Raw genomic sequence first — 461,373 nt, forward strand, 5'->3', positions numbered from 1 at the left:
GGTACTGAAAAGTCGTATGGCGAAAACCCCTGAAACCGTGAATAAATTCTTGGCAGAGGTACATGCTACCGTAGCACCCCTAGAGAAAAAGGAAGTCCAAACTCTACGTGAGTTTAAAGCGCGAAGTTTAAATATTCCTGTTGAGCAAGCTAGTATTGAGCGTTGGAGCGAAGCATATTGGAGTGAAAAATTACGCAAAGCCAAGTATCAGGTCGACCAAGAACAGCTACGTCAGTATTTTCCAACGCAAGCCTCTCAAGACTGGCTATTTGCCATTTCTGAAAACCTGTATGGCATCAAGTTTAAGCCTGCCAAAGTCGAGGTTTGGCAAGATGAAGTGGAATATTACGATGTGACCGATGCCAAAACAGGGCAACTGCTCGGTGGTTTATATATGGATAAATTTCCACGTAAAGGCAAATATGGACATGCTGCTGTGTGGGGTGTTTATGGCGGAAGTAGCCTAACAGGGCGCAAACCAATTTCAGCACTGGTCACTAACTTTAACCGCAATGGTTTAAATAGCGATGAGTTAGAAACTTTTGTACATGAGTTTGGTCATGCGTTGCATGGCATTTTATCTAACACACGTTTTTCATCTCAGTCAGGAACTTCAGTTGAACGAGACTTTGTCGAAGCCCCGTCACAAATGTATGAGGAATGGGCACGACGCAAAGAGACTTTGTCAAAGGTGGCGGACTACTGCAAACCTGACTGCCCACGTGTGGATGATGCGCTGATTGCCAAACTCAATGCCGTGCATAGTTATGGGCGTGGTTTGCATTATGCTCGTCAGACGTTGTATGCGCAGTATGACATGGCGCTACATGGCAGTGATGCACGAGAGGTTCAGCCCTTAAAGGTTTGGGAAAAAATGGAAGGGGAAACGGCTTTGGGTTATGTTCCAACCACCGAGTTTCCGGGGCAGTTTGGTCACATCATGGGCGGTTATCAAGTCGGGTATTACGGTTATATGTGGTCAGAAGTGATGGCGTTGGACATGCTTTCAGCCTTTGGTGATAACTTAAATAACCCTGAAGTGGGACAGCACTATCGTCAAACCATTTTGTCCCAAGGTGGTCAAAAACCTGCCAAAGCATTGGTCAAAGACTTTTTGGGTCGTGAACCTGATAACAAAGCCTTTTTCGATGAAATTACCGGTCAACGGGTGAAATAAGGGGCATTTTTATGCTGGCATATATTATTCGTCGAATTTGGCAAATGATCCCGACCATGCTTGGGGTGGTGTTGCTGATTTTCTTCTTGTTTAACTGGGTCGGTGGCGACCCTGCCTATATTTTGGCAGGGAAAATGTCGAACCCTGAACAGATTGAAAATATCCGACAGCAGCTTGGGGTCGATCAGCCCTATTATGTGCAACTGTGGATTTTCATTAAGCAGATTTTGACTTTTGATTATGGGTTAAGTTGGAGTACAGGAGAGTCAGTATCGCAAATCATCACGACACGACTCGGGCCTTCACTGACTTTGCTCATTCCACTGACGATCTTACAAACCATCATTTCTATTGTGTTGGCTTTGGCGGTAGCAGCGGTACGCGGCAGTTTAACGGATCGTATGGTGATGATGCTGTGTACGATTGGCATGTCGATCAGTATCTTGGTGTATATCATTGTTTTTCAGTATGTCTTTGCCTATCAGCTGAGCTGGTTTCCAGTCCAAGGCTGGAGTGATAGCTTTAGCGAAAACCTGTTTAAGTATGCTTTATTACCTATTCTGATCATGTTGGTGGTCAGTATTGCCCCGACTTTACGGTTGTATCGTAGTTTTGTTTTGGATGAAGTCAATCAAGACTATGTTCGTACTGCACGTGCCAAAGGAATTGGCGAACGGCGCATTTTAGGTGTGCATGTGCTACGCAATGCCTCGATTCCAATTATTACAGACGTGATGGCAAGTTTGCCTGCTTTGCTGATTGGTGCATTTTTGATTGAGCGTTTCTTTGGTATTCCGGGCATTGGTCGTGAAGTGATTATTGCGGTAGAGCGTAGTGATTTTCCTGTGATTAAAGCCATTACTGTGTACGTTGCTCTCGCAACGATGTTTTTCAACTTGATTGCCGATTTGATTTATAAATGGGTCGATCCACGTGTACAGTTGAAGTAGGTGAATTATGCTCAGTGTTCTCACTAAAAGAAAACCAGATACTGCTGAACCTACAACAGCATCTACAGGGCTATGGCAACTCGCCATGCGCCGTTTAAAGCGCGATCGAATCGCCATGTTTTCCCTCCTAATCGTACTGTTTTATTTGGTGCTGTTAATTTTGTCATCCACAGGATTGATTGCAAAAGACTGGAATAAAGAAGTCGCGGTGAGTTATGCACCGCCTACGTTTATCGGTGCAGCAGCGATACCTGCTACGCAAAGTGAAACACAAAAAGTCGAAGCGGCTGTGCCTGAAAACCCTGTCGATCCTTTAAAAGATGTGATTCGTGAGCTCAACGCAGAAATTGCTGCTGAACAGGGTGTAGGTGGTGCTATTGATTACTATGGGGTTGTTGATCCTTTAGCTGAAGACATGAAAGCGATTGACCAAGCGCTGGATGGTCATTTACTAGATCAGCAAGCGGAACTCAAGCAAAGCCTGATTTTAGGTGCCGACAAATGGGGACAAAGTGTTTTACTGAAAACCATTAAAGGCGCAGAAACATCAATTATTGTGGGCTTAGTCGCAGCTTTTCTTGCTGTCGTGATTGGTACCGTTCTAGGTGCAATTTCGGGCTACTTTGGTGGCTGGATCGATGATGTCTTGAACTGGTTTTATAACATTTTTACTTCGATTCCTTATCTGCTCTTGGTTTTAGCGATTGCTGCAGTACTACAACAAAAAGGCGTCTTATCCATTGTTTTGATTTTGGGTTTAACGGGGTGGACGGGAGTATATCGTTTAATTCGTGCCGAATATATGAAGCATACTTCGCGGGAATATGTGCTGGCGGCAAAAGCGATTGGAGTGAGTCATAGCCGACGTATCTTTGTGCATATATTTCCCAATGTCAGTCATATTGCACTGGTTCAAATGTCAATTTTAGTGGTGGCCTTTATTAAGTCAGAAGTGATTTTGAGCTTCCTAGGTTTTGGTGTCCCTGTCGGTGTGGTGTCATGGGGCAGCATGTTGAATGAGGCGCAAAGTGAATTGATTTTAGGCAAGTGGTGGCAGTTAGCGGCTGCATCTGTGGCGATGGCTGTTCTGGTCACTGCATTTTCAATGTTTACCGATGCACTGCGAGATGCATTAGACCCGAAACTGAAATAGGAGCATGAGAATGTCTGAACTCAATCATATGACAGCGCCAGCCTTACTTCAGGTGGAAAACTTGCGTGTCAGCTTTAAAAATGAAGAAAAGCAGTACATTGAAACAGTCAAAGGCATCAGTTTTAGTATTCCAGTGAATACAACTGTGGCCTTGGTTGGGGAGTCAGGCAGTGGGAAGTCGGTCACATCGCTAGCGACCATGGGACTATTGCCTCCTGAAAGTAGTCAAATTGCTTTGGACAGTAAAATTCTGTTTGAGGGGAAAAACCTACTCGACTTACCGCGCCGTGAAATGCGGAAAAAGTGCGGCAAAGATATTGCCATGATTTTTCAAGAGCCGATGTCATCACTGAATCCTGTGTTTACGGTAGGTTCACAAATTGCAGAAATTTTGCAGTTACATTTGGGCATGAGCCGTAAGCAGGCGCGTGTACGTGCTTTGGAACTCTTGATAGAAGTTGGGATTCCATCTCCTGAAACCAAGATTGATGCATATCCGGGGCAATTGTCGGGTGGGCAGCAGCAGCGTGTTATGATTGCCATGGCAATTGCGTGTAAACCCAAACTATTGATTGCCGATGAACCGACGACAGCGCTGGATGTCACCATTCAAAAGCAAATTTTAAATTTGCTGGAGTCGTTGCGGAAGAAGCATCAAATGTCGATGCTGTTTATTACCCATGATTTGGCTTTGGTCGGGGAAATTGCCGATCAGGTTATCGTAATGCGGCAGGGTCAAATTCGTGAACAAGGCAGGGTTAAAGATGTGCTTGAACGCCCTCAAGATGTCTATACCAAAGCGTTGTTGCATTGCCGTCCGCAACTATCTAAACGTCCCATGCGTTTGCCCATGATCAGTGACTTTATGCAACAAAAGGGCGATGACTATATTGAAACGCATACTGTCGATGTCGAGTCACTTCAACAAAGATCTCGCGGCTTAACTGGCCAAGAAGAGATCATTTTAGATGTACGTGACCTTAAAAAGTCATTTTATAGTCGTAAAGGATTATTCGGCAAAGAGGAGTTTCAAGCGGTCAAAGGCGTGAGTTTCCAACTGGCAAAAGGCAAGACTTTGGGCTTGGTGGGTGAGTCTGGTTCGGGGAAAACCACCATTGGATTATTGCTGATGCGTTTACAGGAGGCGACAGGAGGAAAAGCGCTGTTTGAAGGTCAAGATATTTTGGCCATGTCAGAAAAAGAGTTTGCTCGGTATCAACGCAAGATTCAAATCATTTTCCAAAATCCCTATGCATCACTCAATCCTCGTTTTACTGTAGGGCAGATTTTAATGGAGCCGATGCAAGTGCATCGTATCGGGGCGGATGATACTGAACGCAAACAGATGGCTTTGGACTTGTTGGAACGCGTGAGCTTACCTGCACAGGCTTTTTATCGTTATCCACATGAGTTTTCAGGCGGACAGCGTCAACGTATTGCTATTGCCCGCTGTCTAACTTTAAAACCTGAGGTTTTGATTTGTGATGAGTCGGTATCAGCATTGGATGTTTCGGTACAAGCCCAAGTACTGAATTTGCTACAAGATTTACAGGATGAATTTGGACTGAGTTATATCTTTATTTCACATGATTTATCAGTGGTGAAATATATTTCAGATCAAATCATGGTGATGAACCATGGTGATTTGGTGGAAATAGCCAATTCAGATGATTTGTACCAGTCACCGCAGCACGAATATACCAAACGCTTACTCAGTGCTATTCCACAAAGTGTGTCATGAATGGGTGGTGGCTGTTGGCGGGAGAATAAAAACGCTCAATAGGTTGGGCGTTTTTTATGAGGAGCTTGCAGCTTGTTCGTGTTACAGAATAGAAAGTGATTATTGCAGCGTAAACACATATAAAAAGAGCCACTCGAAAGTGGCTCAAATTTTGACTTTAAAAATTAAAACTTTTTAAAGCCTTTATTTCCAAAAGGTTTACGTGGCGCATTTTCATCACGCGTGTCGCGTTGACCATAAGTGCCTTTGTTGCCAAAGTTCTCTGGACGGCTGTCACGTTGTGCATAGCCTGAGTTTTGGCGTGGTTCACGTTGACCATAACCAGTTTGTGCATTGTCCTGACGACGTTGGCTATGTCCATTTGGATTTTCACGGCGTTCACGATTGAAAGCTGGCTTCGCTTGTTGTTGGCCTTCATCTTCATTGTCACGGCGCTGTTGGCGTAAGAAACCACCACGACGCGCAGCCATTGGTTTTTCTTGCATACGTTCAGTACGACGTTTTGCCATGCCGTATAAACCAGTGCCTTGGCGCGGCTTTAGCTCAACCGCTTTGGTTAAGTTGTCGATGTCGTTTTTGTCCAACTCCATCCAACGACCGGTACGTAGTTCGCGTGGTAAAATAACCGTGCCATAACGTGTGCGGAGTAGACGGCTGACTTTTAAACCTTGCGATTCAAAAATACGACGTACTTCGCGGTTACGACCTTCTTTTACCACCACTTGATACCAACGGTTAATCCCTTCACCGCCAATTTCAGAGAATGACTCAAATTTCGCTGGGCCATCATCTAACACCACACCTTTGAGCATGTTGTTCTTAATTTGAGGCGTCACTTCACCCATAACACGTACAGCATACTCACGTTCAACTTCATTTGATGGGTGCATCAAGCGATTCGCGAGTTCGCCATCATTTGTGAACAATAGTAGACCTGTTGAGTTAATATCCAGACGACCCACCATCACCCAGCGATCATTCGCGATTGCAGGTAATTGATCAAATACCGTTGGACGTGACTCAGGGTCATTGCGTGAACAAATTTCGCCCTCTGGTTTATAGTAAATCAGAACACGACGACGAATTTCATCTTCAATTTGGAACGATACTTTACGACCATCGATGCGAAGCTCATCACCTGGTTCAATACGTTCGCCTACTTGGGCAACTTGGCCGTTGACACTCACACGACCAGCGGCAATGACTTCTTCCATATAACGGCGAGAACCCAAACCAACTCGTGCGAGTACCTTTTGCAACTTTTCACTCATGACAGCATAACCTTAGAAATTATCATCAACAGTTCACCTATTTACGACTTCGGTGCATTCGCATCGAGCGCCATAAAAGCTTCCTTGGCATCCTGCAGGGGAGGCAACTGACCTAAAGAATTTAGGCCAAATGCATTTAAAAATTGGGGCGTCGTAACTAACAACGCAGGTCTTCCTGGGAGTTCACGAAAACCAGATTCTTTAATCCAGTTCCAATCAAATAACGTGCGTAACAGTTGACTGTTATTTGAGACTCCTCGAATTTGTTCTATATCTGCTCGAGTGACGGGTTGATGATAGGCAACCACGGCCAACATTTCGAGTAGCGATGGCGAGAGACGAGTTGGTCGCTCTGGCCACGTTTGTGCAACGATTTGACGGTATTTTGCTCGAACTTGAAAACGAAAACCTTGAGCAGTTTCAATCAGTTCAATCGAACGACCATGTTGTAACATGGCAAGTTGTTGTAAAAACTGGCGTAAATCTTGTTTGCTATATTGATTTTGGAACGATTCTTTCAATCGTGCAAGTGAAACAGGCGCATCACTGGCAAAAATAATCGCTTCTAACTGCATCAACACTTCATGCAAGTTATCTTCATTTGTTACAGGAGCGGTTTGTTCTAACATTATTTTTTGACTCCTTGTATCGAAAGCGGTGCTTCAACACCTGAACTCACAATTTGAATACGTTGCTGACGGGTTAGCTCTAAAATGGCCATAAACGTCACGACCATGCCCATACGACCTTGGATGGGACGCAGTAAAGATTCAAAAACTAAAACTTCACCTGAAGCGACTTTGCTTTCAATAAAAGCCATGCGCTCTTCAAGTAAAACTGGTTCTTGTGCAATTTGATGGGTAATCGGCTCAGGTCGGTTAAATACACAGAACAGTGCATCACGTAGCTGTTGCACATCATGACCGTCATTATTATCTAGAGTTTGGCCTAAGCTGACATTGGTTGAGAAGGTGTCTCGCTCTAATATAGGCATTTGCCCCAAGCGTTCAGCCGCTTGTTTAATTCGTAGGTAAGTTTCTAAACGGTCAATCAGCTCTTGTTTTGGGTCTTTTTCAATTTGGATTGCATTGGGTGCTTTTGGCAATAGCAAACGTGACTTTAAATCAGCCAAGAGCGCGGCCATCACCATATAGTCTGCTGTCAGCTCAATGTTAAGCGACTTCATGGCATCCATATAAGACAGGTATTGCGCTGCAATCGGGGCAATATCTAACTGTAATAAGTCAAAGCCATTTTTTTGAATCAGGTAAATCAGAAAGTCGAGTGGTCCTTCAAAATGCTCTAAAAGAATTTCAAATGCAGCGGGAGGAATATATAAATCCTCAGGGATGGAGTCATGCCACTCATCCATAACACGGATTTGTGGGAGATCTTCCATGGCATTATGGACGGATTGATTCATTACAGTTATTGGCCACGCGAATTTTCAAAGGCATGATTATGTTTTTTCGAATCAGTACTTAGGAGAAAAAGTAGAGGTGATTTAAAAAATACATAATTTTAATAGGGCTTAGTGTAAAACAAATTGCGGTGTGAATACATGATTTCACCGACCAAATAACAAAAAAAGCTGTAAATAAATATAGAGTATTTATTTGTGTGATGCTTTTTATCCACTGATGTCGTAGCTAAATTTGCAGAAATGGGGTGGGTTTGAGACAACTTGGCACACTTAGGGCCTAGTCCTGTGGTTTGCAAAATAATCGATTTGCTGCAGATAGTTAGATGGGTGATACAGATTTATTGAGATTAGATTAGTGATGGACAACGCTTTAATTTTATAAATGGTTTGAAAGAGTGAAGAGAGTAGCTGAAGCTCAAGTTAATGTCAGTTGACGCCAAAGAAAAGATTTACTCAGGTGCTTGTAGCGCAAATTCAATGATGCGCTGACAGCTGTCTTGTAGGCAGAGATTTTTGGGTTCGAGGTATTTGAAATATTGTTGGATGGTCGAGATCGGTAGGAAATAGTTGTACAGATTCTTTTCCCACATAATGCAGTTGATTGAGCTATGGCGTTGCACCAAAGTCTCGGACTCAAGCGTCCAAGGACGCTGCACATATAAATTATGTTGCTCGGGAAATTGGTTGAGATTGAGCAAAACCATAAACAGGGTCATGTTGATCTCTTGAGAATGTGAGATTCAGTTTCCCTAGCGAATAAATGCAGCGCATCACTCAAATGCGCTGACATCGCCAAGCCCACGGCGAATCACTTCAGGGTGATCACCTGATAAGTCGACAATACTGGTGGTGCTCAAGGTACCCAGCCCGCTGTCGATAAACACATCAATTCGTTTTGATAGTTGCATTTCTATATCATAGGGATCATCCAGTGGTTCTTCCTGATTCGGCAGGATTAAGGTACTGGTTAGTAGTGGTTCACCCAACTCTTTGAGTAACATTTGGCACACTGGGTTACTTGGAATACGTAAACCAATGGTTTTTTTCTTCGGATGCATCAAGCGTTTAGGCACTTCACTGGTTGCAGGCAAAATGAACGTGGTCACGGCTGGTGTATTGTTTTTCAGTAAACGATACATAGCATTGTCGACTTTGGCATAAGTGGCAATATCGGACAGATCCGCGCAAATGATGGCATATTGATGTTTGGCCCCAAGGCCGCGAATTTGAGCAATCCGCTCCATGGCATTTTTATTCCCAATCTGGCAGCCAATGGCATAAGCGGCATCGGTCGGGTACACCACCACATCGCCTGCGCGAATCCGTTCTACTGCTTGGCTGATTGAGCGTGCTTGAGGGTTATCAGGATGGACTCTTAAATGAAGCATCGTTTTTATCTCCTGATGGTTTTTTCAACATTATCGCGCTTTATCTCGGTGCTGTTCAATGGCCAAAATGTGAATCGTGCTAAATTTAGTCGAGCATTTCTCTTTGAAATTCATCGCTCTGTAATGTTTTGCCAGCACGAGTACATAGGCAAATACAGTCAATGAAGTGTTTTGCATCACGTGGTAATTGAGCTTGGCCTGAAAAATAAGCCTGAACTTGAGCGAAAACATGGTCTTTGAAGCGGTTGCCGTCACCACCTTCACCAGTCAGATTGTCTAAGGAAACACGGAACTTCCGACCAAAAGCTGTGGCAAATAACCATTCAATGGCTTGTGGTTTAATTTCAACCTGTTCAAATAAAGCTTGTTGCTCAGCCGTACGACCATCGGGTGCATACCAGTAGCCTAAGTCTGGGAGTAGACGGCGTTTATCTCCTGCAATGCTCCAATGGCTGATTTCATGTAAGGCACTATTAAAAAAACCATGGGCAAATTGGATGCGTGCAGGGGTGCTGTCAATCGCGGGAAAATATTCAGGTTCAAAGTCACCTTTAACCAAGTTGACATTCAGGTGGGAAAACCAACGATTAAAGTGTAAGATGAGCCAATCAACTTGTTCTGCTTCTGTACACAAATTCTCCCACGTCGAGAGTTGCACTTGGCGGTTTGAAATGTCAGAATCGACAGTTGAAATTGTGCTCACAAGTGATGAAATACTCACTTCTGTTTGCGGCTGCAACAGATGCATGACTTAAGTTACCCAAATGGTCTGTCTAAATAAGTACAAAATTGTATCTTAATCTTTGACAGAGTACTGATGAATTTGTAGAATTGCCGCCTTAATTATGTCAGCAAATACCTTTCCGGCACAGATTGAGCCGTTTAAATGGGCCGAACAAGGCTTTACATGGTCAGGAACACTGCCATTGTCTCGCTTTGCTCGTATAGCCCGTGAAGCTGTTGGATCAATTGATGATCAATTGATTAACATAGACTGTAAGCTATCAATGGATGCGTATCATCGTATTGTATGGCTAGATGGTCACGTTGAAACGAACGTTCCAATGGAATGCCAGCGCTGTTTAGGCACGGTAAACATTGAACTCGTTTCAGATTTTCATCTAGCTCTAGTGGATGATGAGTCACTGATAGAGCGCTTGGATGAGGATGCTGATTTCATCGTCTTAGGTGAAAGTGAAGCAACGACGAAAGGTAGCTATGATGCGCCTGCGACGGCTGATTTACTGTCTCTGATAGAAGATGAATTGTTATTGTTGATGCCTTTGTCTGCTAAGCATGACGCTTGTGAACATAAGCACCAACCTGCCGTTGAAGAACTTGTTGAAGAAAAGCGGGATAATCCGTTTGATGTTTTGGCAAGTTTGAAGGGTAAACTTAACTAATTTTTGTGTTATACTCTTCCGTATAAGACAACTGAATTTGTTCTGATCCATATTTTTCGATTTGTAAGGAGCCATCATGGCCGTTCAGCAAAACCGTAAAAGTCGCTCTCGCCGTGACATGCGCCGTTCACATGACGCTTTAACCGAGAATGCATTAACTGTAGACCAAGCTACTGGCGAGACTCACCGTCGTCACCACGTATCTAAAGATGGTATCTACCGTGGTCGTCAATTATTCGCTAAAGCATCTGCTGAATAATTGTCGAAGCATTAAGCTTAAAGCTTAGTCGAAAAAAGGGGAGCGTAAAGCTCCCTTTTTTTGTTGTCGAATTTTTATCGCTGCTGTTTTTGTTGTATTTGGCAATTACATCGACCTAAATTAAGTGTTAAATTTTCGCTCCATAAACGAGAGCAAAGACAAGAAAGGACTTTTTTATGTCTGCGAAACAACTTGATCAAGTCGCTCAGGCAACAAAAACAGCTTTTGTATTTCCCGGTCAGGGTTCACAAAAGGTTGGCATGTTGGCTGAATTGGCAGAACAATTTGCCAGTGTTGAAGCAACATTTGCAGAAGCCTCTAAAGCGGTTGGATTCGATTTGTGGCACATTGCACAATCTGGTGAAGGTTTAGACCAAACTGAATTTACCCAACCGGTATTGTTAACTGCCAGCATTGCTTTGTGGCGTGTATGGTTAGAACTTGGTGGTGTTGCACCAAAGTATTTGGCGGGACACTCACTTGGTGAATACAGTGCGTTGGTTGCAGCAGGAAGTCTAAGCTTAGGCGATGCAGTCAAGCTGGTAAACTTGCGTGGCAAGTTAATGCAAAGTGCTGTACCTCAAGGTAAGGGTGCAATGGCAGCAATCTTAGGTTTAGATGATGCGCAAGTTGTTGCTTTATGCCAACAAGTTTCGAGTCAAGCTGAAGGTTCAGTTGAAGCGGCTAACTACAATGCTCAGGGTCAAGTGGTGATTGCTGGTGAAAAAGCAGCAGTTGAAGCAGTCATGGCTTTAGCCAAAGAAAACAGCGGCAAAGCGATTGCATTACCAGTTTCTGTTCCATCGCATTGTTCATTGATGAAGCCTGCTGCAGAACAGTTCGCGCAAGCTTTGGAACAAACTGCCATTGAGCTGCCTAGCATACCTGTAATACAAAATGTGGGCGCGGAAATTGCTACAGATGTAGCACAAGTCCGCCAAGCACTTACAGCTCAGTTATATGAGTCTGTACAGTGGACCAAAACAATGCAGTTTATTCAGGATCAAGGGATCCAATATGTTGCAGAGTGTGGTCCAGGCAATGTTTTGGCAAACTTGGCAAAACGTCTACCTAATATTGAAAAAGCATTTCCACTCGATAGTAAATCACGCTTGGAAGATGCACTAAATGCCATTTTAGTGGCTGAAGGAAAAATTGCATGACACAGGAACGCAAAATTGCACTCGTGACAGGTGCAAGTCGAGGGATTGGTGCTGCCATCGCTCAGCAACTTATTCAAGACGGTTATTTTGTTGTGGGTACTGCGACATCTGAGCCAGGTGCAGAAAAACTTGCTGTAAGCTTCGGTGAACACGGTGCAGGTAAAGTGCTTGATGTTCGTGATGGTGCTGCCATTGATGCGCTTGTCACTGACATTGAACAAAACTATGGCCCTGTGTTGGTTTTGGTGAACAATGCTGGGATTACCAAAGATAATTTGTTACTACGTATGTCAGAAGATGACTGGGATGACATTTTAAATATCCATTTAAAAGCAGTTTACCGTTTGTCGAAACGCGTTTTAAAAGGTATGACCAAAGCGCGTTTTGGGCGAATTATTAATATTAGTTCTGTGGTTGCACATTTTGCTAACCCAGGTCAGGCCAACTATTCAGCAGCGAAAGCTGGTATTGAAGCATTTAGCCGTAGCCTTGCAAAAGAAATGGGTAGCCGTCAAATCACTGTAAACTCAGTGGCGCCTGGTTTTATTGCAACAGAAATGACTGAGCAATTAAGCGAAGATATCCGTAAAAAAATGAGCGATCAAGTGGCCTTGAACCGTTTAGGTGATCCACAAGATATTGCAAATGCGGTGAGCTTCTTGGCATCAGACAAAGCAAATTACATTACTGGTACGGTAATGCATGTAAATGGTGGTCTATACATGAGCTAATTGGCTGATGGATAAACTTTCAAAATTTTAAAGATTCAATTAAACTAACGGCATTAAAAACGCCACAAGCAATGAGGAGAATTCCTGTGAGCGATATCGAACAACGCATCAAGCAAGCAGTTGCAGAACAACTTGGTCTTAAGGCTGAAGAAATCAAAAACGAAGCATCTTTCATGGATGACTTAGGTGCTGACTCTTTAGACCTTGTTGAGCTTGTTATGTCTTTCGAAAACGACTTTGACATCACAATCCCAGATGAAGATTCTAACGAAATCACAACTGTACAATCTGCGATTGACTACGTTTCTAAGAAACTAGGTTAATACATATTGTTTCAGCTTTGCTGAATGGAAAAGCCACCCACTTGGGTGGCTTTTTTATGCCTTTCAAAAACGCAAAGCGCCTAACTCATCTTTAAAATCTGCTATTTACTGGGGTAACTTACAAAGCTTTACCTTAAGAGGACTATTCGCTACCAAATCTGTTGTCTTTTTTGGGTATAAAAAAGGGTGTCTCATTTTTGAGCATTCAATATAACAACACTGATATAACAAGATGGAGCATAAACATGGGTCTTTTTGATTTTGTTAAAGGCATTGGTAAGAAAAATACAGCAGCAGCCGAGCCTCAAGCTGCACCAAGCACACCAGCAGAGCCATCTGCTCAAGAAATTGCCAACAAGTTATTGGGTCATATCAAAGCATTGGGCTTACCTGTGACGGGACTTTCAGTTAGCTATAACTCCACCACGGATTTGGCGACAGTGAAAGGGCAAGTTCAGACTCAAGCCGATAAAGAAAAGATTGTTTTAGCCGTCGGTAATATTGACCATGTGGCACAAGTCGATGATCAACTCACTGTGGCTAGCCCTGAACCTGAAAGTAAGTTCTACACAGTTAAATCGGGCGATAATCTATCAAAAATTTCCAAAGCATTTTATGGTGATGCCAACCAGTACAATAAAATTTTTGAGGCCAACCGTCCGCTATTGAAAGATGCAGATGATATTTTCCCAGGCCAGGTCCTGCGTATTCCTGCTTAAATTAAAAGGCTAAAAAAGGCGCATGAAGCGCCTTTTTTATTTGAGAGTGGAATGTTGATCGAGTGCTTAGCGACTTGCTTTCACAACAGCATGCTGACTGAGCATACCTAAGGTAATTTTTTTTACCTCATCTCGACTTTGTTGAATGTGAGCGCTGATCTTTTCAACGGCAAGCTCCGTCTGTTGCTGTGCTATATAATTCAAAATGGCTTGATGCTCCGCATAGGTGGCTTCAATCCGATCTGTTTTTGAAAAATCGAGGCGACGAATAATGCGAATTTTTTCACTGACTTCTTGGTGAATTTTGATCATTTCTTGATTGCCAATGGCGCGAACCAATGCGCAGTGAAAATCTTCATCAATTTTCGCCATGGCTTTTAAACTTGACAGATACTGCTCAGGTGCAACCATCCAAATTTTGTGTAGGTGTTTCATTTCCTTCGAGGGCTGAGATGCACTGCTGCATAACTTTCGAATTGCATACTGCTCAATCATGATGCGTAGCTCATACAGCTCATCGTAGTATTGCAAGTTCAACGGACGGACAGTCCAGCCACTACGAAATGCTACCTCTACATAGCCTTCTTGTTGCAGTCGATATAGTGCTTGCCGTGCAGGCGTGCGGCTGACCTGATAGCTCAAGGCGATTTCGGATTCGGTAAAACGTTCACCAGGCATCAATTTGAAATCAAAAATATCGTTTTTTATTTGCTGGTAAACAAGTTCAGACAAATTGTCTGAACTTGAACCTGCACGTGTCATATTCGGCATGCGTTATTCCATATAAACCAAAGGCTCTCCGCTATGAACGGTTTGTCCAGCCCGACAAATAATGGCTTTGACAGTACCATCATCCGCAGCGTACACCGGTAATTCCATTTTCATGGCTTCAATAATAGCAATGGTTTCCCCTTTTTTCACAATCTGACCTTGTTCCACTAATATTTTCCAAATATTACCGGTCATCGAAGCATGTAGCGCTGCATAGGCACTGTAGTCGGTCTCATCAGGTGCTTCTGCAACCAGATGTTCTTGATGATCAACGCTTTCTTTCCATAAGCCCACTTCAGCACTAAAAGCGTGTTGTTGCTGTGCTTTAAACTCGGCAATGCTGTCTTTTTCATCTTCAAGCAGTTGTAAATACGCTGCATAGTCAAATTCAGTGTCTTCAATTTGAATTTGTGCTTGACCATTTTCAAAGTCGGCACGCCATTGCTCTAACTCTGACTCAGATACGGGGAAGTATTTGATTTGATCAAAGAATTTTAGAAACCATTGTTTGTCGCCAAACTGTTTGTTCTTTTTAAACTTATTCCAGATGGGTAGGGTGCGTCCGACCAGTTGGTAACCTCCCGGAGAGTCCATACCGTAGATACACATATACATGCCGCCAATGCCTACAGTACCTTCAGCGGTAAAAGTACGTGCAGGGTTGTATTTCGAGCTTAATAGGCGGTGGCGTGGGTCAATCGGTACTGCACAGGGCGCAGTGAGATAAACATCACCAAGGCCTAAAATGAGGTAATGGGCATTGAAAATAATTTCTTTGACTTGCTCTCGGCTGTTTAAACCATTGATACGTTGAATAAAATCGACATTGTTCGGTAGCCAAGGTGCTTTGGCACAGACACTTTCTTGATAGCGTTCAACAGCACCTAAAGTTGCACTGTCTTCAAATGCCATTGGGAGATGAATGATCCGTGACGGAATCTTGATTTGGCTTAAATCTCCCATTTGCTGTTCAAGCTTGAGTAGAAATTCGATCAATTGATGCTGTGGAAGCGTGAGTCCATCGTATTTGATTTGCAGCGAACGTACACCGGGAGACAGCTCCAATATGCCTTTAATATTGGCTGCGCGAATGAGTTGCATGAGCTGATGAACGCGTAAGCGTAGCGCCAAGTCTAAAACGTTGTCACCGTACTCCAGTAGAATATAGCTGTCACCCGCTTGGCGGTATACCGTGCGTGGAGACACATCAGTTGCCTCTAAGCTGGCAAGAATTGCGGATGGTGGAATGTCACTGCTTGGTGGCTCAGAATTAAGGGCTGCATGAGCAAAATTTTCGATCCGTTCAATTTGTTGTTGTTCTAAGGTATTGGCTTGTTCAACGGTTAAAGGATAAAAGCTGATTTTATCATCGGCTTTAAGTTGACCCACTTTCCAAAGTTCAGCTTTGGCAATAGTTACAGGGCAAACGAAGCCCCCCAGACTTGGCCCATCTTTGGCTAAAATGACAGGGAAGTCACCTGTGAAGTTAATTGCACCAATGGCATATTCACAGTCATGGACATTGGATGGGTGGAGTCCTGCTTCACCTCCATTTTCACGTGCCCAACTTGGTGTTGGCCCTGACAGTCGGATGCCTAAACGATTGGAGTTGAAGTGTACGGTCCATTCGGAGGCAAAAAACTCTTCAATATATTCGGGTTTAAAAAAGTCAGGTGCGCCATGTGGTCCATACAGCACCCCAATTTTCCACTCTTTGCCATAGCTTGGAATGAGTGCAGGAGATAGAGCCTGTGGTTCTTGCGTGGCTAAAGGTGTATCGCTATTTGGATGGGTTGTGTTGACGAGTTTGATAATGTCACCTGCACGAAGCACGCGTCCTGCATGCCCGCCAAAGTTACCTAAAGCAAAAGTCGAACGACTGCCCAAATATAGGGGGACATCGAGTCCATGACGAACGGCTAAATAGCTACGGCAACCAGATTCGACTTGTCCTAAGCGGAGTACTTGACCTGCGCGAATGTGAATCGGCTGCCAAAAGGTCACGGGCTTATCATCCAGTTGCGCAGGGCATGGCGCACCTGTCAGTGCAATCATACTGTCTTGGTGGAACTTGAGGCTTGGGCCTTGCAGGGTGAACTCGAAACCTGCAGCGCTAGCATCATTCCCTACAATTTGATTGGCCAATTGAAAAGCATAGTCATCCATAGGACCCGATGGTGGTACACCGATATCCCAATAGCCAACACGTCCCGGAAAGTCCTGAATTGAGCTTTGCGTGCCAGCTTGGAGTACTTCAATCACATTCGGTACGTAGTCAAAGTCATCTAGCAAGCGTGTCCAGATTTGCATTTGTGCAAAGCGTTCATCAGAGATCACGCTATGTGCATAGTCTAAATTGGTGCTGATGCCATTTAAACGAGTTTGAGAGAGCACACTTTTTAGTTGCTCAATGGCTTGTTCACGGGTGTCCGCATGTACGATGATTTTGGCAATCATTGGGTCAAAATATTGCGAAATTTCTGTTCCTGTTGAAACCCATGTATCAACACGACAATTGTCTGGAAATACAACTTCGGTCAGTACACCTGGGCTGGGTTGGAAGTTTTTAACTGGATCTTCTGCATAAATACGCACTTCAATTGCCGCACCTTGCGGTTGGATGTTGCTAAGTGCAGTCCAATCCAGTGTATCGCCCGCAGCGACTTTAAGCATGCATTCAATCAGGTCTAAACCCGTCACCATCTCAGTGACAGGATGTTCCACTTGTAGGCGCGTATTAACCTCAAGGAAGTAAAATTCATCACGTGCAGCATCATAAATAAATTCGACCGTACCTGCGCTGCGATAATTGACCGATTTGCCGAGTTCAACTGCTGCTTGGTGTAGTTTTTGACGTGTGGCTTCGGGCAGATGAGCCGCTGGGGTTTCTTCCACCACTTTTTGGTTACGACGTTGCAATGAACAGTCGCGTTCGCCCAATGCAACCACTTGACCTTGGCCATCACCAAAAATCTGAACTTCGACATGACGCGCACGGTCAATAAAACGTTCTAAAAATACGCCCGAATCTTTAAAAAATTGTGCGCCTAAACGTTTGACGCTTTCATAAGCTTCAACTAAGGCTTGTTCATTATCACAGCGGGTAAGACCTATACCACCACCGCCTGCGGTGCTTTTCAGCATGATGGGGTAACCAATCTCTGTAGCTGCTGAAATTGCCTCATCTAAGCTTTCAAGTAAGCCTGTACCCGGTGTCATAGGAACCTGTGCAGCCGCCGCCAGTTCACGTGCACGGTGTTTTAAACCAAACTCTAAAATTTGTGTCGCGGTTGGCCCCATAAAAGCAATATTATTTTTCTCACAAGCCTCTGCAAATTCAGCACTTTCTGATAAAAAGCCATAGCCTGGGAAAATAGCTTCAGCCCCCGTTTTTTGTGCAGCTTGAATCAATTTTTCAATGCTTAAATAAGTGTCAGATGGTTTTAAGCCGTCTAAAGCAATGGCAATGTCCGCGTCTTTGACATGTTGTGCGTAACGGTCACTGTCTGAATATACCGCTACACTAGTCATCCCCAGTTTTTTTAAAGTGCGAATTGCACGTACGGCAATTTCGCCACGGTTTGCAATCAATACAGTTTTAAACATTTTAAAATTCCTAAATTTGACTAAGCTTGTTCTACTTTTGAATTGTTACGGTGCTGGATATAGGCGCGCCAACCACCAAAGTGACTGATGTTTTCGGCATCGTTTAAGCCATAAGGTTCGCAAATGAAACCTTTCACCCATCGACCGTCTGCCAGTTCGACATTGCCCATGCCCAGTGGTGTCGGAATCTCTGCGACAAATTCTCCAAAGCGAGCGGTCGGTACATCCCACAGTTCAACAATGATCTGCTGACCGTGTTCATTGACTCGGGCTAGACCGGGTTTAGGTGGGATCGTGCCATTTAGGGCAAATAGGGCATAGTGTTCAGCGGTATGCGTGGTTTCCACAAGCACAGCATCACGGGTGAGCAATTGGAAGTTCAGCGGCATTCCTGTCAGGTGTGCGCCAACCACCGCAACACGGATATGATGTGGAGAGACTGTGTTCTGTAGCTTTGGAATAGATGCATATCGGTCTAAGGCACCCAGCTTTAGGTTCAAATGCATCTGCCAAATTTTTCCAAATTCAATCAGGGCTTGGTCATACCATGCAGGTGCAATTAGGCTGATACCGAAAGGTAAACCGTCGGTGCGGAAACCCGCGGGCAGAGCGAGGGCACTTAAATCGGCGAGGTTGGTAAAATTGGTATAAGTCCCAAACTCAGAGTTCAGACTGATCGGTGACTGCTCCATTTCTACAAGGGTATGAATGGTTGGGGAGGTAGGAACAATCAATGCATCAAATTGGGATAAAATATCTTGAATTTTTCGGCTTAAGTCTTGCTTTAAGTACTCTGCGTTATAGGCATCAACTGCACTAAAATCATGACCTTTTTGAATGATTGTGCGCACTGTCGGATCGAAAACATCGGGTTGCTGTGCCAACAACTTGGCAACTGCCGCCGTACGTTCTGCCACCCATGAGCCTTGATAGAGTTGGGCTGCTAACAGTTCAAATGCTGAAAAATCAATTTCAGTAATTTCAGCACCTAGAACTTTTAATTGTTCTACAGCCAGTTGAAAGGCATACTTAGCTTGGTCATCTCCAAAGAATTCCAGTTTTTGAGGAATAGCAAAATACGGTTTAGCCGAGAGTTTCACAGGTGCAGTCTTTGGATGCTGGCGTGAATAGCTATCTAACGCATCGTAGTGTTCTACCATTTGGGCAATGGTGTCGGCGTCTGTTACCGTTAAAGCAAAAATCGAAATACAGTCCAAACTTTTACAGGCTGGGAGTAGACCACGATTTGAAAAACGACCTTTAGTCGGTTTTAGTCCAATAATATTGTTAAATGCAGCAGGAACACGGCCAGAGCCTGCAGTATCTGTTCCGAGTGCAAAGGGCACCAAGCCACGAGCAACAACACTGGCTGAACCAGAGCTAGAGCCACCACTGACATAGTCAGCATTAAACGTGTTACTGACTGCACCAAAGGGAGAGCGTGTCCCTACGAGACCAGTTGCAAATTGGTCTAAATTGGTTTTTCCTACAACAATGGCCCCTGCATTTTTAAGCAGGCGAATGGTTTCAGCATCTTGTGTAGCAACAGTTGTCAGGGCTTTGCATGCGGCCGTGGTAACAAAACCAGTAACGTCGATGTTATCTTTCACTGCAAATGGAATACCATATAAAGGCAATTCTTTGCTGAGGTCTGTGGCTTGATCTGCTTTTTGTTTTAAGGCTTCAATTTGTTGGGAAAGTATTTCTGTCGTAGCAATTGAAATCCATGCATGATCAGGTTGTGGTAATTGCGCTACATAGTCGATTAAATCTTCAAGATGAATATCTTGGTTGAGATAAGCGGTTTGCCATTCTTGAAGTGTCCAGCCAATGCATTTGTTCTGACTCATTTTTTGCATTCCAACTTGTATACATGATGGAATACAAAAATGCAGAATCTATGCCAATCTAATCAATTTGATTTATCTTTGATTATAATTTTTATAAATCAATTGGTTAAGAGTAAATCTTTGGATTAATTGAGTGATTCTAAGTGTTTTTAGAGTTGCACCAAAACAAGCGCATAGGGGAGCTAATGGTGCTTTTTATGATCAAGCCTTGGGTAGTTTGACGTTAAACTATTTAAAAGTAGGGTTTAAATCATATTCGTTTTTTATGTGAATTAAAGCCAAAAGAATTGAGGTTAAAACATATTATAAAATAGGATGATTCAAAGAAAATATACACACTCAGTTTTTAATTTTTATGTATAACTTAATGTATTTGAGCTATACCAAATCTGGAAAGTTGCAGCTTCATTTAATTCGTGACCAATACAACTGTTGAAATGTGCAGAGATAATCAATAAATAACGCGTATAACTTATAATAAAAACTCTTATTTTTTATAATTTTGCATTTATCTTTTTTAATCTTTTCTGTGTATTTAACTTCATGACATAGAGTGATATACCTAAGTTGGCTGGATCTCAATTCAAACATCTGACGTGAATAACTGGGTCTTTTTTCAAATAATAATTGATGTACTTAACTTGCATTTATCCTGCATAAGGTGATGATCTAAACTGTCTGTCGTTAGCAGATCAATTGCTACTATGTATAAGCTATTGGCAGTAGGCTATGTATCTATGGGGGAGTGGCCTATATTATCCTGATAAGCAACAGCTTCGAGAATTACGGGTTATGTAGAATACTGTAATTGTTAACGGGTTAAACGAAGTTTGAGTAAATTGCAAACCAGTTTGAAGAAAATAAAATTTTAATACTTCTATGGCGGATAAAGGAATGAATTGGGTTAAGCTGAATATGGGTGGGATAATATCAAAACTAGAAAAATAGAAACTTACAGATGGATCGGTCGTTTATTGAAAAAAGGCTCTGAAACTTAAAAATTCTATTAAAGTTACAAAAAATTAAAGAAATTTTTTGAGACTTTTGTACAATCAGCCACAACTTAAAATTTAATAATAACGATGCCCAATAATATTTATGCTGCAATAGAGCAACTTGGACTTACTGCACAAAAACGTGCTATTCATATTCAGTTCAGCAATACCTCGCTTAACGAACAAGTATTCCTTCAGCGCATAGATGGAACGCATGAACTGAATGCAGGTATAGAGTTACAGCTCCTTTGCTTATCTACCTCCGCTCATATTCCGTTAAAGCAATTCATCGGTAGTCAAGTCGCTGTCGATATTGTCACTGAAAAATCAGAACTCAATCGTATTTCAGGCATCATCACCAAGGCGGATGTGGGGGCAAGTGATGGCGCTTTAACCATATATCGTTTAACCGTGGAAGACCCGACAGCTTTATGGAAGCATCGACGCAACTCTAGAGTTTTCATGGCGAAGTCTGTTGTTGAGGTGGTTCAAACTATTTTTGCCGAGTGGCAGCAACGTAGCCCCTTATTTGCTTCGAGTCTGACATTGGATAAAGGTGGTTTAAGCAAAGAATATGATGTGCGCCCATTCATTATGCAAGCGAATGAGTTGGACAGTGAATTTATTCAAAGGCTGCTCTCTTCAGAGGGGATTAACTGGCTTATTGATGAGTCTCAGCTCAAAGTGTCCAGTTCAAGTGAACCCATTCAGCCGCAAAAACTTAGACTGATTGATGACAACGCCCAATATCAAAGTTTAGAGCGACAGAATATTCGCTTCCATCGTAGCAGTGCTGTAGAAAGCAGTGATTCGATTACAAATTTTGTCGGACAGCGTTCTATACAACCAACATCTGTCCATATTCAACATTGGCAAGCGAATACTTTAGAAATAGAAGAAGGTGCGGGTTCAGTTCAAAGCAAACATAGCCATAGTGATAATCAAGACAACGCCAGTCTAGGTTTAGAGCAAGCATGGCATTTTTCACCTGCATGGATACAAGACCTTAAAGGTGAAGATGGAACGACCAAATCAGGCAATGGTCAGATTGAAAAGTTTAATCAAAATCTTGGTCATTATTACGACCTACAAGCCAAGCAATTTATGGCTACCTCGACCGTACGAGATGCACAAGTGGGTTACTGGTTTGAACTCAACGAGCACCCTGAAATTGATCAGCATAGTGGTTCAGACAAAGAATTCTTAATCACATCTAAAAAATTCTATAATCAGAATAATTTACCTAAAGATTTGACCGATCAAATCACAGCTTTGCTGAAACAAACCAATTGGCAACAGGCTGAAATTACAACACATAATAAAGAAGAACGCCAAGCCAATCACCTCGTTTTACAACGACGTAATATCAGTATTGTTCCAGAGTACAATCCGCTGCGACAACGGCCTATTGCATCACCACAACGCGCGAAAGTGGTTGGACCAAGTGGTGAAGAAATTCACGTGGATGAATGGGGGCGTATTAAAGTCCGTTTCCTGTTCACCCGTAGTGAAGACAATACTCACGATGGCGGTGCAGGTTCAAATGACAATGACACAGATTCTGCTTGGGTTGATGTGCTCACACCTTGGGCTGGTGAGGGTTATGGCGCACGCTTCTTACCTCGTATTGGTGAAATCGTGGTTATCGACTTCTTTGATGGCAATATCGACAGACCCTTTGTTGTGGGGCGCATCCATGAAGCACAACGTCATCCAAGCAAGTTTGACAATACAGGCAAACTGCCAGATACCAAAAAACTGGCAGGGATCCGATCAAAAGAGGTTCAAGGAGAGGGCTTTGGGCAACTACGCTTTGATGACACGACGGGTCAGATCAGTACCCAACTACAAAGCAGTCATGGTGCGACACAACTGAATTTAGGGGATTTGAGCCATCCTAAAGAAACGGACACGAGTGAAAGGCGAGGTGAAGGTTTTGAACTGCGTACTGACCAGTGGGGAGCACTCAGAGCTAAACAGGGTTTATTACTTTCTACCTATCGACAAGATTCAGCAAATGGGCATCATCTTGATGCTTCTGAAACGAAATCACAATTTGAATCTAGTCTAAGTAAGTCAAAAGCTTTAAGTGAAGTTGCTAAAAATCAACAAACCGATCCATTAGAAATACTGGATAATCTAAAAGAGTTTATTGAACAAATTGAACAAGAAAGTGAGGCGAAGGCAAAAGCATTTAAACAAGCTTTAATGATATTGACCTCCCCCCATTCGATTGCTCTGACTACAAATGAAGATGTTCACCTTTCAGCAGATGGTCAAATTGGTCACAGTGCAGGGGACAGTATTAATTTTAGTACCCAAAAGAATTTACTTGCACATGCACAAAGTAAAATCAGTTTGTTTGCAGCACAGGACGGTGCGAAATTCTATGCAGGTCAAGGCAAAGTTGAAATACAGGCTCAAGCAGATGGGGCTGATTTGATAGCACGTAAAGGTGTTCAGATCATTTCAACTGAAGATGCTATTTACATTACCAGCCCTAAAGAAATTAAATTAATCGCTGATGGTTCGGAACTTAAGATTAATAGTTCTGGAGTCTTTGCAACAACTAGTGGAAAGTTTGAGGTTAAGGCGGGGCAGCATTTGTTTATGGGTGGGGCGAGTGTTTCACCTAATTTTCCAGCATTGCCAGCTCTAAATCTATTGCCTAAAGAGCTGGAGTTAAAATATGTCTATGATGATTTAAAGCCAGTAATCCAAGCACCTTATAAGTTAATATTTTCTGATGGTACCTCTCAGGAAGGAATACTTGATTCAAATGGCTATGCTAAGGTTCCTATTCCTGGAGATAAAACACAATCCAAAGTTTATTATGGATTTAGTCATGTAGAGGCAAAGCCTGATAAAGAAAAAGTAGCTAATCCTTTTAAAGATAGGAAAGTTATGAATGTCACAGAAGCAGAACAACTCATTGAACAATATAATCAACAAGAATTAGCAACCTTATTAGATGAATATTTTCCTGATGAGATTGAAGATATGATTAAAGGAGATGATATCGAATATGATGATCATATTAGTGATTATGAAGAACATTTAATTGCATCAGAAAATAATACAGAGGATGTACTGGAGGATGATGCAGAAGAAATTCTATTAAGCAGCGAGGATTCAACTTCTGGGTTAGGGCTAGGAGATAAACAATGAATACAGCTGTAGCAAGAACAACATCTCAAACAATGAGAGTTACCCAGAAAGGTGAGGAGTCGGCAGCTCAATGGATTAAAGGGGTACTTGATGGTAGTGGATCAAGCCCAGCACAGATTATTGTTGCTGTTGTGATTGGTTGTATTCCTTTTGTCGGTCAAGGGGTAGACGTTGGGAATGTCATTGTTTCTGTAGTGAAGATAGCTGAAAAACCAGAAGAGAAAGATAACTGGTTTGATTTGGTTTTTAATCTTGTGGCATTTATTCCTGTAGCTGGAGATGGGTTAAAAATTGTCTTTAAGCAATTACGTTCAGGTAAAGCGATGGGGGCTATTTTAGATGCGATTCCAAGTAAAACCATGCGAGGGAATGTTGATAAGTGGTTTAGGAATGTAAACTGGAATACTTATACCAAAGAGCTGCAAACGACCTGTAATAAGATTATTGATGGTTTAACTGATGTTTTTGATAGCTGGTTAACCAGAGCTGTATTGGGACAAGCCAGATTAAAAACTTTGGTTACTCAGTTGAAGCAAATGAAAAAAGTTGCCAATCAAAAAATTGATATGGTAATGAAAGAATTACAGGCTGCACATCAAAAAGCGTTAGGAACACCTTACCCTAATACTACAGCACGAGCTCCAGTTGTGACGACGAGAGCACCCTCAACACCAGCGGCAAAGACCCCTAGACAACCGAATCAACAACCTGCGCCTCACACACCGCCAAATGGTAGTGTACCTAAAAATACTGGTGGAAATGCGGCAAATGCTGGCACACAAAATAATTCAACCAAAAGAAAGCAAAGAAAGAGAAGACGACGTTCAAATCAAGAGTTAGGCTCTGGTGGTGAACATATAACGGATTACTACTATGTTAAACGCATGAAAAGTAGGACTAAAATCAATTTTAATGGTGTGCTTTATGAATATCATGATAAAGGTCACAACGGGATTGATCATGTATGGCATAGTGCAAGATTAGGGCATAAATACCGAGTAACCGACAGTAAGGCGACCAATGCTTTAAGTCATAGATCATTGATGACCCCCAAAGCTGCGATGATGGCTTTGAGAATGGGCTTAGATGTTTATATGGCTTCAGACGAAGACGATAAAGTAAAGCGTTCCGTAGGTACGACTGTGGGAGATGGCGTGCAAATGTCACATCTCTGGGTTTCTAGTAAAATCGAATCAGCAAGAATTATTCCTGCACATGATAGTTTAATTGAAGCTATTGAAGCTTGGAGACGAGTAGATTTTAAGCCATCAACAGAAAGAGTATTTAAAAATGGTAAAAGACAAACAATGGCTGTCCGTTGTCCTTATGATCGTAGTTTAGTAACTATTACTGGGGACAAATTTGATCATCATCAAAAATGTAAAGGACTTGATAAACCGAAGTGTACACGTACAGTGACAGCACATGGTATTAAATTGGAATTTGTTTTACCAAATGATATGTTGCCGGAGTAAGAAAGTTGAATAACCAAATAAATGATTTAAATATTGATTGGGAACAGTGGTTTAATCAACAAATACTAAATTATGGAAAATATAGAGATAGTTTCTTACAAGAAGATATGTATCAAAGGCGGTTTGATGCTTTTCTTAATGGTGTTTATTCAGTAACTGACGGTTTTCAAAAATATAAGGCAAATGCTAAATCCAGTAAAATGATGGCTGCTGGACATCAAAGAGTAAAAGATGTCTTAAATTTAATGTCATTACAGTACTCTGCTGGTGGAGATATTGCATTTATTCAGGAACTTTATCCATATCTTTTAAACTGGACAGAAGAATATGCCGAAATTCACAGTCAATATCATCAAAGCCCAGAGGCAGATGGTCGATATGTTTGGCATATCAGTTTAGGAACAGAAGACTATTGGTATATTGCTTTACGTCTGATTTGTTTTGGACTGTTGACTGGTTATGCGGATCAGATGGATCGGATTATGCCAATCATTGACTATGTAGAAGCAACGCCTGATGGACAGGAAAAAGATGGATTAATTGAACGTTTAGTTGCTCCTTTTGTTGCAGATCGTGGAACTCCACCAGATGAAGCAAGACGACATTTGCCTTATCGTAAGCTCATTAAAGTGTTTAATGCTTCACCTGAACAGCGTCCAGCTTTAATGCTGCAATACCTAGAAGACTGGTATGAGGCGAGCCGCCGAGAACCTTATTATGATCAACATCCTCAACCAGACATAAGATCTGGAGTTAGCTATTATGGGTATTGGTCATGGGAAGCAGCAGCGGTAACGTGGTTGCTGGATATAGATGATACGTCATATCGTGAACATCAGTTCTATCCAAAAGATTTGGTTAATTTTGCTCGAACACAGTCAAAAGTAGTTTTAGATGATCAACAATTAGAACGAATGAAAGTTAAGGGTGGAGAAGCCTGTATTAAAACAGGTTATTGGAGAACACCAGCACAACCAGATTTACGACAATACTTTAAACAGGGTGAGATTGTTCCTGCATTTATCGAGCTGGATTGGGGGGGAGTATATTGGTATTGGGATGGTGAAAAATAAGTTAATCATTTGAGAAAAGCCATCCTCTTTTGGATGGTTTTTTTACTTTTACCGAATGACATGCTGGAGCGTTAATAAATGTCCATACAAGTAAATGAGCAGACAATAGATTGGCAAAAGTGGTTAAGTTTAGAAATAAAAGACCCTGCTTTATTTAGAGATAATTTGCTTGAACAAAAAATGTATAGCAAAAGATTTGATACATTTGTGAATGGGATATATTCCGTAACGGATGGTTTTAGTAATTATAAAAATGAAAAAAAATATGGTGGCTATATTGCGGCAGGTCATCAGCGTTTAAACGATGTCTTAAATTTAATGTCTTTACAGTATTCGGCAGGCGGAAGTCTTGAGTTTTTAAAAGAAATATATCCATATCTACTTCATTGGACAGAAGAGTACGCAGAAGCAAGCCATTTATACAATTTAAGTCCTGATGCTGATGGACGATTTGTTTGGCATTTCAGTTTGGGAACTGAAGACTATTGGTATATTGCTTTACGTCTGATTTGTTTTGGGCTATTGACTGGCTATGCAGACCAGATGGATCGGATTATGCCAATCATTGACTATGTAGAAGCAACACCTGAAGGGCAGGAAAAAGATGGATTAATTGAACGTTTAGTTGCTCCTTTTGTTGCAGATCGTGGAACCCCACCAGATGAAGCAAGACGACATTTGCCTTATCGTAAGCTGATTAAAGTGTTTAATGCTTCACCTGAAAAGCGTCCAGCTTTAATGCTGCAATATTTAGAAGATTGGTATGAGGCGAGCTGTCGAGAGCCTTATTATGATCAACATCCTCAAACTGACTTAAGATCTGGAAGAGGCTACTATGGCTATTGGTCATGGGAAGCAGCAGCGGTTACTGTTATATCAAGAATAGATGATAGTAGCTATCGAGATAAACCTTACTATCCTAAAGATTTGGTTGATTATGCTCGAATTCAATATACGTCTTTAGATCAACAAGGTAATACTATGATCAAAGAATTACGATAATTTGTTTCTAATAAAAAAAGGCTGCAAATAGCAGCCTTTTTCTATGACAACATATGTGTCGCGTGACGTTTTACCTTACCAGCTCAACGCACCGCCAGTTTGATAGTCTGTTACACGTGTTTCGAAGAAATTCTTCTCTTTACGCAAGTCCATCATTTCAGACATCCACTGGAACGGGTTGCTCACACCAGCAAACTGCTCAGGCAAACCTAACTGAGCTAAACGGCGGTTACAAATGAATTTCAAGTATTCTTCCATCATCGCAGCATTCATACCCAATACACCACGTGGCATAGTGTCACGCGCATATTCGATTTCAAGCATCGTACCTTCAAGAATCATTTGAACGATTTCTTCTTGGAATTCAGCAGTCCATAAGCTTGGGTTTTCGATCTTGATTTGGTTAATCATGTCGATACCAAAGTTCAAGTGCATCGACTCATCACGTAAAATGTATTGGAATTGCTCAGCAACACCATTCATCTTATTACGACGGCCCATCGACAAGATTTGGCTGAAACCACAGTAGAAGAAGATCCCTTCAAGGACACAGTAGAACGCGATCAAGTTGCGAAGCAAAATTTGGTCGTTTTCAGGTGTACCAGTTTGGAAAGTAGGATCACTTAAAGACTGCGTATATTTCAAGCCCCAAGCTGCTTTACGCGCAACTGATGGAACTTCGCGATACATGTTGAAGACTTCGCCTTCGTCCATACCTAAAGATTCGATACAGTATTGGTAAGCGTGAGTATGAATAGCTTCTTCAAACGCTTGACGCAAAATGTACTGACGGCATTCAGGGTTGGTAATGTGACGGTAAATCGCCAACACCAAGTTGTTTGCAACCAATGAATCTGCTGTAGAGAAGAAACCAAGAGAGCGCATAACAATGGTACGTTCGTCTTCAGTTAAGCCATTTTCAGACTTCCAGAGCGCGATGTCATGGTTCATGTTGACTTCTTGTGGCATCCAGTGGTTTGCACAACCGTCTAGATATTTTTGCCAAGCCCATTCGTATTTGAACGGTACAAGTTGGTTTAAGTCCGCACGACAGTTAATCATGGCTTTGTCGTCAACTTGTACACGTTGTGCACCCATTTCTAGTTCTTCTAGACCTGGAGCAACATCTAAGCTTTCTAAGGCGTTAGATGCTCTTGCCAACGGATCGGCTGGATTTGTTGATCGGCTTCGAGCGGTTGAAGCGGGTTGTGCAGTTGCCACATTCTTCTGTGGTTGCTCTGCAGCAGATACCATCTGCGGATTAGCCGCTTTTTGCGGTTCGACGGGCGCAGACTTGTGTTCAGGTGCAGCCGGTTTTTGCGAATCATCTTCGAAATCGTCCCAACTTAGGATAGACATATCAATTCTCTCTACGTTGCTTTATATCTTTTATCGACATCCAGCAGTGCTGAGATGTCTTACTATACGCTTAATTTGTGAAAGCAAAATTAAGTTTTGCCAATCATTGTTCTAAAACTGTGCATAGAACGCGATTCTCACGACTTATTTTGCTTTCGCTTTTTGTTTTGGTTTGCTTTTACCCAAAAGTAGGCAATCGGCATATAAAACAAAACCACAAAGGAAATCACCAAGGTCGCAAGACCTAACATATAGTTATGAGTCATATGAAGCATGGTGATTTCCTAGGTTGTCTTTAATTTTTTAATCTCCCTAAATCCCTCTTTTAAAAGAGGGACTTTCACACCTCAATAAGTTTGGTGTAATTCCCCTCCTTTTAGGAGGGGTTAGGGGAGGTTATTACTGACAAGCCTCACAGTCTGGATTGTCAATTGAACACGCCATTGGCACTGGAGCTGCTTGACCGAAGCCTTCATCTTCAGCAACCACTTCTGGTTTAACTTCCTGAGCAACTGCTGCAACAGGCGCTGCCGTTACAGTTGCAGGTTTTACTGCATTCAATGCACCCGTGTTAATGGTTGATTTCTCAGCAGAAGTTGCACCTAAAGCTCGGAGGTAATACGTCGTTTTCAGACCACGTAACCAAGCCATTTTATAGGTCAAGTCCAGTTTCTTACCGTTTGCACCAGAGATGTAAAGGTTTAAAGACTGCGCTTGATCGATCCATTTTTGACGACGTGATGCAGCATCCACAATCCAGCGTGGCTCAACTTCAAATGCCGTCGCGAAGATTGCTTTAAGCTCTTCAGGAATACGAGAAATCTTTTGAACTGAACCTTCGAAGTGTTTCAGATCATTCACCATCACAGAGTCCCACAGACCACGGTCTTTCAACGCACGTACTAGGTACGGGTTGATCACTGTGAATTCGCCTGATAGGTTCGATTTTACATATAAGTTTTGGAATGTTGGCTCAATCGATTGAGACACACCACAAATGTTCGAAATGGTTGCAGTCGGTGCAATGGCCATCACGTTTGAGTTACGCATACCGTCTTTTTGAACTTTGGCACGTAAAGTGTCCCAGTCCAAACGTTGAGTGCGGTCAACTTCAAACATACGTTCAGGACGTGTTTTTGCAACAAGGTCTAGCGAGTCAATTGGCAGGATACCTTGATCCCACAGTGAACCTTTGAATGTCTCATAAGTACCACGTTCAACAGCCAAATCACTTGATGTTGAAATTGCGTAGTAGCTGATCACTTCCATCGATTCATCAGCAAAGTCTACTGCTGCATCAGAACCATAAGCGAGTTGCATTTCATACAGCGCATCTTGGAAGCCCATGATACCCATACCCACTGGGCGGTGTTTCAAGTTCGAGTTTTTCGCTTGTGGCACAGCATAGTAGTTAATGTCGATTACGTTATCGAGCATACGAACCGCTGTTTTTACTGTACGTGCAAGCTTTTCACGGTCTAACACACCACCTTGAACGTGTTGTACAAGGTTGATTGAACCTAAGTTACATACCGCAATTTCATCTTTGCTTGTATTTAATGTGATTTCTGTACACAAGTTAGATGAGTGAACTACACCAACGTGTTGTTGTGGTGAACGTAAGTTACATACGTCTTTGAATGTGATCCACGGGTGACCTGTTTCAAACAACATCGACAGCATTTTGCGCCACAAATCTTTTGCACGGATTTTCTTGTGCAACATGTTTGTTTCTTTCGCAATTGCTTCATAGTGTGCATAACGCTCAGCGAACTCTGCACCCATTAAGTCGTGTAGGTCTGGTGTTTCAGACGGCGTGAACAGGGTCCATTCAGCATCTTCAAAAACACGTTGCATAAATAAGTCAGGAACCCAGTTTGCTGTGTTCATGTCATGCGTACGGCGACGGTCATCACCAGTATTTTTACGTAGCTCTAGGAACTCTTCGATGTCCAAGTGCCAAGTTTCAAGGTATGCACACACAGCACCTTTACGCTTACCACCTTGGTTAACTGCAACAGCAGTATCGTTCGCCACTTTAAGGAATGGAACTACACCTTGTGACTTACCGTTTGTACCTTTGATATATGAGTTCAAGGCACGAACTGGCGTCCAGTCATTACCTAAACCGCCTGCCCATTTAGATAGCATTGCGTTATCACGCATAGCGCCATAAATGTCATATAGGTCATCATCAATGGTCGTTAAATAACAACTAGACAACTGTGGACGTAGCGTACCTGAGTTAAACAGGGTAGGCGTAGACGCCATGTAATCGAAGCTCGACAATAAGTTGTAGAACTCGATTGCACGTTCTTCACGGTTTGCTTCGTTGAGTGAAAGACCCATCGAAACACGCATGAAGAATAATTGTGGTAATTCGAAACGTACGCCATCTGAGTGGATGAAGTAACGGTCAAATAATGTTTGTAGACCTAAGTACGTAAATTGGTTTGAGCGTTCTGGTTGAATCGCTGCGGCCAATTTCGCAAGGTCAAAGTTAAGAAGCTCTGGTGAAAGTAGGTCTAGCTCAATACCTTTCTTCAGGAAAGTTTCTAAAGCATCGCCTTCAGCTGTGTCTTCAGACAAGCCAAGGAAAGTTAAACCAGTTGCGACCAATTCATCACGAAGTAGGCGAGCTGTCACGTAGGTATAGTTTGGTTCTTGTTCGATACGGGTACGTGTTGCCATCATCATCGTGGTTGCGATGTCAGACGCTTTTACACCGTTGTAAAGGTTTTTAATGGTTTCATCGATGATCGCTTGAACATTGATGCCTTCTAAACCTTCAGCCGCTTTTGTTACAGTCGCTTCGAGCTTACGCATGTCAAGCGGTTGAAGCTGACCATTGGCGTCAGTGATTTGTAAGGTTGGGTGATGGTTTTCACCTGCTTGTTTACGTGCATCAGCACGTTGATCGCGGTAGATGACATACGCACGAGCAACTTTCTGTTCACCTGTACGCATTAGCGCAAGTTCAACTTGGTCTTGGATTTCTTCGATGTGAATTGTACCGCCAGAAGGTAGGCGGCGACTGAACGTATTTAATACCATCTCGGTAAGTTGAGAAATACGATCGTGGATGCGGCTTGAGTCAGCACTTTGTTGGCCTTCAACAGCCAAAAATGCCTTACCAATGGCAACAGAGATTTTTTCTGCGTCAAAGCTGGCAACATCTCCAGTGCGTTTAATCACCTGAATTTGACCAGGGGTTGAATTCGATACGCTCATGCTAGCATAGCTCCATTTTGTCATCTATTTTTATGTCTATGGACCGTTTGAACTGGGCAGTTTTTATGCCACAGTGTTTGAGGTTTAAACACAAGACCTAGTGGTTTAAAAATTAATTGAACACAAGATACGGGAAAATTCAGGGTAGATCAATATTGACATTTTATTAAATATTTTGATCGATCTGGTCTCGAAAAGATCTCAAAAAGATCCCTTTTTTATGATTCTTGTATTAAGCCTTATTAGACAAGGCGATAGCATAACAAAGCTCGGTTTAAGTGCTTATAGATAACATTGTGGATAAGTTCAAAACAGACGAATGAGTGAGTTATAAACTGTTCAAACAGTGACTTGGTATGAAAAATAGCCATTTTGTAAAGAAACGTTTCTTTTGCTTTGGTTGGATATACAGCAAACGCGAGAAAGCGCTCATTTGGAGGCTAAAAAAATGTATAACAAAATGCTACTTTGATGTATCAGTTTGGTGAACAAGATCTTGTTTACAATGTAAACGTGTGTATATTGCAAAATATATCAGAGCGTATCCCTTGGATTTTAAAGGATACGTTAAGTCGTCAAAATAAAGGGGCACTCCATGAGCCAAGAAGAAAAGTTACCAAAAATTTTAATCGTAGAAGACGATGAGCGTCTAGCTCGCTTAACTCAAGAATACCTAATCCGTAATGGTCTTGAGGTTGGGGTAGAACCCGATGGTAACCGTGCCATTCGCCGTATTATTGCAGAACAACCTGATATGGTGGTGTTAGATGTGATGCTTCCTGGTGCAGATGGTTTAACCATTTGCCGTGAAGTTCGTCCACATTATCACCAACCGATTTTGATGTTGACTGCACGTACCGAAGATATGGATCAAGTGCTTGGTCTAGAAATGGGTGCAGATGACTATGTGGCAAAACCAGTTCAGCCACGTGTTTTACTTGCACGTATTCGTGCTTTATTACGTCGTACTGACAAAGCGCCTGAAGATGAAGTTGCACAGCGTATCGAATTTGATGATCTGGTGATCGATAACGGTGGTCGTTCAGTGACTTTAAATGGTGAGTTGGTTGACTTTACCAGTGCTGAATATGACTTATTGTGGTTGCTGGCTTCAAATGCAGGACGCATTCTTTCTCGCGAAGACATTTTCGAGCGTTTACGTGGTATTGAATATGACGGTCAAGACCGTTCAATTGATGTGCGTATTTCGCGTATTCGTCCAAAAATTGGTGATGATCCTGAAAATCCAAAGCGTATTAAAACGGTACGTAGTAAAGGCTACTTATTTGTAAAAGAAACCAATGGTCTTTAAGCCGTTTATTTGATTCGTTAAAACGGGACATTTTTAGTGTTCAAACACAGTATATTCTTGCGTATCTATGCTGGGCTGGTAGTGCTAGTCGCTATTGTTGCCCTCATGGGATATTTGCTTGTACAAATTATTAACTATCAGCGAGTGCAAGAATATCGCGAGTCTTTGACGGACGGGATTTCCTTTATTATTAGTGAAGGTGTATCCCGTCAGACCAATGCACAGCAAAAAGCAGACTGGATTTCAGATGCTTCAGATTTGCTTGAGCTGCCGATTAATATGATCCCTGCCAATAAGGTTGATTTGAGTCGTGCAGAGTTAAAACGGATCAGTGAGCGTAAAGCGGCTGTGCGTTATGATGCGCAAACGCAAGTGGCGTACTTGATCATTGGTCTAAAAGATGATCCGAATCATTTACTGTATATTAAAGTAGATAAAATTGGTGAGCTGCAAATGAAAGCACTCCCGATTTTTATCCTAGATTATTTGGTGTATTACCCAGGTCAAGAAGAAGAGTACTTGGAAAAAGTACAGAAACATTTCTCTTATCCTGTGCAGATTGAAGAAGTACAAAATCTGGCTTTAGAGTCTGAGCAGATTGGTCGTTTGCGTTTAGATCATAGCGTGATCTTATATCGTGATAGTGCTTCTGTGCGTGGTACCACCATTTCTATTGTGTCTCCACCTTTACCTAGTTCACCGAGCAAGGTTTTGGTATTGGGGCCTGTGCCTATTTTCAACTGGATGCCGTTTCAGCTCGCAGCAGGGATTACCTTGTTGAGCCTTTTTGTACTCAGTTTGGGGGTCTATGGCTTGCTTGTACCGATGCAGCGTAAACTGCGTGAGGTCAATTACGGTTTAAATCGTATGAAGGCAGGCGATATGACCCTACGTTTGCCTGTCGACGGCACGGATGAGATGGCCAGTCTAGCCAATAGCTATAACAGCATGTCAGACCATATTCAGCGACTCATCGAGGCGCAGCGCGAGCTGATGCGTGCGGTATCGCATGAGCTTCGTACGCCCGTTGCTCGGATTCGTTTTGGTATGGAAATGCTGGCTGAAGAAGATGATTATGAATACCGTCTTCAACAAGTCGATATGATTGATAAAGACATTGAGGCTTTAAATACCTTAATTGATGAAATCATGACCTACGCCAAGTTGGAGCAGGGCACACCATCACTTGATATTGAAAACATTGTATTGTTTGAAGTCTTAGATCAGGTGGTGGTTGAGACGGAAGCACTAAAAACCCAGAAAGAAATTCATTTAAATGCTCCTCCTTTAACCTTAACGGTTGAGGCTGAACGTCGTTATTTACACCGCGTGGTGCAGAATTTGGTTGGTAATGCAGTTCGTTATGGCGACCATCAGGTGCTGGTCAGTGGTGGTATTAATGACAGCGGTATGGCCTATGTTTGTGTTGAAGATGATGGGCCCGGTATTCCAGAAGACGAGCGAGAGCGCGTTTTTGAAGCCTTTGCACGTTTGGATGATAGCCGGACTCGAGCATCGGGTGGCTATGGTTTGGGTTTGTCGATTGTGAGCCGAATTGCCTATTGGTTTGGTGGTAGCGTTAAAGTGGATCAGAGTCCAAGCCTCGGTGGTGCACGTTTTACCATGACATGGCCGGCACATCGCTTTAGTAAGTCTAAAAAGAAGTATAGTGTTAAAGATAATACAGACTCAAAAAGCTAAGCATTGAAAATAAAAAAGCACCGAAATTCGGTGCTTTTTTATTTTCAATGCTGACTTATTCTTGGATGCTGGCATCGGGAGAAATAATCTGCTTGCCTTGTTTTAGGCTTTCAAGCGCATCTGCATTAAAGTCAATCAATAATGAGTTATTTTGGGTGTCTATGCCATAACGGCTAATGAGCTTCTGATCACCATTAATCGTTTCAATTTTATATTCATCCACAATATTCATAATGCCATCAAGGTTGGTGGTGGCTGAAGCTTTGTCTTGGCGAAAAAGCTCATAAATGTCGCGTAAATCAAAGATGGCATTATTGGCATCGGGGTGTTTACGAACATAAGTTTCAACATGGCGAATAAGCAACTGGGCAAATAAAAAATAGTTAGGTTTATGGGTGAATTCCAGACTCATGTGGTGCTCCTTATTCTTTGTTGTTGGTTGTCTATATCAATAGCACAAGAAAAAGCCAAGTGCATTAATTGATTGGAGTGATTTGCAAAAAAATACAAAAAATATGAGTGACTTAATCTACTTTTGTACTTTTTAAATAAACAAAATGGAGCGGTTGTTGAGCTTAGTTTTTTAAACTGCTGATTGTGTGATTGTTATCGGAATGAGGTTGAAAAATGGTTTATAGGCTTTGTTTGAATGTCAAAATTTGGAAAAATAATAGAATAGTAGTGTTTTATTAGATAAAGCGATTGGTTTCGAAATAAAAGGGCTTTCATCGAAAAAATCTCAAAAAACGAAGAGAAATCATCCTAAAGACGAAGGTCTATAAGCTAGCAACTTACGTCAGCAATCGGGTACAATTGGCGGGATTAATTTTGTGTTTGGTGTATTTGAAGGCCAATACATGCATTCTTTGTTAATAAATTAGGCCTGCCAGGAGTTATCCCCGCATGAGTGCCATTACTCCATACGAATGGGCAATTATTGCCTTCGTGATCGGCGTTACATTTCTTTGCGTCTTTATGCTCACTGTCCCATTACTCCTTGGGGGTAAGTCATGGGGCCGTGCAAAGCAAGAGCAATTTGAATCAGGTGTGGTTGGTGCTGGTGGTGCACGTATCCGCCTGTCAGCAAAGTTCTATTTAGTTGCAATCTTCTTCGTCGTATTCGACTTGGAGGCGCTTTACCTTTACGCATGGGCTACATCGGTTCGTGAAGTAGGTTGGGTGGGTTTCACCACTGCAGCAGTATTTATTTTAGTTTTACTCGTTGGTTTGGTTTATGAGTTGTCTACCGGTGCGCTTAACTGGTCGCCTTCTGACAAACGTAAAGCAGCAGGGATTAAACCTAAAGTTGGTTCTCCAAATATGAATCTTGCAGAAATCACTCGCTTTAATTCAATTGAAGAGTTGGTTATGGACCCTACAGGTCAAATCCCAGCTCAATCATCTGGTCGTGTGAAAGATAAGTCACCGGCTAAATCGTCTGATAAGGAGTAACTCGGGATGAAATATACATTAACCCGTGCGAATCCGGATGCTGATCAATATCCACTTCAAGAGCGTCAAATCGTAACGGATCCGCTTGAAGAAGAAGTGAATAAAAATGTGTTCATGACTCGTTTAGAGGATGTGGCACATACAGCAGTGAATTGGGGTCGTAAGAACTCAGTTTGGCCGTTTAACTTTGGTACATCTTGCTGCTACGTAGAGTATGCAACGACTTTAACAGGCGTGCATGACTTGTCGCGTTTCGGTGCCGAAGTAATCCGTGCTTCACCTCGTCAGGCTGACTTGATGATTGTTGCAGGTACATGTTTCGTCAAAATGGCTCCAGTTATTCAACGTTTATATGAACAAATGTTGGAACCGAAGTGGGTTATTTCAATGGGCGCATGTGCAAACTCTGGCGGTATGTACGATATTTATTCAGTTGTACAAGGTGTGGATAAAATCATCCCAGTCGATGTTTATATTCCAGGTTGCCCACCCCGTCCAGAAGCATTAATCCAAGCATTAATGTTGTTACAAGACCAAATTCAATTAGAGCGCCGTCCACTTTCTGCCGTGATTGGTGATGATCTTAAGCCAGTGTATAAGCCAAAGATGATGCCAGAACGTGACCGTAAGAATGCTGAACGTATTGCAGTGAAAAACTTACGCTCTATGGATGAAATTAAATAATTTAAACGACAGTTGTTTTGATGCACCCGGTCTGGGTGTAGTTGTCGTTTAGGTTGAATGAATTTGTATTAAATAGGAAGCCAAGCCAATGGCTGAAACTGAAAACGCTATGCCAGAGTCAGCGCAAGTTGATTCACGCCCAGCATTTGCAATTGTAGAAGAGCTCAAAACCAAATTTGGCGAGAACTTCTATGTGCAAACGACTTTTGAAGACTTTCCAACAGTCTGGGTTGAGCGCGCGCGCGTACAAGAAGTTTTAATGTTCTTGCGTACAGTGTCACGTCCATACGTGATGTTGTTTGACTTGTCTGCGGTAGATGAACGTTTACGTACACACCGCGACGGTTTGCCTGCGTCTGACTTTACTGTGTTCTATCACTTATTATCGCTTGAGCGTAATAGTGATATTCGTATCAAAGTTGCATTGAGTGAAAATGATGTAAATCTTCCAACTGCAACCAATATTTGGCCAAATGCCAACTGGTACGAGCGTGAAGCTTACGATATGTTCGGGATCAATTTCGAAGGGCATCCAATGCTCCGTCGTATTTTGTTGCCAACCTATTGGGAAGGTCACCCACTTCGTAAAGAATACTCTGCACGTGCCACTGAATATACACCGTATATGCAGAACCAAGCGAAGCAGGATTACGAACAGGAACACCTTCGTTTCGTACCTGAAGATTGGGGTATGAAGCGCGGTAATGACGACGAAGACTTCATGTTCTTGAACTTAGGTCCGAACCACCCATCTGCGCACGGTGCTTTCCGTGTCATTTTGCAGTTGGATGGTGAAGAAGTGAAAGACTGTGTGCCTGATATCGGTTATCACCACCGTGGTGTGGAAAAGATGGCTGAACGTCAAACTTGGCATTCATTCATTCCTTATACCGACCGTGTGGACTACTTAGGTGGTTGTGCGCAAAACATGCCTTATGTGATGGGTGTGGAGCAAATGGCGGGTATTACTGTACCTGACCGCGCGCAATGTATCCGTGTCATGATGTCTGAATTGTTCCGTATCAATAACCACTTATTGTATATCGGTACTGCGATTCAAGATGCCGGCGGTATGACGCCAGTCTTCTACATGTTTGCGGATCGTCAAAAAATCTATGATGCGATTGAAGCAATCACCGGTTACCGTATGCATCCAGCATGGTTCCGTATCGGTGGTACAGCGCATGACTTACCAAACAACTGGCAGCATCTGATACGTGAAATCCTAGATTGGATGCCGAAGCGTATGAATGAATACTACACAGCGGCGCTGAAAAACTCTGTATTTGTAGGTCGTACGCGTAACGTGGCTCAATATGACGCGAAATCTGCGTTGGCTTGGGGTGTAACTGGTACTGGTCTACGTGCAACAGGTATTGACTTCGACGTTCGTAAATATCGCCCATACAGTGGCTATGAAAACTACGACTTCGATGTGCCACTTGAGTACGAAGGCGATGCGTATGCGCGTGTTCTTGTTCACTTCCGTGAAATTGAAGAATCACTCAAAATCGTGAAGCAATGTTTAGACAACATGCCTTCTGGTGCATACAAAGCAGACCATCCATTGGCTGTTCCACCACCAAAAGACAAGACTTTACAAGATATTGAAACCTTGATTACGCACTTCTTAAGCGTATCTTGGGGTCCTGTAATGCCTGCAGGTGAAGCATCTGTAATGGCGGAAGTGGTCAAAGGTGCGTCGAACTACTACTTGACTTCAGACAAGTCAACGATGAGTTATCGTACCCGTATTCGTACACCGACTTTCACGCATTTACAGCAAATGCCTTCTGTGATTAATGGCAGTCTGGTATCTGACTTGATCATTTATTTAGCGACAATTGACGTCGTTATGGCTGACGTGGATCGCTAAGGGGTAAACGCATTATGATGATTTTGACTGATAAAAAGCCACGCGTGAATGTTGAAGGGATTTTGACTGCGGACGAAATCCACGAAATTGAACATCACATTGGTCACTACCCGTACCCACGTGCAGCATCTTTGGATGCTTTGAAGTGTGTACAACGCCGTAATGGCTGGGTAGATGACGCGCAGCTAAACGCCATTGCTCAGTTATTGACAATCAGTGTTGCTGATTTGGAAGGTGTTGCAACTTTCTATAACCGTATTTACCGTCAACCCGTGGGTCGTAACGTCATTTTACTTTGTGACTCGATTGCGTGTTTCTTGATGGGTGCGGAAACTTTAGCAGAAGCTTTTCAGCGCGAGCTAGGCATTCAGTTTGGTCAAACGACTGCTGATGGTCGTTTTACTTTGCTGCCGATTTGCTGCTTAGGTAACTGTGACAAAGGCCCAACCTTGATGGTGAATGAAGACACTCACGGTTTGGTTGAAGTTTCTTCAGTGAAACAGTTATTGGAGAAGTATGTATGAATACCGAACCAAAACCAATTTATGGCGAAGGTAACCCAGAAACGCATCCATTAACTTGGCGTTTGAGTAAACAAGAGCACGTTCGTAATGCCGATGATTACGAAGCGCTTGAAGGTTACGCGGGTCTGAAAAAAGCAATCACCATGCCGCCGAAAGATGTGCTTGAAGTGATTAAAGCTGCGACCGTAAAAGGTCGTGGTGGTGCAGGCTTCCCAGCAGGGATCAAATGGTCTTTGATGGCGCCAAATGACAACTCAGGTCCACGTTACCTGATTTGTAATGCCGATGAGATGGAACCAGGGACCTTTAAAGACCGTTTGTTGATGGAAAAACTTCCTCACCAATTGATCGAAGGGATGTTGATTGCAGCGTATACGTTAGAAGCAACCCATGGTTATATCTTCATTCGTGGCGAGTACATTGAAGCAGCTGCTTACTTAAATGAAGCGCTTGAGCAAGTTCGTGCCAAAGGTTACTTGGGCGAAAACATCCTTGGAACTGGCTGGAACTTCGAGTTGCATGTGCACACGGGTGCGGGTCGTTATATCTGTGGTGAAGAAACTGCATTGATTAACTCGCTTGAAGGTCGCCGTGCAAACCCACGTACGAAACCGCCATTCCCACAAGTTGCAGGTGCTTGGGGTCGTCCTACGATTGTTAACAATGTAGAGACCTACAACAACTTACCAGCAATCATGTTGCGTGGCCCTGAGTGGTATATCGGTTTATCTGCGGGTAAGTCGAAAGATCCAGGCACAAAAATCTATGGTGCATCTGGCAAGGTGAAATTCCCAGGTCTTTGGGAGCTTCCATTTGGTACAACTGCGCGTGAAGTCATTGAAGACTATGCGGGCGGTATGCGTGATGGCTTGAAGCTTAAAGCATGGTTACCGGGTGGTGCGTCTACAGACTTCTTGGCTGCTGAACACATTGATCTACCGATGGATGCTGAGAGCATCATGAAAGCAGGTTCACGTTTAGGTACGTGTTTGCTGATGGTGGTTGATGAAACGCAATGTATGGTTTCAGCGACTCGTAACTTAGAAGAATTCTTTGCACGTGAGTCATGTGGTTTCTGTACGCCTTGTCGTGATGGTTTACCGTGGGCGGTGAAAGCACTGAAAGCATTGGAAGATGGCACAGGTAAGAAAGAAGATATCGATCACTTACAAGAACTTACTCGTAAGCTTTGGATTGGTAAGACTTTCTGTGCGCATGCTCCAGGTGCAATGGAACCGTTGATGGGTGCACTCAAATATTTCCGTGGCGAGTTTGAAGCAAAAGTAGTGAATGCTGCTGCGCAAACTAGCAACGTAGAACAAGCTTAAGGAATTCGACTATGGCTACAATTCATGTCGATGGCAAATCGTACGAAGTCAATGGCTCAGAGAACTTGCTGCAAGCATGTTTGTCTTTGGGTATTGATATCCCGTACTTTTGTTGGCATCCATCCTTAGGTTCTGTCGGTTCTTGCCGTCAATGTGCCGTGACTCAATACGCGAATCCTGAAGATACGCGTGGCCGTTTAGTCATGTCATGTATGACACCTGCATCTGACAATACCTACATCTCGATTGAAGACAAAGAAGCGAAAGACTTCCGTGCGTCAATTGTTGAGTTCTTGATGACGAATCACCCACACGACTGTCCAGTCTGTGAAGAAGGTGGGCACTGTCATTTACAAGATATGACCGTGATGACTCAACACGACCGTCGTCGTTACCGTTTCACTAAACGTACACACTACAACCAAGAGCTGGGCTCATTCATTTCACACGAAATGAACCGTTGTATCGCATGTTACCGTTGTGTTCGTTACTACAACGACTATGCGGGTGGTACTGACTTTGGTGTGTACGCAAGCGCGTCACGTGTTTACTTTGGTCGCCCTGAGTCAGGCACTTTAGAGTCTGAATTCTCGGGAAACTTGACTGAAGTATGTCCGACAGGTGTATTCACCGACAAAACTCACTCAGAACGCTATAACCGTAAGTGGGACATGCAGTATGCGCCAAGCGTATGCCAAGGCTGTTCTTCGGGTTGTAACATTTCTCCGGGTGAGCGTTATGGCGAACTTCGTCGTGTCGAAAACCGTTTCAACGGTGAAGTGAACCAATACTTCCTTTGTGATAAAGGTCGTTTTGGTACAGGTTATGTGAACCGTGCAGATCGTCCACGTCAACCGCAGTTCCGTGATGGTGCTGAAGCAACTACAGTTTCTGTAGATCAGGCATTAGATACCGTTATTGCAAATATCCAAGGCAAAAAAGTTTTGGGTATTGGTTCTCCACGTGCATCACTTGAGTCGAACTTCGCGCTTCGCGAATTAGTTGGTCAAGAGAACTATTCAACGGGGCTGTCTCAAAAAGAGCAAAACTTGGTTGAATTGGCTGCATCGATTATGCAAACCGAAGGTGTATATAACCCGGGTATGCGTGAAATCGAAAGCTATGATGCTGTGCTTATTTTGGGTGAAGACTTAACGCAAACTGCGCCACGTATGGCGTTGTCTGTTCGTCAAGCGGCGAAAAACAAAGCCAAAGAAATGGCTGCGGAACGTCGTACTCAAGACTGGTTAGCAGAGCCGCTACAACGTATTGCTCAAGATGCGAAATCACCGATTTTCATCCTCGCTGCAACGCAAACACGCTTAGCTGATGTTGCAGCAGGTGAAGTGGTTGCTTCTCCAAACGATATCGCTCGTTTAGGTTTTGCCGTTGCTGCAGCAGTAAAAGGTGATGCAATTCTTGGTCTAGCGGATGATGCGAAAGCATTTGCTCAGAACATTGCAGATACATTGAAAGCGGCGAAGAAACCACTGATCATTTCAGGTACAAGTTTACAAGACGCATCAATCATGGAAGCTGCTGCACAAGTTGCGCAAAACCTTGGTGGAAATGCTGGCTTAAGCTTGACGGTTCCTGAAGTGAACTCTATGGGCTTAGCAATCTTCGGTGGACAAAGCTTAGAGCAAGCATTTGCACAAGATTATGACACGGTTGTGATCGTTGAAAATGATCTATTCCGTCGTTTGCCAGCGGTACAAGTTGAAGCAGCACTTTCTGGTAAAGACGTGATTGTTCTAGATCACTCTGAAACTGAAACTGTGAAGAAAGCGGATATCGTACTTTCTGCTGCGTCATTTGCTGAAGGTGATGGTACGGTTGTCTCTCAAGAAGGCCGTGCACAACGGTTCTACCAAGTGTATGACCCTAGCTACTACAAACCTGAACTGGCGATCAAAGAATCTTGGCGCTGGTTACATGCCATTGAAACCGGCGTGAAGGGCAAAGCGATTTCTTGGACCTTGCTTGATGATGTGATTGAGTCAGTTGCGAAAAACGTACCTGCACTTGCTGCGATTCAAGATGTGGCTCCAGATGCGGGCTTCCGTGTCCATGGTTTGAAAGTTGCGCGTGAACCGCGTCGTTACTCTGGTCGTACCTCTATGCGTGCACCATTGAACGTGCATGAACCGAAACAACCGACAGATATCGACTCGGCATTAACATTCTCTATGGAAGGTTATGTCGGGAACCAGACTCCGTCTCCACTGGTACCATTTGCATGGTCAGCAGGTTGGAACTCACCGCAAGCTTGGAATAAATTCCAAGATAACGTGGGTGGTCACTTAAAAGGTGGTGATTCGGGTGTGCGTTTATTCGATCGTTTAGCGAAGCGCCCAGCACGTACTTTCGTTGCTCCAGCAGTTATCGTTGCAAACCCTGAAAGCTTCCGTTTAGTGCCGATGCATCACATTTTTGCTTCTGGTGAATTTACTGTGAAAACACCTGCTATGGAATCGCGTATTCCTGAAGCGGTCTTTGCAGTGGGTGAGCAAGATGCAACTCGTTTGAATGTTCAAGATGGTCAAAAAATCACTGTGAAAGCAGGTGAGACTTCGATCGTACTTCCAGTTCAAGTGATTGATTATTTACCTACAGGTTATATTGGTTATCCAGTTGGTCTTGCACCTACGGTTTCACTTGCTGAGCCTGTATCAGTCGCGGTAGGAGCGTAATTCATGCAACAAGAATTAATCCGTCAAACGCCGCTTTGGGCTGAGAACTGGCCAATTGCCTACTCAGTCATTCAAGCGATTGTGATTTTACTCGTTGTAGTACTCATCGCTGCGTTGATGTCTTTTATTGAGCGTCGTTTACTGGGCTTATGGCAAGACCGTTATGGTCCGAACCGTGTAGGTCCTGGGGGGATGTTCCAGATCGTTGCCGACATGTTGAAAATCATGTTCAAAGAAGACTGGACACCAAAGTTTGCTGACAAATTGACTTTCCGTTTAGCTCCTGCTGTTGCCATGGCAACAGCGGTGATGTCGTTCATGGTTATTCCTGTATCACCATACTTAGGTGTTGCAGACATGAGCATCGGTCTATTGTTCTTTATGGCAATGGCAGGTATTGCAGTCTATGCGGTATTGTTTGGTGGTTGGTCATCAAACAACAAATATGCATTGCTTGGTGGTCTACGCTCTGCAGCTCAAACCATTTCGTATGAAGTGTTCTTGGGTATTTCATTGATGGGTGTGGTTGCAATTGCAGGCTCATTCAACATGCGTGAAATTGTAGAAGCACAAAAAGATGTATGGTTTGTCATCCCACAGTTCTTAGGTTTCTTAATCTTCGTGGTTGCAGGTGTTGCGGTAACTCACCGTCACCCATTTGACCAACCAGAAGCAGAACAAGAATTGGCGGAAGGTTACCACGTCGAGTACGGCGGTATGAAATGGGGGATGTTCTTCGTTGCAGAATATGTCAACGTAGTTCTGATCTCTGCATTGATCGTCACGCTATTCTTCGGTGGTTGGTTAGCGCCATTTAACATCGATATTCCGTTCATTCCACCAGTATTCTGGTTCATTATCAAAACAGCATTCTTTGTGATGATGTTTGTCTTGGCTCGTGGTTCACTTATGCGTCCGCGTTATGACCAAGTGATGAACTTTGGTTGGAAGATTTGCTTACCATTAGCGTTAGTTAACTTATTAGTTACTGGCGCAGTGATTCTGTGGTAAGGGCAGGGAGAATAAAATGTATAAAATTCTAGCTGGGTTCGGGTCAATCGTACGTTCACTGTGGATGGTTTTCTCACACGTGACACGTAAACGTGACACCATTCTTTACCCAGAAGTGCCAGCCGAACAAATTGTTCCACCACGTTTCCGTGGTCGTATCGTGTTAACACGTGACCCAGATGGTGAAGAACGTTGTGTTGCGTGTAACTTATGTGCAGTTGCATGTCCTGTTGGCTGTATTTCACTACAAAAAGCAGAAAAAGAAGATGGTCGTTGGTATCCGGAGTTTTTCCGTATCAACTTCTCACGTTGTATTTTCTGCGGTATGTGTGAAGAAGCATGTCCGACGACTGCAATTCAAATGACTCCAGATTTCGAGTTGGGTGAATACGTTCGTCAAGACTTGGTATATGAGAAAGAAAATTTACTCATTTCAGGTCCTGGTAAATACCCAGATTACAACTTCTACCGTGTAACAGGTATGGCTGTAACTGGAAAAGACAAAGGTCAAGCGCAGCGTGAAAGCGCACCAGTTGATGTACGGAGCTTATTACCATGATGTGGCCATTTTATTTGATGGCACTTGTGGCCATCGTTTCGACGATTCGTGTTGTGACCAACGCGAATCCTGTACACGCTTTATTAAGCTTGATCGTGTCACTTCTTGCGGTTGCAGGCATGTTTATGATCGTAGGTGCGCCATTTGCTGGCGCGCTTGAGATCATCGTCTATGCAGGCGCGATCATGGTGTTATTCGTATTCGTAGTGATGATGTTAAACCTTGGTCAACACACCGTTGAACAAGAACGTAAATGGTTAACATCGTCTGCTTGGGCATATCCAGCACTCATGAGCTTCTTAATGGGCTTGGTGTTGGTGTGGATGCTCGGCTCTGACTACACAGCTGCTGGCCCTGTTATGGGTACTGAAGTTGTGGGTCCAAAAGTCGTTGGCCAAGCACTCTTTACTCACTATTTATTATTGGTTGAAGTTGCTGCCATGTTATTGCTTGCTGCGTTGGTTGCAGCATTCCATCTTGGCAAACGTGAACCAGGTGCAGAAGAGGACAAACAATAATGGGCAACATCCCTTTAGAACATGGTTTGATTGTTGCAACCATTCTTTTTGCACTGGGTTTTTACGGTGTGATGGTGCGACGCAATCTATTATTTATGTTAATGAGCCTTGAAATCATGATGAACGCAGCTGCGCTTGCGTTTGTTTTGGCTGGTAGTGCATGGGTACAACCAGACGGACAAATCATGTTTATTCTGATCTTAACGCTTGCTGCGGCAGAGGCTTGTATTGGTCTTGCGATCGTCCTTCAGTTCTACCATCGCTTCCATCACTTGGATGTGGATGCTGCTAGTGAGATGCGCGGATGAGTTTTTTATATTTAACAGTATTATTCCCGCTCATTGGTTTTGTCCTTTTAGCGGCAGGTCGTAACAAACTTCCTGAAAATGTCGCTGCCATTATTGGTGTGGGGGCGGTTGGCCTTTCTGCATTGGTTGCTTTGATCGCTGGTCTAGACTTTGTTAATAACGGCAAAGTGACCTATGTTCAACATCTTTGGACATGGTTCAATGTAGGCAATCTAAGCCCAGGCATTAGCTTACATCTTGACGGTTTATCACTGCTCATGATGGGTATGGTGACGGGTGTCGGTTTCCTTATTCACATCTTTGCATCATGGTATATGCGTGGTGAAGAAGACTTCGCGCGTTTCTTCTCTTATTTCAACCTGTTCGTTGCTAGCATGTTGCTGCTCGTATTGGGCGATAACTTAGCGTTATTGTTCTTAGGTTGGGAAGGCGTAGGTCTATGCTCTTACTTGCTGATTGGTTACTACTACCAAAACCCTGCAAATGGTTTTGCGGCAATTAAAGCATTTACCGTAACACGTGTTGGTGATGTTTTCTTACTGATCGCTTTGTTCTTAATTTACCAACAGTTCGGTACTTTAAACATTGCAGAAGTGGTTGCAGCTGCACCAACAGTGATGACACAAAGTTCATCTTTAACCATTTGGACAGCACTGATGTTGTTCTTGGGTGCAGCAGGTAAATCTGCACAGATCCCATTACAAACATGGTTGGCCGATGCAATGGCAGGTCCTACACCTGTATCTGCATTGATCCACGCTGCAACGATGGTAACCGCAGGTGTTTACCTGTGCTGCCGTATGTACACCGTGTTTGAAATGGCACCTGAAGTGATGATGTTTATCTCAATCACAGGTGCGGTAACGTTGTTAGTGGCTGGTTTTGCTGCATTGGTTCAAACCGACATCAAACGTATTTTGGCTTACTCAACGATGAGTCAGCTGGGTTATATGTTTATGGCAGTGGGTGCTGAAGCTTACCAAGCAGGCTTGTTCCACATGTTAACTCACGCATTCTTCAAGGCATTATTGTTCTTGTCTTCAGGTGCCGTGATTTTAGCTTACCACCACGAACAAAACATCTTCAAGATGGGCGGTTTGTTCTACAAGAACAAATTCCTATTTGCTTGTTTCGCCATTGGTGGCGGTGCATTGGCCGCGATTCCATTCATTACCGTGGGCTTCTTCTCGAAAGATGCGATCTTGGGTGCAGTTTGGGTACAAGGCGAATCAATCGCAGTGTATAACTCATTGTACTGGGCGGGTGTAGCAGGTGCATTCTTAACGTCGATTTACACATTCCGTCTCATTTGGGTTGTGTTCTTTGGTAAAGAAAATACACCGTATCATGCGATTAAAGGCATTACTTTCTGGGGTCCTTTGGCGATTCTTGCTGTACTTTCAACTTTCGTCGGTGCGGCACTTAAAGCACCAGTGGAAAGCATTTTAAATGCAGCAAAAATTCCAGCATTTGTGATTCCTGAAGCTTTAGAACATGGTATGCACAGCGCAGAATATACTGCTGTGGGTATTGCATTGGTTGGTTTAGTGATTGGTGTGGTCTTGTTTGCGTTTGCTTATAGCGCAGTGAAAGGCTTTGCTAAAACGTCATTGGGTGCAGGTCTTGCAAACATTTGCCGTAATGCACTAGGCTTCGATGCGCTTTATGACATCGTTTTTGTGAAACCATATTTGCTTATTGCGAAGATTTTAGGTCGTGATCCAATTGATCGTTTGTGGTTAGTCTTGCCTGCACTTGTAAAAGGTGGTCATAGCTTCACAAGTTCACGTCAAACGGGTTCATTGCGTGATTACGCATCAAGCATGGCATTAGGTATCTTTGTATTACTAATGGTCTTGATCGTAACTCAGATCGTGGGGAAATAAGATGGAAATCACAAACAACTGGATTCTACCCGCGCTGATCTTAGTTCCGTTCATTGCAGGTTTTATTTGTTGGTTAGTCGACAAACTCGACGACAAACTGCCGCGTTATATTGCGCTGATTGGTATGCTCATTACTTTGGGCTTAACATTTGCGCTGTGGCAAACAGGTACATTTAACTACGAACTTGGCGCGAAAGTGCCATCGTGGTCTGCTGAATTCATGTTGCCATGGATTCAAACTTTAGGCATTAACATCCATTTAGCGGTGGATGGCCTATCTCTATTAATGGTGGGCTTAACGGCACTTTTAGGTGTGTTGGCTGTCGGCTGTTCTTGGGGTGAAATTCAAAAGAATGTTGGTTTCTTCCACTTAAACCTTTTATGGTCTTTGGGTGGTGTGATCGGTGTATTCTTAGCGATTGACATGTTCTTGTTCTTCTTCTTCTGGGAGATGATGCTTGTACCTATCTACTTCTTGATCGCGCTTTGGGGTCATAAAGGGGCAGAAGGTAAATCACGTGTTTACGCTGCAACCAAATTCTTTATCTATACGCAAGTCGCTGGTCTTATTATGTTGATCGGTATCCTAGGCCTAGTGGTTTATGGTTACATGATGACAGGTATGATCGGTTTTGATTACAACTACTTATTAGCTGTAGCCAACACTTTAGACAAAGAATTACCTACCGTTGCTTATGCATTCATGCTGTGTTTATTTGTCGGTTTTGCGGTAAAACTTCCAGTTTTCCCATTACACGGTTGGTTACCAGATGCGCATGCACAAGCACCTACAGCAGGTTCGGTTGACCTTGCAGGTATCTTAATTAAGACCGCTGCATATGGTTTACTACGTTTTGTGATTCCATTCTTCCCAGCGGCTTCTGCACAGTTTGCAGACATCGCGATCATTTTCGGTTTAATCGGTATCTTCTACGGTGCTTGGTGTGCTTTCCAGCAAACCGATATGAAACGTTTACTTGCGTATACGTCAATTTCACACATGGGCTTTGTTTTACTTGCGATTTACGCAGGTAACATCTTAACCTTCCAAGGTTTGATGATCATGATGTTGGCACATGGCCTATCATCTGCTGCATTGTTCATTATGTGTGGTCAAGTGTACGAGCGTGTTCATACGCGCGATATGCGTTTGATGGGCGGTATGCGTGGTCAGTTCCCATATCTTGCATTCTTCCTCATGTTCTTCGTGGCGGCGCTTGTAGGTATTCCGGGTCTAGGTAACTTCATTGGTGAGTTCCTGATCCTGATGGGTTCTTATGCAAAATTCCCAGTGTTTACTATTCTTGCAGCAGTAAGCTTAGTATTTGCAGGTCTTTATGGCTTGATTCTGATCCACAAAGCGTTGTTTGGTACGCCAAACGAAGAACAACAGCAGCACTACAACAACCCATTGAAAGACTTAAATGCACGTGAAGTAGTGATCTTGTTAATCTGTGCTTTCGGTCTGTTATGGCTTGGTTTGTACCCACAAAGCTTCCTTGATATTTCAAATTCAAGCATGGCGTGGTTAGCGAACAGCTACATTCCTGTACAAGAAGTAGTTGACGTTGCGAGTCAAGCAACTGTTCAACTCGAAAATGTGGAGATGCAATAAGTCATGAACTTCACAATGTCATTTTCTGAGCTTATGCCTTTAGCTCCTGTGATGATCGTTGCTTTAACAACGATTGTCGTGATGATTCTTACTGCAATTAAGCGTAACCATAACTTAATTGCAACAGCATCAGTGGTGGGCTTAAACCTTGCAGCAGCATATGTACTATTCACAATGTTCGGTGGTGCTTTTAAACCTGCGAACGTGATGGGTATGTTCATGGTGGATGCGTTCACCTTGCTGTACCAAGTAATTATTCTAATTGCTGCTTTGGCGTGCTGTACTCTGTCGCATGCCTATATTGAAAGCTATAAAGATAACCGTGAAGAACTGTATATCTTAATGTTGTCATCAGTGACTGGTGCAATGTTAATGGTGGCAAGCTCTCACTATGCATCGTTCTTCATTAGCCTTGAGTTGATGTCGATTCCTGTATATGGCTTATTGGCCTATACACACCAACGTTCTAAGTCTTTAGAAGCGGGGGTGAAGTACTTGGTGCTTTCAGCAACAGCTTCAGCAATGTTGTTGATGGGTATGGCTTATATTTACGCGTACACAGGATCAATGTCGTTCTATGACAATGTTCAAGCGTTAATGCAAAATATCCAACAGCCAATGGTACTTTTAGGTTTAGGCCTGATCGTTTTTGCTGTGGCATTCAAACTGTCTTTAGCGCCATTCCACAAATGGACACCAGACGTTTATGCAGGTGCACCAACACCGATCGCAACTTTCCTTGCTACAGCTGCAAAAGTAGCAACGATTGGTCTGTTTGTACGTTACATCCTTACTTCAGGTGCGATCCTTGTTGACTCAATCGTGACGATCTTAACCGTGATTGCGGTGTTATCGATCTTGGTGGGTAACTTCCTTGCAGTGAAACAAGTGAATTTGAAACGTATCTTGGCATACTCTTCAATTGCGCACTTTGGTTACTTGTTGATTGGTTTAATCAGCATGACTTATGCAAGCCTTGGTAACGTATCGGTCTATGTGATCACTTATGTGTTAACCACGATTGGTGCGTTCGGTGCGGTTGCATTGATGTCTAGCCCATACAACAACGTAGACGAAGCAGAAAGTCTAGCGGACTACCGTGGTTTATTCTGGCGTCGTCCAGTGTTGACAGCGGTGTTAACCGTGATGATGCTATCGCTTGCGGGTATTCCTTTGACAGCGGGCTTCATTGGTAAGTTCCTTGTGGTCATGGCTGCAGTAACGACTCAACATTGGTTCCTTGCTGCGATGATCATCGTTGGTTCTGGTATTGGTCTGTACTACTACCTCCGTGTGATGGTTGTTATGTACATGACACCACCAGATGCACCTCGTGTAGACGCTGTGGATCATTGGGGCCAAAAAGTGGGTGGTATTATGGTGCTTTTAGCTGCAGCAGCAGTGCTTGTGATTGGTATCTATCCAGATCCAATTATCAAGTTAGCACTTCAGTCAGAGATTCTATCTCCAATCCACTTTATGCTTTCTCAACAGCACTAATTTTTAAAAACGTTTCGTTTTAACAAAAAAGCCTCCATCAATTGGGGGCTTTTTTGTTTTTATCGCACGATAAAAAGCTTTATAATGTAAGGAATTTTATTTTACCTTTTAGGTGCTCTCCCGTGGCTATCCATGAAATTCGTCATCCACTGATTCGTCATAAGCTTGGTCTTCTTCGTCGTGCAGATATCAGCACTAAAAACTTCCGTGAGTTGGCTCAAGAAGTGACCATGCTGTTGACCTATGAAGCGACCAAAGATTTACCTGTTTGCGACCATGAAATTGATGGTTGGAATGGTAAAGTAACGGTAGATCGCATTGTGGGTAAAAAAATTACGGTTGTGCCAATTTTACGTGCGGGTATTGGCATGTTAGATGGTTTCTTAAACCTGATTCCAAGTGCAAAAGTGTCTGTACTGGGTTTAGAGCGTGATGAAGAAACGCTTGAAGCACGTACTTATTACAAAAAATTAGTTCCAGATGTACAAAACCGTTTAGCGATGATCATCGACCCAATGCTTGCAACGGGTTCTTCATTGGTTGCTGCGATTGATGTATTGAAAGCAAGTGGCTGTAAAGACATTCGTGTGATGGTGTTGGTTGCGGCGCCTGAAGGTATTAAACGTGTTTTGGATGCGCACCCAGATGTCACTATTTTCACGGCTTCAATTGACCAAGGCTTAAATGCCAATGGTTATATCGTGCCGGGTCTAGGCGATGCGGGCGATAAAATCTTTGGTTCAGTTCAAAAAGATTAAGATTGAGCCCCAGCAAAAAGAGGCTTTTATAGCCTCTTTTTTATATACTACAACAAAGCGTGTACATATTAGGATCTGTTTATGAAAGCCGAGCAATATCAAGGAAAAGTTAAGCAATATAACGCTGACAAAGGTTTTGGCTTTATTTCCTCACCTGAAGGCGACGTATTTTTTCATATCTCGGATTTCCCTGCAGACTCAGGTGAGCCGAAACGCAATGAACGCGTGAAGTTTAATGTGGTTGAAAATGGCGATCGCTATAAAGCAATTAAAATTGAGCGGGTTGAAGACAACTCTGCCAAAGCCAAGAAATCGAAAGTCTCAAGTCATAATAAATCGATTACCACAGACTTATTGTCTAATTTTAGACGCTAAGTCAGCGTTGATTCAGAGTTCAATCGTGCAAAGATTAATCTTTGCATTTTGAAGCAAAGAGGCTTTTTAGCCTCTTTTTTATTGATTACAATACGAAAATAGGACTTACGCATTGACGGATTCAAAAAAGTATTAAAATACTTTATAAAGTATCTGTGATCAGACGAATTAAAAATGCTTCTACAGCAACTTGTACTCTACCCATTTATATGGGCTTTCTCATGACAGAACCGAACTCTATTAGCTGCACACAACTTGCCGAGACTTATAATATCTCGCATGATAGTGTAAATCGCTTTCTAGAGCGTGAAGACTACACACCTCACGACCTATATCAAGAAGCAATTCAACATATTGATAATAATAAACTTATAGTCAGTATTGATGATACTGTTTTAGATAAACCATATAGTCAACATATGGACTTGGTTGGCTATTTTTGGTCAGGCAAACACCACCGATCCGTCAAGGGGATTAATCTCATTACCTTGTATGCGACAGATCAGAATGGTCAAAATATTCCAATTAATTTCCGAATTTATGACAAATCTGAGGGTAAAACCAAGAATGATTACTTTATGGATATGTTAAGTGAAGTACTTAGTTGGGGTGCAAAGATTCAATTTATTACAGGTGATAGTTGGTATTCATCGACTGCAAATCTAAAAACCATAAGAAAACATGGTATTCGATTTATGTTTGGTATCGACTGTAACCGTAAGGTTTCCCCAGAAAAAGGACAATGGTTTCAACTGCGTTTATTGCCGAATTTCCATCAGGGTCAAGTGGTCTGGCTCAAAGATTTTGGCTTTGTACAATTATTTAAGACTCAGTTAAAAGAACAGCAGAGGTTTTATATTGTGCATCAAGATGAAGATGATTTATTGTCCTTTGAGGGTTTTCATGAATTACATTCAAGTCATTGGAAAATAGAACAATATCACCGAGTGATTAAACAGGTTTGTCATATTGAAAAGTTTCAAGTAAGACGATCTAAACTGATTTTGAATCATATTTTTTCAGCCTTGATGGCCTACGTTGAGATACAAAAGAACCAGTTTGAGGGGATCTTTGCAAATGTATATCGTTGGCAGAAGAAATTATTTAGACCAATGATCAAAAACTTCATTGATGACTTTATTCTCGATAAAAATCATCTGCTACCACAGAGAGTCTATAAATAACAGTGCGTAAGTCCTAGAAAAATACAGTTGAATAGAGCAGATTATGTTTCTGAAAGGAAAAATCAAAAGCTTTAGTACCTCCCGTGGTTTTGGTTTCATTGAGGTGGAAGGGGATATTGATGATGTATTTTTTCATATCAAAGATTTGCCACAGCACAACATTGAACCCAAGATTGGTGAAGTACTTCAGTTTATGATTGTAGAAGACCAAGGCAAGTTTAAGGCTGGCAATATCCAGCGGCTTGGTCTGTCCTCAGAAAGCAAAGCAACGACATCACCAAATAAGAAAAAAGCACGTACCCAAGCCTCACCACGTTACCATGAGGCAGGGCATAAAAGTACCATCATCACCGTGATTGGGATCATCATCGTCGCGGCATTGGGCTTTTTGATCTATGGGAAATATCAAAGTTATTATAGTGCAGAAAAACAGCGTAAAGCTGAGCAGTTGATGCTCGAGCAACAACAGATTGTAGAAGAACAGCGTAAAGCTTTAGGAAAGTTGCCCGATCAAATCCTATCTGAGCAAGGGAAGCGTAATTTAGATGCAGGTCTGCATCAGACCAATCAACCCCGTTCTGAACGCGTAACGGAAAGTATTGATAAACAAAACGGTCGTTTACCTGTCAGCACTGGACAGTTTAAATGCGATGGACGTACCCATTGCTCCCAAATGCGTTCTTATGAAGAAGCGGTTTACTTCTTAAGGAATTGTCCAAATACCCAAATGGATGGGAACAATGATGGTGAGCCTTGTGAGCGCCAATTTGGGAAATAAAAAAGCACCCTTGGGTGCTTTTTACTTACTTACTTATTTTTCGCAGAATTTCATAAAGGCTTTGAGTCCTGGGCCTTGGTACTTCTGACGATGCACCAACATGAACAGTGGACGTGTGAGAGACCAAAACGGCGTATCAAGCACCACCAACTGGCCTTTTTCGCGCAAAGGTTCCGTTGCCAGTTTTGAAATGCATGACATCCCTAAACCACCTGCCACGATTTTTAAAATTGCTTCATTATGACCCAAGGTCAGACGGATATTGGCATCAGGCAAGTCTTTTAAAATAGCATTATCAAACACTTCACGCGTACCTGAACCTTCTTCACGCAAGATCCACTCGACCGATTTAAAGTCTTCAGGTGTTAATGTACGATTTAACTGCGCCAAAGGATGATCTGGTGCACAGCAGACGGCTAACTCATCGTCACGCCAGTGAATACATTGCAGTTGCGGCAAGTGACAAGAGCCTTCAATCAGGGCCAAATCTAGTTGGAACTGATTCACCGCCTCAATCATTTGACGGGTATTACCAACTTGCAGCTGTAAATGGGCTTGAGGTTGAATTTGTAAGAAGTCAGCCATCAGGTCAGGCATGAGGTAGTCACTGATGGTCAGGGTTGCACCCAAACGTAAATCAATGCTTTGTAACTCACCTTTAGCGGCTTGCTCGAAAGCATCACAGCGACCCAAAATTTCTAAAGCTTGTGGCAGCAGGAAACGACCCAGATCATTGAGCTGAAGACGCTTACCTAGACGGTCAAACAGTGGAGCCCCTAAACCGTCCTCTAGATCTGCTAAAGCCATACTCGCAGCACTCTGGGTGAGTCGAACCGCATCACTGGCTTTGGTTACTGTGCCTTCTTGAGCAACTGCTACAAAAACCGCCAACTGGCGTAAAGTCATGCGCATGAATATAGCCTTAACATTTAAAAAATATTAACAAATTATGTGGTCATGCTAACATGAGCAACGTCTTTGATGCCACGCTGAAATCATGTCAATTGAAAAATTTAGCCTAGAAAAGGTTTTATCCGTACACCGTTGGACCAATACACTTTTTAGCTTCACCATGACGCGACCTGCACATTTTAAGTTTACCGCAGGACAATTTGCCCGTATTGGCATCAAAGTGGGTGATGAATTGGTGGTTCGAGCGTATTCGGTGGTGTCTTCTCCCTTTGATGAAACTTTAGAGTTTTTCTCGATTGTGGTGCCTGAAGGTGCATTTACTTCGAACTTACAACACTTAAAAGTCGATGATGACATCTACCTTGAAAAGATCCCGTACGGTTTTTTGACTTTGGCGCGTTATCAGTTGCCGTTACCAAAAGACTTATGGCTACTTGGTACAGGGACAGGGCTTGCACCTTTTATTTCGATGTTGCAAGACTTTGAGACGTGGTCGAAGTACGAGAGCATTACGCTGGTTTATAGCGTACGTACAGCCTCTGAATTAGCGTATGCAACACGTATTCAAGAAATTGCAGAGACCTTTGGTGAAGGACATACAGGCTTTAAATTTGTGCCGATTATTACACGTGATCCACATGCGCCACTGCATGACCGCTTACCTGTACTGATTGAAAATGGTGACTTGGAAAAAGCAGTCGGTTTGAGCCTGAACCCTGAAACCAGTCATGTGATGCTGTGTGGTAACCCGCAAATGGTCGAAGACACCAAAGAAGCCCTAAAAGCACGTGGTTTGACGATGAACCGCCGTGGTGAAGGAAATATTGCGGTCGAAAACTATTGGTAAGATTCAAAAGCTCACATGGATAGCGATATCAAAGTATTGCTAAAACATCGCTTTAGCACAGAGAAAGAGTCGAAATATCGCGCAGGTTTTGTTGTTGACTGAAACACTTTAAACTGAGGAGCAGTGGGGTAAATGCTAAAAATGGATTCATTTCGTAATCGATTGATGGTGTTATTTGCTGGTTTGGCGTTTACTTTGGGGCTCTGTATTACCTTATATATCGGTAAAACTGCTTCGGCTCAAATGAGTAAATCCAGCGGTCAAACCTTATATATTGCTGCGAAGAGTATCAGTAATACTTTGGCAAATTCGTTGACAGAACGTGAACGGGAAATGGTGCTTTTGAGTCAATCACCGTTTATTGCTGAGGCAGACTTTAATAATCCACGTGTTCAACAGCAACTCGATCAAGTTAAAAAATCATATCAATATTATGCATGGCTTGGGATTGCTAACCCCGAAGGTAAAGTCGAAGTTGCGGCAAACCATTTATTGCAAGGTGCAGATGTATCTGAGCGGGATTGGTTTATTCACGGTTCCAAGCGAGTATATTTGGGCGATGTACACAAGGCTGTTCTGCTCGCCAAAAAAATCAAAGCCATTAACCCGAATGAACCGATGCGTTTTATTGATTTTGCGACTCCCATTTATGACCCTACGACGCATAAAATAAATGGCGTTTTGGCTGCGCATGCAGACTGGAGCTGGGCAAGCCATGTGCTGAAAAGTTCATTGTCTGAAAATGCCGCACAACGTGGGATTGAAGTCTTTATTGTGAACCAAGCGGGTGAAATTCTGTATCCGTTTAAAAGTATTGGTCAGGTGAACCCTCCGAGTTTTAGTAAACAACATGGCAATTACTTTGTGCATGACTGGGGAGAAGGACAAAACTACCTCACCACGGATGTTCCTGTATTTTCAAAAACACAGATGAACTTAGGTTGGCATGTCATGATTCGCCAGCCAGTTTCGATAGCCTTGGTAGAAGTTCGGTCACTGCAACATCAAATCTTAGCTATTGGTTTTGTGATTTCATTACTGCTACTTTTTGTGACTTATCGCTTAGCGAATCGTTTTAGCCGTCCAATTGAAAATTTGGCAAAAAGTGCGCATGCAGTCGAGCAGGGACGTGAAGATGTTTACTTTGAGGCGAATACCAGTATTCGAGAAATTAAAGGCTTGTCACAGTCATTAAATAGTATGACCGACACACTGTTGACACAAAAACATCAGCTAATGGATGCCAATACAACGCTTGAGCAAAAGGTTCAGGAACGCACAAAGGAACTTAAAGCGGCCAATATAGAATTAGAAAAGTTGGCACGGCATGATGCACTGACAGGACTATATAACCGCCGTGCTTTGACCGATTATCTGGATTATTTATACGCTCAGTTTACACGTAGTCACGTGGGCTATGCGGTGCTGTTGTTGGATGTGGATTACTTTAAAAAAGTGAATGATCAGTATGGGCACGAGGTGGGTGATCGAGTCTTAAAAGGGGTGGCGCAGGTGTTGTCCTCGAACATCCGTGAGTCGGACTTTGTTGCTCGTTATGGTGGTGAAGAGTTTGTGGTGTTGTTACCCACGACCACGCTTGAAGGTGCAATGGTTTTGGCTGAAAATCTACGACAAACTGTCGAACAAGCCCCAATTTTGGATCAGCATCCCATCAGTATTAGTATCGGGGTGAGTGTGGTTCAGGTTACAGATAGCGATGCACAGACCGCCATGCGCCGTGCAGACCAGCATTTGTACCAAGCTAAAGCGCAAGGGCGTAACCGTGTGGTTGCACTTTAACATTGAGGCTTTGACTGTGGCAGATTGGAGTGATCTGCTACACTGAAGTATCTTCTGCTTTACTGTGCATTGTTGTGATGTCTTACGATATAAAAATGAGCCAACTGCCTAAGGTTGAGCGCTCCCCGCAGCAGAAAAAATTAAATCGTTTAATTGATCAGATTGAACAGCAAAAACAAGAGCTGGCAGCATGGAAAAATGCGCAAGCCGACATTCGAAACTATACACGCAGTAAGCTTTTACCTGTGTATAGCGAGTTACACACGGTTTTATTTGCACAGCTTGATACCCTGTGGAAGCACTTAGCCAGTGACGCCTTTAGCAAAGTTGATCTGGCGCAGATTGACACCAAAATAGCCGCTTTAGCCAAGATGCTAAAAAAATCTCAGATGCTAACTTCCGTGCAGAAAGAACAGGTAGAGAAAGTGGATACTTTCTATATGCAGCATGCAGAGCATGTATGGGCGAAGAAAACCAAAACGAACTCAATACAAAATCATGACCTCGCTGAAACGGTAGTACAAAACGTGGATGTGGACTGGGAAAATTATGAATACGATTCTACCCAGTATGACGCAGAGCGGGAACGTGCCAAGCAGTTAAAACAACAAGAAAAACGTGAGCAAGCAGCCAAAATGGCAGTGCAGTCGCTGAAAACGGTGTATTTAAAAATTACCGCGATGATTCACCCAGACCGTGAACCTGACGAAGCGAAGAAGTTGGAAAAAACTGAGCTTTTACAGAAGGTCAATGATGCTTATGCAGAGCAGGATTTATTTTATTTACTAAAACTTCAGTTACAGCTAGAGACCAATAAAGGCTTAAGCTCAAAAGCTTTAAGTTCTGAACAAGTGAAGTTTTATCAGTTGTCTTTAGAAGCACAGAGTCAGAATTTGCAAAGTCAGTTAGAAGAGATTTTTGCGTCTTTTCACTTAAGCAGTCATATCAATACCAAACAGCTCAAAATGAGTGATGTGTATAAGGTGGTTGATAAGGACGTTGCTGAGTTAAAGCAACAGTTGAAGTGGGAAAAAGAACGTTTAAAGCATATGAAAAAGGTGAGTGGGGTCGAGATGTTGTTGGAGCATGGGGTGCTTTAATGCTTTTCTCCCTCTCCCTTAGGGAGAGGGAGCTGCAAGTGATTTTATAGCACCATGAATTTAATAATGAAAATTCCCTCTCCTTTTAGGAGAGGGCTAGGGAGAGGTAATAATAAAAATGATAGACCCACAATTATTAGAATTCGCCAAAACTATGCGAAGCAATGCCACAGATGCAGAACATTTAATATGGCAATTACTTCGTGCTAAACGATTTATGAATCTTAAGTTTCGCCGTCAGCATGTGATCAAACCTTATATTGTGGATTTTTACTGTCATGAAATTGGTTTGGTCATTGAGTTAGATGGAAGTCAGCATGGCACAGACGATGCGATTGAGTATGATGCCGAACGTAGCAATTTTTTAGAGACTTTGGATTTGAGTGTGGTGCGTTATTGGAATCATGATGCTTTGAGTACTAATGTTATAGCCTATGAATAGTTTGGATGGGACTAAAATATACATGACAAGTTTTTCAATCACTTTCTTACTTGCTTAAGTGGAAAAATGATGCTATCTAATCTTAAATTTTTGATTAATAACTAGTTGTTATAGAAACTGGCGGTGTGTTTTGGATTTTAAGAAGAAAATTTTGGAACTTCAACCCACAGAGTTGATGGTTTTAATAACGGTTTTATTAGTGATGTTAGGAGGTTCGAACCTCTATGCATATTTTAGTACTTTGGGGGTGGAATTTTTAATTAAAGATATAACAATATCTTTATTAGTAATGTCCACCTTTAAGCTATTCATATTCTTTTTATTATGCTTTGTTATAGCATATATAATATTCCAATTAGGAGTTCTTTTAGCATTTATATTAAATGTAATTTTAAGTTTTTTCAATTTTGAAAATATAAAAGAACATTCTTCTTTACTTTGGATTTTTGTTGCCTCTCTTCCCTCATTGTTTTTTTTAGTTTATTGTCTTCAATATGAAGATTTTAGATCACTTATTCTATTGATTTTTTTTAGCTGTACTGCATTAATATTTAAAGAAATTAACAATAAGTTTTCAATAGAGGATATAAATGTACTTATTTGTTTGTTAATTTCATGTTTTGCTATAGGGAATTATCAAGCAAAAGTTGATTCAGATGTTACAAGAAGTAAATTAGCCAAAGTTGAAAATTATGCTAAAAATCAAGATTGGAGAATTTTAACTTATCTAAATGAAAATGTAATTCTGTTAAATTTGAAAAAAGTTAATAATAAAACTGAATTTAAAATAGTTAAATTTGAAAATTTGGAGTTTTCAGTTGATAAAAAAAGTTATGAATAATCAGCTCTTTATACTACAAATTAAATCAAACTACCAACACATTAAAGCGCTGCAATCTGCTCCATATTCGCTTTAATTTTCGTTAACTGGTCCGCAAACTCAGCCAATTTTACTTTTTCACCTTCAACCACAGCCACAGGAGCTTTCGCTACAAAGCCTTCATTAGAAAGTTTGGTGGCAATTTGGTCATGCTTCTTTTACTTTTATATGAGTTTTTACGATCAGTTTTTAATTAAAAATTAATATATATTAGATAAATACAGTCTTTTCTATCAAATGATGTAGTTTCATCAACTATTATGAGATTCTCCTTTAGTTCTTTTGATAGATTGATATAATGTTGATTTGCTGCTCTTACTGATTGATTTTCAAGAAAAACCATAAATTTAAAATATTCTGTCGTATTGAATTTTGACTTAGTCTTACCATAAAGTAGGTTATTTAAATCTTTAGTTATACCATTTCGTTGAGCAGACCCATATTTTGTCCCACCATTAATTGGAATATTACACTTAACTTCAGCTATCAATTTTATAATTTCATTTGAAACAAGATCATAACCATTAGTACTAGGTTTTATGGATAAAATTTCATCGGTTAATTTTTGTTTTGACTCTTGAGAAAGATGAAACTTTTTTGAAATCCAATTAACAAATGAAATTGTTATTTTCATGGTTAATAGGTTATTTATATCAGAGAGAGCCATTTTCAAAGAAATTATTTTATCACTGTCAAGACGACTATAATAATCATCTTCTGGAAGAGAAAATTGCGTGATAAAAAAATTATTTAATCTACTTTTAAGTTCTTCTTCACGATGATATTTCATAAAAATAAAGGGCTGAATAATCAGCCCTTTATATTACAGATTAGATTTTTAATTACAACACCTTAAAGCGCTGCAATCTGCTCCATATTCGCTTTAATCTTCACTAATTGGTCAGCAAACTCAGCAAGTTTAACTTTCTCGCCTTCAACTACGGCCGCAGGTGCTTTCGCGACAAAACCTTCATTAGAAAGTTTGCCTGCAATGACGTCATGCTGCTTTTGCACTTTGTCTAAGTCTTTTTGCAAACGACCCAATTCCGCTTTCGGGTCAATTAACCCTTTCATAGGAACAAAGACAGACACGTGACCTACAACAGATGAAGAAGACAATGGTGGTTGTTCACCGTCAGCCAAGAAAGTAATGCTTTCCACTTTCGCCAAGGCTTTAAACAACGCTTCAATACGTGTGATCTGTGCTTTCTCAGCTTCCGTCGTGTTTTGTAGAAGCACTGGTAATAGACGTGCATTACCTAAGCCCATTTCACCACGGATGTTACGTACTGCACCAATCAAACCTTGAAGCCATTGCATGTCTGCTTCAGCCTGTTCGTTTACACGCTCAGGGTTAGCAACAGGGTACTGCGCCAGCATAATGGTTTCGCCAGAAATACCGAGTTTCGGTGCAAGTGTTTGCCAAATTTCTTCAGTCAAATACGGCATGATTGGGTGTGCAAGACGTAAAGATGCTTCCATCACCGCAAGAAGTACACGACGAACTTCAGCTTTACGCTCAACCGATACGTTTTCATCATTCAGAACAGGTTTCGTCAGTTCGACATACCAGTCACAGTATTCATTCCAAATGAACTCGTAAATTGCTTGTGCAGCCAAGTCTAAACGGTAAGTTGCAAAGGCTTGTTGTACCGCAGCTTCTGCTTTTTGCAGACGGCTCAAGATCCACTGTTCAGGCAATTCCCAAAGGTCTTGACGAACTTCGCTACCAATTTCTTGATTTTCACAGTTCATCATTACGAAACGGGTTGCGTTCCAGATTTTGTTGGCAAAGTTACGGTAACCTTCAACACGTTTCATGTCGAACTTAATGTCACGACCTGTGTTCGCCAGTGCACAGAAGGTGAAACGAACTGCGTCTGTACCATAAGCTTGAATGCCTTCTGGAAACTCTTTACGGGTTGATTTTTCAATCTTCGCTGCTTGTTTCGGGTTCATTAGACCTGTAGTACGTTTTTGTACCAAAGTCTCAAGGTCAACACCGTCAATCAAATCCAGTGGGTCAAGCACGTTGCCCTTAGACTTCGACATTTTTTGACCTTCGCCATCACGAACTAAACCGTGAACGTATACCGTTTTAAACGGAACTTGTGGCGTACCATCTTCATTTTTCATGAAGTGCATCGTAAACATAATCATACGAGCAACCCAGAAGAAGATGATGTCAAAACCAGTCACTAACACATCAGTTGGGTGGAAAGTATTGAGGAAATAGTTTTCCGCATCGATCGAAGCATCGCCAGTCCAACCAAGGGTTGAGAACGTCCACAGTGCAGAAGAGAACCATGTGTCCAGTACGTCTTCATCTTGGCTAAGCGCAACATCAGCAGGGATGTTGTTTTTGGCACGGACTTCAGCTTCGTCACGACCCACATAGATGTTACCTTCAGCATCGTACCAAGCTGGGATACGGTGACCCCACCAAAGTTGACGAGAGATACACCAGTCTTGAATGTTGTTCATCCACGCCATGTACATGTTGCTGTACTGTTCAGGCACGAACTTGATGCGACCGTCTTGAACCGCTTCAATGGCAGGTTGAGCCAATGGTGCAATTTTTACATACCATTGGTCTGTCAATAATGGTTCAACGATCACACCTGAACGATCACCACGAGGTGGTTTCAAGGTGTAGGGTTGGATTTGGTCTAACCAGCCTTCAGCTTCAGCTTGTTCAACCAATTTTTTACGTGCTGCAAAACGCTCTAAACCAATATAGTCCGCAGGGGCAGCAATGGTTTTCGAGATTTGTTCGCCCGCTTTCGCGATGTATTCAAACTCTGCCAACACTTCTGCATTTTTATTGAAGATATTGATGATAGGCAATTCACAACGCTTGCCAACTTCATAGTCGTTAAAGTCATGTGCAGGCGTAATTTTCACACAGCCTGTACCGAATTCTTTATCGACATATTCATCTTTAACGATTGGAACGGCACGACCTGTAATTGGCAGGATTATGTTCTGACCCACAAGGTGTGTATAGCGTTCATCATCCAGTGCCACAGCAACTGCAGTATCACCTAACAATGTTTCAGGACGTGTGGTCGCGACAACAATGTGGTCTTTACCATCATGGGTACGTAGGTTTTTATCTTCAAAGAAATATTTGAAGTGCCACAGTGAACCTGCTTCTTCTTTATCTGACTCAACTTCGAGGTCAGAAAGCGCAGTTTGCAGTTTTGGATCCCAGTTCACCAAACGTTTGCCACGGTAAATCAAGCCGTCTTCGTGCAGTTTAACGAACACTTCTTTTACTGCATTGGATAGACCTTCATCCATCGTGAAGCGTTCACGCGACCAATCGACTGATGAACCTAAACGACGGATCTGACGGGTGATGGTGTCGCCTGATTGCTCTTTCCATTCCCAGATTTTTTCGATGAATTTTTCACGGCCAAGGTCATGACGGCTGACACCTTGAGCACCCAATTGACGTTCAACTACCATTTGCGTTGCAATACCCGCATGGTCTGTACCCGGTTGCCATAAGGTATTTTTACCTGACATACGGTTGTAGCGGGTTAACGCATCCATAATGGCATTGTTAAAACCATGACCCATGTGCAAGCTACCGGTGACGTTTGGTGGCGGAATCATGATACAAAATGACTCACCTTTTTCAGAGGGCTTGAAATAGCCACGTTCTTCCCAAGTTTGGTACCATTTTTTCTCGATCTCGGTCGGATCGTAAGTTGTAGCGATATTTTGCGCTGAATCAGTCATAGTTCAAACAGTTCAAAAGTAGATAAAAAATTGCATCTATTGTAGCAAAGAAATCGCAAATGGGGGCATGTAAAGCAAATGCGTTGATCTAGCAATTGCGACATGATGCAGAGCGCTTTATGATGTGTCTAAACCTAGAGTGCGCTTTGTTCGCAGTAAAAAATCAAAAAAAGGGGGGATCACTATGACTTATCAAATATCATTAAAATTAAAACCTGAAACTCACCAACGCTTTGCCCACATTCATCAACAGCTTAATGCCGGCGAAAGCCAAAACCTTGCCAAACCTTTGGGTGAGGTTTTAGCGGATATTTCATGTGAAGTGATTGATCAAGTCTTTGGCGATCTTGCACGCTTGTCTACCTCAGTCGATGGGGAGTCTGAGAAAATTATTCAGCACATTGTGGACACTATGCGTAAGTACATGCCGTGGTCTGTGTCTTTTTTTTCAAATGACCGTCTAATTCCAATGGTGAATTATCTAGAGCAAAGGATGTATGACACCGAGAACATGCATTTTTTAAGCTACCCAGTCGAAAAAACCTTAGTTACCGAACTTTTGGGTTGTGCGGAACAGATGGAAAAGGGCAATAACAGTTATGTTGCTCCAGCTTTGAAGGTATTTACGCAAATTGTCGATCAAGGGGTGACCAGTCTGGTCCGTGAACCCAAAAAAATGCTTAAATTTAATCTGGTGGTCGATAAAACACTAAATGGGGTGATTAACTTAACGACCCAGTTGGGCTATAAACGTTTTGATAAGTTAGGGCGTATCTATGATGCGCAGATGATGAGTCAATATTTCGATCATTTCCTGACTTTTTTAAATGATCAATCTGCAAATAAAACTTCGGTATGAGGCAATAAGGACATGGCACAGTTAAACAGTTTAGACGCTAAGGTGGTGTGGATTACGGGGGCATCTTCAGGGTTAGGAGAAGCACTGGCTAAAGAATGTGCTTTACAGGGTGCTGAGGTGGTCCTCACGGCAAGACGTTTTGACGAACTCGAAAAAGTTCGTGTCGGGCTGCTCAATCCAGATCAACATATTTCCATTTGTGCCGACATTACCGATGAAGCTCAAGTTCGTCATGCCTATGAGCAAGTGCTACAGAAAAAAGGTCGAATTGATTGGCTGATTAATAATGCGGGTTTAAGCCAGCGTGCCTTGATTGCTGACACCAGCATGCAGACTGAACGTGCGATTATGGAAGTGGATTATTTTTCACAGGTGTTTTTAACCAAAACCGTTCTACCGACATTTTTAGCGCAAAAATCTGGCCGTATTGCCTTTGTTTCGAGTGTTGCGGGGTTGTTGGGGACGCAGTACCGTGCCAGCTATTCAGCAGCTAAGGCTGCCATTCATATGTGGGCAAATAGCCTGCGTGCCGAAGTGGCAAACGAGGGCGTAGACGTATCGGTGATTTTCCCGGGCTTTGTTAAAACCAATGTCTCGTTTAATGCTTTAAATGGCGAGGGTAAACCACAGGGTCATCAAGACGAAGCGATTGAAAATGGTTTAGAACCTGATATTTTTGCGCAAACGGTGGTGAGTGCTTTGCTTAAAGGTGAAGAATACATCGTAATCGGTGGGCGTAAGGAGAAAATGGGGGTTCTGGTGTCTCGTTTATCGCCTACAACGTTGTATAAAATGATTCGTAAGATGAAAGTGAAGTAAATTGAAAAAGGCAGGAGGAACGTCACTTCCACCTGCCTTTTTGGGGATGTTGTTCCCATATTCCCTATACTTTGATAGGGGAGATAGAGTTGTACTACTTACTGATTTTATTTAAATAGTTTAAAAACAATTCCGCATTTTTCCCACGCACTTGCCAAGACAAACAGCGCACACCGCCGCCCATATGACAGACATTAGAAGACTGTATTGGGACAACAGTACGTTTGGTTACGCTACGAATTTGTTGTAAAGCGACAGTATCCTCTTTAATCCCAAATTGCGGGAAGTAAATCCGTTCAGGCGTCACCAGCATATTGGTGTATAGGCCACATGCAGAACCAAATTTTTCATCGTAGATTTCACTGCCATCATAAGGGGTGATGATTTCACGAATTTTAACATTGGGAATACCGCGTTTTAAATCGGCTTTGAGTTGCTTAGCATAGTCGGGATCTTCAGGGTAAGAGTTAATTACCAAGGTATTTTGGTCGACAAAGCTGACTACGCCATCGGCATGTTCCAAGCCCCCTTGTTCATCGGCTTCAATGAACGCAATCTGTTTTGCACCCGTCAGCGCCATTAATTTCTTACGGGCTTCACTTTCGGTGAGCTTGTTATCCGCTAGGAATTTGGTGCTGAGGACGACATTGCCATAACCATCTTCCACCCAGTTTCCGCCATCATTCAATAGTTTGCTTTGCGTAAACTGTAAGCCAGCCTTTTGGCTGTAGTATTTAAACTCGTCTTGCACTTCATCTGAAATGGCCTGACCTTTTTTAGCGCCACCTTGTCCTGCCGCCGTGTAGCGGAACATGATGGGTTGAGCTGGGTTGGCGCTGGTGAAGTCGCGCATCCAAATGTCATGCATCGGTGCGATTGCCACATGCTTTTTGCCCAAGGCTTTGACATAGTCGGGGTAGAGGCCCTTGTCCGTCAGAACAACGACATTGTCTCCATTTTTAATAATTTTTTTTTGCATAATCGACGTGAAAATCAAAAATATCATCAATCATTTTTGCATAGTACGCATCATTACTTTGAGGGGATGCCAGTACAATTAATTCAGCTTTGGCTACAAGTGGAATCATGCTGAGTACAGCCATACTTATTTTTAGTGCTAAAGATTTCATTATCTGTGACCTATTTACAGTGTAGGTAATGTCCATTTTTATTGTGTTCAGTGTAGAGAATTATGCTCTAGTGAGCAATCTACCATCCGAATGTACGATAGAAGGTGAGCGAGCATGAGCTATTTTGAACGCTCATGCTATTTGAGTTTAGTGAATGGATGATTGGTCAATAGTCGCTGTTTAAGGACTTTGAATGGCAGTCCCATAAGCAAAGACTTCGACCATACCGCCTTGCATGCCCATTTCTGTGGTCGCCAGTCGCATACAAGCAATATGCGTTGCGCCGTGCTTTTCCGCTTCAAGTTTGAGTCGAACGATGGCTTCACGACGGGCGCGATCGATAACACTTTCATAGCTGGTGAGTCTACCCCCAAAAAAGTTTTGCACGGTCGCCAGTACATATTTGAAATAATCATGAGAAATCACAACATTGCTACTGATCATGTGCCCAGACTGCTCGAAGCTTACTTTGCGTAAATTACCTACAGTAATGTAAGCAAGACGCTTCTCATTTTGTTCAAGCTCCGCCAAATGTTTGCGTTCGTTATAACGACCAAAGCCAAAACCGACGCTAAAGAGCACGGCAAAGATCAGCAGTTGGAAAACTAAACTTTCCATGGCTTAGGCCTGTGTTGGAAATGGATCGGGAAGATGGTTGTCTAACGGTGTGACACGGACTGCAGTACCATAAACAAATAATTCAGAGGCGCCTTGGGCAATGTTAGAAGTTGAAAAACGAATACCTACAATGGCATTGGCACCTAAGCCTTGCGCTTTTGCAATCATACGATTCATGGCTTCTTGGCGTGATTCTTCTAAAAGCTCGGTATAGGCAGTGAGTTCACCACCGACAATATTTTTTAACCCTGCCAAAAAGTCGCGCCCGACATGTTTACTTCGAACCGTACTGCCATAGACCACATCCAGTTGTTGAGAAATGGTATGTCCAGGAACAGACTCAAGGTTACTTAAAAGCATAATGTTCAATATTCAAATGATTTGATTATCTTTGAAGATAGGAAAAAGCCCAGCAAAAAGCAATAAAAAAGCCCACCTAAGTGAGCTTTTGATGTTGCAAACCTTAGTTTGCTGTTTTGTTGTATTTCACATCTGAAGAAGAAGGCTGTTTCACCACTTGATCCGTCGTGTTGGCTTTTACACCGCCACCGAGGGTTTTATACACTTCAACTTGGTTGTTTAAGTTTGCTTGTTCAAGCAATAACAACCCTTGTTCCGCTGAGTACGATGTACGTTGTGCATCAAGTACAGTCAGGTAGTTATCGATACCTGCACGGAAGCGAGCAGTTGAAAGTTTATAAGTGGTGTTGGTTGCATCTACCAGACGACGTTGCGCTGCTAGACGGTCACCAATATTTTCACGTACTGCCAAGGCATCATTCACTTCACGGAAAGCGGTTTGAATGGTTTTTTCATAATCTGACAACGCAATTTTTTGGTCAGTTTCTGAAATCTTCACATTGGCACGACGTGTACCCCAGTCAAAGATTGGAATATCCAAGCTTGGGCCAAGTGACCATACAAAGGCACCTGATTTAAACAAATCGCTTAAATCTGTCGATGCATAACCTGCCGTACCTGTTAAACTGATGGTTGGGTACAACTGTGCTTTTGCCGCACCAATGTTGGCACCCGCAGCAGACAATTGATATTCCGCAGCACGGACATCAGGACGGTTATTTAACAAGTCGCTCGGCAAGCCCGCTGTCAATGCCGTACTTTGGGTAATGCGTTTCACCGGTTGAGGAGACAATAAGTTTGCAGGAACAGGCTGACCCACCAACAGGTTGAGTAAGTTCTGTGCTTGTGCAAGTTGAGTCTTGTAGTTCGCAACGTCATTACGTGCGGTTTCAACCGAAATTTGCGCTTGGCGTACAGGAACTTCGCTGTCGATGCCTACATCAAAACGTTTTTTGTTCAGATTGTATGATTCAAGCTGTGCTTTTAAGGTTTGGTCTGCCAGTTTTAAGTTAGCATTGGCAAACGAATAGCTCAGCCATGCTTGCGCAACCTGACCAATCAACGAAATTTGAGTTGCATCACGTGCACTTTGAGTCGCCAAATAGCTGTCTAAAGCATTGTCTTTTAAGCTACGAACACGCCCCCAAAAGTCTAACTCATACGCGGTTACGCCAAGGCCAACATTATAGGTTGTCATGGGTTTGCTGCTGCTGAGTGTATCTTGGCGAAGCACACTACCACTTGCACCAATGGTTGGCAGTTGGTTGTTTTCGCTAATTTGATACGCTTGCTGAGCACGTTGAATATTTAAAGTCGCCGTACGGAGGTCACGGTTATTGGCTAGTGCTAACTCGATGACTTGGACTAAACGCTGATCAGCAAAAAAGTCTTTATAGCCTTGTTCTGCAACAGATGGACCTGTCGTTGAACCAATATATCCTGTTGGGATATCCGCTTGAGCGACGGGTTCTGGACCACGCATGCTTTGACATGCAGTCAAAGCAAGCGCAAGTGCAGATACCGCAATGCTACGACCTGAAATAGACCATACTTTTTGCATCACGATGTTTGCTCCTGATTATTTTGTTTCTTAGGTTTGTATTTGAAAATACTACGAATCCAAACAAAGAATACTGGAATGAAGAAAATACCCAACAGTGTAGAACTAATTACACCACCAAGGACACCAAAGCCTACCGAGTGTTGGCTACCTGCACCAGCACCTGTTGAAAGGGCAAGCGGAAGTACACCAAAACCGAATGCAAGGGTGGTCATGATAATTGGGCGTAAACGCATTTTTGCAGCATGAAGGGTTGCATCAAACAAGTCTTCACCTTGTTCTTGCAACTCTTTTGCAAATTCTACGATCAAGATCGCATTTTTCGCAGAAAGACCAATCACGGCAACAATTGCAACTTGGAAGTAGATGTTAAACGATAAGTTTGGATCGCCCTTAATGATCATACCTAACCATGTCAATGCAAATGCACCAAGAATACCGAGTGGTACAACTAGTAATACCGAAACAGGGATAGACCAACTTTCATACAATGCAGCAAGACATAAGAAGACGATAAGCATTGAAAGAACAAGCAGCGGAGCTGTTTGATTGCCCGAATCACGTTCTTCTAAAGATAAGCCTGTCCATTCATAGTCGAAACCTTGTAAGCCCATAGATGGTAACTTACCAATAATTTCTTCCATCGCGAGCATTGCATCACCTGAACTTACGCCCGGTGCTGGAGTACCTTGAATGTTTACAGAAGATACACCGTTATAACGCTCTAGACGTGGTGAACCATAAGTCCATTCGCCTGTTGCAAATGCTGAGAATGGAACCATTGTGCCACTACTATTACGTACATACCACTTGTTCAAGTCTTCAGGCATCATACGTGCATTTGCTTCGCCTTGCACATAGACTTTTTTCACACGACCACGGTCTACGAAGTCATTAATATATGAACCACCCCAAGCCATGCTCATGGTTGTATTGATATCCGCAATACTGACACCCATTGCGCCTGCTTGTGCTTGGTCAATACTAATTTGATACTGAGGTGTATCTTCTTGACCATTTGGACGCACACCTGTAAGGCGTTTATCCTGTGCTGCCATACCTAAAATCGCATTACGTGCAGCAATCAGTTTTTCATGACCTTGACCACTCGCATCTTTTAATTGGATGTCAAAACCAGCAGATACACCTAATTCAGGCATTGCAGGTAACTGTAATGGCATGATGTAAGATGCGTCTTTCACAATCATATTCAATGCCATACCACGTTGGATGATGGCACCAATTTGCGACTCAGGTGTCGTACGCTCACTCCAGTCCTTCAGCTTGATAAAGGCAAGACCTGCGTTTTGACCAACACCTGTGAATGAGAAACCAGAAACAGTAAAGATAGACTCTACATGTTCTTTTTCTTTATTCATGAAATAGTCTGTCATTGTGGTGATGACTTTATCGGTACGTTCAAGGCTTGCACTTGGTGGAAGCTGAACTAAAGTCATGACGACGCCTTGGTCTTCGTCAGGCAAGAATGAGGATGGTAAAGCTTTATATAGGCCAACTAAGCCTGCAATCACCAGTAAATAAACCACACCAGAAAATACTTTATGATGGGTCATACGGTTGACACCACCTTGGTATTTTACGGATAGCTTTTCAAAGCTGCTGTTAAACCAACGGAAGAAACGCGCAAAAATATTATTACTTTCTGCTTTATTCGGATCGTGTTGTTTTAACAAGGTTGCACACAGGGCAGGGGTGAATGTTAATGCCACGATCAGTGACAAAATCATTGCGGTAACTAGCGTAATCGAGAACTGACGGTAAATAACACCGGTTGTACCTGCAAAGAATGCCATCGGTACGAATACCGCAGTTAATACACTGGTAATACCGACCAAGGCACCAGAAATCTGTTGCATTGATTTTTCGGTCGCAGCTACAGGGTCGAGGTGTTCTTCTTGCATTACCCGTTCGACGTTTTCCACCACAACAATCGCATCATCGACCAGAAGACCAATCGCTAAGACCATCGCAAACATGGTGAGCGTGTTGATTGAGAAACCGAAGATGTTAATGACAGCAAATGTGCCCAATACAACCACTGGAACAGCCAATGTTGGGATAATCGTGGCACGCCAGTTCTGTAAGAATAAGAACATGACAATGAACACCAACACGACAGCTTCAATCAACGTGTGTACAACACTTTCAATCGACAGCTTAATAAACGGTGTGGTGTCATAAGCCAGTTGATCTTTTAAACCATTTGGGTAGTTTTTACGAAGTTCACTGAGGCGCTTTTCTACAGCCGCTGCTGTATCTAGTGCATTTGCACCAGTTGCCAGTTTAATCGCAACACCGCCAGCAGCCTTACCATTAAATTTAGAGTCGAACTGATAGTTATCTGACCCGAGTTCAACACGAGCAACATCACTCAAACGGACTTGAGCACCAGAAGATGTATTTTTTAGAAATATATTCTTAAATTGTTCAGGTGTTTGCAACATGCTTTGAGCATTCACCGTTGCATTCAGCACTTGACCTTGTACAGAAGGTGCACCGCCTAACTGACCTACAGCCACTTGAGCGTTTTGAGCACGAATTGCAGCAGCAATGTCACTTGGTGTCACTTGCAAACTGTTCATTTTCGCTGGATCTAGCCAAATACGCATCGCATATTGACCACCAAAGACTTGAATTTCACCTACACCAGCAACACGGCTAAGTGGTTCAGAAATATTTGAGTTTACATAGTCTTTAATGTCCGCCCCAGAAAGACTTCCATCTGGAGAGTAAAATGCAAGTACTTGCATAAAACTTGCGCCAGACTTAGTCACTTTCACACCTTGACGTTGTACATCTTCAGGTAAAAGCGCTGTTGCAGATTGTAATTTGTTCTGAACTTGAACCTGTGCAATGTCTGGATCAACCCCTTGTTCAAAGTTCAAGTTGATTGACGCTTGACCATTACCCGCACTGTTAGATGAAATGTAACGTAAACCATCTAAACCATTCATTTGTTGTTCAATGATTTGCGTTACAGTATTTTCAACAGTTTGTGCAGAAGCACCTGGATAAGTTGCAGCAATTGTCACCACTGGTGGTGCAATTGTTGGATATTGAGCAACAGGCATTGTAGTTAGCGAAAGAACCCCCGCCAACATAACCACCAGTGCAATCACCCAAGCAAAAATAGGGCGATGAATGAAAAATTGAGCCATATTCGTCTACCCCTTATGTATTTGAAGTAGCTTTTTGTTCAGTTTTTGCACCAGCTTCTGTCTTTTTAGCATCCGTTGTTGGAGCTTGAGGTGCTGCTGCTTTAGGTTGATACGGTTTCGCAACAACTTTCTGTTCAGCTTTAACTTTTGCTATTCCGTCAACAATAACTTTTTCACCTGTTTTAAGGCCTTCAGTCACAATCCAGTCTTGACCTTGAATACCAACTGTGGTGATTTGACGAGGCTCTACTACGCCTTTGTCATTCACAATCATTGCCATTGCTTGACCTGTTGGTGTACGAGTCACTGCAATTTGCGGCACTAACATCGCATTCGGGATTACGCCTTGAACGATTTGTGCATTGGCAAACATACCTGGAAGCAGCAAGTGATTCGGGTTCGGGAACACCGCACGAATCGTCACAGTCCCTGTATCTGGATTGACACTGGCATCAGAGAACGCTAAGCGGCCTTCGATTGGATAGTCACTGCCATCTTCAAGTTTCAGCTTCACACGCGTGTTGTTACTGCTGTCTAAGCTACCTTTACTCAATTGTTGACGTAAACGAAGAAGTTCAGAGCTTGATTGGTTGATATCAACATAGATCGGGTCTAAACGTTGAATTGTCACCAATGGCTCTGTTTGGTTTGCAGTCACCAAAGCACCAGCAGTAACTGTAGAGCGGTTGGTTTGACCTGAAATTGGAGAGCGGATGGTTGAGTAACCTAAGTCCACTTCAGCATTTTTAACTTGAGCACGTGCTGCTGCCACTTGTGCTTCAGCGACATTTACTTGACCCACTAAGTCGTCATAGTCTTGCTTCGCAACAGCGTTGCTTGAAACCAGTTGCTGATAACGATTCAATTTGGTTCTGAGTGTGCTTAAATTCGCTTCTTGTTGTAATAATGCTGCTTTGGCATTATCAAATGTTGCGCGGTTAGTACGAGAGTCAAGTTCATAAAGTGCCTGGCCTTCACGTACATAACTGCCTTCCGCAAACAAACGTTTTAGAATGATTCCACTCGTTTGTGGGCGAACTTCAGAGATTTCAAATGCCGTGGTTCTGCCAGATAACTCTACAGATTGTTCTACATTTTGCGGTTGTGCAACAATGACACCGACTTCAGTAGGTGGCATTTGTTGAGAAGCGCCAGCTTGCTGCGCATCCTTTGGATCTTTGCTACAACCAACAAGTGCAATACTCGTTGCTAATGCGCAAGCGGTAAGGGCTGGGGCCCAAAGCTTTGCCGATATCATTGTTCCACCTCGATTAGATTCTTATCTAAAATAATTTGTATTTAATTGGGTATATCTGCCACACAAGATGTAAAGCAGTGAAATCCAGATAATACTAATGCTCCAACCTGCGAGAACGTCGGATGGGAAGTGTACTCCAAGATAGACTCTTGAAATTCCCATCATCAGCATCCATAAAATAGCAATGCATACAACATAACGATGTGCAGGAAATGGTCGACTTAAGAAAATGGCAAGACACGCCAAAGTGGCAGCATACATACTGTGCGCACTCGGAAAGGAAGCACCATAGCTCGTCACTAGGTGAAACATTTCTGGTGGGCGTGGTCTTGAAATTAGAAATTTAAGTAGCCAAGCAGAAGCAATACTTCCAACAACGCCTAAACCAATAAAAACAACATCTCTATACTTTTTATACCATGCACGATGGAAACACCATAGAGTGGTTAGAAATAATACAAACGGCATGCCACCGAGTGCCGATAAAAGTATTGCAAGTTTATCTATAGGCTCAGTTCTTAATGTGCTGAAATATTCGACCATCGCCAGATCTAAAGCTGTGAGTGGTTGAATGCTTAGAGCTAATGCACTGATTATAAATAAAATAATACCGATAAAAAGCAACAAGTAAGGCATGCTGGAACTCGTGTCATTTCAACCGATTTAAGCGCGGTTATTTACTGGGTTAAAGTGTACTCATCAGTACACTTTAATTCAAGTGTTGATTAATCATGTATAAAATTTTGTTCACAGTGTAACAAGAGCTCAAAATCGGTACAAAATCATTTTGTATGGTGTTTTGTATTGTTCGAACTTTCATCAACTTCAAGAGGTACTTTCGGTGGCCAAAAGAAGTCACTTGGTCGCGTTAGAAAATGGGTTAAAACCAATTTTGCTAACGGTTTCCACTGTTCAAAACGTACCCGACGTGCACGTAAAGCCACAATAATCGTGAGGGTAAAACTGACAAATAAGTTCGTCAGACCAATAGCGAGTACCCCGAGGAAAGATACAATAATCAAGCCAATCTCAGGACTACCATTAATATTCATCAGGCCTTGAATGAAGTTTGCTGAAGCAAAGGCAATATGGCGAATATCTAGGGGTAAACCCAAAATATAACCAATGGTTCCCATACTTCCTAACATAATCCCGAACAGAAAATTACCCGCCAACGCACCTAAGTTGCGTTCTATATAGCCTGCAAATTTATCGAGTCGTTCTTGTCCCATGATGGTTTTGAGACGAGGGTGTGCTTTTAAGCGAGGGCCGACTTTGCGATAAACCGCCATATTGTCAAAATAACCCGCCAAAAGTCCCGATAAAAACAAACAGACACCCGCAATCGCGGCATGCGGAATGGCCAAAGAAGTGAAAGGGTTTAAGTCATGTAAGACTTTCGCCGCTTTTGCATGGTTGAGTAGCGGTTCGTGCATACCAGTTGCCCATGCCCAAGTAATAAACGCGGCAACAGGAATGGCAATTGAGATATTGCCTAAAATAGCAATAAACTGCGTGCGAATAATGTTAATAATCAGCGCCGCCAATTCAGCAATTTGTGCTGTTTTTGAACCTTTACGCTGTTGTACTGTTGCCGCGAGTGCCGCCGCGGTCATCGCTGGTTGTTTGGTTGCCACAGTAAAGTGCAACACATGAATCAACATAAACCCTAATGAGTAGTTCATGCTGTAAACAAAGGCTTGCATGAGCGGTGCCATGATCATTCGTGCCGACAAGATTTTCAGGGTGGCCATGGTTGCAATGATGACGCCTGCACCCGCTGCGGACTTATACATGGCTAAAAAGCCTTGTTTGTCTGTACTTACATAGTGTTCGCCCGTTTTACTGGCATTTTCAGTCACCTGTAAAGCAATCAATTCACTATTGGTCGTCAGTAAAGAGCGCACACTCCGTTCACTATAAATCGCAGCGGTAATGTCGACCAAGAGCAGGCTCACCGCTTCATAGTGTGCTTCGCCTTCTTCTACAATTAAATTGAGCAACAGTTCGACGCGGTCTAAGCATTGCTCAAGTAAGGAAATCAGATAAGTTAAACTGACACTGACCCCAATGCGTTTGGTCGCACGACGAATTTTTAATACTACATCACGACACTGCTCAATCATGACCAGTGCTTGAGAGGCATCGGGTGGGGCAACCACACTGGATGTTTCAGCTTCTTGATGTGCCTTTTTATACTGTTGAATGAATTCAACAATTTCGCGGTTCTGCACTAAAAAAGGCGATTCATATTCGGTCAGTTCAGGATGCGCATTAATAAACTCTGGATATAAACCAATACCACTAATCCGATAAGACAGCACCGTAATGGCTTTAATCACTTCACTGCGAATTTTGACTTTTTCTTTTTGATTGGCATGCCCGTGATTGAGCAGGTTAAGCAGTTGTAGCCAGTCACTGTCCCGGATGTTATCGAGCCAATATTTGTCACTTCGGTTGGGAAAAACGCGACGGACTAAATCTTGCAGTTGAGTTTCGTCATTAATCAGCGGGAGAAAATGTGCCCCTAAACGCTGTGACAATTGGTTCCAAAACCCATCTAAAGACAAGATACCTGTATCGGCATAAAGACTGGTTTGTTTATATTGGGAAATAAGCCGCAGTACAAAGCTTTGTAAGGTCGATGCGGCATCGGGAGTGATGAGTAAGGCTTGAATGAGCGCTTGAAATTTTTGATGGATTTCATCGGTTTGATACGCATCTATTGGACGAATACGCTCCACCAACTCAATTAAAAGTTGATCATTTAAAACAGCTTGAGGTTGCTCAAGCTGTTGCTGCATTTGAGAAAACAGATCATTAAATTTTATATGCATAGGCAAGTTAAAAACATTTTAAAGCATCATTTGTTATTGAATTCGATGTAAAGCCAGTTGGGTTAAATTGACCAGTGCTTGACGATATTGGCTGTCAGGTAAAGCCTGTAATGCTTGAAGTGCGGCTTCGGTTTCTTCATGCGCCCGTTGTCGGCAGTAATCTAGTGCGCCAGAACTGTTTACGATAGCAATGACTTGATCAAGATCTGCCGTTCCACCTGTCGCAATACTTCGACGAACAATGTCATGTTCTTCACCCGTTGTATTTTTCAATGCTGAGATTAACGGCAAAGTCGGTTTGCCTTCCATTAAATCATCGCCAATATTTTTACCTAATGTTTCAGCATCTGAGGTGTAATCCAAAATATCATCAATGATTTGAAAGGCATTGCCAAAGTGGCCTGCAAATAAACGTAGTGGTTCACGGTACTGCGGTGTCCCAGAAAGAATGGCAGCCCCTTCAGTTGCCAGTTCAAATAAACGTGACGTTTTACCGTGAATAATATCTAAATAAGTTTGTTCTGTGGTTTCAGGTTGGTGCTGTGCTTGAAGTTGTAGCACTTCACCTTCGGCAATTTCACAAGTCCCTGTAGAAAAATCTTTGAGTAAGGTCATATCACCGAGATCGACCAATAAATCAAAGGCACGTGAAATTAGAAAGTCACCCACCAGTACAGCGGTCTGATTGTTCCAAGTCGCGTTGGCCGTTGGGCGACCACGTCGTAAGCCAGATTCATCGACCACATCATCATGGACTAAAGTTGCGGTATGCAGCATTTCAATGATTGCAGCAAGTTTACGTTGGCGTTCAAGGTCTTCTGCACCACAGGCTTTGGCGGCCAATAAACACATAATGGGACGCATGCGTTTACCACCTGCTTCAACCACATGTTTACTCACCGCCATGACCAATGCCACTTTAGAGGTAATGCCTTCATTAATAAATGTGTCCATCGTGGCAAAGTCTTGAGCTACAGGGGCGAGAATATCTTGCTTAAAGTCGATGGTCATTTGAAGAGCGGCCTCATCTATATAAAGTGATAAAAATCAGCATTACCAGTATTGTGTAAATAGGGATACCTGTCTAAATGATTCATTTCAATCATAAATAAGACTCGCTAGTGTGCGAGGCTGTATTTTACGAAAGACAGTTCCTTATTTCCCCAATGTATAAGCGTACTGCATTTGTAGGCTTATTTACATTTTTAAAATCAATTCATCCATACTATAGCGGATTGATTTTAAAAATCTATTTCATTGTAAGCAAAGTCAAGCCAGAGTTGAACTGTAATTTGTTGATTGAGTTTTTCTCGATTATTAAATAATCGTTAATTTAGTCTAATAAGTTCGGCAAATCTCTTGTTGTTTGAGTCAATATCACTTAAAATCCTTGCCCTTGATTAACCCCAGTGGCGTTCGTATTAAGATCGATATCTTCCTTTATCGGCACGACGACACGGGCATGTTTGGAGTACATTATGTACGCAGTAATCCAAAGCGGTGGTAAACAGCACCGTGTTGTAGAGGGTGAAACCCTTAAAGTTGAATTGTTGAAAGCTGAAACTGGCGCAACTATTACGTTTGATGACGTATTAATGCTAGTAAATGGTGACAGCATTCAAATCGGTGCTCCAGTTGTTGCTGGCGCTACTGTAACTGCTGAAGTAGTTAGCCATGGTCGTCACGACAAAATCCGTATTGTAAAAATGCGTCGTCGTAAACACTACCGTAAACAACAAGGTCACCGTCAATGGTTCACTGAGTTGAAAATTACAGCTATTTCAGGCTAATCACGAGGAGTAATGAGACATGGCAACTAAAAAAGCCGGTGGTTCGACTAAGAACGGTCGTGATTCGAACCCTAAAATGCTTGGTGTTAAAATTTACGGTGGTCAATCTGTGACTGCTGGTAACATCATCGTTCGTCAACGTGGTACAGAATTCCACGCAGGTCAAAACGTTGGTATGGGCCGTGACCATACTTTGTTTGCAACCGCTGACGGCGTAGTAAAATTCGAAGTGAAAGGTCAGTTTGGCCGTCGCTACGTAACTGTTGAAGCGTAAGTTTTAATAGTAAGAAAAACCCACATTTTGTGGGTTTTTTTTCGTCTATTCATATTTTTAGCTTATTTTTCTTGTGTTTTTTGTATTTTGAGATAAAGCACTAAATATTAATAAATAGTGATTTGCATCACAAAAAAATAGGAGTGTAATAAAAAAACAAAACTAAAAGAAAGGCAGACAGATATGAACAAAATAGATACAAATGTCTTGGGCAATTCAGACAGCCAGATAACGAAAGTCTCTGGTCAGAACTTAAAACAAGAACATACTCATATTAGTACTGCAGTTTCTGCTGCAATGAATCTACAAACACTTAAGCCAAACCATTGTCTACAAAGGTTTGCTATGAACGTGCTTGTTTTAAGTGTGATTTTAATGACAGCGAATACAAATGTTTTTGCAAGTTCGTGTAATTCTAATCAAGACACAGATAGTTGTCCCGGAAGTGGAATACCAGGACCCGCAGGACCTGCAGGGGCTGATGGTGATAGTGCTTATCAGGTAGCTGTGAACAACGGTTTTATAGGTACAGAGGAGGCATGGTTAGAGAGTTTGCAAGGAACAGATGGTGTGGATGGCATTAACGGAACCAACGGACTGGATGGTAAAGATGGTAAAGATGGCGTAGATGGTCTTAACGGTCTTGATGGTGTGAAAGGAGATACTGGAGCACAAGGTGAACAAGGCCTCCAAGGCTTACAGGGTGAGCAAGGTATCCAAGGTGTGCAAGGTGAAACGGGAGCGACAGGATATAATGCTTATCAAGTTGCGCAAGTTAATGGTTTTGACGGTACCATTACGGAATGGCTCGCGAGCTTAAAAGGCGATATGGGTAATACAGGGATGACAGGTGCAACAGGTTTTAGTGCTTATGATGTTGCAGTTGGTAATGGCTTTGAGGGTAGCATTACTCAATGGTTGGCCAGCCTTAAAGGTACAAACGGTACTAATGGTATTTCTAAAGAAGTGATGGATGCTGCTGACACCTACATCCTGAATGAAGCAAAAACTTATGTGAACCAAGTTGGGCAACAAACTCTCAACCAAGCAAATGCTTATACCGATAGCCGTATAAATGCCTTGAACAGAGACATGCGAAAACTTGAAGATCGAACCTATGCAGCAGTAGCATCAAGTATCGCGATAGCATCTTTACCGCAACCGACAGATGCTGGCTACAACATGTTTAGTGCCGGTGTGGGTACATGGGAAGGTGAGCAAGGTTATGCTTTTGGTCTCAGTGGTGTGACTGATAGTAACAAATATGTGTATAAAATCGCAGTGACAACCAATAGCGAAGGTGATTTCGGTGCAGGTGCAGCAATTGGTTGGCAATGGAAATGACAGTGATAATTCTTAACCTCAGTTAGAAAAGCCTCTGCACATTCAGAGGCTTTTCTATATGTAAAGAGCACATCTGATCTTCATCATGATGGATATTTCACAACATTAAGCACCAATAAATATACAAATCTTCTTATATTCTCAATTATTAGCCATAAAATTTGATTTAAGATAGCTCATCTAACAAATTGCGACTGCGCAAATTATAAAAGGTGAGATTATGAAAATGCTTCGTAAGACTTTATGTGCAATGACAGTAGGTGTAGTAACACTTGGCCCTGTTATGAGCAGTACAGTATTTGCAGCTCCGGTTGCAGCATCGGAGCAACAAGCGACGACGAGTTTAGTGAAACAGTTGAGTGGTATCCAAAGTATCAGTTCTAACTTTGAGCAAACCACCAAAGTCACAAATTCATCTAAAGCACCGAAGAAACAAGGTTTATCTGCCCAGCACATGAATCAGACCTTTAAAGGGGTGATGAAAGTTGAGCGTCCAGGGAAATTCTATTGGGAAACTACAAGCCCTGCAAAACAAACCATTGTGACTTCGGGCAAAACGGTTTGGATTTATGATCCAGACTTACAGCAAGCAGTTCGTCAGACTTTAGATGAACAGGTGGCGAATACCCCTGCACTATTATTGTCAGGGAATACGGAACAGATTCGTAAGTCATATCGTATTACGCAACCAAATCAGAGCAAAACCTACTATACCTTGTACCCAAAAAGCGATGATGGTGCATTTCAAAGCTTGACGATCAGTTTTGGTGCGAAAAATGCGCCGACGCTAATGATCTTAGAAGATTCTTTGGGACAAACAACCTATGTGCGTTTTAATAACACCAAGGTAAATACCAATATTCCAGCTTCAACCTTTAATTTTACTCCGCCTAAAGGCACAGACATTATTGACCAATAATATGAGTCTGTTGTTCAAAACCACCTTCGGGTGGTTTTTTATTAGATCAAGTTCAGTTACATAACGTGGTGGGAAGTTATGGCTGTGCTTTGTATAGTCTGTGCTATTGAATACTTAACTGCGGGTAAATCATGATATTACTTCATAACAATAAAATTGGATCTGTCTTCGCAATGATGTTGTGTACGGGGTTGCTGAGTGCATGTCAGCCACAAAATGACAGTAACGCTGCAAAAAGTGAAGAGACAACTAAACCAGCTCAAGTCACACAGACTTTGCCACTGATTGAGGCAAAAGTTCGACCATTACAATTGGCACATTCTATTGCTTGTGATGAGGAAGGATGTACCCAATACCAGCTGTACAGCTTGGAAACCAATGTCCCATGGATCAATCAATATTTTGATGAACGGATGAAAAAAGCCAATCCTGTGGCATTTGAAAGTTTGAAGCAGTCAAAGCCACAGATTGATGAAAACATGCTCAGTGAAACTTTGTCTGATGTCCGTTATGTGGCGCAGCGTGGAAAATATGCTGATTTTGTCTTGATGTATTATCACTACCCAGCGCGTGCCGCACATGGCATGTATCACAACGAGTACATCACCTTAGATTTGGCAACGAAAAAACGGGTTGCGCTGAGTGATATCGTGGTAGACAAGACAGAGTCTCAATTATTAGATGCATTGTATGGTGCCAATAGCATGTGGCTGTCCGATCATAATATTTCACGCGAGCAATTGAAGCTGACCGATAATTATTATATGAGTGCCAAAGGTGTGGTGTTCGTCTATCCCTTATACGAATTAGCATCTTATGCAGAAGGGATGTCTGAATTGGTTTTACCTTATCAACAAGCCAGTGGCTTAATTAAGGCGGAATATTTGCCAAGTTTTGTCGATTATGCAGCTGAACGAGAAAAAGCGAGCAAAGAAAAGCCATAAAAATTGCTGTAATAAGCCACAGCTAGTGATCGCGTGACTGTATTTTTCGGCTTGAAGCGCTTACACTATAGCCAGTTTTTTTCTTTGCAAAAGATTGGCTATGATCGACCCGAAATTACTCAGAAATAATATTGAGGCTGTAAATTTAGCCTTAGCAAAACGTGGTGTACAACTGAATGTTGAAGAATGGGCATCACTAGAAGCTCGCCGTAAAGAGATTCAATCCAAAACTGAATCTCTTCAGGCTGAACGTAATTCGGGTGCAAAACAAGTTGGCCAAATTAAAAAAGCTGGTGGTGATGCATCTGAAATTATGACGCGTATGTCAGCGATTGGTGATGAAATCAAAGCTGCAGAAGTCGCTTTGTCTGAATTACAAGCTGAACTTGAAGCGAAATCACTCAGCATTCCAAACTTGCCAGATGAGTCTGTTCCTGAAGGAAAAGACGAAAGCGATAACGTGGAAATCCTCACATGGGGTACCCCGCGTACGTTTGACTTCGAAATTAAAGATCACACTGACTTAGGTGAGTGGATGGGTGGCCTTGAGTTTGAAACTGCGACCAAATTGACAGGTTCTCGTTTCAGCGTGCTCAAAGGACCACTTGCTCGTTTACAACGTGCGATTACCCAGTTCATGTTGAATACGCATACTTTGGAAAATGGTTATACCGAAGCTTATGTGCCGTATTTAGTCAATGCTGACTCACTCCGTGGTACAGGCCAATTGCCTAAATTTGAAGAAGATTTATTCAAATTACAAGGTGAAAAAGAGTATTACCTCATTCCAACTGCGGAAGTTCCTGTAACCAACTTCGTGCGTGATGAAATTATTGATGCAGACCGTTTACCACTGAAATATGCAGCACATACGCCATGTTTCCGTAGTGAAGCAGGTTCATATGGTCGTGATACGCGTGGCTTGATTCGTCAACACCAATTCGACAAAGTTGAAATGGTGCAAATTGTTAAACCAGAAGACTCAATGCAAGCGCTTGAAGAGCTTACAGGTCATGCTGAAGGGATCTTGAAAGCACTTGGTTTACCGTACCGTAAGATCATTCTTTGTGGTGGTGATATGGGCTTCGGTGCAACTAAAACTTACGATCTTGAAGTCTGGGTACCAAGTCAAAATACGTACCGCGAAATTTCTTCATGTTCAAACATGGGTGACTTCCAAGCGCGTCGTATGAAAGCACGTTACCGTGCAGATCAAAAGAAAACTGAATTTGTACATACGCTGAATGGTTCAGGTTTGGCTGTGGGCCGTACTTTACTTGCGGTCATGGAAAACTACCAACGTGCTGATGGTTCGATTGAAATCCCAACCGTGCTTCGTCCTTATATGGGCGGCGCTGAGTACATTGACTAATAAAGTCGATGTACTGCACAGTTTTGTGCACAATAATTGCTTTAAGACAGTCAGATAAAACTCATTGAGGTCGTGTGTGGATATTTTTCCAATCTCTTTAAAGTTGCAACAGCAACCTTGTCTGATTGTCGGTGGTGGGCATATTGCTTACCGTAAGGCAGTGTTGTTACATAAAGCAGGAGCGCTGATTCATGTCATTGCTCCTGATATTGATGCAAATTTATTGCAACTGGTTGAAGAAAGCCAAGGGCAATATATCCAAGCGCTATATCCTGCGCAGATTCAACTCAATGACTACCGTTTAGTGATTGCTGCAACAGATGATTATGCGGTGAATACTCAAGTCTTTGAGGACTGTGAAGCGCTGAAAATACTGGTCAACAGTGTTGATGATCCACCACATTGTCGTTTTATGGTTCCTGCCATTGTCGATCGTTCGCCTTTGGTGATTTCAGTGGCCAGCAATGGTACATCCCCCGTGTTATCTCGCCAAATTCGAACCCAGCTTGAAACCAGTATTCCACATGGGATGGGTAAGCTGGCTGAATTTTCAGGAAAATGGCGTGCAGCGGTGAAAGCGAAGATTTCTAATCCTGACGAGCGCCGTGTTTTCTGGGAAGATCTATATGCAAGTCCACTGAAAGAACAAGTTTTTCATGACAATCTGACAGAAGCAGATAGTTTAATCGAGCAAGCACTGGCAGAGTGGAAAACCCCGAAAGGTGAAGTGTATTTGGTTGGTGCAGGTCCAGGTGATCCTGAGTTGCTGACCCTTAAAGCACTGCGTTTGATGCAACAAGCCGATGTGGTGATTTATGATCGTTTGGTTTCCCCTGCGATTATGGAACTCTGTCGCCGAGATGCAACAAAAATTTATGTGGGTAAAGCCCGTTCTAACCATGCTGTTCCGCAAGAAGGCATTAATGCCTTACTAGTGGAATATGCCTCAAAAGGTCAACGTGTTTGCCGTTTAAAAGGTGGTGATCCTTTCATCTTTGGTCGTGGTGGTGAAGAAATCCAAGAGCTTTTTGCTGCAGGTGTACCATTTCAAGTAGTGCCGGGGATTACTGCCGCTTCGGGTTGTTCGGCTTATGCAGGCATTCCTCTGACACATCGCGATTATGCACAAAGCGTGCGTTTCCTTACCGGACATTTAAAAGAAGGTTCGCCTGAGTTACCGTGGGATGAGTTGGTCTATCAGAATCAAACGCTTGTGCTGTACATGGGCTTGGTTGGTTTAGAAAAAATTTGTGAAAAGTTAATTGAGCATGGCCAGCGTCCAGATATGCCCGTTGCTTTGATCTCGAAAGGTACCACGCTAGAACAAAAAGTGTTGGTCGGGACCTTAGCGGATATCGCATCAAAAGTTGAAGAAAATCATATTCAAGCGCCTACATTGACCATCATTGGTGATGTAGTGAGTTTGCGTGAACAATTACAGTGGCAAGATTAACTTTTGCCATATTGAAAGAGTAGAGAAAAGCTGTGATCCATGTTGTTTTATACGAGCCCGAAATTCCTGCAAACACAGGGAATATCATTCGTTTATGTGCCAATACTGGAGCGCAGCTGCATTTGGTTAAGCCACTTGGCTTTGAGCTGGATGATAAAAAACTCAAACGTGCAGGTTTGGACTACCACGAGTGGGCGCGCATGCAAATTTGGGAAACATTCGATGAGTGTTTAGCAAATTTAGCTGAAAAAGGTGTCGATATAAACGCGATTTATCCTCTAACCACCAAAGGAACGGAAACACCGCATACTTCGGATTTGAATCGCCCTGTGGCTTTACTCATGGGACCTGAGACACGTGGTCTGCCTGAACAGGTTCGTATGTTGTTTCCAAAAGAGCATTGGATTCGTTTGCCCATGGCTGAAAACTCGCGCAGTTTGAACTTATCCAATGCGACAGCCGTGATTGTGTATGAAGCATGGCGTCAGCAGGGTTTTAAGCCTTTAGCCTAATCAAATTACTGTGACAGAGCCCGCTTAAGCGGGCTCTGTTTTTTCTAGCTTTTGATCGAATCCAGCTCTGGATTTTAAAACTTTAAGCATATTGGCTTCGACCCAATCTTTCATTTGATAGGCATTTTGAGCAAAGTCTTTGCCAATTTCAGTTAACGCATATTCCACTCGAATCACATTGTCTTCATGAATGGTTCGCGTCAAAAAACCATCGCGCTCTAAGATCTTTAATTTTTGTGACAGTACTTTAGGTGAAATACCTAAAACATTTTTCTTAAGCTCATTAAAGTGCTGTGACTCTTGATCCAGCGTATACACAATCAATAAAATCCACTTGTCTGCAAATTTTTCAAAAAAAAGACGAGCAGGACAATCTGGATGAAAAATATTAAATTTCATTGGCTTATTCATTTCTAATCATGCTCCTTTTACGTTCTATCTTCATTTGAAACAATCAAACAGACCAGTTACTAAGTGGTAACTAATTGATACTAAGTTTCATAAGTGTATCATGAATACAGACTTAATGCAGCGCTGTCATCAGACTACGCTTTCGCAAGATACTGGCAATTGGATGGATCACATAATGAAAGTTTCAGAGGCTGTTGTTTTTATTACGGGTGGGAATCGTGGCTTAGGACTTGCCATGGCTCGGGAGGCACGTCGTCAGGGCGCTAAAAAGATCTATGTGGGTATGCGCCAGATTGGGAGCTTTCAGGAAGAAGGTCTTACCCCGATTCAACTGGATGTAAATGACAAAGCATCTATTCAGCAGGCAGCAGAACAATGCGCAGATACCACAATTCTTGTGAATAACGCGGGCATTGAGCTTTTGAATGAACATCCTGTCGATGCCAGTATTATCACGACTACGCAAAAGATTTTGGAAACCAATTTATTGGGTTTGATGTGGGTGACGCAAATTTTTGTTCCGATCTTGCAAAAGAACCAACAGGCTTATGTGGTCAATATTCTCTCGGATGTATCTTGGGAGCCAAGCACTGTTTTGACCAGTTATGCCATTTCTAAGGCAGCAGCATGGTCCTATACCAACTCAAGTCGTCAGTGGTTGTCTCAATTTAATATTCAGGTCATGGGGGTGCATGTGGGTTTTATTGACACCGATCTGACTCGTTCATTACCTATTCCAAAGATTGCGTCAGAAACAGTAGCCCAAGAAGTCTTTCAAGGCATCGAGCAAAATGCTTATGAAGTTTTGGTCGGTGAAAAGACCCAGCAGTTGAAGCAGGGTCTAAGCGCTGAAGTTGCAAGTTATGTGAAGCTCAAGCCCGATCAGGCCAGTGTTTAAGATATTTCATACTATTTATTTTTAATGGTTTACGCAGCGTCATGCTTGACGAAGCAATGCCAATCAACTAATTCAAAAGAGGAAACTAAAATGTCGAATATTTCAGTGGTTTTTTATTCAGGCTATGGACATACCAAAGTGATTGCACAAACTTTTGCGCAAGAAATTGGTGCAAATTTGGTGGAGATTGACCCAAATGGCGACATTTCAGAGCAAAATTGGCAGACATTGGATCAATCTGATGCAATTGTATTTGGTGCACCAACTTATATGGGTACTGCACCGTGGCAATTTAAAAAGTTTGCCGATGCATCTTCAAAAAAATGGTTTACTCGTGCATGGCAAGATAAAATTTTCGGTGGCTTTACCAATAGTGCAAGCTTAAATGGTGATAAGCAAGTGACCTTAATTCAACTGCAAACACTTGCATCGCAGCATGGCGGTATTTGGGTAAGCTTGGGCTTATTGCCTGCCAACAGTAAAGCGGCAACCCGTCAAGATGTAAATAATTTGGGTGGTTCTGTAGGTTTGTTGGTTCAATCACCATCGGATGCAAGTACGGATGAAATCCCAGCCGGGGATCTCGAAACCACAAAAGCCTATGCACAACGTATTGCTAAAATGACTAAACAATTTAAGGGCTAGTTTTTTAGCTCTAGTTTAAAAAAGAAAAAGACGCACTTGGCGTCTTTTTCTTTTTGAATGAAAGATTAGAGCGGATCGTCAAATTCATTATGTTGTGGTGCAGGTTGCTTAAAGCCTTTGGTTTTATAACCTAAGTATAAAATACCAAACATTGCCCACCATAAACCGAATTTCAACGCGGTTTCTTCAATCTCTAGCCACATGGCAAAGATACTGAGGAATCCACACATTGGAATTATCACAAAGCTCAAGATATCTTTAATATTCTTTGTGCGGCCATCACGCAGTGCATATCTTGAAATCACCGATAAGTTTACAAAGGTAAATGCAGTTAATGCACCGAAGCTGATCATCGAAATGACGATGTCTAAGTCCATGAAGCCAGCGGTTAATGCCACAGCACCTACAATGAGAATGTTATAAGACGGTGTGAAGCTTTTCGGACTAATGTGACCAAAAATCTTCTTGTTAATCACGCCATCGCGGCCCATCACATACATTAAGCGTGAAACGCCTGCATGTGCCGAAATACCCGATGCCATAACAGTTACAATTGCGAAGTACAGCACCACCGTTTTAAACGCAACACCACCGACGGCTTGTAAAATGTCAGGCTGTGTTGCAGCAACATCTTCAAAGTAAGTCTTTGGATCGTTCGGGAAGTAAATCTGCATGAAGTAGGTGCTGATAATAAAAATCACACCAGCCAAGAGTGCCGTTAAGAAAATCGCTTTAGGTAGAGTTTTCTCGGTATCTTTTGTTTCTTCTGCCAGCGAGCTGAGCGAGTCAAAACCTGTGAATGAGAAGCACAGCAAAGTCGCACCTGTAATCAGGGCACCCAGTGAAGTAAGCTCATTCCAGAATGGCTCTAAACTCCATAACTGATATTTTGCATTGACCAAAGTACCATCTGCGTTGACGCCACCAGCAAGTAAGCTGTAAACCATCCACGTGAAGTAAGCAATCACACCTAACTGTACAAAAACGATCAAACCATTAAAGTTTGCAACGAAGCGTGCACCACGTAAGTTGACCGCGGTCATAAATGCAGTTAAACCAACCACCCAGACCCAATGGTTTACATCAGGGAATAAGGCTTCAAGGTAAATCACGGCAAGAATGATGTTGACCATTGGAGACAATAAATAGTCTAACCATGATGACCAACCGACCATAAATCCGACATTCGGATGGATGGACTTTTGCGCATAGGTATAGGCTGAACCCGAGGAAGGGTAGCGACGAATCATGTGACCATAACTGATCGACGTGAATAAAATTGCAATTAAAGCAATGATATATGACGTTGGCACATGATAATGACTTTCTTCTGATACTAAACCGAAAGTATCAAATAATGTCATTGGTTGAATATAAGCTAAACCAATAATAATGATGTGCCAGAGACCTAGCGTTTTTTGCAGTTTAGCTGCCGATTGAGTCCCAGAAATATTAGTCAACGGCGTTATCCTCTTAATCGTTGATCAAGGATCAGTCATGTTTAATAAGGATCGTTTGAGACGAACGATCCCCCCTGTGTTTAATTTCAAAAGTGCGCCAATCTACATTAATTTGGCCGCTTTTGTCAGTAACTTTTTCAGATTTTTTAGCAGTTTTTATGCCAATAGGTATAAGGAAAGCATTATTCCTTATGGCAAATAAAAGCCCGATGTTTAAAAAAGCATCAGGCTAAGATTGTCGCTATATTGGCTGATTTTTTATGAATTACCAAGCTTTTTCTAAAATTGCTTTTAAATCTTTTAAGCTGGCTTCTTTCGGGTTGTAAATGATTGAACCATCGTTGAGGGCCTTTTCTGCGACCTCATCGAGTTGTTCTAAGGTTACTTTTCCTGTTTCACTCAAGGTACGGGGTAACTTGGTTAGGGTAAATAAGCGATCACGCATGGTGAGTAATGTGCTGATAGCTTTGTCTGCACGTAAGTGAGCAGGGGTCTGCGCATAAATGTCTGGCCCTGCAAGCGGTAACAAGAGCTCTGCAATCTTGTCACCATTCACTTCCTTGTTAAATTCAAGGACATAAGGGAGAAACAGGTTCATGCATAGTCCATGCGGCAAGTGTGCAACTGCACCTAAGGCATGTCCAAGTGAGTGTACAAGGCCCACCATCGAGTTTGAAAATGCAATGCCAGCCATGGTCGAAGCTTGAGCCAATTCTAAGCGGCCGTTGGCATCACTTGGATTATCCAGCACATTAAACAAATGATTGCTGACTTTTTTAATTGCTGCCGTAGCATAGGCATCTGAAATCGGATTGTGTGCCATGCATGTATAGGCTTCGATGGCATGGGTCATGGCATCCATTGCGGTCATCGCAGTTAAGTGCGGTGGCAGGGTTTGGGTCATGCGTGGATCGAGAATCGCAGCATGCGGCATTAGATAGTACGATGCGAATGGCAGTTTGACATTTTTCTCTGGATCAGACACCACGGCAACCATGGTAACTTCAGAACCTGTACCTGACGTGGTAGGGATCACAAAAAAGGGTTTGAGTGGTTTAGGTAGGTTGTGTGCCCCAGAGTATTTGAGTAAGTCATCACCACCTTCAGATACCAAAATATTGGTGGCTTTCGAGGTGTCAATCACCGATCCGCCACCGACAGCAATAATTGCATCGCACTGATGTTCACGATATAAATTGGCCGCTTTACGCACCGTCTCTAAGCTCGAATCGGGTGGAACATCATCAAAAATTGCACCAATCACCGCATCGGTAGACTCAAAAGCCGCTTCAATGGGTGCAAGTAAATTGTTGGCACGAACACCTTTGTCGGTAATGATTAAAGGTCGGGTTGCGCCTAATGTTGCCAGTTCAAACGGAATGTGTTCTAAAGCAGCATGACCAGCGATCACTTTTACAGGACAGAAAAATTCGTAATAAGGCTTCGCCATGTTATGCACTCCGTTTTAAATATGATTGGGCTACTTTGAGATAAATATTTGCAGCACCAGTGAGTTTTTCTTTTAAGCCCAATTCAGTTGGGTATTCTTTGACGGCAAGTTCAGCGATCATTTTCGGTAAAATCAAGGATTCCATTTTATTCAGACAGCGTACGAGGCGAATCGCATACGAAATATCGCCATCTGCAATCATACGGTCGTGTGCAAAAGCTTGTGCTGTACTTTCTTGAAATGAAAACACCAAAAAGGCGTGGCTTAGATGTTTAAAGGTGATGGTTAAATCTGCCTTTAAACTTCCCGGAGTGAGTAGTTCGAGTTGATGGTTTTCGGTCACTTTGGCTAAAAAAGCCGGGCCGTTTGGAAAAACATTCATCGATAAGGTGAAATTGGCTGGAAATTTTGCAACTTCTTGCTGAATTTCACTATCGACTTGGCTGGCCATGACCAATCCTCGGCCAATCACATCCATCATAAGTTTGACATAGGTCAATTGCAGAGCGGGTTTCACTGAATTTACGTTAATCACTCGCTGTTGTCCTTTCTAAAAATAATTATTAGTTTAGAGTAAATACTCTAATTTATTTTTCCATGAAAAGCAAAGCCTTTATATATGCTGTACTTGAACTTCTTTAAAGTAACCGCTGTGCTGTAAAGTTTCAATAATGTCGGCACATAAGTTTTCAAAGTGCGGGTAGTCTGGTTTGAGGTCTGAGATACGCACCATTTCTAAGCCCGCATAGCCGCATGGATTAATGGTGTGAAACCCAAATAAGTCACAATCAATATTTAAGGACAAACCGTGATAACTGCGGCCTTTACGAATTTTAAAACCCAATGAGCCAATCTTGCGTCCATCGACATACACGCCGGGTGCATCAGGTTTGGCATAGGCTTCAATCTCATATTTTTTGAGTAACTCAATCATTAGGTTTTCAGCATAAGACACCAAGGTGCGGACGTTCCAACCAAGTCGGTTGAGGTCAAACATAAAATAGGCAACCAACTGACCAGGACCATGCCAAGTGACTTGCCCCCCGCGATCCGTTTGTACCACGGGAATGTTGCTGCTCATGAGGATGTGTTCAGGTTTTCCAGCTTGACCTTGGGTGAGCACGTCATGATGTTGCAAAATCCAAAGTTCATCTGGTGTGTCTGCATCTCGTTGTTCAGTCAGTGCTTTCATTTCTACAAAGCGGTCAGCATATGAAGTTAAATTATCAAACTGGCGAATAATGAGTTGTGGTTTGAGAACGGCATCTGACACGGCACTTGCGTCCTTATAAAACAAAAAGTATGTCTGAAATTATAAAGAAAAGATCTAGAGCGTAGGGGGATTTCTTCAGTGAATAAGCTGAATTCAATAGATCAAAAATTTAGGCACAAAAAAACACGCTCGTAAGCGTGTCTCATTGATACATCATTTGAATTACAGCGCCGTTTTAATTAACGGACAAGCCGCAAGGTCTGCATACAGTTGATGAACTTGTTCTAATTCTTCAAAACGCAATTGAGCAGTTAAAGAATGGTATTTACCTGTGCGTGATGGCTGGACTTGGATCGATTCACCATCAAATTCTGGGAAATGTTTGACTAAAATTTCAACCACTGCAACATGTAACTCAGTGCTGGCAAAGCCAATGAGTTTGATCGGGTAGTCCATAGGGAATACCCAAAGATGTTCTTGTAATTCACGTGATGGTGTACGGTCTAACATAGTCATGAGCGTCAGTCCCCCTTATTTCAAACGCCTGCGAAACTGCAGGCGTTAGGTGTTGCTCTTAAATACTTAATGGAGACTCGAGATTAAATTTCAAGTCTCCAATGTATCGGTATGAATTAGTCGTTTTCTAGGAATGAACGTAAGTGTTCAGAACGAGAAGGGTGACGTAATTTACGTAGTGCTTTCGCTTCAATCTGACGAATACGTTCGCGCGTCACGTCAAACTGTTTACCTACTTCTTCCAAAGTATGGTCCGTTGGCATGTCGATACCAAAACGCATTTTCAAGACTTTCGCTTCACGTTCAGTCAAGTTTTCAAGCACTTCACGAGTTGCTTCTTTTAAGCCTTCAGATGTTGCAGCATCGACAGGTGAAGTGATGTTGCTGTCTTCAATGAAGTCACCCAAATGCGAATCTTCATCATCGCCAATCGGTGTTTCCATCGAAATTGGTTCTTTGGCGATTTTCAGCACTTTACGCACTTTGACTTCGTCCATTTCCAAACGTTCACCGAGTTCTTCAGGTGTTGGTTCACGTCCCATTTCTTGCAGAAGTTGGCGTGATACACGGTTGATCTTATTAATGGTTTCGATCATGTGTACTGGAATACGAATGGTACGTGCTTGGTCGGCAATCGAACGAGTAATGGCCTGACGAATCCACCACGTTGCATAAGTCGAGAACTTATAACCACGACGGTATTCAAACTTATCTACCGCTTTCATCAAACCAATGTTACCTTCTTGGATCAAGTCCAAGAATTGTAAGCCACGGTTGGTGTATTTTTTCGCAATCGAAATGACCAAACGTAAGTTTGCTTCAACCATTTCTTTTTTCGCGCGGCGTGCTTTCGCTTCGCCTACAGCCATACGTTTTGAGATCTCTTTGATGCCTTTAACATCAAGGCCCAAATCTTTTTCAATGTCTGCAATTTTTTGTTGGAACGCTAAAACGTCAGGGCGTACTTTTTCAAGATAGCCTTTTTGGTCTGGCGAAGCTTTCGCAATTTGTTCATCTAACCAAGCAAAGTTGGACTCTTGGCCTGGGAAAGAGGTACGGAATTGAGTACGATCCATACGACCACGACGTACTGCATAGCGCATTACTTCACGTTCAGAGGTACGGATTTGTTCATGTGTACCACGAATCATTTCTGAAATGATGTCAAATAAACGTGGTGTAAATTTGAACATCATAAACACAGTTGCAAGTGACTCTAAAGCGTCTTCTGCTTCTTTGCTTGAACGACCATGTTTCTCGATGATGGTTCGGGTGTTTTTCCAAGCCGCAGTCAGTTCGTCAAAGCGCGCTTTGGCAATTTCAGGATCTGGGCCAGATTCACCTTCAGAATCATCATCACTTTCAGACTCTTCTTCTTCCTCGTCGTCATCCAATTTCACATCTTTGGTAGACTTGGTTGAAGAGTCTTCTTCATCAATTTCTGACTCTTCTTCAAGGACTTCTGGAATCGCTTCATCAGTTTCAGGGTCTAAATAACCTGAAAGGATGTCCGCAAGACGACGTTCGCCCGCTTCATAATCTTTGTATTCTTGTAATACCACTTCAACCGCATTTGGCCAGTAAGCAATCGAGTGAAGAACGTCACGAATCCCTTCTTCAATACGTTTTGCAATACTGATTTCGCCTTCGCGCGTCAACAGTTCAACAGTACCCATTTCACGCATATACATGCGGACAGGGTCTGTGGTACGACCAGGCTCATTTTCTACAGAGGCAAGAACAGCAGCGGCTTCTTCTTCAGCAACTTCATCGGCAGCTTCATTACCACCCTCAAACATTGCATCATCAGATTCAGGCGCACGTTCGTGCACAGGAATACCGACGTCTTGAAGCATTTGAATAATGTCTTCAATCTGTTCGCTTTCAGTGATCGAGTCTGGGAGATGATCGTTAACCTCAGCGTAAGTTAGGTAACCTTGCTCTTTGCCTCGGCTAATCAGAGCCGCTACTTGTGAAGTAGGGGAAGTCATATCGCTCATCTTTGCTTACTCTTCGTTGAATCTGTGGCAGTGGAAAATTGTGCATCTGGGCACAATTCGCTTCATAAACTTATTTGTAAATAACTGCGTATTCCATCAGAGATAGTCAGCCAAAAGCTGCCTGATAAAATATTAAAAATATAAATTCAGTGATTTAGATGGGGGTGAATTTGTTGTTTTCAAGTTCATCCCGAGCGTGCTCAAGTTCAAAACCCAAATTTGAAATCTGAACAATTTGGATTTTATGTGACCATTTTAAAGTCGTAAACTACAAAGACGCAGGGTGGATTATATCATGCCATAAAAATTGGTTAGAAATAAAGACTAAAAATCAAATTAATTGCTCTAAATTCAAATAAAACTTGACAAGGTTCTGGAACCCATATAAATAGCGGCTAAGACCCTTCACATTTTTTCACTATGAGGTAGTTTTAGTGTCTTCTACAGATTTTGAACTAGATGATAACTACGCTGATGATGATGTTAATTTTGATGAGTCATCAAGTAAAATTAGTGCGAAAGAATCATTAGAAAAACGTCGCCTGATTGATGACCTTCTTGCACAGCGCCGTTTGGAACGTGAGCTTAAAGATTTTGATTACGACATCGACGATGATGACGATTTTGACGACGAAGAAGACTAAAATCAGATGTAGCATCGTGTCTGAAAATGCTATGCTAATGCCCTAATCAGTTTCTGAATTTGGATTTGAAATGAGTGCTTTAGATTTAGACTTATTGAGTGAATATCTAGATGGTGACCAAAATGAGTATGGTCTAGATTTTGCAGCGACTCATGGTTTCTTGTGTGCAATTGCAGTTGGTCCTACTTTTGCAAAATGGTTGGATGAACTTTTTGATAATAATCAAAAGAAAGTGCCTGCCGAGATCATCGCGCAAGTGAAAGCTTGGCTTGAGTCTATTCGTCAAAACCTTGCCAATGAAGAAGGGATTGAATTTCCTTTTGAAATTGAAGAGGCAGATGTTGAGTCAAGCCTAGGGGATTGGAGCGTTGGTTTTGTCGATGCAATGTTCCTCAATGAAGATGCATGGTTCACGCCTGAGTTTGAAGAGCAACTGGTCGATCTTACTTTACCAATTATGGTATTTAGTGGGATTGATGAAGAAGATCCGCAAATGGAAACTTTCCGTCGTAACGGTCAGTTAATGGATGAGCTTGCAGAAGAAATTCCAGAGAACTTAAACGAACTTTATCTCATGTATCATACGCCAGCATAATTGTTCTTGCGTCGTGACATCAGCGACGCAGGCATTAGCAAGCAAATAAAAAAACGTCCCTAGAGGACGTTTTTTTATGCCCAAATTTTAGGGTCTAAACGCAGGTATCACTCATGCTTAGTTTGTGAGAAATAAGCAAAGTCCTAAAGTTGCGAGTACGGTACCGGTGACACGGTTAATACTCACTTGTTTGCGTAAAATTTTATTTCGGATCACTGGGGTAGAGCAGAATAGTGAAATGAGCAAAAACCACAGCAGATGACTGGCCGAGATAAACATGCCATAACCGATTAAATGCATCAGACCATGATTGCCTCGCAACAACTGTGCAAAGATACTCATCACAAATAGCGTAGTTTTGGGATTTAAGCTGTTGCCAAGAAAGCCTTGTGTAAATGCTTGCCGTGGATGCAGTAAAGCATGGGTGACATGGTCACTAATTTGCTGTTGGGTAAATGTTTTGTACCCGATATACATCAGGTACAGCGCACCAATATACTGAATGATATGCAATAGGTTCGGAATGTAGTGCTTTAAAAAACTGAGCCCTAGTACACTATAGCTAATGTGTATCCATACAGCACAAGCAATACCATATGCGGTATAGATCCCTTGTTTACGCCCATATAGATAACTATTTCGGCTGACCAAAGCGAAGTCAGCACCGGGACTGATGACTGCAAGTAGGGTGATGATTGCAATCGCTATAATTTCATTCACTCATTGATCCTTGTTCGGGTTGAATTAAAGGATTTATATATTTTTCATATATTTGCTATAGTGAAAATCGATTTTAATTCTTTCCTTTTGATGAGTTTTTGGAATGATTGAGCGCTTATCACTGAATTCTCTTAACTTTTTTTATTATGTTGCCCTCTATGACAGTGTAACCATCGCTGCTGAAAAACTCTTTGTCACTCAAGGGGCGGTCAGTAAGCAGTTAAAAAATTTGGAAGAGGCGCTGGGACGTCGTTTATTTATTCGCGACGGCAAAAAGTTACAGCTGACGGGGGATGGTCTAACACTGTTTGATTGTTGTGAGCAGGTCTTTCCTCAGATTGACCAATGTCTCGTACAGATGGCAAAAGAAAAGAAGAATGAGAAGAAGAGCTTAATCTTATCCTGTGAGCCGACCATCGCCATGAAATGGCTGATTCCGCGTTTAGTTCAATTTAAGCTACGTTATCCTGAGATTGACATCAGTTTGTTAACAGCGGGTGGAGAAGCGGATTTTAAAGCGCAAAACATCGACTTGGCCTTAAGGCGCAATGATTTTGACTGGGGCAAGGCCATTTATAGCGAAAAAATAGCAGATGAGCATATGGTATATGTATCGCGTCATAAGCATTTAGCGCCGATGACTCAGTTGTTTTGTGCATAGAGGCCTCTTTAGAAGGGTTGGGGGCAACAGTGGTTTCAGCTTATATGGTTGAAAAAGAGCTCGATTTTCAAATGTTAGATATGCTTACCCCGATTGTGCAAGATGGCTCCGCTTATTATTTACTTTCCGCATCTCCTTTTGAGGATGATCCGCATAAAGTCATTTTTAAGGATTGGTTGATTGAAGAAATGAGAGCTAGCCAAACAAAGTTAATGGCACTTTCCGCTCAAAAGCACTAATCACGTGCGCATGTGATCGCTATCTATCGAGCATAAAAAACACCTCAAACGAGGTGCTTTTTTATGGCAACTTTTTAAAACAATAGTCTGCGTACCAACCATAGGCAATATGAAAAATAGCGCCATGAATCGCGACCATACACAGCATAACGACAGCGGTAAGTCCAATGCCGGCATTATCGACTGATTTCATAATGGCTTCAGCATTGGGATTCATCAGCACTAAAAACAGCACAAAGAAACTACCGACGATAATTGCGACAGCACTTGAACTCCAAACCAGTTGTATTTTTTCATGATTATTTGGAACACGGTGTTCTTTTTTTACGAAGTGTCTGACACTAATCAGTGCACAAGCCACTAAGGTCGGAATTAAGGTTAAACCGCCAAGGTTTAAACCAAAGACCAGTACGGTGATTAACAGCACCAAAGCAATGCTATATACCGCCGCAAAATGCAGTAAATAGTGTTTCATGTATTTCCCCAAAATAAATTAGCTGCGTGTTTTACGCAAATGCCTGCGATATAAAAACCAAAGGATAATCACAGCGACAATGGCAATAATGACATAACCGACTTTGCTAAAAATTTGATGCATCAGTGCTTGGTTTTCACCAAAGTAATAACCGACTGTTGCTAAAAATGTTGTCCAAATAATTGTGCCGAGTCCACTATAAAACATGAACTTCCAAAAGGGCATACGGCTCATCCCCGCAGGGATGCTAATCAGTGAACGTACCGCAGGAATCATACGACCAAAAAATACAATACGGTGACCATACTGCTCAAACCAATCTAAGGATTTTTTCACATCGGCGGATTTGATAAATAGATATTTACCATAGCGGTCGACCCATCTGAAAATGTACTCTTGTTTAAATTGATAGCCGATCCAATACAGCACTGCTGCGGCAAAGAGTGAACCAATACATCCTGCAATAATGACCCCAATTAAAACCAACTCGCCTTGTGATGCGGCATAACCTGCCGAAGGCATGATAATTTCAGAAGGAATGGGCGGAAAAACATTATCAAGAAACATGAGTAAGGCTATTCCCCAATAACCCAATTGTTCCATGACGGAGATGATCCATGCAGTGAGGTTCATATAGACCATAAAAATAAATGCGATAAGTTATCTTAAGGACTTATCGCATGTGGGTAAAGAATTGAAATGTATTGTTTTCTATTCATCGAAACGGGTATGGGTTAGCGTGTGAATATAGACTTTACGTAAGCTATAGGCCAGCGCAACTGGGATTAAGCTGAGCAATGTATAATTTAAAAGATTTGAGCTTAGATGGTAACCAATGCCGAGCGCGATACTTGAACCAATCAACATGCCCAAAACCACGATAAATAAATGCGTGCGCTGTTCAAGCTTGGCTTTGATTTGGTTGAAGCTGGTACTGTGATATTGCTCGATACGGTTTGCTGCGGCATTGCGAATCAGTGTGCGATGGCGTGGCATGATTATTTTATGCATGGCAATCATCCTATTTTCGTCGTTTAGGCATGTCATTTTTATTGTTATGTGGAGACCTTCAGGACACCACTTTAGCTTATTATTTATACAGTATGACTCAGATTGAGTTCAATGTTGTGACAAAATTGTTAAATATTTTTAAAAAATGCGAACTGCATAAAAGAATAAGCCCTCAAATGAGGGCTTATTCTTGACTTAAATCATCTGAATGATTTTAAAGGCGTTTACGTTTAGCCGCAGCAATTTGTGACTGGCGCATACGGAAGCCTTCTTTTTGTTTTTCTGTGGTGTTGTCGATACAGTATTTGCATGACACACCATGTTCATAGCTAGCTTCTTCTGCTTCAGCAGGAAGAAGTGGCCAACCACAAGCATGACACTTAATGTTAAGGCCTTCTTCAACACCATGAGTGACTGCAGTACGGCCATCAAAAACGAAACATTCACCTTCCCACATACTTTGTTCAGCAGGGGTTTCTTCTAAGTATTTTAAGATGCCGCCTTTTAAGTGATAAACCTCGTTGAAACCTTCTTGAAGGAGAAGAGAGGTCGATTTTTCACAGCGGATACCACCTGTACAGAACATCGCAATTTTTTTATCTTTGTGCTGTTCAAGGTTTTGTTTAACGTATTCTGGAAATTCGCGGAAGCTTTCTGTTTTCGGGTCAATAGCACCTTTAAATGTTCCAGCTTTGTATTCATAGTCATTACGGGTATCAATCAAAATGACGTCATCACGAGCAATCAGGTCATTCCATTCTTTCGGGTCAAGGTAGTGACCGACTAAATCACGTGGCTTTACTTCAACGCCTAAAGTCACGATCTCTTTTTTAAGTTTAATCTTCATTTTACGAAATGGTTTGTCTGCACTGTCAGACTCTTTGTATTCCATTTCGTTAAAACCTTCATTCAGAAGGAATTGATGAATCATATCGATCGCGGCACGATCGCCTGCAACCGTACCATTAATGCCTTCGCCCGCTACAATCAGAGTACCACATAGGTTGATGGTTTTTACCAAGTCTAAAAGACGTTGTTGAAGATCAGCAGGATCTTGAACTTCTTTGAATTGATAAAGTGCGGCAACAACCCAACCAGTCGTCGCTTGCTGTTCTACAGGTGCAAGCTGTTCTACAGTAGCGTTCATGGAGTACTCCAATGTATTTTGATAGATAATTTTAAGGCGCACATTTTACATGGAATTGAATCAAGATGCGAGATAAGTAAACATTTTAAATGGCTTCTCAAGTGGTAGGTGAGCGTGTATATTCAGTTGCCAAAGACAAAATCCGTTTTGTTTTGGTGCGTTTATTAACAGGAGTATGTTTTGAGTACAGATCGTCGAATTGCCTCTTTGACCCCATGTGCAGGGCGTTGTTCAACGGTATTTGGTGATTCTGTGTGTCGTGGTTGTCGTCGCTTTAATCATGAAGTGATTCAGTGGAATACCTACACGGCTGAGCAGCATAGCTCAGTCTGGCAGCGTTTAGATGCGCAACTCGATCAAATTTTAGTCCCAATGTTGCCTTTTGCAGATGTACAGCAGGTGGAAGCGTTTGTTTTGTCTAAACGAGTGCGTTTACGCTCAGATGCATCAAAAGGACGCAAGCTATACCACGCATTAAAAGTGTGTGAAAAGAATAAAAACTTGAGTGAAGAAAGTGGTTTAGGCATCCTAGCCGAACAAGTCAAACCGATTTGGCAAGAATTTGAGCATCGTGTGCTTGCACTGGCGACCGCCAGTTATGACTTGGCATTTTTACGCGCCGACGTGATTCGACAACATCTTATCCAGACTGTAGAAGATGAGTAAGCTCTCTTTGTTTTTGCGTCAAAAATAATATGCGGTTATTGCAATAGTTGCCCAGTGTAACTGGGGGAAAGGGTTTTTTAGATGGTCAATGTATTTGAGCTGATGCTGTACTGCATGGCCGTGGTGGTCATGATTGCAACACCTGGCCCAGTGATGTTGTTGGTTGCCAGTGCAGGTCTAAAAGGTGGATATAAACAAGCCTTAAAAACCATTTTTGGGACGAATTTAGCCTCTTTGGTTCTCATTGTACTATCTGTGCTCATCTTAAAAGGCTTTTTAAACATTGCAGAGCATTGGTTAAATGCGATTAAGATTTTAGGCTGCGTATATATTGCTTATCTTGGCTTTCAAATTTTAAAAGAAGCCATTGTACAAGAAACAGAAACATCACCTGTGCAACTAAAGGCGGTGCAGGGGGGCTTTAAGCAAGGTTTTTTGGTGGGTATTTCGAATCCGAAGGATATTATTTTCTTTGCTTCATTTTTCCCACAATTCATTGGGGTAACCAGTGATGTTGATGTCAGCCTTGTACTATTGACCATTCTCTGGATTATTCTAGACTTCAGCACGTTGTCTTTGGTTTATTTGGGTTTTAATAAACTATCGCAGTCCGCTTTGTACAATAAGTTATTAAGCGTTTGTGGTGCGATATTGGTCAGTATTGCGCTCTATGGTATTTATACTGTGTTTGTTTGATGCTGATGGTATTGCATAAAAAAAGCCTCCAATATGGAGGCTTTTTTGATCGGGAGCCTGAAAATTAAACTCCGTGTTTAATGCGATATTGCGCCAATTCTTCAATGGTGATCACCGTCAACTGATGCGTTTGCGCATATGCCAACACTTGAATGCCAGAGGCCATAGTCCCATCGGCATTAGTCAGTTCACACAAGACACCTGCCGGCTTCAAGCCTGCTAAACGAGCTAAATCGATGGTCCCTTCGGTATGACCGCGACGGGTGAGCACACCGCCTTGGCGTGCACGAAGAGGGAAGACATGACCAGGGCGATTTAAGTCGCTGGCAACAGCCCCATCTTTAATTGCTGCTTTGACTGTGGTGGTACGATCTTGCGCAGACACACCTGTGGTCACGCCAGTTGCAGCTTCAATGGTCACCGTGAATGCAGTTTTAAACTGACTTGAGTTATCTGACACCATAGGCACAAGCTCTAAGTGATCGGCCAGTTCATCGGTCAGACATAAACATACAATACCAGAACCATCACGAATCATACGTGCCATTGTTTCGACGGTGAGGGTTTCAGCAGCCACAATGAGGTCGGCTTCGTTTTCACGGTCAAAGTCATCCATCACCAAAACGGGTTTGCCTTGGCGGATATCTTCTAAAGCTTGTTGAATACGTTGTTCAGCTGGAGAAAGGGCTGAAAAGAAAATTTCGGGTTGAATCAAACTAGACATTGAAACGCTCGCGTAAAATTGAAGTACGGTTGAACATTTCAGGACTTTGAAAAATTGGCGTAGCAATAAATCCTCATAGGTTTGCACCTGCGATTCTATTGGTCACGTCGTCTTCTTTCATCCGGACTATACCGTCGGCTTTGGAATTGAACCAAATCTGCGAGCCAAATAGATGATTTCTGCTTGGCTGGCTCGTGGGCTGATTCAGTCTGAGTCATTCAAACTGAACTTACCACCGGTGGGGAATTGCACCCCGCCCTGAAGCGATGTAAGCCCATTATAGTGCTAAATATTTAGAAAAACAGGGGGAGTTTTAGAATGATCAGTTTTATACATAGAACAATTTTTGCTATAGCGTTGTTTATGTTATTGGTTTGCTAAAGACCAACACTCTCTATGTATGATTTCACTTAGTATGAGTTTAATGTTCAAAAATGAATATCTGAGAAAAACCATAAACATGAATAAGAAGTTTTTCTATAGTTTGAATGGTTTGAAATGATCAAGATAAAAATAAGAGTGAGGAGTTAGAATTGATCAAAATTCAACAATATGATTACCCTTGGAGTGCTGAATCCTTCATAAAGCATCTGCAAGTTTTTGGTTTTACCCTCATCGCGATCAGTATATTGTATTTGGTTGCCGCCAATTGGTTTATGTTGCCACACAATATTCAGCTGGCTATTCCCCAGTTGTTATTATTCCTCAGTGCGGTTTGCAGTTTGTGGCTGACAAAACATGATTTTCTAGTGCAGTGTTTACATAGTATCTGTGGTTTGATGATTGGTTTAATTCTGGCTGTGTTTGGTCAAATTTATCAAACGGGTGCTGACAGCTATTTATTATTTTTACTTTGGTCTGTGCTGCTTTTACCGTGGTTATATCGCCCGAATATCGGGATGTTTTTCCTTTTATGTATTACCAGCCAGTTGGCGTTGTTTCTGTTTTTTATCCAAACCTTTTGGGGGGATCAATATCCAGATCTCTTTTTAATCAGTATTCATGTATTTGCGCTGATTCAATTCTATTTCTGCAATAAATATTATTCGAAACTTCGTTATTTATTCTTGCTGTGGTTTGCCGTTCTCTCGATTTGGCATATGGCGATGTATCTTTATGCGGATAAAAGCATTCTTTATTTCATCGTGTCTTTTATCTTGTTGGGCATTTCACTGGTTTACTATTATCAAAATAAAGATCAGTTGTGTAGTGCACTTTCAGCCGTTGGCTTGGGCATTAGCTTTACCTTGATCATTGTGAAGGCGGTGACGGAGTGGTTTGGTCAGAATGAAATTGTTGAATTATTTTTTATCGCACTGATTATTTTTGCGTGGTTTGCTTTCATCACTTACATGTTGATTAAATTTATTCCACATAGTCGGTTCAACGCTATTCCCCTTGCTGTGGGAGCTTGGATTGCGGGCATCGTCTTTGCTACGTTAATGCTGACCTTTTGGGGAAATTTCTCTTTGCTTATGGGCGTTGTCTTTGTGGCTTTGGCGGCTTACTTATTGAAAGCTAAACAAAGTTTGTTTTTAAGACAATTTGCTTATTGTCTCTGGGTTGCAGGACAAATTGCGGTGATTTTTCACACCGTTGATTTAATGAATCACATTCTTCCTATTCTATTTTTACAATTGGCGATGCTAGCACTCGCTTATTTTATGCGAACACATTGGTTCTTTGTTTTTGTTCAAGTTTTGGGTTTATATGCAGCAGGTGTAGCGTGTATTTGGGATATTAATGCATATCTCAGTTGGCGTAATATTGTTGAAAATTTTGTCTATTTAGCACTTTGGAATTATGTTTTTTATTTGGGAATTCTGGCCATAAAATTCATACAGCCAACTGAATATCAACGCAGTTTATTGCTTGCGGCACTTGGCATTATTCTATTTTCTATGGGTTTTTATACTTTATTTGGGAAATACGAATTAGCGAAAATTGAGCACATTCCGATATTGACTTTTGGCTTACCGATTTTATGGTTTGTACTGTTTGTCTTTTTACATATTCAAAACCAGTTTCATTTATTTGCGCATTTTATTTTGACTGCTTTTGCAACTGGGCTAATTTATTATGGTTATTTCGATATTTTTATTTGTTTGGCCATCATTTCATGGGCATTAAAAACACAAGATAAAGTGATCTATGGATTTGCGCTGGCAACTTTCGCTGTAATTTTAGGGTTTTTATATTATTCCCTCGATGTAACTTTTTTGATTAAAAGTTTAAGCATGTTACTGTCAGGTCTGATGTTGCTCTTGCTGACCTTGAGCTTGATGCTATTTAAGCAAAAAGAGGAGTTCGGCATATGAAGAAAATGACTCCTCTTGCTTTGGCATTACTCAGCATCGCGGTATTTCTAGGCTTAATTTTTAAAAATGAATGGCACTTAAATAATAGTCAAACCATGTATGTGCGTTTGCAACCTGTAGACCCGCGTTCGATTATTCAGGGGGATTATATGGCGCTGAATTATCAACTTTATTTTGCGCCTCAACATTTGAGTCCAGAAAGCACCAGCCAAGCAAACATCAATCAAGAAGATCAGATTTTTTCAGGTCATTATTTTGATGAAGTGATTAAGAACAAATCTTCGGTGCTCACTTATGTTGAACTCGATTCACAGAGGCGCGTGATACATAGCTATTTTGAGTTGCCGAAAAATGTTCGTACAGCCCGACTGATTTTACAAAACCCGAATAATCGATATAGCGAGCTTTATCCTGCGTCGAGAAGTTTTTTGTTTGCAGAAGGTTTAGCGGATTGTTATCAGCAGGCAGAATATGCTGAGTTTAAAGTCGATGAGCAGGGCAGTGCGATACTCATGGCATTGAAAGGTGATCAGCTACAAGATTTAGGCTGTGAGAGCAAACGAGATTGGTTGAGCGGGTTTCGTGCTACTCAGAATTGATACAATTGCATTATTCTGCTCATAAAAAAATCCGCACGCAGCGGATTTTTTTAATCTATTGGGCTTAAGCCACTTGGACTGGAATACAGTTTGCCATGTGACTTACAGTATTGTCTGGATTTGCATAAACTAAACGTGGTTTATGTGCATTTGCTTCAGCTTCTGTAAAATCACCAAATGTCGCAATAATCATTAAATCGCCTACATCGGCCTGATGTGCTGCACCACCATTGACTGAAATGATGCCAGAACCTTCTTCGCCACGAATTGCATAGGTACTGAAACGCTTACCATTAGTCACGTTCCACATGTGAATTTCTTCATATTCGCGGATACCGGCTAAATCCAATAAAAGACCATCGATTGCACATGAACCTTCATAATGAAGTTCAGCTTGGGTAACAACACAACGGTGGATTTTTGCTTTTAATAAACGAGATAGCATGGCTAGCGTCTCCTGAGTGGACCTAAGATCGTTATCTTATGGTTGAATCAATCTGAACTTGCTGGATAAGCAATCAGGCAAGCGCATTTTGCCTTTAAAATGACAGTATGGCAAGCAGCATGGTTCAACATTTTTTTGACTAATCAGTTTGGTTTGTAAGCATTGATTTGATTCATGGCAGGCTGAATCTCACCATTCACCAGCATTTTAGTGCGAGCCAATGCGTGATGGATTGCGTCATCCATTAAATTTTGTTCATTGCTTGGTGCTTTGCTTAAGACATGTCCTGAAACACGTTCTTTTGAACCGGGGTGACCAATACCAATGCGTAAGCGATGGAAGTTTGGACCGATATGAGGGACTATGTCACGTAAACCATTATGACCACCATGACCACCACCTGTTTTTAGGCGAATGACACCAGGGTTCATATCCAGTTCATCGTGAGCAATCAGTATTGCTTCTGGAGCAATATTGTAGAATTTTGCGAAGGGAACAACACTTTTACCAACAAGGTTCATAAAGGTTGTGGGTAATAGCAGACGGACGTCTTGACCTTCGATATTACCACGCCCACTCATTCCATTGAATTTTGGGTCTTTTTTAAGCGTAATGCCATATTGTTCTGCAAGGCGTTCAACAAACCAAAAGCCTGCATTATGGCGGGTTTGGGCATACTCAGAACCTGGGTTGCCCAAACCAACAATCAGTGAAATATTTGACACTAATTACACCAATAACACTTATGCGCGAACGAAGTCAGCGTGCATAGGCGTGTTTTTAGCTGGGTGACGTTGTAACGCTTTGATTTTAACGCTTTCAACTTTGTCGCCAACTTTGATTTCAACAACTTCTTCGAAGAAAGCGTTGTTTTCTAAAGCTTTAACAAGCTCACGAAGTTCTAAAGTAACAGCTACAGGTTCAGCAGCACCACCGTAGATGATAGCTGGAACTTGAGCAGCGTGACGAAGGCGGCGGCTCGCACCTTTCCCTTGGTTAGCTGCTTCACGCGCTTGAGCGTTTAATACGAAGTTTGCCATGATAGACATCCTTAATTTAAGTTTTAAATAAACTAGATCTGCGACCGACCTAGTGAGACAAAGCCCTGCACTGGGCAGGGCTTTTAAAATTCAGCGCTATATTATAGATAAGAATCAAACATTGCACTAATAGATTCTTCGTTGTTAATACGACGAATTGTTTCAGCAACCATACTCGCAACTGAAACTTGGCGAATCTTACCAAGAGCTTGAGCTTCTTCAGAAAGAGGAATGGTGTCTGTAACAACCAATTCATCAATCACAGAGTTTTTCAAGTTTTCGATAGCTTTACCTGATAAAACAGGGTGAGTTGCATAAGCAACCACTTTGCGCGCACCAAATGTTTTCAATGCATCAGCAGCTTTACATAACGTACCTGCAGTATCCACCATGTCATCTACGATGACGCAGTCACGGCCTTTAACATCACCAATCAAGTGCATGACTTGTGATTCGTTTGCCTTTTGACGACGTTTGTCGATGATAGCAAGGTCAATATCGCCCATTTGTTTAGCAACAGCACGTGCACGAACGACACCGCCAACGTCAGGAGAAACCACCATGAGGTTATCATGTGATTGTTGACGAAGGTCAGCTAAAAGCGCTGGTGTACCGTAGATGTTGTCTACAGGGATATCGAAGAAACCTTGGATTTGGTCAGCGTGAAGGTCGATCATTACCACACGATCAATTCCTACAGTTGTCAGCATATCTGCGACAACTTTTGCAGTAATTGGAACACGTGATGAACGAGGACGACGGTCTTGACGCGCATAACCGAAATAAGGAATCACTGCGGTAATACGACCAGCACTTGCACGACGCAAAGCATCAGCCATAACGAGGATTTCCATCAGGTTATCATTCGTTGGGGCACAAGTAGGTTGTACGATAAATACGTCTTTACCACGAACATTTTCAGTAATTTCGACAGCAATTTCACCGTCAGAAAATTGACCAATAGATGCAGCACCTAAAGGGATGTGCAAGTGGCTTACGACTTTTTGGGCGAATTGTGGATGTGCAGATCCACTAAAAACGACAAGATTGGGCATGAAGCACCCTTGGCGGTTGGCAATTTAGGAATTAGATGGCAGGGGTAGCTGGATTCGAACCAACGGATGCCGATATCAAAAACCGGTGCCTTACCACTTGGCGATACCCCTAATGCGGCAGAACTTTAATATTTTTGCGTCATTCTGTCAAGGTAAATTAACAGTAGAACAGCAAAGTGTTGCTCTGTCTTTTTTGGAAAATGGCAGGGGTAGCTGGATTCGAACCAACGGATGCCGATATCAAAAACCGGTGCCTTACCACTTGGCGATACCCCTAAATTTGATTACTGTAAAATGGCAGGGGTAGCTGGATTCGAACCAACGGATGCCGATATCAAAAACCGGTGCCTTACCACTTGGCGATACCCCTAGTACAGTCATCTACAGGTGAAATAAAATGGCAGGGGTAGCTGGATTCGAACCAACGGATGCCGATATCAAAAACCGGTGCCTTACCACTTGGCGATACCCCTATCAGGTAACGTGGAAATGTCTTATTGGTGATTCATTCAAGCTGTTGACCAAGTAAGCTTTACATGGTGCATTTGCAAGAACATCATCAATGTTCATATCACTCGTTACTTCAGCAAAAACACAAGCACCTGTACCTGTAAGTTTTGCAACACCGAACTGGTCGAGATATTGCATCGCTTCATCTACTTCTGGATATAAACTTCTTGCCAAAGGCTCAAAATTATTTCCAAAATCAGATGGCTTTAACTGATAGGCGCAAAATTTAGAGCTCTTCGTGTTTCTTGTCAATGTTTTTTGTGAAAAAAGCAATTGAGTGCTGATAAAACAATCAGGTTTTAACACAATGTATTGTTTTTGATCTAAGTCTATGAATGTTAAGTGCTCACCTATGCCTTCAGCCCAAGCATTGCGACCATGGACAAAGATGGGAACGTCTGCGCCTAACTGAACACCCAAGTCTGCTAATTGCTCAGTATTTAGCCCGCACTGCCACAGTTGATTGACTACGATTAATGTCGTTGCAGCATCCGATGAACCACCACCTAAGCCTGCACCCATCGGAATATTTTTTTCAAGACGAATGGATAAACCGGTGGCTGTTTGTGCATACGGCTTAAGTATCTGCGTCGCCTTATAAATCAAATTTTGACTCAAATCGACACTGTTTAAGCCTTCAATATGAATTTCTTGATCTGTACGGAGCTCAAACTCTAACCAATCACACAGATCGATCAACTGGAAAATACTTTGCAGTTCGTGGTAGCCGTTTTCACGACGACCCGTAATGTGTAAAAACAAATTCAGTTTTGATGGGGCAGGGACACGGATCATAACGAGATAAACTAGCGGTTTTGAATGACCATTGTAATACGGTTTTCTGCACCATTTTCAAGTGCTTGTTTTAAAATCAACCGATTTGGCATATGGGCTTGTTCGTTATAGCTCAGCTCAACGCTCCAACCATCTTCAATGATCTTTACCGCTCGTTTGGCACTGTCACGTTGGATTTGTGCTTGAACTGTTGCAGGTTTGGCTTGAACCCAATTGACTAAATGGGTGATGGGTGCCTGCCAACCTGTTGCTGTTTTTAAAAGTTCTTCAGGAGTTTCAGCTTGGATGAGGCCAGTTTTAGCACTATTCAGGCTAACTTCACCTGGACGACCAGTAATTTGCGTTTTACCAACGCCTAAAATTCCACTGAGCTCAATATCAAACTCTTGTTGCTGTTGTACCCATGTGAAAAAAGCACTGCCTGTCTGTTCAGGCGTACGCACCCCAATTTTACCCTGTAAGCTAAATTGTTGATCAGATTCGGTTTGTATAGTGTTTGGATCAAGCTGTGGTTTAGTAAATTGTTGACAGCCTGTTAGTGCTAAGCTACTTGCAGCAAGTAAGCTTAAGCTCAGATTTGAGAAAATACGCATAAAAACTATGAGCTCTTTTTCAGTTGTTGGGGTAACAATAAAGTATTGAGTTGATCCAATTGAGGATCATTTGGGTGTTTTTGTTTGAGTTGTTGTAACACAGTGGAGAATTTTTGCAGATCACCGAGCATATAAACTGAACGCGCATAACGCACGCCAATATTGACACTACCACTGATGAGGTAGGCTTTTTCTAAGACTTTGGCTGACGTGCTAAAGTCATTTTGTAAGTAACAAATAAAGCCCAAGGTGTCTAAGATGGAGGCTTGTTCAGGGGCATATTCTAAAGCATGTTCAACAAATCTACGTGCATCATCTAAGCGTCTGTTTTGCAAGGCTAAAGTATATGCATAAGCATTGAGATAGGTTGGGCTATTGGGCTCGATACTTAACAGTTGGTTTAGCAACTTTTCAAGTTTGTCTTTATCCGTATGTGGATCCAACATTAGCACTTCAGAATAGATCAGTTCAGGATCATCCGGTAAGTTCTTAATCGCCTCATCTAACAGTCGCATGGCTGCGGCTTTGTTATTCATGCGCTTTAAAATATCGGCTTGCGCCTGATACAAAAAACTTGCATGTTGTGGATAGTTCACCCGTTCTTGGGTTAAAAAGCGCAAAGCATCATTGGGTTTGTTTTGCTGAGTATAGATACTGATGAGGCTACGACGTGATACGGTATACAGACTACCATCGACTAGACGATAGTAGGCCTTGGCTGTTTCAAAATGCTGTTTTCGTTCAGCATTCACTGCTAGATAGTAATAGGCTTCATTTTGATATTCGGCTGAATTACGTAGTTCAACCAGATATTTTTCCGCTTTTTCGTACTTTTTTAAGTCAATACTGGTTAACCCCGCAATAAACAAGGCTTCTTCTTGGTTAGGCCATTTTTTAATCAGGCTCTCAAGCTTGGTTAAGGCCTCATTCGACGCATTAATTTTAATCAGATATTTGGCTTCGGCTAAACGGACATCGACATTGTCACGGTGTTTACGACTCGATTTTGCATACCAATTACGGGTTTCTTCTTCTTGACCGAGTGCGCTGAGTAAGTTGGCTTTCATCAGGATGTAGCCTGTGACTTTTCCGCGCTTTTTTAGGGCTTTATTGATGGTGGTTAGGGCTTGGTCAAGCTGGCCATTTTGCGCCTCTAAACCTGCAATCAATGCCAAAATAGAGGGATTGTTCCGCTCCTTACTTGAACGTAGTGCTTGGATGAGAATTTCTTGATCTTCAGGTTCTTCAGGGGCAATCCCCGCAAGGATTTGCTCTAAATCAGCATTGGCATCAATGTTGAGAATTTTATCGAGTGTTTCAGCTGCAAGTTCATATTCATGTGCTTTGAGTGCAATGTGAGATAAATAAAATAAGGCTGGAACATCGGTAGGCTCTTGCACCACCCAATGCGTTGCAATGTCGAGTGCGGCATGCAAGTCATTTTGTTCAAGGGCAATATTTAAAGCGCGCTGTTTAATGGTGGTGGAATTACTTTTAATCGCCAACACAGTATAGTTATGCAGGGCAGTCGCGCTGTCTTGATAAGCCAGTGCAAATTCGGCAATCATACTTTGTTGAATTGCATCATAATTAGATAGCGAAAAATCTCCAGCTGCTCTAAGATGAGCACTAGATGCCATGCTACCGACGAGTAAGAATGTGGTAGAATATTGCTTAATTCTCGCGCCGCTCAGTCGGCAATGTGTTTGACGCAATTTTTCTTGATCCAAGTAATGCTTTTTATGACACCGTTATTGCACAATAGCATAAATTTAGCGAAATGATGATCTGATATGTCTTTCTTTGCATTGGGTGTCAACCATCAAACCGCCTCCGTAGAATTGCGTGAGCAAATTGCATTTAACCCTGAAAAGTTAACACAACTGCTTGAGCAACAAGGCCAAAACCAAGACTTAAATGAAATGGTAGTGGTCTCTACGTGTAACAGAACAGAAGTGTATGCCATGTCTGAAAACTCAGATATGGTATTAAACTGGCTCGCCCAAGCAAATGGCATAGATGTTAAACAATTGTTGAATCATGTATACCGTTATGAAAATGCGCAGGCTGTCACTCACTTAATGCGTGTTGCAAGCGGTTTAGATTCACTCATGCTTGGTGAACCGCAAATTTTGGGGCAGGTTAAATCAGCACTATCTCTAGCGAAGACGGCTCATACTGTTTCTCCTCATTTAAACCGAATTTTTGAATATGCTTTCTATGCGGCGAAACGCGTCCGCTCTGAAACGGCTGTGGGTAGTCATGCTGTATCGATGGGTTACGCGGTGGCTCAGCTTGCATTACAAGTGTTTAGTAAGCCTGAAAAGTTGACAGTCATGGTGGTCGCTGCGGGCGAAATGAATAGCTTAGTGGCGAAGCATTTGGCTGAAATGGGCGTCGCAAAAATCCTCATTTGTAACCGTACCCGTGAACGGGCTGAAACTTTGGCTCAAGAAATAGCCCATCGTGTAGATGTGGAAATCATTGAGTTTGATCAGTTGGCTAATAACTTAGCGCGTGCAGATGTCATTTCCAGTTGTACCGGTAGTTTACATCAAGTGATTCATTATCCAGATGTAAAAGCTGCCTTAAAAAAGCGTCGTTATCAACAAATGTTGATGGTCGATTTGGCTGTTCCGCGTGATATCGACCCGAAAGTGGAAAGTTTGGATGGCGTCTATTTATATGGCGTAGATGACTTGCAGTCGGTGATTGATGAAAACCTTGCTCAACGTCGTCAGGCGGCGGTTGAAGCTGAGGTGATGGTCAACCAACTAGCAACGGAGTTGGTGACCCAGCAGAAGGTTAATCTCGCAGGTGAAACCATCCATGCTTACCGTCAGCAAGGTGAACACTTAAGACAAGAAGAACTAGATCTAGCGCTGGCACGGATTGCGAAAGGAGAAAAACCGGAGCGGGTGATGCAAGAGTTTGCACATCGTTTGACGCAGAAGTTGCTACATCCGACCTCGATTATGCTGCGTGAAGCAGCCAAATCAGAAGATCCGAGTCATTTTGAACAAATGCAAACATGTTTAAATGAGACTTTTACTAAACGTCGTAAAACTAAAAAGTAAATCTAAATACAAAAATGCAATAGGTTTAAGTAATCAGTCTTAAGCCTATTTTTTTGGTCAGTTCAAAGAGTTTATGTTTTAAATTTCGTGTCTCAATTAATGAATTTGGGGCTTTAAGTTTAAGTTTTAAATATTTTTCTTCAAGCGAAAGAGCATATTCACTGGCCAGTTTATCCGCCAGTTCTGGTGTTTTAGTTAGTTCTTCAATATTGGTACGCTGCATAATATCGGCAATCGCGTTGGCATAACGGCTACATGCACCCAAAACATAATAGGTTGCCAGTTCTTGGTCGTCGGGTAAATCATCAAAGATGCCATCTAAGACTTGTAGCACATGCGCTAAAAGTTCATCTTCAGGTAAATAGGCGCGTAGAGTTTCAAAGTGAATATACAAAAACGGATGATGGATCAGAACGGCGAGGGCGAAGTCTTCATCTTTGGTGCGAATATTAAAAGACAACGAGGCATCGTTGCTGACTTGAGGTGTCCAGCGACGACCAAAACCAAGCTTTTCTTTGAAGGATTGATTTAGCAAATAACGGAAAGAGCCCGTTTTCGGCAATAAGTCCGTCAGTTGGCGCAACTCACTCATGACCTGACTTTTACCTTCAGGGCTACTAATGTCATGGTTCTGCGTCAGATGTGCAAAAACAAAATCTGACAGTAGTGGGGCCTGTTGGAGCAGTTTATTAAAGTTTTCAATACCTTCGCGACGAATCATTGAGTCAGGGTCATGATCATTTGGCAGCACAAAGAACTTCAGCTCACGACCATCATTGAGTAACGGTAATGCAATTTCTAAAGTACGGCGTGCTGCTTTTTGTCCAGCCACGTCACCATCGAAGGCAATGGTAATCCGGTTGTTTTGTTTAAACAGAATATTTAAGTGTTCGGTGTTACTGGCAGTTCCCAAGGTCGCCACAGCACCTGCAATGCCATACTGCTGTAGTGCAATCACATCCATATAGCCTTCGACCATTAGGCAGTCTTGGGCTTTTTGTTTACGACCTTCATATAAACCATAAAGCAATTGGTTTTTATGAAATACCTCAGAGTCTGGCGAGTTGATGTATTTGGGCTTAATTTCGTCATTTAGAGCACGACCACCGAATCCCACCACACGACCTTTGGCATCACGAATCGGAAATATGACGCGATCCCGTAACAAGTCAAAGTCACGACCGTTGTCGCTGGTACGAATCAATCCGAGTAGCTTTAAGCCTTCGATATCTTGCGGGAAGGCTTTTTCTAAGTGTTGCCAGTCCTCAGGTGCATAACCTAAACGCCAATATGCAATGGTATCTCGGCTGAGTCCACGTTGCTTAAAGTACTGCTGAGCAGAGCGACTATGCGGTAGTTGCTGCTCATAGTATTGCGCAATATTTTCTAACAGGTCGTATAAGTTGCCTTCTTGAACGGGGGCAGTGTTGAAGCCCTCGAAAGTATCAAAATCAGCATAACCCTCTTGGTAGTCCATGGACTGAAATTCAGCAAAAGGATCATGCTCAATTTGAAACTCAGGTTGTACCAGAGCTGGCTCAGTTTTCTTGGCTTCTGCGACATCGACCTGTGGTTTTTGGACAGGTTTAGCTTCTCGCTTATACACCAGTTTTTTCGAGTCACGGTTGTCTTTTGGAAGTTCGATGCCTGTTTGACTCGACAAATCCTTCATCACATCAATAAAGCTACGACTGTCGATGTCCATTAAAAAACGAATGGCATTACCATTGGCCTGACAACCAAAACAGTGGAAATACTGTTTGTCACGATACACGTGAAAAGATGGTGATTTTTCTTGATGGAACGGACAACAGCCTGAATAGGTGCGACCTGACTTTTTAAGTTTCACACGTTGACCAATCAGGTCGACAATGTCGGTCCGATCTAAAATTTGGTCAATGGTGTGTTGAGGAATAGCCATGTCGAATCGTCAGTCGCTGATGTTTTGAACCGTGAAAAGAAGCAGAGATGGAGGTTTTAAAATGCAAAAAACCATCGAATCTAGATTGTTTTGTATACCTTTTAAGCGTTTTGATCAAGCGGAAATCGCACAAAACAAAAGGGCAAGTATGATAACTTGCCCTTTCTAAAATAGCGAATATTTCAGAGGAATTATTCGGTTTCAGTATTGATGTTTTGCTGTGTTTCAGGACGATCGAGTAGACCGAAACTGATACGGTTGGTAAAGCTGCGCTCTGTTGTTTGTTTCGGCTGTTCGATTGTTTCTTCAGAACTGTTTTGTTCTTCGCGACCAAACACACCTAAAGTCGCGCGGTTGACCCAACTTGCTTCTTTACGTGCAGCGCGTAAGTTCACTTCACCATTCGATTTCACTAAATTTGGATAATTTAGTTTCAAGACATCGGTATATTGTTGCGCAGTTTGCTTGTCGCCCAATTGGTCATACGAATAAGCAACAGTTGCTAAAGCTTCAGGCACTTGAGGGCTTTGTGGATAATGTTCAATCACCCATTGCGCACGCTCTAGTGCTGCGACCCATGCTTTACGTTTGATATTAAAACGTGCCGCATTCATTTCGCTTTCAGCCAACTCATTGCTGATAAACTTCATGCGCTGTGCGGCATCAACCGCATAAGTGCTTGAAGGGTAACGACGAATAAAGTCTACGAAGTTTTGATATGCCACTTTAAGATAGCTCACATCGCGATGTGCTTGCTTTAAAGAAGTATAACGAATCAAACCATCATAGTTTTGTTCCATATTGGCTACGCCACGGACATAGTAGGCATAGTCCACGTTTGGATGCTGAGGGTTCAAACGAATGAAACGATCAGCCAGTGCAATCGCACCTTCATAATCTTTCTGCTGAAACTTCACATAGAGCAGCTCTAGTTGAGCTTGTTGCGCATATTCACCTGTAGGGTAATAGGTATCTAATGCTTCTAAGTGTTTTGCAGCGTCGGTATATTGACCACTTTGCAGTGCTTTTTCTGCTTTTTGAATATAAACCTGTTCACTCGATTGTGGACCGGTATCTACCACTTCTTTCTTGGGATTGCTGCTACAGCCTACCATTGCAGATGCAATGCCAATCGTTAGAGCAAGCATTGTCATTTTATAATGTGGTAGCGACATAAAAATTCCTCTGTTAATACGGGCAATGAGCTACAATTGCGCTATTAAATCACTTTTATTTGAATGATCAAATGGCTCAAGCACAATCTTCCGATCCAAATTTCCCTGAAACCGATTTCAATTTACTTGAAGATTCTGAGGATGCAGATAACCATACTTCAAGCTCTACTGCAACACGTTTATCGTTGCAATTTCAATTGGATGAAACTTATCTCGGACAACGTATAGACCAAGTTGCAGCAACGATTTGGAGCGACTTTTCGCGTGAAAAACTCAAACAGTGGCTAAAAGAAGGCCATTTGTTGGTAAATGGTAACAGTGTCAAACCCAAATATAAATGTGAAGGATTTGAACTGTTAACCCTTGAAGTTGAGTTAGAAGCCCAAACTCGTAGTCTGCCTGAAGACATTCCGCTGGATATTGTCTATGAAGATGAGGACATTATTGTCGTTAATAAACCTGTTGGGATGGTGGTTCACCCAGGTGCGGGCAATTCATCGGGTACGTTGGTAAATGCATTATTGCATCACTATCCAAAATCGGCAGAACTGACCCGTGCGGGTTTGGTACATCGTATTGATAAAGATACGTCAGGCTTGTTGGTCGTTGCGAAAAATTTAGAAGCGCAATTTTCACTGAGTAAGCAATTGGCGAAAAAAACGGTTTACCGTGTTTATGACCTGATTGTGTATGGCAATGTGATTGCGGGTGGCACGGTGGATGAACCGATTAAACGTCACCCTGTAGATCGTGTCAAAATGGCGGTATTGCCGGGCGGTAAAGATGCTGTAACACACTACAACGTGAAAGAACGCTTCCAACATTTCACCCGCATCCAAGCTCGTCTTGAAACTGGACGTACGCATCAGATTCGTGTGCATTTTAGTTATATTGGTTTTGGTTTAGTTGGCGATCCTGTGTATATGCCGCGTGTGCGCGTGCCCGCAGGTGCAACAGAACTTTTAGATGAGACTTTACGTGGTTTCAGACGCCAAGCCTTGCATGCAGCAGAGCTCGGTTTGAAACACCCTCGTACAGGTGATGAAATGTTGTTTAAAGCGCCGTGGCCAGCAGACTTGGCGACCTTGGTCGATGTACTCCGTACGGAAAACAAAGCCTACTAAGTTATAGCTGAATCATCATAAGGACAGTATATGCAATTTGTTCAAGGACTTCCGGCAGGTGTTTTTGTGGGGCAAACCCGTGTGCATCATGATCGTGCTTTAGAAACCACTCAAACTGAACTGCAAGGCTTTAATTTGGCTTTGCACGTACAGGATGATGCCGCACGTGTGCAACAGCATCGCATGATCTTGCTCGAAGAGTTTGCGGGCTATGGGGTCGATAAAATCACATGGATGACGCAAACCCACAGCACCATTTGCCGTGTAGTGAATGAGCAAATTGACTTTGATGCTCAAGAAGGGGATGGTTTGGTGACGCAGCGCCCGAAGCATGCCCTGATGATGATGACAGCCGATTGTTTGCCAGTGGTTGTAGGCAATGCAGATGGAACTGAAGTAGCCAATTTGCATGCAGGTTGGCGTGGGTTGGCGCATGGCATTATTGAAAATACCATTGCCAGCATGAACACTCAGCCGACATGGGCTTGGTTGGGTGCGGCCATTAGTCAACCTTGTTTTGAAATTGGGGCGGAAGTAAAAGAAGCTTTTTGTTCAAAGTATGCTGAGCTTGAGTCTGCATTTCAAACTGGTGCGCAAGCTGGAAAATATTATGCTGACTTATATGCGATCGCAAAATTCATTCTAAAACAGCACGGTGTTGAGGTAGTCTCTGGTGGTGATCAGTGTTCATTTAGCCAGTCGGATGAGTACTTCTCTTATCGACGTCATGCCAAAACTGGGCGTATGGGGACATTCGTGTTTATGCAATAGTTAGGCTTTTGATGAAGTGCTTGGCTGTTTTAATCCTTGCACTTACTCCCCACTCAGCGAGTGGAAGTGTTAAACTTAACTCAATTCTTTGGTCTTAAAAATTTCCATGTCTGTACCTGATCTTGTTTCTGCTACACCTGTTCATGTGTGTGTGGTTTATCATAGCGCCTATGGTCATACGGCGAAAGTCGCTCAGTATATTGCACAAGGTGCAGAGCAGGCGGGTGCTGATGTGCATTTAATTTCTGTTGCTGCAGTGCAGTGGGACTTGTTAGATCAGGCCGATATTATTGTGATGGGTTGCCCAACGTATATGGGCAGTCTTACAGCAGCGCTTAAGCAGTTTATGGAAGATTCCTCTAAGCGCTGGTTAGCACGGGCTTGGCAAGGAAAACTGGCTGCAGGCTTTACCAATGGTGGGGGCTTAAGTGGCGATAAACTGGCGGTATTACAGCAGATTAATTTATTTGCTATGCAGCATGGTATGTTGTGGGCTGGTTTACCGTTTATGCCGACGGGACGTAGCCAACACGATATTAATCGGATGTCGAGCTTTTTAGGTTTGATGACTCAGTCAGACAACGCTAGTATTGAAATAACCCCACCTGAAGGTGACTTGGAAACTGCTCGAAAGTTTGGAAAATATTTGGTTGAGCTAAAAGCTGACTATTAACAGTTCTGATAATAAAAAACCTCCACATGGGAGGTTTTTTATTATTTATGCATAATACGGGCTTTATCACGTTGCCAGTCACGGTCTTTTTCCGTGGCACGTTTGTCATGCAGCTGTTTGCCTTTCACTAAAGCGATTTCTAATTTCGCACGTGGTCCTTTCCAATAAGCAACAAGTGGAACACACGAATAACCTTTTTGATTCACTGCGCCGAGTAGCTTATCCAGTTCACGACGGTTCAACAGTAACTTACGGGTACGGGTCGCTTCAGGAACAATGTGCGTAGATGCACTGAGTAAAGGCTGAATTTGAGCACCGAACAGGAAAGCTTCACCATTTTTAAAGGTGATATAACTCTCAGACAGCGTCATACGACCTGCACGTAATGATTTCACTTCCCAGCCTTGCAGTGACAGGCCAGCTTCAAATTTTTCTTCAATAAAATAGTCGTGACGTGCACGTTTATTCTGTGCAATCGTCCCGCTGGTATTTTTTTTAACTACAGTTGCTTTCGCCATAATCAATTACTTCCAACAATGTACCTATTGTGCCTTAAAGCATGGTTAAGGTGAAGTTTTTTCAAATTTATAGAGTTTCTTCACCTATAAAACAAGTTTTTGCTAAAATATGGCTCTACAAAATCAACAGAGTAAAAATGGATGTCTAAAACTCGCGTCATTTACCCGGGGACTTTTGATCCAATTACCAATGGTCATATTGATTTGGTTACACGTGCATCACGTATGTTTGATGAAGTGGTGGTAGCCATTGCCATTGGTCATCATAAAAACCCTCTCTTTAGTTTAGAAGAGCGTGTGAGCTTGGCCAAAGCATCATTAAGCCATCTTGATAATGTTGAGTTTGTAGGTTTTGATGGTTTGTTGGTGAACTTCTTCCGTGAACAAAAAGCAACGGCTGTACTGCGAGGATTGCGTGCAGTGTCTGACTTTGAATACGAGTTCCAGTTAGCCAATATGAACCGTCAACTTGATTCACACTTTGAGGCGGTATTTTTAACGCCGTCAGAACAGTATTCATTTATTTCATCGACATTGATTCGTGAAATAGCACGTTTAAAAGGTGATGTGACGAAGTTTGTACCACAAGCGGTGGTTGCTGCTTTTGAACGTAAACATCAACAAGGTTGGTAATGTGTCTTTATATATAACCGATGAATGCATCAATTGTGATGTTTGTGAACCTGTGTGCCCCAATGAAGCCATTTTCATGGGGGAATTGATTTATGAAATCAATCCAGACTTATGCACAGAGTGTATCGGACATTATGATAAACCCCAGTGCCAATTGTTCTGTCCAGTGGATTGTATTCCGCTAGATCCTAATCATGCGGAAACTGAGGATGAGCTCATGGATAAATATAAAAAACTAATTGCTCAAAAAAGCGCAAGCAATTAAGTCTAAAATTTGATACTATGCGCCTCGAAGTGAGCCAGACGATCGCTGCTGTGGAGATCTCCGTGATTGAAGCAGGGGAGGAAAGTCCGGGCTTCATAGGGCAAGGTGCCAGGTAACGCCTGGGCGGCGTGAGCCGACGGAAAGTGCAGCAGAGAGTAGACCGCCTTCATTATGGTTTCGAGCAATCGAAATCGGAGGTAAGGGTGAAAGGGTGCGGTAAGAGCGCACCGCATGGCTGGTAACAGTTCATGGCATGGTAAACCCCACCGGAAGCAAGACCAAATAGGGATCCTTTAGGCATGGCCCATGCTGGATCCGGGTAGGTCGCTTGAGCGTATGAGTGATTGTACGCCTAGAGGAATGATCGTTCTCGACAGAACCCGGCTTATCGGCTCACTTCAACAAATTTTGATCAATTAAGCGCGCAAGGTACTTGACGTACTGGTGAGAAAACCACATAATGCGCGCACAGTTTACGGCTATGTAGCTCAGTTGGTTAGAGCACCGCACTCATAATGCGGGGGTCACAAGTTCAAGTCTCGTCATAGCCACCATTTTTATAGACCACGTTCCAAAACGTGGTCTTTTTTTGTCCTTATTTTGGGCTTAATACCCACCTCCAATTTGCGTTTGTTGTTGTGAAGAAACTTCCTGAGCAGTAATTTTCTGCTGATCATCTGTTTCAATTAAATAGGTGGAAGAACGTTTTTTTGAAATTAACCCAAATTGATAGCGAGCGGTGAGTTGAACATAATTTTCTAGATATTTTGCACGATGACGTGGTTCTAATTTGAAAATATATTGTGCAAATTCTTCAGCATAACTTGGATTATTGAGTAAATTAGGATCGGTAATCGTGGCTAAATAATAATGTTGAGTTGGATTTATACCTTCCTCATTTTTAGGAAGGATGAGATAACCATAATCAAATTGGCTTAATTCCTTAAATTTTAGATTTTGTAAAGAAATAGGAATATAGTCTTGGTCACTTGTAATACTGTTCCAAACTTGTAACCCTGAAAAAATGAAAACTAAAATAGTTACGATGTAAAAATGTACATTCCATGTTGTAGAAATAGTCTTAGGTTCAACCCCATTTTTTATGACAATTGTGTGTGCTAGATAGTCGTGAATAGAGCGGCGATTTTTCCGATTAAAAATATATAAATAAATTATAGAAATCAGTAAGCTACCTAAAAGTATCGTAAAGATGCTATTCAATACTGGGTGAAAAAGTAGCGTAAAAGACATTAAGCAGAAAGGGGCATATAAAATTGCCGAGCGTAGAAATGAGGCGGATAGGCTGAGATACTGCTGATCTAGTTTGACGACTTTAATGGATTGAAGAATTTTGCCGATTGTTTGTCCATTATTGTTAACGCTGTTGCAATAAGTAAAGTATAGAATAACGAAAAGATAACCAATTAATGTTATGAGTATAGGGTATTCATAAGGAAATTTACCTAATAGGCTAGAGATAATGTTACAGAAAGCACCGATGAGCAAAGCATCAATGATAAATGCGAAGCTCCTACGCCAAAAGCCTGCAATATAAGGTTGTGTATCAGGTGATACATCATTTTCAATTGTATTATCCAAAATAATGACTCATGCTGTTATAAAATTATTGGTTTTGATGTTAAAAGTAATCAGTGATTAAAGTTTTAAGCACTTTATTAAATAGTGAGCTGTTTTACAGAATTGTAGAGATGAAATCAATAATTCGAAGAGATTCTTTTTATTTATATTGAGTTGATACTTCTGTGATTTTAATCCTTGGAAGCTATTTTGGATCTGCATATAGGCAGTACATTATTCTGCAAAAATTTATTTTTTTAGCCTGTAATTTTATTCTTTGTTCAGTTTAGTTGCGCATAGCATTTAGCATTTAGCATTTAGCATTTAGCATTTAGCATTTAGCATTTAGCATTTAGCATTTAGCATTTAGCATTTAGCATTTAGCATTTAGCATTTAGCATTTAGCATTTAGCATTGCAATTTCAAGTTGCTTATATGGTGATCTTTTTGAACATGATATAAGCGTTGTTGGGCTTTGCTGAGCTATGCCATGCATCGTTTTTTGTTACATGTTCTATAAGTGTTGATTGATGATTCATTTGGCAACATTCATGTAAGCGTGATTATAATTGACCAAGGCTGGACTCACGAGCTGGCATGCACTTAGTGCTGTTAAGAGTGTAGTAATAAGCAAGGATTTGATCTGCTTAAGGATAGTTTCCTTTATATATTTAGCTATTGTGCCCGATGTTTTTTACTAAATATGTATTAATTTTAAACATTTAATTATCAGTTGTTTAAATGCTGATCATTGGGATGGGGTAGGGCTTGACGGGTGTTTAATATGTATAGATAATGCCCCCACAGTTTACGGCTATGTAGCTCAGTTGGTTAGAGCACCGCACTCATAATGCGGGGGTCACAAGTTCAAGTCTCGTCATAGCCACCATTTTTAAAGACCAAGCTCTCAGCTTGGTCTCTTTTTTTGTGCGTAAAAAATAGATTTGAATATGTCGATATAAAAAAGCCCAAACATCTGTTTGGGCTTTTTTATTGGAACAGCAGCTTATATGCCAGCTTTCCAGCCATTCATGATTGGGTAACGACGTTCACGGCTAAATGCGCGTGAGCTGATACGCGGACCAATTGCACCTTGGCGACGTTTGTATTCATTGAAATCGACCAAACGAATCACTTTTGCAACCACTTCAGCATCAAAGCCTTTGGCAATGATGTCATCTTGGCTCATATCTTCTTCAATATAAGCATACAAAATGGCATCCAGTACATCATATGGTGGTAAAGAGTCTTGGTCCTTTTGATCTGGACGTAACTCTGCTGAAGGTGGGCGAGTAATCACACGCTCAGGAATCACAGGCTTGTCTGAAATGCTGTTTCGGTATTTCGCAAGTTCAAACACAATGGTTTTATACACATCTTTTAGTACGGAAAAACCACCCACCATGTCACCATAGAGCGTGCAGTAGCCCACAGCCAATTCTGATTTGTTGCCTGTAGACAGGACTAAATTACCAAATTTGTTTGATAAACCCATCAGCAGTGTACCGCGGGCACGCGCTTGTAAGTTTTCTTCAGTTGCATCCGCAGGGCTGTTGCCAAAGAACGGATAAAGCGTTTGCATAAAGCTGTTCACAATCGGGTTGATTTCAGCAATCCCAAAAGTCACCCCCATACTCTTCGCTTGTTCAGCAGCATCTTCTACACTGATTTGGGCGGTATAGGTATATGGCATCATTACGGCTTGGACTTTGTCGGCGCCAATCGCGTCGGCTGCAATGGCAAGGGTTAAAGCAGAGTCGATCCCGCCTGATAAACCCAAAATCACCCCAGGGAAACCTGAGCGCTGTACATAGTCGCGAGTCGCCATCACTAAGCTTTGATAAATCTCTGCCATAGTGTCTAAAGCAGGCGGCAGCGCATTGGCCTTAAAGGCTTGTTGTTCTGCTTCGTATTCAGCGAAATACAGGGATTCTTTAAAGCTTTCAGCTTGAAGTACAACTGAACCATTTTTGGCAATCACGAAGCTTGTACCATCAAAGATCAGGTCGTCTTGACCGCCGACTTGGTTGGCATAAACCAAGTTGAGGTTCATTTGTTTTGCCAGTGCAGACATGGTTTCAACGCGGTGCTGTGGCTTACCGACTTCATATGGTGAAGCATTTAAGACTAAAGCTGTTTCTACATTGAGCTGTGCTAGTTGTTGTACCGTTGAAAGTGACCAAACATCTTCACAAATCAACACACCAAACTTATGCCCCAGATATTCAAAAACAAGGTGTTGATGCCCTTCGGTGAAGTAGCGCTTTTCATCAAACACGCTATAGTTTGGCAAGTTTTGTTTGTTATACACACCCAAAACTTGCCCATCTTTCATGACCGCAGCGGCGTTGTAGCGTTGACCGTCTTCAGTTTGATTGACAAAACCAAAGACCATCACAATGTCTTTTACTGTTTTAAGTTGTTCAAAAACTTGTTGCGTGCGTTTGGTTAGGCTAGGACGTAGAAGTAAATCTTCTGCTGGGTAACCAATGCTCGAAAGTTCTGGAAAAATAATTAAATCAGCATTTTGTTTTTTTGCTTCATTGGCCTGCTCCAACATTTTTTGGGCATTTGCTTCAAGGTTGCCAATGTGCGGAGAGAACTGTGCAAGTGCAATTTTAAAACTTTTCATTTCCAACTAAATCCTATACCTATAGGGATATACACGACGATTGAGTTTGTTATAGCTATAAGTTCTACGTGGTGTAAGTGACGATAAACAAATAGAAGTATTAATCAATAATAAGTGCGAATACTATATACGAAATGCGATTTTTTTTAAGGGATATTCTAAAAAAAATCCGTAAATGTCCTTAAAAAGAACAAATTATTCTAATGTCTTTATGGAGTGTGATTGTGTGGTTTCAAGCGCTTTTACAAAAAATACAGCAAAAGTTTGAACTTAAAAATCGGCCCTTGACTGAAGCGGAGAAAAAGCTCGCCAGCAGCATTTTTGGGAACAGTCTGAACACGGATTCAGTTCGAATTATCGCGCATCGGGCAGTGCTGCCTCATTATGCGATTAGCCCCAATGGACATGTCTATTTTAATATCAAAGACTGGTGCGAAAATTTTGCCGACCAACCGATTCATCAACAAGCTTGGTTGATTCATGAGCTAACACATGTTTGGCAAATTCAGCAGGGACTCGCTGTAGTCCGTAAGGCACTTTTTAACCGTCAATATCGTTATGCATTAAAACAAGGAAAACAGTTTTTAAGCTATGGCATTGAACAGCAGGCGCAAATGGTGCAAGACTACTTTCTCAAAAAACACTATGGCGAAGATTGCTCAGCCTATGAGCAGTGTATTCCCTTTGTGGCACACAAAGCCTCGTTCTGACCCCGATAGATAAATCTGTGGAGTGATTGTTAGACAACAGATTTTAAAGTCATAAATTGCAAATCATTTGAAGAAAAATGCCAGTGGCATAGGGGAAACGGCCTCTTATTTTGAATGCAAAGAGATGGTGAAAATCGTGAGATTGAGCCTGAAAAACGAGCTAAAAATAAGAAGGAATGTCCTATGCGTATCGCTCTTCCATTGAAAGGCAAAGCCAGCCAAATTTTTAAGGGACCCGTATTCGATGCTGAAAAACAGTCTGCGATTATTCCGATTCGGCATATGAAATTTGACTTTGAAGCTGAGAAAATTGATCCCAAATTCTACCTAAATGCGGAGTTGGCCAGTGCTTACTTTGCATCACTCTCGATCTTTCTGACCTATGGTGAAGACTTGGTGATTGATACCGCCCGTTATCACCGCGATTTCCTTAGAGACCCTGTATTAAAACAACGCGTGACGTCTTTGATTGGACAGGAGGCACTGCATTCAAAGCTACATGAAGAATTGAACGATACTTTTAAACAGGTTGATTTACCCGTTGGTATTTTTCGTTATTTAGCTGAAATCGTTTTTGACTACGGTTTTAACCGCTTACCGCAGCCGATGAAATTGTCTTTGATGGCAGGCATTGAACATTTTACCGCAGTGCTGTCTGAATACATGATGAACCATGAAGAGATTTTTTTCGATTCTCAAGACGAAAAGCAACGGGCGATTTGGATGTGGCACATGCTAGAGGAATCTGAGCACAAAGACATTGCATATGATGTGTTTCAATCACTTTCCAATAACTATGCCTTACGTATTACAGGCTTTTTTCCAGCCCTTATCACCATTTTGCTATTGATTTCAGTGGCGTCAGTTTTTGTCCCGTTTTATCGCAAACCGTCTAATTTGGTGAGTCTCAGTTATTGGAAGGATGTACCGCGCAGTTTCAGCCTCTTGTTTGGGCTGAAACGAGGTGTTTATGGCAGTAGTTGGAAGCATATTTTTGATTATTTACGCCCGAGTTTTCACCCGAATGATTATGACACTTCTGCATTTTTAGATTATTACAAAGAGCGTTTACTACATCCTGAAACAGGAGTGTTAACCCCCTATTTCACCAAAGAATTTACTCCAATACTTAAATCATAAGAAGGAGGTTATGACATGGGACTGTTGAGTAAAAAAAATAAACCAAGTCAAAAGGCCTACGCAGTTGTAACGGGCGCAGGTAGCGGAATTGGTCGTAGCTTTGCACTGGAACTGGCAAAGCGCGGTGGTGATGTCATCTGTGCAGATATTGATTTAAGCTCGGCACAGGAGACTGTAGATTTGATTCAGTCGATGACATCTACGTCAGCCTACGCCGTGCATTGTGATGTTGGATTAAAAGAATCTGTACACGCTTTGGCCGAGCAAGCGGAACAGCTTTTGGGACATCCTGTTACTTTGCTCATCAATAATGCGGGAGTGGGGCTAGGTAGTAAGTTTGATGAGGTGTCGCTGGAGGATTGGCGGTGGTGTATGCATGTCAACCTGTGGGGGGTGATTCATGGTTGCCACTACTTTGTACCCAAATTTAAACAGCAAGGCTTTGGTGCCATTATCAATGTGGCATCGGCTGCGGGCTATACCGCAGCCCCTGAGATGACAGCGTACAACGTGACCAAGTCTAGTGTTTTGGCTCTATCAGAAACCTTGGCTTCAGAGCTTCATGCTTATAACATTGCAGTCAATGTGCTGTGTCCGACCTTGGTGCCCACTAATATTATGAAGAATGGTCGCTTGCCAAGTCGCTATTCTGGACTGGCTGACAAACTGCTAATGAACCATGCGTTTACCACCAGTGATGCTGTTGTAAAAAAAACATTAAATCGCTTAGATGCAGGCAAGCTTTATACCATTCCGCAACCCGATGCCAAATTGTTTTGGTGGATGAAGCGGGCATCACCAAGCTTATACGTCAAGCTTTTAGGTTTGGGTTATCCACTGTTTAATCAAATCACAAAATAAGAATAGAGAAAAATGAATATGGAAACGCAATTAGAGACAGAGCAAGCAGATGTGCAAGCACCGTCTGATCAAATGCGAGATCAAACTACGACGCCAAAAAGTACGGAAGCTCAACCTAAGCAAACCCGTAAAAAGGCTGTGCTTCGTCCTAAAGCCGCACATACTTACGATACCATTGTTGTAGGTGCTGGGATTTCGGGCATTGCTGCGGCTTATAAAATGAAACAAGTCGGCTATCAGGACTATCTGGTTTTAGAAAAGGCAGAGAGAGTTGGTGGTACGTGGCGTGATAATAATTACCCCGGCTGTGGCTGTGATGTACCTTCGGCATTGTATTCATTTTCCTTTGCACCTAGTCATCAATGGAGCCATTTATTTGCGAAACAACCTGAAATTTTAAGTTACTTGGAACAGGTGGTTGAGCAGTTTGAATTACAAGACAAAATCCGCTTTCAGCATGAGTTGCTCAGTGCAAAGTGGAATGAAGAGGCGAATATTTGGCAACTTGAAACTTCTCAAGGGGCATATCAAGCACGAACCGTGATCTTTGGCACAGGGCCGATTACAGAACCATCTGTACCTAAGATTAAAGGGATAGAAGGATTTAAAGGAGAAATGTTCCATTCAGCCCGTTGGAAACATGATTATGACTTAACGGGAAAGCGGGTTGCAGTGATTGGAACAGGTGCGTCTGCCATTCAGTTTATTCCACAAATTCAGCCATTGGCGAAAGAGTTGATCGTATTTCAGCGGACTGCGCCGTGGGTTTTGCCCAAAGCGGATATGCAGCTCAATGCTACAGTAAAGTCGCTGGTGGCCAAATTTCCGATGATTCAGCAAGGCTGGAGGAACAGTGTTTCCAGTATTTTAAATGGGATCAACTTTGGGCTGCGTCACCCGTCACTGCTTGAACCAGTCAATATTTTAAGCCGTCAATTATTAAAATTACAAATACAGGATGACTCCTTACGTAAAGCCGTAACGCCTAACTTTTCGATCGGCTGTAAGCGACTTTTATTTGCCAACAATTATTATCCAGCACTGCAACAAGACAATGTCACGCTGTTACCCCAAGGTTTGGTCGAGATTGATGGGCAGAGTGTCATTGCGGCAAATGGGGAACGATTTGAGGTTGATGTCATTATCTGGGGAACTGGTTTTGAAGTGGCACATCCTCCAATTGGCCAACGCGTATGGAATGCCCAAGGTGAGCGACTGGCCGACCTTTGGAAGAGCGGTTCTCCAGAAGCGTACTTGGGTACAAGTTTGGAAAATGTGCCGAATGCATTTTTGGTACTGGGGCCAAATATCTTGGTCTATGACTCGTTTATTGGCATTGCTGAAGCGCAGATTCAGTACATTGTAGATGGTCTACTAAAAATGAAGCAGCAAGGCTTTAAACGTATGATGGTGAAACGAGATGTTCTACGTTATCACAATGCCAAGGTACAAACTCATTTAAAAACCACCGTATTTAACCGAGGCGGCTGCTCAAGCTATTATTTAGATCAAAATGGGCGTAACTTCGCGGCTTGGCCGTGGTCCTTGGCCGAGTTAAAGCAACGTTTATCTACGCTTGAGCTAAAACACTACGATGTTGTTGAAGCTTAAAGTAGTCACATTAAGTATTAAAAAAGCCTGAGTCTGTTCAGGCCTTTTAATACTTTAAGTGTGTCATTCATAAATGGTAGATTTAAAGTTCAACATATAAAAAACCACCCATGCGGGTGGTTTTTTTTGTCTATCAACGCAGACCGAATTAACGGTTGATGTCGCGTTGAACTTCGCCAGTGTAAAGCTGACGAGGACGACCGATCTTGTACGGACCGCTGTGCATTTCTAACCAGTGGCTGATCCAACCAACAGTACGTGCAAGCGCGAAGATCACTGTAAACATTTCTGTCGGGATACCAATCGCTTTAAGGATGATACCTGAGTAGAAGTCTACGTTCGGGTATAAGTTACGTTTGATGAAGTATTCATCAGAAAGCGCGATACGTTCAAGTTCCATAGCAAGAGCAAGCTGTGGATCGTTGATGCCAAGCGCACCAAGAACTTCGTCGCAAGTTTCTTTCATTACTTTCGCACGTGGATCGAAGTTTTTGTACACACGGTGACCGAAGCCCATGAGTTTAACTTCTTTAGTTTTCACTTTTTCCATGAAGTCAGCAACGTTCTCTACAGTGCCGATTTCATCAAGCATCTTAAGAACAGCTTCATTCGCGCCGCCGTGAGCAGGGCCCCAAAGTGCAGAGATACCCGCAGCGATACATGCATATGGGTTCGCGCCAGTAGAACCAGCTAAACGTACTGTAGACGTAGAAGCATTTTGTTCGTGGTCTGCGTGAAGCGTGAAGATACGGTCCATTGCTTTAGCAAGGATAGGATCTACTTTGTAATCACGGTCTGCTGGAGTAGCAAACATCATGTATAAGAAGTTTTCAGCGTAGCTTAAGTCATTACGTGGGTAAACGAATGGTTGACCTACAGTGTACTTGTAGCTCCACGCAGCCAAAGTAGGTACTTTAGCAATTAAGCGGATAGCTGTAATTTCACGGTGATCAACATTTTCGATGTCTAAGTTGTTGTGATAGAACGCAGAAAGCGCACCAACTACACCAACCATGATCGCCATAGGGTGAGCATCGCGACGGAAACCATTGAAGAAGCGGCTAACTTGATCGTGAACCATAGTGTGGTTACGAACTTTAGCATCAAATACTTCTTTTTGTTCAGCTGTTGGAAGCTCGCCATTGAGAAGTAAGTAGCAAGTTTCTAAGTAGTCAGCTTTAGTTGCTAACTGGTCGATTGGGTAGCCACGGTGTAAAAGCACACCTTTGTTACCGTCGATGAAAGTGATTTTAGACTCGCATGCAGCAGTAGCCATAAAACCAGGATCAAAAGTGAAGTGACCTGCGGCCAATACATCCTTAACGTCGATTACATCTGGGCCCAATGTGCCGCTGTAAATTGGTAATTCAATTTCTTTGCCATCAAGCTGTAAAACGGCTTTTTTGCCAGTTGCTTCAGACATTCAATAGATCTCCTGTCCTGGTGAATGATTTATCTGACTCGAAATACTCATCTTTTAATGCACGAATCAGACGGATTAAAAATTTGCTCTAAGAGTAGAGAGTGCTGAAATTTTGTCAATTATACTTATGGATAAAATGATGACTTCCGAAGTTATAGTTAAGATTTAATCCATTAAAATTTGCATAAAATCACAGCACTGACACACTATAATAAGTTAATTCAAGGAGCAAGTGCATAAATAAAAAATGTTGCTGGCGCAATTGTAAGCAGTTTTATATTGAAAAAAGCGCTTGAAAAGAAACAGAATTCAAGTCGTCATATATTTACATTTATTATGATTCTCGTAACTTACGCATCATTTTAAAAAGAAAATGCTGCTTTCGTAGTCATTGTTAAAAACAATAAGTGACTCAAATAAAATGATTTAATTGTATAAAAAATAGCTTATTTGGTATTTCGAAAACGATATATAAGTCACTTTTTTTATTTATACGGATGTGAAAAAATTGTTTTAATTAAAATTTATTACGAGATATTTCAATCTTGTAGGGGATTAATCTGTTGCACCAACATCATGCATATTTATGTCACTATATTAAAATAAAATAATGAACATTTTATATATAAATAAAAAATGATTAAAATAAAGCAGTGAAATTAGCTAGTTTTAAAAACAAGACTTTTTTGTGCATCTTTAGTCTAAAGTCGAATTTTACCGTTTTTGTATAAATTTTAGCGCTTGAATTTGGTGTTTATTTTATAAAAACCAACCATATAGCTGAGATTTGAAGCTAAAGTATTGTAGCGCAAGGCATTTATCTATGTGTTAATGATTCTTATTTAAAGAATTTTTATGCAAAAAGGCCAAGGGCATTGTTTGTATTTTGATAGTTCACGTCTTATAATTCAGTGTCGTTTTAAGTTCAAACGCTATTTAATTTAGAGTTTTAAAGTAGCTGCTGAACAATGCCAGCTTTCCTTCGAATTAATTCCAACAAACTCCGGATGGAGTTTTTACTTACAGGATGCCCGCTGTGAAAAGCAACAGACCTGTCAATTTGTCCATGGGTCAAGTTTTAGAAGTAAACTTAAAATCCCCTGTGGCTATTGCATCAATCTTACACCGTCTATCAGGTGTCATCGTATTTTTACTCGTACCGGTACTTCTATGGATTTTAGACAAGTCATTGTCTTCGCCTGAAGGATTTGCTCAAGTTCAGGCTATTTTTAATAGCTTCATTGTGCGTTTTGTCGTATGGGTATTTGTAGCCGGCTTAATTTTCCACTTTATTGCGGGCGTTAAGCACTTACTTGCAGATATCGGTATTGCTGAAGAACTGCAAAGTGGTCGTATCGCAGCTACTATTTCATTGATCTTGTCTGCAATCGGTATCGTTGCGGCATTTGTATGGATTGTTATCTAATGAAAAGTGCTACTGGTTTAACGGGTTCAGGTTCTCGCGATTGGTTTATCCAACGTGTAAGTGCTGTCGTATTAGCGGTTTATACAGTTGTTGTTTTAGGTTGGATCCTATGCAATGGCGGTTTTAGCTATGAACAGTGGTACGGCTTTATGATGACAGCTCCAATGAAGATTTTATCTTTATTGGCCGTCTTATCTCTTGTTGCACATGCTTGGATTGGTATGTGGCAGGTATTCACGGATTATGTGACTACTCGTCAAATGGGTCCTTCAGCTTCAGGTTTACGCCTTGTACTGACTTCAGCAGTAATTATTGCTGTATTTGCATATGCGATCTGGGCAATCCAGATTTTTTGGGCGAATTGATAGGAATAGATCATGGGCGCTATAACCCCTAAAGAAGATTACACAAATATTCCACACGAAACTTTCGATGCTGTCATCGTTGGTGGTGGTGGTTCTGGTATGCGCGCGTCTTACCAACTTGCTCAAGCTGGTTTGAAAGTTGCTGTTTTAACTAAAGTATTCCCAACTCGTTCGCACACAGTTGCAGCGCAGGGTGGTATTGGTGCATCTCTTGGTAACATGCAAGAAGATAACTGGCACTACCACTTCTATGACACTGTTAAAGGTTCTGACTGGTTAGGCGACCAAGACGCGATCGAGTTTATGACGCGTGAAGCGCCACAAGTGGTTTATGAGTTAGAACACTTGGGTATGCCATTTGACCGTAACGCAGACGGTACGATTTACCAACGTCCATTCGGTGGTCACTCTGCAAACTACGGTGAAAAAGCAGTTCCACGTGCATGTGCTGCTGCTGACCGTACAGGTCACGCACTTCTTCACACGCTTTATCAAAGCAACGTGAAAATGGGTACGCAATTTTTTGTTGAATGGATCGCACTTGACCTGATTCGTAACGAAGCAGGTGATGTACTAGGTGTAACAGCAATTGACCAAGAAACGGGTAAAATTGCAGTATTCCAAGCCAAAGCGACATTGTTTGCTACAGGTGGTGCGGGTCGTGTTTACCGTGCATCAACCAATGCTTATATCAACACTGGTGACGGCCTTGGTATGGCGGCTCGTGCAGGTATTCCATTGCAAGATATGGAATTCTGGCAGTTCCACCCAACGGGTGTTGCTGGTGCAGGCGTATTGTTAACTGAAGGTTGTCGTGGTGAAGGTGCAATCCTTCGTAATGATGCTGGTGAGCCATTCATGGAGCGCTATGCACCAACTTTAAAAGACTTGGCGCCACGTGACTTCGTATCACGTTCTATGGACCAAGAAATTAAAGAAGGTCGTGGTTGTGGTCCGAAGAAAGACTACATCTTGCTTGATATGACGCACTTGGGTGCTGAAACGATCATGAAACGTCTTCCATCTGTTTTTGAGATTGGTAAGAAATTCGCGAACGTTGACATCACCAAAGAACCAATTCCAGTTGTACCAACAATTCACTACCAAATGGGTGGTATTCCAACGAATATCCACGGTCAAGTGGTTGTGCCTGAAGGTTCTGAAACTGAAGCATTTGCAGCACATTATGACAAAGATAGCGATATCTATTCGACTAATGCGGGCGATCGTAACTTTACGAAACCTGTTAAAGGCTTCTATGCAATTGGTGAATGTTCTTGCGTGTCTGTACATGGTGCAAACCGTTTAGGTACGAACTCATTACTTGACTTGGTTGTATTTGGTAAAGCTGCGGGTGAGCACATCATTGACTACGTGACTAAACATCACGGTGATGAATACCAACCGCTTCCTACGACTGTACTTGAGCAAACTGTTGCACGTATCCGTAAATTGGATGACTCAACAACTGGTGAAAATGCTCAAGAGGTTGCAGATGCAATTCGTGACATCGTTCAAGACCATGCTGGTGTATTCCGTACAACTGCACTTCTTGAAGAAGGTGTGAAGCAGATTCTTGCGATTGAACCACGTGTACGTAACATTCACTTGAAAGACAAATCTAAAGTATTTAACACTGCGCGTGTAGAAGCTTTAGAAGTTGAAAACTTGTATGAAGTGGCTAAAGCGACATTGATCTCAGCAGCAGCTCGTAAAGAGTGCCGTGGTGCGCATACGGTTGTAGATTTTGAAGAGTCGCCTGATCACCCAGCTTACCCATATGGCCGTCGTGATGATGAGTGGATGAAGCACACATTATGGTTCTCTAGCGATAACCGTCTTGAGTACAAGCCAGTACGTTACAAGCCATTGTCTGTTGCTGCAATTCCACCTAAACCACGTACATTCTAATTGGGAGAAGTAAGATGAGTAGAGGTACTCGTACATTTAATATCTACCGCTACGATCCTGATAAGGATGCAGCGCCGTACATGCAAACTTTCAAGTTAGAATTGACTGATAAGCACCGTATGTTGCTTGATGCACTTCTTGCATTGAAAGTACAGGATGAATCATTAACATTCCGTCGTTCATGCCGTGAAGGTATTTGTGGTTCGGATGGTGTGAACATCAATGGTAAAAATGGTTTAGCATGTCTTTGGAACCTAAACGACTTACCAGAAGTGATTACAGTTCGTCCTTTACCTGGTTTGCCTGTGGTTAAAGATTTAGTTGTGGATATGAACCAGTTCTACGATCAGTACAACAAAATTCATCCATTCTTGATCAACAACCAACCTGCGCCACCAAAAGAGCGTTTACAGTCTCCTGAAGAGCGTGAACACTTAGATGGTTTATATGAATGTATTCTTTGTGCATGTTGTTCAACTTCATGCCCATCATTCTGGTGGAACCCAGACAAGTTCTTGGGTCCTTCAGCGTTGTTAAATGCATACCGTTTTATCATCGACTCTCGTGATACAGCAACTCAAGAGCGTTTGGCTCGTCTAGACGACCCATTCTCGCTATTCCGTTGTAAAGGTATTATGAACTGTGTATCAGTGTGTCCTAAAGGTTTGAATCCAACTAAAGCAATCGGTCACATCCGTAACATGCTTTTAGATGCTGCGGGTTAATCTGTAGGCTGATCTTCAGTTAGAAAAAGCACACCTTTAGGGTGTGCTTTTTTATTTTATAGCTAGATTTTTGCTGTAGAAATAAAGTTGAGTGAGAGTGTGAGGTTGGCACTATTTTTGTTTGTGATAGGTGGCTTTTTTGGAAATTGCACCAGATTGGTGAAAAGCGCGGCGATTTAAAACAAATGTCATAAATAAGTGCAAGTATGAGTCTGCAAAAAAAGTTATGAAGATGTTAATATGGATGTTGTTGATGGGGAGGGCATATTGAAAGATGATGCTCTCTTTTCGTATGTGTTTTTTGGAGTAGACTTTGGTCTACGTTGAAACTCGGTTTTATTTAAAGCACCATATATTAGATGAAATTTTGATATGTGTATTTCGCCAATTTATGAAAGGTATGTGTCAAAAAAATCAATTGAAATATGGGGAGTATGTTAAAATTTTTGCACGTTTATATTTAAAAAATGCGCGCTAAATATGTACATTAATTCAACATTTAAGCAGCATTAGAGCGAGTATAAATGAAGGGTTAGTCGCTTTAGAAAAAATAATGCATCGCCTTATTTTTTCTAAGTCGATTTGCAAAAAATTGCTCGGTTTTGGCCGGGTATGAATGAGTGATGATGCCGCTGAGGGCGTTATGATTCATTGTCACATTGGGTAATTCTAATGTAGTGATAACGCCTCATGGCATCCGCCTTATGGGGACTAATGTCATGTTACCAATTTGACATTACTAATCATGGGTTCGCTTAAAAAGCATCCTGAAATGTTTTTGCAATAGGAAATGGGTCCACAAATGCAAGAAGTTGCTGACGCATTGCGTCTTGACACTGAACTTTCCGCTGATAGTGCAGCGTATATTGAAGAACTTTATGAGCAGTACTTGGCTGCACCAGACTCAGTAGAAGCTGACTGGCGTGCATACTTCGATAAATACCCGAAAGGTGATCAACCACACAGCAATGTACGTGAGCAATTCTTATTACTAGGTCGTAATTCAAGTCGTGTTCAAGCAGTGGTACAGAGTTCTGTTAGTACAGAACATGAGCGTCGTCAAATTGGCGTACTACAACTGATCGCAGCGTACCGTAACCGCGGTCACCAAAAAGCGAAGCTTGATCCTTTAGGTTTGGCAAAACGTGAAATCGTGCCAGATCTTGACCTTGCTGCACATGGCTTAACCCAATCTGATTTAGACACTGTATTCAATACAGGTAATCTTTTGATTGGTAAAGACGAAGCAACTCTAGGTGAAATGGTTCAAGCCATGGAAGCAACGTACTGTGCTTCAATTGGTGCAGAATACATGCACATTGTTGATACCAAAGAAAAACGTTGGATTCAACAACGCCTTGAAGGTGCACGTGGTCAATTCAACTTCACTGCAGAACAGAAAAAACACGTATTAGAGCGTTTAACTGCGGCTGAAGGCCTAGAAAAATTCCTAGGTAATAAATACGTTGGTGCAAAACGTTTCGGCGTGGAAGGTGGTGAATCTTTCATTCCAATGGTTGATGCTTTAATTCAGCGTGCAGGTTCTGTAGGTTGTAAAGAAGTGGTCATTGGTATGCCACACCGTGGTCGTTTGAACCTTCTTGTAAACATCATGGGTAAAAACCCAGCAGACCTATTTGGTGAGTTCGAAGGTAAGAGCTTACATAAAAAAGGTTCTGGTGACGTTAAGTACCACCAAGGTTTCTCTTCAAACGTAATGACTCCAGGTGGCGAAGTTCACTTGGCATTGGCGTTTAACCCGTCTCACTTAGAAATCGTCGGCCCTGTGGTTGAAGGTTCAGTGCGTGCACGTCAAGTTCGTCGTAAAGACATTGGTGGCGATGACGTATTGCCAGTAATTGTTCACGGTGATGCTGCATTTGCAGGTCAAGGTGTTAACCAAGAAACCTTCCAAATGTCACAAACACGTGGCTATACAGTGGGTGGTACGGTTCATATTGTGGTGAATAACCAAGTCGGTTTCACAACGTCTGATCCACGTGATGCGCGTTCTACAGAATACTGTACGGACATCGCGAAAATGATCCAAGCACCGATCTTCCATGTGAACGGTGATGATCCTGAATCAGTATTGTTTGTTGCGCAATTGGCACATGACTTCCGTCATACTTTCCGTAAAGACGTTGTCATTGATATGTTCTGTTACCGCCGTCGTGGTCACAACGAAGCGGACGAGCCAGCTGCAACTCAGCCAATGATGTATCAAGTCATCAACAAGAAAACGACAACGCGTGCGCTGTATGCAGACCAATTGGTTCAAGAAAGCGTATTAGACCGTGCTAAAGCAGATCAAATGGTTGAAGACTACCGTGCTGATTTAGAAGCAGGTAAGCACGTTGCAAATGCATTGGTACTTGAACCAAATACAAAAATGTTTGTAGATTGGGCACCGTACTTAGGACATGACTATACAGACGTATGGGATACAACATGTTCTGAGGATCGCTTAAAAGAGCTTGGTCGCAAAATGCGCGAGCTTCCTGAAGGCTTCGTGATGCAGCGTCAAGTTGCAAAAGTGATTGATGATCGCTTAAAAATGCAAACTGGCGAAATGCCATTGAACTGGGGTGCTGCAGAAACTTTGGCTTATGCATCTATTTTAGATGATGGCTATTTGGTTCGTTTGACTGGTGAAGACGTTGGTCGTGGTACCTTCTCACACCGTCATGCAAAACTGCATAACCAAGTGGATGGTTCAACGTACATTCCACTTTGCCATATCAAAGAAAATCAACCACGTACTGCTATTTATGACTCATTGTTGTCTGAAATGGCGGTGTTAGGTTTTGAGTATGGTTATGCAACGACTCTGCCTAAGAGTTTGATCATTTGGGAAGCACAATTTGGTGACTTCGCAAACTGTGCACAGGTGGTAATCGATCAGTTCATCGCATCAGGTGAAACCAAGTGGGAGCGTGTGTGTGGTTTAACCTTACTTCTTCCTCACGGTTTTGAAGGTCAAGGTCCAGAGCACTCATCTGCACGTTTAGAGCGTTTCTTGCAGCTATGTGCTGAAGACAACATGCAAGTGATGACACCGACTACGCCTGCACAGATTTTCCATGCTTTACGTCGTCAAGCGATTCGCCCAATTCGTAAGCCAATGATCATCATGTCACCGAAGTCTTTACTTCGTCACAAGCTTGCAACGTCTACTTTAAGTGAACTTGCAAATGGTACATTCCAAACTGTGATTGATGAAATCGACAACATCAACAAAGCAGACGTAACACGTTTAGTGCTTTGTGGTGGTAAGGTTTACTATGACTTGCTTGAGAAACGTCGTGAGCAAGAGTTGAATAACACTGCAATCGTTCGTATTGAACAATTGTATCCATACCCTGAACAACGTATTGCTGAAGTTCTTGCTCAATATCCAAATGTGAAAGACATTGTTTGGACGCAAGAAGAGCCGAAGAACCAAGGTGCTTGGTTATTTATTGCCCCTCGTTTATATGATGATGTAATGAAGTCGGCTAAACCAGTACGTATCAGTTATGCAGGTCGTGAAGCTTCTGCTGCACCGGCTTGTGGTTCACCATATTTGCATGCAAAACAACAAGCTCAGCTCGTAAATGACGCTTTAGCGATCGTAGCTGAATAACAGGAGATTCTTAGTAATGGCAACCGAAATTAAAGCACCGGTATTCCCTGAGTCAGTTGCGGACGGAACAATCGCAACTTGGCACAAACAACCAGGTGAAGCAGTATCACGTGATGAAGTGATCTGTGATATTGAAACAGATAAAGTTGTTTTAGAAGTTGTTGCTCCTGCTGACGGTACAATTGCATCGATCATTAAAGGTGAAGGTGACACTGTTCTTTCAAATGAAGTGATTGCACAGTTTGAAGAAGGTGCTGTATCTGGCGCTGCGCAAACTGAAGCAGTTCAGTCTGAAGCGAAAGTAGAACAAGCGGTTGTTCAAACTGAAGCGGGTGCTGCACCAGTCGTTGAACGTGCTCAAGTTGCTGATCAAGCGCCTGCTGTGCGTAAAGCATTGACTGAGTCTGGTATTCCAGCTGCTGATGTTGCAGGTACAGGCCGTGGTGGTCGTATCACAAAAGAAGATGTGGCAAATCACCAAACTAAACCAGCAGCTCCAGCTGCAGCACCATTAAGTGTTGCTGTGGGTGAGCGTGTTGAGAAGCGTGTTCCTATGACACGTCTTCGTAAGCGTGTTGCTGAGCGTCTGCTTGCTGCAACGCAAGAAACTGCAATGTTGACGACGTTTAACGAAGTGAACATGAAGCCAATCATGGAAATGCGTGCTCAATACAAAGACGCATTTGAGAAGCGTCACGGTGCGCGTCTTGGCTTTATGTCTTTCTTTGTTAAAGCTGCAACTGAAGCGCTTAAACGCTACCCAGCAGTTAACGCTTCAATTGATGGTGATGACATTGTTTACCACGGTTATTATGACATCGGTGTAGCGGTATCTTCTGAGCGTGGTCTAGTTGTACCTGTGCTTCGTGATACAGACCGAATGAACTATGCTGAAGTTGAAAATGGTATCCGTGACTTTGCTTACAAAGCACGTGATGGCAAATTGGGCATCGAAGACATGACTGGCGGTACGTTCACAATCACCAACGGTGGTACTTTCGGTTCATTATTGTCGACTCCGATCTTGAATACACCACAAACTGCGATTTTGGGTATGCATAAAATCCAAGAGCGTCCAATGGCTGTAAACGGTCAAGTAGAAATCTTACCGATGATGTATTTAGCGCTTTCTTATGACCACCGTCTAATCGATGGTAAAGAAGCAGTTGGTTTCCTTGTAACAATCAAAGAATTGTTAGAAGAACCAGCTAAATTGATCCTTGACCTTTAATTCTAAAGAATAAAACATGGGCTTAGAGCGATCCTCTAAGCCCATTTTTGGAGATAAAAATGTCTCAACAATTTGATCTTGTTGTAATTGGCGGTGGCCCAGGTGGCTATGAAGCAGCGATTCGTGCAGCGCAGCTTGGTTTTAAAGTTGCGTGTATTGAAAAACGTATTCACAAAGGCAAACCATCATTAGGTGGGACGTGCTTAAACGTGGGTTGTATTCCGTCTAAAGCATTGCTTGATTCTTCTCACCGCTACGAAGATACAGTGCATCACTTAGCTGATCACGGTATTACAACAGGTGAAGTGAACTTTGATTTGCCTAAACTCCTTGCGCGTAAAGACAAAATCGTTGACCAATTAACTGGCGGTATCGACCAATTACTTAAAGGTAATGGTATCGAGTGGTTAAAAGGTACAGGTAAATTACTTGCAGGCAAAAAAGTCGAGTTTGTATCTCACGAAGGTGAAACTCAAATTTTAGAGCCTAAATATGTGATTCTTGCGACGGGTTCTGTGCCTGTGAACATTCCTGTAGCTCCAGTAGATCAAGACATTATTGTTGACTCTACAGGCGCACTAGAATTCCAAGAAGTACCTAAGCGTTTAGGTGTCATTGGTGCGGGCGTAATCGGTCTAGAGCTTGGTTCAGTATGGCGTCGTCTAGGTGCTGAAGTTGTTGTATTTGAAGCGATGGACGCATTCTTACCAATGGCTGATAAAGCCTTGGCGAAAGACTACCAAAAACTTTTGACGAAACAAGGTCTTGATATCCGTGTTGGTGCTAAAGTTGCTGGCACAGAAGTTAATGGTTCTGAAGTCACTGTTAAATATACTCAAGGCGGCGAAGAAAAAACTCAAGCGTTTGATAAGTTGATCGTTTGTGTAGGCCGTCGTGCATATGCTGAAGGTCTATTGGCTGATGATTGCGGCATCAAACTCACTGAACGCGGTTTAGTTGATGTGAACGATTGGTGTGCGACGTCTGTTGACGGTGTATATGCAATTGGTGACTTGGTCCGTGGCCCAATGCTTGCGCATAAAGCGATGGAAGAAGGTGTAATGGCTGTTGAGCGTATTCACGGTCATGCAGCTCAAGTGAACTATGACACGATCATTTCTGTGATCTACACACATCCAGAAGCAGCATGGGTCGGTTTAACTGAAGAGCAAGCCAAAGAAAAAGGCCATGAAGTTAAAACAGGTCAATTCGGTTTTGCTGTCAATGGTCGTGCTTTAGCAGCTGGTGAAGGTGCTGGTTTCGTGAAGTTTGTTGCTGATGCAAAAACTGATCGTTTACTGGGTATGCACGTGATTGGACCTGCTGCATCTGACATCGTACACCAAGGTATGATTGCACTTGAGTTTGTATCTTCGGTTGAAGATCTACAGTTGATGACTTTCGGTCACCCAACATTCTCAGAAGTGGTTCATGAAGCTGCACTTGCAGTGGATGGTCGAGCGATTCACGCAATCCAGCGTAAACGCAAATAAGACAACGAAAAGAGCGACTACGGTCGCTCTTTTTTGTTTCAGGTGTTGTCTTCTCATGAAGAATCATCTAAAAATAAAGACAAGAAGTTTTAAAAATCCAAAATGGTTACTGTGATAGTAAACAGTTTCGGTGCAACAAAAAGTAAATAAGCAGTAATAAAAAGGTTAGTCGATGAATTTACATGAATATCAAGCTAAAGCGCTATTAAAAAAATATGGTATGCCTGTCCAAGAGGGCGTACTTGCCACCACTCCAGAAGAAGCAGTAAAAGCCTTTGATCAAATAGGCGGAAAATTTGCTGTAATGAAAGCCCAGGTGCATGCGGGTGGTCGTGGTAAGGCGGGTGGCGTAAAAGTTGTAAAGTCAGCAATGGAAGCTGCTGAATATGCAAAAAGCATCATCGGGACCAACCTCGTTACCTATCAAACCGATAGTCATGGCCAACCTGTCAACAGCGTACTTGTCGCGGAAGATGTTTATCCTGTGGAGCGTGAGCTGTATTTAGGTGCAGTGGTTGACCGCTCAAGCCGTCGTGTGACCTTTATGGCTTCGACCGAAGGTGGCGTTGAAATTGAAAAGGTTGCTGAAGAAACCCCTGAAAAAATTATCAAAGTTGAAGTCGATCCTTTGGTTGGCTTATTGCCATTTCAAGCACGCGAAGTTGCATTTAAGTTGAACCTTAAAGATGGTCAAGTGAATCAATTTGTGAAAGTGATGTCTGCTGCGTATCAAGCATTCATCGAGAATGACTTTGCTTTATTTGAGATTAACCCACTATCTGTGCGTGAAAATGGTGACATCCTATGTGTCGATGCCAAAGTGGGGATTGACTCAAACGCGCTGTACCGTTTACCAGAAATTGCTGCGCTGCGCGATAAGTCACAGGAAAATGAACGTGAGTTAAAAGCGTCTGAATTTGACCTCAACTACGTCGCGCTTGAAGGCAACATTGGGTGTATGGTTAATGGTGCAGGCCTTGCGATGGCAACCATGGATATTATTAAACTTTATGGCGGCCAACCTGCGAACTTCCTTGATGTCGGTGGTGGTGCAACTAAAGACCGTGTAATTGAAGCGTTTAAAATTATTCTGGCAGATACCTCTGTACAAGGGGTATTGATTAATATCTTCGGTGGAATTGTACGTTGTGACATGATTGCTGAAGCAATTATTGCAGCGGTTCAAGAAGTAAATGTGACCGTACCTGTAGTTGTTCGTTTAGAAGGGAACAATGCTGAATTGGGTGCCAAATTACTTGACGAATCAGGTTTAAAACTTATTTCTGCAAATGGCTTGTCGGATGCCGCAGAAAAAATTGTTGCTGCAGTAAAAGCGTAAGGAGTATCAATATGAGCGTATTAATTAATAAAGACACCAAAGTATTGGTACAAGGTTTTACAGGTAAAAACGGTACATTCCACTCAGCACAAGCACTAGATTATGGAACTAAAGTCGTTGGCGGGGTAACTCCTGGTAAAGGTGGCACAACCCACCTAGATTTACCTGTATTTAACACCATGAAAGATGCAGTTGCAGGCACAGGCGCAGATGCGACTGTGATTTATGTGCCAGCACCGTTTGTATTAGATTCAATTATTGAAGCAGTGGACTCAGGTGTTGGACTGATTGTGGTCATCACAGAAGGCGTGCCAACTTTAGACATGCTCAAAGCCAAGCGCTATCTTGAAACCAATGGCAATGGTACACGTCTGATTGGTCCAAACTGTCCGGGTATTATTACTCCAGATGAATGTAAGATCGGGATTATGCCGGGTCATATTCACCAACCGGGTAAAATTGGTATTATCTCGCGTTCAGGCACGTTGACTTATGAGGCAGTTGCTCAAACGACGAAACTAGGCTTAGGGCAATCGACCTGTATTGGTATTGGTGGTGATCCAATTCCGGGCATGAACCAAATTGATTGTTTGAAACTGTTCCAAGACGATCCACAAACTGAAGCGATTATCATGATTGGTGAGATTGGTGGTACGGCTGAAGAAGAAGCCGCGGAATATATTCAATCGCATGTGACTAAACCTGTGGTGGGTTATATTGCCGGTGTAACAGCACCGAAAGGCAAGCGTATGGGGCATGCGGGAGCGATTATTTCTGGTGGTAAAGGTACTGCGGAAGAAAAGTTTGCAGCATTTGAAAAGGCTGGGATGGCCTATACGCGTAGCCCAGCAGAACTCGGTTCAACGATGTTCCAACTTTTAAAGGACAAAGGTTTAGTTTAAGCCTTTTATATTTTAAAGGAAAAAGCCGTATGTCTTAATTGCACATACGGCTTTTTTGTGGAGAGCATATTGGTTTGCCCTAATACATTTCTCTGTATAAAAATAATATGGGGGTTAGAGTGTTTAATCTTAGCTGAAAACTATATTTAGCCATATTGGACAAAAAACAAAATGGGTAAATTAGTGCAAGATTTGCTATGTACTTAACAATCTGAGAGTTGATAAATATTTGGTGTACACTGTTTATATAGGAGACTATGCTATATTCATAATTAAAATAATTCTTTTGAAGACATAGTATTGCAGATGTTAAAGCCTATTCATTTATTGTTTTGTCGTTGCTTATTCTTGTTCGGGCTAGCGATGAATAGCGCTTATGCTGAAAATGAAGACGTCTACTTGGCTGAGTCTTTGAGTGATGATATTTTCCACTATTATCAGCAGTTAGCGGCACAACATGATGAAGAAGAAAACGATTATACATTGATCAATAACGATTTTTATGAGAATGAATATATTCGTATATTTAACTACTCGGCCTACAACTCGGATGGTTTGAGCCATAAATTAGGGACAGGGGAATTTCACAGTTCAGACTTGGATGTACTCAGTATTTCATTCGGGTATGGTATTGAAATTAAAGTCAACAAAAGAAATAAAGTGGGATATGAGTACCTTTCAAATTTTCCTTATGATCGTGGGCAATTGATTCGTTTCTTTTGGGTGCGTTTGCACTAAATAGCTTAATTCTATTTATTCATTAAAAAGTTTTTTCCGTTACTGTTTAGAATATTTTCACTCAATTGTAGCGTCTAGGATGTTCATATTACTTTTTGGACTTTTCTGATGGTCGGCGAATCTATTATCAAGCTAAAATAACTTAAATTTTTATAATAGATGATGGGCTTACTGCGCTGGGCAAATTCTTAGGTTTATCGTTTTAACAGCTTAAATGTGTATTTTATTGAAAGTTAAATATTAAAGTAGATAAAAAACGCGACAGATCGTCGCGTTTTTTGCTTGTAAGTATAAGTGCTATTGAGTTTTGCTTTGCGGTTTTAAGCTTTGGGTTAAACCATTGATGTCGCCGCCTTGAATCCCTAGTTCATTCATCAAGCTATCAATTAGTGGTGCTTGAGTACGATAGCGTAGCGCACTATTTACCACTTGATCAGACAAAGCAACTTGTGAAGATTCCGCACCATCAACCCCAGATGCTACTGAACCGACATTGCCTAAACCATTGACCTGTAAAATTTTGATGTCATCAATATTTTCCATCGGTTTAACACTTTCACGAATGATTTCAGGTAAGTATTTTAACAAAGCTAGCCGAATTTGCATTTCGACTTGCTCAGGAGATAAGACGTTGTTGGCCTCATTCACCGCACGTGTACCATCCGCGTCGACTTGGTATTGTTTTTCCATTGCTTGAGCCAATAGTATTTTGGCATCTGCTTCACCTTTGGCTTTTAAGCGAGCTTGTTCGGCTTGAGCTTCCGCTGCAATACGAACGGCTTCGGCATCATCGGCAGCGGCTTGTTTGCCTGCTTCAGCTGCAACCGTAATCGCAATCGCATCTTTTTCTGCAGCTTGCTTCGCAGCAACCAACTCAACTGCTTTTTGACGCTCAGCACGCTGGGTTTCACGTACGGTAATCACTTCTTCTTCGGCTTTAACGGCTTCAGCACGGGCACGGTCAGCAGAAGCTTTGGCTTCAGACTCTTCACGCGACTTTTCAGCAATTGCAATGGCACGTGACTGTTCAGCCAGCTCGATGGTTTTCTTTTGTTCAACCTGCGCTTGTTCAATAATTTGTGATTTTTGAATATTTTGGCTTTCCACATCACGTGCTGCACCAATACGCTTTAACTCTACTTCACGCTCAGCTGCAATACGTGCTTCTTCTGCTTCACGTTTTTTCTCTGCTTCTTGAGAGGCAATTTCAGCCAATTGTTCTGCACGGCGAATTGCAATTTCACGCTCTTGCTGTAGTTTGGCGTATTCTTCTTCACGAATGATTTGTAGGCGCGCTTGTTCTGCTTCTAAGTTTTTGGTCTTAATGGCAAGGTCAGCGTCTTGCTCAATGTGATTACGTTTACGACGACGGTCTTCAATTGTTTCGGTCAGCTTGGTTAAACCTTCGGCATCGAATGCATTTTGAGGGTTAAAGTATTTGAAACCTGTTTGGTCTAAACCTGTTAATGACACAGTTTCTAGCTCTAGACCATTTTTATGTAAGTCTTCGGACACGACTTGTTGTACTTTTTGCACGAAATCCACGCGTTTTTCATGCAACTCTTCCATCGCCATTTCAGCTGCTACAGCACGCAAGGAATCGACAAATTTACCTTCTACAAGGTTCTTCAACTCATTTGGAGACATGGTTTTCTGTCCCAAAGTCTGCGCGGCCACTGCAATTGATTCTGCTAGTGGCTTCACACGGACATAGAACTCAGCCATGACATCGACGCGCATACGGTCCCGGGTAATGAGCGCTTGATCATCAGCACGGCGAACCTCTAAACGTAGCGTGTTCATGTTGACAGGGATAATTTCATGTAATACAGGCAGTACAATTGCACCGCCACCTAAAATGACTTTTTCGCCGCCAAAACCGGTACGTACGAAAGAGATTTCTTTGCTGGAACGACGGTACAGACGGGCAATAATAATGCCGATAATAACCAGAGCTGCAAAGATAATCCCTGCAAGAATAAGAATGTTATAGAAATTGTTGCTGAGCATAAGGGTCCCGATTTTATTTAAAGTTATAAGTACAAAATGAAAGAATTAAAGTGAAATGGCTTTAAAGCCAATCTTGGTTTTTTGAGTCAAAATGACTTCTTGACCTTGAGAAAAATGAAGGTCTGTTTCAGGTTCAACCAGCACATAATGCGTTTGCCCAAACTGATCTTGGACTCGTGCTTGAGCAGGTGAGTTGACTTTAGCTTCACCTAAAATAATCAGTGCTGTTCGTCCAATCAGCTCTTCACTGTAAATTGCTGTGGTTTCATCTTGTGGCAAAATTTTAGCAATCAGCATGGCGCTGTAACGAATCATAGGCATCGAAAGTATGAGGCAAAGTGGTGCCATGATCCATGCACTCCAATAGCTTCCCGTCCAAGTTTGAAGAATGGACTGTAGAATAAAGCCACTTAAGCTATATAGAGTGAGGAAGATAATCAGCCAAACCAAGAGAGGAACACGGCCAATAAACAACCAATCCAGCAGGGCGTTGAGCCAACCTTGATCGGCATCTAGTGCAATGTCGACGTCTTTAGTACTGCCTAAGTCATCAGGTAGGAATTGGTCAAGTAGGCCTTGTGAGCCGCCCCCTAACACCAATAGAATCAATTCGAGCAGTCCCAATAAAAACATCAGACTGAGGCAAATACTAAAAATTAAATTGGATGGGTGAGTAAATAATTCCCACATTCTAAAGGTTCTCTATTTTTATGCTGTTATCAGTTAAGTGTAAATTTTTAAAAAGAATTGTATTGAAATTGGGCTTTAGCATAGCATTCAAAAAACAGAATGTCTAAGTTTGTTGGCACGTAATGAGAAAGCGGATTTAATTGTGATTTGACAAATTTTAGGCAAAAAAATACGCAATGATTGGGGTATTCATTGCGTAGAACTACGAATCTGTTGTTACACAGTTTCGGTAAAAAGGAGAAACGTTATATCTCAGGGTTAATCTAAGCTATGGACTTATCATAAGGGCTGTGCATTCTTATTTCATGAGTATTCACGTTAATTACTGTAAATTTAGGTTAACAAACGACACTAAATGTCAGTTTTTGAGATGCATGTGGCTTATTTTTGTTTGTTTAGTGATCAAAAAAGCCTTTCTCAGTGAGAAAGGCTTAAATATGCGCTTTAGTTTAAGAACGGATTAGAAATGAAACACCCCTAAACCCGATTTAACTTCATCTAGAGTCTGTTGAGTAATATCACGACATTTGTCTGTACCAGTCTTCAAAATATCCATGATGTAATCAGGATCTTTCGCAAGTTCCATACGACGTTCACGAATTGGCGTGATCAGCTCTTTCAATACGCCTTCAAGACGTTTTTTCACCGTACCATCGCCTAAACCGCCACGGCGGTAATGTGCTTTCAGTTCTTCAACTTCTTCTTTGTTTGGATCAAACGCATCTAAATACGTAAATACGATATTACCTTCAACCTGACCTGGGTCTTCAACACGCAGGTGGTTCGGGTCGGTGTACATCGCATTAACAGCTTTTTTAATGTCTTTATCGGTTGCATCCAACACAATGGTATTGCCCAAAGATTTCGACATTTTGGCTTTACCATCAAAGCCAGGTAAACGACTCATATTAGAAAGCAGGGCCTTACATTCAGGCAGTAATTCCTGACCAATCTGACGGTTTAAGCGGCGTACGATTTCATTGGTCTGTTCGATCATTGGAATCTGGTCTTCACCCACAGGTACAACCGTTGCTTTAAATGCGGTGATATCTGCTGCTTGTGCAACTGGGTAGCATAAGAAACCCGCTGGAATATCACGTTCGAAACCACGCATCTGAATTTCAGACTTGATGGTTGGGTTACGTTCTAAACGAGACACGGTCACAAAGTTGAGATACAACATGGTGAGTTCATTTAGCGCGGGTAAGCTCGACTGCACGCAAATGGTGGTTTTGGTTGGGTCGATCCCGACTGCTAAGTAATCTGTGGCAACTTCAAGAATATTGCGGCGAACTTTTTCAAAGTTATCGGCATTGTCAGTAAAGGCTTGCGCATCGGCCAATAATAAATGCTGATGGTGTGAATCCTGCAACCCCACACGTGAACGTAAAGATCCGACAAAGTGCCCTAAATGAAGTTGTCCCGTTGGACGGTCGCCTGTCAAAATAACAGGACGGTTGTCTTGATTACTCATTATCTATTTCCAAAGTCGTCGTAGCGACATGCTATTTTCAAAGAATGCAGACATTGTACGGCATAATCTTTTTCAATGTCAGTCTTAAAAAAACTGCAGTGAAAAAATTATAAAATCAGTTAAATTTCAAAAAACAAATATTCAAAAGCTTAGATCACAGATTAAAATGTCAGAATTCTCAAGATGGATAAAAATAAATGGCGAGTAGCTTATTAATATTACTAGATGATATTGCCACGATATTAGATGACGTTGCGGTCATGAGTAAAATGGCGGCAAAAAAAACGGCGGGTGTTTTGGGCGATGATTTAGCACTCAATGCTCAACAGGTCAGCGGGGTTCGTACTGACCGTGAGCTGCCTGTGGTTTGGGCTGTGGCAAAAGGCTCTTTTGTTAATAAATTAATTTTAGTCCCTGCGGCGCTGTTGATTAGTGTGGTTGCACCGTGGCTGATCACGCCACTGTTAATGATTGGTGGTTTATTTCTATGCTATGAAGGGGTAGAAAAAGTCCTACATAGTTTGCATCACAAAAAAGCCAAAACCGAAGAAGAAGCCAGCCAAGAATTAACTGCGATTGAAACCGATATGGCGACTTTTGAAAAAGATAAAGTTAAAGGGGCGATTCGTACCGACTTTATTTTGTCGGCAGAAATTGTGGTGATTTCACTGGGGACTGTGGCTGCTGCAACTTTTTCAACCAAAGTCATGGTGTTGTCTGTAATTGCCATTTTAATGACCGTCGGTGTGTATGGTTTTGTGGCGATGATTGTTAAAATTGATGATTTAGGGCTGTATCTAGCTCAGCAAGCCTCTTCATTTAAGCAAACTATTGGCCGTGGTTTATTGGCTTTTGCACCAAAACTAATGAAGACCTTAACCATCGTGGGCACTATCGCGATGTTTTTAGTGGGTGGTGGCATTATTTCCCACGGCGTGCCTTTATTGCATCATTTCACTGAAGGTTCAGTGGATTATGCTGAACATATTCCAACTGTGGGAAGCATTGTGGGGGCATTAACCCCAACACTGATTAACTTAGTGATTGGTTTTGTGGCTGGTTTGATTGTATTGGCTATTGTGAGCTTGATTAAAAAAGTTTGGCCGAGCTCAAAAAAGGCATAAACTGGATCGGGTCAGCATGTATTAGAAGAAGGAAGAGTGCTATGCGTTGGAAGGGACGTCGTGTCAGTAGCAATGTCGAGGATCGCCGCGGTGGTGGCGGTGTCAAGGCGGGTGGCATCAGTATTTTAGGGCTGATCGTAGCCTTTGTGGCATGGAAATTTCTAGGAGTCGATCCGCAGCAAGCCTACCAAGCCACTAAACAAGTGACCGCACAAACTGGAGCGGCAGAAACTCAAGGTTTGGATAACCCAACGCCTGATCAGCAGGAAGCGATGGACTTTGTCGGTACTGTACTGGCCGATACTGAAGACACATGGAGTCAAATTTTCCAACAGCAATTGGGACAACAATATGTTCCGCCCAAGTTGGTGATGTTTTCAGGAGTGATCAATTCGGGTTGTGGTACTGCTCAGTCTGCAATGGGGCCGTTTTACTGTCCAGCAGATCAGAAGGTGTATATCGACACCGCTTTCTTTAAAGACATGCGGACTCAAATGGGTATTGGCGGTGAGCAAAACCAAACGGAGTTGGCGCGCCAAGATCAAGCGGGTGACTTTGCTCAGGCTTATGTTGTGGCACATGAGGTTGGACATCATATTCAGACCATTTTAGGGATTTCTGAACAAGTGCAAAAAGCTCGTGCACAGGGCTCAAAAGCGCAAGGCAATGCTTTATCGGTACGCCAAGAGTTACAGGCTGACTGTTTAGCAGGAGTATGGGCGCATCATAACAATCAACGAACTCAGTTCTTAGAGCAAGGCGATGTTGAAGAAGCGATGGATGCTGCACATAAGATTGGTGATGATTACCTACAAAAGCGGGCAACAGGGCAAGTGGTGCCTGATAGCTTTACCCATGGAACCAGTCAGCAGCGTATGACTTGGTTTGGCACGGGCTTTAAGTCGGGGCAAGTTGAAAGTTGTGATACTTTTAATCAAGCCATTTAAGTCATAAAAAAGAGGTGATTAATCACCTCTTTTTATTTTAACCAATTCATTTCTATCGGTTTAAGAACTGCTTAAAGTTTCGAGCAATACGGACGCTCACATATAACGCAATACAGGCAAATAACAACACCCCAAACACCACATACTTTAAGTTGCTCATATCCGCACGGTAAAACTGCTGAATTTGCTCAGGCGTATAACGCAATGTTTTAACATCTTGTGTACGTGTATCGAGATAACTGACTTGCTGAATGTAATTAAATTGCCCTGCTTTGAGTAGTTCAATTGACTGAATTTGGCGGGTATGTTGTTCGTTGTAGTCATCTACACAAATGTCGGTTAAATAATGATTACAGCTGAGTTTGGCGATATAACCATGATTGGCCACATGCAAATAAATATGATCATCGGGTGCTTTATTGTTTGAAAGTAGAACCAGAGTTTGATCGGGACGAGAGTTCATTTTAAAACTTTGTGCTGAGGCAAAAGTTTGCTCGGCTTGTAAAATTTCTTTGGTTTTTGCAAAGCAGGTCAGAAACAACGCAAAGGTGGTTAGGAAAATAATCAGTGCGAAGAACATCCGAAAGATGGTTTTAAAAGTGAATTGCATAGGAGATCAAACTTGGCCAAAGGGAACGTTCACGCATAAAAAACATGCATATGCGCTATGTTAATTCATCATCAGGAGAAATGTTAAAAAAATTATTTTTTTCGGGCGTTGATGTGAAAAATGATTAAAATATTTCGAGCATCAATGTGTATGAAATGAACTTTTATTCCATAGATAAGCACTGAAAGCCACCGTCTCCCCAACCGCCCAATTTGGAAGTTCAATGGGAAATTATTTTTTTCTACAAGTTTTTACCGTTATTTTTGCATTATCTATTGCAACGACTATTTTTAATAAACGTATTTTAGGTTTTCCTCAAGCCATTGGCGTACCCATCGTTTCTGCCATTTTTGTCTTTATTTTACAGTGGGGCGCGAGCCTGCTGAGTGGTAATCAGTTTATTACCATCAATATTCATAACATTGAAGAAGCGGTTCGTCACATTGATTTTTATGACTTTTTAATCAATGGCGTGATTTGCTTCATTTTGACCTCGTCGGCACTGAAGTTCAAAGTCTCAGATTTACGTAGTTATTGGAAGCCGATCAGCATTTTAGCCAGTATTGCGTTGGTACTGTGCGCCGTGTTCTTTGGGGTGGTGCTCTACGGTTATCAGTTCATTATTGGACAACATGTCGATTTATTGGTGCTTTTGCTGTTGGGGGCTGCATTGGGTGCAACGGACCCGATTGGGATCAAAGGCGTACTTAGTTCGGTACGTGCGCCCCATCATTTAATGGTCAAGCTTGAGGGTGAATCACTGTTTAATGATGCTATGTGTATTGCCTTGTTCATGACGCTCTTAAACGTATTACAAGGTGAAAACTTTACCGTCATGGGCGTGTTGCAAACCTTACTCTATGAAATTTTTGTCGCCGTCATTATTGGTTGGGCCTTTGGTTTAGGGATCTTGCGACTGCTGCGTGGTAAGCACGAAATGGAGTCTCTCATTTTGACCACAGCACTCTTGGCCTGCGGTTCGTACTTGGTTGCACTGTTTGCACATGCTTCAGCACCGATTGCTTGTGTCATCGGTGGTTTGATTGTGGGGAATAAATGGAAAGAAATTTTACAAGAACGCGAAATACGGGAAGTGAACCATTTTTGGCATACGGTTGAAGGAATTATTAACTCGTTCTTATTCACCTTAATTGGTTTGGAACTGTTTATTTTAGATCTCAGCTTTAGTCTAATTTTTGGCGGCATCGTCGCTTTTATTATTCTGCATGCTTCACGTTTTGCAGCGAACTATTTATCTTTTGCCTTTTTTCCCTCTTTCCGTAAGAAAAGTTATAACGGAAGTTTGGCGATTTTGTCATGGGGCGGAGTGCGTGGAGGGATCTCCTTAGCACTGATCTTAGCCGTAGCTAACGTACCTGAGCTAAGTGAATACAGCAGTATCTTGATTGGTTATACTTTTATCACCGTGTTGCTTTCAGGTATGGTCTGCGGTCTAGGATTGCCTGCTGTAATGAATGCGTTCTACTACAACCCGAATGAAGAAAAGACAGGTTTTAAAGGTTGGTATCAACGTCTGTGTAATAAAATGAACCGTAAAGGCTTCAAGTATATTATTGGTGAAGATGCACAGGGCTATGAAACCATTATCGTCTATCAACCTGAAGCATTGATTGATGTTAAAGCAGATGATGGCATTGCTGCGGTGCATAACCCTGAGCGAGTTCAGGAAGTGAAACGTCTGGAAAGTCCTGATAACTTTTAGTGATTTACTCAACTAAAAAGCCCCTGTATTGGGGCTTTTTAGAATGAATGAGCTGGTTTATTTGAATCATATAACGATGTCATTATGGAATAATTAGAACAGGATACCTTTGAAATGGCGGAATCGATAGTCAAAGAACTGGCACCGATGATTTTTCAGGTGATCGCCCAGATTCCTTATGGGCGGGTAGCTAGTTATGGACAAATTGCACGCTTAGCAGGTATTCCCAAACATGCACGTTTAGTAGGCTATGTGCTAAAACATATGGATGCAGACAGTAGTTTACCTTGGTATCGTGTAATCAACTCCCAAGGAAAAATTAGCCTAAGTAAACTGAATGATCAGGGACAAAACATTCAAGCACAGTTACTTCTGGCGGAAGGTATTTTAGTGATTGGGGACAAAGTGAAAATGAAAGAGTTTCAGTGGAATATTTAAAATAGCAAGGCTCTACCTCCGTGGAAGTAGAGCACTCGATGTATTACTGACGAACAACTAAAACAGGAATGTGCGCTTCACCTAAAACACTTTGTGCAACACTGCCTAGGAATAAACGTTTTAAACCTGTACGACCATGAGAGCCGATCACAATCAGGTCTGCTTTAGATGTTTCAGCTTCTTTGATAATTTCACGGTGCACCACCTGACCTTCAAGTAGTTTTGCTTCAACTGGAATGCCCAGATCGCTAAATTTAGCCGCTGCTTCCTCAAGTGTTTTCAAAACTGAAGTACGCGCACGTTCAATTAAGTCATTGGTTTGAGTTGCAGAAATGTATTCGGCAGCAATGTAAGGGTCAAGTGCAAGTACTTGAACGACTGTAATTTTTCCGCCAAATGCTTTAGCAAGTTCAGCCGCTTGCGCAACTGCTGCATATGATGTTTCTGAACCGTCTACAGGGACTAAAATGTTTTGGTATGCCATGGTTGTTTCTCCTTATTATCAACTGATTATACGTGCAGATTTCTGTTTTAATGTATCACGGGTTAAATACAGCTTATGCCTTGATATTAGCTGTATTTTTTAAAGAATAAAACCTAGTAAATTCATATGGATATTTGCATATGAAATGCTAATTTCTCACTTCTAAATTAGCACAAAAGCGTGTGAATAATAATCAATTTAACACTAAAGTTGAATGTATATGTAGCGTTTAAGAAACATAGGCTTTGTCTAAAAAATAGCTTATATTTATGAATGGCTTACTACTTTATAAATACGATGACAGATACGAATCAACTGAATTGGCAACGAACAAATTTAGAGAATATAGAAACAGCTTGGGAAGGTGACCTTTGGGATCGTAAGCGTTTGGGTATTCAACTAACGAATTATGTTGATCGTTTGCAGTGTGGAGCTGTACTCGCTTTAGATGCTCGTTGGGGGGAGGGTAAAACTTGGTTTGTTCGACACTGGCAAAAACATTTAGAAGATGAAAATCATAATGTGATTTATTTAGATGCATTTGCAAATGACTATTTAGATGATCCATTTTTAGTTGTGACTTCAGAAATTACAAATACTTTAAGTAAAGACAAAAAGACCAAAAGTAAGGTTAAAAAACTAATAGATCTATCAGCATCTGTAGGAACAGCATTGTTGCCATCTTTACCGAAAATTGCATTAACGCTTGGACTTCATCTTGTTGGAGCTGGATTTTTAGGTGGAATCTTGCAGCAAGGTTATGAAAATGCGCAGGATGAAATAGATAAATTATCAGATGAGACGAGTGATCGAATTAAAGAAAGTATTCAAGAGAAAATTGCAGGTCATGAAGCTGAAAAGAAAACTTTAGAAGAATTCAAAAAACATCTAGCTCAAACAGTTGAAAAGTTAGACAAACCACTAGTTTTTATTATTGATGAACTTGATCGTTGTCGTCCTGATTTTGCAATTCGTTTGATTGAGCGTATTAAACACTTTTTTGATATTCCTAAAATTGTTTTTGTTTTGGTGATGAATAAGACTCAGCTTATACAGTCTGTACACACTTTATATGGCTATACTATTGAAACGAATGGTGATTACTTCGAAAAGTTTATTGATTTCACGATTAAATTTCCTCAGTTGGATGCTATAAATAATTATGAAATGCTCTTAAAAGAGCAGCTTTTTAGAATAGGTGAAATTGAAAATAAAGAGCATTTTAGTACTTTTTATTTTTGGGTATTGGCATTGCAATTATATAAAAATTACAATTCGCGAGAGCTTATTAGAAAAGTCAATCAATATGCCCTATTAAGAACAAATAATTTAAATAAGGATATGATTGTAATAGCAATAATATTTGATAGGGATTTCCAAGTTACAGTGCAGTATTTTAGAAGAGTTCTAAAGAGATTATTAGAATATATAACTAATCATACTCATCAACGGGATAATGAAAGTTATATAGCAAGAAACTTAATAAATAATTTAAATCAAAAATATAAGTTAACTAGCTTGGGAATTCTGGAATTAGCTGATCAGTTGGAAAATTTTATGAAACACTACACAACTTCTGGACAGATGGATGAGAAGGAAAGAGCTCTTTTAGATTTATATTCAGATTATTCCGTGACGAAATTGCGTAAATCTGATGATCTTGTCACGAGTTGGAAAAATTATATTGAATCTGGTTTTATTTCAGAAACTCAAGCAGAGAGTTAATATCATCTGTCTGTAACTGCTCACGCATTTTTAAAAACTGCTTTTCATCTAAGTCATAGAGCTTCAGTGCAAGCAGTTTTTCTATATCTGCTTCGGGAAAGCGATACTTAATAATCTTGGCAGGTACTCCACCCACAACGGTATAGGGTGGAACATCCTTGGTCACGACAGCGCCCGTTGCCACCACTGCACCTTCACCGAGTGTTACACCCTGCATAATCATGGCACGTGAACCAATCCAGCATCCATCTCCAATGATGGTATCACCCGCGAGCACAAAACTACGTGTATCAAAAGGAAAGGCCGAAATCCAGTCAGTACGATGCAGTTGGTTACCACCCATCATAATGACGCATTCTGCGCCAAAACAGACGAAGTTGCCGATATAGAGTTGATCAATTGGTTTGTCTATGGTCGAGGGCTTATCATGCAAATAACGCACGACACAACGTTCAAAACCTTGATCCCAATACGCTGAATAGTAAGAGTAATTCCCTTTAATGTGAATATTCGGATTCTTCACCGTTTTAGAGATGAACTCAAACTCACACCAGTGTTTGACAGGAGAATTAATCAGTGGCTCAGACATAAAAAGACAGCGTTGAAGAGTGTGAGAAATTATAACAAATAAAAGTCTTGCTTTGATAAAGAGGGGAAATGAATACCCTAAATCTATCTCATTCTTGGGGTGAAATTTCCCACGTGCATAAGAAGAGGGCTAGGAAGAGCTATTTGGTAAAATACAAAAACAAAAAACCCCTCAATCGAGGGGTTTCTACAGCCGTAAATATCAAAGAAACTTAGATATATGCAACTTTTACAATTTCGTATTCAACTTCACCCTGAGGGGTTTGAATTTTTGCTTCGTCCCCTTCACTTTTGCCCAAAAGGCCGCGCGCGATAGGAGAGTTCACTGAAATTTTATTGATTTTAAAATCAGCTTCGTCGTCACCAACGATCATATAGGTCTTTTGTTCTTCGGTGTCTAAGTTTTCGATAGTGACTGTCACCCCAAAAACCACGCGACCGTTCTGTTCAAGTTCTTTTACATCAATCACTTGAGCCGCACCCAATTTACCTTCGATGTCTTGAACACGACCTTCACAGAAACCTTGTTGCTCACGCGCAGCATGGTATTCCGCATTTTCTTTTAAATCCCCGTGCTCACGTGCTTCAGCAATTGCCGCAATAATACGTGGACGTTCAATACTTTTTAATTGATGTAATTCTTTCTCTAAGGCTAATTTGCCTTGGGGAGTCATAGGATAACGTTGCATTGTTGTCCCTCAAGTCTGTGAGTGTAAAAAATATAGGTTTATAAATGAAAAAAGCCCGCCACCGAGAGGTGACGGGACTTCTCGGTAAACGAATTAACCTACAGTTTGTAAATCTTGCAAACGGTATACATCCATTGGCAATTGAATCGCAAAAGCTTGGCATACAGCATCAGCACCGTTCAAGGTCGTAGTGTTATACACTTTCGCTTGAAGCGCTGAACGACGAATCGAGAACGAATCTTGTTGAGCTTGTTTGCCTTCAGTTGTATTGATAATGAGGTGAACTTCGCCATTTTTCAAGCGGTCCACGATATTAGGACGGCCTTCAGTGACTTTATTTACACGTTCACACTCAATACCTGCAGCTTTAATGAACTCATAAGTACCGCCAGTCGCAAGTACTTTGAAGCCAAAGCCTACCAGTTGCTTCGCAATACCAACAGCACGAGGTTTGTCTGAATCACGCACAGAGATAAATGCATGCTTCACTTCGCCTTCTGTAGGAAGACCTGGTACGCGTTCATTCGAGCCTAACACAGCTTTGTAGAATGCTTCACCAAATGTTTTACCTACACCCATTACTTCGCCTGTAGATTTCATCTCAGGGCCAAGAATAGGGTCAACACCCGGGAACTTGTTGAACGGGAACACCGCTTCTTTTACAGAGAAGTGAGTCGGGATGATTTCTTTAGTGAATCCTTGAGATTCTAAAGACTGACCCGCCATACAACGCGCAGCCACTTTCGCTAAAGACTCACCGATACATTTAGAAACGAATGGCACAGTACGAGACGCACGTGGGTTCACTTCTAGGATGTAAACGTCTTCGCCTTTCACAGCAAACTGTACGTTCATCAAACCAACAACGCCAAGCTCTTTCGCCATAGCAACAGTTTGACGACGCATTTCGTCTTGGATTTCAACTGAGAGTGAGTATGGAGGAATCGAACATGCTGAGTCACCTGAGTGAATCCCTGCTTGTTCAATGTGCTGCATAATACCGCCAATCACAACGTCTTTACCGTCAGATACACAGTCTACGTCAACTTCGATCGCATCATCTAAGAAACGGTCAAGAAGAACTGGCGCTTCATTTGATGCTTGTACCGCATCACGTAAGTAGCGTTTAAGCTCTTCGTCGTTGTATACGATTTCCATCGCACGACCACCGAGTACATAAGAAGGACGCACCACCAGTGGGTAGCCTACTTTCGATGCTTCAGCCATACCTTCTTCAGCAGATTTTACAATGCTGTTGTTTGGCTGGCGAAGTTGAAGACGTTGAATCATTTGTTGGAAACGTTCACGGTCTTCTGCTCGGTCAATCGCATCTGGTGATGTACCGATAATTGGCGCACCTGCTTCTTCTAAAGCACGAGCCAATTTAAGCGGAGTCTGACCACCATACTGAACGATAATGCCTTTTGGCTTTTCAGTACGAACGATTTCAAGTACATCTTCCAATGTGATTGGTTCGAAGTACAAACGATCAGAAGTGTCGTAATCCGTTGAAACTGTTTCAGGGTTACAGTTCACCATGATGGTCTCGTAACCATCTTCACGCATTGCAAGCGCAGCGTGTACACAGCAGTAATCGAATTCGATCCCTTGACCAATACGGTTAGGACCACCACCGATCACCATAATCTTATCTTTATCAGATGGGTTTGATTCACACTCATCATCGTAAGTTGAATACATGTATGCAGTGTCAGATTCGAACTCTGCTGCACAGGTATCCACACGTTTGTAAACTGGCGTTACGCCCAAGTTCCAACGGTGCTTACGGAATTGTTTTTGTGAAATACCCATCAAGTTCGCGATGCGAAGGTCAGATAAACCTTTACGTTTGAACGAACGGATGTTGTCTGCGTTTAGATCACCAAAACCTAAAGTTTTGATTTCATTTTCAGTTTTGATGATGTCTTCGATTTGGATCAAGAACCATTTATCGATTTTCGTCGCTTGGAACACGTCTTCTAAGGTGAAACCATGACGGAATGCGTCAGCCACATACCAAATACGCTCTGGACCCGGAACTTTAAGTTCAACCAAGATCTTTTCTTTCGCGCCTTCAGTTCCTACTGCGATTTTTTCATCAAAACCACACGCACCCACTTCAAGACCACGAAGTGCTTTGTTTACAGACTCTTGGAAGTTACGACCAATGGCCATTACTTCACCCACAGATTTCATCTGTGTGGTCAGTGTTGCATCTGCTTGTGGGAATTTTTCGAAGTTGAAACGTGGAATTTTTGTTACCACGTAGTCAATTGCAGGTTCGAACGAAGCAGGAGTCGTTCCGCCCGTGATGTCATTTTTTAATTCATCAAGGGTATAACCGACAGCCAATTTCGCGGCGATTTTTGCAATCGGGAAACCTGTTGCTTTTGATGCAAGGGCAGATGAGCGCGATACACGCGGGTTCATCTCGATGATCACCATACGGCCAGTATCTGGGCAAATACCGAACTGAACGTTAGAACCACCTGTTTCTACACCAATTTCACGAAGAACTGCTAAAGATGCATTACGCATCAATTGATATTCTTTGTCTGTTAATGTTTGCGCAGGCGCAACAGTGATTGAGTCACCTGTGTGCACGCCCATTGGGTCAAAGTTTTCGATCGCACAAACGATAATACAGTTGTCGTTTTTGTCACGAACAACTTCCATCTCGTATTCTTTCCAGCCAATTAAAGATTCATCAATCAATAATTGTTTGGTTGGAGAAAGATCGAAACCGCGTTCACAGATTTCAAGGAATTCTTCTTTGTTATAAGCGATACCGCCACCTGAACCACCCATCGTGAATGACGGACGGATAATCACAGGGAAGCCGAAGCGCGCTTGAATCTCTAAAGCTTCTTCCATGTTTTCAGCAATCGCAGCTTTTGGACATTCAAGACCAATTTTACGCATTGCTTCATCAAACAGTTTACGGTCTTCAGCTTTTTCAATCGCTTCTTTGGTTGCACCAATCAATTCAACATTGTATTTTTCTAAAATACCGTTGGCATCCAGTGCAAGCGCACAGTTCAATGCTGTTTGACCACCCATTGTTGGAAGGACAGCATCTGGACGCTCTTTTTCAATGATTTGAGCAACAGTCTGCCAAGTGATTGGCTCGATATATGTTGCGTCTGCCATCGCAGGGTCGGTCATAATGGTAGCTGGGTTAGAGTTCACCAAAATAACACGGTAGCCTTCTTCACGAAGAGCTTTACACGCTTGCGCACCTGAGTAGTCAAACTCACATGCCTGTCCGATGACAATCGGACCTGCACCAATAATTAAGATACTTTTAATGTCTGTACGTTTAGCCATGATCGCTTCCTTAATTACTTCTTAGATGCTTCGATAAGTTCGATGAAATGATCGAACAATGGTGCGCAGTCATGCGGACCAGGGCTTGCTTCAGGGTGACCTTGGAAGCTGAACGCTGGTTTGTCTGTACGATGAATCCCTTGAAGAGTTTGATCGAACAAAGACTTGTGCGTAGCTTTCAAGTTTGCAGGAAGTGTTTCTGCATCCACTGCGAAGCCGTGGTTTTGAGAAGTAATCATCACTGTGCCTGTTTCCATGTTTTGAACAGGGTGGTTAGCACCGTGGTGACCATGCGGCATTTTCACTGTTTTTGCACCTGAGGCAAGTGCAAGAATTTGGTGACCCAAGCAAATACCAAAGACGGGTAGGTTGCGAGCGTCTTCTACAATTGTTTTTACAGCTTCAATTGCGTAGTCACATGCAGCTGGATCGCCAGGGCCGTTCGATAAGAACACGCCATCCGGATTCAATGCAAGCACGTCAGCAGCAGGAGTTTGTGCAGGCACGACAGTGAGTTTACAACCGCGGTCTGCAAGCATACGTAAGATGTTGGTTTTGACACCGTAGTCGTATGCAACAACATGGAATTTAAGTTCAGGTTGTGTGAAGCCTTTGCCTAATACCCAAGAACCTTCTGTCCATTCGAAACCAGTTGGGTCACAGCATTCTTTAGCTAGGTCTAAACCATTTAAACCACCAAATGCGCGTGCTTTTTCTAAAGCCTGCTCTTCAGTAATATTTTCACCAGCAAGGATGCAACCATTTTGCGCACCTTTGTCACGCAAAATACGGGTTAATTTACGCGTATCAATATCTGCAATTGCGACAACATTATGTTCTTTTAAGTATTCGCCTAAAGATTGCGTTGATCGGAAGTTGCTATGCAATAAAGGTAGGTCACGAATAATTAATCCGTTGGCCCATACTTTGTGAATTCGACCTGACTCAGCGTCTTCATCATTACAACCTGTGTTACCGATATGAGGGTAAGTTAAAGTCACAAGTTGCTGTGCATAACTCGGGTCAGTCAAAATTTCTTGATAGCCAGTCATGGCAGTGTTGAAAACGACTTCACCAGTCGTACTACCCGATGCACCAATAGACGTTCCTTTAAAGATCGTACCATCGGCAAGGGCTAAAATTGCTGGGGTGCTCAAACCAAAGCTCCTGAAATTTAGGCTGTAAAAAAGCGAGTAGACGAAAAAAAAGGAAGGCTATCTAAAAACCTACCCTCCCTATGTCTGCTCGCTTGAACTTAACATGGCACTATACGCAACTTCACTAACAAAGTCCATGCCAATAAGATGGAATTAGCAAGATAAAGTGCTTTTATTTTGTAGCGGAAGCTGTTTCTAAGTTTTGTAAAGAAAAATGTAACAACAAATAATTGTCTAACAAATCAAAATCTAAATTTTATCGAATCACGCTAAGCTGTCGCTGTGTATATAACAACAGGAATAACATCATGACTGAACAAGACAAAGTGACCAAACCAAAGCCAGCGTTGAAAGAAGTCGTTGCAGAAAGCACTGAAAAGCTTGAGCAAGTGGCGAAAGAAGCAACAGAGCAGGTCACGGAAGCGGTAGTTGAAAGCAAAGAAAAGCTTGAAGCTGAAGCGAAGCAGTTGAATGCCAGTGTGCAAGAGCAACTCCGACAATTTAAACAAGATCTTTTACTGCGCTTAGAAACCATTAAAGGGCAGCTATCGAACTCTCAAAAAGACTTAACTGAACTAAAAGAGTTTGTTAAAACTGAGTTTACGGCCGTTTTAGATGACTTGACCAAACTAGGTAAAGAGTTAAAAGGTGATGTCAGCGAAATTTCAGTAAAACATAAAGATCAGTTGACTGAAACGTTTAAACGTTCAAAAGAACACACCTTAGATGCGTGGAATAAGGTTTCAAGCAAGTAATCTCGCTGTACGAGACTCAAGATTAAGTGCATAAAAAAGTGAGGTCATGGCCTCACTTTTTTATTGCTCGGGTTTATTTGTCTGGATTAAAACTGATGCAACCAATCACGTTTATTGTGAAAGTCAGCTTGTTGACCACTATGCTGCATGGCATAGAACTGTTGACCTTGTGAAGTATTCAACACCGCGGATAAACCCAGATATAGGTCAGCCCATTTCAGTTTGTGTTGTAGCATAAACTCAGTCAGATCAATGCTGACATTTAAACCATAGTGGGTACGCTTCAATTGATTGAGTTCAATATCGTAAGCGACCTGTGGCGGCATATCTTCAGGATACCGATATTCCTCAAACTGATAGGCCTGCCAAGCTTGCGAAGGGGAGAGATTGATTTCGCGATAATAATCTTCGCCTTTTACCCCGATAAAGACTTCAAAACAGGTGTTTTCCCATAAAAAGTCTTGACGAGGATTTGCATTCACGACTTCGGGCCAGTGCATGTACAAATTGGGATCGCGTAACCAAAAGCCGATATTGAGAGCATATGGGCTTTGTTGTTCAATCGCACCAACAAGCGAAATAGCTTGAAAGCGACGATCAAATGCACTGAGTTCGTAACTTGCCATAAAAAACTACAATTATTTTGCTGCGTGAGCGAAACGGACTAAATTAGACAATTTGGCATTTTGTTTCGCCGCTTTTTTGTAAAGCAATGCAATTTTACCAATGGTCTGTACAATTTCTGCACCTGTAGTTGAGGCAATTTCTGCAATGATTGCAGCGCGCTCTTCACGGTCTTCACCCGCGATTTTGACTTTAATCAATTCGTGGTCGTTTAAAGCACGTAAAATTTCTTCAACGACATTTTCAGTCAGACCTGAACCGCCAAGCATTACCACAGGGTTTAAAGCATGACCGATTTGACGCAAACGCTTGCGTTCCTGAATGGATAAAGTCGCCATAAAGATAACCTAATTTTAAAAACGGCTTAGTATAACAAACTGCGAAATTAAACGCTGTATATTCTGTGGAAATAATCGATTTAGATAATAGAAAAAAACAACTAAAACCCAAGATTTGGATACAGATGTATACTGCAAGCCTAGAGAATTTAACGTACAATTAAGTTTAAGAAATTTTAATGTTTTAGAGAGATATGGCAACACGCATTACCAACCAAAAGTTATCCAAAAGTAGCCGTGCGTGGATGAGAGAGCACCTTGATGACCATTTTGTGAAAAAAGCGCAAAAAGAAGGTTATCGAGCACGTGCAGCTTATAAGTTACTTGAAATTCAAGAAAAATATAACATCATTCGTCCTGGCATGACCGTGGTTGACTTGGGTGCTGCACCTGGAAGTTGGTCACAAATTGCAGGAAAGCTGGTCGGTGATCGAGGATTGGTGGTTGCATCTGACATTTTGGAAATGGATGCACTTCCAGATGTGACCTTCTTGCAAGGTGACTTCCGTGAGCAAGAAGTATTCGATAAATTGTTAAATATTTTAGATGGACGTAAAGTAGACGTTGTAATTTCAGATATGGCCCCCAATACTTCAGGTAACAAGGCTGTAGATCAACCTCGCCAGATTTACCTCTGTGAATTGGCCATCGATTTTGCTACGAAAGTGCTCGGTCCAAATGGTCAGTTTGTTGTAAAGGTATTCCAAGGTACAGGCTTTGACGAGTTCCGTAAGCAAGTAGTCGACAACTTTGATGTGTTAAAGACAGTAAAACCTGCTGCATCACGTGCCCGATCTAAGGAAGTATTCTTAGTTGGGCAAGGCCGTAAGAAGGCTTTCAAATAAAGTTTACTTGCCAAGTCGTTAAAAATTGTGCATTTTGTACCTTTTTATTATTTTGCGAAGCTGATCTTCAGCAGAAACTTTAAGGTCACCCGATAGGGCATGATCAAATTAGATTGATATGGGAATAAAGCTTTGAGCGATCTCTTCAAGAATGCCATATTGTGGCTAGTGATACTGGGCGTACTGATCCTTATTTTCAGTAATGTCAGTAGCAATGAAAAGCCGACAGCGATGAATTATTCAGAGTTTGTTGCTGCGGTGAATGCTGGTCAAATTAAGCAAGTGACAATTGATGGCGAACGAATTCATGGCCAAAAATCAAACGGTTCAGAGTTTGAAAGTATTCGTCCTGCGGTTCAAGACCCAGAGCTTATGCCTAATCTGATTAAAAATAACGTTGTCGTTGAAGGTACTGCACCTGCACGTCAAGGTTTATTGATGCAACTTTTGATCGCAAGCTTCCCTGTACTTTTAATCATTTTGTTATTCATGTTCTTTATGCGCAACATGGGTGGCGGAGCAGGTGGTAAGAACGGTCCAATGAGTTTTGGTAAGTCAAAAGCAAAAATGTTGGCAGAAGACCAAATTAAAGTGACTTTTACCGATGTCGCTGGCTGTGATGAAGCAAAGCAAGAAGTTGTAGAAATTGTTGATTTCTTAAAAGACCCTTCAAAATTTAAACGCTTAGGTGCAACAATTCCTAAAGGCGTGCTAATGGTGGGTCCACCGGGTACAGGTAAAACTTTACTTGCAAAAGCAATTGCAGGCGAAGCGAAAGTACCATTTTTTAGTATTTCTGGTTCTGACTTTGTTGAAATGTTCGTGGGTGTGGGTGCGTCTCGTGTCCGTGACATGTTTGAACAAGCGAAACGTCATGCACCATGTATTATCTTTATTGATGAGATTGATGCTGTGGGGCGTCATCGTGGTTCAGGTACAGGTGGTGGTCACGATGAGCGTGAGCAAACCTTGAACCAAATGTTGGTGGAAATGGATGGCTTTGAAGGCAATGAAGGTATTATCGTCATTGCTGCGACAAACCGTGCCGATGTACTGGATAAAGCTTTACTCCGTCCAGGTCGTTTTGACCGCCAAGTAATGGTTGGCTTACCAGACATTAAAGGTCGTGAGCAAATCTTAAATGTTCACATGAAGAAATTGCCTTCAGTGACTGGTGTCGATGTACAAGTGCTTGCACGTGGTACGCCGGGCTTCTCGGGTGCACAATTGGCGAACCTTGTGAACGAAGCTGCATTATTTGCTGCACGTCGTAACAAGAACACTGTCGATATGCATGATTTTGAAGATGCAAAAGACAAGTTGTACATGGGCCCTGAACGTAAGTCGATGGTGATTCGTGAAGAAGAACGTCGTGCAACCGCGTACCATGAAGCTGGTCATGCGATTGTGGCTGAAATTCTACCGGGTACAGACCCTGTACATAAAGTGACCATTATGCCGCGTGGTTGGGCGCTGGGTGTAACTTGGCAGTTACCTGAACATGACCAAACCAGCCACTATAAAGACAAAATGTTGAATGAACTTTCAATTTTGTTTGGTGGTCGTATTGCTGAAGAAATCTTTATCAACCAAATGTCGACAGGTGCTTCAAACGACTTTGAACGTGCAACTAAAATGGCACGTGCGATGGTGACCAAGTACGGTATGTCTGACAAACTGGGTGTAATGGTGTATGAAGATGATTCTCAGCAATCATTCATGGGTAGCATTGGTAGTCGTACGATTTCTGAAGCAACACAGCAACAAGTAGATGCTGAAGTTCGTCGTATCATCGATGAGCAATACCATGTAGCACGCAATATCTTAGAAAACAATAAAGATATTGCTCATGCGATGGTGAAAGCTTTGATGGAATGGGAAACGATTGATCGCGAGCAAATTCGTGACATTATGGAAGGTCGTGAGCCACAACCACCAAAAGTATATGTTGCAGAAAATCCTGTGATGGATGTAACTCCAACGGATGGTCCAAGCACACCACCACCATTACCATCTGCAACTTAATTTTAAAAAGTTAAATAAAAAGCCACCTTCGGGTGGTTTTTTATTGCGCGATTTTACACTTCCGATGAAGAAAAATAAGCGCGTAAAAGTGGGGAACGCGTTAAGATAACGCGAGTTGGACTGGAGAATATCACATGCAATTGATGGCTTTGCCAAAGAAAATCCTACGTTGTGGAGAGCTATCACTGGATCTGTCTGTACCGCATGTGATGGGTATTTTAAATGTGACGCCAGACTCGTTCAGTGATGGCGGCAAACATAATGGCAAAGCACAAGCGCTTGCGCATGCTCAGCAAATGATTGCGGATGGGGCGACAGTCATCGATGTTGGGGGTGAATCTACACGTCCAGGTGCATCTGTAGTTGAGGTTGAAGAAGAGATTCGTCGTGTCGTCCCAGTGGTGGAAGCTTTGGCTGAACTTGATGTAGTCATTTCGATTGATACCTCTCAACCTGAAGTGATTCAAGCTGCAGTCGCAGCAGGCGCACATATCTGGAATGATGTGAGAGCATTAACACGCCCGAATGCTTTAGAGACGGCAGCTAAACTGAATATTCCAGTGATTATCATGCATATGCGTGGTGAACCGACTACCATGAATGGTTTAGATCAATATGATAATGTCACTCTAGATGTCATGACTGAGCTTTCCCAGCGCGTGTCGGATGCACTCAAGGCTGGTGTCAAAGCTGAAAATATCATGATTGATCCGGGTTTTGGCTTTGCTAAAAATGCAAAGCAGAACCTTAAGCTTTTAAAAGAATTCCATCAGCTAAATCAGCTCGGGTATCCTATCTTGTCCGCATTGTCACGAAAGCGCTTTATCGGAGAAGCTTTAGGCGGGGCAGAGGCAGGGCAGCGGGCCGTGGGTTCTGTAGCGGGACATTTGCTGAGTATTCAACAAGGCGCGTGTATGGTGCGCGCCCATGATGTTAAAGCCATGAGTGATGCGATCAAGGTTTGGCAAGCGATGAATATGGCTTAATGGGGCGGCGGAATGCCGAGGTAATGATTTAATTTGAAAATTTGATCTATATCAGATTGTTAGACTGGCAGCATCTTCAGATGCTGCTTTTTTATTTGGTGATTTGTTTGGTTTATGTTATACAGACTCGTTTTTTAAGTTTCTCATTTTGAGTGCCTGTATGTTTGCAGATTTACTTCTCCCTATGTTTGATGATGAATATTATCCCGATATTCTTGTTGCTGAAGTGAAGCAGCATGTCGAGACTTTTGCTAAAAAAATTGTAAAAGCAAAATCTGAGGGTGATATTTATCAATATGCCAATGCCGCAGTGGCTGAAATTAATGAAATGAAGCCGCATTTTGAAGATCTAGATTCATCATTAGATGACTCTGCTGCTGATTTTATTGCTGAAGCGATGATGATGGTGGTACAAGATGCTGGGTTTATGGATATTGAAATGGAAGAATTGGTGGTGAACAGAGAGTGGTGAGCCACTCTCTCATTTCAAGTTCTGTTGGTTTTGCTTTAGAAGCTGAGATTGCTGTTATAACTCATCTAAAAGATCGGTGAGATGACAATTTTGGTTCAAATGTTCATCTTGAATCGTATCGACTGTCATCACATATTCACCTTCGACCATTTCAGCATTTGCACTGAGATTCAGCCAAAATTTTGGATGCTTTTTCATGACCTCACGAATATGTTGCTCATCTTTAGTGTGATTAAAGCTTAATTTAAAATGAGCATCTACTGATTTACACGCATGTAAATAGAGTTGACGGTCTTTTTCAATAATTGTGCCTGCAAACAAGTCATAAAAAGTATCGCTATCTGTTTGCTGTGAGGTGGGGTTTGCATGGCTGATGTTTGAAAAAATTAGGCATAAGATGATAATGAGAGTGTTCTTTTTCATATTGTGATTGTTATGTGCTTCGATGCATAAATTATAGACATAAAAAAACCAGCATATTGCTGGATTTTTTATTGCACCATCTTAATTAGCTTAATAATGGTGCCCGAGGCCAGACTCGAACTGGCACGCTTTGTGGGCGGGGGATTTTAAATCCCCTGTGTCTACCGATTTCACCACTCGGGCATGAGCGCAATAATAGAGGACGAAATAAAAGTTGGCAAGTCTATTTGTGATTATTTGCTTTCTTTTCAAACAATTCAGCGGTTTATGTTTAAAAAATAGCAAAATTATCTGTCTGCACTTGTTCAGGCGTCATAAAAATGTCATCGACTTGAGATATGCATGTCATATTTTTCGCATAAATTTCAAGTCCATATCGTCTTTAGGCAATCCACATGACAAAAAAAATGAACCGCCGAGAACTTATTCAAAAAACTTTGGCAGGATTTGGTGCTTTATCTTTACCTATTTCACTGACCGCTTGTGGTGATGACGCCGATTCAAACACACAGCCCACTACGCAAGTGCAGTTTTTGCATGGGGTTGCCAGTGGTGATCCTTTACAAACTCAAGTTATCATTTGGACACGCGTAACACCATCGGATAGCAGTGCGCGTTTAGAGGTGCTCTGGGAAGTGGCAAAAGATGCAGACTTTAAACACATTACAGCAACAGGAAAGGTGCTGACTACAGCTGCACAAGATTTTACTGTGAAAGTGGATGTGACGGGACTTGCTGCGGGGCAAGTTTATTTCTACCGTTTTAAATCGGCGTCGACATATTCAACCACAGGGCAAACCAAAACTTTGGCAACGCAAGTACAGTCGGTACAGTTTGCCGTATGCTCATGTTCAAATTATCCAGCGGGTTATTTCCATGTTTATAAAGAAATTGCAAAACAGGATGTGGATGTTGTGATTCATTTGGGGGATTACATTTACGAATATGGTATGGGCGGATATGCAACGGAAGAGGCTGTAGAGATGGGGCGTGCACTGGCGGATGATAATAGCTTAGAAATTATTCGCTTAGATGACTATCGCAAACGTTATGCTTTATACCGACTAGATGCAGATTTGCAGGCCGCGCATCAACGTCATCCTTTTATTGTGATTTGGGATGACCATGAACTCGCAAATGATACATGGGAAAAGGGTGCTGAAAATCATCAGTCAGATACTGAAGGCGATTTCCTTGAACGTAAACTTGCGGCACTGGCGGCCTATTTTGAGTGGATGCCAATCCGTCCGCTTTCTGAAAAAGATCATTTGAATATTTATCGCCAGTTTAACTTTGGTAATTTAGTGCAGTTAAATATGTTGGATACGCGTATTCTAGCGCGGAGTAAACAGTTAGATTATGCAGATTATTTAACCGCATCGGGTTTGGATGCTGTGCGCTTTACTACAGATATGCAAGACCCAAATCGAACGTTACTGGGGTTGAATCAACGCGCATGGTTAACACAGCAACTTGCGAGCTCTAAAGCCACATGGCAAGTTTTGGGTCAGCAGGTGTTGATGAGCAAAATGCTTGTTCCAGCCGAGATGTTACAAGTGCTCAGTGCAATCAGTAGCGGCGCGGTGACTCCAGATGTTTTGGCGCAGGTGAATCAACTCATTAAAGAATTGGTGGAAATAAAACTTCGTTACTTAAATCATGATCCATCTTTAACAGTAGAGCAGTTGTCTCGTATTAAAACTGTGGTTCCTTACAATTTAGATGCATGGGATGGTTATGCGGTTGAAAGGGAGACGCTGTACGGCACACTGCAGTATTTAAATAAAAAAGTCGTGGTCTTGGCTGGTGATACACATAATGCATGGGCATCGGACTTACACGATTTAACAGGGCAATTTGTGGGTGTGGAGTTAGCGACAAGTTCAGTTTCCTCGCCAGGTATGGAAAAGTATTTGTCTATTCCAATGCAACAACTCCAAGAGTTTGAGTTTGCTTTTACAACCTTGATTGATGAGCTGAGTTATTGCAATTTAAATCAGCGCGGTTATTTGAAAGTCCGTTTTACCGCAGAGCAGGTGCAAGCGGATTGGATTTTCGTAGATAGTATTAAGCACAAAGAATACATCGTTGACGAAACTCGCTCGCATCAAGTGATATTAGACTCGACATTATTGCCAGTCAGTGCATTAAAACAAACGGCATAAAATGACCTTAGAAAAACCGAGCATCATTGCTCGGTTTTTTATAATTTTTCATCGATATAACTGTCGAGATCGATGTGCTTAATCTGCTTACAGTAAGCATGCTCATACTTCAGCAGTTGCACGTATAAATCTGCTTCACGCCCCAGCTGAAGTTTTCGTGCCTGATAATCTTCAGATTGATGGGAGCTAAAGCGTAATTGGAGTCGTGATTTGAGCGTTTGTTTATAGGCCCAAAAGCAGACACGTCTGAGTTGTTGTAACTGGTGATGTTCAACCGACTGGCTGTGGTCTCGAAATAAATTTTCTTTATAGAAGCGCACAAAACCAAAGTTCACACCAAAATAAAACAAGATCCACATCAGCAAACTGCTTTCAAGGAACATTAGATTTAGTCCACTTAAAAGAATCACCGCCGCGAGTTTGATGGGTGTATGGCGTTGCAGTTGATACAAGGAGTTTGATGAATGTTTAATTTGCTTAATGACAAAAGGTAAGACCCACATCAGCACCAATAAAATAGTGATAATGGCGTAACTATGACTTTGGAGAGGATCGATATTCTCCAAGTGAGTTAAGTAAAAATTTTTTAGAATTAAGCTGATTGGAATAAAAATCATCACCGCCAAAACCCACGGAATAACTTCACGCTGGTCATCTAAAATACCGCGTGTTTTGATTTGACTATAAAGCAAGTAATTACGTTTAAATGCGGCAGGGTAGCGGGTCTCTAATTGTTGCAGTAACAGTTGAACTTGTTTGGATTGCATCGTCAAAAAAGAGCGTATGAGAAAAATAGCCTTTACTATAGTAGATTTGGAAGGGGATGGCTCAAAAAAATACGTGAAACAGAATATTCACAGAGAAAAGCACAACAATTTCGCTTTTTCACTCTGAATTATGCGAAAATGTCGGATTCAATTTTTTTGTCTAAGGGCAGTTCATGACTGATCATTCTCCTGAATCTTTAAGTGATATCGAAATTTTAGACATTTTGCAGTCTATGAAAGACGATGAGCTTGATACAGAGGCAAAAGAAGAGATTCTTAAGGGTGGTAAAGCGGGTCGTCAAGAAGCACATAAACTTGCGATTGTGGCTTTGAACCAATCTTTTGAAAGTAAGTTTGTTGAAGCTGTAGCTTTGGCGTTGGGCCTGAATGAAGGTCAAGCCAAAAAAATTCGCTATAAGAAAGACCGCATCCGTATTTTAAAAGTACGTGGGATTGATTACATGGCGATTGATGGTGCGGAAACAGCACAAGTCTTGTCACAAGTTGCGCAAGCAATTGTACGTGAAGATGCGACCGTGACCCATGATTTGCACAACATCTTCCCATTTTGGAAAGAAGGCTGGCCAATGGTTCAGTTTGACAGCGCATATAAAATTTTATCTGAAGATATTACCATTCACTATCAAGCGACTTTAGATACATTACTTGAATTGTATGGTCGTTAAGATCGCAGTATCAAAGGCACCTTCGGGTGCTTTTTTATGGCTTCTATTTAACTATGAAAAATCCAAGCCAGTAATAAGCTGATGGGCCAAATGAACAGTCGCCACCATGTAATCAGTGGATCCCAAGAATACTGTCCAAAAGACAGAGTATCATTAAAGCTTCGTTGCCCACGTTCATAAGCATAAGGTGTAATCCGCCATGCTAAAATCAGCAAAACAATCGCACTTACGATCAGAAGTGTGTGGTTGTATTGGGCAAAATAATAGTAAATCAGATACAGCGCAGAATAAAAGAAAGTACATGCCAACACAGCGGGCAATGAAAAAGACATAATCTTGACTCTATTGTATTGTTATATCAAGGCATTATAAATGAAAATACCCGATGTATCACATCGGGTATTTATCGGTTGTTGAGCTTAAGGTTCGTTATAACTCAGTGTAGGTATTTAATTAGCCCAGCGTTGAGTAAAGTGGGAAAATACCAAAGACCATTGCTGTAACCAGCATCACTAAACAGGTAATCACTGCCCATTTGATGGTAAATTCTTGGTGTTCACCGAAGTTAATTCCTGCCAATCCACAGAGTAAGTAAGTCGATGGAACCAATGGAGACAGCAAGTGTACAGGTTGACCGACAATCGATGCACGAGCCATTTCCACAGGAGTGATACCATAGTGTCCAGCAGCTTCAGAGAGTACAGGCAGTACACCAAAGTAGAAGGCATCATTCGACATAAAGAAGGTCAGTGGCATACTAATTACAGCCGTGATAGGTGCTAAATATGGCCCCATACTTTCTGGAATAATGGCAACCAATTCTTGAGACATAGCTTCAACCATACCTGTGCCCGACAAAATACCAGTAAAAATACCTGCCGCGAAAATAATCCCGACTACAGCTAAGGCACTAGCAGAGTGGTTACCAACCAAACGCTTTTGCATGTCTAAATCAGGATAGTTCACCACCAATGCAATGCACAGCGCCACCATGAACAGAATGGCCGCAGGTAAAACACCCATCACTAAGCAGACCATCAAGACCAAAGTCAGTAGTGCGTTAAACCATCTTAAGTGGGCACGGTTAGCTTCTGGTTCTTGCGAAATTTGAATACTGTCACCATGACTAATATCTAATTCCACAATACCAATGCGCTTACGCTCCATACGGCCATACATAAAGCCGAGGAAGTATAACCAACCAATTGCAACCAGCATTGGTAAAATCATCGGAACAAAGACATCGTTTGGATCGACATGCAATGCCGTTGCAGCACGTGCTGTTGGTCCACCCCATGGGGTTAAGTTCATGATTCCGCTCGCAAGCATCATCAGACAAGCCATAATTAAAGGACTCATACCAATACGTTTATACAACGGTAGCATTGCGGCAACACAGATCATATAAGTGGTTGAACCGTCACCATCCAAGGAAACAATTAAAGTCAGCGTAATGGTGCCGAGGGTCACTTTTAAAGGATCGCCTTTAACCTGCTTTAAAATCCACTTCACTGAAGGGTCGAATAAACCCGTGTCGATCATAATTGCAAAATAAAGGATTGCGAAAAGAAGCATTACGCCCGTAGGAGCGAGCTTTTTAATGCCTTCCATCATCATATTGCCAAGTTCAGCAATATCAAATCCAGCAAGGTTGTCAACAAAGAGACTTAAAACATAAGTAAGTAATGCAAAAATGATAGGGATTAAAGTTAAAGCAACGAGAGCGCTCAGTCGTTTGGACATGATTAAGTACATGAAGCACATAATCATGCCTAAACCTAAAATGGTCAGCATGGATCAATCCTTTGAACGTGTTAAGTCTGTTTATTCATCAAGTGACAGCGATAGTATGCAATTCAGCATGATTTTTAAATGCTCTTAAACATATGTGATTTTTCATTCTATTTTTCTAATAAATAATATATATCTGTAAAGTATGGTTAAGATACTTATTTTGTATAACTTCATATGGTTAAATCTGAAGCAAAAAAAACCTTGCAGTTGCAAGGTTTTAATTTAAGGAGATGTTTCTATTCCTCGACTGTTTGGGTTGCAGGCTGTAGTGTTTCTTCAAGTAAGCGCGTCACTAAAAGTTGGTCAATCTTAAAATGATCGACATCGACCACTTCAAATTTAAAGCCTGCGTATTCTACGGTATCGGCAGGGCGTGGAATTTTGCGCAGACGGTACATCATAAAACCAGCCAAAGTTTCATAATTTTCTTCATCTGGCATTTCATCAATGGCCAGTGCATGCTTCATGTCTTCAATCGGTGTGCTGCCATCAATTAGCCATGAATTATTATCACGTTTAATAATCTGTTGTTCGGCTTCAATCGGAGTCACCCAATCGCCCATCACCGTAATCATAATGTCCGACAGGGTGATGACACCCACGACCAAAGCATATTCGTTAATCACAACGGCAAATTTTTCTTTGGTGGAGCGGAAACGGTCTAATAACTCAGACAAGGTTAATGTGTCTGGAATGGTGAGAACATTACGAATAGTGCTTTCATTGAGTTGTAGTAAAGATTGATTATTCAGAATACGGACCAGAATGTCTTTGGCATCGACATAGCCAATTACATCGTCAATATTTTCACTACACACCAAGAACTTAGAATAAGGATATTCAGCCAATTTTTGACGAATACTGGCTTCGGATTCATTTAAAGTAAAATACACCACATTTTCACGCGTAGTCATACTTGAAGGAACGTTCCGCTCTTCAAGCTCAAATACGTTTTCAATGAAATGATGTTCTTGCTTTTGTAGCACCCCAGCTTGCGCACCCGCATCCATCACTGCAGAAATGTCATCAAAGGTAATGTTGTCATCACGTGTGGTATTCACTTTAAACAGGCGGAATAACAAGTTGGCAAGGGCATTAATAATCCAAGCCAAAGGTTTGCAGACCTTAATAAACACCTGAATGGGGTTAATCACCGCAATAGAGATTTTCTCTGGGGCAATCATGGCCAAACGTTTTGGCATGAGGTCGGCAAACAAAATAAATAGCGAGGTGACTAAAGTGAAAGATAGCGCAAAGCTAATAGTTTCAGACCAGGGGCCAGTATAAAAACGAGAAACAAAGCTCATGAAGTAAGGACGAAAAGCCCCTTCACCTAAAATACCGCCCAAGATCGCCACTGCGTTTAAGCCAATTTGTGAAGCGGCAAAGAAGTCAGCAGAATTTTCTTGTAAATTCAAAACTTTCTGTGCGCGATCATCGCCCGACTCAGCCAAGATTTTCAGCTTGACCTTACGTGCTCCTGCCAGTGCAATTTCTGTCAGAGACAAGAAACCCGCCCCAGCAATCAGGACTAGAATGATAACTATGTTTTGAAAAAGGCTCACGGAATCCACCTGTGATTCATCGTTATTATGAATATTTTTAACACAAAAAAATAAAGACAGTAATCACTTACTGTCTTCTATCATACCTGAGTTATTGGTATGAAAATGAATTATTTAGAGCTTGAGTGCTTAATAATGTGAGAATTGCGAGTTATTGCCTAAAAACTCACGATTTTCTTCCTCAATCATTTGACGTGCCACATACAAAATCAGCTGTCTGAGCCAGCGATGTGCAGGATGGTGATGCAACAGTGGACACCATGCCATTTTCAACTCAAATTCTGGAATATAAAAAGGTGGGTCTTTAATCAAGAGATTTTGACTTTTGGCTTGTAAGCGTGCAATACGGGTCGGTAAAGTCGCGATCAAATCTACATTTGAAGCCAATAGTGCAGGCATTTGATAATGTCGAGTGAAGACCGAAATTTTACGTTTTTGGCCAATACGCTCTAAAGCTTGATCAATCCAACCTAGACCTGCTTGTTTTTCAGGGTTAACGCCGAAACCAACGCCCATACCTGTTTTAGAGACCCAAATATGCTGTGCATCGAGGTAACTTTTTAGGTTTAAGTTGCTGGCAGCAGGGTGTTTACCATTGAGCAAACATGAAAAACTGTCACGCCAGACCAAAACTTGGTGGAAGCTTTGTGGAATTTCATTGAATCGGTTAATGGCTAGATCAACTTTACCTTGTTCCATATCACGATATGACACATCACTTGGGGTTAAGAAGTCTAAAACCACATTGGGTGCTTCTGAACGCAGTGCTTTAACGAGGCGGGGAACTAAGGTGGCTTCGGCATAGTCCGAAGTCATAATACGAAAAACACGATTTGAGGTATAAGGACGGAACTCGGTACGAGGTTCCAAAATCATGGAGAGATCAGAAAGAGCGTCACGTATGCGGGGTTGTAATTCTAAAGCCCGTTCGGTTGGTGTCATACCTTCAGAAGAGCGAATTAGCAGGGGATCATTAAATAAGTTACGAAGACGACGTAGAATATTACTCATTGCTGGTTGGGTGACACCCAATTGTTCAGCTGCTCGGGTTACATTTTTTTCGCGTAAAAGTACGTCCAAGTAAATTAAGAGGTTTAGATCAACCCGCTCCAGATTCATAAAATAAATACCGAGAATAAAATCATGAAATTATTTGCATTATGCCATAAGCCATCGGGCTTGTGTAATAAACTGACGAAAAAAAAAGCATCGGGTTGTATAAAGAATACCCCCTTCATTTTCACAGAAAATGGGTTTTTATGCTTAAAAACGGAGGGCATATTAGTCCTAAGCAATGTTTTAATATGTGTGAATTGAGGCTTAGAGTATCGCCTAGAAAATGGCTTGAGCTGGCCTGTTGTTGGTGGAATAAAAGCGTGATAAATACTCTTTTTGCTGAATATTGAACTTTTGTCATTTGGGTCAAATTAAGTATTGATTTTCGGTTTGAACTCTTTTTTCCAACGGCCGAGACTTAAGTCTAATGAAGAAATATTCGACAAAGGATGTATTTTTCACGGTTTTCTTATTTTATTTAAGTTTAAAAATAACAATTACTTAATTATGTTTTATCGAAATATAATTAGACTTTTATCTATATATTTTTTAAATAAATACTGAAAATTAATGCAGAATATTGGATTAATTTATTCTGTCAATCTAATCTGTATTCATCGCAACGAAGCGCTCTAAATCTAAGCAAAAGCTTGAGGGTCTGATTTTAGCTTTTCGTTGAAGAAAATCCTAATATTATTACAGGAAATATCATGACTACATATCAAACAGCGATTGATGCAATCCGCGAATTAAAAGCAAAATTCGGTAGCACTTGGGCAGACATCAGTCCTGAAGATGCTGCGCGTATGCAAATCCAAAACCGTTTCAAAACTGGTTTAGATATCGCTAAATACACAGCTGCAATTATGCGTCGTGATATGGCTGCTTATGATGCTGACTCTAGCAAATACACTCAGTCTTTGGGTTGCTGGCACGGTTTCATCGCACAACAAAAAATGATTGCGAACAAAAAATACTTCGGTACGACTGAACGTCGTTACATCTACCTTTCTGGTTGGATGGTTGCTGCACTTCGTTCAGAATTCGGTCCACTTCCTGACCAATCTATGCATGAAAAAACTTCAGTACCTGCATTGATCGAAGAAATCTACACTTTCTTACGCCAAGCTGATGCTAAAGAATTAAACGACCTATTCCGTGCGCTTAAAAAAGCTCAAGAAGCTGGTGATACTGCAAAAGCTGCTGAAATCACTGCGCAAATCGACGGTTTCCAAACTCACGTTGTGCCAATTATTGCGGATATCGATGCTGGTTTCGGTAACGAAGAAGCGACTTACTTACTTGCTAAGAAAATGATCGAAGCTGGTGCTTGTGCACTACAAATCGAAAACCAAGTATCTGACGCGAAACAATGTGGTCACCAAGCTGGTAAAGTAACTGTTCCACACGAAGATTTCATCTCTAAAATCCATGCATTACGTTATGCATTCTTAGAAATGGGTCTTGATGACGGTATCATCGTTGCGCGTACTGACTCTGAAGGCGCTGACTTGACTCAAAAAATCCCAGTGGTTAAAGAGCCAGGCGACATCGCTTCTCAATACATCGGTTTCCTAGACACTGTTGAAATTGACATCGCTGATGCTCAAGAAGACGAAATCCTAATCAAGCGTGATGGTAAATTACACCGTCCTAAGCGTTTGGCTTCTGGTTTATACCAATTCCGTCCAGACACTCAAATTGACCGTGTTGTTCTTGACTGTGTATCTAGCCTTCAAAATGGTGCTGACCTTCTTTGGATCGAAACTGCGACTCCAAACGTTGACGAAATCGCGCACATGGTTAACCGTGTTAAAGAAACAGTTCCAAATGCGAAACTTGTTTACAACAACTCTCCATCATTTAACTGGACGTTGAACTTCCGTCAACAAGCTTACGACCGTTGGGTTGCTGAAGGTAAAGACGTTTCTGCTTACGACCGTGCTAAATTAATGAGCGCTGAGTACGATGCAACTGAATTAGCTGCTGATGCTGATGAGAAAGTACGTACGTTCCAAGCAGATGCTTCTCGTGAAGCGGGTGTGTTCCATCACTTGATCACACTTCCGACTTACCACACTGCTGCGCTTTCTACTCATGAGCTTGCACAAGGTTACTTCGGTTCTGAAGGTATGTTGGCTTATGTTGCTGGCGTACAACGTAAAGAAATCCGTGGTGGTATCGCTTGTGTTAAACACCAAGCAATGGCGGGTTCTGACATCGGTGATGATCACAAAGAAATCTTCTCTGGTGACAACGCTCTTAAAGCGCACGATGATGCTAAAAACACAATGAACCAATTCGCTGCTCACTAAGCACTGAACTGATTCAAAAAAAACCCTGCGAAAGCAGGGTTTTTTTTTATGACTTAATTTTGAGCTTGTTGAACAACTTGCGCGTGAAATATTGAACAAAAACATTAAGGCATCAGAATCAGTAGCCAAACAATAAAGATAATACTTAAAGAAACAAACTGTGCAGCACTGCCCATGTCTTTGGCATTTTTTGAAAGCTCATGCCGCTCCAGAGAAATACGGTCTACAATCGCCTCAATCGCTGAATTGAACAATTCAACGATAATTGCAAGTAAACAAACGGCTACCATGAGGGCTTGTTCTGAGCGACTGACATCACAGAAAAAGCTTGTTGGAATCAGAATCAGGTTAATCAACAGGACTTGTCGAAAAGCTGCTTCGTGCGCAAATGCGGCCTTAAAACCTGAAATAGAATAATGAGTTGCATTAAAAATACGTTTAAAACCTGACTTGCCTTTGAGTGGGGAATATTGGTTCATACCATCAACCATTTTAAAATTTCAGCCACAATACATGATCTATATTAAAAGTTACTTAATTATAGTATTCAAAAGGTGCTTAATCTATGTACACCTAAAATAAGAGAAAAGAGATTAAAAAGCCTGCTTTTTAATCTCTATGGTTAAAGGATGGATATGGGTTTGACGTCAACAAGATGCTTTAATGTCTTGTTTACTTTGTGTGACTTATTCTATTTTTTCAAAAAAGCATCGGCGGCTTGACGTCCCAAAGCAGGATCATCGGTAAAAACACCATCCACTCCCGCTTTAAAGAAAATTTCAAACTCTGCCAGCGTGCCTTTTTCGCACTTTTCAGAGGCAATCGCGCTACAGTCTAAATAGTCTGGTAAGAAATTGTTTTCAGGGCGTAGGGTATAAGGATGTACTTTTAAGCCCACTGCGTGTGCATCGTTCACAAAACTGGTCGGGGTCGCTGGCTGAGTATTCGGCACGATATAGGTTTTACTTGGTCCGACACCATGCGCATAGCTTGCGACGTCTTTCAGTCCTTGAGGTGTTGCCATATCACTATAGCGGAGTGTTGATTTGGCAAGCACAGCATCGGCAGGTTGTTCGGACTTGCCACCATAGAGTTGAATAATTTTGGCATGTCGAATCGATTTTAATTGATCTAACTGCTGACGCATTTGTTTTAAGTTGCTGACTTCAAACGACTGAATATAGACCGGTGCAATGTCACGACTATAGGTGTGTTTGGCCAGCGTGGATAATAGGCGTTGCTCCATGGCCAAATTGAGACCTTGGAAATAGCTGGGATGTTTGGTTTCGATATACAGGCCCACAATTTTTCCTGTCTTTTTATAGTGCGCATCTACGAGTTCAATAATTTCATCTAAAGTTGGAAGATCAAATTGATCATTATATTGGGCATTTGCTGGACGAATCTCTGGAATACGTTCTCGTGCCTTCAGTTGCTTCAGCTCGTTTAAAGTAAAGTCTTCAGTAAACCAACCTGTGTAAGTCACACCATCAACGACTTTACTGGTCTTCCGTTCTGCAAACTGCGGTAAGCTGCTGACATTGGTGGTTCCTCCGATTTCATTTTCATGGCGAGCGACTAAATAACCGTCTAGAGTTGGCACCAAATCAGGCTCAATAAAATCCGCACCATCATCAATCGCTTTTTGATAAGCGGCTAAGGTGTGTTCAGGGCGTAGTGCGCTGGCGCCGCGATGTCCAATAATAAGCAATTTAGGCTCAATGTATTCGGCGTTGTTTGATGGTGGCTGGGATGTTGCATTGTCTTTCTCATCATGATGACAGCCCAATAAGCCTAAAAAAATAAAACTCAATAATGTTCTTTTTAACATGTGTTCCTCAACATTTTATTGTGGTGTTGCGGACTCAGTGTTCAATTTTAATATCTCAGATCAATGACAAATTGCGAAAAATTACAGGATGTCATCAATTGGTCAAAAAGCTTTCTTCATAGTTTCTTCATATTTAGCTCTAATGTTCTATTTCATGTTGTTAAGTCTTGTTTTTTAATGATTCGTCATAGAAGATCAAGCATAAAGTGATGCCCAGTTTCTAGATCTAGCCTCAGACCCAAGAGTACCGCAGACCCATGCTGTCTAAATTTTTTATTCATCGTCCAATTTTTGCTGGTGTGCTGGCGATTATCGTGATGGCATTTGGTTTATTTGCCACCTTTCAGTTGCCTGTAGAGCGCTACCCAGATATTGCACCTCCGCGAATTACGGTGAGTGCAACATATACAGGCGCGTCGGCAGAGACGGCGGAGGAGAGCGTTACTCAGGTTTTGGAACAGCAAATTAAAGGGATTGATCATTTACTGTATTTTAGTTCGAGCAGTGACTCGAATGGCCGTAGTCGAATCAGCATTAGTTTTGAGAATGGAACTGACCCAGATACCGCTCAGGTGCAAGTTCAAAATGCCATCAATGGGGTGATTAACCGTTTACCAGAAGATGTACAGCGTCAAGGGGTCAATGTCTATAAATCGCTTGGTGATACGCATATGGTGATAGGCCTATATGACCAAACAGGCAAAAGCAGCAATATTGCACTCTCTGATTATATGATGACGCATTTGGAGCAAGATTTAGCCCGTATTGATGGAGTTGGTGAGGTTGATGTCTTTGGCGCGCAGTATGCCATGCGCTTATGGCTGAATCCGCACAAATTGCGTCAATATGGACTGATGCCAAGCGATATACGTGCATCGGTTGAAGCGCAAAATACGCAAGTGGCCGCAGGGGCAATTGGCGAGTTACCCAGCCTGTCAGACCAATATTTAAATGCCAAAGTCACCTCCGGTACACGTCTAAAAACCGTTGAAGAATTCGAAAACATCATTGTTAAATCGACCCGCGATGGCAGTTTTATTTATTTAAAAGACGTCGCACGGGTGGAACTAGGCGCGGAAAATTATCAGTCATTTAATACCATCAATGGCTTTCCTTCAGCGGGGATGGGTATTTCATTGTCTTCAGGAGCTAATGCATTAGCAACTTCGGCATTGATCAAACAAGAAGTCAGCCGTTTGTCCTCTAAACTTCCTGAAGGCTATCAAATTGTTTATCCACGTGATAACACGCCTTTTGTGCAAGAGTCGATTAAGGAAGTGGTCAAAACACTGTTTGAAGCAGTGCTTTTGGTGATTGTGGTCATGTTTGTCTTTTTGCAAAATTGGCGTGCAACGCTGATTCCGACCATCACAGTACCTGTTGTAATTTTAGGCACGCTGGCCATTCTGTATGTGCTCGGGATGAGTATCAACACCTTAACCTTATTTGCATTGGTCTTAGCCATTGGGCTTTTGGTGGATGATGCGATTGTGGTGGTGGAAAACGTTGAACGGCTGATGCATGAACAGCAGATGAGTGCTCAACAAGCTTCGATTGCATCAATGCAGGAAATCAGTGGGGCATTGATTGGGATTACGTTGGTGTTAACCGCAGTGTTTATTCCCATGGCATTTTTCGGTGGTTCGACAGGAGTGATCTACCGTCAGTTTTCAATGACCTTAGTTGCTGCCATGGCGCTATCGCTGCTGGTTGCACTGATTCTGACACCTGCACTATGTGCCTTAATTTTAAAACCCAATGATAAATCGGCACGATGGGCAACTTGGTTTAATCTGAAGTTAGATCAGCTAAAGCAGCGTTATTTAAAACTGAGTACGCAGACCATTCAGCACAGTAAAATCATGCTGGTGGTTTTTGTAGCGTTAATTGCCGTCTTTGCATTGTTTTATCGGGCATTACCGACCAGTTTTATTCCCAGTGAAGATCAGGGTATTTTAAGTGTTCAGTTTAAACTGGCCGATGGTGCACCAATGAGTCAAAGCCGTGTGGTGGGAGAAGAAATTCGCCAATACTTTTTAGATAAAGAGCAGGCCAATATCGATTTAGTGATGATCCGCTATGGGCGTAATTTTTCAGGAACAGGACAAAATTTAGGTCAAGGTTTTATTGCGCTGAAACATTGGGATGAACGTAAGGGGAAAGAGAACTCTGCACAGGTGATTCGAGAACGGGCAATTGCTCATTTTAGGTCACATCGAAATGCGCAAATTAATGTAAATATGCCGTCCTCAGTCAGTGGCTTAGGACAAACCGACGGCATGGAGTTTTGGATACGTGATATCAATGGCGAAGGTCGTGCCTATTTAGAAGCACAGTTTAAAACTTTGCAGGAAGCATCCAAGCAGTACTCTAGTTTTAGCAATTTAGATAAACGTTCTAACCCAGATAAAGCCGAGCTCAAAGTGGATGTAAACCAAAAACAAGCTTTGGCCAATGGACTGAGTCAGACCGCCATTAATAGCACCTTATCCAGTGCTTGGGGAGGAAGTTATATCAATGACTTTATTGACCGTGGTCGGATTAAACGGGTAATCATGCAAGGGGATGCCGAGTTTCGTTCAAAACCTGATGATCTTCAAGCATGGACCGTACGTAATGATCTGAACCAAATGATTCCTTTTACAAATTTTGCTCAAGTATCTTGGAGTGGAGGCCCTGAGGTAGTGAATCGCTTTATGGGCTATACCGCACTAGAAATGGAGGCGGATACAGTACAAAATGTTAGTTCTGGACAAGCCATGCAAGACGTACAAAACATGGTACGAGGGCATGATGGTATTGATCTAGCATGGAGCGGGTTATCGTTCGAGGAAAACAAGTCCAATAACCAAGCATTGCTGCTGTATTTGGTCTCCATAGGCTTTATCTTTTTATGCCTTGCTGCACTTTATGAAAGTTGGAGTATTCCAACAGCCGTCATGAGTGCGATTCCACTCGGTATCGGTGGCAATATTCTGTTCAGTTATTTGACGGGTTTTCCGAATGATATTTACTTTCAAATTGCCTTGCTGACCACGATTGGTTTGTCCTGTAAAAATGCGATTTTAATTGTGGAATTTGCTTCATTGGCGCAGCAAAAAGGCCAGACCGCAATTGAAGCAGCGTTGGAAGGAGCAAGCTTACGGTTACGCCCGATTTTAATGACGTCTTTGGCTTTTGGCGCGGGTGTCACACCTCTGGTCTTTGCCTTTGGGGCAGGGGCAGCAAGTCGTCAGGAAATTGGGGTGAGTGTACTCGGTGGCGTGATTTTTGGCACAGTATTGGTGTTGCTGTTTATTCCTTTAATGTATGTCTTGGTTCGCCGTGTGTTTCATGGACGAACACCTCAGGACAAAGTCTAAGATCGAATCTGAATCATTCGTGTGCAGTATGAATAAGCAAAGCGAATCTTTAAGCCATGTAGGCCGAAAGGCCTGACATTTAAAGATCCTTTGCTATACTCGGACAGATAAAGAAAAACAATATTTGAGTGGTGTATGCCAAATCCGTCATTTTCACAGCAAGATTTCCAAGAGCAATTAAATCAGCCCGATAACCATGCTTTTATCCAAAGTTTGAAACAGTACAGCACTGCGGATTTGGCTGATATTTTAATGGGCCTGCCTATAAATGATCAAATTCGGCTATTGGAACAATTACCCCAAGCCAGTTATGTCTTTGAGTTTTTAGCATTAACCGAGCAGCAGCAGCTAGCAGCGCAATTGCCTCAGGCTTTGCTGGTGAAGCTACTGGCTCATATGCATTCGGATGACCGTACTGATTTATTTCAAAGCTTGGCACAAGAGGTTCAAGGTCAGATTTTTCCGCAGCTAGATGCGCATGTTCAAGCCCAGCTGAATGATTTAATGCACTATCCAGCTGAGTCTGCGGGTGCAATTATGAGCACTGAAGTCATTACGGTACATGCCGAAATGACCATGCAACAGTCGATTCAACATATACGACAGCATGCAGCGGAAAGTGAAACTTTATATCTCATCTATGTGACCGATGCCTCGCGTTATTTACACGGGGTGATTTCGCTGCGGCAAATTATTCAGTCTCCGCCTGAGCAATTGATTGGACAGGTTATGACCAGTCATGTCATTACGGGTTTAGTCAGTGAGGATCAGGAAAGTATTGCACAGAAACTGGCTCATTATGATTTTATGGCTTTGCCCATTGTCGATGAGCAGCAGCGTCTATTGGGGATTGTGACTTATGACGATGCAATGGATGTGGTGCAACAAGAAACCACAGAAGATATTCTAAAAAGTAGTGCGGTTGCGGCCAGTCCGCAGATGAGTATTAAAACGGCTCCAATCCTATTACTGTATCAGAAGCGGGTGTTTTGGTTGGTGTTTCTGGTTTTTGGTAGTTTACTCTCGGGACTAGGAATTGCACACTTTGAAGACTTGATTGCGGCACATATCGTTTTGGTATTTTTCCTTCCTTTACTGGTGGGAAGTGGGGGAAATGCGGGGTCACAGTCCGCCACTTTAATGGTACGTGCACTGGCAACTGGCGACGTACATTTTAAAGACTGGTTTTATTTGCTAGGGCGTGAAAGTCTGGTTGCGCTGTGTCTAGGCGGAACTATGGCAACAGCTGTTTCCATTTTGGGCTATTTCCGTGGGGATATTCTGGTCGCTGTAGTATTGGCACTGAGTATGATGGGCATTGTGTTGATGGGTTGTTTGATTGGTATGAGTCTGCCGTTTATCTTAAACCGCATGAAACTCGACCCCGCCAGTGCATCCGCACCTTTGGTCACCTCAATTTGTGATGCGTCAGGCGTGGTGGTATATCTGCTGATTGCATCGCAAATTCTGACCTTGTCTTAAGCTTATAAGCTATTGTTTCAGCACAAAGTTAGCACAGAAAAAAGTCATGAAAAGCAGCATAATTCAGTGGTTTTATGATGTTAATGTGGTTGAAATGATGGAGGTCAGTAACAACATGCCTGAACCCTTAGAACAAAAAAAAATGAGCCAGCAAGATGTCATTCGTTTAGAGCGTGATTTGGCCAAATATGCCAATATGATGGATTCTGTGGTGCGTATCCCGTTCACCAAGCAGGGGGTCGGTGCAGATGCTGCGTTGAGTACTGTTCCGATTGCTGGGGATATCGCAGGTTTTGCCCTAACGTGTTATGCCATTTATAAAGCCAAGCAAATTGGTGTACCGCAAGAGAAATTGAGTCCAGTATTGAAGCTGGCTATGATTGATGCCGTCGTCGGTTTTATCCCTGTTCTAGGGACACTGTTTGATATTTTTATACGTCCGAGTCGTAAAGCACTGGATGTGGTTCATGACCATATTCGGGAAGAATACCAAATCCATTCAGAGCATCATGTGACTCATCCTTTTCTCCATGAAAAATTGGAAAAGAAACAGCAACAGTCCGCATTTTGGCGAAACCCAGTAGTGGCATGGCTTTGGCTACACATCCCCGATTTGTTTGGCCTGATCTTTTTGGTGTGTTTTATGGGCTTATTGTGGTGGGGTGGTAGTGTGATGTGGCATTGGTTACAGGGACTAAACTTAGGATAGCCACTCATGAAATTTGAAGGTCAGATTACGGCAAATTTGCCATCGATTGATTTAGCGCGCACCGCTTCATTTTACCAAGGCTTGGGCTTTAATCTGGTTTATCAGTCCGCAGAGTGGATGATTCTGCGTTTGGGCGAAATGACACTGGAATTTTTCCATCATCCGCATTTAGACCCAAATAGTTCATGGCATAGTGCCTGTATTCGCGTAGCGGAGATTCAACCCTATTATGAATACTGGTCTAAAGTGAATTGGTCGTTGTGGGAAAGAGCTCGTATGACCGATATTCAGGATTTTGACGAGATCCGCCAGTTTTGCATCATTGACCCAAATGGCAGTTTATTACGCTGTATCCAAGTGACGATTGAATAAAAATGTTCTGTTATGCCGAGTCACAAAAAAGCCTCCAAGTGGAGGCTTTTTAAAATCTTGTGAACGAATTATTTATGGACAATCGAGCTGTTGTAAAGCAGCAACACGTTGTTCAATCGTCGGGTGGGTTTGGAACAATGCGGCTAAACTAAAGCCTTGTTCTTGACCTGCCGCGATTGCAAATGCTTTCATTTCTTTAGGCATCGCATCTGGAAGTTGTGACTCCGCTTGTAAGCGTAACAAGGCTGAAATCATTGCTTGTTTGCCTGCAAGACGCGCGCCTGCTTCATCTGCACGATATTCGCGGTAGCGGGAGAACCACATCACGATTGCAGAAGCTAAAATACCAAAGACAATATCAAGTACGATGGTAATGGCAAAATAAGCTAAACCTGGTGCTTCACCGTCTTCACGACCAAAAACATTACGGTCAATAAAATCACCTGCGACACGTGCAAAGAACATCACAAAGGCGTTCACTACACCTTGAACGAGCGCCAAAGTCACCATGTCACCATTGGCGACGTGACCAATTTCGTGAGCCAAAACTGCACGAAGCTCGTCTTTATTCATACGCTCAAGTAAGCCGGTAGAAACTGCAACTAATGCATCGTTCTTGTTCCAACCTGTAGCAAAAGCATTAGATTGGTAAGACGGGAAAATACCGACTTCTGGCATTTTAATACCAGAACGTTGCGCCAATTGAGCGACTTCTTGTAACAACCATGCTTCAGCTTGGTTGCGCGGGGCATTTGGGTCAATTAACTCTGTACCAGTTGTTTTTTTCGCCATCCATTTTGACATGAATAGAGAAATCATTGAGCCAACCATACCAAAGACAAAACAGATAACCAGTAGGTTACCTAGATTTAAGCCACCCGCGCCATGGTAACTACCGACACCGAAGAGTGACAAGATAATGCCAGCTACAACCAGTACCGCGAGGTTGGTTAGCAAGAACAAACCAATCCGCATCATTGAGAAAATCCTCTTATAATAAAAAAATAATCTGATTTATAAATCGAAAATCATTGATCTCAATATGAGGTGAAACTCTTCAAAATTCAAGAAAAAATAATAAAACTGCTATAAAAATTATTCTGAAATTTGAATGCGGGCAGAGGCGGTTGCATTGGCTGTGGCATAGGAACCCGGCGCATCAGTAAAACTGCCATCGGCTGCGAGGATAATTTGACGTGAAGGTGCGCTACGACTCACACTGAGTTGCGTGCTTGGAGAAGAGTCTGCATCGTAATGTGCAGATTGTGCAATGACTTGAGCATTGGCCGGTGTGCTATTTGAGCCTGGAGAAATGTTGATCCCCCCTGCATATAAATTGCTATAACGGCTACTCACCCGGCGAACATAGTCTTGAGTTTCACGGAAGGGTGGAATACCGCCGTACTTTTGTACATTGCCTTCGCCAGCATTGTAGCCTGCAAGCGCAAGACTGGTGTTGCCGTTAAAGCGTTTCATCAGCCAAGCCAAATACTTGGCACCTGCATTTATGTTCTGCTGTGGATCATATGCATTAGAGACATTAAAGCGCCGTGCTGTCGCAGGCATGAGTTGCATAAGCCCCTGAGCCCCAACAGGTGAGCGTGCGTTGACATTAAAGCCTGATTCGGTATGCATAACCGCTTTAATTAAGCCTTCAGAAACGCCATGGGTTTGAGCCGCTTGGCGAATAATGTGGTCAAAAGCATTTTTGTTACGACTATAACTGGGCAACACGGAAGATTCAGAAGCCCCCCAGTTACTATAACTATGGATATTACTGTCTGGATAATAAGTTTTCTTTTCGACTTTTAAGTTGCTATAACGACTTTGTTTATTGGTTAACAAGGTCGTTCCGTTGGAATCTCTCAATTGGTAGATGGTTTGACCCGCGTGACAATCTAGTGCCATGAACGAAATCGTCATACACCCCAAAACGTAAAAACGACTCAAAAGCAGCTTATTTTTCATTATCTATTATTAATCGTAAAAAAATCGATTTCAGTGACTAGAAATGAGTTTAGCAAAAAAAGAACCGTCTGAAACTATTTTAAGTTCAAAAATCCATGTCTTTGTAAAAATCAAGTCAAATTGTTGAGCAAGTAATCAAAAAAAATAATTAATTTATTTTTAATGAGGATTGCTTGACTGGGTTAAGTTATTGAAATTTAATAGTAAATAAATTGATCAAAAAATGATCAATTTAAATAGAAGCCTTAAAGAGTGGGGGGAACACCCTGTCAAGTCGATTAGAATCCACAAAGTTATCCCCAGCTTTTGTGGAAAAATGTGGAAAAGTCCAAAACATAAGCAGTTCAGCTAAAATATGAACGCAATCGTTCAAAGTTAAACCGATTTCAATACATGAATATGACAGCAATGACAATTCATGAGAATTTACATTCTTTAGGTGCGAGATGGCTGTGAATCGGATAAAATTGCGCGGTATTTTTTTTTAGGTTTAACTCGTCTATGTTCTCGCCAGTTGAGTCCAATCAGGGATTTAATTTTAAACCAGAACTACCCACTAGCTCTGCGTATTATCGTTTGTTGAAAAAGTTACGCCGTCAGGTGGGTCATGCTATTCGCGATTTTAAAATGATTGAAGAAGGCGATAAAGTGATGGTCTGCATTTCCGGTGGTAAGGACAGTTATACCTTGCTCGATATTATGTTGCAGTTTAAACGCATTGCACCGATCAATTTTGATGTGGTGGCTGTGAATTTGGACCAGAAGCAACCCGGCTTCCCTGAGGACGTATTACCACGTTATTTAGAAGAGAATAATATTCCCTACTATATCTTAGAAAAAGACACCTACAGCATCACCAAACGTTTAACGCCTGAAGGCAAAACTTACTGTGCAGTTTGTTCACGCTTACGCCGTGGCTCTTTATACGGCTTTGCGCAAGAAATTGGCGCGACCAAAGTGGCGTTGGGCCATCACCGTGATGATATCTTGGCGACTTTCTTCTTGAACTTATTTCATGGCGGCAGCTTAAAGGCGATGCCTCCTAAATTGTTATCGTCAGATAAAAAGAACATCTTGATTCGCCCACTGGCTTATGTGGAAGAAAAAGACATCATTAAATATGCGGAAATGCGTCAGTTCCCGATTATTCCGTGTAACTTGTGTGGTTCTCAGGAAAATCTGCAACGTGCCATGTTAAATGACATGTTGCGTGAGTGGGATAAAGCACATCCAAAGCGTCTACACAGTATTTTTGGTGCCTTGCAAAATGTGTCACCATCGCAGCTGGCGGATCGTGAGCTATTCGACTTTGAAGCGTTAGATAGCGAACGTGAATTCGACTTTAAAGGTGAAAGTTGTTCAACAGAAGATGAACCGGAGAACAAACGTATTAACATGGTTAATCTTGGCTTTGCAGCAGACTAATTTTGTCAGTTAGGCCAATGCAAAACACCAATCAATGATTGGTGTTTTTTTTATGTGGATGATTTTGATAAACTTTGTATAAGAAATATAAAATATGAACGGTACGTACAAAAAACTTTAGGCACATGTAGGATATACATGCTATAACAATCTGCGAGCGTATTTAGCTTCACAATGATGCCGTCTGGATAGGCAGCACACAACGAACAAAGAATTGAGGAAACATCATGCCTGCTTTTTTAACTGATGATTGGTTTTCAACTGTAGAAACATTAACTGCTCAAGCGGGGAATTTGAACCTGCCGCCAGCACTTGCGAATCTTGCAATTAACTTAGTTGTTGCTGACAATGCGGGTAATACCGAATTATCTTTAGATGGTGGCGCAATTAAAAAAGGCTTGTCTTCAAACGCGAAAACAACCTTGAACATGGATGCTGAAACACTACGTAAAGTGTTCCTTGAGTTTGATATGGCTGCAGCAATGCAAGCGTTCATGACGGGTAAAATAAAAGTTCAAGGCGATATGTCACAGTTGATGGCATTGCAAACAGCGAAACCAAGCCAAGAGCAAAAAGATTTATTTAAGAAAGTGCTTGAGCAAACAGCTTAAGTGTTCTGAAATAAAAAAAAGCTTACCTTTATAGGTAAGCTTTTTTTTATGCCGATAGAGATGATCTTTTAGATATTGACCAGCTGCGGCGTGGTTTTAATGTGCTCAAGATAAGCACGGATACGTGTCACATACTGTAGTGCTTGACGGTAACGGCCATTCTTCGCTTGGTTCTGTTGTAAGTAAGCATACAAATTGAGCCAGTTATTTGGGTCTTGACCTTGTGCCTGAATGCGTTTTTGAATCTGATTCACCGCACCCGGTCCCATATTGTACGCAACCAGTGCATACCAGTTCCGGTCAGGAAAGGGGATATCATCATAGCGACTCAGCATTTGGTCGTAGTACTTGGCACCACCTTGAATGCTTTGCGCTGGATCGGTACGGTTACTCACACCCATGGCTTTGGCTGTGCTATTGGTCAACATCATCAAACCACGAACACCCGTGGGAGAAACAGAGTTCGGTTTAAGATAAGACTCTTGATAACCAATCGCTGCCAATAAGTGCCAATCTAAATCGTACTTTTGCGCTGTGCTTTTAAAACTGGCCTTATAGATTGGCATACGCTGACGCAAATCGCGTTGAATCGTATTCCAGTTTTCAGGCTTCACGACATTACGGTTGTAAAAAGAGGCCAATTGACCAATTGAACCAGATTGTTTACCACGGCAGACAAATCCGCTCGCCGTTTGCGTTAATGGATCATTCGCATGTTTAAACACCCAGTTCAGTTCAGTATTGAGGCCATTTTTACGTAAAACGTTTAAATCACCACAAGTTGCAGAAAAGGTTGCGAGACTTTTTTGTTCAATCGTTTGAACACTTGCCGTCGTCATTGCAAAATTTGCTTTGCCCTGTGCTACCCATTTCAGTGCTGTAGCGTTATCGGGGACGGTTTTGAAGTCTAGCTTTACATTTAAGCTGTCTGCATAGTTACGTGCAAGGTCATAACCAAAACCATGCAAATGCTGACCATCTTTAAAAACGGTCGTTGGGTTTTCCACTGAAACGACAGTCAATTTATTATGATTGACGACGTTATCATACTGGTAGGTCTTACTTGCATTAATACTATGAAATGGAATTAACAAAGTACTTAAAGCAAGGGCTTTCAACGGGAGAGAGAAAGTTAATGAATTAAGGCAAAGCCTCGATCCAGAAGTTGAACTACTGTGCATGTTGTCTCCGCTACAAGTAATTTATGCCCTAGAACGCAAAGGCAAAAACATGCCTTAAAACGAGTTCAAGTTGTCTAAATTCAATAAGAGGTTGGGCATTCATGACGTCATTCAAAATGACATGGGATTAAGAAGATTATGTAGAAAAACTACATAGATTAAAAAATAGGCAACTAATTTAAGATGTGCGCATAATATATAGCAATTTTAAAAGTGTCAAATTTTGTGCAGTATTTTTTAGAAAAATGTAACATAACGATTTAATTTAATTCAGGAATTTATTTTATAAACTTCTGTTGTGGAGAAATAAGGGATAAAATAATCCTTTGTTGTAAATCAATAAGCAGATTTAGACGGCATTCATCATGAAATCAAACTTAATTACACGTGCAGGTCACGACAAATTGGTGGCGGAATTAAAGCAGCTTTGGCATGAAGAACGCCCTGAAATTACCAAGAAAGTAAACTGGGCGGCGAGCCTTGGTGATCGTAGTGAAAACGCGGATTATCAGTACAACAAACAGATCTTACGTAAGATTGATCGACGGGTTCGCTACTTGGGAAAACGCCTCGAAGAACTTCGTATTATCGACTTTTCTGAAGAGCAGGCTGGCAAGATTTATTTTGGCGCTTGGGTCGAAATTGAAAATGACGCAGGGGAACAAAAAACCTTACGCATCGTCGGAGTAGATGAAATTTATGATCATCACCCGCAGCACATCTCTATCGACTCGCCGATGGCACGTGCTTTACTGTCCAAACAAGTCGATGATGAAATTGAAGTGTTGACGCCAACTGGAAAAAAACACTGGTATGTCAATTCAATTCGTTATGACAGACCTGAAAGTTCAGAGAACTAAAAGATTTTGTTTTAATTTTAGCCACTTGGTGTGATTTTTGAAGAAAAGTATTTGCCAAGTAGATTGAATGTTTATATGATGTCGCCCATGGAAGCGTGGCAGAGCGGTTTAATGCACCGGTCTTGAAAACCGACGAGGGTGTGAGTCCTCCGTGAGTTCGAATCTCACCGCTTCCGCCAAATTCAAAAAACCCTGACTAAGTCGGGGTTTTTTTATGCCTTTTTTAAATTAATTTCTAAAAGATGCCAGAGTTATCGCTCATTTTTCCGGGATATGCAGGCTGTAAAGTTAATATCTTATTGAGATTGAACATTTTTTAGCTGAATAGTGGCTTTTTGAAGGCCGTGAGATGAAAAATATTTGCCAAAAAATATTTTTATTTATATGATAGCGCCCATGGAAGCGTGGCAGAGCGGTTTAATGCACCGGTCTTGAAAACCGACGAGGGTGTGAGTCCTCCGTGAGTTCGAATCTCACCGCTTCCGCCAAATATCTAAATAAGCCCTTGTTTTTACAAGGGATTATTTTTTGTCTGTAGTTTTACCCCTCAACCTACCCCTCATCAAATTTTGGATTGGATTGATTTCTTTTGGTGGTATTTGGAAGATTAAGGAATATAGTTTAATAAGCTGTATTTAAATCTAACTAAATTCTTATTCAAACATTTTTTATTATAAATATTTTCACTCCCCATTTATTTAGCTTGCTTGACGCTCTACAGCGTGCAGATTATCCTTAGTCTGCTGACCTACATCGTCAGCGGGTTTTGACAGACCCTTACCTAAGAACATCAAAAAGTAATTTTTTGGTGGCGAACTCGTTCGTCCCTCCTGCGTTGCGGTAGGACGGGGGAGGGACGCCTTCGGGCGTGCTGATTCTTAGGTTCAGTCTGTCAACCCTTTCTCGTTCTGCCACCATCAATTGACAGTGGTTGTGGTTGAGCTCTATTACCTAAGGAGTACGCCATGCGCTTACATCAATACCGTCTTTTACATTTCTCTTTTTTCATGTTTGTGCCGTTGGGTGATTAGACCTGATGCCGTGCAGTCAATGCATAGCTGTGTCCATGACTTTCTAAGAATAAAACTTTTTCAAGTACATATTACCGATATGAAGATGAATCTCTCATGCTGTTTTGAGGGACGTAGATTTGTGTGCTTTATCGTCTATAACACTTCAAAAAACATAGATATTCATTCCAACATTTATGACATGGGGAACACTGTGTCTGATTAAGACCAAGACCAGTGATGCCTATAAAAAAGAGAAAATGATGATGTTTAAAACTTTCCTAAAAACGACCCTGATTTCATCACTACTTGCAGGCGCATCATTGGCGCAGGCAGGCTGGTTTGCACAAGCCAGTGAATCCTACCTTGTTCAAGCACGTCATACAGGCGGTGGGGTTTATCAATGTCTTTATAAAACCAATCCTGGCAACCGTGGTTGGCGTAATTTTACGGTGAACTTTCAAGGTGGTTGTCCACGCTTTGTTCACTTTAATGCGCAGAATGGTCAAGTCACTGTGCCCAACTAAATGAGGGGAACATTCAAATGAACCAAAAAACCATATTGGGCTTGGCGGCAATCTTAGCCCTGACCTTGATCAGCATCGCAGGCTTCTATTTCTTTAGCCCTAAACACGCAACTGAAAAAATGGTTCCAGCCAGTACTTCTGAGGTCAGCTCTGCACAACCTTTAGAATCTGCCAATTCAGAAGCAGTATCCACTGAGATTGCAGCAGCAGAAGTGGATGGCATCGATGTCAAAGAATTGACCACGGGAAGCAAAAGTCTGAGTTCATCAGATCATGAACCTGAATTGCTGAGTTTTGAGTTTGATCAAAACCTTAAGGCGGCGGATACCTTACTGTCGATGCTGCCTTATGATGAACTGCCTGAATTTGAGCAGGACAATATAGACAAGTATCAAGGCTATATCTTTGCCAAAGCCGTAAAAGATACAGGCAAATCAGTGCAAGACTTTAGCTTACAAGAACATGGCGCACTGGAGTCGGAGCAAGCGGGTAATCGCTACTACGTTTATAAATTTGATAACGGCACAGACTGTGAAATCCATTTGGCCAGCATTGATTTAAATACAGGCGATTATGGCGTGAGCTATAACTACTGCTAAGGATGAACTTGATGAAGCAACTTTTAAAACCCTTACTCTTCGCAGTGACTACAACGACAGGCATCATGTTGAGTGGCTGTAATGCAGGTCTTGATCCAAACACGTTTACGGTCGAACTCGATGTAATTGATACCAGTAACTGGTATGCCCAAAATCAATCCGCTACGGTATTGACCATCCGTTCCAATATTGCAGAGCCTATCGATGTCAGCCATGTTTCTGTCAATCATGGACAATGTCGTTATGAAGGCTATCGTCGATCGTTGGAATATCCGCAGCATTTTAAGATGGGGCAACGTTTAAGACTAAAATTAACAGACTGTAGCTACAGTAATGTGGTGCAGGTTGATGTCGAAACAGATAAAGGCACTGCAAGCTATAGCTTTCAATAGCGACTCTCCTCGACAAAGTAAAATTTAAATCAAACCGTGTCCTCCATGGGCACGGTTTTTTTATGCCCTCAATTCAGCTTTTCGTACCCAATTCATTTAACAAGGAATATTCAATGTCCTTAATTCAATGCCCCTATTGTCAATCCACCTATGTCAGACAGACTGATTCAAGTCATGCAAACGCCAACTATTTCGAACAACTGCAACGCTGTATTTCACCGACACAGATGGCGCTGTTCGGCATGCAGCTTGCCAAAAAGGCAGGATTCCCGCCTTTTACAGGCGCAGCCATCGGTGTTGTGGTGGGTGGTGTATTGGTTATTGTCAGTCAGTACTGCTATGAAAAATATTACAGCAATGCCGAGCAGTATCTCTGTTTGGATTGCCAACAAACGTTTGCATGGGTGCCGTAATCGCATCTCTGACTTTACACGGTTACATCTTTGAATAGATGGATTTTTTAAACCCTTACAGCACATTTCTGCATCTTTACATCTTTCACTTTTATTTGAGGAATAATCAAAATGGCACATCAAATTGAACAAATGGCTTATGTCGGTGAAACCCCCTGGCATGGCTTGGGTAATCAACTCACGCAAAACCAACCAATTGAAGTCTGGGCCAAGCAAGCAGGTATGGATTGGCGTATTGAATCATCCAATGTCAGCTACATGGCTCAAAACGCGCGTGGACAAAGCATCATCATGCCGTATGAAGAACAACGGGTACTGTATCGTTCAGATACGCATGCCCCTTTATCGGTGGTGAGTCAGCGTTATCAAGAAGTCCAACCGATGGAAATTCTGGAGTTCTACCGTGATCTGACTGAGCAATCAGGCTTTGAACTGGAAACCGCAGGTGTCCTAAAAGGTGGGAAAAAGTTCTGGGCTTTGGCACGTACAGGACAAACTGCAGAATTGAAAGGTGGGGATGTCAGCAATGGCTATATTCTGCTAGCAACCGCATGTGACGGTACGTTGGCGACCACAGCACAATTCACCAATATCCGTGTGGTGTGCAACAACACCTTAGCGATTGCCTTACGAGGGCAGAGTTCCAATGCAGGCGTGGTCAAAGTACCGCACAGTACCAAGTTTGATGCCGACAAAGTCAAAGATCAACTCGGTATTTCAGTGAAAACATGGTACGACCACATGTATGAAATGAAACAACTTACCCAACGTAAAGTCACCCAGAAAGAAGCAGCAGCTTATTTTGATGCGGTATTTAACAACAATAGCCTAAGTGCGATGGAACAGGAGGATAACATTATTCAGTACTACCGTAATGTCGCGTCTCAAGCCAATCCACAGCCCAATAAAACTGAACCGAATGGACGTGCCATGACCAAAGTCATGAATATGTTTAATGGGCAGGGACGTGGAGCAGACTTATCTTCAGCCAAAGACACCGCCTATGGACTACTTTGTGCGATCACCGAGTTTGTCGACCATGAACGTCGAGCAATGAGTACTGATCACCGCCTCGATTCGGCATGGTTTGGTGCAGGCGCAGCATTGAAACAACGTGGATTGGAACAAGCTTTACACTTGGCTGTTTAAGCTTGATTTAATCTTGAGATTTTATCATCAGGGCATGTGATCAGCACGATCAAGTGTCCTCCTAATCAACGATCCCTCTTTGCCACATCTTCGGATGTGGCTTTTTTTATGCCGTTTTAAAATCAATGATAGAAGGATAAACCCATGAATCAGATTATAAACCCAACAGTAACGTCTCAATCTCAGTATTTACCAACTATAGCCAATGACAAGCCTAAACAAAGTCAATCAGGTTCAAAACGCAGCTTAAATGCCAAACGTCTGATCAACACCAAACAACTGGACTATCAGGCATGGCTGGAAGTGCGCAAGCAGGGAATAGGCAGCAGTGATGCCGCAGCCGCCTGTGGCTTGAATCCCTATATGTCGATGCTAGAACTGTGGATGATTAAAACAGGACGGGTACAGCAAAACATCGATGATGAAAGCTCAGGGCATGCACCTTTATATTGGGGCAAGCAGCTAGAACCCTTGGTCGCAGAATATTACAGCATGCACACCAATAATAAAGTCCGTCGGGTCAATGCGGTGTTACAGCATCCTGATCCTGACAAAGCCTTTATGTTGGCAAACTTGGATTATGCCGTTGTGGGCAATGAAGACGTGCAAATCCTAGAATGTAAAACCGCAGGGGAATATGGTGCCAAACTGTGGCGAGATGGTGTGCCGTTATACGTGTTGTGTCAGGTACAACACCAACTGGCCGTGACAGGTAAACAAGCGGCACATATTTGTGTGTTGCTGTGTGGGCAGGAAACTAAAATCTACAAAGTCAGTCGTAATGAAGCCCTGATTGAACAGATCATTCAGGCAGAACGGCTGTTTTGGGAGTGTGTTGAAAATGACGTTCCGCCAGCAGTGGATGCCAGTGAATCGGCAGCCAAAGCTTTACAGCAGCTCTATCCAGAACATGTGCCGCTTAGCACCACAGATCTATCTGAGGATGAGCAGGCTAATCAACAGTTTGAGCAACTGCTTCAAGCTCGGAGCCAAATTGACAAGCATCAGGAGCAGTTCGATCTGTTGAAGCACCAACTTCAAGCCAAGATGCAGGAGGCTGAACGTGCCACCTTTAAAGTAGGCTCAGTGACATGGAAAAAGTCGAAGGATTCGATCAGCTTAGATAGCAAGGCTTTACTCAAATCACATCCTGAATATCTCAATCAATTCCCACAAACTAAGCAAGGTTCACGACGTTTCAATATATACAGCAAGGATGATTGAAGTCGCTTTAGCCTAAGTGCAATTCACAAGCAGCACCTCAAGCTCTACTCAAAAATCCCATGCCACAGCGCATGGGATTTTTTTATACCACTTTCATTTTAAACAAACACTGAAACTCATTTAAACAGAAGAGGAAAGCACCATGATTAAAGGTCTAGCAATCACACCACCAATACTCGGGCGAATCAGTATCGGTAAAATGGTGGAAAAGAATGGCAAGCGCATCCCTGAAAAGGATGACCAATTCACCATTACCAGCCAAATCCAAAATAAGGATAGTGGTTGGGTGAAACATCCACTTGATGAACAACTTCGAGCTAAAGCACCCAATCAAAAACTCCGTTCAATTCCAGTCCGTATGATCTTTAATGATCCTGAACTGAATCTACGGGCGGAATACAGTTTATTTGATCGTCAGACAGGACGTCCCGTTTGTGTGGGTAATGGTGAAACCTGCCAACGACTGACTAATCAAGGGGTAGAACAACATCCATGTCCATCCCCTGATTTATGCCCATTAGCACAAGGCGGAAACTGTAAACCTTATGGGCGTTTGCATGTCAATTTAGATGAATCGGATGAACTCGGCACATTCATCTTTAGAACCACAGGCTTTAATAGTATCCGTACTTTGGCTGCGAGATTGAACTACTACCATGCAGCATCGAATGGCTTGCTTTCATGCCTACCTTTACAACTCACGCTGAGAGGCAAATCTACTGCGCAAAGCTATCGTACACCTGTGTATTACGTGGATTTGACTTTACGGGATGAAGTTCATTTACAAGAGGCGATTCAAACAGCTAAAGAAATTGATCAGAAAAGTAAGTTGTGTGGTTTTAATCAGGCTGCTTTAGATCAAATGGCACGGCAGGGTTATGGTAATGCACGATTTGAGGTGAATGCTGAGGAGGGATTAGATTTGCTGGAGGAGTTTTATGCAGAGGACAACCAGCAACAAGACCAGATACCAGTGCATGACCTAAGCCATGTTCAGGATATTAAGAAAGGGTTGCAGCAGTCAGTGCAGGCTTTGAACTAGCTACTAGTGATGAAAGGTACAACAGTATCTTTCATTATTTTTTTGCTACTTTTAAAAAAGTACTAATAAAACTATTGACGAATTAAGCGTGATGTTTTATGATTTCTTTAATAAATCGTACTAATAAAACTATTTTGGAGTTTTGATGAAACTAGATAATGTATTGAGTGTGAAAGTTGGTGTGGCTCAATTTGAAACCACTGATGAGGGTGTAAATAATCTTGCACAAGTAGGTTTGGTTAATGGTGCTAATATTTCTGAATTAGGTGATTTAGATTTTGTTGATGCGGAGTTGAAGTATGTATATGTTTCTGCTGAAAAATTACATGATAACGTTCTGAAAGTTGGTGACATTGTTTTGATGTCTAGAGGGTCAAATATGCGAGCTGCAATTGTAAATCAGCAAGATGCTGACAAAGGCTTAATTGCTTCACCGAACTGTTTGGTTTTAACGGCTAACCTGAACTATGTATTACCAGAAGTTATTGTTGCATTTCTCAATAGCGAGCTTGGTCAAAAAACACTAGATTCTTTAAGTACAGGTGCAACAATAAAAAATGTTCCTGCTCGAAAAATTAAAGATATTGATTTAAGAGTTCCTGATTTAGCAGTACAAAACAAAATTGCACAAATCTTTAAACAGAATATCGAGACCTTAAAAAGCCTTAAGGTATTGCAGATGCAGCAAAAAATTACTGCAAATGCTGCAATTCAAAAATTAATGGCAGAGTAGGAGGCTGTATGAATCTTAATGCGGAAGTAAAAAAACAGTTATTTAAAACGTTTGAGATACTTAAAACAACTTTATCAGTGGATCAAATCCCTGAAATTCTGAGTTTAACGAGTTATAGCGTATATGCAGAGTTTGATGCAGTGAAAACTGTATCGAGTACAGGTGAAAATGAAATATTGAAATATTTTGAAGATTTTGTTCAAAGACATAATTTAATTTGGGTGAATGTTCCAGTTTTAAAAGCTGCTGCACATTCATTTTCAGACATACTTCGGTCTCTTATTACTTTTTATGGTGAATGCACTTCAACTGATGAATTTGGGCGGCAGATTGTAGGTCTTTTACAAGAATGGGTTGGTCTTAATCCATCTTCTTTAGGGTCTTTTTACAGCAGTTCAGAATCGGTGATTGCATTATTCCAGTCCTTAATAGGTGATTGTTCTGATGCTGTACTTTACGATGGCGCATGTGGGATTGGAATGATTGCGAATAGGTTGAACCCTATGAAAGCGATTTTAAGGGATATCAATCAAACGGTTGTGGGCATTACTGCATTATTGTTTAAAATGTCCAGCATAGATGTGGATTTACAGGTTGCAGATACCTTAACGCACAATGAAACTTCTTATAATGTTGATATTGTAGCGAGTACACCACCATTTGGTTTAAGAATACAGTCTCAGTTGGTAGAAAATACTGCATACATTAGAGATATTCATTTGGGAAAATCTATACCATCGAGTGCCTCAGAAAGTCTATGGATTCAGCAAGCCTTATATCAGCTAAATGACACTGGGCGAGCATTTTTGCAAATTATACCTGGTTGGTTGTTTCGTGGTGGCTATGATGCTGCTTTAAGAGAGAAATTAATTGAAAAAGATTGGGTTGAAGCCGTAATACAATTGCCTGAAAAATTGCTTAGTAATAGCAATATTGAAACAGTGCTTTTAGTTTTAAATAAAGCCAAAAACACTAATGGAGTGGTACGTTTTGTAGATGCACGAACTCTAGGTCAGCGTACTCGTTCGCAGACGACATTGATGTTAGAAGACATCACTTTAATTCGTAATTTGGGTATGGGGATTGAGACTGATTCACAGCTCAGTCAAACCATCTCATTACAGCAGATTAAGGAAAATAAATACAATTTACACTGTAATGAGTATTTTGCCTCTGAGATTGAAGAAACAAAGCTAGACTTAAAAGCTGAGAGTGACAAGCTTATTCAGGCACAGCTTAAGTATGAGAAAGCTCAACAAATTTTTAATCAGATTCTGAGTGAAGTTTGAGGAGAAAATTATGATGCAAGTAACCCAGCATGCACAAAAAAGAATGACCAAACGTGGAATTACCAAAGATATGATTGACTTTACTTTGGATTTTGGCGAGACAAAAGGTGATAGATGGGTGCTTAATCGTAAAATGATTGAGCAATCCATTGGTGATTTAGAGCGTAAATTGAGAACGGCTAAAAAATTGAGAGATAAAGGTGGCATAGTAGTTGTTGCTGAGGGTGAATCTTTATTGACAGCTTACGATTTTGATAGCCGCAAAATGGCATATTGATTTAAGGTACCTAAATAGTGGTTTAGCTAAACTACTATTTTCTAAATTTTGAATAGATTATCCAATTAATCATTTATTTGAACAAATGACATAGAGAAACGAACAAACATGGCGATTAAGAAAACAGAACTTTATTCTTCCTTATGGGCAAGTTGTGATGAGTTACGTGGTGGTATGGATGCCAGCCAGTACAAAGATTATGTGTTGACCTTGCTTTTTATGAAATATGTGTCTGATAAATATAAAAGTAATCAGTATAGCATGATTGTCGTACCAGAGGGTGCGAGTTTTGACGATATGCTTAAACTTAAAGGTGATAAAGAAATTGGCGATAAGATCAATAAAATCATTGCATTATTGGCAGAAGAAAATGATCTGAAAGGCGTGATTGATGTTGCTGATTTTAATGATGAAGACAAGCTTGGTAAAGGCAAGGAGATGCAAGACCGTTTGTCGAAGCTGATTGGGATTTTTGAGGGGCTGGATTTATCATCAAATCGAGCTGAGGGCGATGACCTACTCGGTGACGCTTATGAATATTTAATGCGTCACTTTGCAACAGAGTCGGGTAAGTCTAAAGGACAATTTTACACGCCTGCTGAAGTTTCTCGTATTTTAGCAAAAGTTATTGGAATTCGTCATGATACACCACAAGATGCTAGTGTTTATGACCCGACCTGTGGTTCAGGTTCATTGTTATTAAAAGCTAGTGATGAAGCTCCTCGAGGTTTGTCTATTTATGGTCAGGAAATGGACAATGCGACCAGTGCGTTGGCTCGTATGAACATGATTTTGCATGACAATGCGACCGCTAAAATTTGGCAAGGTAATACAATTGCCGACCCACAATGGAAAGATGGCAACGGGCAACTTAAAACCTTTGATTTTGCTGTGGCCAATCCGCCATTTTCCAGTAAAAACTGGACGAGTGGGATTAATCCTGAACACGATAAATTTGAGCGTTTTGTGTGGGGCGTACCTCCTGAGAAAAATGGTGACTATGCGTTTTTATTGCATATTCTTAAAAGTTTAAAAAGTACAGGTAAAGGTGCGGTTATTTTACCGCATGGTGTGCTGTTCCGTGGTAATGCAGAAGCTCGTATTCGTGAAAACCTGATTAAGCAAGGCTATATTAAAGGCATTATTGGTTTGCCTGCCAACTTATTCTACGGTACGGGAATCCCTGCTTGTATTATCGTGATGGATAAAGAAAATGCCCAAGCACGAACAGGCATTTTCATGATTGATGCCAGCAAGGGCTTTATCAAGGATGGCAATAAAAACCGTTTACGTAGTCAAGATATTCACAAAGTGGTGGATGTATTCAGCAAGCAGCTTGAATTACCACGTTATAGCCGTATGGTGACTTTAGCTGAAATTGCTGATAATGAATATAACCTGAATATTCCTCGTTATATTGATTCCAGTGAAGCTGAAGACATTCAAGATTTAACGGCTCATTTACAAGGTGGGATTCCACAGCGTGATATCGAAGCCTTAAATGCGTATTGGAAAGTATTTCCAACGATTCGCACAACGCTTTTTGTTGATGATCGAGAGGGTTATGTAAAGTCATTGGTTGAGGCGGCGCAAGTCAAAAGCACAATTTTAAATCACCCTGAATTTAAATCTTTTGCTGAGCAGAGTTTGCAGCCATTTACCGCTTGGTGTGAACGTGCAGCACTTGGAAATATTCAAGTGGGCGAACAACCCAAAGCCATTATTCATCGTATCAGTGAGGATTTACTCGACAGTTATGCCGATATGCAATTGTTAAGTAAATACGATATTTATCAGATCTTGATGGATTATTGGGATAGCGTCATGCAGGACGATGTATTTATTTTGAGTCAAGATGGTTGGAACTCTGCCAAAGTATTAAAAAAACTGCTTGTCATCAAAGGTGAAAAACTCAAAGAAAGTCCTGATCTGGTGATCAATAAAGATAAATACAAAGCTGAAATTATTGCACCGTCTTTGATCGTGGCACGTTATTTTGCAGTAGAACAAAATAAGATTGATACACAACAAGCCGAACTTGACAGCATTAGCCAAGAGTTGGAGAGCTTTATTGAGGAGCATAGTGGTGATGAGGGCTTATTGGTCGATGCACTGAATGATAAAAATAAAGTCACGGCTGCCACGGTCAAAACTCGTTTAAAAGTGAGTAAAGATGCTGAAGAAATCAGTGTGTTAAAGCAGGTGCAAAAACTATTTGAGCAAGAAAGTACATTGAAAAAAGCAGTCAAAGACTTACAGGATGCTTTGGATCTGGCAGTTTTTCAAAAATATCCACAGCTTGATGAGCAAGCGATTAAAACCCTTGTGGTCGAGGATAAATGGCTTGCGACACTGAAAGCTAATATTAAAGCGGAAATTGAGCGAGTCACACAACAACTTGCTAATCGAGTGAAAGAGTTGGATGAGCGTTATGCAGAACCTTTGCCACAAATTAGCAAAAATGTTGATAGTTTAAGCGATAAAGTAGCTCAGCATTTAAAAGCGATGGGTTTGGAGTGGTCACTATGAGGGAGGAGAAGATACCACAAGGTTATAAACAAACAGAAATAGGGACGATTCCTGAAGATTGGGAAATCAGTGAATTACAAAATGCAGTAGATTTTTTAGATGGATTAAGAAGACCTGTTAAATCTGGAGATAGAGCAAAAATTAGTGGTATTTATCCATATTACGGTGCATCAGGTATTGTTGATTATGTAAACGATTTTATTTTTGATGATGAGTTAATTTTGTTAGGTGAAGATGGCGAAAATATTTTAAGCAGAAACTTACCTCTTGCATTTAAAGTATCAGGTAAAATATGGGTTAATAATCACGCACATGTGATGAAGCCAAAAAATGATTTTGATATTGGTTATTTAACTGACTTTTTAGAAAGCTTAGACTATTCTTTATTAAACTCGGGTACTGCTCAACCAAAATTGAACAAACAAAATTGTTTAAAAATTAAAGTTGCAAAACCTAGCTTAAAAGAACAAACACTTATCGCCACAGCATTATCTGATGTCGATACTTTAATCAGCGAACTAGAAAAACTGATTGCTAAAAAACAAGCGATTAAAACTGCAACCATGCAGCAACTTTTAACAGGTAAAACCCGTTTACCGCAGTTTTCTTTGCGTGAAGATGGTACAAAAAAAGGCTATAAACAAAGTGAGTTAGGAAAAATTCCAGAGGATTGGGAAATAGATAAAATTGGTAATGTTGTATCTATTACAACAGGAGATAAAAATACACAAGACAAAGTTACTGATGGGCTATATCCGTTTTTTGTTCGATCACAACAAGTAGAAAAGATTAACTCTTTTTCTTTTGATGGCGAAGCAGTTTTAACGGCTGGTGATGGTGTTGGGACAGGAAAAATATTCCATTACATAAATGGTAAATTTGATTTTCATCAAAGAGTGTATTTAATGCATAATTTTTTTGAAAAATTAGATGGTTACTATTTTTATATTTTTTTCAGTAATCATTTTTATGAAAGAATTATGTCGATGACTGCGAAATCATCGGTAGATTCCGTTCGACGTGAAATGATTGCCGATATGCCAATTATTTTACCAACTAAACAGGAACAAACCGCTATAGCCAAAATTCTATCCGATATGGACAGCGAAATTCAGGCATTAGAAAAACGCCTTGTCAAAACTCGTCAGATTAAACAAGGTATGATGCAGGAGTTGCTTACGGGGAAAACTCGGCTATTACAAGGAACTGTAAACACATGAGTATTCAAATTGATGTGGTTCGTATTTGTGGATTTCGAGGGATAGCCAATATTGAAATAACACTGCCTAGAGTGGCCGTGTTATTGGGGCAAAACAATGCGGGTAAAACTTCTGTAATTAAGGCATTACAGTTAGCATTGGGGGATTATTCTCGTTATTTGACTGATGAAGATTTTCATATCGGCGATGATGAAAAACGTCAGGAGTTAATCACTGTTGATGTTCGATTTATTGCCACGAATGAAAGTGGTAGAGTAAACGAATTTCCTACGGCATGGCAAAATGAGTTTGGGGATAAAATTCAGTCAGAACCCGATGGTAAACAATATGTTGCTATTCGCACTAGAGTGAAACCAGACAAGGTAAAAGGTGGTTACACCGTGGAACGGTTTCATTTAGAAGTGTGGGCGGCTATAAGTGGCTGGCAAGATGTTCCAGTAAATACTAAAAATAGATTAACTAAAAGGTTGGAAGCGACACCTTTTATTTCGATTGATGCCCAGCGAGATATTCATAATGAGCTAAAGGAAAAGACTTCTTTTATTGGTCGTGTATTATCTAGCGTAGAATACAAAGAAGATGATGTAGCTGAATTAGAGCGTATGGTTGCAAAAGTTAATCAAGAAGCTATTATGAAAAGTGACCATCTCAATAGTTTGAAAACGCATCTCGATAAACTTAATCAATCATTTGCAGGTTCTGGTCAAACAGAACTGACTCCTTTCCCAAAGAAAATCCGTGATCTTTCTAAACGGTTTAGTGTGCATTTTGGAGAGTCTGATAAAGATTCTTTTTCAATGGAATATCATGGCATGGGAACTCGTAGCTGGGCTTCGATGCTAACAGTAAAAGCATTTACCGAATTAATGGTAAAAAAGCATGAGGACGAGGTAGAGCCATTCTTTCCGATCTTGGCAGCAGAAGAACCCGAAGCACATTTACACCCCAATGCACAGCGGACTTTATATAAGCAGTTGATTGATACAACGGGTCAAGTAATTATCAGCACGCATTCACCTTATATCGCTGGTTTGGCAGAATTACATGAAATTAGGTCATTAAGAAAAACTGGCAATTCAGTTGAAGTATATCAACTCAGAGATAACTTTGAAGGTGATGACCTAAGAAAACTAAAAAGAGAAGTTGTTCATTCTCGTGGTGAACTTTTATTTTCTAAAGCCATCGTGTTGTCAGAGGGAGAAACTGAAGAGCAAGCCCTGCCTGAATTATTTGAAGCATATACTGGACAGCATCCATTCGCACTTGGGATTAATTTCGTTGGCGTCAATGGCTCAGGTGCGAAATATCGCCCATTTTTCATTTTAGCAAAAGATCTAAATATTCCATTATTTGTATTTAGTGATGGTGAAGTAGACACAATTATAGGATTGAAAAAGACTTATAACAAAATATTTGGCGATACCGACGTTGAAAATACATCTAATATATTTATTCTAACTGGAACAGATTTTGAGGGCTACTTATTTAGCCAAGGGTTTAATGACTTGATAGAGCAAACTATTCGTGAAGTTGACGGAGAGGGGGAAATTGATGACTGGATTCAGAAAAAAAATGGAGAACTATTAAAACGAATTAAGACAAATAAGCCACCATGTGTAACGTGTAAGCAGCATATTTTTGAAGATGTGTTACGAGATTTTAGTGGGGACGATGGAAGAAAACGAGCTATCCTTGAAATTATTGACTTAAAGAAGCCGCAGTATGCTAAAGCAATTACAGGAAATTTGATTAAATTACCAAAAGAGTCATTCCCACAAAAGATTATTGATCTTTTTAAAGAAATTGAATCTGGAGTCTGATATGAATCTTTCCCAAGCTCAGCGTCAGATTGTTGAAGCACCTATTGGTGGGGCTATTCAAGTCCTTGCATCGGCTGGCTCAGGTAAAACTCGAGTTTTGACTGAGCGAATCCGTTATATTTTGGAAACGACAAAAAAAGAGGGTGTTATTGCTTTAACGTTTACCAATAAAGCGGCTGAGGAAATGAACACTCGTTTGGCTCATAGTGAACACATACAAGATAGAGCATGGATTGCTACAACTCATTCAGTTGCCCAACGTATTTTAGAAAAATATGGTCATACCATTGGATTACCAACGGATTTACATATTTATGATAGAGATCGGGACAGAATGGAAGTCTTTTTGCAATCTCTACGCGATGATGGAATCGAGGTTGATAAGTATTTAGATATTTCTGATTCAAACGAGTTGAAAAGCAGAGAAAAAAAACTTCAAACATATATGGATATTTTTTCAAAAATCAAACGGGAATTGCTGACAGAATCTGGTATATCCTCAGTCTATCCTAATAATAATATTTGGAAAAAATTTCAGGATTATCAACAGTCATTGCTTAACAGCGGTGGCATTGATTATGATGACATTTTGATATATGCCCACAAAATACTATTGACACATGAATGGATTGCAAAAATATATCGTTCCAAATACAAGCATATATGCGTAGATGAGGCTCAAGATCTAAATAAGACTCAATATGAGTTTATAAAAGTATTGTGCGGTGATGTGATCAAAAGTGTTCTGATGGTAGGTGATCCTAACCAAATGATTTATGGATTCAATGGGTCATCAGATCGATATCTCAATGAGGAATTTATCCATGATTTTTATCCTCAACAATTTGAGCTAAAAGAAAACTATCGAAGTACTAAAGCTGTTATTGGGGCAGCAAATAAATTAAGACCAAACTCTCAAACTGAGGTTGAGTATGCTTTAGATGGTAATGTGCAAATTAAAGATTTTGATACAGAAGAAGCAGAAGCAAATGCCGTTGTTGATGAGATTAGGAAACTCTTGGATTTAAAAAGTCATGCCGAAATTGAGGGAGAAATATCCTTAAATAAAATGGTGGTGATTGCGCGGAATAGATTTGTCTTTCACAAATTAGAAGCAATTCTTAAAGACAAGGGAATACCTTATTCATTAAGAAAAGGTGAGAGACAACTTGAACCATCAACAACTTTTGGTAAGGTACTGGATTGTGCTATCCGAATTAAATTAAATCCTAAAGATTGGGTGAACGGTAAAAAGTTATGTCAAGTATTAGGTATTGTAGAACCTGAGAAGTGGGATGTAGATGTCTTATCAAATATGGCAGTTCAGGTTGATGAAACTATTGAGGGGGAAAGCAGTGCATTATTGGCAAAACTACTCTTAACAATTGATGGCTTGGATGTTGAAAATCCTAATATACCTAAATTTATAAAAGAGCTTGATATTGCTTTAAAGTCTTCAGTAGAAAATCAACAAAGCGCACTTAGTGATGAAATAGAAGAAGTTAAATCGAGCCTTGATGAGTTGAATGAGTTTAGTTGTGCATGGACTAAATTTAAAAGAAAGGGCTTGGGGGATTCATTGACGGCATTTAGAAATGCCTTGGCTCTCGGTCAACTTTCAGATCATGATATTGATGGCGCTCTAACTTTAAGTACGGTACATACCATGAAAGGATTAGAGAAAGACATTGTATTTTTAATTGGTATGTGTGAGGGAGTATTTCCTGACTATCGGGCTAAGACAGCTAAAGAGTTAGAAGAAGAGAAGAACAACGCTTTTGTGGCAGTAACACGAGCTCGACGTTGGCTATATATGTCTTATCCTAAGCAAAGAATGATGCCTTGGGGTGATATAAAGTTTCAGGCAGAGTCATGTTTTATTAGATTACTTAGGGCTGGGAAGTAGATCATGCTAAAAACAGAATTATTGGAAATCATTGCCAACGGTGAAAACTCAGGCATTGAATTTAAACGTGATGATATTCGCCCAGAACAATTTGCCAAAGAAGTGGTTGCCATGGCCAACTTTCAAGGTGGGCGAGTGCTATTTGGTGTTGAAGATGATGGCAGAATTAGTGGGATACAAAGACCAGACCTTGAAGAATGGGTGATGAATGTTTTTCAAAGTAAAATTCACCCGATGATTTTACCTTTTTACGAAGAGGTAAAACTTGATGATGGTAAAACAGTTGCTGTCGTGAGTTTTCCGATTGGTATTTCTAAGCCTTATGTATTGCGACATAGTGGTAAAGAAGAAATTTATATCCGTGTTGGAACAACCTCACGCTTAGCAACTCGAGAACAGCAAATGCGTCTGTTTGAACTGGGTGGTATGTTACATACAGAAGTAATGCCTGTACCCCTTACTGATATGAGTTGTTTAGATGATGCTCGATTGATGAATTATATTCGAGATATTTTGCGTGATCCTGATGTCCCACAATCAACAGAGGCATGGCAAGCCAGATTACTTGGATTGGGTTTTCTGACCGAAGCTGCTGGAAATATTTGCTGCACGATTGCAGGTTTGATTTTATTTGGTAAAAATCCACGACGCTATTTAAAGCAAGCTGGTTTAAGAGTAATGGCATTCTATGGTGATGATAAAGACTATCAAACGGCTTTGGATGAAATTCTTGATGGTGCAATGGTTGGTCGCTGGGATATGAGCAATGGAGATAAGCGTTTGATCGATGGGGGCATTATTGAACGTTTTATGCAAGCCATGACGCCATTTATTTCACAACAATCGGCTGAAGTAAATATAGAGTTAAGACGAGAAACACAGTGGTTTTATCCTCTTGAAGCTGTACGTGAAGCATTGATTAATGCTTTGGCTCACCGTGATTGGACACGTTTTGTAGAAATTGAGGTTTCTGCTTATTCAAATCGGCTTGAAATTATTAGCCCAGGTACATTACCCAATTCAATGACTGTAGAAAAAATGAAAGCAGGTCAGCGTTCGCCTCGTAATACCATTGTGATGGAGGTCTTGCGTGATTATGGTTATGTTGATTATCGTGGTATGGGCGTAAGAACAAAAATTGTACCTTTGACCAAAGCATTAACAGGTAAAGAACCTGAATTTGAGCTTACAGAAGATTATTTAAAAACAGTTTTGTATCGCTAGATAAGGATAAAAAATGAGCCAAGTCGGTCAGCGTGAACGCATTACCCAAAATCGAGTGGTGCATTTTTTTCAGCAACAATTAGGCTATCGTTATTTAGGCGATTGGCATGATAGAAATGATAATAAAAATATTGAACACGACATTTTAATTGCTTGGCTTAAAAAACGTGGTATCAGTGATGCCTTGATTAACAGAACCATGCGCCAACTCGATACTGCAACTGCATTGGGTGAGGGCAAAAAACTTTATTATGCGAGTAAAGATGTATATCGCTTATTGCGTTATGGGGTTAAAGATAAAGAAGGTGCTGGTGAACTAAATCAAACCGTTTGGCTCATTGATTGGCATCATCCTGAAGCAAATGATTTTGCAATTGCTGAAGAAGTTTATATTAAAGGTGAAAATAAAAAACGCCCAGATATTGTGCTATATATCAATGGGATTGCTTTGGGTGTATTAGAGCTGAAACGTTCATTGGTTGATGTATCTGAGGGCATTCGACAAAATTTAGATAATCAAAAAAAAGATTTTATCCGTAATTTTTTTAGCACAATACAACTGGTGATGGCGGGTAATGACACACAAGGATTGCGCTATGGCATGATTGAAACACCTGAAAAATATTATCTGGAATGGAAAGAAGAGCTTAATCACGTAGAGGGACATAAACTCGATTATCATTTAGGTAGAATGTGTAATAAACAACGGTTTTTGCAAATCATTCATGATTTTATAGTCTTTGATGCGGGTGTGAAAAAAACTTGCCGACATAATCAGTTTTTCGGTATTGAAGCTGCAAAGCAACGTATTGCCAAACGAGAGGGTGGTATTATTTGGCATACCCAAGGGTCAGGTAAGAGTCTGACAATGGTGTGGTTAGCTAAATGGATACGAGAAAATGTCAGTGATAGCCGTGTACTTATTGTCACAGATCGAACTGAGTTGGATGAGCAAATTGAGAAAGTCTTTACTGGTGTAGAAGAAGAAATTTATCGTACAAAAAGTGGTGTGGATTTGGTTGCAACACTGAATCAGCCAACCCCTTGGCTTATGTGTTCATTGGTGCATAAATTTGGTCGTTCTTCAGACGCAGACGATGATGCTGCAACGAATGAATTTATTGAACAGCTCAAACAATCCATGCCTAAAGACTTTAAAGCTAAAGGTAATGTATTTGTTTTTGTTGATGAATGCCATCGTACCCAATCAGGTAAATTACACGAGGCAATGAAAGCGATTTTACCCGAAGCCATGTTCATTGGTTTTACGGGTACACCTTTGATGAAAAAGGATAAACAGAAATCAATAGAAGTATTTGGTTCCTATATTCATACCTATAAATTTGATGAAGCGGTTGCTGATGGTGTTGTTCTTGATTTGCGTTATGAAGCACGAGATATTGACCAAAATATTAGTTCACAGAAAAAAATTGATGAATGGTTTGAAGCAAAGACTCGTGGGCTGTCACGCCTAGCAAAAACCCAACTTAAACAGAAATGGGGAACAATGCAAAAGGTCTTATCAAGTAAATCTCGTTTACAGCAAATCGTAAATGATATTTTACTGGATATGGAAACAAAGCCACGCTTGATGGATGGGCATGGTAATGCCATATTGGTTTGTTCCAGTGTCTATCAGGCATGTAAGGCTTACGAAATGTTTAGCCAGACTGATTTGGCTGGTAAAGTTGCTATTGTGACTAGTTTTCAGCCGACCCCTGCCAGTATCAAAGGTGAAGAAACAGGCGAAGGACTCACCGAAAAACTATTTAAATATGATATTTACCGCAAAATGCTAGCGGATTATTTCGAGAAAACGGAAGAAGAAGCAGCAAGCCTTGTCGAAGAGTTTGAGACATCTGTTAAAAAACGTTTTATTGACGAACCTTCACAGATGAAATTATTGATTGTAGTGGATAAGCTTTTAACAGGTTTTGATGCGCCATCAGCAAGCTATTTGTATATTGATAAACACATGGCAGATCACAATTTATTCCAAGCGATTTGTCGGGTCAATCGCTTGGACGGTGATGATAAAGAATATGGTTATATTGTCGATTATAAAGACTTATTTAAATCTATAGACCAAGCTATTTCTGATTATACTCAGGAGGCTTTTGATGGTTATGATAAGGACGACGTTGAAGGATTATTAAAAGACCGTTTACAGCAGGCTAAATTAGATTTAGATACTGCTTTAGAAATGGTCAAGGCATTGTGTGAGCCTGTTAAAGCACCTCGAAACACTCAGGACTATATTCATTATTTTTGCGGGGAATCAGGGCATAATCAAGATGAACTCATTGAAAAGGAAGCTCTCCGTTTAGCGCTTTATCAAAATGTGGTGAAGCTCATCCGTGCTTTTGCAAATATTGCCAATGAAATGCAAGAGGCTGGCTATAATGAACAGCAGATTGTAACTATTCGAGCCGAAGTCATACATTTTGAAAAAGTGCGTGATGAAGTCAAAATTGCTAGCGGCGATTTGCTTGACATGAAACGTTTTGAGCCTGCTATGCGTCATCTACTCGATATGTATATTCGTGCTGAAGACAGCGAAGTATTGATGGACTTTGAAGAGTTAGGCTTGATAGAGTTGATTGTGGAAAAAGGTGCAGATGCGTTGGATGCATTGCCTAAAGATATTCGCAATGACGAACAAGCGATGGCTGAAACTATCGAAAATAATGTTCGTAAAACAATTATTGATGAAAACCCCGTGAATCCAAAATACTACGAACAAATGTCAGTTTTGTTAGATGAATTGATAGAATTACGTCGTCAAAAAGCCATTGAATATCAAGAATATTTAAAACATATCCGTGATTTATCTAGTAAAATTATTCGCCCTGAAAAAAGCACATCACATTATCCTAGCTCTATGGATAGTAGTGCTAAACGAGCGTTATATGATAATTTTGGAAAGGATGAGTTACTAGCCACAAAGATTGATAGTGTTATTCGCTATACTAAAAAGGCAGATTGGGTGGGCGATAAATTTAAAGAACGTGAAATTGCATTTGCAATACAGCAAGACACAAAAGGCTATGATATTGATATTCAAAGTGTCATGGAGCTTGCTAAAGCGCAACGAGAATATTGGTGATGCAATGGCTACATATTGGTGAGCTTGAGGTAGAGCTGCACCATAAGGCAATCAAGAACTTACATTTGAGTGTGTTGCCACCAGATGGAAAAGTCAGGGTATCTGCTCCTATTACTATGTCTGATACGGCTATACGCATGGCGGTAATTAGTCGTATTCCATGGATAAAGAAACAGCAATCGGCTTTTCTTAATCAATCTCGTCAATCAATCCGAGAAATGGTCAGTGGGGAATGCCATTATGTTTGGGGGAAAAAATATCGCTTAAATATTGTGGCAACATCTGGACAGCATCGCATTGAATTTTCCCATGCTAATCGGCTTGATATGTATGTTCATGCAACTACCTCAACCCAAAATAAACAGAAATTACTAGAAGCATTTTATCGAATGCAACTACAGGAAAAACTTAATTTACGCTGTTCATCTTTACTTACTAGAATTGGTGTAGAACCAAGTTTTATTGGTATTCGTAAAATGAAAACCCGTTGGGGGAGTGCTAATCCATTGTCGAAAAGAATATGGCTGAATTTAGAATTGGCGAAAAAACCAGTTGAATGTTTGGAGTTTATTCTTGTGCATGAACTGGTGCATTTAATTGAGCGTCATCATAATGATCGTTTTGTAATGTATATGGATCGGTTTCTTCCCCAATGGCGTGAGCGAAAGGCTTTGTTGAATAGTTTACCTTTAACCTCCTAAATATATGCGCCTTATCTGGCTCAAGGTCAGACGAAATAACCCGAAAGCCGAAACTTTCGGGGTTACAGCGGTGTGTTTAAATATAATTCGATTGATTAATATGAACTTTTTTCGACTTTAAACGTTGTGTTGGTGTACTTAAACCGAACCCAGTATTCAGGACCAATCAAACTGTATTTTAAAGTGGTAAGACGCATACCAATGTAGTTCTGATTTGTATCGTAAAAATTGGATTCTATACCATAAACCAAAGGCTCTACCCCTGAGTTCATGCAGGCAATATCACTCCACGCAACACTGGTTTTACCTTCTCGGAATACAAAAGGTTCAACATCTGTATAGAGCTGAGATTCCGCAAATGGAGTAAAGTCGGTATCTTCACGTGCTACAAAAAATATGAGCCGAATACTCCTAAAACCTCGAATAGTCGTTTCCTGCTTCGACAAAATACCTAGAGTGTGATTCTCAGCATTGTTAGCCCAGACTGCTTCGATAATTTTACCTGACGTGGCACGCAGCATATCCTCAACAGTCACAGGACTAAATGTTTTCTGATCCATTGAAAAATCATCAACATTCATAAACTCAGCAGAAACAAGCAATGAATGAACCTGAAACATTGGATTGTTACATAAGACAGCTTCTTCAAAACGATTATAAGCCTTTCTAGAATTGCCTAATGAAGAATCCCAGTGATTTTTCAAGCTCATAAAATCTCGTGTTTTAGACCTCACTTTCAGATCCTGACAGAACCCATCAACAACTGCTTCAAACTGTTGATACAATCCAAGTGGAAAGTTGATGAGTGCATGCTTATACAGCAAATCAACCATCAGCTTGATCTCTGGTCTGATGATCACATCTGAAAATTTACCTGTCAGGAAAGGATTAATCGGAATATCCTGAATAATCTTGAGTAAATTAACACCCTTGGGCGTTAGATAAACATGAGGCACCAGATAGTCGTAAGTTGGTTGTTTGGAGATAATCTTAAAAGTCTTATTTTCAGTAATCATGAGATACAACTTCAGATAATCATCCAAGCCAACAGGAGGGCGATTATTGGGTATATAGCCAATAAAAGGCTGGATATACGCTTGAGTGATATGGTGAGTACTGAGTAGAGATGTATAGGATTCATCAGGCTGTAATCTAATCATGCTTCATCTCCCGCAAAGGCATTGAGTTCTAGGTGGTTTTTTCTCGGACGACCACGAGTCTGTGGTTTTAAAGGCTGACTAATCTGGAAACGTCGTCCATTTTTCATGTTGCTGAAAATGAATAACTGGCTGGTTTTACAGAGATAATCAAAGCCATCTTCAAGCCACTTTCTTTTCTGCGATTGGTTGTATTCAATCGTGCCTAAAAAACAGTTTTCGTAAGTATGCTTACGCATATTACAGATATAGGCATAACCTTGATCATTGGTCACTTTTTTCCACAGCTTTTCAATACCTTGTGCCAAGCTAATGTCTTCCTGATTCTTATTCCCATTGAAAAACCAGAAGGTATGCAAGTGGAATCCACTTCTTGGAGTATATTCAAAACGAAAAATATAGCCGATAGCTTGTTTCAACACAGGATTATGTCGCTTGTTTTCGAGTAGCTGTTCAACGCACTTTTTAAACGCATCAAAATCATTTTTAGACAAACAATCTTCAGCTTTGAAGCACGTTTGCATTAACGTTTCAGGTTGATGTTTGAGATACAAATCAAGCCTTACAACAACTACACGTGAATATCGTTCAATTAAAGAATTGAACATTTCGATCATTCGAGACTTATTTTTTTTAAGATTCTTCCGCTCATCATAAACTTTGCGTCTGATGTTGGGGCGACGGAAAAAAGCACGAATTAATCCAGTAAACTTATTCATTGCATTAATATGCGGGAGCAAATTCTCCTTCAGATTAGAAGGTAGGGGTGTACCATTACGGAGTAGCTCTAATTCATCTCCTGACATTTGACTCTGTGCATCATCAAATGCCTGAATATCAAGACCATTGATAATGTCTGAATGCGTAGAATAGTTTATAAGTTCCACAGTATCAGAAGCTAAGTTACTCATGTGAGCAGGGGATTTGACGACAAAGCCATAGCGACCATTCGATAGTCTTTTCGTTTCAGCTGTGACTTCAGCAAAGTTATATTTTTTAAGCTGATTGACAAGCTTAGCTTTCCCAATAGCAGGTGCTATGATGTTATCCAGTGAATGTACGACAAAGGTGGTTTTATCACCATCATTGACTGGAGTAGTTTGCAGTTCGGTTTCAAATTGCTGGAGCCATTGGTCATGCGTTCCCATATAGCGACCAGCATTTGCTTTGATAATGTTCATATTCATTACGCTTAATTTAAAGTTAAAAGCGCAACTGTGATCAGTATTCTGGGTATATGCATCCAATGGATACTGTTTAGCGCAGTATCCATGATGGAATGTAGGTTGGTTCAGCTAATTTAGAGTGAGCTATGGTCGTCTTTACTTCACCAGTATTGCCTATACATCAACGACCTGTCGGGTCACATGAACATTGTATAGCTGAGTACTTTTAGACTACTGATTATCTATAAATACATAGAATATTCTGTGATTTATAAATATAGAGTAATAGTAAGTAAATATATAAGACCGTAATTCATTGAAAATTAAAATGATAGCCTAGCCATACTTATAATTTCAGAATGCATTGCACAGCTGCATTATGTTTTGAATTTACAAGTACAGCGTTAGCTCTCAGTATTCCCTTGATTACGTGTTGAAATTTTGCTTTCAATCCACGCTTCAACTTCAGAGAGTAACCACCGTGAAGCATTATTTAATTTTACAGGCTGCGGGAAGTCGGGATCATAGCGTTTAGATCGTCGGTTGAGTCGGTCATAAATGGATGACCGAGATAAACCTATCAGTTTAATCAGCTCATGTAGACGTAGCATTTGAATTGTGTTTTGGATAGTAGACATTTAGATTTCCTTCTATGGCGTTGGTTCAATCTGGAAGGTGTTGAACCAATGATTAGAAAGTACATAAATGGAATTGCATTTGGAGCAGGAAGTGCGTGGAGCCAATATATTTCTCAGTGTGAAATGCTGAACTTAATCATTTAAAAGGTTTTTCAAAGACTGATAGATTTCATGATTCTTTTTGAGCATCCTTTCAGTATCACCAATAAAATTTCTTTTAGGCTGAGTAGTTGGATGCTCCTGATTCTGAAAACCTTTCTGCTTTTTAGCAGATTTATTTCGGGTGGCTTTTGTTTTAAGTTCAGTTAGAGCATTTGTGTCATGGATAGATGCAGTAGGAGTAAATAAGTACGGGTCATAAACAGGCTCACTGCTTATAGTTCCTGTTGACGAATTTGTCAGATTTCGCACAATGTGCTCTTGCAGTTGCACTTTAAAATCAAGCTGTTGCTGTTTTTTCTCCTGTTTGTCTTCTAATATTTGTATTATTTGAGGTGTAAATTTAGTTTTAATCTTAGCAATAATTTTAACCTGTTGTTTTCTGTTTAATATCTTTGTCTGATATTTTTTAAAGTTAGTCCGTAAAAGTTTGTCAATATTTCCTTGTTGTTTTATATATATTTTTTCTTTTTGATCATACGTTTGCATTAAAATCTCACGTACATATGCTGTCGCTTTTTTGTCCAGATACTCCATAAGTTGTTCGAACAGTATATTTTTTTTGGGTTTCAGGGACTGGATCTTTGAATTGCGTTGGCGTATAGCAAACTTATTTTTTAATGGACCAATGAATCGAAATGAAAGAAAAGACAATTCCTTGAGCGTATTCTGATCCTGTCTTGAAAAATTTAACGCATTCCAAAGTGACACATGATCATATTCGTATTTCTTGATAAATTCTTTAACAAAGTCGATATAAGCTTTTTCTTTGATTTCATCAGGTTCTTGTGAAAGATAGCTGAGTTGAATTTTATCGATCGTGTTTTGAAAGCTTTCAGGTAATAATTCGACTACGTAACAATCACGATGTTTTGAGTATTGCTGGAGTAAGCTTTTATAAATAATTTTTGCTTGCGTATGATTTTTAGTTTCGATGGAGGAACGATAGCTTTTTATGTCTGAAATGATTTCATGATAATGTTTAGGCAAATATTCAAAATCCAGTTTCTCAGCTATATCATCACCTTTTTTACAAAGCACTTTACCTTTACAAATATCACAAGGAACTTCATCATTATCTTTTAGACAAGAAATAGGTTTTTTGACAGTATCCCTACATAGCCTTTTTACTCGATCTTCATCTGATTCTTTAAACATACCCTGATCATGTAATATGTAGATTGTCGTTTTAAGAATTTTGTCATGAATAGGTTTGAAGAAATTTAAAGGTGTAGCAGCTTGAATTTGATAAAAAGATTGGCAGAGTAAACTTTTATCAAATATCGTATAAGTGAGTTTGACTAAGTTTAGAGGATCTAGTTTTATTTGATTATGTATCTTTGAGCGGAATTCTAAACTAGTATAAATTTTTTCAAATATATACTGTTCCAAATCATTTACAGTTTTGATTTGGTCATCAAAAGAGAGATTTTCAGAACGTTCTTCTACGGTGTCCATTATTTCCTTATACTCAATATTTTGATTGAACATTATTGTAAATTTTAGTCTTTATGCCCTGGTCTAGAGTGTACATACTTATGCGCTATTTCAGTACGGACTTTTTAGTAATTATTAAATATATCATTAATATACACGAATATAATATCCTGTAAATATACAGGGGTGAGTTGTAGTTGAATGGGTATTTTTATTGTGTGAATTTTCAAAAAAAACTAATCGTAATTTACAACAAAACAGATTCCAATCAGTCATCAATCCTTTTCTATTTTCAAGTTAAACTCCACGTAAATAAGCTGCTTCAACTTCATCAGGCAGTTTATGTGTAAGGACATGTTCGCAGAATTCGCGAGGGTAATTTATTTTGTCAGTTGACCAATCGCGGAAAGTAGAGCGAAAACCATATGTAGTAATCCCTCTATTTTGTTTAGGGTCCATATAGCCTATTCGTCTGAGAATTATATTATTCAATTTGATTTTTTGGATAGAACTGAATTTAAGAATATAGAATCAGATTTTATAACTTGAATAATAAGAGATTATTTAATAATCTGAGGCTAGAAAAGAATAATCATAAGGACAATTAAAAGGATGATACCATATAAAATTGCGATTGACGCCTTTATACGATCTATAGATATTAATAAAAAAAGGCCGATTTGCTTATTATTAGGTGCTGGAGCATCAATATCTTCTGGTATGCCATCCGCAGAGCGTTGTATCTGGGAGTGGAAGCGTGAAATATTTATAACTAAAAATCCACTTCTAAGGGAAACAGTTGGAGAGTTATCTCTACAAGGTACAAAAGATCGAATTCAAAAATGGTTGGATCAAAGAGGAGAATATCCCATTTTGAATAGTCCAGAAGAATACTCTTTTTATGCAAAAGAATGCTATATCACAGAACAGGATAGAAGAAGTTTCTTTCAGCAATATGTTGAGATGGCTAAGCCGCATATCGGGTATAAATTATTACCACTGCTTGCTCAAGCAAAAATAATAAAAACTGTGTGGACTACAAACTTTGATGGTTTGGTTGCTAGGGCTTGTCATTCGAATGATGTTGTATGTATTGAAATTGGGCTGGATAATACCCAACGTATTACCAGACAACATAGTGAGGGCGAGATAAGGGTAGTTTCATTGCATGGAGATTATCGTTACGATGAGCTTAAAAATACAGATGAACAATTAAGACATCAGGAAGAAAATTTAAAAAATAATATTGAACATGAGTTACAGGACTATGATCTTGTAGTTATTGGTTATAGCGGTCGAGATAAATCTTTAATGACAGTTTTAGAAAATATTTTTTCTAAAACGGTTAAATCAAGATTATTTTGGTGTGGGTATGGTGAAACAATAAGCCAGCCAGTGATGGAGCTATTGGAACTAGCAAGAAAAAACAATAGGGATGCTTTTTATGTCTCAACAGAGGGATTTGATGACACCGTAGAGCAAATTTCTAGAAAATTATTGAATGACAACATGTTGAGTAAAGCATTGTCAATGCTACAGGAAATTCCTTGTATTGCTAAGAAGCCAGCTAAATTTACAGCTCCAGAAAATGATATTTCTTCACTTATTAAAAGTAATGCTTACCCTTTTGTTAAACTTCCTAGCCAGTTTCTTAAAGTTACATTGAAATATCCTGAAGGGAGCTTAAATTATATTGATTGGCTTAATAGTAAAGTGGACTTTAAAGAAGTAGTACTTTCAAAAATAGGAAAGGAAATCATAGCTTTCGCGGATGTTGATAAACTCAGGAAATATTTAGGAGAGTTCTATCTAAGTACGCCAACGGTAGTAAATTTTTCAAAAATTGATGTATTGAACGATACAAGGATTCAGTCTCTCATTAGACGTGGGTTAATCCAAAGTATTGTCAAAAATTTAGAGTTCAGTTCAGATCAAAATAAACGGATATGGAATCCAGATGTAAGTTCTATCGAATTTCACAATGGGAAAAAATATAAGATAATAGATGCTTTGATTCTAAATTTAAATTTTATTAAAGATGATATTTATTTAACATTTAAACCTGATTTGCTTGTATTAAATTTAGATGAATCTTTGCCTGATCATGATGTTGTAAAAACTATAAAGAATAAAAAATTCGGTTATCAACATAATAAAGAATATAGTCAGATATTAGAAAAGTGGGCAGATATCATTACAAAAAAAGACCTTATAGTCAGTGGTGGCGGTATATTTAATTTAGGTAAAAAGCCACTTTATGCTGGTTTAGTTAATTATGCTACACGAAAGCTTCCTACTGATTTCAATAAGCATGCAACTCAAAAAGGCTTGATCATTCAGGATGCAAAATTAATTTTTGGTTCAAATTCTATATCTAATGAAATATCTCATATTAACCCTTTAAAAGGATTAGTTGAAAATCGCCCTTGGGATTATAAAAATACCAGTTCTGGTTTATGCCCTGAAATTTGTATCAATGTAATAAGTACACGTCAGGATGCAGGGATTGTAAATAATCTTTTACGGGGAATTCATGAAAAGTCATTACCAGAAAAATCAGAACAAGATTATTTATATCCATTTCATGGATTTACAAATGCATTTGGCGTACCGATAACCTTTCCTAAAATAGGTGAAAATACATGGCGATTTGTAGATGAAGCTCTTTCAGCACAAAAAGCTATTGATAATGCAAAAAGTTTAGCAAATAGAATTTGTTATGAGCTCGATGCTTTGAAAAAATTAGAATTGCGTACGGGTACAGTTGTAATTATTTATATTCCTAAAAGATGGGAATTATTAACTTCAATAAAATCAGAACATGAATACTTTGATTTACATGATTATATTAAAGCATATGCCGCTCAGCAGGGAATAAGTACCCAATTTGTAAGAGAGAAAACGGTTAATAGTTCCCAAAGTTGTAGAGTGAAGTGGTGGTTATCATTAGCATTTTATGTCAAAGCTATGCGGACACCTTGGCGATTGGAATCTATAGATAATCAGACAGCTTTTGTGGGGATAGGCTACAGTATCAATAGGAACACGTATCCTGAAAACTCTAAAAGGATTGTTCTAGGTTGTAGTCATATTTATAGTGCTAGGGGGGAAGGCATGCAATTTCAACTTGGTCGGATAGAGAACCCTATAATTCACCATCATAATCCTTATATGTCTGAAGAAGATGCAAGGAGAACAGGTGAGAAAATTAGACAAATGTTTTTTGATGCAAAAATGCAATTACCACGACGTGTTGTGATACATAAGAGGACAGCATTCACAGCAGAAGAACAGCGTGGGTTTATACAAGGATTAGAAGGCGTGGAAGATATAGAATTGATCGAAATTAACTTTGAGGATTCTTTTCGATATTTGTCATCTAAATTGGTTAATAATAAACTAGAAATAGATGGTTTCCCTATTGCTAGAGGCACGGTAATTGTCCAAAGTTCTAATACAGCATTATTATGGGTGCATGGAGCTACGCCAAGTGCTCAAAATCCAAGTTTTAAATATTTCCAAGGAAAAAGAAGAATCCCAGTTCCATTAGTTATTAAACGTTATGTTGGGCAATCAGATATTAGCCAGTTAGCGAATGAAATTTTAGGTTTATCTAAAATGAATTGGAATACTTTTGATTATTATTCTAGATTACCTGTTACTTTGGAATCGGCAAATGACATTGCTAGAATAGGAGTTTATTTTAATAACTTTAGCCCTATGTCGTATGACTATCGGCTTTTAATTTAGTAATCAGTTATAGGAAACATGATTTAAATATGTCTCAAGATAGAGAAAATTTAGCCAAAGAAAAATTAATTGAGATGTTAGGTGATCTCTTCTATATTCAAGAAGAAGTTGCAGGGAGATGGGTTATTGATGACTCTCCTTTAAGATTGGATTTGCTACTCCGCCCAAATGAAAAAGCAAAATCGATGGGATTTGATGTAGACGCTATAGGTATTGAGATTAAAGATCCTCAAAGTAAGGAGAGTGTAAAAAAGTTATTAAACTGTGTGATGCAAGCATATACATATAGCTTTTGTGAGTTTGATGGGGTGCGTCCAGCGTTTATTTTGATTTATCCTGATATAGAGAAATTTTTTGACTACGATTGGCGTAATAAATACAACTCTGAATTTACGGAAGAGCCTACCAAACGTGAAAAAAATTTATTACGAAGATTGATGCAAAGAGCAAATGTTGGTGAACTCATAATTCAGCAGAAGTACTCAAAAAATTACGTTTTTAAATTTCATGGTGGCCCATACTTTTCCTCTACAAAAGGTCGTTCAAAGATAAAAGGTATCGGTCTAAATCGTTTTATTGGATCACAGAAAATTAGAAGTCAGGAATAGGTATAAAAAATAGTAACTAAATTTTGCGTAAAATATTTTTGTCTAGTTTCGTTTTTAACGAATGCAGTCTAATAAAACTGTGTACTACAGAATTTAGCCCAATCAGCCATTAAAGATTTACGTTTTTCAAGATAAGCTCCACGTAAATAAGCAGCTTCAACTTCATCTGGCAATTTATGGGCAAGCACGTGCTCACAGACTTCACGAGGATAATCAGTTTTGTCTGCTGACCAATCACGGAATGTTGATCGAAAACCATGTGTTGTAATTATTCGATTTTGTTTTGGATCAATATAGCCTAAGCTATTTTCTTTTATTTTTTGTTCATGCATACGTTTGATAAGAGTCGTTAATGACATGTCAGAAAGCATACTGCCGCGAGGAGCAGGGAATATGAAATCTTGAGGCTGGGAAAAATCTCGAATTGATTCAAGCAAATTGATCGCTCCTCGAGATAATGGAACACGATGTTCCTTTTCCGCTTTCATGCGTTCTTTAGGAATAATCCAGACCTTATTCTTAAAATCGATTTCCTGCCATTTAGCTCCAAAAACCTCACCAGACCGACAGGCAGTTAAAATTGTAAATTCCAGCGCTTTAGGTGAAATTCCTTTTTTCTGTCTCAGGTGGTGAATAAATTCAGAGACCTGATCATAAGGTAGAGATGGGTGAGGGCGCGATTCCCGCTTTAAGTTGCCTAAGATTGGCTCAAGATTACCTTTCCATTCAGCAGGATTATCACCAACAAAATATCCCATGGCCTTAGCATAATCAAAAATGGTTTCTATACGACCACGAATACGTTTAGCTGTTTCGTTCTTCTCAGTCCAGATAGGTCTAAGAACTTCGGCAATATCGACTTTAGTAATTGTACCAATACTGATATCACCTAAAGTTGGGTAAATATAGGTTTCTAATGTAGAAGTCCACTGTCCAATATGCTTTTCATTTTTCAGTTCACGGGCTTTATTGGCAATAACGACTTTTGCACACTCAAGGAATGTTTTGTCACGAAGTTTCTGAACATACAGCTTTTCTAGTTGTTCTTGTTTATGAGCAATTGGATCAATGCCACTTCGTATTTGTAATCTTAATTCAGTTGCTTTGGCACGGGCTTCAGCTAAAGAAATTTCAGGGTAGGGACCGATTCCAATATCGCGGCGATGTGGTTTTAACTTCCCATCTTTATCCAGACGTTTTCCTACTACTGCACGCAAAATCCAGACACGGGAGTTACCTTCAACATTCAGGCAAAGGCCATCAACGCCCCCTACAGTATGTCGCCCAGTCTTCTTTATTTTTGATACACTGAGTGCAGATAGCTCTTTAGATTTCTTTGGCATGTCTTTATTTACCCCACAACCTACCCCTCATAAAATACTGGAAATGGTAGGATGAAACAAGATGTGTTAGGATGATTAAAATGTTAAAACATTGAAATATATATGTTTACAATATTGATTTGGATTGCTTAGGACTATTGTTAGACGGACACCGCTTCCGCCAAATTATTTTTAAATACAAATTAAAACGAATCATTAATCGATAACCCAAGTTTAAGTTGGGCCATTACGTCAAGTAGTGTGGGGAACACCACATAAATCGGCAGTGATCAAATTCTAAAAAAAGCAGTCAGACCTTTTCTTGCTGCTTTTTTTATTTAAGGTATTGAAGTCTTCTTTTATAGTATTCAGCTATAGCTTGAGTTGTCCAACTCGATCCTTTTTTAGATTCACTATTCGTTTCAGACAAGCAATTATAGAGACTATGCAGTTGTACTGTGTAGCAGTCATTTTTGTAGATCAGTTTTTTAATTTCATCTGAGCGGTTTTGAGCACGCGTTGTTCAGCCTATATAGCAACTCATTGTATATAAGTTGGAACTACATATGCTGTGTAAAAGTATAGAGCGATTGTTCTGTTTCGCTTTTTATCCACCGCCATTGTAATGGGGTGATTGAAGGGTATTCTCCCGTATTTGATTCATCTGATATTTCCTCCATTAAATAAGCAAAGGTGACTTGTATATTTTTACAGATTCTATAGATTAGGTAGATCGGTCTACTTAGTTGAGTGTGATGAATACCAAAACTGCGAAACAGAAAATTTTAGATGCAGCCGCGATTTTGTTTTATAACGATGGCATCACCAGTACAGGGATTAATAGCATTACCGATAAGGCCAAAGTTGCTAAAATGTCCTTATATAATAATTTCGCGACTAAGGCTGACTTGATCACTTCTTATATAGAAGCACGGCATCAAGAGTGGTTAGATTTGTATGCGCTTCGAAACCAACAAGCCCATACCCCTATTGATAAAATTGTCGCGGTTTTTGAAGCCTATCAAGACCATGCCGAGTTTGCCTATGAAAAAGGCTTTCGGGGCTGTGGTTTGTTGAATGCTGCTGCTGAGTTCCCAGCGCACAGCGCCGAGCGCTTGGCTGTGAAAGCGCACAAGGATGAAATTGAAAACATTATCTCTACACAGCTTGCCCTTATCATTTCGGACGCAGACAAGGTCAAACAAATGGCTTTGTTGTTGTCTTTTATTCTAGAGGGATCGATTGCGCGAGCAGGCTTGGAAAGCTCGAGTGAAAAAGTACAAGCTGCAACAGCGATGGTGAAAATACTTTTAACACAGGAAATCAGTACGTGAATCAGTCTGTTTCTGCGGTACCGAATTATGGTTTTATCACGGTGCTGTTCGCTGCTTTTCTATGGGGAACGACGGGCACAGTGGCATCTTTTGCACCTAATTTGAGTCCTTTGGCTATTGGCGCTGCTGCGATGGGTGGTGGTGGACTGTTACAGGCACTTTTGGCGCGAAAAAGTATTATCTACCATCTGGTACATGTCAAAGCCAATGTTGTGATGCTCGGTGTAGGCGTAATTGCGGTTTTTATTTATCCTTTGGCCTTTTATTCATCGATGCACTATGCAGGCATCACCATTGGTACGGTCGTGTCGATTGGTACGGCGCCTTTATTTACCGCACTTTTAGAAAGGGTATTTGATCGAAAAGAACTTTCGATGACATGGCTGATGAGTTTTGTATTGGGGGTGACGGGCGTTGCGCTACTTTCTCTCGGGGAATCACATGCTGTAGCAACCATGGAGCATTTGTCCCAAAATCGACCAATGTTGGGTATTGCTTTAGGGGCGGTTGCGGGATTGACCTATGCTTTATATTCTTGGGCGGCAAAACGAATGATTGACCAAGGAATGGATGCAAAAGCGTCTATGGGGCTCATCTTCGGACTTGGTTCTTTATTATTACTTCCGACTTTATGGATAACGGGTTCAAACTTGTTTGAAGAAAACATCAACCTTTATGTCGTAGGTTATATGATGTTGATCCCCATGTTTTTAGGCTATGTTTTATTTGGATATGGCTTAAAAACCGTGCCTGCCAGTAAAGCTATTACTTTGACCTTGTTTGAGCCTTTGATTGCCGCTGTATTTGCAATCCTGTTGGTGGGAGAACAACTTGCACCAATCGGCTGGATTGGGATGGTTTTAATTTCAATCTGCTTAGCATTGCAGACTAAAGCAAAGTAAATTTTTTGCTTCAGACATTCGTTGGCGCATAAAGCATAATTGCTGGGTGTCGGGAAATCTGATGCCTAGTTGGACTAAGCATCAATCTTGTTTCAGTGAAATTGGCTATACACCTTAAATCCTTAGAGGTATTTAAGAATGCGAATGTGTTTGTTTTTATGTTTAAAGGCTGAGAATTTCAACATCAACGGATAGAAAGCCACAGTTAAAATAATCGAAATGAGCCAGAGGGTGGAGACATGATCGACGCCGAAGTATTCGCCATGGGTCGTGCCAAACAGTGCGACTGCAATGAGATAGAGGGCTTTCAGCACATATAAGTGTACGATATAGAAAAACATCGGCACGGAACCAAAGACAATCAAGGGCTTGATCCAAGGTTTACTTTCAACCTTTTGAAGTAACACTAACAGGATTAAACCTAGTCCGACATTCCACAAAATAAACAGCAGCGATGGCGGATACTTGGTCAGATTTAAAAAACTCATAACGGTTTCAGTGCTGGTCGGCATGACTGACCATGCTTGGTCGCCATAGAGATTGATCATTCTTAAAACGATAAATAAACTGATACTGGCAAGCCCGAAGCCTAACAAGATTTGATTTCTTTTCGCGACATCATGTGTACTGTTAAATACAGTATGACCGATGCAATAGCCGAGGGTAATCACCCCAATCCAAGGCAGTACTGGGTAGGAGGTTCTAAAGCGAATCAGATCTCCAAATTCGATCCAACCACGTTCATGCAAAATAAACCACAGATTTTGCAGGATAGGTATTTGTGAAAATGACACTTGATCCAGTGCATTATGTCCAAAAATAATGCTGAGACTGATCACCCAGAGCCATTTTTGCGATAGCCCAATCAAGCCTGCTAAAACCACCATACTGAGACCAATGGCCCAAATCACTTGTAAATAGATGACATCGGGCGGGAACTGTCCAGTCCAAGCGAAATTGATAATGATCAGTTCGAGAAAAATTAGAAATAGACCGCGCTTGAGTAAAAATTCACGGGTCATTTGAACACTGTTGTTTTTTGCTTGGTAAAGATAAGCCGATAAGCCTGTTAAAACCACAAAAACAGGGGCACATAAGTGAGCCAAGATCCGGCTAAAGAAAAGGGATTCTTCGGTTCCTGGAATCAGCATCGGGTCGGGGACTTGCTGGTGCAGATAAAAAGTTTCTCTGACATGGTCGACCATCATAATCAGAATAACCAATCCTCTGAGGGCGTCAATCGCTTGTAAACGTTGTGAAGGTGTAGACATAAGATGAATTAAAAACTAATGTTATGGTATAATGTAACATCTATTTCAATCATTTATATCTAAAATTTAATCAGTAAAATTTATATGCAATCCAATGGTTCGAGATGAAGTATCGAAAAGATGCATTATTTTATAGACGACTGGTCTATTATTAATTTATAGTGTGGATATGAAACGATCAGATAAAAGTGAAGCAACACGACTACACATTTTAAATAGCAGTTTTCAACTGGTGTTACATAAAGGTTTTGTCGGAGTGGGCTTACAGGAAATTCTAAAGAATTGTGATGTACCAAAAGGTTCATTCTATTATTACTTTGCTTCGAAAGAGGCTTTCGGCTGTGCGCTACTTCAGCAGTATCTAGCCGACTATAAGGTCAAAATCGATCAGCTGATACAGCAAGAACAGCGAAGCGCCTATGCAAGCCTCGTGGCACTTTGGCAAGCATGGATTGATAACCCATCACATATTGAAAGTGATGTTGAACATCATAGCGATGGGGGATGGGCGGAGAATTGTTTGATCGTCAAATTGGCAGCAGAAGTCTCAGATTTGTCTGAAGATATGCGTCAGATTTTGAACTTCGGGGTGCGTAAGTTAACAGAACGTATTTCGGGTCTAATCCAAGCAGGGCAGCAAGACGGTTCAATTCCAGCGCATATTGACGCTGAAAAAATGGCACAGACGATGTATCAACTGTGGTTGGGGGCAGCTTTATTGGCAAGACTGGCCCGAAATAAGCAGCCCCTTTACCTTGCTTTGGAAACCACCCAACAACTATTACAACCGATAAAGGAATAGCAAATGCAAAGTATTATTCATCACCATTTTGGTGAACCTGTTGAAGTCTTGGAAGCTGCGGATATGCCGCAACCTGAACCGAAAGCGGGTGAAGTGCGTATTAAAATGATTCTATCGCCAATGCATAACCATGATGTGTGGACAGTGCGTGGCAGTTATGGTTATAAACCGACACTGCCTGCAATTGGTGGCAGTGAAGCTGTGGGTGTAATTGATGCGCTTGGTGAGGGTGTACAAGGCATATCGGTAGGGCAGCGTGTAGCGGTTGCAGGAATTCATGGCAGTTGGGCTGAGTATTTTATTGCACCAGCGCATGGTGTCGTGCCTTTAACTGATGCGATTGATGATGAAACGGCAGCTCAGTTGATTGGGATGCCGATCAGTGCACTGATGCTTTTAGATTTTATCGACTTGCCAGCAGATTCTTGGTTGATTCAGAACACTGCCAATGGTGCAGTGGGTAAAACCGTGGCAATGATTGCAAAAGCGCGTGGTCAAAAGGTCATTCATTTGGTTCGCCGTACTGAGGCTGTAGCTGAAATGCAGGCTTTAGGCATTCAAAATGTGGTGGCAACAGACCAAGCCGATTGGAAAGAACAAGTCAAAGCGATTCATGCAGATCAGCCATTGATTGCGGGTGTAGACTCCATTGGTGGTCAGGCCAGTGGTGAAATGTTGGCTTTACTGAGTGAAAATAGTCTATTGGTTTCATTTGGTAGCATGACGGGTGAGACCATGCAGATTTCTTCGGGAGATCTGATTTTTAAACAAGCTACAGTTAAAGGTTTTTGGGCGAGTGTGGTGAATAAGCAATTATCTGCTGAACGCAAAAAGGCGTTAATTGTGGAGTTATTGACGCTTGCTGCACAGAAAAAATTACTGCTGCCTGTTGAAGGTATCTTCAGCTTTGCACAAATTAAAGATGCTGCACTGAAAGCGACGCAAGGCGCACGTCAGGGTAAAGTACTTTTGAAACCTTAACTGTTTTCGACCTAGATCAGCTGTGAAGCTGATCTAGCATCATTCATCAAAAATAAGGATAAAGCGTATGATGGGACAAATTTTGATTGCTTTAATTGCACTGTTGCATGTGTATATTTTAGTTTTAGAGATGTTTTTATGGGATAAGCCCTATGGTTTAAAAGCCTTTGGCAATACGCCTGAAAAAGCACAGCTGACCAAAGTCATGGCGAAAAATCAAGGCTTATATAATGGTTTCTTGGCTGCAGGTCTATTTTGGGCGCTATGTGCACCTGAAACTTACGCACTACCACTGGCCAATTTCTTTTTAGGCTGCGTTTTGGTTGCTGGTATTTATGGTGGCCTGACCGCCAGTAAGAAAATTATCTACATTCAAGCCTTACCTGCTGCTGTAGCATTACTTGCGGTGAATTTTCTCTAAGCCAAGGGAAAAAAGCTGCTTGAGTTTTGTATTAAAAAGCCAACGTCTAGACGCTGGCTTTTTAATATGAGTGATGACTTATTTGCCTTCAGGCAAATCAAACCAAATCACTTGTGCATCTTCCACAGCTTTAACATTGCTTGCTTCTAAGAAAGCAATTGCGTCACCTGCATGAAGAGTATGTTCTGCAATTTGGATTGAGCCTGAAATTACATGCACATAGTTAATATGCTGTGTAGCTTTAACTTCTAGCATTTGATCTTTTTCAATCACAGCTGTTTTGACTTCGGCATTTTGACGAATATGCATTGCAGCATTGTCATTTGGGCCACAAATCGCATGCCATTGATTTGGCTGCTCATGCGGATCAAGACGAATCTGTTGATAGTTTGGCGCTGCATCTCTTTGATTTGGGGTAATCCAAATTTGTAGCAAATGTACTGGCTCATCACCCTGATTCATTTCGCTGTGCTGCACACCCGTACCTGCACTCATCAGTTGCCATTCACCTGCTGAAATACCACCATGGTTGCCCATGCTGTCTTTATGGGTGATGGTGCCTTTGAGTACACAGGTTAAGATTTCCATATTGTCATGGGGGTGTTGCCCAAAACCTTGATGACCCGCGATCACGTCGTCATTGATGACACGTAAAGCACTTACGCCCATATATTTAGGGTTATACCAACTACCAAAAGAAAAGCTATGTTTCGACTCTAGCCAGCCGATATTGACATGACCACGGTCTTGACTGCGATGAATGAAAGCATCCATTTTGAACTCCAATCTTATTTTTAATCTATGGAGTAATTTTAGCGTTTTATATTTATCGCTAAAATAGTGAATTTGCAATGTTGCGTTTCAATATTGGAATGATTAAACACAACATTGCAGCCTTAGTTTAAATCACAATACCGTACGCGGAAATCTTTCCAGACGTAGTTTTTGCCTTGCGCATATTCAGCTAAAAATTGTTGATGTAGATTCGGCTGCTGTTGCATCCAGTCATTGCCCCATTTCACACCGAGTGGAGCCGCTTTGTCCTTAAAAACAAAATAGTCATCAAGGCAAGTACTGCTTTCAACGGAGAGTGGTACATCTTGATCATCGAGATAATTTTCATAATTAATCGAGTTCGGTGAATTCTTTAAGAACACTTTGTCACTGGCGGTGAGCAGAATTTTTTGTTCAAAGTGCTTCAATTGACCTTGTTTGTATTCATAACGGGTTTCAATGTTATAAGGATGCACGGTTTGGTAGTCGCCCGGGGACTTGGTGCTGTATTCAAGTATTGCATGATTATAATCTGATAAGTCTTCATCCCATTTGGGGCCAAAACTCATTCCATCTTCAATGATTGGAGCCACAAATTGCACGCGGTGGAGCTGTTTGCCCTTCGTGTCGATTTCAATAATTTCATAGCTGTATCGGTAGCGATTGTTGGCATAGGTGGCGTTCATGGCCGCATTGGCTTTTAACTCTGTAGGAGTATAGGCATAGCGAGTACGAAAAATCAGTGCGAGATGCTTCGCGACGGGCATAATCGAAAACAACTCATGATTTTTGACTGTATTGTCGAGTTGAGGCTGTAGGGTGATTTTTTCTCGATTTTCAGCATAAGCCTCGCCTATTGAAAAAACTGCCGAGTGGGGCTGGTTTAAATAAAGTAGTTTAGGCTTTGCTCCTGTTCGAATCGCGTAATAGTGAATCGGAGATTTACCTGCGATGACGTAATAGCGTGCATTCAAAAGAGGCTCTCTGAGACTGTCTTCCTCTGGAATGTATTGGGGATGGCGGATTTTTTCATGATCATTCAGACTGTCAAATGGATAGTCAGATTCCACCGCATAAGCAGAAGCATCCACGCTGGTCACGATTTCTTGATCTAATTCGGCAAAGCTATAAGGTGAGAAAAACAGTAAGCAGGCCACGGGCAGTATTATTTTTAAAGCGTTCATCGTCATTCTATGTTGTTATAATTTAAAAAAGGTGCTCTCAAGAGAGCACCTTTTATAGCGTAAATACCTTAGAAAGCCAATTATTCTAAGAATTTAACCGTAACACCTGACTTCACTTTTTTGCCAAGATCATTGGCATCCCAGTTGGTCAAACGGATACAACCGTGTGATGCTGTTTTAGAAATAGCAGAAGGGTTTGGTGTGCCATGAATACCAAATGATTTTTTGCTTAAACCAATCCAGATATTCCCTACAGGACCATTCGGACCCGGTGGTAGAGAAAGTGGTTTTAAGTTTTTGCCCTGTACAAAGTTACTTGGTGAGTAGCTATACCAAGGATTTGGCGCAACACCAGTGACTTTATAAGTACCCGTTGGAGACGGAGTATCTGAGCTACCAATAGTTGCAGGGAAAGAACCGATCATTTGGTTGCGGCTGTTAAATAAATACAGCTGTTTTGCACCTTTGTGCGCAACGATCAAATGAATGTCTTCTGGCACTTCATTGCGGATATTGGCCACAATAATTTTTTCGCCCGCTTTTTTGAAGGTTGCTTTTGGATTTAACTTCTGCAAGAAGTCTTCATCCATATGGAACTTTTCACCCAACATTTCAGTCACACGGGTGTAATACAAACCTTTCATTTTGGCTTGTAGTGCATAATCGCGTGGAATAGATGCAGCATAAGGACCTTTTAGGTCTGCTTCGGTAATGGTGTATTCAATAAATGCAGGCTTAGAACCTTGGCTTGCAAGTAGAGCATCCCAAGTTTCTTTGGTTAAGGTACCTGTTGCTTTTAAACCGCTCATTTGCTGGAACGAAGCAATGGCTTTGAGGGTATTTTTACCGCTCATGCCATCAATTGCACCTGGAGACGCATGCGCATTATTGAGCATCACGTGAGCACGTGCATAGACAGGAAATTGGCCTTTACCAATATTGTCGAACCATTCTGCACTGTTTAGACCATTTAATGTCCACGATGCTTTAGCCGCAGCAGGATTGGTCGTCGTGGTGGTCGGTGCAGTGGTGGTTTTGCTTGGTGCAGCACCAACGTCAGCGGTTTTATCTTCAGATTGTTCAAGTTGATCTAAAGTTTGCGAAGCTTGGTTTAAGTCTGCTTGTTCTTTTGCTGTAATTTGGCTGTTTGCAACCGCAGTAGAAGCTGAAGCGACATCTGTTGCTAAAGGATCAATAGGGTCTTGAACTGAAGTATCAATGATCTTTTTTGGCGTCAAGGGTTGTTCAGTAGTAGATGCAGCAAACGCTGTACCAGCAAGAATGCAACTTAAACTCATCGCGAGTATTGTGCGAACGAACATGTAATTCAACCTTAAGAATTATTCATTTACAAAGTAAAAACTAGTGAAGTATTACAGAAAAAAGATGGAGATGCAGTATTTGTTTTGTGTAAATATTCGTTTGCATCTTTGTCCTGATCGAATTTTAGTGTTATGAGAAGTTATTAAAAATTCGACCTTTTTGTTATGATGGTGAGCAAATTTAATTGAGATGGGAAAGTAAATGACGACGCTTAAAAATGATCGTTTTCTACGTGCTTTATTACGTGAACCTGTAGATACCACACCCGTCTGGATGATGCGTCAAGCAGGGCGTTATTTACCTGAATATCGTGCAACCCGTGCTCAAGCGGGTGATTTCCTTTCGCTGTGTAAAAATAACGATTTTGCTTGTGAAGTGACTTTACAGCCTTTACGTCGTTATGAACTAGACGCTGCCATTTTATTTTCAGATATTTTAACTGTGCCCGATGCTTTGGGTTTAGGGCTTTATTTTGAAGCTGGGGAAGGGCCTAAATTTCACAAAGCGGTTCGTACTGAACAAGATGTGGCGAATTTACCTCAGTTTAATGCCGCGTCTGATCTTGATTATGTGATGAATGCGGTCAAGACGATTCGTTCAGCACTTGGTGGACAAGTGCCATTAATTGGCTTTTCAGGTAGTCCTTGGACGCTGGCAACTTATATGGTTGAAGGTGGTTCGAGCAAAGATTTCCGTTTCACCAAGCAAATGATGTATGCGCAACCTGAAGTTTTACATGCACTGCTCGATCGTTTGGCTGATGCGGTGATTGACTATCTAAATGCGCAAATTGATGCAGGTGCTCAAGCCATACAGATTTTTGACAGCTGGGGCGGGGCGCTAGCACACCGTGAATATTTAGAATTTTCTTTAAAATACATGCAAAAAATTGTTGCAGGTTTACAACGTGAAAATGAAGGACGTAAAGTGCCTGTGATTTTATTCACCAAAGGTGGCGGTCAATGGTTAGAGCCAATGGTGGCAACAGGGGCGGATGCTTTTGGTCTAGATTGGACGACGCCATTAAATGTGGCTCGCCAAACGGTGGCTGGCCGTGCGGCACTGCAAGGCAACTTAGACCCTGCAACATTATATGGTTCGCATGAGACCATTGTGAAAGCCACCAAGGCCATGCTAGATGACGCTTATGCAGGCGGTGAGAAAACGGGTTATGTTGCAAACTTAGGTCATGGCATTACTCAGTGGGTTGACCCTGAAAACCCGAAAGCCTTTATTGATACTGTGCATGAATACAGTGCCAAATATCTCTAAGTTTCACAGCTTCAATTCAATTAGGGTTCATGCGTGATCACGATTTTAAAATCATGTTTTGAGTTCTCATCCAAGGCAGCTTCGGCTGCCTTATTTGGGATATTACTGTTATTGGCTTTTGCCTTCACAGCCAGTATGGGAAGTCAGGAATATTTCGGCTTTTTCCGTTATGACTATCTATTGTTTTATGCCGTGCTGATTCAAGTTTGTCTGTTGTACTTAAAACTTGAGTCTTGGGCCGAGGCCAAAGTGATTGCATTATTTCATGTGATGGCAATGGTGATGGAAATCTTTTTGACCCATCCGCAAATTGCATCTTGGCAGTATCCGCATCCCGCCGTGTTTAAAATTTTAACAGTGCCTTTGTTTGCAGGTTTTATGTATTCGGCTGTGGGCAGTTTTTTTGCGCGTTCATTACGTCTTTATCATGTTTCTTTTGAACACTTGCCCCGTTTCTCCGCCATGCTGACATTGGCGGTGTTGTCTTATATCAACTTTATGTCCAAATTTTTTGTTCCAGATATTCGTTATCTTTTGTTTGCGTGGAGCATAGTGCTGTTTTGGAAAACCAAGATTGGCTTTGAATTACAGCAACACCGTTTTCAACTGCCGATGTTACCCGTACTTTTACTGTTGGCTTTTATTATTTGGATTGCGGAAAATATCAGTACGTTTTACCAAATCTGGTTGTACCCAAGTCAAGTCGATGCATGGCATATGGTCGGTTGGGGCAAGTTGGGTTCTTGGTATTTATTGCTACTGCTCAGTCTGGTGTTGGTGCTAAAGATTTTAGGGAAACGAGATCTACGTGGCAGTTGGTCCTTATACCGCTAAAGCACATTTTTAAATATTCACTTCACTTTAGTATAAATTGTTTTGCGTTATGCGCTTGTTACCGCTATCTTACAAGGGTGTAGCTCAAAATACACACAATAGGAACAATAAAAATACTCGGAGATAATCGAGTCTGGAGAAACCTTATGTTGAAAAAAATAGCATTGGCTGCGGTTTTGGCTGTTGGTTCTACCGCTACATTTGCAGATAATGACGTCGGTTGTGGTATTGGTTCACAAATTTGGGCTGGCCAGTCTGGTAAAGTCGCTAAAATTTTAGCGGGTACAACCAATGGTCTTTTTGCTAACCAACTTTTCGGTATTACCTTTGGTACTTTAGGTTGTAGCGGTACAGGTACAGTGACTGCTCAGGCAGTAACATTTACCAACGAAAATGCGGAAGCATTGGCGCGTGATATGGCAGTTGGTGACGGCGAAAGTCTAAATGTACTGGCTGAATTACTGAACATCCAGTCTGAAGATAAAGCACGTTTCTTTGAAGTGTCTAAACAAAACTTCGCAAAAATCTATTCAGCTGAAAACCAAGATGCGCTTCAAGTATTAGCATCTTTACAAGCAGTCATGGCAACGGATAGCGTATTAAAAGCATACGTTTAATTGCACCATAAAACCCTGCCATTCAGGCAGGGTTTTTCATATCTAAAAAAGAAGAATAGCTAACACTGCATGAAATCTGTTGTCCTCCTCTTTAGTGTGCTATTCAGCACCAGCATCTTTGCTCAAGCACCTAGCTCAGCAGAGTTTTATATTGAAAAAGCACAGCAGCTTAAGCTTGCCTCAAATGTAACTTGGCAACGTTTGATGTATGCCAATACTTCATCAGGACAAAGTGAAGTCAGTTACCGTCCGTTCTTTTATAGTGCGCACGGACAAACTCAGCTCAAACAAGAGCTTGATGCCAATATTGCAGCACTCTTTATTCCAACCGAAGCTAATCAATCGATTCAATGTCGCTTTCCAGCCCGGTCAAAATGGCTCATAGGACAACTGAATATTGCATCAAACCAACTGCCTAAAGCCTCATGTCCTGAGCTGGATGAGTGGCTTGGGCAAATTAAGCCGTATAAGGCGACTTTAATTTACGCCACGGACTTTATGGGCAATCCCAGTTCGATGTTTGGGCATACCCTGTTAAGGCTCGATCCTAAAGACCAAAAACAGCTGAACTTAGTCTCTTATGCCGTGAATTACGCAGCGACAGTGGCCAATAGCGACAGCTTTTCTTTTGCATGGAAGGGCTTAACCGGGCAGTACCCAGGTGAGTACTCACTCATGCCGTACTATCGAAAAGTGAAAGAATATGGTGATTTGGAAAGCCGCGATTTGTGGGAGTACGAGTTAGCCCTGACGCCAGAAGAAACCAAAACCATGGTTGAGCATATTTGGGAACTCAAGCATGTGCAATTTCCTTACTATTTTATCAGTGATAACTGTGCCTATCGTTTACTGGGTTTAATTGATTTGGTACGGCCAGAGGTCAACCTACAAAAACAATTTAAAACCGCTGCGATTCCTGTTGAGACAATTAAGGCGGTCGATGAAAACCATCTAATTGCGGAAAGTGTTTACCGTCCAGCTTTAGAAACTCAGTTGTTGGCACAAGCCAAACAACACGGACAAGCCTTGGCAGCGGCTGCGCATCAGGTTGCGCAACTTGAACCTGCTCAAATGCAAGACTATTTGAGTCGCTATGCCTTGGTGGATCAGGCACGTATTTTAGAAATGGCCTATGACCATGTGTATTTACAGTTAATTGCACAAAAGATTGCGGCAGAAGACGCCCAACCGCGTATTCGACAACTGCTGGGTTTGCGGAGTCAGATTGACTTGGAAAAGCAACGTCAAGTGGTCGAAGCGCCAAAAGTAGATCCAGTAAAAGGCCACCATGCGCGAACCGTTCAGCTTGAAGCAGGTGAGATACAAGGTGACACTTATTTCCGACTGAGCCATCGTCAGGCCTATCATGACTTGATAGACCCGCAAGGCGGTTTCCGTTTGGGTACACAGCTTAAGTTTCTAGACGGCAGTCTCGAATACCGTGATGATCGACTAAAACTGCAAGAACTAAATGTGCTGGAGGTCAATGCCTACAGTCCATTGACTGCCTTTAAAACACCATTAAGCTGGGGTTTTAACATGGGTTGGCAACAAGAGGCACTAAATCGAGATGGTGCATTTAGTGAACAGGATCAACACGGTGTATTCAATCTATCCAGTCAGTTTGGCTATAGTGTGGCAGATCAAGAGCGTCAACATTTATGCTATGCACAATTGCAAAATCATGTTCAAGCAGGCAAAGCTTTAGACCGAGGTTGGCGCGTGGGACTTGGGCCAACGGTAGGCTGCCAGAACATCTGGAGCGAACATATCAATAGTTTGGTACAGGTCGAGCTGCCATATTGGGAAGATAGCCATCAATGGCAAGTCAGACTGAATACTCAGTTGCAATATTTATTCAATCAGCAAAATGCGTTGAGGCTTCATTGGCAGTATCAACAGCAAAAAGGCAAGGATTGGGATCAGACGGGTTTGAGTTATATCCATTTCTTTTAGTTCGGTCCTCTTTTCAAAGCTCCAATAAAGGGGCTTTTTTTATGAAAGTCATTGCTGTTAAAACAACCAAACGTGAGCCTTACTTTTTATAAAGTGCTGAAAATGAAAGCTGATGGTGAAAATAAGTATTGAAATTTGTTATATTAATCACATAAATGTCTAGTAAGTCTCAAAAATATATAAATAGGTAAGTTTTATGAATGATGAATGCATGGCTAAATTGGCCGAGCAATGGGGGAAAATTTGCCAACATTATTCAGTGAATGATCACGTTAAAGCGCAAAATTTTATTCAGCAGCATTCGTCTGTATTGGTTAATGAATTTTATAGCAATATTGTCTTGGAGCCTGAGGCTGCAGATTTTTTTAAAGATGACATCATTCAACAACGTTTAAAAAACAGTTTAAACCAATGGCTCATTGAAAGTTTCGACGTGGCTGTGAATGAAGCTTATTATGCAGCAGTTGAAAAACAACAAAAAGTTGGGCAGGTACATGCGCGGGTGGGCATTCCTTCTTGGTTGATCATGCGCGGTATTCGCGAGATTGAAAACAAGATCTTGGAACTCTTGGCTGAACTTCCGCTGGAAAATAACCACCACATGCTGAGTTATATGCTGCAAATTATGGGCTTTGCGACAGAAATCATGTGTAGATCCTATGAAGCCAATACAGAGCGAAGCCATGAAGTTAAGCATAGCTATCGTTTATTTTCTGCAATGCAAGATGTCGCAGTACAAAAAGATAAGCAGCGCAGTATTTTGCTTGACTGGGAAAATGAGTTGATGTTCAAAGTCTTCTCCGAGCATCCGCAGTTACAACACATTGCTTTGTCTAAGTCGGAATTTGGTCTATGGTTTGTGCATAAAGCAGCGTATGCCTTTACGGGTGCAGAGCAGGTTGAGACCATTATCAGGCTGATTCAACAGGTCGATACCCTCAATTTTGACGTGCTCGACTGTCAGGATCAGACTCAGAAGGTAGAACGCATTCAAGAAATTCGTGATGTGAATCGACAGATTCAGCATTTGGTCGATCAACTGTTTCAAGTGACCGAATATATAGATTCAGGCAATGACTCGCTGACTCAGCTGTTAAACCGTCGATATTTAAGTACGATTGTGTCGCGTGAAATTAATTTTTCCCGTAAAAATGATGCTGCGTTGAGCTTACTAGCAATTGATGCGGATTATTTCAAACGTATCAACGATAAATATGGGCATACCGCAGGGGACTTGGCACTGCGTTTTATTGCTGAAGTCTTGTTAGATGTTGCGAAGGGTAGTGACTATGCCTTCCGTGTCGGTGGCGAAGAGTTCTTATTGCTGTTGGTCGACAGTGATCTCACACGTGCTTTACAAATTGCTGAAACGATTCGCATGCGGATACAGGAAACCCCAATTCGTACCGCTCATGGGCAAAGTTTTAGTTTTACCGTCAGTATTGGTTGTACGGTTTATAATGGTCATCCTGACTATCAACGCTTTTTAGACACTGCCGATTCGGCACTCTATGCCGCCAAAAATAAAGGGCGTAACTGTATTCATGTGACTGAAAAAGTGCTAAGTGTTTAAATCTCAGACTTAAACACGAGCTGTTCTAAGACGTTTCCAATCGGTTGTTGAGGTACTTATACCTCAACAATCACATAGTATTTTTTAACAGCTTCAACCACTTCAAATGTGCCGATAAAACTCGGTGGAATAATTCCTGCCTGACCGGCCTTGACTTCAATGAAGTCTTGAGTGTGGGCATCATGAATACGGATGCTGCCTTCCATCACTTGAAAGAATTCTTGTTTATTGTCGGCAAATTGAATATTCCATGAACCAACCTCACAGTGCCAAATCCCGCAGCCCATGTGTGGGTGTTCATATAGACTATAGGTCTGGCGCTGTGGATTGCCTTGAACCAAACGGTCTGGACGTGGAAAATCAATACTCTGTTCGCCTTGGGTCAAACCATGACCTGCTAACCAAATTGCTGACATTGCGTATTCCTCTAAACAAAAAATGAATCGTTCAATGATATATGCATAAAAAAAGCCCCAACAGAGGTTGAGGCTTTATGTTTCAATTAATAGCTTTCAGGGACTGCACTTAAAAACTCACGACGCTCTTCTTTATTGGTTTTAAAGTCACCAATAAAGGAAACGGTACGTGTAGTCGATTCTTGCTTGCCGACGCCGCGCATCATCATACACATATGTGCTGAATCAATCATAACAGCCACGCCACGTGCACCTGTCACTTCTGCAACCGCTTCTGCAATCTGCTGCGTCAGGTTTTCTTGAATCTGTAGACGACGTGCAAACATTTCGGTGATGCGTGCAAATTTAGAGAGTCCAAGGACATTGCCTTCAGGTAAATACGCAATATGTACGCGACCATAAAAAGGCAATAAATGGTGTTCACAGAGTGAATAAAACTCGATATTTTTAACCAGTACCATTTCACGGTTGTCCGATGGGAACACCGCATTATTGGTCACTTCTTCTAAGCTTTTGCTATAACCAGACGTTAAATACGAAAAAGCTTTAGCAGCACGCATAGGCGTATCGAGGAGACCTGGACGGGTTAGGTCTTCACCAACGGCAGTTAAGATGTTAGCGTAGGATTGCTGCATAGACATAAGACGTGTTCACTTACACTGATATTGAACAAGGACGGCATTGTAGCAGAAAACTATTCCAATGCCTTATTTTGGACAAAAATCCGATTACTGTTTAAACTTTGGGTTCTTTTCAGCACGTTTTAGCAACACTAAAACTGCACCTGTGCCACCTTGCTTCTCCGGCGCACTGACAAAAGCCAGCACATCGCGGTGTTGACGCAGCCAACCATTCACATAGGTTTTTAAAATGGCTTCCGGACCTTTGCCATGTACAATTTTAATGACATTTTGATTTTCATCTTTGGCCATTTGAATGACTTGTAAAACTGCGACACGGGCTTCTTCAACGGTGCAACCATGCAAGTCGACTGCTTCAAACCAACGAATGTTACCCGCTTTTAAATCTTCAAATACTTTGTGTTGTAGTGTAGCAATGCGATAACTGAGTGCGGCTTGGCTCGCTACAGGGTTGAGCATTGCTTGAGTATCGGACAGCTCAGTTGCATCGGTATGCATTGGGCCTTCAGCCGCTGCACGTTTTGCTAAAGTTTGCGCATCGATTTTTTTCTTTGGATTTTTTTTTATTTTGGCAATGTTCGCGGTCTCCATCTTTTGGACACCTTGCATTTGTTTTTGAAACAACGCGAAATCATCTTCTGGCTCGGGCGGAGCAACTTGAGCTTGGGCCTCAGACTGTTTGATGGCAGTCGAATGCGGATTGGTGATTTGCTTTTTAAAGTCTTTCAGTAAATTAAACTGTTCTTTAGAAAGCGATGAATCATGTTTGCTCATAGTGTCAGAAAAATACGCAAAATAAGGAATTAGGCGATAATTATAGTCTGATTTTCCCTATATTTGAACTGAATTGCATCATGCATAGAGGGTTGTATAAACTGAAAGCAGTGTTGAAGCTTTGATCGGCAGTTCTGGGCTTGAGGCCTTATATAGCTGAATACTTAATTTATTATCACACCTAAAAACATAGAAAATGAGGTTTTACAGATGTTTCCATGTGCTAGTGTTTTTAGAATTTAGCTATAGAAACGTGAAATCCAAATTTTAGAAAAATTAAGCCGTGGCTGTACCGATGCTGAAATATCTGAGTCGATTTTTTTGTCCATCAATACGGTGAAATGGCATCTGCGTAAAATCTATAACAAGTTGCAGGTCCGCTCTCGAATGGAAGCGGTGAATGAAGTCAAGAAGCAGGGTTTCATTGAGTAATTTAAAATTGAACAATTTTTTATATGTTACTGTTTAAGCAGATCTTCAACAGCTTTTTGAAAGTGCAAATCATAAAGTATTCAGGGCAAGAGCATGCCTTACCCTGAATATGCGATTAAAGTGATTTAGGTGTTCCAAATAGCTCAGTAAAGGCGTGATCTGGACGGGGCTGCTTCATAAAGCTTTCACCGACCAAGAAAGCATGAATGTCATGCTCTTGCATCATCGCAACATCCGCTGGGGTCGCAATGCCGCTTTCCGTCACCAGTAGACGAGATGGTTCAAGTAGTTTTTTCAGACGAATCGAAGTGTTTAAGTCCACATCAAAGGTTTTTAAGTTGCGGTTATTGACACCCAATACGCAACGCTCGGGTAGACGCAAAGCACGTTCAAGTTCTGCTTCATCGTGTACTTCAACCAAGACATCTAAATTCTGCTCAAAAGCCGTTTTAGACATTTCTTCGAGTTGTTGATCTGACAAGCATGCCGCAATCAGAAGAATACAGTCGGCATGTAAAGCACGTGCTTCAATCACCCCATAAGGGTCAATCAAAAAGTCTTTGCGTAATGCAGGCAGGGCACAGTGAGAACGTGCAATTTGAATATTCTCATCGGCACCTTGGAAAAAATCGACATCGGTTAAAACCGATAAACATGCTGCACCTGCAGCTTCGTATTGCTGCGCGATTTCAGCAGGATCAAAGTTTTCACGAATGATGCCTTTAGATGGTGATGCTTTCTTAATTTCAGCGATCACACCCGGTTGTTTGCTCAGTAAAGACTTTGCAAAACCACGTACAGGAGTTGCCTCAAGTGCCCATTCTTCAACATCTTTATAGCTACGTTGTTTGAGGCGTGCAGCAAACTCTTCCTGCTTACGATCCACAATTTTGCCTAAAATCGTATTTGCGATATCTACCATGACAAAATCCTGTCTATCAAGCGTCGTATTGTTTAAGGGTTTTGCTGAATTCAGCAAGGATGCTCATCTTTTCTAAGGCTTGTCCGCCGTAGATGATGTCATGTGCTAAAGCCACGCCTTGCTTATAACTGGTACAAAGTCCAGAGACATATAAACCGGCACCTGCATTTAAAGCAATCATATTGGCTGCTTTTTCACCTTTATCGGATTTGTTTTTACCTAAGGCATCTTTAATTAGGCTTAAACTTTCAGCAGAATCTTGAATGATTAAACCTGTTAAAGTTTGCGATTCGATTCCGACATCTTCAGGTTGAATTTCCCACTCGGTGACGTCGCCATTTTTGAGTTCAGCCACATAGGTGCTTGATGCAAGGCTAATTTCATCTAAACCATCTTTCGAATGAACCACCATGACATGTTCTGCGCCCAGTTGTTTCATCACTTCTGCAATAGGACGGCATAATTCAGTCGAAAACACCCCAATCACTAGACGTTTTACTCCAGCCGGATTCGTAAGCGGGCCAAGTAAATTGAAAATACTGCGAATGCCTAATTCACGACGCGGGCCTACCGCATACTTCATCGCTTTATGATGATTTGGAGCAAACAAGAAACCGACACCCATTTCACGAATACAACGTTCAGTTTGTTGCATGTTTAAGTCAAGTTGGATGCCCGCTTGTTCTAACAAGTCCGAGGAACCCGATTTGGTTGAAACACCACGGTTACCATGTTTAGCAATGGTTGCACCTGCCGCTGCAATCACAAAAGCAGATGCAGTCGAGACGTTAAATAAGTTCTGACCATCACCACCTGTACCGACGATGTCGACTAAATAAGGCACATCACTGACATCAATTTTGATGGCAAACTCGCGCATGACACGAGCCGCTGCGGTAATTTCATCAATACTTTCACCTTTTAAGCGAAGACCCATCATCAGCGCACCAATTTGGGCATCTGTTGCTTCACCATTCATGATGGTGCGCATGACGTCTTCCATTTGCGGCTGCGTCAACTCAATATTTTTAGTGATGTTATTTAAAGCTTGTTGCATATTCATTTTTCACTGCACTCATTTATGCGTAAATTTCTAAAAAGTTCTTAAAGATTTGATGGCCATGCTGACTCAAGATTGATTCTGGGTGAAATTGCACGCCTTCAACGGCAAGCGTCTTATGCTTTACACCCATGATTTCTTCAATTGAGCCATCTGCTTCATTGGTCCAGCAGGTCACTTCTAAGCATTCAGGCAAGCTTTCTTGATCAATCACCAGTGAGTGATAACGCGTTGCTGAAAACGGGGAAGGGAGGTTGCTAAAAATGCCTTGATTTGAGTGATGCATGTCAGACAAACGCCCATGCATCACTTTTTTGGCACGAATGATTTCGCCACCAAATGCTTGACCAATGGCCTGATGTCCTAAGCACACCCCTAATAATGGAATTTTTCCAGCAAAATGCTGAATAGCTGGAATAGAAATTCCTGCTTCCGAAGGTGAGCATGGACCGGGGCCAATCACAAGATACTTAGGTTGCCATCGCTCAATATCCTCCAATGTCACGGCATCATTACGTACTACTTTTACTTCTTGATTTAACTCGCCAAAATACTGGACGATGTTGTAGGTAAAAGAGTCATAGTTGTCGATCATTAAAAGCATGAGCTTAACCTATTGAAATTTATGCATATAAATGTGCTTGAAGAGTCCTATGGTATTCGTGCGTTTACATTATAATGCTATAAGTAAATTATTTTTCTCATTCAATGACTTGAATGGAGGCACAAAACCGAAATTATCATAGCAAAAAATACACAGCTAGGGCGCGACATTTTTTTCCGGACCTAAAAATTACAATGGGTTTTGTTACTAACTGATATAGAGTTTATGAATATCTCAGATTCAAATCCTAACGAGAAACCTCGTGGACTATGTGTAAATATCATGAAGTATGTACATTCAAGGAATATAAAAGAATATCTTTTAATGCAGTGAGCCAAAAACTCCCCTAATGTCACCAAAACAGAGCATATTTTTTTGCTTGCTCACATCTGAAATGTCGGCTTTATATTTAGTTTGAAAGGAGAGGTTTTTTGTTTTTTGAAAATCAAATAAAAACAGTTAATTACACCGCTTATATTTGATTTCAGGTATATCGCTCGCCGTGATATGAGGTGTTGAAGTCAAATCAAGGCGAAAATAACAGCTTAAAAAGCACTCTAATTTATAAAAAACGGGTGTAAATCGACCCGTGATATTTAAAAATGCACCATTATGATCCACACTCAAAATCTTTTAGATTAAATGTGAAGAAGCGTGCTTGAATATGGTGCATTTACTTTTTAGCTCAGTATAATAGAGTCAAAGCAAACAGCTTAAAACTGTTATTCTGATAATGAATTCAATATTTTAGCTAAGCTTTTTAAAGTTGGTACGGTAATTGCTTTAGAACAACCAACTACTAACACGCACTAAAGAGTGCAACAAAAATTCATCGGAGCAAAATGAGCATGGCGAACAAGGTCCTACAACTCATCCAAGAAAGTGGCGCAAAATGGGTCGATTTCCGTTTTACGGATACTAAGGGTAAAGAACAACACGTAACTTACCCAGCAGATACTATCGACGAAGATACTTTTGAAGACGGTAAAATGTTTGATGGTTCTTCAATTGCTGGTTGGAAAGGCATTGAAGCATCTGACATGATCTTACGCCCAGATGCTGCAACTGGTTTTATCGACCCGTTCTTCGCTGAGCCTACAGTAGTTGTTACTTGTGACGTTATTGAGCCATCAACAGGTCAAGGTTATGACCGTGACCCGCGTTCGATTGCTCGCCGTGCTGAAGAATACCTAAAATCGACAGGTATTGGTGATACTGCATTCTTTGGTCCAGAACCAGAATTCTTCGTATTTGACGAAGTAAAATGGGAAATTGATATGTCTGGCGCGCGCCATACATTGATTGCTGAAGAAGCTGCTTGGTCAACAAACAAAGATTACGAAGGCGGAAACTCTGGTCACCGTCCACGTGTTAAAGGTGGTTACTTCCCAGTTCCTCCAGTTGATTCTTCACATGACATGCGTGCTGATATGTGTGCGCGTATTGAAGACATCATGGGCCCAGGTCGTGTAGAAGTACACCACCACGAAGTTGCATCTTGCCAATTAGAAATTGGTGTAAGCTTCAACACAATGGTTCGTAAAGCTGACGAAGTACAACAGTTCAAATATGCGGTTTGGAACGTTGCACACCAATATGCTAAAACTGCGACTTTCATGCCTAAGCCAATGGTTGGTGATAATGGTTCTGGTATGCACGTTCACATGTCTATCTCTAAAGATGGCAAGAACTTGTTTGCTGGTGATGAATACGCTGGTCTTTCAGAAATGGCGCTTTACTTCATCGGTGGTGTAATCAAACACGCTCGTGCATTGAACGCAATTACGAACCCTTCTACAAACTCGTACAAGCGTTTAGTTCCACACTTCGAAGCGCCGATTATGTTGGCATACTCAGCACGTAACCGTTCTGCTTCTATCCGTATTCCTTACGTTTCTAGCCCTAAAGGCAAACGTATCGAAGCTCGCTTCCCAGATCCAATGATGAACCCGTACTTAGGTTTCGCAGCATTGTTAATGGCGGGTCTTGATGGTATCCAAAACAAGATTCACCCAGGTGAAGCAGCTGACAAAAACTTATACGACCTTCCTCCTGAAGAAGAAGCGAAAATCCCTACAGTTGCGCACAGCCTAGATATGGCTCTTGAAGCGCTTCAAGCGGATCATGAGTTTCTTCTTAAAGGTGGTGTATTCACTAAAGAAATGCTTGATGCATATATTGAACTTAAAACTGAAGAAGTGCGTCGCTTGAACACGACAACTCACCCAGTTGAATTTGATATGTACTACAGCTTGTAATTCTGAACTGAATTTCACTGTAAAAAACCCGCGCTAGTCGCGGGTTTTTTTGTATCATCTGTTTAACTTGAAAAAAATTGATGAGAGCAATGGCACAGCGTAAGAAGCACACCAGTTTTTATCCTTGGATTGACCCTAAAGATCACGACAAAGGTTTTAAGCTAAATTTTTCGATGGTGACTTATATCGAAGTTGGTCGCACCCCTGAAGGCTACAAGCAGGCAGAATTTGTTGCATTGAAAAGCCCAGAGTTAGCACTGGATTATGATTATCCTCAAAGTTTTTATTTGAGTGCTGAAGGTTTTATTTTGGTGAAAACTCCGCAAGGTAAATTTGAAACCATTGCAAAAACAGATAATTGCTAAAGATTGATCTTAGAATTGAATCAATGACATTCTTCATAACTCAAAAAGCGTTTAAGCGCACAGTAAATCAATGGTACAGGTAGGCTTATGCAGCAGATTCCAGCTGAACTGAAAACATGGTTATATGCTTCAGGTTCACTTACTCAGCAACTGACGGATTTGGCTGATGGAGCGTTTAGGGTTCAACCAACCAAAGAGCATTTTCAGCGTCTTCAGTTTATCGATGCAAAATGGATGGGCATGCCGTTTCAGCATACGTCATGGGTACGAGAAAGTTTTTTATATGGCAGTGATGCAGAGCCTTGGGTTAAAGCTAAAAGCATTTTCCCGATCTTGAGTTTGCAAGGTCGCGCACGGCTTTTTAAACATATTGGTAAAAAACCGATTGGCTGGTTCTTGTTTCAGCGCACCAATCCAGCATGTGAACGTCGTGTGATTTGGCTAGAAGATGGCTGGACTAGACAGAGCTGTTATACTTGGCACGGCTGCAAGTTTATTGTTCAAGAAACTTTTTTAGCGAGTTTTGAGCAATTTTTGCAAAAGCAGAATTCAGCATCTGAAGGACAGTCATGACAACTGCGCATCAAATTACTTGGCGTGAACGTTTAGAAGCCTATTATTATTTATGTCGTTTTGATAAGCCTGTTGGCACAGAATTGGTGTTCTGGCCTACCATGTGGGCACTATGGATTGCAGCAGAGGGCATACCGCCAATTGGTATTCTGATTCCGATGGTACTTGGCACGATATTTATGCGTGCGGCTGGGTGTGCAATTAATGATTTTGCTGATCGTAAGGTCGATGCGCATGTAGAGCGCACTAAAATGCGGCCTTTAGCAACAGGGATTATTACGGCTAAAGAAGCCATTTATGTGTTTTTAGCTTTAGTCTTTGCCAGTGCTTGTATGTTGTTGTTTCTACCGATTGAAACGTTTTATTGTGCTTTAGGTGGGCTTTTTCTCGCATTTATATATCCTTTCATGAAGCGCTATACCCATTTGCCTCAGGTTGTTTTAGGCATGGCTTTTTCGTGGGGAATTCCGATGTCATTTACGGCCATGGGTAAACCATTAGATTTAACCTGTTGGTTGCTGTATTTTGGCAATCTGGCTTGGACTGTGGCGTACGATACTCAATATGCGATTACCGACCGTGAATATGATTTAAAAATTGGGGTGAAGTCTACAGCCATTTTGTTTGGTCGTTTTGATATTCAAATCATTGCACTTTTACAGGCGATGAGTGTGGTTTTGATTGGTATGGCGCTTTACCTTGAAAATTTATTGATGCCATTGGGTTTAATCGCATTGCTGGTAGTCGTGGCTGACTTTATTTATCAATGGTCAAAAACTAAAGACAGAGATCCACAGTATTGTTTTTGGGCATTCCGTCACAATCGTTGGGTGGGATTCATTATTTTTACTGGAATCTTTTTAGAATTAATTATTTAAAGTGATTGTTTGGTTGAAAAGCGTCCTATACAGGGCGCTTTTTTTATGTCTTAATAAAACGGCATGTAGTTTCATGCTTAAAAAAACAACGAATAAAAGGATATTTTATGAAACGCTCGAAAATAGCATTAGCCCTTACAGTTGCCGTTTCAATGCTGTCTTTAACTGCTTGTAATGACGATGATGATTCGCCCGCTTCAAATCAAAAACAGACCTATGTTTCTGAAAGTACCTATTCAGAAGACACATTAACCACTGCAGCTTCTATTAAGGTAATGACGTATAACATGGAAAATGTTCAAGGTCAGACCGCTAAAGCAACGGCGCTGGTGATGTTCCCTAAAGTAGCACCACCTACAGATGGTTATCGCGTAGTGGTTTGGGAGCATGGCACGGTTGGGGTTGGTGATAGTTGTGCGCCAAGTAATAATATGATTCACCCACGTTTTAAAATTTTAGCAGACAGTCTACTGGCTGCTGGTTATGTGGTTGTTGCGCCAGATTATGAAGGTTTGGGCACGCCAGGGATTCATCCATATTTAAACTTATCTAGTGCTGCGAAGTCAGCGCTTTCTGCTGTACAAGCGGCAAAAGATCATTATGGTAAGCAGTTGAATGGTGCGTGGATGTCTGTGGGCCAATCTCAAGGGGGTCATGCCTCATTAGCGACCGCAGAATATGCAAATACAGATGCAACCTATAAAGGTGCTGTGGCGGGTGCACCAGCTTCGAGTTTGGGTAAAATTATTTTAGAGGTTGCACCAGCAGCTTTAGCTGGCATTGAAGAGCAAGAAATTAAACTTGGTGTACCTTTGGCTGCACGTACTTCGGTCGATTCTTATGCAACCTTATTGGCTTATGCAGCATTAACGGGCGTTGGTATTAAAGCTTATGAGCCGCGATTTAATTATCAGGACATTTTCCAATCACGTGCCAAATCTTTGGCTGAGTTTGCAGAAGGTTCAACAGGGGATAATGGTCTGTGTTTAGATAATGATAATGACCCAAGTCTAAGTCTAATTAATAAGTTTAAAGATGATATTATTCAGTTTATGACTGCAAATCCTGATAAAAAAGTCATGGATTATCCTGGTTTAGATACTAGTGTGTTTGCGACCAATGAAACCGTAAAAAACTTCTTAATTAGTAGTCAGCCAGGTACTAAACGAATTGATAAACCAGTTTATGTAATACAAGGCACAGCAGATACAAATGTACCCTATCCAATTACCCAAGCTTTGGTTGCAAACTTGAAAACATTGGGTTCACCAGATGTGACACTTGATCCAGTTATCGGTGCATCTCATACCCAAGCCATAATTTGTCGGAATGCGGAGGCTGTAGACTTTATTCAGACCCATATGTCTGCGGGTACGGGTATTGTACTAACTGATGCACAAAAAGATGCTAGCATCAATGAAAATTGTACAGGTATAGCACCGACATAAAATTAACCATTTAAACTGAAGATAGAGCCTCATGATTGAGGCTCTTTTTTTGTTATAGTATTGGCCCATCAAAATCTAGATATTGGAAATAGGCTGGCTATGACGAAATCAACTCAAAAACTAACGCCAAAAGTGATGTTTTTGGCGAGTCTTGGTATTGTGATTCCATTGCTTATTTTAGGGATTGCTTTTTTAGCGGTAAAAAGCGATGCAAAAAACCAAGCGGAGTATCAGCGTATTAAGGAAGAGCAACAACAGCGTATTCAAGAAAAGTTGGCTACCGAAAAGCAATTCACACAGCAGGAAGCGAGCAGCGCGGTCTCAAAGTAATTTAAGCACGCATTGCAGGCGTGATACCAATGTGTTTGTGCAGTTGGCGAATACTTGGAATTTCTGTAAAACGCAGAACAATGTAACCTGCTTCATTGAGCATGGCATCACGTTCTGCATCTTCTTGTTTTTTGCCGATGTGGGAATGATCATCGAGTTCAATAATCACCACAACCGCTAATTGTTCATCTAATAAAACGAAATCGGTGACTTTGCGGTTAAATTTGGCCCGTATTTTATAGTGGTCACTGGTAATCAGTGAGCTAAATGAAACTTGAGCTAGAACATGATGGCGTGGGAAGGCTTCTTTTAAGCGAATAAACATTTTACGTTCAAACGGCGTAATGACGTGTTTGGCATAAAACTTTTGCTTACGGCGAAACAGGTCAGGGTAGACCGTCATCACTAGTGTAATAGTGGCAAAGCAGCCGATGATAAAAAAGATGATTTGACTCAGATCGAACACAATATTTTCTAGCACAAAGAAAAAACCCACTCGCATGGAGTGGGTTTTTAGAATTTTGGCTCTCCAACCTGGGCTCGAACCAGGGACCTGCGGATTAACAGTCCGTCGCTCTACCGACTGAGCTATTGGAGAATCTGCACGCATTCTATGTGGCAAAGCTCAAAGGGTCAAGTCCTTGGCCTGATATTTTTATATAATCTGCTTTAAATGATTTAAAAATAAACGGTTTAGCTTTTATTGATACGATTTGATTCAATCTTTTTGGTTTTCCATGGAGATATTTGGGAGATTCAAGCTGAGAAGAGCCTGTATGGAAAGCTGCTTTGGAGTGATTTTGAGAGATTGGTTTTACGTATGGGTGAATGTCATTTTTATAGACAGAAAAAAGCCCAAGTCATAATGCTTGGGCTTTTTAAAATTTGGCTCTCCAACCTGGGCTCGAACCAGGGACCTGCGGATTAACAGTCCGTCGCTCTACCGACTGAGCTATTGGAGAATCTGAAATGCAGTATAGAGAAAATTACACATCGGTCAAGTTACAATTCTAAAAAAAGTCGAATTTTAGATTAAATGTTTTTTTTATAAACAATTTGATATGTCATAGCTGTATACCAGAAGGGTATAGGGTGTGGATCAAAACAATGAGTGATAAAAAAGCCCAAGTCACGATGCTTGGGCTTTTTAGAATCTTGGCTCTTCCACCTGGGCTCGAACCAGGGACCTGCGGATTAACAGTCCGTCGCTCTACCGACTGAGCTATGGAAGAATAGTGGCTCTCCAACCTGGGCTCGAACCAGGGACCTGCGGATTAACAGTCCGTCGCTCTACCGACTGAGCTATTGGAGAATCTGATGCGCATTTTAGGGAGGAAAGGAAAATGGGTCAAGCAAAAAATATTGAGAAATGAATTGTTTGCTTTATAAATATGCGTTTAGGCAGCAAAAACAAAAAAACCGCTCAAAAAGAGCGGTTTTTTAAACAAGACGAATCTTATTTTTCAACGCCAGCAGCTTGGCCTGCATATTTCGCGTTTGCATAATCCCAGTTTACAAGACTTTCAAGGAAAGTTTTGATGTAAACAGGACGCGCATTACGGAAGTCGATGTAGTAAGCATGTTCCCAAACGTCTATGGTTAACACTGCAACTTTACCGTGTGCAAGTGGAGTGTCTGCATTTGAAGTTTTAAGGATAGAAAGGTTGCCATTTACTTCGTCAGCAACTAACCAAGCCCAACCTGAACCGAATTGAGTTGTTGCCGCAGCAGCAAATTCTTCAGCGAATTTTTCGTAAGAACCGAACGCTTCATCAATTTTAGCAGCTAAAGCACCTGTTGCTTTACCACCACCGTTTTTAGCCATACAGTTCCAGTAGAATGTGTGGTTCCAAACTTGTGCTGCGTTATTGAAGATACCTGCTTTAGATGCATCACCAGCAGAAGCTGTGATGATTTCTTCTAAAGTTTTACCTTCAAGGTCAGTACCCTTGATTAGGTTGTTTAGGTTAACAACATAAGTATTGTGGTGTTTGTCGTGGTGGAATTCTAAAGTTTCTTTGCTGATGTGCGGAGCAAGATCTTCGTAGCCATATGGAAGTGCAGGTAAAGTAATGGTTGTCATGTTTCATTCCTTGCAGATTTGCTGGGTTTTACTTTAAGTGCATTTATTGTAAATGATTCTATGGACAATAGGGCAGTCTTTTAATACACAAAATATGCAAAAAACTTCGCATGGAGACATATACGATACACAAGATATCGTTAGAGTCTTTCGTGCAGAATATATTCATTTTAAAAGACTCTAAGCTCTAGATGGATTGAGGTGGTGATTAATTTTTAGTCTGCAACGCAGCATGGTAACGGCGATTTACTTCATCCCAATCGACCACATTATAAAAGGCATTGATATATTCAGGACGGCGGTTTTGGTATTTTAGATAATACGCATGTTCCCATACATCTAAACCGAGAATAGGGGTATGACCGTGCATCAGTGGTGAATCCTGATTTGCACTGCTTTCAACAATCAGCTGGTGTTCAGGTGTTACGCTCAGCCATGCCCAACCACTGCCAAAACGGCTAATCGCTGCTTTGGTAAATGCATCTTTAAAAGCATCAAAACCACCGAGTTGCTCATCAATAGCCTTTGCCACAGCCCCAGTCGGTTGCCCACCACCTTGTGGACTCATAACTGTCCAAAACAGTGAGTGGTTGGCATGACCACCTGCATTATTGATCACCATATTTTTAAGATCAGTAGGGACTTCATTGACTTTGGCAACCAAATCTTCCACAGACAGTTTCTCCCATTCTGTGCCTGCAATCGCGCCATTAATGTTATTGATGTAGGTTTGATGGTGTTTACTGTGATGAATTTCCATCGTTTTCGCATCAATATTGGGTTCGAGTGCATCATAGGCATATGGAAGAGCGGGTAAAGAATAAGCCATGTGTTTGATTCCTTTAATCATCAAAGTTTGTTTTATTGGGAGTTTTTAAAGCAGTTTTATTATCCACCTAAAAGTTAATGAGAATCAATATGTTTATTATTTGCATTTTTAGGGTGGAAGGTAGCAAGTTTTATTGTTCATATTGGGTTGGAAGTTCAGTATGTATAACAAGAATGAGATGCAAAGCGTTTTTTTGAAATGATGCTATGTTTTGATTTAAAAAGATGAAAGGCTAGGAATAATATTTTAGAAATTAATAATTTGCTGAAATGGAAGTGATATCGGATGCCATGCGATGTAAGCGCATTGAAAGGACTGGGATGAAAGAAGTCTCATCCCAGTGATTGCTTAAATCGGGTTATTTAGCTCGAAATAAACGTATTCAATATCAAATTGTTCTGAAATGGCTTGACCTAATCGCTGCACACCATAGCGTTCAGTCGCATGATGTCCGCAAGCAAAATAATGTACGCCTAATTCTTTGGCTTCATAGAAGGTACGTTCACTGACTTCGCCTGAAATATAGGCATCACAGTCTTGTTCAGCTGCTTTTACAATAAAATCTTGTGCACCACCGGTACAAAAACCGACTTTTTCAATCATGGTCTTGTCCGCAGGAAGATGGGTGACATCAAACTTTAATTTCTCAGACACAAACTTTTTAAACTCTTCTACAGGCATAGGCTGGTTTAAATAACCAATATTGCCAATAGGATGACGCTCAGATGGGTCAAGCGCTTCAATACGTTCTAGTTCGAGCAAATCTGCAATCGCTGCATTATTTCCAAGACTCGGATGGCTGTCGAGGGGGAGGTGATATGCCAACAAAGAAATGTCATGTTGAATCAGACTCTTGATCCGTTTACCGCGCATACCTGTGATGGGAGAGGCTTCACCTTTCCAAAAATAACCATGATGCACCAGTAAAAGATCTGCATTTTCTTGGATCGCGGCATCTATGGCATCTTGCGATGCTGTCACCGCAGCTAAAATTTTACGTACTTCGGTCTTACCTTCAATTTGAAGGCCATTCGGTGCATAGTCCTTAAACTCAGGTGATTTGAGGGTTTGATCACACCACTGAATAATGTCTTGTAATTTTGCCATATCGACTTAAAAACTCTTTTAAATTGATTACATCGGAACCTATTGTTTATTGTAACTAAAGCATGACAAAACTCTTGCTTATTTTTGTGCTTCGGCTTGAATTTCGCTTTACAATAGGCATAAATTACTTAGTCATCAATGAATTAAAACATTTTAGAGGGTGAAATCGTGCGCAGGACCTTTTCCTGGTTACCTTGGGTATTACTCATTTTAGTCATTGCTGGATTTTTTGCTTGGCAGCAGTATCAAAAGCCAAAAGCGCCTGTGGCGTCCGATGGGATTAAAATGCCTGCTGAAAAGGTGGAGCCTTTAATTAACACCACGCGTACCGGTGGTGTAGTTTCTTATAGCGCTGCAGTGAAAGTGGCTGCACCAGCAGTAGTAAATATTTTTACCACGCAAAAAGTCAAACAGCTTGACCATCCGTTACTCAATGATCCTGCGTTCCGTGAATTTTTTGGCAATCAAATTCCAGATCAGTTTAGCCAAAATAAAAATGAAAACAGTTTGGGTTCAGGTGTTATTGTTCGCCCAGATGGTTATATTTTGACAAACAACCATGTAATTGCTCAAGCTGATCAAATTGTTGTGGCATTGCAAGATGGTCGTCGTGCAGTGGCAAAAGTGATTGGTACCGACCCCGATACCGATTTGGCTGTGATTAAAATTGAGCTGGCAAATCTGCCTGTTTTACCCTTTAAGCTAAGTGGCAACGAAGTGGGTGATGTGGTCTTGGCTATTGGCAACCCATTTGGCGTAGGTCAAACCGTTACGCAGGGTATTATCTCTGCTACAGGACGCTCTGACCTGGGTATTAACACTTATGAAGACTTCATTCAAACCGATGCTGCGATTAATCCCGGCAATTCTGGCGGTGCTTTGATTGATGTCGCGGGGAATTTGATTGGAGTGAATACAGCAATTTTCTCTCAGTCAGGTGGGTCTTTAGGTATTGGTTTTGCCATTCCTGCAAGAATTTGCCAGCAAGTACTGAACTCTATTCTTAAAGACGGCCGTGTGGTACGTGGTTGGCTAGGTATCAGTTTATTGCCTGTTGAACAAGTCAATATTCTAGAGCCTAAAGGGCCAGGTGTGGTTGTCGCGGACGTATTAAAAACGGGACCTGCTGCAAAAGCTGGTTTAAAGAAAGGCGACAAGATTGTGAAAGTGAATGATGAAGTGATTACTTCAACCTCACATTTGATTAATTTTGTGGCTCTACAACCGCCGAATAGCACCATTCAGATTTCACTTGAGCGCGATGGCAAACCTTTAGATGTTGCTGTGGTTGTTGGGGAAAGAAAAGAGCAAAATCAGGACTCTCAATTTATCCCATTACCTGAATAAGACTAAAAAACGTAAATAAAAATGCCTCTTTTATAGAGGCATTTTTTATGTGTAGATGATTTACAGTGTAAATATTAAATGCAGAGCATGATCAGTAGAAAACCTTGTGCATTTTAAATGCCTAAGATTGGTAAATGATGATCTTAGTTTGAGTCGAAAATCAAAGCTCACTTATTTTTACATATTGCCCAATGGCATCAAGCATTCATAACGCGATTAACTTATGTGGAGTGGAAATATAAGTCTAAGTAAAATGAAAGTGTGTGGCTGAGGGTGCATTGTACAGCCTCTCATTACGCTTCTTATTTAACATCGATGATAGTTTTACTTCTAGGAAATGTTGAGCGTAACTTTTAAAAAACCATTGCTGTTATCGTTTTGAATGGTGTTTTTGTTTAAGCGAGGCGCTGATGACTCGGTTGAATCGATCGGAGGATTTATTAAGGCACAAAAAAACAGCAACCGAAGTCGCTGTTTTTATATATCTAGAAATTATGCTTCTTGTTGGATACCCGCAACGAGCCAGTCTTGGGTAGAACCAGCTGGTTTTACAAAGTGCCAAACTTCAGCAAAAGGTTGCGGTAAGCTGTTGAGATCTTCACTTACTGTACCAGTAAAACGTACGCTAACCACGTATTGGCTATTTTCTGTCGCAGAGTCCGCAACCATCGCATTAAGGTTTGAAAACTCAGCTACATCTTGATCTTGATTCGCCATAATGTCTTGATACATAGACTGGTAAAGATCAGGTGTTAAGTAACGCTGAATTTCAGAAATGTTACTTGCAGTGTTCATCGACTGAATATGATTGAAACGTTGACGAGCAATACGTAAGAAAGCCGCAGGTTCTGTACCGTCTGGCAGCTGACTACCACTATTGGTATAGGCAGCGCCAAAAGGTGCGTTGTTTTGTGGTGTAGCAGCTGAACCACCTACAGACTGACCAAAAATATTGCTATTGTCATTTGATGTACGTGGTGCAGCTTGTTGGCCAAACGGTGCTTGAGTTGAACCATTGTTTGGCGCGTATGGATTAGCTGCTACTTTTTTTTTTGCGCCCATTTTACGGAAAATGAAGAAGGCAACAGCAGCGGCAAGAAGAATCCAAATCCAGCTCGGAATACCACCTTTTTCTTCCTGTGCTTGCGCTTGAGAAGCAGAGTTATCATCTGCCAATGCATTTGCAGCAACAGCACCAATTGCAGCACCAGCTACACCAGCCGCAACCATACCGCCGACGCCTGGACCAGATTTAGCTGGAGCCGTAGCAGGCGCGCTAGGTTGTTGAACTGGAGTTGCTTGACGAGGTTGTTGATAAGACTGAGTTGGTGCAGCTTGACGGCTCATGCCGTGGCTTTTACCACCACCTGCACGTTTAGCTTCTGCGGCTAAGGGTGCAACTAAAAGAGCCGCTGTTAAAAAACCAGCAATCAAACCACGCTGTCGAACTTCCATCAAATTTTCCTACTCTATAAAAAATAAATTTTAACTCTACCTTTATGCAGTCTTTCAGCCTAAATTTCAATAAAAAAAGTGTTTATTTTATGAGAAATCCAAACGAATGGAATTTAGCTTAGTTGAGTTCGTCACTTAAGCCCATGGCTTCAGTGAGCGCCTCATGTAAGCGCGCCACAGCGATGACCTTCACCCCAGCAATGTCTTTTTGCGGTGCGTTGCCTCGCGGTAGAATAATGTACTTAAAACCATGTTTAATGGCTTCTTTTAAGCGTTCCTGTCCATTGGGGACTGGGCGAATTTCCCCGGAGAGCCCTACTTCACCAAAAACAGCCAGTTGTTGTGGCAGCGCTTTACCTCGCAGGCTAGAGGCACAGGCCAATAAGACAGCCAAGTCAGAGCCTGTTTCCGTGATTTTTAAACCACCGACAACGTTGACATAGACATCTTGTCCAGATGTTTGCACGCCACCATGGCGATGCATTACCGCCAAGAGCATATTTAAACGGTTTTGTTCTAAACCTAAGGCGACTCGGCGCGGTTGACCATGTGCATCATCAACCAAAGCTTGAACCTCAACCAACAGAGGACGTGTGCCTTCACGGCTGATCATCACGATTGAGCCTGCAATGGCTTCATCATAACGACTTAGGAAAATGGCTGAAGGATTCGCCACTTCTCTTAATCCTTTATCGGTCATGCCAAAAACCCCGAGTTCATTGACTGCACCAAAACGATTTTTAACGGCACGAATCATCCGATAACGTGAGTCGGACTGACCTTCAAAGTACAGAACACAGTCCACCATATGTTCAAGCACACGCGGGCCAGCCAGTGCACCTTCTTTGGTGACGTGTCCGACAATGAACAAGGCTGTACCACTATTTTTAGCAAAACGTGTCAGTAAAGCTGCGGACTCGCGAATTTGAGAAACGCCGCCCGGCGCTGACTGGAGTGTTTCGGTATATAGGGTTTGAATGGAATCTAAAATTGCCACGGCGGGACGCTCGTGGGCAAGCATTTCACATATCCGCTCAACACAGGTTTCAGCCATGACTTTGAGTTTATCTGTGGGTAGATCAAGACGATTTGCACGCAAAGCTACTTGAGAAAGTGATTCTTCACCTGTGACATACAATGCCGCACTGTTGGCCGCGGCCATATGCGTTGCTGTTTGCAATAAAATGGTCGATTTCCCAATGCCCGGATCACCGCCAATCAGTACCACGGAACCCGTGACGAGACCACCGCCAAGCACACGATCAAACTCACCAATTCCTGTAGCCAGTCGAGTCTCATGTGAAACTGAAATTTGATTTAAGGTGCTAATAGCAGCAGCTTGACCTGCATAGCCGCCCCCCATTTTGGGCTGCGCACGATGTGTGACTGCAGGTGCAATATTGACTTCAACTAGACTATTCCATTCTCCACATTCAGAACATTGACCCGCCCATTTTGAATGGTCAGCGCCACATTGTTCACAGCGGTAAACACTTTTTGCTTTTGCCATGCTTTATTTGATGCACTATTTGGAGTATTCGATGGTTCAACAGCATACAGAGGATTGCATTTGAAATGAATGCTCTGAATCAAAAAGCCACCCGAAGGTGGCTTAACTATTGAAGATTTTAAAAATGTGCTTTGAAAATAGCCTTAGTACAACTCACCTGATTTACGTTTTTCGACAAAATCACGTGACTCTTTCACAATCACCGTCGACAGCAATAACAAGGCAATTAAGTTTGGAACCGCCATTAAACCATTAAAGGTGTCAGCAAATAGCCAGACTAAATCAAGTGATGCTACACAACCAATAAAGACTGATGCGATGTAAATGAGACGGTACAACAGCACATACTTTTCACCGAGTAAATAAGTACAGCATTTTTCGCCGTAATAGCACCAACCTAAAATGGTGGAATAAGCGAAGAACACAATACCAAAAGTCACGATCCAGCCTCCAACACCCGGCAGTAATTGGTTAAAAGTATGGGTAGTTAATACCGCGCCTGTTTCGCCACCAAAACTATTGCCCGCCATAATAAAGCCCATAACCAAAACGATCCCTGTAATACTACAGACGATAATGGTATCGATAAACGTACCTGTCATTGAGACTAAGCCTTGACGTGCAGGGTGGTCGGTTTTTGCAGCAGCTGCGGCGATCGGCGCCGAACCCATCCCTGCTTCATTTGAGAAGACGCCACGAGCGACACCGTAACGAATGACAGCACCAATTGCGCCACCTGCTACAGCTTCACCCGTAAAGGCATCACGGAAGATCAGTTCAAGTGCAGGCATGACGAGTTCAAGATGGTTGAAGATAATAATGAGGCCACCGAGGACATAGCCAATCGCCATAATCGGAACGATGAAAGAAGCGGCTTTAGAAATAGATTTAATCCCGCCTAAAATAACCAAAGCAGAAAATACCGTAATGACGATACCTGTGATCCATGTTGCAACTCCCGTACTGTTTTCAACAGCGAGCGCAACTGTGTTGGATTGTACTGAACTACCAATCCCAAAAGACGCCAAGGTGCCAAATAGTGCAAAAATCAGTGCTAACCATTTCCATTTTAGGCCGCGTTCAATGTAGTACATTGGACCGCCAGACATTTCACCTTTTTCATTTTTGATTCGGTATTTAACTGCCAGTACGCCTTCACCATATTTGGTTGCCATACCGAACAGGGCTGTCATCCACATCCAAAACACCGCACCTGGGCCACCAAGGACACAAGCGGTTGCAACACCAGCGATATTACCCGTACCAATGGTGGCAGAGAGTGCTGTCATGAGGGATGCAAAGTGGGAAATATCTCCAGTATGAGAATGTGCTTGGTCATGTTTGCCAAATACTTGTTTAAAGGCCAGAGGCAACATGCGGATTTGCCAGAAGAACAAGCGTAATGTGAGGAATATCCCTGTTCCGACAATGAGGACCAACATATAGGGTCCCCAGACCCAACCACTGATGGTTTCCATAAAAGTTTGTAAACTTTGTGTATTCATTTTTCTTTTAGTCCTCTATGTTTTAAAACTTGAAATTTCTAGAAAAATTTTGAGTTTTATTAAGCAATTGATATGCCACAGTCATGCTTCCTGCACGATTTTTTATTGATTTTTAGTCTTGTTGTATTTGTTACACGGAAATTTATTTTTGACAAGTGTTTTGCTGATTTTTTCAACAGGAACTTTTACGTGTCCTTTGTCGTGTTAAATATAAGAAAAATTAATTAACTTTTCAAAAGATGTTGAAAATATAGATTAATACAATTTTATTTTTATTTTTTTGTTCTTTTCGGGTAATTTTGGCGACTGGAAATAAAAGACGACATCAAGAATGAGTTTAGAAAATACAGAATCGACCTCTGAACAAGGTGATTTAAAACGGAGTTTATCCAACCGCCATTTACAACTCATTGCGATTGGCGGTGCGATTGGTACAGGTTTATTTATGGGGTCGGGGAAGACGATTAGTCTCGCTGGGCCATCTATTTTAATCATTTACATGATTATTGGTTTTATGGTGTTTTTGGTCATGCGCGCGCTTGGCGAATTACTGCTGTCTAACTTGAAGTACAAATCGTTTATCGATTTCTCTACCGATTTGATTGGGCCGTGGGCAGGCTATTTCGTTGGCTGGACCTATTGGCTATGTTGGATCACGATTGGTATCGCGGACTTATCAGCCATTATTTATTACCTTCAGTTCTTTAATGGAGGGATGCCGTTCACACCTGGGGAAGGGGTGATGATCAGTGTTGCGGCCATTGTGTTCATCATGGGCTTGAACTTGGTCACGGTGAAACTGTTTGGTGAGCTGGAGTTCTGGTTTGCACTGATTAAGATTATTGCCATTGTGGTGTTGATTGCCGTTGGTCTATGGATGATCTTTACAGGGTTCACTTCAACGACGGGTGAAATTGCATCATTTAGTCATCTTTGGTCACATGGAGGAATGTTCCCAACAGGCGTGACAGGCTTCCTTGCTGGTTTCCAAATTGCGATCTTTGCCTTTGTAGGTGTAGAGCTGGTCGGTACCACGGCTGCTGAAACCAAAGACCCAGAGAAAAATTTGCCTAAAGCGGTGAACTCGATTCCAATTCGTATCATTGTTTTCTATGTACTGTCTTTAGTGATTGTGATGTCAGTGACACCATGGAACGTGATTGATCCAGCGGTTTCGCCTTTTGTGAACTTGTTTAGTCAAGCGGGTATTGCAGCAGCAGCAATCATCATGAACTTGGTGGTATTGTCTTCTGTGATGTCATCAATGAACAGTGGTGTGTTTTCAACGTCGCGTATGTTGTTTGGTTTGTCTCGTGAAGATCAAGGGCCAAAAGCATTTAGCCACTTAAACAAGCGTGCTGTTCCTGCAAATGCATTGTACTTTTCAGCCATTTGTTTACTGTTAGGTGCTGCACTACAGTACTTTGTACCAAATACTGTTGAAGCCTTTACTTTGGCAACTACACTGTCGACGATTTTGTTTATCTGCGTCTGGATTATGATTATCTGGAGCTACATTGTGTATTACAAAACACGTCCAGAGTTACATGTAAAATCGACCTTTAAGCTACCGGGTGGTCTGTTTACCTGTTGGTTTGTGATTGTTTTCTTTATTGGTGTGATCTATGTGTTATCACTAGAAGCCGATACCATGAAAGCTTTAATGGTGAGTCCGATTTGGTTCATCATTTTGATTATTGGTTATTTTGGTTTCTACAAACCGAAACATAAATAATCGATGCGATTGAGAAAAACGCCAGTCTTTAACTGGCGTTTTTTTTTAACTCACTATAATCTTTAGCGCTTAGTGGTTTGGTCATGTATGTTGATCAGGTTATACTTCTTCAAAATATCAAATAGGTGATCAGATGCGTTCTGTCATTTGCTGCATCAGTGTCTTGGTGATGAGTACTGCATTCGTCGGTTGTGGTCAGTCTGGTACATTACATATGCCAAATGATCCAAACTACGACAAGCGAGCGAAATATTTGCTTTATAAAGACGCAGCATCTAAGCCGTCTGTACAAAAGGAAGATACAGCGCCCGTTAAGCAAGAGTTTGCTGCACCTTCAGTTGAAACCAATCAGCCTTAATACCTTAAACGCTTCATAGAAAGGATACATTCATGAGTTTTACCCGCAATCATGGGGTTTTGCACGCTGAGCAATGCTCGCTGCAACAGCTTGCGCAGCAATTTGGTACACCACTGTATGTTTATTCAAAAGCGACTTTTGAAAAACACTTTACAGAGATGGATCGTGCTTTTGACTTTATCGATCATCAAATTTGTTTTGCGGTCAAGTCGAACTCAAACATTGCGGTATTGAATGTCCTTGCGAAGCTCGGTGCAGGTTTTGATATTGTGACCGGCGGAGAACTGGCTCGTGTACTAAAAGCGGGTGGCGATGCTTCTAAAATTGTCTTTTCGGGTTTAGGTAAAACTGAGATCGATGTTCAAAAAGCATTAGAAGTGGGTATTGCATGCTTCAATGTCGAGTCTCATGCCGAGCTAGATCGTATTCAAAAAGTTGCAGCGAAGCTCGGCAAAAAAGCACCCATTTCACTGCGAGTCAATCCAGATGTAGATGCGAAAACGCATCCTTATATTTCAACAGGCTTAAAAGAAAATAAATTTGGTATTCCTTCAGATACGGTGTTTGAAACCTATCAATATGCTGCAACGCTGCCGAATTTAGATATTATTGGTATTGACTGCCATATTGGTTCCCAGTTGACCGAAACACAGCCTTTTGTGGATGCGCTAGATCGTGTGATTGTGATGATCGATCAGCTGAAAACCATGGGTATTCAGTTGAAACACATCGATATTGGTGGTGGTTTAGGCGTGACCTATAAAGATGAAGTACCGCCTACCGTTTTTGAATATGCCAATGCAATGAAGCCCGCTTTAGAAAAATTGGGTTTGAAAGTGTATATGGAACCAGGACGTAGTATTTCGGCAAATGCAGGGGTCCTCCTGACCAAAGTTGATTTACTCAAACCGACTATTCACCGTAACTTTGCGATTATTGATGCAGCCATGAACGACTTGATTCGTCCTGCACTGTATGAAGCATGGATGGATATTCAGCTCGTTACCCCGCGTTCAGATGTCGAGGCAAAAGAGTGGGATGTGGTTGGTGCGATTTGTGAAACAGGTGATTTCTTGGGTAAAGAGCGTCTGCTTGCACTCAAAGAAAATGACGTACTGGCGGTATTGGGTGCTGGCGCTTATGGTTTTGTCATGAGTTCAAATTACAACAGTCGCGGTCGTGCCGCTGAAGTAATGGTGGATGGTGAAAACGCACATTTGATTCGTGAGCGTGAAACCATTGAGTCGCTTTGGGACAAAGAACGTTTATTGCCTGAAGGATAATTCAAGATGTTATTAGAATTTACCAAAATGCATGGTCTAGGCAATGACTTTATGGTGGTTGATTTAATCAGCCAAAGAGCATTCCTTGATACTGTTACGATTCAGCGCTTGGCGGATCGTCATTTCGGCATCGGTTTTGATCAGTTATTGATTGTTGAGCCACCCGATTTACCTAATGTCGATTTCAAATACCGAATTTTCAATGCCGATGGTTCTGAAGTTGAACAATGTGGTAATGGCGTGCGTTGCTTTGCACGGTTTGTACATGAGCGCCAGCTCACTACAAAGACCAAGATTAAAGTGCAAACCAAGGCTGGAATTGTAGAACCTGAACTCGGTCAAAATGGCTGGGTACGTGTGAATATGGGTTATCCAAAGTTCTTGCCACAGGAAATTCCATTTATTGCGGATGCACCAGAAGCTTTGTATGACATTGCTTTGACGAACAATGAGCAATTGACCATTGATGTGGTGAATATGGGTAACCCTCATGCAGTTACAATTGTTCCCGACGTAATCACAGCTGATGTTGCACGTCTAGGGCCTCAGGTTGAATCGCATGAGCGTTTTCCGCAGCGTGTGAATGCTGGGTTTATGCAAATCATTGATGAAAAGCATGCGCGCTTACGTGTGTTTGAACGGGGTGTAGGCGAAACCTTGGCCTGTGGAACTGGAGCTTGTGCGGCTGCGATTTCAGGTATGCGCCGTGGTTTACTCGATTCATCTGTTGAGATTGAGCTCGCAGGTGGTAAGTTGCATATTGAATGGCGTGAAGGTGATGTGGTTTGGATGACGGGACCAACCTCAAATGTCTACGAAGGACGTATCGATCTGAGTTACTATCAAAACTAAGTTTAGCGTCACACAAGAAGCACTGATTCATCAGTGCTTTTTTTATGAAAAATGTACATAGGTATAGAAAGAGCTGAGACAGTGCTACTATGCAAAAGAAAATCAATCTTCCACAGAATAGAACTATAGAGGCTGACTTGTGACTTTTGAGCCCATGCAACTGCTCGCGATGTGGTTAAAACAACGAGAAATACAAAATCAGTCTACCCATACTTTGCAGGCTTATGAACGAGATGTGTCTGAATTTCTGCTATTTTGCGAACAGAAAAAGCTTGAGTTGGGCGATGTTGAAGCTACTGATTTGCGAGAATTTATTGCACAAAAAGTTGAATATCAACAGTTGAGCTCTAGTAGTTTACAGCGGATGTTGTCCTCTATTCGTCAGTTTATGAAATGGGCTGAGCAGGGGCAACATTTGGCTTTTAATCCTGCCGATGACTTTCAACTTAAACGTAAACCTCGTCCTTTACCAGGTCTAGTGGATATTGAAACCATCAATCAAATTTTGGATCAGGCCTTGCCTGAGAAAGAAGTCGAACAGCAAATGTGGTATCGAGACAAAGCTTTGCTTGAGCTGCTTTATTCCAGTGGATTACGCTTAGCGGAAGTGCAAGGCTTAAGAATTAAAGATATCGACTTTAACCGACAGTTACTGCGTATTACAGGTAAGGGTAATAAAACTCGGGTTGTGCCTTTTGGTTCTAAAGCCAAAGATGCAGTAATGAAATGGCTGAGCATTTATCCGCTGTGGAATGGTGATTTTGTGCCCGATGCACAAGTTTTTATTACTCAAAAGGGCAATCCTTTGGGGATGCGCCAGATTGAAAATCGGGTCAAGTTTCAGGCACAGCGTGCAGGCGTAAATATCGATCTGCATCCGCATTTACTCCGTCATTGTTTTGCTAGTCACATGCTGTCAAACAGTGGTGATTTGCGCGCAGTGCAGGAAATGTTAGGCCACAGTAACTTAAGTACCACCCAAATTTATACCCATGTCGATTTTGACAGACTGGCTCAAGTGTATGATCAGACACATCCACGAGCACAGCAAAAGGTGAAAAATTAGTTCATTCATACTTTAAAAATAGTGTCACAGAATGCATGCACTATAGCACTGTGTTTTAGGTTATATGCCAAAGGTCAGAACAAACGGCGTAAACACATTAGGGGATATCTATGAAAGCGCTAGGATGGACTGTGAGATTTGGCATTATTCTTGCTTGAATCAACTAGATCAATAAGTAGCAATGATCGCTCACTTTTGTTAGAAAAAGTGTGATTATGAACTTTTGTAGAATAATAAATCGGCAAAAAATAGAGTATAAACTTAAAAGAGGATGGGCTTAATGTTCCAGTTTAATGAAACGGTAGATTTAAGCTTATATTGAAGATGACAAATGTGAAAATAGGTCAGTATATGATTTCAGATATACAAGCAAAGTATGATCAACTCAGCTCCGCGCAAAAAGATATTTTTGCGGGCTATGGTTTGCGTCAGGTCAAACACTTTGTTGAAATTAGTTTAGCCAATATTGAGCCTGTACTGCCTGAAAATGCATTTGTTCAAGGTGTCAATGCAGCAGGTAAAGTTCAGGCTTTTAATGCAGAGACTGGGCAATACTATTTATGGATTTCCGATTTACAGTGGCAAGCGACTGCACAACCCTCAAATAGCATTGATTTAAAAGACGACTTTCTTGAAGTCTGGAAAATTTTTAATCTTGGACAATATGAATTGATTGATTTAAGTCATATTCATCGTGATTTTTTAGAAAGTCAGTTGGCTTAATGGCATAGAGCGTATATCGAAGCAGTGGGCTATTTTGATCAAGTTTAGGATGATTAAAATAGCCCCGATGTTGCATGCCGAGACGTTTCATTACCGCTTCAGAAGCCCTATTTTGAACTGCGGTAAAAGCAACAACCTCATCCAAGTCTAAAACCGAAAAAGCGAAATATAGGCAAGCCCGTGCAGCTTCTGTAGCATAGCCCTGATGCCAAAACTTCGAGTCCAATCGCCAACCGATTTCGACACAGGGTGAAAAATCAAAGCGTTCAGGTTGAGCATGTAAACCTGTAAATCCAATGAATTCCTGACTATGCTTTAGTTCAACTGCCCAGAAGCCCCAACCATTTTGATTGATGAATTGCTGAAACGTTTGCGCAAGGGCATCGCTTTCTGTTTGTGTGAGTGAACTAGGAAAATAACGCATCACTTGAGCATTGGCATTTAACTGTGCAAATGCAGGAAAGTCATCTGCGCGCCAAGCCCTTAGACGTAAACGCGCCGTTTCTATCGCAAACTTTAAATGCGTTGACATTAGATTTCATCAAGTGGGAGTTGGAAACTTTGTTTAATGATTTGACTTGGCAAGTCTGTTTTGACACTGGTAATGCCATTCTTTTTGGTCAAATGTGTGGATTGGAACTCGCGATAACTTTCTAAATCAGGTACTACAACTTTCAGCATTGCATCGCATTCCCCTAAAATAATGTAGCATTCCATGACTTGAGGGAGCTCTTTCATGGCTTCAATAAAGGTGTCGATGGTTTCGGCATCTTGACCGACCAGCCAAATACGTGAGAACAGAATCAGTTGAAGGCCAATTTTTTGTGGATCGACCACTGTGGTATAATTTTGAATAACACCTGCTTCTTCTAATAGTTTGACGCGTCTTAGGCATGAAGACGGTGATAGACCGATTTCTCGTGCTAAGTCATTATTTTGAATACGACCATTGTCTTGTAAGTGGCGAATGATATTTTTATCAATACGGTCAAGTTTTATGCGCACAGACTTTGGTGATTGTTTCATATCTTAGAATATAATTTGAAAAATACGTTTTATTATAGAATAAATTGAAAGCCAATTTTGTATTATTTCGCACATACTAATTTTCACTTTCTAATGGATGAAAGGGGAAAGGAAATGTCTGTATATGTACTCTTTGCACTGACCGTGCTGCCGCTGATTTTTACACCTGGGCCAGATATGTTATTTATTCTGTCTCAAGTTATGGGCAAAGATGCAAAAGCAGGCATGATGGCGACTGTCGGCGTATGTACAGGCTATTTACTACATTCAATTTTAGTGGCTTTGGGTATTGCTGCCATTATTGTGTCTTTCCCGCTTTTATTTGAAACCATCCGCTGGTTAGGCATTGCATATTTGTTGTATTTGGCCTTTGGTTTATTAAAGTCGGTTTTTAGTACTAAAAAATTGCAACTAGACCGAAAAACGGAAAATAACTTGATCAAAAAAGGCTTTTTTACTGCACTATTAAATCCCAAAGGTATGCTTATCTATTTTGCGATCTTGCCGCAATTTATCGACAAATCTGCCAACACTGTCAGTCAAGGTTTGATTTTATCTTTACTTTTTATCGCGATGATTTTTGTGGTCTACTGTAGTTTGAGTCTGGTTTTTGCAAAACTGACACAGAAGTCCCCAATAGATGAACGTAAACAAAAATGGATTGATGGTACTTCAGGTGGTTTGCTGGCATTGGCCGCGACATGGCTGATTGCCAATTAAACTCAGAGAAGCATGTCAAAATGGCATGCTTTTTTTTTGAGGAAGTTTTTTAGAATGGTTAATAAAGCAGCAATATTGTGTCATCGTATATCTAGAATAATGAGTATTTGAATCTAAGGCTGTGTGATCTATCTTAAATGACAGATTTGTGAAGCCTGATAAAGATGTGAACAGACAGTCAATAATCTATTTGATGGTGAATATTAGAGAAAAGAAATCAAATCTTTGAATAATGTAAATCAGATAAAAATATAATAAAAATCATAACTTAATCTGAGTGCGATTTTGTGCAAATATAGTGCGTACAAAAAAGTATGAACGCGTCGTTCAGCTAAATTTACGCATTTTTACAGCTCTTTGGTGAATTGTGACTTGACCGAAATGCCGTACACATTGCAAGATAGGGCACCTAAAAAAATTTAAGTGAAGAGTTAAACTAACTTTTCTCAACATTTACATTTGCTAAAACAGCCGAGGATTACATGAAGGCTCTTGTTGCTGTAAAACGTGTGGTTGATGCCAACGTTAAAGTTCGCGTTAAGCCGGACAACAGTGGTGTTGACTTAACCAACGTTAAAATGTCAATTAACCCATTCTGTGAAATCGCAGTGGAAGAAGCGGTTCGCTTAAAAGAAAAAGGAACTGTTTCAGAAATCATCGTTGTTTCTATTGGTCCTAAAGAAGCGCAAGAGCAAATCCGTTCTGCTATGGCGCTTGGTGCTGACCGCGGTATTTTAGTTGAAGCTGATGACAGCCAACTGGGTGCTTTAGAAATTGCGAAAGTGTTGAAAGGCGTTGTTGACGCTGAACAACCTCAGTTGATTCTTCTTGGTAAGCAAGCAATTGATGATGACTCTAACCAAGTCGGCCAGATGCTTGGTGCGCTTTTAGGTGCAGGTCAAGGTACTTTTGCTTCTGAAGTTAAAGTTGATGGCGACAAAGTACAAGTAACTCGTGAAATCGACGGTGGTTTACAAACTGTTGAACTTGCACTTCCAGCGATCATCACCACTGACTTACGTTTGAACGAGCCACGTTATGCTGCTCTTCCAAACATCATGAAAGCGCGTAAAAAACCGCTGGATACGAAGTCTCCTGCTGATTTTGGTGTTTCTACAACAACTAAACTTAAAACAGTTAAAGTTGAAGCGCCTGCTGAACGTAAAGCTGGCGTACAAGTGAAGTCTGTAGACGAACTTGTAGAAAAACTAAAAAATGAAGCGAAAGTGATCTAATACAGAAGGATAAAATCATGAGTATTTTAGTTATCGCTGAGCACGACAACAAAGCACTAAATGGTGTAACTTTAAACGTTGTTGCTGCAGCTCAAAAAATCGGTGGTGATATCACTGTATTAGTTGCTGGTTCTGGCGCTCAAGCTGTTGCTGATGCTGCTGCAAAAGTTGCGGGTGTAAGCAAAGTATTACTTGCTGACAACGCAGTTTATGCAAACCAATTGGCTGAAAACGTTGCAGCTTTGGTTGCAGATATTGCTAAAGGTGGTTTCAAACACGTATTGGCTGCATCAACTACAACGGGTAAGAATATTCTTCCACGTGTTGCTGCTCTTCTTGACGTGAGCATGATTACAGACATCATTGCTGTTGAATCTGCAAATACGTTCAAGCGTCCAATCTATGCAGGTAACGCGATTGCAACAGTTCAGTCTGATGAAGCAATCATTGTTGGTACTGTACGTGGTACAGCATTTGACCCAGTTGCTGCTGAAGGTGGTTCTGCTGCGGTTGAAGCTGTAAGCGAAGCAAAAGATGCGGGTATCTCTAAGTTTGTTGCTGAAGAGATCGTGAAATCTGAACGCCCAGAATTAACTGCTGCGCGTATTGTGGTTTCAGGTGGTCGTGGTGTGGGTTCAGGTGAGAACTACCATACTGTTCTTGATCCATTGGCTGACAAATTGGGCGCTGCTCAAGGTGCATCACGTGCTGCGGTTGACGCTGGTTTCGTTCCAAACGACATGCAAGTAGGTCAAACAGGTAAAATTGTTGCGCCTGATCTGTATATCGCTGTAGGTATCTCTGGTGCAATCCAGCACTTGGCAGGTATGAAAGACTCTAAAGTGATCGTTGCGATCAACAAAGACGAAGAAGCACCTATCAATGCAGTAGCAGATTACTGGTTAGTAGGTGATTTGAATACCGTTGTTCCAGAGTTAGTATCTAAAATCTAATTCCTGACAACGTTTCAAAAAACGCTTTTGTGCAAGCAGTTTAAGCAATGCTTAGCTGTCATGTGCAGGAGCGTTTTTTTATGTGCGTAAATCAATCTCAATATTATAAAAAATCAAAATCACTCGATATTTATTTTGTTATTTTAAGTCCTTGTATTTTGCAAATAATAATGAAAATTTAAGCATTTCTTAAGATGAGTGTGCATCTGAATATTCAGATTTATGATACTATTTGCCATCCATTTTTAAGCTTAACTTACACAAAACATTTTTTGTTAAGTTGGGAGTTGTAATCTTGCTGATTGATACGCGTGTATCTTGGTCTGTTCTGATCCTTGCTGTTCTGTGTCTAATTTTTCCATTTTTAGCTGATCTGCAGTTTCCACTTTTAGGTGGTGCTGTTGTACGTGGCGTCGAAAATATTCAAGCATTACTTTTATTGATATTTGCTGTATTTAGCTATTTTTACATGCAGCCAATGCGTCTTTCTGATGGTAAAAAGTATTTTTGGATCTGGGCTGTGCTGTGGTGGTTGCTTTTGTTTGGACGTAGCACCAGTTGGGGTAGGGACTATTTCCCTGAAGTCCCAAAAGTATATTTTCGTGGCATCTCGGTGGTTTTGATTGGTTCAGTCGTATTTATGTTGTTGGTTAAACCATTGCGCCATGAGATTGCGATAAAAATGAAGAACATTACGATACCTGCTTGGGCAATGCTGCTCACGGTGTTGGGTTTGATTATTTCTGACGGCATTGAACACAGTCGCATTTATGGTGGAATTTTCTTACATCAGATTGCTTATAAAGACCTGATGGAGGAGCTATATGAGTTTCCTTTAATACTGGGCTTGTTTATGGTGGCATTTCATATTATGCAGCGCGATAAGCAAGGGATTGATCAGTAAGTTCAAAGATAGGCAAGACATGGCTTAAAGCTCTCAAAAATGAGGGCTTTTTTGCATTTTACGCAACGTTAATAGGGAATGTGATCGGCTGTAAATGTGTATCCTATACATGTGTAAAAAATAACCCCTAAATTAAAGAAAATTAACGAGATTAAGTGTTGTGACGTGACACAAAAATCAGAGTGTTTATGCTATAATTTGCGGCTATATTTCAGTTTTTAGTTCAGTATTTTGAACTAATAATTTTGCAAGTTTTACGACATATAAATGCAAGCGGTTTTACGTTTGTAGAATAAGGAGTATGCATGAGCGTATCGGAAATCAGACCGATTGCGATTGAGGATGAACTCAAGAACTCGTATCTTGACTATGCAATGAGCGTGATTGTTTCTCGTGCTTTGCCAGATGTTCGAGATGGTCTAAAACCTGTTCATCGTCGTGTGCTTTATGCAATGCACGAATTGGGTAATGACTACAACAAAGCTTATAAAAAGTCTGCCCGCGTGGTTGGTGATGTGATCGGTAAATATCACCCACACGGTGATTCTGCTGTTTATGAAACCATTGTTCGTATGGCTCAAGACTTTAGCTTGCGTTATCAATTGGTTGATGGTCAGGGGAACTTTGGTTCGGTCGATGGTGATAGCGCAGCTGCGATGCGTTATACCGAAGTTCGTATGCGTAAGTTGACTCATGAAATCCTTGCCGATCTTGAAAAAGATACGGTGGATTGGGAAGACAACTACGACGGCTCTGAACGTATTCCGCAAGTGATGCCAACGCGTATTCCGAACTTACTGATTAACGGTACTACAGGTATTGCTGTGGGTATGGCGACCAATATGGCGCCGCACAACATGACTGAAGTAGTGAACGCTTGTTTGGCCTATGCTGAAAACCCAAATATTTCAATTGAAGGATTGATGGAATATATTTCGGGTCCAGACTTTCCTACAGGTGGCATTATTTACGGTAAAGCGGGCATTGTTGATGCTTACCGTACGGGTAAAGGTCGTTTGCATATTCGTGGTAAATACCACTTTGAAGAAGACCAAAAAACAGGTCGTACCACGATCGTTTTCACAGAAATTCCATATCAAGTCAACAAAGCGAAAACCATTGAACGTATTGCTGAGTTGGTGAAAGAGAAAAAACTGGAAGGCATTTCTGAGCTACGTGATGAATCTGACAAAGACGGGATGCGTATTGCCATTGACTTAAAGCGTGGTGAAAACGCTGAAGTTGTGGTAAATAACTTATTCCAAAACACGCAGTTGGAAAACTCTTTCAGCATTAACATGGTGTGCTTAGACAACGGCCAGCCAAAGTTAATGAACTTGAAAGACATTGTTGCGGCATTTATTCGTCACCGCCAAGAAGTAGTGACGCGTCGTACTATGTTTGAGTTGCGCAAAGCACGTGAGCGCGGCCATATTTTAGAAGGTTTGACGGTAGCATTAGCAAATATTGATGCGATCATTGAAACCATTAAAACTTCTGCAAACCCAGCTGAGGCGCGTGAGCGTTTACAAGCAGGTGAGTGGGCAGCAGGGAATGTGATTGCATTGCTTGAAAAAGCAGGTTCTGTTTCTGTACGTCCCGACGAAATTGAAGGTGAAGATCCAAGTCGTCCGTTTGGTTTAGATGGTCAGATTTATCGTTTATCGCCTGCGCAAGTTGGTGCGATTCTTGAGCTTCGTTTGCACCGTTTAACGGGTCTTGAACAAGACAAGTTACAAGCTGAATATACTGAAATTTTAGGTCAAATTACTGAACTCACAGCGATTTTAAATGACTTCAATTTATTGATGGCAGTGATTAAAGAAGAATTAGCTTTAATTTTGCAACAATACGGCGATGCTCGTCGTACCGCAATTGTTGAGTCTCGTATTGACTTCTCGCGTGAAGATTTAATTCCTGAAGAGCAAGTGGTACTGACTGTTTCAAAAACAGGTTATGCGAAAACTCAACCACTTTCAGACTATGCTGCGCAGCGTCGTGGTGGACGTGGTAAATCTGCGACCTCGATGAAAGAAGATGACTACATCCAGCATCTGATTGTGACCTCTAACCATGCCACAGTGTTGTGCTTTACCAATGTTGGTAAAGTCTATCGCCTGAGAGTGTTTGAAGTGCCTCAAGCATCGCGTGGTTCAAAAGGTCGCCCAATGGTGAACTTATTGCCACTAGATGCCGATGAGACAATCACAGCAATTCTTCCTGTGATTGATGCGCCGAAGAAATTTAAAGAACGCTTAGCTGAGTTCAAAAACTTTGTGCGTAGCAATGTCGCGACATTACGTGAAAATAGTATTATCGACGCGCATTATGAAGCGTTAAAAGCTTCATTCGATGAGTTGGCTGAAGATGCTGATGAACTCTCTGATGCATTACGTAAGCAATTGAAAGAGTTGGGTGTTGAGCTTTCAACAACTGATTTAGACAATGAAACCGTTGTTGAATTTGCTGATCTTGCAGAGAAAATGCGTAAGAATTTCTTTGTATTTATGGCAACAGCATCTGGTACAGTCAAGCGTGTTGAATTAGAGCAATTTAGTAATGTTCGTTCAAACGGTTTACGTGCAATTGAGCTGAAAGAAGAAGATACCTTGATTGGTGTTGCAATCACCGATGGCGAACAGCAAATCATGTTGTTCTCAAATGAAGGTAAAGCAATTCGCTTCTCTGAAACTGATGCACGTGTGATGGGACGTACTGCAAAAGGGGTACGTGGTATGCGCGTCACTTTAGCTGCAGCTCAGGCCGAAGATGATGGTGAAACCGACACAGATTCAGATGATGAAGAATCTTCTGATTTAAGTGTGGCGAGCCGTATTGTTTCATTGGTTGTTGTGCCTGAAACTGGCGAAGTACTGTGTGCTTCTGCAAATGGTTATGGGAAACGTACGCCAGTTGATGACTTCCCAACCAAGAAACGTGGTGGTAAAGGCGTCATTGCAATCAAAACATCTGAACGTAACGGTGAGTTGGTTGGTGCGGTTGCCATTGATGAATCTAAAGAGTTGATGTTGATTTCTGATGGCGGTACTTTAGTTCGTACTCGTGCCTCTGAAGTTGCTAGAACGGGTCGTAATGCACAAGGTGTACGTCTGATTCGTTTAGGTAATGAAGAAATCTTGGTCGGTGTCGTTGCTGTTGAAGCAGTTGAAGTCGAAGATGATATTTTAGATGCTTCTATTGAAACAACTGAAGAAACTGTGGTTGACGAAGTAAATGTAGATGCATTTGAAAATACAACAGATACCAACACATCGAACGAAGACTAACTGAATGAAAAAGAAAAGGGCGCTTCGGCGTCCTTTTTCGTGTTGGCGATGACCGAGTGGTGGATAAGATTTTATGAAAGCAAAATTACTGGTTTTGAGTTGTGCGTTGGCTTTAACAGCGTGTGATAAATTGGGACAACAGGCATTGGATTCGATCCCAAATCCGAGTCCTGCTCAAGAGAAAGCAGCTCAGCAGGCTTATCAAGCCTTTACTCAGGGCGATTTTCCGCAGCTATATACTTATTTTGAGCCAGAGTTACAGCGTAAATTTAAAACTCATGAAAAAGACATGCGCAAATTTGCAAAATCGATTCCTAAACAAGCCATAACGACTCAAAAAATTGTATCGAAACATATTGAAAAATCGACAGAAAAACCAAGTTTGTATGCAGTTACCTATGAGTATGCTTATAGCAATAAAAACCTAGTTCAATATGATGTTGGTTTTGACAAAGCCGGCGGAAGCACAAAAATTCGCAGCTTTGATGTCAAACTTTATGGGGCTTCAACGGATTAAATGGATAGGATTGCTATCAATACGTTCTAAAATTTAGCGATGCTTGAGACGCCAATAAGCAAATGCTGCGCAAACTATACCAAACACAAAGAGATAGAGTAGTTTCGACAGAATAAGTGCAGTTGGTACACCCATTTGGTTCAGTTGAATAAACATTTGAATCCCTTGGGTCGATGGCAAAACATTGCCCAAGTGTTGCATCCAAACCGGCATTGCGGCGTGTGGCCATGCTGTTCCTGAAAGTAGAAATAGCGGAATAGAGGTAAATACAATGACATGTCCTGCACGCTCAGGCATATCGAAAAATGTTGAAATCAACATGCCTAAAGCCACGATACAGCCTATAAAAATCGGCACGGCCAGTAACATGCCACTAAAATTTCCTCCATGTGGGTAGTCATTTAACCAATAAATAAAGCCAAATAAATATAAACAACCGAGCATACCAATGGTCAGAATGGCGCAAAAAATCGCAAAAAATTCTGTCGTCGTTGGTCGCCATTTCTGTTCGCGGTATCCGGCCAATAACATTCCTAAACCGAGCACGATGGTTTGATGAATAATCAGCGGAGCAATGGCGGGGAAAATATAACTGCCATAACCCGACATGGTGTTAAAAAGCGGCGTTTGATGAATGGAAATGGCTGGAGAAAAGTGCGAAATATTGCCAAATTTTTCCACATGCTCACGTACAGTATTTTCAATTGAGGTGGCCAGACCTAGTCCAATTTGCTTGGTTTTTAAAAAGTTTGCCGCGCTGAGATAGAGCCCAATCCCACCGACTTCGCCATGCCGAAGACTATTGGAAAGATTTTCGGGTAAGAGCAAAATACCATCGGCTTGCTGTTGTTTAATCATATTTTCAGCATCGAGGAAATTGCCTGTCACAGCTTTCACTTCAACATTTGGACTGAGCGAAACTTGCTGAATGATGTTATTGGTCACGATACTTTGTTCTTCATCCACAATCACAATCGGCAAAGCTTCTGCTTGCTGTGCTTTGTAGGCAGTCGGATAGAAAGCACTATAGAAAATCACCGAGAGGATGAGCGTGGTTAAAATCGACTGATTGGCGATAATGTCTTTAAATGTCTTGATGTAATAGTGCAAAAATGACTTCATGACACTGCTCCTTTGATTCTTTTTTTGAGGAGCAGGATAGAGGTCAAAGCGTAAAAGACCACATAGAGGATAAGTATGAGTAAAGGTAACAGCGATGAACTGATTGGGCTACCAATGACCCATTGTTCGGTTTGTAGTTTGGCATAAGGTGTGTAAGGGATAATATTGGCCCAAAATTTGGTAAACAGTGGTGCGTTATTTAAGGGGAGCGTCACTCCTGCAAAACTGAGTGATGAGCCGCCGTACACAGCAATTAAACCAAAGGTTTTGGATAAGTTATTGGTGGCTAAAACAATGGTGCTACTGATCAAGGCATAGGCACTATAAAATAAAAGCTGTGCCAACATGATCAACCAAAGTTGACCTGCAACAAACCAACCGCGAATCTCAATCAGCCAAAACATCCACGCCCATGTCCATAAGCTAAAAATAAGTACATAGGTCAGGTTTTTCGTGAGGATGGCTTTAAAAGCAGATTGGTTGTTTAGCCAATTTTGCGCTGTATGAAACTTAAATTCTTGACCGACTGAAAATGCGACACAGCAGCAGAGTAGTAAATGCAAAATCGCAGGAATCATAAAGGGTTCTAAATAGAACTCATAACTCAAATTTGGGTTGTATAAGGTCGAAATTTTAACGTGTGGTGTAGGTACATCTAAATAAGGAATAGTATTTTCTAAATAGCTTTCACCAGCATAGTCTGCCATGGCTTCAACTGTGCTGAGTAACATAGCTGATGAAATGGTGTTCCCCACACTAAAGTAACTTTGGTTATAGGCAATGCTGATTTCAGCATCTTTAGCTTGAACAAAACGTTGTTCGGCACCATGGGGAATACTGACGTAACCCCAAACTTTGGTTTGGTTCAGCAACTTTTCAACTTCGGCATTTTGATCACTGACGATGGCGACATCTAAAGTATGGTTGAGTCTCAAGTAGCGCTGTATATTTTGGCTCAGTTCACTTTGGTCTTGGTCAATAATCGCAATAGGCAAATGTTCGGGTTTACCTTGGGCAAACATGCTGGAAAACAGCACGATGATAAACAGTGGGGCAAGCGTGACTAAACATAGATCCCACTTATGCTTCAGTAAATAGTTCAGTTCCCGCAGTAGCCCACTTAGCATTATTTGCTCTCTTTGACTTTAAACAACACACTCATGCCAACTTTTAGGTCTGGAATGGCTTGCGCAGGCGTCAAATGAACTTTAAAGCTACGAATGTCATAGCCTCCTGTTTGGCGTGTGGTCTTAATGGTGGCAAATTCGCCTTCGGCATCAATATTCTTAATATTAAAGTGGGTATGTAGATTTAAGGCTGGAATAAAGCCTTCAATTTGTTTTGCTTGATAGATGTTGGCGTATTGGTCTTCACGAATATTCAGTGATACCCAAAGCTCGTGATCTTGAATAATACTGACAATCGGCACCCCCATCGCCACCAATTCAGAGGGTTTGCCATAGGTTTTAGACACGGTACCGTCAATGGGTGAAAGTAGTTTGGTTTCAGCTTCAAGTGCATTGACTTCAGCAACAGCTGCTTTTGCAATTTGCACTTGCGCATCTGCTGAACTTTTTTGTTGTGGGGTGCTGCCACGTTCAGCCCGAGCATATTGTTGATATGCGGCTTCTGTCATTTGAGCAGCTGATTGTGCCGCAGCATGCATTTCATCGCGACGTTGGCGTGAGATGACACCTTGTTGATACAAGTTTGTACCACGTTGATAGGTGGTTTGTGCCAAAGTTTGCTGTGCTTTCAGTGCTTGCCAGTTGGCGTATAAACTTGCAATATTTTCTTCCTGAGAGCCACGGTCAGCGGTGGACTGGAGTGCTAAAGCAGCCTGTAAGCTGGCCAATGCTTGCTGTTTTTTGGCATCGACTTCTGGGCTATACAGTCGAACGAGTTCTTGGTTTTTGCTGATCTTCTGTCCGTCATGTACATAAATTTCATCAATTCGACTTGGCACTTTGGTGCTAACATGGATCGTTTCTGCCTCAACCCGACCTTGGATTTCAACCGTTTTCGGTTGATAGGCCTTCCACAGTCCAAAAGCAATCACGATGAATAGAATAATGAGAGCAAGCCCCCCAATCAGCTTGATCGCTTTGGACTTTTGCTCGGGGTTTGTATTGGCTGATGCTGGCTCAGTCTGTGCCTGTTCTTGAGTATTATTTGTGGTTAATTCCTCTGTTGATGGCTCCACTTGATCTTCTTGTTTTTCAGGTTTTTGCGGATCAGATTGGTTTTGATCTTGATTCATTAAATGGCTCTCATCAAAGAATTAACGAATAAATCGCGTATTGGGTTGCAGAAGATAGGTTTGGAACTGATGGATCGAACCATGACTTTGTAGAAGCGTCGCCAGTGACATGACATATTTATAGGCATTCAGTGCGGTTTCTGCTTTTAAAGCACTGAGCATATTTTGTGCATCGATCACTTGGGTCGCTGTTCCCATATCTTCTTTAAAGGACAGTTCTTGTATACGTAAATTTTCTTGCGCTGCTTTTATATTTTGCTGTAATAACTGATCACTTTGCTGCGCTGTGGTGGCTTCGCTATACGATTTATAAATCACATTTTCAATTTCTTGTTTAGTCCGTGCTGTCATCAGTTCAGAAGCGTAGCGTTGTAACTCTGCTGCTTGGACATTTTTGTTTTTATCAATGCCTGAGAACAGATTGTACTGTGCGGCTAAGCCAACGATCCAGTTATTTTTATCGTCTAGACTGTATTCACCAAAGGCAAAAATATGTGGTTTCTTGGCGGCGTTTTGTGCGGTGACATTGGCTTGTGCCAGTTGGGTGTCCATTTGCAGTTTTTGTACTAAAGCCGATTGATCTGCATATGACTTGAGTAGAGTATTTAAATCTTGGTTTTGGGTACTGTTAATAAAGAGTGGTGTGGTGAGCTCAGTAATTTGGCTGCTTTGCAAAAGGTTATTCAGTTGAAATAAACTGGCTTTTAAATTGGCCTGACTGGCTTGTTCACTGCGCTGTGCATTGTTTTTTGCCACTTCAAATTGCATGCGCTGGCCTTTACTAATAAAGCCCTGTTGTTCAAGTTTAAGTGCATTGTCATAGTGTTTTTGCATCGCATGCCAATTATATTGGCTAGACGCGAGTAACTGTTTTTGCAGTTGAACATTGAAATAGGCTTGAATCAGCTCAAAGCGTTGTAGGTCTTGCTGTTGTTTCGTATTGAGTTCGCTACGTTTTGCTTTGATATTGGCGACTTGTTTTGCACTTGAGGTTAACCCACCTGTATAAAGCGGCATCATTGCAGAAATCGTCGGGCGTATGACTTGATCTTCTAAGGTAATTTGAGAGTTGTCTGGAATAAGCCCGACACCATTATGGATGGTTTGATTAATACCTTCTTTTAAAGGGTCAGAAATATTAGGTGGTAAATTTTGTTGATTTATACGGTCATTAATGTTTTGAGAAAGTGTGTGTTCTAAATTATTTTTGAGTGCACCCAGAGGCACATCGAGCTCATTATGAAAAGCATAAGCACGTACGTTCAGATCAATACGGGGGAGCCCCAAACCTTTGACCGCTTCAGCCTCTAGTTTTGAGGCTTGTTGTAAGGCTTGGGTGGCCTGTGTGCTATACGAGTCTTGTAACACACTTTGCTCAGCTTGTTGATAGCTGATAGATGCAGCAAAAATTGTTGAGCTGATTCCGAGACTGAGACCAAACATGCTTAATGACAAGATTGATGGCAGTGATGTACGCAATAAGAATTTGTTGGCTGGTATATTAAGCATGTTGAATAGTCTTTGTGGCATGAGCACGACTCTTTTCTATGTTTTTGCACATTATACGCATAATCTAACTGTTCTGAATGCTGACTCAGTTACTGAATTGTTTAATTTGCAAATGTATATCAATAGATTAGCGACATTTTTAAGCAAAGGAAATGCTTTCGTTTGAGCTTTGGTGAATCGGAAAGTGCTGCTGTAATTGATTGAGCAGTGCTGAGTTCAAACTGGATCGTTGATCTTGATTGAGTTTTTGACTGTAAAGGTGAGATTACATTGAAATATTTTCAGTTGAATTTACTGCAAGCACTGGCTATCTGTGGTTAAATGCGATCATTTTATTGTGTTTCACTTTGAAAGGAAAAATCATGCGCGCGTACAACTTCTGTGCTGGTCCTGCTGCATTACCTACTGCCGTTTTAGAAAAAGCACAAGCTGAAATGCTTGACTGGCAAGGCAAAGGTCTTTCCATCATGGAAATGAGTCACCGTAGTAAAGACTATGTTGCTGTGGCTGAAAAAGCAGAAGCAGATTTACGTAAACTCATGAACATTCCAGAGAACTATAAAGTCTTGTTCCTTCAAGGTGGTGCTTCACTTCAGTTCTCCGCGATTCCTTTAAATTTGTTGGGTAAAAACAGCAAAGCGGACTATATCCATACTGGAATTTGGTCTGAGAAAGCACTGAAAGAAGCGCAGCGCTATGGCGATATCAACGTCATTGAAGCGGGTACGCAAATTGATGGAAAACTTGCCATTGCAGACTCAAGCACTTGGAACTTATCTCAAGATGCGGCTTATGTGCATTATGTAGACAATGAAACGATTGGTGGTCTTCAGTTTTCGGCTATTCCAGAAACCAATGCGCCATTGGTTGCAGACCTGTCTTCAAGTATTTTGTCTGCACCTGTTGATGTGACTAAATTTGGTATCATTTATGCAGGCGCGCAAAAGAACATTGGCCCAGCGGGTTTAACCTTGGTTATTGTTCGTGAAGATCTGCTAGATCAAGCCAAACCTGAAATTCCAAGCATTTTGAAATACGCTTCGCAAGCGAAGAATGATTCGATGGTCAATACACCGTCGACCTATGCTTGGTACTTATCAGGTTTAGTGTTTGAATGGTTGCTTGAACAAGGTGGTGTTGAGGCGATCCATAAAGTGAACCTTGAAAAGGCAAAACTGCTTTATGGTTATATCGATGCAAGTGATTTTTATGCAAACCCAATTGCTGTGCAAAACCGTTCAATTATGAATGTGCCGTTTACTTTGGCGAATCCAGACTTAGAAAAACTTTTCCTTAAAGAAGCTGAAGAAAACCATTTGTTGAATCTTGCGGGTCACCGCTCAGTTGGTGGGATGCGCGCAAGTATTTATAACGCAGTTCCACTAGAAGGCGTTCAAGCGCTAGTGAATTTTATGGATGATTTTGCTAAACGCAATGCTTAAGTCATAGAAATAAAAAAGCCCATCAAACGATGGGCTTTTTTATTGGTTTTTTAACAGATTATCTAAAACAATCGTGACATTTTGGTGTCATACCAATCAATTATTCATTTTATTTATCGCTTAGTAAGGACGTCCACCTGCAAGACTAATACGTTTGAGTAAGCGACGTTGATCGACAGGAAAGGGACGACGTGAATGTAGTGTCACCTGATTATCCCAAAAGACAATATCTCCAGTTTCCCAGTGATGTTCATAACGAAACTCAGGTTTGAGGATGTGCGCATGGAGGGCAGCAATCAGTTCACTGCCTTCGCTATCATCGACATTGAGTAATTCAACTTCCGAACGGGTATTGAGCCAAAGCGCTTTACGCCCAGATTCTGGATGTGTGCGGACTAAGGGATGAGGATAGGCATGACCTAAAATGGGTTGATCTTTAAAGCGATAATAAGGGCTGTCTCCATAACCCGTATTGCCTGTATTACTTTGCGCACGGACGAATGGGTTATAAGTAATCAGCTGTAGCTGGTCGATCTGCTTTTTGACGTCATCGGGAAGTGCATCATAAGCTTTGATGGTATTGAACCAAGAGGTTTGTCCGCCGTCTTGAGGAAGCTCAAGGGCATAGAGCAGAGAGCCAAAAGAGGGAAGCGGTGTCCACTGGTGATCGGCATGTGGGGTGAGTTCGCCATGGCCGGTGTAGTTGCCTTGACCGACCGCATTGGAAACAGGAACCACATCGGGTGGAACACCAGTGTCAGTCTGGCTAGCCAGCACAGGATTGTCTGCACTTGGGCGGAAAATAGAACCAAAATAGCTGGCAAAGGCTAAATATTGCAGATCATCCAAAGTTTGGTTTTTAAAAATTAAAATCAGATGTTCAGCCAAAGCTTGTTTTAAGCGATAGATGGTCTCTCCTGCTTGGGCTTTACGGGCATCTAAACCAAAAACCACAGCACCTAAGGCTTCTTCCGCCAGTGGGATAATTTGTATTTCTTCTGGATTTTGAAATTGTTCAGGTTGATGCCAACGCGGGGCATCATGAATCGCTTGTGAAAGTTGAGTTAATGCGGTCATTTTGATTATTTTCTCTAGATATAGGGTCTAGAGAAAATGTAATCAAAATATGTGTAATCTTAAAATTAAAAGAAGTTCTAAACTTATGAAAAAATTTAAAAAATACTAAGCTGATGATTATATTGCTTTTCTTTTATAATGAAATATTGAGCTCAAAATATGCAGATTTAATGTGCGCAAAATGCCTGATTAAAATACTCAAACAGGTCAGGCGTATTCAGCCAAAGGCTAATCGCCAGAGCAAACAACGCAATAATACTAATGCCGATACCGCATTTGAGCCATAAAAATGAATTAGTCATGGACAACCGCCTTTTCATCGACAAAGAAATGTACCAGTACGCCAAAAACACTCAGAATAATAGAGAACAGCCAAATCAAGTCATAATTACCTGTCACGTCATGGTTCACACCACCTAGCCATCCACCGAAAAATGAACCGACTTGATGAGTAAAGAACACGATGCCGCTCAGCATGCTCAGATATTTAATACCAAACATATTGGCCACAATACCGTTGGTCAAAGGCACTGTAGATAACCATAATAAACCCATCACTACACCAAAGCTATAGATGGTGAATGTGCTGAGCGGGAGCATCAAAAAGGCAATAATGGCAATGCCTCTGAGTCCATATAAGCCCATCAGTAACTTTGGTTTAGAATATTTCCCACCTAGCCAGCCCGCAGTGTAAGTACCAACGATATTAAATAAACCGACCAGCGCTAAAAAAATGGTTCCTGTGGTTGCATTAAAACCATGGTCAATCAAATAGCCAGGTAAATGGATACCTATAAAGACCACTTGAAAGCCACAGACCAAAAAACCAAGTGATAGGAACCAAAATGGTTTATGGTTTTTCGCAATGACTAAAATATCTTTAAAACTGAGCTGAACTTGGTTGGTTGACGCATTCGGTACAACAAAGGCGGGAGCTTTGAGCATCCAAGCCAGCGGAACAATCATCGCAATTAAAAGTGCACTAACGACCAACGCCGCAGACCAGCCAAAGTTTTGTAACAGCAGTAAGGTTGACGGCAGCATAATGAACTGCCCAAAAGAACCCGCTGCACTGGCAATACCCATAGCAAGGCTACGTTTTTCAGGCGGTGCAGCACGACCCACCGCGGATAATAATACAGAGAAAGAGGTCGCAGATAATGCTAGGCCCAAAATAAGACCGACACTTAAGTTGAGTAACCAACCCGTAGAGCTGACTGCCATGAGCAGCAAACCAATGGTATACAACACACCACCGACGGCAACCACAATTTTAGAGCCATATTTATCTGCTAATGCGCCTGTAAAGGGCTGCGCAGCGCCCCAAATCAGGTTTTGCATCGCAATCGCTAGACTAAAAACATTATGTCCCCAGCTAAACTCATCACTCATAGGCACAAGGTAGAGTCCAAAGCCATGTCGGACACCCAGTGATAATGCCAGAATTATTGCACTTCCAATGAGCATATAAATCAGCGGTTTGGAAAAACGAGTTTCTGACATATTTCAACCAAAAAATGAGCTTAGAGTTCGCTATATTAAGTGAATTATTTGCTGAAAGCGATGATAAAAAATTGACTATTTGATCAATAAAAACAATGAATATTCATGAAAAAAGACGACTTGGTGTCGTCTTTTTGGTAGTTGTTTGAAGCTTAGAACCGGTAGCCGACACCTGCATAAGCCAGAATGGGGTTAATTTCAATATCGGCTGTAGATTTGATTAGTTCACCGTGCGTAGCATCTTTGACGGTGATCGTGGTTTCATTTTTAAGATGAGCATAGGACACGGAACCGACAGCAAACCATTTATCATTAAAGTCATAGGTGAAACCGACGGTTGCAATAGGGGCGAAGGCATCGGTTGCTTCTAGCTTAACTTTGGGATTGGCTGAACTTTTTTTCCCTTCAAGTGATGCGCCAGCATTGCCTTCTTTAATATTGGCAATCATATGGCCTGCTGCAATCAAGTCTTTTTCAGTTTGTGGGTTAATTTCCAGCTCATTAAAGTAGGCATACATCATTCCAACACCGACATACGGACGGAATTTATTCACCCCTGTTTTACCAAAGTGATATTGGAACTCGAAAGCAGGTGTCCATGCACGTGCAGATGCCGCAGGGCCGTGTGCTTCCAAATCGGTAATGAAAATATCATTTTCAAGTTCTAAATTGCCTAAAGCTCCGCCCATAGGTGTTGCAGTTGCTGAAAAAGGCGCATAAATTTTGCCTTTACCTTGTAAGTCGACTTTCGGTGGAATCCCTGCTTTCATTTCAAAAGAAATATTGTCGGTAAAAAAGTAATTAGTCATGATGCCCAATGTGGTGACATCATCGGCTTCTAAACCCGTACCTGGATTATCCCATTGACTGAGTCCACGGATTTCAGCAGTCCCACTTAATGCTGAGGGGACATCAGCATTAATTAAAGCTAGCCCATCAAGAGTAGCTTTTAAGAGAGGATTGACGCTACTTCCTGGCTTGATATTGTCGAGCACCGTTTGTGCTTTGATATCTCCAACTTTTGCAGTTTCACCTTCTTTAACTGATGTGTTAACTCGGAAGGGTTGAGCTTTACCTTGTGGCATGACGTGTAAAGCACCGACCGATACAGAAAAGCGTTTAAATCCATCACCATCTTGTAGACTAAAATAAGGTGAATCTGCATGTGTAAGCATAGGTAAAGCAGTAATAGACGTTGCTACACAAAGCAATGTTTTTTTCATTCTGGGACTCCATGTCCAAATTAGCTATTCGTTTTTATAGAGCGTATTATTAAGGTTGCTGCTACGATAAAGCTGTTGTTTTTGAGGGACATGTGTTTTTGACATTTGTGAATGTCAAAACCCGTTTTGTGTGATCGTGTTACTAGCTTGCAATCTTTGTTACAGATGAATGAATGTAATAGAGCGCTACAGTTGAGTGTTTTTTGATTCTATATATTTGTAAAATAAAGAATAAATTTCAAATCCAATATTTGCTTAGTCATAAAAAAGACCACCAGTAGGTGGTCTTTTTGACAGATGGCATCATATTTCATGCCAATGACATTATTTAAGACTGAAAACGTGATAAATCTTCTTCAGGACGTGCAGTTAACACTTCAACCCCGTTTTTAGTGACCAACAACGTATGTTCATACTGTGCAGACAAACTATGGTCTTTGGTCACTACCGTCCATTTATCCCCCAATAATTTAGTTTTCCAGTCACCACCATTGACCATTGGCTCAATGGTAAAGGTCATGCCTTCTTCTAAAATCATGCCTGAGTTTGGCTGACCATAGTGTAAGACTTGAGGTTCGTCATGGAACACAGTCCCAATACCGTGACCACAATATTCACGCACGACACCAAAACGTTCCGATTCGACATATTGTTGAATGGCATGACCAATGTCGCCAATGGTTGAACCCGGCTTCACTGTTGCTATTCCACGGTACATTGCTTCTTGTGCCACTTTACATAAACGATTCGCAAGAATAGAAGTTTCGCCACCCACGATGTACATCATGTTGGTATCGCCGTGGAAACCATCTTTAATGACCGTCACATCAATATTTAAAATATCGCCTTTTTTCAACACTTTTGCATCTGAAGGAATGCCGTGACAGACCACATGGTTTACAGAAGTACAAATCACATGTTGGAAAGCAGGGCGACCCGGTGCTGCACCGTAACCTAAACATGCTGGAATTGCGTCTTGTTTATTGACAATATAATCGTGACAAATCGTATCTAACTCAAGTGTAGTCACACCTGGTTTAATATGTGGCTTGATCATATCCAAGACTTCAGCCGCCAGTCGTCCAGCCACACGCATCTTTTCGATGTCTTCAGCGCTTTTGATGAGTCGACGGGGTGCTTCGTAAGTACTGTTCATGATCTCTAAAAACTTTTGGAAATTTGTGTGTGACTATGGTATAAATAGCCGCCCATTTTATCAAATGCTTTTTCGTGAATAAATTTCACGGGCTTTGTGCGATGGGGCAATAAAATCCGCACATATATCGACACATTTCTCTGGGTGCCCGTTAGGGTGGAGGATGCGGATATATGGAGGCCTAACCCAAACTTTAAGGTAAAGAAAATGGCAGATTACAACGTAAGCATGCGCGACCTTCTTCAAGCAGGCGCACACTTCGGTCACCAAACACGTTTCTGGAACCCAAAGATGCGTCAATACATCTTTGGTGCGCGTAACAAAATTCACATCATCAACCTTGAGCACACTGTTCCTGCGTTAAATGATGCTTTGAACTTTGTTAACAACCTTGCTAGCAAAAAGAATAAAGTATTGTTTGTTGGTACGAAACGTGCTGCTTCTAACATCATCCGTGAACAAGCACAACGTGCTGGTCAACCATATGTTGATCACCGTTGGTTAGGTGGTATGTTGACGAACTGGAAAACACTTCGCCAATCTATCAACCGTCTTAAAGACCTTCAAACTCAATCTCAAGATGGTACTTTCGCTAAGCTTACTAAACGTGAAGCTTTAGAGCGTACTCGTGAGATGGAAAAACTTGAACGCGCTTTAGGCGGCGTTAAGAACATGGGTGGTTTACCTGACGCATTATTCGTAATCGACGTTGATCACGAAGCAATTGCAATTAAAGAAGCTAAAAACCTTGGTATTCCTGTAATCGGTATCGTTGATACAAACTCTAACCCAGATAACGTAGACTACGTTATTCCGGGTAATGACGATGCGATCCGTGCAGTTACTTTGTATGCTTCTGCTATGGCTGATGCGATTCTTGCTGGTAAAGAATATGCTCAATCACAAGCAAATGCACAAGCTAAAGTTGAAGAAGCTAAAGAAGCTCCTGAGGCTTAATGCGTTTGACGTAAGCTTGTCATTTTTGCGACATGTGATGGTGGCAAAGTAAGCGTCATGTATGCAGACGGCCCAAGAGACAGCTCTGGGCCGTTTCTGTTCTAAAAAGAATTCATTTTCTACCGTATTTAGGAGATTGACATGACTGCAGTTACAGCAAGCATGGTTAAAGAATTGCGCGATCGTACTGGTCTTGCAATGATGGAATGTAAAAAAGCATTAACAGAAGCGAATGGTGACATCGAATTAGCGATTGATAACCTTCGTAAATCTGGTCAAGCTAAAGCGGCTAAAAAAGCGGGTAACATTGCAGCTGATGGCGCAATCACTATCGCTCAAGACGGTAACAAAGCTCTTCTTTTAGAAGTAAACTGCCAAACTGACTTCGTTGCTAAAGACGAAAACTTTGCTGGTTTCTCTGCTCAAGTTGCTGCTGCTGCGTTAGCTGCTGGCGAAACTGATGCTGCTAAAATTGCTGAATTGAAACTTGAAGATGGTGCAACTGTAGAAGAAGCGCGTATTGCACTTGTTCAAAAAATCGGTGAAAACATCCAAGTTCGTCGTGCTCAAATCATTGAAGGCGAAAACCTTGCAGTTTACAAACACGGTTTAAAAATCGGTGTTGTTGTATCTTACACAGGTGATGCTGCGACTGGTAAAGGTATTGCAATGCACGTTGCTGCATTCAACCCAGTTGCTATCTCTGCTGAAGGTGTATCTGCTGAACTTATCGCTAAAGAGAAAGAAATTGCTGAAGCTAAAGCAATCGAATCTGGTAAGCCTGCAAACATCGTTGAGAAAATGGTCACTGGTTCAGTTGAGAAATACTTGAACGAAGTTGCTCTTGATCGTCAAATGTACGTAATCGACAACGACAAGAAAGTTGCGGACGTTCTTAAAGCAACTGGTACTACAGTTGTTCAATTCGCTCGCTTTGAAGTGGGTGAAGGTATTGAGAAAAAAGCTGAACTTTCTTTCGCTGAAGAAGTTGCTGCTGCTCAAGCTGCTGCAAAATAATTGAAAAATTATTTTGAGTAAAAAAGCCCCTTTGGGGCTTTTTTTATACAATTAATAAAAATAAAACGAGGAAGTAGATAAGTGGCCAACAAAACCAACCTGAGTATTGGCGCGGTGATCATACTATTGATTGCTGCATATTTCGGAATCGATCTTCAAGAAAATCAATTACAAACATCAACACCATCAGTCGCGGTAGAGCCCTCTACACAGACCAGTAAACCGCAAAATCAAGTATTTGATGGCACAGCAAAAATTGCCCAAGCGTTTCAAAGCCGGAAAAGTAATATTCAAGTTCAATCACAAGGGCGTGTTGTGGCTGTGCTTAAAGATGATAATGACGGTTCTCGTCATCAAAAATTTATTGTAGAACTTCCTAATGCAATGACGGTTTTGATTGCACATAATATTGATTTAGCACCCCGTATTGAACGCTTACAAAAAGGGGATATCGTTGGTTTCAATGGTGAATACGAATATAGTGAAAAAGGCGGGGTGATCCACTGGACACATCACGATCCACAACAGCGCCATGAAGGTGGTTGGTTAAAGCACCAAGGAAAAACCTATCAGTAGTAGAGCAATTTTGTTCTATACGTTTTGCTGAATCGCAGTATGCTGAGTGTTCAGGAGAGGCTAACTCATGCACGAAATCAGACCCAGTGAATTTTTAAATTACCATCATGTTCAAGAACTTGATGGTCTTGAAATGTTAAGAGCCTCCTATCAACATACGCAGTTTTCAAAACATACCCATGAAGGCTACTGTATTGGTTTAATTGATGAAGGTGCGCAGTCTTTTTTACGCACAGGGAATCAGCATATTGCACCGCAAGGCGACATTATTTTAGTGAATGCTGATGAGGTACATACGGGTTCTTCTGCTGTTGAAACTGGTTGGTGTTATCGGGCAATTTATCCGACCCCTGAAATGATTCAAGAGGTGAGCCAAGATTTTTTTCATGAAGCAGTACTATGCCGTGGTTTCCGCAAGCTGTGGTTCATGATGAAGGATTAGCCGAGCAATTGAATTTGCTGTTCGATTTGTTGTTACAGCCAAAAAATACATTGTTTAAACAGAGCTTATATATTTCAACTTTGGCCTATTTATTAAGTCGTTATAATCAATCTAAGAAAATATTAAAAGACTTACCCGAAGCACAGCGTAAAGTGGTCTTGGTACAAGAACTACTTGCTGCAGAACCTGAAAGAGAGCATCAACTGGCTGAGCTAGCTGCTGTCGTCGGGATGAGCCCATGGCATTTACTGCGTCAATTTAAAAAGTTTACTGGACTTCCACCTCATGCATGGTTGGTACAGTTTCGTTTACGTAAATCTTTATATTTACTCAAACAAGGCTGTGAGATTGCGACAGTCGCACAACTCTGTGGTTTCTCCGATCAAAGCCATTACACTCGTCATTTTAAAAAGTCTTTAGGCTGTACGCCTGCGCAATATCTGGCACATAAAATTTAAAATAACAGCAATTTCATACAAGAAAGCCGTCTAAGGTATGCAGCATATTGACTCTAGCGAGTTGAAAAATGGAGTCTGCTGTGCAGTCGCAATTGATCCAACAAAAAAGTTTAGGTTTTTTCCGTGGTGTGCAAGATATGTTGCCGCTTTCAGTCGCCGTTATTCCATGGGGGATATTGGCTGGCTCAGCGGCGATTAATGCGGGTCTGAGTGTCATGCAAGCTGTAGGCATTTCGGCGTTAGTGTTTGCAGGTGCGGCACAATTAGTCAGTTTGAGTATGCTCATGACGGGTGCATCTTTACTGAGTATTCTGATCACCGTGTTTTTTCTAACCAGCCAGCACTTTATTTATGCACTGAGTCTAAGAGAAGAGGTGAAGCCTTGGTCACTCAAAAGAAGATTGAGTATCGGTTTTTTACTGACCGATGAACTCTACGCCACCGCGATGCTAAAGGAAAAGCCGTCTTATGCCTATATGTTGGGTGCAGGATTCAGCTTTTATGTCAGTTGGGTGTTGTTTAGTCTAATGGGTATTTTGCTTGCAAATAAAGTACCTGATCTTTCAACTCTCCACTTAGAATTTTCAATTGTGGTGGTGTTCTTGGTTATGGCGGTGATGTTGATTCAAAATAAGGCCGCAATTTATGGCGTGGTGAGTTCATCGATCATGGTGCTGATTTTGAGTTGGTTAGAAATAGGATCAGCTATTTTGCTGGCTGGATTTAGTGGGATGTGGGTTGCTGCGCTCTTTGATCAAGCGGAGGACTAAAACATGACCTGGTTATTTGTTTTGAGTTTGACCTGTGTCACCTTTTTTAATCGGTATTTATTTTTAGAGCCTAAAACTCAAATTCGGCTGCCTAAATTTGCGACACGCATGCTGAAATATGCGGCGCCTTGTCTGATGGTTTCGATTTGTTTGCCACTGGTTTTTTTCGAAGGCGGGCACTGGAAAGGGATACTTCAAAATAGTTATTTTTATGGGGCAATTTTTACGTTGTTAATCACTCTTTTGACGAGAAAATTATTGCTTAGTATTTTGCTGAGTTTAGGATTTTTTTATGGTCTGAATCTATTATTCGATTTCTAGCATTTCATCAGCAAATAGGCCCATAAAATACCGAAAAAAGGATAAAAAAGTGTGCGAGCCCGATCTTTTTCATTGCTTTTAAATTTGTGTTGCTCTAAATGCTCACCATTTGCGATTTTTTCTATGTCTATCAAATTGGCGTAGCTTTGATTGGGGAACTAAAAAAGTTGAAAATAGAGCAAATGAGGTGGGGTTTGAGAACTTTGAAGAAATAAGAAGGTTTTCTTTTGCGTTTTGGTCCATAGAATTGACTCAATTATATAAAACAAGCAGGGCAATAGTGAATCTAATATCGCAAAAATGGCGCTTAATTTACTAGGTAATTCATAAAATCATTCTAATTTGACGAATGCATAAAACTACAGTTCAGGGTAGGCAGAAAAATTGGCTTTGATCAGATAAGAATGAGCTGAGAAAATATTTAATTCTGCTAGTCTTCCACCGCTGTAAAAATGTGAGCGCACTCACTTCAAAAAATCGGATCGATTAGATTTCGCATCTTATTCAAACTAAGTATCTGAGAGGGATCAAATGATGGAGATCGAGCTGTTTACGATTGTGTAAAACATTAGGCAAAGATAGGACAATAAAAAGCCACATTACTGTGGCCTTGCTGTCAAATGCATGCTGTAGGAAAGAATCTTAAGAGTTTGGTCCATCAATACGTTCAATGCTGACTTTTGCAGTACCTGCATTGGTAATACCCAGTTGCTTAGCAGCACCATAAGAAAGATCAAGCACGCGGTTACCGTGGAATGGGCCGCGGTCATTTACTTTAACCACAACACTTTTACCATTGGTTTTATTCGTTACACGAATAAAGCAGTTTAGTGGCAAGCTACGATGAGCTGCAGTTAATGCATTCATATCGAATGTTTCACCGCTTGCTGTTTTACGACCGTGGAACTGACGACCATACCAAGACGCCATACCCGTTTGACTAAACTTACGGACTGTATTTGATGCAACAGTATTTAACTTTTCAATCACTGAAGGCTCTTCTTCAGGGATCTCAATTTTTGCAGCGATTGTTTCGCGACGAATTTTATCACCTGAACGTTCAGTGATTGAAAGGCTATTTAAATTTGAGAAGTGTGAGTTGAAGCCTTCAGCATCTTTATTCAAGACACGCACAGCTAGGCGAGAGTTATCGTTATCATTGGTAAATGATGACTGAACCATCTCTGCTTGCGATTGGCTCAGCGCGATGGTCGAGGCAATGGCCAGTATATATTTAAGTGAAGACTGCATTTATAAACTCCAAAAGACAATACTTTTTTCTTTAAACTAAGTGGTTGAAAGATAAAAAAACTTGCCTGTTAATTCACTTTTGCAACAACATTTGACGAAATGGATAATATTCATGCAGTCATAAGCATGTCTAGTGTTTAATTAAAATAATGATAAAAACTACATAAACCGAACATTTTTTGATTAAAAAATAACCAATATTGTAACAATGTATGAAAAAAGCCGAAATTTACATCATTTTTAAATATTTTTTTATTGACATCTCAAGATTGAGTAAAAAGCTAGCCCTATCGGCTAGCAATTTCAGCCCCTAATTGCCAAACTGCAGTCGCATACATACGGCTCTTGTTATAGGTCGTAATCACTTGAAAGTTAGGGTAAGTGATGTAATAACTTTGCCCATAATTTTCCTGTAGTTGGATCACATTCACCATATCTAAATCATCGATTTTGACAATCGGATTGGTCGGTTGAATGCCCTGATTTTTTAAAACGCCATAAGGTGTCGGTAAAGTTAAATCTTTAGCAATGACCGCTTCAGGATTTGAGCCACTATAGCGTGCTGCGAATCCAATTGGCTGATTACGTTGCCAACCATGATTTGCTAAATAGTTGGCAATCGAGCCGATGGCATCGACTGCTGAATTTCGTAAATCGACATGACCATTGCCGTCATAATCCACCCCAAACTTTGGAATATTGCTTGGCATAAATTGTGGATAGCCAACCGCACCTGCATACGAACCTACAACCGAGTTGGTTGGCACGCCATCTTTATAGCTCCATGCGATTAAAGCACTGAGTTCGTCTTGGAAATATTGCTTACGACGTTCGTAGCCAAAACCTAGCGTAGCTAGGGCATCACGGCTGATAAAATTACCTTTGTTGCTGCCGAAACCCGTCTCCACTCCTAAAATACCGAGAATGATGGATTGTGGAACACCGAATTGTTGCTCTGCACGGTTTAAGGTGTCTGCATACTGGGCTTTAAAACGGACACCACGTTGAATGGTGCTGGCTGCCATAAAGTTGGTTTTATACTCGTACCAAGGTTTACTTTCACCCGGGCGGTTCATAATGTTGATGATGTTGGGCAAATTTTTAGAACCATTCATGGCCCAATCGACCTGTTCGGAAGATAGGCCATAATTTTGCATGGTTTTTTGTTTAAAGCTAAGATAATCGGGATGAGAAGCGAAATCGTTGGCTTGGCAAAAACTGGTGATCGACAAAGCGCCAATCAATAAAGGTAAACGTTTAACTTTGTTATAAAAGTTTAAATTTAACATAGAAGTCTAATTTCCAGAGTCGTTATTGGCAGTGGAGCAAAGCGAATAGGGGAATGCCCATAGTTCGCGTTTCTGTTATGTCGAAATTCTTGTGAACGGAGTCTAGCGTGAATAGGCTTTAAGATAACATTGTCTGTACTGAAGCGGGCAAATAGGTATACAAAAAAAGACAAACTCAGCCTATATAAAGGACAGATTATTCAAAATGGCGCAGATTTTTGGGCAGAGTATTTACGTGACTATATAAGTCAAGTTTTACTGACTGATATAAAAAAGTCTTCTATATATAGAAACAATTAAAACTGTAGTGTTTAGAGTCTAGTGACAATGACAAAAAGATCTGGTCTCAGCTTATATATCGCCTTTATATAGCTTTATATAAAGACTAAGAAATTACAGCTTAGAAACCAAAATGACCCTACACAAGTAGAGTCATTTTGATCTGAAAAGCATTGAAAGACTTTTAGTACTTAAGCATGAAATAAGGTGTCGTGATATTCAGCTAAAGCTAAAAGTTCATCTTTGGTTAAATTTGGGATGATTTTATTGGCAGCAATATGCACTGCTTTAATGACAGCTGCAGAACCGATATCGGCCGCTTTACGCTTAATCATGCCCAAATCGAGGGTTTTATTAAAGTCATTCATGAAGTGACGTACAGTCGCTTCAGCAAACTGTTTATACAGTTCGGTTAACGCGGCTTTATCTACTTCATTGCCTGCTTTAATTTCAGCATAGTTATATTTGAGGCTGGTCACTAAGCTTGCATCTAACGCTTCACCCACACGGAACTGACCTTCAGCATCTTTAAACAAGCTTTTTTCAGAAAACTGAATCGATGCTTGAACCACATCATTCGATGATTTGCCTAAAAGCTGCTTCAACAAAACCGCAACTGTTGACTTAATATAGCCAGCCAGTTTCTCGGCTGTGTCACGTTTATCACTCGGTGGAAAACGGCGAACTAACTCAGTCAAAATGGCATCAATAATTTCATCATTGATGAGTAGTGCTGTTTTATCTCGAAGTGGATATAAAGGCTCACTTGAGTCTTTCTTCTGCTGAGCAGTTTGAATAGTCTGTAAAAGTTCAGTCGATGGAATAAAACCAAAAAATGGCATCGTGTATTAACCTCAATGTTCTTTATTTTATTGTCGCGCCAATCGAATTGGGCGGGGCATCCATGACACATCTGACACACGACAAGGGTTAATGTCTAAACCACCACGGCGTGTATAAGCTGCGTACACCATCAGCTTTTCAGGTTTCAAATTTTGCCAAATATCGGCAAATATTTGTTCCACACATTGTTCGTGGAAACCGTTGTGCTGACGATAAGAGATAATATAAGCCAGTATGCTGTTATAACAAGGCTTTTTACCTTTATATCGGATAAATACCGTGCCCCAATCAGGTTGTCCAGTGACTGGGCAGTTACTTCTGAGTAAATGTGAGTAAATCTGTACTTCAACATCTTCCGCAGTATCATCTAATGCCAATAGATTTGCATTGGGATGATTTTCCAATTGGGTCGGAGTCAGTTCATCAATACAGATACCTTCAGGTTGACTAATTTCCACATCATCGACATGAAAAAGATCAATATTCACATCTGCGCCAGCCGCTGCCGATAAATCCTGTTCGACTGTTTCTTTAAACGTAGCTTTAGACTCAAACTGAGTAAAGTTCATGCTATTAAAGTAGAGTTTTAATGACTTTGACTCAATGAGGTTGGGCGATGTGGCCGGCAGGCTGATGCGACCAATGGCAACTTGCGGAACACCATGGGTGTTTAACCAAGAAATTTCAAAAACATGCCACCAGTCTTTACCTTGTTGAATACCTTCAACATGTGCATAGTGCTCACGTGCTGTAGCACGGGCTATAGGAAAAAGAATATCGGGTTGATAAGTTGGAGGGTAATTGGTGTCTTTACCCAAAAGAGAATGTTCTACACTCATTATTCACGCATTCCTGAACCACGAGAAAGTAAATAGTAAGCAATGCCATAAAGCACTGCACAGCATATGGTCATAACAGATAGGGAGACGACGACGTTAACATCGCTATGACCTAAGATACCGAAACGAAAAGCATTGACCATATATACAATCGGATTGATCAACGATAAATTTTGCCAAAAAGGGCTGAGTGCTGAAATGGCATAAAATACGCCACCTAAATAAGTTAAAGGCGTCAGCACAAAGGTTGGGATGATGGAGATGTCATCAAAAGATTTGGCATACACCGCATTGATAAAACCACCCAGTGAAAATAAGAACGAGGTGACCAAGACGGTGTAAATGGTAACAAACCAATTGGTAATATAAAGGTCAGTAAAAAATAAACTCATGGCCGTCACAATGATACCGACCAAGACCCCGCGACAGACACCGCCTAAGACAAAGCCCCATAAAATGGCATGCAAAGGTACAGGACTCATGATCAGCTCTTCAATACTTTTTTGAAATTTGGCACTAAAAAAGCTCGAAGAAACGTTAGCATAACTGTTGGTAATCACCGCCATCATAATCAGCCCAGGCACGATGAACTGCATATAGCTAAATCCGCCCATCTCGCCAATACGAGAACCGACCAAATTACCAAAAATTACGAAATACAAACTCATGGTAATGGCAGGCGGAAGCAAGGTTTGTGGCCAGATGCGCATAAAGCGACGAATTTCTTTATGCACCAGAGTATATAAAGCTACGCTAAGTTGATTTAAGTTCATGGCGTAGTTCCTTCGAGATTTTTTTCGACCATCTTCACAAACAGTTCTTCTAAACGGTTGGATTTGTTCCGCATACTACGAACTTGGATCCCTTGCGATTCGAGCAATTGAAATAAGTCATTGAGGGTATGCGCTCTATCCATAGTCACCTCTAAAGTCACGGCGTCGACTAAATGGAAACGAACCCCAATGATGTCGATATGAATCGGTTCAATCGGTGCTGCCAAATCAAAAATAAAGGTTTCCTCATTGAGTTGATTGAGGAAATTTTTCATGCTGGTGTCTTCTTTAATGACACCACGGTCAATAATGGCAATTCGACGACACAGCATTTCTGCTTCTTCTAAATAATGTGTGGTTAAAATGATCGATGTGCCTTTATTGTTCATTTCTGTGAGGAAGTCCCACATCGAACGACGTAGCTCAATATCAACCCCTGCTGTGGGTTCATCTAAAATAAGGAGTTTCGGTTCATGCATCATGGCACGGGCAATCATCAGGCGGCGTTTCATACCGCCTGAAAGCATACGGGCTTGAATGCCGCGTTTTTCCCATAAGCCGAGTTTTTCTAAATATTCTTCGGCACGAACTTCCGCAATTTTTTTAGGAATACCATAATAGCCTGCTTGTGTGACTAAGATATCGAAGGTTTTTTCAAACTGACCGAAGTTAAACTCTTGAGGTACAACCCCTAAGCACTGTTTGGCTTGAGAGGGGTGCGTGTCGAGATTATGTCCAAAAATTTCGACAGTGCCTGAGGTTTTCTTGGTCAATGAGCTGATAATACCAATCGTTGTAGATTTGCCTGCACCATTTGGTCCAAGAAGGGCATAGAACTCGCCTTCAGGAACAGTTAAATCGATGCCTTTTAAAGCCTGAAACCCATTTTTATAGGTTTTGGACAAATCCCTTAACGTCAATGCATCAGTCATGAAATTCTCGAATGATTAATAGTGGCACTATTGTGAGCGATTATGCCTAATAAACCAAGTAATCTACTCGCAATTCTGTGTTGCAGATATGGAACATTGTATAAAGCATAAGCAGGAAAATCACTCTAAGCTAGATAGATGCTTTACCTTGTGATTTTTTTTGATATGATGTGCTCGCGCGCTCATAGCTCAACTGGATAGAGTACAGGTCTCCGAAGCCTGTGGCGTGGGTTCGAGTCCCGCTGAGCGCACCACTTACCTATTTCAATACATACCAAAATAACCTCAAATGCCTATAAATACTGTATTATCTGCCTCTCTTGTTTCAACTTGTTCCATGTTGTACCGCTATAATCCATTTTTTTAGTGGTATATTTAGCAGTACATCAAAACAATAGTCTAAAATCTTTGTAAAAGCTTATTGGCTCATTCATTCGTGTGGCTTTACCACCCGCTAAAATCACTAGTGCTGTTGCTGGGTAGTTTTGCATGCCTTTGATCTAACATTCGTATGTAGGGATAATAATGCTCGTTAAATATTCAAGGGTACGGTCTAAGACAAAGCTGTCCAAGCCTTAGACCGTGTGCAAAAAGCATTTGGTTTGTATCACTATCCAATCGATGTCCTTAGATCGAGATGAAATCGACATAGTCCAATGTTACAGGAACATCAGATCGAGCAGGGATTCGAACAATACTATTGGCTCGATTTAAGTTACTGAGCATGTGGGATTGTTGTTTACCGAGTTTGGAAACGGTTAATTGTCCAAACTCGTTGACATCTAATACCATGCGAACCAGTTGCTCACGGCTGTCTTGTTTAATGCTGTCGTTGAAGCGAGCTTTTTTCCACGCGGGTGCAGGAGACGTAACTCCCTGTAAAGCCGCCAATAGTGTCGATACATGTACAGCAAGACAGGTGAGTACAGCAGCAGGGTTCCCAGGCAAGCCAATCAAATAAGAATGATGATGGTCTGTCTGATATTCAGCAAAATACAATGGTTTACCCGGTTTTTGCGCAACTTGCCAAAAAATCTCTGTTGCACCTACAGCCATTGAAACAGGTCGAATCAAGTCATAATCGCCTACCGAAACACCGCCTGTAGTAATGACTACATCATAATGATTCATGGCATTCGAGAGCGCTTGTGTGAGTATCTTCTCATCATCAATCACATGCTCTAAATGGGCTTCAGCAAAATCGTGTTCTTTGAGCCAAGTACGGATCATTGGGGCATTGGCATCGAACACTTGAGAGTCATTGTCCAGTTGCGTATTGACTTCATCACCAGTAATAAGCACTGCAATTTTAGGTTGGCGATAAACCTCGACATGCGGAACACCCGCCATACTGAGTGCCGCAATTAAACCGCTGCCTAAACGCTGGCCTTGTTGCGCAAGTGTTGTCCCGATGGACAACTCCTCACCTTGATAACGAATGTCTGCGCCTTTGTCCAAAGCTTGGGTTAGAGTCGCTTGATCATGGCTACGCGTGATAATTTCCTGCCGAGCCACAGTATCTGCTGAGTTTGGCAGCTTGCCCCCAGTAAAAATACGAACGGTTTGTCCTGCTTGAATCTCAATATGTTCTTCAATACCTGCACGAATTTCACCAACCAATTCAAAGCGAGTAATTCCTGCTTGCAAGTCTTCAGAGCGCAGCGCATAGCCGTCAACCGCACTTTGGGTAAATAGAGGCAAGGCAACTGTTGATAAAACATCTGCCGCTAAAACATGTCTATGCGCCTGTACTAAAGGCAAAGTAACGACAGGCAATGTTTGGACGGCGCTATAGTGTTCAAGAGCTTGATCGAGTGTAATTAAACCAACGCCAGAGCAACTCATTCATAACCTCCCGGGTGAGGTAGATCACGGCAGACATCAAAAATATGAACCAAAGCAGGTAAAATGGCTGCCATAGATTCACTTGCACCACCACGGCTGCCCGGAAGGGTAATCACCAATGAACGGTCGATAAAACCTGCAACGCCACGTGACATCGCAGCATAAGGGGTACGTTTTTGTCCGAAAGCACGTGCAGCTTCCATTAGTCCATTGAGTTCACGTTCAAGTAAAGGCTCAAGTGTGTCTACTGTAATGTCACGTTTGCCGATGCCTGTTCCGCCTACAGTAATAATGCAGGCATAAGATTGAGTGAGCTCTAAGACCAATCCTTTTAACTGATCGGCTTCGTCAGGTAAAATTTGATAGTGAATGGGATCAAAACCAGCTTCGGTTAAGGTCTCGACGACAGAGCGGCCAGCAGTATCGGGTTTACGCCCTGCGGCAACGGTATCTGATAGAACCAATACTGCCGCAGAAACAGGCTGACGCAAATGACGTTTAAAGTGTGATTTTCCGCCTTTTTTCAGATCGAGTTTACATTGTTGAATGATCAACTCATGCGGTTCGCAATGTGGTTTGAGCATGTCGTAAATGGTGAGAGCTGCAATACTGGCAGCGGTCAACGCTTCCATTTCTACACCTGTCGGCCCAATCGTTTCAACGGTTGCACGAATAACTACACGGTCGACAAGCAGTTCAAAATCGACATCGGCGCGGTAAATAGGCAGGGGGTGGCACAGCGGAATCAGTTCATCGGTACGTTTTGCGGCTAAAATCCCAGCAATGCGGGCTGTTTTGAGGGCATCACCTTTTTCGGTATTGCCGTCAGCAAGAAGTTGTAAACAATGTGCAGGGGCAAGCAGTTCAGAGCTTGCAGTTGCAACGCGATAGCTTTCTGGCTTCATGCCAACGTTTTTCATAAAGTATTCCGAAACATTGAAGTGTTGATCTAAAGTGAAACTGTTCGATCAAGAGAAAAAGTTTATGACGTATTTAGATAACACAAAAATAAAAGCGGATACAGTCGAATGACTGACAAACTCAAAATTAACTAGTTGATTAACCCCCTATGGCATGCATACTGATTTTGCGTGTTGGGGCATGTTGATGTTCAATAAACCCCGCTTTTTTATGCCATACCGCCTTCAGAATCTGAGCTTGTAATAAAGTGGGATCTTTTTGTTGAAGTAAATGACGCAGCGGTGTTCCGGTATTGGCAAATAAACAGGTAAAAAGCTCTCCCGTTGCAGTGATACGTAAACGGTCACAGCTTTGACAGAACGGTTTACTGATGGTGGAAATAATGCCTAATGTGTACTGATCATTAAGCAGATAAATGGTTGCTGGGTCATGTTGTCTGGCTTGTTTCTGAATTTGAAAATGGGGTTCAAGTATTCGGATAATGTTATCTTCAGTGATGACTTTTTTAGGCTGCCAGTGCTCAGGTTGATCTAAAGGCATATATTCAATAAAACGTAATGCGATATTCTGCTGATAAGCCCATTGAGTCAGTTCAAGCACTTCATGATCATTTTGTCCTGCGACTAAAACACAGTTTAATTTTATCGGCAGATTGGCTTGTTGAGCTGCAGCGATGCCTTCGAGGACTGGTGCTATCGGACGCTTGGTCATGTTCATAAAGGTGTCTGCATGAATGCTATCGAGACTGATATTAATATCATCTAGTCCTGCCTCTCTTAGCGCTCGTGCATACTTGTTTAAATAAAAAGCATTACTGGTCGTGGAAATACGTTCTAAACCGTGTGGCTTGAGCCGATTCAAAGTATCAATAAAATTGACCACGCCTTGACGCATTAAAGGCTCGCCACCTGTTAAACGAATGTGCCGAATGCCTAAACTGACCATCATTTCACAAAAGGTTAACAGCTCTTCAAAGCTTAAGATGTCTTTTTTGGCTAACCATTCAGGCGTATCGGGCATGCAATAACTACAACGAAAGTTACAACGATCTGTCAGAGAGATTCGGAGTTTATGTTTATGTCGGCCAAATTGATCGATCAGTTGTGCTGACCTATGTTCTAAGCGTGTAGTAGTCGAACCGTCCATAGTCGCTCCACCTCGTATTTACATACGATTTAGTTTTTATAAACGAGAGTATGAAATGTTTTATTTCAAAGATCAAACGGAGTCTTGAAGTCGCTTAGTTCGTTCATTCATTTTCAAAAATTGAGTTGGTGTTCCTCGAACGCGATCCATTAAGTCTTTGCTCTTTGTAATAATTCATCTATTGAAATTACATGCCAAAAGGGCGATATTTTTGATCAGAAGTGTTTTGGAATGGTGCCAAGAAACGCGGGCATGATGAATAAGAAATAGACAACAAAAAAGAGATGAGAAATCCAAATAGCTTACGAATGCTATGAGCAAAGTGAACAGTGAATTGATCATTGCAGAACTTTTTACCGAAGATAAATATTGAGGGCGGTGAGATGGAAAACACTGAAGATAAAAAGCATGACGATGAAGAAACCAGCTATGCGAGAATAGAGCCTTATACCAACCCTGCGGGTGGATGGGGCGCGTTGTTAAGTGTTGCAAGAAATTTAAAGAGACAGGAAGTTTTCAAAAAAGGTGCGATTACGCTTCTCAATATTAACCAACCCACAGGTTTCGACTGTCCAGGATGTGCATGGCCTGAAAAAAAAGATGCACATGCCTTTAACTTTTGTGAAAACGGTGCGAAAGCCGTTGCCTTTGAAGCCACTTCAAAACGTGTTACACCTGAATTTTTTGCGACCCATACGGTCAGTTGGCTGTCTGAACAAAGTGATTTCTTGCTTGAAGATTCAGGTCGTCTAACCGACCCAATGCGCTATGACAGCGTGACAGATAAATATGTGCCTATCTCATGGGATGATGCTTTTGCCTTAATCGCAAAACATTTACATGCCTTGGATCATCCAGATCAAGCGGCATTTTATACTTCGGGTCGTGCCAGTAATGAAGCAGCATTTCTGTATCAACTTTTTGTCCGCGCTTTTGGTACCAATAATTTTCCAGACTGTTCCAATATGTGCCATGAGACCACCAGTGTTGGCCTACGTGACTCAATTGGTTTGGGTAAGGGAACGGTGACTTTAGACGATTTTGATATCGCCGATGCGATTTTCAGTTTTGGGCATAATCCGGGCACCAACCATCCGCGGATGTTGGGGACTTTACGTGAAGTGTCGCGCCGTGGTGGCAATATCGTTGCCATTAACCCCTTAAAAGAACGTGGTTTAGAACGTTTCCAAGATCCTCAAGCACCTGTTGAGATGATGACCAATGGCAGTACACCTATTAGTCGTTATTATTTCCAACCCAACGTGGGCGGTGACTATGCACTCATGTTCGGGATGCTGAAACATTTACGTGAGTGGGATATTCAAGCACTGGCAGCAGGAAAAAAGAGCGTGTTTGACCGATCTTTTATCGAAATAAATACAGTCGGTTTCGATGCCATGATGGAAGAAATAGATCGTACTGCATGGTCCGATATTCATGCACATACGGGACTTAGCCCTGAGCATTTAGAATCTTTAGCTAAAATGTATTTAGATGCCAAAACGGCCATTTTCTGTTGGGGCATGGGGATTACACAGCATCGAAACGGGACTGCAAATGTACATATGCTCGCGAACTTAATGTTGGCAAGAGGGCATATTGGTCGTCCAGGGGCAGGCTTAGCACCGATTCGCGGGCACAGTAATGTGCAGGGCGATCGAACCATGGGGATCAATGAACGACCAAGCCCAAAATTGCTGGATAGTCTGGACCGAGTATTTGGTATTAAGTCGCCACGTGAACATGGTTTTGGCGTGGTGGATACCATTAAGGCGATGTATGAAGGTGGTGTAAAAGTCTTTATTGGTTTAGGTGGTAATTTTGCTGTTGCCACTCCAGATACACCGTATACACAAGAAGGCTTACGTCGTTGTGATTTGACGGTACAGATTGCAACGAAGTTGAATCGTAGCCATTTGGTTTGTGGTAAAGAGGCATTACTTTTACCCTGTTTGGGGCGTACCGAAATTGATATGCAACAGCATGGGCCACAGGCAGTCAGTGTTGAAGATTCCATGAGTAATGTGCATCTTTCAGCAGGGCGTAATGAGCCTGCTTCTAAGAATTTACTTTCAGAGCCTGACATTGTGGCGCGTATGGCAGCAGCCGTCTTGCCAGACAGTGATATCAAGTGGAAATGGTATGTAGAAAGTTATGACCGTATTCGAGATTCGATTGAAGACGTGTTTGATGAATTCCATGATTTTAATACACGTGTCTATCAGCCGGGTGGTTTTCACTTAGAGCATCCTGCCAATCAGCATGTGTGGAATACGCCTGTAGGCAAGGCACAGTTCTTAATTACGCCGTTGGCTGAAGTGTATGCCGATAAAGAGAATAAATACGCTGAACAATATACTGGGTCAAAAGTCTATACCCTAATGACCACACGCTCTCATGACCAATACAACACAACCTTGTATGGACTCGATGACCGTTATCGTGGGGTATTTGGTCAGCGCCGTGTTTTGTTTATGAATGCAGAAGATATCGCTGCGGCTGGTTTTGTTGCAGATCAATGGGTGGATATCGAAAGTATTTATTCGGATGGTGTTAAACGTGTGGTTCAAAGCTTCCGTATCGTACCGTATAACATTCCACGGGGTAGCCTTGCAGCCTATTATCCGGAGACCAATCCATTGGTTGCACTTAGTAGCCATGATAAATACGCCAAAATACCAGCTTCGAAAAGCGTGCCTGTGATTTTGCATGCAGGCCAAGCGCCTGAACATTTCAACTTGGCACAAGCGGTTGATCCTGAAGATGCCAATCAGATCGTGAATCGAGAGGTTAGTTGATTCAATGCTGAAATGACGCCTGATTTGCAGGTGTCATTTTTTTCATGATTGAAGGGTTTGGTGTTTAGGGAATATTGGAAAATTATTATGGATATTCGGGCGTTGATGTTGAATTCTCTCGGCTATGAAACTGTTAATATTCAGCGTTTAAGTGAAAATAGAGCTGTTGAACAATCTGATTTTGTGGTGCAAGAATACCCTATTGCCTTGGTTTATAATGGGATTTCGCATGCAGTAATGATGGCAACGCCAGCTGATATTGAAGTCTTTGCGAAAGGTTTTAGCTTGTCTGAAGGTATTTTGACGAGTTTGAAAGAGCTTTACTCTTTAGACATATACGAAACGGAATTTGGGATCCAAGTCGAAATGACGATTTCTACCCGCGCCTTTATGGCGCTCAAACAACATCGACGGATGATGGTTGGACGCACGGGTTGTGGTCTCTGTGGGATTGAAAGCTTGCAGCAACTTCATTTGGATTTACCTCAAATTACCACAGCCCTTTGTGAGGGATGGCTAGTTCAAATTCCCCAAGCCATTGCTCAACTCAATACCCGACAGAAAATCACCCAAATGACGGGCGGTGCACATGCGGCTGCATGGGTTGAAGCGGGGGAAATAGTGGCTTTGTTTGAGGATGTAGGCCGACACAATGCTTTAGATAAACTATTGGGTTATAGTGCAGAACATCATTATGATGTAAATCAAGGTTTTGTGGTGATGACCAGCCGAGCTAGTTATGAGTTGATTCGTAAGTGTGCTCAACTGAATATTGCCTTGCTGGCGTGTATTTCAGCTCCAACCAGTATGGCGATTAATATGGCAAAGCAGTCAGGTTTGACCTTAGCGAGTTTTTGTCGCGGCGATGGTTTTGTTTTATATACTTGATATTCAAAATTTTGCTGTATAAAAAGTAAAAGGTTTTTCTTTAGGTCATCTGCTTTGATGACAGGTCTTTATTTGAGTGAATGTATGCAGGACGTCAAATTAAAATTACAGCTCAGAATACTTCTCAATCAAGACATTGCATTTGGGCCGGGTAAGGCAGAATTATTGGAAGAAATTCGACGTACAGGCTCAATTTCTCAAGCTGCAAAAAGTATGAATATGAGTTACCGCCGTGCATGGCAGTTGGTTGAAACCATGAATCATAGCTTTCAGTCAGGATTAGTCGAAACTCAAAAAGGTGGAACGCATGGGGGTGGGGCAAAACTCACGGACTTGGGCGACAGTATTTTAAGTCAATTTAGACAAATGGAAATAAAAGCACGCCTTGCGATTGAACAGGATTTTGCAGAAATAGCTCAACACCTTAAACCATAATCTAGTCAGGTCAGCTAGATTCCTCTCGTATTCATTTATGACATACACGAATAGGCTTCCTCTATTTGATAAAAGCTCTTATTTCTACTGACTAAATAGCAAGAGTAGTATCAGTCACGTGATTAAGATACAAATCCTTTAACTTGAACGATAAATAATCTGTTTCTAGAATTGACGTTGCTTATGTATCCATATATTTTTAAAAACATATCGGTCAATTTATAACGCTTAAGGGGAACATGGTGCTGCTTAATTTTAAGAATAAGTATATGCAATATGCGATGTTATGTTGTGGTTTGACTCTTGGGGTACAGGTACATGCAGAGCAAGCTATTACCGTTTATGCAGCAGCCAGCTTGACCAATGCTATAGCAGATGTCGATGCAATATTTGAACAACAAAAAAGAGTACACGTGAAAACCTCTTATGCAGGGTCGTCGACTTTGGCCAAGCAAATTGAAGCGGGTGCACCTGCGGATGTTTTTATTTCGGCAGATGAACAGTGGATGAATTATCTGCAAAATAAAAAGTTAATTGTGCCGAATAAACGTGTGAATTTATTGGGCAATCGTCTTGTATTGATTTCGCCAAAAGCTAAGCCCGTCAAAATAAAAATGGATAAAAGTTTTGATCCTTCTACTGCCTTTCAGGGCAAGCTTTGTACAGGTGACACCAAAAGTGTCCCAGTCGGAAAATATGGTAAACAGGCACTGACCGCATTGGGATGGTGGTCAAAACTTGAACCAAGATTGGTTGAAACTGAAGATGTCAGAGCTGCGCTCAACTTTGTAGCACGTGGTGAATGTCAGCTTGGCATTGTCTATGCAACCGACGCTGCTATCAGTAAAGATGTCACCGTCGTTGGTGTTTTCCCTATTAATACCCATACCCCGATTGTTTATCCCTTAGCTCTTGTCAAAAATAATCCCGATGCGCTAGCGTTTTATCAGTTTGTACAAAGTAAACAAGCACATGCAGTCTTTAAAAAATATGGCTTTACCGTTTTATCTGCTGCTAAGTGATGATGTTTTCTTTATCGGCTGAAGAGATAGAGGTACTCAAGTTATCCTGCCAAGTGGCTGCAACCTGTTTGGCATTTAGCCTGATCCCTGCGTTGGTAGTGGGTTGGGTTTTGGCACGTAAAGAGTTTTTTGGCAAATCCTTATTTGAAACCTTTATTTTTCTACCGCTGGTGCTGCCGCCTGTGGTGCCGGGATATTTGCTGTTACAGGTTTTTGGAGGAAACGGAATACTGGGTAAGTATCTTGAGCCCTTTGGACTCAATTTTGCATTTAACTGGAAAGGCGCAGTTTTGGCCTCAGCCGTGATGGGCTTTCCACTCTTGGTTCAATCGATTCGTTTGGCCATAGAGTTGGTGGATCAACGGCTAGAAATGGCGGCGAAAACGCTTGGTGCTTCCTCCTTGGGCACTTTTTTTTATGTCACTTTGCCTTTAGCCAGCAGTGGCATATTGGTGGGGGCGATTTTATGTTTTTGTCGCAGTCTGGGCGAGTTTGGCGCAACCATTACCTTTGTCGGTAATATTGCAGGGGAGACCAGAACTTTGCCCTTGGCCATGTATAGCTTGATGCAGCAACCTGACACAGAACAGGCGGTCTGGCGATTGATTATTCTGTCATTAACTGTGGCATTTTTGGCGTTATGGTTTGCCCAGTGGTTCCATCGCTATCAGAAAAACAAACGAGGACATTAAGACGATGATCGACTGTCATATTCAGTTAAATTTAGGCAAATTTAAACTCGATCAGACATTTTCATCTGAACATCCTGTCGTTGGTTTATTTGGGGCTTCAGGTTCAGGAAAAACCAGTATTTTGCATGCCATTGCAGGACTTAATACTCCAGTCAAGGGCTGGATTAAAATCAATCATCAGACATGGTTCGATGCTGAAAATAAGATTAATTTAAATGTACAGCAACGTCATGTTGGTTTGGTTTTTCAGGATGCACAACTGTTTCCACATATGACGGTGATGCAAAATTTATTGTTTGGCTATAAGCGAATTCCGCCTGAAAGCCGACGTTTTGATCCCGATTATATTATTGAACTGCTTAAACTTAATCATTTACTCAGTCGTATGCCGACGAAGCTTTCAGGTGGTGAAAAGCAGCGAGTTGCATTGGGTCGGGCACTGTTGTATTCGCCAAATTTATTATTATTAGATGAACCCTTGTCTGCGTTAGACGCTGCACATAAACAGGAAATCCTTCCTTTTTTTCAAACCGTCCAAAATGAAACCCATATCCCGATGTTGTATGTCAGCCATGATATGGATGAAATTAAGCAGCTGACCGAAACAGTTTGGTTGCTTTAATTAAACACATTTCAACTTCAACTTTTAAAGAGGGAACGAATAAAAACAGAAAAAATGGGCCTCCGTATCAGCTTAGGATCATTCGGTACCATTTTTATAAACAGACGGCGCTTGGCCTGTCCAGCGTTTAAATGCCCGACGAAATTCACGTACTTCTCTAAAACCTAAAGCTTGGCTAATGTCCCCAATGGAGAGATTATTTTCAAGCATCTGTTTCGCTTTTCGTTCTAACACGGTTTGTCGAATTTGCTGAAAACTAATGCCTTCTAGCAATAAGGAGCGTCGAAGATGACGCTCACTCATTTGTAAATAGTCTGATGCGAGTTGCATATCAAAGCGCACAGGAAGATGCTGCTCGATAAGCTGTTCTAATAAATATGCATATTGTGCATCACTGAAAAGAATTGGAGAGTAGGGTTGTAATTGAGCATTCAAGGGGGGATTATCGGTCAAAATAAAGGACTTATTTTATAAATTGAGCCTGTGAGAAATGAATGCTTTGATTGAGCTATTGGCGAGTGTTGATTACTTTTCATTAGAGCAGATGGTGATGCCGTTTAGTGAACGTTGATGCAGCCTAAGTAGATGGCGTGGTTGGATGTAATTAAGGAGTGTCGCTCTTATAGGGATTTTGGGCGAGTAACCTTAACAATAGCAATAATCGTCAGATTTCGATTAAACGACTGCCCTAGAAATAGATAGGACAGTCGCATTTTTATTTACCAGTTTACGCGCTTTAGTAAAATGTCTTTATACATTTTAAAGTCACAAACGAAACTGTAAAAAGGATATGTAAATGTGGCTGGTTTGTTATGTTCAAAAAAGAAATGACCGACCCACGCAAACCCATAACCCACCACAGGCAAAGCCCAGAGTAGTTTTGGATTTTTGGTCATCGCCGCAGCCGCGGTAATCCCGATCACACAGGTGGTTCCCACAAAGTGTAAACGTCGGCAAGTGGGATCTTCATGCTGAGAAAGATAGAAGGGATAGAATTCTTTTAAGGTTTTATAACGGCCATCACTTCCTTTAATTTGCACAGCAGGGCTTGCAACCGGTGTAGCAGAGAGATGGGCGTTATTCACCAAATCTTGCATATTGTTTTTAATTTGGGTTTGGGTATCCTGTAACATGTCCTACTCCTTTAGTGTTTACTAGGCGTAGTTTTAAACAGTAAACCAAAGATGGTCTTGAACGAATATGCTATCGCAAAGCAAGGATGCGAGTTTAGGGTTAGCGCTCCAAAGCAAAATTTACACTTGGGATGGTGTCATTTTGTATGTGACTCATGAGCAGTTGAATAATGCCCATGCCCATTTTCCAGCACTTTTACAAATTGGCTTGGGCATACCTTTTGCAATCACTTTAGACGACCACGTACGTCGTTATCACGATATTGTGGTGATGGCACCCAATGTGATGCACAGTACCGATTCAGAACATCAACCTTATCTTGCGCTCATGATTGATCCTGATCATGCACTTTATGGACACTTGTATCCATTGCTGAATGGCGAACAGATTTGTTCTTTACCTGCCGCTTGCCTTGCTACGTTTCATTCACAGTTTCAAAAGTTGATCGCTGGGCAACTCAGTCCTGATGATGCCAAACAATTGGTTTTAACGCTACTGTCGACGTTAAATCCAAATCCGTTGCAGGTATTGCCATGGGATGCCCGCGTTTTACAAGCTTGTCATTATATTCAACAACTTGTACCTCAGCAGATTCCCACAGTAGCTCAAGTCGCGGCATATACGGGACTGTCTGAGTCGAGGCTGATGCACTTGTTTAGTCAGCAACTGGGGATTTCAATGCGGCGCTACATTCTTTGGTTGCGTATTCGCTATGCCATCAAACTCTGGGCCGCAGGTCGGAGTTTGATTGATATTGCCTTGGAAGCAGGTTTTGCCGATCAGGCACATTTCACCCGAACTTTACGTAGCATGGTTGATTTTGCACCCTCGATGCTGAAAGGCAAAACTATCTTCGTGAATGACTCCATTAAAACACCATCGACGTCATAGCGTGTTAAGTTGCTTGATAGCACACGGAAATAGCAGAATCATTCAAGACAGGTTTCGCTATTTTACGAAGAATCAGTTTATGTTGAGAGAAAGACTTAAGCAGGGTTGGGCTTTTTCCTTCAAGCTCAATGTTAACTTTAATGGATAGAGATAATAGGGATAACAAATGACCAGTTTACATGCGATGAAAAGTCTAAAAGATGTCGTGTCCGAAAAAGAATGGGATGCACGTTGTCAGCTTGCGGGGTTGTACCGTCTAATTGCACATTTCCGCATGACCGATTTAATTGATACACATATTAGTCTACGTGTACCCGACGAAGATGGTCATTTTCTGATTAATCAATACGGCATTCCCTTTGAAAAAATGACGGCTTCGCATTTGGTTAAAATTGATTATGCAGGCAATATTATTGCGGATTATGATCAGGGCAAATTGGTCAATACCGCAGGTTTTGTGATTCACTCCGCGATCCATGATGCACGTAAAGATGTGCACTGTGTGATTCATACGCATACCGCAGATGGCATTGCAGTGTCTGCACAAAAACAGGGTTTATTGCCTTTGTCTCAGCATGCTTTGAAGTTTTATAACAAAGTCAGTTATCACGAGTATGAAGGGGTAGCGTTATTGACCGAAGAGCGTGAGCGTCTCGTGAAAGACTTGGGGCAAAACCGAGTCATGATTTTACGTAATCATGGTTTGCTATCGACAGGAGATTCGATTCAACGTGCTTTCCACGAGATCTATTTCCTTGAACGCGCATGCCAAGCGCAGATTAAGGCGATGGCGGGAGGAGCAGAGCTTCATCTTCCGTCTGAAGCTGTACGTCAACATACGGCTCAACAGTTTGAAAGTGAATTGATTGAAATGGTGATGCTGAAAGCATGGAATGCCGCGCTGTCTTTAATTGAGCATCAACGCAACGAGTATTGTTCATAAGCCATTCAACCATTTTAATAAAAGCCTCTATTTCTAAGTAGAGGCTTTTATTATGTTAAGTTTTGCTGTTGAGCTAACACATTTTTGAGCGTTTCGAAAATACGCGGATCTACCGATTGTGCGACATTGAAGCGTAAGAAATTCTGTGCATTTAAGGATTGGCTAAACGCATTTCCTGGTGCTAAAACAACGCCGTGTTTTAAACACTCTCGCGCAATGAGCGCAGCATCGAAACCGTCGGGAAGTTTACACCACAGGAATATGCCCGCTTGTGGGACGAGCCACGGGTGAATATTTAAAGCCCCGAGCTGAGTGATGACTTTTTGCATTTCATGAGCTAGGCGTAAGCGCACCGTTTCCATATGCTTACGATATCCACTGTCTTTTAAGGCAATCAGCACCATATCGGCGGCAAGTCGGCCTCCACCAAAAGAGGTGGCGATCTTTAAATCGATTAGATTTTCAATCCATTCATTTTTGGCCACGATATAGCCACAGCGCAAAGAGGCTGAAATCGTTTTTGAAAAACTACTAACTTGAATGACACGATTGAGTCCATCAAAAGCAGCCAGTCGTGGGGCAGGGGTATGTTCAAAGTCGGCAAAAATATCATCTTCCACAATGACTAAATTGGTTTGATCGACCAATTTAAGTAAGCGATGCGCCGTGACGGGGGAAAGCACTGCACCAGTTGGGTTGTGTATGCCTGAGTTGGTGATATACAGCCGTGGTGAGTGTTCAGCTAAAACAGACTGAAAGATCTCCAAATCTGGGCCATGGGGAGTATACGGCACACTCACAATATTAATGCGATGAGCTTTGAGGAGAGCATGAAAATTAAAATAACAAGGGTCATCGACAATAACAGTATCCCCAGCTTCCAATAAAAAACGACAGATCAAATCAATTGCTTGCGTGCCAGACTCGGTGAGCATGATGTGTTCAGGCGAAGCTTCAATGCCAATGTGAATTAAACGACGAGAAATTAATTGTCGCAGTTCAGGATGTCCTGCTGGTGTTGCATACTCCACCAGTTCTAAGCTATCTGCTTTTGCCATGCTACGCAGAGCACGTCGAACACCTGTCTCATATAACCATTCGGGTGGTAACCAGCCGCAACCTGGTTTGAGTGTGCTGTGATCTGTATCTAAGGCTTGTCGAGAGACCCATAAAGGGTCGACCTCTCTATCGAGCTTAGGCCCTATTTGGGCTAAAGCCAGTGGCGCGACAGGGCCAGACACATAAAAGCCCGATCCGGGTTTAGACAGAATGATGCCTTCGGCCATTAAACGTTCATAGGCTTCGACAACGGTTGAAACAGAGACCTGCAATGTACGTGCTTGTTGGCGTACAGAGGGAAGGCGATGACTGGGGAGATAAGTGCGTGAGCTAATTTTGAGTCTAATTTCATCCATAACTGCATCAATTCGAGTTTGGCTACGCATTCCATTTCTCCTAAACTGTATGGGCTTTTTATACATAACAGTTTTTATTTATTGTATTGGATTGTATCTCGATTCAAACATGCGGTCTATATTCAAATTGAGCGATTAACGATAAGAGAATCACGCCATGAAACAGGCAACCAGCGGCTGGGTAAACGGATTAATCGGTGTCGCTATTTTTGCGGGGTCTTTACCAGCAACACGGGTCGCCGTTGCCGATTTTAACCCCATCTTTTTAACCAGTGCACGGGCCACAATTGCAGCGCTATTAGGATTGTTTTTTCTGGTTTTACTTCGCCAAGCACGCCCGACCATTTCAAACATATCTGCACTTGCAGTCAGTGCATTGGGCGTGGACATCGGATTTCCACTCTTAACTGCTTTGGCCCTACAGCATGTAAGTTCTGCACACTCCATCGTTTTCTTAGGATTATTACCTATTAGTACTGCGATTTTTGCAGTTCTACGCGGGGGTGAACGGCCCAAGCCACTTTTTTGGTTGTTTTCAGTGCTAGGAGCCATTTTTGTAGCAGGTTATGCTGCACTTGGGGAAACGAGTACTGCATGGAAAGGCGACCTATACATGCTGGCAGCAATTATTTTATGTGGGCTGGGCTATGCAGAAGGGGCAAAACTTTCGCGAACACTGGGCGGTTGGCAAGTCATTAGTTGGGCTTTAGTGCTCTCGTTACCAGTGATGTTGCCAATAGCATTATGGAGCATGCCTATTTCATTTCAGCATGTCAGTACAGCCGCATGGATAGGACTGGCTTATGTTTCTGTCTTTAGCATGTTGCTAGGTTTTGTGTTTTGGTATCGAGGATTAGCACAAGGTGGCATTGCATCTGTTGGTCAACTGCAATTATTTCAACCCTTTATGGGTCTTGCACTTGCCGCTCTATTACTACATGAAAGCGTGAGTTGGATGATGTTGGCCGTCACTTTGGCAGCCATTGTTTGTGTGGCTGGGGCGAGAAAATATGCTTGAACATACGACGTCCAATTTTATCTGGATGGAGTAAAAATTACGAATGTCAGTCCTATCATCAAAGGTGTCATTTATCTTTGATGGTGGAATCATACTAAATACAATTTTTAAGTATCTATCTGTTATAAAAATCTGCTCTTGATTATCTTCTGTTCATATGTAGTGATGTGTTTTGTATTCCTCGAATAAAATCTTGCTGTATAGCAACAATGCTGTATATAGTTTTAAACATAGGCTGGTCAAGCGATGCTTAAATTCGCAGTATGTTGAGTGTTGATGGTAAGTCTGCGGACATGCAGAGTGAAAAGATCAGCGCTGAGACATCCTATCCGTACTGACATAGACTTTAGTGAATAAAATTAAAATAGCGTGAAATTGGCATGGATTGCCAACAACCAAGATGAGAACAAAATGAGTGCAGAAGTAGATTCACTAGGACTGGTTGGGCCTGTTGTACTGTTGAGTGCAGCGGTCATTGCCGTCCCTATTTTTAAACGTATTGGTCTAGGTTCGATATTAGGCTACTTAATTGCTGGATTGATTATTGGGCCGTTTGGTTTTGCCTTTTTTAACAATCCCACAGCTATCTTACATATTGCTGAACTCGGCATCGTGATGTACCTCTTTATCATCGGATTGGAGATGCAGCCTTCGCACTTATGGAGTTTGCGGAAAGAGATTTTTGGATTGGGCAGTTTGCAAATCCTTATTTCGGTCATTGCCTTAACGGGTATGGGCATGTTGTTTGGCTTTAGCTGGAAAATAGCGTTCATTGGTGCTGCGGGCTTTGTTCTGACGTCGACTGCGATAGTGATGCAACTGTTAAATGATCGCGGAGAGCTGCATCAACGACGTGGTCAAAAAATCGTTGCGATCTTATTGTTTGAAGACTTATTGATCGTTCCCTTATTAGCATTGGTTGCATTTATGGCACCTAATCAAGCGGCGGAAAGCTCATCTATCGATTTACAAGGGATTGGCATCGGACTGTTGGCCATCGCTGGATTAATTGTTGCAGGGCATTGGTTACTCAATCCATTATTTAAAATTCTAGCTGCTGCCAAAGCGCGTGAAGTGATGACTGCTGCAGCGTTATTGGTAGTACTGGGTGCGGCATTACTGATGCAACTCAGTGGTTTATCCATGGCACTGGGCGCATTTTTAGCGGGAGTGTTACTGTCCGAGTCGACTTTCCGTCACCAAATTGAAGCGGATATTGAACCCTTTCGAAGCCTATTACTGGGCTTATTCTTCTTAGGTGTCGGAATGTCTTTGGACTTGGCAGTGGTCAGGCAAAATTGGCCGCTGATTGTCAGTGGTGTAATTGCATTGATGTTGACCAAAGCACTGATGATTTATGTGGTCGCGCGTTTGACCAAGAGTAATCATCCCGAGGCTTTAGATCGTGCCTTACTGATGGCACAAGGGGGCGAGTTTGCCTTTGTATTGTTTAGTGCTGCGACGACAGCTCAAATTATTGACAATACCATCAAGTCGAATTTAACCGCGATTGTCGTATTGTCTATGGTGTTGACGCCAATCATTGGGGTGTTGTTTAAACGCTTTACCCTTGAGCAGAATGAAAGTTCACTCGATCAGGTCAGGGTTGCCGATGGCTTAACGGGTAAAGTATTGATGATTGGTTTTGGTCGCTTTGGTCAAGTGGCGAGTCAGCTGTTATTGGCGCGTAGTGTGGATGTGACCATTATTGATAATGATGTCAACATGATCCAAAATGCGGAAAAGTTTGGTTTTGATGTCTACTATGGCGATGGATGTCGTTTAGATATTTTACATGCGTCAGGGGCAGATACCGCAGAAGCAATTTTAGTCTGTGTCGACCACAAAGAAACGATTAATAAAATTGTAGAGTTGGTGAATGCTGAATTTCCTTTGGCTAAGCTGATTGTTCGTTCCTATGACCGTGAACACGCGCTGTATTTGTCTAAGAAAAATGTCAGTCTGATGGTTCGAGAAACCTTTGAGTCTGCATTGGCTTTAGGTCAAATGGCCTTGCAGCAACTGGGCGCAAGTCAGGATGAAATTCAGCAGGTGAGTGAGGATATCCGAGCTTTAGATAATCAACGTTTTGAAACCGAAGTTGCAGCTGATGATGTCAAAGCGGGCATAGGTATACAATATACGCAGCGTAACCCACGTCCGACTGCACCCTTGATTAAGCCGCAACATACGGGGCAGTTGTTAAATGATGCAGAACTAGAAAAACCGAGCGAAGTAGATGATAGAACTTAAAAATATAAGTTGAATCATCTTGCATGAAAAGGCCTATTTTAGGCCTTTTCATTTTTGAACAGATGGATCTGAAAAGCACTGCATGATTTGGCCTAATTTTATATTTAATGAAAGTTATATCAGTCCAATGATGTCGAGCGGATACAATTTCGACCATCATTCTTGGCTTGATAGAGTTTTTGATCTGCCAATTTAATCACCTCTTGAATATTTTCTGAGTCTTGAGGCCAAGAGGCGATACCAATTGAAACCGTGATCGTTCCAATTGGGTCAATGTAGCTTTGTGCTACTGTTTTACGAAGTCGTTCAGCCGCTATATAGGCAATTTTCGGATCTTCGTGCACCACAAAGACAATAAATTCTTCTCCACCGACACGGCAGCACACATCATGTTGACGAAAGTTGCTTTTCATATGAGACGCTAACTTTTTCAATACGTTATCACCTTGATCATGCCCATAGTTATCATTCACTGCTTTAAAGTGATCGATGTCCAATGTCAGTACCGAAAAAGGCGTATTGGTTGCTTCTAATTCATTTAAGAATAGTTTCATACCGCGGCGGTTATAAAGTCCCGTCAGCGGATCGGTATTCACGTGTTGTTTAAGCTCTGCAATTTCATCTTTAAAATGTTTGGAGCTAAGCAAGAGAGCGGTGCGAAAGCGTAAAGCCTCAAAATACCAAGGATCGATGTTTTTAATGTCTTGATCAATATTTGGGCGCGTCAACATGCTGGCCATTTGTGCAAGCTTATTGAGTGGTGACGAAATCCAGTAAGAAAGTTTCCACACAAAAATGAACAAGAGTAAATAGAAGCCGAGCATAGCCAGTGTTACTTTAATGATGATCGAGTTGGCTTGGCTTAATAACTCTAACGTCGGTTGTTGTGACACAACAACCCAATTCACACTTGGAATTGACGCAAACCCGGCAAGGTTTTCGATCCCTTTACTATTGACCAGTGCAATCTTTCCAGTGGGGTGGGAGGTAATATATTGCATCCCTGTGTTATTTTTTAATGAATCTCCAATGCGAGCTTTATCTGGATGGAAGATGATCTTATTTTTATTATCAACAACATAAGTATAACTTTTCTTATAAGAATAAGTGGTAGCTAACAGCTCACTCACCAAGTTTTCTTTATTCAAATAAATCGAGCCCGTGACGATACCGAGGAACTCATTTTTACGATTAAAAATAGGCTGAGCAATCAGCACAATTAAATTGTTTGACAAGCCTTTGTATGGAGAGGAAATATAGGTTTTCTTGAGTTTTAATGCTTCGGTAATACCTGGAGTTTTATATTGCTTCTTTTGATTAACATGTAAGGTCTCGGGTGAGTATTCCAAAATAAAAGCATTTTTATCGATAATCGTGATTGAGTTAAATTTTTGTGATTGACCTTTAAGACGTGTAACTTCAGCTTTTAAAACCTGTTGATTAGAAAAATCTTGACCAACAATTTGAGCACTATAGCGGAGCTCACTCAACATACTTTCAAAATATTTGTCGGTACTAAATGCAATTTTTGAGGCATAGCGTTGATTGGCAGCTAAAGAGTTTTCGGTTAACTGCTCTTTGATGACATAGTTCAGAACAAAAATTGAAATTAGAAACAAGCTTGAGACACAGCCAATAATTAAAATCAAAATAAGTTTTTGTAAATCTAAACTATGAAAAACAGATTTCTTGATCACTCATGCCCCCAAGACAAGAACAGATTTTTTAAAGTTTTGTTGTGACGCCTGTAGAAGCTCAATTCTCATGACTGAAATCAATCTGGGTGAAAATTGCTCGAATTTGCTTGCTGGTATTTTTCTAAGTATAGAGAAACTTCATATTAATATATATGTAATTTTTATATAAAAATTACATTAGTTTTCATTAAGATAATATGAATAGTACACAATAGCGCATAATCAATCAAAAGCACTATTAAAGTTTAATGAAAACAACATTAAATTGACATGCCTAAACGCAATAATGAGCTCTTTATTATTTCGGTCATTGGAGAACAAACATGAATGTCTTAGGCATCGGATTGATCATTTTATTATCATTAATCGGCTTAGGGGCACTCATTACAGGTTTTGCTGTGGGCGAAACATTCTTTATTGTGATTGGATTACTTATATTTATTATGACCTTTTTGGTTTGGTTAAGCCTTAAAGATAAAGTTTCAAATCCTTTTAAAGACTAAGAATGTTGTAATTGAGTGAATTTTATACCTTTGCTATAAGTGAATATTCATCGAACTTAGATAGGCATTATGTTCTTTGTATCTACTCAGTGTGTATATCATATGAACTACCAGCCCAAAGGCTGGTAGATTTGTAATTTTTGAACCTATGCTTCAATCCAATTATCTTTAATTTCTTGGGCATCTTTGCTTAACATGACCTGATCCTCTCGAATTTCTCTTACCCATGCACTTGGGATAATATGGTGTTTCCCATCGCCATGTTTGGTGAGTTTGATCTCTTTACCTTCTATGTGGTCAACATCTCCAATCTTCGTTCCACATACGGCAATTACACTAGAATGTTCTTTAATGTCTGAAATATTAATCGTGGTCATGATATACCTCTATCTTATTCATAGAACAAAAACGAAGATTTACCCTAAGCTAATTTCTCGTAGTCATGAGCTTTTTAAATACAACAGCAACATATTATGTCTTAAAATTTACGGAGTATAAAAATTGTCAGCCTGTGTTTTATTTATAGAGTGCTAAATTGATTCAATTATGCTGATGTTGTTTTAGTTGCAATTCAGCCAGCGTTTATTTACTGAATTTCCAGCATTATTATAGTGAATGACTTTTGCATAATTACCTACAGCTGTTGCATTATCAGGAATATCTTTGGTGACCACACTACCTGCACCGATGGTGGCATTATCGCCAATTTTAACATGATCGATAATACAGACATTTGGGCCAATATATACATTGTTGCCAATTACAGCGGCCTGATGACCGCCATTGGCACCAATCGTTTAAACTGCGATAGGTTGCATTGTTTCCAAGAACAGTAGTTACGTTGACTATCAAAGGTCTCTCATAACAGATGAACAAGCCATAGCCCATTTTTGTGGTGCAGTGGATATCGATCCCGTATTTTTTCTTATAATAAACAATAGAGTAGGCCAGTTTGCCGATCTGCTGTTTGCAAGCCGAAAGATGTAACCAATGCTAAAGTTCAAAACTGTAATTAAACAAATCAGTTTTGATAAATGAGTTTAGTTTTGTATTGGACAATACCGATATAAATCACTCAAAATGGATTGAACTAAGATGGAAAAGAACTCATAGGTTGAATGCGCGATTTTACTTGATTTGACGCTGAGATGTTATCTCGATTTTACCTTTCAGTAGGGTCTCTTATTTTTAAAAAATATCAACTGGCTTTTATTTGTACAGTTGTTTCGAAATGTCATAGGCTCTTGTCGAGAGTAAAAAATGCTTTTATATTGTACTTACAGTAGGTCGATAACTAAGACGCTACGATGTAGTTGGACGGATCAATGACAGCTCGTTGAGTTTGATACGAAATGTTCAAACAATAAATCAGCACTAGCCTTCCAACATAGAAAAGCTCGCAGCAATGCGAGCTTTTTTTATGTGAAAAAATATGACTATGTATCTCGGTTGTTAAGCATATTTGATTTAAGTTTATGATTTATAGTTATGATTTTGAAAATATTTATATAAATTAACATTGCGATAAATTCTAACAACTCTAAGGGCAGTGTTGGAAAAAACTTGTGCTATAAGATTAAACAGAGCTAAAAAAAGAAAAGGAAAATGACCATGACTCAGCTTGTAGATGTAAAGGTAAAGGACCAATACAGCCAAACGTATAATGTGAAGGCCCAGTTAAGACAAGTACCTGAAAACTCCGAAGCAGAACGTTTGGATTTGTTTAAACGAATTGAACATATCGTTGTTGATGGTGAAGTGATTCTGCCTAGTATTGAACTGTTATTTGAAAGTCGGCAAACGGAAAATATATACCGAGTTGTTGATTAACCCTATTGAAAAAAGCCCATGTTTACATGGGCTTTTTTATGGGCGATCTATATCAAGTTAAGTTATCCCATCGCAGAAGATAAGGGATAAATTTTTTGAGCGATTATATTGAAGATCATAAAGTGAAATTAGGATATCACTTCACACATAGTTCCTATTTATCAAGCTATTTGATGAATGGTTCGAGTAACCATTGTGCCAAAGTCTTAAACAGTCGATGAAAGACGTTAAGATTTATTGCTTGAAGAAAATATAAAACTTGTAGTCTTTAAATCTTAACTAAGACTCAATTATTCGTTGAATTTATTTAAGCTGCCTGCAAACGCAACAGTGAATGATTGATCTGTTGTAAGTGTTGGTTGAGTACTGTGGGTTCTATTCGACTTTCCTGTAACGTCGTAATCCATTGCATTTGGCAGCGTTTGAGACTGTGTAAGTCTGTCGCCGATTGAATTTGAAGAATGAGTTGTTTTGCCATTAAGCCACAATAACATTGTAATAAGCTCATCATCAAATCGCGTGTTTCTTCAAAGCTATAAGCTTTAAGTGGTGGGGCTGGGCTTTGTGTAGGAGCGGGTGGTGCAGGAGTCTGCGCTTTGCTGTCTAAATCTATTGGATTGACGTTATTCTGACTATTTTCGAGTACAGACGTCGATGATTGAGCCTCCGATGACGGTTGTATTGAGCTAGAGACGCGAGATGTTTGTGTGGAATGAATTAAACCCAATTCAATTAATTGTTCGAGGATTTCAGGCGTTGCAATGCGTTGTTTGAACTGATCAGCCAATTGTTCAAAATCTTCTGTACCAATTAAAACCAATAGTCGTCTTTGACGCGCATTGAGTGGGATATGACGTTGTTGTAAAGCATCTAAACCTAATGCTGTTTTTTGATAATGATTCATACCTTAATTTACTCCCCCGAACAAATAAATTAAGGCTGAACATACAGGGTGAAAATTACAACAATATTAAGAATTTATGACAATACATTTTAGAGCGTTTTAATGCTCGTATTCTCTAAAGCTTTACGTAAGTAAGGATCGAGTTCATCTTGACGCATTAACCACTGAATATAGTCAGCAGGGAGTTCGGCAATCGCTGTTCCGCGATGCTTGCCAAAATTAATGACTCGCGGAATACGAGCATCTTCAGAGACAGCAAATAACTGCTCCATGCTGTTTATTTTTAATTGATGAACCACATGCATTAAAATATTGGCTGTTAAAATAATATCCATATCGGCACGATGGGCCTTTTTAATCATTTCACGGGCTTTTTCACTGCCTTTTGAAATCATATAAATGAGTGCTGAAATATTGTGGGCTTCAGCATCAGGCCAGACCAAACGTGCAAGGGCGAGTGTACAAATCGCTTTAATATGAGAAGTATCGACACCACATTTTTCGATAGCACGAATATCATAATCAATATTATGACCAATGATGTATTGCGTTTCGGCGGGTAGTTTAAAGGTCGTATAGAGGGGCTTCCCAACGAGGTCTGACTCTAAAATATGATGCACAGCCATCGCTGCGAATGAGATTGGTTCATCGACGGTATAGAGCTGATCAAATACTTGGCTTTTGTCTAGGCTTAATTTGCCATTTGTAATTTCAATCGGTGCATATGCAATCTCAATGGGTTGACCATTTAGGGTATGGGTTTCTGTGTCGAGAATAATGGCTTGCATGTGCATATCCGAAAATTAAAAGCTGAATAAATTTATCATTTTCAAGACTATCAAGACAGCCTATGACTGCCAGATTTGTGGTTTATTCGCTGATTTTGTGCAGTGATGGTGTTTAAATCATCTGGTGAAGCTAGGTGATTAGAGATCAGGCTTTATTAAGCAAGGGAAAAGTTGGAAGCTACTTATCGATTTATTTAGGCGGGTTGAAAAGGAAAATGATTGCTTAAAATTAAAATAATTCTTTGGGATTCGGTTCAAACAAAGACTAGAGAAGAGCTCACTGCCTGAATTCAGTTGTGGGATCAGGATTTATTTTAAATTCCAATGACCAGTTTTTATAACAATGGTGAGTGTGCATTTGCAGACAATGTTCACTTTGTATCATTCTCGTAACTGGTCTTGCCATGCGTCATTTTGAGGCGTAAATCATTAATCTATTCAAGTGATTTGAATCGTTACAACAAGAAAAAATGTCATTAAGGAATTTTAAGATGAAAAAACATATATTGGCCGTGTTCGTCAGTAGTTCTATGCTTGTTTTAACAGCCTGTGGAGGAGGGGATGGCGATTCAACTTCTGTTGGTGTGGATGATGGGATTCCTAAAAATAATATTGTTAATCCAGTCGTAACTACGCCAACAGCATATACAGCTACAGATATGTCAGCTACGGCTGGTGAAAGTGTGGTCATGACTTATAAAATGCTGGGTCAGGACAATAAAGAAACTCGCGCAACTGCATTGCTTTTTACTCCTAAAACAGTAGCTCCGGCGAAAGGTTGGCCAATAGTGGTGTGGGCACATGGTACTACTGGTGTTGCTGATATTTGCGCGCCAAGTAAATCTTCTATGGATCCTGATGTAAAATCGATGATTAATGAGTTACTTAGCGCGGGATATGTTGTTGTTGCTCCCGATTACGAAGGACTGGGAGAGCCAAGTGGTACAGAAGCCCATCCTTATCTTAATTTAAAAAGTGAAGCTTTTTCGATTACAGATGCAGTAGTTGCAACACGTGACTACTTAACCAAGCAAGGTAAATCGGTTTCAAAAAACTGGGTGACGGTTGGGCATTCACAGGGCGGTCATGCTGCTTTAGGTGCTGGTGAATATCAAAGTCGCGCGCAGTTAGATTATAAAGGGACAGTTGCGATTGCACCTGCGTCTAATTTAAAAACGATCTTTCAAGTGGGGGCTGCAAGTGTTGCAAATTTGCCAGCAACTCAACAGGTTGCTACTTATACTTCACTGAATACCTATGCTGCACTCATCACTGCAGGTATGCAAAATCCACCCAATATAACTTTGTACGGGCAAGTGTTTGAGTCTGAAGCAGCCCGTATTGCACGAACAGCTGAATCGGCATGTTCAGGGACTGTTTCTGTAAATTACTATACGGAAATGTGGGCTTTAGCGACTGGTTATAACACATTAAATGGATATTACCCAAAAACAGGATTTCTAGATTTGCCAGTCATAAAAAACTTTTTAGATAACACATCTCAGCCTTTGAAGGTCAAACAAACAGCGCCAATTATTATTTATCAAGGCACCAATGACACGACTGTTCCAAGAGCGATTACGAATATTTTATATGCTGGAGCTTCTCAAGCTGGAAACAATATTCGTTATGTGACTGATGACAGTGAAACGACGAAATGGACCCATACCACATCGTTTAGTGAAAATATCGATGATATTGTTGACGATGTCAAAACTCTCATGCCAATTCAGTAATTTGCTTTGACCCAAATCGCTCATGGAGTTCTGCTTCGTGAGCGATTTTTTATTTAAAACTGCGTAAAGTTCGTTCTCGAAATTTATAAACTTCATGCTACAATACGCGCCAATCTTAGCACGGCTTAAAAGCCCTAATTTCATAGGACCTCGCTAATGTTTGCCAATATCTCAATTGCTGAATTTGATCCAGAAATCGCGCAAGCAATCACAAATGAAGATGCTCGCCAAGAAGCGCACATCGAACTGATTGCTTCTGAAAACTATTGCTCTCCAGCAGTAATGGAAGCGCAAGGTTCAAAACTTACAAACAAATATGCTGAAGGCTACCCAGGCAAACGCTACTACGGCGGTTGTGAATATGTAGACGTGATTGAACAATTAGCGATTGACCGTGCTAAAGAGCTTTTCGGTGCAGATTACGCAAACGTTCAACCGCATGCAGGTTCACAAGCAAACTCTGCTGTTTACTTAGCCCTTCTTAACCCAGGCGACACTGTTTTGGGTATGAGCTTGGCTCACGGTGGTCACTTGACTCACGGTGCAAAAGTTAGCTTCTCTGGTAAAACATATAACGCAATTCAGTACGGTTTAAACCCTGAAACTGGCGAGATTGATTACGAAGAAGTTGAACGTTTAGCAGTTGAGCACAAGCCACGTATGATCGTAGCTGGTTTCTCTGCTTATAGCCAAATTGTAGATTGGCAGCGTTTCCGTGACATCGCGGATAAAGTTGGCGCTTACCTATTTGTAGATATGGCTCACGTTGCTGGTCTAGTTGCTGCTGGTGTTTACCCAAGCCCAGTTCAAATTGCTGACGTAACAACAACCACTACACACAAAACACTTCGTGGCCCACGTTCAGGTTTAATCCTTGCGAAAGCAAACGAAGAAATTGAGAAAAAATTACAATCAGCTGTATTCCCTGGTAACCAAGGCGGTCCATTGGTTCATGCGGTAGCGGCTAAAGCAATTTGCTTTAAAGAAGCAATGGCTCCTGAATACAAAGTTTACCAACAACAAGTAGTGAAGAATGCTCAAGCAATGGCTGAAGTTCTTATTGCTCGTGGTTATGACATCGTTTCTGGCGGGACAGAAAACCACTTGTTCTTGTTATCTCTTATTAAGCAAGATGTAACAGGTAAAGAAGCAGATGCATGGTTAGGTGCAGCTCACATTACTGTGAACAAAAATGCTGTACCAAATGACCCACGCTCACCATTTGTGACTTCTGGTATCCGTATTGGTACACCGGCTGTGACGACTCGTGGTTTCGGCGAAGCTGAAGTACGTGAACTTGCTGGCTGGATCGCTGATATCTTAGACAGCAAAGGTGACGAAGCTGTGATTAACGCTGTTAAAGCGAAAGTTGAAGCTGTTTGTGCGAAATTTCCTGTTTACGCAAACTAAGTTCTGACTTGAGAAAGCCCCCTCAAGGGGGCTTTTTTTATAGCATTAAAAAATCAAAATCAGTTGAAATGTAATTTAGACTGCATTTCTGATATAACAGAAGTTATAGGCTAATAAATTATTTTTAATAAGAATTTTATTCATACCGTATTCAAATAGGAATGCAGCACATGGCAAACCCAGCAATTATCATTTCTGAGCAGGATCTTCATCGTTTAGAAACGATGTTAGAACATCAGCCTAAACTTACACCGACCATGCAGTTGCTTGAAGAAGAGTTGGCACGCGCCGATGTTGTTGCTCCACAAGATATGCCTGCCAATGTGGTAACGATGAATGCAAAAGTTTTACTGACCATTGCGCCATCTACAGAAGCATCTGAAATTACTTTGGTTTATCCGCATGATTTTAAAGGCGAGAAGGGACAGGTCAATGTTGTAGCCCCAATTGGTGCAGCAATTCTTGGCTTAGCTGAAGGTCAAGAAATTGAATGGCCGCAGCCAGATGGTCAAATGATGAAAGTCAAAATTGAAAAAGTGGTTTATCAACCTGAGCGTGAAGGAGATTATTTATAATTTCGAAACACCCCATTTTAAAGCCATGTTGATCATGGCTTTTTTATGACTTCAAATATGCGTTTTGTTTCATAAAGGATTGTAACTCCACAGAAGATAAAAATAGAGTATGTATTGATTGGATCTTTTATTTCTACTCAATAGGTTTGAGTCCTAGTACGAATAGAGTACTGAATAACAGATATAACCTTCGTGATAATTTCTACGGCACAAAAGATGTCACAGCATTTTTGCAAAAATCTACATGTTATTTGACATAAAAGCTGTACTATAAAAATGATTTTATTCAATTTCTTTATTGGGTTAAAGCACTATGGCACAAATTGACGTTCTTGTTCCTTTAAGGAATATACCAGTCAATTCAGATGAACTTTTAAGTATCCAGCGTAATGATTTGGTTCCGTTGCTGAACGATCAATATCGTCTCAATCATTATGCAGATAGTGTCATTCAAGCACAGTCTGTGCTGTTAAATGGAGTGGACCCGCAGCTCACTTTACAGTTGAGTCAGACCATTGAGCAACTGATACAGTCACTGGCTGACTCAAAAAAATACTTGAAGAAGCGCAAATTTAATGGGCTGCAAAAGTGGCTGGGAATTGATATTGAATATGGTTCAACCCAAGTTGAATACTATAAAAAACTGGATCAGTTGTTGGATCGAGCCAATCATCTCAGCCAAAAATTACAAATTGAAATTCAAAAGTCACAGGCGCGTTATCAGCAGTTAACAGGCTTACGTGAGCAAATGGCCAAATATGTATCTGCGGCTGAAGCATTTTTAATGGAATATCCTAAATTTGTGAAGAATGCACATCCTTTAGATAATTTTGCAGAACGTTTATCCAAGAAAATAAATAGTTTACAAACTTTGCAAAGCAGTAATGATATTGCGATTACACAAATGCAGTTGTCTCAGCAGCTTTCATTGAGTTTGTTAGATCGTTTTAAAGAAGCGCAGCAGGTCTTGATCCCAGCATGGCAATATCATGTCAAACAATCGCAGCAATCAAGCTCGACAATTGAACTGGAAAAGCTCGATAATAGCCGTGAAAAATTGATTCGTACCTTAAAAAAATCACTACAGAAACCAACACTTTAAGAAATAGATTAGGTGAATTATGACCAACTCAGAACAAAACAGTCTTGTGGTAGAGCCAACCACCGAAGTGATTGAACATAAGTTTCAACAGTTAAATTTGCAAGAAATTGGCTTGCAACAAGATGACTTCAATGCGGTCTTGGCAGCACGGAAAGAGTTGGCAGAAATCAACCATAACGCCGTGGCGGAGTATGGTAAAAATATTGCGACACAAACTTCAGGATATACCGATGAATTGTTAAATTTAGTGCAAAACAAGGACCTTGATGAAACAGGGCAAAAGCTGAATCAGGTGGTACAAGTCGCACAACAGCTTAATACCTCAAGTATCTTAAATAAAAAGAAAAATTCAGGTTTCTTCGGTGGCTTGATGAGCAAAATTAAAGGGGCAAAGAATAATATTGATATGCACTTTAATACCACCAAAGAACAAATAGATACTTTGGTGAAAGAAATTGAAAAATCGCAGTCTGGTTTAAAAGCACGCGTTGATACACTCGATCGGATGTTTCATGGTGTACAAAGTGAATATAAACAGCTCGGTGTGTATATCGCAGCGGGTCAGTTGAAACAGGATGAAATTCAGCAGGAAATCTCAACACTGACTGCACAGGCGCAAGACCAAACCACAACGCAGAGAGTTTACGACCTCAATCATTTAGCCAATAATTTGGAAAAACGTGTAAGTGATTTGCAGGTTTTACAACAATCAGCCATGCAAACATTACCGATGATTCGTATTATCCAGTCTAATAATTTGATGTTGGTCGATAAGTTTTATGCGATTAAAAACATCACATTGCCTGCATGGAAAAATCAAATTAGTCTGGCGATTTCTTTAAATGAGCAGAAGAATAGTGTGCAGTTGGCCAATACCATTGACGATGTGACCAATGACTTGTTGAAGCGCAATGCTGATTTGTTACATCAAAACTCAGTAGATACAGCAAAAGCCAATCAACGTTCAGTGATTGATATTGAGACGCTTGAACATGTACAAAACACCCTCATTAAAACAGTAAATGATGTGATTCAAATACAAAAAGAAGGGATGCAGAAACGTGCTGAAGCAACCACACGTTTGCGTAGTTTGCAGGACAATTTGAATCAACTGGTTTTAGACTCAAGTTCTAATCGTACGACACCATCTTAATGCCAAGGTGGGTGGTCGATAGAGGAGAAGTATTTGCCTTCCTTAGATGAGTATGTTGTTCAGCCTCAGCACATTGAACAAGGCGTGGTTGCACTCAAACAACGTCAACGTAAACTGAGTTTATGGTGTATGTTGAGTGCCGCCTTGTTTATTGCCTCCAGCATTAGCTATTTTCTACAACCTGATTTTGTCTATAGCTTTTTTGGACTGAGCGCTGAAATACAGCAACTACATATGCCCATGAGTGTCGATGCAAATTTAGCATCACTTGGACAACAGCCAGATTATTTTCTGAATTTGCTGTCATGGTTTGGTTGGCTTGTAGTCAAGATTATGGTGTCTTTTATTGGAGCATTCATACTGGTGCACTATGCACGGAAAATTCATTTTTTCTATGTACGTTTTCAATCTTTTATACTGAAGTTTGTGGCATGGCTGATTGCCTTTATTCTGCTTTGGTCAGGGCTGACTTATGTGCAATATGATTTAAAAGATGATGAAAGCGAGGCTTTTCAGCAAATCGTACACTACGATAAAAATATTCAGCAAAGTGAAATAGCGCAGTATTTGCAGCAGTCTCAAATTCAAATGCCCGTAAAACATTATTTGCTTGCGCAAACGGCATTGTTACATCAACCTGTCGATAAAAATGCAGCCATTCCGCATGTGCTTGCTCTGGTCCAAGCAGAAAAAAACGATTCACATTTTATTGAATATGGGTTTAAGCCTGAACAGTTATGGACGATGCAGCATCAACTCTATGGCAAAACACTCACACCGATGGCTGCAAGTGTAGAAAAACAAGTTCAGCAAGCAGCGCAGTTCACTAAGGTCATGCAATTCTTCTCGCTTATCTTGATGCTACTGATGGCAGTGCTGAGTCTTGTGTTGTTTGGTCTGACGCGTCAGTTAAAAGCCAGAACTTTAAGAATTGAACAGCGGATGCAGAGTGAATCCTAAGCTTTGACTTCATTTAAAGTCCTGCGTTTAATGGGACTTTTTATGATGAATATCTTTAAATCTATAAAACCGATTATTAAAATAAAAACAAACTGTTTTATCTATTTTTAGATTTACTCTATGATTCTTCTATCAAATAATTTTACAGACTGCTTTGGAGAGCTTAACAATGTTAGATCAAAATACTTCAGCTCAATTAAAAACACTTCTTGAACGCCTAGAAGGTCCGATTGAATTGGTTGCGACTTTGAACCGTTCTGAGAAATCAGACAAAATTAAAGAATTGGTTGAAGAAGTTGCAGCACTGTCTCCACTGGTGACTGCACGTTTTGATGGTCAAAACTCACGTGCACCTAGCTTTGGTGTAGCAAAAGCCGGTGAACAACCACGTGTGTTCTTTGCGGGTTTACCGATGGGACATGAGTTTACCTCTTTGATCTTGGCATTGTTACAGACCTCAGGTTATGCACCCAAAGTATCTGATGAAGTTTTGGCCTCAATCAAAGCTTTGGGCATCCAGTCTGACTTTGACGTATTTGTCTCTTTAAGCTGTCATAACTGCCCAGACGTGGTGCAAGCGTTGAACCTGATTGCCATTTACAATCCGGGCACGACAGCAACCATGATTGATGGTGCATTCTTCCAAGACGAAGTCGAAGAGCGCAAAATTATGGCTGTACCGATGGTGTTCCAAGACAATAACCATATCGGTCAAGGCCGTATGACCTTGGAAGAAATTATTGCCAAACTGGATACCAATTCCGCTGCCAAAGAAGCTGAAAAACTCAATGCCAAAGATGCTTTTGATGTTTTAGTGATTGGTGGTGGCCCTGCAGGAAATACCTCTGCCATCTACGCAGCACGTAAAGGCATTAAAACAGGGATCGTGGCTGAACGTATGGGTGGTCAAGTCATGGATACCATGGACATTGAAAACTATACCTCGATTCAAAAGACTCAAGGGCCGAAGTTTGCTGCTGAAATGGAAGCACATGTACGTGAGTACGGTGTGGACATCATGAACTTACAACGTGTTTCTAACATCAAAGGTGCGGATGAGACAGCAAATGGCTTGGTTGAAGTCACTTTAGAAAATGGTGCGAAGCTTGAATCTAAAACAGTGATTCTTTCAACAGGTGCACGTTGGAGAGAAATGAATGTGCCAGGCGAAGCAGAATACCGCACTCGTGGTGTTGCTTACTGTCCACACTGTGATGGTCCACTGTTTAAAGGCAAACGTGTAGCAGTAATTGGCGGGGGGAACTCAGGTGTCGAAGCTGCGATTGATCTTGCTGGGATTGTTGAACATGTAACTTTGGTTGAGTTTGATACCAAACTACGTGCCGACCAAGTGTTGCAAGACAAATTGCATAGCTTGCCTAACACTACGGTGATCCTGAATGCACTCTCGACCGAAGTTGTGGGTGATGGTTCACAAGTGACGGCATTGAAATATAAAGACCGTGCAACTGATGTAGAACATACGGTTGAGCTTGCAGGAATCTTTGTGCAAATTGGTTTATTACCAAACACTGATTTCTTAAAAGAGACTGCTGTTGAGCTTTCAAACCGTAATGAGATTATGATTAACGATCGCAACGAAACCAATGTCAAAGGTGTATTTGCCGCAGGTGACTGTACGACTGTGCCATACAAGCAAATCATCATTGCCACAGGTGAAGGCGCGAAAGCATCTCTATCTGCTTTTGATTATATTATTCGTTCTGGGCTGTAAGTGTGAAATGAAAAAGCCAACGCTCTCCCAAAATATACGTTGGCTTTTTCCCTTTATGTTGTATCGCTGATCTTTGGTTTTACCCTTGATAGGAACTGAGTCGCTAACAGCTCAGTTCCTTTTTTTTCGTTTAAAGCAAATATTTTGTACAAAGAAAAAGCCAAAGTGCTCCCCAGTCACTTTGGCTTTTTCATTTAGTTTTTGTTTATTGTTATTCTTTGCCCAGTTTTTGTTTTGAAACTCTGAGTGTGGTCAGTACTCGGTTTCTTTTCTACTTTCCCCAAGGTTAGATGTTAAATAATTTCAATCCTTTAAATTTTTCTAACAATTGTTGCTGTGTTTCAACGTGTTCTGGATGTTGCTCGATACAAGCAATTGGGCAAACATCCACACAGGTTTGGGTATCATAAAAACCAACACACTCGGTGCAGCGGTTGACGTCTATTTCATAAATTTTATCACCTTCAAAAATAGCGGTATTGGGACATTCAGGAAGACACATATCGCAGTTAATACATGCATCCGTTATTCGTAGTGCCATGGCATTAACCCCAGTCAGCTTGCAACATAAGCCAAGGCAGGCGCTGAAATGTCGGTACTTGAATGCGGTAAGTTGCGAATGAGCAGGGCATAGTGCATGTCGACATCAGCAGGAACTGGGATTTCAACCACATGACCTGAGCCTTTCGCTTCAAGTATTGGATTCCCTTTTTTATCGAGGATTTCTGTTAGTTCAAAAGTGATGTTGCCTGAAGTGGTCATGAGTTCGAGCACATCACCCACTACAAAACGGTTTTTGACATCGACTTTCAGATAATCGCCATTGCGCTCCAAAATTTCACCGCAGTATTGTTGATGGTCAAAACTGGATGAACCATTTTCATAATTTTGATATTCGCTATGCACGTGGCGACGTAAAAAACCTTCGGTATAACCACGGTTGGCCAGACCTTCGAGTTGTGTCAGGAGTGAGGAATCGAAAGGTTTACCGGCGAGCGCATCATCTATGGCTTTGCGATAAATTTGTGCTGTACGCGCACAGTAAAAATAAGACTTGGTACGTCCTTCAATTTTTAAAGAATGTATCCCCATTTGGGTTAAGCGCTCAACATGCTGCACCGCGCGCAAGTCTTTTGAGTTCATAAAGTAAGTGCCATGTTCGTCTTCTTCAGCAGCAAACATGTCTTCTTCATTACGTTGTAGTAATACGGGTTCATCGAACTGATGCTGTGCTTGCATATGCAGTTCATCAGCATCAGGGCTTGAACAGCAATTGGAGTCTGTATTCAGATTTTGGACTGGGATCACATCACCATTTTCATCTTGCGTAGTCTCATGAACTTTATATTCCCAACGGCAAGCATTGGTACATGCCCCTTGATTGGCATCACGCTTATTCATATAGCCTGAAAGCATGCAACGTCCTGAGTACGCCATGCATAACGCACCATGCACAAAAACCTCAATTTCCATGTCAGGCACTTGTTGCTTAATTTCTTCAATTTCATCAATGGATAATTCACGGGACAAAATGACACGAGTCAGTCCCATATTTTTCCAAAACTTCACAGTAGCCCAGTTGACTGGATTGGCCTGAACGGAAAGATGCACATCCATGTCTGGAAAATGCTCGCGTACCATCATAATCAGGCCTGGATCCGACATGATCAGGGCATCGGGTTGCATCGCAACCACAGGTGTGAGGTCGCGAATAAAGTTTTTGAGTTTCGAGTTATGCGGTTGAATGTTGACGACCACATAAAACTTTTTTCCTAAGTCATGCGCTTCTTGAATGCCGATAGCCAGATTGTCATGATCAAATTCATTATTGCGCACACGTAAACTGTAACGAGGTTGTCCGGCATAGACTGCATCTGCACCATAGGCAAATGCATAACGCATATTTTTAAGCGAACCTGCAGGAGAAAGAAGTTCAGTAACGTGATGAATGCTCATGATTAAACTAAGGCATAAAAAAAATATGGGTTTATTGTAGGGCTTTAAAAAATAGATTCAACCTAGTAAACAACTCGGAATTTAAACGGTTATAGACGCGAAAATTACATGTTCAAACGCTGGATTTGAGTGCTTAATGATAAATATCTAGATCTATGGTTTTATGTGGCTAAGGATAGAAGTAAATTTAAATATCCTTGTTTTATAAAGTAAAAGATCGGTTATATAAAAATTACCTGAGGCGCTAATCATCAAAAAGCTAGAGTTCTTTGCGGCCTTTTATCCGAAATAATTAGGGATTATTTTATTAGATTTGATGTGAAGCTAGATTCTTTTATTTGTGAATTTATAAAAAAATTAAATAAAATAAGGATAAAAATCCTGCATTGCCCACGAATGGTTCAAGTAAATAGGTAGCAAAACTGAGTAATACCCATATTCTAAATTCTACGTTGATGTGTTTTATGCATCTGTAAGTCCTGCTTCAAGATGTCTTAGAATTTGACAATCATCAATGGTTGATTGAGTTGAGCAGGACTGTCGAAGCTGTTGTAGCTGTATCTGGAATTTTTGCAATTCAATGATTTTTCGTTCGACTTGTTTTAAATGTTCATCGATCAGTTGATTGACCGCACTACAGTCTTGTTGAGGCTTTTGTTCCAGTTCAATCAGGTATTCAATTTCTTTGAGTGAGATATCTAGCGCGCGGCAACGTTTGATAAAAATGAGTCGTTTAAGTGCATCATCTTGATAATAGCGATAGTTATTGTCCCCGCGAAAAGAAGGCTCTAATAAATGCTTTTTTTCATAAAAACGAATGGTATCGGCACTTAATCCTGTTTTATGGACTAAGTCTTTCATCAAATAAACAGGAGATGAGTTTTGTTGATTCATTTTGCTTGACCTTAGAGCGACTCCATAGTTTTTAATCATAATAGAAAATGATTAGGTCTGGATAGAGGTTGTGTATATGGCATGTTCTTCTTGCAGTTGTGCACCCGCACCGCAAAAGCCAAATAGTAAGTTTAGAACGGTATTGTGGATTGCCTTATTGATCAATTTAGCCATGTTTGTGGTGGAGCTTATTGGTGGAGCTTATGCACATTCATCATCCTTATGGGCCGATTCTTTAGATTTCTTTGGTGATGCAGTCAACTATGGTATTTCACTTGCGGTGCTTGGTGCGAGTTTGTATTGGCGGGCGACAGTGGCACTGCTCAAAGGCATGACCATGGCGTTGTTTGGCTTGGTGGTGATTGGTAAAGTGATCTATGCCTATGCTTTGGGAATTCCACCTGAAGCTATGACCATGGGGGTGATTGGTGTGATTGCTTTGCTTGCGAATGTGGTTTGTGCCGTCATTTTATATGCCTTTAGAGAAGGTGACTCTAATATGCAATCGGTCTGGCTCTGTAGCCGAAATGATGCGATTGGAAATGTTGCGGTTATTTTTGCTGCAATAGGTGTGTTTGGTACAGGTAGTTTGTGGCCAGACATAATCGTGGCAGGCATTATGGCGACTTTAGGTATGACTGCAGGTTATCAAGTGGTGAGCAAAGCATTATCTGAGCGTAGATTACAGCTCGAGAATTAAGAAAAACGCTAAATTTCTTAATCAAAGTGAAATTATTTTCCATAAAAATGCTCCGCAGTTGCTCGGAGCATTATGTTGTTTACATAATAAGAATAAAACTCTGCTCATTTGTCGGATTGATCTGGCTATAATGGCGCCTAATTTATGATCGCTGTTTGCGATCAATGATAACTGAAACTTACTTTTTAAAAATATAGACGATGATAAATACAATCACTCAAGTGCTTGAGCAATTGGGGTTAAGCGCACAAAAACGTGCCATTCATGCACAATTTTCACATGCTGCATTAAATCATGACACCTTTTTGCAGCATATTGAAGGCACACATGCATTAAACCAAGGTTTAAACGTTGAATTGATCTGCCTCTCAACCAATGCCCTGATTCCACTCAAACAATTTATCGGGGTACAAGTCGCGGTCGATCAGGTCACAGACCAAGGCACATTATTTCGCAGTACAGGGATCATCACCCACGCCGAACAAGGACAAAGTGATGGTGCACTGACCCTGTACAAACTTCGCTTAGAAGACGCAACGGCACTTTGGCATAAACGTCGCAACAGCCGAGTGTTTATGAATAAAAGTGTGCGAGATGTCAGTGAAATACTCTTTAAGGAATGGCAGAGCAAAAGTCCGCTATTTGCTGCTAGCCTCAGTCTTGATCTTTCTGGTTTAAATACAGAGACCGATGTTCGTCCCTTCATCATGCAGTCAAATGAAACCGATTATGACTTTCTAACACGGCTCTGGCGCAGTGAAGGCATCAACTGGCTGATTGATGAAGCTGAACTCTATGTACCTCATACTCGTCATCCGATTCAAGCCCAAAAACTTAGACTCTTGGATGACAACAGTCAGTTTCAAGCCTTAAAGCGTCGACAGATTCGTTTTCATCGTTCTAGTGCTACCGAACAACAGGATAGCATCATCAGTCTGAGTGCACAGCGCAGCCTGCAACCCACTGCAGTCCATATCCAACGTTGGCAAGCCGATCACCTGAGTCAAGAAGAAGGCGCAGGTTCAGTCCAAAGCCAACATCAACACAGTACACAGCAAGACAATGCTAGCCTCAGCTTAGAACAAGCGTGGCATATTAGCCCTGCATGGATGCAAGATTTAAATGGAGAAGATCAGGCGACAGCAGCATCAAACAGCCAAATTGAAAAACTCAATCAAACCCTGAGTAATGTCTACAACCAACAGGCGAAACAATTCACTGCACAGAGCACCGTACGTGATGCCCAAGTGGGGTATTGGTTTGAGTTACATGAACATCCTGAACTTGATCAACACAGTGACGCAGACAAAGAATTTCTGATCACGACCAAGACTTTCTATAATCAAAACAACTTGCCCAAAGATCTGAGTGAGCAAATTCAGCATTTACTGAAACAAAGCCAATGGTCACTCAAAACCAGCGCAGTGCCAAGCGAACGCCAAGCCAACCACCTAAGTTTACAGCGTCGTCACATCACGACCGTTCCAGTTTATAACCCGATAGAGCACCGACCAGCCACACACCCACAGCGTGCCAAAGTCGTGGGACCAAGTGGCGAAGAAATTCATGTGGATGAATGGGGACGGATCAAAGTTCGCTTCCTCTTTACCCGCAACGATGACCACAGCCATGATGGCGGTGCAGGCGCCAATGACAATGATACAGACTCGGCATGGGTTGATGTCTTGACCCCATGGGCGGGTGAGGGCTATGGCGCACGCTTTTTACCACGCATTGGTGAAATCGTGGTGATTGATTTCTTTGATGGCAATCTTGACCGTCCCTTTGTGGTTGGACGGATTCATGAAGCGCAGCGCAGCCCAACGAAATTTGATCAGAAAGGTCAATTGCCAGAGACCAAGAAACTGGCAGGGATTCGCTCTAAAGAAATAGGGGGTGAAGGCTATAACCAACTCCGCTTCGATGACACCACAGGTCAAATCTCGACTCAACTACAAAGTAGTCATGGGGCAACTCAGCTAAACCTCGGTAACCTCAGCCACCCCAAAGAAACGGAGACAAGTGAAGGACGAGGAGAAGGCTTCGAGCTTCGAACTGATCAATGGGGCGCGATTCGAGCAGGCGAGGGATTACTGCTCAGTAGCCATAAACAAGATCAAGCTGCAGGTACACATCTGAATGCTCAACCTGCCAAACAACAACTTGAAGGAACTTTAAACAATAGCCAAGCTTTAAGTGAAGTGGCGAAGAATCAACAGACAGATCCACTAGAAGTTTTAGAGAACTTAAAAGGCTTCTTAGAACAGATTGAACAACATGATCAAAACAAGGCAGATGCATTTAAACAAGCCATCATGATTCTCTCTGCACCGAACTCAGTTGCTGTCAGCAGTAATGAAGACCTTTATCTCTCAGCTGATGGTCAAATCAGCCAAAGTGCAGGGGAGAGTATTAACCTTTCTACACAGAAATCGTTGATTGCACATGCCAGTGAGAAAATCAGTCTCTTTGCAGCACAGGACGGGCTAAGAGCCTATGCAGGCAAGGGTAAGGTTGAGATACAGGCTCAAGGTGATGCACTCGATGTCATTGCGCGGAAAGACATTCAAATTATTTCCACGGAAGAACAAATTGAAATTAAGGCCAATAAGAAAATCGTGCTAACTGCTGGTGGTAGTCAAATTGAGATTAGTGGTGCAGGGGTATTACCGACCACTGCTGGAAAGTTTGAGGTCAAAGCAGGGCAACATCAGTTTTTGGATGGGGAAAGTGTTCATGCAACCATTCCCTTAATACCTAAATCGGGGTTACACAAAATACAATTTGAATTGAGGGATACTGAAACCCAAGAGTTGCTGCCTTTCACTTTTTACATGTTAATGAATGATGATGGACATATAAGCTATGGAAAAACAGATGCAAATGGTTTGACACAGGCATTTGTCACTGACAAGCAAGAGAATTACTATCTACATGCAATCAATAACAAAATAAAGAAATTGGATAACTAAGATGGCAAAGTATCCTCAACCTAAGATTATACAAGCTGCATTAACGAATGTTCCAAAACATATTGCTTTGCCACGTTTGAAATATGTGATTACAGCTAAAACATCAGAAGCCAAATCTACCTATGTATCTAAGCTGACATATTTCAATAAGTTTATGAAAACCCATAAAATTGAGGTTAACTATGATACTGCGGTTGTTCAAGTTGATATTTTCTTAGATGGTAAATGGTATCAGGGGGCAATCCTCCCACACTTAGCACAATCTGAAAGCGGAAAATTTACAGAGGTCAAGTTTAAGTACCATCAAGCAAAAAGTTCCCCTATTGATGAAAATAAAATCCAAAAAGTTTATATAAAAGAAGGTGCCGAAGTTGGGTGGAAGCTGATAAAGAAAGAACAAACGTTTGATGAGTTGTTAAGAGAAATTTATAAAAAAGTACCAAATCATACTGAACGGGATATTTTCAGGCATGCTAATGCTCACCTTAGTGATCTACAAGATTTAAATTTGAGTAAAAAAATTAAACCTGGTCAGATTGTTCTTATTACAAATAAAAAGAGTTCACCTGAACTAACAGAGTATAAAAAGTTAGCATTAGAGGCTGAAAGAGTATTTCAATTTCTATGTACGCAGAATGGATTTGATCCTAAATTCTTTGCAAATAATTTTGAACTTTTAATGGATTATATAGCTTTAGCTCAGCAAGTTCAGATTGCTAGAGTTGACTATCTTAAAACTGTGGAAGGACATAAAGAAAGCTATTGTGGTGATGTAGCCCTGAATCAAAAAGTTGAATCTGCTAATGCTGCTGCTATTTATTCTGATCAAACTAAACATAAGATGGATGATCATAAGCTGCAACGGCTGAATCAAGAACTATTAGCTAAATTAAATAATGATATAACTGCCCTTCAAAGAGCTTATAGTACTGAAGCACAAGGAAAGACCAAACTTGGCAATCCAAAGCATAATGCTGATTTTAAAAGAAAAAATTATCATTTGTATCAACGTATTGAACAAACGATTGCTGGTAATTTTGTTCGATTACAAGATAATAAAGAGTTTGCAAAAACCCTAAAAAATATTGTGAGAGACACATCAGGCGTAAAAGCCCCAGATTTCATGGGGGGATTAAAGCTCAATGTTAAAATGATGGAGACGATTGGACGGGCAACCATAAGCCTTAAACTTGGTATGAAGTTAGTATTGTATTTTTATATCGCAGAGTCCGCAGTGAAGGTTTATGGAGCATCACAGACAGGGGATACAGCCTATACGATTAAAGTAGCGACAGTAGAGACAGCAAATATAGGAGGAGGAATCTTAATGGGAGGGCTAGGTGCTACTGGTGGTGCAAAGCTCGGTGCGTTGGCGGGAGCAGAGATTGGCTTGATATTAGCACCTGTAACAGGGGGAACATCTATCGGTATAGGTGGAGTTATCGGGGCAGGTATCGGTGCTGTAATTGGGGGAGTTGGTCTAGGTTTTGCTGGTAATTATGTAGGTACAACTGTTGCAAGAAATATTACAGGTGTATGTAATTAGGAATATAAGTTATGTTTGAAGATTTAAAAAATATTAGAATTAGAGATATTATAGTTACTGATGATATATTTCTTATTTGTGTTTTTTTAATTATTCCTTTTGGTCTTTTATTGCTGTTATTTACATATATGTATAATAAAGTCTATATAAAGAATAATAAGAGAGATTTTTTGGTTTTTTTCTTTGGAGAGAGAGGTGGAGAAGAGTTTTCTAGAGTTGGAGGAGATCTGGTTGTAGTTGCTTATTGGTTTTTAATATATTACTCAAATTATAAAACTTTGTCTGTAAAGTTACACTTTCCATCTATAAATGATGAAAAAAATAAACCAATACCAATTATTCCAAATACATATAGAGAAAATTTGAAAGTCTTTGAAGAAAAACATAAGGGGTGGCTATTAATTAATCTTTCATCTATGTATCTAGGATTTATTCTTGGGATTATATTCTTGGTATATGGTTTTTTTATGGAAAGTTAAATTTAGCTAACCTAAAAATTTATTTATTTTAATATGTTTATGTCAAAAATGGGTGGTCGATGAGCCTGTTAAGGCAGTTGCTAAAAAGAATAATCGTATTTACATTTGGAAAGTGGTTTTATTTATACGGCTAAAGTAGAATTTTTTTTAGTGTCTTGAAAGTCAATTTTAAAGTGAGAAGATCATTTATTACTTTGAACCGTGTTTGAGTATCGTAAGCTTATTGAAAGTGCTCCCTATCCAGAAAATTATATAGAGCAAAAAGAACGGAATGTATAACTAACTAGAAATTAAAAGGTTATTTAAGGTAAATTATTTGAAACTAAATTTAAAGCTTGTTCAAGGCCCGATCCATTCTTTAGAAAAAGTCAAGTCCAAAATACCAGTAAATCAAAATGTAGGAGGAATCGCAACTGGCACCGCTTTTGCAGGTGTACTGGCTGAAAGTAGTTCTTTGCTTACCAGTGCTCCCATACTAGTGATGGCAGGTAAAGCTAAAGATGGCATCACGTTTACTGGTGAAATAGAAGGATATTCCTTGCTAGGACAATTTACGACGACACGTTTTAAAGAAAATGATGAACTTATTGCTGTAATTAGTGAAAAACCTGTAGATGGACGTCATCAAGTTTATGCCATTCTGGATCCTAAATCTGGTTTGCTTTATATGATCTATGAAATGGGCCGTTCAATAAAAATGGGTTATAAGGCTATTATGATACAAACTTATTACTTCACCTTAATTACATGGGGAGTAATAGCAATTTTAATGCTACTGTTTTATATATTTAAGTTTTCTTATTCTTGGGATTCTTTTTTACGCCTAATTATATGGACATTTTGGGGGATTTTTGGAGTGGGTACCTTAATGGGATTTGTAAACTATTTTGGCTATAAGAAGTCATATGAAAATTTTGGAACATTATCAGAGCAAATATTTAAAAAACTTGGTTTTGAATGTCCAGAAGAACAGGATTTTTATAATGATTTTTTAACTGATGATGGTGTTCAGATTAGTGTAATGAAATATCGTAATAAGTTAAAAGGACAAGACCCTTATCCAGAAGATTATTTTGATAAAAAAAGAACGGTTGAAACTTTGAATTAAGCGTTGAGAAGACTTTTCACACAATGTTATTGACTACAATACTTATTCCAGCATGGCTTTTCATGTATGAATTGAATGATTTTTCCAAGCTTTAATATACCATTTTGGACTAAATTTAGATTTAAGTTTAGCTTAATACCAAATTCATCTTGCTCCAAAAATTATTCCATAGACTTAAATATTCAGTTTGAAGTTGCTGGAAATACAGAGCCTGTTCAGGTTTATAGCATTGTGTGAATAGCACCCAAATATCGTCTTCATGATTGTCATCGTTAGCAAGGGTTGTATCACATGTTTCTGCAAGGCCATGACATGCATAGTAGCCTTGGGTAAATAAAGGATGATAGGCTGCGAGATTAGTTCTGAGTGCTTCACTAAACTTAATCACTTGTAGTTCAGTACAAGCCAAAATGAGTAGCAAGTCTGCATAAGAATGAATATGTTCTTGAATAAATTGTGCGATTGCAAATGCTTCAGGCTCGGTCTGTTTTTGATCGGTGACATTGAGTTCAAGTTGCTGCATCAGTTGAAGGAAATAGACCAAATGCGATTTAGAGGGTGAGCTTTTCTCAAGTTGGTGGGTATTAAAACCCAATTCATCTAGAAGATTTAGCGACAACAAATAACGTGCATATATCTTGGCTGCAATGCGGTCTTGCTCCACGATATTACTGTCGTGCTCAAGTTGCAGCGCTTGATACATAACCATACTCAAAGCATCAGTGAAAATTTTAACAATGGCTGTAAAATAATTCAGATGAATAAATTTCAGCTGTTCAAGGCTCAGTTGGCATTGATGCAGCCGTGTCAGTATCGGATGTTGAAATAAAACATGTTCGGTTGTCATTTGCTTTAAATGGCTGATCGCTTGAGTGTTGGTTGCCCATGACGCTGAGTTTAAGGATTGTTCAATAAAGCGCAAAACTTCTGCGCGGGTATGTTCAGACTGGGTGAAGGAGAGAGCATTCATATACGAGGTAAATTTTAATTGTCATCATTTTTATCATAGTGAAAAAGACTCGATTCTTCTAGTGTTTTATTTATCTTAAAAGCCATATATTTCAAATGCTTATTTTAATATTGATATTGTTTTTTATAAAAAAACGGTGTTGCTCTAAATTTGATATATAATATCGTCTTCAATCGATGTATTTCGTTTTCATGTGCTGTTCTTTTGGGTTAATGGCTTAATTTTAAAGTTTTGTGCATCAGGTAAAATAAATGTCAAAAAAAGAAGACATCATTAACACAGCGCTTAATCTCTTTAACTCACATAGTTATAATTCTATCGGTGTGGATCGGATTATTAGCGAGTCTGGCGTTGCTAAAATGACGTTTTACAAATACTTCCCATCTAAAGCTAAATTAATTGAAGAATGCTTAGTGACAAGAAACCAAAATTTACAGCAGTCGCTTGAAGCGACGATTGCTGCATGTGACCCAAGTGATTATCTCTCCCATATTCGTGCAATTTTTGAATGGTACCATGCTTGGTTTCATAGCGCGGATTTTAACGGTTGTATGTTCCAAAAGGCAGTTGAAGAAATTTCAAAAATTTATCCTTCTTCGTTACAGCCTGCAATTGATTATAAAGAATGGTTAAAAGGCAAGTTATGTCAGGCTTTGAATCGTCTAGGTGTGAAGCAGGATGAACAGTTGGCGGCTTTTTTATCTAGTATTTTGGATGGCATGACCATACAAGCGCAAATCGATCCGAAGCAAGTGCATTTGGAAGATTATTGGAAGCGTGTGAATACTTTAATTCAAATGGAACTTTCAGCTGCCTAATATATAAATTTTGATTTTAAGGTTAACCCAATACACTCATTATATTGCTGGCTTAAATACGCTTAAAATAAATCACGTACAAATAAATAAGCGCGATAACGGTTAGGTTATCGCGCTTTGCTGATAATGATTATGTTTCATATCGCACATTATTTAACAATAATGCATGATATGAATATGAGCAACTTAATGCGCTTTCTTATATTTTTTGTACCCTCTGAATGTTTTCGGTCATTCAGTATTTCAGCAAAAATAGACAGACTTGTCTGTTTTGTTGAATTATAGAGACTTTGTGGAGAAAAACAACAATCTCTCATTATCTTAGCTGAAATTTATTCATCATGCTTAATATTCCTTAAAATATGTAGGGCATTCATTATTTATTGTGTTATTCAGCTGAATGATTAAGGTACCTTGGGGGGTAAATAAATGGTAAATTCATTGATCGGTTCAATCAGAACACTATAGGGTTTGAGCTGATCTTCATAGGATACCAGATTGAGCCTTGCTAAAAGTTCAAAGCGGGCAGAGTGCAAGGTTGCAGGTTTCGGATTTAATCGATCATGCCAGACGCGATAGCTGCCGAGTTTTCCATCGCGGCGATGATAAAATCCTGCCAAAGGGTGGGTCAAGAAGACTTGATAACTTTCTAAATTGGTAAAGCCTTCAAAATGCCATTGGTCATGTTCCGACTGAGACAAATGTACATCTGAAGTGGCCCATGCCGATTGAGTACGCATTTTATATTGTCTATATCGCCCCTCTGCATCTTGTTGGCAATCAAACTCAATCTGTGCAGGATGCCACGGTAGTTGCCAAACATAACGAGGAACGATCAGTGTCCAAGAGTCCAAAGTCGTTCCTAAAAACCAAACACAACGTTCTTGTGTCTCCTGATCAATCACGTAGACTCGATAATTGGTTTGACCCATCGTGAATTTTGGAAAAGGATAAACCGCAGAGCTGAAATCGACATCGATGAAGGGCACTACCGACATCAGTGCGTGTTGTTTGCCTTGGTACTGGACCGTGTCTAACTTAAATCGCGCTGGAATGATCTCTTTAAAACGAGCTGGGTCAACGGCATAAGTAATGAGGGCAAAATGCTGGAGTTTGCACTGTGCATCGAGGCCGCTGGGCTTGGGTTTTGGATGTAAATAGTCTTTAAATTTGAGTTCTGGAAAGGTCATGGGTTTAAATTCTAGATTTGTTATTTTTTTTAATATTAGATAAAACTATGCGTAGAGTAAATAAAAAACCGAAGCCTAAGCTTCGGTTTTTTAATATATTTATACGATCTTATTTTTCAACGAATGCACGTTCAATCACGTAGTCACCAAGTACACCCATACGTGGCGATTCTTTTAAACCATGTTGGTCTAGAAGTGCAGCAACGTCATCGAGGAATGCTGGGCTACCGCAAAGCATTGCACGATCCGTTTCTGGGTTAAAACGTGGTAAACCGATCTTCTCAAAAATCTCGCCAGTTTCAATCACAGTTGTGACACGACCTTGGTTTGGATACTCTTCACGAGTAACTGTTGGGTAGTAAACCAATTTATCTTTAATGCCTAGCTCTTCAAAGAACTCATTGTTCGGAAGTTCGTCTAAAATAAGGTCTTGGTAAGCCAATTCAGAAATGAAACGTGTACCATGAACCACAATCACTTTCTCAAAACGTTCATAGGTTTCAGGGTCACGAATGGTCGCCAAGAACGGTGCAAGACCTGTACCAGAAGAAAGCAGGTATAGGTTTTTACCTGGGTTTAAGTCATCAAGCACTAAAGTTCCAGTTGGTTTTTTAGATACTAGAATTTCGTCACCCACTTTAACTTTTTGTAAAATAGAGGTTAACGGGCCATCTGGAACTTTAATTGAGAAAAACTCAAGTTCTTCTTCGTAGTTTGCACTAGCGATAGAATAAGCACGCATTAACGGTTTGCCATTTACTTCAAGGCCGATCATCACAAATTGACCGTTTTTAAAACGTAGAGCAGTGTCGCGCGTCGTTTTAAAAGAGAATAAAGTATCATTCCAATGGTGGACGTGAGTAATCTTTTCGACGTTGAAAGCAGCCATTAAAGGTCTCAATAAATTATCAAATTAGAACAGGTTGCTATTCTAATCTAAAATCATTCTCGATAAACTGAATATATTTAATTGAGCTTATTAGAAAAAGTGATGATGACTGAGTTAACCTTGCCGATTATTGGCTATATGCACTCTTCTTATAAGGAAAAGTTCGGTATTCCTCGTCAGCCTAATTTGGTTCAGGTGGAATCGTATATTGAAATGTCAGCACCCTATAATGATGTTCTAGCCTTTGAAGGAATTGAGGCATTTAGTCATTTATGGTTGTTGTGGCAGTTTCATGACAATAAAAATCCAGAAAAAACCCAGTTTCGTCCACAAGTTCGTCCGCCACGCTTAGGAGGGAATAAAAAAATAGGGGTGTTTGCTACTCGCAGCATGTATCGTCCTTCACCGATTGGTCTATCGGTGGTAAAGCTCAAGTGTGTCAAAAAAGAAGGGAGGTCTGTTCGAGTGTATGTCACAGGAAGTGATTTGCTAGATGGCACCCCGATTGTCGATATCAAACCTTATATACACTACTCAGATGCAGTTATAGATGCGGAAAGTGGCTATGCGCAAGATGAACCTAAACGTAAATCGGTGATATGGTCGGATCGGGCAAGTGAGCAGAAGCAGCAGCTTTTGATGAGGGAAAAACTTTCACTACAGACCGTACAAGAGCTTGAAGCCGTTTTATCTTTAGATCCCAGACCGGCGTATCAGGATGATGAAGCACGGGTATATAAAATGAAATTTGCTGCTGTTGATATCGCTTTTACAGTGGGTGAAACTACAGTGAATATCACGGCCGTAGAATGAGAGACTTAAAGAGAGAAGCTCCAATACAATAGCCCAATCAATACCAGCATATGCAAAATCTGAATCGGGGCAAAAGCAATAAAGTACTGCTTACCACCTGTTAAGGCGGCATTAATGGATTTGGCAACAGCGTGTGCAGCTAAACCTAAGATAAATGCAGACATTGCTGCCGTGTCTGCTGGTGCTCCTTGCATGACCACTGTTGCCATCGCTGCATGAATCTCAAACAAAGAAGCCAGTAAAGTCCCAGCGATTAAACCTGCATCTCCCAGCCAAAGGTTAAGTCCATACACACCCGCTTGGATGAACGTCAAAGTCAGGGCAATAATGCCAGCCTCTTTTAAGCTAAACATGCGTGAATCAGTGGGTTGATGTTGTTCTTGTGCATGGGCAGATCGTACCAACGCATAAGCACAGATCCCTAAAAGGACACTTGCTACAAGGGTCGGAAGCAGTATGGTTTTGAGCCAAAGTATACTCACACCTGCGACTATAATCAGCAGTTGTAATAAAGTTGCAATACAGGACATGAGCGCTGCACCTGCATTGGGTTTGGCGAGTGCTCGGCCTGCACGTACTTCCATGCCTAAGCTAGCAACAGTCGCTGTACTGGATACAAAACCTGAGGCGATTGCCGATAAAATCATGGCATTTTTAGTGTTCAGCAGTCGTTTGGCAATATGTGCAAGCGCTTGAACAGCAAGAATGAGTGTAACTAATTTTAAAATAATATAGGGATTCAACACAGCACCCCATAAAGGCGTATTCGGCGTTAAGGGCAGGGCAATTAAAATCAGCGCTAGGAGAAAGATACCGTCTTTAAACTCAGCCTCAGTAATCCATTTCCCCGCAATGCTGTGCATCGGATGTTTGGTCATTAAAATAATGGTCAGGAGCACGGCTAAACCTGCTGCTAGAGGTGTATTCCATAAGCACATCGCCCCGATAAAATAAGTCATGACAAAGGCAAGTTCAGTGGTTGAACCCAAATCTTCTGTTTGGTTTTTCATTGAGAATATAACGATGCCGCCGATGATCAACGCACCGACTATGCCAATACTGACACCAAATAAAAAACAAATAGCACCGAGGAGTGCACAAATGGCAAAGGAGCGTAGTCCTGCAAAGCTCTGTTGGTTTTCACGTTGCTTGCTTCTTTCACGTTCTAGACCAATCAACAGGCCACAGCCCAATGCCGAAGCCAAGGTGATGAGGACCTCAGATAAAGCCAAGTTGTTGATGGAAATTGCGCTGAAGTCCAAGCCTACCTCACAAAATTTAATGACCTGTCTAAAATATAGGCGAATTCTGAAGGTGGATTCAAGTTAAAAGAGCAAGATTTGTGAGTAAATTCGTGATTCTATTGATGAGCTTGGCTACTTCTCGATATTTGTAGGATTTGCTTATGCTTTGTGCGAATGAATACAGAAAATCTTGCTATAGTGGGGTTATGTTTGGGGACGTATAACAATGAATTTTAATTTTGAAATTGATACCACTTGGTGCTTAGATCAACTGTTTAAAGATGGGAGAATTACTGAAAAAGAAAAAAATCTAGTACAAACCTCGCACCGTCAACGCGATCAATTGAAGTGGCATCCATTACAGTGGATTGCTCATTTTAATCTGGTAGATCAGTCGCATCCACAGTCGAGACTGACATTAAATCGGCTTTGTCAGTGGTTAGCTGAAAAGACCCAATTACCGTTTTATGTGATTGATCCACTCAAAGCCGATGTGCAAGCTTTGACTTCGGTGATGTCTCAAGAATTTGCCTTCCGCAATAAAATCTTGGCTGTTGAAGTTCAGGCAAATCAAGTGTTGATTGCAACAGATCAGCCGTATATGAAAGATTGGATCGCAAATTTGGAGCACAATGTTGCGCCGAAAAAAATCCAGCGTGTATTACTCAGCCCTGAACAATTACAGCGCTATATGGTCGAGTATTATCAGGTGAGCCGTGCTGTCAGTAACTCTCAGAAGTCTGGGAGTTACGAGCGAGATAATAAAGGTGTTGAAGCACTTTTACAGTTGGGGGATAGTCAAAACCCTGATGCCAATGACCAACACATTGTTAAATTAGTCGACTGGGTTTTACAGTTTGCTTTTGAGCAAGGTGCCAGTGATATTCACTTAGAACCACGTAAAGACAACGGCAAAGTGCGTTTCCGTATTGATGGAGTGCTGCATACCATTTATAACATGCCTGCCAATACTTTAACCGCGGTGATTTCGCGGATTAAAATTTTAGGTCGAATGAATGTGGCGGAAAAACGTAAACCACAAGATGGGCGGTTAAAAACACGGACACCGAAAGGACAAGAAACAGAACTGCGTCTTTCGACTTTACCGACTGCTTTTGGTGAGAAGTTGGTGATGCGTATTTTTGACCCTGAAGTTTTAGTGCGCAGCTTTCAGCAGTTGGGTTTTGAAGGGCATTTGCTGAGTGATTGGCAAGCGCTGACGTCGCATAGTCACGGCATTATTTTAGTGACAGGACCAACGGGTTCAGGCAAAACCACCACGCTTTATTCTTCTTTGAAACAATTGGCTACCGAACAGGTGAACGTCTGTACCATTGAAGACCCGATTGAAATGTTAGAGCCGAGTTTTAACCAAATGCAGGTGAATACAGGTATTGATCTTGGTTTTGCTGATGGTGTTCGTGCACTGATGCGTCAAGACCCTGACATTATTATGGTGGGGGAGATTCGTGACCATGATACGGCCAATATGGCGATTCAAGCAGCACTTACAGGACATTTAGTGCTGTCAACTCTGCACACCAATGATGCACCTTCCAGTCTGACGCGTTTGCATGATTTAGGCGTACAGCCGTTCTTAACCGCGGCAACCATTTTAGGGGTATTGGCACAGCGTCTCGTACGCCACTTATGTCCACATTGTAAAGTTGAAAAGCAAATCAACAGCCAAGAATGGGAGCATCTGACTTTTGATTACATTATGGAAATGCCTGAAAAAGTCTTTACCGCAGTAGGTTGTGACGAGTGTCGTCAAACGGGCTACAAAGGACGAGTCGGTATTTATGAGTTTATGCCTGTGAGTTTAGAGGCCAAGCAACTGATTGGTGCCAATGGTGACTTGACTGCACTGCGTCAACAAGCCAAAAAAGAAGGCATTGAGCCTTTAAGAATTGCGGGTGCACGTAAAGTTTTAGAAGGTGTCACCACGCTAGAAGAAGTGTTACGTGTTGTCCCACTCAACTAAGCGTTTAATGCGTTACTTGAAGCTTTCTTAAGATTCAGCTCATCTAGCTTTGGTTTAATGACTTCATCGAATAGATGAACAATTAAATAGAGGTGCTGGATATGAATATGATGATGAAAGCGTTATTGGTTGCTGGTGTTATTGGTTCAACCACTGTAACTGTAGCAAACACTGCAGTGAACCAAGCGGCTGTTGCTGCTTCAACACCAACTACAGTTAAGCATGCCTTAACATTAAAAGATGACAGCCACGTCCAGTTAAAAGGTTATGTGGTCAAAGCCATTGGGGATGAGAAGTATGAATTCCGTGACCAAACTGGTTCAATTACTGTCGACATTGATGATGAGTTATGGGGTGGCAAAGCAATTTCGGCTAAAACACCTGTAACCATTATCGGTGAAGTAGATATTGACTACAAACCAGCAAAACGCGTTGAAATTGACGTAGATCAAGTGAAATTCTAAACACACTTGCCCAAGTTCAATTCAATTTTGATTGGGCATTCTTAAAAAAACCACAGGGCTTTGAATGGATATTAGCCCTGTGGTTTTTTGTATTTTGAGCCATTTCACGGCATGATCTAAACAATAGTGATTAGGCAGGTTAAGCAGTGCGGATATTATTAGCAGAAGATGATGCCTCTCAAGCTGAGAGTATTAAAACTTGGCTTGAAATGGATGGCTACAGTGTCGACTGGGTGGAACGGGGCGACCATGCCATTTTAGCCATTGAACAGCATCAGTATGACTGTGTGCTTTTAGATCGTGGTTTGCCACATGCCACAGGTGATGACATTTTGCTGAAAGTCCGTGGCAAGAACCTATCGACTCCTGTGATTTTTTTAACAGCGCGTGACAGTATTCGAGATCGAGTCGAAGGGCTAGACTTGGGCGCCAATGATTATTTGGTCAAACCTTTTAGTCTAGAGGAATTATCCGCTCGAATTCGTTTACAACTTCGACAGCAACAGCATAGTAGCTCGCAGGTATTGAGCTATGCCAATATCCAACTCGACCCACAGGCCAAAAGTGTGACTCAAAATGGTCAAGCTGTTAATTTAACCGCCAAAGAGTTTCAAATTTTGCATAAATTGATGCTCAAACCCGAATATGTCGTTACGCGGGAACAACTCGAAGAAAGTCTTTATGCATGGGGTGATGAAATCGAAAGCAATGCAATTGAGGTCTTTATTTATCAATTACGAAAAAAACTCGGTAGTCAGTGTATTAAAACCATTCGTGGTTTGGGCTACAGAATGAATCAGGACACATAATGGCTCAGCCAATTTCACTGCAGCGTCAGCTCGTTAAAAGTTCGCTCCTCAGTTCGATACTGGCGGGGCTTTTGGCATTGCTGATGTTTATGGGGGTGTCGGTTTATCAGACTATGTCTATGCAAGATGAAATCATGGATGAAATGGCCGATATGTTGCTGGCAGATGATTTAACGGTCAGCAATGGTCAAGCCTTGGCAGAGCTTAGTGATGAGTTTGATATTCGCTATCGACTCGATAATGCACAGCAACTTTTGACTGCATCCGAAGATGTGCCTGAAAAAATTACCGTGGATCATTTGAGTTTGGTTTCAGATGCACCTTATGGTTTTTATTGGTCAGAGCATAAACTGTGGCGTATTTATACTGCACAGGATAATCACGGTTTGCAGGTTCAAGTGACCCAGTCGATGTCCGAACGTTTCCATGCCTTTTGGCAAAGCATCCTAGTTTTCAGTGGTGTGTTGTTTTTAGTCTGGTGTGTACAGTGGTTGTTGATGCATTTTGCCATTCGACGTAAATTTCGGGTGATACACCAAGTTTCAGAGCAAATTTCAAATAAATCGGTCAATGATTTAGCACCTATTTCTATGCCAGAACCTGAGCTGATTGAGTTACAACCGATGCTATCGCAGCTGAATGCTTTATTGGAGCGTTTAGACCAAGCTTTAGTGGCAGAGCAGCGCTTTACCGCGGATGCTTCACATGAGTTACGTTCTCCACTGTCTGCGATACAAATGCGACTTCAGGTGCTCAAGCGCAAGTTTCCTGAACTTGAAAGTGAGTTCAAACAGATCCAACAAGATGTCAGTCGTGGGGTGCAGGTGTTGGATAATTTGTTGTTGCTGGCACGTCTAGACCCTGAGCAAAAGGAAAGCTTAGCGAAGACTAAGTTTGACTTCAGTCTGCTAATGCCGGACGTGATTAAAGCTTTACAGCCGTTTGCGGACTCAAAACAGATTAAAATTAACGTGGTGCTTGCAGAGCAAGCCTGTGTCTTGGCCAATGAGCAGCTCTTATTTAGCGCACTTCGCAATTTGCTCGACAATGCCATTCGCTATAGCCCCGAGCAGGCACAAGTTTTTGTCAATCTCACGATCGAAAAACAGCAGCTCAGACTGAGGATTGAAAATAGTGGAAATGGGGTCGATACAGCGGTTATCCAGCGTTTGGGTGAACGCTTCTATCGGGCTTTAGGTACAAAAACACAAGGTTCAGGTTTGGGCTTATCGATTTGTCAGAAAATTGTCGATTTACACGCAGGGCAGTTGTTATTTAGTTCATCCGACTTAGGCGGTTTAAAAGTGGAACTGCTGTTAAATAGGGTTGAGGCTTAGATATGCAGATTGTGATCTGTGATAAAAACAGCATAAATGATCAAACTTAAAGACATTAAAAAGCAGTACGCGCTGACATACTGCTTGTTTCCACGATTATTGTTATTGGGTTTTTATAGTTCTTATTTGGTAAGAATGAGTCGATTATTGCGAGTGAGTCGTAGACGATACTCTTCTCCAGCATGCATAATGCGAATTTCACGGCCTAGGGCAAATAAGTTGTTTGAGTGTAGCATTGGTAGTGAAAGGGCTGTTTCGTTACGAGTAAATAAGCTAAATGGTGCGTTCATTCTGGCGACTCCGTGGTATATGTTGAACGATTTAAATGATAATCATTATCGAATGAGGCTGTCAACATTTTCTCGCTGAAAATATAAAAAACTTCAATATCGTTACATGCAGTCACTCAATACACCACACATCTGAAATGGAATCTGATTATGTCAAAACCTTTGGTTCAAGTCGCTATAGCCATCCTTTTACATCAAGGCAAAGTGTTGGTGGGTTGGCGGCAGGCGGAACAGCATCAGGGCAATAAGCACGAATTTCCTGGAGGGAAGGTGGAAGCAGGTGAAACGCCTGAACAAGCCTGTCGCCGTGAAGTCTTAGAGGAAGTTGGAGTTGATATACAAGATTGGCATGCTTTTGACTGTATTCAGTTTGAATATGACGATGTGATTGTCAATTTGCATTTATTTCATACCACAGTATCAAATCATCTATTGGCAGACATTCACTCACCATGGGCGTGGTTCAAGCGTGCCGAATTACAAGATCTTAACTTTCCAAAAGCTAATCAGGCCATTTTGAAGCGACTTTATATTGCACCCGTGATTAAAATTTCAGATCAAATCGATCTGTTGAAGGGTTTGCCTGAACAACAAGTGCTGTATTGGCGAGTGCCTGCGACTCCTGAACATATTTTAAAAATTGCAGAACTGAGTGTAGAGCAATTGGCACGGGTGATTGTAAATATAGAACTATGGAAAGGTTTAAATCCACTACAACAGCAGGCAGTTGCGGCCATACACCTGAAACAATCTCAACTGATGCAATTGAGTAAAGGGGAGCTAAATGTTGGGCAGCGTTATATAGCGGCCTGTCATGACCGTAGCAGTGCTGAACATGCACAAGAAATTGGCTGTGATGCTCTTTTACTCAGCCCTGTACTTGAAACACTCAGCCACCCCAATAGTGAAACTTTGGGTTGGGAGAAGTTAAGCTTGATTGCAGAAGAGATTCATATCCCGATTTTTGCTCTCGGCGGCTTACATTTAGCCGATTTAGCCAAGGCAAACAGTTATGGTGCTTATGGTATAGCAGGGCAGCGCTCCATCTAACGGAGCGTGCTTTTAAGACAGACTTTTGATTGCTGTTTGGGCTTGTTGAATGGTTTTCTGATTCTTCTGCATTTGACCTGCTTTTAAGATAACGCTCCAAAGCTGCTTTTTCATGGCATTGCTTTGGGCATAACTCAAACCGCGACGTGCAAGCGATTCCGCATTTGCAGGTTGTTTTTGTTGATTAGCAATTAAAGCCAAATACAAAAAGGTCTCACTCGACTGTGGTGCTAAACGCTGTGCTTGCATGGCGTAGCTTTGTGCTTGACTCCACTGGCCTTGGCGATAGGCCGTTTGTGTTTTTTGCATCAGACTTTTAAAAGCAGGAAGCTGTCGCCCATCATCAAACTGTTGTTTGCTTTTCTGCTCAGGAATCACAATCTTCTGACGTTGAATTTCTTCGCGGTCATAAGGGTGAATTGTAACTCCTGAGGGTGTTTTCTGCTCTTTATCCGCCTGTGTCGGCTTTTCAGGTATCTTTTTTTCAGATGGCTGTGGGAGGCTTTGACAGCCTGCCACAGTCACGATGGTTGCTAAGATACTTAAACGTTTAAACCACATCAAAATTTAAATCCGTCCTATTTATTCAGGTTGATAGCTACCACTCGAAATGACTTGCGTCTCATCTTCTAAGTTACGCTGCATGTTCGATTCACTTTCACGAATATAGTTGTCTATGCTGTCGCCTTGTTCAGGTGTAGCTTGGTAACCATCTGTTTCAGGATTGTAAGTGGGTTCAACTTGATAATGCGGTAAGCCACATGTGGTTGCTTTGCGTGGTACGGTGTTTCGCAAGAGGGGAATATACATTGCACCCTCACAACCTTGCGCGGCAAGATAACCCGTGCCACGATCAATCCAATGCCATTGCACATCATCCGGTTGGCGTAAGTTGACTGGTTTTTGACGCAGCTGGCTCATTACACTTGTCCACACTGGCAACGCACCTGAAGAACCTGTTAAGCCAGTTTGTTTATTGTCATCTAAACCTAGCCAAACCACAGAAACATAATTGCCCGAGTAACCTGCAAACCATGAGTCACGGGTGTCATTGGTGGTTCCAGATTTGCCTGCAAGCTGAAGCGAGTTCGGTAGAGTGTTATAAGCTGAACGACCTGTACCTGAGGTCATCACTTGTTGTAGACCATAGTTCAGGACATAGGCAGAAGCAGGGTCAATGGTTTGTTGGACATTTAAACCATAACGGGTCAGCAAGCGACCATTTTGATCGACAACAGTACGAATGGATTTAGTCGGATACTTAAAACCGCCTGTGGCAAAGTTGCCATAAATGCTGAGCATTTCCATCGGAGACATGTCTACCGCACCCAAGAAAATGGATGGATAGGTTGGGATGTTACTGGTCACACCAAAACGTTTTAGGTGGTTACTAAACGTCGATAAACCAAACTCTTGACCAAGGCGAACTGCTGACAAGTTATATGAATTAGACAGTGCCTGTACCATTGGTACAACGCCGTGTTCGCCACCACTATAGTTCTTGGGTGTCCATGCTTTACCATTGGCTTGAATACTAATGCTACTGTCTTCAATTGGGCTGGCCCAGTTGTAACGTCCCGACTGAATCGCACTGAGGTAAATCACCGGTTTAAGTAGTGAACCGACTTGACGTTTGGCATCGAGTGCACGGTTAAAACCAGTAAAGTCTTGGGTTGAACCAACAGCTGCAACCAATTCACCATTTTCAGGATGAGCAACCAACACCGCACCTTGCAGCTCTTTTAGACGACTTGAACCACGGCTTAAGCGACCAACAGTCGATTTAAACGCATCTTGAATTTTGGTTTGTGCAATTGGATCGAGCGTTGTAAAGATGCGTAGACCTTGGTTGGTCAAATCACCTTCTTGGTATTCGGTACGTAACTGACGGCGTACAATGTCTAAGAAATCTGGGAAACGTGAAGGGCCGAGAGTCGGTTTGGCAATCACATTTAAAGGGCGAGCTGTTTCAGTTTCATATTGTTCTTGGGTCAGATAGCCCATGACCAACATATTGTTTAAAACAATATTACGGCGCTTTTTCGCAGCTTCTGGGTTACGCCAAGGGTTATATAAGGTTGGACCTTGTACCAAACCCACCAAATAAGCTTGTTGCGCAATATTTAGCTCACGCAAAGGCATGCCGAAGTAAAACTGTGAAGCCAAACCATAACCATTAATAGAATAGTTGCCGTTTTGCCCGAGGTTCACTTCATTGAGATAGGCTTCTAAAATTTCATCTTTGTCATAGTGAAACTCAACCAATAATGCCATAAATGCTTCATTGACTTTACGCTTAATGGTTTTTTCAGGGGTGAGGTAGAAGTTTTTCACCAACTGTTGGGTCAGTGTTGAACCACCTTGACGTTTTCCACCCGTTACATTACTCACAATCGCACGTGCCGTACCACGAATTGAAACGCCGTGGTGACTATAGAAATTACGATCTTCTGTTGCAATTAAAGCCTCAATTAAAGGCTTAGGGACTTTGTCGAGTTTAATCAGGACACGGTCTTCATTATGCTGCGGATAAATCCCGCCAATCAGCATCGGCTCTAAACGTGCAATCCCTGTAGATGAGGGTTTAGTTGCACTGACTTCAGCCACTTGCTCATTGGCAAAGGTGACTTTAAGCACTTGTTCAGGCTCGACACTATCACCGAAGTCAAAGCCACGGGTATGTACATATAGCTCATTGCCAGAACTGACAAAGTTCCCTGATTTGGTATAGTTTTCCGAGGACTTATAGCCCAAAAGTTTTAACTCTTGAGTGAAGTCAGCCTGATTGACAGGGGCATTGGTATACACTTCGAGTGGGCGTGCGAATACCTTCGCAGGAATGTCCCAGCGCTTGCCTTCAAACTTGTCACGTACAACGGAGTCGAGTCTTATTAAATAAATACTAAACACCAAGAATGCTGCAATGACTAAGATGCAGAAGATCAGTGCAATTAAACCTATGCCACGTTCTGACTTCATAAATACGAATAAGATCCTGAGAAATTGTGCTAATCATGCGAAGCTTTTCGCTAATTTGCAATAATTAAACTGTGAACAAACTGAAATATAGACAATTCCGCGAGTAGGAGCAGTCACTTTAGTTTTTGAATCAATTTAAATAAATAATGTTATGATAGGCGGGAATCGTAGCGGAGCGATGTTGCAGGTGCAAATTTCACATAAAACATTTCGAAACATAGGCTTAATTGGACGTCCAGATAAGTCTTCAGTCGTCGAAACCTTATGTCTTATTCATGATCATCTACTCAGCTTAGGGTTACATCCCGTTTTTGATGCGCAAACCGCTGAACTGGTTCCTTATAAAAATACACAAACGGTGAGTCGTGCACTTCTGGGTGAAGTGGTCGATTTGGTGATTGTGGTGGGCGGGGATGGCTCACTTCTGCATGCTGCACGTGCCTTGGTTAAATTTAATACTCCTGTAATGGGTGTAAACCGAGGGCGTTTGGGTTTTTTAACCGACATCAAGCCGACTGAAGTGATTTTTAAGCTCGATCAAGTTTTAAAAGGTGAGTTTCAGTTAGATCGTCGTTTCTTATTGGAAATGGAAATTCGCTCAAAGGGCGAGACGATTTATGATGCGATTGCCCTAAACGATGTGGTACTACACTCGGGTAAGTCGGTGCATATGATTGACTTCGAACTGAATATCGATGGTCAATATGTCTACCGTCAACACAGTGATGGTTTGATTGTATCGACGCCTACGGGTTCAACAGCCTATTCGTTGTCAGGTGGTGGCCCAATCGTGCATCCGGGGATGGATGCGATTGCTTTGGTACCGATGCATCCACATACCTTGTCTTCACGCCCGATTGTGGTGGGTGGACACAGTGAAATTAAGCTTCTGATTCGTGAAAACCGTGTCTTGCCGATGGTCAGTGCCGATGGTCAACACAGTGTTTCACTCAATGTGGGTGATAGCTTACATATTCGTAAGCACCCCTTTAAACTGAATTTATTACATCCACCGGGTTATGATTTTTATATGTCATGCCGAACTAAACTTGGGTGGAACCAAGATTTTGACTCTTTTCAACAGGATTAAATCATGAATATTGAACAGATGCTTTCTATTTTAGATGCCGATATTGTTGAGCGTTTAAAAACAGCTGTAGAAATTGGTAAATGGCCAAATGGCGTTGCGTTGACTGCTGAACAACGTCAAACTTGTATGCAAGCCGTTATTGCTTGGGAGCATCAGAATACTCCTGAAAAAGAACGTACGGGTTATATCGATAAAGGGCATAAAGAAGAAGGAGAGGAGTGTGATTCTCATGAGCCTGAACCAGAATTTAAACCTATTCGTTTTATTTAATTGATTAAAATACGTTGAATCGCTCAGCAACAGATGCTTGGTGATTCAACAACTCAATTTAAAAGAATAACCTTCAAAACTGTTTCAATCATTATGCTTATAAAAATAATAAAGCTCACTCGACTCAGTTTGTTCTTCATTACTGTAATTTCGAGCAATGTATTTGCAGAGCCAATAAGTGATGCAAGCAAAATTGAATGTTTATTAGATGTTTTTGTTTTACCGAGTCAAAATTTTCAAAATCCCGTCACACAATACACATCAATGAAAAATGATGGTTATCCGATGTTATTGATTGGAATAAAGATCCATAACGCCTATGCAGGCGAAGCATCGAAAAAGATAAAAAGACATCAACTCTATTGTTCAAGCCTCATTGGACAACAAAAAGATGTTTATTTATCTGGCCATCATGAATCTCAAAAAATCGACATTCATATTGGTGATCAGTTGAATCTCAGAAATATTCATTCTTTAGGAAAGCATTATCCTTACTGGGCCGACTTTTACTGGGTCGAAAAGCGTGACGAATAACGTTCACGCTTTTGTTTGTCCTCTCAGCTTAGAAACGGGTGTGCCAAAGCTGCTTGGCTTGTTGCATGGCATCGCCATACGTATCGCACACTCCCATGGTATAGAGCGCAATGCCAATGGTTTCAGTCACTGCCATTTCACCATATTCATGCTGTTTTTCACCCAGCCAAACTGCTTTAAACTCAGCCAAATCTAACTCTTCTTCAATTGGGCTTCGGTTGTCGGTGAGTTTAGGTAGCTCATGTTCGTAGAGTTCACCATTTTTAATGCCGCAGATCAGTGTTTTGGCATCTGGGTTACGTTCAAATTCGCCGCCTTCACCTTTAATGACCGCACTATTTTGATAGCCCAGTTTAAATGCTGCTTGCTGATGCGAACCACGATAGGCAGGGTGGAAAATAGCTTGCAAGGTCGCTTTAGCATTAAATGGATTGATCAAGCGCGCAAGTGTATGAATGGGTGAACGAAGACCCATAACATTTCGTAGTGAAATTAAGTCACTTAAAATCGGGGAGATGGCGTGCAGCGGTAAATACGCAAAATTACACTTCGCTAATTCCTGTTCCACATCTGCTTGAGTTTGGCAAATATTAAAATCGAGATATTCTAATACCTGTTCAGTATAAATACGGTTAATGGTATGACCTGATGCTCCGTGCATCACGACCTTATAACCTGCTTTAGCTAAAGTCAGTGCCGCTAAGAGAAACCATGGATAGTGTTTACGCTTGCCTGCATAAGAAGACCAGTCTAAATCGACCTCTAAAGGCGTGAACGGCAGTTGATCTCGTGTGGCTTGAACAAAGCCTGCCAGTTCATCTACAGACTCTTCCTTAACTCGTAGTAGCATCAGAAATGCACCGAGCTGTACATCTAACACTTGATTTTTCAAGATCATATCAAAGGCTTGGTAAGCTTCTTCATAACTGAGTGAGCGTGCCCCATTTTTCCCTTTGCCAATAATGCGAACAAACTGGGCAAAAGGGTGCTCAGCATCTTTATAAATATTTCTTTTGTTGTTCATGGAAAAACCAAAGTAAGTGAAGGCTGTGTTGTGCTATTTTAGTGGAACAATCAAAAAAAACAGCACTTTTAATTTTAAATAAATTTTCCACTATTAGACTAAAGTATAAGTCATATTGTTTAGATTTTATACATTATGATTGAAATCAGTTTACTTTGATTAAAGAATGTTAGGTAAAATTTACCCAATAATTGTGACTCGCTAGTTTTTAGTCTCTCCCATTGCAGTAAATGTGAATGAACTGTGATTTTTGTCACAGTGCTGTTGTTTGTACACCATGATTTTTTACCCGGTGTTTGGATGCGGTCCAAACTGTGGGCTTTTTTGTGTTTATCAGAAAGCCAACTACCTATGAGGAAGTATAGGTATACCGATTTTTTTCAGTCTTTTGATTTACAGAAGTATTCGTTATGACTAAGAAACCAATCTATAAGTCACTATATTTTCAAGTTATTGTCGCGATTATTGCGGGTATCTTAGTAGGACATTTTTTCCCTAGTGGTACGCAAGTTATCAATGGCGTTGAAAAATATGTACCTGGCTGGGGCGAGCTTTTTTATCCTCTAGGTCAAGGCTTTATTAAGCTGATCAAGATGATTATTGCGCCAGTAATTTTCTGTACCGTCGTGAGTGGTATCGCGGGTATGGAAAGTATGAAGTCTGTGGGTAAAACAGGCGGTGTTGCGCTACTTTACTTTGAAATTGTATCGACGATTGCACTATTGATCGGTTTACTGGTCATTAACATCTGGAAGCCAGGTGTGGGCATGAACGTTGACCCTTCAACATTAGATACTTCTGGTATCTCAAAGTTTGTTGAATCTGGTCAGCAGCAATCGACTGTCGATTTCTTTATGCATATTATTCCAAACACCGTAGTTGGTGCATTTGCTGAAGGTGAAATCCTGCAAGTGCTACTTTTTGCCTTGATGTTTGGTTTTGCATTACATAAGTTGGGTGATGCAGGTAAACCTGTACTGAAGTTCATCGATCAAATTTCTCATGTGTTCTTTAACATTGTAAACATGATCATGAAACTTGCTCCAATTGGTGCTTTTGGTGCAATGGCATATACCATTGGTAAATATGGTATTGGTAGCTTGGCGCAACTTGCTCAGTTGATCATCTGTTTCTACATTACCTGTTTACTTTTCATTTTCTTGGTTTTAGGCACAATTTCACGTCTTTGTGGCTTCAGTATTTTGAAAATGATTCGTATGATTCGCGAAGAGTTGTTGATCGTACTGGGTACCTCATCTTCAGAGTCGGTTTTACCGCGTATGCTGAAAAAGCTTGAAATTGCAGGTTGTGAAAAGTCAGTGGTTGGTTTGGTTATTCCAACAGGTTATTCATTTAACTTAGACGGTACCTCAATCTACCTGACAATGGCTGCAATTTTCATTGCACAAGCGACCAATACTCAGCTGGATCTTATGCACCAAGTGACTTTATTGGGTGTGTTATTGATTTCATCGAAAGGTGCTGCAGGTGTAACAGGTTCGGGCTTTATTGTGATGGCAGCGACTTTGTCAGCCGTTGGCCATATTCCAGTGGCGGGTCTTGCGCTCATTTTAGGTATTGATCGTTTCATGTCTGAAGCACGTGCCTTAACCAACTTGGTGGGTAACTCATTGGCAACGATTGTTGTTGCGAAATGGGTCGGTCAGTTAGACCAAGAAAAATTAAACTTCGCACTTGCAAATCCAGAAGAAGTAGACCGCTTGATGGCTGTTGAAGAAAATGCTCACGCATAATTTCAGTTCATCTTAAAAAGGAAGCCCAAGGGCCACTGCTGTCCCATAGTTTGCTTTAAATAAAAAAACCTGAGTCCTAACAGTTAAAATATGAGTGCAAACAAACACTTTAACGACCAGGATTCAGGTTTTGTCACATCAGAATACCGTATTTCATGAGCTAATTAAACCTGTTGTGCGACAGGATTTTGAACAACTTGCTAAAGTACACCATGTTGGACAGAAATTTAGAGCGGCTTCCCGGTGGAATCAGTTTATTGCCATATTGATGTCTCAATTCTCTTGTAGGCAAAGTCTGAGAGATATTCAATCCAATTTGGAGTGCCAACAGGAAAAGCTAAGTCATCTCGGAGCAAAGTCTATTCCCCGAAGCACGCTGGCACGAATCAATGAGCAGCAGCCTGCTGCCTTGTATCAACAGCTATTTTACAAGTTGCTTAAATACTATGAACACTCAAAAGTAGCTCATAAATTTCGCTTTAAGAATCCCTTGTATTCCTTGGATGCCAGTCATATTGACCTGTCGCTTTCCCTATGTGAATGGGCCAAAGTTCACGACTCAAAAGCCAGCATGAAACTCAGTATAGGATTGAATCACAGCAATGATATTCCTGAGTTTGTTGCAGTTGAAAATGGCAAAGAAATGACATGGTACAAGGCCGCAAATTCCAGTTTCCTACTGGCAGCATTGTAGTTTTTGATAAAGGCTATGTCGATTACCAATGGTATGCAAATCTGACTGCTCAAAACATTGGATTTGTCACACGTTTTAGGCCTAAATCTGTGTATCAGGTGATCCAGCAACATCCAGTGCTTGAATCCAAAGGTATTCTAAAAGATGAAACCATTCAGCTGAATAGCGCACATGCCCTAAAAAGAAAAGCCCCAGTGTTAAGAAGAATTGAATATAGAGATCAGCAAAGTGGCAAGCACTTTAGCTTTCTCAGCAATAACTTTCATTTAGCCGCCTCCACCATTGCGGCGATTTATAAAGATCGTTGGAAAGTTGAGCTGTTCTTTAAGGCGATTAAGCAGAATCTCAAATTAAAAGCGTTTCTAGGCCGCAGCAGGAACGCAATTCAGACACAAATCTGGATTGCGATGATCGCCTATTTATTGGTGAGTTTCGCTCAACATTTAGGAAAAACAGGTTGGACAGTTCAACGTTTACTCAGAATAATTCAAGTGAATTTGTTTGAAAGAAGAACTTTAAAAGCTTTATTTTCACCCGATAAAATACCCATAAAACAAGAGGAAGCTCATTTGAGCTTCCTCTTGTGAAAAATTGTGGGACAGCAATGGCCCAAGGGCTTCCTTTTTTATTGGAATATAAAATGGCCTGATGCGTTCATGACAGTTGCCTTAAAAATGGCTAGCATGTGAGCTGAATAATAAAATAACGTCACTACAAGGAAGAAGCATGTTGAATTACGATGCAGACCTAGAACTATTTCGCGATAACTTTCGCCGTTTTATGAATGAACACATTGCTCCACACTATGAACAGTGGGAACTAGAAGGCTTAATGCCGCGCTCAGTCTGGAATGCCTTGGGTGAAAATGGTTTCTTATGTGTCGATGTACCTGAGGAATATGGCGGTTATGGTGTTCCAACGCATTATTCACTGATGTTGGTGGAAGAGTCGGCACGTGCGGGTTTTAGTGCTTTATCGACAGGTATTTCTTGTCACTCTGAAATTGCTGCGCCTTATATTTTGCACATTGGAACGGAAGCGCAGAAGCAGTACTGGTTACCTAAAATGGTGTCAGGTGAAGTGGTCGGTGCGATTGGAATGACGGAACCGGGTGCGGGTTCAGATTTGCAAGCCATGCGAAGTAATGCCATTTTGCAAGGGGAGCATTATATTTTAAATGGCTCTAAAACTTTTATTTCCAATGGGCAGCATGCCGACCTTGTGGTGTTGGCGGTAAAAACTGATCCGCAAGCCCGCGCAAAGGGTGTTTCGCTGATGTTGGTCGATACCCATTTGGATGGGTTTAAAAAAGGCACCAACCTCGACAAAATTGGGCTGCATTCACAAGATACTTCTGAGTTGTTTTATGACAATGTGAAAGTCCCGAAAGATCAATTATTGGGACAAGCAGGTCAAGGTTTTGCTTATTTGATGCAAGAGCTACCACGAGAGCGTACAGCAATTGCAGCAACGGCTATAGGTGCAATTCGCGGTTCGATAGATGTCACTATCCAATACGTCAAAGAGCGTCAAGCCTTTGGTCAACATATTTCGCAGTTTCAAAATACACGCTTTGTTTTGGCTCAAGCTAAGATTGATGAACAAGCTACAGCTGCTTTTTATAATCAAAACGTTGAGCTTTATATGCAAGGTAAGCTGGATGTCGAAACCGCAGCTGCGCTAAAAAGTTTTTCAACAGATATGCAAATGAAGGTGGCAGATAATTTATTGCAGCTCTTTGGGGGCTATGGCTATATGAGTGAATATCCAATTTCACGTTTCTTTGTCGATGCACGTATTCAACGCATCTACGGCGGGACCAATGAAATTATGAAAGAAATTGTCGCACGTAGCTTACTTGGCCGCTAAGCCTTAGGTGTTGATATAAACATGTGTCTAAAAAGAGCCTCAAGTAGGCTCTTTTTTATCGGTTCAGTACCAATAAACTTTCTTGTATAAAGGCGGGTAGGTCATATTGGGTTTGCGATGAAATGTATAAATTATTGTCATTCATAACACCTGTGTCATATAGCACGGCACCTGCATCTTTTAAGTCTTGATGAAGGTGATGGATACACGTCATGCGTCTACCTTTCACAACTCCAGCATGCATTAAAATTTTGGGTGCATCAGCACTGCATAAAATAGGTTTTTGCGTGTTTGCAAAGTGCCTGACAAATAAGATATAGCGTTCATCTTGGCACAGGTTGTCTGGCGAAAAACCGCCTGGAATGAGTAAGGCATCGAAGTCATGTACGGAGGCGTCATCGATACTTTGGTCGATGGTGACAAAGGCTCTACGCTTTTTGCCATAAATGATTTTGCCAGCCTGACTTTCAAGGTTAATAATACTATGCCGAGCTGCTCGAAATGCTTCTACGGGTTCAGCATATTCGGCATCCTCAAAGTCATAGGTGACCAAGACTGCAATTTTTTTGTGCATGACAGTACCTACAGTTCATTATTGTTTTGTTTTATTGAGACTATAGAGCAATCGCTGCTGCTGCATACTCTCTTTGTTATGAATACGTCAACTTAAGTAAAGCATATTTTAAAAGATATTCTAACGCACTGAAATACGGATGAATGGTGATTTTTGTGAAGGTGTAGCAAAAATTTTCAAAATCTAGATACAGCTTTAAAAGCGTTGAGTTAAGACCCAAATACCATCGTCTTAGTGTTTTGCTTGAGTGTTGTTCTATGCATAACAGCAAGAAGAAAATAGGCAGGGCTCAGTGGTTTTATTGATGTCTATTATTGGGGCAGTTTATTGATAAACTTGATGATTAAATCAACTGTATGTTTTTAGCACTGAAACATGCAAAGTCTTATTGCGCAAGATTTCAAAGCTAACTATTGTTATACTGTTTGCACAATGTATATGAAGGGCGACATAACAATGATCCAAGACGATCAAAACACAACGACTTCTCTTGACCTCAACCAAATCCGTCAGGATATCGACTCTGTTGATCAACAGATTCAACAACTTATTAACCGTCGAGCGAAACTGGCGGAAGCTGTTGCAAAAGCAAAATTTGCTTCTGAAGAGAATCCAATGTTTTACCGTCCAGAACGTGAAGCGCAAGTTTTACGGAATGTTATGGAGCGTAATGAAGGCCCTTTATCTGATGTGACCATGGCACGTTTGTTCCGTGAAATCATGTCTGCATGTTTGGCTCTAGAAGCACCGCAAAGTATTGCATTTTTAGGTCCTGTTGGTACTTATACGCACTCTGCGGTGTTGAAGCATTTTGGACATGATGCTGTAGTTCGTCCTTTACCGACCATTGATGAAGTGTTCCGTGAAGTGGAAGCAGGCAGTGCCCACTATGGTTTGGTGCCGGTAGAAAACTCGTCAGAAGGTGTGGTCAACCATACTTTAGATTGTTTTAAAGCCTCACACTTAAATGTGATTGGTGAAGTTGAATTGCGTATTCATCAACAGTTTCTTGTGTCTGAAAACACGCGTAAAGACAGTATTAAACAAATTTATGCACATCAGCAAACTTTGGCGCAGTGCCGTGCATGGTTGGACGCACACTATCCAGGTGTGGAACGTGTTGCTTTAAGCTCGAATGCTGAAGCGGCACGTCGTATTCGTACTGAATGGCATTCGGCTGCTATTGCATCTGATGTTGCAGCAAGTATTTATGACTTAGAAATTTTACACAGCAATATTGAAGATAATCCTGAGAACACTACACGTTTCTTGGTGATTGGTCGTGAAAGAATCCCGCAAAGCGGTAATGATAAAACGTCATTGCTGATTTCTGCACATGATCGTGCAGGTGCATTATTGGAAATCCTTGCACCATTTGCAAAGCACAACATTAGTTTGACCAGTATCGAAACGCGTCCTGCATTGCCTGAAAAATGGGCTTATGTCTTCTTCATCGACTTAGAAGGTCATGTGGAACAAGACAATGTTAAAGCGGCGATTGAAGAGATTCGTCCACTTGTGAAAGAAGTTCGAGTATTGGGTTCATACCCGATTGCAGTACTGTAATCTCTAAGGTGGTTGGGTTTGTTCCAAACTCAACCATGTACACCACTTGTAAGAATGGAAAGGTCACATGTCGTTTGCTCCAGCCAATGAAGGTATTGCGAAGTTAAAACCATATCAACCAGGTAAGCCAATCAGCGAATTAGAGCGTGAATTGGGAATGACCGATATTGTTAAGCTTGCTTCAAATGAAAACCCTTTGGGTTGTTCGGACAAAGTAAAAGAAGCAGTTGCTGCTGAATTGGCGGAAATTGGACGATATCCAGACGGTGGTGGTTTTATTTTGAAGGATCAAATTCATGCGCAGTTTGGTGTAGCACATGATTGTATTACTTTAGGCAATGGTTCAAACGATCTACTTGAAATTTTTGCCCGTGCATTTGTTTCAGATAAAGACTCGGTGGTGTATAGCCAACACGCATTTGCAGTTTATGCTCTGGTCACGCAAGCCATCAACGCTGAAGCGATTGAGGTACCTGCTCAAGGTTTTTCGCATGACCTTGACGCGATGGCGGCGGCAATTAAAGACAATACCAAATTGGTGTTTATTGCGAATCCCAATAATCCGACAGGAACTTGGTTTGAAGAGGCTGAATTTGAGCGCTTCATGCAAAAAGTACCGAGTCATGTGATCGTGGTTTTGGATGAGGCTTATGTGGAATATTTCCCAGAAAACTTTAATAGCTTAAAGTTTTTAGCACAGTATCCGAACCTGATTGTTAGCCGTACCATGTCAAAGTGCTTTGGTTTAGCGGCATTACGTGTTGGCTTTGCTTTAGCATCGGCAGAAGTGACAGATTTCTTAAATCGTATTCGTCAGCCGTTTAACGTCAACCATTTAGCCATGGTGGCAGCAGTTGCTGCACTAAAAGATGAAGATTTCATTGAGAAATCACGTGTGGTCAATAAAGCGGGCATGGTGCAACTTGAAACAGGTTTTAAAGCGCTAGGCCTAAACTATGAGCCTTCTCGTGCCAACTTTATTTTGGTCGATATACAAGCCGATCCTGCACAAACTTTTAATGCTTTATTAAAAGAAGGGGTGATTGTTCGTCCTGTGGGCATCGCCAATCATTTACGAGTATCGATTGGAACTGAAGCTGAAAATACGAAATTTCTAACGGCTTTGGCCAACGTACTAGGTTTAGAGGCGAACGTTTAAATTATGTCTGTGCCACTATTTGAAAAAGTTGCATTTATTGGTCTTGGACTGATTGGTTCAAGTCTTGCACGGGTGATGATTGCTGAAGGTTTAACCCAAAATATTGTAGCCTCTACACGTTCGGAAAAAACCTTACAGGATGCCAAAGCTTTGGGATTAATCCAACAGGGGTATAGCGATCCTGTACAGGCGGTTCAAGGTGCGGACTTGGTGGTTTTAGCTTTGCCTGTTCGTGCAACGCAAAAAGTATTGGAAACCATCAAACCATATTTGCAAGAACATACGATTATTACCGATGTGGGCAGTACCAAAGGCAATGTGGTCGACGCGGCCAAAGCCGTGTACGGCGAAGCATTACCTGCTGGCTTTGTACCGGGGCATCCAATTGCGGGTGCAGAACATACAGGTGTGTATGCAGGTAAGGTCGATTTATTTGCAAATCATAAAGTGATTTTGACACCGTTACCAACCAGTGCTGATTGGGCTGTAGAGAAACTGATCCAACTGTGGCAAGCTGCGAAAGCAGAAGTGATTTGTATGGATGTGGCCAAGCATGATGAAGTCTTGGCACATACCAGTCATCTTCCGCATTTGATGGCTTTTAACTTAGTTGAACAACTGGCAAACCGTGAAGATAATTTAGACATTTTCCGCTATGCTGCGGGGGGATTCCGCGATTTTTCTCGAATTGCGGCAAGTGACCCACAAATGTGGCATGACATCTTTTTTGCCAATAAAAAAGCCATTTTAAATGCCGTAGATGGTTTTGAAAACCAACTGGCTACGATTCGTAAACTCATTGAAGATGAAGATTCACATGCTTTAATGGGCTTGCTTGGACATGCGCAAGCAGCACGCCAGCATTTTAACCATATGCTGGCTCAAAAACCTTTCATGGAGAGCAATAAAGTGACGACACAGCAATTCACCATATTACCGGGTAAAAAGAGTTTCCAAGGTAAGTTTAGCGTGCCAGGCGATAAATCTGTGTCACACCGTTCAATCATGTTTGGTGCAATTGCGGAAGGAACGACGCATGTGACAGGTTTCTTGGAAGGTGAAGACGCGTTAGCAACCTTACAAGCCTTCCGTGATATGGGCGTCAGCATTGAAGGTCCTAAAAATGGTGAAGTGACGATTCATGGTGTGGGCGTAAATGGCCTAAAAGCGCCAGCAAGTGCGCTTTACATGGGTAACTCAGGGACTTCAATGCGTCTGCTTTCAGGGATGCTTTCTGCACAAAAATTTGACTCTGTCATGACGGGTGATGCATCACTGTCGAAGCGTCCAATGGAACGTATTGCTAAACCGTTACGCGAAATGGGCGCACAGATTCAAACCACAGGTGAGCGTGGTACACCTCCTGTTTCGATCACTGGAAACCAAGCTTTGCAAGGCATTCACTATGATTTGCCAATGGCATCTGCGCAGGTGAAATCTGGGATTTTATTGGCAGGTTTGTGGGCAGCAGGTGAAACATCTGTTACCGAACCAGAACCTACGCGTGATCATACTGAACGTATGCTACGTGCATTTGGTTATGACGTGAAAACAGAAGGCAACCGTATTTCACTGCAAGGTGGCGGTAAGTTAGTTGGTACAGAGATTCAAGTGCCATCAGATATTTCATCGGCTGCTTTCTTTATGGTGGGTGCTGCGATTACTGAAGGTTCAGACGTCACTTTAGAAGCAGTGGGCATTAACCCAACGCGTACAGGTGTGATCGAGATTTTGAAACAAATGGGTGCAGACATTACGGTTGAAAATGAACGTATTGCAGGCGGTGAGCCGATTGCAGACATTCGTATTCAAGGCACACGTACACTCAAAGGTATTCATATGCCTGAAGATCAAGTGCCATTGGCGATTGATGAATTCCCTGCATTATTCATTGCTGCGGCATGTGCTGAAGGGCAAACAGTATTAACGGGTGCTGCTGAGCTGCGTGTGAAAGAATCAGACCGTATTCAAGTGATGGCAGATGGTTTAAAAACCATGGGTATCGATTGTACGCCGACTGACGATGGCATCATCATTGAAGGTAAAGGTCATTCGGGTGAATGGGGTGCGATTTTCACCGGTGGCGAAATTGAATCACATCATGATCACCGTATTGCGATGAGTTTCTCAATGGCCGGCTTACGCACCTCTGGTGAAATTAAAATCATTGGCACTGAAACGGTTGCCACGAGTTTCCCGACCTTCACGCAATTAAGTAATCAAGCTGGTTTAGCGATCCAAGTCACTGAATAAGACTAAAGCTTAGAGATTTTGTGTGAAAACAGCCAAGCTTTTGCTTGGCTGTTTTGTGTTAAGTCATTATGCTAAACCCATATAACAAAAAAGCCTTTGGAATGATCAATGAGAAAATTACAATTTACAGCACAGCATGGACAGCAGCAGGATGTAAATGAAAGCGGTGTAGTACAGAAGCAAGTACAAGACTTGCTGGTTCAAAAGTTAGGTCAATTTGGTTTTGAAACTTTGCCACAAAGTGGTGATCAGGTGGCTGTGAGTGTTGATAATCATACTTTGCCCCTGTCTATTACGTGCCAAGGTCATGACAGCGAAGGAAATCTGGTGTGCGAAATTGCGTCTTATCCAGATGAAGAGCAAGACTGGTTAGACCGAATTGCTGAACGAAGCTTGTTAAATCAATTGGCACAAGCGGTTGAAACCACACTAAAAACAGATAAAAGTTTTACTGAGTTTGAGTGGAAAGGCCAATTGAATAGATAAAAAATGCTGAATTGGTTTTTCCTAATTCAGCATTTTTTTAGAACAGAACACGTTTAATATTTTGATGGATCAACGCGCTTATAACTGGATGTGCTATAAGACTTATTCCACACGTAACCAAGTTTGGCTACGTCCCACAGCAGAAACGCCTAAATATCCTCTTAAGAATAGCTTTTTCCCATTTGGGCTAATTTTACCTTTTAGGCTATACAGCTTGCCTGAAACGGGATCAATGATTTTGCCATGTGTATAATTAATATTGTTTTCGGTCTTTAAACCGGTAATCACTTGCATACCAATAATAGGCTTATCGGTGTAGGGTGCAGGGCAGTTGGTGCAGAATTCTTTAGCTGTATAGCCTGGACGAGGAGTTGCTTTTAGTGCAGTTCCAGCATAAGTCCCATTGGCTTGCTTTTCAATTTTCACCAGACCTTTGGGTTCTCCAGTTTTATCATCGATATAACGCCAAGTCCCTATAATGTCCTGAGCACAGGCTGACGTGGTGGCTATAGTGACTAAAACTGCCCCGAGAATTGTTTTCATAAAATCCCTGAATATTTTAAAAATTATTTAAATGAATAGCTCTCACGAGCTAAGATGTTGATTGTATAATTTATTATTTGAATAATGATGTGCAGAATATATCAAGTTCAAGCGTAGATTGTTGCATAAAGTACCATTAGCAGGATTAAATCCTTACTTATTTTTAAAACAGGTATTTGATGGAGGTAGTGCTGATTGAGTTTAGCGCTCAAAAGGAAACTTAAAATTATTTTGGGAACAGAAGATATATAAGGGACGACTAATGAAGCTGCTGGAAATGGCGTATTAAGCGTTGGAATAGAAAAAGAGATACATCTAGATTAAAAATAAAAAGTTCAAGAAAGAAAGGGACTAATGTTAGACAGCCATTTCTTTCCTGAACTGAGTGATGCGTTAAATCCACAAGAAACGTGTAATCGCAATACGTAACTGTTTTAAGTAACCGGTAAAGAAATGGTTTGCACCAGGTAATACAGTCACTAAATGGCGCTGCGGTTTAGCCCACGTAATCATGTCAGACAGTAAGGTTACTTCATCGGCTTCGCCATGAATGAATAAGATGTCACCTTTAAGCTGTGGTGTTACATAGTGGCGTACACCAGCGACCGTTGCCGTTGGTAGACCACATAAAATGGTTTGTTTTGGTCGAATTTCTTCTTGTAAAGCGTCATAGCATTTCGCCATGACATGCGCACCGAAACTAAAGCCACCTGCATAGAAGGGTAAAGTTGTATGTGCTGCACGAGCATGCTTAATCACTTCAAGAACATCATCAGTTTCGCCATGACCTTCGTCGTGTAGACCAACACTTTGACCTGAGCCACGGAAACTCGGACGGTACACAATACAACCGCGTTCTAAGAACATTTGCGCAAGCAATGCTGGAACCTTGTGTTGAGGTGTACCACCTTGGAGTGGATGGGGGTGAGTAACTACCGCGAATCCTTTCACTTCACCCTGTGGATAATCTACAAAAACTTCAATTTGCCCAACTGGACCTTGAATGAACATCTGCTCAGACATAGAGAATCGATACATATAACAGGAGAATGGGCTAGTTTAACCGTTTATGCTTATTAAAAACACAGATTGGTAATAAAATAAGTCTACTGATATAGTCTGTTTAATTGTTTTTTAATCAGGTTATCTATGCTTGCCCTTGTTTCTCCTGCCAAAACTTTAGATTACCAAACTGCTTTACCTACCGATACGTATACACAACCCAGATTGCTGCAACATTCCCAAGAATTGATCGAAGTTACTCGCAAACTGTCAGCAAGTGAAATTGCAAGCTTAATGAGCGTCAGTGAAAAAATTGCCACCTTAAATGTCGATCGTTTTCGCGATTGGCAGCCAGAATTCAACTTTGCCAATGCGCGACAAGCCATGTTTGCTTTTAAGGGCGATGTCTATACTGGTTTAGATGCTTATCATTTGTCAGAGTCGAACATTGAATATGCACAGCAACATTTAAGAATGCTCTCAGGTTTATATGGTTTGCTACGTCCATTGGACTTGATGATGCCGTATCGTTTAGAGATGGGAACCAAGCTGGCTAACCCACGCGGACATAATCTGTATGAGTTTTGGGGCAATCACATTACCGATTTAATTAACCAAGATTTAGAACAGGCAGGTTCGAAAATTTTGCTGAATATTGCTTCGGATGAATACTATAAGTCTGTGAAAGAGAGCAAAATCCAAGCAGAGATTATTAAACCTGTGTTTTTAGATCAGAAAAATGGCAAATATAAAGTCATTAGTTTCTATGCTAAAAAAGCGCGTGGTTTGATGGCGCGTTATATGATTGAAAACCAAATTGATCAAATTGAAGGGTTAAAATCATTCCAGACAGATGGTTATTATTTTGATGCTGACAGCTCATTAAAAGGTGAGTTGGTCTTTAAACGAGACGAACAGGCCGCATAATGCATGGGCATTCCAATGGTGCAATATACAAAACAGTTTCAGGACTATTGGGCGCTCACCGCAAGGCAATTGAGTTTAGATGACGATACCACTCAAAAGTTCCATGCCATGCTATATGATGCCTATAGTGAAGTACAGCGGCATTATCATAGCATTCAACATATTGTTGAATGTTTAGAGCATTTTCATCAGATCAAAACCTACTTAGACGATACTTTATCTGTTGAGTTGGTCATTTGGTTTCATGATGTCATTTATAACCCGCAAGCACATGACAATGAGCAGCAAAGCGCTGATTATATGCAACGGATGCTTAAAAATGTGCTTGGAGCTGAGCAAATTGCAAAGATCTATGCATGGATTTTGGCAACCCAAGCACATGCACCGACAGCTGATACTGATTTGGCTTATCTATTGGATATTGATCTGGCTATTTTAGCCAGCGATCCTATGCGTTTTGCTGAATATGAACGCCAAATTCAGCAAGAATATGCTTGGGTTGAGCCCTCACTTTATGTGCAGAAGCGTCAACAAGTGTTAAGGCACTTTTTAGAAATGCACCCTCTGTACCAGACGCCACTTTTCCAAAAGCGCTATGAGCCTCTGGCTAAGCAGAACTTAACCCAAACTTTAGGTATTTAAAGCCCTTTAAATGCTTCGATGGCACGAATACGACTGGATTTTAAATCGACGATTGGTTTGGGGTAGTCCAAATCCATATTCGGCTGCTTCGCATAAGGCTCATGAATGCTTTTGGCATCTAAATGTGCAAGCTCTGGCAGCCACTGTCGAATATAGTCACCATTGCTATCAAATTTCTGAGATTGGCTCACAGGGTTAAAGACTCGGAAGTAAGGTACAGCATCGGTGCCCGTGGAGGCACACCACTGCCATCCGCCATTATTGGCAGCTAAGTCACCATCAGCCAAATGTTGCATAAACCATTGCTCGCCCAAACGCCAATCAATCAACAAGTTTTTAGTTAAGAACATTGCAACAATCATACGGACACGATTGTGCATCCAACCAGTCGCAAGGAGTTGCCGCATACCTGCATCTACAATTGGAATACCAGTACGACCTTTTTGCCATGCGTTTAAATCTTCAGGCGAATCTCGCCATACAATACGCTGCGTGCTGGCTTTAAAGGGCAGGTGTTTAGAGACATGTGGAAAATCAAATAAAATATGCTGATAAAACTCTCGCCAAAGTAATTCATCTAACCAAGTCTGCTGGCCTGTGTTATCAATCATAAATTGACCGTGTTGAGCACGAAACAGGGCATTGAGACACTGGCGAATCGACACGATCCCGAGATTTAAATAGGTTGAAAGTTGGCTGGTGCTATTTAAAAATGGAAAGTCTCTCTCTTTTTGATAGTCACTAACTTTGTGATCAATAAAATCATCGAGCACTGAAAGTGCATATATTTCCGTTTCAGGCCAATAGGCTTTAATTTGATTTAATTCATTCGTATTCACATCAATCAGTGATTCAATGTGTGGAATGGTTGTATTTAAATCGGCAGGAAGCTGTATAGGTTGCTGTGCAGAAGGGAGAGGATAGCACTGCGGTAAGCCAATATTTAAGCGTTCATAACAGGTTTTTTTAAAAGCACCAAAGACTTGATAGGGCTTATCAGATTGGTTACGAATACTGTTTAAGGGAAAGAGGGTTCGATCCTGGAAGAGCGTAAATTCAATGTGTTGCTGATTTAAGCATTGTTGAACTTCGGCATCGCGCTTAAGCTCATTCACGCCCATTTCGATATTTGCAAAAATCTGTTGTACTTGCAGTGTATGACACAAAGATGAAAGCCGACGTGGAATATCTTGCCACAGCGGAATATTTAGAATGAGCAAAGGAATATTCAGCTGAGCAAGGCTCTGTTTTAAATCGTGCAATTGTCTGACATATAAATCAATTTTTACAGCTGCATCATGATGTAATAGCCACTGTTGTGGGGATAGGATCACTAAAGCCAGCATAGGTCCATGTTGGCTTGCATGCCAAAGTGCGGCATGGTCGTGTATGCGAAGATCTTGTCTAAACCAAATTATGTTCATAAAAGGTTAATCAACTGTAATTTTTTGAAATATAAAATATTACAAAATTGAGCACTTTGATCATATTTTTTTCTCACTCATTTAATTTAATCTTATGTTATTGAAATAATTAAATCAGAAAAAACTATAAAGTGTGAAGATACTTTTTATCTGATAAATGTGTGGCCCTTTGTATTATTTGTTATGATTTGTAATCATGCTAAAGCAGTTGTGGATATTGTGAATGTCATGAAAAAAATTCTAATCCCTATTTTTGTGGCTGCTGTTTGTTTGCTTGGGTTTGTTGTTTTTCAGGATACAGAAACGAAAAAACAGCAACAGTTGAATCAACTCATGAACAGTACTGAGCCTAAAGTGCAAAAGTTGAGTCCTCTCTCAAAGGCAAACGTCGTGCCTGAAAAAGTCAATAGCTCGTTTTCAAAGTGATGCTGAAGCAATAATCGATCAGGTCTCCATTAAAGTAATTTGAAGCTTAAGATAGAATAAAATCATGTATAAATGACTTATCGTGTTGAATTTTAATTAAAAATAAATTTAAAACAATTAAAAATCAGTGTGTTATAATTCGCGCCAAGATATATTGAATTTTAGACTTTGAGTCTAAAATGACGTTTTTGTTGAAAGCTGCATACGGTTTATGCGGCTTTTTTGTTTAGGTATATATGGTTCGACCATACGTTTGAATCATTCATGGCTAAATAAACTTTTCCTGAATTGAGGAAATTTGGCATATTCATTGCTTTAACTTCCAGAAATTTAATCAGATTTTCATCGTACTGAGTGTCGAAATTTTTTGGCAGTTATACAGTTTTAAAAGTTTATTTACAGGGGCTAGGTCATGACGACTCCTAATCCATCTTCAGAAAATATGCTCGAGCGTATGTTCAAACTGAGTGAAAATAAAACCAGTTTTCGTACAGAGCTTCTTGCAGGTGTAACCACATTCTTAACCATGTGTTACATCATTATTGTGAATCCAATGATTTTATCCGAAACGGGGATGGATCATGGTGCTGTCTTTGTAGCGACTTGTCTTGCAGCCGCAATTGGCTGTTTGGTTATGGGTATTGTTGCAAATTATCCAATTGCATTAGCACCGGGTATGGGCTTAAACGCTTACTTTACCTATTCGGTGTGTATGGGTATGGGTGTGCCTTGGCAGACTGCTTTAGCTGCAGTGTTTGTATCAGGTTTGGTGTTCATTGCGATCAGTATGTTTAAGATCCGTGAAGCCATTGTGAATGCAATCCCAATGTCGCTTAAGCTTGCGATTGGCGGCGGAATTGGTTTATTCCTTGCGCTGATTGCTTTAAAAAATGCAGGCGTTATTGTGGACAATCCAGCGACTTTGGTTGGATTGGGCGACTTAAAGCAACCGACGGTTCTTTTGGCTTTATTTGGCTTCTTGATGGTGGTTGTACTGCATCACTTTAAAGTGCGTGGTGCTATTATTATCAGCATCTTGGCTTTAACTGCAATTTCAACAGCAATGGGCTTAAGCGAGTTTAAAGGTGTTGTTGGTGAGATTCCATCAATTGCTCCAACTTTCATGCAAATGGACTTTGAAGGTCTATTTACGGCAAGCTTAGTGGGTGTCATCTTTGTATTTTTCTTGGTCGATTTATTTGACTCAACAGGTACATTGGTTGGCGTGTCACACCGTGCAGGCTTACTGAAAGATGGCAAGCTTCCACGTTTGAAAAAAGCATTATTTGCAGACTCAACCGCAATTGTTGCTGGTGCAGCATTAGGTACATCTTCGACGACACCATATATTGAGTCGTCTGCGGGTGTTGCTGCTGGTGGCCGTACAGGTTTAACCGCAGTTGTGGTCGGTGTGTTATTTATCTTATGTTTGTTTTTAGCACCTCTAGCTCAATCTGTACCTGGTTTTGCAACAGCTCCAGCATTGTTATTTGTTGGTGTGTTGATGATTCAGGGGATTACCCATATTGATTGGGATGATATTACTGAAGCTGTACCTGCGTTCTTAACCATTGTATTTATGCCATTTACCTACTCAATTGCAGATGGTATTGCGATGGGCTTTATTAGCTATGCATTGGTTAAATTGTTCACCGGTAAAGCGGCGACTGTACCTTACATGGTGTGGATCGTGGCTGTGCTTTGGGCATTAAAATTCGCGTTATTTGGTGGCTAATTCATCAAATAGTGATAAGGGTGTAAACTCAGTTTACGCCCTTTTTTATTTTTAAAGAGGAAAAGATATGAGTCAATTGGAGCTCATTCGTGCTTTACCAAAAGCTGAATTGCATGTGCATATTGAAGGGACATTTGAGCCAGAACTCATGTTTGCAATCGCACAGCGTAATCAAATAGACATTCCTTATATGTCGGTTGAAGAAGTGAAACAGGCTTATAATTTTCACAATCTACAATCATTTTTAGACATTTATTATGCAGGTGCAAATGTACTGATTCATGAGCAAGACTTTTATGACTTGGCTTGGGCATACTTTGAAAAATGTGCCGAAGATCGTGTAGTGCATACCGAAATGTTCTTTGATCCACAAACGCATACTGACCGCGGTATTGCTTTTGAAACAGTGATTAATGGTCTGCAACGCGCATGTGATGATGCCAAGGCAAAATTTGGCATTAGTTCGCATTTGATTATGTGTTTCTTGCGTCATTTAAGTGAAGAAGCAGCCCTTGAAACTTTAGCACAGGCATTGCCGTATAAAGATCAAATCATTGGTGTAGGCTTGGACTCAAGCGAAGTTGGGCATCCTCCTTCAAAGTTTGAACGTGTCTTTGCTAAAGCACGTGAAGCAGGCTTTTTAGTGGTTGCGCATGCGGGTGAAGAAGGTCCAGCAGAATATGTGTGGGAAGCTTTAGATTTGCTTAAAGTGAATCGTATTGACCACGGTGTGCGTTCTGAAGAAGATCCTGTATTAATGCAGCGTTTGATCGCAGAGAAAATGCCACTGACCGTTTGTCCGCTCAGTAACTTAAAGTTATGTGTCGTTGACGATATGGCACAGCACAATATCCGCCGTTTGTTGCAACAAGGTGTGCAAGTAACAGTAAATTCAGACGATCCATCGTACTTTGGTGGTTATATGAATGATAACTTTATTGCCATTACAGATGCGTTAGACTTAACAGCAGCTGAGCTAAAACAATTGGCGTTGAACTCTTTTGAAGCGTCGTTTATTTCGGCAGAAGAGAAGCAAAAATGGGCGGCTGAAATTGTAGCCATTGCTTAATCTAATGTCCTTTTAAAGACAGAGTTCGCTCTGTCTTTTTTATGTGAGGTCGATATGAAAAAAATCATTGCATTGCTTGTGGTTATTTTTGTGCTCTTTGCAGTTTATTTGCTCAAAACGGATATTGGGTTAACGCAAAAACTACTAAAGCCAGTGGTGGTGTATCAGTGCGGTGTCGAGCTTGAAGCGACAAGGCTGTGGAAAGTCAGTACAGCATTGCTTGGTGAAGAGAAAAAGAATCAGCTCCAAACGCAAATCTGTGGTTGCGTGGGTGAAAATGCGTTAAAGGATATTCCAGCAATAACTTTGTTGCGCGCAGTGGTTGATGAACAAGTCAAAAAACAGGTGGTCCAACAGGGTGTGTTGAATACGCTGAAAGGATGTGTGGTGGATGAAGTCCTAAAAGCAACAGATTGATGCTTTTAGGCTAATTCAACTTGGTCTTACTTTGCTTGTTTGGTCATGCTATTTAACACATTATCTTTATCAATAAAGTGGTGTTTCAGTGCTGCTGCAATATGACCCACTAACAGCAATCCTGCAGCCCATGAAATCCAGATATGTAAAGGTTTTACGATTGCGAGTAATTCAGGGGTGTCTTGTACTAAACGGGGAATTTCAAAAAGGTACAATACAGGCGCAGGGTGCCCAGCACTCCAGCTAAATAAACAGCCAGTAATTGGCAAAGCCAACAAAATGAAATATAAAGCCAAATGACCGAGGTGTGCCATTTTTTGCATGAACGGTGACATACTGTCTGGAAGTTTGGGTGCAGGGTGGGTATAGCGCCAAAAGATACGAATCACCACCAGAAAAATAATCGTGGTTGCAATGTTCTTATGTAAGGTAATGACATCCCCTTTAAAGCTACCATCAGCATCATAGCTGAGGAAGTTTCCGCTATAAAAACCAATCAGCCAAGCAGCAATAAAGATAATTGCCATGAGCCAATGCAGGATTTGAGCAGTACGCGTGTAATGGGTATTTGCCAAGTTCATTAGATTCACATCCATTTTTATGTTGCGCTATTTTATAGAGCTATAGATATGTCAAAAATGTAGTAGATGCAACATAGCGTTGATATTCTGCAACGCTGCACAGACCAATGGCGCATGACTGATCTAAAACTGTGTAATAAGCGAAAGATATTAAAATGGTATGGAAATAGTGTTTCCGTAAATAGCAAAGATTCGGCAAAATACGCGCACTTTAACTGTTATAAATGGATATATCCGTGAAAAAAATGATTGCAGTGCTTGCTCCTTTGGCTTTGATCCTTTCGGCTTGTACAACGACTGATATGGCAACGACCAATACGACGACCACCACGCAACAACTGGGTACAGCAGCGCTTAAAATTGCCATTAATGCAAAATGTACGACTGAGTTGAATAATCTACCAGCATGGAAAACAGCAACCAAATTTATGACGGCTGACCAAAAAACCGATATTCAAACCGAAATTTGTGGTTGTGTCAGTGAGAAAGCCCCACAAAATATTACGGCTGTCGACCTGGCAACAGCGGCCATTGACCCTGCGGCGCGTACAACTATTATTAGCAATGCTGTGACGAAAACTATCAATGCATGTGTGGCTGAAGCGGTGAATTAAGTTGTGATATATCAAAGAAGTGGGGGACATGCTTCGCTTCTTTGCGGTTTTTTTGTACTTTTTGGTGTTTATCTTTTATATTGATGTGAATAATAACAATTTAAGCCTGATTTCTTTTACAACAAAGGGTGTATCTGTATGAAAAATGATAAGTTAATTCTCTGTTTGTTTGGCTCGCTTATGCTTTCCGCGTGTGTGTCGAATCCTTTATCTAGCTCAGATGATGATGGAATCTCGGCTATTAAAATGGCCTCACATGCAAAATGTATGGATGAAATCGAAACTAATCCGACATGGATCATGGGCAGTAAGCTGTTATCAGAAGACCAAAAACAAAAGAAAAAACGTGAAGTATGTAACTGTGTAGGTGATAACTCTCCCAAAGTATTGTCTAAAGAGCAGTTGGCTTTGGCGGCAATTGATCCCAAAGCAAAGGCAACCTATGGTACTTTAGCCGCAACAAAAACAACAGCCACATGCGCCTCCGAAATGCTAAACTAAGCCGAATAAATTGTTAAATTTTTAGAATGGCTGTTATCAGCCATTTTTTATGAGAGTAGAAAATGCAAATTGCAGGTGCAGATGAGGCAGGGCGCGGCCCTTTGGTGGGTTCAGTGGTCGCTGCTGCGGTAATTCTAGACCCCAATAACCCAATACAAGGGTTGAATGATTCCAAAAAATTGACTGAAAAAAAACGTGAAAAACTTTTTGTCGAAATTCAGGAAAAAGCATTAGCATGGGCGATTGCTGAGGCGAGTGCTGCTGAAATTGATGAGATCAACATTTTACAAGCATCTTTGCTTGCGATGCGCCGCGCGGTTGAACAGCTTGCAATACAGCCTGAACATGTCTTGGTTGATGGTAATAAAATTCCACAAGGCTTGAGTATGAGCTGTGAGGCAATTGTGGGCGGGGATGCTTTACATGCTGAAATCTCAGCGGCGAGTATTTTGGCCAAAGTGACACGTGACCATCAAATGATTGAGATGGACCGAAAATATCCTCAGTTTGGTTTTGCCAAACACAAAGGTTATCCAACCAAAGCGCATTTTGAGGCGATTGCTGAACATGGGGTCATTGACGAGCATCGTCGTAGTTTTGGGCCTGTAAAGAAAGTAATTGAGGCATTTGAGCAAAAAGAGACTGTATAAAAATTTAAAGCGGCCAATCGGGCCGCTTTATATCTGAATGTTTCAATCTTAACGATTGAAATTATTCTGCTGTGCACCTTCATCTTCAAATGCAGGCTGGTAGTCCTGATCAAGATGTTGAAGATGTTCATGCATTGCACGTTCATGCTGAATGCGTTGATAAATCTCTTCACGATGTACAGATACTTCTTTGGGAGCATTGACACCAATACGAACTTGGTTGCCTTTGACACCAAGTACAGTAACACTTACTTGATCCCCAATCATTAATGTTTCACCGACGCGTCGGGTCAAAATCAGCATGTTTATCTCCTTGCAAAACGCTAAACCTGCAGTTGTACTAAAGTAAAATACATAATTTTTTGTATTTAAAAAAATTTAAACAAATGTTTAATACAACCGCATGACACTTGAATTTTTAGATATCTAGTGACATTAGGTATAACATTCATCTAAATTTAAGAAAGCCTCGGGCTTAATATAACAGAGCCACTATAGAAAAAACTATAGTGGCCCCTGATTTTTGTAGTCTTTTGCAAAAACTGTCAGACAATGACAAGTTTTTCGCAAGATTGCTTAAGCACGTGCGCTTGATTCACCATGTTCACGGTCTAAACCGAAAGCAGTGTGTAAAGAACGTACAGCAAGTTCTAAGTAGTTTTCTTCAATAATCACAGAAATTTTGATTTCTGAAGTTGAGATCATCAAAATGTTGATGCCTTCATCAGCCAAGGCAGTAAACATTTTACTTGCAACACCTGCATGTGAGCGCATACCTACACCTACGATTGAGACTTTAACAATGTCGTCACGTGTAGCAACTTCGCGCGCACCAATAGCTTGAGCAGTTTCTTGAAGAATTTTTGTTGCTTTTGCAAGTTCGCCACGGTTTACCGTGAAAGTGAAGTCAGTTGTACCATCTTCTTCAACATTTTGGATAATCATATCCACTTCAATGTTGGCATTACCAATAGGCGATAAAATTTTAGATGCAATACCTGGTTCATCAGGAACACCTAGAATCGTAAGTTTAGCTTCGTCACGGTTAAATGCGATACCAGAGATAATTGGTTGTTCCATGTTGTCTTCCGCCTCAGTGGTGATTAGTGTTCCGACGTTCTTTTTAAAGTCTTCGTCGAATGCGCCATCATCGTCATTATCAAAACTTGATAATACGCGTAAAGGCACTTGGTATTTTCCTGCAAATTCAACCGAACGAATTTGTAGAACTTTAGAACCAAGTGATGCCATTTCCAGCATTTCTTCAAATGAAATACGGTCTACTTTTTTCGCTTTTGGTGCAACGCGTGGGTCAGTGGTATAAACGCCATCTACATCTGTATAGATTTGGCATTCATCTGCTTTTAATGCCGCAGCAAGTGCTACACCCGAAGTATCTGAACCGCCACGGCCGAGGGTGGTGGTGTTGCCATCGGCATCGAAGCCTTGAAAACCAGCAACCACGATCACACGACCAGCATCTAAATGCGCAGTCATGGTATCGGTATCAATTGACTCGATACGTGCTTTGGTAAACGCATTGTCCGTCTTGATACCGACTTGGCGACCTGTAAGTGACTTAGCTTCGACGCCAATAGAATTGAGCGCCATTGCTAACATTGAAATCGTTACCTGTTCACCCGTAGAAACCATTTGGTCTAATTCTCGTGGGTCAGGGGTTTCGGTAATGGCTTTCGCTAAAGCAAGCAGACGATTGGTTTCGCCACTCATTGCTGATACAACCACCACAACCTTGTGGCCGTGGTCATGCCAACGCTTTACACGACGAGCAACATTTAAAATGCGCTCTGGAGTACCCATAGAGGTACCGCCATATTTTTGAACGATTAATGCCATAGTTGTTCCATATAAACCATGACCCTGAATGCATCATTCAGGGTCAGTTACACAAAAGGTGAAGTTTTATTTCGCTTCAAGCCAAGCAGTTAAATCTGCCATCACTGTTGCAAACTTCTCGTTTAGTGGCGCGCCACCTTGTGCTAAGTCAGGTTTGCCACCACCTTTACCACCAAGCTCAGTTGCTAGATGTTTGATGATGTCACCTGCTTTAATAGAAGCAGTAAAGTCTTTTGCTACAGATGCGATCAGGCTAACTTTGTCACCTTCAACACCAGCAAGTACGATGACTGCATTTTCTAATTTTGATTTCACACCGTCATGTAGGTTGCGAAGTGATTTCGCATCCATGTTTTGAACAGTCGTGATTAGCGTTTGACGACCTGCAAGCGTTTGAACTTGGCTAAGCAGTTCAGCAGCTTGGAAGCTGGCAAGTTTTTGATTGAGTTGCTCAATCTGTTTTTGCAAGCTTGATGCTGTGTCGACTAAGGCTTCAACTTTTTCTAAAGTTTGGTCTTTTTGAGCTTTTAATAAACCGTTTATGGTATTGATATCACGGTCAGCTTTTTGAGCAACTTCAACGGCTTTGGTACCCGTTACCGCTTCAATACGGCGTACACCCGCAGCTACACCACCTTCAGAAGTGATTTTGAACAAGCCAATGTCGCCTGTGCGTTTAACGTGAATACCACCGCATAGCTCGATTGAGAAGTTTTTCTCTTCAATGATTGAACCCATTGAAAGTACACGAACTTCATCACCATATTTTTCACCGAACAACATCATCGCACCTTTTGCTTTCGCAGATTCGATGTCGAGAAGTTCAGTACTTACTGCTGTATTTGCAATCACTTCAGCATTGACCAAACGCTCAATTTCTTGAAGTTGTTCAAACGAAACGGGCTGATCGTTGGCAAAGTCAAAACGTAAGATGTCTGACGCAACCAATGAGCCTTTTTGTTGTACGTGTTCGCCTAAAATTTGACGTAGTGCAGCATGCAAAAGGTGAGTTGCAGAGTGGTTACGCGCAGTTGCAGCGCGGATATCTGCTTTGACTGTTGCTTCAACATTTTGAGCAAGCTTAATGCTACCTACAGTCACGATACCTTGGTGTACAAAAGCGCCGCCAGATTTCTTGGTGTCTTGGACTTCAAAAATACCTGTGTCATTTTTGAAAATACCTGTGTCACCAATTTGACCGCCGCTTTCTGCATAGAACGGGGTTTGGTTCAGTACGATGAGGGCTTCGTCACCTTCAACGATTTCATCAACTTGTTCGCCATATTTATAGATCGCGATAATTTGACCTTCACCAACCGTTGCGTCATAGCCGTTAAACTGAGTTTCGCCTTCAACTTTAACAACAGAGTTGTAGTCAATTGCGAATTTACCTGCATCGCGTGCACGTTGACGTTGCGCAGCCATTTCAACTTCAAAACCGGTTTCATCAATGGTTAAATCACGTTCACGAGCGATGTCAGCAGTCAGGTCAGTTGGGAAACCGTAAGTATCATACAGTTTGAAAACCACTTCACCTGGAATCACTGAACCTTTGAGTTGAGCCAATTCACCCTCAAGCAATTTCAAACCTTGCTCTAAGGTTTTAGCAAATTGTTCTTCTTCTTTCAGCAATTGCGCTTCAATACGTACTTTTTGCGTTTCAAGTTCTGGGTAAGCTTGACCCATCACTTCAATTAAAGGTTGCAACATTTTATGGAAGAATGAACCTGTAGCACCCAGCTTGTTACCATGACGAACTGCACGACGAATAATACGACGTAGTACATAACCACGACCTTCATTTGATGGGTTTACACCATCAGCAATCAGGAATGAGCATGAACGTGCGTGATCCGCAACCACTTTAAGTGATGCAGGGTACTGAACAGGTGTACCTTTTTCGCTAGCTTCTGCTTCATGTGCAGCGGTATCTAAACCAATAATTTCAGCGGCTGCTTTGAGTAAGTGTTGAAACAGGTCAATTTCGTAGTTTGAGTTAACGTGTTGTAAAACAGCAGAAATACGCTCTAAGCCCATACCTGTATCCACAGAAGGCGCCGGAAGAGGGTGTAATACGCCATCTGCAGTACGGTTAAACTGCATGAAAACGTTGTTCCAAATTTCAATGAAACGGTCGCCATCTTCTTCAGGTGTGCCTGGTAAGCCACCCCAAATATGGTCGCCATGGTCAAAGAAGATTTCAGAACATGGACCACATGGACCTGTATCACCCATTGCCCAGAAATTATCTGATGCGTATTGGCCACCTTTGTTGTCGCCAATACGGATAATACGAGATGCATCTAAACCAATTTCTTTGTTCCAGATGTCAAATGCTTCGTCGTCAGTGTGGTAAACCGTTGCATAGAGTTTGTCTTTAGGCAGCGCTAACCAAGCTTCACCTGTTAGAAAATCCCATGCAAATTTGATCGCATCACGTTTGAAGTAGTCGCCAAATGAGAAGTTACCTAACATTTCAAAGAAGGTATGGTGACGTGCGGTATAACCGACATTGTCTAAGTCGTTGTGTTTACCACCTGCGCGGACACATTTTTGTGAAGACACCGCACGTACATAATCACGTTTTTCTAGGCCTAAGAAACAATCTTTAAATTGGTTCATACCCGCGTTGGTAAACAACAAAGTAGGGTCGTTGGCGGGAACTAGAGAACTCGACGCGACACGTGTATGCCCTTGCGATTCAAAGTAGCTTAAAAAAGCTTCGCGAATTTCAGCTGATGTCATAAAACGAGTACTCACAACCAAGTCACTCCATAATTTCGATTTGGCTAATAGTAGCTGAAGAAAGTCTTATTCTAAATACGCTGACTTCAGATACTGGCTTAAAAATTTTAAAACGCCAAATTATAACGGAAAAAGGATGTTGCACCAATCACTTTAAGGCGAATTGATGACATTTCTATGTATTCGATGGTTCTAAGATTTTGCTTGTTATTGTTGGATATTTATATCATTTCATGGAAATGAGTTGATTAGTGCGAGGTTGTCAGGCTGGTCAATTTATGACTTAAGGGTTCATATTCATCATCTTCACTGATGGGGGATAGAAAAAGAAAGCTTAACCAAACCTATATAAATCCATTAATATAGGCCTGCTTTATCTTTCATCATTTTATAAATAAGGGCAAGTCATGCAACGAGTGGCGATAAATGGATTTGGTCGAATCGGACGTAATGTACTACGCGCTTGGTTTGAAAATCCAAAGAACTTTCAGTTTGAAATCGTCGCAGTAAATGATGTAGCAGATGTAGAAACCTTATTGCATTTATTTAAATATGACACCACGCATGGGCGATTTCCGGGCAAAGTCGATTTAAGTTATGAAAATGAAAGGATTTATTTACATCTTTCTAAAGATCAAGCGCAGCTCAAAGTTGAAGTATTGTGTCAGGCAAACCCGCAGGATTTACCTTGGGCAAGTCTCAATGTCGACGTGGTTCTAGAGTGCACAGGTTTATTTCGCTCGCGTGAAGCGGCAACAGGGCATATCAGCGCAGGTGCAAAGCGCGTGATTATTGGTGCAGCACCTTTTGATTCGGTTGATGCTGCAATTGTGTATGGGGTGAATCACCATGAGGTCAAAGTGAGTGACCAAATCATTTCCAGTGTGTCATGTACCACGCAGGCCTTAGTGCCTTTGGTTAAAATCATTGATGATGCTTTTGGGATTGATACCGCGCTCATGACCGAAATTCATGCAGTGACTGCCGATCAGTCTGTATTAGATCATGCGCATCGTGATTTAAGACGTGCCCGTGCTTCAGGTCAAAATATTATTCCCACCACATCGTCAGCCCTCGGTGCTTTAAAACAAGTTATGCCAAAAATGGCCGATCGTATCGATGGTTATTCGATTCGTGTGCCAACCATTAATGTGGCGGCAATTGATTTAACTTTTATTTCGCAAACACCGATTACCGACCATAAAATTAATGAAGTGCTGATTCAGGCGGCGAAGTCAGACTACCGTGAAATTATGGATGTGACGGATGAACCTTTGGTATCTTCAGATTTTAACCATTCACCCTATTCACTTATTGTTGATTTAACGCAAACCATGGTGGTGGGGCATCAAGCTAAAGTCTTTGCGTGGTATGACAATGAATGGGGCTATGCAAACCGCTTATTAGATTTGTGTGAATCTTTTAGTGCGTCAACTACCTAAAGGTCTTTATTTTTAAGCATCTTTTACTCTGAAAACAAGATGATAGGCATAGACCGAATACAGACTTGTGGTTATCATGAATCTATAAACGAAAATAATGTAGAGCGGTGCTTATGTTGATCTTAATTTGGGGATTTATTTTGCTGTTGGCGGTCGCTGTCGTATTTTTAATTTGGTTTCAATTTAAAAATCAGGCAGATAAAACCGATCCAAGCGTACAGCAGAATCAACTGCAAGAAAAAGTACATCATCTTGAAGAAAACTTAAAAAAGACCTTGGAAATTATGCAAGATCTTGCAAAAAAGATGCATGTTCAACAGGAAGTGATCGAGCAGACCACTTCTAAGTTGCAAAAAGTTGAGCTACAAAACGCTGAGTTGGTGAATATTCTCGCTAAAGCTGTACAGCATGAACGCTAAAAATTAAGTTTAGATGAGCACGGTACGTAATAATGCTGCGCTCAGCATACTAATCACAACGGTTGGTAAGAGTGAAAAGCGTGAAGCTGCAAGTAAAGTGATGGCAATGGCGAGTAGGTCTGCGACATTGTCTTTGACAAAATAAGGTGCAATTACTGAAATAAGTACGCAGCCCGGCACAACTTCCAAAATCTTTCGTTGTTTGTTGCTTAAAGTTTTATTTTTCAGCAAAACATAGCCCAATATACGCGTCAGATAAGTGGTGGCTGCGACCAATAAAATTGCGACAAGTGTAGTGCTGTGGATCATAGCTCATCCTCCTGAATAAATAAGAAAGCAGAGGCGATGCCACAGATTGCCCCAATAGGCACATACCAACCCGTCGGTAAATATAAATAAGCAATGGCCGCACTGATTAGACTGATAAGCCAAGGGCGTGCTGCACTGAATCCTTTCCACATACCACGCAGTAAAACCAAAAATACTGCAGCAAAGGCCATATCAAATCCATAACGGTGAACATCGCCTAACAAAGGACCAAGAATGGCACCTAAGCTGGTAAAACTGACCCACATCAAGTACAGGGCAAAACAGATACCTGCGTAGTAGGACATGCTAAAGGCCTGTTGTAGCCCAAATCTTTTCTTTTGTTCTGCATCGGCAAGAGCTGCGGCCCAACTTTCATCACACATGAAAAACAGGGCAGGGAAAACCTGTCGATTAGGCAAATGGCGTAAATAGGGCACGAGACTTGCACCCATGAGTAAATGACGGCTATTAACTAGAAAAGTAATGAAAATTAAAACGAGAAAATTTGGTGGATTGGTCCAAACCTCGAGCACTGCAAACTCGGAACCGCCCGCAAAGTTTAGACCAGTAAATAATGGAACTTCTAAATGGCTAAAGCCTTTTTGAGTGGCTTGTGTTCCTAAGACCAAAGCAAAAGGAATAATGCCCAGCAGCATGGGGATAGATGTTTTAATACCGCGTTTAAACTCGACGTAATCTGTAGAGTCATTGAGTTCTTGAGTCGTATTTCTAAGGGAGAACATTTTAAATCGCCTATGCGTGCTAGGTTTTGGTGCAGTAGGTGAATAAGTTTAGGCTTTTTCCGAAGATATTTTTTGCTTTATTTAGCTTAATATAGAGCTTGTTTGGAATAATATGCTGCGATTGCTTAAATATGAGCAAGATTATGCTTTAAGGGTGGGATTTATGGATCAAACAGATAAGCGGATATTGCAAGTACTACAAACCGACGGAAAACTTCAAAATAATGAGTTGGCTCAGCGCATTGGACTGTCTGCCTCACCGTGTTTAAGGCGAGTAAAACAGCTGGAAGAAGACGGGATTATTCGGGCTTATGTGGCTTTGGTAGATCCTGCTAAGGTGAATCTGCGTTTGACCGTGTTTGCACGCATTTGGCTAAAAAGTCAGGATCCGCAAACGGTGAACCAATTTGTTGAATCGATTCGTGAAGTTCCTGAAGTGGTCGAGTGTCATTTAATGGCAGGGGATTGTGATTTCTTTTTACGTATTGTGGTTGCAGACTTAGACGCCTATCGACAGTTTCAAATCCATCGTCTAAATAAAATCCCCAATATACAAAGTATTAAAACAGAAATTCCATTGCAAAATATCAAACAAACCACAGAATTGCCGATTTGGTAACTCAAAAGTTGATAGCTAAATCGCCCGTGAATGTGACAGCATGACTAAAAAATAGGACTTGTACTCTAGTCATGCTGATTAGGATGTTATGACTTTTCGTTTAAAAAGCCTTCTTTAATTTCTTTAGGCAGATCTGCGTGCCACCATGCATAAATACTGGCTTTAATTTCTTCATCTTCTTCAGGGTCATTTAGAGGTTCATCATCTTCACGAACCAGTTCATCACCTTCAAATTTGAACCAAAACTCCCAAGGATCATCATCACCGCAACCCCATGCTTGCGCATGGATGTCTGGAAGCAAGGCTTTCAGGAAGAATAAAATCGCTTCCATGAACTCATCACCTGATGAACCATGGACAAAGTGTGCGATGGAATAACCCGCGAGGGAGTATAGCGATTCAGGACCCAAGTCAAACTCGATATTATCGACGGTATTTAAAATATCTTTGGCCAGTTCAGCACCATGTTCTGGATTGATGTCACAGACTAAAGCTGAAAATTGACTCGCATCGCCGCGATGTTCTTGAAATAATCGGTCTAACTTTGACATGATTTGAGCATCTGCATGCTTGTAATATAAGTTGCTGTGCATTTCCATCGAACTTTCCCCAAGTAAAAAATATGTGATTAAAAGTGCTATCTGTATAGCGCCGTTGTATTTATTTTTGCTGTCAAATTGAGCTGAAGTATAAAAGAATGTGCCTTTTGTGCAAGTGTCGATATAATTGGAAATAAAATATAAAACAAAGTCTTATATGAATTTTTCCAATCTGTGCGGAGCACTAGGATGAGTTAATATTATTGATTATGATACTTGGGCATTGTCTAAAGACATGTTTTGAATGGCTCGCTCAAAATCGGTCAGAATGTATAAACTTGTTAACGATGACATCGAAACGATAAATTAAATTTTCCGAAATTGTCTAATGCACAGCACATTGTATCGTGATAGACTAAGAGAAATCGGGTGTGCCCCGATTTTTTTATGCGGATTCGTTCCGCGCAGACAAGATTTTAGGTTTACAACATGCCCATTTCAGAGACATGGTTATTACCTGATGGTGTAGCTGATGTACTACCAGAACAGGCGCAAGTGATTGAAACTTTGCGTCGTCAAGCATTAGATTTCCTCGCAAATCGAGGTTATCAGTTGGTGTACACGCCATTCATTGAATACATCGAATCGTTATCTTCTCTTTCAGAATCGAATCAAGATTTAGACTTAGCCACTTTTAAAGTGATTGATCAGCTTTCTGGTCGTTTGCTTGGTGTGCGTGCCGATATGACACCACAAGTGGCTCGTATTGATGCGCATGTACATCCAGTTGAAGGTGTTGCTCGTTATTGCTATGCAGGAACAGTCCTACATACCAAACCACAAGGCTTTAATACCACGCGTACACCTTTGCAGTTAGGTGCTGAGCTATTTGGTTCAGACAGCATTGATGCCGATGTGGAACTGATTGATGTGATGATCAGCCTGCTTGAAAAAACAGGTTTTGCAGACGGTATCCATTTGGATTTAGGCCACGTGGGCTTATTCCGTAGTATGGTGAAGGTTGCGGGTTTAAACAAAGCGACTGAACGCCAACTCTCTGATTTATACCAACGTAAAGCTCTGCCAGAATTGGCTGAATTTACCCAAGATTTAAACTTTGGTGCTGACTTTTATACTTTAGGTCGTTATGCAAGTGACTTAGCTGCCTTGCAAACGCATTTAAGTGCAGAAGTCATTGCCGATGCAGAATTTAAGCACGCTTTTGATGCATTAAAAACTACACAATCTGAGATTCAAGCACGTTGGCCAAATCTTCAGATGGGTATTGATGTGGTTGAGCTACGCTCATATCACTACCATACGGGCTTAATGTATGCCGTTTACGCACCAAACCGTGCTGCGCCATTGGCACAAGGTGGACGCTATGACGGGATTGGTGAGCACTTTGGGCGTGCACGTCCAGCAACTGGCTTTAGTTGTGACTTATATGCACTCAGTGCAGGTCGTTTTCAGCAAAACAGTCTTGTGGTTGCACCCAAAGGTACCCAAACAGATTTGATCCAAGCGATTGAACACACGCGTGCTCAAGGTATGAGTGTGATTCAACTTTTGGGGCAGGATGATTTAACTACGCTTCCATATGCAACGCACCAGTTGGTGAATGTTGCAGGTCAATGGACTGTAGAACAAATTTAATCACTTCTTCAGGTAAGCTAAAACCTGAGAAGTTCATCAATTTTAACAGCATGATGCAATGAGGCTATTATGGGCAAGAATGTTGTGGTACTCGGTACCCAATGGGGCGACGAAGGTAAAGGTAAAATCGTCGACCTGCTCACAGATCAAGCGGCTGCGGTCGTTCGTTATCAAGGCGGACATAACGCAGGTCATACACTTGTCGTTGGTGGTAAGAAAACTGTATTACACCTCATTCCATCTGGTATTTTACGTGAAAACGTACTGTGCTTAATTGGTAATGGTGTGGTGCTTTCTCCTGAAGCGCTCATCAAAGAGATGGACATTCTTGAAAAAGAAGGTGTGCCAGTTAAAGAACGTCTACGTATTTCTCCGAACTGCCCACTGATTTTGCCAAATCATATTGCTCTTGACCAAGCGCGTGAAATCAAGCGTGGTAATGCAAAAATTGGTACCACTGGTCGTGGTATTGGTCCTGCATATGAAGACAAAGTTGCACGCCGTGCAATTCGTGTTGCAGACTTGGTTCGTGGTGGCGAGCATCTTAAAGCTCAGTTAACTGAACTTCTTGAGTACCATAACTTCCAATTAACACAATTCTACGGCGTAGAAGCAGTTAAATTAGAAGATGTACTTGCGCTGTGTGATCAATGGCGTGAAGTGGTTGCACCACTTGTGATTGATGTCACTACAGAGCTGCATAATTACCGTAAAAACGGTGACAACATCATGTTTGAAGGTGCTCAAGGTTCACTTCTAGATGTTGACCATGGTACATATCCGTATGTAACGTCTTCAAACACGACTGCTGGTGGCGTAAGCTCAGGTTCTGGTTTGGGTCCATTACATCTTGACTATGTATTGGGTATTACCAAAGCATACACAACACGTGTAGGTGCAGGTCCGTTCCCAACTGAGTTGGTTTATGACGCTGCAAATGACGTAGGTGATGCGATTGGTAAGCACTTAGGGACTGTAGGTTCTGAATTTGGTGCCTCTACAGGTCGCCAACGTCGTTGTGGTTGGTTCGATGCTGAAATCCTTCGTCGTTCTGTAGACGTAAACTCACTTTCAGGTATTTGCTTAACTAAGCTTGATGTTCTTGACGGTTTAGAAGAAGTGAAAATCTGCGTAGGTTACGAAGCAGCGGATTCTGGTTGTGTTGGTTCTTCTGATGCGCTTGCATTTGAAACTTTAAAACCAATTTACGAAACAATGCCAGGTTGGTCTGAGTCTACGTTTGGTGCGAAATCAATGGATCAATTGCCACAAGCAGCGATCAACTATGTAAAACGCATTGAACAATTAATCGAATGCCCAATCGATATCATTTCTACAGGTCCAGACCGTGAAGAAACGATTGTTTTACGTCATCCATTTGACGCTTAAACGATAAAGCATTGAGTAAAAAACCCTGTCTCGTACAGGGTTTTTTATTTGTGCGATCCATCTGTACAATGAGCGTTACAGATATTGATTTAAGCTGCTGAGCTGGAATGATTTTCCCGACTAAAGTTGCATGAATAAGCACGACATAGTGTATAAGTGCTTGTTAGAATAAAATGCACAATAAACAGATGAGCAGGCAGGATGCAAAAGAATATCGCGGGAACTATTTTTTACTCACTACTTTTTGCTATGGGTGGTGCGCCAACAATCGCGATGATGATTATTCAAGGGCAAACCACCGATCCAGACGTGATTTATAGTGCGCTCATTGGATTGTCTGTGATTATTGCTTGTATCTTGGTGCCGATCATTCTGCTCCAAAATGCATTTCTGTTTGCAAAGCGTAAAAGTGCGACCCTTGAGGAAAAAATTGAACCTTTAAGCCACCTGTATTTGGGTTTAAATATCCTGTGTTTGGTTTATTGGCTTTTAATTCAGTTTATGTAACTAGGTTTAAGGTGGCGTGTAGATAAGGCTTTACCGCTGAAATTTGGCTTATTGTACTTAATTGTGAAGATATTTTTACATAATTGCTATGATAAAACGCGGTGATGATATTTAACACTTTAAATCTATTCAATATAATTCAGCACATTATGTAAAATGCTTTGAGATGGATGGAGTTAAGCAATAATGAAAAATAAAATATTAATGAGTTTGTGTGCAGCAAGTGTGGTTACCATTTCAGGTTGTGCAACTTTTGCGGAAGTGGCAGGTGCAGACACTGCAACATTAAATGCAGCAGCAACCCAAGGCTTCAACAAAACAGTGAATGAAGCGCGAAGCACAAAGACCTTAGATACCTCATCTACGACCTATAAGCGTATTTATGGTGTATTCAATCGCTTGAAGCCATATGCCGATCAAATGAACCAAACTGGAACGAAATTTGACTGGCAGTTGGCAGTACTTAAGTCAAATCAGGTCAACGCCTATGTTGCACCTGGTGGTAAGGTAGTATTCTACACAGGTATTGTAGATAAATTGAACCTAACGGATGCTGAAATTGCAGCGGTGATGGGACATGAGATGGTGCATGCTTTAGAAGAGCACTCGAAGAGTAAAGTGGGTGCGCAGGCATTAACGGATTTGGCATTGGGTATTGGTTTAAGTGCGGCAGGTGTAGGTCAAACAGGTTCAGCAGCAGCGCAGCTAGGTAGTCAAATTGGTATTGGTTTGCCTTACTCACGTAGCTTAGAAAGTCGTGCAGACCAAGGTGGTTTAATGTTGATGGCTAAAGCAGGCTATAACCCTCAAGCCGCAATTAGTCTGTGGGAAAAAATGAATAAGCTTGATGGAGCAGGCGGTTCTTCATTCCTGTCGACACACCCATCAAATAGTCAACGTATTGAAGCAATGCGTAAGAATTTAGCTGCTGCTCAAGCGGTTTATAATCAAAGACGTTAATTTATCTTTGAGTAAAAAAGGACGCTAAGGCGTCCTTTTTTAATGTCAGTTGATGATTTTGAAAAGTATAAATTATTTGTGACAGGTGAAGTCGTGTTTCACCTGAACAGCTAACTAAGAAATATCTATGGCGCAGGATTAGGTTGTTGCTGATGGATAGCTTGAATACCCTGTAAAACTTCTTCCGATAAATCTATCTCAAAGGCTTGGATATTTTCTTTCAACTGGTCTAAGTTGGTCGCACCAATAATCGTACTGGTCACAAAAAACTGCTGCTTGATGAAGGCTAAAGCCAGTTGCGTCGGCGTTAAACCGTGATGTTCAGCCAGCTGTGCATACTGTTCTGTTGCCCATTCACTCTCTGGGTTGCTATAACGACTAAAGCGGCTGAAAAGCGTCACGCGAGCATTCGCTGGGCGTGCACCATTGCGGAATTTACCTGTGAGATAGCCAAAAGCGAGTGGGGAGTAAGCGAGTAAACCAACGTCTTCATATTTCGCAATTTCTGACATGCCAATTTCATAAGTACGGTTCAATAGGCTATATGGGTTCTGCACACTGACAAATTTAGATAGACCAAGCTGCTCTGCAATTTGTAGAAACTTCATGGTGCCCCATGGTGTTTCATTAGATAAACCAATATAACGAATACGCCCTTTTTGAATCTCTGCTTCTAATGCTTGTAGTGTTTCTTGTAAAGAGGTCACGGTTTGCGTGTTTTGGGCTTCACTGTTTTCATAGCCTAATTTGCCAAAAAAGTTGGTTGGGCGTTGTGGCCAGTGTAGCTGATATAAATCAATATAATCGGTCTGTAAACGCTTTAGGTTGCCATCTAGGGCAGAAGAAATGTCGCTTGCATTAAAACGAGTCTGTCCATCACGAATATGACTACCACCTTGAGATGGCCCCGCAATTTTAGAGGCTAAAAATAGCTTGTCTCGACCGCCGCGCTGGGCAATCCATTGGCCAATAATACTTTCGGTTGCACCTTGGGTTTCAGGTTTTGGAGGAACAGGGTACATTTCAGCAGTGTCCCAAAAGTTAATGCCTTGCGCTAAAGCATAATCAAGTTGTTCAAAGGCTTCAGCTTGAGTGTTTTGCTCACCAAAGGTCATGGTGCCGAGACAAATTTCAGGGACCAAAATGCCTGTATTGGCTAAGGGTTTAAATTGCATTCAACATTTCCTTTTATGGACTGCGTTTTTTCGGTCGAATTAGGTTAAACAGTTATGCCCAGTAGGTTAAATCACTATTTTTACAAAGTTTGTCATGATTTTGTCAAAGCAGAAGCAGATTTAAAGACATAAAAAAAAGCAAATCCTAAGATTTGCTTTTGGCTGTATCAGCTATGGAGAAAAGTCTTATTCTTCGTCTTCATAGTCATCAGCATTCGCTTTTGACTCTTCTAAAGAGGCATCAAAAATTAAGATGGCTTTACCATCAGTTTCGATCATGCCTTGCTCTTCGAGTGTTTTCAAAACACGACCAACCATTTCACGTGAACAACCGACAATACGTCCAATCTCTTGACGCGTAATACGAATTTGGCGGCCATTTGGTAAAATCATCGCTTCAGGTTGCGAAGATAAGTCGATTAGGCAACGTGCAATACGACCTGAAACGTCGATAAATGCAAGGTCAGTCACTTTACGAGTGGTATTTTTTAAACGGCGAACTAGCTGTGCAAATACTGCATAGCTTAGGTCAGGGTATTGTTTGCTGAGCTCATGGAAGTTTTCATAAGTCACTTCAGCAATTTCGCAGACATCACGGGTACGCACTTCTGCAGTACGTTGTGAGTTTGCTTCGAATAGACCCATTTCCCCAAAAAAATCACCCGCATTTAAATAAGCGACCACGATTTCACGTTCATCGTCTTCACGCAGAATAATGGAGACCGAACCTTTTAAAATCAAATATAAAGATTTAGATTCTGAGCCTGCATCTACGATGGTGGTACGCTTAGGATAACGATTAATATATGCGCGTTTTAATAATGCTTTGACTGACTCGGGGAGTTGACCTGGAGACAGCGCATCAGTGCTTAATTGTGAAAAGCTTGAAGTCATGCTAACGGTTCCGAAAATGGATAAAATATAGATCGCACAGACCTAGGGTGAACTTGTCACACAGTCAGAGCTGAAATTCCTTATCAACTCAATTTATGTTAGTGTACAGTCACTTCGTCAATCTATAGCTTTTTTTAGGTACTTGCAATGCAAACAACTGTTCATTGGTTAGAGAATGTTGCTTTCGAAGCAAAAACTCAAAGTGGTCACAGTGTTATCATGGATGGATCGCCAGAATATGGGGGTGAAAACCGTGGTCCAAGACCAATGGAATTGATCCTGACAGGGCTGGGTGGTTGCGCTTCTTTTGACATCGTAACCATACTTAAAAAATCACGCCAAGAAATTAGCGATGTACGCTGTGAACTCAAGGCAGAGCGGGCAGATAGCATCCCTGCAGTGTTCACAAAAATCCACTTACATTTCGTGATTACGGGTCATGCGGTGAAGGAAAAACAAGTCGCAAAAGCTGTGGAATTATCGGCAGAAAAGTACTGTTCTGCGAGCAAAATGTTGATGGATGGTGGGGTTGAAATTACCCATGATTTTGAGATTATTGAAGCAAATTAAACGCTGACTTTTAAGTCATTTGAGGCTGATCTAGTGATCGGCCTTTTTCATGCTTCACGCTTTTGTTTTGATTCCGTAAACTGGGACACAATTCATCACACGAATAAATAGAAAAATGCGTTGCTTGTTTGATTAATAATTGATCAAATGATTTTGGTTGTCACGGATTGATAGGTCGTCGTGGTCTTTAATACATAAATAATCTAGGTTGGCGCTTGAAAATAAGGCGGATAAGACCCATCTTATAACCGAGTCTTATGAGTTTATTCTTAAGATAAACTAATGAAAAATAAGTTAAAATGTAGAAAAATTAATTAAATTTGAATTGAATTTTGAGCAATTGTTCCCATATATCCATCAAGTTCGAAATTTGTTGTGAGGAAAACAAGAATGCGATTTGAAAAATTCACAAACCGCTTACAGCAAGCTCTCTCAGATGCTCAATCACTTGCAGTGGGGAAAGACCATACCGCAATTGAAGGTATTCATATCTTATCAACATTGTTAGAAGAAACCTCTAATCTGAGTTTGTTGCAGCAAGCGGGTGCCAATTTACCTGCTTTACAAAGCAAATTAAAACAAGCGCTAGCTGATGCACCAACACTGACAAATCCTACAGGAGACGTCAACTTAAGTTCAGAGGCAGTCAAAGCACTGAATTTGGCAGATAGCTTCGCGCAAAAAGCAGGTGATGAGTTTTTGTCTACCGATTGGGTGATGCAAGCCTTGGCCGAAGTGGGGGCAACTAAAACGCTACTCAACAGCGTGGGCGTACAAGCAGACAGCTTACGCAAAGTCATTTTAAAAATTCGAGGTGATGAGAAAGTCATGAGCAACAATCATGAAGATCAACGTGATTCTCTGAATAAATACACCATTGATTTAACTGAACGCGCACTTGCAGGTAAGTTAGATCCTGTGATTGGGCGTGATGACGAAATTCGTCGTACCATTCAAGTTTTGTCGCGTCGTACCAAAAATAACCCCGTGTTGATTGGTGAACCAGGGGTGGGTAAAACAGCCATTGTTGAGGGCTTAGCACAGCGGATTATTAACCGTGAAGTGCCTGAAAGCTTACAAGGTAAACGTGTTTTATCCTTAGATTTGGGTTCATTGCTTGCAGGTGCTAAATACCGCGGCGAGTTTGAAGAGCGCTTAAAAGCAGTACTGAAAGATTTGTCTAAACAGGATGGTGAAGTCATTTTGTTCATCGACGAATTACATACGCTGGTAGGCGCAGGTAAAGGCGATGGTGCGATGGATGCAGGCAATATGCTCAAACCTGCTCTGGCACGTGGTGAGTTACGCTGTGTTGGTGCAACAACATTAGATGAATATCGCCAATTCATTGAAAAAGATGCTGCACTAGAGCGTCGTTTCCAAAAAGTGTTGGTCGATGAGCCGAGTGTGGAAGACACCATTGCGATTTTACGTGGTTTGAAAGAGCGCTACGAAGTGCACCATGGTGTGAAAATTTTAGACTCTGCCATCATTGCAGCAGCGAAAATGTCACATCGTTATATCACCGACCGTCAATTGCCTGATAAAGCGATTGATTTGATTGATGAAGCGGCTTCTCGTATCAAAATGGAGCTGGACTCTAAGCCAGAAGCTTTGGATAAACTTGAGCGTCGTTTGATTCAATTGAAACTGCAACTTGAAGCAGTGAAAAAAGATGAAGATGCAGGTAGTCGTGCGGAAGTCGCTCATCTTGAAAAGCAAATCAGTGAAGTTCAACACGAATACAATGATCTAGAAGAAGTTTGGAAAGCTGAAAAAACCTTAGTTGAAGGCACCAAACAAGTTCAAGCTGAATTAGATCAGGCGCGTATTGCGTTGCAAAAAGCGCAGCGTGAAAACGACTTGGGTGAAATGTCGCGTCTTCAGTATGGTGTGATTCCAGAGCTGGAAAAACGTCTCAATGAAGAAGAAGTCGTTGAGGAAAAAGAAGAGCCAAAACTACTGCGTAACAAAGTCACTGACAATGAAATTGCAGAAGTCGTTAGTGCTGCTACGGGCATTCCAGTGGCTAAAATGATGCAAGGTGAACGTGAGAAACTTCTCCATATGGAAGAGTTCTTACATAACCGTGTCGTCGGGCAGGATGATGCTGTGGTTGCAGTATCTAATGCGGTTCGTCGTTCGCGTGCGGGCTTGTCTGACCCGAACCGACCGAGCGGCTCGTTCTTATTCTTGGGCCCAACTGGTGTTGGTAAAACAGAGTTGACCAAAGCACTGGCAAACTTCTTGTTTGATAGTGACGATGCCATGATTCGTATCGACATGTCCGAGTTTATGGAAAAACACTCTGTCAGCCGTTTGGTGGGTGCACCTCCTGGTTATGTTGGCTACGAAGAAGGTGGTGTGTTAACCGAAGCTGTACGTCGTAAACCGTATAGTGTCGTGCTGTTCGATGAAGTGGAAAAAGCACATCCTGATGTGTTTAACATCTTGCTCCAAGTGTTGGATGATGGTCGCTTAACGGATTCGCAAGGTCGCGTGGTTGACTTTAAAAATACTGTGATCGTCATGACATCGAATTTAGGTTCGAGTGATGTGCGTGAGTTGGGTGATAATCCTTTGGATGAAGAAGTTCGAGCAGTGGTGATGAATGCCGTGGCGCAACATTTCCGTCCAGAGTTTATCAACCGTATTGATGAGTTAGTGGTTTTCCATTCACTCAAAAAAGCGCAAATTCGTGGTATTGCCGATATCCAATTGGATCGTTTACGTGATCGTTTGGTTGAAAAAGATATGCGCTTAACGGTGGATGATCAAGCCTTTGACTTATTGATTGACGCTGGTTTTGACCCAGTTTACGGTGCTCGCCCATTGAAACGTGCCATCCAGCAACAGGTTGAAAACAACTTAGCTCAAAAAATATTGTCGGGTTACTATGTGGCTGGAGACAATATTATGATCACTGCACAAGATGGTCAGTTGAGCTTTGACAAAGTGAAAATGAGTTAATTGTGTAAATGATTCATTGAAACTAAAAACCCAGCTTCGGCTGGGTTTTTTATTGCGGGATAGAAATGTTAAAAGATGACATTTTTAAGCCAAAATGTGACCTAAGTTTTCACATTTATGTGATGGGTGTGGCATCTAAGTGATTTATTTGCAAAACAATTATCTTTATTTGAAGATTCTCTTTATAATTTATTTTAATAAAAAACAAACAACTTGAGATAGAAGAAATGACTCAATTGAAGTGGGGTATTGGAGGCGTACTTACGCTTGCTGTGGTCGCAGTAGGGGGTAATCTTTATGCGGATAAAAGTTTGAAGGCTTATTATCAACACAGCACCAAACAGTCGAATGATTTAAAGTTGCAATATCAACAATTTCAAATGGGTGCTTTAAATGGCAGTGCGAACTGGACCGCTGAATTAGTACTAGACCCATGTAAACCGAAAGAAGTGATCCAATTGAAGGGGCAGGATCATATTCAACGGAGTTGGAATGGATATGCGATTCGTTCAGATATTAATATTATGCAAGCACCTGGCGCACTTCAGTCTTTGTTGAAGGAACCACTTAAAGTACAAAGCAAAGTGAATTGGTTGGGTACTTTGAATAGTACCTTGACTACGCCAGTGATTACCCGCAATGAGGCTCAACTCCAGTCTAGATTAGATCCGATGACATTAAAGTTTCGGGCAAAACCGATCGAACAACAGTTAAAGATACTGGATTTACAGCTTGAAATTCCGAATCTCACAGTCACCGATCCAAATATACATTTGCAAATGGTGGGGCTAAAGCTAGAAAGTAACCAAGGGCTGAATGGTGAGTATCTTGAGGCGGGTGAAACCAAAATTAAGATGGATCTACTGAAAATGTCAGATCGAGATATCAATAAACCGATCAATGCCGAACTAAAGAATTTTAGTATAGAAACACAAAGTGAACTGACAGACCGAGTTGTAAACACTGAAATGTTATTGCGTCTAGATGAAATGAAAATGCCTTCAGCGCCCGCTGTCCAAAACGTACAGTTTAATTTTAATGTACTCGATATAAACCGACAGAAATTACAGACGCTGTTTGATATTTTGGCGAAAAGTGAAAACAGTTGTTTGGCAAAAGAGGCCGTGGAAAAAGATATGGAGCCTGCTTTATTGGCAGTGATCAATGAAGGTTTCCGTTTTGAATCCAAAGAGAACCAATTTGCTATCGGGGAAGGGGTTGCACAAGCGAGTGTGACGGGGCGTATTATGCCGAGTCATCAATCGACGGTGATGGGTATGGTGAAAATGATGCCGAGTTTAATGGAATACAAAGCAGATATTCAGTTTGATAAAAATATGATCTCGCGCATCATGAATAATTATCTGCAAAAAGGAGGCATCAGCATGTCTGATCAAGAGATCGAAAGCATGCTTTCGACGATGCAGAGTTCAGGGCAGGTGAAACGTGAAGGGAATGTCATGAAAATGTCAGTTGATTACAAATATGGGCAAACCAATTTCCTGACTGAATAATGCAAAATATGATGATCTAACATAATAAAAGGGACGTATTTCGTCCCTTTTTTATATCTGAAAATTGTCTAATGCAAAATTTAGCGAAGATGAAAGAGCTGCTGGTATTTCATCTTCAGTGCATTAGTTTTTTGGGTGGGTAATTTTCCAAGCACGGTGAATTTTCTGATTGCGCTTGAAATCTGGCCCAATCGTCTCTTGGGTGATTTCTTCGACATCAAAGAACGCCAAAATTTCTTCGTCCATTTCAAAACCACGGTAGTTGTTTGAGAAGTACAAAGTACCGTCCGTGGTTAAACGGTTCATCGCGCGTTTGAGCAAGGATAAATGGTCGCGTTGTACATCAAAGGTACCGTAGAACTTCTTCGAGTTTGAGAAGGTTGGTGGGTCAATAAAGATCAGCTCATATTGCTCATGACCTTCTTTTAACCACTCAAAACAGTCGCTGGCAAAGAACTGATGTTGTTCATCGGCATGATCGACCGTTAAGCCGTTCAAGACGAAGTTCTCTTTAGACCAGTTCAAATAAGTATTTGAAAGATCGACGCTGGTGGTACTTACTGCACCGCCTAAAGCTGCATGTAAGCTGGCTGTAGAGGTATAGCTATACAAGTTCAAGAAGTGCTTACCACGTGCTTCTTGTGCAATGCGTAGGCGGATTTGACGGTGGTCTAAGAACAAGCCAGTATCTAAGTAATCGGTTAGGTTAACTAAGATTTTTGCTTTGCCTTCCTGCACGATAAAACGCTTAGAAGCAGTACTTTGCTTGGTATATTGAGTTTTACCTTCTTGGCGAGCACGTGTTTTGATAAAAATCGCATCACGGCCTAAACCTGTCACCGCACGAATTGCCTGTAAAGCAAGATTGAAACGCTTTTTGGCTTTTTCAGGATCGATTTTTTTCGGTGGCGCATATTCTTGGACATGTAAGCGTTCGCCATACAAATCGACTGCAACGTTAAAGTCTGGAAGATCGGCATCATATAAACGTAAACAGTGAATGTTTTCTTTCACTGCCCATTTCTTTAAGGTCTGCATGTTCTTTTGTAAACGGTTAGCAAAGTCTTCAGCGCCTTCAATTGCTTCAAACTGTTGCGGTTGCCATGTTTCCAAGAACGGCTTGATCACTGCAACAGGTTTAACTGAACCTGAACGCACGTAAATTGGCAGTTTACCATTCATTAAACGCATGGTTTGCGGGTCATTCAGCGCCAATACATCGGCTTGCTCAACGGCTGCTGCGATAACTGCTGCGGTTTGATTTGGGAAGTTCTTTTGCAGTAAAGCAGATAAGCCTAAATATAAAGCACGGTTTGAAGCTTTATCACCTAAACGCTCACCATAAGGTGGGTTGGTCACAATAAAGGCTGTTTTTCCTTCGGCTTCAAAGTTCGGCCAGTCGGCTAAAGTCCGTTCTTCGATTTGGATCTGGTCAAGTACACGTTCAAAACCAGCAGCAATAATATTTTGCTTGGTGGCTTTTACTGCTTCCCAGTCTGCATCAAATGCGTAGAACTTAGGAAGAGGTTGTTCCAAGGCTGTTTGATGGCGTTCAGCTGCTTCTGCTTTAATGCTCATCCACAGATCATGATCATGGCCATTCCAGCCATTGAAACCGAAACGACGAACTAAACCAGGTGCGCGGTCAGTCAGCATCATCAATGCTTCAATAATGAACGTCCCAGAACCACACATGGGGTCAAGGAAAATATCGGGTCTTTTTGCAAGGAGCTTAGCTTTTTGTAAAATCGCAGCAGCTAAGTTTTCTTTAATTGGGGCATCGGTCATATAACGACGGTAGCCACGTTTATGCAATGAATCACCAGATAAGTCTAAACAGTAGGTGTGTTCAGTTTTTCCTGCGAGTGCATAAATGGTAATTTCAGGATGCTTAATATCAATACTTGGACGCTTACCGACAGCTTCCATGAATGAATCGACGATACCGTCTTTTACACGTAGAGTTGCAAACTGGCTGTTCACCTTAATTTCACGTTCAATATGTAAACGAACGGCGAAGGTGCTTTGTGGTGCAAAAATTAGCGACCAATCAAAGTTCATTGCACCTTCATAGAGCTCTTCAGCAACATCACGTGCGTCATGGCTAAATTCCAGTTCATGGACATGAATTGGTGTGAGTACACGCGAAGCAAGACGCGACCACATACAAATGCGATAGGCATGTTCCAGTGTACCTTTGAAAACTAAACGCCCAGGAAAACGTTCAATGTTTTGAACACCTAAACCTTCTAATTCTTCTTGGAGTAAGGTTTCTAAGCCATCGGCACACGTAACCCAATAGCTGCTTAAACGCGAAGCGGTTTTCATAAATTTGAGAGACCAAAATAAAACAAAATAAACTTGCTAAAGTTTAACGTATTTTGCCTCTGAATGGTTTTTTAAATATGCCTCTACTCAGCGGAAATATCAAAATAAATGAATCACCATGTGAACAATAACGTTTTTGGTACGTATTTTGCTAAATCCTTGCAAGTTTAATTTGCTGACTGATTTCTGATAGATCGTTAGTAAATATTTTTCACTTGAAAGGGGATGAATATGTCGACCAAGTTAGATCGCGGTGTTGTAAGTCATGCTGATGCTTTTTCAATTGCAACTTTACTTTATGCACGTCTGCGCCGTGTATCGGGGCGTGTAATTGATGTGATGTATTTGGTGGAAAATCCAAGTTACGCACGTCAGATGGCAGAGCTTGCTTTAAGTACAGAAGATGCTGAACTGATTCGATTGGTGAGTCGTTTAGACAGTGTCATGGATGTTTTTAACTATGAAGAAACAGCCGTGATCGAAAAACCTAAACAGGTCGACACGACACGACATGAGTTAGATGCCACTGAAGAAGAAATCTACCGTGCCCAAGTGTCACATCACTATATTGGCGCTTTACGATAAGAATCGCTAAAGTTGGATCGCTCTCGCAAGAGAGCTTTTTTAAATGTCCGCTTGGGATAAATGAGATAAGAAACTCTATGGAATTGATATTTATAGCAATTTGATGAACTCTGAATTTGGCTAATTTAGCCTTTGATGGTTTAATTTAACTGGTTGAAATAATAGATAAGAATTTCATAATCTTAGTTTTGAAGCCGATGATAATTAAGGCAATTGTTTTAAACTGAGGTCCAAATCAAAAAGAAAATCTGTATAATGCGTTAACTTAACGTACAAGGAATCTCTCATGCACTTGGCAGCATTGCATACTCCGAGTCAGATTCAACTCAACCAAGATGGTCATCTCAAACACTTCCTCACCATCGAAGGCCTTTCTAAAGAAACTCTTACAAAAATATTGGACACCGCGCAGTCCTTTTTTAATGACCAAAATCAGCTGATTACCAACAACCTCTTAGAAGGTCGAACGGTAATGAACCTTTTCTTTGAAAACTCAACCCGTACTCGTACCACTTTTGAAGCAGCGGCAAAGCGTCTTTCTGCAAATGTATTAAATATCGATATCGCACGTTCAAGTACTTCCAAAGGGGAGACGCTCAGAGACACTTTATGGAACTTAGAAGCGATGGCTGCGGATATTTTTGTAGTACGTCATTCTTCGTCGGGTGCGGCACATTTTATTGCCCAAACCGTTTGTCCGCATGTCGCAATTATCAATGCAGGTGATGGCCGTCATGCGCATCCAACACAAGCTATGTTGGACATGCTGACCATTCGCCGTGAAACCAAAAAGAAATTTGAAGATATTTCAATTGCCATCATTGGTGATATTAAACACTCACGCGTGGCGCGTTCAGATGTTGCTGCATTACAAACTCTGGGGTGTAAAGACATTCGCGTAATTGCACCGAACACGCTACTGCCATACGGCTTTGATGAATATGGTGAAGGTGTACGTTTATTTAATAACATGGAAGCTGGGATTCAAGACTGCGACGTGATTATTACCTTACGTATTCAAAATGAACGCATTGATTCGCCTGCGCTGTCATCTCAAGCCGAATTCTACAAAATGTACGGTTTAAACAAAGAACGTCTTGCGATGGCAAAACCTGATTGTATCGTGATGCATCCGGGGCCTATGAACCGTGGTGTAGAGATTGATTCCAGTATTGCTGATGGTCCACAGTCTGTGATTTTAAATCAGGTGACCAATGGGATTGCTGTACGTATGGCAGTTTTGGCGCTTGCAATGCAAGGTCAACTGCAAGAGCAAGGTTTGTTAGACGCGATTGCGGGATAAGGAATAAGTCATGACTGTTGTAAAAATTGAAAATGTACGTGTTCTTGACCCAATTCATCAAACAGATGCGGTTCAAACGGTGTATATCGAAAATGGCAAGTTGGTTGCTGAAACAGCCAATGTCACTGAAACAATTGATGGTCAAGGCAAGTGGTTGATGCCGACCATGGTAGACTTATGTGCACGCCTACGTGAGCCGGGTCAGCAACAGCACGGGACATTAAAATCAGAAGGTCGTGCTGCGCGTGAAAATGGTATTTTGCATGTGTTTACACCGCCAGACTCAAAACCGATTGTACAAGACAATGGTGCTTTGATTCATGGTCTGATGGAAAAAGCGATGCTGGATGGCGGCATTTATCTTGAAGTGATTGGTGCTCAAACCCAAGGCTTACAAGGTAAGCAACCTGCAAATATGGCGGGTCTCAAAAAGGGTGGTTGTACAGCCGTTTCAAATGCCAGTGCGCCTTTTGCAGATGACGATGTGGTGCTGCGCACTTTAGAATACGCAGCAGGCCTTGGTATGACGGTGGTGTTTTATGCCGAAGAACCGCAAATTGCCAAAGATGGCTGTGTCCATGAGGGCTTTGTGGCATCGCGTCAGGGCTTACCAACCATCCCTGCGATTGCCGAAACCATTGCCATTGCCAAGTATTTGTTAATGATTGAAGCGACAGGTGTTCGTGCCCACTTTGGTTTATTGTCTACAGGTGCTTCTGTTGATTTGATTAAAATCGCTAAAGATAAAGGTCTACCAGTCACATGCGATGTGGCGATGCATCAGCTGCATTTAACAGATCAGCTGATTGATGGCTTCAACTCACTTGCACACGTCCGTCCGCCACTACGTGCAGAGTCGGATAAAGAGCTTCTTCGCCAAGGCGTGAAAAGTGGCGTGATCGATGCGATTTGTACGCATCATGAACCGCTGAGCAGTTCGGCAAAGCTGGCACCATTTGCTGAAACACAACCGGGCATCACCGCTTTTGATACCTATGTAGCTTTTGGTGTGCAATTGGTACGTGAAGGTTTATTTAGTCCTTTGGAATGGGTCGAAAAAGTCACGATTGCACCTGCCACGGTAGCCAATATGCTTGAACGTTGGACTGCTGAAGCAGGCTGGGTATTGGTTGATCCTGAGTTAGACTGGATTGTGAATAAAGACAATATTTTGTCGCAAGGTAAAAATACACCTTTGATCAATCAAGTGGTGAAAGGAAAAGTTCTAAAAACTTTTGCAGCTTAAATATTGCATTAAATGTGGATTAAAAAGTCAGCTTCGGCTGGCTTTTTTATTGGGCCTAGATAAAACTGATGCAAATACAATATTTTACAAAGTATAAAAAATGAACAGATAAACTGGAAAATGACGATGAAAACAATGAGAAAAAGTGGGGTAAGACTTCATGAATGTCGATTTTATGGATTTACTAAAACAAAATGTCTCTGCAATTGTTTTAGAGGGTGATACACAACATTTACTTGAAAAAAATCAAGCAATTCAATCCTTTTTACCAATTTTACTGTCTATATTAAAGTCAAAATCTGAACTGATTCCTGCATTTCAGCAGCAGTTGAATCCACGTCTCAATGATGCTTTTGCCTCGAATGTCAGTCTCAAGCAACAGTTTTTGGAGCATGTCCGCGGGGCAGCACCCGCAGATGAAATTGAAAGTACCTTGAGCCGTTCGATTACACCTGCATTAGCATTTTTAGCCACAGAGGCAGGCTCTTCAGAACCTGAAGCGATTTCCCATTTACTACAAGTCAACACAGATTCCATTAGTCGTGCGTTACCTGAGTGGGCAACTGCATTACTGGCCGGATTGGGGGTAAATATCTTACAAGGACAAGCTACACATGTTGCACCTGCAAGCGTACATGCTACAAAAGTAGATGAGAAACGGTCATTTTTACTGCCAGTTTTGGCTTTAATTATTTTTGCGGCATTGTTTGCTTTTATTTTTAGAGCCTGTACCGAAAAAGCCACAACTGAAACAGCACCTGCTGCAAATGTGAATTCCAGCCAACCTGCTAAATTTCAAATCATCACAGGGGCAACAGGAGATTTGGTCACTTGCCAAATTTTCTCAGCCAATGCGGCTTATGTTGAAATTTTGCAAAAAGAAGTAAAGCAAATTTTTAATAACAGCATCGGCTGTGGTGCCGATATGCAGAGTATGTATCACACTGAATTTATCGACCAAGATGCGATACCCAGTGTAATCAGTGCATTGAAAGGTGTGCCGAATGTAAATTTAACCTGGTTTGGCAATCAGTTATCGATTCAATCACAAGATCCAACCAATGCACTTAAAGTGGCAGATCAAATTAAACCTTTACTGCGTAATATGACAGTTGTGACGCAGCAACCACTGGATGTCAATCGTGCCGTGGATACCAGTATTAGTGATGCTGAGCGTGCGCTGGCAGAAATTAATCCTGAGCAAGTTCGAGCATTAGATGTTGCCACGGCATTGAATTTGCAAATTATTAACTTTGATACAGCTTCATCGACGATACCTGATGTCAATAAGTCGATCTTGGATCAGGCCGCAGCGCTGATGCAAAAAGCACCGCAAGTCAAACTGACCGTGATGGGGCATACAGATGCAACGGGAGATGCGGCAGTCAATAAAACTTTATCGCAAAATCGAGCACAAGCGGTGGTGGATTATTTAATTTTTAAAGGCGTCGATCCTGCGCAGTTGAGAGCGATTGGTTATGGGCAAGAAAAGCCAATAGCAGATAATCAAACCGATGAAGGCAAATTTAAAAACCGTCGTATTGAGTTTGAGGTTTTAAATACAGACTCGGGTGTGGTGCGTGAAGTGGATGATCGTGGTGTTGAAAAGGCCAACTAAACGATATTTTAACCCTGCTACGGCAGGGTTCTTTTATATAGCTACTCGCATAAAAGCTTATTTTTTGGTTAAATACGCTGCGAAAAACAACAGCCTTATGGTTTTATAACAATGATGAAGAAAACAATTTTTGCCAGTCTAATCTTGAGCAGTTTATTTTAAGTGCTTGTAACCGAACCGAGAATAAAACAGAAACGGTTGCTGAACCGCAAGAAATGTCAGATTGGAGTTGTACGGCTCCTGCCAACGTTGAACAAATTCAAGCGCATTTAAAAGCTGAATACTTAAAAGCCCTAGACCGCCGTCTGCGTGATAGCCGTGAATATGAGGCCGATGAAAAATTATTAACACAGATTAATAACGGTATTCGCTTTGAAATTAAAGGGATTTCAACGACTACAGAAAAGCCTGAAACTGCGAAGCAATTGGACTGCGAAAGTCAGTTGGTGGTGATTTTCCCGAAAGGTTTACAGAAACGTGCTGAAAATGCGTTTTTAGCGCGTCCATGCGAAGAGTGTGAGGACGGTTATCAAAGTACTTTGCGTGATGTCTTAGAAGAGGGGGAATATTCACTCAACTTAGACAACGATCAGCTACAAGGTGCATTTAGCTATAACATCATTAAAACGGATAAAGAAGGCATTAGCCTCAATGTACCGAATCAAAATGGTGTGATTGATGGTGTAGTGTTGGTGACTCAGCATGCGGTTCAGTTTGCGGCGTATGAAAAAGAAAATGCCGAAATACAGAAAAATATAAAACAATATAATGAGCAAGAAGTTGCGCAGATGGAACTGGCACAGAAAGCCATGAATATTCGTAAGAAGGAATTGGACGCTGACCAAGTCAAAGTGGTGGAACGTCTGAACCAAACTTGGGACAATTTCACTGAGGAACAAAAACAGCAGCTACAACAAGACCAAACGGAGTGGTTTGAAAAGCGTGATGTGGACTGTAAAGTGATTTCCCAAAAAAGTGTCTACCAAATGACGGATAGTGAAAAAGAAACCTATCAAAAGCAGTCGCAATATTGGGATGATGCTTTACGTGCCCAAGATCAACAATTGCAATATACCAAGTGCTTTAATCAAAAAACTAATGAGCGCATTGTGTATTTAAATAATGTGTTTAATTAGTTGGGCTACATTGAAAATATGCTTTATAGAATGAGAAAAGGACGAATATGATTCGTCCTTTTTTATTTAGATTGTGTTTTTTGTCCTTGTTTAGAAGGTAGGTGGCATATAGGTCAGGCTGCGGCCTAAAATCCAAAGCAGGAACAGCACCAAAGGCAGATGGAAAACCAATTGAGTGACGGTAAAGCCGATTACATCTTTGGCTTTTAATTTGAGAATGCCGAGCATGGGCAGCATAAAAAATGGGTTGATTAAATTCGGCAAGGCTTCAGCAGCATTATAGATTTGCACCGACCAGCCTAAATGCACTTTCAAATCATGTGCAGCTTGCATGACATAGGGTGCTTCAATAATCCATTTACCGCCGCCAGAAGGAATGAAAAAGCCTAAAATGGCAGAATATAGGCCCATCACAATGGCAAAGGTTTCTTTGGAGGCAATCGAAACAAAAAACTCAGCAATATAATGTGATAGTGATAAATCATGACTGTTCAAGGCTTGCGTCATCATAAAGGCGATACTGCCATACAGAGGAAACTGAATAAGAACACCTGAGACCGCTGGCACGGCTTTAGTGACAGCATTGAGGAAATTTCGTGGCGTACCATGCAGTGCAATACCCAGCATCAGGAAAATAAAGTTGTAGGTATTTAGGCTTGAAATGGCCAAGATCGGATTACTTTTGCTGAACTCATTGAACATCCAAACTAGACCCAAGAGCACAATCAATATACTCAATAAAGGTGAGTTCTCTAACCAGTCTCCTGGGCGTTTTGTGGTTGGTGTTGGTTTAGCTTCTTCCTCAAACTGGATGGAGAATTGATCAATGGTTTTAATGTCTTGCCCTTTGGGTGCAGACCAAAATGCAATAGCAATCGATGCAATAATCAACACAGCCGTCATGATCATCGACTGAGGTAAGAAAATGGTTTCGGTGAAGGGAATCACGCCGGTTAGATTGTAAATTGATTCGGGCAGGCTGGCTTTGTTGGCTTGCAGTTGTGCCGCAGAAGAACTAATACCTAAGGCCCACGTCGCTCCCATACCAATAATCGCGGCGGCAGCGGCAGCACGATAGTCCATATTGAGTTCTTTGCGTTTAGCTAAAGCAATCACCAGCAGGGCAGTCAGTACTGTACTCATGGCCCAGTTAATCAGCGAAATTAATAAACTGACCGTCGCAACAAGTACAATCGCACCACGTCCACTATGGGGAATTCGAGCCATTTTTTGAATCAGCAGCTCTACAGGCTTTGAAACAGAAACCACATAACCAACCACAATCAGCATACACATTTGTAAGGTAAAAGGAATCAGACTCCAAAAACCATCACCAAAGGACACTGCGACATCTTTGGCAGGTGCGCCAATGCTGATGGAAGCAATTGCGACGATCACGACACCCAATAGGGCAAAAATATAAGAGTCTGGAAACCATTTCTCCGACCAATCACTGACACTTAGTGCAAAACGTTGCAAAATATTTTGAGAGTTTTCCATGCATTGATTCCATTTTTATCTATAAGGTATGAATTTTTGATTCAGCCTATCCGTGCTGATAGAAATGCCTTTAAAACAGGATCGCTGCTTTAAAGACATTGGATTATTTTTCTATTGTATAAATGATGTCGAATTAGCGGATGAGGGGAACACCTGTCACTTTTTGAATATCTTCAAAACTGACATCTTTCGCCAGTTCAACTAATTTCACACCTTCCTGCGTAATGTCCATGACACCGAGGTCAGTAATCACGCGATGTACGACATTTTTACCTGTCAGAGGCAGGCTACACTGCTCGACAATTTTCGGTGTACCATCTTTTGCAGAGTGTTCCATGAGCACCACCACTTTTTGTACTCCAGCAACCAAATCCATTGCACCTCCCATACCTTTGACTTTTTTACCCGGAATCATCCAGTTGGCCAAATCGCCATTTTGTGAGACTTCCATTGCCCCTAAAATGGCGATATTGACATGACCTCCACGGATCATGGCAAAAGAATCTGCACTAGAGAAAAATGCGGCGCCCTGACGTGCAGTAACAGTTTGTTTCCCAGCATTGATTAAATCGGCATCGACTGTTTCGGCTGTTGGAAACTCGCCAATACCTAACAATCCATTTTCAGACTGCAACCAGACGTTGACGTTTTCAGGAATATAGTTGGCCACCAGTGTGGGTAAGCCAATGCCTAAATTGACATAAAAACCATCTTCCAGCTCAAGCGCTGCACGTTGTGCCATTTCATTACGAGACCAAGCCATGGGTTAAGCCTCCTCTTTTAATGTGAGTTGTTCGATACGTTTTTCAGGGTTTGCATTCAGCACAATGCGATTGACATAAATACCTGGCAGGTGAATCTGGTCTGGATCTAAAGCGCCAATTTCAACAATTTCCTCAACTTCGACAATGCAGACTTTTCCAGCCATCGCACATACAGGGTTAAAGTTTTGTGCGGTTTTACGGAAAATTAAGTTACCTGCAGTATCGGCCTTGTAAGCCTTCACGAGTGCAATGTCAGCGGTGAGCGAGTTTTCTAGAATATAAGGTTTGCCATTAAACTCACGCTCTTCTTTGCCTTCGGCAATGAGTGTGCCGACACCTGTTGCGGTAAAGAAGGCAGGGATACCCGCACCTCCAGCACGGAGTTTTTCTGCCAGTGTACCTTGAGGGGTGAGCTCCACTTCAAGCTCACCACTTAAAAACTGACGTTCAAATTCTTTGTTTTCACCTACATAGGAAGCAATCATTTTTTTGATTTGTTTACTTTCTAATAAGAGCCCTAAGCCGAAACCATCGACGCCTGCATTATTTGAAATACAGGTGAGGTTTTTCACGCCCGTTTGTTTTAAGGCCGCAATCAGACTTTCTGGAATACCGCATAAACCAAAGCCACCAACCGCTAGGGTTTGACCATCTTGAACCACATCTTGCAGTGCATCCTTTGCACTTGAATAAACTTTATTGACCATAGTGTTCTCGTTATCAATTGAATGGCTTAGGCACAGCGCTTTTGCCAGTAGGCATTGGCATAATTAGATGGATTGGTGCGTTGTAGTATCTGGCTGATGTTTTGGCTGGCAATCATCAGTGCATCAAGATCAATCCCTGTGATATAACCCATGTTGGAGAGTAGGTAGTAAAGGTCTTCTGTGGAGACATTGCCCGATGCGCCTTTGGCATAAGGGCAGCCGCCTAAACCTGCAATGGACGAATCAAATACACGAATGCCTTGTTCTAAAGACTGATAAATATTGGCAATCGCCATGCCATAGGTATTATGAAAATGTCCTGCTAGACTCGCAGCATCCATTTCCGCTAAACACGCCTGCCAGACTTTTTTCACACGGTCTGGTGTCGCCGTGCCAATCGTTTCACCTAAGGACACTTCATAACAGCCCATGTCCAGCAAACGTTGACTGACGTGTGCAACTTTGCTCGGTGCAATTGCACCTTCATAGGGGCAGTCGACAATACAAGACACATAACCACGCACTTTGATGTTATGGGCTTTCGCCGCAGCCATGATGTCTGCAAATTTTTCAAAGCTTTCGTCAATGGAGCAATTGATGTTCTTTTGGGTAAAGCTTTCGGAAGCTGCGGTAAAAACGGCAACCTCCTGACAGCCAACTGCCAAAGCAGACTCAAACCCTTTCAAGTTCGGAGTCAGTAAACTAAAACTGATATTCGGATCTTTGGGTAAGCTGGCAAAGAGTTCATCACTCTGTGCCATTTGTGGAACCCACTTTGCAGAGACGCAAGAACCCACTTCAATGGCACTGAGTCCTGTTTGCATTAAATCTAAAATCAGTTTGCGACGGTCATCCAAAGTGAGCGGTGTCTTTTCATTTTGCAAACCATCTCGCGGCCCGACTTCGACAATTTTGACAAATTCATTCATGCGGCACCTTCCAAGCTTGAAAACTCAACCAATTCATCACCCGCTTTGACCTGATCACCGACTTGGAAGTAAGCCGCAGAGACAATGCCATCATGTGGAGCACGAATTGAATATTCAATTTTCATCGCTTCAAGCGTGAGGAGGACATCATCTTTTTTCACTGCGCTGTTGTTTTGTACCAAGACTTGTGTGATCACACCTGGCATTGGTGCTTTTAAGTTGTTGGCATCAGAAGCATCATCTTCAGTATTAAAGTTAGGCTGAATATGTGAAAATTTATAGCTTTGACCATCTGCATACAGGGTTAGGCCCTGCGCATTTGAACTATAAGCATAGGTCTTTTTGTTTGTTGCACATTCAATTTTAGCTAAATGTGCTTCTAACAATTCACCCTGAATGAAAACGCTATGTTCATTGTACTTTGCTGTAAAGCCTTTTGCCGCTGGACTGAAATAGACTTTATGTTCTTTATCGTTTAGTGCAAGTTTAATGGCATAGCTGGCATTAAGATTTAAACGCCATAGAGACTTGGCTTGCCATACAGGATTTACAGCGGCTTTATTGCTGGCAAAGCGAGACAAGAGTTCAATCAATGCCGCCGTGATGATGAGTTCTGAAGAGGCTGTTTCATTGTGTTGCAGTAAAAATGCTTCTTCACGTTGAATTAAGTTGGTGTCGAGGTTGGCGGTTTTGAACGATTCTGAACGGACCAAACGGTCTAAGAATGCTATGTTATTGCCCAAGCCATCGACATGAAATTGACTCAGTGCGTGGTGCATTTGGGTGAGTGAGGCTTCACGATTCTTTGCCCAAACAATTAATTTGGCAATCATTGGGTCGTAAAAGGTCGTGATTTCATCCCCTTCAACAATGCCACTGTCTACGCGGACATGCTCATTTTGCTGAGGGTAGTGCAGGTAGTGGATTTTACCAATTGCAGGTAAGAAACCTTTTTCAGGCTCTTCAGCATAGACACGCGCTTCTAATGCATGACCATGAATACTGAGCTCATGTTGTTGTTTAGGCAGCGGTTCACCAAAAGCTACACGTAGTTGCCATTCCACCAAATCCTGCCCTGTAATCATCTCTGTTACAGGATGCTCAACTTGCAGGCGAGTATTCATTTCCATGAAATACGCCGTGCCGTCTTGTTCCACAATAAACTCAACTGTCCCTGCACCGACATAATCCACTGCACGTGCTGCATCAATAGCGGCTTGGCGCATGGCTTCGAGTTTTGGTTCTGCCATTTGGGGTGCAGGTGCTTCTTCTAGTACTTTTTGATGGCGACGTTGTACCGAACAATCGCGTTCAAAGAGGTGCACATAGTTACCATGTGTATCACCAAAAACTTGTACTTCAATATGGCGCGGTTGTACCACATAGCGTTCAACCAAAACATCGTCATTGCCAAAGCTTGAACGCGCCTCACTTTTACATGAAGCTAGATGGCTTAAAAAGTCTTCGCCGCGATCAACTAAGCGCATGCCTTTACCACCACCGCCAGCACTGGCTTTAATCAGCACAGGGTAGCCAATGGTATCGGCTTGTTGTTTTAAAAAATCAGGATCTTGGTTGGTGCCATGGTAGCCCGGTGTCAGCGGTACACCTGCTTTCTCCATTAAGGATTTAGAAGTGGCTTTGAGGCCCATAGCTAAAATGGCATCTACAGGTGGACCAATAAAGACAATGTTGTTTTTTTGGCAGGCATTGGCAAATTGGTCATTTTCAGATAAAAAGCCATAACCTGGATGAATTGCTTCAGCACCTGTGTCTAAGGCAGCTTGAATAATACGTTCAATTTGTAGGTAGCTTTGTGCAGCAGGGGATTCGCCGATATAAATGGCTTCGTTGGCTTGTTGCACGTGCTGCGCCTGAGCGTCAGCATCTGAATAGACTGCAACGGTGGCAATGCCCATTTTTTTTGCAGTTCGGATCACACGACAAGCAATTTCACCACGGTTCGCAATTAAGATTTTATTAAACATATCGATATCCTTTCTTGTTGTTATGCCGTCGTCTTGATCCAGACTGGACTGTGTTTATTTAAAAAAGCATTTAAGCCACTTTTCGCCTCTGATCCTTGGCGTACATGGGCAATATGTTGTGCTGTTTGCAACAATAATGCTTCGGTTAACACTTGCTGGTCGACCATTTGGATGAGTTGTTTTGAAGACGTTTGTGCTTCTGGCCCACCCAAAAGTAAGGCATCGACCATTTCTGCGACTTTTTCATCTAACTGTTCAGCATCGGCCACTACATGCGCCAGACCAATGTGTAGGGCTTGCTCCGCAGAAATACGCTCTGCGGTTAAAAAGTAGCGTGAAGCCTGACGTGCACCAATCGCACGAATCACATAAGGGCTAATGGTTGAAGGGGCTAAACCTAAGCGCACTTCAGAGGTTGCAAACTTAGCATCACTGCTTGCGACACAAATATCACAGGCAGAAGCCAGGCCCATCCCACCACCAAAAGCAATGCCTTGCACACGGGCAATGGTTGGTTGTTTTAATGTTGCTAAACTTTGTAGCATTTTCGCCAGTTTTAATGCATCGGCTTCATTTTCAGCCTGTGAGGCTTGTCCTGCTTCTTTCATCCAGTTCAGGTCAGCACCCGCTGAGAAGCTTTTGCCACGTCCAGCTAAAATCACCACACGTACATCATCACGTGTGTTGAGTTCGCTAAAGCAGCGGTGCAGTTCTTCAATCACTTGAGTATTGAAGGCATTATGCATTTCTGCACGATTAATCCATACCGTTGCCACTTGGTCGCGTTGTTCGAGTTGTAAATATTGAAAGCTCATCACTCATCTCCTACATGCGGAACACGCCGAATTTGGTCGGTTGGATGGGTGCATTTAAGGCTGCGGCTAAACTTAAACCGAGCACCTGACGGCTTTGTGCAGGATCAATCACACCGTCATCCCACAAACGCGCCGATGCATAATATGGATGGCCTTGGCGTTCAAATTGGTCACGGAAGGGCTGTTTAAAATCATCTTCTTCTGCCGCAGACCAAGACTCGCCACGTTTTTCGATTTGATCACGCTTTAAGGTCGACAATACACTTGCCGCTTGTTCACCACCCATAACCGAAATACGCGAGTTCGGCCATGTCCACATGAAGCGTGGAGAATAGGCACGACCACACATACCGTAGTTGCCTGCACCAAATGAACCACCAATCACAAGGGTAAGTTTCGGGACATTTGCGGTTGCAACAGCCATGACCAGTTTGGCGCCATTTTTGGCAATGCCTTCATTTTCGTATTGGCGACCGACCATAAAGCCAGTAATGTTTTGAAGGAACAGTAGGGGAATATTGCGCTGCGTACAGAGCTCAATAAAGTGAGCCCCTTTTTGTGCAGACTCTGAAAATAAAATACCGTTGTTGGCAATAATGCCAACGGGCATGCCATATATTTTGGCAAAACCTGTGACTAAGGTGGTGCCAAAGCGAGCTTTGAATTCATCAAAACGTGAACCATCGACAATGCGCGCAATCACTTCACGAATATCGAATGGCTTGCGTGCATCACTTGGCACAACACCATATAGTTCTGTTGCATCAAATAACGGTTCTTCAATCTCTGTTGCACGCGTATGTGGTGCTTTATTCAGGTTGGCTACGATGTTACGAGCAATGGCAATGGCATGTTCGTCGTTCTCAGCCAAATGATCCGCCACACCAGACAGGCGAGTATGCACATCACCACCACCTAAGTCTTCACTGCTAACCACTTCACCCGTTGCTGCTTTCACCAATGGTGGGCCACCTAAGAAAATCGTCCCTTGATTACGCACAATAATGGTTTCATCAGACATGGCAGGTACGTAAGCACCCCCAGCTGTACAGCTCCCCATGACCACCGCAATTTGGGCAATTCCCATGCTTGACATGCGTGCTTGGTTATAGAAAATACGGCCAAAGTGATCACGGTCAGGGAAAACTTCATCCTGCATCGGCAAATATGCACCGCCTGAGTCCACCAAATAAATACAGGGCAGATGGTTTTGCTCCGCAATTTCTTGAGCACGTAAGTGTTTTTTCACCGTCAATGGGTAGTACGTGCCGCCTTTCACTGTCGCATCGTTGGCGACGATCATGCAGGTCACACCATTGACCTGACCTACACCAGCAACGACACCAGCCGCAGGCACATCGTCTGCATAGACGTTTTGTGCTGCCAACTGACCAATTTCAAGGAATGCGGTGCCTACATCAATTAACTGATCAATACGATCACGTGCTAATAGTTTTCCGCGTGCCAAATGTTTTTGTCGCGCCGCTTCACCACCGCCTAAAGCAATTTGTTCTGCTTTTTGCTTTAAGTCATCGACCAAGCTTTGCATCGCGGTTTGGTTAGTTTTGAAGTCTTCACTTCGAATATTGATCTTGCTATGTAATTGATTCATCACGAACATCCTTGTCATTTTTATTGTTGTGGAGGGTTAAGCTGTTTCATTAAACAGTTCACGGCCAATCAACATACGGCGAATTTCAGAAGTTCCCGCGCCAATTTCATAGAGTTTTGCATCGCGCCATAGACGGCCTGCAGAAAATTCATTGATATAACCATTTCCACCTAAGGTCTGAATGGTTTCACCTGCCATCCATGTGGCTTTTTCCGCGGCATATAAAATTGCACTGGCTGCATCTTTACGTAGGCTACGGCTATGGTCAGCCTTGTCGCACTCAGCACCCACAGCATAAACCAACGCTTTACATGCCAACCAAGTCGAATACATATCGGCAATTTTGCCTTGCATCAACTGGAACTCACCGAGCGCTTGTCCGAATTGTTTACGGTCATGGATATACGGAATCACGGTGTCCATGCAGGCATCCATAATGCCTAAAGGACCTGCGCTTAAAACCGCACGCTCATAGTCCAAACCACTCATGAGCACTTTCGTGCCGTTTCCTACACCGCCCATCACGTTTTCTTTTGGCACTTTCACGTTGTCAAAGAACAGGGGGTAAGTGTTCGAACCGCGCATACCTAACTTGTCTAAATGTGTGCCGTGGCTAAAACCTTCCATGCCTTTTTCTACAAGGAAAGCCGTCATGCCTTTAGCACCTGCATGCAGATCAGTTTTGGCATACACCACAAGTACATCAGCATCACCACCATTGGTGATCCACATTTTTGAACCATTTAACAGGAAGTGATCGCCACAATCTTCAGCTTTGAGTTTCATGCTGACTACGTCTGAGCCTGCGTTTGGTTCAGACATGGCAAGTGCACCGACATATTCACCTGAAATCAGCTTAGGTAAATAGCGCTGCTTTTGTTCTTCGCTGCCATTTCGGTTAATTTGATTCACACATAGGTTAGAATGTGCACCATAAGAAAGACCTATCGAAGCTGAAGCACGTGAGATTTCCTGCATGGCAATGATATGCGCTAAATAACCTAGGCCTGTACCGCCATATTCTTCACTGACGGTTAGACCGAGTAAGCCCATATCGCCAAATTTTTTCCACAACTGAGCCGGAAATTCGTTGTTCTGATCGACTTGTTGAGCAATAGGAGTAATTTCTTTGGCACAAAAAGCCGCAACGGAATCACGCAGTGCAATGAGTGTTTCATCTAAACCGAAATTTAAGCTTTGTAGGGTCATTTCTTCATTCGTCCTATGAGTGTATTTATTGTTCCTGATAAAGCATTTTTGTTGTGCTTGATTTTTACAATACATCGAATTTTTAAAAAAGTGAACTAAAATTCACAAATTGATTTACAATTCATTTTATCTGGTTGAGAATAGAATTATGAGTTATAAAAGATCATCGTTGATGCAAGAGCGAATGGAACAAAATCGTGAAGCGATTTTGCAATCCGCTCGTGAACTTATTGCTCAAGGGGGGATTAAAGACGCGCAAATTCAAGCAATTGCTGAACGCGCGGGTGTTTCGAGTGGTTTGGTGTATCGATACTTCGATAACAAAAGCCAAGTGTTAATTGAGGTTTTGTCTGAGGCCATTCAGCATGAGGTGAAAATTTTAAATCACATTGCTGAAAGTGAGCTTACGTCAAAACAGAAATTGGACAAGGCGGTAACCACGTTTGTGAAACGTGCCATGAATAGCCCCCAACTTGCGTATTCACTCATGTTTGAGCCAGTCGATGCTGAGTTAGAACATGAACGTTTTCGCAGTAAACAGCTGATTAAACAGAGCATCAAAGAAATACTGGCCGCAGGGAAAATTAACGGTGAGTTTGGATTTGAAGATTTAAATACCGCAGCACTTTGTGTGGTCGGCGCCATGACTTTTGTGGTGATTGAGCCTTTAAATCCGTCTCGAAATGTGATGTTTGATCAAAACTATAAAGACTACTTTGTGAAACAAATTGCCGAATTTTGTGTCAATGCAGTTCAGGTTCAGGAGGAAAAATAGTAGCAGGTGTGAACACAAAGGCTTGGTGTTTGAAGGGAAGTAGTCATAGAACAATTAAAGTTGAATAACAAGATTACAATGAATCAAGGAGATCGATTCGATGACACAAGAACGGTTAAGTTATGCCTATGGAACGAGCAGTCAGCCCCTATTAGGCATGACAATTGGTGAGAAATTTGATCAGGCTTGTCAGCAGTATGCGGAACAAGATGCTGTTGTCAGCCTGCATCAAAATGTCAGACTCACGTATAAGGAATTACAAGCTCAGGTCAATGCGTTTGCCTGTAGTTTACTAAAACTGGGCTTGAAGAAAGGCGATCGACTTGCGATTTGGTCACCGAACTGTGTGGAATGGACGATCACCCAGTTTGCTGCGTTTAAAGCGGGTATCATTTTAGTCAACTTGAACCCTGCCTATAAAAGTAATGAGCTCGAATATGTGTTGAATAAAGTTTCTTGTAAGGGCTTGGTCATTGCATCGCAATTTAAAAGCACGAATTATCAAGATATTCTAATGAAAATTGCACCTGAAATTAAAGGTGCTGAAAATAAAGTGTTAAAGGCAGAACGACTGCCACATTTGAAATATATTATTAAAATTGATGAAGAAGAGCATACGGGTTTGCATCGTTTTAGCGATTTGCTCACTCCCCCCAGCAAGAGACAGCTCAATCAATTAGAGCTCGTTGCAAGCGAATCGCAGTTTGATGAAACCATCAATATCCAGTTTACTTCGGGCACCACAGGTAACCCGAAAGGCACAATGCTGACACATAATAATATTTTAAATAATGGTTATTTTGTTGGTGAAGCCATTCACTTAAGTCCTGCCGATCGAGTCTGTATTTCTGTACCGCTCTTTCACTGTTTCGGTATGGTGATGGGTAATTTGGCCTGCATTACGCATGGTTCAACCATGGTCTATCCATCGGCGGTGTTTAATCCTTTAGAAACGTTAAAAGCCATTCAGCAAGAAAAATGTACGGCCGCATACGGTGTACCGACCATGTTCATTGCCATTTTAGAGCATGAACAGTTTGATGATTTTGATCTTTCTAGTTTACGTACAGGCATTATGGCGGGTAGTCCGTGCCCACGTGAAATTATGCAACGTGTTATTGATCGGATGCATATGTCTGAAATTACCATTTGCTATGGTATGACTGAAACAGCACCTGTCAGTGCACAAAGTTCAACTTCAGATTCAGTTGAACAACGAGTCGGAACCGTTGGGCGCGTCCATCCACATCTTGAAATTAAAATTGTAGATGAACAAGGCAAAGTTGTGCCGCGCGGCCAGTTGGGTGAACTGTGTGTTCGTGGCTATTCGGTAATGTTGGGGTATTGGGAAGACCATGAAAAATCGCAAGAAGTGATTGATTCAGCACGCTGGATGCATACAGGTGACATCGCAGAAATGGACGAAGCAGGCTTTGTGAAAATTAAAGGCCGAATTAAGGATGTGGTCATACGTGGTGGAGAAAACCTATTCCCGAAAGAAATCGAAGACTTTTTATATACCCATCCTGATGTCAGCGATGTCCAAGTCATAGGTCTGCCAGATGCGCGTTATGGTGAAGAATTGTGTGCTTGTATTATTTTACATGAGCATCATGAAATTACTGAAGAGTCGATCCGTCAGTACTGTGCTGAACATATTTCACACAATAAAGTTCCACGTTATGTCCGGTTTTTTAATGAGTTCCCAATGACGGCTTCGGGCAAAGCGCAGAAGTTTAAATTGCAGGAATTTATGCGTAATGAACTGGATTTGAAAGAAATCGCATAAGGTTGAAGACGGACTTTCCTTTGCTGGGTTAAAGCCAAAGGAAAGTCCGAAGTGAAAAGCAAAAGGAATAGCATATGCACCTGAGAAATGATTGGACTCGCGCTGAAATACAAGCACTCTACCAACAGCCTTTTTTAGATTTGGTCTTTCAAGCACAGCAAATTCATCGTCAGTACTTTGAAGCGAATGCGATTCAAGTCAGTACTTTACTATCGATCAAAACAGGCAAATGCCCTGAAGACTGCAAATACTGTTCACAGTCTGCGCGTTATGACTCAAAGCTCGAAGCTGAAAAAAGAATTGCGGTTGAAAAGGTCATTAGTGAAGCACAGCAGGCGAAAGCCTCAGGTTCTACTCGGTTTTGTATGGGCGCAGCATGGCGAAATCCACATGAACGCGATATGCCTTATGTCTTGGATATGGTGCGTGAAGTCAAAGCATTGGGTTTAGAAACCTGTATGACCCTAGGCATGCTGAATATCTCCCAAGCCGAACGTTTAAAAGGTGCAGGACTCGATTATTACAACCATAACTTAGACACGTCTCGTGAGTACTATCCAAATGTGATTAGTACCCGCAGCTTTGACGATCGTCTAGATACCTTAAGTCATGTTCGAGAAGCAGGCTTAAAAGTGTGTAGTGGCGGGATTGTTGGCCTAGGTGAAGAGACCAAAGATCGAATTGGATTACTGTTTGAATTGGCGACTTTACCGATACATCCTGAGTCTGTGCCGATCAACATGTTGGTTCCAATGCAAGGTACGCCTTTGGCAGAAGTTGAAAAGTTAGATGTGACCGAGTGGATTCGCACTATTGCAGTAGCGCGCATCATTATGCCGAAAAGCTATATTCGTCTGTCCGCGGGACGTGAATCGTTGTCCGATGCCGACCAAGCTTTGGCTTTTATGGCAGGTGCAAATTCGCTGTTTTCTGGTGAGAAATTGCTGACTACGCCAAATACAGCACAAGGCAAGGATCAACAACTCTTTCAAAAACTGGGTTTACATGCAGAAAAAGCCAAACCGCAACTTGCTGAGTTAACGGTCGATGCTATGGCTGTGGCTTAAGTGCTAGAACATGCGGTGATGAACGTGTAGATTTAGGGCGGTGAATAAAAGTAGATGAGTGAACAATAAAATGGCGAAAGACTTTCAGAGTCAAACTGTAGTGGATGGTTATGATCAACATATTCGTAAGCTCATTCCAGGTTATGAGTTGGTTCATCTGCAAATTCAAGCCATTTTAAAAACACATCTACCAAAACATGCGCACGTATTGATTGTGGGGTGTGGTACAGGTTATGAGCTTTCATATTTGTTGGCGCAGCATCCAACTTGGAGTTTTACCGCGGTTGACCCATCTTTGACCATGATTGAAAAAGCGCAGCAGTTATTGAACACGACCCATGGTGATTTAACACGGGTTCGCTTTGTGCATGGCGATACAACCGCATTACCGGAAAATGCACAGTTTGATGCAGCTTTGGCTATATTGGTGGCGCACTTTATACCACTGCCAGAAAAGACCTTTTTCTTTGCCGATATTTTGCGCTGTTTGAAAACGCAAGCGATATTACTCAGCTATGATCTTATGCATTCAAGCCATGAAACTGAACTCGTGGTTCTACAAAACCTGTGTCAGCGCATTGGACTGACAGTAGTACAAAGTGAAAAGATGCTCGAGCGCCTGCAACAAGATTTTTATTTGGTTTCGGCCAGCCAGATGCGAGAGCTTCTGACTAAAGTTGGATTTAATGAAGTGCGAATTTATAGTCAACTGTTGAATTATTATGGTTTTTTTTCACAAAAGTAAAAACCAATGGCAGTAAAAAGATACATTTTAAAGATAAGAGTGAAGGAATATACATGGCAGCCTATTATCAACTTTTAAATCGTGAACAGCACAGTGATGGGAGCTGTACGGCGTCTTATCTGTCCAATATTCATGCACAAGGCGCATGGAATCCGCATGAACAGCACATGGCACCTGCAACAGGGGTTTTGTGTGCGGAGTTAGAGCAGTTTCAAACACGCCATGAGATGCGCATTGGACGCGTGAGTTTAGATATTTTTGGACTGATCGCTTTTGGTGAGTTTACCGTGCATACCCGTGTCATTCGTGCTGGAAAAACCATTGAACTGATCGAGGCGGAAATGAAAGCAAACGGGAAGACTTGTATTGTGGCCCGTGCTTGGAAAATGATGAAGCAAGATACCAGTGCAATTGCAGGGCTGGAAGATCAACCGATTGTAGATCCTGAAACTTTGCCAGTATGGGATGGGATGAAATGTTGGCCGGGTGGTTATATCCAGAGTATTGAGACACGTGCAGCAGAAGGGCACCGTGCGGGTAAAGGCATTGTTTGGTTACATAATGATTTGGACATGGTGGAAGGTCAGGACACATCGAGTTTTGTGCGCTTATTGGGCATGGTCGATACAGCCAACGGTATTGTCCCACGTCAAAATCCAGCATCTGGATGGGGCTTTCCCAATTTAGACCTACAACTGCATTTATACCGTTTACCCCAAGGGAAATGGTTAGGTTTGGAAGCGACGCAGCAATATGGTGATGATGGTATCGGTTTAACCAGTGCGGTTTTGCACGATGAGCAAGGGCCATTTGGTCGTAGTGAACAGATTTTGACCCTGCGTAAGTTTTAGTGGGTCAGTGTTAATTTAATAAAAAAGGATGAATTGCTTCATCCTTTTTTTATTGGCATGCTGTAGGCACTTTAAAATAGTGAAATGAAGATGCGGATCAGTTTAATTGGAGCGGGACGGGTGGCTCATCATTTGGCCAAAGCCCTGATGTCTCAGCATGAAATCATCAATATTTATAGCCGAAGCTTCGACAAAGCTGCGGATTTAGCGCAAGTCGCACATGCAAAGGCGGTCAGTCATTTTAAGCAGTTAAATGTTGATGTGGATTTGGTGATGATTGCAGTAAGTGATCAGTCTATTCCGAATGTGATTTCGGCATTGACTGAATATCTGCCGAATGTGTTGATTGTACATACTTCAGGGAGTACAGCTCTTTCAGTTTTGTCGACGAAACATGCACGTGCAGGAGTTTTTTATCCCTTACAGACCTTTAGCTTAGAACGTGAAATTGATTGGTCAAATACACCGTTGTTTGTAGAAGCCACTGAAAATACGGATCTTCAAAGACTACATACACTGGCAGAAAGCCTGAGCCAACGCGTGTATAGCTACAGCTCTGCACAGCGTCTAAGTTTGCATTTAGCGGCTGTCTTTGCCTGTAATTTTAGTAATTATTGTTATGACATGGCGAAACAAGTGGTGGATGCAGAGCAGGTCGATTTTAGTCTGTTATACCCCTTGATTTTAGAAACCGCGCAGAAAGTCACACAGAATGACCCGAAGCAGATGCAAACTGGCCCTGCGATGCGTCAGGATCAGAATATTCTACAGATGCATCAACAGATGCTTGCACAAGTTCAACGAGAAAATCTTGCCGAAGTGTATGCCTTAATGAGTCAGCAAATCAGTCAACGTCACAGTTAACATTTAAAATAAGAAACGATGATGCAAGCCACAAAGAACAAGCAAAGCCACTGAAAACGTGGCTTTTTTTATGTCCTAAGATTCGGTACAGTATTGCTTAAAATAAATACAAACAAATAGAGGGCGTATGCGTTCACATTCATTATTAGAACAAGTGCAGTGGAAAGATCTCGTACAGTTAGGCCGTACCGATGTTGTCAGTGAGTTATTTATTTCTTTACCGTGGTTGATTGTCTCTTTCATTTTTGCAAGTTTACAGTGGTATGTCTTGGCGCTGTTTTGCTCGTTTATGTTTTTCTTAACAGGACTCAGACAGGTGCATAACGCTTTTCATTTTGCCCTAGGTATTAGCCGTCCTGCGACTCATTGGGTCATGTTTTTTTTGAGCATCGTCATGCTCGGCTCGATGCATGCTGTACAAATTAATCACCTGCGTCACCATCAGCATTGCATGCAGGAAGAAGATATTGAAGCGAAAAGTGCAACCATGAAGTGGTGGCAAGCTTTGCTTTTTGGCCCAGTTTTTCCATGGATGTTGCATAAAAAAGCCTTTGAGGTTGGGACTAAAACCCAGAAAAAATGGATGTCTGCTGAACTGGTTGCCAACGTCATTGTATTGTTTTTGGTTTTTGTGATCTTGGATATCAGTATTTTAAAATATCATGTCAGTGCCATGTTAATTGGGCAATGTATGACGGCGTTTTTTGCGGTGTGGACGGTACATCATGATACAGAAGATCATGTGTATATGGCGCGTACAGTGCGTAATGAGTTTAAACGGGTCGTGACCTATAACATGTTTTATCATGTGGAGCATCATTTGTTTCCCGCAGTGCCGACACGACGTTTACATATTTTGGCAAAACGCTTGGATGAACATGATCCAACGGTTGAAATTCGACATGTGTTTTAATCATTTCAAAATAAAAAATAGGGCACTAAGCCCTATTTTTTTAAACACAAAACTTATTTAATTTTCTTAAATAAGAAGTCGTTGATCTTATGACCCTCTTCGAGTCCACGACGTTCAAATTTAGTTTGTGGACGCCAGTCTGGACGTGGGTAGCTGTTGCCTTTACCTGCCATATTTTCAAGATTTGGACGGTTATCGAGTACATCAATCATCCACTCTGCATACGGCTCCCAGTCAGTTGCTGCGTGGAATGTGCCACCCATTTCCAACTTTTGCTCAACCAGTGGCATACGGTCATGTGACACGAAGCGACGTTTGAAGTGACGTTTTTTCTGCCATGGGTCTGGGAAGTACAGTTGCACAGCATTGATGCTGTTGTCTGGCATTTCACGTAAGACTTGAATAGCATCTGCATCTAAAAGACGAAGATTGGTTAAGCCTGCAATTCCAGCTTCATACACACATTGCGCGATCCCTGGAACATGCACTTCAATCCCGACGTAGTTACGTTCAGGGTTGGCCTGCGCCATCAAGACCAATGAACGTCCCATACCAAAGCCAATTTCAACCGTGAGCGGACGCTCTGGATGTTCAAACTGCTGGCGTAGGTCACCTACAGGGTATTCCAAAATCATGTGACCATATTGTTCAAGCGCAGTACGTTGCGAGGTATTCAGCGGAGATGAACGACGCATAAATGTCACAATTTCGCGGTGTTCATTTAAGTTGTCTAGCTCGACGACTTGCTGGTCTAATTGATCATTCGTCATAATTTTGGCAGATGTAGAAATTCGAAAGCGGTATTGTAAGTCCTGAGCAGGACAAGTCAAATTTTTTACTCAGAATTTATTAAATTCAGCACCACCATGTTTGCGCAGCCTAGAAATTGTCATCATTTATTAATCATGATGTAACGAATAAAAATTAACCTGCCAGCTGATTTAACCAACTGATAAAAAAATGATGAAAAATTTTAAGCCACAGATATTAAGCCTGAGCCTGATTTTGGCGGGTTGTTCCTTTCCTGCCTATGCACAGTTATTGTTTAGTCAGTATGTAGATGGAACTTCAAATAAGAAAGGATTGGAAATTTATAATCCAGATCCGACGACGGTCAACTTGGCAGAATATCAGATCAAGCAATACGCAAATGGCAGTAACAGTGCAAATTTGACGGTGAGTTTGACAGGGCAATTGGCAGCAAAGGGGCATTATCTAGTCGGGCATTCTGCTTTAAAAGAAGCTCTAGGCGATACGGTGCAACAGCAGGCGAACTTAGCTTTCAATGGTGACGATGCTTTGGTGCTTTATCATAATGGCGTTGCGATTGACCGCTTTGGCACAGTGGGTGAAAGACCAAGCACTGGATGGGGTAGTGTTGCAACAGCGAATAGTTTTAAACGCACACTATTAAGTAATAATGTATCCAGTGCAGGGATTGACGTTAGCGCACCGTTTGATTTGGCATCGGCATGGGAAAAATGGTCAGACCGAAATGCATTTTCCAGTTATCTTGCTGGAAATACGGCACCCCCTCTAAGCTCCGTGAGCTGTAGTACGACAGCGACCCCAATTGCGACATTGCAAAGTGCAGCGCAAGAGGAGGAATATGTGGTGAAAGGCGTAATTACGGCAGATTATCGTTATAACAATGGTTTCTCAGGTTTCTTTGTCCAAACCCCAGATGCTCAAGCCAAAGCCAATAGCAGTAATGCGGTGTTTGTCTATGTTCCTTCTTCAAGTAGTGTGACAGGTGGTCAAGTGGGGCAGGAAGTCATTTTCAAAGGCAAGTTAAAAACCTATCAAAACCAATTACAGCTTCAAGATTTAAGTAGCGATATTAATGTCTGTAATCCTTCGGCAAGTGATTGGGTTAAACCAACGGCGATCAATTTGCCTTTTGATAGTTTGACTGAAATGTCAGGTCATGCACCAAAACGCTATCAGGGCATGTTGGTGAACATCCCTCAAACGCTCACGGTCAGTGAAAACTATAACTATGGGCGTTTTGGAGAACTGGCTTTAAGCCCTGCGCGTTTATATATTCCAACCAATTTATATCCTGCCCATTCAACCGAAGCCAAAGCACTGGCACAACAGAATTTGCGTTCTAAACTTATTTTGGATGATGGCTATAACAATCAGAACAGAACGCCGTGGTTGCCAACTTCCTTTAGTGCTAAAAACACCCTACGTACAGGTGCACAACTGCAAAATGTACAAGGCATTTTAGAATACCGCTATAACCAATGGCGAATTCAACCTGTGCTTGGTGCAACAGCGCCACAAGTCTTAGACGCGACAAACCCACGTGCAAGCGTTCCAGCAAAGGCTACACAGCAAGTTCGTGTTGCAGCATTTAATGTACTGAATTATGACAATGGTTTGGCACAAGGTTTTCCAACTGAACGTGGTGCAAGTTCCGAAGCTGAGTTTAAAAAGCAACATCAGAAAATTGTCAGTGCATTAAAAGCGATTGATGCGGATGTTTATGGTCTGATGGAAATTGCCAACAATGGTTATGGCGAGCGTAGTGCAGTTGCTTATTTAGCCCAAGCGCTGGGGAGTGACTGGAAATATGTAACGCCTCCGAATGCTGACAAACTTGGAACCGATGCGATTGCTGTTGCCATTATTTATAACGCTAAGCGCGTCAAACCAATCAATGTTGCAGCGGTCTTTGATGACCAGAGTCAGAAAAATCGAGTCACGATGGCGCAAACCTTTCAAGCCTTATCAGGCGGGAAGACTTTTACGGTTATTCCCAACCATTTGAAGTCTAAAGGTAGCTGTCCAGATGATAAAACCTCAATAGAGGCAGATCAGGGCGATGGTCAAGGTTGCTGGAATCCAACCCGCGTTAAAGCGGTACAAGCGTTAATGCAGTGGGTCGCGAAGAATCCAACACAGGTGAGTAAACCGAATGTCTTACTGTTAGGTGATCTGAACAGTTATGCCAAAGAAGATCCCATTTTGGCGCTTGAACAAGCCAACTATAAAGTATTGTTGAATGATGAAAAAATTGGTCAGGGGAAAGCAGCTTATAGCTATGTTTTCGGCGTAGCCAGTAATGCTCAAGGTTATGGTGGTGCAGGCAATTTAGATCATGCGATTGCTGATGTAGCACTTTATCCTTTGGTGAAAAAAGCATTTGCATGGCATATCAATGCGGATGAGCCGACCGCATTAGACTATAACGAAGAATATAAAACGGAGGAGCAAATTGCTGCATTCTATGCAGACGATGCTTACCGCTCTTCTGACCATGACCCTGTGATTGTGGATTTAGACTTAAACGATGCAGTGGTTAACGATGATGATAAAACCCATGCCGGAAGTACAGGGCTGTGGTCTGCATTAGGGTTAATTGGTTTGGCCTTGTATGGCAGTCTAAGACGTCGCAAGAATCAGTCTTAACTCGCTTTATGGATAATAGTAAAAGGGCGTCATCGCCCTTTTGTTTTGTCTATGGTTTGAACTTTATGAGCTGATACGGTCAATGAGGGTGCTGCTGGCTTCATTTAAGCCTAACACCTCGACCACTACACCGTGGGCTTCAAACTTTTCAATTACAGCATTTAACATTTGGACTGAAGTCATATCCCAAATATGTGCATGGCTGAGTTCAATTTCAACCTTCTGAATATGTTCATTAAAGTCAAAAAACTGAAAGAATTTCTCTGAACTACTAAAGAAAATTTGACCGCTTACTAGATAGCGACGGGTATGGTTATGTAGTTCCGACTGGACATGAACCGTACTTTCCAGCTTGTTAATGAAAAATAATGCAGACAGTAAAACTCCGACAAAGACACCTAAGGCAAGATTATGTGTGGCTAAGACAATGATCACGACACTGAGCATCACTACATTACTTTGTAGCGGGTGTTTAGCGATGTTTTTAACTGAGTCCCATTGGAAGGTTGTAAATGCCACCATGATCATGATTGCAACCAGCGCCGCAATTGGAATATAGGACAGCCAGTCTTTAAAAAACACCACCAAACACAGTAAAAACACACCAGCCACTAAGGTTGAAAGTCGAGTACGTGCACCTGAGCTGACATTAATCACAGACTGTCCAATCATGGCACAGCCTGCCATACCGCCCATAAAACCGCTCACAATATTGGCCATACCTTGTCCGCGACATTCTTGATGACGGTCACCTTCAGTGCCTGTAACTTCATTTACCACCGTGGTGGTCATCATTGTTTCAAGCAAACCGACGGTCGCTAATGTGATGGCGTAAGGGAAGACAATTTGCAGCGTTTCAAGGGTTAGTGGAATATCAGGAAGTAGAAAAATAGGTAAAGTATCGGGAAAATGCCCTAAGTCACTGACCATACGCATATCCGTGCCTAAAAACAGCGCCAAAGCAGTCAGGACAAGAATACAAATAAGTGGTGAGGGAATGTTTTTTCCCACTTTAGGTAGATAGGGAAACAGATAAATTACCGTGAGGCCAAGAGCGACAAATGCATAGCCCCAGTAATTCATTTGGCTGAGCTCTGGAAGTTGTGCCACGAAGATTAAAATCGCTAGCGCATTTAAAAAACCATACACCACTGACTGCGACACAAAACGCATCAGTTTGGCAACTTTAAAATAACCCGCAACGATCTGAATGACACCTGTGAGAATGGTTGCCGCCAGTAAATACTGTAGGCCATGCTCTTTGACCAGTGTGATCATGAGTAGGGCCATCGCACCTGTTGCTGCTGAAATCATGGCTGGACGACCGCCAAAAAAAGCAATGCTCACTGCGATACAAAAGGAGGCATACAGTCCGACTTGAGGGTCTACACCTGCAATTGCTGAAAAAGCAATAGATTCGGGAATCAGGGCAAGTCCTACCACTAAACCTGCTAGAACATCGGTACGAATGTTAGAAAACCATTCATCTTTTTTAAGGCTAATCACAGATCAAATTCATTTTAGGGTCAAGGGGGCTATGTTAAAACAACTCTGTTGCAAATTGCAGTGTTGTTGTACTTGAAAAAAAATGTGAATTAGACAATATTCAATAGGCGAACGAATGATTTTTCGTTTACGCTTTTTTGCAATTTACAGGTTTTGATCACTTGAAAGTTTGTTAGAAGCCATTTAAAACAGAGAATAGAGTTATAACAAGGATCAGATATGAAGCTTTATTATGCACCGGGTGCGTGCTCGCTTGCGGCGCACATTATCCTCAATGAAATTAATGTTGACTTTGATTTAGTCCGAGTAGATTTAAAAACACATAAAACAGAAAAAGGTGCTGATTATTACGAAATTAATCCAAAAGGATATGTACCCGCTTTAGAAATTAATCCAGGTTTGATTCTGACTGAAAATGTAGCCATTTTGCCATTTTTAGCACAACATGATCCAAAACAAGATCTTATTCCGCCATCGGGTTTGGGGCGTGCCAAAGTTTTAGAATGGTTAGGTTATTTAAACTCTGAATTGCACGATGCTTATGCCGTTTTCTTTGGTGCGCCATTAGATACAGCTGCCAAAGAAAAAGCTTATGCAGAGATTGATCGTTTACTCAGTTATATCGATAAACAAATTGGTGAGTCGGATCATGACTATTTGGTCGATGATAATTTTGGCCCTGCGGATGCATATTTATTTGTCCTCACCAATTGGTCAAATGGCATCGAACATGATTTATCACCGTATAAAAATATTATCTTTATTCGTAATAAAGTGGCTGAACGTCAGTCAGTACAAATTGCAATGCGAGATGAAGGTCTAATTCCTTAATTTTGATGCATTGAAGAAGCGCCGAAAGGCGCTTTTTTTATACTTTAAAGTTTATTGTTGATAATTAGTCAATAATATTTTGCAAATTCACTACTTTTTAGCGCTGAACAGAGTCTCTATAGTGCGTGCATAGATTTTGGCTTTTAGGCTCTTCCCATGAAAAATATTTTATTAATTAATGGTGCGAAAACTTTTGCACACTCAAATGGTCAGTTGAACGATACCTTAACTGAACTTGCACAAGAGGTGTTGTCAGACTTAGGACATCAGGTTCAAGTGACACGCGCCGACAGCGAATATGATGCAAAAGTTGAAGTGGAGAAATTTCTGTGGGCAGACACCGTGATTTACCAAATGCCGGGTTGGTGGATGGGTGCGCCGTGGACTGTGAAAAAGTATATCGATGATGTCTTTACCGAAGGGCACGGTAGTCTGTATGCCAATGATGGTCGCTCACGTGCAGATGCTTCAAAAAAGTATGGTTCAGGCGGTCTGATTCACGATAAAAACTATATGCTGTCGTTGACGTGGAATGCGCCGATGGATGCATTTAACGACGCTGAACAATTTTTTCATGGGGTTGGGGTCGACGGGGTTTATTTACCTTTTCACAAAGCCAATCAATTTTTAGGGATGCAAACCTTACCGACTTTTATTGTCAATGATGTGATTAAAGCACCTGAAGTTGAAGCCTATATGGCACAGTACCGTGACCATTTGACGCAAGTTTTTGCTTAATTGGGAGATGCGAGTATGTTAACTGTCATTGCTGAAATTATTTGTCATTCAGAGCAAGATTTTAAAACGGTTCTTGATTCATTCAACAACATCCGTGAGCAAGTATTACAAGAGCCCGGTTGCCATCTCTATGATGTGTATATCGACCATCCTGCTGTTGAGAGTGCATTACAAACCAAAGTACCGTTTTCAATCATGATGTATGAAAAATGGGAAAGCATGAAGCATTTAGAAACACATATGCACAGTGTCAATATGCAGCAACATGCTCAAGCAACCGAAGGTGCAGTTGCTCATGTACAAATTCGTATTTTAGAAGCGCAATAAGTGATGCATATGAGTTTGACAGCGCTTTTCTTCGCTCTGTTTATTTAAACTCCAGTGGCTCATTGAACTGAACCTGTTCGAGTTTCAATGTGTAGCGCTGTTTGAGTGTTGTCCATTGAACTTTGACAGGTTGAGTGCTTTCAGCAAACTCATTTTGGCCTGTCGTACTTTTTACTTTGCCTGTCATAAAGTTGATACTTCGCACCGTGATGTCGCCTGATGCACGGTGGAAATCATCGACATCATAACCAATCAGTTTAAATGCACGGTCTTGGTATCGGAAGGTATACGTGTGATTGGTCACATACCACGAACCACAGCTTAACCAGTAGTGCAGATGAATTTTGAGCACACCTTTTTGAATGCTTAACGCTTCAGTCTCACCGAGTGGATCAGCGAGGCAAGGGGACTCTATGTCACCTTCTGTCGGCAAAGTAGTATTAGTCGCCGCAAGTTGATAACCATGCGTTTGCTTCAATAAAACCAAAAGCTTTCGTTCATTGATATTGAGGACATCACTCCCTAAACGATCATTTTTAACAATATGTTCAGGATTGGTGTCTTCAATAATCAGGGCAATATCCGCTTGACCATCTTGGTTTAAATCGCCTTGGACTTTTTCTAAAATCTTCCAGTTTTTTGGCACAAAAGATTGGTAGCTTGTTTTGAGAGTCGGTTTTTCCTCTACTTTGGCCCAAGCATTGCTTGTGAGTGTTATGAAAAATAGGGTGTTGAGTATGAGTGTTGGTCTGATCCATTTTTGCATGGGCATCGTTTCCTCTCATTTTTATATGGTTATAGATATTTGAAGATGGATATTATTGAGTGTATCAAAGAGTATGGCGGAATGTCCCTACAAGCTAAGTCAGCATAAAATACTGACTTTATATTGAAATAAATAAAAAAGGACACCGAAGAATCCTTTTTATCGCTTAAAACAGATTAAGAGATTATTTAAAGAAATAACCTGTTTCTGGTGAGCTTGCATTGGCCATACGTTTGCGAGGCATACGACCTGCGAGGAACGCTTCTCGACCCGCTTCAACTGCTTTTTTCATAGCAGAAGCCATTAAAATTGGCTGCTGAGCGACAGCAATCGCGGTATTCATCAACACGCCATCACAGCCGAGTTCCATGGCAATGGCTGCATCGCTTGCCGTTCCCACACCAGCATCCACCAATACTGGTACTTTGGCATTTTCTTTAATAATAGAAATCGTGTGTGGATTCAAAATTCCTAGACCAGAACCAATCAAACTGCCTAAAGGCATGATGGCAACGCAGCCCATGCTTTCAAGTTCTTGTGCCACAATTGGGTCATCCGAGGTATAGACCATGATTTCAAAACCATCGTCAATCAAGGTACGTGCCGCTTTCAATGTTTCGGTAATGTTTGGATATAGCGTTTTTTCATCGCCTAATACTTCAAGCTTGACCAAGTTATGACCGTCTAATAATTCACGCGCCAACATACAGGTACGCACGGCACTATTGGCATCAAAGCAGCCTGCTGTATTCGGGAGAATGGTGTATTTTTCAGGTGGGACCACGGACAATAAGTTTGGTTCGTCGGGGTGTTGACCAATATTGACGCGACGAATCGCAACCGTCACGATTTCTGCGCCACTGGCTTGGATGGCTAAATCGGTTTCTTGCAGGTCTTTATATTTACCTGTGCCCACCAGTAGACGAGATTGAAATGATCTAGAACCAATGATGAGAGGGCTGTCTTGCATGTGAACTCCGTATTAACCGCCACCGACGGCATGAATAATTTCAATTCGATCCATTGCACAAATTGGGGTGTATTCCAATTTACTTTTACTAATAATGTTTTCATTTTGCTCAACAGCAAAACGTTTGCCTTCAAGTGCAAAGGTTTGCACCAGTTCAAGCAGGTTTTTACATTCGGTGTGCTGTAGTTCGCCGTTTAAATAAATCTGCATCGTGCTCATCCCTAGTTGTTTACTTGGTATATTTCATGGCATTCCATGCCAGAATCAACCAACCTGCAATCATCAATGCCCCACCAATCGGGGTAATCGCACCTAGGCCACGCGGTAAGCCCAATGCCATAACATAGAGGGAACCACAGAAAAAGAAGATGCCGACTTGAATCACTAAAAAGCTGGTTTTGATGGGAAGTTGCGGGATGACTTTGGCCAAAATACCAAGCGCCAGTAAACCAAGCGCATGATAAAAAAAGTAATCAGTTGCAGTTTGCCACCAAGCCAATTGGGCTTCAGTAGCACGTGCTTTGAGACCATGTGCACCAAAGGCACCTAATATAACGGCAAACGCTAAATTCAGAGCTGAAATCGCAATCCACATATGCAATGCTTTACTTATATCACTGTGCGCAACAAAATAGCATATTTTGAAGAAAGGTTAAAAGACAAAAAGCCTCATTTATTGGTAAAAAGAAAAGGGCATTTCGCCCTTTTCTGTATTGGTATCATCTTAGTTCGATGACATCGCCACTTTAATTTTTTCCATGGCATTTTTTTCAAGCTGACGAATACGTTCGGCCGAAACATTATATTCAGCAGCCAGTTCGTGCAGCGTCGATTTTTCATCATCTAACCAACGGCGCTGTAAAATATTACGCGAACGGTCATCAAGCTGTTCCATCGCATCATGCAAAGCATTGGTGCTCTGTTCTTCGTAATCTTCTTCTTCAGCCAAACGCGCTGGGTCGTAGCGGTTATCTTCAAGGTAAAGCGCAGGTGCAACATGGGTTGAACCTTCATCGTCATCATCGCCCTGAGCTTCAAACGCTGCATCATAAGCAGTTAAACGACCTTCCATTTCTAACACCTGTTCAGGTGTCACATTGAGGTCATTTGCAATCGATTGAGCTTCTTTTAGAGTGAGCTTTTTAGACGATTTTTTTAGACTACGTAAATTAAAGAACAGTTTACGCTGTGCTTTAGTCGTCGCAATTTTGACAATACGCCAGTTACGAATCACATATTCGTGAATTTCTGCTTTAATCCAGTGCACCGCAAAAGAAACCAAGCGTACGCCCATGTTTGGGTCGAAGCGTTTAACGGCTTTCATTAAGCCCAAGTTACCTTCTTGAATGAGGTCACCTTGAGGTAAGCCGTAGCCTGCATAACTGCGGGCAATATGAACCACAAAACGCAGATGCGACATGACTAAAAGTTTAGCGGCATCGAGGTCTTGGTCATAATAGTAGCGTTCAGCTAACTCTTTTTCTTGTTCCGCTGTCAAAATCGGGATTTGGTTGACAGTACTAATATAAGCGCCCAAGTTTACACCTGGTGCCGATAATGACAGGGGCATCAATTGATTGCTGCTGTCACTCATGTGTTCTCCTTAGGGATTTCATTTTTACCCAACAATTGAATTTATCTTAATCCAATCTTCCACTGAATAACGGAAAATTGGGTATAGAAATGTAAACTTTTATGCAAATGTGAATAGACTTAGTGTAATTGAAAAGAATTAAGATTCAATGAAGTAGTGAAATTCATGCTCATTAATTTGTTTCAAAACGCAAGTTAAATGATGGATTTCGCAATAACGCGTGATATCGATCTGACTGTGCGGATCAGACGATTTTAATAGAAAATGCTGCGCCGGACTCTTCTTAAGTGCGCGTTTAAGCAACAACAGAGGCATAGGACATGGTTGCCCCATTGCATCAATAATGTTGGTATTTTGTTCGATATCACTCATATAGCTTAGTAAGGCTTCACAACATTTAGGTGGGTAGAAATATTAGCAAATTCAGTGCCAAAACCCAAATATTTCATGTGTTATAGGCCTATAGTCGCTATATCCAAAATTACAAATAACTAGTTAAAAAATATGCTGAATTAAAAAGACGATTAATCAAAAAAAAGGGTATGAATTGTTTTTAACCCATGTTAAGCTCGTCGCGTACTGGGATTTAACACAACCATAAATTGTTTTAAATCCTATTTTACAAATGGATGTAACCGGGATTTTGTTAATAGTTATACAGAATGATTACAAGCTTAGAAATAATAAATATTTTTAAACCTTGTTTGGTCTGCTGTTTGCAACACCGGGTGGTCCTTCTTTTAGATACAATGAGGATTAACTTATGACAGCTCGTGAACAAGGCGTAGTTAAATGGTTCAACGACACTAAAGGCTTCGGCTTTATCCAACGCAATGGCGGCGACGATGTATTCGTTCACTTCCGTGCAATCCAAGGCGACGGCCACCGTTCACTACGTGACGGCCAACGCGTTGAATTCAGCGTTGTAAAAGGTCAAAAAGGCTTCCAAGCTGAAGAAGTACAACCTTTAGACTAATTGTCTGAACGTACTTTAAAACGCCCCAATGTAAATTGGGGCGTTTTTGTTTATACTACAGATCAATTTTCGTGATTTTTCGTCAGAGCGCACTTATATGTCATCAGGTTTTGAAACCTTAAATTTACATCCTCAACTTAAACGAGCTATTGATGCTTTAGGTTTTAAGGATATGACGCCTATTCAGCAAAAGGTTTTAAAATTCACTTTGGCGGGACACGATGCAATTGGTCGTGCGCAAACAGGGACTGGTAAAACAGCGGCATTTTTGGTGAGCGTGATTAACGACTTGCTGAACAACCCAATTCAAGAGCAGCGCTACCGCGGTGAACCTCGCGCCTTGATTTTAGCACCGACTCGAGAACTTGCACTGCAAATTGAAAGCGATGCGAAAGAACTCACAAAATTCTCAGATTTACATGTCGTGACGCTTTTAGGCGGCGTTGACTTTGATAAACAAAAAGCACAACTCGATAAAAAACCTGTCGATATTATGGTGGCGACGCCAGGTCGTCTGATTGACTTTGTTGAGCAAAAAGAAGTTTGGCTCGACCAGATTGAGTTTTTAGTGATTGATGAAGCCGATCGCTTATTGGATATGGGCTTTATTCCTTCAGTCAAACGCATTGTTCGTTTCTCACCGCGTAAGGAACAGCGTCAAACTCTGATGTTCTCTGCAACGTTTAGTTACGATGTTTTAAACCTTGCGCAGCAGTGGTTGTTTGAACCTGTAACTGTTGAAATTGAGCCAGAGAAGAAGACCAATGCGGACGTTGAACAACGTGTCTACATGGTCGCAAAGTCTGATAAATATAAATTGCTACAAGACATTCTGCGTGATGAGCCCATTGAAAAAGTGATGATTTTCGCAAATCGTCGCGATCAAGTGCGTAAACTCTATGACAACTTAAAGCGTGATGGCTATAAAGTGGTGATGTTGTCAGGTGAAATCGCACAAGACAAACGTTTGAAAATGCTGGATCAATTTAAAAATGGTCAACATAACATCATGATTGCAACCGATGTTGCAGGTCGTGGTATCCATGTGGATGGTGTATCGCATGTGGTGAATTTCACCTTACCTGAACAGTCGGATGACTATGTACACCGTATTGGTCGTACAGGTCGTGCAGGTACGCGTGGTGTGAGTATTAGTTTCTTATCTGAAGATGATGCATTCTATCTACCAGAAATTGAAAAAGCCATTGGGCAAAAACTACCACTGACACGTTTAGAAGGTTATTGCTAATCGTTTGACGTGATTGGTGTAAAAAAAACCGCTCAGATGAGCGGTTTTTTTGATGGTATCTTTATTTTGCTTTACACGAAAAAGTCAGGATTGTTTGATAGTCACTGTCTTGGTTAATGCCTGAGTTTGTACCCGAAATAGAACCCAGTACTGAAGCAGCTGCTTGGATCATTTTTCCAGTTTCATCGCTCACCACGCCTTTTAAAGCGCCTTGATATTCGGTTTTTTCATCACTCACAATCGCCGTTGCTTTAGAGCCACACGTTTTAGCTGCTGCTTCAATGGCGTTGTTTTTTGCAATCAATGCAGTTTTACCAATACCCGTAACTTCGTATTGATTGTCAGCTTTTTGGATCGCTAAAGAGTTGCTTGGTGTCGATGCGCAAGCGCTTAGAAGTAGTGTTAGTGCTGCTGCTCCAGCAATAGCGATATTCTTTTTCATTTCATACCCCAGTCATGTTTTATTAAATCATTGTTTATTGGAACATAGCTTGTAGGATGAATCATGTAAGAAATGTATGAAAAATGCAGTCTTATCGAACAGTTTGAAAAGTGCTCAAAATTTTAAAATTAGTTTTGCCGAAACTCGGTATTTCATACTGAAGCCCTAGAGCAAACTTTTCAGAGTGTGCTACTCTAAAACGTATTGTTTAATTTGAAAGATTAAGAGCCTAATGACGGAACTCGCGGTAGATATCGTTCACCAGAATATGCATCAACGTCAATCGATTGGCCATTTGGTCGAGCCTGCTCCCAATGCAGAACAATTAGAGCGGGCATTTCAAGCCGCATTGACTGCACCAGATCATCATCGTTTAAAGCCGACACGTTTTATCGTAATTGCTGAAGATCAACGTGAGGCATTTGGTGAGTTATTATCACAAGCCTTGGCTGATTTGGGCGAAACGGAATCAGCACAATTAGAGCGTGTTAAAAATCATCCTTTTCGTGCCCCATTACTGGTTTTGGCACTGACTAAATTTCAATCGCATCCGAAAGTCCCTAATTTTGAGCAGACTTTAAGTAGTGGGGCGGCTATTCAGAATTTTATTTTGTCCTTACAAGCTCAAGGTTTTTCGAGTATGTGGCGTAGTGGGGCAGTGGTGGAATCGGTGCATTTCAAACAGGTTCTAGGCCTCAGCGCAGATGATTTGATCTCAGGTATTTTATATATTGGTACGGCAGTTAAAGCGATTCCGCCACGTGCTGAAATTCAAACCCAAGATTATGTAAGTTATTGGAATCAATAGTTCCATTTTAGGATATAAAAATAATGTCAGAGTTAAAGTTTTCAGATTTGGTTGAACCTGTAGCAGTAGATCAAAAAACGGCACTACGTATTACAGTTTTGGGTGGTGGTAGTTTTGGGACGGCCATGGCGAATACCGCGGTTCGTAATGGCTGCGATACCATGATTTGGATTCGTGATGAAGCCGTTGCAGCTGATATCAATGCGACGCACGTAAATAAACGCTATTTGCCCGATTTTAAACTTGAAGATGGTTTACGTGCAGTTTCAAATATAGAAGAGGCTGTTCGTGATCGCGACATTATTTTGGTGGCGATTCCGAGTCATTCTTTCCGTGATGTCCTTAAACAAATCAAACCGTTTATTACTTCGCAAGCAGTGGTGTCTTTGACCAAGGGTATTGAAGCGAATACTTTTAGTTTTATGAGTGACATTATTCGCTCAGAGCTACCAGAAGTGCCTTATGGCGTGTTATCTGGGCCAAACTTGGCCAAGGAAATTGTGGCAGGACAACCAGCTGGGACGGTCATTGCAAGCCAGTCTGACTTGGTGCGTTATGCGGTACAGCAAGCTTTGCATAGTGCCTTGTTCCGTGTTTTCGCCAGTGATGACGTGCATGGTGTAGAACTCGGCGGTGCGCTTAAAAACATTTATGCGGTTGCGATGGGAATGGCTGCTGCATACAAAGTCGGTGAAAATACCAAGAGTATGATTTTGACTCGTGCTTTGGCGGAAATGAGTCGTTTTGCTGTGAAGTTGGGAGCAAATCCACTGACCTTCTTAGGTTTGTCTGGTGTCGGTGATTTATTTGCAACGTGTAGCAGTCCACTGAGTCGCAACTATCAAGTCGGTTTTGCACTGGGGCAAGGCAAGAGTTTGGAACAGGCGACCACTGAATTGGGACAAACAGCAGAAGGCATTAACACCATTGTACAAGTCAAAGCACGTTCTGAAGAGCTAGATGTGTATATGCCGATTACCAGTGCTTTATACAGTGTTATTTTTGAAAATGCGCCACCAATGACAATTGCATTATCCTTAATGAAAAATGGACACCGCAGTGATGTGGAGTTTGTCTTGCCGCATCATGAGGTTTAAAGTCACTTAAAAACCGAAATAAGATGAGCGTTTAAGTGGATAGAGTGACTGAATTGTCATAAAAATTAATTAAAATAATCAGGATTTGAATAAGGATTTTTTATGCAACTGACTTTGGTACGTCATGGTGAAGCTGCGCCACCGATCATGGGGAATGACACTAAACGCCCACTCACCGAACGTGGGCATGCACAAGCGGAGCAAACTGCTGACTTTTTAAAGTCGCGTATCCAACCAGATGTCTTTGTGGTTAGCCCATTGCTGCGTGCGCAGGAAACATTGGCACACATCAAACAGCACTTTGCGGATGTACCTGTTGTAATCTGTAATACCATTAAGCCAGATGATGATGCAAAAGCGGCTGTGGAATGGTTATCACATTTGCCGTATGAGTCTATTGTGGTGGTGTGCCATATGAATGTGGTGGCGCATATGGCTTCGATTTTGGTGACAGAATCTTTCAATCCTTATGCTTTGGCTGAAGCGCGGATTTATGAGCAAGCAGTTATCGCGGAAGGCTTGTCGACACAAACAAAAGCATTTATACCTAGCATATAAAAACCAATTAAAACGGCAGAATATAATACATGTTGCAAATTTGGATGCCCGAAGCCGATGGAACATGGCACTGGTCTATAGGGGAAAGATGGCAATCTGCTCATACACTTGAGCAATTGATCCAAGATATACAAGCGCATCATGGTGAGGAAGCAACTGTTTTCTTTCCAAGCCGTGATGTGCAAATTATTCAGCAAAATATGCCTAAGGCCCAATACAAGCAGTTGGGGGCTGAAGGTGTGAAGTATTTGCTCGAAGAATATGTATTGAGCTCAATCGAACAGATGAAAGTATTACATCACTTTCAAGTGCCTGAGCAACTCACTGTTTTGGGTATTTCAAAGCATCGTTTAGAGACTTTGCAGCATGCCTTGAGTTTGATTCCTGTGAAGCTGGTCAGTCTATTGCCTGATTTTCTGATTTTGCCTGTGCCTGACGCAGAACAGGTAATCTTGGGCTATGTTGAAGAGCGACTTCTGTTTCGCGCTAATACTTGGTTGGGCGGATCAATTGATGATCTTGCTGTATTTTTAGATTATCAAGCAGTCAACCAAAAATATAAGATTTGTAACTTTAGTGCTTCACACATGCATAGCTTAAACGCCAGTGTGACGCAGGAGCAGCTTGAGTCTTTCCATTATGAATGGGCGGCATTGCCAAGAGCAAAACAACATCCATGGAATCTTTTGCCGAAGGTGAAAGAGCAACATGTTTCAACGGGCTATTGGAAAGCCTGTGCAGCGGTATTGGCTACATTGATTGTGACGCAACTGACCTACGATGCGACCCGTTGGTATCAAAATCAGAAGCTTGCAGAGCAAGTGGCTGCTCAGGCGGTCGACCAATTTAAATATTGGTTTGGTGCGAATTATCCTGTGAGCGAGCAAACCCTGCGCAGCCAGTTTGAATATCAACTGAATATGAATAAACAAGCGGATGCTCAAGCTTTGTCTTTATTGAGTCGCGTTGGGCCTGTGCTCATGCAACAGCAAATTGTGGCGAATCAGGTGGTGTATGAAGCGAATAGCCTAAATATGCAACTTAAAGCCAACTCGGCAGAGGCTTTACAGACACTCACTCAGCAGCTTAATCAACAGGGTTTTCAGGTTGAATTAGGCAATATTCAGCCGACCACGGGTGGGGCAATTGGAATGGTGAAAATACAATAATGAAAGCCATGCAAAATTTACAAACTGTTTTGGATCAGCGTTTAGAGCTGATCAGTGCTTATTTTGATCGTCTTACACCGCGCGACCGTGTATTAGCCATCTTCTTGGTCATTTTTGTCTTGGTGACCTCGATAGGGACTGCGCTTTGGTATACCCATGCTGCGGCAGAGAAACAGCAAAAACGCGTGAACCAGCTCAAAGAAACCATGACATGGATGCAGAGCAATGCAGTCACCATGAAATCGAGCTCAGATGGGCAACTGACTCCGATGGAGCAGATCCAACGTATTGCACAGCAGCAAGGTTTGTCGGTTGCTTCGCAGCAGAATGCTGAACAAATTCAGTTGGTGGTAAGCCACGCAAACTATGTGGTGTTGGCCAACTTTTTGACCCAACTGACGCAAAATGGTTTGAGTATTGAAAAAATGGAGTTGGTCCCAGATGCAGGGCAGATTAAATTATCGGCTAGCGTTAAATAATCGCTAAAAATAAAGCCAGACGAAGCATGGTGTTTTAGCGAGGCTATGCCTATAATATGGCGACTTAAAAAGCAGTAGACTTTTACAGATATGTTGTATTCTCTTGCCCGCCCTTTGTTGTTTACTTTAGCACCAGAGCGTGCACATGAGCTAACACTATCGCTATTGAAATCAACGCATAAGCTAGGCTTAATGCGTCAAAATATAGCGGCTAAACCGGTGACATGTATGGGCATCGAGTTCCCCAATCCTGTAGGTTTGGCTGCTGGTCTAGATAAAAATGGTGCTTATATTGACGCACTGGCAGGTCTAGGGTTTGGTTTTATTGAAATTGGAACCATTACTCCGCGTCCACAGCAGGGCAATCCTTTACCGCGTTTATTCCGTATCCCACAAGCTAAAGCCATTATTAACCGTATGGGTTTTAACAACGCTGGTGTGGATCAATTGATTGAAAATGTCAAAGCGGCAAAATTTAAAGGTGTTTTGGGGATTAATATCGGCAAAAATGCGGATACCCCAGTCGAAAAAGCAGTAGATGACTATCTCATTTGTTTAGAAAAAGTCTATAACTATGCGTCTTATATTACCGTTAACATTTCTTCTCCAAATACTAAAAACCTGCGTAGTTTGCAAAGTGGTGATGCTTTAACCGAGCTGCTAGAGACGCTGAAAAAACGTCAGTTAGAGTTGGCTGAAGAGCAGCAGCACTATGTACCCTTGGTGCTGAAAGTTGCACCAGATTTGGAAGCGGAAGATATTCAATTTATTGCGAAACAACTGCTTCAGTTTAAAATTGATGGTCTGATTGTGACCAATACGACTTTGTCTCGTGAAGGGGTGGAAAACTTACCTTTTGGTGATGAAGCGGGTGGTTTATCTGGTGCGCCTGTGTTTGAGAAAAGTACAGCGTGTTTAAAAGCCTTTGCTGAGGTTTTAAATGGTCAGATTCCTTTGATTGGTGTGGGTGGGATTTTGTCGGGTGAGCAGGCGCTTGCAAAACAAAATGCAGGGGCAAACCTTGTACAAGTTTATAGTGGCCTCATCTATACAGGACCAACCTTAATTCAAGACTGCGTCTCTGCAATGAAAACAACATGAATGCCATTGATATCTTCATATTGATTGTATTGCTCATTGGAGGGCTCAACGGTTTGCGTCAAGGATTTGTTAAAGCCTTTGCGAACTTGATAGGATGGATTTTAGCGCTAATTGTTGGTGCTAAATTTGCAAGTGTCCTAGCACCTTCGATGGTCTCACTCAGTGAAGATCCAGTGGTTCAAAAAATTGCAGCTTTTGCATTTATTGTATTGGTTATTGTGGTTTTGACGTGGATAGTCACGGCATTACTGAATAACATATTGAAGAGTTTAAAACTCGGGCCTTTGAATCGATTAGCCGGAGGTGCTTTTGGTTCATTAAAAGGGTTGTTAATTGTTCTGATTACGATGCAAGGTGTCGGGTCTTGGGTTGAAAGCTCTCCATATTGGAGACAATCCAAATTTGTCCAAACACTTTTGCCTTACGCGCCTTGGGCGATGGAGCTTTCTAAAGAGGCTGCAAGCGAGGCGATGTCACATATCAAGTCTAAAGATACACATGTATCTTCAGATTCTTCACCGAAAATTTCCTCGAAAAATGCTGAGGGACAGGGTGAGTCAACAAATAATCCTTTTTATTAATCCTAGCTTGTCTGCGAGGTTGCTATGTGTGGAGTAGTTGGTATAGCTGGTAAATCAGCTGTTAACCAAATGTTGTTTGATGCATTAACGATGTTACAACATCGTGGGCAAGATGCAGCTGGGATAGTAACCTGCCACGAAGGTCGTTTATTCTTACGTAAAGACAATGGCATGGTTCGTGATGTGTTCCACACTCGCCATATGCGTGCATTACAAGGTAACTATGGTATTGGGCATGTGCGTTATCCTACTGCGGGTTCATCGAGCAGCGCTGAAGCGCAGCCCTTTTATGTGAACTCACCTTACGGGATCACGTTGGCGCATAATGGTAACTTAACCAATGCTGAAGAAATTCATGACGATCTGTTTAAAACAGACTTACGTCATATGAATACGGATTCAGACTCAGAAGTACTTTTAAACGTGTTTGCGCATGAGTTGCAAAAACGCGGCAAATTGATGCCTACAGCAGACGACATTTTTCATGTCGTTAGTAAAGTACATGAACGCTGTAAAGGTGGTTATGCTGTAGTTGCAATGCTTACTGGGTATGGCTTAGTCGGCTTCCGTGATCCAAATGGTATTCGTCCACTGATTTACGGTTCGCGTGAAACTGATGCTGGTATGGAATATATCATTGCATCTGAGTCTGTCGCTATTACGGCACTCGGCTTTAAAGTTGAGCGTGATATTGCGCCGGGTGAAGCGATCTTTATCGACTCACAAGGGCAGATGTTTACCAAGCAGTGTGCTGAAGCGCCTGAATACCGCCCATGTATTTTTGAATATGTTTACTTTGCGCGTCCAGATGCGATTATTGATGGCATTTCAGTCTACAAAGCACGTTTAAAAATGGGCGAAAAGCTTGCGCAGAAAATCCTGACGGAGTGGAGTGAAGAGCACGATATTGATGTCGTGATCCCAATTCCAGATACATCGCGTACCTCTGCACTTGAACTGGCAAATATGTTGGGCGTGAAGTTCCGTGAAGGCTTTATGAAGAACCGCTACATTGGCCGTACCTTCATTATGCCGGGTCAGCAATTGCGTAAAAAATCAGTACGTCAAAAGTTGAACCCTGTTGAACTTGAGTTCCAAGGTAAAAATGTACTTTTGGTGGATGACTCGATTGTACGTGGTACTACGTGTAACGAAATTATCCAAATGGCACGTGATGCGGGTGCGAAAAAAGTCTTCTTTGCTTCTGCTGCGCCGATGGTGAAATATCCAAATGTGTATGGCATTGATATGCCAGCAAAAGAAGAGCTGATTGCATCTGAGCGTACAGTTGAAGAAATTCGTGAAATTATTGGTGCAGATCGTCTAATTTTCCAAGATTTGGAAGACTTAAAAGCAGCTGTGCGTACCAGCAAAGTGCCAGATTTACAAGAGTTTGATTGCTCGGTATTTGATGGTAAATATGTTGCTGGTGGTATCGATGAAGCTTATTTAGATGAATTACAAGCGAAACGTCGTGAAACATCGAAAAAGAAAGACAGCTATATTGATGTCAATATTGATGCAGCTTCCGTTGATTTGACAGGTGTGAAAGAAGTCTAATTGATTTAGATTTGAGAAAAGCGGGAGTTTCCCGCTTTTTTCATTTATGATGGTTTGATTCAAACAATGTAAGAAAAGGGATTTACATTGAAGGGTGTAAGTTATTCAATCATAAAGAATAAAAACATGTTGTGGTCTGCCAGTATCTGCTTGCTGGCGGTACTTTTGTCGCTATTTATTTTAAATACTGTGGCTGGGCTGCTGGTTTTTTATTTTGATTCGAGTCAAAGCATTTTTTGGCACAGCTTGAGTATTTATATCATTGGTTTATTGCTCTTGGTGATGAGTTATTCCGTGGTATATGAGTTGTATGTGTTCCGTTCGGGTGGACACAGTCTTGCCAAGCAACTGCGTGCACGACGTTTAAGTTTGATTGAAAGTACACCAGAAGAAAGTATTGCACTGAAAATTACAGAAAAACTAGCTGATACTTTTTTAATTGAAACGCCTGCTGTGTACGTTTTGCCCGATGAAGTGGGGGTGAATGCATTAACCGCTGGTTTTTATCCCAAAGATATTGCGATTATTTTAACGTGGGGCGCCCTGCAAAATCTTGATGAGCTTGAGCTGACGGGGTTATTGAATCATGAGTTTAATCAAATTTTATCAGGTGAGACCGCTGAAAACACACGGTTAAAAATTCTATATAGTGCTCTCACCACCTTTAGTCAGTGGGGCAGTAAAATTGCTAAATTGGGATTTTCAACTCATCATAAAAAATCGCAAAGTTTTGAAACCACTTTTGTCGCAACAGGTGGTGTGATTTGGCTGATTGGTAGTTTGGGGGTGCTGGTTACCCGCTGCATTAAGTTTCTGACGTTGGGGGGGCGTACTTTAAAAAATGATATGAAAACACGTCGCCTGATGCAAAATGATGCCAATATTCAAACCTTGATGCGTATCTATGTGCATCACGCAGGTTCGCAAATTCACAGTGAATATTCTGAGTCGATTGCACACATGTGTTTTGCCAACTCATTAAGTGCACAAAGTTGGATGAATATTCATCCAAGTATTGAAGAACGTATTTATGAAATGAATCCGAATTTGGTTCAAGAGATACAGTTGGAAAATCTACAAAAACTGCGCAACCGTCCGTTATTTGGTTTGTTTCGTTCCTTAGAAGAGCAGTACGCGGATTTTCAAGCCCCTTGGACTTCACCGCAGCCTTTGCCCTTATTACGACTGTCTCCGATTAGTTTTGCCATTAAAGATGCAATTAAACCGCTTAACCCTGAAGTACGTGCGCATATTGAACGTCCAGAGCTAATTCAGCGTGCTTTACAGACCGCAACAGGTTCACGCGAGCTGATGGTCGCGATTTTGATGATTCGGCAATTCCGTGAGTTTATTCCTGCTGAGGCTGAAGTCAGCCGTGCCATTGTTGATTCATTGTTAAACTTAGATGGTCGTGTTCATATTTCAATTTTCCATGAGGCATGCCGAAATATTGGTGGCATGCCAGCGACAATTGCACGCCAGTTTTTATTAAAGTTGGCGAGGATTATTCAAGAAGACGGTGAAATTGGACTGTTGGATGCACTGCTACTTGAACGGGTCAAGTTTGAGTTGAATTTGTTGCCTGTACATACACCTGCGGCCCTAGATGAAGTTAAACCGCAGATTGTGCGTTTAATTGATGCTTTGTTGCATGTGCAACAAATCAATAGTGAAACACAGCTGGAAGTACGAGAGAAAATCTTGCGTCGAGTTTTAACTGTGCAAGAGTTGGAGCAGTATGCGGAAATTTCAGATGAGCCGATTGATTTGGCTGAAATTTTAAATGATATGGCAGGGTTGCTGCTGCGAGATCGTTTGAGTATTTTGGGAGTGGCTGAAATTTGTTTATGGAATGACCGCATTATTACTCAAGATGAGCAGGATGTTCTGGAGTTGCTCTATTGGCGTCTCGGTTTTGACAGTGAAGAGATTGTTGAACAAATGCAAAAGAAGAATCGCTTGATGATTGTTTAATTGAGGGTTTAATGCGTTCTTAGTATTTGCATACTGTCTATGCGAATATAATGTGAAAAGAACAGCATCTCTAGGCATTTCTCGATAGAATATGCACTGAATTAAGTGTGAAGGTATAAGATGATCGGGCATCAGCGTGAGGTTTTGGCGAGTTTAGGAATTGATTTGTGGGTTCCTGATTTTTTGCCGTCTCAACAAAATGTAGCCACATCGATCTGGCGAGATCAAAACGCGACTGAGATTATTTCTGAAATTGTGCGACCTCAGTCTCAGCCCGAAGCCAAAAGCATTCCTGAACATCCACCTGTAAAGAATAAGCTTCCACATCCAGCGCCTCTTGCTGAAATTGCAACACAACCGATTGAACAAGAAACTGTTACAGCATTAAAAGAAGAGATTGTCCGAGAGGCCATCCATGTTGAGGCTTTTCAGTTGCAAGCTGTTGCCTTGGAGCACTGCGCCTTGGTCATTGAAGCGACACAATTGAGCTTGGAGCAGCAGCAGCTGTGGCAAAATATTGTGCAAGCCTTACCAGCGCAAAAGTATGCGCTGACTTGGCCTTTTCCTTTGTTGAACTTACAAGATGGGCGCGGTGTCCAGAGTTATATTCAAGGTTTCTTTGATGGTTTAAGTCAGGGTAAAACTGTTATTGCATTGGGCTCTATACCAAATGCTAATGGTATAAAAGTCACACAAGCAGCAAGCTTACAAGAAATGCTTGATCAGCCATTACTTAAAAAAGCCCTGTGGCACATGATGCGAGCAAAACAACAAAATATGGAATAGGTATGAAGCAGAAAGTCGTTGTTTTTAGTCAAATAGATGCAGAAGTATTACAGCGCCTAGAGCAGCGTTATCACGTGGTGGTCATCAACCCGAAAGCAGGTGATGTAAATACGCAAATCCGCGAGCAAGTTGCGGATGCGGATGCCATGATTGGTGCAGGGCGTTTACTGAATCAAAACAACCTAGAAACGGCGAAACAGCTCAAAATTATATCTAGTGTCAGTGTTGGCTATGACAACTATGATTTGAACTACTTAAACCAAGCAAAAATTTGGCTCAGTCACACCCCTCATGTGCTAACTGAAACGACTGCCGATTTGGCCTTTACTTTGTTGATGAGTGCGGCACGTCAAGTGCCTTATTTAGATCAATGGACCAAAACAGGTCAGTGGTCGCGTACTGTCGGGCAGGCACAATTTGGTCAGGAAATATTTGGTCAAACATTGGGTATTATAGGCTTAGGAAATATTGGTGCGGCAATTGCGCGACGGGGTTTTCATGGTTTCAATATGAATATTTTGTATCACGGGCGCCGAGAAAAATTAGAATTGGCACAACCCCTAAATGCACGTTTTTGCGAATTAGATGAGCTGTTACAGCAATCGGACTTCATTGTTGTGGCGGTTGATCTAAACGCGCATACGCAGCATTTGATTGATGCAGAAGCCTTTAAGAAAATGCAATCTCATGCTGTTTTTGTAAATATTTCGCGTGGTGCCGTGGTGGATGAGCAGGCACTTATTCAGGCCCTGGAGCAAAAGCAAATTTTTGCAGCTGGGCTGGATGTTTATGAGAAAGAACCCTTGCAAGATTCAGTGCTGTTTCAGCTGCATAATGTGGTGACGTTGCCGCATATTGGTTCTGCAACGTCTGTAACACGTAAAAAAATGGCTGAGTTGGCTTACCAAAACTTGGTGAAAGCATTGGAAGGTGGTCAACCTCAATATGTGGTGAATCCTGAATTTAGATAAAAATTTGATAACACTTCATTGCATTTTCATTCAATTATCAATGTTATATTCATTCGATTCCTTTAAATAAAGTCGGGGTGAGGGTTGAAGCGTTTTCTGTGTGCGTGCAGTTTAAGTCTTATTTCGACTGTTGGTTTTGCAGAAGGTCAATTTCTTACGAATGCCCCACAGTTTAATGTGCCTGAGATTGGTTCGGGTATAGGTTTTATTGATCAATATAACGAGCGCTATATTGGTGAAAAAGTTTATCGTGAAGTACAGCGTCAGCTACCTGTTACGCAAAATCCGTGGCTAGAAGATCAACTGATGAATGCTTTTTCAAGCATTTTGAGTCAAACCCAACTTGGTCAACCCATAGGTCTGGTGGTCATTAATGACCCGCAAATTAATGCCTTTGCAGTTCCGGGTGGTTTGTTTGCATTAAACGCTGGTTTGATTACCAATGCCAGTAATATGGATGAAGTTGCTGGTGTAATGGCGCACGAAATTGCGCACGTCACACAGCGCCACTACAGTCGTTCGCAAGAGGCGTTTAAGGGGCAGGGGTTACTCGCGCTGGCTGGGATTTTGGTTGGTGCTTTGGTTGCGTCTCAAGCCGATGGTGATGTCGGTTCAGCGGTCATGGTTGGTACGCAAGCCGCACTCATGGACAAGCAGCTGTCTTATAGTCGTAACCAAGAGCGTGAAGCTGACCGTATAGGGATGCAGTATATGTATAGCGCTGGTTATAACCCGCAAAGTATGGCTGATTTTTTTGAAGTGATGCACCGTGCAACCAGTCGAGTGAGTTTTTTACCCGACTTTTGGTTCACACACCCACTCACGACTGAGCGGATGAGTGAGGCAAGACTTAGAGCGAATCAGTTGCCTAAAGTGAAATCTACTTGGCGTGATGAAGACTTTGAAATCTTGAAGCTGTATACCATGGTGATCTCGAATCAGGCGACAGAACAGCAACTACAGATGCTGGTGAGTCGTAACAGTTATGCAGCACAACTGGCTTTGGCCAGTTTTTACCTTAAACAAGGTGACTATAAACTTGCTCAACAAGTCTTAGATCAGGCCAAGTCACATCAGAAATTACATAACCTACAAACCTTGATTCAAACTGATATTTTACTTGGACAAAATCGGGTGAATGAAGCTCTTACCGTGATTCAATCACCTGCGAGCATCATGCCTGAAAATCGGGCTTTAAATTATAAATTGGCTGAAGTTTACATTCGTCAGAATCGACCTGAGCTTGCGCAGCCTGTACTCAATCGGTTTTTGAAAAATAATCCGCGTGATATGAATGCGTGGAGACTGATGCAGCAAGCTGCGAGTTTAGATAAAAAGTCGCCAATGCATACCATTAATGTTTTGCGCTATCGGGCTGAAGTGCAGTTCTGGTCGGGCTTTGAAGAAGAAGCGATTAAATCTTTGTTGCATGCTCAGCGTTTAGCGAAAGATAATGAATCAATGTCAGCGACCATTAAAACGCGTTTAACCCAAATGCAAAAGGATCGACAATTTAGAGCTTAGAAAAGTGGTATTGCAAATAGAGGGATAAAACAGAGATGAGTCGGAAGCTGTTTTGAAGCTGAGAATAAATAGATAAAATAAAAAGAATAATAATTTTTATATAAAGTAAAACTTTGAACTGCCTTTTTTAAGGTCAGTTCAACGTAATCGATTTAAAGATTTTTAAATTAAGCCAGTTTTGCTTTAATTTTTGCTGAAACTTGAGAAGGATCGGCGCGCCCGGCTATGAGCGGACGCAGAGAATTCATCACCTTACCCATATCTTTCATGCTAGTAGCTTCTTGCGCTGCAATCGTTTGCGCAATCATGGAATCAAGTTCTTCCTCAGTCATAGCTTCTGGTAGAAATTGAGATAAAACCTCAAGTTCGGCTTGTTCCTTACTAGCTAAATCTTCTCGACCAGCGCCTTCAAAGGCTTTGATCGATTCTTTACGTTGTTTAATTTGTTTTTCAATGACCGCAAGAACTTGAGCGTCGTCAAGTTCTTTGCGCTCATCGACTTCGATTTGCTTAATTGCTGCCTGTAGACCACGAATTACCGTTAACTTATCCATTTCTTTAGCACGCATAGTGGCTTTCAAAACTTCAGTTATTTGGCTTTTTAAAGTAGTCATTATTTAGTCCAGGCAGTCAATCACAAATTAATCTTAGTAAAGGCGAGTAGTACGTACTGATTCACGCGCCAATTTCTTTTGGTAGCGTTTAACAGCAGCAGCTTTTTTGCGCTTACGTTCTTGAGTTGGTTTCTCGTAGAATTCGCGCTTACGAACGTCAGCTAAAACGCCCGCTTTTTCGCATGAACGTTTGAAACGACGGATAGCTACGTCTACTGGTTCGCCTTCTTTCAATTTAACTTGTGGCATGAAGAATCCTCATTAAGTTATGGATAAGATCTGGGCGACATTGCCCTGATCACAAGTGAAGGTCAGTATTTTACTCATTTACATCTCATACCACAAGTCTATAATGGTTCACGCAATAGATTTGATACAGGTTATAGGCAGTTTAATGATCGTTTTAGGCTTAGAAACATCTTGTGATGAAACAGGACTTGCCCTTTATGACAGCGAGTCGGGTTTGCGTGGGCAAGTGCTGTACAGCCAAATTAAACTGCATGCAGAGTATGGTGGTGTGGTGCCGGAGTTGGCATCGCGTGACCATGTGCGTAAGCTGATTCCTTTAATGAATCAACTGTTTGAAGAAAGTGGTGTAAAAAAATCTGAAATTGATGCCGTGGCATATACGCGTGGCCCTGGTCTGATGGGTGCGCTGATGACAGGCGCGCTGTTTGGTCGAACTTTGGCCTTTGCTTTAAATAAACCTGCAATTGGTGTGCATCATATGGAAGGGCATATGTTGGCACCACTTTTATCGGAAACGCCGCCAGAATTTCCTTTTGTAGCACTTTTGGTCTCAGGCGGACATTCTCAATTGATGGCTGCCTATGGGATTGGACAGTATGAATTGTTGGGGGAGTCGATTGATGATGCTGCAGGTGAAGCCTTTGATAAGGTTGCGAAAATGATGGGATTACCGTATCCAGGTGGCCCAAATATTTCAAAACTGGCTGAGCAAGGTGATCCGAATGCCTTTGCTTTCCCACGCCCAATGCTGCATCAAGGTTTGGAGTTTTCATTCAGTGGGTTAAAAACAGCCGTATCTGTGCAAATGAAAAAACTCGGTGACGAAAACCGTGATGCGGATATTGCAGCGAGTTTCCAAGAAGCCATCGTGGATACCTTAGTTAAAAAATCTGTGAAAGCGTTGAAGCAAACAGGTTTGAAACGTTTAGTGATTGCAGGTGGTGTTAGTGCAAATAAACGTTTACGTGAGCGTTTGGAAGCAGATTTAACCAAGATTCGTGCTCAGGTTTACTATGCCGAACCTGCACTTTGTACGGACAATGGCGCTATGATTGCTTTTGCTGGTTATCAGCGCTTAAAAGCAGGGCAGCATGACGGTTTGGCTGTAACGACAACACCTCGCTGGCCAATGACTGAGTTGACCAATCCCAGTGAAGTCTAAGACTTTCATTTGATAAGCCTAAAGCCCGACGAAATGTTGGGCTTTTTACATTTAGGTCTTACCAAAGGGATGTTAAAAATGCTCTGCTTAGACTCTAAGAATATTTTTTTGACTCATTTAAATGTAGCTTAGCATCAAGTTAAAAGTATTTACCCATAGGTTTATCCATAGAAATTGGGGATAAGTATGCCTAGCGTAGTTTTTGATTGATCTCAAAAGATTAAAACTTTGAGTATTTTGACTTCAATTGAAATTCTATTTTATATGGTTTTAAGATATTGATTAATATTGAGAATTTATATTTTTCTTAAGTTTTTATTTCTATACGGGGATAAAACTCAAAGCCACGAAGGCCAATTACAACACGTAACATGATTTAGCTTCCTGAGCTTAAGGATATTCTTTAGTTTATATGAAATGCAGATGTAGATTTCGTTAAAAATATCTTGGTCGTATAAATCACAAAGCTATGACGGTCTGTCTTAGGAACTTTCATTACAACAATGGAAGTACATAATTAGAAGAAAATTTTAGAGGTGTTACCCATGGCGGCTACTAATGGAATGCTAGACCCTGATGATTCGATAATTCTACTGATTGATCATCAAAGTGGACTTTTTAATACCGTACGCGATGTACCTGTACCCGACTTACGCAATTATGTGATTGCAATTGCAAAAGCGGCAACTTTATTAAATATACCTGTAATTACTACGGCTTCTGTACCTGATGGCCCCAATGGCCCTTTAATTCCTGAAATTCACCACTTTGCTCCGCATGCAGTTTATGTACCACGGACTGGACAAATTAATACTTGGGACAATCCATTATTTGTAGATGAAGTTAAAAAAACGGGCAGAAAGACACTGATTATTGCTGGAACGCTGACCAGTGTATGTATGACTTTCCCTGCTGTAAGCGCTCGTAAAGAAGGTTATAACGTCTATTGTGTTGTGGATGCATCAGGTAACTGGAGTAAATTAGCCACAGATACATCAATTGCTCGTGTGACCCAAGCGGGCGCAATTCCAACCGATACTTTTGCGATTGTGGCCGAGTTAATGCGTACTTGGAACCGTCCTGAAGGCTCCCGTTTTGCCGAAATTCTTTCAGATCATGTCTGCCCAGAATATAAATGCTTAATGGAGAGTTATGCAAAAGCGCAAGCTGTGGTCAAAGATGGGCCAGAAACAAACTTAGATAAATATCAATAATCAGATCAAACCTATTTGAACTGATATTCATCCCTCATTTTTTCAAAGAAATAACCCAAATTCTAATGCGGAATTTGGGTTATTTCTTTGATTAGACTGAACTGTTAGTCGTAAAAAATTAGATAAAATATATACTTAAGTTCCTATTAGTATTTTTATACTAAAGTTGCTTTAATTGTTGTGAACCGACCCAGTGTTTAGAAAATTGATACGCGGCACGTCCAGAGCGTTGTCCACGTGCTTGACACCAACGAAGCGCTTCGGCTCGTACCATATCGTCCATGGCGATTTGAGCTTTTGCTAAGTAGTGCTGCACAATGTCCAAATATAAGTTTTGATCCATTGGATAAAAAGAGAGCCATAATCCAAAACGATCGGAGAGTGAAATTTTTTCTTCAATCGCTTCTTGTGGATGTAGTTCAGTGTACTGCGGTACGTCGACTCGAGTCACAGGCGTGTTTTCATGCATAAACTCAGGCAGCAAATGACGACGGTTACTGGTGGCATAAATAATAAAATTACTTGAACCTGACTGCAAAGACCCATCTAGCACACTTTTTAAACTGCGATAGTTTTCATCTTCGGCGTTAAAAGCCAAGTCATCACAATACACAATAAACTTTTCAGGGCGCTCTGCAATTAGCTTTTGAATTTCAGGCAGTTCGGATAAATCATCACGTTCAATTTCAATCAGCCTTAAGCCTTGCTCTGCGTATTCCGTTAATAAAGCACGCACAATAGAGGACTTGCCTGTCCCGCGAGAGCCAGTAAGCAGGACGTCATTGGCAGGTAAACCATTGAGAAACTGTTCTGTGTTTTGCAGTACTTTTTCTTTTTGACGCTCAATGCCTTTTAAGTCATTTAATTCGATTCGTTTGAGTTGATGAATGGCTTTTAACTCGCCATTTTCCCATTTAAAGGCAATCGCTGAAAAATCAGGTGCTTGTTTAACTTCTGGTAGGCTTTGCTGTAGTTGTTGGAGTACAGTCGATAGTGCTTCTAAGATATTGTTCGGTAGGTCAATGGTCGCCATGATTAATCAGCTTATAATTACACTTGTCGTCGATCTTAACATCCGATTTAGTCGCATCAAACCCTTAACGTGGAGTAGATTTGCCAATTTTAGGGTTGAAATGGCAATTGTAATGCTCACATAATTTGCACATAGTCAGTTAGACTGACGGTTGAACGTGTCAGTGAAATTTTAGGAAAACAAAAAAAGTGGGTGAGGATGAATATGTTGTTTAAAGATTTCACACGGGAAATCAACCCGCACCAAGCCTATCGAATCAAAAAACTGAAAAACCAATTGGCTCAGGCAGACAACTATACTGAGTGGAAAAGCATTGCACTTAGAATTGATGAAGAGTCAGGGGCGCAAGAGTGGAAGTATGACAACTGTTCACCTTATTTCGATGCAGAAGTGATTACCCATCGTTTGGGTTTGTTGAAGCGTTATCGCCAACAAAAGCGTACGACTGATTTGATGTACCTGCTACGAGAAGGTTTGAGTTACGACATTGCCAATATTGCTCATCCCATGTTGTTTACCGCAACCTATGTCGGCACCAAAAAAATTATTGAAGACTATATTGAAGAAGTCAGTTTGGGTTTAGCATTTGTAGCATCTACGGATTGCCAATGTTTAGATAAACAGCAAAAAATTGAATTTTTTCAGCACTGCCAAAAGGCCTTTGGCCAACCGGCCATGATGTTTTCAGGTGGTGCAACATTAGGACTGTTTCATACAGGTGTGTGCAAGGCTTTGCTTGAGCAAGACCTGATGCCGAAAGTACTGTCTGGTTCAAGTGCGGGTGCCATTATGACAGCGATGCTGGGGCGAGCAACGCCTGCAGAAATGCTGAGCATCTTAAATGGTGAAAACTTTTTCACCGACGCATTTCAGTTTCGAGGCTTTCGTGAGGTCTTAAAGGGCAATGGCGGCTTAGCGGATGTAAAGCATTTAAAAAACTTTTTAATTGCAAATTTGGGTGACGTTACCTTTGAAGAGGCATTTAAGCAGTCAGGCTTGTATAACAATGTCGCGGTTGCGCCTTATGATGCCTCACAAAATCCACGCATTATGAATACCTTTACTTCACCTGACTTATTGGTATGGAGTGCGGTACTCGCGTCTTGTGCAGTGCCGATTCTATTTCCGCCAGTCAAGCTCACCAGTAAACGACATGATGGCTTATATACCCCCTATATGTCTTCTACTCGCTGGGTTGATGGCAGCGTGCGTAGCGATTTTCCGCAGGAAAAAATGGCGCGTTTATACAATTTAAACTACACCATTGCCAGTCAAGTGAACCCGCATGTGGTGCCGTTTATGCAGTCAGATGAAGCGCGGTTTCGGAAAGACATGTTGAGCTGGCCTGAACGGATTGTACGCAGACAGGGTAAAGTGATTAGTAAAGGGGTGATGGACTTTGCCCGTGAGCGTGTGGGTATGATTCCACCGATTCGTCGTTTACTGGATCATGGCTATGGCGTGGTCGATCAGCGTTATTATGGCGATGTAAACATTGTAGGGAAATATGGCCTGCGCCATTATAGCTATATGCTGCAAAATCCAAGACCACACTTATTTAAACTCTTACAACGTGAAGGCGAACGTGCAACTTGGCCAAAAATCTCAATGATTGAAACACATGCTCGTGTCGGGAAAACTATACAACATTGTTTAGAGGTCTTAACTGCATTGGATACGGCAGAGATGAATGAATCCGAATTCTTGGCAGTTTAATCGTCAAGAATTAAATGCTCTCGCGATGTCGCTTCATACTCCGACTCAGCGTTTGGGCTGGGGGCGAAGGCTTTATCGCTTTGAAGTTGCAGGGCAGGGGTATTGGTTAAAGTATCAGTCGCTATCAGAGCATGTGGCGCTAATTAACGGCTTTGACACTGAACTTAGTTTTTATCAACATGCACTTGCGATGCTGCAACTGCCGAAGTTCTTGCCTGAAGTGCAAATCCTTGAAAATTTTGAGCTTCACTCAGAGCAGGTGAAAGTCGCACTCATCTTAAAAGATGTTCCATCATTACTTATGGCGAATCCCCATCAGTTAAGTCGTGATCATGTCATTCATATCATTTTTAAAATGCTGAATGCAGTTGAAGAATTACATCAGATGGGGTGGATTCATGCTGATTTAAAAGCTTCGCATTTTTTGTTAGACGGTTCTACATGTAAATTAATTGATTTTGAGCAGAGCCAAAGAATTGGTGAAATAAGCTGTCAAAAGGCTCTAACGGCGACACCGCGCTATATGGCACCTGAATTATTTCATGGTAAAGCAAAGACCGTACAAACCGACCTGTATGCACTCGGGATCATTCTACTTGAGTGGTTGACTGATCAACGTTTGCAGGCATCAAGCTACCAAGATTGGGCGTATTTACACTGTCAGTTTTTGAAGATAGCACTTCCAGAACCTTTTCAGGGTTTTAGTCCATTATTACATGGACTTTTAGCTAAGCAAAAAAGCCAAAGATGGCAAAATACCATGGCTGCAAAACGATGCTTAATGACTGAAATTGAATGAGAAAAAGCCAAGTATAAAGTTTTTGTTTCTTATTTAATCAAATGAGTGTGTTTTTCTTAAAAATTGCTTGTCATGCGAAAATGATCCCTATAGTATACACAGCCATTGGGGACGTGGCGAAATTGGTAGACGCACTGGATTTAGGTTCCAGCGCCGCAAGGTGTGAGAGTTCGAGTCTCTCCGTCCCCACCATAAATCATTTGAATTAAGATGGTTTATAAGGCAATAGAGGATTGGTGTAATGGTAGCATGACGGTCTCCAAAACCGTTCGTCAAGGTTCGAATCCTTGATCCTCTGCCAACTTAAAGTCTAACGCAAAGTTAGCACCCTGATGGGGACGTGGCGAAATTGGTAGACGCACTGGATTTAGGTTCCAGCGCCGCAAGGTGTGAGAGTTCGAGTCTCTCCGTCCCCACCATCAGTAATGAAGCAAGGTATAAAACCTTGCTTTTTTATTGCCTAAAATTTAGTGAAGAGCTGAATAGCCTTTTTATATAGATCGAGCATAAAAATAGATTCAACTGCCGATTTTATGACAGAAAAGCGGGTGATTGCTTATAAAAGCGCTTGTCATATAGTGTCTATCGCTATAATATACACAGCCATTGGGGACGTGGCGAAATTGGTAGACGCACTGGATTTAGGTTCCAGCGCCGCAAGGTGTGAGAGTTCGAGTCTCTCCGTCCCCACCATAAATCATTTGAATTAAGATGGTTTATAAGGCAATAGAGGATTGGTGTAATGGTAGCATGACGGTCTCCAAAACCGTTCGTCAAGGTTCGAATCCTTGATCCTCTGCCAACTTAAAGTCTAACGCAAAGTTAGCACCCTGATGGGGACGTGGCGAAATTGGTAGACGCACTGGATTTAGGTTCCAGCGCCGCAAGGTGTGAGAGTTCGAGTCTCTCCGTCCCCACCATCAGTAATGAAGCAAGGTATAAAACCTTGCTTTTTTATTGCCTAAAATTTAATAGATGATTCATATATAAAAAAAGCCCCTTTAAGGGGCTAAATTTTGATTCATCACGCGAAGTAAGTATGGAGCAATTTTAGGCTTTCAAATGGTCTTCGAATTCTTCACCGAGCTGCATGGCTAAGTTATTGCCCGCTAGGTCGCAAGTCACCAGTCCATATTCTTTTTTAAAGCTAAAAGTAAAGCCACGGTTGTCTGCTAAAGTTTTAACTGAATAACCTAATTTCTCTAGCCAAATACGAAAGGCGATGAGGTTTTTTGCTTTCACTACTTTTTTCACGAGGATATTCCTTTTTCACTGATAAATTATTAATAGGGATATTTCACGCTTTTTTAAAGGGGATTTTTTTATATATTTTTGTTTTTGTCTCTTTTTAAAGCAATCTAAACTAAGGCGAAAACGTATAGAAAGCATAAACGAGAGTCTTTCATTGTTTAAAATAATTTTATCATGATGAAAATAATAATATTTTGAGATGAGTCTCAATACAATAGAATTATGTGCGTTCGTGATAGAGAAGTATTTTGTCATAAATAGAAATGTAATGATTTTTTTCAAAGGCTGGGTTTTTTGTGACAGTATTTTCAAACAGCCTTGCTCGTGATCATTCGATTCAGGCATCGTGTGGCTTGAAACTGCGTAGGTTGAAATTTTGAGAGCTCAAAGGTTAAGGGTGGGAGCCCAAACTGATCGTTATAACTCAATAGAAGCATACATACATAATAGGAGACTGCGTTAGTCAGCAGTCTCTAGAAGGCGGAGACCAATTAAAATTGATCCTTCAGATCACGCAGTCGTTTAAACTCTTCAACATTTTCTGTACGTAAAAAAGGATTGGTTTCGAGTTCGATCTCAATACTGCTTGGAAGGGTACATTGCCCCAAATAACGCATGGTTTCGACACGGTCTAAACGTTCTTGAATGGCGATATTGTCTGGTTCAACATGGATGGCAAACTTCGCGTTAGAGAGCGTGTATTCGTGCGTACAATAGACTTTGGTTTCGGCAGGTAAAGCCGCTAAACGATTGAGCGAATGGTACATCTGCTCATGTGTACCTTCAAACACTCGCCCACAGCCCATAGCAAACAGGGTGTCACCGCAAAATAAAGTCTGGATGGATTCGATAAAGTACACAATATGGCCTAGTGTGTGGCCAGGAACTGCTAAAACGTCGACATGTAAATCATGAAATGAGAAATAGTCATCATCCATCAATGCATGGGTGATGAATGGAATTTTAGATAATTCCTCACGTGGCCCATACACAGGAATATTCCGACTCGCAATCAGGTCGGAGACACCGCCAATATGGTCTTTATGCCAATGAGTCAGCCAAATTTGAGCAATGTTTAAGCCATGTTCAGTGCAATAATCTTCAACTAATCCAGCCTCAGTTGGATCAACCACCACGACTTGTTTTGATGAGCTGTGTTCCAGCAGCCAAATATAGTTTTGGAGTTGGTTTTTCACATCAATCATATGAACTTGATAAGTCATCTTTCTTCTTCAAAGAGCTGCATGTATTCATTCTACTGTAGCGGGTACACGCACTGAATTCCAGTCATGAATCATTTACAGCGCATAGAGGACAGGTGTTTATTGTTCTGTATTTTTCTCTTTCTTGTCATATTGTACTGTTATCTTGGACATAAAAAACCACGCTAAAAAGCGTGGTTTTTTATGTGTTCAATCTAATTTAGATTAGATTTTACCTACTAGGTCGATTGAAGGAGCAAGAGTTGCTTCGCCTTCTTTCCATTTAGCTGGGCAAACTTCACCTGGGTGAGCGTGAACGTATTGAGCTGCTTTAACTTTACGAAGTAATTCTTGAGCATCACGACCAATACCACCAGCGTTGATTTCAACGATCTGGATTTTACCTTCTGGATCGATTACGAAAGTACCACGGTCAGCAAGACCAGCAGCTTCGATTAGAACGTCGAAGTTTTTAGAAAGAGTCCACGTTGGGTCGCCGATTAATGGGTATTGGATTTTACCAATAACTTCAGAAGTGTCGTGCCAAGCTTTGTGAGTGAAGTGAGTGTCAGTAGAAACACCGTAGATTTCCACGCCTAATTTTTGGAATTCAGCGTAGTTGTCAGCAAGGTCACCAAGTTCAGTTGGGCAAACGAAAGTGAAGTCAGCTGGGTAGAAGAATACTACAGACCATTTGCCTTTAAGATCTGCTTCAGTTACGTCAACAAATTGACCGTTGTGATATGCAGTAGCTGCGAATGGTTTTACTTCAGTATTAATCAAGCTCATCATTGTCTCCATGATTGGGGTTTGTATTTAATGTTGAATAGGGTATCGAAATTTTTGTTATTGCTGAAACAGTATTTTTACATTACAAGAATCGGAAAAACCGAATCTTGCTCCAGACTATTTCAGCGAATGTGATCATTCTGTTCATTTAGCATGATAAATATGATGACCAAATGACAAAATCATCTATTCCGCAACTCGTCTACAGACATGATGCCCCTAGGCTTAAAATTCAAGGGGATATTTGAAAAAAAGTTAAAATTAAAAAATTATGCTGTACTTTCGCTTCGCTGTATTACCACGTAAACTAAGCGATTGATGTTTTTGATGTAGGTATTTTTTCTGTGCAGCGTCCTTTAAATATAGAGCAATTGGTGATGGTCAAAGACCGTCATCGTTTAAACCGACTCAAAAAAGGAAAAGATGCCAACGAAAAGCAATATCAAGCATTATTTGAACAGTCGCATTTAAAAGTTCTAGAGCGTATTGAACGCATTCCGAATATTAAACTGAATCAAGACCTGCCTGTTACGCAGTATGCAGATAAGTTAATTGATGCCATTCAAGAGCATCAAGTGATTATCGTTGCAGGGGAGACGGGTTCGGGTAAAACCACACAGCTACCGCAAATTGCAATGTTGGCGGGTCGTGGTTTAACCGGTCTGATTGGTCACACACAGCCACGTCGTTTGGCTGCACGTAGTGTGTCTCAGCGTATTTCGGAAGAAGTTGGTGAAAAACTTGGTGAGTCAATTTCTTTTAAAGTTCGTTTTAATGAACAAGGGTCGCAGGATTCGATCGTCCGTTTAATGACGGATGGTATTTTGCTGGCAGAGCTGGCCAATGACCGTTATCTCAATAAATACGACACCATTATTATCGATGAAGCGCATGAGCGTTCGCTCAATATCGACTTTATCATGGGGTATCTCAAACAGCTTTTGCCTCGCCGTAAAGATTTAAAAGTCATCATTACCTCCGCAACTTTAGATGTAAACCGTTTTAGTCAGTACTTTAATAATGCACCTATTTTTGAAGTAGAAGGTCGTAGCTTTCCAGTCGAACTACGTTATCGCCCTGTATCTGAGATGAGCATTGTCGGTAGTGATGATGATGAGTTTGATGACTTTGAAGAAAATCTACCTCGTGCTGTCGTGCAAGCTGTAGAGGAATGTTTTCGGGATGCACAAGAAAAAGGCCATCCTGAATATGCCGATACTTTAATTTTTGCCAGTACCGAACAAGAGATCCGTGAGTTACAAGAAACTTTGCAAAAGCATGGGCCGCGACATACAGAAATTTTACCTTTGTATGCGCGCTTGGCCTTGGCTGAACAACAAAAAATCTTTAATCCATCGGGTGGTGGGCGACGCATTATTATCGCCACCAACGTTGCAGAAACAGCGTTGACTGTACCCAATATTCGTTATGTGATTGACAGTGGTTTTGCGCGTATTTCTCGCTATAACTATCGTTCACGCGTACAGCGTTTACCGATTGAAGCGGTTTCGCAAGCAGCGGCAAATCAGCGTAAAGGCCGTTGTGGTCGTATTGCCCCAGGTGTATGTATTCGTTTGTATTCTGAGGAAGACTTTCAAAGCCGCCCAGAGTTTACTGAACCCGAAATTAAGCGAACGAACTTAGCTTCAGTTATTTTGCAGATGCAAAGTTTAGGGCTAGGTGCTTTAGAAGATTTTGATTTTATTGAGCCGCCAGATCATCGTTTAGTCAACGATGGTCGTAAGTTGTTGGTTGAACTTGGGGCTATGACGGAGAAAAGTAAAGCCCCTCTTTTGCAAAGAGGGGGTGGGGGAGATTCATCTGAAGTCAATCCCCCTCAGTCCCCCTTTTCCAAAGGGGGAAGTAAAGGAGATTTAACCAAAATTGGTCAACAAATGGCCAAAATGCCAATTGACCCACGTTTGGCCCGTATGATTTTGGGTGGAGCACATTTTGGTGTGTTGAATGAAGTCTTGGTGATTGTTGCTGCTTTAGCCGTACAAGACCCACGTGAACGCCCTGCGGATAAACAAATGCAGGCAGATCAAAAACATGCGTTGTTCCGTGAAGCCGATTCTGACTTTTTATTTTATATCAAACTTTGGGAAGCGCTGGTTGCCAACCGAGACATGAGTGAAAACAAACGCCGTACTTTTGCGCGTAATCACTTTTTAAGTTGGTTGCGTCTACGTGAGTGGAAGAAAACTCATGAGCAATTGGTTGATTTGGCAAAAGGCTTAAAGCTGTCTTTTAATGAGAAAAAAGCCAGTTATGAAAATTTACACCGTGCACTTTTAACAGGTTTGTTGTCTTTTATTGCCAATAAAACCGATGAACGCAATGTGTTTATGGCGGTGCGTCAGCAAAAGGCCCGCATTTTTCCAGCATCTACCTTACATAAGACCAATACGCCTTGGGTCATGGCTTTTGAGATGGTAGAAACCTCACAGGTCTACATTCGTACACTGGCAAAAATTGAACCTGAGTGGATTTTGCTTGCAGCAGGTGATTTGCTGAAGCACCACTATTTTGAGCCACACTGGTCGAAAAAAGCAGGTGTGGTCAATGCCTATGACCAAATTTCACTATTTGGCTTAATTATTGAGCCGAAACGTCAAATCAACTATGAAAAAGTCGACCATGTTGCAGCACATGAAATTTTCCTTCGAGATGCACTGACGACAGGGCATTTGGGCCTTACGCCACCATTTTTAAAACACAACCTGCTTAAACTTGAAGAAGTAGAGCGGGTCGAAGATAAGCTACGCCGCCGTGATTTGGTGGTAGATGAAGAAACCATTTACCAGTTTTATGCGGCTAAAGTTCCTGAAGAGGTCGCAAGCCGTCGTAGTTTTGAAGACTGGCGTGCAACGGTTGAACCGCAAAACCCACGTTATTTATTTATCGATGATGATGCGCTGTGGATGAATGACCGTCCAACCACGCAGCAGTTTCCTGATTTTTTACGCAATGGCGAACTGCGCCTTGCGGCCAGTTACCGTTTTGATCCAAGCCATGACGAAGATGGTGCAACAGTAAAAATTCCGTTGCAAGCTTTGCCTCAGGTGGATGAAAACTTGTGGTCTTGGGGTATTCCCGGTTGGCGTCAGGATTTAATGGAGGCGTTACTCAAGGCGCTGCCTAAAGATAAACGACGTCATTTGGTGCCTATCCCTGATACGGCTGCAAAGCTAATGGCGAAAGTAGATGCGATGCATTTGCAGCAGCATATTTTTAGTTTTTTAGCCTTCCAGCTACGTGGTGAACAAATCACTGAGAAAGACTTTAGCTTTGATCGGGTTGAACAATATTTATTGCCGCTGATTAAAGTCATTGATGACAAAGGCCGTGTGATTGAACAAGGTCGTGACTTGTCTGAGTTAAAAGCGCGCTGCCGAACGGAAACCCATAGTCCAGTCAAACAGCTCAAAGGAGAGTTTCAAGCTTTTCCTGAAAATTTTGTGTTTGAAGCATCACAAAAAGTGACGGGCGTGGTGGTGAAGCAGTATCAAGCTTTAGTCCCGACCAAGGCCTTTGCAGTATTGGAACAAAAGGATGAGTCCGGTGTCGTGATTCAGACTTTTAATGATCAAGCTGAGGCGATTAAACAGCACCGCGAGGGTGTACTTCGTTTGGTGCATATACAACTAGGGGATTTGGTCCGTCAGTTGAAAAAGCAAATTTCCAAACCGTTGGCATTGGCGTATTCACCTTTGGGCGATAAGGCGCAGCTGGAGCAAATGTTAGTTTATGCCACACTGCAAATGTCGATTCATGAACTGCCTGTTAATGCACAAGAATTTGAAAACTTAGTTACAAATGTCAAAAAAACTTTTCTGACCCATGGGCAAAAAGCACTGGCAGATGTGACAGAGATCTATATTCAATGGCAGGATATACGTCGAAAGTTGTTGGTCTTAGATGATGCAGTGTTTGGGAAAAATATTGATGATGTTGAAGATCAGCTAGATTTGATGTGCTTATCAAACTTTGTTTATGTGAAATCTTCCGACATCTGGCTTGAATTTCCTCGATATTTGAAAGCATTGGTCTTGCGTTTGGAGCGCCTGCCCAATAACCTACAGAGGGATAATTCTGCCATTGATCAAGTTGACCCGTGGATGGAAAAATTATTTAAGTTTAAAAATGACACTCGCCTTAAAGAATTGTATTTCATGGTTGAGGAGTTTCGGATTTCTTTATTCTCTCAACCGATGAAGACAAAGATGCCCATTTCTCCGACTCGCTTGCAAAAAGTATGGGAAAAACTTGGAATCAGTTAAGATATAGGTAATTTAAAGAAGGAGTTTTACATGGGCATCCGCATTACAGGTACGGGTCTTTATCATCCTGAAGACATCATTACCAATGAAGAGTTAGTTGAAAGTTTAAATGCTTATGTGGAACAGTATAACCTAGACAATGCTGACAAAATTGCTTCGGGCGAGTTGGAAGCCCGTCGTGGGTCAAGCGCAGAGTTTATTGAAAAAGCATCTGGTGTAAAACGTCGTTATGTGGTTGAGAAAACAGGGATCTTAGATCCGAAGCGTTTACGTCCATTGTTACATGAGCGTTCAAATGATGAACTCTCGATTCAAGCCGAATGGGGCGTAATCGCTGCAAAACAAGCGATGGAAAATGCAGGCGTGACTGCAGAAGATATCGATGTCGTAATTTTATCGTGTTCTAATTTACAGCGTGCTTATCCTGCTGTTGCAATTGAAATCCAAACAGCATTGGGTATTCAAGGCTATGCCTACGACATGAACGTGGCATGTTCAGCCGCAACCTTTGGCATTAAACAAGCGTATGATGCGATTAAAGCGGGCGGACGCCGTGTATTATTGGTGAATGTAGAAATCACCTCTGGTCATACCGACTACCGTTCACGTGATTGCCACTTTATCTTTGGTGATGTTGCAACGGCTTCAATCATTGAAGAAACCGACAGCAAAACTGGTTTTGAAATTGAAGACATTAACTTATTTACCCAGTTCTCAAACAACATCCGCAATAACTTTGGTTTCCTAAACTTAAGTGAAGTCGATGCAGACATTGAAAATAATCGTTTCGCTCAAGACGGTCGTAAAGTGTTCAAAGAGGTTTGCCCACTGGTTGCCAAAATGATTACAGCGCAACTTGAGAAAAACAACATTGCACCGACTGATGTGAAGCGTTTCTGGTTACACCAAGCCAATGCCAGCATGAATGAGCTGATTTTGAAATTGGTTGTGGGCAAAGAAAATGCTCAGCCTGATTTAGTACCGATCATTTTAGATGAGTTTGCAAATACCTCTTCAGCAGGTGTCATTATTGCGTTGCACCGCACAGCAGACCAAGTCAATGATGGTGAATACGGTGTCTTGTGTTCATTCGGTGCAGGTTACTCTGTTGGTGCTGTGCTTGTGAAAAAACACGTCGCATAAGCCCGTATGTTGCAGGTTGAGCATGATGCAAAATGGATTAAACGCCTGAGTGCTTTATCCAAAGTTTATTTCACACCGACATTTATCGGTGCTGAACAGTTAGATGCATCTCAACCTGCAATGTATGTAGGAAATCATTCTATGTATGGTGTGCTTGATTCACCTATGTTGATTGATTATCTCTACAATGAGCATCAAGTGGCTGTGGTCAGTATTGCTGATCATAGCCATTTTTATTTGCCACTGTGGCGCAGTGTGGTGAAAAAATTTGGTGCGGTCGATGGCGTTCCAGCCTATGTGCGTGAAGCCATGCAACAAGGCTATTCTATTTTGGTTTTTCCTGGTGGCGGACGCGAAGTTCTAAAACGTGAGGGCGAACAGTATCAACTGATTTGGAAACAGCGCTACGGCTTTTTAAAGCTCGCTCAAGAATTTGGCTATGACATCGTGCCGTTTGCCGCGTTAGGCGGAGATGAAGTCTTTGATATTGGTTTTGATGCAAATAAAGTGGTTCAGCACCAATATTTTCAAAAGTTGCTACAAGTGCCGCAGTTAAGTCGCTTGCTGCGTAAAGGGGAGGTGATCCCATCTTTACCGAAACATTTGA

At 41.5% G+C, this 461,373-nt stretch carries 415 protein-coding genes, 20 tRNA genes, 1 other RNA gene, 9 pseudogenes and 1 riboswitch (2 of these 446 only partly in view); of the genes and pseudogenes, 263 read left to right on the forward strand and 182 right to left on the reverse strand.

Features of this window, described 5'->3' with window-relative positions; all coding sequences use genetic code 11:
• The 4 genes in view from AC5EUN_RS02865 to AC5EUN_RS02880 are tightly spaced (at most 11 nt apart) and all read left to right on the forward strand, a layout consistent with a single transcriptional unit that may run on beyond the window.
• Window positions 1-1,177 carry the 3' portion of a M3 family metallopeptidase gene (locus AC5EUN_RS02865; RefSeq protein ID WP_010327374.1) on the forward strand. 839 nt of this gene lie to the left of the window's left edge, so the window shows 1,177 of its 2,016 coding nt (coding positions 840-2,016); its start codon lies off the left edge, out of view; it ends in the stop codon at window positions 1,175-1,177.
• A gap of 11 nt (window positions 1,178-1,188) precedes the next feature.
• Window positions 1,189-2,127 carry an ABC transporter permease gene (locus AC5EUN_RS02870; protein ID WP_004695335.1) on the forward strand — a complete coding sequence of 313 codons (939 nt, stop codon included), beginning with the start codon at window positions 1,189-1,191 and terminating at the stop codon, window positions 2,125-2,127.
• A 7-nt stretch (window positions 2,128-2,134) separates the two neighbouring features.
• Window positions 2,135-3,280: an ABC transporter permease gene (locus tag AC5EUN_RS02875; protein WP_010327373.1), complete on the forward strand. Its 1,146-nt coding sequence runs from the start codon at window positions 2,135-2,137 to the stop codon at window positions 3,278-3,280.
• 10 nt (window positions 3,281-3,290) lie between these two features.
• Window positions 3,291-5,021, forward strand: coding sequence for an ABC transporter ATP-binding protein (locus tag AC5EUN_RS02880; RefSeq protein ID WP_010327372.1), 1,731 nt, complete (start codon window positions 3,291-3,293; stop codon window positions 5,019-5,021).
• A 164-nt stretch (window positions 5,022-5,185) separates the two neighbouring features.
• Here the strand turns inward: AC5EUN_RS02880 and rluB are convergent, their stop codons facing one another.
• The 6 genes from rluB to AC5EUN_RS02910 form a co-directional block, all read right to left on the reverse strand.
• The gene (rluB, locus tag AC5EUN_RS02885) at window positions 5,186-6,292 is read right to left on the reverse strand and encodes a 23S rRNA pseudouridine(2605) synthase RluB (protein WP_010327371.1); all 1,107 of its coding nucleotides are present in this window, start codon (window positions 6,290-6,292) and stop codon (window positions 5,186-5,188) included.
• 41 nt (window positions 6,293-6,333) lie between these two features.
• On the reverse strand, window positions 6,334-6,921 hold the full coding sequence (scpB, locus tag AC5EUN_RS02890; RefSeq protein WP_010327370.1) for an SMC-Scp complex subunit ScpB: 588 nt from the start codon (window positions 6,919-6,921) through the stop codon (window positions 6,334-6,336).
• A complete protein-coding gene (locus AC5EUN_RS02895) occupies window positions 6,921-7,715 on the reverse strand; it encodes a segregation and condensation protein A (RefSeq protein WP_005400316.1) in 795 nt (264 codons plus the stop codon). The genes scpB and AC5EUN_RS02895 overlap by 1 nt, the downstream gene beginning before the upstream one ends.
• A gap of 449 nt (window positions 7,716-8,164) precedes the next feature.
• Window positions 8,165-8,431: a hypothetical protein gene (locus AC5EUN_RS02900; protein WP_010327369.1), complete on the reverse strand. Its 267-nt coding sequence runs from the start codon at window positions 8,429-8,431 to the stop codon at window positions 8,165-8,167.
• 54 nt (window positions 8,432-8,485) lie between these two features.
• On the reverse strand, window positions 8,486-9,103 hold the full coding sequence (locus AC5EUN_RS02905) for an L-threonylcarbamoyladenylate synthase (protein ID WP_004695345.1): 618 nt from the start codon (window positions 9,101-9,103) through the stop codon (window positions 8,486-8,488).
• Window positions 9,104-9,188: 85 nt separating this feature from the next.
• A complete protein-coding gene (locus AC5EUN_RS02910) occupies window positions 9,189-9,851 on the reverse strand; it encodes an elongation factor P hydroxylase (protein WP_010327368.1) in 663 nt (220 codons plus the stop codon).
• A gap of 97 nt (window positions 9,852-9,948) precedes the next feature.
• Here AC5EUN_RS02910 and AC5EUN_RS02915 point away from each other — a divergent pair, with 97 nt between their 5' ends.
• The 6 genes from AC5EUN_RS02915 to lysM all read left to right on the forward strand — a co-directional run bounded on the left by AC5EUN_RS02915 (window position 9,949) and on the right by lysM (window position 13,701).
• The gene (locus AC5EUN_RS02915) at window positions 9,949-10,506 is read left to right on the forward strand and encodes a YceD family protein (RefSeq protein ID WP_004982945.1); all 558 of its coding nucleotides are present in this window, start codon (window positions 9,949-9,951) and stop codon (window positions 10,504-10,506) included.
• 76 nt (window positions 10,507-10,582) lie between these two features.
• Entirely contained in the window at window positions 10,583-10,765 is a 183-nt protein-coding gene (gene rpmF, locus AC5EUN_RS02920) for a 50S ribosomal protein L32 (RefSeq protein ID WP_004279227.1), read from the forward strand.
• A gap of 176 nt (window positions 10,766-10,941) precedes the next feature.
• A complete protein-coding gene (fabD, locus tag AC5EUN_RS02925) occupies window positions 10,942-11,928 on the forward strand; it encodes an ACP S-malonyltransferase (RefSeq protein WP_010327367.1) in 987 nt (328 codons plus the stop codon).
• Complete coding sequence (fabG, locus tag AC5EUN_RS02930) at window positions 11,925-12,659, forward strand: 3-oxoacyl-ACP reductase FabG (RefSeq protein WP_010327366.1); 735 nt, start codon at window positions 11,925-11,927, stop codon at window positions 12,657-12,659. Before fabD ends, fabG begins: the two co-directional genes overlap by 4 nt.
• A gap of 86 nt (window positions 12,660-12,745) precedes the next feature.
• Entirely contained in the window at window positions 12,746-12,982 is a 237-nt protein-coding gene (gene acpP / locus AC5EUN_RS02935) for an acyl carrier protein (RefSeq protein ID WP_004695351.1), read from the forward strand.
• Window positions 12,983-13,227: 245 nt separating this feature from the next.
• Window positions 13,228-13,701 (forward strand): peptidoglycan-binding protein LysM, encoded by a 474-nt coding sequence (lysM, locus tag AC5EUN_RS02940; protein WP_004982938.1) that lies wholly within the window; start codon window positions 13,228-13,230, stop codon window positions 13,699-13,701.
• Between the two features lie 66 nt (window positions 13,702-13,767).
• Here the strand turns inward: lysM and AC5EUN_RS02945 are convergent, their stop codons facing one another.
• The 3 genes from AC5EUN_RS02945 to atzF are packed head-to-tail and all read right to left on the reverse strand — an operon-like array spanning window position 13,768 to window position 19,928.
• On the reverse strand, window positions 13,768-14,472 hold the full coding sequence (locus AC5EUN_RS02945) for a GntR family transcriptional regulator (protein ID WP_010327365.1): 705 nt from the start codon (window positions 14,470-14,472) through the stop codon (window positions 13,768-13,770).
• Between the two features lie 3 nt (window positions 14,473-14,475).
• The gene (gene uca / locus AC5EUN_RS02950; protein WP_493352159.1) at window positions 14,476-18,078 is read right to left on the reverse strand and encodes an urea carboxylase; all 3,603 of its coding nucleotides are present in this window, start codon (window positions 18,076-18,078) and stop codon (window positions 14,476-14,478) included.
• 20 nt (window positions 18,079-18,098) lie between these two features.
• Window positions 18,099-19,928 carry an allophanate hydrolase gene (gene atzF, locus AC5EUN_RS02955; RefSeq protein WP_010327363.1) on the reverse strand — a complete coding sequence of 610 codons (1,830 nt, stop codon included), beginning with the start codon at window positions 19,926-19,928 and terminating at the stop codon, window positions 18,099-18,101.
• Between the two features lie 1,082 nt (window positions 19,929-21,010).
• Between atzF and AC5EUN_RS02960 the strand changes: the two genes are divergently transcribed.
• The 4 genes from AC5EUN_RS02960 to AC5EUN_RS02975 all read left to right on the forward strand — a co-directional run bounded on the left by AC5EUN_RS02960 (window position 21,011) and on the right by AC5EUN_RS02975 (window position 27,641).
• Window positions 21,011-24,091, forward strand: coding sequence for a type VI secretion system Vgr family protein (locus tag AC5EUN_RS02960; RefSeq protein ID WP_010327362.1), 3,081 nt, complete (start codon window positions 21,011-21,013; stop codon window positions 24,089-24,091).
• Window positions 24,088-25,566, forward strand: a complete 1,479-nt coding sequence (locus AC5EUN_RS02965) for a hypothetical protein (protein WP_005239026.1) — start codon at window positions 24,088-24,090, stop codon at window positions 25,564-25,566. Before AC5EUN_RS02960 ends, AC5EUN_RS02965 begins: the two co-directional genes overlap by 4 nt.
• A 5-nt stretch (window positions 25,567-25,571) precedes the next feature.
• Window positions 25,572-26,639 (forward strand): PoNe immunity protein domain-containing protein, encoded by a 1,068-nt coding sequence (locus AC5EUN_RS02970; RefSeq protein WP_029575095.1) that lies wholly within the window; start codon window positions 25,572-25,574, stop codon window positions 26,637-26,639.
• 78 nt (window positions 26,640-26,717) lie between these two features.
• On the forward strand, window positions 26,718-27,641 hold the full coding sequence (locus AC5EUN_RS02975; protein WP_010327360.1) for a PoNe immunity protein domain-containing protein: 924 nt from the start codon (window positions 26,718-26,720) through the stop codon (window positions 27,639-27,641).
• 75 nt (window positions 27,642-27,716) lie between these two features.
• Here AC5EUN_RS02975 and AC5EUN_RS02980 read toward each other — a convergent pair whose 3' ends face one another.
• The 3 genes from AC5EUN_RS02980 to AC5EUN_RS02990 all read right to left on the reverse strand — a co-directional run bounded on the left by AC5EUN_RS02980 (window position 27,717) and on the right by AC5EUN_RS02990 (window position 32,231).
• Window positions 27,717-29,000: a ribonucleotide-diphosphate reductase subunit beta gene (locus tag AC5EUN_RS02980; RefSeq protein ID WP_010327359.1), complete on the reverse strand. Its 1,284-nt coding sequence runs from the start codon at window positions 28,998-29,000 to the stop codon at window positions 27,717-27,719.
• 137 nt (window positions 29,001-29,137) lie between these two features.
• On the reverse strand, window positions 29,138-29,275 hold the full coding sequence (locus AC5EUN_RS02985; RefSeq protein WP_164996881.1) for a hypothetical protein: 138 nt from the start codon (window positions 29,273-29,275) through the stop codon (window positions 29,138-29,140).
• 124 nt (window positions 29,276-29,399) lie between these two features.
• Entirely contained in the window at window positions 29,400-32,231 is a 2,832-nt protein-coding gene (locus AC5EUN_RS02990) for a ribonucleoside-diphosphate reductase subunit alpha (protein WP_004695373.1), read from the reverse strand.
• A gap of 595 nt (window positions 32,232-32,826) precedes the next feature.
• Here AC5EUN_RS02990 and bfmR point away from each other — a divergent pair.
• Both bfmR and bfmS read left to right on the forward strand, forming a co-directional pair.
• Complete coding sequence (gene bfmR / locus AC5EUN_RS02995) at window positions 32,827-33,543, forward strand: response regulator transcription factor BfmR (protein WP_004695375.1); 717 nt, start codon at window positions 32,827-32,829, stop codon at window positions 33,541-33,543.
• Between the two features lie 36 nt (window positions 33,544-33,579).
• Window positions 33,580-35,244, forward strand: coding sequence for a sensor histidine kinase BfmS (gene bfmS, locus AC5EUN_RS03000; RefSeq protein WP_029575094.1), 1,665 nt, complete (start codon window positions 33,580-33,582; stop codon window positions 35,242-35,244).
• Window positions 35,245-35,299: 55 nt separating this feature from the next.
• On the opposite strand, the gene AC5EUN_RS03005 is transcribed toward bfmS, so the two are convergent.
• Window positions 35,300-35,656, reverse strand: a complete 357-nt coding sequence (locus tag AC5EUN_RS03005; protein ID WP_004695379.1) for a hypothetical protein — start codon at window positions 35,654-35,656, stop codon at window positions 35,300-35,302.
• 491 nt (window positions 35,657-36,147) lie between these two features.
• Here AC5EUN_RS03005 and AC5EUN_RS03010 point away from each other — a divergent pair, with 491 nt between their 5' ends.
• The 17 genes from AC5EUN_RS03010 (at window position 36,148) to AC5EUN_RS03090 (ending at window position 54,293) form a co-directional block, all read left to right on the forward strand.
• Complete coding sequence (locus tag AC5EUN_RS03010) at window positions 36,148-36,696, forward strand: NADH-quinone oxidoreductase subunit A (RefSeq protein ID WP_004695380.1); 549 nt, start codon at window positions 36,148-36,150, stop codon at window positions 36,694-36,696.
• A 6-nt stretch (window positions 36,697-36,702) separates the two neighbouring features.
• Window positions 36,703-37,380: a NuoB/complex I 20 kDa subunit family protein gene (locus AC5EUN_RS03015; protein WP_004695382.1), complete on the forward strand. Its 678-nt coding sequence runs from the start codon at window positions 36,703-36,705 to the stop codon at window positions 37,378-37,380.
• A gap of 88 nt (window positions 37,381-37,468) precedes the next feature.
• Entirely contained in the window at window positions 37,469-39,256 is a 1,788-nt protein-coding gene (gene nuoC, locus AC5EUN_RS03020) for an NADH-quinone oxidoreductase subunit C/D (RefSeq protein WP_010327357.1), read from the forward strand.
• Window positions 39,257-39,270: 14 nt separating this feature from the next.
• The gene (nuoE, locus tag AC5EUN_RS03025) at window positions 39,271-39,780 is read left to right on the forward strand and encodes an NADH-quinone oxidoreductase subunit NuoE (protein WP_004982912.1); all 510 of its coding nucleotides are present in this window, start codon (window positions 39,271-39,273) and stop codon (window positions 39,778-39,780) included.
• Window positions 39,777-41,108 carry an NADH-quinone oxidoreductase subunit NuoF gene (gene nuoF, locus AC5EUN_RS03030; protein ID WP_005400342.1) on the forward strand — a complete coding sequence of 444 codons (1,332 nt, stop codon included), beginning with the start codon at window positions 39,777-39,779 and terminating at the stop codon, window positions 41,106-41,108. Before nuoE ends, nuoF begins: the two co-directional genes overlap by 4 nt.
• Before the next feature lie 11 nt (window positions 41,109-41,119).
• Entirely contained in the window at window positions 41,120-43,801 is a 2,682-nt protein-coding gene (nuoG, locus tag AC5EUN_RS03035) for an NADH-quinone oxidoreductase subunit NuoG (RefSeq protein ID WP_010327356.1), read from the forward strand.
• Window positions 43,802-43,804: 3 nt separating this feature from the next.
• Window positions 43,805-44,812, forward strand: coding sequence for an NADH-quinone oxidoreductase subunit NuoH (gene nuoH, locus AC5EUN_RS03040; protein WP_004695391.1), 1,008 nt, complete (start codon window positions 43,805-43,807; stop codon window positions 44,810-44,812).
• A 16-nt stretch (window positions 44,813-44,828) separates the two neighbouring features.
• A complete protein-coding gene (gene nuoI, locus AC5EUN_RS03045; protein WP_004651038.1) occupies window positions 44,829-45,371 on the forward strand; it encodes an NADH-quinone oxidoreductase subunit NuoI in 543 nt (180 codons plus the stop codon).
• Window positions 45,371-45,889, forward strand: a complete 519-nt coding sequence (gene nuoJ / locus AC5EUN_RS03050) for an NADH-quinone oxidoreductase subunit J (RefSeq protein ID WP_171056751.1) — start codon at window positions 45,371-45,373, stop codon at window positions 45,887-45,889. The genes nuoI and nuoJ overlap by 1 nt, the downstream gene beginning before the upstream one ends.
• Complete coding sequence (gene nuoK, locus AC5EUN_RS03055) at window positions 45,889-46,197, forward strand: NADH-quinone oxidoreductase subunit NuoK (protein ID WP_004695395.1); 309 nt, start codon at window positions 45,889-45,891, stop codon at window positions 46,195-46,197. Before nuoJ ends, nuoK begins: the two co-directional genes overlap by 1 nt.
• The gene (nuoL, locus tag AC5EUN_RS03060; RefSeq protein WP_010327355.1) at window positions 46,194-48,083 is read left to right on the forward strand and encodes an NADH-quinone oxidoreductase subunit L; all 1,890 of its coding nucleotides are present in this window, start codon (window positions 46,194-46,196) and stop codon (window positions 48,081-48,083) included. Before nuoK ends, nuoL begins: the two co-directional genes overlap by 4 nt.
• A 7-nt stretch (window positions 48,084-48,090) precedes the next feature.
• A complete protein-coding gene (gene nuoM, locus AC5EUN_RS03065) occupies window positions 48,091-49,698 on the forward strand; it encodes an NADH-quinone oxidoreductase subunit M (protein ID WP_029575093.1) in 1,608 nt (535 codons plus the stop codon).
• A 3-nt stretch (window positions 49,699-49,701) separates the two neighbouring features.
• A complete protein-coding gene (gene nuoN, locus AC5EUN_RS03070; protein WP_005400347.1) occupies window positions 49,702-51,198 on the forward strand; it encodes an NADH-quinone oxidoreductase subunit NuoN in 1,497 nt (498 codons plus the stop codon).
• Window positions 51,199-51,320: 122 nt separating this feature from the next.
• Complete coding sequence (gene upp, locus AC5EUN_RS03075; RefSeq protein WP_058870138.1) at window positions 51,321-51,956, forward strand: uracil phosphoribosyltransferase; 636 nt, start codon at window positions 51,321-51,323, stop codon at window positions 51,954-51,956.
• A gap of 81 nt (window positions 51,957-52,037) precedes the next feature.
• A complete protein-coding gene (locus AC5EUN_RS03080) occupies window positions 52,038-52,331 on the forward strand; it encodes a cold shock domain-containing protein (RefSeq protein WP_005400349.1) in 294 nt (97 codons plus the stop codon).
• A gap of 155 nt (window positions 52,332-52,486) precedes the next feature.
• The gene (locus AC5EUN_RS03085) at window positions 52,487-53,515 is read left to right on the forward strand and encodes an IS701 family transposase (RefSeq protein ID WP_074964441.1); all 1,029 of its coding nucleotides are present in this window, start codon (window positions 52,487-52,489) and stop codon (window positions 53,513-53,515) included.
• 43 nt (window positions 53,516-53,558) lie between these two features.
• On the forward strand, window positions 53,559-54,293 hold the full coding sequence (locus AC5EUN_RS03090; protein ID WP_010327352.1) for a cold shock domain-containing protein: 735 nt from the start codon (window positions 53,559-53,561) through the stop codon (window positions 54,291-54,293).
• A 33-nt stretch (window positions 54,294-54,326) separates the two neighbouring features.
• On the opposite strand, the gene gigC is transcribed toward AC5EUN_RS03090, so the two are convergent.
• Window positions 54,327-55,205, reverse strand: coding sequence for a LysR family transcriptional regulator GigC (gigC, locus tag AC5EUN_RS03095; RefSeq protein ID WP_010327351.1), 879 nt, complete (start codon window positions 55,203-55,205; stop codon window positions 54,327-54,329).
• Window positions 55,206-55,290: 85 nt separating this feature from the next.
• Here gigC and AC5EUN_RS03100 point away from each other — a divergent pair, with 85 nt between their 5' ends.
• The 5 genes from AC5EUN_RS03100 to AC5EUN_RS03120 all read left to right on the forward strand — a co-directional run bounded on the left by AC5EUN_RS03100 (window position 55,291) and on the right by AC5EUN_RS03120 (window position 60,235).
• On the forward strand, window positions 55,291-56,052 hold the full coding sequence (locus AC5EUN_RS03100; RefSeq protein ID WP_010327350.1) for a ferredoxin--NADP reductase: 762 nt from the start codon (window positions 55,291-55,293) through the stop codon (window positions 56,050-56,052).
• A gap of 132 nt (window positions 56,053-56,184) precedes the next feature.
• Window positions 56,185-57,852, forward strand: coding sequence for a sensor domain-containing diguanylate cyclase (locus AC5EUN_RS03105; RefSeq protein ID WP_010327349.1), 1,668 nt, complete (start codon window positions 56,185-56,187; stop codon window positions 57,850-57,852).
• 77 nt (window positions 57,853-57,929) lie between these two features.
• Window positions 57,930-58,952, forward strand: coding sequence for a hypothetical protein (locus AC5EUN_RS03110; RefSeq protein WP_029575092.1), 1,023 nt, complete (start codon window positions 57,930-57,932; stop codon window positions 58,950-58,952).
• A gap of 118 nt (window positions 58,953-59,070) precedes the next feature.
• Window positions 59,071-59,394 (forward strand): endonuclease domain-containing protein, encoded by a 324-nt coding sequence (locus AC5EUN_RS03115; protein WP_010327347.1) that lies wholly within the window; start codon window positions 59,071-59,073, stop codon window positions 59,392-59,394.
• Window positions 59,395-59,545: 151 nt separating this feature from the next.
• Window positions 59,546-60,235: a hypothetical protein gene (locus AC5EUN_RS03120; RefSeq protein WP_129556767.1), complete on the forward strand. Its 690-nt coding sequence runs from the start codon at window positions 59,546-59,548 to the stop codon at window positions 60,233-60,235.
• A 41-nt stretch (window positions 60,236-60,276) separates the two neighbouring features.
• Here the strand turns inward: AC5EUN_RS03120 and AC5EUN_RS03125 are convergent.
• The 3 genes and pseudogenes from AC5EUN_RS03125 to AC5EUN_RS03135 all read right to left on the reverse strand — a co-directional run.
• A pseudogene (locus tag AC5EUN_RS03125) lies at window positions 60,277-60,432 on the reverse strand (hypothetical protein); the annotation flags it as partial.
• Window positions 60,433-60,467: 35 nt separating this feature from the next.
• The gene (locus tag AC5EUN_RS03130) at window positions 60,468-61,064 is read right to left on the reverse strand and encodes a hypothetical protein (RefSeq protein WP_058951680.1); all 597 of its coding nucleotides are present in this window, start codon (window positions 61,062-61,064) and stop codon (window positions 60,468-60,470) included.
• A 62-nt stretch (window positions 61,065-61,126) separates the two neighbouring features.
• On the reverse strand, window positions 61,127-64,021 hold the full coding sequence (locus AC5EUN_RS03135; RefSeq protein ID WP_010327342.1) for a valine--tRNA ligase: 2,895 nt from the start codon (window positions 64,019-64,021) through the stop codon (window positions 61,127-61,129).
• A gap of 184 nt (window positions 64,022-64,205) precedes the next feature.
• Here AC5EUN_RS03135 and AC5EUN_RS03140 point away from each other — a divergent pair, with 184 nt between their 5' ends.
• Window positions 64,206-64,880 (forward strand): hypothetical protein, encoded by a 675-nt coding sequence (locus tag AC5EUN_RS03140; protein ID WP_010327341.1) that lies wholly within the window; start codon window positions 64,206-64,208, stop codon window positions 64,878-64,880.
• A 12-nt stretch (window positions 64,881-64,892) separates the two neighbouring features.
• Window positions 64,893-65,699: an SDR family NAD(P)-dependent oxidoreductase gene (locus tag AC5EUN_RS03145; RefSeq protein WP_010327340.1), complete on the forward strand. Its 807-nt coding sequence runs from the start codon at window positions 64,893-64,895 to the stop codon at window positions 65,697-65,699.
• Between the two features lie 94 nt (window positions 65,700-65,793).
• Here the strand turns inward: AC5EUN_RS03145 and AC5EUN_RS03150 are convergent.
• From AC5EUN_RS03150 to sdsA, 9 genes and pseudogenes are all read right to left on the reverse strand, one after another.
• Window positions 65,794-66,829 (reverse strand): annotated as a pseudogene (locus tag AC5EUN_RS03150) (agmatine deiminase family protein).
• Between the two features lie 180 nt (window positions 66,830-67,009).
• Entirely contained in the window at window positions 67,010-67,447 is a 438-nt protein-coding gene (locus AC5EUN_RS03155; RefSeq protein ID WP_010327338.1) for a YbjQ family protein, read from the reverse strand.
• Window positions 67,448-67,450: 3 nt separating this feature from the next.
• On the reverse strand, window positions 67,451-67,807 hold the full coding sequence (locus AC5EUN_RS03160; RefSeq protein ID WP_010327337.1) for a YbjQ family protein: 357 nt from the start codon (window positions 67,805-67,807) through the stop codon (window positions 67,451-67,453).
• Between the two features lie 103 nt (window positions 67,808-67,910).
• The gene (adeK, locus tag AC5EUN_RS03165; RefSeq protein ID WP_010327336.1) at window positions 67,911-69,368 is read right to left on the reverse strand and encodes a multidrug efflux RND transporter AdeIJK outer membrane channel subunit AdeK; all 1,458 of its coding nucleotides are present in this window, start codon (window positions 69,366-69,368) and stop codon (window positions 67,911-67,913) included.
• On the reverse strand, window positions 69,368-72,547 hold the full coding sequence (gene adeJ, locus AC5EUN_RS03170) for a multidrug efflux RND transporter permease subunit AdeJ (protein WP_010327335.1): 3,180 nt from the start codon (window positions 72,545-72,547) through the stop codon (window positions 69,368-69,370). Before adeJ ends, adeK begins: the two co-directional genes overlap by 1 nt.
• A gap of 13 nt (window positions 72,548-72,560) precedes the next feature.
• Window positions 72,561-73,805 (reverse strand): efflux RND transporter periplasmic adaptor subunit, encoded by a 1,245-nt coding sequence (locus AC5EUN_RS03175; protein WP_005400363.1) that lies wholly within the window; start codon window positions 73,803-73,805, stop codon window positions 72,561-72,563.
• A gap of 21 nt (window positions 73,806-73,826) precedes the next feature.
• The gene (locus AC5EUN_RS03180; RefSeq protein WP_010327334.1) at window positions 73,827-74,441 is read right to left on the reverse strand and encodes a phosphatase PAP2 family protein; all 615 of its coding nucleotides are present in this window, start codon (window positions 74,439-74,441) and stop codon (window positions 73,827-73,829) included.
• A 146-nt stretch (window positions 74,442-74,587) separates the two neighbouring features.
• Window positions 74,588-76,642, reverse strand: a complete 2,055-nt coding sequence (locus AC5EUN_RS03185; RefSeq protein WP_029575090.1) for a site-specific recombinase — start codon at window positions 76,640-76,642, stop codon at window positions 74,588-74,590.
• A gap of 33 nt (window positions 76,643-76,675) precedes the next feature.
• Window positions 76,676-77,653: an All-trans-nonaprenyl-diphosphate synthase gene (gene sdsA / locus AC5EUN_RS03190; protein ID WP_004982856.1), complete on the reverse strand. Its 978-nt coding sequence runs from the start codon at window positions 77,651-77,653 to the stop codon at window positions 76,676-76,678.
• Between the two features lie 467 nt (window positions 77,654-78,120).
• On the opposite strand from sdsA, the gene rplU reads away from it, so the two are divergent.
• From rplU to AC5EUN_RS03230, 8 genes are all read left to right on the forward strand, one after another.
• The gene (rplU, locus tag AC5EUN_RS03195) at window positions 78,121-78,432 is read left to right on the forward strand and encodes a 50S ribosomal protein L21 (protein WP_004695441.1); all 312 of its coding nucleotides are present in this window, start codon (window positions 78,121-78,123) and stop codon (window positions 78,430-78,432) included.
• 19 nt (window positions 78,433-78,451) lie between these two features.
• Window positions 78,452-78,706 carry a 50S ribosomal protein L27 gene (gene rpmA, locus AC5EUN_RS03200; RefSeq protein ID WP_004695443.1) on the forward strand — a complete coding sequence of 85 codons (255 nt, stop codon included), beginning with the start codon at window positions 78,452-78,454 and terminating at the stop codon, window positions 78,704-78,706.
• Between the two features lie 183 nt (window positions 78,707-78,889).
• On the forward strand, window positions 78,890-80,050 hold the full coding sequence (locus AC5EUN_RS03205) for a YadA-like family protein (protein WP_010327332.1): 1,161 nt from the start codon (window positions 78,890-78,892) through the stop codon (window positions 80,048-80,050).
• 220 nt (window positions 80,051-80,270) lie between these two features.
• Entirely contained in the window at window positions 80,271-80,969 is a 699-nt protein-coding gene (gene lolA / locus AC5EUN_RS03210) for an outer membrane lipoprotein periplasmic chaperone LolA (protein WP_010327331.1), read from the forward strand.
• Between the two features lie 131 nt (window positions 80,970-81,100).
• Window positions 81,101-81,913, forward strand: coding sequence for an RsiV family protein (locus AC5EUN_RS03215; RefSeq protein ID WP_010327330.1), 813 nt, complete (start codon window positions 81,101-81,103; stop codon window positions 81,911-81,913).
• Between the two features lie 100 nt (window positions 81,914-82,013).
• Window positions 82,014-83,285: a serine--tRNA ligase gene (gene serS / locus AC5EUN_RS03220; RefSeq protein WP_004695457.1), complete on the forward strand. Its 1,272-nt coding sequence runs from the start codon at window positions 82,014-82,016 to the stop codon at window positions 83,283-83,285.
• A gap of 76 nt (window positions 83,286-83,361) precedes the next feature.
• The gene (cysG, locus tag AC5EUN_RS03225) at window positions 83,362-84,738 is read left to right on the forward strand and encodes a siroheme synthase CysG (protein WP_010327329.1); all 1,377 of its coding nucleotides are present in this window, start codon (window positions 83,362-83,364) and stop codon (window positions 84,736-84,738) included.
• A gap of 32 nt (window positions 84,739-84,770) precedes the next feature.
• Window positions 84,771-85,250: a tRNA (cytidine(34)-2'-O)-methyltransferase gene (locus AC5EUN_RS03230; protein ID WP_010327328.1), complete on the forward strand. Its 480-nt coding sequence runs from the start codon at window positions 84,771-84,773 to the stop codon at window positions 85,248-85,250.
• Between the two features lie 24 nt (window positions 85,251-85,274).
• On the opposite strand, the gene AC5EUN_RS03235 is transcribed toward AC5EUN_RS03230, so the two are convergent.
• Entirely contained in the window at window positions 85,275-85,661 is a 387-nt protein-coding gene (locus AC5EUN_RS03235) for a winged helix-turn-helix transcriptional regulator (protein WP_004695464.1), read from the reverse strand.
• A gap of 115 nt (window positions 85,662-85,776) precedes the next feature.
• Here AC5EUN_RS03235 and AC5EUN_RS03240 point away from each other — a divergent pair, with 115 nt between their 5' ends.
• On the forward strand, window positions 85,777-86,559 hold the full coding sequence (locus AC5EUN_RS03240) for an SDR family NAD(P)-dependent oxidoreductase (RefSeq protein WP_050796979.1): 783 nt from the start codon (window positions 85,777-85,779) through the stop codon (window positions 86,557-86,559).
• Between the two features lie 90 nt (window positions 86,560-86,649).
• A complete protein-coding gene (locus AC5EUN_RS03245; RefSeq protein ID WP_010327326.1) occupies window positions 86,650-87,204 on the forward strand; it encodes a flavodoxin family protein in 555 nt (184 codons plus the stop codon).
• A 65-nt stretch (window positions 87,205-87,269) separates the two neighbouring features.
• On the opposite strand, the gene AC5EUN_RS03250 is transcribed toward AC5EUN_RS03245, so the two are convergent.
• The 6 genes from AC5EUN_RS03250 to rpoD form a co-directional block, all read right to left on the reverse strand.
• Entirely contained in the window at window positions 87,270-88,664 is a 1,395-nt protein-coding gene (locus tag AC5EUN_RS03250; RefSeq protein WP_010327325.1) for an APC family permease, read from the reverse strand.
• Window positions 88,665-88,929: 265 nt separating this feature from the next.
• Entirely contained in the window at window positions 88,930-90,114 is a 1,185-nt protein-coding gene (locus AC5EUN_RS03255) for an iron-containing alcohol dehydrogenase (protein WP_010327324.1), read from the reverse strand.
• A gap of 1 nt (window position 90,115) precedes the next feature.
• A complete protein-coding gene (locus AC5EUN_RS03260; protein WP_171518820.1) occupies window positions 90,116-90,595 on the reverse strand; it encodes a hypothetical protein in 480 nt (159 codons plus the stop codon).
• A gap of 132 nt (window positions 90,596-90,727) precedes the next feature.
• The gene (lipB, locus tag AC5EUN_RS03265) at window positions 90,728-91,387 is read right to left on the reverse strand and encodes a lipoyl(octanoyl) transferase LipB (protein ID WP_010327322.1); all 660 of its coding nucleotides are present in this window, start codon (window positions 91,385-91,387) and stop codon (window positions 90,728-90,730) included.
• 162 nt (window positions 91,388-91,549) lie between these two features.
• Window positions 91,550-91,837 (reverse strand): YbeD family protein, encoded by a 288-nt coding sequence (locus tag AC5EUN_RS03270; protein WP_010327321.1) that lies wholly within the window; start codon window positions 91,835-91,837, stop codon window positions 91,550-91,552.
• 122 nt (window positions 91,838-91,959) lie between these two features.
• Window positions 91,960-93,843, reverse strand: coding sequence for an RNA polymerase sigma factor RpoD (gene rpoD, locus AC5EUN_RS03275; protein ID WP_010327320.1), 1,884 nt, complete (start codon window positions 93,841-93,843; stop codon window positions 91,960-91,962).
• A 434-nt stretch (window positions 93,844-94,277) separates the two neighbouring features.
• Between rpoD and AC5EUN_RS03280 the strand changes: the two genes are divergently transcribed.
• Together AC5EUN_RS03280 and AC5EUN_RS03285 are read left to right on the forward strand one after the other, a co-directional pair.
• Window positions 94,278-94,487 carry a PA3496 family putative envelope integrity protein gene (locus AC5EUN_RS03280; protein ID WP_004982817.1) on the forward strand — a complete coding sequence of 70 codons (210 nt, stop codon included), beginning with the start codon at window positions 94,278-94,280 and terminating at the stop codon, window positions 94,485-94,487.
• A gap of 70 nt (window positions 94,488-94,557) precedes the next feature.
• The gene (locus AC5EUN_RS03285; RefSeq protein WP_004695482.1) at window positions 94,558-95,082 is read left to right on the forward strand and encodes a YecA/YgfB family protein; all 525 of its coding nucleotides are present in this window, start codon (window positions 94,558-94,560) and stop codon (window positions 95,080-95,082) included.
• Between the two features lie 117 nt (window positions 95,083-95,199).
• Here the strand turns inward: AC5EUN_RS03285 and AC5EUN_RS03290 are convergent, their stop codons facing one another.
• A complete protein-coding gene (locus AC5EUN_RS03290; protein ID WP_010327318.1) occupies window positions 95,200-95,802 on the reverse strand; it encodes a LysE family translocator in 603 nt (200 codons plus the stop codon).
• Window positions 95,803-95,905: 103 nt separating this feature from the next.
• Between AC5EUN_RS03290 and AC5EUN_RS03295 the strand changes: the two are divergent.
• A pseudogene (locus AC5EUN_RS03295) lies at window positions 95,906-96,702 on the forward strand (LysR family transcriptional regulator).
• A 61-nt stretch (window positions 96,703-96,763) separates the two neighbouring features.
• Here AC5EUN_RS03295 and AC5EUN_RS03300 read toward each other — a convergent pair.
• From AC5EUN_RS03300 to trhO, 4 genes are all read right to left on the reverse strand, one after another.
• On the reverse strand, window positions 96,764-97,177 hold the full coding sequence (locus tag AC5EUN_RS03300) for an ABZJ_00895 family protein (protein ID WP_010327317.1): 414 nt from the start codon (window positions 97,175-97,177) through the stop codon (window positions 96,764-96,766).
• Window positions 97,178-97,195: 18 nt separating this feature from the next.
• Window positions 97,196-97,810 carry a DedA family protein gene (locus AC5EUN_RS03305; RefSeq protein ID WP_026056455.1) on the reverse strand — a complete coding sequence of 205 codons (615 nt, stop codon included), beginning with the start codon at window positions 97,808-97,810 and terminating at the stop codon, window positions 97,196-97,198.
• 78 nt (window positions 97,811-97,888) lie between these two features.
• Complete coding sequence (locus tag AC5EUN_RS03310) at window positions 97,889-98,188, reverse strand: hypothetical protein (RefSeq protein WP_010327316.1); 300 nt, start codon at window positions 98,186-98,188, stop codon at window positions 97,889-97,891.
• A 214-nt stretch (window positions 98,189-98,402) separates the two neighbouring features.
• Window positions 98,403-99,335 (reverse strand): oxygen-dependent tRNA uridine(34) hydroxylase TrhO, encoded by a 933-nt coding sequence (trhO, locus tag AC5EUN_RS03315; RefSeq protein ID WP_010327315.1) that lies wholly within the window; start codon window positions 99,333-99,335, stop codon window positions 98,403-98,405.
• Between the two features lie 180 nt (window positions 99,336-99,515).
• Here trhO and AC5EUN_RS03320 point away from each other — a divergent pair, with 180 nt between their 5' ends.
• Window positions 99,516-100,001 (forward strand): DUF1289 domain-containing protein, encoded by a 486-nt coding sequence (locus tag AC5EUN_RS03320; RefSeq protein WP_010327314.1) that lies wholly within the window; start codon window positions 99,516-99,518, stop codon window positions 99,999-100,001.
• Window positions 100,002-100,082: 81 nt separating this feature from the next.
• The gene (locus AC5EUN_RS03325; protein ID WP_010327313.1) at window positions 100,083-100,697 is read left to right on the forward strand and encodes a LysE family translocator; all 615 of its coding nucleotides are present in this window, start codon (window positions 100,083-100,085) and stop codon (window positions 100,695-100,697) included.
• A 64-nt stretch (window positions 100,698-100,761) separates the two neighbouring features.
• Here the strand turns inward: AC5EUN_RS03325 and ribB are convergent, their stop codons facing one another.
• Window positions 100,762-101,421: a 3,4-dihydroxy-2-butanone-4-phosphate synthase gene (gene ribB / locus AC5EUN_RS03330; protein ID WP_010327312.1), complete on the reverse strand. Its 660-nt coding sequence runs from the start codon at window positions 101,419-101,421 to the stop codon at window positions 100,762-100,764.
• 105 nt (window positions 101,422-101,526) lie between these two features.
• Window positions 101,527-101,690, reverse strand: a riboswitch (FMN riboswitch).
• A 264-nt stretch (window positions 101,691-101,954) separates the two neighbouring features.
• Between ribB and AC5EUN_RS03335 the strand changes: the two genes are divergently transcribed.
• Both AC5EUN_RS03335 and AC5EUN_RS03340 read left to right on the forward strand, forming a co-directional pair.
• Window positions 101,955-103,739 carry a DUF2157 domain-containing protein gene (locus tag AC5EUN_RS03335; RefSeq protein WP_493352160.1) on the forward strand — a complete coding sequence of 595 codons (1,785 nt, stop codon included), beginning with the start codon at window positions 101,955-101,957 and terminating at the stop codon, window positions 103,737-103,739.
• Window positions 103,736-104,338, forward strand: coding sequence for a GDYXXLXY domain-containing protein (locus AC5EUN_RS03340; protein WP_493352161.1), 603 nt, complete (start codon window positions 103,736-103,738; stop codon window positions 104,336-104,338). The genes AC5EUN_RS03335 and AC5EUN_RS03340 overlap by 4 nt, the downstream gene beginning before the upstream one ends.
• Window positions 104,339-104,402: 64 nt before the next feature.
• Here the strand turns inward: AC5EUN_RS03340 and panD are convergent, their stop codons facing one another.
• The 11 genes from panD to AC5EUN_RS03395 all read right to left on the reverse strand — a co-directional run bounded on the left by panD (window position 104,403) and on the right by AC5EUN_RS03395 (window position 110,491).
• On the reverse strand, window positions 104,403-104,783 hold the full coding sequence (gene panD, locus AC5EUN_RS03345; protein WP_004695506.1) for an aspartate 1-decarboxylase: 381 nt from the start codon (window positions 104,781-104,783) through the stop codon (window positions 104,403-104,405).
• Between the two features lie 143 nt (window positions 104,784-104,926).
• Entirely contained in the window at window positions 104,927-105,508 is a 582-nt protein-coding gene (gene pth, locus AC5EUN_RS03350; protein WP_004695508.1) for an aminoacyl-tRNA hydrolase, read from the reverse strand.
• An 18-nt stretch (window positions 105,509-105,526) separates the two neighbouring features.
• Window positions 105,527-105,823, reverse strand: coding sequence for a 50S ribosomal protein L25 (rplY, locus tag AC5EUN_RS03355; RefSeq protein WP_004695511.1), 297 nt, complete (start codon window positions 105,821-105,823; stop codon window positions 105,527-105,529).
• Window positions 105,824-105,924: 101 nt separating this feature from the next.
• A complete protein-coding gene (locus AC5EUN_RS03360) occupies window positions 105,925-106,878 on the reverse strand; it encodes a ribose-phosphate pyrophosphokinase (protein ID WP_004695513.1) in 954 nt (317 codons plus the stop codon).
• Between the two features lie 36 nt (window positions 106,879-106,914).
• Window positions 106,915-106,989 (reverse strand) — tRNA-Gln (locus tag AC5EUN_RS03365).
• A gap of 90 nt (window positions 106,990-107,079) precedes the next feature.
• A tRNA-Gln gene (locus AC5EUN_RS03370) sits at window positions 107,080-107,154 on the reverse strand.
• 19 nt (window positions 107,155-107,173) lie between these two features.
• Window positions 107,174-107,248: transfer RNA gene (locus tag AC5EUN_RS03375), tRNA-Gln, on the reverse strand.
• A 28-nt stretch (window positions 107,249-107,276) separates the two neighbouring features.
• Window positions 107,277-107,351 (reverse strand) — tRNA-Gln (locus tag AC5EUN_RS03380).
• Between the two features lies 1 nt (window position 107,352).
• A complete protein-coding gene (gene ispE, locus AC5EUN_RS03385; protein WP_010327307.1) occupies window positions 107,353-108,183 on the reverse strand; it encodes a 4-(cytidine 5'-diphospho)-2-C-methyl-D-erythritol kinase in 831 nt (276 codons plus the stop codon).
• 11 nt (window positions 108,184-108,194) lie between these two features.
• Window positions 108,195-108,776 (reverse strand): lipoprotein insertase outer membrane protein LolB, encoded by a 582-nt coding sequence (gene lolB, locus AC5EUN_RS03390; RefSeq protein ID WP_010327306.1) that lies wholly within the window; start codon window positions 108,774-108,776, stop codon window positions 108,195-108,197.
• A gap of 5 nt (window positions 108,777-108,781) precedes the next feature.
• A complete protein-coding gene (locus AC5EUN_RS03395; RefSeq protein ID WP_029575087.1) occupies window positions 108,782-110,491 on the reverse strand; it encodes a tetratricopeptide repeat protein in 1,710 nt (569 codons plus the stop codon).
• Window positions 110,492-110,569: 78 nt separating this feature from the next.
• Between AC5EUN_RS03395 and hemA the strand changes: the two genes are divergently transcribed.
• Complete coding sequence (gene hemA, locus AC5EUN_RS03400; RefSeq protein ID WP_010327304.1) at window positions 110,570-111,853, forward strand: glutamyl-tRNA reductase; 1,284 nt, start codon at window positions 110,570-110,572, stop codon at window positions 111,851-111,853.
• A 25-nt stretch (window positions 111,854-111,878) separates the two neighbouring features.
• Here hemA and AC5EUN_RS03405 read toward each other — a convergent pair whose 3' ends face one another.
• Both AC5EUN_RS03405 and AC5EUN_RS03410 read right to left on the reverse strand, forming a co-directional pair.
• Window positions 111,879-113,774, reverse strand: coding sequence for a DNA primase (locus AC5EUN_RS03405; RefSeq protein WP_010327303.1), 1,896 nt, complete (start codon window positions 113,772-113,774; stop codon window positions 111,879-111,881).
• Between the two features lie 191 nt (window positions 113,775-113,965).
• Window positions 113,966-114,949 carry an outer membrane protein assembly factor BamD gene (locus tag AC5EUN_RS03410; protein WP_010327302.1) on the reverse strand — a complete coding sequence of 328 codons (984 nt, stop codon included), beginning with the start codon at window positions 114,947-114,949 and terminating at the stop codon, window positions 113,966-113,968.
• 71 nt (window positions 114,950-115,020) lie between these two features.
• On the opposite strand from AC5EUN_RS03410, the gene rluD reads away from it, so the two are divergent.
• The 3 genes from rluD (at window position 115,021) to AC5EUN_RS03425 (ending at window position 117,517) form a co-directional block, all read left to right on the forward strand.
• Window positions 115,021-116,073 carry a 23S rRNA pseudouridine(1911/1915/1917) synthase RluD gene (rluD, locus tag AC5EUN_RS03415; RefSeq protein WP_010327301.1) on the forward strand — a complete coding sequence of 351 codons (1,053 nt, stop codon included), beginning with the start codon at window positions 115,021-115,023 and terminating at the stop codon, window positions 116,071-116,073.
• Window positions 116,074-116,103: 30 nt separating this feature from the next.
• Window positions 116,104-116,844, forward strand: a complete 741-nt coding sequence (pgeF, locus tag AC5EUN_RS03420; protein ID WP_010327300.1) for a peptidoglycan editing factor PgeF — start codon at window positions 116,104-116,106, stop codon at window positions 116,842-116,844.
• 106 nt (window positions 116,845-116,950) lie between these two features.
• Window positions 116,951-117,517 carry a flavodoxin family protein gene (locus tag AC5EUN_RS03425; protein WP_004695530.1) on the forward strand — a complete coding sequence of 189 codons (567 nt, stop codon included), beginning with the start codon at window positions 116,951-116,953 and terminating at the stop codon, window positions 117,515-117,517.
• 41 nt (window positions 117,518-117,558) lie between these two features.
• Here AC5EUN_RS03425 and smpB read toward each other — a convergent pair whose 3' ends face one another.
• The gene (gene smpB / locus AC5EUN_RS03430) at window positions 117,559-118,035 is read right to left on the reverse strand and encodes an SsrA-binding protein SmpB (protein WP_004695532.1); all 477 of its coding nucleotides are present in this window, start codon (window positions 118,033-118,035) and stop codon (window positions 117,559-117,561) included.
• A 141-nt stretch (window positions 118,036-118,176) separates the two neighbouring features.
• Here smpB and coaD point away from each other — a divergent pair, with 141 nt between their 5' ends.
• The 4 genes from coaD (at window position 118,177) to AC5EUN_RS03450 (ending at window position 119,487) form a co-directional block, all read left to right on the forward strand.
• Window positions 118,177-118,668, forward strand: coding sequence for a pantetheine-phosphate adenylyltransferase (gene coaD, locus AC5EUN_RS03435; RefSeq protein ID WP_004695534.1), 492 nt, complete (start codon window positions 118,177-118,179; stop codon window positions 118,666-118,668).
• 1 nt (window position 118,669) lies between these two features.
• Window positions 118,670-118,933 (forward strand): YfhL family 4Fe-4S dicluster ferredoxin, encoded by a 264-nt coding sequence (locus tag AC5EUN_RS03440; protein WP_004695536.1) that lies wholly within the window; start codon window positions 118,670-118,672, stop codon window positions 118,931-118,933.
• A gap of 26 nt (window positions 118,934-118,959) precedes the next feature.
• Window positions 118,960-119,337, forward strand: an RNA gene (gene rnpB, locus AC5EUN_RS03445) — RNase P RNA component class A.
• Between the two features lie 73 nt (window positions 119,338-119,410).
• Window positions 119,411-119,487: transfer RNA gene (locus tag AC5EUN_RS03450), tRNA-Met, on the forward strand.
• Window positions 119,488-119,539: 52 nt separating this feature from the next.
• Here the strand turns inward: AC5EUN_RS03450 and AC5EUN_RS03455 are convergent.
• Window positions 119,540-120,532 carry an RDD family protein gene (locus AC5EUN_RS03455; RefSeq protein WP_010327298.1) on the reverse strand — a complete coding sequence of 331 codons (993 nt, stop codon included), beginning with the start codon at window positions 120,530-120,532 and terminating at the stop codon, window positions 119,540-119,542.
• A gap of 791 nt (window positions 120,533-121,323) precedes the next feature.
• Here AC5EUN_RS03455 and AC5EUN_RS03460 point away from each other — a divergent pair.
• Window positions 121,324-121,400: transfer RNA gene (locus AC5EUN_RS03460), tRNA-Met, on the forward strand.
• A 117-nt stretch (window positions 121,401-121,517) separates the two neighbouring features.
• On the opposite strand, the gene AC5EUN_RS03465 is transcribed toward AC5EUN_RS03460, so the two are convergent.
• A complete protein-coding gene (locus AC5EUN_RS03465; protein WP_010327297.1) occupies window positions 121,518-123,143 on the reverse strand; it encodes an NAD+ synthase in 1,626 nt (541 codons plus the stop codon).
• Window positions 123,144-123,346: 203 nt separating this feature from the next.
• Between AC5EUN_RS03465 and AC5EUN_RS03470 the strand changes: the two genes are divergently transcribed.
• The 4 genes from AC5EUN_RS03470 to AC5EUN_RS03485 all read left to right on the forward strand — a co-directional run bounded on the left by AC5EUN_RS03470 (window position 123,347) and on the right by AC5EUN_RS03485 (window position 127,465).
• A complete protein-coding gene (locus AC5EUN_RS03470; RefSeq protein WP_010327296.1) occupies window positions 123,347-123,853 on the forward strand; it encodes a hypothetical protein in 507 nt (168 codons plus the stop codon).
• Between the two features lie 183 nt (window positions 123,854-124,036).
• Complete coding sequence (locus tag AC5EUN_RS03475) at window positions 124,037-124,993, forward strand: metal-dependent hydrolase (protein WP_058952503.1); 957 nt, start codon at window positions 124,037-124,039, stop codon at window positions 124,991-124,993.
• A gap of 15 nt (window positions 124,994-125,008) precedes the next feature.
• The gene (locus AC5EUN_RS03480; RefSeq protein WP_010327294.1) at window positions 125,009-125,854 is read left to right on the forward strand and encodes an SDR family NAD(P)-dependent oxidoreductase; all 846 of its coding nucleotides are present in this window, start codon (window positions 125,009-125,011) and stop codon (window positions 125,852-125,854) included.
• An 18-nt stretch (window positions 125,855-125,872) separates the two neighbouring features.
• Window positions 125,873-127,465, forward strand: coding sequence for a flavin-containing monooxygenase (locus AC5EUN_RS03485; RefSeq protein WP_010327293.1), 1,593 nt, complete (start codon window positions 125,873-125,875; stop codon window positions 127,463-127,465).
• A gap of 148 nt (window positions 127,466-127,613) precedes the next feature.
• On the opposite strand, the gene gltA is transcribed toward AC5EUN_RS03485, so the two are convergent.
• Window positions 127,614-128,888 (reverse strand): citrate synthase, encoded by a 1,275-nt coding sequence (gltA, locus tag AC5EUN_RS03490; protein WP_004695551.1) that lies wholly within the window; start codon window positions 128,886-128,888, stop codon window positions 127,614-127,616.
• Window positions 128,889-129,915: 1,027 nt separating this feature from the next.
• Between gltA and sdhC the strand changes: the two genes are divergently transcribed.
• The 10 genes from sdhC to AC5EUN_RS03540 all read left to right on the forward strand — a co-directional run bounded on the left by sdhC (window position 129,916) and on the right by AC5EUN_RS03540 (window position 142,643).
• Window positions 129,916-130,314 carry a succinate dehydrogenase, cytochrome b556 subunit gene (gene sdhC, locus AC5EUN_RS03495; protein WP_005400408.1) on the forward strand — a complete coding sequence of 133 codons (399 nt, stop codon included), beginning with the start codon at window positions 129,916-129,918 and terminating at the stop codon, window positions 130,312-130,314.
• Complete coding sequence (sdhD, locus tag AC5EUN_RS03500; protein ID WP_004695554.1) at window positions 130,314-130,679, forward strand: succinate dehydrogenase, hydrophobic membrane anchor protein; 366 nt, start codon at window positions 130,314-130,316, stop codon at window positions 130,677-130,679. Before sdhC ends, sdhD begins: the two co-directional genes overlap by 1 nt.
• A 12-nt stretch (window positions 130,680-130,691) precedes the next feature.
• Entirely contained in the window at window positions 130,692-132,590 is a 1,899-nt protein-coding gene (locus AC5EUN_RS03505; protein WP_010327291.1) for an FAD-binding protein, read from the forward strand.
• 14 nt (window positions 132,591-132,604) lie between these two features.
• Entirely contained in the window at window positions 132,605-133,315 is a 711-nt protein-coding gene (locus AC5EUN_RS03510) for a succinate dehydrogenase iron-sulfur subunit (RefSeq protein ID WP_004982744.1), read from the forward strand.
• An 802-nt stretch (window positions 133,316-134,117) separates the two neighbouring features.
• A complete protein-coding gene (locus AC5EUN_RS03515) occupies window positions 134,118-136,940 on the forward strand; it encodes a 2-oxoglutarate dehydrogenase E1 component (protein WP_010327290.1) in 2,823 nt (940 codons plus the stop codon).
• A gap of 16 nt (window positions 136,941-136,956) precedes the next feature.
• Complete coding sequence (gene odhB / locus AC5EUN_RS03520) at window positions 136,957-138,171, forward strand: 2-oxoglutarate dehydrogenase complex dihydrolipoyllysine-residue succinyltransferase (protein WP_004695562.1); 1,215 nt, start codon at window positions 136,957-136,959, stop codon at window positions 138,169-138,171.
• 59 nt (window positions 138,172-138,230) lie between these two features.
• Window positions 138,231-139,664, forward strand: a complete 1,434-nt coding sequence (gene lpdA, locus AC5EUN_RS03525) for a dihydrolipoyl dehydrogenase (protein ID WP_010327289.1) — start codon at window positions 138,231-138,233, stop codon at window positions 139,662-139,664.
• A gap of 172 nt (window positions 139,665-139,836) precedes the next feature.
• Window positions 139,837-141,003 carry an ADP-forming succinate--CoA ligase subunit beta gene (sucC, locus tag AC5EUN_RS03530; RefSeq protein ID WP_010327288.1) on the forward strand — a complete coding sequence of 389 codons (1,167 nt, stop codon included), beginning with the start codon at window positions 139,837-139,839 and terminating at the stop codon, window positions 141,001-141,003.
• 11 nt (window positions 141,004-141,014) lie between these two features.
• On the forward strand, window positions 141,015-141,905 hold the full coding sequence (gene sucD, locus AC5EUN_RS03535; protein ID WP_010327286.1) for a succinate--CoA ligase subunit alpha: 891 nt from the start codon (window positions 141,015-141,017) through the stop codon (window positions 141,903-141,905).
• A 363-nt stretch (window positions 141,906-142,268) separates the two neighbouring features.
• Window positions 142,269-142,643 (forward strand): hypothetical protein, encoded by a 375-nt coding sequence (locus AC5EUN_RS03540; protein ID WP_010327283.1) that lies wholly within the window; start codon window positions 142,269-142,271, stop codon window positions 142,641-142,643.
• 297 nt (window positions 142,644-142,940) lie between these two features.
• Here the strand turns inward: AC5EUN_RS03540 and AC5EUN_RS03545 are convergent, their stop codons facing one another.
• The 3 genes from AC5EUN_RS03545 to trpS form a co-directional block, all read right to left on the reverse strand.
• The gene (locus AC5EUN_RS03545; protein WP_005400417.1) at window positions 142,941-144,653 is read right to left on the reverse strand and encodes a flotillin family protein; all 1,713 of its coding nucleotides are present in this window, start codon (window positions 144,651-144,653) and stop codon (window positions 142,941-142,943) included.
• A 45-nt stretch (window positions 144,654-144,698) separates the two neighbouring features.
• Window positions 144,699-145,343 carry a YqiJ family protein gene (locus tag AC5EUN_RS03550; protein ID WP_010327282.1) on the reverse strand — a complete coding sequence of 215 codons (645 nt, stop codon included), beginning with the start codon at window positions 145,341-145,343 and terminating at the stop codon, window positions 144,699-144,701.
• Window positions 145,344-145,803: 460 nt separating this feature from the next.
• Window positions 145,804-146,817 carry a tryptophan--tRNA ligase gene (gene trpS, locus AC5EUN_RS03555; protein WP_004695576.1) on the reverse strand — a complete coding sequence of 338 codons (1,014 nt, stop codon included), beginning with the start codon at window positions 146,815-146,817 and terminating at the stop codon, window positions 145,804-145,806.
• Between the two features lie 197 nt (window positions 146,818-147,014).
• On the opposite strand from trpS, the gene AC5EUN_RS03560 reads away from it, so the two are divergent.
• Window positions 147,015-147,941, forward strand: coding sequence for a DUF808 domain-containing protein (locus AC5EUN_RS03560; protein WP_010327281.1), 927 nt, complete (start codon window positions 147,015-147,017; stop codon window positions 147,939-147,941).
• Between the two features lie 41 nt (window positions 147,942-147,982).
• The gene (gene ypfJ, locus AC5EUN_RS03565; RefSeq protein ID WP_004695581.1) at window positions 147,983-148,888 is read left to right on the forward strand and encodes a KPN_02809 family neutral zinc metallopeptidase; all 906 of its coding nucleotides are present in this window, start codon (window positions 147,983-147,985) and stop codon (window positions 148,886-148,888) included.
• A gap of 52 nt (window positions 148,889-148,940) precedes the next feature.
• Here ypfJ and AC5EUN_RS03570 read toward each other — a convergent pair whose 3' ends face one another.
• Entirely contained in the window at window positions 148,941-149,498 is a 558-nt protein-coding gene (locus AC5EUN_RS03570; protein ID WP_010327279.1) for a hypothetical protein, read from the reverse strand.
• Between the two features lie 223 nt (window positions 149,499-149,721).
• Here AC5EUN_RS03570 and AC5EUN_RS03575 point away from each other — a divergent pair, with 223 nt between their 5' ends.
• Both AC5EUN_RS03575 and AC5EUN_RS03580 read left to right on the forward strand, forming a co-directional pair.
• Complete coding sequence (locus AC5EUN_RS03575; protein ID WP_010327278.1) at window positions 149,722-151,221, forward strand: cation:proton antiporter; 1,500 nt, start codon at window positions 149,722-149,724, stop codon at window positions 151,219-151,221.
• A gap of 114 nt (window positions 151,222-151,335) precedes the next feature.
• Window positions 151,336-151,659 (forward strand): MGMT family protein, encoded by a 324-nt coding sequence (locus AC5EUN_RS03580; RefSeq protein ID WP_010327277.1) that lies wholly within the window; start codon window positions 151,336-151,338, stop codon window positions 151,657-151,659.
• Window positions 151,660-151,702: 43 nt separating this feature from the next.
• Here the strand turns inward: AC5EUN_RS03580 and AC5EUN_RS03585 are convergent, their stop codons facing one another.
• Entirely contained in the window at window positions 151,703-152,143 is a 441-nt protein-coding gene (locus tag AC5EUN_RS03585) for a universal stress protein (protein WP_004695589.1), read from the reverse strand.
• 297 nt (window positions 152,144-152,440) lie between these two features.
• On the opposite strand from AC5EUN_RS03585, the gene AC5EUN_RS03590 reads away from it, so the two are divergent.
• Window positions 152,441-153,868: a KAP family P-loop NTPase fold protein gene (locus AC5EUN_RS03590; RefSeq protein ID WP_029575085.1), complete on the forward strand. Its 1,428-nt coding sequence runs from the start codon at window positions 152,441-152,443 to the stop codon at window positions 153,866-153,868.
• On the opposite strand, the gene AC5EUN_RS03595 is transcribed toward AC5EUN_RS03590, so the two are convergent.
• The 4 genes from AC5EUN_RS03595 to carA form a co-directional block, all read right to left on the reverse strand.
• Entirely contained in the window at window positions 153,840-154,457 is a 618-nt protein-coding gene (locus AC5EUN_RS03595) for a CatB-related O-acetyltransferase (protein ID WP_010327275.1), read from the reverse strand. The genes AC5EUN_RS03590 and AC5EUN_RS03595 overlap by 29 nt on opposite strands.
• Before the next feature lie 211 nt (window positions 154,458-154,668).
• Window positions 154,669-155,145 carry a transcription elongation factor GreA gene (gene greA, locus AC5EUN_RS03600; RefSeq protein WP_005400425.1) on the reverse strand — a complete coding sequence of 159 codons (477 nt, stop codon included), beginning with the start codon at window positions 155,143-155,145 and terminating at the stop codon, window positions 154,669-154,671.
• A 93-nt stretch (window positions 155,146-155,238) separates the two neighbouring features.
• The gene (gene carB / locus AC5EUN_RS03605; protein ID WP_010327274.1) at window positions 155,239-158,472 is read right to left on the reverse strand and encodes a carbamoyl-phosphate synthase large subunit; all 3,234 of its coding nucleotides are present in this window, start codon (window positions 158,470-158,472) and stop codon (window positions 155,239-155,241) included.
• Between the two features lie 14 nt (window positions 158,473-158,486).
• On the reverse strand, window positions 158,487-159,629 hold the full coding sequence (gene carA, locus AC5EUN_RS03610; RefSeq protein ID WP_004695603.1) for a glutamine-hydrolyzing carbamoyl-phosphate synthase small subunit: 1,143 nt from the start codon (window positions 159,627-159,629) through the stop codon (window positions 158,487-158,489).
• Between the two features lie 308 nt (window positions 159,630-159,937).
• On the opposite strand from carA, the gene AC5EUN_RS03615 reads away from it, so the two are divergent.
• Window positions 159,938-160,384: a hypothetical protein gene (locus tag AC5EUN_RS03615; protein WP_010327273.1), complete on the forward strand. Its 447-nt coding sequence runs from the start codon at window positions 159,938-159,940 to the stop codon at window positions 160,382-160,384.
• 86 nt (window positions 160,385-160,470) lie between these two features.
• Here AC5EUN_RS03615 and AC5EUN_RS03620 read toward each other — a convergent pair whose 3' ends face one another.
• On the reverse strand, window positions 160,471-161,010 hold the full coding sequence (locus tag AC5EUN_RS03620) for a DOMON-like domain-containing protein (protein WP_004695605.1): 540 nt from the start codon (window positions 161,008-161,010) through the stop codon (window positions 160,471-160,473).
• 12 nt (window positions 161,011-161,022) lie between these two features.
• Entirely contained in the window at window positions 161,023-161,346 is a 324-nt protein-coding gene (yhbY, locus tag AC5EUN_RS03625) for a ribosome assembly RNA-binding protein YhbY (protein WP_004982701.1), read from the reverse strand.
• Between the two features lie 194 nt (window positions 161,347-161,540).
• On the opposite strand from yhbY, the gene rlmE reads away from it, so the two are divergent.
• The 4 genes from rlmE (at window position 161,541) to AC5EUN_RS03645 (ending at window position 165,674) form a co-directional block, all read left to right on the forward strand.
• Window positions 161,541-162,191, forward strand: a complete 651-nt coding sequence (gene rlmE / locus AC5EUN_RS03630; RefSeq protein WP_004695608.1) for a 23S rRNA (uridine(2552)-2'-O)-methyltransferase RlmE — start codon at window positions 161,541-161,543, stop codon at window positions 162,189-162,191.
• Between the two features lie 132 nt (window positions 162,192-162,323).
• Window positions 162,324-164,216, forward strand: a complete 1,893-nt coding sequence (ftsH, locus tag AC5EUN_RS03635; protein WP_004695609.1) for an ATP-dependent zinc metalloprotease FtsH — start codon at window positions 162,324-162,326, stop codon at window positions 164,214-164,216.
• Window positions 164,217-164,350: 134 nt separating this feature from the next.
• Complete coding sequence (gene folP, locus AC5EUN_RS03640) at window positions 164,351-165,202, forward strand: dihydropteroate synthase (protein WP_010327272.1); 852 nt, start codon at window positions 164,351-164,353, stop codon at window positions 165,200-165,202.
• A 160-nt stretch (window positions 165,203-165,362) separates the two neighbouring features.
• Window positions 165,363-165,674 (forward strand): DUF5713 family protein, encoded by a 312-nt coding sequence (locus tag AC5EUN_RS03645; protein WP_010327271.1) that lies wholly within the window; start codon window positions 165,363-165,365, stop codon window positions 165,672-165,674.
• A gap of 54 nt (window positions 165,675-165,728) precedes the next feature.
• On the opposite strand, the gene AC5EUN_RS03650 is transcribed toward AC5EUN_RS03645, so the two are convergent.
• Window positions 165,729-166,097 carry a hypothetical protein gene (locus AC5EUN_RS03650; protein ID WP_010327270.1) on the reverse strand — a complete coding sequence of 123 codons (369 nt, stop codon included), beginning with the start codon at window positions 166,095-166,097 and terminating at the stop codon, window positions 165,729-165,731.
• Between the two features lie 97 nt (window positions 166,098-166,194).
• Window positions 166,195-166,280: transfer RNA gene (locus tag AC5EUN_RS03655), tRNA-Leu, on the reverse strand.
• 212 nt (window positions 166,281-166,492) lie between these two features.
• Between AC5EUN_RS03655 and AC5EUN_RS03660 the strand changes: the two genes are divergently transcribed.
• Entirely contained in the window at window positions 166,493-168,262 is a 1,770-nt protein-coding gene (locus AC5EUN_RS03660; protein WP_010327269.1) for an alkaline phosphatase D family protein, read from the forward strand.
• 38 nt (window positions 168,263-168,300) lie between these two features.
• Here AC5EUN_RS03660 and AC5EUN_RS03665 read toward each other — a convergent pair whose 3' ends face one another.
• Window positions 168,301-169,029 carry a hypothetical protein gene (locus tag AC5EUN_RS03665; RefSeq protein WP_010327268.1) on the reverse strand — a complete coding sequence of 243 codons (729 nt, stop codon included), beginning with the start codon at window positions 169,027-169,029 and terminating at the stop codon, window positions 168,301-168,303.
• A 173-nt stretch (window positions 169,030-169,202) separates the two neighbouring features.
• Here AC5EUN_RS03665 and AC5EUN_RS03670 point away from each other — a divergent pair, with 173 nt between their 5' ends.
• Complete coding sequence (locus AC5EUN_RS03670; RefSeq protein ID WP_010327267.1) at window positions 169,203-169,715, forward strand: hypothetical protein; 513 nt, start codon at window positions 169,203-169,205, stop codon at window positions 169,713-169,715.
• A gap of 47 nt (window positions 169,716-169,762) precedes the next feature.
• On the opposite strand, the gene AC5EUN_RS03675 is transcribed toward AC5EUN_RS03670, so the two are convergent.
• The 4 genes from AC5EUN_RS03675 to AC5EUN_RS03690 all read right to left on the reverse strand — a co-directional run bounded on the left by AC5EUN_RS03675 (window position 169,763) and on the right by AC5EUN_RS03690 (window position 174,193).
• Window positions 169,763-170,047 (reverse strand): hypothetical protein, encoded by a 285-nt coding sequence (locus tag AC5EUN_RS03675; RefSeq protein ID WP_010327266.1) that lies wholly within the window; start codon window positions 170,045-170,047, stop codon window positions 169,763-169,765.
• Window positions 170,048-170,168: 121 nt separating this feature from the next.
• On the reverse strand, window positions 170,169-171,509 hold the full coding sequence (locus tag AC5EUN_RS03680; RefSeq protein ID WP_005400436.1) for a CitMHS family transporter: 1,341 nt from the start codon (window positions 171,507-171,509) through the stop codon (window positions 170,169-170,171).
• A gap of 236 nt (window positions 171,510-171,745) precedes the next feature.
• The gene (gene paeA / locus AC5EUN_RS03685) at window positions 171,746-173,074 is read right to left on the reverse strand and encodes a polyamine export protein PaeA (RefSeq protein WP_010327265.1); all 1,329 of its coding nucleotides are present in this window, start codon (window positions 173,072-173,074) and stop codon (window positions 171,746-171,748) included.
• A 129-nt stretch (window positions 173,075-173,203) separates the two neighbouring features.
• Window positions 173,204-174,193 carry a LysR family transcriptional regulator gene (locus tag AC5EUN_RS03690; RefSeq protein WP_004982677.1) on the reverse strand — a complete coding sequence of 330 codons (990 nt, stop codon included), beginning with the start codon at window positions 174,191-174,193 and terminating at the stop codon, window positions 173,204-173,206.
• A 647-nt stretch (window positions 174,194-174,840) separates the two neighbouring features.
• Here AC5EUN_RS03690 and AC5EUN_RS03695 point away from each other — a divergent pair.
• Window positions 174,841-176,445, forward strand: a complete 1,605-nt coding sequence (locus AC5EUN_RS03695; protein ID WP_010327264.1) for an isocitrate lyase — start codon at window positions 174,841-174,843, stop codon at window positions 176,443-176,445.
• A gap of 104 nt (window positions 176,446-176,549) precedes the next feature.
• Here AC5EUN_RS03695 and AC5EUN_RS03700 read toward each other — a convergent pair whose 3' ends face one another.
• Together AC5EUN_RS03700 and AC5EUN_RS03705 are read right to left on the reverse strand one after the other, a co-directional pair.
• Window positions 176,550-176,924 (reverse strand): diacylglycerol kinase, encoded by a 375-nt coding sequence (locus AC5EUN_RS03700; protein WP_005400440.1) that lies wholly within the window; start codon window positions 176,922-176,924, stop codon window positions 176,550-176,552.
• A 212-nt stretch (window positions 176,925-177,136) separates the two neighbouring features.
• Entirely contained in the window at window positions 177,137-178,276 is a 1,140-nt protein-coding gene (locus AC5EUN_RS03705; RefSeq protein WP_010327263.1) for a glycerophosphodiester phosphodiesterase, read from the reverse strand.
• 257 nt (window positions 178,277-178,533) lie between these two features.
• On the opposite strand from AC5EUN_RS03705, the gene AC5EUN_RS03710 reads away from it, so the two are divergent.
• The 4 genes from AC5EUN_RS03710 to AC5EUN_RS03725 all read left to right on the forward strand — a co-directional run bounded on the left by AC5EUN_RS03710 (window position 178,534) and on the right by AC5EUN_RS03725 (window position 184,201).
• On the forward strand, window positions 178,534-181,638 hold the full coding sequence (locus AC5EUN_RS03710) for a multidrug efflux RND transporter permease subunit (protein WP_010327262.1): 3,105 nt from the start codon (window positions 178,534-178,536) through the stop codon (window positions 181,636-181,638).
• Between the two features lie 135 nt (window positions 181,639-181,773).
• Window positions 181,774-183,120 carry a magnesium transporter gene (mgtE, locus tag AC5EUN_RS03715; RefSeq protein ID WP_010327261.1) on the forward strand — a complete coding sequence of 449 codons (1,347 nt, stop codon included), beginning with the start codon at window positions 181,774-181,776 and terminating at the stop codon, window positions 183,118-183,120.
• A 115-nt stretch (window positions 183,121-183,235) separates the two neighbouring features.
• Window positions 183,236-183,829, forward strand: a complete 594-nt coding sequence (locus tag AC5EUN_RS03720; RefSeq protein WP_005400444.1) for a DUF4112 domain-containing protein — start codon at window positions 183,236-183,238, stop codon at window positions 183,827-183,829.
• A gap of 6 nt (window positions 183,830-183,835) precedes the next feature.
• Complete coding sequence (locus AC5EUN_RS03725) at window positions 183,836-184,201, forward strand: glyoxalase/bleomycin resistance/extradiol dioxygenase family protein (protein ID WP_010327259.1); 366 nt, start codon at window positions 183,836-183,838, stop codon at window positions 184,199-184,201.
• 72 nt (window positions 184,202-184,273) lie between these two features.
• On the opposite strand, the gene htpX is transcribed toward AC5EUN_RS03725, so the two are convergent.
• The gene (gene htpX / locus AC5EUN_RS03730) at window positions 184,274-185,179 is read right to left on the reverse strand and encodes a protease HtpX (RefSeq protein WP_004695643.1); all 906 of its coding nucleotides are present in this window, start codon (window positions 185,177-185,179) and stop codon (window positions 184,274-184,276) included.
• A gap of 117 nt (window positions 185,180-185,296) precedes the next feature.
• Entirely contained in the window at window positions 185,297-186,169 is an 873-nt protein-coding gene (locus AC5EUN_RS03735; RefSeq protein WP_029575084.1) for a lytic transglycosylase domain-containing protein, read from the reverse strand.
• Window positions 186,170-186,670: 501 nt separating this feature from the next.
• Here AC5EUN_RS03735 and ttcA point away from each other — a divergent pair.
• Both ttcA and AC5EUN_RS03745 read left to right on the forward strand, forming a co-directional pair.
• Window positions 186,671-187,594, forward strand: a complete 924-nt coding sequence (gene ttcA, locus AC5EUN_RS03740) for a tRNA 2-thiocytidine(32) synthetase TtcA (RefSeq protein ID WP_004695645.1) — start codon at window positions 186,671-186,673, stop codon at window positions 187,592-187,594.
• A 227-nt stretch (window positions 187,595-187,821) separates the two neighbouring features.
• Window positions 187,822-188,205 (forward strand): SCP2 sterol-binding domain-containing protein, encoded by a 384-nt coding sequence (locus AC5EUN_RS03745; protein WP_004695646.1) that lies wholly within the window; start codon window positions 187,822-187,824, stop codon window positions 188,203-188,205.
• Window positions 188,206-188,273: 68 nt separating this feature from the next.
• Here the strand turns inward: AC5EUN_RS03745 and AC5EUN_RS03750 are convergent, their stop codons facing one another.
• Window positions 188,274-189,386, reverse strand: coding sequence for an MltF family protein (locus AC5EUN_RS03750; protein ID WP_029575083.1), 1,113 nt, complete (start codon window positions 189,384-189,386; stop codon window positions 188,274-188,276).
• A 365-nt stretch (window positions 189,387-189,751) separates the two neighbouring features.
• On the opposite strand from AC5EUN_RS03750, the gene greB reads away from it, so the two are divergent.
• The 20 genes from greB (at window position 189,752) to AC5EUN_RS03850 (ending at window position 211,407) form a co-directional block, all read left to right on the forward strand.
• Window positions 189,752-190,246, forward strand: coding sequence for a transcription elongation factor GreB (greB, locus tag AC5EUN_RS03755; RefSeq protein WP_004695648.1), 495 nt, complete (start codon window positions 189,752-189,754; stop codon window positions 190,244-190,246).
• Between the two features lie 89 nt (window positions 190,247-190,335).
• Window positions 190,336-190,425: transfer RNA gene (locus AC5EUN_RS03760), tRNA-Ser, on the forward strand.
• Window positions 190,426-190,644: 219 nt separating this feature from the next.
• Window positions 190,645-190,734, forward strand: a tRNA-Ser gene (locus AC5EUN_RS03765).
• A 788-nt stretch (window positions 190,735-191,522) separates the two neighbouring features.
• A complete protein-coding gene (locus AC5EUN_RS03770; protein WP_002058491.1) occupies window positions 191,523-191,783 on the forward strand; it encodes a hypothetical protein in 261 nt (86 codons plus the stop codon).
• Window positions 191,784-191,800: 17 nt separating this feature from the next.
• The gene (locus AC5EUN_RS03775; protein ID WP_347757692.1) at window positions 191,801-192,382 is read left to right on the forward strand and encodes a hypothetical protein; all 582 of its coding nucleotides are present in this window, start codon (window positions 191,801-191,803) and stop codon (window positions 192,380-192,382) included.
• Between the two features lie 11 nt (window positions 192,383-192,393).
• Window positions 192,394-192,774 (forward strand): hypothetical protein, encoded by a 381-nt coding sequence (locus tag AC5EUN_RS03780; RefSeq protein WP_002058070.1) that lies wholly within the window; start codon window positions 192,394-192,396, stop codon window positions 192,772-192,774.
• Window positions 192,775-192,887: 113 nt separating this feature from the next.
• Window positions 192,888-193,187, forward strand: a complete 300-nt coding sequence (locus AC5EUN_RS03785) for a hypothetical protein (protein WP_058972173.1) — start codon at window positions 192,888-192,890, stop codon at window positions 193,185-193,187.
• A 111-nt stretch (window positions 193,188-193,298) separates the two neighbouring features.
• Window positions 193,299-194,336, forward strand: coding sequence for a DUF932 domain-containing protein (locus AC5EUN_RS03790; RefSeq protein ID WP_493352163.1), 1,038 nt, complete (start codon window positions 193,299-193,301; stop codon window positions 194,334-194,336).
• A 144-nt stretch (window positions 194,337-194,480) separates the two neighbouring features.
• Window positions 194,481-195,560, forward strand: a complete 1,080-nt coding sequence (locus AC5EUN_RS03795; RefSeq protein ID WP_151833972.1) for a YqaJ viral recombinase family nuclease — start codon at window positions 194,481-194,483, stop codon at window positions 195,558-195,560.
• Between the two features lie 142 nt (window positions 195,561-195,702).
• Entirely contained in the window at window positions 195,703-196,602 is a 900-nt protein-coding gene (locus AC5EUN_RS03800; RefSeq protein ID WP_151833973.1) for a recombination directionality factor, read from the forward strand.
• A 145-nt stretch (window positions 196,603-196,747) separates the two neighbouring features.
• Complete coding sequence (locus AC5EUN_RS03805; RefSeq protein ID WP_032051726.1) at window positions 196,748-197,335, forward strand: restriction endonuclease subunit S; 588 nt, start codon at window positions 196,748-196,750, stop codon at window positions 197,333-197,335.
• An 8-nt stretch (window positions 197,336-197,343) separates the two neighbouring features.
• Window positions 197,344-198,624 carry an N-6 DNA methylase gene (locus AC5EUN_RS03810; protein WP_151833974.1) on the forward strand — a complete coding sequence of 427 codons (1,281 nt, stop codon included), beginning with the start codon at window positions 197,344-197,346 and terminating at the stop codon, window positions 198,622-198,624.
• Window positions 198,625-198,634: 10 nt separating this feature from the next.
• Window positions 198,635-198,901, forward strand: a complete 267-nt coding sequence (locus AC5EUN_RS03815) for a DUF4258 domain-containing protein (RefSeq protein ID WP_061518892.1) — start codon at window positions 198,635-198,637, stop codon at window positions 198,899-198,901.
• Between the two features lie 108 nt (window positions 198,902-199,009).
• Entirely contained in the window at window positions 199,010-201,430 is a 2,421-nt protein-coding gene (locus AC5EUN_RS03820; protein WP_151833975.1) for a type I restriction-modification system subunit M, read from the forward strand.
• Window positions 201,427-202,650, forward strand: coding sequence for a restriction endonuclease subunit S (locus tag AC5EUN_RS03825; RefSeq protein ID WP_493352164.1), 1,224 nt, complete (start codon window positions 201,427-201,429; stop codon window positions 202,648-202,650). The genes AC5EUN_RS03820 and AC5EUN_RS03825 overlap by 4 nt, the downstream gene beginning before the upstream one ends.
• Window positions 202,647-204,470: an ATP-dependent nuclease gene (locus tag AC5EUN_RS03830; RefSeq protein WP_493352165.1), complete on the forward strand. Its 1,824-nt coding sequence runs from the start codon at window positions 202,647-202,649 to the stop codon at window positions 204,468-204,470. The genes AC5EUN_RS03825 and AC5EUN_RS03830 overlap by 4 nt, the downstream gene beginning before the upstream one ends.
• A gap of 1 nt (window position 204,471) precedes the next feature.
• Entirely contained in the window at window positions 204,472-206,376 is a 1,905-nt protein-coding gene (locus tag AC5EUN_RS03835) for an ATP-dependent helicase (protein WP_493352166.1), read from the forward strand.
• Window positions 206,377-206,379: 3 nt separating this feature from the next.
• A complete protein-coding gene (locus AC5EUN_RS03840; protein ID WP_493352167.1) occupies window positions 206,380-207,600 on the forward strand; it encodes an RNA-binding domain-containing protein in 1,221 nt (406 codons plus the stop codon).
• Window positions 207,601-207,613: 13 nt separating this feature from the next.
• On the forward strand, window positions 207,614-210,706 hold the full coding sequence (locus AC5EUN_RS03845; protein WP_493352168.1) for a type I restriction endonuclease subunit R: 3,093 nt from the start codon (window positions 207,614-207,616) through the stop codon (window positions 210,704-210,706).
• Complete coding sequence (locus tag AC5EUN_RS03850; RefSeq protein WP_004669059.1) at window positions 210,706-211,407, forward strand: M48 family metallopeptidase; 702 nt, start codon at window positions 210,706-210,708, stop codon at window positions 211,405-211,407. Before AC5EUN_RS03845 ends, AC5EUN_RS03850 begins: the two co-directional genes overlap by 1 nt.
• 95 nt (window positions 211,408-211,502) lie before the next feature.
• On the opposite strand, the gene AC5EUN_RS03855 is transcribed toward AC5EUN_RS03850, so the two are convergent.
• The 5 genes and pseudogenes from AC5EUN_RS03855 to AC5EUN_RS03875 form a co-directional block, all read right to left on the reverse strand.
• Complete coding sequence (locus AC5EUN_RS03855) at window positions 211,503-212,567, reverse strand: hypothetical protein (protein ID WP_493352169.1); 1,065 nt, start codon at window positions 212,565-212,567, stop codon at window positions 211,503-211,505.
• On the reverse strand, window positions 212,564-213,745 hold the full coding sequence (locus AC5EUN_RS03860; RefSeq protein ID WP_493352170.1) for a YagK/YfjJ domain-containing protein: 1,182 nt from the start codon (window positions 213,743-213,745) through the stop codon (window positions 212,564-212,566). The genes AC5EUN_RS03855 and AC5EUN_RS03860 overlap by 4 nt, the downstream gene beginning before the upstream one ends.
• Before the next feature lie 389 nt (window positions 213,746-214,134).
• Window positions 214,135-214,368, reverse strand: a complete 234-nt coding sequence (locus AC5EUN_RS03865) for an AlpA family phage regulatory protein (RefSeq protein ID WP_262549757.1) — start codon at window positions 214,366-214,368, stop codon at window positions 214,135-214,137.
• 132 nt (window positions 214,369-214,500) lie between these two features.
• The gene (locus AC5EUN_RS03870) at window positions 214,501-215,985 is read right to left on the reverse strand and encodes a hypothetical protein (RefSeq protein WP_493352171.1); all 1,485 of its coding nucleotides are present in this window, start codon (window positions 215,983-215,985) and stop codon (window positions 214,501-214,503) included.
• Between the two features lie 276 nt (window positions 215,986-216,261).
• A pseudogene (locus AC5EUN_RS03875) lies at window positions 216,262-216,429 on the reverse strand (tyrosine-type recombinase/integrase); the annotation flags it as partial.
• Between the two features lie 147 nt (window positions 216,430-216,576).
• Between AC5EUN_RS03875 and AC5EUN_RS03880 the strand changes: the two are divergent.
• Window positions 216,577-219,714 (forward strand): SIR2 family protein, encoded by a 3,138-nt coding sequence (locus AC5EUN_RS03880; RefSeq protein WP_493352172.1) that lies wholly within the window; start codon window positions 216,577-216,579, stop codon window positions 219,712-219,714.
• Window positions 219,715-219,743: 29 nt separating this feature from the next.
• Window positions 219,744-220,322 carry a hypothetical protein gene (locus tag AC5EUN_RS03885; protein WP_493352173.1) on the forward strand — a complete coding sequence of 193 codons (579 nt, stop codon included), beginning with the start codon at window positions 219,744-219,746 and terminating at the stop codon, window positions 220,320-220,322.
• A gap of 68 nt (window positions 220,323-220,390) precedes the next feature.
• Here the strand turns inward: AC5EUN_RS03885 and AC5EUN_RS03890 are convergent, their stop codons facing one another.
• Window positions 220,391-221,665, reverse strand: a complete 1,275-nt coding sequence (locus tag AC5EUN_RS03890) for a tyrosine-type recombinase/integrase (RefSeq protein WP_005032625.1) — start codon at window positions 221,663-221,665, stop codon at window positions 220,391-220,393.
• A 734-nt stretch (window positions 221,666-222,399) separates the two neighbouring features.
• On the opposite strand from AC5EUN_RS03890, the gene AC5EUN_RS03895 reads away from it, so the two are divergent.
• Window positions 222,400-222,978 carry a TetR/AcrR family transcriptional regulator gene (locus AC5EUN_RS03895; RefSeq protein WP_010327255.1) on the forward strand — a complete coding sequence of 193 codons (579 nt, stop codon included), beginning with the start codon at window positions 222,400-222,402 and terminating at the stop codon, window positions 222,976-222,978.
• Window positions 222,975-223,880, forward strand: a complete 906-nt coding sequence (locus AC5EUN_RS03900) for a DMT family transporter (protein ID WP_010327254.1) — start codon at window positions 222,975-222,977, stop codon at window positions 223,878-223,880. The genes AC5EUN_RS03895 and AC5EUN_RS03900 overlap by 4 nt, the downstream gene beginning before the upstream one ends.
• A 122-nt stretch (window positions 223,881-224,002) precedes the next feature.
• On the opposite strand, the gene AC5EUN_RS03905 is transcribed toward AC5EUN_RS03900, so the two are convergent.
• Complete coding sequence (locus AC5EUN_RS03905) at window positions 224,003-225,151, reverse strand: acetyltransferase domain-containing protein (protein ID WP_058951683.1); 1,149 nt, start codon at window positions 225,149-225,151, stop codon at window positions 224,003-224,005.
• A 169-nt stretch (window positions 225,152-225,320) separates the two neighbouring features.
• Between AC5EUN_RS03905 and AC5EUN_RS03910 the strand changes: the two genes are divergently transcribed.
• From AC5EUN_RS03910 to AC5EUN_RS03920, 3 genes are all read left to right on the forward strand, one after another.
• Window positions 225,321-225,953: a TetR/AcrR family transcriptional regulator gene (locus tag AC5EUN_RS03910; protein ID WP_010327252.1), complete on the forward strand. Its 633-nt coding sequence runs from the start codon at window positions 225,321-225,323 to the stop codon at window positions 225,951-225,953.
• A 3-nt stretch (window positions 225,954-225,956) separates the two neighbouring features.
• The gene (locus AC5EUN_RS03915) at window positions 225,957-226,934 is read left to right on the forward strand and encodes a zinc-binding dehydrogenase (protein ID WP_010327251.1); all 978 of its coding nucleotides are present in this window, start codon (window positions 225,957-225,959) and stop codon (window positions 226,932-226,934) included.
• Between the two features lie 67 nt (window positions 226,935-227,001).
• A complete protein-coding gene (locus AC5EUN_RS03920) occupies window positions 227,002-227,355 on the forward strand; it encodes a DUF1304 domain-containing protein (protein ID WP_010327250.1) in 354 nt (117 codons plus the stop codon).
• Between the two features lie 78 nt (window positions 227,356-227,433).
• Here AC5EUN_RS03920 and AC5EUN_RS03925 read toward each other — a convergent pair whose 3' ends face one another.
• From AC5EUN_RS03925 to AC5EUN_RS03935, 3 genes are all read right to left on the reverse strand, one after another.
• Window positions 227,434-228,129 carry a pirin family protein gene (locus AC5EUN_RS03925; protein WP_010327249.1) on the reverse strand — a complete coding sequence of 232 codons (696 nt, stop codon included), beginning with the start codon at window positions 228,127-228,129 and terminating at the stop codon, window positions 227,434-227,436.
• A 122-nt stretch (window positions 228,130-228,251) separates the two neighbouring features.
• Complete coding sequence (locus AC5EUN_RS03930) at window positions 228,252-229,313, reverse strand: hypothetical protein (RefSeq protein WP_224216365.1); 1,062 nt, start codon at window positions 229,311-229,313, stop codon at window positions 228,252-228,254.
• 80 nt (window positions 229,314-229,393) lie between these two features.
• Window positions 229,394-230,635 carry a L,D-transpeptidase family protein gene (locus tag AC5EUN_RS03935; RefSeq protein ID WP_010327247.1) on the reverse strand — a complete coding sequence of 414 codons (1,242 nt, stop codon included), beginning with the start codon at window positions 230,633-230,635 and terminating at the stop codon, window positions 229,394-229,396.
• 202 nt (window positions 230,636-230,837) lie between these two features.
• Between AC5EUN_RS03935 and hemE the strand changes: the two genes are divergently transcribed.
• The 5 genes from hemE (at window position 230,838) to AC5EUN_RS03960 (ending at window position 236,888) form a co-directional block, all read left to right on the forward strand.
• Window positions 230,838-231,908: a uroporphyrinogen decarboxylase gene (gene hemE, locus AC5EUN_RS03940; RefSeq protein ID WP_005400469.1), complete on the forward strand. Its 1,071-nt coding sequence runs from the start codon at window positions 230,838-230,840 to the stop codon at window positions 231,906-231,908.
• A 36-nt stretch (window positions 231,909-231,944) separates the two neighbouring features.
• Window positions 231,945-232,742 (forward strand): DUF817 family protein, encoded by a 798-nt coding sequence (locus AC5EUN_RS03945; RefSeq protein ID WP_171054236.1) that lies wholly within the window; start codon window positions 231,945-231,947, stop codon window positions 232,740-232,742.
• A 146-nt stretch (window positions 232,743-232,888) separates the two neighbouring features.
• Window positions 232,889-233,359 (forward strand): DUF3015 family protein, encoded by a 471-nt coding sequence (locus AC5EUN_RS03950; RefSeq protein ID WP_005400471.1) that lies wholly within the window; start codon window positions 232,889-232,891, stop codon window positions 233,357-233,359.
• Between the two features lie 69 nt (window positions 233,360-233,428).
• The gene (locus tag AC5EUN_RS03955) at window positions 233,429-235,315 is read left to right on the forward strand and encodes an Lnb N-terminal periplasmic domain-containing protein (protein ID WP_010327246.1); all 1,887 of its coding nucleotides are present in this window, start codon (window positions 233,429-233,431) and stop codon (window positions 235,313-235,315) included.
• A 196-nt stretch (window positions 235,316-235,511) separates the two neighbouring features.
• Window positions 235,512-236,888, forward strand: a complete 1,377-nt coding sequence (locus AC5EUN_RS03960) for a diguanylate cyclase (protein WP_010327245.1) — start codon at window positions 235,512-235,514, stop codon at window positions 236,886-236,888.
• Between the two features lie 56 nt (window positions 236,889-236,944).
• On the opposite strand, the gene AC5EUN_RS03965 is transcribed toward AC5EUN_RS03960, so the two are convergent.
• The 3 genes from AC5EUN_RS03965 to AC5EUN_RS03975 all read right to left on the reverse strand — a co-directional run bounded on the left by AC5EUN_RS03965 (window position 236,945) and on the right by AC5EUN_RS03975 (window position 238,719).
• Window positions 236,945-237,304, reverse strand: a complete 360-nt coding sequence (locus AC5EUN_RS03965) for a cupin domain-containing protein (RefSeq protein ID WP_010327244.1) — start codon at window positions 237,302-237,304, stop codon at window positions 236,945-236,947.
• An 86-nt stretch (window positions 237,305-237,390) separates the two neighbouring features.
• Complete coding sequence (gene folE / locus AC5EUN_RS03970; RefSeq protein WP_171054237.1) at window positions 237,391-237,939, reverse strand: GTP cyclohydrolase I FolE; 549 nt, start codon at window positions 237,937-237,939, stop codon at window positions 237,391-237,393.
• A 93-nt stretch (window positions 237,940-238,032) separates the two neighbouring features.
• Window positions 238,033-238,719 carry a Smr/MutS family protein gene (locus AC5EUN_RS03975; protein WP_010327243.1) on the reverse strand — a complete coding sequence of 229 codons (687 nt, stop codon included), beginning with the start codon at window positions 238,717-238,719 and terminating at the stop codon, window positions 238,033-238,035.
• Window positions 238,720-238,977: 258 nt separating this feature from the next.
• Between AC5EUN_RS03975 and AC5EUN_RS03980 the strand changes: the two genes are divergently transcribed.
• Window positions 238,978-239,151 (forward strand): helix-turn-helix transcriptional regulator, encoded by a 174-nt coding sequence (locus AC5EUN_RS03980; protein ID WP_224216374.1) that lies wholly within the window; start codon window positions 238,978-238,980, stop codon window positions 239,149-239,151.
• Between the two features lie 115 nt (window positions 239,152-239,266).
• Here the strand turns inward: AC5EUN_RS03980 and trpC are convergent, their stop codons facing one another.
• Genes trpC through AC5EUN_RS03995 form a run of 3 tightly spaced genes read right to left on the reverse strand, consistent with a single transcriptional unit; the run spans window position 239,267 to window position 241,737 of the window.
• Window positions 239,267-240,073, reverse strand: coding sequence for an indole-3-glycerol phosphate synthase TrpC (gene trpC, locus AC5EUN_RS03985; protein WP_010327242.1), 807 nt, complete (start codon window positions 240,071-240,073; stop codon window positions 239,267-239,269).
• Window positions 240,074-240,089: 16 nt separating this feature from the next.
• Window positions 240,090-241,136 carry an anthranilate phosphoribosyltransferase gene (gene trpD / locus AC5EUN_RS03990; protein WP_004695696.1) on the reverse strand — a complete coding sequence of 349 codons (1,047 nt, stop codon included), beginning with the start codon at window positions 241,134-241,136 and terminating at the stop codon, window positions 240,090-240,092.
• Between the two features lie 16 nt (window positions 241,137-241,152).
• The gene (locus AC5EUN_RS03995; RefSeq protein WP_010327241.1) at window positions 241,153-241,737 is read right to left on the reverse strand and encodes an anthranilate synthase component II; all 585 of its coding nucleotides are present in this window, start codon (window positions 241,735-241,737) and stop codon (window positions 241,153-241,155) included.
• An 842-nt stretch (window positions 241,738-242,579) separates the two neighbouring features.
• On the opposite strand from AC5EUN_RS03995, the gene glnA reads away from it, so the two are divergent.
• From glnA to AC5EUN_RS04025, 6 genes are all read left to right on the forward strand, one after another.
• Complete coding sequence (glnA, locus tag AC5EUN_RS04000; protein WP_005400480.1) at window positions 242,580-243,995, forward strand: type I glutamate--ammonia ligase; 1,416 nt, start codon at window positions 242,580-242,582, stop codon at window positions 243,993-243,995.
• An 89-nt stretch (window positions 243,996-244,084) separates the two neighbouring features.
• Window positions 244,085-244,360, forward strand: a complete 276-nt coding sequence (locus tag AC5EUN_RS04005) for a hypothetical protein (RefSeq protein WP_004982609.1) — start codon at window positions 244,085-244,087, stop codon at window positions 244,358-244,360.
• Between the two features lie 87 nt (window positions 244,361-244,447).
• Complete coding sequence (locus AC5EUN_RS04010) at window positions 244,448-244,933, forward strand: chorismate--pyruvate lyase family protein (protein ID WP_010327240.1); 486 nt, start codon at window positions 244,448-244,450, stop codon at window positions 244,931-244,933.
• Complete coding sequence (ubiA, locus tag AC5EUN_RS04015) at window positions 244,930-245,811, forward strand: 4-hydroxybenzoate octaprenyltransferase (protein ID WP_010327239.1); 882 nt, start codon at window positions 244,930-244,932, stop codon at window positions 245,809-245,811. Before AC5EUN_RS04010 ends, ubiA begins: the two co-directional genes overlap by 4 nt.
• A gap of 107 nt (window positions 245,812-245,918) precedes the next feature.
• The gene (locus AC5EUN_RS04020) at window positions 245,919-247,259 is read left to right on the forward strand and encodes an alpha/beta hydrolase family protein (protein ID WP_010327238.1); all 1,341 of its coding nucleotides are present in this window, start codon (window positions 245,919-245,921) and stop codon (window positions 247,257-247,259) included.
• 99 nt (window positions 247,260-247,358) lie between these two features.
• Window positions 247,359-247,589, forward strand: coding sequence for a hypothetical protein (locus tag AC5EUN_RS04025; protein WP_004695712.1), 231 nt, complete (start codon window positions 247,359-247,361; stop codon window positions 247,587-247,589).
• Window position 247,590: 1 nt separating this feature from the next.
• On the opposite strand, the gene AC5EUN_RS04030 is transcribed toward AC5EUN_RS04025, so the two are convergent.
• The 8 genes from AC5EUN_RS04030 to AC5EUN_RS04065 form a co-directional block, all read right to left on the reverse strand.
• Window positions 247,591-248,070: a DUF2726 domain-containing protein gene (locus AC5EUN_RS04030; RefSeq protein WP_159151465.1), complete on the reverse strand. Its 480-nt coding sequence runs from the start codon at window positions 248,068-248,070 to the stop codon at window positions 247,591-247,593.
• Window positions 248,071-248,111: 41 nt separating this feature from the next.
• Window positions 248,112-248,187 (reverse strand) — tRNA-Asn (locus tag AC5EUN_RS04035).
• Window positions 248,188-248,475: 288 nt separating this feature from the next.
• Window positions 248,476-248,551, reverse strand: a tRNA-Asn gene (locus tag AC5EUN_RS04040).
• A gap of 194 nt (window positions 248,552-248,745) precedes the next feature.
• Window positions 248,746-248,821: transfer RNA gene (locus AC5EUN_RS04045), tRNA-Asn, on the reverse strand.
• A gap of 4 nt (window positions 248,822-248,825) precedes the next feature.
• Window positions 248,826-248,901 (reverse strand) — tRNA-Asn (locus AC5EUN_RS04050).
• 144 nt (window positions 248,902-249,045) lie between these two features.
• The gene (gene sodB / locus AC5EUN_RS04055) at window positions 249,046-249,672 is read right to left on the reverse strand and encodes a superoxide dismutase SodB (RefSeq protein WP_010327236.1); all 627 of its coding nucleotides are present in this window, start codon (window positions 249,670-249,672) and stop codon (window positions 249,046-249,048) included.
• A gap of 208 nt (window positions 249,673-249,880) precedes the next feature.
• Window positions 249,881-250,501 (reverse strand): superoxide dismutase, encoded by a 621-nt coding sequence (locus AC5EUN_RS04060; protein ID WP_010327235.1) that lies wholly within the window; start codon window positions 250,499-250,501, stop codon window positions 249,881-249,883.
• Window positions 250,502-250,849: 348 nt separating this feature from the next.
• Window positions 250,850-251,608, reverse strand: a complete 759-nt coding sequence (locus tag AC5EUN_RS04065) for a Nif3-like dinuclear metal center hexameric protein (RefSeq protein ID WP_010327234.1) — start codon at window positions 251,606-251,608, stop codon at window positions 250,850-250,852.
• 168 nt (window positions 251,609-251,776) lie between these two features.
• Here AC5EUN_RS04065 and AC5EUN_RS04070 point away from each other — a divergent pair, with 168 nt between their 5' ends.
• A complete protein-coding gene (locus AC5EUN_RS04070; RefSeq protein WP_010327233.1) occupies window positions 251,777-252,955 on the forward strand; it encodes a S1C family serine protease in 1,179 nt (392 codons plus the stop codon).
• A gap of 492 nt (window positions 252,956-253,447) precedes the next feature.
• Here the strand turns inward: AC5EUN_RS04070 and AC5EUN_RS04075 are convergent, their stop codons facing one another.
• The 3 genes from AC5EUN_RS04075 to AC5EUN_RS04085 all read right to left on the reverse strand — a co-directional run bounded on the left by AC5EUN_RS04075 (window position 253,448) and on the right by AC5EUN_RS04085 (window position 257,425).
• Window positions 253,448-254,410 carry a Tim44 domain-containing protein gene (locus AC5EUN_RS04075; RefSeq protein WP_010327232.1) on the reverse strand — a complete coding sequence of 321 codons (963 nt, stop codon included), beginning with the start codon at window positions 254,408-254,410 and terminating at the stop codon, window positions 253,448-253,450.
• A gap of 118 nt (window positions 254,411-254,528) precedes the next feature.
• Window positions 254,529-255,920 (reverse strand): DNA repair protein RadA, encoded by a 1,392-nt coding sequence (radA, locus tag AC5EUN_RS04080; protein ID WP_004982587.1) that lies wholly within the window; start codon window positions 255,918-255,920, stop codon window positions 254,529-254,531.
• A 143-nt stretch (window positions 255,921-256,063) separates the two neighbouring features.
• On the reverse strand, window positions 256,064-257,425 hold the full coding sequence (locus AC5EUN_RS04085) for an alanine/glycine:cation symporter family protein (protein ID WP_005400491.1): 1,362 nt from the start codon (window positions 257,423-257,425) through the stop codon (window positions 256,064-256,066).
• A 331-nt stretch (window positions 257,426-257,756) separates the two neighbouring features.
• Here AC5EUN_RS04085 and AC5EUN_RS04090 point away from each other — a divergent pair, with 331 nt between their 5' ends.
• From AC5EUN_RS04090 to AC5EUN_RS04115, 6 genes are all read left to right on the forward strand, one after another.
• A complete protein-coding gene (locus AC5EUN_RS04090; protein ID WP_010327231.1) occupies window positions 257,757-259,160 on the forward strand; it encodes an amino acid permease in 1,404 nt (467 codons plus the stop codon).
• Between the two features lie 133 nt (window positions 259,161-259,293).
• Window positions 259,294-259,518, forward strand: coding sequence for a hypothetical protein (locus AC5EUN_RS04095; RefSeq protein ID WP_010327230.1), 225 nt, complete (start codon window positions 259,294-259,296; stop codon window positions 259,516-259,518).
• Window positions 259,519-259,550: 32 nt separating this feature from the next.
• A complete protein-coding gene (gene lysA / locus AC5EUN_RS04100; protein WP_010327229.1) occupies window positions 259,551-260,801 on the forward strand; it encodes a diaminopimelate decarboxylase in 1,251 nt (416 codons plus the stop codon).
• A gap of 6 nt (window positions 260,802-260,807) precedes the next feature.
• The gene (gene dapF, locus AC5EUN_RS04105) at window positions 260,808-261,653 is read left to right on the forward strand and encodes a diaminopimelate epimerase (protein ID WP_010327228.1); all 846 of its coding nucleotides are present in this window, start codon (window positions 260,808-260,810) and stop codon (window positions 261,651-261,653) included.
• Window positions 261,654-261,807: 154 nt separating this feature from the next.
• Window positions 261,808-262,719 carry a tyrosine recombinase XerC gene (locus AC5EUN_RS04110; protein ID WP_035330499.1) on the forward strand — a complete coding sequence of 304 codons (912 nt, stop codon included), beginning with the start codon at window positions 261,808-261,810 and terminating at the stop codon, window positions 262,717-262,719.
• A 324-nt stretch (window positions 262,720-263,043) separates the two neighbouring features.
• Window positions 263,044-263,442 carry a hypothetical protein gene (locus AC5EUN_RS04115; RefSeq protein ID WP_010327226.1) on the forward strand — a complete coding sequence of 133 codons (399 nt, stop codon included), beginning with the start codon at window positions 263,044-263,046 and terminating at the stop codon, window positions 263,440-263,442.
• Here AC5EUN_RS04115 and AC5EUN_RS04120 read toward each other — a convergent pair.
• Together AC5EUN_RS04120 and AC5EUN_RS04125 are read right to left on the reverse strand one after the other, a co-directional pair.
• The gene (locus AC5EUN_RS04120) at window positions 263,369-263,974 is read right to left on the reverse strand and encodes a GNAT family N-acetyltransferase (RefSeq protein WP_010327225.1); all 606 of its coding nucleotides are present in this window, start codon (window positions 263,972-263,974) and stop codon (window positions 263,369-263,371) included. The genes AC5EUN_RS04115 and AC5EUN_RS04120 overlap by 74 nt on opposite strands.
• Window positions 263,974-264,468 (reverse strand): Lrp/AsnC family transcriptional regulator, encoded by a 495-nt coding sequence (locus AC5EUN_RS04125; protein ID WP_004695793.1) that lies wholly within the window; start codon window positions 264,466-264,468, stop codon window positions 263,974-263,976. The genes AC5EUN_RS04120 and AC5EUN_RS04125 overlap by 1 nt, the downstream gene beginning before the upstream one ends.
• Window positions 264,469-264,582: 114 nt before the next feature.
• Here AC5EUN_RS04125 and AC5EUN_RS04130 point away from each other — a divergent pair, with 114 nt between their 5' ends.
• The 6 genes from AC5EUN_RS04130 (at window position 264,583) to AC5EUN_RS04155 (ending at window position 272,084) form a co-directional block, all read left to right on the forward strand.
• A complete protein-coding gene (locus AC5EUN_RS04130) occupies window positions 264,583-265,188 on the forward strand; it encodes a LysE family translocator (RefSeq protein WP_010327224.1) in 606 nt (201 codons plus the stop codon).
• Window positions 265,189-265,670: 482 nt separating this feature from the next.
• A complete protein-coding gene (locus AC5EUN_RS04135; RefSeq protein WP_005400499.1) occupies window positions 265,671-266,423 on the forward strand; it encodes an electron transfer flavoprotein subunit beta/FixA family protein in 753 nt (250 codons plus the stop codon).
• Window positions 266,424-266,440: 17 nt separating this feature from the next.
• Entirely contained in the window at window positions 266,441-267,376 is a 936-nt protein-coding gene (locus AC5EUN_RS04140; protein WP_010327223.1) for an FAD-binding protein, read from the forward strand.
• 295 nt (window positions 267,377-267,671) lie between these two features.
• Complete coding sequence (locus AC5EUN_RS04145; protein WP_010327222.1) at window positions 267,672-268,280, forward strand: hypothetical protein; 609 nt, start codon at window positions 267,672-267,674, stop codon at window positions 268,278-268,280.
• Window positions 268,281-268,585: 305 nt separating this feature from the next.
• On the forward strand, window positions 268,586-271,567 hold the full coding sequence (gene gyrA, locus AC5EUN_RS04150; RefSeq protein WP_094148339.1) for a DNA gyrase subunit A: 2,982 nt from the start codon (window positions 268,586-268,588) through the stop codon (window positions 271,565-271,567).
• A gap of 73 nt (window positions 271,568-271,640) precedes the next feature.
• A complete protein-coding gene (locus AC5EUN_RS04155) occupies window positions 271,641-272,084 on the forward strand; it encodes a hypothetical protein (RefSeq protein WP_004982555.1) in 444 nt (147 codons plus the stop codon).
• 33 nt (window positions 272,085-272,117) lie between these two features.
• Here the strand turns inward: AC5EUN_RS04155 and AC5EUN_RS04160 are convergent, their stop codons facing one another.
• Genes AC5EUN_RS04160 through AC5EUN_RS04175 form a run of 4 tightly spaced genes read right to left on the reverse strand, consistent with a single transcriptional unit; the run spans window position 272,118 to window position 276,975 of the window.
• Window positions 272,118-273,206 carry an ABC transporter permease gene (locus AC5EUN_RS04160; protein WP_130234920.1) on the reverse strand — a complete coding sequence of 363 codons (1,089 nt, stop codon included), beginning with the start codon at window positions 273,204-273,206 and terminating at the stop codon, window positions 272,118-272,120.
• On the reverse strand, window positions 273,203-274,333 hold the full coding sequence (locus tag AC5EUN_RS04165; protein WP_130234921.1) for an ABC transporter permease: 1,131 nt from the start codon (window positions 274,331-274,333) through the stop codon (window positions 273,203-273,205). Before AC5EUN_RS04165 ends, AC5EUN_RS04160 begins: the two co-directional genes overlap by 4 nt.
• A complete protein-coding gene (locus AC5EUN_RS04170; protein ID WP_130234922.1) occupies window positions 274,333-275,466 on the reverse strand; it encodes an HlyD family secretion protein in 1,134 nt (377 codons plus the stop codon). The genes AC5EUN_RS04165 and AC5EUN_RS04170 overlap by 1 nt, the downstream gene beginning before the upstream one ends.
• A 21-nt stretch (window positions 275,467-275,487) precedes the next feature.
• Window positions 275,488-276,975 carry a TolC family protein gene (locus tag AC5EUN_RS04175; RefSeq protein WP_130234977.1) on the reverse strand — a complete coding sequence of 496 codons (1,488 nt, stop codon included), beginning with the start codon at window positions 276,973-276,975 and terminating at the stop codon, window positions 275,488-275,490.
• 362 nt (window positions 276,976-277,337) lie between these two features.
• Between AC5EUN_RS04175 and serC the strand changes: the two genes are divergently transcribed.
• Window positions 277,338-278,417: a 3-phosphoserine/phosphohydroxythreonine transaminase gene (gene serC / locus AC5EUN_RS04180; RefSeq protein WP_010327215.1), complete on the forward strand. Its 1,080-nt coding sequence runs from the start codon at window positions 277,338-277,340 to the stop codon at window positions 278,415-278,417.
• A gap of 120 nt (window positions 278,418-278,537) precedes the next feature.
• Here the strand turns inward: serC and AC5EUN_RS04185 are convergent, their stop codons facing one another.
• The 5 genes from AC5EUN_RS04185 to map form a co-directional block, all read right to left on the reverse strand.
• Window positions 278,538-279,494 carry a TauD/TfdA dioxygenase family protein gene (locus AC5EUN_RS04185; RefSeq protein WP_130234923.1) on the reverse strand — a complete coding sequence of 319 codons (957 nt, stop codon included), beginning with the start codon at window positions 279,492-279,494 and terminating at the stop codon, window positions 278,538-278,540.
• A 167-nt stretch (window positions 279,495-279,661) separates the two neighbouring features.
• The gene (locus AC5EUN_RS04190) at window positions 279,662-279,796 is read right to left on the reverse strand and encodes a hypothetical protein (protein WP_004982541.1); all 135 of its coding nucleotides are present in this window, start codon (window positions 279,794-279,796) and stop codon (window positions 279,662-279,664) included.
• On the reverse strand, window positions 279,789-280,997 hold the full coding sequence (locus tag AC5EUN_RS04195) for an MFS transporter (protein ID WP_130234924.1): 1,209 nt from the start codon (window positions 280,995-280,997) through the stop codon (window positions 279,789-279,791). The genes AC5EUN_RS04190 and AC5EUN_RS04195 overlap by 8 nt, the downstream gene beginning before the upstream one ends.
• Window positions 280,998-281,149: 152 nt before the next feature.
• Window positions 281,150-282,220 (reverse strand): OmpW/AlkL family protein, encoded by a 1,071-nt coding sequence (locus tag AC5EUN_RS04200; protein ID WP_010327212.1) that lies wholly within the window; start codon window positions 282,218-282,220, stop codon window positions 281,150-281,152.
• Window positions 282,221-282,548: 328 nt separating this feature from the next.
• On the reverse strand, window positions 282,549-283,376 hold the full coding sequence (gene map / locus AC5EUN_RS04205) for a type I methionyl aminopeptidase (protein ID WP_004695821.1): 828 nt from the start codon (window positions 283,374-283,376) through the stop codon (window positions 282,549-282,551).
• A gap of 207 nt (window positions 283,377-283,583) precedes the next feature.
• Between map and rpsB the strand changes: the two genes are divergently transcribed.
• The 6 genes and pseudogenes from rpsB to AC5EUN_RS04235 all read left to right on the forward strand — a co-directional run bounded on the left by rpsB (window position 283,584) and on the right by AC5EUN_RS04235 (window position 287,917).
• Complete coding sequence (gene rpsB, locus AC5EUN_RS04210; RefSeq protein WP_004982536.1) at window positions 283,584-284,333, forward strand: 30S ribosomal protein S2; 750 nt, start codon at window positions 283,584-283,586, stop codon at window positions 284,331-284,333.
• Between the two features lie 141 nt (window positions 284,334-284,474).
• Window positions 284,475-285,350, forward strand: a complete 876-nt coding sequence (gene tsf, locus AC5EUN_RS04215) for a translation elongation factor Ts (RefSeq protein ID WP_004695824.1) — start codon at window positions 284,475-284,477, stop codon at window positions 285,348-285,350.
• 81 nt (window positions 285,351-285,431) lie between these two features.
• The gene (locus AC5EUN_RS04220; protein WP_010327210.1) at window positions 285,432-285,926 is read left to right on the forward strand and encodes a DUF3465 domain-containing protein; all 495 of its coding nucleotides are present in this window, start codon (window positions 285,432-285,434) and stop codon (window positions 285,924-285,926) included.
• Between the two features lie 67 nt (window positions 285,927-285,993).
• A pseudogene (locus AC5EUN_RS04225) lies at window positions 285,994-286,826 on the forward strand (AraC family transcriptional regulator).
• A gap of 68 nt (window positions 286,827-286,894) precedes the next feature.
• Window positions 286,895-287,596, forward strand: a complete 702-nt coding sequence (locus tag AC5EUN_RS04230; protein ID WP_010327209.1) for an AzlC family ABC transporter permease — start codon at window positions 286,895-286,897, stop codon at window positions 287,594-287,596.
• A gap of 3 nt (window positions 287,597-287,599) precedes the next feature.
• A complete protein-coding gene (locus tag AC5EUN_RS04235) occupies window positions 287,600-287,917 on the forward strand; it encodes an AzlD domain-containing protein (RefSeq protein WP_010327208.1) in 318 nt (105 codons plus the stop codon).
• A gap of 642 nt (window positions 287,918-288,559) precedes the next feature.
• On the opposite strand, the gene AC5EUN_RS04240 is transcribed toward AC5EUN_RS04235, so the two are convergent.
• From AC5EUN_RS04240 to AC5EUN_RS04265, 6 genes are all read right to left on the reverse strand, one after another.
• Complete coding sequence (locus AC5EUN_RS04240; RefSeq protein ID WP_058951689.1) at window positions 288,560-289,168, reverse strand: septal ring lytic transglycosylase RlpA family protein; 609 nt, start codon at window positions 289,166-289,168, stop codon at window positions 288,560-288,562.
• A gap of 287 nt (window positions 289,169-289,455) precedes the next feature.
• A complete protein-coding gene (mltB, locus tag AC5EUN_RS04245; protein ID WP_010327207.1) occupies window positions 289,456-290,457 on the reverse strand; it encodes a lytic murein transglycosylase B in 1,002 nt (333 codons plus the stop codon).
• 470 nt (window positions 290,458-290,927) lie between these two features.
• Complete coding sequence (locus AC5EUN_RS04250) at window positions 290,928-291,578, reverse strand: hypothetical protein (protein ID WP_004695843.1); 651 nt, start codon at window positions 291,576-291,578, stop codon at window positions 290,928-290,930.
• Window positions 291,579-291,605: 27 nt separating this feature from the next.
• Complete coding sequence (queF, locus tag AC5EUN_RS04255; RefSeq protein WP_010327206.1) at window positions 291,606-292,418, reverse strand: NADPH-dependent 7-cyano-7-deazaguanine reductase QueF; 813 nt, start codon at window positions 292,416-292,418, stop codon at window positions 291,606-291,608.
• Window positions 292,418-293,191 carry an ABC transporter permease gene (locus AC5EUN_RS04260; protein ID WP_004982514.1) on the reverse strand — a complete coding sequence of 258 codons (774 nt, stop codon included), beginning with the start codon at window positions 293,189-293,191 and terminating at the stop codon, window positions 292,418-292,420. Before AC5EUN_RS04260 ends, queF begins: the two co-directional genes overlap by 1 nt.
• Window positions 293,188-294,123: an ABC transporter ATP-binding protein gene (locus tag AC5EUN_RS04265; RefSeq protein WP_058951690.1), complete on the reverse strand. Its 936-nt coding sequence runs from the start codon at window positions 294,121-294,123 to the stop codon at window positions 293,188-293,190. Before AC5EUN_RS04265 ends, AC5EUN_RS04260 begins: the two co-directional genes overlap by 4 nt.
• A gap of 178 nt (window positions 294,124-294,301) precedes the next feature.
• On the opposite strand from AC5EUN_RS04265, the gene AC5EUN_RS04270 reads away from it, so the two are divergent.
• Window positions 294,302-294,377 (forward strand) — tRNA-Arg (locus AC5EUN_RS04270).
• Between the two features lie 373 nt (window positions 294,378-294,750).
• Here AC5EUN_RS04270 and AC5EUN_RS04275 read toward each other — a convergent pair.
• From AC5EUN_RS04275 to moaA, 3 genes are all read right to left on the reverse strand, one after another.
• Complete coding sequence (locus AC5EUN_RS04275; RefSeq protein WP_058951691.1) at window positions 294,751-295,968, reverse strand: molybdopterin molybdotransferase MoeA; 1,218 nt, start codon at window positions 295,966-295,968, stop codon at window positions 294,751-294,753.
• Complete coding sequence (gene moaCB, locus AC5EUN_RS04280; protein ID WP_058951692.1) at window positions 295,965-296,888, reverse strand: bifunctional molybdenum cofactor biosynthesis protein MoaC/MoaB; 924 nt, start codon at window positions 296,886-296,888, stop codon at window positions 295,965-295,967. Before moaCB ends, AC5EUN_RS04275 begins: the two co-directional genes overlap by 4 nt.
• Window positions 296,889-297,027: 139 nt before the next feature.
• Window positions 297,028-298,035 carry a GTP 3',8-cyclase MoaA gene (gene moaA / locus AC5EUN_RS04285; RefSeq protein ID WP_029575079.1) on the reverse strand — a complete coding sequence of 336 codons (1,008 nt, stop codon included), beginning with the start codon at window positions 298,033-298,035 and terminating at the stop codon, window positions 297,028-297,030.
• 383 nt (window positions 298,036-298,418) lie between these two features.
• On the opposite strand from moaA, the gene AC5EUN_RS04290 reads away from it, so the two are divergent.
• The 6 genes from AC5EUN_RS04290 to AC5EUN_RS04315 all read left to right on the forward strand — a co-directional run bounded on the left by AC5EUN_RS04290 (window position 298,419) and on the right by AC5EUN_RS04315 (window position 304,492).
• Window positions 298,419-300,833, forward strand: coding sequence for an FdhF/YdeP family oxidoreductase (locus AC5EUN_RS04290; protein ID WP_010327202.1), 2,415 nt, complete (start codon window positions 298,419-298,421; stop codon window positions 300,831-300,833).
• An 87-nt stretch (window positions 300,834-300,920) separates the two neighbouring features.
• Window positions 300,921-301,721: a formate dehydrogenase accessory sulfurtransferase FdhD gene (gene fdhD / locus AC5EUN_RS04295; RefSeq protein ID WP_010327201.1), complete on the forward strand. Its 801-nt coding sequence runs from the start codon at window positions 300,921-300,923 to the stop codon at window positions 301,719-301,721.
• 84 nt (window positions 301,722-301,805) lie between these two features.
• A complete protein-coding gene (locus AC5EUN_RS04300; protein WP_010327200.1) occupies window positions 301,806-302,156 on the forward strand; it encodes a winged helix-turn-helix domain-containing protein in 351 nt (116 codons plus the stop codon).
• 269 nt (window positions 302,157-302,425) lie between these two features.
• Window positions 302,426-303,178, forward strand: a complete 753-nt coding sequence (gene modA, locus AC5EUN_RS04305; protein WP_010327199.1) for a molybdate ABC transporter substrate-binding protein — start codon at window positions 302,426-302,428, stop codon at window positions 303,176-303,178.
• Window positions 303,178-303,870: a molybdate ABC transporter permease subunit gene (modB, locus tag AC5EUN_RS04310; protein WP_010327198.1), complete on the forward strand. Its 693-nt coding sequence runs from the start codon at window positions 303,178-303,180 to the stop codon at window positions 303,868-303,870. Before modA ends, modB begins: the two co-directional genes overlap by 1 nt.
• 4 nt (window positions 303,871-303,874) lie before the next feature.
• Complete coding sequence (locus AC5EUN_RS04315) at window positions 303,875-304,492, forward strand: ATP-binding cassette domain-containing protein (protein ID WP_010327197.1); 618 nt, start codon at window positions 303,875-303,877, stop codon at window positions 304,490-304,492.
• Between the two features lie 78 nt (window positions 304,493-304,570).
• On the opposite strand, the pseudogene AC5EUN_RS04320 reads toward AC5EUN_RS04315, so the two are convergent.
• Both AC5EUN_RS04320 and AC5EUN_RS04325 read right to left on the reverse strand, forming a co-directional pair.
• Window positions 304,571-304,876 (reverse strand): annotated as a pseudogene (locus AC5EUN_RS04320) (helix-turn-helix transcriptional regulator); the annotation flags it as partial.
• Window positions 304,877-305,211: 335 nt separating this feature from the next.
• On the reverse strand, window positions 305,212-305,625 hold the full coding sequence (locus AC5EUN_RS04325) for an Mpo1-like protein (protein WP_010327195.1): 414 nt from the start codon (window positions 305,623-305,625) through the stop codon (window positions 305,212-305,214).
• 67 nt (window positions 305,626-305,692) lie between these two features.
• Between AC5EUN_RS04325 and AC5EUN_RS04330 the strand changes: the two genes are divergently transcribed.
• Both AC5EUN_RS04330 and AC5EUN_RS04335 read left to right on the forward strand, forming a co-directional pair.
• Window positions 305,693-306,517: a helix-turn-helix transcriptional regulator gene (locus tag AC5EUN_RS04330; protein WP_010327194.1), complete on the forward strand. Its 825-nt coding sequence runs from the start codon at window positions 305,693-305,695 to the stop codon at window positions 306,515-306,517.
• A gap of 166 nt (window positions 306,518-306,683) precedes the next feature.
• A complete protein-coding gene (locus tag AC5EUN_RS04335) occupies window positions 306,684-307,460 on the forward strand; it encodes a class II aldolase/adducin family protein (RefSeq protein WP_010327193.1) in 777 nt (258 codons plus the stop codon).
• A gap of 50 nt (window positions 307,461-307,510) precedes the next feature.
• On the opposite strand, the gene AC5EUN_RS04340 is transcribed toward AC5EUN_RS04335, so the two are convergent.
• Window positions 307,511-308,905, reverse strand: coding sequence for an aminotransferase-like domain-containing protein (locus tag AC5EUN_RS04340; RefSeq protein ID WP_010327192.1), 1,395 nt, complete (start codon window positions 308,903-308,905; stop codon window positions 307,511-307,513).
• A gap of 127 nt (window positions 308,906-309,032) precedes the next feature.
• Here AC5EUN_RS04340 and AC5EUN_RS04345 point away from each other — a divergent pair, with 127 nt between their 5' ends.
• Window positions 309,033-309,893 (forward strand): DMT family transporter, encoded by an 861-nt coding sequence (locus AC5EUN_RS04345; protein ID WP_010327191.1) that lies wholly within the window; start codon window positions 309,033-309,035, stop codon window positions 309,891-309,893.
• 411 nt (window positions 309,894-310,304) lie between these two features.
• Window positions 310,305-312,146 (forward strand): monovalent cation:proton antiporter-2 (CPA2) family protein, encoded by a 1,842-nt coding sequence (locus AC5EUN_RS04350; RefSeq protein WP_010327190.1) that lies wholly within the window; start codon window positions 310,305-310,307, stop codon window positions 312,144-312,146.
• Between the two features lie 119 nt (window positions 312,147-312,265).
• On the opposite strand, the gene AC5EUN_RS04355 is transcribed toward AC5EUN_RS04350, so the two are convergent.
• The gene (locus AC5EUN_RS04355) at window positions 312,266-313,843 is read right to left on the reverse strand and encodes a sensor domain-containing diguanylate cyclase (protein WP_010327189.1); all 1,578 of its coding nucleotides are present in this window, start codon (window positions 313,841-313,843) and stop codon (window positions 312,266-312,268) included.
• A gap of 323 nt (window positions 313,844-314,166) precedes the next feature.
• On the opposite strand from AC5EUN_RS04355, the gene AC5EUN_RS04360 reads away from it, so the two are divergent.
• Window positions 314,167-314,346 (forward strand): hypothetical protein, encoded by a 180-nt coding sequence (locus tag AC5EUN_RS04360; RefSeq protein WP_029575077.1) that lies wholly within the window; start codon window positions 314,167-314,169, stop codon window positions 314,344-314,346.
• Between the two features lie 146 nt (window positions 314,347-314,492).
• On the opposite strand, the gene AC5EUN_RS04365 is transcribed toward AC5EUN_RS04360, so the two are convergent.
• Together AC5EUN_RS04365 and AC5EUN_RS04370 are read right to left on the reverse strand one after the other, a co-directional pair.
• Window positions 314,493-314,723: a DUF2171 domain-containing protein gene (locus AC5EUN_RS04365; RefSeq protein WP_010327186.1), complete on the reverse strand. Its 231-nt coding sequence runs from the start codon at window positions 314,721-314,723 to the stop codon at window positions 314,493-314,495.
• Window positions 314,724-314,906: 183 nt separating this feature from the next.
• Window positions 314,907-315,443 (reverse strand): annotated as a pseudogene (locus tag AC5EUN_RS04370) (serine acetyltransferase).
• Between the two features lie 514 nt (window positions 315,444-315,957).
• Here AC5EUN_RS04370 and AC5EUN_RS04375 point away from each other — a divergent pair.
• On the forward strand, window positions 315,958-316,176 hold the full coding sequence (locus AC5EUN_RS04375) for a hypothetical protein (RefSeq protein WP_004696033.1): 219 nt from the start codon (window positions 315,958-315,960) through the stop codon (window positions 316,174-316,176).
• 307 nt (window positions 316,177-316,483) lie between these two features.
• Here the strand turns inward: AC5EUN_RS04375 and AC5EUN_RS04380 are convergent, their stop codons facing one another.
• Together AC5EUN_RS04380 and AC5EUN_RS04385 are read right to left on the reverse strand one after the other, a co-directional pair.
• Window positions 316,484-317,080 (reverse strand): hypothetical protein, encoded by a 597-nt coding sequence (locus AC5EUN_RS04380; protein WP_010327184.1) that lies wholly within the window; start codon window positions 317,078-317,080, stop codon window positions 316,484-316,486.
• An 89-nt stretch (window positions 317,081-317,169) separates the two neighbouring features.
• Window positions 317,170-317,868, reverse strand: a complete 699-nt coding sequence (locus AC5EUN_RS04385; RefSeq protein WP_010327183.1) for an exonuclease domain-containing protein — start codon at window positions 317,866-317,868, stop codon at window positions 317,170-317,172.
• A 491-nt stretch (window positions 317,869-318,359) separates the two neighbouring features.
• On the opposite strand from AC5EUN_RS04385, the gene AC5EUN_RS04390 reads away from it, so the two are divergent.
• From AC5EUN_RS04390 to ahpF, 7 genes are all read left to right on the forward strand, one after another.
• Entirely contained in the window at window positions 318,360-319,604 is a 1,245-nt protein-coding gene (locus AC5EUN_RS04390) for an alpha/beta hydrolase (protein WP_010327182.1), read from the forward strand.
• Window positions 319,605-319,760: 156 nt separating this feature from the next.
• Window positions 319,761-321,014, forward strand: coding sequence for a serine hydroxymethyltransferase (gene glyA, locus AC5EUN_RS04395; RefSeq protein ID WP_004982454.1), 1,254 nt, complete (start codon window positions 319,761-319,763; stop codon window positions 321,012-321,014).
• A gap of 170 nt (window positions 321,015-321,184) precedes the next feature.
• Window positions 321,185-321,589 carry a nucleoside diphosphate kinase regulator gene (gene rnk / locus AC5EUN_RS04400; RefSeq protein ID WP_004696044.1) on the forward strand — a complete coding sequence of 135 codons (405 nt, stop codon included), beginning with the start codon at window positions 321,185-321,187 and terminating at the stop codon, window positions 321,587-321,589.
• Between the two features lie 313 nt (window positions 321,590-321,902).
• Window positions 321,903-322,691 (forward strand): hypothetical protein, encoded by a 789-nt coding sequence (locus tag AC5EUN_RS04405; protein WP_010327180.1) that lies wholly within the window; start codon window positions 321,903-321,905, stop codon window positions 322,689-322,691.
• Window positions 322,692-322,710: 19 nt separating this feature from the next.
• Window positions 322,711-323,844 carry a toxic anion resistance protein gene (locus tag AC5EUN_RS04410; RefSeq protein WP_010327179.1) on the forward strand — a complete coding sequence of 378 codons (1,134 nt, stop codon included), beginning with the start codon at window positions 322,711-322,713 and terminating at the stop codon, window positions 323,842-323,844.
• A 33-nt stretch (window positions 323,845-323,877) separates the two neighbouring features.
• Entirely contained in the window at window positions 323,878-324,804 is a 927-nt protein-coding gene (locus AC5EUN_RS04415) for a hypothetical protein (protein ID WP_010327178.1), read from the forward strand.
• A gap of 169 nt (window positions 324,805-324,973) precedes the next feature.
• Window positions 324,974-326,539, forward strand: coding sequence for an alkyl hydroperoxide reductase subunit F (gene ahpF / locus AC5EUN_RS04420; RefSeq protein ID WP_493352174.1), 1,566 nt, complete (start codon window positions 324,974-324,976; stop codon window positions 326,537-326,539).
• Window positions 326,540-326,825: 286 nt separating this feature from the next.
• Here the strand turns inward: ahpF and AC5EUN_RS04425 are convergent, their stop codons facing one another.
• The 3 genes from AC5EUN_RS04425 to AC5EUN_RS04435 all read right to left on the reverse strand — a co-directional run bounded on the left by AC5EUN_RS04425 (window position 326,826) and on the right by AC5EUN_RS04435 (window position 329,389).
• A complete protein-coding gene (locus AC5EUN_RS04425; RefSeq protein ID WP_010327176.1) occupies window positions 326,826-327,080 on the reverse strand; it encodes a YfhL family 4Fe-4S dicluster ferredoxin in 255 nt (84 codons plus the stop codon).
• A 14-nt stretch (window positions 327,081-327,094) separates the two neighbouring features.
• Entirely contained in the window at window positions 327,095-328,495 is a 1,401-nt protein-coding gene (trhP, locus tag AC5EUN_RS04430; protein WP_029575076.1) for a prephenate-dependent tRNA uridine(34) hydroxylase TrhP, read from the reverse strand.
• A gap of 462 nt (window positions 328,496-328,957) precedes the next feature.
• Complete coding sequence (locus tag AC5EUN_RS04435; RefSeq protein ID WP_010327174.1) at window positions 328,958-329,389, reverse strand: Cd(II)/Pb(II)-responsive transcriptional regulator; 432 nt, start codon at window positions 329,387-329,389, stop codon at window positions 328,958-328,960.
• A 76-nt stretch (window positions 329,390-329,465) separates the two neighbouring features.
• On the opposite strand from AC5EUN_RS04435, the gene AC5EUN_RS04440 reads away from it, so the two are divergent.
• The 6 genes and pseudogenes from AC5EUN_RS04440 (at window position 329,466) to AC5EUN_RS04465 (ending at window position 336,194) form a co-directional block, all read left to right on the forward strand.
• Entirely contained in the window at window positions 329,466-330,089 is a 624-nt protein-coding gene (locus AC5EUN_RS04440; protein ID WP_010327173.1) for a cation efflux transmembrane domain-containing protein, read from the forward strand.
• A 200-nt stretch (window positions 330,090-330,289) separates the two neighbouring features.
• Entirely contained in the window at window positions 330,290-333,061 is a 2,772-nt protein-coding gene (locus tag AC5EUN_RS04445) for a type VI secretion system Vgr family protein (RefSeq protein WP_010327172.1), read from the forward strand.
• Between the two features lies 1 nt (window position 333,062).
• Window positions 333,063-334,607 (forward strand): hypothetical protein, encoded by a 1,545-nt coding sequence (locus AC5EUN_RS04450; protein WP_010327171.1) that lies wholly within the window; start codon window positions 333,063-333,065, stop codon window positions 334,605-334,607.
• A gap of 11 nt (window positions 334,608-334,618) precedes the next feature.
• Entirely contained in the window at window positions 334,619-335,086 is a 468-nt protein-coding gene (locus AC5EUN_RS04455) for a hypothetical protein (protein ID WP_010327170.1), read from the forward strand.
• A gap of 177 nt (window positions 335,087-335,263) precedes the next feature.
• Window positions 335,264-335,365 (forward strand): annotated as a pseudogene (locus AC5EUN_RS04460) (putative type VI secretion system effector); the annotation flags it as partial.
• A gap of 37 nt (window positions 335,366-335,402) precedes the next feature.
• Window positions 335,403-336,194 (forward strand): putative type VI secretion system effector, encoded by a 792-nt coding sequence (locus tag AC5EUN_RS04465; RefSeq protein ID WP_010327169.1) that lies wholly within the window; start codon window positions 335,403-335,405, stop codon window positions 336,192-336,194.
• Window positions 336,195-336,321: 127 nt separating this feature from the next.
• Here AC5EUN_RS04465 and AC5EUN_RS04470 read toward each other — a convergent pair whose 3' ends face one another.
• On the reverse strand, window positions 336,322-337,164 hold the full coding sequence (locus tag AC5EUN_RS04470; protein ID WP_010327168.1) for a hypothetical protein: 843 nt from the start codon (window positions 337,162-337,164) through the stop codon (window positions 336,322-336,324).
• A gap of 251 nt (window positions 337,165-337,415) precedes the next feature.
• Here AC5EUN_RS04470 and AC5EUN_RS04475 point away from each other — a divergent pair, with 251 nt between their 5' ends.
• A complete protein-coding gene (locus tag AC5EUN_RS04475; RefSeq protein WP_005400544.1) occupies window positions 337,416-337,982 on the forward strand; it encodes a TetR/AcrR family transcriptional regulator in 567 nt (188 codons plus the stop codon).
• A gap of 404 nt (window positions 337,983-338,386) precedes the next feature.
• Here the strand turns inward: AC5EUN_RS04475 and AC5EUN_RS04480 are convergent, their stop codons facing one another.
• Window positions 338,387-339,172: a DUF2071 domain-containing protein gene (locus AC5EUN_RS04480; protein ID WP_493352176.1), complete on the reverse strand. Its 786-nt coding sequence runs from the start codon at window positions 339,170-339,172 to the stop codon at window positions 338,387-338,389.
• Between the two features lie 109 nt (window positions 339,173-339,281).
• The gene (locus AC5EUN_RS04485; protein WP_004696086.1) at window positions 339,282-340,061 is read right to left on the reverse strand and encodes a ferredoxin--NADP reductase; all 780 of its coding nucleotides are present in this window, start codon (window positions 340,059-340,061) and stop codon (window positions 339,282-339,284) included.
• Window positions 340,062-340,163: 102 nt separating this feature from the next.
• On the opposite strand from AC5EUN_RS04485, the gene tsaA reads away from it, so the two are divergent.
• Window positions 340,164-340,874, forward strand: a complete 711-nt coding sequence (gene tsaA / locus AC5EUN_RS04490) for a tRNA (N6-threonylcarbamoyladenosine(37)-N6)-methyltransferase TrmO (RefSeq protein WP_493352178.1) — start codon at window positions 340,164-340,166, stop codon at window positions 340,872-340,874.
• Between the two features lie 5 nt (window positions 340,875-340,879).
• Here the strand turns inward: tsaA and AC5EUN_RS04495 are convergent, their stop codons facing one another.
• Window positions 340,880-342,136, reverse strand: a complete 1,257-nt coding sequence (locus AC5EUN_RS04495) for an MgtC/SapB family protein (protein WP_010327164.1) — start codon at window positions 342,134-342,136, stop codon at window positions 340,880-340,882.
• A 208-nt stretch (window positions 342,137-342,344) separates the two neighbouring features.
• Between AC5EUN_RS04495 and tfpB the strand changes: the two genes are divergently transcribed.
• From tfpB to AC5EUN_RS04515, 4 genes are all read left to right on the forward strand, one after another.
• The gene (gene tfpB / locus AC5EUN_RS04500; protein ID WP_010327163.1) at window positions 342,345-344,102 is read left to right on the forward strand and encodes a type IV pilus assembly ATPase TfpB; all 1,758 of its coding nucleotides are present in this window, start codon (window positions 342,345-342,347) and stop codon (window positions 344,100-344,102) included.
• A gap of 101 nt (window positions 344,103-344,203) precedes the next feature.
• A complete protein-coding gene (locus AC5EUN_RS04505) occupies window positions 344,204-344,566 on the forward strand; it encodes a NirD/YgiW/YdeI family stress tolerance protein (protein ID WP_010327162.1) in 363 nt (120 codons plus the stop codon).
• 146 nt (window positions 344,567-344,712) lie between these two features.
• Entirely contained in the window at window positions 344,713-345,375 is a 663-nt protein-coding gene (locus tag AC5EUN_RS04510; protein WP_010327161.1) for a response regulator transcription factor, read from the forward strand.
• A complete protein-coding gene (locus AC5EUN_RS04515) occupies window positions 345,375-346,712 on the forward strand; it encodes a sensor histidine kinase (RefSeq protein ID WP_010327160.1) in 1,338 nt (445 codons plus the stop codon). Before AC5EUN_RS04510 ends, AC5EUN_RS04515 begins: the two co-directional genes overlap by 1 nt.
• Before the next feature lie 122 nt (window positions 346,713-346,834).
• On the opposite strand, the gene hemP is transcribed toward AC5EUN_RS04515, so the two are convergent.
• Window positions 346,835-347,002: a hemin uptake protein HemP gene (gene hemP / locus AC5EUN_RS04520; RefSeq protein WP_029575074.1), complete on the reverse strand. Its 168-nt coding sequence runs from the start codon at window positions 347,000-347,002 to the stop codon at window positions 346,835-346,837.
• A gap of 150 nt (window positions 347,003-347,152) precedes the next feature.
• Between hemP and AC5EUN_RS04525 the strand changes: the two genes are divergently transcribed.
• Complete coding sequence (locus tag AC5EUN_RS04525) at window positions 347,153-348,052, forward strand: NUDIX domain-containing protein (RefSeq protein ID WP_010327158.1); 900 nt, start codon at window positions 347,153-347,155, stop codon at window positions 348,050-348,052.
• Between the two features lie 12 nt (window positions 348,053-348,064).
• Here AC5EUN_RS04525 and AC5EUN_RS04530 read toward each other — a convergent pair whose 3' ends face one another.
• The gene (locus tag AC5EUN_RS04530) at window positions 348,065-348,613 is read right to left on the reverse strand and encodes a tetratricopeptide repeat protein (protein ID WP_010327157.1); all 549 of its coding nucleotides are present in this window, start codon (window positions 348,611-348,613) and stop codon (window positions 348,065-348,067) included.
• A gap of 21 nt (window positions 348,614-348,634) precedes the next feature.
• The gene (gene mrcB, locus AC5EUN_RS04535; protein WP_010327156.1) at window positions 348,635-351,031 is read right to left on the reverse strand and encodes a penicillin-binding protein 1B; all 2,397 of its coding nucleotides are present in this window, start codon (window positions 351,029-351,031) and stop codon (window positions 348,635-348,637) included.
• 151 nt (window positions 351,032-351,182) lie between these two features.
• Here mrcB and AC5EUN_RS04540 point away from each other — a divergent pair, with 151 nt between their 5' ends.
• The 3 genes from AC5EUN_RS04540 (at window position 351,183) to AC5EUN_RS04550 (ending at window position 352,925) form a co-directional block, all read left to right on the forward strand.
• Window positions 351,183-352,121 carry an NAD(+) kinase gene (locus AC5EUN_RS04540; RefSeq protein ID WP_004696112.1) on the forward strand — a complete coding sequence of 313 codons (939 nt, stop codon included), beginning with the start codon at window positions 351,183-351,185 and terminating at the stop codon, window positions 352,119-352,121.
• 3 nt (window positions 352,122-352,124) lie between these two features.
• Window positions 352,125-352,391 carry a YeaC family protein gene (locus tag AC5EUN_RS04545; protein ID WP_010327154.1) on the forward strand — a complete coding sequence of 89 codons (267 nt, stop codon included), beginning with the start codon at window positions 352,125-352,127 and terminating at the stop codon, window positions 352,389-352,391.
• A gap of 93 nt (window positions 352,392-352,484) precedes the next feature.
• Window positions 352,485-352,925, forward strand: a complete 441-nt coding sequence (locus AC5EUN_RS04550) for a hypothetical protein (RefSeq protein ID WP_035330667.1) — start codon at window positions 352,485-352,487, stop codon at window positions 352,923-352,925.
• A 28-nt stretch (window positions 352,926-352,953) separates the two neighbouring features.
• Here the strand turns inward: AC5EUN_RS04550 and AC5EUN_RS04555 are convergent, their stop codons facing one another.
• The gene (locus AC5EUN_RS04555) at window positions 352,954-353,949 is read right to left on the reverse strand and encodes a glycosyl transferase family protein (RefSeq protein ID WP_010327152.1); all 996 of its coding nucleotides are present in this window, start codon (window positions 353,947-353,949) and stop codon (window positions 352,954-352,956) included.
• Between the two features lie 410 nt (window positions 353,950-354,359).
• Here AC5EUN_RS04555 and AC5EUN_RS04560 point away from each other — a divergent pair, with 410 nt between their 5' ends.
• The 3 genes and pseudogenes from AC5EUN_RS04560 to AC5EUN_RS04570 all read left to right on the forward strand — a co-directional run bounded on the left by AC5EUN_RS04560 (window position 354,360) and on the right by AC5EUN_RS04570 (window position 358,266).
• Window positions 354,360-355,703, forward strand: coding sequence for a dicarboxylate/amino acid:cation symporter (locus AC5EUN_RS04560; protein WP_004696118.1), 1,344 nt, complete (start codon window positions 354,360-354,362; stop codon window positions 355,701-355,703).
• A 130-nt stretch (window positions 355,704-355,833) separates the two neighbouring features.
• Window positions 355,834-356,984: pseudogene (locus tag AC5EUN_RS04565) on the forward strand (IS4-like element ISAbe18 family transposase).
• A 139-nt stretch (window positions 356,985-357,123) separates the two neighbouring features.
• Window positions 357,124-358,266 carry an acyl-CoA dehydrogenase family protein gene (locus AC5EUN_RS04570; protein WP_010327151.1) on the forward strand — a complete coding sequence of 381 codons (1,143 nt, stop codon included), beginning with the start codon at window positions 357,124-357,126 and terminating at the stop codon, window positions 358,264-358,266.
• Between the two features lie 55 nt (window positions 358,267-358,321).
• Here the strand turns inward: AC5EUN_RS04570 and AC5EUN_RS04575 are convergent, their stop codons facing one another.
• Complete coding sequence (locus AC5EUN_RS04575; protein WP_010327150.1) at window positions 358,322-358,840, reverse strand: DJ-1/PfpI family protein; 519 nt, start codon at window positions 358,838-358,840, stop codon at window positions 358,322-358,324.
• A 456-nt stretch (window positions 358,841-359,296) separates the two neighbouring features.
• Here AC5EUN_RS04575 and pheA point away from each other — a divergent pair, with 456 nt between their 5' ends.
• The 4 genes from pheA to AC5EUN_RS04595 all read left to right on the forward strand — a co-directional run bounded on the left by pheA (window position 359,297) and on the right by AC5EUN_RS04595 (window position 364,304).
• Window positions 359,297-360,406: a prephenate dehydratase gene (gene pheA / locus AC5EUN_RS04580; protein ID WP_493352180.1), complete on the forward strand. Its 1,110-nt coding sequence runs from the start codon at window positions 359,297-359,299 to the stop codon at window positions 360,404-360,406.
• A gap of 67 nt (window positions 360,407-360,473) precedes the next feature.
• A complete protein-coding gene (hisC, locus tag AC5EUN_RS04585; RefSeq protein WP_010327149.1) occupies window positions 360,474-361,565 on the forward strand; it encodes a histidinol-phosphate transaminase in 1,092 nt (363 codons plus the stop codon).
• Window positions 361,566-361,568: 3 nt separating this feature from the next.
• The gene (locus tag AC5EUN_RS04590; RefSeq protein ID WP_010327148.1) at window positions 361,569-363,818 is read left to right on the forward strand and encodes a bifunctional prephenate dehydrogenase/3-phosphoshikimate 1-carboxyvinyltransferase; all 2,250 of its coding nucleotides are present in this window, start codon (window positions 361,569-361,571) and stop codon (window positions 363,816-363,818) included.
• A gap of 108 nt (window positions 363,819-363,926) precedes the next feature.
• Window positions 363,927-364,304 (forward strand): hypothetical protein, encoded by a 378-nt coding sequence (locus AC5EUN_RS04595; protein ID WP_010327147.1) that lies wholly within the window; start codon window positions 363,927-363,929, stop codon window positions 364,302-364,304.
• 102 nt (window positions 364,305-364,406) lie between these two features.
• On the opposite strand, the gene AC5EUN_RS04600 is transcribed toward AC5EUN_RS04595, so the two are convergent.
• Together AC5EUN_RS04600 and AC5EUN_RS04605 are read right to left on the reverse strand one after the other, a co-directional pair.
• Complete coding sequence (locus AC5EUN_RS04600) at window positions 364,407-364,847, reverse strand: DUF2147 domain-containing protein (RefSeq protein WP_010327146.1); 441 nt, start codon at window positions 364,845-364,847, stop codon at window positions 364,407-364,409.
• Between the two features lie 393 nt (window positions 364,848-365,240).
• Window positions 365,241-365,870 carry an alpha/beta hydrolase gene (locus tag AC5EUN_RS04605; protein ID WP_010327145.1) on the reverse strand — a complete coding sequence of 210 codons (630 nt, stop codon included), beginning with the start codon at window positions 365,868-365,870 and terminating at the stop codon, window positions 365,241-365,243.
• A gap of 126 nt (window positions 365,871-365,996) precedes the next feature.
• On the opposite strand from AC5EUN_RS04605, the gene yaaA reads away from it, so the two are divergent.
• Together yaaA and AC5EUN_RS04615 are read left to right on the forward strand one after the other, a co-directional pair.
• The gene (gene yaaA / locus AC5EUN_RS04610) at window positions 365,997-366,776 is read left to right on the forward strand and encodes a peroxide stress protein YaaA (RefSeq protein ID WP_058951696.1); all 780 of its coding nucleotides are present in this window, start codon (window positions 365,997-365,999) and stop codon (window positions 366,774-366,776) included.
• Between the two features lie 15 nt (window positions 366,777-366,791).
• Window positions 366,792-367,418 carry an HD domain-containing protein gene (locus AC5EUN_RS04615; RefSeq protein ID WP_029575072.1) on the forward strand — a complete coding sequence of 209 codons (627 nt, stop codon included), beginning with the start codon at window positions 366,792-366,794 and terminating at the stop codon, window positions 367,416-367,418.
• Here the strand turns inward: AC5EUN_RS04615 and AC5EUN_RS04620 are convergent.
• Complete coding sequence (locus tag AC5EUN_RS04620) at window positions 367,415-368,842, reverse strand: cryptochrome/photolyase family protein (protein WP_029575071.1); 1,428 nt, start codon at window positions 368,840-368,842, stop codon at window positions 367,415-367,417. The genes AC5EUN_RS04615 and AC5EUN_RS04620 overlap by 4 nt on opposite strands.
• A 228-nt stretch (window positions 368,843-369,070) precedes the next feature.
• Here AC5EUN_RS04620 and AC5EUN_RS04625 point away from each other — a divergent pair, with 228 nt between their 5' ends.
• The 4 genes from AC5EUN_RS04625 to AC5EUN_RS04640 all read left to right on the forward strand — a co-directional run bounded on the left by AC5EUN_RS04625 (window position 369,071) and on the right by AC5EUN_RS04640 (window position 372,489).
• Entirely contained in the window at window positions 369,071-369,268 is a 198-nt protein-coding gene (locus AC5EUN_RS04625; protein ID WP_224216868.1) for a hypothetical protein, read from the forward strand.
• Window positions 369,269-369,680: 412 nt separating this feature from the next.
• On the forward strand, window positions 369,681-371,003 hold the full coding sequence (locus AC5EUN_RS04630; RefSeq protein ID WP_004696144.1) for an NCS2 family permease: 1,323 nt from the start codon (window positions 369,681-369,683) through the stop codon (window positions 371,001-371,003).
• 67 nt (window positions 371,004-371,070) lie between these two features.
• A complete protein-coding gene (locus AC5EUN_RS04635; RefSeq protein ID WP_010327140.1) occupies window positions 371,071-372,072 on the forward strand; it encodes an adenosine deaminase in 1,002 nt (333 codons plus the stop codon).
• A 54-nt stretch (window positions 372,073-372,126) separates the two neighbouring features.
• On the forward strand, window positions 372,127-372,489 hold the full coding sequence (locus tag AC5EUN_RS04640) for a hypothetical protein (RefSeq protein ID WP_010327139.1): 363 nt from the start codon (window positions 372,127-372,129) through the stop codon (window positions 372,487-372,489).
• A 26-nt stretch (window positions 372,490-372,515) separates the two neighbouring features.
• Here AC5EUN_RS04640 and AC5EUN_RS04645 read toward each other — a convergent pair whose 3' ends face one another.
• Window positions 372,516-373,070, reverse strand: coding sequence for a cytochrome b (locus AC5EUN_RS04645; RefSeq protein WP_010327138.1), 555 nt, complete (start codon window positions 373,068-373,070; stop codon window positions 372,516-372,518).
• Window positions 373,071-373,306: 236 nt separating this feature from the next.
• On the opposite strand from AC5EUN_RS04645, the gene AC5EUN_RS04650 reads away from it, so the two are divergent.
• The 3 genes from AC5EUN_RS04650 (at window position 373,307) to rnhB (ending at window position 374,835) form a co-directional block, all read left to right on the forward strand.
• Window positions 373,307-373,684 carry a hypothetical protein gene (locus AC5EUN_RS04650; RefSeq protein WP_010327137.1) on the forward strand — a complete coding sequence of 126 codons (378 nt, stop codon included), beginning with the start codon at window positions 373,307-373,309 and terminating at the stop codon, window positions 373,682-373,684.
• 138 nt (window positions 373,685-373,822) lie between these two features.
• The gene (locus AC5EUN_RS04655) at window positions 373,823-374,185 is read left to right on the forward strand and encodes a hypothetical protein (RefSeq protein ID WP_010327136.1); all 363 of its coding nucleotides are present in this window, start codon (window positions 373,823-373,825) and stop codon (window positions 374,183-374,185) included.
• Window positions 374,186-374,247: 62 nt separating this feature from the next.
• Window positions 374,248-374,835, forward strand: coding sequence for a ribonuclease HII (gene rnhB / locus AC5EUN_RS04660; RefSeq protein WP_010327135.1), 588 nt, complete (start codon window positions 374,248-374,250; stop codon window positions 374,833-374,835).
• A gap of 48 nt (window positions 374,836-374,883) precedes the next feature.
• Here the strand turns inward: rnhB and csrA are convergent, their stop codons facing one another.
• The 3 genes from csrA to alaS all read right to left on the reverse strand — a co-directional run bounded on the left by csrA (window position 374,884) and on the right by alaS (window position 379,452).
• The gene (gene csrA, locus AC5EUN_RS04665) at window positions 374,884-375,138 is read right to left on the reverse strand and encodes a carbon storage regulator CsrA (RefSeq protein WP_004982340.1); all 255 of its coding nucleotides are present in this window, start codon (window positions 375,136-375,138) and stop codon (window positions 374,884-374,886) included.
• A 273-nt stretch (window positions 375,139-375,411) separates the two neighbouring features.
• Complete coding sequence (locus AC5EUN_RS04670; protein WP_010327134.1) at window positions 375,412-376,692, reverse strand: aspartate kinase; 1,281 nt, start codon at window positions 376,690-376,692, stop codon at window positions 375,412-375,414.
• Between the two features lie 66 nt (window positions 376,693-376,758).
• A complete protein-coding gene (gene alaS / locus AC5EUN_RS04675) occupies window positions 376,759-379,452 on the reverse strand; it encodes an alanine--tRNA ligase (RefSeq protein WP_171056723.1) in 2,694 nt (897 codons plus the stop codon).
• Between the two features lie 392 nt (window positions 379,453-379,844).
• On the opposite strand from alaS, the gene AC5EUN_RS04680 reads away from it, so the two are divergent.
• Window positions 379,845-380,879, forward strand: coding sequence for a type I glyceraldehyde-3-phosphate dehydrogenase (locus tag AC5EUN_RS04680; RefSeq protein ID WP_010327132.1), 1,035 nt, complete (start codon window positions 379,845-379,847; stop codon window positions 380,877-380,879).
• A 113-nt stretch (window positions 380,880-380,992) separates the two neighbouring features.
• Window positions 380,993-381,298 carry a hypothetical protein gene (locus AC5EUN_RS04685; protein WP_010327131.1) on the forward strand — a complete coding sequence of 102 codons (306 nt, stop codon included), beginning with the start codon at window positions 380,993-380,995 and terminating at the stop codon, window positions 381,296-381,298.
• A gap of 9 nt (window positions 381,299-381,307) precedes the next feature.
• On the opposite strand, the gene AC5EUN_RS04690 is transcribed toward AC5EUN_RS04685, so the two are convergent.
• A complete protein-coding gene (locus AC5EUN_RS04690) occupies window positions 381,308-381,607 on the reverse strand; it encodes an AzlD family protein (protein WP_010327130.1) in 300 nt (99 codons plus the stop codon).
• The gene (locus tag AC5EUN_RS04695; RefSeq protein ID WP_029575069.1) at window positions 381,604-382,350 is read right to left on the reverse strand and encodes an AzlC family ABC transporter permease; all 747 of its coding nucleotides are present in this window, start codon (window positions 382,348-382,350) and stop codon (window positions 381,604-381,606) included. The genes AC5EUN_RS04690 and AC5EUN_RS04695 overlap by 4 nt, the downstream gene beginning before the upstream one ends.
• Before the next feature lie 163 nt (window positions 382,351-382,513).
• Here AC5EUN_RS04695 and AC5EUN_RS04700 point away from each other — a divergent pair, with 163 nt between their 5' ends.
• Complete coding sequence (locus tag AC5EUN_RS04700) at window positions 382,514-382,969, forward strand: Lrp/AsnC family transcriptional regulator (protein WP_005400579.1); 456 nt, start codon at window positions 382,514-382,516, stop codon at window positions 382,967-382,969.
• 86 nt (window positions 382,970-383,055) lie between these two features.
• On the opposite strand, the gene AC5EUN_RS04705 is transcribed toward AC5EUN_RS04700, so the two are convergent.
• Window positions 383,056-383,568, reverse strand: a complete 513-nt coding sequence (locus AC5EUN_RS04705) for a hypothetical protein (protein WP_010327128.1) — start codon at window positions 383,566-383,568, stop codon at window positions 383,056-383,058.
• 429 nt (window positions 383,569-383,997) lie between these two features.
• Between AC5EUN_RS04705 and AC5EUN_RS04710 the strand changes: the two genes are divergently transcribed.
• The 4 genes from AC5EUN_RS04710 (at window position 383,998) to AC5EUN_RS04725 (ending at window position 388,020) form a co-directional block, all read left to right on the forward strand.
• Complete coding sequence (locus tag AC5EUN_RS04710) at window positions 383,998-385,164, forward strand: ATP phosphoribosyltransferase regulatory subunit (RefSeq protein ID WP_010327127.1); 1,167 nt, start codon at window positions 383,998-384,000, stop codon at window positions 385,162-385,164.
• Between the two features lie 69 nt (window positions 385,165-385,233).
• Window positions 385,234-386,553 carry an adenylosuccinate synthase gene (locus AC5EUN_RS04715; protein ID WP_004696178.1) on the forward strand — a complete coding sequence of 440 codons (1,320 nt, stop codon included), beginning with the start codon at window positions 385,234-385,236 and terminating at the stop codon, window positions 386,551-386,553.
• Between the two features lie 201 nt (window positions 386,554-386,754).
• A complete protein-coding gene (locus AC5EUN_RS04720) occupies window positions 386,755-387,060 on the forward strand; it encodes a hypothetical protein (protein ID WP_004696180.1) in 306 nt (101 codons plus the stop codon).
• 186 nt (window positions 387,061-387,246) lie between these two features.
• The gene (locus AC5EUN_RS04725; protein ID WP_004982314.1) at window positions 387,247-388,020 is read left to right on the forward strand and encodes a M48 family metallopeptidase; all 774 of its coding nucleotides are present in this window, start codon (window positions 387,247-387,249) and stop codon (window positions 388,018-388,020) included.
• Between the two features lie 125 nt (window positions 388,021-388,145).
• Here the strand turns inward: AC5EUN_RS04725 and AC5EUN_RS04730 are convergent, their stop codons facing one another.
• Window positions 388,146-389,195, reverse strand: coding sequence for an NADP(H)-dependent aldo-keto reductase (locus AC5EUN_RS04730; RefSeq protein WP_010327126.1), 1,050 nt, complete (start codon window positions 389,193-389,195; stop codon window positions 388,146-388,148).
• 186 nt (window positions 389,196-389,381) lie between these two features.
• On the reverse strand, window positions 389,382-390,089 hold the full coding sequence (gene crp / locus AC5EUN_RS04735) for a cAMP-activated global transcriptional regulator CRP (protein ID WP_004696183.1): 708 nt from the start codon (window positions 390,087-390,089) through the stop codon (window positions 389,382-389,384).
• Between the two features lie 147 nt (window positions 390,090-390,236).
• Between crp and AC5EUN_RS04740 the strand changes: the two genes are divergently transcribed.
• The 3 genes from AC5EUN_RS04740 to AC5EUN_RS04750 all read left to right on the forward strand — a co-directional run bounded on the left by AC5EUN_RS04740 (window position 390,237) and on the right by AC5EUN_RS04750 (window position 395,143).
• Window positions 390,237-390,659, forward strand: coding sequence for an OsmC family protein (locus AC5EUN_RS04740; RefSeq protein ID WP_010327125.1), 423 nt, complete (start codon window positions 390,237-390,239; stop codon window positions 390,657-390,659).
• Between the two features lie 390 nt (window positions 390,660-391,049).
• On the forward strand, window positions 391,050-393,629 hold the full coding sequence (clpB, locus tag AC5EUN_RS04745; RefSeq protein WP_010327124.1) for an ATP-dependent chaperone ClpB: 2,580 nt from the start codon (window positions 391,050-391,052) through the stop codon (window positions 393,627-393,629).
• A 227-nt stretch (window positions 393,630-393,856) separates the two neighbouring features.
• Window positions 393,857-395,143 (forward strand): DUF945 family protein, encoded by a 1,287-nt coding sequence (locus tag AC5EUN_RS04750; protein ID WP_010327123.1) that lies wholly within the window; start codon window positions 393,857-393,859, stop codon window positions 395,141-395,143.
• A 123-nt stretch (window positions 395,144-395,266) separates the two neighbouring features.
• On the opposite strand, the gene rlmKL is transcribed toward AC5EUN_RS04750, so the two are convergent.
• Window positions 395,267-397,471 carry a bifunctional 23S rRNA (guanine(2069)-N(7))-methyltransferase RlmK/23S rRNA (guanine(2445)-N(2))-methyltransferase RlmL gene (gene rlmKL, locus AC5EUN_RS04755; protein WP_010327122.1) on the reverse strand — a complete coding sequence of 735 codons (2,205 nt, stop codon included), beginning with the start codon at window positions 397,469-397,471 and terminating at the stop codon, window positions 395,267-395,269.
• A gap of 231 nt (window positions 397,472-397,702) precedes the next feature.
• Between rlmKL and AC5EUN_RS04760 the strand changes: the two genes are divergently transcribed.
• The 5 genes from AC5EUN_RS04760 to AC5EUN_RS04780 all read left to right on the forward strand — a co-directional run bounded on the left by AC5EUN_RS04760 (window position 397,703) and on the right by AC5EUN_RS04780 (window position 403,359).
• Window positions 397,703-398,056, forward strand: coding sequence for a hypothetical protein (locus tag AC5EUN_RS04760; RefSeq protein WP_010327121.1), 354 nt, complete (start codon window positions 397,703-397,705; stop codon window positions 398,054-398,056).
• 286 nt (window positions 398,057-398,342) lie between these two features.
• Entirely contained in the window at window positions 398,343-399,359 is a 1,017-nt protein-coding gene (locus tag AC5EUN_RS04765) for an aspartate carbamoyltransferase catalytic subunit (protein WP_004696193.1), read from the forward strand.
• A gap of 10 nt (window positions 399,360-399,369) precedes the next feature.
• Entirely contained in the window at window positions 399,370-400,605 is a 1,236-nt protein-coding gene (locus AC5EUN_RS04770) for a dihydroorotase (RefSeq protein WP_010327120.1), read from the forward strand.
• 160 nt (window positions 400,606-400,765) lie between these two features.
• Window positions 400,766-402,223: an OmpA family protein gene (locus tag AC5EUN_RS04775; protein WP_010327119.1), complete on the forward strand. Its 1,458-nt coding sequence runs from the start codon at window positions 400,766-400,768 to the stop codon at window positions 402,221-402,223.
• Between the two features lie 215 nt (window positions 402,224-402,438).
• Window positions 402,439-403,359, forward strand: a complete 921-nt coding sequence (locus AC5EUN_RS04780; RefSeq protein ID WP_010327118.1) for a hypothetical protein — start codon at window positions 402,439-402,441, stop codon at window positions 403,357-403,359.
• 90 nt (window positions 403,360-403,449) lie between these two features.
• Here AC5EUN_RS04780 and AC5EUN_RS04785 read toward each other — a convergent pair whose 3' ends face one another.
• From AC5EUN_RS04785 to AC5EUN_RS04820, 8 genes are all read right to left on the reverse strand, one after another.
• On the reverse strand, window positions 403,450-404,859 hold the full coding sequence (locus AC5EUN_RS04785) for a short-chain fatty acid transporter (protein ID WP_010327117.1): 1,410 nt from the start codon (window positions 404,857-404,859) through the stop codon (window positions 403,450-403,452).
• 133 nt (window positions 404,860-404,992) lie between these two features.
• Complete coding sequence (locus AC5EUN_RS04790; protein ID WP_010327116.1) at window positions 404,993-405,622, reverse strand: CoA transferase subunit B; 630 nt, start codon at window positions 405,620-405,622, stop codon at window positions 404,993-404,995.
• Window positions 405,623-405,625: 3 nt separating this feature from the next.
• Window positions 405,626-406,330: a CoA transferase subunit A gene (locus tag AC5EUN_RS04795; RefSeq protein ID WP_004982282.1), complete on the reverse strand. Its 705-nt coding sequence runs from the start codon at window positions 406,328-406,330 to the stop codon at window positions 405,626-405,628.
• A gap of 26 nt (window positions 406,331-406,356) precedes the next feature.
• Window positions 406,357-407,259, reverse strand: a complete 903-nt coding sequence (locus tag AC5EUN_RS04800; protein ID WP_010327115.1) for a hydroxymethylglutaryl-CoA lyase — start codon at window positions 407,257-407,259, stop codon at window positions 406,357-406,359.
• Window positions 407,256-409,247, reverse strand: coding sequence for an acetyl/propionyl/methylcrotonyl-CoA carboxylase subunit alpha (locus AC5EUN_RS04805; protein WP_493352181.1), 1,992 nt, complete (start codon window positions 409,245-409,247; stop codon window positions 407,256-407,258). Before AC5EUN_RS04805 ends, AC5EUN_RS04800 begins: the two co-directional genes overlap by 4 nt.
• 20 nt (window positions 409,248-409,267) lie before the next feature.
• Complete coding sequence (locus AC5EUN_RS04810; protein WP_010327113.1) at window positions 409,268-410,062, reverse strand: enoyl-CoA hydratase/isomerase family protein; 795 nt, start codon at window positions 410,060-410,062, stop codon at window positions 409,268-409,270.
• 10 nt (window positions 410,063-410,072) lie between these two features.
• Entirely contained in the window at window positions 410,073-411,674 is a 1,602-nt protein-coding gene (locus tag AC5EUN_RS04815; RefSeq protein ID WP_010327112.1) for a carboxyl transferase domain-containing protein, read from the reverse strand.
• Between the two features lie 36 nt (window positions 411,675-411,710).
• Window positions 411,711-412,883 (reverse strand): isovaleryl-CoA dehydrogenase, encoded by a 1,173-nt coding sequence (locus AC5EUN_RS04820; RefSeq protein WP_005400596.1) that lies wholly within the window; start codon window positions 412,881-412,883, stop codon window positions 411,711-411,713.
• Between the two features lie 148 nt (window positions 412,884-413,031).
• On the opposite strand from AC5EUN_RS04820, the gene AC5EUN_RS04825 reads away from it, so the two are divergent.
• The 7 genes from AC5EUN_RS04825 (at window position 413,032) to AC5EUN_RS04855 (ending at window position 419,887) form a co-directional block, all read left to right on the forward strand.
• The gene (locus AC5EUN_RS04825) at window positions 413,032-413,658 is read left to right on the forward strand and encodes a TetR/AcrR family transcriptional regulator (RefSeq protein ID WP_029575068.1); all 627 of its coding nucleotides are present in this window, start codon (window positions 413,032-413,034) and stop codon (window positions 413,656-413,658) included.
• 100 nt (window positions 413,659-413,758) lie between these two features.
• A complete protein-coding gene (locus tag AC5EUN_RS04830) occupies window positions 413,759-415,447 on the forward strand; it encodes an AMP-binding protein (protein WP_005400597.1) in 1,689 nt (562 codons plus the stop codon).
• Between the two features lie 74 nt (window positions 415,448-415,521).
• The gene (gene bioB, locus AC5EUN_RS04835) at window positions 415,522-416,514 is read left to right on the forward strand and encodes a biotin synthase BioB (protein WP_010327109.1); all 993 of its coding nucleotides are present in this window, start codon (window positions 415,522-415,524) and stop codon (window positions 416,512-416,514) included.
• A 70-nt stretch (window positions 416,515-416,584) separates the two neighbouring features.
• Window positions 416,585-417,259, forward strand: a complete 675-nt coding sequence (locus AC5EUN_RS04840) for a class I SAM-dependent methyltransferase (RefSeq protein WP_010327108.1) — start codon at window positions 416,585-416,587, stop codon at window positions 417,257-417,259.
• A 53-nt stretch (window positions 417,260-417,312) separates the two neighbouring features.
• Window positions 417,313-418,110, forward strand: coding sequence for a thioesterase family protein (locus tag AC5EUN_RS04845; RefSeq protein WP_010327107.1), 798 nt, complete (start codon window positions 417,313-417,315; stop codon window positions 418,108-418,110).
• 90 nt (window positions 418,111-418,200) lie between these two features.
• Window positions 418,201-418,974, forward strand: a complete 774-nt coding sequence (locus tag AC5EUN_RS04850; protein WP_010327106.1) for a Rossmann-like and DUF2520 domain-containing protein — start codon at window positions 418,201-418,203, stop codon at window positions 418,972-418,974.
• Between the two features lie 127 nt (window positions 418,975-419,101).
• Complete coding sequence (locus tag AC5EUN_RS04855) at window positions 419,102-419,887, forward strand: fatty acid desaturase family protein (protein WP_010327105.1); 786 nt, start codon at window positions 419,102-419,104, stop codon at window positions 419,885-419,887.
• 53 nt (window positions 419,888-419,940) lie between these two features.
• On the opposite strand, the gene trmB is transcribed toward AC5EUN_RS04855, so the two are convergent.
• Window positions 419,941-420,657: a tRNA (guanosine(46)-N7)-methyltransferase TrmB gene (gene trmB / locus AC5EUN_RS04860; protein WP_005400603.1), complete on the reverse strand. Its 717-nt coding sequence runs from the start codon at window positions 420,655-420,657 to the stop codon at window positions 419,941-419,943.
• Window positions 420,658-420,850: 193 nt separating this feature from the next.
• Between trmB and AC5EUN_RS04865 the strand changes: the two genes are divergently transcribed.
• On the forward strand, window positions 420,851-423,304 hold the full coding sequence (locus AC5EUN_RS04865) for an ExeM/NucH family extracellular endonuclease (protein WP_010327104.1): 2,454 nt from the start codon (window positions 420,851-420,853) through the stop codon (window positions 423,302-423,304).
• 63 nt (window positions 423,305-423,367) lie between these two features.
• Here AC5EUN_RS04865 and AC5EUN_RS04870 read toward each other — a convergent pair whose 3' ends face one another.
• Window positions 423,368-424,810, reverse strand: coding sequence for a SulP family inorganic anion transporter (locus AC5EUN_RS04870; RefSeq protein WP_010327103.1), 1,443 nt, complete (start codon window positions 424,808-424,810; stop codon window positions 423,368-423,370).
• Window positions 424,811-425,029: 219 nt separating this feature from the next.
• Between AC5EUN_RS04870 and AC5EUN_RS04875 the strand changes: the two genes are divergently transcribed.
• From AC5EUN_RS04875 to AC5EUN_RS04885, 3 genes are all read left to right on the forward strand, one after another.
• Window positions 425,030-425,641: a glutathione S-transferase N-terminal domain-containing protein gene (locus tag AC5EUN_RS04875; RefSeq protein WP_004982251.1), complete on the forward strand. Its 612-nt coding sequence runs from the start codon at window positions 425,030-425,032 to the stop codon at window positions 425,639-425,641.
• Between the two features lie 156 nt (window positions 425,642-425,797).
• Window positions 425,798-426,379 (forward strand): NAD(P)H-dependent oxidoreductase, encoded by a 582-nt coding sequence (locus AC5EUN_RS04880; protein WP_010327102.1) that lies wholly within the window; start codon window positions 425,798-425,800, stop codon window positions 426,377-426,379.
• Window positions 426,380-426,394: 15 nt separating this feature from the next.
• Window positions 426,395-426,706 carry a putative quinol monooxygenase gene (locus tag AC5EUN_RS04885; RefSeq protein ID WP_010327101.1) on the forward strand — a complete coding sequence of 104 codons (312 nt, stop codon included), beginning with the start codon at window positions 426,395-426,397 and terminating at the stop codon, window positions 426,704-426,706.
• 40 nt (window positions 426,707-426,746) lie between these two features.
• Here the strand turns inward: AC5EUN_RS04885 and AC5EUN_RS04890 are convergent, their stop codons facing one another.
• The 6 genes from AC5EUN_RS04890 to AC5EUN_RS04915 all read right to left on the reverse strand — a co-directional run bounded on the left by AC5EUN_RS04890 (window position 426,747) and on the right by AC5EUN_RS04915 (window position 430,408).
• The gene (locus tag AC5EUN_RS04890; RefSeq protein WP_029575067.1) at window positions 426,747-427,472 is read right to left on the reverse strand and encodes a hypothetical protein; all 726 of its coding nucleotides are present in this window, start codon (window positions 427,470-427,472) and stop codon (window positions 426,747-426,749) included.
• Between the two features lie 184 nt (window positions 427,473-427,656).
• On the reverse strand, window positions 427,657-428,442 hold the full coding sequence (locus tag AC5EUN_RS04895) for a thiazole synthase (protein ID WP_010327099.1): 786 nt from the start codon (window positions 428,440-428,442) through the stop codon (window positions 427,657-427,659).
• 12 nt (window positions 428,443-428,454) lie between these two features.
• The gene (gene thiS, locus AC5EUN_RS04900; RefSeq protein WP_005400611.1) at window positions 428,455-428,652 is read right to left on the reverse strand and encodes a sulfur carrier protein ThiS; all 198 of its coding nucleotides are present in this window, start codon (window positions 428,650-428,652) and stop codon (window positions 428,455-428,457) included.
• Window positions 428,653-428,671: 19 nt separating this feature from the next.
• On the reverse strand, window positions 428,672-429,037 hold the full coding sequence (locus tag AC5EUN_RS04905; RefSeq protein ID WP_493352182.1) for a DUF423 domain-containing protein: 366 nt from the start codon (window positions 429,035-429,037) through the stop codon (window positions 428,672-428,674).
• A 129-nt stretch (window positions 429,038-429,166) separates the two neighbouring features.
• A complete protein-coding gene (rpoH, locus tag AC5EUN_RS04910; protein ID WP_004982243.1) occupies window positions 429,167-430,036 on the reverse strand; it encodes an RNA polymerase sigma factor RpoH in 870 nt (289 codons plus the stop codon).
• Window positions 430,037-430,174: 138 nt separating this feature from the next.
• Entirely contained in the window at window positions 430,175-430,408 is a 234-nt protein-coding gene (locus AC5EUN_RS04915; RefSeq protein WP_004696251.1) for a sulfurtransferase TusA family protein, read from the reverse strand.
• A 391-nt stretch (window positions 430,409-430,799) separates the two neighbouring features.
• On the opposite strand from AC5EUN_RS04915, the gene AC5EUN_RS04920 reads away from it, so the two are divergent.
• Together AC5EUN_RS04920 and rhlB are read left to right on the forward strand one after the other, a co-directional pair.
• On the forward strand, window positions 430,800-431,012 hold the full coding sequence (locus tag AC5EUN_RS04920; RefSeq protein ID WP_004648643.1) for a cold-shock protein: 213 nt from the start codon (window positions 430,800-430,802) through the stop codon (window positions 431,010-431,012).
• Window positions 431,013-431,109: 97 nt separating this feature from the next.
• Window positions 431,110-432,261 (forward strand): ATP-dependent RNA helicase RhlB, encoded by a 1,152-nt coding sequence (gene rhlB / locus AC5EUN_RS04925; RefSeq protein ID WP_005400612.1) that lies wholly within the window; start codon window positions 431,110-431,112, stop codon window positions 432,259-432,261.
• A 61-nt stretch (window positions 432,262-432,322) separates the two neighbouring features.
• On the opposite strand, the gene AC5EUN_RS04930 is transcribed toward rhlB, so the two are convergent.
• Entirely contained in the window at window positions 432,323-432,703 is a 381-nt protein-coding gene (locus AC5EUN_RS04930) for a hypothetical protein (protein ID WP_004982234.1), read from the reverse strand.
• Between the two features lie 232 nt (window positions 432,704-432,935).
• On the opposite strand from AC5EUN_RS04930, the gene AC5EUN_RS04935 reads away from it, so the two are divergent.
• The 12 genes from AC5EUN_RS04935 to AC5EUN_RS04990 all read left to right on the forward strand — a co-directional run bounded on the left by AC5EUN_RS04935 (window position 432,936) and on the right by AC5EUN_RS04990 (window position 445,311).
• Complete coding sequence (locus AC5EUN_RS04935) at window positions 432,936-433,511, forward strand: nitroreductase family protein (RefSeq protein WP_005400613.1); 576 nt, start codon at window positions 432,936-432,938, stop codon at window positions 433,509-433,511.
• Between the two features lie 23 nt (window positions 433,512-433,534).
• On the forward strand, window positions 433,535-434,608 hold the full coding sequence (locus AC5EUN_RS04940; RefSeq protein WP_004982230.1) for an NAD(P)H-dependent glycerol-3-phosphate dehydrogenase: 1,074 nt from the start codon (window positions 433,535-433,537) through the stop codon (window positions 434,606-434,608).
• Window positions 434,609-434,710: 102 nt separating this feature from the next.
• Entirely contained in the window at window positions 434,711-435,166 is a 456-nt protein-coding gene (locus AC5EUN_RS04945; protein ID WP_005400615.1) for a phosphoglycerate mutase family protein, read from the forward strand.
• A 29-nt stretch (window positions 435,167-435,195) separates the two neighbouring features.
• A complete protein-coding gene (gene gspL / locus AC5EUN_RS04950; protein ID WP_010327097.1) occupies window positions 435,196-436,335 on the forward strand; it encodes a type II secretion system protein GspL in 1,140 nt (379 codons plus the stop codon).
• Window positions 436,335-436,814, forward strand: a complete 480-nt coding sequence (locus AC5EUN_RS04955; protein ID WP_010327096.1) for a type II secretion system protein M — start codon at window positions 436,335-436,337, stop codon at window positions 436,812-436,814. The genes gspL and AC5EUN_RS04955 overlap by 1 nt, the downstream gene beginning before the upstream one ends.
• Before the next feature lie 90 nt (window positions 436,815-436,904).
• Complete coding sequence (locus tag AC5EUN_RS04960; protein ID WP_010327095.1) at window positions 436,905-437,915, forward strand: quinone-dependent dihydroorotate dehydrogenase; 1,011 nt, start codon at window positions 436,905-436,907, stop codon at window positions 437,913-437,915.
• On the forward strand, window positions 437,912-438,496 hold the full coding sequence (locus AC5EUN_RS04965; protein WP_004696270.1) for a CvpA family protein: 585 nt from the start codon (window positions 437,912-437,914) through the stop codon (window positions 438,494-438,496). Before AC5EUN_RS04960 ends, AC5EUN_RS04965 begins: the two co-directional genes overlap by 4 nt.
• 24 nt (window positions 438,497-438,520) lie before the next feature.
• Window positions 438,521-440,056: an amidophosphoribosyltransferase gene (purF, locus tag AC5EUN_RS04970; RefSeq protein WP_010327094.1), complete on the forward strand. Its 1,536-nt coding sequence runs from the start codon at window positions 438,521-438,523 to the stop codon at window positions 440,054-440,056.
• 87 nt (window positions 440,057-440,143) lie between these two features.
• Window positions 440,144-442,030: a M48 family metalloprotease gene (locus AC5EUN_RS04975; RefSeq protein WP_029575066.1), complete on the forward strand. Its 1,887-nt coding sequence runs from the start codon at window positions 440,144-440,146 to the stop codon at window positions 442,028-442,030.
• A gap of 120 nt (window positions 442,031-442,150) precedes the next feature.
• Window positions 442,151-442,816 carry a hypothetical protein gene (locus AC5EUN_RS04980; protein WP_005400621.1) on the forward strand — a complete coding sequence of 222 codons (666 nt, stop codon included), beginning with the start codon at window positions 442,151-442,153 and terminating at the stop codon, window positions 442,814-442,816.
• 2 nt (window positions 442,817-442,818) lie between these two features.
• Window positions 442,819-443,787, forward strand: a complete 969-nt coding sequence (locus AC5EUN_RS04985; protein ID WP_005400622.1) for a 2-hydroxyacid dehydrogenase — start codon at window positions 442,819-442,821, stop codon at window positions 443,785-443,787.
• Between the two features lie 84 nt (window positions 443,788-443,871).
• Window positions 443,872-445,311, forward strand: coding sequence for a M48 family metalloprotease (locus tag AC5EUN_RS04990; protein ID WP_010327092.1), 1,440 nt, complete (start codon window positions 443,872-443,874; stop codon window positions 445,309-445,311).
• A 167-nt stretch (window positions 445,312-445,478) separates the two neighbouring features.
• Here the strand turns inward: AC5EUN_RS04990 and AC5EUN_RS04995 are convergent, their stop codons facing one another.
• Both AC5EUN_RS04995 and rpsU read right to left on the reverse strand, forming a co-directional pair.
• Window positions 445,479-445,925 carry a GatB/YqeY domain-containing protein gene (locus AC5EUN_RS04995; protein WP_004982206.1) on the reverse strand — a complete coding sequence of 149 codons (447 nt, stop codon included), beginning with the start codon at window positions 445,923-445,925 and terminating at the stop codon, window positions 445,479-445,481.
• Window positions 445,926-445,958: 33 nt separating this feature from the next.
• The gene (gene rpsU / locus AC5EUN_RS05000) at window positions 445,959-446,174 is read right to left on the reverse strand and encodes a 30S ribosomal protein S21 (RefSeq protein WP_001136722.1); all 216 of its coding nucleotides are present in this window, start codon (window positions 446,172-446,174) and stop codon (window positions 445,959-445,961) included.
• 145 nt (window positions 446,175-446,319) lie between these two features.
• Between rpsU and tsaD the strand changes: the two genes are divergently transcribed.
• Complete coding sequence (gene tsaD, locus AC5EUN_RS05005) at window positions 446,320-447,336, forward strand: tRNA (adenosine(37)-N6)-threonylcarbamoyltransferase complex transferase subunit TsaD (protein ID WP_010327091.1); 1,017 nt, start codon at window positions 446,320-446,322, stop codon at window positions 447,334-447,336.
• A 545-nt stretch (window positions 447,337-447,881) separates the two neighbouring features.
• Window positions 447,882-448,550 (forward strand): isochorismatase family protein, encoded by a 669-nt coding sequence (locus AC5EUN_RS05010; protein ID WP_010327090.1) that lies wholly within the window; start codon window positions 447,882-447,884, stop codon window positions 448,548-448,550.
• Between the two features lie 160 nt (window positions 448,551-448,710).
• On the opposite strand, the gene AC5EUN_RS05015 is transcribed toward AC5EUN_RS05010, so the two are convergent.
• Window positions 448,711-449,583, reverse strand: coding sequence for an ATP-binding protein (locus AC5EUN_RS05015; protein ID WP_010327089.1), 873 nt, complete (start codon window positions 449,581-449,583; stop codon window positions 448,711-448,713).
• Between the two features lie 204 nt (window positions 449,584-449,787).
• On the opposite strand from AC5EUN_RS05015, the gene AC5EUN_RS05020 reads away from it, so the two are divergent.
• The 8 genes from AC5EUN_RS05020 (at window position 449,788) to AC5EUN_RS05055 (ending at window position 453,018) form a co-directional block, all read left to right on the forward strand.
• Window positions 449,788-451,299 (forward strand): DUF3336 domain-containing protein, encoded by a 1,512-nt coding sequence (locus tag AC5EUN_RS05020; RefSeq protein ID WP_029575065.1) that lies wholly within the window; start codon window positions 449,788-449,790, stop codon window positions 451,297-451,299.
• Window positions 451,274-452,098, forward strand: a complete 825-nt coding sequence (locus tag AC5EUN_RS05025; RefSeq protein ID WP_005400628.1) for a protein kinase domain-containing protein — start codon at window positions 451,274-451,276, stop codon at window positions 452,096-452,098. The genes AC5EUN_RS05020 and AC5EUN_RS05025 overlap by 26 nt, the downstream gene beginning before the upstream one ends.
• Before the next feature lie 107 nt (window positions 452,099-452,205).
• Window positions 452,206-452,290, forward strand: a tRNA-Leu gene (locus tag AC5EUN_RS05030).
• A gap of 35 nt (window positions 452,291-452,325) precedes the next feature.
• Window positions 452,326-452,399: transfer RNA gene (locus AC5EUN_RS05035), tRNA-Trp, on the forward strand.
• A 33-nt stretch (window positions 452,400-452,432) separates the two neighbouring features.
• A tRNA-Leu gene (locus tag AC5EUN_RS05040) sits at window positions 452,433-452,517 on the forward strand.
• Window positions 452,518-452,706: 189 nt separating this feature from the next.
• Window positions 452,707-452,791: transfer RNA gene (locus tag AC5EUN_RS05045), tRNA-Leu, on the forward strand.
• 35 nt (window positions 452,792-452,826) lie between these two features.
• Window positions 452,827-452,900 (forward strand) — tRNA-Trp (locus AC5EUN_RS05050).
• A gap of 33 nt (window positions 452,901-452,933) precedes the next feature.
• Window positions 452,934-453,018 (forward strand) — tRNA-Leu (locus AC5EUN_RS05055).
• A 130-nt stretch (window positions 453,019-453,148) separates the two neighbouring features.
• Here the strand turns inward: AC5EUN_RS05055 and AC5EUN_RS05060 are convergent.
• The 3 genes from AC5EUN_RS05060 to ahpC all read right to left on the reverse strand — a co-directional run bounded on the left by AC5EUN_RS05060 (window position 453,149) and on the right by ahpC (window position 455,340).
• Window positions 453,149-453,352 (reverse strand): hypothetical protein, encoded by a 204-nt coding sequence (locus AC5EUN_RS05060; protein ID WP_004696295.1) that lies wholly within the window; start codon window positions 453,350-453,352, stop codon window positions 453,149-453,151.
• Window positions 453,353-453,840: 488 nt separating this feature from the next.
• Window positions 453,841-454,572 (reverse strand): hydroxyacylglutathione hydrolase, encoded by a 732-nt coding sequence (gene gloB / locus AC5EUN_RS05065; protein ID WP_010327086.1) that lies wholly within the window; start codon window positions 454,570-454,572, stop codon window positions 453,841-453,843.
• Window positions 454,573-454,776: 204 nt separating this feature from the next.
• A complete protein-coding gene (gene ahpC / locus AC5EUN_RS05070; protein ID WP_004982189.1) occupies window positions 454,777-455,340 on the reverse strand; it encodes an alkyl hydroperoxide reductase subunit C in 564 nt (187 codons plus the stop codon).
• Window positions 455,341-455,684: 344 nt separating this feature from the next.
• Here ahpC and hrpA point away from each other — a divergent pair, with 344 nt between their 5' ends.
• The 3 genes in view from hrpA to AC5EUN_RS05085 are tightly spaced (at most 30 nt apart) and all read left to right on the forward strand, a layout consistent with a single transcriptional unit that may run on beyond the window.
• On the forward strand, window positions 455,685-459,623 hold the full coding sequence (gene hrpA, locus AC5EUN_RS05075) for an ATP-dependent RNA helicase HrpA (protein WP_010327085.1): 3,939 nt from the start codon (window positions 455,685-455,687) through the stop codon (window positions 459,621-459,623).
• Between the two features lie 30 nt (window positions 459,624-459,653).
• On the forward strand, window positions 459,654-460,766 hold the full coding sequence (locus AC5EUN_RS05080) for a beta-ketoacyl-ACP synthase III (RefSeq protein ID WP_004696303.1): 1,113 nt from the start codon (window positions 459,654-459,656) through the stop codon (window positions 460,764-460,766).
• 6 nt (window positions 460,767-460,772) lie between these two features.
• Window positions 460,773-461,373, forward strand: partial view of a 1-acyl-sn-glycerol-3-phosphate acyltransferase gene (locus AC5EUN_RS05085; RefSeq protein ID WP_010327084.1) — the 5' portion only. Its footprint extends 173 nt past the window's final position; 601 of the gene's 774 nt are visible here — the first part of the coding sequence; the start codon lies at window positions 460,773-460,775; its stop codon lies beyond the right edge, outside the window.

It is taken from the genome of Acinetobacter sp. CAU_H_S170_2 (assembly GCF_058890445.1).

Coding starts and splice junctions, on each gene's coding strand:
- AC5EUN_RS02870 (WP_004695335.1), top strand. CDS start 1,189: ATGCTGGCATATATTATTCGTCGAATTTGGCAAATGATCCCGACCATG.
- AC5EUN_RS02875 (WP_010327373.1), top strand. CDS start 2,135: ATGCTCAGTGTTCTCACTAAAAGAAAACCAGATACTGCTGAACCTACA.
- AC5EUN_RS02880 (WP_010327372.1), top strand. CDS start 3,291: ATGTCTGAACTCAATCATATGACAGCGCCAGCCTTACTTCAGGTGGAA.
- rluB (WP_010327371.1), bottom strand. CDS start 6,292: ATGAGTGAAAAGTTGCAAAAGGTACTCGCACGAGTTGGTTTGGGTTCT.
- scpB (WP_010327370.1), bottom strand. CDS start 6,921: ATGTTAGAACAAACCGCTCCTGTAACAAATGAAGATAACTTGCATGAA.
- AC5EUN_RS02895 (WP_005400316.1), bottom strand. CDS start 7,715: ATGAATCAATCCGTCCATAATGCCATGGAAGATCTCCCACAAATCCGT.
- AC5EUN_RS02900 (WP_010327369.1), bottom strand. CDS start 8,431: ATGACCCTGTTTATGGTTTTGCTCAATCTCAACCAATTTCCCGAGCAA.
- AC5EUN_RS02905 (WP_004695345.1), bottom strand. CDS start 9,103: ATGCTTCATTTAAGAGTCCATCCTGATAACCCTCAAGCACGCTCAATC.
- AC5EUN_RS02910 (WP_010327368.1), bottom strand. CDS start 9,851: ATGCATCTGTTGCAGCCGCAAACAGAAGTGAGTATTTCATCACTTGTG.
- AC5EUN_RS02915 (WP_004982945.1), top strand. CDS start 9,949: ATGTCAGCAAATACCTTTCCGGCACAGATTGAGCCGTTTAAATGGGCC.
- rpmF (WP_004279227.1), top strand. CDS start 10,583: ATGGCCGTTCAGCAAAACCGTAAAAGTCGCTCTCGCCGTGACATGCGC.
- fabD (WP_010327367.1), top strand. CDS start 10,942: ATGTCTGCGAAACAACTTGATCAAGTCGCTCAGGCAACAAAAACAGCT.
- fabG (WP_010327366.1), top strand. CDS start 11,925: ATGACACAGGAACGCAAAATTGCACTCGTGACAGGTGCAAGTCGAGGG.
- lysM (WP_004982938.1), top strand. CDS start 13,228: ATGGGTCTTTTTGATTTTGTTAAAGGCATTGGTAAGAAAAATACAGCA.
- AC5EUN_RS02945 (WP_010327365.1), bottom strand. CDS start 14,472: ATGCCGAATATGACACGTGCAGGTTCAAGTTCAGACAATTTGTCTGAA.
- uca (WP_493352159.1), bottom strand. CDS start 18,078: ATGTTTAAAACTGTATTGATTGCAAACCGTGGCGAAATTGCCGTACGT.
- atzF (WP_010327363.1), bottom strand. CDS start 19,928: ATGAGTCAGAACAAATGCATTGGCTGGACACTTCAAGAATGGCAAACC.
- AC5EUN_RS02960 (WP_010327362.1), top strand. CDS start 21,011: ATGCCCAATAATATTTATGCTGCAATAGAGCAACTTGGACTTACTGCA.
- AC5EUN_RS02965 (WP_005239026.1), top strand. CDS start 24,088: ATGAATACAGCTGTAGCAAGAACAACATCTCAAACAATGAGAGTTACC.
- AC5EUN_RS02975 (WP_010327360.1), top strand. CDS start 26,718: ATGTCCATACAAGTAAATGAGCAGACAATAGATTGGCAAAAGTGGTTA.
- AC5EUN_RS02980 (WP_010327359.1), bottom strand. CDS start 29,000: ATGTCTATCCTAAGTTGGGACGATTTCGAAGATGATTCGCAAAAACCG.
- AC5EUN_RS02985 (WP_164996881.1), bottom strand. CDS start 29,275: ATGCTTCATATGACTCATAACTATATGTTAGGTCTTGCGACCTTGGTG.
- AC5EUN_RS02990 (WP_004695373.1), bottom strand. CDS start 32,231: ATGAGCGTATCGAATTCAACCCCTGGTCAAATTCAGGTGATTAAACGC.
- bfmR (WP_004695375.1), top strand. CDS start 32,827: ATGAGCCAAGAAGAAAAGTTACCAAAAATTTTAATCGTAGAAGACGAT.
- AC5EUN_RS03005 (WP_004695379.1), bottom strand. CDS start 35,656: ATGAGTCTGGAATTCACCCATAAACCTAACTATTTTTTATTTGCCCAG.
- AC5EUN_RS03010 (WP_004695380.1), top strand. CDS start 36,148: ATGAGTGCCATTACTCCATACGAATGGGCAATTATTGCCTTCGTGATC.
- AC5EUN_RS03015 (WP_004695382.1), top strand. CDS start 36,703: ATGAAATATACATTAACCCGTGCGAATCCGGATGCTGATCAATATCCA.
- nuoC (WP_010327357.1), top strand. CDS start 37,469: ATGGCTGAAACTGAAAACGCTATGCCAGAGTCAGCGCAAGTTGATTCA.
- nuoE (WP_004982912.1), top strand. CDS start 39,271: ATGATGATTTTGACTGATAAAAAGCCACGCGTGAATGTTGAAGGGATT.
- nuoF (WP_005400342.1), top strand. CDS start 39,777: ATGAATACCGAACCAAAACCAATTTATGGCGAAGGTAACCCAGAAACG.
- nuoG (WP_010327356.1), top strand. CDS start 41,120: ATGGCTACAATTCATGTCGATGGCAAATCGTACGAAGTCAATGGCTCA.
- nuoH (WP_004695391.1), top strand. CDS start 43,805: ATGCAACAAGAATTAATCCGTCAAACGCCGCTTTGGGCTGAGAACTGG.
- nuoI (WP_004651038.1), top strand. CDS start 44,829: ATGTATAAAATTCTAGCTGGGTTCGGGTCAATCGTACGTTCACTGTGG.
- nuoJ (WP_171056751.1), top strand. CDS start 45,371: ATGTGGCCATTTTATTTGATGGCACTTGTGGCCATCGTTTCGACGATT.
- nuoK (WP_004695395.1), top strand. CDS start 45,889: ATGGGCAACATCCCTTTAGAACATGGTTTGATTGTTGCAACCATTCTT.
- nuoL (WP_010327355.1), top strand. CDS start 46,194: ATGAGTTTTTTATATTTAACAGTATTATTCCCGCTCATTGGTTTTGTC.
- nuoN (WP_005400347.1), top strand. CDS start 49,702: ATGAACTTCACAATGTCATTTTCTGAGCTTATGCCTTTAGCTCCTGTG.
- AC5EUN_RS03080 (WP_005400349.1), top strand. CDS start 52,038: ATGAAAGCCGAGCAATATCAAGGAAAAGTTAAGCAATATAACGCTGAC.
- AC5EUN_RS03090 (WP_010327352.1), top strand. CDS start 53,559: ATGTTTCTGAAAGGAAAAATCAAAAGCTTTAGTACCTCCCGTGGTTTT.
- gigC (WP_010327351.1), bottom strand. CDS start 55,205: ATGCGCATGACTTTACGCCAGTTGGCGGTTTTTGTAGCAGTTGCTCAA.
- AC5EUN_RS03100 (WP_010327350.1), top strand. CDS start 55,291: ATGTCAATTGAAAAATTTAGCCTAGAAAAGGTTTTATCCGTACACCGT.
- AC5EUN_RS03105 (WP_010327349.1), top strand. CDS start 56,185: ATGCTAAAAATGGATTCATTTCGTAATCGATTGATGGTGTTATTTGCT.
- AC5EUN_RS03110 (WP_029575092.1), top strand. CDS start 57,930: ATGTCTTACGATATAAAAATGAGCCAACTGCCTAAGGTTGAGCGCTCC.
- AC5EUN_RS03115 (WP_010327347.1), top strand. CDS start 59,071: ATGATAGACCCACAATTATTAGAATTCGCCAAAACTATGCGAAGCAAT.
- AC5EUN_RS03130 (WP_058951680.1), bottom strand. CDS start 61,064: ATGAAATATCATCGTGAAGAAGAACTTAAAAGTAGATTAAATAATTTT.
- AC5EUN_RS03135 (WP_010327342.1), bottom strand. CDS start 64,021: ATGACTGATTCAGCGCAAAATATCGCTACAACTTACGATCCGACCGAG.
- AC5EUN_RS03140 (WP_010327341.1), top strand. CDS start 64,206: ATGACTTATCAAATATCATTAAAATTAAAACCTGAAACTCACCAACGC.
- AC5EUN_RS03145 (WP_010327340.1), top strand. CDS start 64,893: ATGGCACAGTTAAACAGTTTAGACGCTAAGGTGGTGTGGATTACGGGG.
- AC5EUN_RS03155 (WP_010327338.1), bottom strand. CDS start 67,447: ATGGAAAGTTTAGTTTTCCAACTGCTGATCTTTGCCGTGCTCTTTAGC.
- AC5EUN_RS03160 (WP_010327337.1), bottom strand. CDS start 67,807: ATGCTTTTAAGTAACCTTGAGTCTGTTCCTGGACATACCATTTCTCAA.
- adeK (WP_010327336.1), bottom strand. CDS start 69,368: ATGCAAAAAGTATGGTCTATTTCAGGTCGTAGCATTGCGGTATCTGCA.
- adeJ (WP_010327335.1), bottom strand. CDS start 72,547: ATGGCTCAATTTTTCATTCATCGCCCTATTTTTGCTTGGGTGATTGCA.
- AC5EUN_RS03175 (WP_005400363.1), bottom strand. CDS start 73,805: ATGATATCGGCAAAGCTTTGGGCCCCAGCCCTTACCGCTTGCGCATTA.
- AC5EUN_RS03180 (WP_010327334.1), bottom strand. CDS start 74,441: ATGCCTTACTTGTTGCTTTTTATCGGTATTATTTTATTTATAATCAGT.
- AC5EUN_RS03185 (WP_029575090.1), bottom strand. CDS start 76,642: ATGCATATAAAATTTAATGATCTGTTTTCTCAAATGCAGCAACAGCTT.
- sdsA (WP_004982856.1), bottom strand. CDS start 77,653: ATGACCATCGACTTTAAGCAAGATATTCTCGCCCCTGTAGCTCAAGAC.
- rplU (WP_004695441.1), top strand. CDS start 78,121: ATGTACGCAGTAATCCAAAGCGGTGGTAAACAGCACCGTGTTGTAGAG.
- rpmA (WP_004695443.1), top strand. CDS start 78,452: ATGGCAACTAAAAAAGCCGGTGGTTCGACTAAGAACGGTCGTGATTCG.
- AC5EUN_RS03205 (WP_010327332.1), top strand. CDS start 78,890: ATGAACAAAATAGATACAAATGTCTTGGGCAATTCAGACAGCCAGATA.
- lolA (WP_010327331.1), top strand. CDS start 80,271: ATGAAAATGCTTCGTAAGACTTTATGTGCAATGACAGTAGGTGTAGTA.
- AC5EUN_RS03215 (WP_010327330.1), top strand. CDS start 81,101: ATGATATTACTTCATAACAATAAAATTGGATCTGTCTTCGCAATGATG.
- serS (WP_004695457.1), top strand. CDS start 82,014: ATGATCGACCCGAAATTACTCAGAAATAATATTGAGGCTGTAAATTTA.
- AC5EUN_RS03235 (WP_004695464.1), bottom strand. CDS start 85,661: ATGAATAAGCCAATGAAATTTAATATTTTTCATCCAGATTGTCCTGCT.
- AC5EUN_RS03240 (WP_050796979.1), top strand. CDS start 85,777: ATGCAGCGCTGTCATCAGACTACGCTTTCGCAAGATACTGGCAATTGG.
- AC5EUN_RS03245 (WP_010327326.1), top strand. CDS start 86,650: ATGTCGAATATTTCAGTGGTTTTTTATTCAGGCTATGGACATACCAAA.
- AC5EUN_RS03255 (WP_010327324.1), bottom strand. CDS start 90,114: ATGGCGAAGCCTTATTACGAATTTTTCTGTCCTGTAAAAGTGATCGCT.
- AC5EUN_RS03260 (WP_171518820.1), bottom strand. CDS start 90,595: ATGATGGATGTGATTGGCCGAGGATTGGTCATGGCCAGCCAAGTCGAT.
- AC5EUN_RS03270 (WP_010327321.1), bottom strand. CDS start 91,837: ATGTTAGACCGTACACCATCACGTGAATTACAAGAACATCTTTGGGTA.
- rpoD (WP_010327320.1), bottom strand. CDS start 93,843: ATGAGCGATATGACTTCCCCTACTTCACAAGTAGCGGCTCTGATTAGC.
- AC5EUN_RS03285 (WP_004695482.1), top strand. CDS start 94,558: ATGAGTGCTTTAGATTTAGACTTATTGAGTGAATATCTAGATGGTGAC.
- AC5EUN_RS03300 (WP_010327317.1), bottom strand. CDS start 97,177: ATGAAACACTATTTACTGCATTTTGCGGCGGTATATAGCATTGCTTTG.
- AC5EUN_RS03305 (WP_026056455.1), bottom strand. CDS start 97,810: ATGAACCTCACTGCATGGATCATCTCCGTCATGGAACAATTGGGTTAT.
- AC5EUN_RS03310 (WP_010327316.1), bottom strand. CDS start 98,188: ATGCATAAAATAATCATGCCACGCCATCGCACACTGATTCGCAATGCC.
- trhO (WP_010327315.1), bottom strand. CDS start 99,335: ATGAACGCTACTGTAGAACAGCTTGCACCTGTAGAACAGCAAGCGACG.
- AC5EUN_RS03325 (WP_010327313.1), top strand. CDS start 100,083: ATGGTCAATGTATTTGAGCTGATGCTGTACTGCATGGCCGTGGTGGTC.
- ribB (WP_010327312.1), bottom strand. CDS start 101,421: ATGTCTAGTTTGATTCAACCCGAAATTTTCTTTTCAGCCCTTTCTCCA.
- AC5EUN_RS03340 (WP_493352161.1), top strand. CDS start 103,736: ATGAAGAAAATGACTCCTCTTGCTTTGGCATTACTCAGCATCGCGGTA.
- panD (WP_004695506.1), bottom strand. CDS start 104,783: ATGCTATCTCGTTTATTAAAAGCAAAAATCCACCGTTGTGTTGTTACC.
- rplY (WP_004695511.1), bottom strand. CDS start 105,823: ATGGCAAACTTCGTATTAAACGCTCAAGCGCGTGAAGCAGCTAACCAA.
- AC5EUN_RS03360 (WP_004695513.1), bottom strand. CDS start 106,878: ATGCCCAATCTTGTCGTTTTTAGTGGATCTGCACATCCACAATTCGCC.
- ispE (WP_010327307.1), bottom strand. CDS start 108,183: ATGATCCGTGTCCCTGCCCCATCAAAACTGAATTTGTTTTTACACATT.
- lolB (WP_010327306.1), bottom strand. CDS start 108,776: ATGCGTATTTTCTCAAATCTGAGCTTAAGCTTACTTGCTGCAAGTAGC.
- hemA (WP_010327304.1), top strand. CDS start 110,570: ATGTCTTTCTTTGCATTGGGTGTCAACCATCAAACCGCCTCCGTAGAA.
- AC5EUN_RS03405 (WP_010327303.1), bottom strand. CDS start 113,774: ATGGCTATTCCTCAACACACCATTGACCAAATTTTAGATCGGACCGAC.
- AC5EUN_RS03410 (WP_010327302.1), bottom strand. CDS start 114,949: ATGTCGCTACCACATTATAAAATGACAATGCTTGCTCTAACGATTGGC.
- rluD (WP_010327301.1), top strand. CDS start 115,021: ATGGCTCAAGCACAATCTTCCGATCCAAATTTCCCTGAAACCGATTTC.
- pgeF (WP_010327300.1), top strand. CDS start 116,104: ATGCAATTTGTTCAAGGACTTCCGGCAGGTGTTTTTGTGGGGCAAACC.
- AC5EUN_RS03425 (WP_004695530.1), top strand. CDS start 116,951: ATGTCTGTACCTGATCTTGTTTCTGCTACACCTGTTCATGTGTGTGTG.
- smpB (WP_004695532.1), bottom strand. CDS start 118,035: ATGGCGAAAGCAACTGTAGTTAAAAAAAATACCAGCGGGACGATTGCA.
- coaD (WP_004695534.1), top strand. CDS start 118,177: ATGTCTAAAACTCGCGTCATTTACCCGGGGACTTTTGATCCAATTACC.
- AC5EUN_RS03465 (WP_010327297.1), bottom strand. CDS start 123,143: ATGAAAAGTTTTAAAATTGCACTTGCACAGTTCTCTCCGCACATTGGC.
- AC5EUN_RS03470 (WP_010327296.1), top strand. CDS start 123,347: ATGTCTTTATGGAGTGTGATTGTGTGGTTTCAAGCGCTTTTACAAAAA.
- AC5EUN_RS03475 (WP_058952503.1), top strand. CDS start 124,037: ATGCGTATCGCTCTTCCATTGAAAGGCAAAGCCAGCCAAATTTTTAAG.
- AC5EUN_RS03480 (WP_010327294.1), top strand. CDS start 125,009: ATGGGACTGTTGAGTAAAAAAAATAAACCAAGTCAAAAGGCCTACGCA.
- AC5EUN_RS03485 (WP_010327293.1), top strand. CDS start 125,873: ATGGAAACGCAATTAGAGACAGAGCAAGCAGATGTGCAAGCACCGTCT.
- gltA (WP_004695551.1), bottom strand. CDS start 128,888: ATGTCTGAAGCAACTGGCAAAAAAGCCGTTTTACAGCTTGATGGCAAA.
- sdhC (WP_005400408.1), top strand. CDS start 129,916: ATGCCCGCTGTGAAAAGCAACAGACCTGTCAATTTGTCCATGGGTCAA.
- sdhD (WP_004695554.1), top strand. CDS start 130,314: ATGAAAAGTGCTACTGGTTTAACGGGTTCAGGTTCTCGCGATTGGTTT.
- AC5EUN_RS03505 (WP_010327291.1), top strand. CDS start 130,692: ATGGGCGCTATAACCCCTAAAGAAGATTACACAAATATTCCACACGAA.
- AC5EUN_RS03510 (WP_004982744.1), top strand. CDS start 132,605: ATGAGTAGAGGTACTCGTACATTTAATATCTACCGCTACGATCCTGAT.
- AC5EUN_RS03515 (WP_010327290.1), top strand. CDS start 134,118: ATGCAAGAAGTTGCTGACGCATTGCGTCTTGACACTGAACTTTCCGCT.
- odhB (WP_004695562.1), top strand. CDS start 136,957: ATGGCAACCGAAATTAAAGCACCGGTATTCCCTGAGTCAGTTGCGGAC.
- lpdA (WP_010327289.1), top strand. CDS start 138,231: ATGTCTCAACAATTTGATCTTGTTGTAATTGGCGGTGGCCCAGGTGGC.
- sucC (WP_010327288.1), top strand. CDS start 139,837: ATGAATTTACATGAATATCAAGCTAAAGCGCTATTAAAAAAATATGGT.
- sucD (WP_010327286.1), top strand. CDS start 141,015: ATGAGCGTATTAATTAATAAAGACACCAAAGTATTGGTACAAGGTTTT.
- AC5EUN_RS03540 (WP_010327283.1), top strand. CDS start 142,269: ATGAATAGCGCTTATGCTGAAAATGAAGACGTCTACTTGGCTGAGTCT.
- AC5EUN_RS03545 (WP_005400417.1), bottom strand. CDS start 144,653: ATGCTCAGCAACAATTTCTATAACATTCTTATTCTTGCAGGGATTATC.
- AC5EUN_RS03550 (WP_010327282.1), bottom strand. CDS start 145,343: ATGTGGGAATTATTTACTCACCCATCCAATTTAATTTTTAGTATTTGC.
- trpS (WP_004695576.1), bottom strand. CDS start 146,817: ATGAGTAATCAAGACAACCGTCCTGTTATTTTGACAGGCGACCGTCCA.
- AC5EUN_RS03560 (WP_010327281.1), top strand. CDS start 147,015: ATGGCGAGTAGCTTATTAATATTACTAGATGATATTGCCACGATATTA.
- ypfJ (WP_004695581.1), top strand. CDS start 147,983: ATGCGTTGGAAGGGACGTCGTGTCAGTAGCAATGTCGAGGATCGCCGC.
- AC5EUN_RS03570 (WP_010327279.1), bottom strand. CDS start 149,498: ATGCAATTCACTTTTAAAACCATCTTTCGGATGTTCTTCGCACTGATT.
- AC5EUN_RS03575 (WP_010327278.1), top strand. CDS start 149,722: ATGGGAAATTATTTTTTTCTACAAGTTTTTACCGTTATTTTTGCATTA.
- AC5EUN_RS03580 (WP_010327277.1), top strand. CDS start 151,336: ATGGCGGAATCGATAGTCAAAGAACTGGCACCGATGATTTTTCAGGTG.
- AC5EUN_RS03585 (WP_004695589.1), bottom strand. CDS start 152,143: ATGGCATACCAAAACATTTTAGTCCCTGTAGACGGTTCAGAAACATCA.
- AC5EUN_RS03590 (WP_029575085.1), top strand. CDS start 152,441: ATGACAGATACGAATCAACTGAATTGGCAACGAACAAATTTAGAGAAT.
- AC5EUN_RS03595 (WP_010327275.1), bottom strand. CDS start 154,457: ATGTCTGAGCCACTGATTAATTCTCCTGTCAAACACTGGTGTGAGTTT.
- greA (WP_005400425.1), bottom strand. CDS start 155,145: ATGCAACGTTATCCTATGACTCCCCAAGGCAAATTAGCCTTAGAGAAA.
- carB (WP_010327274.1), bottom strand. CDS start 158,472: ATGGCTAAACGTACAGACATTAAAAGTATCTTAATTATTGGTGCAGGT.
- AC5EUN_RS03615 (WP_010327273.1), top strand. CDS start 159,938: ATGACTGAACAAGACAAAGTGACCAAACCAAAGCCAGCGTTGAAAGAA.
- AC5EUN_RS03620 (WP_004695605.1), bottom strand. CDS start 161,010: ATGGCAAGTTACGAACTCAGTGCATTTGATCGTCGCTTTCAAGCTATT.
- yhbY (WP_004982701.1), bottom strand. CDS start 161,346: ATGGCGACTTTATCCATTCAGGAACGCAAGCGTTTGCGTCAAATCGGT.
- rlmE (WP_004695608.1), top strand. CDS start 161,541: ATGGCAACACGCATTACCAACCAAAAGTTATCCAAAAGTAGCCGTGCG.
- folP (WP_010327272.1), top strand. CDS start 164,351: ATGCAATTGATGGCTTTGCCAAAGAAAATCCTACGTTGTGGAGAGCTA.
- AC5EUN_RS03645 (WP_010327271.1), top strand. CDS start 165,363: ATGTTTGCAGATTTACTTCTCCCTATGTTTGATGATGAATATTATCCC.
- AC5EUN_RS03650 (WP_010327270.1), bottom strand. CDS start 166,097: ATGAAAAAGAACACTCTCATTATCATCTTATGCCTAATTTTTTCAAAC.
- AC5EUN_RS03660 (WP_010327269.1), top strand. CDS start 166,493: ATGACAAAAAAAATGAACCGCCGAGAACTTATTCAAAAAACTTTGGCA.
- AC5EUN_RS03665 (WP_010327268.1), bottom strand. CDS start 169,029: ATGCAATCCAAACAAGTTCAACTGTTACTGCAACAATTAGAGACCCGC.
- AC5EUN_RS03670 (WP_010327267.1), top strand. CDS start 169,203: ATGACTGATCATTCTCCTGAATCTTTAAGTGATATCGAAATTTTAGAC.
- AC5EUN_RS03675 (WP_010327266.1), bottom strand. CDS start 170,047: ATGTCTTTTTCATTGCCCGCTGTGTTGGCATGTACTTTCTTTTATTCT.
- AC5EUN_RS03680 (WP_005400436.1), bottom strand. CDS start 171,509: ATGCTGACCATTTTAGGTTTAGGCATGATTATGTGCTTCATGTACTTA.
- AC5EUN_RS03690 (WP_004982677.1), bottom strand. CDS start 174,193: ATGAATCTGGAGCGGGTTGATCTAAACCTCTTAATTTACTTGGACGTA.
- AC5EUN_RS03695 (WP_010327264.1), top strand. CDS start 174,841: ATGACTACATATCAAACAGCGATTGATGCAATCCGCGAATTAAAAGCA.
- AC5EUN_RS03700 (WP_005400440.1), bottom strand. CDS start 176,924: ATGAACCAATATTCCCCACTCAAAGGCAAGTCAGGTTTTAAACGTATT.
- AC5EUN_RS03705 (WP_010327263.1), bottom strand. CDS start 178,276: ATGTTAAAAAGAACATTATTGAGTTTTATTTTTTTAGGCTTATTGGGC.
- AC5EUN_RS03710 (WP_010327262.1), top strand. CDS start 178,534: ATGCTGTCTAAATTTTTTATTCATCGTCCAATTTTTGCTGGTGTGCTG.
- mgtE (WP_010327261.1), top strand. CDS start 181,774: ATGCCAAATCCGTCATTTTCACAGCAAGATTTCCAAGAGCAATTAAAT.
- AC5EUN_RS03720 (WP_005400444.1), top strand. CDS start 183,236: ATGCCTGAACCCTTAGAACAAAAAAAAATGAGCCAGCAAGATGTCATT.
- AC5EUN_RS03725 (WP_010327259.1), top strand. CDS start 183,836: ATGAAATTTGAAGGTCAGATTACGGCAAATTTGCCATCGATTGATTTA.
- htpX (WP_004695643.1), bottom strand. CDS start 185,179: ATGATGCGGATTGGTTTGTTCTTGCTAACCAACCTCGCGGTACTGGTT.
- AC5EUN_RS03735 (WP_029575084.1), bottom strand. CDS start 186,169: ATGAAAAATAAGCTGCTTTTGAGTCGTTTTTACGTTTTGGGGTGTATG.
- ttcA (WP_004695645.1), top strand. CDS start 186,671: ATGTTCTCGCCAGTTGAGTCCAATCAGGGATTTAATTTTAAACCAGAA.
- AC5EUN_RS03745 (WP_004695646.1), top strand. CDS start 187,822: ATGCCTGCTTTTTTAACTGATGATTGGTTTTCAACTGTAGAAACATTA.
- AC5EUN_RS03750 (WP_029575083.1), bottom strand. CDS start 189,386: ATGCACAGTAGTTCAACTTCTGGATCGAGGCTTTGCCTTAATTCATTA.
- greB (WP_004695648.1), top strand. CDS start 189,752: ATGAAATCAAACTTAATTACACGTGCAGGTCACGACAAATTGGTGGCG.
- AC5EUN_RS03770 (WP_002058491.1), top strand. CDS start 191,523: ATGTTTAAAACTTTCCTAAAAACGACCCTGATTTCATCACTACTTGCA.
- AC5EUN_RS03775 (WP_347757692.1), top strand. CDS start 191,801: ATGAACCAAAAAACCATATTGGGCTTGGCGGCAATCTTAGCCCTGACC.
- AC5EUN_RS03780 (WP_002058070.1), top strand. CDS start 192,394: ATGAAGCAACTTTTAAAACCCTTACTCTTCGCAGTGACTACAACGACA.
- AC5EUN_RS03785 (WP_058972173.1), top strand. CDS start 192,888: ATGTCCTTAATTCAATGCCCCTATTGTCAATCCACCTATGTCAGACAG.
- AC5EUN_RS03790 (WP_493352163.1), top strand. CDS start 193,299: ATGGCACATCAAATTGAACAAATGGCTTATGTCGGTGAAACCCCCTGG.
- AC5EUN_RS03795 (WP_151833972.1), top strand. CDS start 194,481: ATGAATCAGATTATAAACCCAACAGTAACGTCTCAATCTCAGTATTTA.
- AC5EUN_RS03800 (WP_151833973.1), top strand. CDS start 195,703: ATGATTAAAGGTCTAGCAATCACACCACCAATACTCGGGCGAATCAGT.
- AC5EUN_RS03805 (WP_032051726.1), top strand. CDS start 196,748: ATGAAACTAGATAATGTATTGAGTGTGAAAGTTGGTGTGGCTCAATTT.
- AC5EUN_RS03810 (WP_151833974.1), top strand. CDS start 197,344: ATGAATCTTAATGCGGAAGTAAAAAAACAGTTATTTAAAACGTTTGAG.
- AC5EUN_RS03815 (WP_061518892.1), top strand. CDS start 198,635: ATGATGCAAGTAACCCAGCATGCACAAAAAAGAATGACCAAACGTGGA.
- AC5EUN_RS03820 (WP_151833975.1), top strand. CDS start 199,010: ATGGCGATTAAGAAAACAGAACTTTATTCTTCCTTATGGGCAAGTTGT.
- AC5EUN_RS03825 (WP_493352164.1), top strand. CDS start 201,427: ATGAGGGAGGAGAAGATACCACAAGGTTATAAACAAACAGAAATAGGG.
- AC5EUN_RS03830 (WP_493352165.1), top strand. CDS start 202,647: ATGAGTATTCAAATTGATGTGGTTCGTATTTGTGGATTTCGAGGGATA.
- AC5EUN_RS03835 (WP_493352166.1), top strand. CDS start 204,472: ATGAATCTTTCCCAAGCTCAGCGTCAGATTGTTGAAGCACCTATTGGT.
- AC5EUN_RS03840 (WP_493352167.1), top strand. CDS start 206,380: ATGCTAAAAACAGAATTATTGGAAATCATTGCCAACGGTGAAAACTCA.
- AC5EUN_RS03845 (WP_493352168.1), top strand. CDS start 207,614: ATGAGCCAAGTCGGTCAGCGTGAACGCATTACCCAAAATCGAGTGGTG.
- AC5EUN_RS03850 (WP_004669059.1), top strand. CDS start 210,706: ATGCAATGGCTACATATTGGTGAGCTTGAGGTAGAGCTGCACCATAAG.
- AC5EUN_RS03855 (WP_493352169.1), bottom strand. CDS start 212,567: ATGATTAGATTACAGCCTGATGAATCCTATACATCTCTACTCAGTACT.
- AC5EUN_RS03860 (WP_493352170.1), bottom strand. CDS start 213,745: ATGAACATTATCAAAGCAAATGCTGGTCGCTATATGGGAACGCATGAC.
- AC5EUN_RS03865 (WP_262549757.1), bottom strand. CDS start 214,368: ATGTCTACTATCCAAAACACAATTCAAATGCTACGTCTACATGAGCTG.
- AC5EUN_RS03870 (WP_493352171.1), bottom strand. CDS start 215,985: ATGGACACCGTAGAAGAACGTTCTGAAAATCTCTCTTTTGATGACCAA.
- AC5EUN_RS03880 (WP_493352172.1), top strand. CDS start 216,577: ATGATACCATATAAAATTGCGATTGACGCCTTTATACGATCTATAGAT.
- AC5EUN_RS03885 (WP_493352173.1), top strand. CDS start 219,744: ATGTCTCAAGATAGAGAAAATTTAGCCAAAGAAAAATTAATTGAGATG.
- AC5EUN_RS03890 (WP_005032625.1), bottom strand. CDS start 221,665: ATGCCAAAGAAATCTAAAGAGCTATCTGCACTCAGTGTATCAAAAATA.
- AC5EUN_RS03895 (WP_010327255.1), top strand. CDS start 222,400: ATGAATACCAAAACTGCGAAACAGAAAATTTTAGATGCAGCCGCGATT.
- AC5EUN_RS03905 (WP_058951683.1), bottom strand. CDS start 225,151: ATGTCTACACCTTCACAACGTTTACAAGCGATTGACGCCCTCAGAGGA.
- AC5EUN_RS03910 (WP_010327252.1), top strand. CDS start 225,321: ATGAAACGATCAGATAAAAGTGAAGCAACACGACTACACATTTTAAAT.
- AC5EUN_RS03915 (WP_010327251.1), top strand. CDS start 225,957: ATGCAAAGTATTATTCATCACCATTTTGGTGAACCTGTTGAAGTCTTG.
- AC5EUN_RS03920 (WP_010327250.1), top strand. CDS start 227,002: ATGATGGGACAAATTTTGATTGCTTTAATTGCACTGTTGCATGTGTAT.
- AC5EUN_RS03925 (WP_010327249.1), bottom strand. CDS start 228,129: ATGGATGCTTTCATTCATCGCAGTCAAGACCGTGGTCATGTCAATATC.
- AC5EUN_RS03930 (WP_224216365.1), bottom strand. CDS start 229,313: ATGAACGCTTTAAAAATAATACTGCCCGTGGCCTGCTTACTGTTTTTC.
- AC5EUN_RS03935 (WP_010327247.1), bottom strand. CDS start 230,635: ATGTTCGTTCGCACAATACTCGCGATGAGTTTAAGTTGCATTCTTGCT.
- hemE (WP_005400469.1), top strand. CDS start 230,838: ATGACGACGCTTAAAAATGATCGTTTTCTACGTGCTTTATTACGTGAA.
- AC5EUN_RS03950 (WP_005400471.1), top strand. CDS start 232,889: ATGTTGAAAAAAATAGCATTGGCTGCGGTTTTGGCTGTTGGTTCTACC.
- AC5EUN_RS03955 (WP_010327246.1), top strand. CDS start 233,429: ATGAAATCTGTTGTCCTCCTCTTTAGTGTGCTATTCAGCACCAGCATC.
- AC5EUN_RS03960 (WP_010327245.1), top strand. CDS start 235,512: ATGAATGATGAATGCATGGCTAAATTGGCCGAGCAATGGGGGAAAATT.
- AC5EUN_RS03965 (WP_010327244.1), bottom strand. CDS start 237,304: ATGTCAGCAATTTGGTTAGCAGGTCATGGTTTGACCCAAGGCGAACAG.
- folE (WP_171054237.1), bottom strand. CDS start 237,939: ATGCAGCAATCCTACGCTAACATCTTAACTGCCGTTGGTGAAGACCTA.
- AC5EUN_RS03975 (WP_010327243.1), bottom strand. CDS start 238,719: ATGAGCAAACATGATTCATCGCTTTCTAAAGAACAGTTTAATTTACTG.
- trpC (WP_010327242.1), bottom strand. CDS start 240,073: ATGGTAGATATCGCAAATACGATTTTAGGCAAAATTGTGGATCGTAAG.
- trpD (WP_004695696.1), bottom strand. CDS start 241,136: ATGAATATGCAACAAGCTTTAAATAACATCACTAAAAATATTGAGTTG.
- AC5EUN_RS03995 (WP_010327241.1), bottom strand. CDS start 241,737: ATGCTTTTAATGATCGACAACTATGACTCTTTTACCTACAACATCGTC.
- glnA (WP_005400480.1), top strand. CDS start 242,580: ATGAGCATGGCGAACAAGGTCCTACAACTCATCCAAGAAAGTGGCGCA.
- AC5EUN_RS04005 (WP_004982609.1), top strand. CDS start 244,085: ATGGCACAGCGTAAGAAGCACACCAGTTTTTATCCTTGGATTGACCCT.
- AC5EUN_RS04010 (WP_010327240.1), top strand. CDS start 244,448: ATGCAGCAGATTCCAGCTGAACTGAAAACATGGTTATATGCTTCAGGT.
- ubiA (WP_010327239.1), top strand. CDS start 244,930: ATGACAACTGCGCATCAAATTACTTGGCGTGAACGTTTAGAAGCCTAT.
- AC5EUN_RS04020 (WP_010327238.1), top strand. CDS start 245,919: ATGAAACGCTCGAAAATAGCATTAGCCCTTACAGTTGCCGTTTCAATG.
- AC5EUN_RS04025 (WP_004695712.1), top strand. CDS start 247,359: ATGACGAAATCAACTCAAAAACTAACGCCAAAAGTGATGTTTTTGGCG.
- sodB (WP_010327236.1), bottom strand. CDS start 249,672: ATGACAACCATTACTTTACCTGCACTTCCATATGGCTACGAAGATCTT.
- AC5EUN_RS04060 (WP_010327235.1), bottom strand. CDS start 250,501: ATGGCTTATTCTTTACCCGCTCTTCCATATGCCTATGATGCACTCGAA.
- AC5EUN_RS04065 (WP_010327234.1), bottom strand. CDS start 251,608: ATGGCAAAATTACAAGACATTATTCAGTGGTGTGATCAAACCCTCAAA.
- AC5EUN_RS04075 (WP_010327232.1), bottom strand. CDS start 254,410: ATGGAAGTTCGACAGCGTGGTTTGATTGCTGGTTTTTTAACAGCGGCT.
- radA (WP_004982587.1), bottom strand. CDS start 255,920: ATGGCAAAAGCAAAAAGTGTTTACCGCTGTGAACAATGTGGCGCTGAC.
- AC5EUN_RS04085 (WP_005400491.1), bottom strand. CDS start 257,425: ATGAATACACAAAGTTTACAAACTTTTATGGAAACCATCAGTGGTTGG.
- AC5EUN_RS04090 (WP_010327231.1), top strand. CDS start 257,757: ATGAGTTTAGAAAATACAGAATCGACCTCTGAACAAGGTGATTTAAAA.
- AC5EUN_RS04095 (WP_010327230.1), top strand. CDS start 259,294: ATGCGTTCTGTCATTTGCTGCATCAGTGTCTTGGTGATGAGTACTGCA.
- lysA (WP_010327229.1), top strand. CDS start 259,551: ATGAGTTTTACCCGCAATCATGGGGTTTTGCACGCTGAGCAATGCTCG.
- dapF (WP_010327228.1), top strand. CDS start 260,808: ATGTTATTAGAATTTACCAAAATGCATGGTCTAGGCAATGACTTTATG.
- AC5EUN_RS04110 (WP_035330499.1), top strand. CDS start 261,808: ATGCAACTGCTCGCGATGTGGTTAAAACAACGAGAAATACAAAATCAG.
- AC5EUN_RS04115 (WP_010327226.1), top strand. CDS start 263,044: ATGACAAATGTGAAAATAGGTCAGTATATGATTTCAGATATACAAGCA.
- AC5EUN_RS04120 (WP_010327225.1), bottom strand. CDS start 263,974: ATGTCAACGCATTTAAAGTTTGCGATAGAAACGGCGCGTTTACGTCTA.
- AC5EUN_RS04125 (WP_004695793.1), bottom strand. CDS start 264,468: ATGAAACAATCACCAAAGTCTGTGCGCATAAAACTTGACCGTATTGAT.
- AC5EUN_RS04130 (WP_010327224.1), top strand. CDS start 264,583: ATGTCTGTATATGTACTCTTTGCACTGACCGTGCTGCCGCTGATTTTT.
- AC5EUN_RS04135 (WP_005400499.1), top strand. CDS start 265,671: ATGAAGGCTCTTGTTGCTGTAAAACGTGTGGTTGATGCCAACGTTAAA.
- AC5EUN_RS04140 (WP_010327223.1), top strand. CDS start 266,441: ATGAGTATTTTAGTTATCGCTGAGCACGACAACAAAGCACTAAATGGT.
- gyrA (WP_094148339.1), top strand. CDS start 268,586: ATGAGCGTATCGGAAATCAGACCGATTGCGATTGAGGATGAACTCAAG.
- AC5EUN_RS04155 (WP_004982555.1), top strand. CDS start 271,641: ATGAAAGCAAAATTACTGGTTTTGAGTTGTGCGTTGGCTTTAACAGCG.
- AC5EUN_RS04160 (WP_130234920.1), bottom strand. CDS start 273,206: ATGAAGTCATTTTTGCACTATTACATCAAGACATTTAAAGACATTATC.
- AC5EUN_RS04165 (WP_130234921.1), bottom strand. CDS start 274,333: ATGCTAAGTGGGCTACTGCGGGAACTGAACTATTTACTGAAGCATAAG.
- AC5EUN_RS04170 (WP_130234922.1), bottom strand. CDS start 275,466: ATGAATCAAGATCAAAACCAATCTGATCCGCAAAAACCTGAAAAACAA.
- AC5EUN_RS04175 (WP_130234977.1), bottom strand. CDS start 276,975: ATGCTTAATATACCAGCCAACAAATTCTTATTGCGTACATCACTGCCA.
- serC (WP_010327215.1), top strand. CDS start 277,338: ATGCGCGCGTACAACTTCTGTGCTGGTCCTGCTGCATTACCTACTGCC.
- AC5EUN_RS04185 (WP_130234923.1), bottom strand. CDS start 279,494: ATGACCGCATTAACTCAACTTTCACAAGCGATTCATGATGCCCCGCGT.
- AC5EUN_RS04190 (WP_004982541.1), bottom strand. CDS start 279,796: ATGACTAATTCATTTTTATGGCTCAAATGCGGTATCGGCATTAGTATT.
- AC5EUN_RS04195 (WP_130234924.1), bottom strand. CDS start 280,997: ATGTCAGAAACTCGTTTTTCCAAACCGCTGATTTATATGCTCATTGGA.
- AC5EUN_RS04200 (WP_010327212.1), bottom strand. CDS start 282,220: ATGAAAAAAACATTGCTTTGTGTAGCAACGTCTATTACTGCTTTACCT.
- map (WP_004695821.1), bottom strand. CDS start 283,376: ATGAACAGTACTTACGAAGCACCCCGTCGACTCATCAAAAGCGCTGAA.
- rpsB (WP_004982536.1), top strand. CDS start 283,584: ATGGCAGATTACAACGTAAGCATGCGCGACCTTCTTCAAGCAGGCGCA.
- tsf (WP_004695824.1), top strand. CDS start 284,475: ATGACTGCAGTTACAGCAAGCATGGTTAAAGAATTGCGCGATCGTACT.
- AC5EUN_RS04230 (WP_010327209.1), top strand. CDS start 286,895: ATGGAGTCTGCTGTGCAGTCGCAATTGATCCAACAAAAAAGTTTAGGT.
- AC5EUN_RS04235 (WP_010327208.1), top strand. CDS start 287,600: ATGACCTGGTTATTTGTTTTGAGTTTGACCTGTGTCACCTTTTTTAAT.
- AC5EUN_RS04240 (WP_058951689.1), bottom strand. CDS start 289,168: ATGCAGTCTTCACTTAAATATATACTGGCCATTGCCTCGACCATCGCG.
- mltB (WP_010327207.1), bottom strand. CDS start 290,457: ATGTTAAATTTAAACTTTTATAACAAAGTTAAACGTTTACCTTTATTG.
- AC5EUN_RS04250 (WP_004695843.1), bottom strand. CDS start 291,578: ATGCCATTTTTTGGTTTTATTCCATCGACTGAACTTTTACAGACTATT.
- queF (WP_010327206.1), bottom strand. CDS start 292,418: ATGAGTGTAGAACATTCTCTTTTGGGTAAAGACACCAATTACCCTCCA.
- AC5EUN_RS04260 (WP_004982514.1), bottom strand. CDS start 293,191: ATGAACTTAAATCAACTTAGCGTAGCTTTATATACTCTGGTGCATAAA.
- AC5EUN_RS04265 (WP_058951690.1), bottom strand. CDS start 294,123: ATGACTGATGCATTGACGTTAAGGGATTTGTCCAAAACCTATAAAAAT.
- AC5EUN_RS04275 (WP_058951691.1), bottom strand. CDS start 295,968: ATGAGTTGCTCTGGCGTTGGTTTAATTACACTCGATCAAGCTCTTGAA.
- moaCB (WP_058951692.1), bottom strand. CDS start 296,888: ATGAAAAACGTTGGCATGAAGCCAGAAAGCTATCGCGTTGCAACTGCA.
- moaA (WP_029575079.1), bottom strand. CDS start 298,035: ATGGACGGTTCGACTACTACACGCTTAGAACATAGGTCAGCACAACTG.
- AC5EUN_RS04290 (WP_010327202.1), top strand. CDS start 298,419: ATGGAAAACACTGAAGATAAAAAGCATGACGATGAAGAAACCAGCTAT.
- fdhD (WP_010327201.1), top strand. CDS start 300,921: ATGGATATTCGGGCGTTGATGTTGAATTCTCTCGGCTATGAAACTGTT.
- AC5EUN_RS04300 (WP_010327200.1), top strand. CDS start 301,806: ATGCAGGACGTCAAATTAAAATTACAGCTCAGAATACTTCTCAATCAA.
- modA (WP_010327199.1), top strand. CDS start 302,426: ATGCAATATGCGATGTTATGTTGTGGTTTGACTCTTGGGGTACAGGTA.
- modB (WP_010327198.1), top strand. CDS start 303,178: ATGATGTTTTCTTTATCGGCTGAAGAGATAGAGGTACTCAAGTTATCC.
- AC5EUN_RS04315 (WP_010327197.1), top strand. CDS start 303,875: ATGATCGACTGTCATATTCAGTTAAATTTAGGCAAATTTAAACTCGAT.
- AC5EUN_RS04325 (WP_010327195.1), bottom strand. CDS start 305,625: ATGTTACAGGATACCCAAACCCAAATTAAAAACAATATGCAAGATTTG.
- AC5EUN_RS04330 (WP_010327194.1), top strand. CDS start 305,693: ATGCTATCGCAAAGCAAGGATGCGAGTTTAGGGTTAGCGCTCCAAAGC.
- AC5EUN_RS04335 (WP_010327193.1), top strand. CDS start 306,684: ATGACCAGTTTACATGCGATGAAAAGTCTAAAAGATGTCGTGTCCGAA.
- AC5EUN_RS04340 (WP_010327192.1), bottom strand. CDS start 308,905: ATGCGTAGCCAAACTCGAATTGATGCAGTTATGGATGAAATTAGACTC.
- AC5EUN_RS04345 (WP_010327191.1), top strand. CDS start 309,033: ATGAAACAGGCAACCAGCGGCTGGGTAAACGGATTAATCGGTGTCGCT.
- AC5EUN_RS04350 (WP_010327190.1), top strand. CDS start 310,305: ATGAGTGCAGAAGTAGATTCACTAGGACTGGTTGGGCCTGTTGTACTG.
- AC5EUN_RS04360 (WP_029575077.1), top strand. CDS start 314,167: ATGAATGTCTTAGGCATCGGATTGATCATTTTATTATCATTAATCGGC.
- AC5EUN_RS04365 (WP_010327186.1), bottom strand. CDS start 314,723: ATGACCACGATTAATATTTCAGACATTAAAGAACATTCTAGTGTAATT.
- AC5EUN_RS04375 (WP_004696033.1), top strand. CDS start 315,958: ATGACTCAGCTTGTAGATGTAAAGGTAAAGGACCAATACAGCCAAACG.
- AC5EUN_RS04380 (WP_010327184.1), bottom strand. CDS start 317,080: ATGAATCATTATCAAAAAACAGCATTAGGTTTAGATGCTTTACAACAA.
- AC5EUN_RS04385 (WP_010327183.1), bottom strand. CDS start 317,868: ATGCAAGCCATTATTCTCGACACAGAAACCCATACCCTAAATGGTCAA.
- AC5EUN_RS04390 (WP_010327182.1), top strand. CDS start 318,360: ATGAAAAAACATATATTGGCCGTGTTCGTCAGTAGTTCTATGCTTGTT.
- glyA (WP_004982454.1), top strand. CDS start 319,761: ATGTTTGCCAATATCTCAATTGCTGAATTTGATCCAGAAATCGCGCAA.
- rnk (WP_004696044.1), top strand. CDS start 321,185: ATGGCAAACCCAGCAATTATCATTTCTGAGCAGGATCTTCATCGTTTA.
- AC5EUN_RS04405 (WP_010327180.1), top strand. CDS start 321,903: ATGGCACAAATTGACGTTCTTGTTCCTTTAAGGAATATACCAGTCAAT.
- AC5EUN_RS04410 (WP_010327179.1), top strand. CDS start 322,711: ATGACCAACTCAGAACAAAACAGTCTTGTGGTAGAGCCAACCACCGAA.
- ahpF (WP_493352174.1), top strand. CDS start 324,974: ATGTTAGATCAAAATACTTCAGCTCAATTAAAAACACTTCTTGAACGC.
- AC5EUN_RS04425 (WP_010327176.1), bottom strand. CDS start 327,080: ATGGCACTACGAATAACGGATGCATGTATTAACTGCGATATGTGTCTT.
- trhP (WP_029575076.1), bottom strand. CDS start 328,495: ATGAGCATTCATCACGTTACTGAACTTCTTTCTCCTGCAGGTTCGCTT.
- AC5EUN_RS04435 (WP_010327174.1), bottom strand. CDS start 329,389: ATGAATCAACAAAACTCATCTCCTGTTTATTTGATGAAAGACTTAGTC.
- AC5EUN_RS04440 (WP_010327173.1), top strand. CDS start 329,466: ATGGCATGTTCTTCTTGCAGTTGTGCACCCGCACCGCAAAAGCCAAAT.
- AC5EUN_RS04445 (WP_010327172.1), top strand. CDS start 330,290: ATGATAAATACAATCACTCAAGTGCTTGAGCAATTGGGGTTAAGCGCA.
- AC5EUN_RS04450 (WP_010327171.1), top strand. CDS start 333,063: ATGGCAAAGTATCCTCAACCTAAGATTATACAAGCTGCATTAACGAAT.
- AC5EUN_RS04455 (WP_010327170.1), top strand. CDS start 334,619: ATGTTTGAAGATTTAAAAAATATTAGAATTAGAGATATTATAGTTACT.
- AC5EUN_RS04470 (WP_010327168.1), bottom strand. CDS start 337,164: ATGAATGCTCTCTCCTTCACCCAGTCTGAACATACCCGCGCAGAAGTT.
- AC5EUN_RS04475 (WP_005400544.1), top strand. CDS start 337,416: ATGTCAAAAAAAGAAGACATCATTAACACAGCGCTTAATCTCTTTAAC.
- AC5EUN_RS04480 (WP_493352176.1), bottom strand. CDS start 339,172: ATGACCTTTCCAGAACTCAAATTTAAAGACTATTTACATCCAAAACCC.
- AC5EUN_RS04485 (WP_004696086.1), bottom strand. CDS start 340,061: ATGGCTGCTTTCAACGTCGAAAAGATTACTCACGTCCACCATTGGAAT.
- tsaA (WP_493352178.1), top strand. CDS start 340,164: ATGATGACTGAGTTAACCTTGCCGATTATTGGCTATATGCACTCTTCT.
- tfpB (WP_010327163.1), top strand. CDS start 342,345: ATGAATTTTAATTTTGAAATTGATACCACTTGGTGCTTAGATCAACTG.
- AC5EUN_RS04505 (WP_010327162.1), top strand. CDS start 344,204: ATGAATATGATGATGAAAGCGTTATTGGTTGCTGGTGTTATTGGTTCA.
- AC5EUN_RS04515 (WP_010327160.1), top strand. CDS start 345,375: ATGGCTCAGCCAATTTCACTGCAGCGTCAGCTCGTTAAAAGTTCGCTC.
- hemP (WP_029575074.1), bottom strand. CDS start 347,002: ATGAACGCACCATTTAGCTTATTTACTCGTAACGAAACAGCCCTTTCA.
- AC5EUN_RS04525 (WP_010327158.1), top strand. CDS start 347,153: ATGTCAAAACCTTTGGTTCAAGTCGCTATAGCCATCCTTTTACATCAA.
- AC5EUN_RS04530 (WP_010327157.1), bottom strand. CDS start 348,613: ATGTGGTTTAAACGTTTAAGTATCTTAGCAACCATCGTGACTGTGGCA.
- mrcB (WP_010327156.1), bottom strand. CDS start 351,031: ATGAAGTCAGAACGTGGCATAGGTTTAATTGCACTGATCTTCTGCATC.
- AC5EUN_RS04540 (WP_004696112.1), top strand. CDS start 351,183: ATGATAGGCGGGAATCGTAGCGGAGCGATGTTGCAGGTGCAAATTTCA.
- AC5EUN_RS04545 (WP_010327154.1), top strand. CDS start 352,125: ATGAATATTGAACAGATGCTTTCTATTTTAGATGCCGATATTGTTGAG.
- AC5EUN_RS04550 (WP_035330667.1), top strand. CDS start 352,485: ATGCTTATAAAAATAATAAAGCTCACTCGACTCAGTTTGTTCTTCATT.
- AC5EUN_RS04555 (WP_010327152.1), bottom strand. CDS start 353,949: ATGAACAACAAAAGAAATATTTATAAAGATGCTGAGCACCCTTTTGCC.
- AC5EUN_RS04560 (WP_004696118.1), top strand. CDS start 354,360: ATGACTAAGAAACCAATCTATAAGTCACTATATTTTCAAGTTATTGTC.
- AC5EUN_RS04570 (WP_010327151.1), top strand. CDS start 357,124: ATGTTGAATTACGATGCAGACCTAGAACTATTTCGCGATAACTTTCGC.
- AC5EUN_RS04575 (WP_010327150.1), bottom strand. CDS start 358,840: ATGCACAAAAAAATTGCAGTCTTGGTCACCTATGACTTTGAGGATGCC.
- pheA (WP_493352180.1), top strand. CDS start 359,297: ATGATCCAAGACGATCAAAACACAACGACTTCTCTTGACCTCAACCAA.
- hisC (WP_010327149.1), top strand. CDS start 360,474: ATGTCGTTTGCTCCAGCCAATGAAGGTATTGCGAAGTTAAAACCATAT.
- AC5EUN_RS04590 (WP_010327148.1), top strand. CDS start 361,569: ATGTCTGTGCCACTATTTGAAAAAGTTGCATTTATTGGTCTTGGACTG.
- AC5EUN_RS04595 (WP_010327147.1), top strand. CDS start 363,927: ATGAGAAAATTACAATTTACAGCACAGCATGGACAGCAGCAGGATGTA.
- AC5EUN_RS04600 (WP_010327146.1), bottom strand. CDS start 364,847: ATGAAAACAATTCTCGGGGCAGTTTTAGTCACTATAGCCACCACGTCA.
- AC5EUN_RS04605 (WP_010327145.1), bottom strand. CDS start 365,870: ATGTCTGAGCAGATGTTCATTCAAGGTCCAGTTGGGCAAATTGAAGTT.
- yaaA (WP_058951696.1), top strand. CDS start 365,997: ATGCTTGCCCTTGTTTCTCCTGCCAAAACTTTAGATTACCAAACTGCT.
- AC5EUN_RS04615 (WP_029575072.1), top strand. CDS start 366,792: ATGGTGCAATATACAAAACAGTTTCAGGACTATTGGGCGCTCACCGCA.
- AC5EUN_RS04620 (WP_029575071.1), bottom strand. CDS start 368,842: ATGAACATAATTTGGTTTAGACAAGATCTTCGCATACACGACCATGCC.
- AC5EUN_RS04625 (WP_224216868.1), top strand. CDS start 369,071: ATGAAAAAAATTCTAATCCCTATTTTTGTGGCTGCTGTTTGTTTGCTT.
- AC5EUN_RS04630 (WP_004696144.1), top strand. CDS start 369,681: ATGACGACTCCTAATCCATCTTCAGAAAATATGCTCGAGCGTATGTTC.
- AC5EUN_RS04635 (WP_010327140.1), top strand. CDS start 371,071: ATGAGTCAATTGGAGCTCATTCGTGCTTTACCAAAAGCTGAATTGCAT.
- AC5EUN_RS04640 (WP_010327139.1), top strand. CDS start 372,127: ATGAAAAAAATCATTGCATTGCTTGTGGTTATTTTTGTGCTCTTTGCA.
- AC5EUN_RS04645 (WP_010327138.1), bottom strand. CDS start 373,070: ATGAACTTGGCAAATACCCATTACACGCGTACTGCTCAAATCCTGCAT.
- AC5EUN_RS04655 (WP_010327136.1), top strand. CDS start 373,823: ATGAAAAATGATAAGTTAATTCTCTGTTTGTTTGGCTCGCTTATGCTT.
- rnhB (WP_010327135.1), top strand. CDS start 374,248: ATGCAAATTGCAGGTGCAGATGAGGCAGGGCGCGGCCCTTTGGTGGGT.
- csrA (WP_004982340.1), bottom strand. CDS start 375,138: ATGCTGATTTTGACCCGACGCGTCGGTGAAACATTAATGATTGGGGAT.
- AC5EUN_RS04670 (WP_010327134.1), bottom strand. CDS start 376,692: ATGGCATTAATCGTTCAAAAATATGGCGGTACCTCTATGGGTACTCCA.
- AC5EUN_RS04680 (WP_010327132.1), top strand. CDS start 379,845: ATGCAACGAGTGGCGATAAATGGATTTGGTCGAATCGGACGTAATGTA.
- AC5EUN_RS04685 (WP_010327131.1), top strand. CDS start 380,993: ATGTTGATCTTAATTTGGGGATTTATTTTGCTGTTGGCGGTCGCTGTC.
- AC5EUN_RS04690 (WP_010327130.1), bottom strand. CDS start 381,607: ATGATCCACAGCACTACACTTGTCGCAATTTTATTGGTCGCAGCCACC.
- AC5EUN_RS04695 (WP_029575069.1), bottom strand. CDS start 382,350: ATGTTCTCCCTTAGAAATACGACTCAAGAACTCAATGACTCTACAGAT.
- AC5EUN_RS04700 (WP_005400579.1), top strand. CDS start 382,514: ATGGATCAAACAGATAAGCGGATATTGCAAGTACTACAAACCGACGGA.
- AC5EUN_RS04705 (WP_010327128.1), bottom strand. CDS start 383,568: ATGGAAATGCACAGCAACTTATATTACAAGCATGCAGATGCTCAAATC.
- AC5EUN_RS04710 (WP_010327127.1), top strand. CDS start 383,998: ATGCCCATTTCAGAGACATGGTTATTACCTGATGGTGTAGCTGATGTA.
- AC5EUN_RS04715 (WP_004696178.1), top strand. CDS start 385,234: ATGGGCAAGAATGTTGTGGTACTCGGTACCCAATGGGGCGACGAAGGT.
- AC5EUN_RS04720 (WP_004696180.1), top strand. CDS start 386,755: ATGCAAAAGAATATCGCGGGAACTATTTTTTACTCACTACTTTTTGCT.
- AC5EUN_RS04725 (WP_004982314.1), top strand. CDS start 387,247: ATGAAAAATAAAATATTAATGAGTTTGTGTGCAGCAAGTGTGGTTACC.
- AC5EUN_RS04730 (WP_010327126.1), bottom strand. CDS start 389,195: ATGCAATTTAAACCCTTAGCCAATACAGGCATTTTGGTCCCTGAAATT.
- crp (WP_004696183.1), bottom strand. CDS start 390,089: ATGACTTCAAGCTTTTCACAATTAAGCACTGATGCGCTGTCTCCAGGT.
- AC5EUN_RS04740 (WP_010327125.1), top strand. CDS start 390,237: ATGCAAACAACTGTTCATTGGTTAGAGAATGTTGCTTTCGAAGCAAAA.
- clpB (WP_010327124.1), top strand. CDS start 391,050: ATGCGATTTGAAAAATTCACAAACCGCTTACAGCAAGCTCTCTCAGAT.
- AC5EUN_RS04750 (WP_010327123.1), top strand. CDS start 393,857: ATGACTCAATTGAAGTGGGGTATTGGAGGCGTACTTACGCTTGCTGTG.
- rlmKL (WP_010327122.1), bottom strand. CDS start 397,471: ATGAAAACCGCTTCGCGTTTAAGCAGCTATTGGGTTACGTGTGCCGAT.
- AC5EUN_RS04760 (WP_010327121.1), top strand. CDS start 397,703: ATGTCGACCAAGTTAGATCGCGGTGTTGTAAGTCATGCTGATGCTTTT.
- AC5EUN_RS04765 (WP_004696193.1), top strand. CDS start 398,343: ATGCACTTGGCAGCATTGCATACTCCGAGTCAGATTCAACTCAACCAA.
- AC5EUN_RS04770 (WP_010327120.1), top strand. CDS start 399,370: ATGACTGTTGTAAAAATTGAAAATGTACGTGTTCTTGACCCAATTCAT.
- AC5EUN_RS04775 (WP_010327119.1), top strand. CDS start 400,766: ATGAATGTCGATTTTATGGATTTACTAAAACAAAATGTCTCTGCAATT.
- AC5EUN_RS04780 (WP_010327118.1), top strand. CDS start 402,439: ATGTCAGATTGGAGTTGTACGGCTCCTGCCAACGTTGAACAAATTCAA.
- AC5EUN_RS04785 (WP_010327117.1), bottom strand. CDS start 404,859: ATGGAAAACTCTCAAAATATTTTGCAACGTTTTGCACTAAGTGTCAGT.
- AC5EUN_RS04790 (WP_010327116.1), bottom strand. CDS start 405,622: ATGGCTTGGTCTCGTAATGAAATGGCACAACGTGCAGCGCTTGAGCTG.
- AC5EUN_RS04795 (WP_004982282.1), bottom strand. CDS start 406,330: ATGGTCAATAAAGTTTATTCAAGTGCAAAGGATGCACTGCAAGATGTG.
- AC5EUN_RS04800 (WP_010327115.1), bottom strand. CDS start 407,259: ATGAATGAATTTGTCAAAATTGTCGAAGTCGGGCCGCGAGATGGTTTG.
- AC5EUN_RS04805 (WP_493352181.1), bottom strand. CDS start 409,247: ATGTTTAATAAAATCTTAATTGCGAACCGTGGTGAAATTGCTTGTCGT.
- AC5EUN_RS04810 (WP_010327113.1), bottom strand. CDS start 410,062: ATGAGCTTTCAATATTTACAACTCGAACAACGCGACCAAGTGGCAACG.
- AC5EUN_RS04815 (WP_010327112.1), bottom strand. CDS start 411,674: ATGAATCAATTACATAGCAAGATCAATATTCGAAGTGAAGACTTCAAA.
- AC5EUN_RS04820 (WP_005400596.1), bottom strand. CDS start 412,883: ATGACCCTACAAAGCTTAAATTTCGGTTTAGATGAAACACTCATTGCA.
- AC5EUN_RS04825 (WP_029575068.1), top strand. CDS start 413,032: ATGAGTTATAAAAGATCATCGTTGATGCAAGAGCGAATGGAACAAAAT.
- AC5EUN_RS04830 (WP_005400597.1), top strand. CDS start 413,759: ATGACACAAGAACGGTTAAGTTATGCCTATGGAACGAGCAGTCAGCCC.
- bioB (WP_010327109.1), top strand. CDS start 415,522: ATGCACCTGAGAAATGATTGGACTCGCGCTGAAATACAAGCACTCTAC.
- AC5EUN_RS04840 (WP_010327108.1), top strand. CDS start 416,585: ATGGCGAAAGACTTTCAGAGTCAAACTGTAGTGGATGGTTATGATCAA.
- AC5EUN_RS04845 (WP_010327107.1), top strand. CDS start 417,313: ATGGCAGCCTATTATCAACTTTTAAATCGTGAACAGCACAGTGATGGG.
- AC5EUN_RS04850 (WP_010327106.1), top strand. CDS start 418,201: ATGCGGATCAGTTTAATTGGAGCGGGACGGGTGGCTCATCATTTGGCC.
- AC5EUN_RS04855 (WP_010327105.1), top strand. CDS start 419,102: ATGCGTTCACATTCATTATTAGAACAAGTGCAGTGGAAAGATCTCGTA.
- trmB (WP_005400603.1), bottom strand. CDS start 420,657: ATGACGAATGATCAATTAGACCAGCAAGTCGTCGAGCTAGACAACTTA.
- AC5EUN_RS04865 (WP_010327104.1), top strand. CDS start 420,851: ATGAAAAATTTTAAGCCACAGATATTAAGCCTGAGCCTGATTTTGGCG.
- AC5EUN_RS04875 (WP_004982251.1), top strand. CDS start 425,030: ATGAAGCTTTATTATGCACCGGGTGCGTGCTCGCTTGCGGCGCACATT.
- AC5EUN_RS04880 (WP_010327102.1), top strand. CDS start 425,798: ATGAAAAATATTTTATTAATTAATGGTGCGAAAACTTTTGCACACTCA.
- AC5EUN_RS04885 (WP_010327101.1), top strand. CDS start 426,395: ATGTTAACTGTCATTGCTGAAATTATTTGTCATTCAGAGCAAGATTTT.
- AC5EUN_RS04890 (WP_029575067.1), bottom strand. CDS start 427,472: ATGCAAAAATGGATCAGACCAACACTCATACTCAACACCCTATTTTTC.
- AC5EUN_RS04895 (WP_010327099.1), bottom strand. CDS start 428,442: ATGCAAGACAGCCCTCTCATCATTGGTTCTAGATCATTTCAATCTCGT.
- thiS (WP_005400611.1), bottom strand. CDS start 428,652: ATGCAGATTTATTTAAACGGCGAACTACAGCACACCGAATGTAAAAAC.
- AC5EUN_RS04905 (WP_493352182.1), bottom strand. CDS start 429,037: ATGTGGATTGCGATTTCAGCTCTGAATTTAGCGTTTGCCGTTATATTA.
- rpoH (WP_004982243.1), bottom strand. CDS start 430,036: ATGAGTGACAGCAGCAATCAATTGATGCCCCTGTCATTATCGGCACCA.
- AC5EUN_RS04915 (WP_004696251.1), bottom strand. CDS start 430,408: ATGAGTGATATCGAACAAAATACCAACATTATTGATGCAATGGGGCAA.
- AC5EUN_RS04920 (WP_004648643.1), top strand. CDS start 430,800: ATGACAGCTCGTGAACAAGGCGTAGTTAAATGGTTCAACGACACTAAA.
- rhlB (WP_005400612.1), top strand. CDS start 431,110: ATGTCATCAGGTTTTGAAACCTTAAATTTACATCCTCAACTTAAACGA.
- AC5EUN_RS04930 (WP_004982234.1), bottom strand. CDS start 432,703: ATGAAAAAGAATATCGCTATTGCTGGAGCAGCAGCACTAACACTACTT.
- AC5EUN_RS04935 (WP_005400613.1), top strand. CDS start 432,936: ATGACGGAACTCGCGGTAGATATCGTTCACCAGAATATGCATCAACGT.
- AC5EUN_RS04940 (WP_004982230.1), top strand. CDS start 433,535: ATGTCAGAGTTAAAGTTTTCAGATTTGGTTGAACCTGTAGCAGTAGAT.
- AC5EUN_RS04945 (WP_005400615.1), top strand. CDS start 434,711: ATGCAACTGACTTTGGTACGTCATGGTGAAGCTGCGCCACCGATCATG.
- gspL (WP_010327097.1), top strand. CDS start 435,196: ATGTTGCAAATTTGGATGCCCGAAGCCGATGGAACATGGCACTGGTCT.
- AC5EUN_RS04955 (WP_010327096.1), top strand. CDS start 436,335: ATGAAAGCCATGCAAAATTTACAAACTGTTTTGGATCAGCGTTTAGAG.
- AC5EUN_RS04960 (WP_010327095.1), top strand. CDS start 436,905: ATGTTGTATTCTCTTGCCCGCCCTTTGTTGTTTACTTTAGCACCAGAG.
- AC5EUN_RS04965 (WP_004696270.1), top strand. CDS start 437,912: ATGAATGCCATTGATATCTTCATATTGATTGTATTGCTCATTGGAGGG.
- purF (WP_010327094.1), top strand. CDS start 438,521: ATGTGTGGAGTAGTTGGTATAGCTGGTAAATCAGCTGTTAACCAAATG.
- AC5EUN_RS04980 (WP_005400621.1), top strand. CDS start 442,151: ATGATCGGGCATCAGCGTGAGGTTTTGGCGAGTTTAGGAATTGATTTG.
- AC5EUN_RS04985 (WP_005400622.1), top strand. CDS start 442,819: ATGAAGCAGAAAGTCGTTGTTTTTAGTCAAATAGATGCAGAAGTATTA.
- AC5EUN_RS04995 (WP_004982206.1), bottom strand. CDS start 445,925: ATGACTACTTTAAAAAGCCAAATAACTGAAGTTTTGAAAGCCACTATG.
- rpsU (WP_001136722.1), bottom strand. CDS start 446,174: ATGCCACAAGTTAAATTGAAAGAAGGCGAACCAGTAGACGTAGCTATC.
- tsaD (WP_010327091.1), top strand. CDS start 446,320: ATGATCGTTTTAGGCTTAGAAACATCTTGTGATGAAACAGGACTTGCC.
- AC5EUN_RS05010 (WP_010327090.1), top strand. CDS start 447,882: ATGGCGGCTACTAATGGAATGCTAGACCCTGATGATTCGATAATTCTA.
- AC5EUN_RS05015 (WP_010327089.1), bottom strand. CDS start 449,583: ATGGCGACCATTGACCTACCGAACAATATCTTAGAAGCACTATCGACT.
- AC5EUN_RS05020 (WP_029575065.1), top strand. CDS start 449,788: ATGTTGTTTAAAGATTTCACACGGGAAATCAACCCGCACCAAGCCTAT.
- AC5EUN_RS05025 (WP_005400628.1), top strand. CDS start 451,274: ATGAATCCGAATTCTTGGCAGTTTAATCGTCAAGAATTAAATGCTCTC.
- gloB (WP_010327086.1), bottom strand. CDS start 454,572: ATGACTTATCAAGTTCATATGATTGATGTGAAAAACCAACTCCAAAAC.
- ahpC (WP_004982189.1), bottom strand. CDS start 455,340: ATGAGCTTGATTAATACTGAAGTAAAACCATTCGCAGCTACTGCATAT.
- AC5EUN_RS05080 (WP_004696303.1), top strand. CDS start 459,654: ATGGGCATCCGCATTACAGGTACGGGTCTTTATCATCCTGAAGACATC.